Here is a 461373-nt window from a genome sequence, read left to right on the forward strand (position 1 = left end):
ATAATCCAACAGCGCCTGGTGCTGCAGGGACTGCCCCAGCGGTTGATCCAGGACGGCCTGGTCGACGAGCAGACCATGACGCAGGCGATGACCGCCGCCAAGGAGGGCGATGGCAACCTGGTTTCGCACCTGGTCACCAACGGCATCGCCGAGGCGAAGGAGATCGCCATCGCCGCCTCCCAGGAATTCGGCGTGCCGCTGCTCGACCTCGATGCCGTTCAGCTCGACCTGGACGTGGTCAAGCTGGTTTCCGACAAGCTGCTCGCCAAGCATCGCGTGCTGCCGCTGTTGAAACGCGGCAAGCGCCTGTTCGTCGCGGTCTCCGATCCGACCAACCTGCACGCGCTCGACGAGATCAAGTTCCAGACCGGCCTGTCGATCGAAGCCGTGGTCGTCGAAGACGACAAGCTGCAGAAGATCGCCAACAAGACCATGGAACAGGTCGACACGCAGATGCCGGCGCTCACCGACGACGATCTGGATCTCGACAATCTGGAGGTTACCGGCGGCGATGAAGACGAGAACGCGCTGGCGGCCGCGGGCCGCGACGACGTTGAAGACGCGCCCATCGTGCGTTTCGTCAACAAGGTGCTGCTCGACGCGATCAAGCGCGGCGCCTCCGACATTCACTTCGAGCCTTACGAAAAGTCCTATCGCATTCGCCTGCGCCTGGACGGCTTCCTGAAAGAGATTGCGAGCCCGCCGGTGCAGCTGGCCGTGAAGCTTGCGGCGCGCATCAAAGTCATGTCGCGCCTCGACATCGCGGAGCGCCGTATTCCGCAGGACGGCCGCATCAAGATGCGCATCTCGAAGAATCGCGCCATCGACTTCCGCGTGAGCACCTGCCCCACGCTGTTCGGCGAAAAGATCGTCGCGCGTATTCTCGATCCGTCCAGCGCCATGCTCGGCATCGACGCGCTCGGCTACGAGCCAATGCAGAAAGAGCTGTATATGAATGCGCTGGCGCAGCCGCACGGCATGATCCTGGTGACCGGCCCGACCGGTAGCGGCAAGACCGTGTCGCTGTACACCGGCCTCAACATCCTCAACAAAGAGGATACGAACATTTCCACCGCCGAGGATCCGGCGGAAATCAATTTGCCTGGCGTCAACCAGGTCAACGTCAATCCCAAGGTGGGCCTGACCTTCGCGTCCGCGCTGCGCGCGTTCCTGCGCCAGGACCCGGACGTGATCATGGTCGGCGAAATCCGAGACCTGGAGACCGCCGAAATAGCGATCAAGGCCGCCCAGACCGGCCACCTGGTGCTCTCCACCTTGCACACCAACGACGCGCCCAAAACGCTGACCCGCTTGATCGACATGGGCGTGAAGCCCTACGCGATCGCGACCTCGGTGTCGCTGATCATCGCGCAGCGACTGGCGCGCAAGCTCTGCAACAACTGCAAGGTGCCTATGGAGATGCCGCCCGAAGCGTTGCTCAAGGAAGGTTTCACCGAAGAGGAAGTGGCCGAGGGCATCAAGATCTACAAACCGGTGGGCTGCAGCTCCTGCACCGACGGATACAAGGGTCGTACCGGCCTGTATCAGGTCATGCCGGTGTCCGAAGAGATTCAACGCATCATCCTGCAGGATGGCAACGCGGTCGATATCGCCAAGCAGTCGGCCCGCGAAGGCATCTGGGACCTGCGGAAATCCGGCCTCGCCAAGGTCAAGGCCGGCATCACCAGTCTCGAAGAAGTCAACCAGTGTACGGTCGAGTGATCGCAAGGACTTAGACCATGGCCCAAGCAGCATCCACGCAGCAGTTCCCGTTCGTCTGGGAAGGCACGGACAAGAAAGGCAAACGCATCAAAGGCAAGATGCTGGCCGTGTCCGAAGCGGCAGTGAAGGCGGACCTGCGCCGCCAGGGCGTGCTCGCCAGGAGCGTGCGCAAGGAAGTGCAGCTGTTCAAGAGCGGCAAGAAGATCACCACCGAGGATATCGCGCTGTTCGCGCGCCAGCTCGCCACCATGCTGCAGGCGGGTATTCCGATGGTGCAATGTTTCGACATCATCGGTAACGGCCACGACAAGCCCTCCATGCAGAAGCTGGTGCTGACGATCAAGGCCGACATCGAGTCGGGCACCTCGCTGCACGAGGCGCTCGCCAAGCATCCCCTGTACTTCGACGATCTGTTCGTGAACCTGGTGGAAGCCGGCGAGCAGGCCGGCGCGCTGGAGACGCTGCTCGACAAGATCGCCACCTACAAGGAAAAGACCGAAGCGCTGAAGAAGAAGATCAAGAAAGCACTGTTCTACCCCGCCGCGGTGCTGGCGGTAGCCGTCATCGTCACCGGCATCCTGCTGATCTTCGTGATCCCGCAGTTCGAGTCGCTGTTCCAGAGCTTCGGCGCCGACCTGCCGGCGTTCACGCAGATGGTCATCAACCTGTCGAAGTTCGTGCAGGAAAAGGGCTGGATGATCGCGCTGGTCGCGGGTGGCGCAGGCTTTGCGTTCTTCTACTTCAAAAAGCGCTCCCGCCCGATGCGACGCTTCCTCGACCGCCTGCTGCTGAAGGCCCCCGTCATCGGTCCGATCATGGTGAAAGCGGCCATCGCACGCTATGCGCGCACGCTCTCGACGATGTTCGCCGCCGGCGTGCCGCTGGTCGAAGCGCTGACTTCGGTGGCCGGCGCGACCGGCAATATCGTGTACGAGGAAGCCACGCTGAAGATTCGCGACGAGGTTTCCACCGGCCAGCGCCTGCAGCGCTCGATGGAACAGACCAGCCTGTTCCCCAACATGGTCATCCAGATGATCGCCGTCGGTGAAGAGTCCGGCTCGCTCGACTCCATGGCCGCCAAGGTGGCCGACTTCTACGAAGCGGATGTGGACGCGGCGGTCGACGCCATGAGCTCGCTGATCGAGCCGCTGATCATGGCCATCCTGGGCGTGCTGGTCGGCGGCCTGGTGATCGCCATGTACTTGCCGATCTTCAAACTCGGCGCGGTGGTGTAAGCTCGCCCGCCAAGCGCTTTCGTTCTAATAACAAACGAGTGCCGCGCCCCTCGTCGCCGAGCGGGCGCGGCGTTTTTTTAGCCTCCCTATGCAGGATGTGCTGGGCCAATTGGTGTACTTGCTGAGCTCCACGCCGACCGCGTGGGTGGTGCTCATGCTGGTCCTCGGCCTGCTGGTCGGCAGCTTTCTCAACGTCGTCATCCATCGCCTGCCGATCATGATGGAGCGCGAGTGGCAGGCCCAGGCCACGGAAATTCTCGGTGCGAACCCCTATGACCCGCCGCGCGAGGCAGCCGCCGAGCCGGCACGGCACCAACCGTACAACCTGGTCGTGCCCCGCTCGGCCTGCCCCAAGTGCGGAGCGATGATCACAGCGCTGCAGAACGTTCCGATCATCAGCTATTTGTTTCTGGGGGGCGCCTGCGCCAACTGCGGCGCGAAGATTTCCATTCGTTATCCGCTGATCGAATTGATCACCGGCCTGCTGTCGGCCGCGGTCGCATGGAAGTTCGGCGTGACCTGGTACTGCGGGGCCGCGCTCCTGCTCACGTGGGCGTTGGTGGCGTTGAGCGCCATCGACATCGACCATCAGCTGCTGCCCGATGACATCACACTGCCGCTGCTGTGGATCGGCCTGCTGCTCAGCCTCGCGCCGGCCCTGCCGGAGCTCGGTCTGCCGGTGGGCCCGAGATCCAGCATACTGGGCGCGATATTTGGTTACTCGAGCCTGTGGAGCGTCTACAAGCTGTTCAAATGGCTTACCGGCAAGGAAGGCATGGGCTACGGCGATTTCAAGCTGCTCGCCGCGCTGGGTGCCTGGTTGGGCTGGCAGATGCTGCTGCTCATCATCCTGGTGTCCGCCTTCGTGGGCGCAATAGTGGGCATCTCGCTGATCGTGCTCCGTGGCCGCGACCGGAATGTGCCCATTCCCTTTGGGCCCTATCTGGCGGCGGCGGGTTGGATCGCTTTGATGTGGGGCGATGAGCTGGCCGGCGCGTATGCGCGCAGTCTGGGACTATGATCGTGGGACTATGATCGTGGGACTATGACCCTGGATCCATGACACCAACATTGGGGACCTGGGATCGTGACTCTGATCGGGAAGCTGATTGCGCCGCTGCTGGCCCGGCTGCTGGGGCCTCGTGCTTCGCCTGACGCCGCCGAGCCGCATTGCCCGACCTCGGCCGGGCCCATAAACTGGCCGGCAATGAAGCAAAGTCCGAATTTCCGGCCGCTGCTGATCGCGCTCACCGGCGGCATCGCCAGCGGCAAGAGCGCCGTGGCAGAAATATTCTCTCAGCTCGGCGCACCAGTGCTGGATACGGACCAGATCGCACGCGACGTAGTCGAGCCGGGCTCACCAACCCTGGCCAAGCTGGTCGCGGAGTTTGGCAGCGATATCCTCGATGCCGAGGGCCGGCTCGATCGCGCTCGTATGCGCGCGCGTGTTTTCGCCGATCCGGAGCAGCGCAAGCGTCTCGAAGCCATCACGCATCCGGCAATTCGCGAAGAGCTTGCGGCCCGGGCCCAGCGGGCGCAGGGGCCCTATCAGATCCACGTGATTCCGCTGCTGGTCGAAAGCGGGCGCAGCGACCTCTATGACCGCGTATTGCTGGTGGACACCAGCGAAGAGGAACAGCTGAAACGGTTGATGGCGCGCGACCAGTCGAGCCCGGAACTGGCTCGCCAGATTCTGGCCGCGCAAGCGTCGCGTGAGGCACGGCTGGATGCGGCCGATGACGTCATCGTCAACACCGGCACGCTGCAGGATCTCCGCCGATTCGTAGAGACCCTGCATCGCAATTACACTTTGTTGTCGGAGCGGATCAACGCCGAAGCCGCGCGGCCTGGATGATCAAAGCTGCGCCGATCAGAACTTGTACGCCACCTGGGCGCTGACGATATCCACCGCCGACTCCTGCTCGCCCAGTAGCCACCCGCGAGCGGCGACGTTGCCGTCATCCTGATTCATGCGCGCATCCTTGGCGAACAAGTGCGCGTAGCCCACATCGACCATCCACGAATTGCCGGAATTCCACTGCGCACCGATGGCAACCCAAGTGCGATACGAGTCGGGCAAGCGGGCGGTACGCGTACTGTTGGGAACGTTGGTTCCGTCGTGAGCCACGCCGCCGCGCAATTTCCATTGATCGTTGAGCTGATAGGTCGCCCCCACCGAATAGCGCCACGTATCTTCCCAACGCTCCGGCGTCACCGATAGCACCTGGCCCGAATCGCGCACGAAGCGCAGCTCCTGAATGCTGCTCCAGCCAGTCCAGGCGATATCGGCCAGCAGCTCGACCTGGCCCATGCGGTGATACAAAGATGCGGTCGCGATATCGGGCAATTTCAAGTCCACGCTGACAGGTCCTGTAGCGAGCGTCGCGCCCGGCGCGGAAGCAGCCGCAATGATGCCGGCGCCAATGGGGCTGGTCGCCGTCGCAGGCCGGAAGCGCGCGCTTCCTTCGATCGTGTAATCGACCGTAGAGCGATACGACAAGCCGACGCGTGTATCGTCGGAGAATTCGTAGAGCACGCCAGCGTTCCAACCCCACGAGCTGTCGTCACCCCGCACCGCCGTAAATCCTTCGAGCCCGGCATTTGCCGCCAGCAGTCCAGGCACATCGTCTGGCGCGAGCTGACCCGCGGCCACCAGGCCCTGCAGACCTTGCGCGACCACCGCGGTGTAGTTCACAGCGTTGGTCAACTCGGCTTGGATGCGCTGATAGTTCGCACCGATGCCGAAGCTGAGCTGTTCGTTCAAGCGCCAGGACAAGGCCGGATTGAAGTTATAAGTCTTGATCTCCGAATTGAGCGCCTGGAACCGACCCATCCAGCCGTCGTCATATTCCAGCTTCAAGCCGAACGGTGCATTCACGCCGAGGCCAACCGCCAGCTGCTCATTGATGAGCATTGCAAAATAGCCGGCCGGGATGGCGTTCCAATCGCCAGCATCGCCGCCATCGCCACCCAGCGGCTGCCCGAGCGCCGCTTGCGAATTGCCGTTCTTGAACTCGGAGCTGATGAGCACGCCGCTGGCCACCACCAGAAATTCGTTACCGGTGAGCTTCGCCATGCCGGCGGGATTGAAAAAAATGGTGCTGGCATCGTCGGCCGCGGCCGCGGTGCCGGAAAATGCGGTTCCCAGACGGCTGGCGCTCTGTTCGAGCAACGCGAAGCCCGATGCAAACACACTCGAGGAAGCGCAATACAGCAACATTCCCACCGGCAGCGCGTAGCGGCGCACGACCCAACGATTGTTCATCGAAATCCCTTCACTTGGTTTTCGCTGGTTCATGGCGGCGCTCCATTGCGAGGACGAATGCCAGAAACTTGAACGCGCGCTCGCCGGGAGAGTTCCTGCCCGCCCTGGTCAAGCAAGGACTGGACAAGCAAATATTACGGAAAAGATTGCCGGTCTCTGGCACTCTGACCCTGGATGAAACATTGCTTGGAGCATGAAATCGTCGCGCGACCGGGCTCGCATCCGCATCGGAATTTCCGGATGGCGCTATAAACCTTGGCGTGGGGTGTTCTATCCCAACGACTTGCCGCAGCGCCTGGAACTGCACTACGCCTCGCGCGTCCTGCACACCATCGAAATCAACGGTTCCTTCTACTCGCTGCAGTATCCGGCAAGCTATCAACGCTGGCATGACGATACGCCGGAGGATTTCGTGTTCGCGGTCAAGGGGCCGCGCTTCATCACACACATGAAAAAGCTGCGTGACGTGGCAGTGCCGCTGGCGAATTTCTTCGCCTCGGGCGTGTTCAATCTGCGTCGCAAGCTCGGGCCCATCCTCTGGCAGTTTCCTCCCAACTTCAGATATGACCCGGCCAGGCTGGCAAAGTTCTTCGATCTGTTGCCGCGCGATACCGAAGCCGCTCTGAAGCTGGCGCGCAGACGCGATGCTCGCATGAAAGGCCGTTCGAAGTTGTCGATCGACGAGCGGCTGCCACTACGCCATGCCATCGAGATACGCCACGAGAGCTTCTGCCACCCCTCGTTCATCGATCTGCTGCGCAAATACAATATCGCACTGGTCATCGCGGAGAGCGCGCAGCGCTATCCCATGATGCACGACATCACCGCGGACTTCGTCTATATCCGCCTGCATGGCGACAAGACTTTGTATCAAAGCGGCTATGGCGACCAGGCTTTGGAGAAGTGGGCCAGGCGGATCAAAGCCTGGCAGCGAGGCGGCGAGCCACGCGACGCCGAGAAGATTTCCAAACGCAAACCGCCCACGTCGAAGCCCAGGGATGTCTACTGCTACTTCGACAACACGGACGTGAAGCTGCGCGCGCCCGTCGATGCTCGCACGCTCATTCGCAAGCTGAAGTTATGAATGCTACTTCGCCGCAACCCAACGGCGCTCGATCCAACCGAACAGCCACTGCACGAGCAACGCAAGCAACGCCGCGGGCACGGCACCTTCGAGAATCAAGTTCGTGTCATCCAGCCGGATGCCGGTAAGGATGGGTTGACCATAGCCACCGGCGCCTATCAGCGCACCGAGCGTAGCGGTGCCTACGTTGATCACCGCGGCCGTTCGAATGCCAGCGAGTATCGATCGCGCCGACAAGGGCAACTCGATATAGCGCAATTGCGCCATCCGCGGCAGCCCAAGTGCCTCGGCCGACTCCCGGAGGTCGCGCGGAATATCGGCAAGCCCTGTATGTGTGTTTCGCAAAACAGGCAAGACGCTGTACAGGAACAACGCCACGATGGCGGGAGCATAGCCAATTCCCAGCCAAGGAATCAGGAACACCAGCAACGCTAACGCCGGCAATGTCTGCAGCACATCGGCGATGGTAAACACCACACGCCCGACACCTGGGCGATAGAACGCAACAATGCCCAGTGGCACGGCCACCAGCACCGCCAAGCCGAGCGAGATCCCGACCATCGCCAGGTGCTCGCGTGTCCGCTGCCAGATGCGAGCGGCGCGAGACTGGACCTTGGCATCGGAATCAACGTGCAACTGCTCGCGCAGGAAGCGCGCGGCGATTTGAGTTTCGGGCTGTCGATCCAAAGCGGCACGCGCATTCATCCGGGTCATGGCCGCTTCGTCGATGCGACTTCCGAGGCGATTCAGCGACTCGCGAATCGCTTCGGGCACATCCTCGCGGCAGACGATGATCGCGTCGTAGGCTGGAAAGAATCGGGCATCGTCCTCGAGCGTGGTCAGATCGTAATGAACGATCTCGGCGTCAGTGGAGTAGAGATCGGTGAGATCCAGCGAGCGGGATTCCAGCCCACGGTAAGCCAGGTCATGCGACAGGCCGCGAACATCCGTTTGCGGCAAATGATAGTACGCGCGAATGCCAGGCCAGCCGTCGGCGCGCTCCATGAACTCGTTGCTGAAGCCGAAGCGCAATGCCGGATGCTCGACCAGCTGCGACATGCGCGTAATTCCCAGTTCCGCCGCACGATCGCGCCGCATGCCGAGCACATAGGTGTTGTTGAAACCGAGGGGCTCGGAAGTCCACACCGATTCGCGAGTCAAAGTGGCACGCAACTCGGCATCACTACCGATGCGTTGATTCGCAAAGATCTCCGTCCGTAGCGTGCCGGTGTACTCGGGATAGCATTGGATATCGCCGCGAACCAGCGCGCTCCACAGCACACGAGTGCCGCCGAGTTGGCGCCGATGCTCGACATCGTAGCCTGCTTCCCTGGTGAGTTGAGCGGCAAGCTCGCCCAGAATGACCGACTCGGTGAATGCCTTCGAGCCAATGACGACGGCGGCGAACGCGCTGGAGGCGGTCATCGACGCCGCCAGGACGAACGTCATCCACAAGAGCCAACGGCGCGCCTCAGCCATCGAGCCCCTCGATATGCAGCCCGCGCTGTGCCTGCACGAAATCGCTCACGAACTGTTCGGCCGGCGCCTCGATGAGATCCTTGTACGTGCCACGTTGCACGATCTTGCCCTCGCGCATGAGCACGATACTCCGCGCGAAGAAAGCTGCTTCGGCCATGTCATGCGTCACCAGCAGCACCGACTTGCCCAAGCGCTCGAACAAGCGCCGCAGGTCTTCCTGGAGACCGTGTCGTACCATCGGATCGAGCGCGCCCAGCGGCTCATCGAGCAAGAGTACCGCTGGATCGAGCATGAGCGCTCGCATCAGGCTGACTCGCTGCCGCTGACCGCCGGACAGGTTGCTCGGAAAGCGATCCAATGCCTCGCGCGGCAATTGCACGAGATCGGCCAGCTCGGCGACGCGATCGTCGATCCATTGCCGTTCCTTCTTCAGAAAGCGGGCCGCCAACGTCACGTTGTCCACGGCACTCATGTGTGGAAACAAGCCGCCCGACTGGATCACATAGCCGATGCGATGGCGGATCTCGAGAACATTGTCCGGCGCCAGCGTGCGATCCGTCACGATCACCGAACCCTGTCGCGGCCACACCAGCCCGGCCGCGAGTTTGAGCAGCGTGGACTTGCCGCAACCGCTCGGGCCAATCAGTGCCACGGTTTCGCCTGCTTCGACACGCAAGCTTACGTCGTCCACCGCGACCGCGTGCGGATACCGGTGAGTGACGTGATCGAAGGCGATGGCGCAGCTCATGAGCGCGACAGCTTAAAGCAAACGCCGTGTCGGTTCCCACCCTGCAGCACCAACTCATCGCCTGCGGCTGGCTGATTGCATATGACGGCCCCGAAGCGGAAACTCGCCAGTCACTGCCCGATTCCACGATACTCATGGCTGATATCCCAACCATTGCCGGCTCGGTGGCTTCCCTGAAGCAACATCTGGAAGCACATCGCTACATCTGCTCCGACCAGATCGCGACCGCGGTCTACCTTGCTTATCACCTGCGCAAACCCGTGCTCATCGAAGGCCCGCCGGGCGTCGGCAAGACCGAGCTGGCCAAGACCACCGCGGAAATGTTCGAGCTGCCGCTGATTCGCCTGCAATGCTACGAGGGGCTGGACGAAGCCAAGGCGCTATATGAATGGAAGTACGGCAAGCAACTGCTGTACACGCAGGTTCTGAAACAAACGCTCGACGAAGTTCTGCAGGGCGCGAAGGGCTTCGCCGAGTCCGTGAAACGGCTGCATGAGTTCGGCGACATCTTTTTCTCCGAGGAGTTCCTCGAGGCTCGCCCGCTGCTGAAGGCGCTGCAGGAGGAGCGCGGCTGCGTGCTGCTGATCGACGAGGTCGACAAGTCGGATCACGAGTTCGAGTCGTTGTTGCTGGAGATCCTGTCCGACTATCAGGTGTCCATTCCCGAGATCGGCACGGTGAAGGCGAAGCACTCGCCGCCGGTGGTGTTCCTGACGAGCAACAACACTCGCGAGATTTCCGATGCGCTGAAGCGCCGCTGCTTGCACTTGTACATTCCCTTCCCGGACATCGCGCTCGAGCAACGCATCATCCATGCTCGCGTGCCGGAGATCGCGCCTCAGCTGCGAGAGCAGTTGGTCACGTTCATTCACGATCTGCGCGAGATGGATCTGAAGAAAGTGCCATCGATCAGCGAGACCATCGATTGGGCGCGCACGCTGCTGTTGCTGCATGCCGATCGGCTGGATCCCGAGCTGGTTCGCAACACCATGAACGTCATCCTCAAGTTCCAGGAGGACATTGAAAGCGTGCAACCGGAGCTGCGCACCCTGACCGACAAGGCTTTGAGGTCCTGACCGAGCAGGCTCCCTGCCATGGACCAGTTGCTGACCCGGTTCATTCGCGCGCTGCGTAACGCCGACGTTCGCGTTTCGACGGCAGAAACGTTGGACGCGTTTAGCACCGTGCAGCTCGTGGGCTATGGAGATCGGCAGCTGCTAAAAGACAGCCTGAGTCTCGTGCTGCCGAAAACGGCGGATGAAAAAGCAGCGTTCGACGCCTGTTTCGATCAGTTCTTCGCTTCTCGCGACCGCGATGCGCTTCGAGCGCCGGAGGTACACGACGCGAATGAAGGTGGCGACACCCTACCGAACGAAAGCGACCGCCATGGCGACGCCGAATCGGGCGATAAAAGCAACGGCAACGCCGAAGCAAACGATGACGAACGCACCGCTGAACTGCAGGCAGGCAACGGCGATGCCGGCGGCGGCCAAGCTCGAGGCAACCGAACCGGTCGCGGACGAGCCGGAACGGCAATCAGCGACACTCGCGACGCGGCCTCCAGTACCGAACAACTTGGCACCGGTGAGACGGCTTTACCTCAATCGGACCTGGGCCAACTGCTGACGCGCGCCAATTCGATAGAAATCAATATGGCCATCAACGCCGCCGGCCAGCAAGTTCGGGTTCACGAGATCGAGCTGTTCACGCAGAAGGGCCTCTACACCCGCCGCATCCTCGATGCCATGGGCCATGCGGAGCTTCAGCAAGAAATCTTCTCGCTGAGCGATAGCGCCACGCTCCCTGATCGCCGTCTAGCTCAAGACCTGAGTCGCCGCCGGGACTGGCTGCGCGAACGCGTACGCGAGTATGTCGAGCATCAGTTTCTGCTGCACGCAGATGTGACCGGCCGCCGACTGCGCGAGAGCTTGCTCCGTAACGTGCGCCTCTCGTCATTGGAGCAGAGGCATCATCGGCAGCTGCAGGAACTGGTCCAACGCATGGCGCGCAAGCTGGTCGCCGCCTATTCTCGCCGTCGCAAAGTGTTCCGCCGCGGCAGCCTGCACGTGCCTCGCACGCTGCGCCGGAATATGAAATACGACGACGCGATCTTCGACCTGCACTGGAAGTCGGTGAAGACCGATCAATCGAAGGTCTTTGCCATCTGCGACGTGAGCGGCTCGGTCGCCAACTACGCCCGCTTCATGCTGATGTTTCTATACAGCCTGGAGGAAGTGTTGCCGAAGGTCCGCTCCTTCGCCTTCTCGTCCGACCTCGGCGAAATCTCCAACCTCTTCGCTCGCAACGACATCGACGCGGCCATCGCCTTGGCCCTCCGCCAATACGGCAGCGGCTCGACCGACTACGGCCAGGCCCTCTCCGATTTCCGCCGACTCTGCCTCGATGACATCGATCGCCGCACCACCGTCATCATCCTCGGCGACGCCCGCAACAACTACGGCGACGCTCGCATCGACATTCTCAAGGAGATCTACGACCGGTCCCGTCGCGTGCTCTGGCTCAACCCTGAACCAAGATCAATGTGGAACACGGGCGACTCGGAGATGCGTCACTACGTACCCTACTGCCATCAAGCAGATGAATGCGGCACCTTGACGCAGCTCGAGCGCGTGGTCAGTCGACTGCTGCTGTCCCATCGTTAGCCCGCAGCCTTGTTCTGCTGCTTCACCACACTCGTCGCCATGGCGATCATCGAGGAAATATCGCTCAGCGTCGCCGGCACGATCAGGGTGCTCGACGCTTCGTCGGCGAGCTTGCCGAACTGCTTCACGTACTCTTCGGCGACGCGCAGTTGCATGGCTTCCATGCCGCCCTGACTGGCGAGCGCGATGCCGACGCGTTTCAGGCCTTCGGCGGTCGCGGTGGCAACGGCGAGAATGGCTTCGGCCTGGCCTTGAGCTTCGTTGATCTGTTGCTGCTTCTTGGCTTCCGATTCCTTGATGACGCGCTGTTTCTCGCCTTCGGCCTGGTTGATCTTGGCGTCGCGGTCGCCTTCGGAGGTGAGCACGACGGCGCGCTTTTCGCGCTCGGCGCGCATCTGCTTTTCCATCGCGTGCAGCACGTCCTTGGGCGGATTGATGTTCTTGATCTCGTAACGCAGCACCTTCACACCCCAGGCACCCGAGGCGTGATCCAATTCGCTCACGACGTTCGCATTGATCGTGCCACGCGCTTCGAAAGTACGATCCAAATCGATCTTGCCGATCTCGCTGCGCAGAGTGGTCTGCGCGAGCTGCACGATGGCGAAGCGATAGTTGGTAATACCGTAAGAAGCGCTGCGCGCATCCAACACTTGCAGATACAAGACGCCATCGACGCCGACCTGCACGTTGTCCTTGGTGATGCACACCTGCTCTGGAATGTCCAACGCCTCCTCCTTGAGCGTATGTTTGTAAGCGATGCGCTCCACGAACGGGACCAGAATGTGAAAGCCCGCCTGGATGGTGCGACTGTAGCGGCCCAGCGTCTCGACCACGAAGGCGCTTTGCTGAGGCACGACGATGGCGGTCCTCATCAGGACGATGACCACCAGCACGAAGATGGCCAGCACCACGTACATGGTTGTGCTCACTAAAACCTCCGCTTTGTCTCGTTGGGATTGTTGTTGAAGACGCGTCAGACCGCCGAGCGGACCAACAAGGTCAATCCGTCGACGCGCGCGATGATGGCCTCACGGCCGGCCTCGATCGGCCGTTCATCCACATTGCGCGCGGTCCACGAAGAGCCGCGATAGTCGACCCGGCAGGTTTGCGACGGCTCGAGGCGCACGGGCACGGTGACGCGATCGCCGATCGTCAAGCGCTCCGGCACGTGTCCGGTGCGCTGGCGCACCAGCTCGTAAGCACGTTTACGAAATGTGACCATGGAAGCCACCGCGAAAATGGAAAGCGCCAGCCACTGCGCCCAGTCGGGCAGGTTGACGCCGCTCAGGCCAAGCAGGCCGATGAGGGCGGCCGAGATGCCGAAGAACACCAGGTAGAACTGCGCGTCGAACACGAACATTTCGATCGCGAGCGCCAGCACGGCGACGATCATCCAACCCCACCAAGGCATGGTGCATCTCCCAGGTCAGCTGTGCAGATATTACCAGCACCGCCCCTGACATTGCCGGTATCCAACCGTTATCCGCCGATACCGGCGAGTCATTCACCGGCGCAGCCTCAATCGGCCATCCGCTCCTGGTCCCAGCAACCGAAAGTTCGCACTGCCGGCAGCAGCGCTTCGTCCGCGAACGGGCAGCCCGTCATGACCGGATCCACTTGCTGATGACCCGTAGGGCGGTTGCCGCCGCCACTGGCAGCAAGCGCCGCGACCATGGGCTCGTAGCCCGGGCGCCAGGCGGTGACCTCGCCGAAGCGTTGCCGCAGCGACTTCAGCATCGTCATGCTGGCGAAATCCAGGTCGCCCCAGAAGAACAAGGGCTGCAGCGGCAGAACATCGTCGAACCACCAGCCCTCGAAGCGCTCGTGCCCATCGATGCCGGGACCGCCGAAATGCAGGTGCACGCCTTGCCGATTGCGAATGCGCGCGGCCGTGCCACGGAAACCGTGCAAATAGACGATTGCCAGGTCTTGGGCGCCGGCCAGTTCGCCGCTGATGGCCATGCCATAGTTATCCTGGTTTTCGATGAACAGCACACCTTCGATACGCGCCGGAAGGTGCACGGCGACCACGATCGGCCGCTCTCGGATCTGCAGGTTGGGAAACAGCTGCGCGATCAGCTCGCCGCGATCATCGAGGACCTTGGAAGCGCCCCAGAAGATAAGAGTGCTGAGTTGTCGAAGCGTGGCCGGCTGCGTGATGGAAGCCAGCTGCGTCAGCGCGGTAACAATCTCGCGATCACTGCGGCCGGGCACGACAATCCGTCGGCCAAGCAGCGCTTCACATCCGGCAGGAAACAAATGCGCCTGTTCTGCCACGGCGCGCCGCCATTGATCCATCGGCGAAGCCGTGGCCGGCCGCTGCAACCAGTCTCGCAACACCGGCTCGCAGGCAGGTGCGAACGCCAGCTTGGCTCCCTGCCAGTCGGGATCGAATCTGCCGCGCCGGCCCGGCCGTATTTCCAACACGCCAGCGGTGGCCAATTCCTGCACCAGCGCCCAGGTATGGTCGGCCTGTTCATCACCCCTGGCGAGACTGGGCAGATGCGATTGCACCTTAAGAGACGTGGCGCGGCTGCGCTGCTCGCCCGGCTGATCATCGAACCGATCGAGCGCGGCGCCGAGCAGTGCTCGAATTTCCGGCTCGTCCTGCAGCCAGGTAGGAGCACTCATGCCCGCACCTCAGCCGCGACCGGCGGCGACCTTGCCCCGAGGCGGCGGCGACTCGATCACATCGTCCATGAAGTCCAGCTCCGCTTGTTGCCGCACCGTGCGGCGATGCTGCGCCCACAGCTCGCCGATGCGGTCCTTGTTGCACTCCTTGCGGTCCACGAGCACCCGGGTGTTCAGCTGGCCACGTGGCGCGCTCGGCACCTTGGCAAACACGAACTCGTTGCTGATCAAATCCATGAACGGACCGCACTTGCTGGTGGGCATGATGAACACCAGCTGCAATCCCAACGAGCGAGTCAGATAGTCGATCACCTCGCGTGAGCGCGCCTCGTCCATCTTCGAGAATGCTTCATCGACCAGCACCATACGCAGGTGATTGACACCCTCGCCATAGCGCAACGCCGAGGTGATGCTGGCTGCCCGCACTATATAGGCCGGGGTTTCGAGCTGACCGCCGCTGCCCGTGCCGTACTCCGAAAGTGCGATGGGCGGCTTGCCTTCGACTTCCTTGTAGATCTCGTAGCGATGGTAGTTGCGATAGTCCGCGATACGCTCCAGCTCGCGCAGCGATTGCTGCTCATCCGCGCCCAGCAGCAAGCTCATGAGCGAGTCACGCACCGCCGCGGACTTCGGTGACAACTCCGCCTCGAACAAGGTCGTACCCTCGCCCATCGCCGGATTGCGCACCACTTCTTCCAGGAAGCGCCAGTATTCCTTGAACTCCGGCACCCATTCGGCGGCAAAGCGAAACTGTTCGCGATCCGAGCCGAAGCGATGGTTCACCAGTTCCTTGTTCAATCCGTCGAGCTGACGCTGCCCATCCAGGATGGACTGGTAGATCTCCTGGCACAGGTGCGAGACGAACGCGTCGTTGAAGCTCTGCTTCAGCGTCTGCAACTGCTCGTGCTTCTCCACCAGCACGTTGTTCTTGAGAATGTTATAGATCCGGTCGATCTCGCGGCGCAGATCGCAGATCGCCTGGAACAACGCAGCGTCGTGCACGCCATTGAACGCGGTATACACCACGGCGTCGACCGGCCGGCATTTCTGGTTGTGCTGCAGGATGACGTTGCTCATCGCGCGTTCGCTGGTGGCCAGCCGGCTTTCGATCTGCTCCCGCTCGCTCGCGGCGCGCTCCGCATTGAAGGAAGCGGCTTCCTGATCGGCAAAGCGCAGGCGCGCCTCCAGGGAAAATTCCGGCCACACCGCATGCACGGCCTGCAATGCCTGCTCGGCGTCGAGCATGGCCTCCTGGGCCTTGTCCTTGCGCTCGCCCAGGGTTTCGATTCTCCTGGCGGCTTGCTCGATCTTGACCTTCAGACCGCCGGCTTCGCCGCTGAGGCGGTTGAGCGCGTCCATGGCCGCCCGTTCCTCTTCCTTCAGCTGCGACAGCTTGAGATCCAGCGATTCATACTCGCTCACGTCGAGTTGCTCGATCAGCAACTCGGCGGCGCGAATCTCGCGATGCACGGAGAGAAGCGAGGCGATCGAGTCGGCATAGCTGGAGTTTTGCAGCTTGTCGACGGTCTCGAGCAACCGCGCGGTCTCCTGCATGCGCTCGTTGGCTTCGTTGCGCGCGACCCGCAGATTTTCCAGTTCCTCGCGTCGCGCTCGCAGCGCGCGCTCGCGAGCGGCAGCGCCGAACACCAGGTCGGCATCGGGAATATCGCAACGAAACATCGAGTAGTTGCCCGATCCCATGCCGTCCGCAGTCACGCCCCGCGCGGTCTGACGCAACTCTTCGGCCGATTCCACGCGCTCCACCAAACCATAGCTCGCCGTCAAGAACGCCTGAGCAATGGCATGCGTGAACTTCAACACGTGGACAATGGAGTTCGCGGGCGGCTTGATTCGAGCCGCATCGCGCAACGCTTTCGCGCCCTGAACGATGCGCGCGCGGTTGTCACGACCTTGGAACGAGCGAACCAGACGAATCGCGTCTGCCTCGAAAGCGGGATCGACGATGATGTTGAAGCGTGCACCACCCAGGTAACCCTCGACGGCCATCTGCCATCGCGGGTCGGTCACCTCGATGTGGTCACACAGCACGCGCGGATCAGCCTTGGGCAGCTGCGAGCGAATCGCGGCGAGCGCGCGCTCGACATACGCTGGATACACGGTCTGCTTGGCTTCGAGCCGTTCGACTTCCGCTTCCTTTTGCCGGCACTGGGCCGACAACTGGTCGTACTTCTGTCGCCGCCCATGATGCGCCTCGCCCAGTTGATCGCGCCGGCTTGGCGCGCCAGTGGCACTCTGTTTCCAATGATCGACCAGGTCATTGTGGGCTCGCTGGGCAGTACGAGCGTCATCGAGATGCTTTTCCAGCATCGCCATGTCGCCGGTGTGATCCCGCTGCAGCAGTCGGGTCAGGTCGATATCGGCTGCTTTATCGGTGGAGCGTGCATGGTCCGCCAGCTGGCGCGTGTGCATGTCCGTCAGTTGCGGCAGTTCGGACATGAGCGACGGCGACGACAGCAAGCCGCTCAGCGCGCGGGCGCTGCGGAAATTCTCCTGCAGCCGCTGGTCTTGAGTCAGCAGCTCGCGCGCAACCTGCGCGAACTGTTCATTCAATGCACGCGCCCGCTTGTCCAACTCGTCTTTCTGGCGCAGCGGCTCGACATTCTGGCGCTGCGCTTCCAGCAGCACAACCGCGTCATGCGCCTGCATTCGACGCTGCTCGGCGAGCGCCACCTCCGCGACGTTCTCTTCGAGTTGCCGCTTCAGCCCATCGCGCTCCTGCCGCGCACGCAGGTATTGAGTTTGCACGTCGAGGAACTCGGCCTTGGCTTGCACATAACCGGCGGTCTGCCGATCGGCCCAGGTTTCGATGAAGGTCTGCGCGTGATTGCCGGCCGCTTCGAGCAACTGTGCGCTGTCCTTGAAGGACTGCGCTTCGCGCTCCATCGCATGAATGGTCTTCAGCTGTCCGGATACGGAACGGATCGCCTCGCCCAGGTCCTTGCGCTCCAGCACTTCCTCCGCGACGAACGCATTGATGCCGCTGATGGGCTTGTACGCCATGAATCGCGAAAATGCTTTAGCCGCCGCCATGGCCTCGCGCTCAGCCACGGAGTCGCGCTTGCCGCGAAGCGCTGCGTACAAACGGCGCAGATACGCCCGTTTCTGGTCGTAGCGCTCCACCACGCCTTTGCGATAGCGCTTGATCAGCGCCTCTTGAATCTCGTCGCGCAACACGACGTGTTTCGCATCGCCGCGCTGACGAATGAAATCGTCCAGGCCGAGCTCGGTGCCAGGCAGGATGAAGAACAGCGGCGGCTCTTCGCGTGCAGTGGGCTGTTTACCCGATTGATCCAGCCACGCGCGCATCGCCACGACAGCCGTGAAACTCTCGGCCGTTTCGCCCTTGGTCGGATGAAACACTGCTGCCAGATAACCATCAGTGGCTTCGGTGCGGGCGTAACTGCCGTCGTCGCAGCCGAGCACATAGGACGCGAGCGTACGAACGCGTTTGCCACCGCGACCCCGCTGTGTGGTCTCTTCCTGCCCCGGATTGAAATGAAACAGGTTCTCGTGCGCGGCGGTCATCACCGTCTGGATGGCGTCGGCCGCCGTGGTCTTGCCCGAGCCGTTGCCGCCCGAGAACAGGCTGATGGGACCGAAATCGAATTCGCCGTTGGGAATGTTGCCCCAGTTGACCAGCACCAGCCGTTTAAGAAACACGCTCGACCTCGCTCGCGGTGCCGCTTTCCGTCAAGGCGTCGATGGCTTCGTTGCTGACGAAGTCGACGATCATGGGATGCACTCGAATCCACGCCTCGGCCTGTTCCAAGTCGTCGTCCTCGCGATATTCGATCAGCTTCAGCTGGCGCAAGCGCTTGAACACGCCGCGACGTTCCGTGGTTTTCTCTGGAAGGCTGCGGCCCAGCCAGTTCTTCATCGCCAGTCCAATCGACTCCAGCGGCTCGGTGGCGAAGCCGCGGTCATCGAGCTTGCCTTCACGAACTGCTTTGTCGTACTGAGCGCGCAGCACGAGAATCAGCGCGACTTCATGCTGTGACAGTCGTGCGCGAAGGCTGCCACCGAATGCCTGTTCTTCAGCCTGATCCATGCCAGGACGGCGACTGCCTGGTGGATACAAGCGCACGTATTCGAACTTGCGTTCGTGATGCAGCTCGATGCCGTACAGATCGAGCGCTTCCACCACCAGCGGCTCGATACGCCGGAACCGGTCGTACAACTCGCGAGTGGTCTGCGATTCATCGCGCACCAGCACGCCGTAGTTGAGCAGCCGGATCAACAGTTCCTGCAACTGATCGTAGGTCACGGCGGCCGATTCGAGACGGCTTTCCAGATACTGCTGCAAACTGCCCTCGGGCATCGTTCTACCTCGTCACCGACGGCTGGTCGGCGACCACGCGGATTACGAACTCGTCCATGCCGTCGAAATACTCATTGCTGGTGCGCCTGCCGGTTTCCCGCACATCGAAGCGATAGCCATAGTTCGCCGCGTTGGCACTCCCCAGCTCGATGGCGTGCGCCGAGTACAGCAACTGGCGGGCATCCCCGATCGGCAAGGTCGTCGTGCGCAGCTCGTGGCCGCCCGCGAGCGCATCGACCACATAGTCATAGAGCTGCCTGTTGTTCACGGCGAACGCCCGCTCCAGCGCCTGCTCGACGAACAACCGGCGCCGCGCTTCGGGATCATCCGCCGCCTCGTTATCCAAGACCGTCTGTACCACGCGTTTGCGCTCCAGGTTGTAGAGCCGCAAGTGGTCCGGGTCGACGAAACCGACTTCGAGCACCGCCATGTGTTCGGCGGCGCGCATGAACCGCTGGTCCTGCTCCGCTGGCGTCAGCTTGGACAGTTCGCCGAACGCATCGAGCAGCTGATGCTGGCTGGCCGCCGAGAAGCTCAGCTGCCGCAGCAAAATGTCGGCGCGCCGGGTGAATCCGTGCAGGGCATTGCGCAGCGCCGGCAGCATCGTGTCGGCGGCGCTGTGCAGCCGGCTCTCGATCTGTTCGAGCACATGCCAGTACACCGAGCGCGAGCTTTCCTGCACCAATTCCGGCGCCACGCGCCGCAGCTCTCGCTCCACTTCCGCCTTGGTTTCGCGTCGCTGCGCGCGGGCGCTGCGGAGCAAGCCATCCAGCTCGTCGCGATACTTCACCACGCTGTCTTCGGAAAAGCGCAACGCAAGATCCGGCATGAAACGCTTTTCCATGAAGTCGAAGAACTGGTCGCTGGCTCGCTGCACCAGCTGCTGGGATTCGACCTCGCGGACCAGCTCACGCTTGCGTTCGTCCAGCTCGGCGATCACGTCGCTGAAGTCGGCGACGATCCTCTCGGAATGCTCGTAGGCGTCGAGCAGGTCGTAGACCTCTTTTTTATCCAGGAACGAGCGCAGCGCGCTGCAGGTATTGCGGGTGTTGCGATGGCGGGTCCGGAAGCGGCCGCTCTCCAGCTCGTGCATGGGCTGCGTAAACAATCGGCCGACACGCGAGAAGGCATACGTGCTGGTGAGCGTTGCTTCATCGACGTGGCGCTCGATCCAGCCGTACTCCAGCAGCAGGTTCAACATCCAGTTGGCCTGCTCGCGCTCGCCTCGTGGCGCGGGCGAGAACTCGTCCTCGGCGTCGTCGAAGATCGGTGTGCGGGCGATGGTTTCCTGGAAGACTTCGATCACCAGGTCCCGCTGCACCACCCGGCTGTAATCCGCCAGCGAGCTGTAAAGGCGTGCATACAACGCGCGCAGGCACGCCATCACCTGTTCGCGATATTTGCCGGTAAGCGGACGGAAGAAATGCAGCCGTTCGTCGCTGAAGAACTGCGGGTCTGCTGACATGGGGCCGCAGTGTATTACTGGTACGCTCGCAGGCCAAACAAAAGAAAAGCCCCGCGAAAGCGGGGCTTTTCCAGACAGGGTAAGTGTCGAGGACGGACTGAAGTCCGTCCCGCGACGCTCTTACATGTCCATGCCGCCCATGCCGCCCATGCCGCCCGGAGCGCCGTGAGCGTGATCTGCCTCTTCCTTCGGAGCCTCGGCGATCATCACCTCGGTCGTCAGCAGCAGGCCGGCAACCGACGCGGCATTCTGCAGCGCCAGGCGGGTGACCTTGGTCGGATCCAGGATGCCCAGCTCGAGCATGTCGCCGTACTCGCCGGAAGCGGCGTTGTAGCCGAACGTGCCCTTGCCTTCCTTCACCTTCGCCAGCACCACCGCGGCGTCTTCGCCGGCGTTGGCGACGATCTGGCGCAGCGGCTCTTCGATCGAGCGCGCCAGGATGCGGATGCCGAAGGCCTGATCTTCGTTCTTGCCTTCCAGCTTCTCGACAGCCTTCTGGGCACGGATCAGCGCCACGCCGCCGCCCGGAACCACGCCTTCTTCAACGGCAGCGCGGGTCGCATGCAGCGCGTCTTCGACGCGAGCCTTCTTTTCCTTCATCTCGATCTCGGTGGCAGCGCCGACCTTGATCACGGCCACGCCGCCGGAGAGCTTGGCAACGCGCTCCTGCAGCTTCTCCTTGTCGTAGTCGCTGGTGGCTTCTTCGATCTGCTTGCGGATCTGGTCCACGCGGGCCTTGATGTCCGCGTTCTTGCCCTTGCCGTCGATGATGGTGCTGTTTTCCTTCTCCACCACGACCTTCTTGGCTTCGCCGAGGTCGTTCAGGGTCGCCTTCTCGAGCGACAGACCGACTTCGTCGGAGATCACGGTGCCACCGGTCAGCACGGCGATATCCTGCAGCATGGCCTTACGGCGATCGCCGAAGCCCGGCGCCTTGACGGCGGCCACCTTGACGATGCCGCGGATGGTGTTGACCACCAGGGTCGCCAGCGCCTCGCCTTCGACGTCTTCAGCCACGATCAGCAGCGGCCGGCCGGCCTTGGCGATGCTTTCCAGCAGCGGCAGCATTTCGCGGACGTTGGAGATCTTCTTTTCGTACAGCAGGATGTACGGGTTCTCGAGCTCCGCGGTCTGGTTCTGCTGGTTGTTGATGAAATACGGCGACAGGTAGCCGCGGTCGAACTGCATGCCTTCGACCACATCCAGCTCGTTCTGCAGGCCCGAGCCTTCCTCGACGGTGATCACGCCTTCCTTGCCGACCTTCTCCATCGCATCAGCGATGGTCTTGCCGATCGACTCGTCGCTGTTCGCGGAGATGGTGCCGACCTGCGCGATCGCCTTCTGGTCCTTGCAGGGCTTGCTGAGCTTCTTCAGCTCTTCGACGGCGGCGGCGACGGCGGCGTCGATGCCGCGCTTCAGGTCCATCGGGTTGGCGCCGGCGGCGACGGCCTTCAGACCTTCGCGCACGATCGCCTGGGCCAGCACGGTGGCGGTGGTGGTGCCGTCGCCGGCCTCGTCAGAGGTGTTGGAAGCGACTTCCTTCACCATCTGCGCGCCCATGTTCTCGAACTTGTCCTTCAGCTCGATTTCCTTCGCGACCGACACGCCGTCCTTGGTGACGGTGGGGGCGCCGAAGCTCTTCTCGAGCACCGCGTTGCGGCCCTTGGGGCCGAGCGTGGCTTTGACCGCGTTCGCCAGGATGTTCACACCCTTGAGCATGCGCGCGCGGGCGTCATCGCTGAAACGTACTTCTTTAGCTGCCATGTGAGTTCAACCTCTGATGCAAATTCTTGATGGAGAGGGCAATCGATAGAAGTCGAATTACTTCTCGATCACGGCCATGACGTCTTCTTCACGCATGACCAGCAGCTCCTCGCCGTCGACCTTCACTTCGGTGCCGCTGTACTTGCCAAACAGGATGTTGTCGCCGACCTTGACGTCCAGCGGACGTACTTCGCCGTTCTCGAGGATCTTGCCCTTGCCCACGGCGATGACCTTGCCCTTGATGGGCTTTTCGGTCGCCGAATCCGGAATCACGATGCCACCGGGAGTGGTGCGCTCCTCTTCCAGGCGCTTGATGATCACGCGGTCGTGCAGGGGGCGAATCTTCAGTTTGTCAGCCATAGCTCAAACCTCGGCAAAGCTAGTTTGCGAATGGATTGATGTGGAAAGGCCGGTTTGCGTTCTACCGGCGTGTTCGAATCTGGAGGGCAAGCGCCCGCAGCTTCGGCCCGGCCTCTCGCCCCGAAAGGCGCGAGAGACATCGAGATCGAGCGTTAGCACTCACCCCAGGCGGGTGCTAATAATAGGCAGAGAAAGGGATATTTCAAGTCGAATTTGGCCTTGCCGATGGCCCCCTCGAGGTCGCTTCGGCGCTGACACCGAACGCTCGCGCGGCTCTGTTGCGCGGCGCGCCATGCGAGAGTAACTCTATGACTGACAAGGTAATTGTCGCGCTTTCCACCTGCCCGGACGAGGCCTCGGCGCAACGCATCGCGGCCGCCTTGGTGAGCGAAAGGCTGGCCACCTGTGTCAACCGAGTGACAGGCATGACTTCTACTTACTTCTGGGACGGCCGTCTCCAAGACGACCCGGAGATTCTGTTAATCATCAAGACCACGGCGGCGCGCCTGGCCGAGCTGACAGCGCGGCTGAAGGTTTTGCACCCGTACGAGCTGCCGGACCTGGTCGCCCTCGAGGTGGCCGGCGGGAACGAACAGTACCTGCAATGGGTCCGAACCGGCGTGGCAAGCACTGCGAACAAAGGCGAATAACTTGAACGGCAACAGGCGGCAGGCCAGGCATGGCCATCTCATGAGCAGCCTCATGAGCCAAACAGGACTGATCGCGAGGCTGACCTCCCTGGCCGTGGCGTTGCTGGCCCCGGCGCTGCTGGCGATCGCGCCACCGGCCGCCGCCAAGCAGGACTTCCTGCCGCCCGAACAGGCCTATCGCTACACCATCGAGGCCGAGGGCGAACGCATCGTCGTCCATTGGAACGTGGCGCCGGGCTATTACCTCTACAAAAAGAAGATGGGTGTCGCCTCGACCATGGGCACGGTGCAGACCGCCGAGCCGCAGTGGCCCCAGGGCGAAGAGCACACCGACGAGTATTTCGGCACCCAGGAGATCTATCGCGGCAAGGTCGCGGTACCGGTGGGCTTCACGGTTCACAGCGGTGAGCGGCCGAAGAAGCTGGCGCTGGAATTGAAGCTGCAGGGCTGCGCCGATGCCGGGTTGTGTTATCCGCCGCTGCGCTGGAAGACGGAGGTCGATCTGCCCGCGGCCGGCGGCAGCAGCGGCCTCGGCTCGCTGTTCAAGTCGAAATCGGGCGGGGAACTGGAGAAAGGACTGGGTCAACCGGGTCAGAGCCGGGTCCGGCAAAACGACGACTTCCTGCCGCCCGATGAAGCCTTTCGTTTCGGCCCGGGCATGGAGCAGCCGGATTCGGTGGCGCTGACCTGGATCATCGCCGAGGACTACTACCTCTATAAGGATCGCATCCAGGTCACCACGGACACGCCGGGCGTGACGCTGGGCAAGCTGCAATTGCCCGAGGGCAAACCCAAGCATGATGAGTTCTTCGGCGACACCGAGGTTTACTACGAAGTGCTGGAAGCCTCGTTGCCGATCGCGCGGCCTGCCGGCGCCGGCAAGCTCGATCTTGCTGTGACTTATCAGGGCTGCGCCGAGAGCGGCCTTTGTTACAACCCGATCACCAAGAAAGTCTCTCTGGATCTGCCGCCGACGGACCAGGCGACGACGCTCCCGGCGGATGCACAGCCTGCAAGCTCCGCGACCAGCAGTGCCGGCGCGGCCTCATCGCGAGCGCCGGTGGCGGAACAAGACCAGCTGGCCTCGCTGATTCGCGACGGTAATTTGCTTGCCGTGCTGGGCACATTCTTCGGCCTCGGCATTCTGCTGTCGCTCACTCCGTGCGTGCTGCCGATGATTCCCATTCTTTCCGGCATCATCGTGGGCCAAGGCGGCACCGTGACTCCGGCGCGAGGCTTCTCGCTCGCGTTCACCTATGTGCAAGGCATGGCGCTCACTTACGCGGCCGCGGGCGCCGCGTTTGTGCTCGCATTCAAACAAGCGCCGCAAGCATTCTTTCAGCAGCCGTGGATCATCGGATTGATGACACTGCTGTTCGTCGTGCTGGCCCTGGCGATGTTTGGTGTATTCACGTTGCAGCTGCCGAGCACGCTGCAGACCAAGCTCACCAATGTGAGCAATCAACAAAAGTCGGGCACGTACGTCGGCACGTTCATCATGGGTGCGCTGTCCGCACTGGTGGTCACGGCGTGTGTCGCTCCTGCCATCATTGCTGCGCTGTCGGTCATCAGTCAGACCGGACAAATCGCGCGTGGCGCCGGCGCGTTGTATGCGACCGGCTTGGGCATGGGCGTGCCTCTCTTGGTCGTCGGCGCGTCGGCTGGATCGTTGCTGCCGAGAGTCGGCCCGTGGATGGATACGGTGAAGTCGCTGTTTGGCGTGCTGTTCCTCGGTGTTGCGGTCTATCTGGTGTCGCCACTGCTGCCGGGCGGTGCTGTGATGTTGCTGTGGTCGCTGCTCGCCGTGTTGTCCGGCTTCTGGGTGTTCTCGCTGAAGGCACGTGACGGCGCCCCGGTCGCAGCGCCTCTGCGAGCCCTCGGATTGGTGGGAGTGGTGTACGGCATCCTGCTGCTGATCGGCGCCGCTTCGGGCAGCAAAGATCCATTGCAACCGCTCGACCGCTTGAGCGTCGGCGGCGGTGGCGCGGGTCCGCAAGAACATGCCCTTGCCTTTCAGCGAATCAAAACGGTCGCGGATCTAGAGCACGCCGTGGCTGCCGCGAAGGCCGCGGGCCGACCCGTAATGCTGGATTTCTATGCAGACTGGTGCGTGTCGTGCAAGGAAATGGAGAAGTACACGTTTCCCGATCCGGGCGTACAGAGCGTGCTCGCCAACGCCGTGCTGCTGCAGGCGGATGTGACCGCCAATGACGATGACGACAAGGCATTGATGACTCGCTTCGAGATCTATGGTCCGCCGACCATCGCGTTTTATGGCGCCGACGGTGTCGAGCGCAAAGACTTCCGGCTGGTGGGATTCGTGCAGGCTGAACGCTTCCGCGAGCACGTGCGAGCCGCGTTCAGCAGCTGAGCCGCGCTTGCACCAGCGCGGATCTGCGGCAATCATGGGCCGCGCCCCATCGAGACATCTCTTATATGAAATTCATCGGATATATCGCAGTCGCCGTGGTCGCGGCGGCTGCAGGCTTTGCCATCTATCAATTCGGCATCGCGCCCCGCGTGAGCAGCGAGCAGGCGGCGCTGCCCGAAGCCGTGGCGCCCGCCGCCGAATCCGAGGCGGCAGCCGACGGCCTGCCTGAAACACTGCCGGACTTCACACTGGCCAATCTCGAAGGCGAGCCGCAGTCCATCCGCAGCTGGCCGGGCAAGTCGATGATCGTGAATTTCTGGGCGACCTGGTGCGCCCCCTGCCGCCGCGAGATTCCGCTGCTCAACAAGATCCAGGCGGAACATGGCGCGGAAGGCTTTCAGATCGTCGGTGTCGCGGTCGACTTTCGTGACGACGTGCTGAAGTACGCCAACGAGATCGGCATCTCCTACCCGCTGCTGATCGGCGAACAGGACGGCCTCGACGCCGTGACCCAATTCGGCCGCGGCTCACTGGGATTTCCCTTCACGGTATTCACCGACAATCAGCAGCGGCTGGTGCTGTTTCACGTCGGCGAGCTGCATCCGCCGCAGGCTGAAATCATGTTGGAAGCGGTCCGCAAGGTGAACAGCGGCGAGCTGACGCCACTGGCGGCTCGCGCCGTTGCAGCCAAGCAACTCGCGGAGCTGCCGCCGGCGAGCGGGTAACCGTACAGCGAGAACTTCCCAGAGGCGCGCGATCCGCTATGATGCGCGCCCCGGATTTCCAGGGGGTTGGCGCCCCAAAGCCGTCTGGAAAGCGATCTGGTGGAGTCTGGAGCCGAACGGAACCGATCTACCCCCATTGGGGCCGTTGTTGCGGATTCACGCCGGGAAGCCCGGGCAGGGACCGGCAAACAGCGCCATCGTGGCGCAAATCATCGCCAAGTTGCTTCCAATCTGGTTAAACTCGCCGCCATCTTCGTTTAAGTGAATTGGCGCGACCAGCCTGCATGGCCCATCTGCTGCTTTTGAATGGCCCCAACCTGAACCTGCTCGGCACTCGCGAGCCGGGCACGTATGGGTCCGTCACGCTGGAGCAGATCGTGAGCCGCGCCAGTCAGCTGGCCGCGGAATTCGGCCATCGCCTCTCGGCGTTTCAAAGCAATGCCGAGAGCGAGTTGATCGGCTGGATCCATGAAGCGCCGGCGTCGCACGTCGCCTGCATCATCTTCAATCCGGCGGCGTTCACACATACCAGCGTCGCGCTGCGCGATGCTTTGCTGGGCGTGAAGATTCCTTTCATCGAAGTGCATATGAGCAACGTGCATGCGCGGGAGCCTTTCCGCCATCACTCCTATTTCTCCGACATCGCCATCGGCACGATTACGGGATTGGGCGCGTTCGGGTACGAGCTGGCGCTGCGCGCGGCCGCGAATTACCTGACGATATCTCGCAAGTCGGTGCCATAAGTAACGGGCGTCTTTTTCCAACGCACTCTTTCCGCGCTCTTCGCAGGAAAAGAACAAGAGGATCGGTATGGACATTCGTAAGGTCAAAAAACTCATCGAGCTGCTCGAGGAATCCGGCATCGCCGAGATCGAGATCAGCGAGGGCGAGGAGTCGGTACGCATCAGCCGCTATCCGCAAGGACAAGCTCCTGCGCCGGTGGTGCACTACGCGGCTCCTCCGGCTGCAGCGCCAGTCGCTGCCGCTCCCGTGGCCGCCGCCCCTGTCGCCGCTGCTCCGGCGCCCAGCAAGACCGATCACACGGTGACGGCACCGATGGTAGGAACGTTCTATGCAGCGGCATCGCCGGGCGCGAAGCCGTTCGTTGATATCGGCAGCGAAGTCAACGTCGGCGACACGCTGTGCATCATCGAAGCCATGAAGATGATGAACCAGATCGAATCCGACAAGGCGGGCCGCGTCACCGCCGTGCTGGTGAAGAACGGCGATCCGGTCGAGTTCGGCCAGCCCCTCTTCATAATCGAATGAGTACCAGCGGTTAGCGGTTGGCGGTTAGCGGTTAGCAAAAACCCGAGCCGCCTCTGCTTTTGAACCAACCGCCAACCGCTAACAGCCAACCACTAATACCAAACATGCTGGAAAAAGTAGTCATCGCCAATCGCGGCGAGATCGCGCTGAGGATTTTGCGCGCCTGCCGTGAGCTCGGCATCAAGACCGTCGCGGTGCATTCCACCGCCGACTTCAATCAGAAGCACGTGCTGCTCGCGGACGAATCGGTGTGCATCGGCCCGCCCTCGTCCAAGGAAAGCTATCTCAATATGCCGGCCATCATCAGCGCCGCCGAAGTGACCGATTCGGTGGCCATTCATCCCGGCTACGGCTTTCTGTCCGAGAACGCGGATTTCGCCGAGCGCGTCGAGAAGAGCGGCTTCATTTTCGTCGGCCCCAAGCCCGAGACCATTCGCTTGATGGGCGATAAGGTCTCGGCCATCCGCGTCATGAAGGCCGCCGGCGTGCCGTGCGTGCCCGGCTCCGGTGGACCTCTCGGCAACGATCCCGATGAAAACATCCGCATCGCGCGCGAGCTCGGCTACCCCGTGATCATCAAGGCATCCGGCGGTGGCGGTGGCCGCGGCATGCGCGTCGTGCACAGTGACGCGACGTTGCTGAACGCGATCAATGTGACCCAGGCTGAAGCGCTGGCCGCGTTCGGCAACGCCGAGGTCTACATGGAGAAGTTCCTCGAAAAGCCGCGCCACATCGAGATCCAGGTGCTCGCCGACAACTACGGCAACGTGGTGCATCTGGGCGAGCGCGACTGCTCGCTGCAACGTCGTCATCAAAAGGTCATCGAAGAAGCGCCCGCGCCGGGCATCACGCCGAAGCAGCGTAAAACCATCGGCGATCGCTGTGTCGCCGCCTGTCGCGAAGTGGGTTATCGCGGCGCCGGCACGCTGGAGTTCCTGTATCAGGACGGCGAGTTCTATTTCATCGAAATGAACACGCGTGTGCAGGTGGAGCATCCGGTGACCGAGCAGATCACCGGCATCGACATCGTGAAAGCACAGCTGCGCGTCGCCTCCGGCGAGCGCCTGCCGTGGACGCAGAACGACATCAACATTCGCGGCCACGCCATCGAATGCCGCATCAACGCCGAAGATCCGAAGGGCTTCATTCCTTCACCGGGCCCGGTGAAGCTGTTCCATGCGCCGGGCGGGCCGGGCATTCGCGTCGACAGCCATCTGTACAGTGGCTATACGGTGCCGCCCTACTATGACTCGATGATCGGCAAGGTCATTGCCTACGGCGAGGACCGCGACACCGCGATCGCGCGCATGAAGAACGCGCTGTCGGAAATGGTGATCGAAGGCATCAAGACCAACATCCCGCTGCACCAGGAAATCTTCAATCACGCGGCGTTCAAGGCCGGCGGGTTGGACATTCACTACCTGGAACGTCGTCTCGGAATCAAATGAGAGAAGCGGTTGGCGGTTAGCGGTTGGTGGTTGGTTGCCACCTCCCGAACAACCACTAACCGCAAACCGCTAACCGCCATGCCTTTTCTCCAGCTCATCCTGCCCATCGGCGCCGCCGACCCTGCGCCGTACGAGGATGCGCTGCTCGCGGCCGGCGCCTCCTCCATCACCCTCGAAGACGAGGGTGATGACCCTGTTCTCGAACCGCTGCCCGGAACGACTCCGTTGTGGCCGCGCGTGCGGCTGAAGGCGCTGTTCGATGGCGCCGTCGACCGTGACGAGGTGCTGGGAATGCTGAACGCCGAGCTGGGCAGCAAGCTGGCGCAAGCGCTGGCTGGCGCCAGCTTCGAAACACTGGCGGACCGCGCCTGGGAGCGCGAGTGGCTGAAAGACTTCAAGCCCATGCGCTTCGGCCGGCGCTTGTGGATTTGCCCCGGCGGGCAGCAACCGGACGAGGAGCAACTGCGCGACAGTCAGCCTGCCGTGCTGATCGAGCTCGATCCGGGTCTTGCGTTCGGCACCGGCACGCATCCGACCACGGCACTGTGCCTGGAATGGCTGGACGCCGCACCGCTCGCCGGCAAGCGCGTCATCGACTACGGCTGCGGTTCAGGAATTCTCGCCATCGCCGCGGCCAGGCTCGGCGCGGCCGAGGTGCTTGCGGTCGACATCGATCCGCAAGCGCTGCTGGCAACTCGCGACAATGCTGAACGAAATGGCGTCGCGCAGCTGATCGAGGCGCACCTGGTGGAGGATGGCGCTGACGATTCGCGCGAGAACCCGGCCGACATTCTGCTGGCCAACATCCTGGCCGGCCCGCTGGACAGCCTGGCGCCGGCGTTCGCGGCCCGGGTTCGCAGCGGTGGCCAGCTGGTGCTGTCGGGAATTCTTCGCCACCAGGCGGAAGCGGTGGCAAGCCGGTATGCGCCGTGGTTTGATATCGGCCCTGTCGTCGTCCGGGACGACTGGGCGCGCCTCGACGGCGTGCGCCGCCCGACTCCACCGCCACCTTCGAATTGACCCGAGCATGCTGACTCAGTGTCCCAGCTGCCAGACGACGTTTCGCGTCACCAGCGAGATCCTTCGGGTCGCGCATGGTCAGGTGCGTTGCGGCCGCTGCCAGACACAATTCGACGCGCTGGAACGGCTGATCGAGGAAACCGACGACGGCGGCATCGACAGCAGCCGCTACATGCGGCCGCCACGGGCCATTCCGCAACCGCCGCCGCCACCGGGACAGATCGAGGTGGAGGAGCCGATCGAGCACGAGGACATCACGCTCGAAGGCCGGCACATCGAGATCAGCGGCGTCTATGAAGGTATCGACGAGAGCGGCCAGGGCCAGCCGCAGTTCCACGAGGAAGTGATCGAGGAATGGGTGGAGATCGACCAGGACGATGCCACCATCGACACGCTCGAGACCGGACCTGCAGAGGAACTGGAGCCTGACGAGGAGCTGGAAGCGCAACCCGAGTCCGAAGTCATGGACATGCGGGACGAATACTCCAGCGTGCTCGCGGAGGACGAAGCTCTCGAGGCCGCTGCCGCTGAAATCGAGGCGCAGCGCTCGATGTCACAATCGGGTCGGTGGGCACGGGCCCAGCCGCAGTCCAGCTTCAACACCACTCGCGTCCGCCTGCCGGAAGGCACGCGCACACGGCGTAATCCACGCGCCATCGCAGTGGACGACTCGCCGGCAGTCGACTTCGATTTCCCGACCCGGGAACCCGGCGAGCCCGCCTCGGCCATCTGGAAGATTCTGGCCGTGCCGCTGGTACTGCTGTTGCTCGCGCAAGTCGTACATCATTACCGCGCCGATCTGGCGCGCCATCCGCAGATCGGCGCACCGTTGCAGAGCCTCTACGGCGCGCTCGGCCTGACGCTGCGCCCGGATTGGAACCTGCACGCTTACGAAGTGCGTCAATGGGGCGTGATCGCCGATCCTTCGCAACCCGGCACATTGAAAGTGCGCGCGAGCGTGAAGAATCTCGCCGATTTCCCGCAACCTTATCCACTGCTGAAGCTGGTGCTCGAAGATCGCTGGGGCGATCAGGTGCGCGCACGCGAATTCGAGCCCTCGGAATATCTCGATCCCACCAGCGCGCCGGACCGCATGCTCGCGCCCGCCCAGCAAACCAATGCCAGTATCGCGATCGTCGATCCGGGTCCGGATGCGGAAGGCTTCCGCTTCGACGTCTGCTTGCGCGGCTCGCGCGGCTCGGTCTGCGCAGCGGATGTGCCAGGCCAGAAGTGAACGGTTCACTTCCGCGCATGCGCATCGGCAACTACGAACTGGCCAACAACCTCGCGCTCGCGCCCATGGCCGGTGTCACGGATCTGCCGTTCCGACTGTTGTGTCGACGCATGGGAGCGGCCATTGCCGCTGGAGAAATGCTGACTTGCGATGTGCGTTTATGGCACACCGAGAAGTCGCGCCGGCGCATGGATCACAGTGGCGAGCCCGAACCACGCGTCGTGCAGATCGCCGGCGGCGATCCGGCGATGATGGCCGAGGCCGCGCAACGTAATGTCGATGCGGGCGCGCAGATCATCGACATCAACCTGGGTTGCCCGGCGAAAAAAGTGTGCAACAAGGCGGCCGGTTCGGCGCTGATGCGCGACGAGCCGCTGGTACGCGCGATTCTCGAAGCTGTGGTCAAGGCGGTCAATGTCCCGGTGACACTGAAAATGCGCACAGGCTGGGATCCCGCCCATCGCAACGGCCCCGCCATTGCGCGCATGGCTGAAGCGATCGGCGTGCAGGCACTCGCCATTCATGGGCGCACGCGCGCCTGCATGTATCAGGGGCAAGCTGAGTACGAAACCATCCGTACCATCAAGCAAAGCGTGTCGATTCCGATTTTTGCCAATGGTGACATCGACTCAGGTGCGAAAGCGAAGCACGTGCTTGAACAGACGGGCGTAGATGGCTTGATGATCGGGCGCAGCGCACAAGGTCGGCCGTGGATCTTCCGTGAAATTCTCGCCGCCCTGAACGCAGGTCCACAGGGGGGTGACTTCGTGGCGCCTTCCATCGCGGAAGTCCGTGATATCATGCTCGCCCATTTGCGCGATCTGCATGCTTTCTATGGGGAAGAGGCTGGAGTCCGGGTCGCGCGTAAACACATCGATTGGTATGCGAAGAGTCGCGCGTCCGCGCCGGCTTTGCGACGAGCCGTGATGCAGGCGACCAACGCGACGACACAACTCGAGCGCGTGCAGGCATATTTCGATGCGCTTGCAGCAGCGCCGGAAGAGAGTCTGTCGAGCGCGGCCTGAAGCAGACCGCGCGCCCATTTGAGTCGATGGGAGTGGATCGGTGAGGCTCGCGACGTGGAAGAACAGTTCTTGATTGCAGAGAAGTTTGGCGGAGAGGCCATGGCCCCCAGAAAAAAAACCAGAGCTCGCCGAGAGCCGCTGGCACGACCGGCGCCGCGGTCGATGCCCCTCAGGACGATGACCGCGGAAGCGCTCGACTCCTATTTCGCGACCTTGAATGGCCACAAGCCCGGCCAGCTCTACGATCTGGTGTTACGTGAAGTCGAGGAACCGCTGTTCAAAGCGGTGCTCGATTACGCCGAGGGCAACCAGAGCCGCGCCGCCGATATTCTCGGCATCAATCGCGGCACCTTGCGCAAGAAATTGAAGACCTACGGACTGGCCAATTGAGGTCATGCTCCGGCCGCATGGGCGCGGCGCAGGTCGATGGTTCGGGCCGATTCGCTAATCGAGAGTGCACATGTCAATTGCCGTGCGGCGCGCGCTGCTGAGTGTTTCCAATAAAGATGGCCTGGTGGAGTTCGCGCAGGCCTTGCAACGTCGTGGCGTAGCGATTCTGTCCACGGGCGGCACCGCGAGCTTGCTGGAGAAGCACGGCGTCAAGGTGACGCAAGTGTCGGCGCACACCGGCTTCCCGGAAATCATGGACGGCCGCGTCAAGACGCTGCATCCGAAAATTCATGGCGGCCTGCTCGGTCGTCGCGACATCGACGACGAGGTGATGCGCAAGCACGGCATCGATCCGATCGATCTCGTGGTGGTGAATCTATATCCGTTCGCCGCGACCATCGCCAGGCCCGATTGCACGTATGAGGACGCGATCGAGAACATCGACATCGGCGGACCCGCGATGGTACGTGCTGCCGCGAAGAATCATGACCGGGTCACAGTGGTGGTCGATCCGACCGATTACGCCGCTGTGCTCGACGAGTTGAACAGTGCGGACGGCGTGGTCTCCGAGCAGACGCGCAAGCGTCTTGCCGCGAAGGCGTATGCACACACTGCGAGCTACGACTCGGCTGTCGCGAGCTATCTGACTCGCGTCACGCAGCCTGAGCAAGGAGCGCAGCAAGAGTATCCGGAGTCTTTGTCGCTGCATTTCCGCAAGCGCATGGATCTGCGCTACGGCGAGAACCCGCATCAGACTTCGGCTTTCTACTCGGTCGCCGACACGCCCGGCGCGAGCATCGGCACTGCGAAGCAATTGCAGGGCAAGCAGCTCTCGTACAACAACATCGCCGATGGCGATACCGCGCTCGAATGCGTGCGGCACTTCGACGAGCCGGCATGCGTGATCGTGAAACACGCCAATCCCTGCGGTGTCGCCGTCGCGGGCGACACGCTCGCTGCATACGATCGCGCGTATCGCACCGACCCCACCTCGGCATTCGGCGGCATCATTGCGTTCAATCGTCCGCTCAATGCGAATACGGCGCGCGCCATCGTCGAGCGTCAATTCGTCGAATTGATCATCGCGCCGGAAGTCGACGCTGACGCGCTCGAGATCTGCGCGCGCAAGGAAAACGTTCGCGTGCTGGTGACGGGTGGTCTCGCTGCAACGGGCCTTCGTCACGAATACCGCAGCGTGAACGGCGGCCTGCTCGTGCAAACGCGCGACGAAGGTCGCGTCGGCAGGAACGACTTGCGCGTGGTGACCAAGCGATTGCCCTCCGAGCAGGAGTTCGCAGACCTGTTGTTTGCCTGGCAGGTGTGCAAGTACGTCAAATCCAACGCCATCGTGTACGTGAAAGATCGCATGACGATTGGCGTCGGCGCGGGCCAGATGAGCCGCGTGGTGTCCAGCCGCATCGCTGCCATGAAGGCCAAGGATGAAGGTCTGGAAGTTGCCGGCGCGGTGATGGCCTCCGACGCGTTCTTCCCGTTCCGCGATGGTCTCGATGTGGCCGCGGAGTACGGCATCAAGGCAGTGATTCAGCCCGGTGGCTCGATGCGAGACAACGAAGTCATCGCCGCCGCCAACGAGCATGGCATGGCCATGGTTCTCACCGGCATGCGGCACTTCCGCCATTAATTTATGCGCGTACTGATTCTTGGTTCCGGTGGCCGCGAACATGCGTTCGCGTGGAAGGCCGCCAATACGCCGCGCGTAAGCGCGGTGTTCGTTGCCCCAGGCAATGCGGGCACCGCGCTCGAACACGGCGTGAGAAACGTCGACATCGCTGCCGACGATATCGACCGGCTGATCGAGTTCGCCAAGCGCGAGAAGATCGATCTCACCATCGTCGGGCCGGAGGCGCCGCTGGTCATCGGCGTCACCGATGCCTTCGAAGCAGCCGGCTTGCGCTGCTTCGGTCCTCGCAAGCTCGCGGCGCGGCTCGAAGGCTCGAAGGCCTTCACCAAGGAATTCCTGCGTCGTTACAAGATTCCGACGGCGGCTTACGCGACGTTCACCAAAGCAAATTTCGATGCCGAGTGGGTTCGCGCTCAGCGTGCGCCGCTGGTGGTGAAGGCCGACGGCCTTGCTGCCGGCAAGGGCGTCATCATCTGCGCGACGCAGGAGGAAGCGATCGAGAGCGCACAGGCCATGTTCGATGGCCAGTTCGGCGCCGCGGGCAGCACCGTCGTCATTGAAGAATTTCTCGAAGGCGAAGAAGCCAGCTTCATCGCCATCGTCAGCGGCAAGCACATCCTGCCGCTGGCCACCTCGCAGGATCACAAGCGCCGCGACGATGGCGACAAGGGCCCGAACACGGGCGGCATGGGCGCCTACTCGCCCGCGCCAGTGGTCACTCCCGAGTTGCACGAGCGCATCATGCGTGAAGTGATGCGGCCGACGGCCGAGGGCTTGATCTCGGACGGCACCCCATACATCGGCTTTCTGTACGCCGGCTTGATGATTGCGGCGGACGGCACGCCCAACGTGCTGGAGTTCAACTGCCGCTTCGGCGATCCGGAAACTCAGCCCATCATGTCGCGGCTCACGTCGGACCTGACCGTGCTGTGTGAAGCGGCGCTCGACGGCCGGCTCGATCAGGTGCAAGCGGAATGGGACCCGCGCGCTGCACTCGGCGTCGTGCTGGCCGCGGGTGGTTATCCGGATTCAGTACGCAAGGGCGATGAGATCCATGGCCTGGACGAAGCAGCCGCGCTGCCCGGCAAGGTGTTCCACGCTGGCACGGCGTTGAGCGACGGCAAGGTCGTGACCAATGGCGGCCGCGTGTTGTGCGCCGTCGGGCTCGGCAAGACCGTCAGCGATGCGCAGAAAGCAGCGTATGCGCTCTGTGACAAGATTCGCTGGGACGGCATGCAGTATCGCAGGGATATCGGCTATCGCGCGGTACAGCGAGAACAGGCGAAGAGCTAGCCGGACGGCGGCGTGATTTCCAGCACGGTGCGCGCTTCGCCCTCGGCCTCCGGAGCGAATTCCAAGATCACTTGCACCTGTTGATTCTCCGCTAGCGGAAAGTCGTGCACCAGCCGCTCGGCGAACGACGCGGTCTGACCGAGTTGCTCGAGCTCGGCGCGGGGCAGAGTCACCCAGATCCCGGTGGGGTCGCTGTCCAATTGCCAGCCGCCGCGATCGGCGGCCAGGATCGACGGCCGCACACTCACTCGGAAGGCATGATTTCTCGGCAAGGCGACGTGCAGGTCCACCGAGCGGCCGGATGCGAGGTGTGCCAGCTCAGCGCGGCTGAGGTGGCAATACAGCGCCTGCCCGGAGAATCGCACGTCCACGGCGCAATCAGTCGTCGTCCACGATGATGACGGCGGCACTGCTGCGCTCGCCGAGCGTGACACCGTCACCCTCGACCTGCAGCTCCACCAGGAACAGCTCGGTGCTTTCCTTGATCGAATCCTGCACCAGCGGCACGGTGATGCTGGCCTCGCGTACGCCAGCGGGAATACGTTCGGTGCCCGGTCCGATGCCCGCGAAATCCGAACCCATTTCCGCGGAATTGGCCCGGAGGTTCCAGGTAAACGAAACCTCGCGGCGCGTCGAGCCGGTGCGGCGAATGCTCAGCCGCACCGAGCCATCGCCTTCGGATGTGACATAGCTGTCCTTGTCGAACTCGATGACCGCCGGACGCATCGGCGCCGAGGACTCGGGTTGCGATGAGCTCGCCGCCGGCGCGTTGGAGCCCGCTGGCGACTGCTCCGATTGCCCACGAGAAGTTTCTTCCTTCGGTTGCTCGCGGATGGCAGGCGGGAGCGGCACCACCGTTTGCGTGTTCTGCCGTGTGTCGGCGCGCGATTCCACGGGCTCTCCGGCAGGCGCGCTTCTCTGTTCGCTCTGTGTCGAAGCCGAGTCGGCCGGACCCCCCGGCTGTTGTGACGACGGCAGGGGTTCAACCGTTAGCGGCGCAACGGGCTGCAGCGGACGCGAGCCGACGACATCGCCTCGATCAACCTGCGGATCGGTGACCACACTGCCGCCCGCAACTTCGCTCTGCAGCTCGCGGTCCGCAATCGGCGGCATCACCGGCAATACGTTCGAAAGATTCTTCGGCAGCAGCTCGTACTGCCACACCAGATAACCGCCGGTCACGAAGCCCACTGCCAGCACCATGGCAAAGACGCCGCGGCGCCAGCGCGAGTGCGGCCGGTGGGGGACGGACAGTTCGGTGGGCAAGCCCAGGCGGTTCGGCGCCGAGCCGCATCCCAAGCCTGCCAGCAACTCGACCACGTCGATGCGACGCTCGCCGCGAGTCCACAGCAACGCACGCTGCAATACGGCCTGCTGTTTGCCGGTCAAGCCAGGAATACGTTGTGGCTGTCGGCCATGCGCCCTTGCCAGCGGCGCCGATCGGCCTCCAAAGGGATGGCGGCCGGCCAGCAATTCATAAGCAATGCAGGCGAGGCTGTAGACGTCATCGCTCGGATGCGGGTCGCTGCCGTTCACACGCTCCACGCTCGCATATGCCGGCGCCGAAACGGGGCCTTCATGGAGTCCCGAGGCGGAGTGCAAATCCAGCGGACGATCGCGCGCAAAACCGAAGTCGAGCACACGCGCCTCGCCAGCCGACGTGATCATGATGTTGCGTGGCTTCAAGTCGGCATGCACGACGTTGCGACGATGCGCATACGCCAGCGCCGCGCCGACGCTGGCGATGATAGCCAGTGCATGGTGGCGCGCCATGGGCTGGCCATCCAGACGCTTCAGGATGTCGGCGAGCAGCTCGCCTTCGAGCAACTCCATGACGATGAAATACACATCGCCGTCGCGATCCAGATCGAACACGCCGACCACGTTCGGATGCGACAGCGACTGCGCTTCATGGAACTCGCGCTCCAGCTGCGCCAGTTCCTCCGGCCGATCCTTGAAATTTTGCTTTAGCACCTTGACGGCGACACAGCGCGCCGACGCATCCAGATGCGCGCGATGCCGGTCGAGCGCCTTGTACACGGTGCCCATGCTGCCACGGCCCAGAATGGAGATCAGCTCATAGCGATCCCGGAGCACATCGCTCGTCAGCCCCGGCGGCGGCACGGGCGACGGCCGCGATGGGCGCTCGCCAGCCAGGCCACGCAAGTGTGCGCTCGACGCCGGCTCTTCCTTGCGCGCACGCACCAGCGCGGCGTCATCTTCAGTCAACTTCAGGGACGGCGGCGGCCGGGTGGCCGGCTCTTCCAGGTCGCGACGGAAGCCAATCGCGTCTTCTTCGCGACGGCGGAAGTTGGTCGCGTCTTCATCGACCGGACGGCGGAAAGCCGCAGGTGCATCGTCGCGACGGCGGTATGCTGTTGCATCGTCATCAGCACTGCGACGGAGACTCGCCGGCTCCGGCTCGCTCCGTCGCGTCGGGTCCACGACCGCGGGCTCGGAATTGATCGAATCCGGATCGCGATCGGCGATCAGCTTGCGCCAGCGCGAGCCGGTGGTATCGATGGTGACGTCGGTGGTGTCGCTCTCGGCCGCGGTATCGGCCTTGCTTTCGGTCTGGTTGGCGACGCCGAACACCAGTTGCGCGATATCGGTCTTGAGCGAGCGCGCCAGAGACACGTCGATGCGGCCCCGCCGCTGGTACTGATCGAGCAAGGCCAGCGCATCCCAGGGCGCGTCGGGATTGCTACGGCAGACCGACAGGAATTGGGCTTGCATGTCGGCACGGTCGCACCGGCCGCAGATGTAGTCATCCAGCCAGCTGGCGAGGACAGCGCGCGCATTCTCGCCTTGCTCTCCAAGGTCCTTGTCGATGGACAGACTCATCACCGTTTTGCAGTATTGCCCCAATCTCTCGCGTCTATATCGTTAGGCGGCCCGCCGCCCGATTCGTTCGGTGCCGGGTGCATGGAGCAGAGCCATCGCGACCGGGTCCGTGGGGGTCCCAGGTCCTTGGGCGCCGGGTCCGTCAGCCAATGTATCGGTGCGGCCAGCCGAGCGATAGCTGTCGCCCGGTTCCGACCCGCGACGACCCGGCGCGCGCTGCGACTGAAGCGGACGTCAGGACGCCAGCGTCTTTTCCATCCGATAGTCATCCATCACGAAACCGCCGCCGATGTCCATTACCAGTTCTGCGGCAATCCGGAAACCCAGCCGCTGATAGGCCTGCACTGACGGATTGCCCTTGTTGACAGTCAGCCATAACAAAGAGAGCTCGCGCTGTCGGGCGAGCCCTTCAATGAACTCCATGCATCTGCGCCCGGTTCCGGCGCCGCGCGCCGCATGGAGCAGATAGAACTTGCTCAGAAACAGCCCCCTTCCAGGTTGTTGCTGAACGGCGCAATAGCCGATGTCGCTGGCCGGGCCGCCCGCAGCTGTCCGCCGCACCAGGAAGTATTCGTAGCCCTGGTCGATTTGGGCTCGGATCGCCGGGGCATTCTGAAATTTTTGGACCATGTAGTCGACCTGCGCTCGCCCTATGAGCGGTACGTAAAATTCGTACCAGATCTCGTGCGCCAGGGCGGCCACGGCAGCGACCTGCTCGCTGCTGGTCACCGGCACGAACGACAGATCCGCCGCAGATTCGGTATTTTCGGCAAATTGCTGGGGGGTGGAATGGGCTGGGCCAATGCTCATCGGCCAATACTAGCCCAGTTCCTGGCGCAGACGATCCTCGTCCAGTGCCCGGCACCATTTTGCAACCACCAGGGTGGCGACGCCGTTGCCGACCAGGTTGGTCAGCGCCCTCGCCTCGGACATGAAACGATCGATGCCCAGGATCAACGCCAGCGCGGTGACCGGCAGGGTGCCCAGCGCCGACAGGGTCGCGGCCAGCACGATGAAGCCGCTGCCCGTCACGCCAGCGGCGCCCTTGGAAGTGAGCAGCAGCACGCCCAGCAAGGTCAGCTGATCCAGCAAGCTCATCGGCACATTGGCGGCCTGCGCGATGAACACAGCCGCCATGGTCAGGTAGATCGACGTGCCATCGAGGTTGAATGAGTAACCGGTGGGAATGACCAGGCCCACCACCTGCTTTTCGGCGCCGGCCTGCTGCATCTTGGCCATCATGCGCGGCAGCACCGACTCGCTCGACGACGTGCCGAGCACGATGAACAGCTCCTCGCGAATGTAACGAATGAATCGCCCGATGCTGAAGCCGTGCAGCTTCGCAATCGCGCCCAGCACGAAAAACACGAAGAACAGGCACGTGACATAGAAACATGCCATCAACTTGCCCAGCGAAGCCAGCGAGGCCAGGCCGTATTGCCCGATGGTGAATGCCATGGCGCCGAACGCGCCGATGGGCGCGAGCCGCATGATCATGCCGACCAGACGGAACAGCACTGCGGAGAAACGATCGATGAAATCGAACACCGGCCGCGCGCGCTCGCCGACCGCATGCAGCGCGAACCCGAACAGCACCGAGAACAGCAGCACTTGCAGGATGTCGCCTCTGGCGAAGGCATCGACGATGGTGGTGGGAATCACGTTGAGCAGGAAGTCGGTGACGCTCTGCTGCTCGGCCGCCTTGGCGTACGATGCCACTGCCCGGGCATCCAGTTGCGACACGTCGACGTTCATGCCGGCACCGGGCTGCACCACGTTGACGATCACCAGCCCGACGATGAGCGCGATGCTGCTGACGATCTCGAAGTAGAGCAGCGCGAGCGCGCCGGTCTTGCCCACCGCTTTCAAGTTTTCCATGCCGGCGATGCCGGTCACCACGGTGCAGAAAATGATGGGCGCGATCATCATCTTGATGAGCTTGATGAAGCCATCGCCCAGCGGTTTGAGCTGCGCGGCCGTCTCGGGCACGAAATGTCCGAGCAGCACGCCGATCGCGATGGCGAGCAAGACCTGGACATAGAGCGAGCTGTACCAGCGGGCCGGCGCCGCTGGCGAGGTATGGGTGTCGGTTACCATCCGCGTCCGCGATTTGTTCTTGCCAGAAATCGCGAGCGAGTCTACATGAGCGGGACGGCTATGCGGGGGCAGCCTGTCTGGCGTCGGGCGGCGTGGCGTTGACCCAGATGCGGCCGCCGTGCGGATCGAGCCGCACCGCCAGACCGTCCGAGCGGTTGAATTCCTTGCACTCCACCGGCAAGCGCGCGTCGGCGAAATAGGCCTTGGCGAGATCGATCACGGTCGCGGCGGGACCTGCCATGCCGGGCACATCGGGCGTGTGCCCGAAGATGCTCACGCGCCAGCTCTGCTTGCGCGCGCCTGCCGTGCGCAGCTCCTTGCAGAAGCGATCCATCAGCAACAGGTCCGAGCTCAGCGTGTTGTCGGTGAGATCGAGCGGCTGGTCGTTCGCAATCGCGACGTAGCGTAGATGCAGGATGCCGCCGGCCGGCTGTGTATCGTCATAAACGCACACCGCCAACGCGCCACGCAACTCGCAGGCGAGCAACGTCGATTCACGGGAGACGCGAAACGCATCAGGCTGAACTACGATTTCGGGCGGCGGCTGACTCATGCGGGGGGCGATGATGCCGACCTGCGTCCATGTGATTTGTGCATTGGATCACGGAATCGCGCGAAGCGACGGGCACTGGCACCTTTGCGTCAAATTTTGTCCGTGATTGTCATTCTTTGGCGACGGGCATTTTGCCGCTCATCGCCTTGTCCACTACCGTCGGTCGCAAACCACCGAACGACAGCGAGTTGGTTGCGAGGATGACTTCACGCAGGAAATAAACCAGCCCCGCCGCGAGACTCAGCAGCGCCAGCACGAATGCCACCGCGATGGGCGTGGCCAGATCGATCGACAGCGAATAACTGATGAACAGCGTCGCGACCACCAGCGACACCAGCAAACCGCACATCACCGACAGTCCGATCGCCCGATTGATCAAGGTGGCGCGCTTGGACAGCACGCGCAGCCGCTCGTGCAACTCTTCGAGTTGCTCGGGACTGGAGTGCGGCAACCGGTCCTCCATCAAGCGCGCGCGATCGATGATGCGGCCGACGCGAGTCGCCAGTACGTTCAACGTGGTTCCCACACCCGCCAGGAGAAACACGGGCGCGACGGCGAGCTGGATGACCTGCGCCAGGTTGGCAACATGCGGGGCAGCGGCGTTGAGCATGCGTAATTCCTTGCGGCTGTCAGTGAACAATACACCACCTGCCGAGCCGCCGCGTCAGCCGTGCGATCGCTCGATCATTGCGACCCCATTGCAACCCTTTGCCGGGGCGCCGCATCCAATCCGACAACCCCGAACGGAGGCAGACAATGAAATACATACGGACGGCTCTGGCGTTGTTCCTCACCTCGCTCCTGGCGAGCACGGCATGGGCGGATGGCGAGAATATATCGAAGGTCAATGGCTCCATTCGCGTAGCGAGCGGCCGCCAGGTCGGCTCGGTGGAAACGGTCAATGGCTCGATCCGGCTCGAGGACTCGGTCACCGCCGGCAACATCGAAACCGTCAGCGGCTCGATCGACATCGGCCGCGACTGCAGCGTCGGCGACATCGGCGCGGTCAATGGTGATGTGACCCTGGATACCGGCGCCAAGGCCGGATCAGCCGAGCTGGTCAACGGCGACTTCCGCTTGCAGGAGCAGGCGCAGATCCGCGGCAATGTGACTTCAGTGAACGGCTCCGTCACGCTGGCGAAAGGCGCTCGAGTGCAGGGTCGCGTGGAGAACGTCAACGGCGCAATCGAGCTCGACGGCGCCCGCATCGGCAACGGCATCAAGACGGTCAATGGCGACATCGAGATCGGTGCAGGCTCGCAAGTCGACGGCGGTATCCTGGTGGAAAAGCCCGGCTTCAGTGTCTTCTCCAAGCGCAAGCCCAGGATCACCATCGGGCCGGATGCCGTCGTGACCGGCACGCTCAAATTCGAACGCGAAGTGGAGCTGCGCGTCAGCAGCCGCGCGCGCGTCGGCAAGATCGAAGGTGCGACTCCAATCAGGGATTGAGGCCGAACAGGCGTGAGTCAGAGAGCAACGTAAGTCACGCGTCCGGCGACCAGCTCGCGCCGGACGCGGCCAGCATGAACCAGATATTCCAGATGCGCCAGCGCCTCGCCAATCGCCAGAAACAAGTGCAGGTCCTTGAGCTCGCGGCGAAACATGAATGGCAACACGTCCATCACGAGCTTTGGCTCGGCGCACAGCGCGGCGAGTTTGTCCAGCTGCTCCAGATGGTGGCCAGTGAGATCGTCGATACGGTGGCGCAGTCCGCGAAATGGCACGCCATGCGCTGGCAGCACCAACGTATCCTCGGCGAGCGCACGTAGCCGCTGCAGCGAAGACAAGTACGAGCCAAGCGGATTCGGATCGCCGTTGCCGAACATGAAGCTGATGTTCGAGGAGATGGTCGGCAGCACCTGATCGCCGCTGATCAGCAGCCGCAAAGCCGGATTGGACAGGCACAAGTGGCCTTCGGCGTGTCCGTCGGTTTCCAGCGCGGTCCACTCGCCCGCGCCCCAGTGCAACACGTCCTCGTCGGCGACGAATTGCTCGACGTGTGGCATGCCGCTGGTCAAGCGGGCAAAGCGCTCGGGACGGAACATCGCGCGGATCTGCACCTCGTCGGTCATGCCGTGCGACCTGAAGAACTGCTCCGACTCGTTGAACGCCGCCTTGGCCCGGCCGCTCCACATGGAGAGTGCAAGCTCATCCGTTCGCCGTGATGTGAACACCGGTACGCCGAAGCGCTCCTGCAGCCATTTCGCCAGACCGATGTGATCGGGATGGATGTGCGTGACGAACACCCCACGCAATGGCTGTCGCGAGAGATACTCGCGTTCGATGTTCTCCCACGCGTCCTTGCCGATCGACGCCGCCATGCCGGTATCGACCACGATGCAGCCGTCGCCGGTCTCGATCAGCCACACATTGATGTGATTCAGATCGAGCGGCAGCGGAATGCGGGCCCAGCGCACGCCTGCCGCGATCGGCACGCTTTGCCCCGGCTCGGGCGCCGGCACATCGATGTAGTGCAACCGACGGGGCGCGGACGGAAACGCCTCGCCCTCGGCGGTAACGGCGGGCGCGGCAGGAGTATTGGCAGGGTCGAGGACACTCATCGCTCGCGTATCATGCGGCCTCTTGGCCCAAAGAGGAAATTCCACTATGCGACATGCCCTGGCGCGCGGCTCCCTGCTGGTTGCCCTGGTTACACTGGCGTTTTCCCAGCCTGTATACACGGCGCCCCGAGATGCCAAGGTGGATGCCAAGGAAAAAGCCTTGGTCAGCCACGTCAGCGCCGGCGAGCAAGCGTCCATCGCGCTGCTGGAACAGCTCGTCAACGTCAACAGCGGCACGATGAATTTCGCGGGCGTGCGGCAGGTCGCCGACATGTTGCGGCCTCGCTTCGAGGCGCTGGGCTTCAAGGTGAGCTGGGTCGATGGCACGCCGTTCGGCCGCGCCGGGCATCTGGTAGCAACCCGCGCGGGCCGCGGACCGCACGTGCTGCTGATCGGGCATCTCGATACCGTGTTCGAGCCCAATCATCCGTTTCAACGCTGGGAGCGGGTGGACGAGAACATCGCTCGCGGCCCGGGCGCAGCTGACATGAAGGGCGGCATCGTCGTCGCGCTGGCCGCGCTCGACGCGCTCAGCCAGGCCAATCTGCTCGATTCCTTGCAGCTCACAGTCGTCCTGCACGGCGATGAAGAAGATTCCGGCCGTCCTCTCGATCTCGCGCGCCGCGATCTCATCGAAGCGGCCAAGGCCGCCGATATCGCCATCGCGCTCGAGAACGCCGCCGACAATCCCAAGACGGCCGTGACCGCGCGTCGCAGCTCGACCGGCTGGATCGTGAAGGTCGAGGCGAACAGCGCGCACTCCTCGCAAATCTTCGCCGAGGACGTCGGAGCAGGCGCTGCCTATGAGCTGGGCCGCATTCTCAATGGCTTCTACCAGGAAGTGCGCGGCGACGCGCTCGTGACTTTCAATCCGGGCTTGATCGCCAGCAGCACCCAGGTGGACTTCGAAAAGCAGCCGCTGGGCGCCACACTTTCCGGCAAGAACAACATCATCGCGCCGACGGCAATTGCGTCGGGCGATCTGCGGACGCTGACCGTGCAGCAGCTGGAAGAAACACGCGCCAAGATGCGCAAGGTGGTGGCAGCGAGCCTGCCGCACACTTCAGCCCAGATCGAGTTCACCGACAGCTATCCGCCGATGGCACCGACCGAAGGCAATCGCAAGCTGCTGTCCATGTATGACGAAGTGAGCCGTGACCTGGGCTTCGGTGCGGTGACCGAAGTAGACCCGCGCAATGCCGGCGCCGCCGATATTTCTTTCGCGGCCGATCACGTCGACATGGCCATCGACGGCCTGGGCCTGCTGGGCGGCGATTCCCACACCCCGGAAGAGTTCGCCGATCTGCGCACGTACCCGATCCAGACGCAGCGGCTGGCGGTGTTGTTGTATCGGCTGGGGAAGAAATAAACGCAGCGCCCCGGTTATACTCATCGGGCGGGAAACAATAATAGTACGGAGACTGACCGATGAGGCGTATTCCGGCGGCCTTGCTGGCCGCAACTGCGCTGTGCGCATGGACATGGCAGGCAACGGTGCAAGCGGCGGAAACACCCGCGCGGCCGCCCATCGCCGCCTTCGGCAAAGTGCCGGCCATGACGGGTGTCGTGCTCAGTCCCAACGGTCAGCAACTGGCCTGGATCGACAACAGCGCGCCCCGCCAGGTGGTGGAGGTACTCGATCTCGCCAACAGCAAGCGACTGGTGCAGATGGAGTCCGAACAGGGGCTCATCGTCCGGGCTCTAGAGTGGTCCGATGACGATGTCCTGCTGGTCCACAACAATTTCACGATCACGGTCCCGCTCAACCGCGGCAGGGAACAGTACAACTGGGTGCGCATCAGCGCGTTGAACGTTCGTACGCGCAAGATGCAAGTCCTGTTACATAAGGGCCGCGATTTCTCCTTCGCCACAGGCGCTTCCGTGCTCGCCCCACGTACCGCCACGCCAGGGCACGTGGTGATGTCGAGCTGGAGTTTCGACATGACCAACCACCGCGGCGAGACCGGCACGAACATCGCCAGCGGGCGCAAGTATTCGGGCTGGACCTACAACGCCTATGACGTCGACACCAGGACGGGCAAGGGAAAGCAGATCGCCGAGGGGACGGCGTTCACCGACGGTTGGGTGGTGGACAGCCAGGGGCAGCCGGTCGCACGCGTCGAATGGGAACCACAACGCCTGCGTTTCTCGGTGCTATATCGTCGCGGCCTGGCATGGAAAGAGATTTTTGCGCTGGAGGACGGCCAACGTCCGACGGTCTTCGGAGTCACCGGCGACGGCGCGGCATTGTGGATGCTGGCTACGCTCGGGCACTCGCACCAGGCGCTGTGGCGCCTGCCTATCGACGGCAGCGCGCCGCAAGTGGTGATCAAGAATGATGAGTACGACATCACCGGGCCGCTGTTCGATCCGTACACCGGCGAGCTGCAAGGCGTATGGCGCGGCGGAGAGGACCCGAAAATTCTCTGGCTGGATGAAAAAGCGCAGAAGCGCTCCGCAGCGCTGCGCAAGACATTCGGCGGCTATTACGCGCATGTCGTTGGCCGCTCCGCCAACAACTCCCGCGTTCTGGTCGACGTGTCCAGCACCACCAAGCCATCGATTTATTATTTGATCGACTACCAGCGAGGCGCCGCCGACATCGTCGGCGAGCAGTACCCGGCCCTCGTCAATGTCACCCTCGGCGAAGTTCGCACGATCGTTTACAAAGCGCGCGACAGTTACCAGATCCCCGCCTATCTCACCTTGCCGCCCGGCCTCGAAGCGCAACGATTGCCGCTAGTGGCGCTGCCTCACGGCGGCCCACAGTCACGCGACATACTCAACTTCGACTGGCTCGCCCAATTCCTCGCATCGCGCGGCTATGCAGTCATTCAACCGCAGTTCCGCGGATCGACCGGTCTTGGCGAGGCTCACGCCAAAGCCGGTTATCGCCAATGGGGCGGACTGATGCAGGACGACGTGACCGACGCCGTCAAGGCGATGGTGGAGCAAGGGATCGCGGACCCGGCGCGGGTCTGCATCGCCGGCGCCAGCTATGGCGGCTACGCCGCGCTCGCCGGCGCTGCATTCACTCCCGAGCTCTATGCATGCTCGATCAGCATCAACGGCGTTTCCGATCTGCCGATGATGCTCGGCTACGAAAAAGTGAGCGCAGGCTCGCAATCGAATGAGCTGGCGTATTGGACCGACCACATCGGTTCCCCCTTCGACGCGAATGTCATCGCGAAATCGCCGGCGCGATCGGCGCGGACGATTCGCGCTCCGGTGCTGGTGCTGCACGGGAGCGAGGATACGATCGTGCCGATCGAGCAGGCTCAGACGATGGTCACAGCGCTGCGGGCCGCAGACAAGAAGCACAAATTCGTCGAGTTGCCCGGCGAGGATCACTGGCTATCGCGCAGCGAATCGCGCATCCGCGTGCTCACGGAAATGGAAGCGTTCCTGGACGAACATTTATCGCCGCAGCCCGTCGGCGTGGAATGAGCGGGCGCCCTCAGGCGCTGGTCATGATCTGATCCATGGGCAGCATGTCCGGCGGCGGACGGCGAGCGGCGGCCAGAAGGTCGACGATACGGTCGTCGCTACGAAGCACGAAGCTGTTGCCGCTCTGTTGCTTGGCGTATTTCTTTACGTGCGCGAGCAACTGAGCCACGGCATCCGCGCTCGTGGCACCCATGGTTTCCGAATCCAGCGCGGCGACGGATACTGTCAGCAACGGAAAATTGCGCTGCAGGCCGTCGCGACCGGTGGCGATGATCGACCCGGCCGCGGCATGCTCGGTCGAATAGAAATCAGCGACCGTCTGGGCGAACCGATCCAGCACGTTGACCACGCGCTCGCGCCAATCGGCCGAGCGCATCACGACCAGGAAATCGTCGCCGCCCACGTGGCCGACGAAGTCCAGCCGCGGCGAAAAATGTTTCTTGAGCAGGCCGGCGAGATGCAGGATCACCTGGTCGCCGTGCGCGTACCCATACACATCGTTGTAGGGCTTGAACGAATCCAGATCGAAGTACGCCACGATGAAGCGCTTGCGCGCGCCGATCAGCTTGTCGATGGAGCTGTGCACCGCGGCGTTGCCGGGCAGCAGCGTCAGCGGATTGGAATGCTTGGCTGACTGCAATTGCTGTTCGGTGATCAGGCGCAGCACATCGATGGTCTGGCCCATGCCGTGATAACGGCTGTCCTTGGTGATGACGAACTCCTCGGTGAGCCGCGGGCGTCCTTTCTGCGTCACCAGCCGGCTGACCTGTTCCAGGCGCAGCCCGCCATCGATGAGCAGGGTCGGCGCTTCCATCACCGCGGTCACCGGCTTCTTGTTGAAAATCTCCGGATGCAGCGGCTTGGCGAGCAGATCGAACAGACGCTCCCGCTGCACGATGCCGAGCGGCCGGCCCTCCTGCACGACCGGGAAACTCAACTGTTCGGGATTGTCGCGAAACAGCTCGCAGACTTCGGTGACACGCATTTCCGGCGGCACCGGCGGCACGAAGGTGGCGATGTGCTCGGCGCACAGCGCCGTATACGTCACGATGGAACGATCCAGCGTGTCGACCTGTTGAAGCGCCGCCACCGGCGCCGCGCTCGGGCGGCCGAACAAATGGCCTTGCAGTCGATCCAGGCCGAGATCCACCAGCTCACGGCATTCGCGCTCTGTCTCCACGCCCTCGGCGATCACGCGGCAGCCCATGGCCCTACCCATGTCGAGCATGGAGCGCACGAACTCGAGCTTGGTGGGATCGGCGTCGATGCCGGTGATGAAATATCGATCGATTTTCACGTAGTCCGGCTTCAGCTCCGACCAGGTGCGCAGGCCGGAGGAGCCGGCGCCCAGGTCGTCGATGGCAATGGTGCAGCCGGCGACACGCAGGCGCTGCATGGTCGAGCGCAGGCGGTCATAGTCATCCAGCAGGCTTTCCTCGGTGAGCTCGATGACCACACGGTCGACCGGCATTGCGGCTTCGTTGGCCAGACCGAGAAAACGTTCCGCGAAGCTGGAATCTTCGTAGATCGTGTCGGGCGAAACGTTGATGAACAGCTGCCCGGACACGCGCGCCGCCACGAAGCGCTTGAAGGCGTTCTGCATGCAGAGGTAGTCGAGATCGACCTTGAGGTCGGCGCGCCGCGCGGCTTCGAAAAGATTCTGCGGGGCGTGCAGCCAGCTGTCAGACGGGCCGCGCGTCAGCGCCTCGTGCGCCACGATGCCTCGCGAGCGAGGATCGACCACGGGCTGGAATAGGGTCGTGATGCGCCCATCGCGCATGACGTCCGCGAGCTCGAGCGCCGAGGCGTCGAGTCGGCGCAGGCGTAGCGTCGGCGAATCGGGCCGTGAGTCGGACATGCACTTGCGCGCCGGATTTGCCGGCCTTCCCTGAATTCCTTAGGGCCCCGCGCAGGGGTGGTCGACGCAAGTTAATAAGGTTGTCTGACAAGAACAGAGAACGGCTTCGCAGGGCCGCCATCGCGGCATCGCGAAATCACCGTGGCGATGACAAATCTGTGACGGAGCGCACACCTGGACACACATCGGCCATGACCCTTCCAGAGGGGTGGTACCGATGAGCGGTCAACGCAGGCGGTCAACGCTTCATTGCGTCGAAGAACTCGCTGTTGGTCTTGGTGTCCTTCATCTTGTCGATGAGGAACTCGATGGCTGCCAGCTCGTCCATCGGGTGCAGCAGCTTGCGCAGGATCCAGATCTTCTGCAGCTCTTCGGCGGAGGTGATCAACTCCTCGCGGCGGGTGCCGGAGCGGTTGATGTTCACGGCCGGGAACACGCGCTTTTCCGATACGCGGCGATCCAGGTGGATTTCCGAGTTGCCGGTGCCCTTGAACTCTTCGTAGATCACGTCGTCCATGCGCGAGCCGGTGTCGATCAGCGCGGTGGCCAGAATGGTCAGCGAGCCGCCCTCTTCGATGTTACGGGCCGCACCGAAAAAGCGCTTCGGGCGCTGCAGGGCGTTGGCGTCCACGCCACCGGTGAGCACCTTGCCGGAGCTGGGCACCACGGTGTTGTACGCGCGCGCCAGGCGCGTGATCGAGTCCAGCAGGATCACCACGTCGCGCTTGTGCTCGACCAGGCGCTTGGCCTTTTCGATCACCATTTCCGCGACCTGCACGTGGCGGGTGGCCGGCTCGTCGAACGTGGAGGACACCACTTCGCCGCGCACGGTGCGCGCCATTTCGGTGACTTCTTCCGGACGCTCGTCGATCAGCAGCACGATCAGATACACGTCGGGATGGTTCGAGGTGATCGAGCTGGCGATGTTCTGCAGCAGCATCGTCTTACCCGCCTTGGGCGGGGAGATGATCAGGCCGCGCTGGCCCTTACCGATCGGCGCCACCAGATCGATGATGCGCGCGGTCAGGTCCTCGCTCGAACCATTGCCCCGCTCCAGCTTGAAGCGCTTGGTCGGATGCAGCGGCGTCAGGTTCTCGAACAGCACCTTGTGCTTGGCGCCTTCGGGCGAATCGAAATTGATCTCGCCGACCTTGAGCAGCGCGAAATAGCGCTCGCCGTCCTTGGGGGGACGGATCAGGCCGGAGATGGAATCGCCGGTGCGCAGGTTGAAGCGGCGGATCTGGCTGGGGCTGACGTAGATGTCGTCGGGCCCGGCCAGGTAGGAGCTGTCGGCGGAGCGCAGGAAGCCGAAGCCGTCCTGCAGGATCTCCAGCACGCCATCGCCGTAGATGTCCTCGCCGCTGCGCGCGTGCGCCTTGAGGATGGAGAAGATGATGTCCTGCTTGCGCGAACGGGCCAGGTTCTCCAGCCCCATCTTCTGCGCGATCTCCACCAGCTCCGGTACCGGCTTCAGCTTCAGCTGAGTCAGGTTCATGGACTGGCGGGACGCCGCCAGCTCCGCCGGGGAGATTACGCCAACGTCATCGCCATCGAATGCATCGTCGACCGGCAGGTCGTCGTGCTGCGGCCCCTCGCCGCGATGATCGGTGTCGCGATTGCCGCGATTGCCGCGATTGCCGCGGTTGTCGCCGCGATTGGAGCGGCCGCCGCCGCCACCCTTGTTGCCCGGGCGATTGCGGGCCTGATTGCCGAGATAGCCTCTCACAGTTTGCTGTCCAGAAATGCGGCCAGGTCTGATTTACGGAGGGCTCCCACCTTCTGGCCTTCGACCTGACCATTCTTGAAGAGAATCAGGGTGGGAATGCCGCGCACTGCGAAGCGCTGCGGCGTCTTGGGGTTCTCGTCGATGTTGAGCTTGGCGATCGTGACCTTGTCTTTATATTCGGTCGCGATCTCGTTCAGCATCGGCGCGATCATCTTGCACGGCCCGCACCATTCCGCCCAGAAGTCCAGCAGGACCGGGCCCTTGGCCTTGACGACGGCCTCTTCGAAGCTGGCGTCGGTGACATGCACAATCGTCGTCTCGCTGCTCACCTTAAAACTCTCCTCCAGGTGATGGCTGGGATGTGGGATGGACGGAAGCGTGGAAATTGCAGTGACTCAAACCTGCGGGTCGGGTCATGGGTGTGGGGGACGGCGGAAAATGACCGGGTGACTTGGGTGTGCCCGGTCGGGCACAATGCCCCAGCCTGGTGCCATCACGTACTACGTGGGTTGCCTTGGGCCGATCTCCATACGAAGGCCGCGTGTGAATGCTTGCGAAAAATCTGTGTGAGCGGTGCTCGTGCTCGCTGTAAGCCAGTCTGCTCGTCTGCTACTACTGCGTCTGCTACTGATGCGTCTGTGCTTGATACGTCTGAACTGGGCAGTCGTTGCTCGCGCCGTCAAATCAAAAGGCCGCTTGAGTATCCCCCTCTCCACCCTCTTGAGTATCGGGTGCGATACTCCATCAAGGGTCACGTCTTCGAGGGGCTTGGAGCCTTTGCTCCGGTCGGGGCAGGTGCGGATGAGTCCGCTTCGTTGAGGCTTATTAAAACCGGGCGACTGCCAATTTGCAAGCGCCCCCCTCTCTTCCAACAGGTAAATCATATCGAATGGCTGATTCGCACTTAACCGAGCTGTCCTTTTCCAGCCTGCATCTGCCCGAGGCTCTGCAGAAAGGCCTGGCGGATGCCTCTTTCGAGCGCTGCACGCCCATCCAGGCGCAGACCCTGCCGCAGGCATTGGCCGGCCTCGATGTGGCGGGCCAGGCGCAGACGGGGACGGGGAAAACCGCGGCATTTCTAGTAGCGATGTATGCGCGACTGATGCGCGAACCGCCACCGGCGTCGCGCAGCTTGAATGCACCGCGGGCTTTGATCATCGCCCCAACGCGCGAGCTGGCCGTTCAGATCCATCGCGATGCCGAGGTGCTCGGGTCGCACACCGGTCTGCAGCTCGGCCTGGCCTTTGGCGGCGTCGACTACGAGAAGCAGCGGCATCACCTCGAACAGGGTGTCGACATCCTGATCGGCACACCCGGACGCATCATCGATTTCGTCAAGCAAAAGGTGATCGACCTGAGCTCGGTGCAGGTGCTGGTCCTGGATGAAGCGGATCGCATGTTCGACCTCGGCTTCATTGCGGATATCCGCTATATATTGAGACGGCTGCCCGATCCTCAAGCCCGGCTCAACATGTTGTTCTCGGCGACGTTGTCCCATCGCGTGCTGGAGCTCGCCTACGAGCACATGAACGAGCCGACGCTGGTACGCATCGAACCCGACAAGATGACGGTGGATCGGGTTCGTCAGGTGATCTACTACCCTTCCAACGACGAGAAACCGCGCTTGCTCGTGGGGTTGCTCAAGCACATGGATCCGCGACGCAGCATGGTGTTCGTGAATACCCGGCGCGCGGCGGAGGAAATCGAAGCGCTGTTGCGAGCCAACGGCATCAACGCGGAAGCGATCTCGGGCGATGTGCCGCAACGGAAACGTTTGCGGATGCTGCGTGATTTTCACGAGGGCACGCTGGCGGTGCTGATCGGTACCGACGTCGCTTCGCGTGGCCTGCACATCCCGGATGTGAGTCACGTGTTCAACTACGATCTGCCGCAGGATCCCGAAGACTACGTTCATCGCATCGGCCGCACCGCGCGTGCGGGTACGGAAGGTGATGCGATCAGTTTCGGCTGCGAGGAGTACGTGATCTCCCTGCCAGATATCGAGGCGTACATCGGGCGCAAGCTGCCGGTCGCGCCGGTCGTGAGCGAAATGCTGCCGGAGATCATTATGCCGGCACGAGTGCCGAGGAAGCATTTCGGTGGTGGTCGAGGCAAGCCGGGTGGCGGTGGTCGCGGTGGCGGACGTCATTCGGGTGATCGCGATCGTCGTCGAGGTCGTAGCGGTGGCGGTGGTCGTTCGTCTCCGCAGCCGGCAGAACAGACGGAGAGCACGCCTGCTGCAACCGTATCTGCGGACTCGGGAGCGAACGTGAGCTCGCCCGGCGTCAATGGCGAGGGCGCGCACGAAGCTCCACCGAGGAAGCGGCGGCGGAGACGGCGCAGTAAGAAGAACTCTAGCGGGCCGAATGCTGCTCCTCCGGCGCCGGAAGCGACCTGAGACTTTCTTTCGGAAGAAGAACCAAGAAGAACAGAGAGCGTCGGTGCTGGCGGTGCGTCCACGGTGGGTATGTCCTCCCGGCACCGCGCACCCGCCGTCGCTACGCTGTCGCGTGCGACGCTGCTCGTCCATTGCGCTGCGCAGTCCCTGCTCGGTGCAAGCCCAGGGTGTACATCCGTGGACACCCGCTCGGCGGAGCGAAGCCGTGCTTCGCTGAAAACACCGCCGAGCCCATGTAGCGCTTGCTGAAAAACATCCTGTTTTTCAACATACCGGGAGAACACACCCACCCTGGACGCACCGCTGAAACGTCGCTTTGAGCGTCAGCTGCAACCGCAATTCATCGCTGAAACGTCACATCGGTTTTGAGCTGGTCAGGCCCGGCGGAATAAAGCGAGGTCAGGTGCCTATTTCGCGTCGTCGCCCAGCAAATGGCTCACAGCCTCTACCGACATGAACTCCGTGACAGCTCTTCGATCCGCGCTCGAATCCGGTTTCGAGATGGCGAAGATATGTGCGATGCCGTGTTTTCTTGCGGCGGTGAGCACCGAGTGGCTGTCGTCTACGAATAGAGTGCGTGCGGGCTCGAATGCCAGTGCTGACTGCAGTTGGCGCCAGAAGTCGGGGTGCTCTTTGGGCACGCCGAAGCTGTGTGAGCTGAACACCACGTCGAAGTAGTTCAGCAAACCGGTTTGCGTCGCTTTTACTTTCAGGCTGTCACGATGCGCGTTGGTTACCAGCGCAACGCGCACGGCCTTCGCGCGTAGCGCGCGGAGGAAATCTTCGGCGCCGGGCAGGAAGCGAATGTGTTCGCGCACCTCGTGTTTCATCCCGGCGATATCGATCGACAGCGCGCGCGTCCAGAAGTCGGTGCAGTACCAGTCCAGGGTTCCTTGCTTTCCGGCGAACATCGGCGCAAGCACCGCGCGCGCCTCCTCGATGGTCAGGCCGTGGCGGGCGGCGTAGCGCGCCGGAACCAGATCCAGCCAGAAATAATTGTCAAATCGCAGATCCAGCAACGTGCCGTCCATGTCCAGTAACACGGTGTCGATGGCTTCCCAGCGAGGCAGGGACGTCACGGACTCGGCTGCGGAAAACGTGGACGGGCTCAAGCGAAATCTCGATCTCTTCGGGGCGGCGGCGGCCGTATGATAGGGCAAGCTCTGGGTAAGCTCGTGTCGGCAATGTCGGGGGATGTCGGTTGATGGAATTGGGTTGGGGCGCACTGGTGCTGCTCGTGGTGGCCGCCGCGATCGTCTGGTTCTTGCAGGACAGCCTGGCGGCGCGCGAACGGGCCAATATCGCGGCCATGGAGGCCTGCCAGCGCCTGAGCCTGCAGTTCCTCGACGGGACTGTCGCATTCGCGCGACTGGCGTTCGCGCGCGAGCACGGCCGGTTGACGTTCCGCCGCACCTACGTGTTCGATTACACCGCCAACAGCATCGAGCGGCGCCAGGGATTTGTCATTTTGCTGGGCCGGCGGATCGAGTCGGTGGGTTACGCCCCCGGCGAGGAGCGGCGGCAGTCGCAGCAGCCGCCGGTGACGATTTCGGCATCCGCGACCTTTACTTCCCAGGCGGCGCCGCCGGCTCAACCGCGCCAGATCGAGAGCGCCAAGGTATTCGACCTGGCGGACTGGCGCGCACGCCGCCGCGCCACGGAACAGCAGTCATCTGCCTCGCCGCAGACCCCTGGAGAGTCTTCTGGCACCGCGCCCAGAACGCCTCCGAGAACCTCCATCGGCGCTTCGGAGCATGGCAATGGCCACGCGGACGGCCAGGATCACCATCAATAGTCCCGCATGCGCTAAAGTACGCGCCGATGAGCGAAGCGGAAAACAACGTCGAGACTGAAACTTTCCGGCGCCTCGAACGGCTACGGGAACTGCGCATCGAGCATCGCGACCTGGATGACGTGATCCACCGGCTGCAGATGGACCTGTACGTCAATGAAGTGCAACTACGTCGGCTCAAGAAACGAAAGCTCATGTTGAAAGATCAGATCGCCCGCCTGGAAAGCGAGCTGATCCCCGACTTGAACGCTTGACCAAAGCCAATCATGCAGGAATTGCTGCGTAACGCGGGCCTGGCTCTGGAGGCACTGCTCACTCCCGCATCGCTCTTTCAACTGGCGGCGATCGCCGTGCTCATTCTGTTGGCCTGGTGGTTCGGCCGGCAGGTGCGCAACACCGAGCGGGCCAAGCTGGCGCTGGTCCAGGCCGGTCTGCAGGCCCGGGTGACCGAGGCGCTGGCCATCGTCAGCCCGCACCTGGCGGCGCTGGTGCTGATCGCGGCGTTCGGCGGCGCACTGCACGCACTCAAGGTCGACAGCACGCTGGTCGACCTGGCGATCACGCTTTCCGGCCTGTTGCTGCTGATCCGCTTCGTGGTCTATGTGGTGCGCGTCTCGCTCGGCAACCGCACCAAGGGCTGGGGCAACGTCATCACGTTCGTGATCTGGGGCCTGCTGGCGCTGCACGTGCTGGGCTGGTTCGATCCGCTGGTGCAGGCGTTCGACAGCGTCGGCATCAACGCCGGCAACCGGCGCATCACGCTGTGGTCGGTGATCAAGATCCTGTTCACCGTCGGCGCCTTCATCCTGGTGGCGGTGTGGATGGCGCGCTGGGTCGAGCGCCAGCTGATGTCCATGCAGGGCCTGGCGCTGAGCATGCGCATCGGCATCGCCAAGTTCTCCCAGGCGTTCCTGATCGGCCTGTCCATCCTGCTGGGCCTGAATGCCGCGGGCCTGGATCTCACCACGCTCAACATCTTCACCGGTGCGCTCGGCATCGGCCTGGGCTTCGGCCTGCAGGCCATTGCCGCCAATTTCGTCAGCGGCTTCGTGCTGCTGATGGACCGTTCCATCAAGCCCGGCGACGTCATCAGCTTCACGGGCACCACTGGCACCAGCACGGAAGGTTTCGGCTGGGTGCAGGAGCTGCGCGGCCGTTACGTGGTGGTGCGCGACCGTGACGGCGTCGAGACGCTGGTTCCCAACCAGAATCTCATCACCAATCCGGTCATCAACTGGAGCTACACCGACCCGCGCGTGCGCCTGAAGCTGCCGGTGCGCGTGAGCTATAAATCCGATCCGGAAAAGGCGCTGGAGCTGCTGCTGAAGGCGGCGGAGGATCAGCCCCGCATCCTGCGCGACCCCAAGCCGGTGTCGCGCATGATGGGCTTCAACGATTATGGTTTCGATCTCGAGCTGCGTTTCTGGATCGCCGATCCGCAGGAAGGCGTGAACAACGTCCGCTCGGACGCGAACCGCGCCATCTGGCGGCTGTTCAAGGAGCACGGCATCATCATTCCGATCGCGCAGCGCGAAGTGGTCCTGGAGATGCGCGAGCGCGGCCCGCGCGACGACTAGCCATGGCGCTCGAAAACGAGCTGGGCATTCCGGAAGAAGCCATCGAGCTGCGCTTCATTCGATCCGGCGGCCCTGGCGGCCAGAACGTCAACAAGGTCGCTAGCGCGGTGCAATTACGCTGTGACTTGAAGCTGTGGCCGGCGCTTCCCGAGCGCGTCCGCGACCGTCTGCGCACCCTCGCCGGCCGCCGCCTCAACGCCGACGACGTGATCGTCATCAGCGCCCAGCGCTTTCGTACTCAAGAGCACAACAAACGCGACGCCCTCGAACGCCTGGGCGAGCTGATCGCACAGGCCCGCATCGAACCGCGCATTCGCAAGGCGACCAAACCGACGCGCGCTTCAAAGGAGCGGCGGCTGCAAGGCAAGCAGAAGCGCAGCGAGATCAAGCAAGGGCGCAAGGTCTCGCACGATTGGTGAGCCAGTGGTTGGCGGTTGGTGGACAGAGCGGATCTGGCTCCGTTCCGGCCAACCACTAACCGCCAACCGCTTCTTCTACAGCGCCACCGCAATGCCCAGGCGCCACTGCGACTCCAGCTTGCGGTTGTAATCCAGCAGGCTCTCGCCATAGCCGTTGAAGTACTGCAGCATCAGCCAGCCGGTCAGGTCGCCGCCGCTCAGCTTGGACAACGGATAGGAAAGATTGAGCTCGACGCTGCCGTAGTCGCTGCGCTCGCCCTTGCGCAATGTGGTCCAGAAATCCAGCCCGCCCTTGGCGCCGAAGCCGAACAGCCAGTCGACGTAACCGCGGTAGTCCTTGATGTCGGGGTTCTCGTCTTCAGCGATGTAGTTGTGAAGCAGCGGCGCGACGAAGAATCGCAATCCGGCCGGATCGCCCAGCGTCAGCGTAGGACGGACGTAGAGCATGTTGAAACTGCGCGAGTCGTCGCCTTCCTTGCCGTTGGATTCATGACCGAAACCGGCCTCGACCCCGACGCGCAGCTGACCGTCGAAATAACGCGCCAGATCGTAGTGCGAATAAAACAGCCGCGGGCGATAGCTGGAGTCCTTGAACGGCTTGGAAGCATCGCTCAGGTCCCACAGGGACGTCTGCGAGTACGACAGATACAGGTCGTCGATCCACGGCAGGCGCTCGGCCAGCCGGCCGCGATCGTCGAACAGTCGATAACGCAAGCTGATCTGGAATTTCGCATTCAAGCCGCCGTCGCCGCCAACCACCAGATAAACCGGCTCGTATACGGAGACCGCCAGCGGCGGTGGCTTGTCCACCAGCGCCATGGTGTACGAATTCGTTCCCTCCGCCGTCGTCACCGTGCGAGTCGCCTCGTTGGACGCAACGGCCTGCGTATCCGCAGCGGGCGGAAGAATTTGCAGAGCCACCGAGTTCGAAGCCAGTCCGGTCGGAACCAGCGTCGCCACACCTTCGACCTTCGCGGGCAGCGCGCCGTGCAACTTCATGCGAGTAAACCCGCCGGGCGCCACTTCGATCTTGCCACTGCGCTCGGGTGCAAGCTCGATGATGGACAATGCCGACGGTGTCTCGAAGCGCACGTGCAACTCGGCAGGAATATCCACGGTCAGCGGCTGCGAGTCGCCGTTGGTGATGGTCAGATCGAGCTCGAAGGGCGCTCCGGAGACCACTTGCGCATGCGGCGTGGAAAGAATGATGTCGGCACGAGCGCGGCCATGCGCCATCAAGACCATCGGGGCAAGCACGAGCAGCAGTCGGGAAATATTCATGTCCAGATACTCACGGCGAATCCTCGCTCGCGCAAAGGGTAACGGGCGGTGCGCCGTCCGGCCAGCGGCCTCGCCAGCGGTTAGCGGTTGGTGGCTAGCGGTTGGCCAGGAGGAGCCAGTGCCTCTGCTCGGAACCAACCGCTAACCGCCAGCCACTAGCGGTGAGTGACCTGCAGCACGCTGTTCCGGATCTGCTCGTGCAGCACCAGCTGCGCGTCGTCGGCGACCGCGGGCAGCATGTCCGTGTAAGTCAGGCGCCCCTCGGCATTCACGCCGAGCACATTGCGGGCCCGCAGCAGGTCGATGAAATTCTTGAACAGGGTCTTGTCGAAAAACTCCGGCGAGTTCAGCTCGTACAGCAGTGACATGCGCTGCGCCATGAGCTGACACTGCGACTCGAGCGCGTCCTGACTGATGCGGCCGCTGCCATGTTTCAGCAGCACCGCGATCACGAGGTAATAACGCTCGATGATCTGCACGGTGATCTGCGCCAGCATCGACAGCTGCACCGCCTCGGCCGATCCGGTCGGCGGCCGCCGCCATTGCGCGCCCGCTTCCACCGACTCGAGCAAACCGTGATTGGCCAGGTCGTCGAGCGTTTCCAGCGTGACCGCGGCGATTTCATCCTCGGTCCAGCGCAGGAACAGCTCGTCGCGCACATACGGATAGATGCGCCACATTAGACGCTGGATGTCCTCGGTGCGCATGGTGCGATTGTTCAGAAAGCAACATGCGATCAGCGACGGCATCGCCATCAGGTGCAGTACGTTGTTGCGGAAGTAGGTCATGAGCACGGAGTTCTCCTCCGTCATCTTCATGACATCGCCGAGCGGATGTTTCAGGCGCTGGATCACGCCCATGCGTTCGCCATGCCGCACGATGGACGCGCCGTCATGATCCGTGACCCAGGTCAGGGGCGAGTACGGTGCCTGGCGCAGCAGCGAAGCGAGCAACTCGAACTGCCGTGCCAGATCGCTTTCCAGCATCGACTGCTTGGGTGTCGCCAGCAGCGCGGTTGCAATCAGGTTCATCGGCGCCACGCATGCCGCATTGTTGATGTTGACCATGATGCGCGTCGCGAGCTCATCGACGGCCGCGGACAGCCAGGGCGGCCGCTCCATCTTCTCGAGCGCGCGACGATTCTCCGGATCGTGACGCTTCAAGACCTCGTCGAGATGAATCGCCTCGCCGAAGCTCACGTGCACCTTGCCGAAGTGCTTGCGCAACGCCGGCAGGGCTCGCAGCATGGTAAAGATCGACTCCTTTTCCTTCGGCTTGCCGAGCATCTCGTTGACGTACGTCTTGCCTTCGATCAGGCGCTCGTAGCCGAAGTACACCGGCAGGAACACCACCGGCCGGCGCGGGTCGCGCAAGTAACTGCGCAAGGTCATCGACAGCATGCCGGTCTTGGGTTGCAACAAGCGGCCGGTGCGGCTGCGCCCGCCCTCGATGAAATATTCGATGGAATGGCCGCGCGCCATCATCAGGCCCAGGTACTTCATGAACACCATGGTGTAGAGCGCATTGCCCTTGAAGCTGCGGCGCATGAAGAATGCGCCACCCATGCGCAGGAAGCGCCCGACGCCCGCCATGTTCAAGTTGATGCCCGCGGCGATGTGCGGGATGGCGTATCCCTTGTAATAGATGACGTAGCTCAACAGCAGGTAGTCGATGTGACTGCGATGACACGGCACGTAGACCACTTCGTTGCCGTCGATCACCTTCTGCAGCTGTTCGACGTGATGCAGCTCCACACCGTCATACAGGCGCGTCCAGAACCAGCTCAACGCTTTGGCCATGAACGCGACGAAGATGTGCGAATAGTTGGCGGCAATCTCCCACACGTAATCCTGGGCGAGCTTCAGCGCCTCGCGCCGCGAGATCTTCTTCGAGCGCATCTCGTCGGCCATGGCGCGGCGGACGGCGGCGGCACGCAGCACTTGCGTCGCCATGGTTCGTCGATGTGACAGGTCCGGCCCGATGGTCGCCGCCCGCTGGCGTCCGAGCGCGAGCCGTAAAGAGCGAGTGAGACGTCGAACGGCTCGCGACTTGTCCGTGCCCTCGTTCACCGCCGCGCGCAGCGACATGGGCTCGCCGAACTGAACGAACAAATTGCGTCCATTCACCAGCAGCGACAGCAAGCGACGGAAGCGGCCCACGCGCTCCCAGTTCTCGGACAGCAGAATACGCAACCAGGAATCTTTACGATCCGGCGCGCGCCCCCACAGCACCGTCACCGGAACCAGATCGACGTCGAGCGTCGGATCGTCGAAGGCGGCGGCAACCAGCGAGCGCATCGACTCTGAAATGCGATAGTCGGTGCGATCGCCCCAGAAGCCGGCGCGCCGCTCCAGAAACAGCACGGATTGCGATGGCAGCGGCTTCTTCAAAGCCTCCATGGGCGCGGGCAAGCCGTGCGCGGCACAGACCTTTTCCAACACGACCAGATCCGCGACCGCAGACTCATTCAACACATAGCAGATCGGCCGCTCACGCTGTGCGTAGCGGGTCCGCAGGTCCTCCGGCAGCACGTGCGGACGTGCCCACACGGAAATGGGCGCGCGCAGCAAGGGCAACCAGAGTCTGTCGAATCCGGAAAGTTCGGCCATCGCTAGCTTCGCGAACGCTACTCGGCGCTCGCGTTCTCGTTCTGTTCCAGCGTCCGGTCGAGCGCTTCCTTGTGTTCTTGCGCGATGCCTTCGACGGCACGCGCCTTGTCCATGGTGCCCACCATGTCGCCGAACGCGGTGTCCTCGACGGGCGGAGGGTTGCTCGGTTGCTGTCCGGAGCCGCATGCGGCAAGCACCGAGGCGACAATCATGAACGCCGCGCCCCGCATCGCCACTCGCGCGAGCGCCACGTTCGCGATCAATGGGGCGTTTGCCTTCCTGATCTCATCGGTCATGTGAAACTCCTGTCGCGACCCACCCTGCTAAATAGTATCAGGAGCAGCCCTGCTCCAGCCGCGCATTCAGTCAACGCTGGCGTCAGGCCGGCGCGAGCGTCCGGCGCAGGAAATGGTCGAGCAGCGCGCACACATCGGTGATGTTCGCCGTCAGCCGATGATCCGAATCTAGAATATGCAGCGCGCACTTGTATTGCCGCGCGTAGCGAATGCTGTTCTCCACTGGCACGATGTCGTCGTTCCAGCCGTGCACGATGTCCACCGGACAGGCCGGCGGCGCCGGTGTGTACTTCTCATAGCCGGGCATGAAGAACGCCGGCGCCAGCAGGAACAGTCCTCGCGTCGGCACCTGCGTCGACACCGTCGTGCAGACGTGCGCCCCGAGACTCGAGCCCACCAACAGCAACTGCCCCGGCAGCTTCCTGCAAACCTCGAGCAGCCTCTCGACCCGCAGCACCGGATCGGCCATGCCGCGATAGTCCACCGATTCGACACTCAAGCCATGGCGCTTGGCCACCTCGGCCATGGCGACGATCTTCGTTCCCCACGGCTCGCCCTCCTGGCCATGGGAGAACACGATGTATTGCTGGCTCACTCGAACAGCTCTCCGGGATCGTTCGTGACCGGGCCCTGGTCCGCCGCAACGGGCGCGGGCCGCGCATTGAAATCGAAGCGCTTGGGATCGGCGAGGTGCGATGGCACCACGTTGCGCAAGCTGGAGAAGATCGACTCGGTACGGCCGGGATATTGCCGCTCCCACTCGCGCAGCATCTTCTTGATCTCGACCCGCTGCATGTTTTCTTGCGAGCCGCACAACGAGCACGGAATCAGCGGAAATTCGCGAGCGCGCGCATAACGCTCGATCTCCGCCTCGGGAACGTATGCGAGCGGCCGAATCACGATGTGACGGCCGTCTTCCGAATGCAGCTTGGGCGGCATGGCCTTGAGCTTGCCGCCGAAGAACATGTTCAGGAACAGCGTCTCGACGATGTCATCGCGATGATGACCGAGCGCGATCTTGGTGACGCCGTTATCGGCCGCGTATCTGTACAAGGCGCCACGCCGCAGCCGCGAGCACAGACCGCACATGGTCCTGCCCTCGGGAATGACGCGCTTGACCACGCTGTAAGTGTCCTGCTCGATGATGTGGAACGGCACGCCGAGCGATTTCAGATAGTCGGGCAACACATGCTCGGGAAAGCCCGGCTGCTTCTGATCCAGGTTCACCGCGATCAGCTCGAAGTCCACCGGCGCGCTGCGCTGGAGCGACAGCAAGATGTCGAGCAGCGTGTACGAATCCTTGCCGCCCGACAGGCACACCATCACCTTGTCGCCCGCCTCGATCATGCGGAAGTCTTCGATGGCCTTGCCGGCGAGGCCGCGCAGCCGTGCTTGCAGGCGCTTGAAGTTGTTCGAATAGTCGGGGACGGCGGACATGCTCAGGCTTCCAGGTACTTGCCTTCGATATAGCGCAGCCAGGCGGCGGCGGACAGCGTTTTGCCGGTGGCGTTGCGAATCAGCTCCGGCGTGCCGACGCTGGCGGCCAGCGAATGCACATTCTGCCGCAGCCAGTCGAACAATCCGGCGAACTGGCCCGCGGCGATCTCTTCGTCGAGCTGCGGGCGCTCCGAACGCAGGCTCTCATACAACTGGCCGGCGATCACGGCGCCGATCGCGTAGGACGGAAAGTAACCGAACGAGCCCACCGCCCAATGCACGTCCTGCAGGCAGCCTTCGGCGTCGTTGGCCGGACGCACGCCGAGGCGATCGGACAGGCGCGTATTCCACGCTTCCGGCAAGTCGCGGATCTTCAGCTCGCCCTTCAGGATCTCCCGCTCCAGCTCATAGCGCAGCAGGATGTGCACGGGATAGGTGACTTCATCGGCGTCGACGCGGATCGAGCTGCGACGGACCCGCACCAGCAAGCGGTACAGATTCTCCACTTCCCATTCCAGCCCGGTGACCCCGAACGTCTTTTCCATCAGCGGCTTCAAATAGCTCAGGAACGGACGGTTGCGGCAGATGAGCATTTCCAGCAGCAGCGACTGGCTTTCCTGCATGGCCATGCCGCGATCGCGGCCGACCGGCTGGCCGCGCCAGGCCTCCGGCAAACCGACGTCATACATGGCGTGTCCGGTCTCGTGCAGGACTCCCATCAGGCCGGTCAGTGGCTCCGCGGGATTGAAGCGCGCGGTGATGCGGATGTCGCCGGGGACGCCGCCGGTGAAGGGATGCTCGCTCTCGTCCAGGCGGCCGCGATCGAAGGGGAAGCCCATGGTCTTCATCAGCTCGATCGCCAGGTGGCGCTGTTTGCTGGCGGCAAAGCGGCCAGTGATCTCCAGCGGTGCATGCTTGGCCTGGCACTCGATGGCGTCCTGGATCAGACCCGGCAGGCGCCGGCCCAGCGTAGTGAAAATCGCGTCGATCTCCGCCGTGGTCATGCCCGGACTGAACTCGTCCAGCAGGGCGTCATAGGGATCGAGCTTCAGCGCCTTGCCCAGCAGCTCGGCCTTGTTGCGCACCAGGTTCGCGACCTCTTCCAGATGCGGCGCGAACAGGGCGAAGTCGCTTTTCTGACGCGCCTCGATCCATTTGATCTCGGCGCGCGAAGTGGCCTTGGCGAGTCGAGACACCAGGTTCTGGGGAGTGGCGATGGCGTGATCGCGCTGCCGGCGCATCTCCTTGAGGTTGGCCCGCTGCCAGTCCTCCAGGCCTTGCTGATTGGCTTCGGCCCGGTCCAGGAGGCGCGACACCCGAGGCGAGGCCACCAGCGAATGAGACTCGGTCTCGAGGACCGCCAGCTGTTCGCCACGCAGTTCGGAGCTGCCCCGCGGCATCATCACCGCGGAATCCCAGCGCAACAGGCTGGCGGCACTGCGGAAGGCGTGCACACGTCTGAATTCCTGTTCGAGTTGCTGATAAGGCGTAAGAGCCATGGGTGCGGTCCGAGGAAATCGCCCGACCGGCGGCGGGCCGGCCAAAGTCGCCATTCTATCAATCCGCGCCCGGTGGCCACTTTGTCGATGAAGAGCGGTCTTTGGCGGCCTGCCGCGGGTGTCCGCGCATGCCGACGGATCAGTTAATTTTCCTAACTAATGCGACAAGCCAAGCCTGCTACAACGCGGCAATGGCGCGGATCATCATTCCAAAATTGTATTTCCGAATTACAAAATATTTAGGGAACGAGGGGCCGGTGCCGTGGTCTCATATCGTGTCCTCCTGCGAGAGCGGTTGCGAACTGCTCTGGGACACGAGCCGGTATGTGTTGCAGCCTACCGGCTCATTTTTTTTCGGATCCGGGCATCCTGCCCGAGTGCGAGCTGGCAAAGAGGCGGCGAAGCCGCCAAAAAATCCACGTGGCGGCGCTATGCCTCGGAGTCGCGCGGCGTCGGCAGCGCTTTGTTCGGGGTAGCGCGCAGGCGCTCGATCATCTGGCTGATGTACTCCGGCGACTGGGTGTTCCGCGCGACGAACGTATAGACGACCGGCACCACATACAACGTCAGCAACAACGAGAACGTCACGCCATACACGATCACCGATCCGATGGTGCTGCGACTTTCCGCGCCAGCGCCCGAAGCCAGGAGCAGCGGCACCGCGCCGAACACGGTACACAAGCTGGTCATCAACACGGGCCGCAGGCGAATTGCCGAAGACTCGACAATCGATTCGTAGAGCTCGACGCCGCGATCGCGCAGCTGGTTGGCGAACTCCACGATCAGGATGCCGTTCTTGGCCGCCAATCCGATCAGCATGATGCAACCGATCTGGCTGTACACATTGATCGAGCGATCCGTGAGCCATAGACCCAGCAGCGCGCCGGCCACCGCCAGGGGCACCGTCATCATGATGATCATTGGATGCCGGAAGCTCTCGAACTGCGCCGCCAGCACCAGGAACACGATCACCAGCGCCAGCGCGAAGGTCACGTATAGCGCGTCGCCCGAGCGCTTGAATTCGCGCGACTCGCCGTCGTAGTTGATCACGGCGTGCGCCGGCAACTCCGTGCGAATCAGGTCCTCCATGTACTCCAGCGCCTCGCCGAGCGAATAGCCCGGCGTGAGATTGGCGGACAACGTGATCGAGCGCAGCCGGTTGAACCGCCTCAGCTCGACCGGACCGGCCACTTCCTCGATGGTGACCAGGTTGGACAGGGGCACCAGCTGACGGGTGGTCGCCGAGCGCACATAGATGTTGGTCAGGTCGCTGGTGGTGGCGCGATCGGTATCCTTGGCCTGCAGGATGACGTTGTATTCCTCGCCACGATCCAGATAGGTCGTGACGATGCGCGAGCCCATCATTGTCTCCAACGTGCGGCCCACGGCAGTGAGCGACACGCCGAGATCGCCGGCGCGATTGCGATCCACCTGGACGCGGATCTGCGGCTTGCGAGCATGGAAATCCGATTCCAGGTTGGTGAGTCCGGGATTCTCCGCCGCCTTGGCAAGCACGATGTCTCGCCAGCGCGCCAGCTCCTCGTAGTCGCTGCCGCCCAGCACCACCTGCACCGGAATCCCCGAGCCGCGAATGCCCAATCCGGCCGGCGTGCCGACGCTGACGTTCACACCCACCAGGTCGGAAAGTCGCTGGCGCAGGCGAGCCGCGATCTGTTGTGCCGATTCGCTGCGCTCGCCCCATTCGGTGAGATTGAGAGAAACGAAACCGGAGTTGACGTCGCTGCCGCCGCCGAAGTTGCCGCTGCGGGTATTGAAGCGATGCACGTTGCCACGCTCGACTTCTTCGAGCGCCACTGCCTCGACCTGACGCAGATATCGATCCAGATACTGCAAGCTGGCGCCTTCAGGCGCGGTGACTCTGATGAAGGCACGCTGGCGGTCTTCGGTGGGCGTGTATTCGGACGGCAGATCCTGGAACAACACGAACATGAGCCCCACTGCCAGTGCACCCACCGCGATGACGACCGCCGGTGCGGCAAGCGCACGCCGCAAGCTGCGCTCGTATGCGTTGGACAACCATTGAAAGAACCGGTCGACCGCATGCGCCACGCGGCCACGCACGACGCCACCGGCAAAGATCTTGGAGCACATCATCGGCACCAGCGTCAGCGACACCAGGGCCGAAATGGCGATGGCCGCCGCCATGGTGATGCCGAACTCGCCGAACAGCCGGCCGACGTTGCCCGGAATGAACGAGATCGGCACGAACACCGCCATCAATACCAACGTGGTCGCAATGACCGCGAAGCCGATCTCGCGGCTGCCATCGACGGCCGCGAGCAACGGCGCTTCGCCCAGCTCCATGCGACGCACGATGTTCTCGAGCACCACGATCGCGTCATCGACCACCAGGCCGATGGCGAGCACCGCGCCGAGCAATGTCAGCACGTTGACCGAGAAGCCGGCAATCGCCATGACGATGCACGCCGAAATGATGGCCACCGGAATCGTCACCGCCGGGATGAGGGTGGCGCGCACGGTGCCGAGGAACAGATAGATCACGATCAGCACCAGCAACAGCGCGACCACCAGCGCATGCTCGACTTCATAGATCGATTTGCTGACGAACACCGAGTCGTCGATGCTGATATCGAGCGTCAGATCGCCCGGCAGGGTTTGTTGCATTTCGCCGATTTCGGCTTGCACGCCCTTGGCAACGTCGAGCACGTTGGCAGTGGACTGAGGGACGATGCCGAGACTCACGCCCGACTTGCCATCCGTGCGCGCCAGTGAACGCAAGTCCTCCGCGGCGACTTCGATCTTCGCCACTTCGCCGAGCCGCACCAGATAACCGTCGCCGCCGCGACCTATCACCAGCTGGCGAAAGTCTTCGGGCGTGCGAAAGCCGGTGTCGGTGCGCAAAGTGAACTCACGTTCCAGCGATTCGATGCGACCGGCCGGCAGCTCGACATTTTCCTGCAGCAGCGTATCTTCGACATCCTGCACGGTCAGCTGACGCGCAGCCAGCAACTTGCGATCCAGCCACACCCGCATTGCGTAGCGCCGCTCGCCGCCGATGCGCACAGTCGCAACGCCTGGCACCACCGACAGCCGATCGACGAGGTAGCGATCTGCGTAGTCAGTCAGCTCCAGCTGCGAGCGCGTGGCGCTGGTCAACGCCAGCCACAGCACCGGCTCGGAGGATGTATCGACCTTCGCGATCTGCGGCTGATCGGCTTCGTCAGGCAACTGACGGACCACGCGCGCCACGCGATCGCGCACATCGTTGGCCGCCGATTCGATGTCGCGATCCAAAGCGAACTCGATGGCGATGCGCGAGCGCTCGTCGAAGCTCGAGGATCGTAACGTCTCGACCCCTTCCAGCCCGGCGATCTGATTCTCGATCACCTGAGTGATCTTCGATTCGACCACCGCGGCGGAGGCGCCTCGATACACCGTGTCGATACTGACCACGGGTGGCTGCACGTTGGGCGTTTCGCGCACCGTGAGCCGGCTCAATGCCATGACGCCGATGATGGTCAGCAACATGCTGACCACCATCGCGAATACCGGACGGCGGACCGAGATATCGGAAAGAATCATGAGACAGCCTGTGCGCCAGGCTCGCCGTCGCGCACCGCCACTGCAGTGCCATCGTGCAAGCTGAGTGTGCCGTCGATGACGACGAAGTCTGTCTCAGTCACGCCCTCGAGAATCTCCACCTCGCCGGGACGACGGCGCCCGAGTGTGACTTCACGCTTGTGTGCGCGACCGTCTGCGACAACGAAAACGAACTGCTTTGTGTCCTCGGGAACGATGGCGCTCTCGGGCAGCATCAGCGCCTTGCCCGCCGAGCGCTCGAGCTTCAGCGTCATGAACATGCCGGGGCGCAGGCGGTTGTTGCGATTGTCGATCAACGCGCGCACGACCACGGCCCGCGTGGTCGGGTCGACGCGAGTGTCCACGCTGTCCACCCGCCCCTTGAATGTCATGTCGGGATACGCGCTGCTCTGCGCCTCGATGGTCAGGCCCGGCTCGAGCTTGGCAAGAAACAATTCCGGCACGGCGAAGTCGAGCTTGACCACGCTCAGATCGTCGAGCGTGGTGATCACAGCGCCCGGGCTGACCAATCCGCCCAGACTCACATTGCGCAGCCCGACGCGGCCATTGAAAGGCGCGGTGATGATCCGATCGTTGAGCCGGGAGCGGGCCGCGGCAACGCGGGCCTGATTGGCGAGCATGGTGGCTTCGAGCTGATCCAGCTGTGCTTCCGACAACGCCCGGGTCTGAAACAGCTCCTGGCTGCGCTTGTACTGGCTGCGGCTGTCACGCTCGGCCGCTTCGGCGGCGGCCAGATCGGCGCGCGCCTCCTGGTTGTCCAGCTCGACCAGGACGTCGCCCCTCTTGACCTGTTTGCCTTCCTCGAAATGAATGGCGGCAACGCGATCGGCCACCTTGGAAGTGATATCGACGGATTCCTTGGCCCGCACCGTGCCGAGCGCTTCGACCTGGAGCGGGAAATCCTTGAACGCAGGGCGCGCGGCCACGACCGGCACTGCGCGCGCCACGCCGGCTCGGACGCCGTCCGGCGCCTGGCGCCGGTCAGATCCGGCGCCGCCGAAGTAGTACCAGGCACTGGCGCCGAGCACGACCGCCAATGCCACAGCCACGATATTGCGATTCACAGTCCCGCCATGCAAACAGGAGAAAGTGGATCATTCTCCCAGCTGCATCGCGGCTTGTCTGTGCAATGGTTATGCGAAATTGATACTGGCTCGGGTCGTCCGTGCAAAGAATTCCTGATTCATTGGCCCGCGCCCGAGACTGCGAATTGCAGCCTGTGGCGCGGGCCTGTTTGTCAGTGGGCCAGCTGACAGAAATGTCAGATAACGGTGCCGGGCTCGGCGTCCGAGGCGTCTGGAATGCCTTCGAACAACGGCGTCGACAGATAGCGCTCGGCGGTATCGGGCAGCATCGCGAGAATGACGGAGCCCTGCGGCGCCTTCTGCGCGACCTTCAACGCCGCGGCGACCGTGCCCCCCGAAGAGATGCCGCAGAAGATGCCTTCCTTCGCCGCCAGCTGCCGCGACGTTTGCAACGCCTCGTCGTCGGTCACTGGCAGAATTTCGTCGGCCACCTCGCGGTTGAGCACGGCGGGCACGAAATCGGGCGTCCAGCCCTGGATCTTGTGCGGCTTGAACTCGCCACCGGAGAGCAGCGAAGCGCCGGCCGGCTCGGTCGCGATGATGCGCACATCGGGCCGCGCCTTCTTGATCATCTCGCCCGCACCCGTCAGCGTGCCGCCGGTGCCCCAGCCCGATACCCAGAAGTCCAGCCGGCGGCCGGCGAAATCACTGAGAATTTCCGGACCAGTGGTGTTGCGGTGGTATTCGGGATTGGCCTGGTTTTCGAACTGCCGCGCCAGGAACCAACCGTGCTTGTCGGCCAGTTCCTGCGCCTTGCGCACCATGCCGGTGCCACGCTCGGCGGCCGGCGTGAGAATCACTTTGGCGCCCAGCAGCCGCATGATCTTGCGACGCTCGACCGAGAAACTCTCGGCCATGACCGCGACGAACGGATAGCCCTTGGCCGCGCACACCATCGCGAGCGCGATGCCGGTGTTGCCGGAGGTGGCTTCCACCACTGTCTGGCCAGGCTTCAGCGTGCCGCGCCGCTCGGCATCTTCGATGATGGCGATGGCCAGCCGATCCTTCACCGAGGACATCGGATTGAAGAACTCGCACTTGACGTACAGCGTCACATGCGCCGGTGCCAGCCGGTTGATTTTGACGATGGGGGTGCGGCCGATGGTGCCGAGGATGTTTTCGTAGATCATGGCTGAAACTACTGCTTTTTTTGAAGGGGGACGGCAGATTGCGCGCGGTCTCGTGGCCCGTCAATCTCCCTTTCGCATGTATCGATTCCCTAACTTTTTGGCCCTGACTTTAGGTGGCTAACTCGCATCGCGCTGGCGCAGCCAGCCGGCGATCTTGTCGGGGATCTGCCGCTGTGCGGTGCCGCTCACGTAGATGCCGATGTGACCGCCTTGAAACTCGTGCGTGCTGTAGTCCGGGCTGCCGGTCAGCTGCGCCAGGGGCTTGCTGCTCGACGGCGGCACCAGGTGATCCTGCAATGCGTAGATGTTCAGCAACGGCACGTCGATCCGTTTCAGGTCCACCCGGCGTCCGCCCACCTCCAACGTGCCCTTCACCAGGCGGTTCTGCTGGATGAACAGCGTCAGGAACTGGCGAAACATTTCGCCGGCCTGATCCGGGCTGTCGAAGATCCACTTTTCCATGCGCAGGAAATTCTCCAGCGCCGCCGCGCTGTTGTTCGGATCGTTGAGCTGATGCAACAGGTCGACGTACTTCTGGCTGTTCAAGCGGAACGGCATCAGGCTGACGAACAAGGCATTGAGCGCGTCGCCGGAGACATTGCCGGTGGCGGCCACCAGCGCGTCCACATCGACATGCTTCGCCCATTTGGTCAGCAGATTGTCCGGCGTGTGGAAATCCACCGGCGTGACCATCGTGATGAAATTGCGCAGTCGCCCCGGATGCAATGCCGCGTAACACAAGCTCATGGTGCCGCCCTGGCACACACCGAGCAGATTGATCCGGTCATGGCCGCTGTGCTTGCGCACGAAGTCCACGCAATGCGGCAGGTAGCGCAACACATAGTCTTCCAGCGCGAGATAGCGATCGGCGCCGTCGGGATAGCCCCAATCGATCAGATAGACATCGACGCCCCGTTGCAGCAGACCGCGAATCAACGAGCGGTCGGTCTGCAGATCCATCATGTAAGGACGATTGACCAGCGCGTAGCAGATCAGCACCGGCGTGCGCACGCGCAAATCGGGAGCCACCACTTCCGAGGCGCGATAGCGATACAGTGTGACTTTGTCTTCTGAGAAAACCGCGTCTTTCGCCGAGCAGCCGACGGTGACCTCGCCAGCATTGGCAAGCGCCGCGAGACCTTGCGACATGCTCCGCATGAAGTCGCTGGCGACGGCGGCCAGTTCGGCAGAGCCGGGAGTGACTTCGCTCATGATCGTTCCTCGCCGCGCGCTTCGGCCAGCTGCGCCTCCAACGCAGCGACTCGCTGGCGCAGCTCGCGCATCTGCTTATGTACCGTGTTCAACTCGGATCGCGTCGGCAAGTCGTATTGCTTCAGCACGCGCTCCAGCAACGCCTGTTGCCGGGCACGCAAGCGAACAGCTGCATTGCCCAGCTGCGCCTGCAGCTTGCAATACGACTCGCTGTGCGCCACTTGCGCAAAGACCTTCTCGCCACACTCCACCCAGAGATTGTAGAGCTCACGATAGTCTTCGATGCCCGGCACCGCGCCCGCATCTGCCTGCTGCGCCTTGCGCTCGCGAATGAGCGCTTCGAGCATGGTGAGCGCGTCGGTCTGCACCTTGGCCCACACGGTTCGCACTTCTTGTTCGAGGTGCTGATATTCCGCTTGCGCGGCGAGCAACTCGCGCCACGCCTCGGTCTGCTCACGAGCCAGGCCCATTGCCGGCAATCGCGAAATCAGATCGGCGAACTGTTGCGTAGCGCCCTCGCCGGCCGCAGCCGCTCCAGTCCAGGCGCCCTGCCATGCGTTCAGCATGTCCTCGCCGAACTTCAATGGCGGCTCGCCGGCGGCGGCGCCGGCCGCGCGTTGCTGCGCGAATTGCTGCCAGCCTTGCAGATACGCCTGGCCCGCTTCGAGCCATCGCATGCCGATGTCGCGCATCTGATCCGAAAAACTGTCGGTCTGGGTACTGCCGCCGCCCGCGGCCACGCCGGCGCCTGGCTTGCCCGCCCGGCGCAATTGCTCCCGCTGCTGCTCGATCCAGGCCTGGATCCAGTCGGATCCGTCGTTTTTCGACTCTATCATTGCCGCTTCTCGCCCTTGCCCGCCGGCATTATTGCCTCAGGGCGGGCGGCATTATCGCCTGAGCGGCGCACAATCGGCGGCATCTGAGTGCGCGCAGTGCCGGCTTCGGCATCTCGTCTGTTGCACTGCCAAATGAGCGTCGTTACAGTACCCCGCCGCCGGTGCTGACAAGGGTCACGCGCGACGCGCATTGTGTCCCACTCCATGCCGGGCTGCGCGCCAAAAGCCTGTCGAGCTGAGCATGAGCGAAGAACGACTGATCAAGAAATACGCGAACCGGCGCCTGTACGACGCCGCACAGAGTCGTCATATCACGATCGACGACATCCGCGACATGGTGGTTGCCGGCACGCGCGTGAAGGTGATCGAGGACAAGAGCAACGAGGACATCACCCGGCTGGTGCTGCTGCAGGTGATCGCCGATCAGGAACAATTCGGCCGGCCGATCCTTTCGACCTCGTTGCTCGAATCCATGATCCGCTTCTATGGCAATTCCATGCAGAGCTATTTCAGCAGCTACCTGGAAAAGAGCGTCGAGACCTTCATGCGCCAGCAGGAGGTCATGCAGGCACAGCTCGGCCGCACCCTGAATGGCACGAACAGCGGCGCGCCCAATCCGCTCGCCGAGCTCACTCGACAGAACCTCGAGCTGTGGGCCAAGATGCAGGAAACCCTGCTGGCCACGTTTGCGCCGCCGCGGCCGGCCGACGACACCACGCGCGATGCGGCACGCGACACTTCACGAACCAATAACAAGACGAGCAAAGGCGGCAGCGGCAGCGACAAGTCCCAGTCAACCGACGAAGATGACAAGTCCTGACGCTGCGCGCGCCGCTGCCGACGCATGCCGCTGAATATCTGTTTCGTAGCTTCCGAGATCGCACCGCTCGCCAAGACCGGCGGACTTGCCGACGTGGCCGGCGTGTTGCCGAAACATCTGCACGCGCTGGGTCACGACATTCGCGTGTTCATGCCTCTGTATTCGAGCATGAGCAACGGCGCCGTTCGAAACGCGCCGACGTTGGATTGCGCGTGCAATGTGCCACTGGCGCTGGGCTCGCATCGCTACTCATATACCTTGCTCGAATCGCGACTGCCGGGCTCGTCGGTGCCGTTGTATCTCGTGCACTGTCCGGAAGTGTATGACCGTCCTTCCATCTACACCTCCGGCGTGGATGAGCACTTGCGTTTCCTGGTGCTGCAACGAGCGACGCTCGATGGCTGCCAGCGCCTGCAATTCGCTCCGGACGTCATGCATTGCAATGACTGGCACACGGCGCTGATACCGATGATGCTCAAGAGCCTGTATGCCTGGGACGGCCTGTTCGCCGCCACGCGCTCGGTGCTGTCGATTCATAACATCGGCTATCAAGGCATTTTCGACGCGAGCACGGCCTACGACATCGGCGGCGACGTGCGACATCTATTGTCTCCAGAGACGCTGGCGGGCGGCGGCTTCAACTGGTTGCGCGAAGGCGTGCGGCATGCGCATCGAGTCACGACGGTCAGTCCGACCTACGCTCGCGAGATCTGCACGCCCATCGGCGGCCACGGCCTGGACGGCGTGCTTCGGGCGAGGGCCGACGGCGTCGTCGGCATCCTCAACGGGGTCGACTACAGCGAGTGGAATCCCGCCACCGACCGCTACTTGAAACATCACTACTCGCCGGAAGACCTGTCGGGCAAGCGCGCTACCAAGCGTTCGCTGCTGGACTGGTTGAATCTTTCCGTCAGCGACAGCGTGCCAATGATGGGCATCGTGTCGCGCATGACGGTGCAGAAGGGTTTCGACCTGCTGTTCGACGCTTTGCCCGAGATCCTGCAGACGCGCGAGATGAGCCTGGTGGCGCTGGGCAGCGGCGAGGCGCACTACGAAAACTTCTTCGTCGACTTGCAACACCGCTTTCCGGATCGCGTGGTGTTCCATCGCGGCTACAACGAGGAGCTGTCGCACCTGATCGAGGCGGCAAGCGACATGTTCCTGATGCCCTCGCAGTACGAGCCATGCGGGCTGAATCAGATGTACAGCCTGAAGTACGGCACCCCGCCCATCGTCCGCCGCACGGGCGGCCTGGCGGATTCAGTGCAGATGTGGGACCCCGCCACGCGCCAGGGCACCGGCATCGTGTTCAACGATTTCGACGTCCCGGCGGTGCAGTGGGCCATCCATACCGCGCTGGATTTCTTCAAGGATCAGGATGGCTGGCGCCAGCTCATGCTCAACGGCATGGCGCAGGATTTTTCGTGGGATCGTCAGACCGGCGAGTACGTGAAGCTGTACCGCGAGCTCACCGGCAAGTGGGCTTGAAGCCGACTATTTCAGGACAGCGATATTGACGCTGCCGGTTTCCTGAAACGGAATCTTCTTCAGGAAACGGATGTCGGTGAGCAGCTTGCCCTCGACCGCGTAGTTCACCTGCGTGCGGCCGTTCAGGCGCGACAGCAGCCGGCCGACCCCGCTGACGAAGTTGGTGCGCACGGTCATGTCGAAATCCGTCTCGCCATTGGCCGGCACCGTGAACGGCTTGTTCAGCAAGCCTTCGGCGAAACCATCGCCTTCCAGGAACAGCTTGTAATCCAACCCCGTGATGGGCAGGTCGCGATCGTTCGGATTCTCGATGTTGATGCGGACCAGGAACTGCTGATTGAAGATGTCCGCCGACGTCATGGCGACGCTGACCAGCGCCAGGCGCGGCGCCTGCAGTTCGGGACGCAAGGCACTGCAACTGCTGACGGACACGAGCAGCGCGAACGCCAGCGCAAGACGCGTAACGACCTTGTTCATCGGTGCTCCCAGGGTATCTGGGCGCGAAGAATAGCAGACCGGGCGCGCGCCTCGTGTGACGCACGCCCTGGCTTTTTTCGGCTCAGGGCTGCCGCAGCTTGGCCAGCATGTCCCGAGTCACCAGCGCGACGCCTTGCTCGCTCATATAGAACCGCCGGGCATCCTCTTCGGGATTCAGGCCGATCTGCGTGCCGGGCGGCACCACCCCGCCGGTGTCCACGATGGCGCGCTTGATGACGCTGCCGGCGCCGACCACCACGTCGGGGAAGATCACCGAGCGCTCGATGTAGCTGCGCTCCTCGATGCGCACGTTCGAGAACAGCAGCGACTGATTGACCGTGGCGCCGGAGATGATGCAGCCGCCGGACACCATGGAATTGATCGCCATGCCGCGCCGGCCGTCCTCGTCGAGCACGAACTTCGCCGGCGGGTACTGGCGCTGGTAGGTCCAGATCGGCCACTTCTCGTCGTAGATGTTCAGCTCGGGATTGACGTACACCAGTTCCATGTTCGCGTCGTAGAACGCATCCACCGTGCCGACGTCGCGCCAGTAATGCTGAACGCGCGTCTCGTTGTCGGTGAATGGATAGGCGAACACCTTCAGCGACTTCAAGGCGCCGGGAATGATGTTCCGGCCGAAATCATGGGAGGTGTCCGGTTGCCTGGCCTGTTCCTCCAGCAATCGATACAGCAGGCTGGCCTTGAAGACATAGATGCCCATCGAGCCCAGCGCGAAATCCTCGCGGCCGGGAATGCCTTCGGGATCCTTGGGCTTTTCCGAGAACTTGGTGATGCGATAGTCCGGATCGACGCTCATCACGCCGAAGGCCGTGGCCTGCATGCGCGGCACCTCGACGACACCCACCGTGATGTCGGCCCGCTTCGCCACGTGCGAGGCGAGCATCACGCCGTAGTCCATCTTGTAGATGTGATCGCCCGCCAGCACCAGGATGTGCTTGGGATTGTGCAGCTTGATGATCTGCAGGTTCTGATACAGCGAGTCGGCCGTACCCCGGTACCAGAAATCACCCATCTGCTGCTGCGCCGGCACGATCTCCACGAACTCGCCGAATTCGCCGCGCAGGTAGCCCCAACCGCGCTGGATGTGCTGGATCAGGGAGTGGGATTTGTACTGGGTCATCACCTGGATGCGGCGGATGCCGGAATTCACGCAGTTCGACAGGACGAAGTCGATGATGCGGAACTTGCCGCCGAACGGCGTGGCCGGCTTGCACCGGAAATCGGTCAGATGTTTCAGGCGCTCGCCGCGACCGCCGGCCATGATCACCGCCAGCGTATTGCGCGTGATCCGGCTGACATAGCGTCGGGTTCGCGCGTGCGATTCGCTGGTTCTTCGCGTCAACGTCACCGATCGAGCGGGCTCTGCTCTATCGTCCATAGTTGGAATTCTCGCTTCACGTAAGTTCAGCCAATCAGCGCAGGGCTCTCCGGTCAAGTCCGCCGCCCCCGTTGTCGGCGCAGACCGTCGCCGCTTGCCTCGCAGGCGCGGCTTCGGCATTGTGGGCTGCTCGCCGTCCCCATACTGCTCGGGATGGTGAGGCTCCGGCGCTACAGTCTGCCGGAACCGCGCGTCCAGAGTAAGCATACCGGCATGCTGCAACGGTTCAGTAACGACCTCGTGCTCCCAATCGGCCATGGCTGCGGCACCTCCCGCTTTACGAGCTGGCGTCGCTGCCTGCCCGCAATAACGATCTGCTGGTTAACGTTGGGACTGACCTGCAAGGTCCATGCTCAGCCACCGGCAAGCGACGATGAGAGCGCTACCGAAGCTGCGCAGGCCGTAGTCTGCCTGCCGGACGGCGGCGGTTTCCTCAAGGCGCGGCTGTCGGGCGCCGTGCAAGCGGAGCTTGTTTGGGGCAACGACGGCACGGAGTGCACCGGCGCCGTGCGACCGGATGGCGGCATCCGGGTACGTTTCAGTCACGATGACGGCGAAGGCCGGTTGGTGCTGCTGTTCGGGGTCGCCGGTCTGCGCGAGGGACAGACGGCCAAGGCACTGCCGGTGAATGTGACTGTCATACGGGAAGGCCTCGGCGAGTTCTACAGCACCCAGGGCGACAACAAGTGCACCCTGGACGAAGTCCGGCAGGAGCCGCTGGTTGGCATCCCGCATCGCTCTCGCTCCTATCGCATCATCGCGCGCGGCTTCTGTACGCATCCGGCGCGGGCCGTGCGGGGCGATGGCGTCATTCTGCTGTCGCGGTTCGACTATGCCGGCCGCATCGACTTCGATAGCGAGGACCGTGATGAAGATCTGGACCAGGGCCCGATGACAGCGCAACGCCTGGCAGGAGCTCGATGATGACCGTGCATTCCCTCCGGCGCCTGCTGACCTGCTCCGTTGCTATTGGAGCCGTTGTCCTTGGCGCGCTGTTGTCCGGCCTCTCGCACGCCGACAACACGCCGAAGAACGCGACGGCGGAGGCGCCGAACGTCACCGCCAGCGACCTGGACCGCGTCTTCCGGCGCTCGACCCTGCAGATCGCGACGCCCGACGCCCGTCTGCATCAGTTCAATGTCTGGATCGCGGACGACGACCAGCGCCGGGCCCGGGGCTTGATGTTCATCCGGGAACTGCGCGCCGATGACGGCATGCTGTTCATCTATCCGCAGCCGCATCCGGTGTCGATGTGGATGAAGAACACCTACGTATCGCTCGACATGCTGTTCGTAGCAGCCGATGGCAAAGTGCTGCGCGTGGTGGAGAAAACCAAGCCGCTATCGCTCGATACCATCCAGTCCGGCGGCCCCGCGCTGGGCGTGGTCGAACTGCCGGCGGGCACGGCGGCGCGGTTGAAAATCTCAGCCGGCGCGCAAGTCATGCATCCGGCGTTCAGTGCCGGCCGTTGAATTATGCTCGACCTTCCCGGCCATCCTGTCATCGATAAAGCTGCGCTGGTCGGCGGGTGCTTGCGATTGCCGCTGCAACTGGACGCATCGCGGTTCGCCGCCGAAGTCGATGCTTTACCGGCTTCGCTGTGGGGAACTCGAGGCGGGCGCGTCGGCGTGCATCGCGCCGCCGAAGCATTGTTTCTGCGGGGTTACGCGCCCGCTCAAGGTGAGCTGCCGATCGAGGACCGCGAGCCGCTCGCACTGTTGTCATACGCACGCGAGATCATCGAGAAGCTGATTCCAGCGCCCGCGCAACGCTGCTTGTTGGCCCGTCTGCCGGGAGGCGCCACCATCGATCCTCACATCGATCGTGCGCCCTATTTCGCCAAGACCCTGCGCCTGCATTTCCCGGTCGAGACGCACGACCAGGCATGGATGATCGCAGGCCCGTTGTGTTACCTCATGAAGGCCGGCGAAGCCTGGGTGCTGAACAACAGCGCTCCGCACGCCGTCTGGAACGCGGACCCGCAGCGGTCGCGCACGCATATGATTTGCGACTTCCTGCCAACGCCAGCTTTGTTACAGATGCTGGCCGCGGGCCAGCGCGATCTCGGCCGCCGGATCGAAGCAGTCGAGCGACACTTCGCCACGCCCGCCGCGGGATGATCGTCACTCCACGCTTCGTCTTTCTCCACCTGCACAAGTCGGGTGGCACCTTCGTCAACACGGGCTTGGTGCGCTTCGTCGCGGGTGCGCGCCATGTCGGCTATCACCTGCCCCGCTCCATGCTTCCCGAGTCGTGCGCTTCGCTGCCCGTGCTCGGCCTGGTCCGCAACCCCTGGAGCTATTACGTTTCGTGGTTCAGCTTCCAGCGCTCGCGGCCACGGCCGAACGCGCTGTTCCAGACTCTCAGCGACGGCGGCACGCTGGATTTCAAAGCCACGGTGCGCAACATGCTGAATCTGGATCGCGAACACAGCTTGCTCGATCGCGTGCTCGCCGCGCTGCCCGGTGCGTACACCAATCAAGGGCTGAACTTGCCGGGATTCGCGCTCGCGCCCATTCGCGATAGCGAGCTGGGCTTCTACTCGTTTCTTTATCGTTATTTGTACGGGCCTGACACCGAGACAGCGAAGCTCGCGCGCATGGAACATTTGCGCAGCGAAATGCCGCAACTGCTCGAATCCATCGGCGAGCCTGTCTCGCCCGGCTTACGCGACTACATCGACACAGCGCCAGCGCTGAATACGTCGGAGCATGCGCCGCATCGTCAGTTCTACGACGACGAGTTGGCGCAACTCGTTGCCCAGCGCGACAGCTTAGTCATCGAGCGCCACGGCTACGTTTTCTAGCAGTCGAGCGATCAAAGCGAGCGCAGTCGCTCCCAAGTTGCCTGGACCGACGGCAATACCCTGGCAATCTCGGCCTCATTCGCTCGCCACTTGTCCGCCGCCGGCGCGGTCAACGTATAGCGAGCCTGCGGCAACGGCTGAGCCACACGGCTGGCGAGGGCCGGATCCACGCCCATACCCAGGAACTCACAAACCTTGCCGATGGTGCCCGCTGGATCGCGAACCAGATCTGCATATTGCACCACCGTCCAGCGCTGCGGCGGCAGTGTTTGCAGATCATCCAGTATCCGCGCATTGGTCTCCTGCCACTGCCAGGCAGCGATCTCCTCCAACGCTCGTCCGTTCATGCTGCGCCAACCCGGCGGCAACAACATCGACCACGGCCCTTCGAAGCCGTCCAGCTTTGGATACGTGTGCCACTGTCCGGAACGCCACGCTTCCATGATGCTACTGATGTTCTCGGGCGGCTCGCGCCACAGAAAAACGAACTGAGCATCGGGGAAAATATGATTGAAGAACGGAATTCGCAGCGCGTTCTTCGGCGTCTTCTCCAGGAAGCGGCGCGCCCCAGGCTCACCCACGGCCTGACCTCTGTGATCCTGCAACCGCGTCAGAATCTGCTCGCGAATGTCTTCGGCTATGGCCGGGCTGGCATGCTCGGCGGTGAGTCGATTGGAGTCGACGCCGGGCGCGCCCGGGCGCAGGCTTTCGATACCTTCCACCAGCCAATGCGCTTCTCCACCCACCGTGCAGAGTTGCGAACTGGCCGCCAATGTTTCGAACAGCAAGGTGCTGCCCGAGCGTGGCGCAGCGACAATGAATATCGGCCGCTCGATCTGCGGCGCACGTGCGCGAGTCGGTTGAATCGGCGCGGCTGCCATGGCTGTTTGTTCCGGCAGCGACAACATCGCTCGCAGGACCCGACCTTCCAGCACTTGATGCGCGGAAACGCGATTCGTGCGCATCATCAATCCTTCGGATAACTGGCGCGACGCGTTGCGGACATGGTCGCGCAGGCGCACGAACTCCGACCAGCCTCGCGGCTCGTCACCGTACAGCGCGTACAGCTGTCGCCAATCCTTGCACATTGCGTCGAGCAATCCGTGATAACGCACGAGGCGCATACGAGCGTCCGCCAGGCCCTCTTCCGCCGCCAGCTCCGAGCGCAAGTCGAGAATGAGGAAGTCCACCTCGGCCGGTGTCATCACAGCGGCGAGCCTGGCCCGCTCGGTTAGCGGCGTTGCCTGACGCCCTTCGACATAGGGAACATTGCGAACCTGCGCGGCGGGATTGTCGCTTTGCGCGACCAACTGCCAGAAGGCCGCGCTGCCGGACGTATCCGCGACCAGATGGATACGCTCGTCAGGCGCAAAGTTTTCGACTCGATGCGAGCGCCAATTGTCGAATACCCATGCCTCGCCTGCTGCCATGTGCACGACCTGGTCGTCACAGAAGAACCGCACTTCAGGTCGCGTCACGATCGGAATATGCAAGCGCACGCGCGTAAACCAGTGATAGTTGATATCCGCGTGCTCTGGCACTGTTGCCCCAGGGGCGAGTCGCAACAACCGCGAGCGGCTCCACACGACGCCGAAGCTGGCGAGGATCTGGCGAATGTACGGCGACTGCTGGAGATGCGCGGTGGCCTGCATGCGACCGTTCACGTCGTCGTTCTCGCCGCCATCGACGCTGATCAACCGGGCAGCGCTGTTGCCTTTGAGATCGTTGGGATGTTTCACCCAAGCCTGAGCAGGCAACGCAGCCGCTTCCGCGCGCAGCCGCTCGAAGTCAAACCGCAGCGGCAAGCGATAGAACGGTTTGGGCAGCCTCATGACTATGCCGCCTCCGACGCCTTTCGGAAATCGCCGATCGCCGGTACCAGCAACTCGATGGCGGCACGCTCGACTTCGGTGAGATGAGGATTCCAGATATCGAAGATCAGCACGACGCGCGTGCGATCGCTGCGGTTCCACGCCTCGTGCTCGTAAGTATCGTCGAAGATGACCGCGCGGCCTTCCTGCCACTCGTGGACTTCGCCGCCAACGTTCAGCGCGCAGTCCGGCGGCACCAGCAGCGGCAGATGTCCAACGAGCCGCGTATTGGTGACGCCGCGATGAGGCAGCAAATGCGTGCCCGCCGTGAACACGGAGAACAATACTTCCGGTCCATGTTCTCGCACGTGGGACAGCGACAACAGATCCAACGTCTGTGCGGTGACGGGACAGGCGGCGCAGTTGTCGTCGCGACGCTCGCCATGGCGATAGAAATAATAGCCGTTCCAGCTCGGCGGCGACTTCAAGCCACGCAGATTCTGTTGCTCGATGGCCTCGTTCGAGAACACGCGCTCGCGACCTGCGTCACTGGCCAACAGTCGCAGCAACTCCTGGCGGATGTCATCGGTCCGCGCCTCCAACGCTTCGAGCCACGGAAACAACGATCGATCCAGGTACGCCGCCGGTGGCAGGCCCGGAAAATAAAGGAAGGTCGGTTGCTGGCGCGGATCCGGGTAGACCGGCTCCTGTTCCCTGAAATAGATGCGCAGACACTGCTCAACACGCTCGAGCGAGTCGACACCAAATTGCTGGCGCAGAGGCTCGATCACGCTTGCGTACCGCGCGCGAGTGGTCTGGCGCACCATGCGCACCGCATGCTCCACGATCGGTCGTAACGCCGACGCCGTCGTTTCGGCGTTGAGCCAGCGGCCCTGCGCCCTCGCATCGTTGGTCGCGCGAAAGTAGTGAATCGCCGCCTGTTCGTGCTGACCGGCTCGCTCCAAGGCGACGCCGTAATGCAACCGGATGATGAACATTGCAGGCGCGAACGCGAGCGCGGCCCCGTGCGCTGCGACGGCCGCGTCTATGTTGCCGGATGCGTCGTGCACACGGCCGAGATAGTGCCGCGTCAGCGCATGATTGGGATCGATCTCGATGGACGATTCCAGCAACTGCTGAGCGCGCGACAACTGGCCACGACGCAGGGCAACCAGGCCCAGCACATTCAGCGCTTCCACATCGCGCGGCTGGTGCTGCAACGACTGGCGGGCAGCCCGCTCGGCCTCGTCGAGGCGGCCTTGCTGCAACAGGGTATGGGCGTCGGATGAGCTCATTTCCGCGCTACTATAGCTGGCCATGAGCCCCAGCCAGAGCCTTGCCCAGAGTCTTACCCAGAGCCCTGCCATGAGCCACGCGGACCTGCGCCGCTACATTCGGACCTACGATCAGGATCTGGACCCCAAGCTGTGCCAGCAGATGATCGCCTCGTTCGCCGGCCTGGAGCGCTTCCAGCTGCGCAACGGCCGTGGCGTGCGTAGAGGATTGGAGGACTCGGCCTGGACCGAGTTGAATGTAACGCGGCTGTCGGATGCGGCCTTCCTCGGCATGTTCCGCCAGCTGATCGACCGCGCGCTGGATCGCTACAACCGCGACATCGAACTGGCGATTCCCATCCCCAACTCGCCGGTGATCTCCAACCTGACGCTGAAGCGCTACCGGGCGGGCCAGCAGGAGCAGTTTCAGCTGCACTTCGATTCCATCAACCATGTGGCCAATCGTTACCTGGTGCTGCTGTGGTACTTGAACGATGTCGATCGAGGCGGCGAGACGCACTTTCCCCAGCTCGAGGTCACCATCCCGGCGCGCGCCGGGCGGCTGCTGATGTTTCCTCCATACTGGATGTACCAGCACGAGGGTCTGCCGCCCTTGTCAGGCGACAAGTACATCCTGTCCACGTACCTGCTGTTCATCGATCCGAGTAACCCCAGCGCTGCAGATAAGGCTGTAGCCGAGGGATGATTGGAGCGAGGTGCCGCTCGTAGGCGCGCCAGCGACCCACAGCCTTCTGATTCACCGGCTGCACGACCTGCGAATAACTGGGTGTGCTGATATATCCTTTGGCGCGCGCATGTTCGGTTGGCGCCAGCATCGCGTCGTGCCACGGCAGCCGCAGAAATTCCGCCATCTCGCGCACGCCGCGCTCGAAGTCGGCGACGAAACTCTCGTAGCGGATTTCGAGCACGTTCGGCGACAGCATGGCCGCCTGCTGATACCAGAAGTCGAACGAGCGTCGATAGCCTTCGGCGAGCGACTGCAGGTCCGAGCACAACAGCACGAAATGCGGCGCGCGGAAGTGCTGCATGAAGCAGCTGACGATCACGTCGCAAGGATGCCGGATTGCAAGAATGATGGGTGCGTTCGGAAACAGCCGCTTGATGGTCGGCAGCCGCAACATGTTCAGCGGATTCTTGTCGACCAGCCGCTGGCCCGGCGCAAGATTCACCCTGGCGGCGGCCCGCTCGAAATATCGGGCGCGAAGCGCCTTCACCTGCCCGGCTGTGAGCCTACCCATCTCTTCCGGATAGCGCACACCTGCGGCCAGGATGTCGTCGAGCGCGGCCTGCACGATCGGCTGCTCATCCATCGATTTGAGTTGCGGATGCGCATCGAGCGTCTGCTCCAGCAGCGTCGTACCCGAGCGCGGAAATGCCAGCACGAACACCGGACTATCTTCCAGCGACGGCGCGCCGGTGTGGTCCCATTGCGCGATGTCGGCGGGATCGCAGCTCCAGCGCGCGATCTCCCATGTCGGCGTGCCCCGGGCTACGGCCAGCGGCGCGGTCAATTTCAAATGCTCGACCTGGGACACATGCGCTTCGCTCATGACCGCGAAGGCTTCGTCGTTGCGTTGCAGCGCATCCAGCGACTTCAGCAGCGGAAACAGCACGAAGTGTCGATCATGAAAATGCTCGACGCCCCGTAACACACGTTGAAACAATTCACAGGCGTGCTCGTGATCACCGCGCCGCTGCGCGAGCTGCGCCTGCGTGAGAAGCAGGTCCGTACCCAGAGATGACGCGCGCGGATCGTGCGACAGGCGCTCGATCAAGCGCTCGGCCTCATCCAGGCGATTGGTTCGCTCCATGATCTGCGCCAGCGTGAGCATGGCATGCACATCGAGCTGGCTGGAGCCAAGCTGCCCGATGACGCTTTCGGCTCGCTGCATCTCGCCCAGGTTCATCAGGCGCGCGGCCAGCATGGCAAGCTGATCGGGTGCAAGCTGCGAAAAGTCATTCCAGCCCTGCACCGCCGCCAGGGCCTCTTCGGTCTGCATCGACTCGTAGCAGGCCTTGATGTACTCGGAGCGGATCGATGCGTCGGCAGGGTCGAGATCCAGCGCCTTCTTCAGCACTGCGCGCGCGGATTCGTAGTCGCGCCGGTCCATGTGCGTGAGGCCGACGTTGAAATAGAAATCGGCGGTGGCACAGCCGAGCTCGGCAGCCCGCGTGTACGCCTGCAGAGCCTGTTCGTACTTGCCGGCGCATCGCCGGGCAGTGCCCAGATTCACCCAGTGCAGCGCCGTGCCCGGCTCGAGGTTCACCAGCCCGCCGAAAACGTGCTCCGCATCGGCATAGCGCCCCTGACCGTGCAGCACGGCTCCATACAAAGCCAGCGCTCGCGCATCGCCGGGCGCGTTCGCCAGAAGCTGCTGGCACCGTGTTTCGGCCGCGGCGAACTGATTGGCATTGAACGCAGCCACGGCTTCCCGCAGCAGCCGCCGCGGGTCGATGGGTGACGAAGGGGGAAAGCGCTGAGGCATGCCCGCAAGCTAAACAGAAAAGGGCCGCGAGGCAAAACCTCGCGGCCCATCATCGACAGGTCCGACCTTCGACGCGATCAGAACTTCTGCGACAGACCGATGTACCAGCGACGACCCAGCAGGTCGTAGGTGGACACGTCGGTGTTCGCGTTGATCACATTGTTCTGATACAGCAACGGCGGTTGCTTGTCGGTCAGGTTGACGCCGCCGATCTGCACCTTGGTGTCGGTCGGGAAGGTGTAGCCCACGGTGGCATCGACATAGGTCATCGAACCGATCTCGAGCGGCGGCTCATCGACCAGCAGCCCATCCGGGTCGTTGACCTTCAGGTTGTCGATGTACCGCAGCGTCAGCAGGCCGTCGAAGCCGCCCATCGCCCAACCCACGCCCAGCAGACCGCGCCACTTGGCATAGTTGCCGAACTGACGGTCGAACGTGCCGGCAATTTCCACTGGCGCGGCGCCCGGCGACGGCGTGTTCTCGTAGCTGTTGATACGAGTCAGGTCCAACGAGAAGTTGAACGAGCCCACCGGGGTGTCGCGCAGCGCGTACTTCACTCCGAAGTCGATACCGTCGGTCTCCAGCACACCGAGGTTGACGATGGGTTCCTGGAACACCTGGAACTCACCGGCAGCCGGGTGGCCCTCCGGATAGCGGAACATCAATTCGCAATAGGTGCCGTTGTCGACGCACTGCTCGACCGCGAAGTTCGGGTCGAGCGGCGTGATCAGGTCCTCGATCTTGTACCGCCAGTAGTCCACCGTCAGCGACAGGCCCTGCACGAACTGCGGGTCGTACACCACGCCGAACGTGACTACGTCACCCGTTTCTGGCTTCAGATCCGGGTTGCCGAGAATCAGGCCGGTGATCTGACTGACCGGCTGCGAGAAATCCCCGGTGGTCGGCACGCCCACGCAGGCGCGCTGCAGTCCGGGGCTGGCGGCCAATGCTGCGGGCGTGAGGTTCGTACAAGGATCGCTGAAGGTCGGCGAATCCTGCGACGGTGCCTTCGACAGATCGAGGATGGTCGGCGCGCGGAACACCTGCGCATACGAGCCGCGAATCAACACATCGGAGATCGGACGATACTCGATCTTGAACTGTGCATTGGTGTCGTCGCCGATCGTGTCCACCGAGTAATCCGAGTAGCGGATGCCGGCGGTAACGTTCAACGCCTGCACGCCCGGCAGATCTCTGAGCAGCGGCACGAAGAACTCGGTGTAGATTTCGCGGACGTTGTAGTCGGCCTGCGAGTTGCCGGTACAGGTTTCCTGCGCCAGCAAACACGACAGGTATAGCGGCGCTTCACCGCGCGTCAGCACGTCCGTCTCGAACACGCCTTCCTGCTCGCGGTATTCGGCGCCAATCGCCATCAGCACGGGACCCGCGCCGAAGTCGAACAGCTCGCCGTTGGCATTCAGCGAATAGCCGGTGCTGGTGTACTTGTAGTCGCTGCGATAGTTCGTGGAAATGTCCTGCAACGCCTGGATCTGCGCCGGATCCGACAGGTTGAAGATGTTGATCGGCGTGCAGCCGCTGATCGCCAGGGCTTCCGTAGGACCGCAACGGAGCACACCGTCGGCACCGACGTGAGTCGGGCCCACCGCGGCCTGCAACTGCGGCTTGAGCAGATAACCGCTGATGTTCTGGTCCTGGCTCATGCGGCCGAGTTGCACACCCGCGTCCCATTGCCACGAGGTGCTGCCGACATTGCCGCGCAGGCCGGCGTTCGCCAGGATGGAGTCCGTGTTGACTTCGCTGCGGCGATTGCCGAGCGCTTCCAGGCGCACCAGGAAGTTCGGGTTTTCTCTGCCACTGACGGCGCCACCGAAATCGGTGCCGAACGGGTTGTAGGCATTGGCCGCGGAAATGACCACGTCATCGGCATTCGCGTCGAACGGCAGCGGCGCAATCTGGAAGCCGGAGCGCGTGCGGTTGTATAGCACTTCGCCATACGCCTCCATGCCCTCGTTCAGCTCGTAGTTCAACATCGTGAACAGGCTGGTGCGCTCCTGCGGCGTGATCAGCAGGTTGAACGGTTGATAGTTGTAGGAATCTTCGGCGCTACTGTAGCAGCGGTAGCTGTCCAACCCTGCGCCGCTCGCGCCAGGAGTTCTGGTCACACTGCTGCAACCGAAGTCATCCGTCAGGGAGTCGGGCAGGGAAATTCGACCGCGTGGCGTCCGACTCGAACCGAATTCCTGCGCCAGACCGCCATACAGATACAGCGCGGCAGCGGAAAAATCGCGATCGGACGCGGACACCGCATCCTGCTTGTTGTAGTTGGCGCCGAACAGCACACTGAGCTTTTCACCGGTGCTGCCGAGCGTGAGGCTGGCGGACTGACGCTCACCATCGCCCTCACCCGTCTGGCCCCACTCGACGCTCACGTCGGCGCCGTCCCAATCCTTCTTGGTGATGAAGTTCACCACGCCAGCGATGGCGTCGGAGCCGTACACGGCGCCCGCGCCTTCCTTCAACACTTCCACGCGATCGATCATGTTGAGCGGGATCATGTTGATATCGACGGCCGAGGTCGTGCCGTTCGCACCGAGGATGTTGATGCGACGGCCGTTCAACAGCACCAACGTGCGCTGCGCGCCGAGGCCGCGCAATTCGACGTTGGATTCACCGGTGCCACCGCCGTTGTTCACTTGCGGATTCGTTGCCGCGCCGGAGATGGCGGGCACACGCATCATCAGATCGCCCAGCGTGCTCACGCCGGTGTTGGCAATCGTACTGGCATCCATCACGAACACCGGGCTCGCGGTTTCTTCGTCGACGCGACGAATGCGCGAACCGGTGATCACCACTTCTTCAATGGGCCGCGCCGCCGTGTCGGTTTGCTGAGCGATCGCGGGGGCGGCCGGAATGGCCGCGGTCGCGCTGGCCAACAGCACGCCATGAATCGCGTGCCGTAGCGAATTATTGGTCGGAAGCATTTTTGCGCACCTCCTGCGAGGATGAAAAAGCAACGGCGACCGAATCGGCCGCTTTGCACTGTGACCGATGTACAACAAACTGGCGCCTGCAATGACGACAGCGCTGGCTCATGGGGCGCGGAGGATACAACCGTTGCTTTCGCCACAACAAGCGTATTTGCTGCGACGAGAGGATTAAGGATGCTTGTAAATCACCTACTTAAGCTCGGACTATCGAGCACGAATCGCCACCCATAATGCCGGCGTTGCGGATTGACAACGATGGGTGAGCGCTTGACAGCTGCACCCGCAAGCCGAGTTCGCTGTGGCATTTTTACACTCGGGAGAGCGCGCGTCCGACCACAGCGCGGGCTGCTGCCGGAACGAGGCCGGAGTTCGCAGAAGAATCAGCATCTTGATGGTTCGACAACAATTGAGCGCGCTAGCCGCCGACCGAGTCGTCGGCCCGAGCGAGACCCTGGCAGGCGCACGACGTCAGAGGGCTTCGCTAGAATGAGAGGCTCGTTGCAGCAGTTGCTCGAGCAAGCGAGGGCACGCGATACCGAGTGCAGGTTCAACCAGCAACCAGAACGCCTGTCGCGCGTGAAGTTTAAATTTTTGTCATTCGCAACGCCTCGGACTCTAATTGGCGTTCGCTGTAAGAAACAAACAGCGTTGCGATGATCGAGTAACTAATGACGCGTCATTCGGCAACGGCTCGCGCCTGGCGCGACTGCCTTCTCGTAGACCTCGTTCGTGCACATCGGCGTGCCTGAACGACACATGAACGCAAGCTGGTGAGGGCAATCGACAATCGTGGCTCCGCTCACCTGCGATGACATCGAGCAAAACCGGCGAGCGATTGGCTTGCTACGACCGTGGGACCGCTTGTGAAAATACCCGGCCACGGCTAATTTGGTGCAAGGCAGTCGCTTCGATCCAATAAATCGCAATAGTGCAGCGAGCGACTCTTTATCTTCCCAAGCGACCGAACAGGACTTACAGGGAGCGGTATAAATGCGTGTTCTTGCGATCTGCTTAACCCTCGCCGCCACAACGCTGGCTGGCTGCGCCGCGCCACCCCAGAACCAGACCAGCGCTACACCGGAGGCAGCGGCGTCTGCAGCCGAACCTGCGGTGGCCGCGCCACCCAACCCGCAGGCAGTTCCGCAGCAGCCTGCCACTCAGGCGGTGTCGGCGGAGTCGGCCAAGCTCGCCGCCAACGACGATGAGATCATTTGTCGCAACGAGAAACCGCTGGGCACGCGTATCGGCAAGCGTGTTTGCAGGACTCGGGAGCAACTGCGCCTCGAAGAGGAGTCGGCGCGTCGCATGATGCAAAACCGCGACAGAAACAGTCACGGCGTGGTTGATGCGAGCACCACGGGTACTTAGGGGTTTTAGAGGCCCATTCGGCAGAGGTGGGTGGCGCCAACGTATCGCACGAGGCGCCACTCACCCGAGAAGAATTCAGCAACCGCTGCGGCTCTTGCTGCAAGGAGTCATCGTGACTGCCGGCAGCATATGCAAGCCCTCGCTGGTCGTGCTGTTAACGAAATCAGCGCTGAGAGGCCGGCCGCTGGCATCCAGATAACGCGGAATTCTTGAACCGCTTACCTGATACTTCTGCCAGGAAGGGGTGCGGTCGCGGCTGGCGACTCGCTGCCTGGCCTTGGCAGGTTCAGCCTGGGTGGTATTAGCCTGTTGCGGGCCGGGCGCGCTGGCGCAGCCAAAGAGAATTGCCGACAGGATCAGCACGCCACTGGCGCGCACAACTTGGAGCTTGGCCATGACACGACTCCCACCTGTTTGTGTCTGGAATATATCCCAGCCAGAGTGGCTGTACACGTGATCCAGGGGGCAAATCCAGCCCATCAGGCCCACCGGGTCCGATCGGCCCCAGCATCAGACGCTCCAGGTCTCCCCGCCGCGGCTGAACGAATCGATCGCCGTCAACAGCGCAGTCACCTGCTCCCGCTCGCCGTCAGTGAGCTCCGGACGCCATATATCGAATATCAGCACTACGCGTGACTGGTCACTGCGATTCATCGCCTCGTGCTCGATGGTGTCGTCGAATACCCAGGCCTCGCCAGCGCGCCACTCTCGCTGCTCATTGCCCACGCGCAAAACACAACCTGGTGGCACGATCAACGGCAGATGACAGATCAGCCGCGTGTTCAGGAATCCCGTGTGAGGTGGGATGCACGCGCCGGGCGCCAGCCGCGAAAACAGGATTGACGGTGTACGCCCGGGGATACGGCACAGCGGCAGCTGCGCGAGCGCTGCCAGCGTTTTCGGGCAGCGCTCGGCACTACCCGGCACGGGCGCCCCATCCTTCCACAAAAAGAACGCGCTCCAGGCCGCGTCGTTCAGCAACGGATGACCCAGGCGCGTCGGCGCATCGGCGGATTGCTGGATGTAAGGCTCGAACTTCTGATCGGTCGCCAGCAACTGTTCCAACTCGGCGGTGATCTGCGGCGTTGCCGCTTCCAGCGATGCGAGCCATGGAAAGCTCTCGCGTGGAAAGAACTGGATGTCGGCCAGTCCCGGAAAGAAATAGGCGCGCGGTTCCTGAACGTAGCGTTGTTTCTTGCCCATCAGCATCTCGATGGACTGCGCGAAGCGAGGGCTGCCTGGCGCGTGCCCCGCCCCTGCCAGCTGCGTACGAATGTGATTCTCCAACTCAGCATTGATGCGCCGATGCATATCCTCCGCGTGACGCGCGAGCTGAACGATACCGGGAGGCAACCCCTTCGCTTCGGCTGCCGCCCGCAACGCTGCTGCGTAAAACGCAATCGCCGAACGGGATGCGCCAGTGGCCACCAAGTGGTCCCCCTTCATCACCAGCGCACGGATGTTGTGAGGATCGATGGCGAGCGCACGCTCGAGCGCGGCCAGCATCGCCGGCTCGTCCTTCAGGGACTGACACGCGAGCGCCAATCCCGCCAACACACCGGCATTGGCTTGCCCGCTGGCGACGATCCGCTCGAAATGAGCTCGCGCGGAGCCCGCATCGCCGGCTTGCAGGGCGGCGGCCGCCGCTTCAACGAGAGCGCGCATCTGATCGGACGGACTTTCCATGGCGGCAGGCTCTGACAATCAACCGAATTCGCGGACCGCTGCGGTGATCGCTCGCACCATGTCACGCTCGGCAGGCGACAGCAGCGGATTCCAGACGTCGAAGATCAACACGACGCGCAACTCGTCGCTGCCATTCATCGCTTCATGCTCGATTGTGTCGTCGAACACCACGATTTCGCCAACCTTCCATTCATGCCTTTCGTAGCCGACGCGCAGCCAGCAACCCTCGGGCACGATCAGGGGCAGATGGGCGACCAGGCGCGCATTGGTCTCGCCATTGTGCGGTGGAATGTGAGTTCTTGGCGCCAGCGCAGAGAACATGGCATTGGGACACAGACCGCCGATGTCCACTTGCGGAACGAGCGCGAGCGCCTGGGCCGTCACCGGACACAGCTGCAGATTGTCATGAACTGGCACGCCGCCGCGCCAAAGTTGAAACGCGCTCCAGCGCGTCGAATGATTCAACTCGCGCCACTGATTGACTGGATCGCCCTTGCCATAGGCAATGTAGGGACCGAAGCGGTCCCGCTGCGATTGCAGGGCCGCCAGTAACTCCGCACGGATCGCGTCGGTTTGCGCTTCGAGCGCCGCGGCCCAGGCAAATTGACTGCGCTCGAAAAACGGAATAGCCGGCAGCCGCGGCACCAGCAACTGATTACTTTCCGAAACGAACGGCTTGGAGCGGCCGGTGACGATGGCTGCCGCTTCGTCCCAACGTCCCGCAACCGAGGGCTCCAGAGCGGCGCGAGCCTCGGCCAACTTTGTTTGCAAATGTTTCGAGAGTGCCGCCGAGTAGAGCTCGGAGACTTCGCGCGCATGTTGCAGCTGAGGTTTCAGCTGCGCGGGCCAGTGACTCGGGGGTGGAGCAACCTTCAACGCATTCCGATACATCGCTGCCGCGGCGGAGGCCCTTCCATAACGCTCCATCCAGTGGGCTCGCGCCAGCAGCGCCGGCAGGAAATAGGCATCGAGCGCAAGCACCGACTCGATGACTTCACGCTCTGCGTCCCGATCGCCTTGCTGGGCATATGCGTTTACCAGCGTCATCAGGATCACGGGATCGGTGGGCGCCACGGCGCGCGCCGCGCATAACAATTCAATGGCCGGCGCCAGCTCGCGCCTCTGCAACGCGTGCACTCCGAGACTGAACAACGCCTTGGGATGCTGGGGATGGAGACGCCGAACCTCCAGCCACACGCGTTCGGCTTCATCCCAGCGACCGGCGCTGGCCAGCTGTTCGGCCGTACGTATCAGCTGTTCGAGCTGGTTGGACATGCGAGCCAGCCTAGCGCAAAAAAGCGGCGAGCCGAAGCTCGCCGCAGTTGTTTGCAGCGGACCGGCAGCCCGAGCGGGCTGCCGGTGCTGATTGTGGTTTTAGAAGCTGAAACGCAGGCCAACCGCGAACTGCCGACCCAGAGCATCGTAGAGCTGCGGGAAGGTGTTGCCGGAGTTGGAACCCGTGTCCGCCGCCTCGTTGCCGACCACCGGCGGGTCCTTCTCGAACAGGTTGCTCACGCCGAAGCTGACGGAAGCCTGCTCCATGAACTGCCAGCTGCCGAACAGATCGAAGTAGTCGTACGAGCCGACCTTCTTGAAGGCCGGGAACACGCAACCTTCGTCCACACCCGGAGGACACGCTGGCAGCGCGCTCTGGATGCTGCTCATGTGACGCCACAGCAGCGAGACAGTGAAGTCGTTGTAGTTCCAGGTCGTACGCTGCAGCCAGCGGGTCTCGGGCAGCGGACCACCCTGCGGACCGTTACCGCAGTTGGTGCCGTAGATGCCCACGCAATCCACCAGGGCCGTCGTATTGTCGCTCTGCGACTCGTGCGTCAGGTATTTGTTGACGTTGGCCGAGAAGCGCAGGTTGCCGAACTTGCCGATATCGACACCGAACGCCACGCCCAGCTCCACGCCCTCGGCGCGTAGATACTTCAGGTTGGTCGTGTAAGTCTCGACGCCCGAGCCGTCCACCACCAGGTTGCCACCGATACGTTTGATCTTGGCGCACTGGTCGGCGATGGCATTGACGTAGCAGGCATCCAGCACTTCCTGCGCACCGAACTCGCCGATCACGTCCTGGATGTCGATGTCGTAGTAGTCCAACGAGACCAGTACGTTGTTCACGACCGGGATGAAGTCCGGCGACCACACCACGCCGACGGTAAACGTGTCCGCCTGTTCCGGTTTCGGCAGGTTGTTCAGGTCAGTGCCGGTGAACGAGTTGACCTGACCGGCTTCGATGTTCTGCACCACGCCGACCTGGCCCGGATCCATGCCGGTGGCCACGCACAATGCAGTCAGCTCCGGAGTGATATTGGCGGCATTCGCCACCGAGCAAGGATCGATGGAGGCGTTATCCAGAGCGGTGACGTTCGGTGCCGCCAGCTCACCCACGTTCGGAGCACGAGCCGCACGCTGCTTCATCACGCGGAACATCACCTGATCGACCGGCTTGTAGCTGAAGCCGTACTTGTAGGTACGGTTGGCGCCCGACGGATCGTAGTCTGAATAGCGATAGCCGGCTTCCAGGTCGAAGCTGCGCACGCCCGGCAGGTCGCTCGCCACTGGCAGCAGCACCTCGCCGAACACTTCGCGGACATCGAAACCGCCCGCGATGGGCAGGATCGCGCCGCCGGCGCCGCCCAGGCAGCTGGCCGGCAGGGTCTGCCAGCACAGGTCCGGAGTCGCGGTGCCGTATTCTTCGCGATATTCGACGCCGAAGCTCATCGCCATCGGGCTGGCCGCCCAGGGCAGTTGCACGGCATCGATCGGACCGCTGACGGACGCGCCTATGATCTTCTGCTCGTAGGCCTGCTGCTCGATCGCCGAGGCGCTCGAGTACGGCACCTGGTCCGGCGTGATCGCGCCGAAGCCACCGAACAGGTTCAGCGGCACGCAACCAGGGGCACCGCTACGGCACACGGCATTGCCATTGGCATCGGGAATCGCTTCGAGCGCGTTTGCGATGTTGGTCACGTTGGCGTAGCCGTCGCTGACATTCGAGCGCTCCGACTCGCCATACTGGCCGAACACATCGTAGTCCCAACCGGCGAACAGCTGACCGCGCACACCGACCAGCATGCTGAACGAATTGTTGTCGTACGTGGTGGAGCGGGGACCGAACTCGACCGTGCGGCGCTGATAGGTGAGGCGCACGTCGTCGGCTTCGTCGATGATGCCGTTGTTGTTCAAGTCGCGCCAGTTCTCCGGCGCGGCCTGGGTCGCCGTGGCGGCAGTACGCATGCGAGCCAAATCCTGGGCGGGGTCGTTGAACCTCGCGAGCAGGCCAGCGCGCACCGTTGGGTCGAGGAGCGGGTTGCTCATCGGGGTCCAGAACGGCGTATTGAAAATGCCCGAAGGCGCCACCTGCGTGCGCACACTGGTGCTGGTGTAGCCAAAGCGCGCGTACGCCTCGGCGTGCTCGTTCATTTCGAAGTGACCCATCACCATGCCGCCAAAGCGCTCGAGCGGCGTCTGGTAATAGTTGTAAGGATTGAAGTTGAACACCGAGCAATTGGCGCCGAGGCTGCCATCCTCGCGAAACTGGCCGAGGGCGCCGCCGCCGAACAGCGCGACGCGCGTCGGCAGGGTCGTTCCCGAGCCACCGGATTGCACGGAATTCGGACCACCGCAGCCGGCGGGAGCCGCCAAGGGCGGTTGACCGTTGAGGAATTCCTGGTAACCGGCACCCGAGGCGGTTTCGATGCCCAGCTGCCCGAGCGGGCGATCGCCCAGCATGACGGCTTTGCGATCCGTCCAGTTCAGGCCGACCACGATGTTGCCACGGCCGTCGGCCACGTTGGCGCCCATCACCAGCGACACGGAACGCAGATCGCCATCGCGCTCGTCGAACTGCGAAAAGTCGGTGCTGATGTCCACACCTTCGAAGTCGCGCTTCATCAAGAAGTTGACGGCGCCGGCGATGGCGTCGGAACCGTACACGGCGGAGGCGCCGCCGGTGACGATGTCCACACGCTCGATCAGCGCGGTCGGAATGACGGAAGTGTCGACCTCGCCGTCATAGTTGAAGGGCGTGACGCGCTTGCCGTTAATGAGGATCAGGTTGCGCTCCGGGCCGAGACCGCGGAGGTTCAGGGTCGCGGCACCGGCCGAGCCGTTGTTGACGTTCGAGCCGTCGCCCACCTGGGTGATGGGCAGGTCGCGCAACACCTGCTCGATTTCCGTGGCTTGTTGCAGCCGGATTTCATCAGAGCCGATCGAAAGGATCGGGCTGGAAGAGATCGCCCCGGGGACGCTGATGCGCGTACCCGTGACCACGACTTCCTGAATGGTGTCTAGATCTTCTGCCGCATGGACCGACTGAAAAGCGGTCACGCTCGCGGCGCCCGTCCACAAGGCCCATTGGACGGCACGCCGAATCGATTTGCTCGTCGACATTAGTGACTCCTCCTGCGAGAGGTATGTTTGATCTGCGTAGCAAGCCCACCGCAGGTTGCAGACTGCGGTGCTCCCTTCTTGGTGTCCTTGATCTTTACGAAGGATCAGAGAATTTCCGATCCGAACCCAAGCGTGGCTCGGAGCATACAACTGCGTCGCAGCTATTTAAAGGACCGGCGTTGTATACAAGCGTCAGCTGCAGCTGGGAAACGCACGGATATACCGATTTATAACTCCGGAGGCGTACCATGTTCGCCACGGCACAATCGGCCGCTGACCCAATGTTGCGCACAGGCAACCTCAACAAAGCTGCACGTCGATACCTGGTCTTGATTGCCACTAACTTTAGTTAGTAGTCTAAACCAACGGAGGTGCGCCGGTGCACGACTTCCGAGCCGCCGGCAATGTCGTATTGGCTCCGCGCCCGAATTTACATGGCAGCTGAGCGTTTCTGTGGTGCAACCCTGGCACCGGTCGCACCAAGCCGGTCGCGCAGAAACTCTTTGAGAATACGCGCTGTGTGCGATTCGCGCGCCGCGCGCAAAATTTCCTCCGGCGAACCCTGCACGACCACGCGGCCGCCATCGGTACCGCCCTCCGGACCGAGGTCGATGATCCAATCGGCTTCGGCGATGACATCCAGATCGTGCTCGATCACCACCACGGTGTTGCCGGCATCGACCAGACGATGCAGCACGCGGATCAGCTTCTCGACGTCGGCCATGTGCAATCCAACCGTCGGCTCGTCCAGCACGTAGAGCGTGCCCGGCAACTTCTCCACCGTCTCGCCCGGCTCGGGAGTGCGCAGCATTCTGGACTCGCGCACTTTGGAGAGCTCGGTCACCAGCTTGATACGTTGCGCCTCGCCGCCAGAGAGCGTCGGGCTCTGCTGTCCCAATGTGAGATAACCGAGGCCCACGTCCTGCAGCAGCCGCAGACAGTGATGCACGCGCGGATGCGCGCTGAAAAAGTCGACAGCCTCATCGATGCTCATCATCAAGACATCGCCGATGCTGCGTCCCTTGTATTGCACGCTGAGCGTGTCTTGGTTGAAACGGCGGCCACCGCAGCTGTCGCAAATCACGCGCACGTCGGGCAGGAAGCTCATCTCGATCTTGCGCATGCCCTGCCCTTCACAGGCTTCGCAGCGGCCACCCGCCGTGTTGAACGAGAATCGCGATGGCGTGTAGCCACGCATGCGCGCTTCGGGCGTTTCGGCGAACACCTTGCGAATGGCGTCCCAGAAGCCGATGTAGGTGGCGGGACAGGAGCGCGGCGTCTTGCCGATCGGCGTCTGGTCCACTTCCAGGATGCGCTCGATCTGCTCCCAGCCAGCGATCTCCTTGCAGCCGCGCCACTGCAGCTTGGCACCTTTGCGCCGGCCCAGAGCGGCACGCAGATTGTCATGAAGCACGTCGCGCGCCAGGGTTGATTTGCCGGAGCCGGACACACCCGTCACCACGACCAGCCGATCCAGCGGCACCTTGCACGTTTGCCTGCGCAAGTTGTGCAGGGAAGCTTCCTTGATCACCAACGCGGGAGAACGAGGCGTCACTGCGCGGCGCTGGCCAATGGGATGTTGCAGCGGCTGTGCAAGCAACCGTCCCGTCACCGATTCGGCAGAGCGTTCCAGCTCTTGCGCCGTGCCCGCGGCCACCACGCGCCCGCCGCGGGTGCCGGCGCCCGGGCCAAGATCCAGCACGTAGTCGGCGCGCCGGATGGTTTCCTCGTCGTGCTCGACGACCAATAGAGAGTTGCCCTTGGCGGCAAGCTTGTCGAGCGTATCGAGCAGAATGCGATTGTCACGCGGATGCAAGCCGATGGTCGGCTCGTCCAGGATGTAACAGACGCCCTGCAGGTTGGAACCGAGCTGCGCCGCCAGACGGATACGCTGAGCTTCGCCGCCCGATAACGTCGGCGCGGAACGATCCAGTGCGAGATAGCCCAGGCCGACATCTTCCAGGAACGCGAGACGCGAGTTGATTTCGGTGAGCACATCGCGCGCAATCTCGCTGTCTCGCCCTTTGAGCTTCAGTGTCGTGAATTGCTTGCGCATGTCACCTACCGACTGAGCCGTCACCTCGGCAATCGACTGATCGCGGAAGCGAACATTGCGTGCGATCGGGTTGAGCCGCTCGCCCTCGCAGCTCTCGCACACTTCGGCTTCCTGCTCGAACCACTCGTTCCACCAGATCTCCTCGCCGCTTTGTTCCTCGTCGAAACCGCGAATCTGCAAGCCGGTGCCATAACAGTCTTCACACCAGCCGTGCTTCGAGTTGAACGAGAACAGGCGCGGATCGAGCTCGGCGAAACTCTTGGCGCAGGAGGGACAAGCCCGTCGCGTGGAGAAAATAGCGGTTGGCGGTTGGCGGTTAGTGGTTAGCGAAGATGCTTTGCGCGACTTGCCCGCCGGAGCGGCCTTCTTCCGACCAGCCGCTAACCGCAAACCGCTAACCGCTTCTTCCAGCAAGTGCACCACGCCTTTGCCGAAATCCAGCGCCGTGGTCAGCGCTTCACGCAGCTCGCGCTCGTTGCGAGCGGAGACCTGCACGGTGGCGACCGGCAACTCGATGGTGTGTTCCTGGAAGCGCGACAGGCGTGGCCAGTTGCTGGTCGGCAGCAACTCGCCATCGACGCGCAGTTGCTCGTAGCCCTTCTTCGCAGCCCACGACGCCAGGTCTGTGTAGAACCCTTTGCGTGCCACGACGAGGGGCGCCAGCAAGCTGATGCTCTTGCCCTTATAGTCGCGGCAAACGCGCGCGAAGATGGACTCGAAGCTCTGCGGCTCGATAGGCACATCGCAATCCGGGCAGTACTGCGTGCCCAGCTTGACGTACAGCAGACGCAGGAAGTGATAAATCTCGGTCAGCGTAGCGACAGTGCTCTTGCGACCGCCGCGACTGGTGCGCTGTTCGATCGCCACGGTGGGCGGAATACCAAAGATCGCATCCACGTCGGGACGCGACGCCGGTTGCACGAACTGTCGCGCATAGGCGTTCAGCGATTCCAGATAACGCCGCTGACCTTCGCCGAACACGATGTCGAACGCGAGCGTCGATTTGCCTGATCCCGACACGCCGGTCACGACCGTGAACTTGTCGCGCGGCAACTCCACGTCGATGTTTTTGAGATTGTGCTCGCGAGCGCCGTGGATACTGATGACATTGCCGCGCGGTCGATGAGAAGCCGAAGCCGCCAACGGCACGACGGTGCCTTGGTCGTTGGCAGAGTCAGCGATATTCCAGCCACTCTCCACTTCGCGCAGCGCCTTGCCAGTGTGCGAACCGGGCACCTTCATGACTTCGGCTGGCGTGCCCACGGCGACGATCTCACCACCGGCTTCACCGCCTTCGGGTCCCAGGTCGATCAGCCAGTCGGCAGCGACGATGACATCCAGGTTGTGCTCGATGACCAGCAGCGAATGACCTGCCGCGATCAGGCGCCGGAAGGCGCGCAACAGCTTGGCGATGTCATCGAAGTGCAGGCCGGTGGTCGGCTCGTCGAATAGAAACAACTTGCCGGGCGCACCGTCGTCGGGCCGCACAGTCGCGCTTTCCGCCAGGTGACCGGCGAGTTTCAGCCGCTGCGCCTCGCCACCGGACAGCGTCGGTACCGGCTGGCCGAGGCGCAGATAATCCAGGCCGACTTCCACCAGCGGCCGCAATGTCGCCAGCACTTCGCGCTCACCCGCGAAAAATTCCACCGCCTCGGACACGGTCATGTCGAGCACGTCGGCGATGCTGCGGCCTCGTCCTGGACCGCGATTCAACTTGATCTCGAGGATCTCGTCGCGATAACGCCGGCCGTTGCAATCGGCACAGCGCAAATACACATCCGAGAGGAACTGCATTTCGACGTGCTCGAAACCGTTGCCGCCGCACGTCGGACAGCGTCCATTGCCGGAATTGAAGCTGAAGGTACCGATGGTATAGGCGCGCTCCTTGGCGATCGGCTCGTTGGCAAACAGCTTGCGAATCGCGTCGAACGCGCCGACGTAGCTGGCGGGGTTGGAACGCGTGGTGCGACCGATGGACGTTTGATCCACCATGACCACCGCACCGATGTGCTCGGCGCCTGCGATGCCGTCATGCTCACCCGGCGCTTCCGTCGGCTTGCCGAAGTGTTTCAACAACGCCGGATACAGCACATCCTGGATCAACGTCGATTTACCCGAACCCGACACGCCGGTCACGCAGACCAGGCGGTGCAAGGGAATGGAAACGTCGATGCCCTTGAGATTGTGTTGCCGCGCGCCCTTGACGATCAGCGACGCGGCCGATGACGGCGGCGTTGCGACCGGCAATGACGCATCGCTGACCTGCTTGCGACCGAGCAGATAGTCCGCTGTCAGGGACCGTTCCGCGCGCTGCAATTCCGAGGGCATGCCAAAGAACACGATCTCGCCGCCCTTCTCGCCCGGGCCCGGCCCCACGTCGATCAAACGATCGGCCGCTTGCATGACCTGCGGATCGTGCTCGACCACCACCAGCGAGTTGCCCGCGGCCTTGAGCCGGCGCATCACGTCGATCACACGCCCCATGTCGCGCGGATGCAGGCCGATCGACGGCTCGTCGAGTACGAACAACGTATTGACCAGCGACGTACCGAGCGCGGTGGTCAGGTTGATTCGCTGCACCTCGCCGCCCGACAACGTGCGCGACTGCCGATCGAGCGTCAGGTAGCCGAGGCCCACATCGAGCAAATAACTGAATCGCCCGCGGATCTCTCGCAGCACCAGGTCGCTGGCTTCATCCAGCGGCGCCGGCAGCGCCAGTCGATCGAAGAATTGTTTGCACCGCTCGATGGGCAGCAGCATCAACTCGTGAATGCCGATGCCCGGCAACTGCGCCAATTGCTCGTCGGTCCATCGCACGCCGCTCGGCTTGAACCGCAAGTTGCCGGGGAGCACCGCGTCAGCGTCTTCTCTGCTTCCCAGGCGCCACAGCAACGCATCGGTCTCGAGACGCGCGCCGTTACATGCGGTACAAGGCGTGTATGCGCGATACTTCGACAACAAGACGCGAATGTGCATCTTGTACGACCGGCTTTCGAGCCACGCAAAAAAGCGCCGCACGCCATACCAAACCTTGTCTTCCCAGCTGCCCTCGCCCTCCAGCACCCATTGACGCTGCTGCTCGGTCAGATCGCGCCAGGGCACGTCGATGGGAATGTTTCTTTTGCGCGCGTACTTGATCAGATCGTCCTGGCATTCTCGATAGGACTCGGTCTGCCACGGCCGCACTGCGCCGCCCTTCAGCGTCTTGCTCTCGTCGGGAACGATCAAGCCGAAATCGATGCCGATGATGCGACCGAAGCCACGGCACGACTCGCACGCGCCCAGCGGAGAGTTGAAAGAAAACAGGCTGGGCGTGGGCTCGCGATAGTGAATGTCACAATCGGCGCAGTGCAGGTCGGAGGAAAACCGCCAGGTCGCAGCGGTTTGCGGTTGGCGGTTAGTGGTTGGTGAAGACTGCCCGACGCGTTGATCGGTCTCGGAGGACTTCTCCAAAACGTGAACCGCCACGCGGTCACGACCGACGCGCATCGCGGATTCCAGCGCTTCGATCACTCGTTCGCGATCGGTGCTGTCGAAGCGGAAGCGGTCCTGAATCATCTCCAGGACCACACTCGATTGCTGCTCGGCGCTGACCGCCTTGTGGCCTTTGCCCTTGGCCTGCTTCTTCGCGCCTTTGCCCTTGGCAGGCTCGGTCGCGGTCACCTGAGAGGCGATGCGCTGGAACACGCGCGTGTAGCCGTGCTTTTCCAGCAGGCTCAGCACTTCGGCTTCGGCAAAGTTCGCAGGCACCGGCACCGGGAACGTCACTACGACGCGGGCGTCGGAGCGGCCGAGTGCCTGCAACCGTTCACTCAGCTCGTGGTAGATGCTCTGGGCGGTGTCGCGCTTCACCGGTGCCGAACATTGACGGCAATAGACCTGCGCGGCGCGGGAAAACAGCAGCTTCAAGTGATCGTTGAGCTCGGTCATCGTGCCGACGGTGGAACGCGAGGTGCGCACCGGATTGGTCTGGTCGATGGCAATGGCCGGCGGAATGCCCTCGATGCGCTCGACCTGCGGACGATCCATGCGATCGAGGAACTGGCGCGCGTATGGCGAGAACGTCTCGACATAGCGGCGCTGACCTTCGGCGTACAGCGTATCGAACACCAGCGAGGACTTGCCCGAACCGGACACACCGGTCACCACGATGAGCTCGCCCGTGGGCAGCTCCAGATGCAGATTCTTGAGGTTGTTCTGGCGCGCGCCACGAATGACGATTGATTGGGACATGCTCACTCGAGTGGCCAGCGGCCACGAACGCAGTGTAGGAATACCGGAAGCCCGAGAACCGGGCTGATGATAGATGCGGATTGTAAACGCAGCTTCAACTGCGCGCTCCCCGCCGCGCGCATTCAATCTCCGAAAGCTGTCAACCTATGTCATCTATAAAGACAGGGGTCGGTCAGCGTCAACCCGTCGTGGCAGCGCTTACGAGCGGCGGCAACGGACAATGCAGGCTGGCGCAGACAGCCCGGAGCAACTCGCTCTCGCCGAGGGTAAGTCGCTGATCATGGGTCACTGTCTTGACCAGCGCCTCGACCAGCTGCTCCTTCATGATGGGCGCCAGCTGATCCAGCCGGCTCAGCGCCATGTCCATGGCCGGCGCCCAATGCGGGAGATTCACGAACGACGGCCGCTCCCGCGGCAGGAGGTGGTGCACGCCCGCCTCGTAGGCGCGCCGGGCCGCCGCCGCATCCACATGTCCGTGCTGGGCGAGCACCGAGAACAGCACCTGAATATCCTTCGCCACGGCCGTCAACGGCAGCCGCCGCACACGGGCCACGGGATTGAGATCGTCGTTGAGATGGACCTGCGCGAGTTTGCGCAGCACATAGCTTTGCAGCGAAACACGCCCTTCCCGTTGCAACATGCCGTTCAACGCAGCCATCAGCCGCAGACGCTCGTCTCGCGTCAGCTGGCGCAGCGCCGGAATTGATCCGAACAGTGCAGGCATGCGCTGCTCGGGTTCCAGCGCATCGATGGCATGCAAGAGCCCGGCGATGCTATCGGCAGTCTGGTAGCCAAGCTGTTGGCTGATGTAGTCACGTTGCCGCTCACGCGCTTCGGGATTCGAATCGAGCGCCAGGCCCAGCAACAACGCGCGCGCAGAATTCGGATAGTGACTGGCGGCTACGATCTCCTCCGGCAGCGACTTGCGAATGTCACGAGCCACTTGCATGTGAATGGTGGCGGGATTGCCGACCAGGCCCGCGACCGCGGCGGCACCCGGCACGTTGATCAGCGATTCCAGTTTCTCGGCCGCCTGCGGCTTGGCCGCTGTCGCCGCCCTCTTCTGCTCCGCCTCGAGCAACAGCTGGGCGCGGACCCGATCGATCTCCTTCGGATCGAACCTCGGATCGATCGCCTTGAGGCGGTCTTCGAGCTTCGGATGAGTCGCGAACAAGCGGCTCATGCCCGGGGCGAACAGCATATGCGCCACTTCTTCCACTTCGGGGTTGGCGATCTTCGAGCCGTTCGAAAGCGCCCCGATCTTCACCAGCGCGCCGCGCAGGCCGGTGGGATCGCGAGTGAACTGAATCGCCGACGCATCCGCCAGCGATTCACGGCTGCGCGACACCGCCGCTTGAATCAACCGTCCGAAGAACAAGCCCACATAGCCGATGACCAACACCGCCATTGCCACCACGACGACGGGCAAGGCTTTCCTGGAATCCCGCCCGCCCGAGGTCAAGCGCAGCACGGTGCGGCCGATCATCGCGATCACCAAGAGCCCGAACAGCAATCCCATGAGACGGATGTTCAGCCGCATGTCGCCGTTGAGGATGTGACTGAACTCGTGCGCAATCACGCCCTGCAGTTCAGCCCGATTCAAAGTCTCGATCGTGCCTCGCGTGACGCCGATGGCCGCGTTGGCGGGATTGTGGCCGGCGGCGAATGCGTTGATGCCGCGCTCCTGCTCCAGCAGGTACACCTCGGGCATGGGCACCCCCGAGGCGATGGCCATTTCCTCCACGACATTGAGCAACCGCCGCTGCTGTGGGTCGGTGGTATCAGGCGAAACGCGCACCCCGCCGAGCGAGCGCGCCACTACACCGCCCCCGCCACCCAGCGTCGATGACTTGTACAAGCTCGCCATGCCGATGATGGCGAGAACCATCACGGTCGTGAATACGACCGTGCGCGGATGAGCCATCACCCACTCGCTCATGGGCGGCACGTATCCGATCGCGTTCTCCTCGAGCTGCGCCAGCACCAGGCACACGACGACGTTCACCGCGATGACCACGGCCGTCACCGCGAGCGCAAACAGCGCTATGAGCAGGCGCGTCGAACGCCGCGACTGTTCCTGTCGCTCGAAGAAATTCATCGCGTAGCCTTGCGTGGCGGCGTGGCGTTAGAACTTCACCACCGGTACCGCGCGCTTCTCGGGCGACTCGATCTCCAGCAGTTGCGCCGGCAGGAACGCAAACATGTTGGCGACGATGCTGTTCGGGAACATCTCACGCGTGTTGTTGTAGTTCATGACGGCATCGTTGAAGGCCTGGCGGGCGAACGCGACCTTGTTCTCGGTCGAGGTCAGCTCCTCCGACAGTTGCATCATGTTCTGATTGGCCTTGAGGTCCGGATAGGCTTCGGCCAGCGCGAACAAGCGGCCCAGCGCGCCGCTCAGCGCATTCTCGGCGCCGGACAGCTGTTGCACGGCGTTGGGATCGCCGGGGTTGGCCGCGGCGTTCTTCAATCCGGTGACGGCGGCATTGCGGGCATTGATGACCGCCTCGAGCGTCTCGCGCTCGTGCTTCATGTAACCCTTGGCGGTCTCCACCAGGTTCGGAATCAGGTCGTGACGGCGCGTGAGCTGCACGTCGATCTGCGCGAAAGCGTTCTTGTATGCGTTGCGGCCGCCGACCAGCCGGTTATAGATGGAAACGAAAAAAATCGCGATCAGGACGACGACGATCAGAACGATCCAGCCCATCTGACGACCTCCAAGGCGAATATCGCCGGCCACAAGCATACCGAATGCATGCGCTGCAAAGCAGTGCTGCCGGCCAATCGCGGCCGGTCACCGGCAAACGCCGTTCGCCGGCAGCGCGTGTGCGACTCAGTTCACAGGCTGACCCGTAGCGGCCGCAGCGATCGCGCTGTCCAACCAGCCTTGCACTGTGCCGTTCGAGATCTGTTGCGCCAGCCAGCTGTTGACCTGCTCAAGGAGGGCTGCGTCTTGCGCCAGCAGAGCGGCTTTCTCGGTGCGCGTGAATGTAGTTTGCGTCGCGCGGCAGAGTCGTTCGTCACGACGGGTCTGCAAGTCGACCTCCACATCGTCAGTCACCATGACGTCGGCTCGGCCGCCGGCGATCTCGGCAAAGATAGTGCGATTGTCGGGATGCACGGTGACCCGGGCACGAGTCAATCGCTCACGCACGAACTGCTGATTCGTGCCGCCTGGATTGACGACCACGCGCACCTCGGGCCGATCGATTTCCTCAACCGTGTCGAAGCGCGCTTCGCTGCCACAACGCACGATGGGGGTCTTGCCGCCGGCGTGATAAGGGACGGAAAACGTCGCGACCCTGGCACGCTCGGGAGTAATGCTGATGCCGCCGAGCGCGATATCGAAGCGGCCCGCCTGATAGTCGCGCATCAGGTTGCTCCAACTGGTGTGCACGAACTGCGGCTGCGCGCCCAGCGCATTCGCCAACGCTTCGGCCATCCGCACATCCGCGCCCGATAAATGGCCATTGCGCTCCAGCGTGAATGGCGCGTAGTCGCCCGTCATGCCGATACGGAGGATCTTGCTGGCGCTGATGCGCTCGAGCGCGGGCATCTGGGCGGGCCGTAGTCCCGCGAGGGCTTTCAGCAAAGCTTCCTTATCTTCGGCGCGCAGGCCCGGCATGTCGATCTTCTCGACGTGCGAGCCGTAGCGCGCGGCGAAGTCGCTCGCCATCAGCTCCGGCAACGCCAGATAGATGGCTCGGAGTAGCTCGGCGCCCAGGCGATCCAGCTCGGGGCGCAATTCCGTCTGCAGATCGCGCACGGCTTCATCACTACCGTCCTGAGCTTTCCAGGCCGAGATGAAATGCTCCTGGACGTCGCGAGCCATGCGAATTTGCAGCGAGTACAGCTGGCGCGCCGGATCGCCGTCGATGCCCAGCCGCTGCGCTTGAGCCACGGTCGCGTCCAGCACTTGCTGCTCGCGGACGGCATCGGTAACGGGCACGTTGTTCGCGTATTTCCAGGCGGCGACCGAGCGCATGATTGCCAGGCGCTGTTGCATGAGGGCGAAGACTTTCGCGACCTCTGCGGGACCGCTGAAGCTGGCCGCCATCACGATCGACGGCGCAATGTTCGCTGTCAACAGCAGCGCGAGCGAGATGCAAAGACGGTGCAGCGACATTCGCCTCCTCCAAAGACGCGCAAATCTAGCACGGCTGGAAAAGACGCCGGTCGCCTCAAAGTCAAAAGCCCGCCGGTGCGGCGGGCTCTCGAGGAGGCGTGGATGGAATCAGCGACGCGGGCCGAACAGATCCAACACCCGGCTGAGCAGCGTCGGCGCGAATACGTCCGCGTCCAGCGCGGTGCGCATGACTGGAACATCGGCGAGATGCAAGCGGATCTCGTCCTCGCCACGCGGCTTGGAAAAATCGAACACCTGCGTGGTCTGCCGCTGCGGTGCCTGGGCTGGCTGGGCAGTGGCTTGCGCAGATCGGGAAGGCGCGGCCGCGGCGTTGCGACGAACCTGGGGTTGGGCGGGGCTGGCAGCGCTCATCGAAATCCTCCATAACGAAACAATGGATCACCACACCGACGCCGGGCAGACTAAGGTAAGGTCCGCGAGTGTCGTGTGAGACAAATCACGTTCGCATCAGCGCAGCCGTGCGGATTCGCGCGACGTGAGTTTTATGTCGAGCGCTTGTCGCCCGTCGCAGACGCACGAGCGGCCACCGAAAAAAATCATTGGCCATTATTTGTCACCCTGTGACGTGAATTCGAACCATGAAGCACGCGCACCCGTCCAAACGACTCCACGCCGCAGCGCTCATCTCGACGTTGATGCTCATCGCTGCCTGTTCGAAAGAACCGGCCGTGCCGCCGCCCACCACACCGCTCGTAGAGCAGCGCGCCGCCGACACGACACCTGCGACAAACGAATTCCACGGTTCGTTCGCTCCGGGCGGCATTGCCGCCACCTATCGCGCCATCTTCAGCGATGGAAAAATCCAGAGCCTGGAAGAAACGCGCACGGCGACCTCGCAAACCGGCACGTATGAATTCCTGGGAGCGCGCCTGATGAAGTACCGGGGCACCGCACTCGGTTCGAACGACATCATCGAGTTGCAGCTCGATGAGCAGGGCAAAGTGTTGACCGCTCGCGCCGGCGATAGAGAAGCCAGCATCGAAGAGATCACCGCGATCCGCGATCGGGCGCAAGCATTGCGCAGCCATGCGGTCGCTCGGTACGACGTGCAGGGGCACGATCCGACCCAGCACTGAATCCATCGTCAAAGTCATCGTCGCGCCGGGCTGTCGGAAGTTTTCTGGGCAGGCGCCAGCATGATGCGCGTCTCTGGTACCCTAGACGCATGGCCGTACCCTGGTTACAAATCGTTCAGCTGGTGCCCTCCATCGTCGAGGTGTCGCGGGAGCTGTTGAAACGCACCAAGCGCCTGCCGGAGCCCGGCACGGCGCCGGTGCCGCAGGACACCGACGAGTTGGCTCAACGCGTGCTGATGCTGGAAGAAAACGAGCGGCGTCAGGCCGAGCTGGTCAACCAGATGGCCCAGCAGCTGGCCAATCTAACGCGGGCGCTGACGGCCCTGCATCGTCAGGCACTGTGGTTGGGCGGCACGGCGATCGTCGCGCTGATCGTCGCCGTCGTCGCGATCGGCATCGCCGCCACCCGGTAATTCAGATACGGCGTCAGGGCTTCGCCGCTGCTTGATACAGCGGCAGCACGCGCGGCACGTTCTTCTCCAGATCCTTGATACGCGACTCGCCCGACGGGTGCGTGCTCAGGAATTCCGGCGGACCGCCGCCATTCGCCTTCGACATCTTCTGCCACAGCGTGATAGCCGCGTTCGGGTCGTAACCGGCACGCGACATCAGCTCCAGGCCGATGCGATCGGCCTCGGCTTCCTGTTCGCGACTGTGCGGCAACGTGAATGTCACAGCGGAAATCTGGCTGGCGAGCTGCATGGTCGACTGCTCCGCCCCCGTGGCCATCGCTACTCCGGCAAGCACCAGCTGCTCGGCATAGGCTCGCGACAAACGCTCCCGCGAATGCTCACGCAGCGCATGCGCGATTTCGTGGCCGATGACAGCCGCAAGCTCCGCGTCCGTTGGCTTGATGGTGTCGATCAAGCCGGTGTAGACCATGATCTTGCCGCCAGGCATGCAGTACGCATTCACGTCCTCGGACGTTTGCACATTCACTTCCCAGCCCCAACCCAGCGCATCCGGCCGGAAGACCTGGGTCTGCGGGATCAAGCGCTGCGAAATCTTCTGCACGCGGTCGTAGACCTGCTTGTCCTTGTTCAAGGCGCCAGCGGCGCGCGCCTTGTTTACTTCCTGGTCGTAAGCAACCTTGGCGCCCTCGTCCACCTTCTCCGCGGACACCGCCATCATCTGTTTGCGGTTCACGCCGATGGCGCCGGGCTGCGTCGTCTGTACGGTCTGGCAGGCCGTGACCACGACGGCAACCGCGGCCACGAACAATGATCGAATGCGCATGGGGATTCCTCCTTACACGTGCAATGTTTCTATTGCTTGGGCGGTTCCGTGGCCGTCTTGGGCGCGTCCGGATTGCCCACGGTGACGTAGCGGGCCAGCCGCTGTAATTGCTCGGCGAGCACTTCATCGACGATGGGGGCCCAGTCGGCCAACGGCCGGTCGGCGAAGCCACCGACGCTGTATGTGAACGTGATGCGCGAACCGCCCGCGGCCGGCTCGATCTGCCAGGTCATCACGCCGTTGGTGCCAAACTCCTGCAGCGGCCCGAGCGAGCCCTGGATGCGCAATGTCTTGGCCGGCATGGCATACACCACGCTGCCATGCTCGATGCCGGCATACAGGCCGAGCTTTTCGCAGAAGCAGCCACGCACGAACGGTTCCAGCGAAAGATTGCGGGCGTCGCCGGAATAGGTGTGCTCCGGGTCCCACCACTTCGCGACATCGGCCAGCGCGGCCCAGATGATCGGCGGCGCGACGTTGGGCGCATCGGCCACGTGGCGCAGGTTGAACCCGCTCGGCCCGGCGCTGACGATCTCGGCGCGCGCCGCGCCGGCACCGAACGCGGCGCTCATGACAATCATCGAGGTCAGGCTGGCTCGCATCGAAAGTTTCCTCGGCCTCAGTTCTATCGTGGGGGCTGCTGCGCAAGCCGCGCATGGTAATCCGAAGGCGGTCAAGGATGGTACGCTTGCGCCCATGAGCAAGAGAAAAGGCCCGGCCGCCCGCCGGAAAGCCAGCAAGCCCGCCGACAGCGCCATCCCCGAGGCGCACATCCAGACGCCTACCGTGAGCGAGCAGGAAGCGCGCCAGGCCATCGAGACGCTGTTGCGCTGGGCCGGAGAGGATCCCCGGCGCGAAGGGCTGCAGGACACGCCGAAGCGCGTGGTGACCGCCTATCGCGATTGGTTCTCGGGCTACCTCAGCGATCCGGCCGACTATCTGCGCCGTACCTTCGAGGAAGTCGAAGGCTACGACGAGATGATCGTCCTGCGGGACATCGAGTTCGAGTCCCACTGCGAGCATCACATGGCGCCGATCATCGGCCGCGCGCACGTGGGCTACCTGCCGACCAACAAGGTGGTCGGCATCAGCAAGCTGGCGCGTGTGGTCGACGGTTATGCGCGCCGCTTTCAGGTGCAGGAGAAGCTCACCGCCCAGATCGCCCGGTGCATCAACGACGTGCTCAAACCGCGCGGCGTGGGCGTCGTCATCAGTGCCGTCCATCAGTGCATGACGACTCGCGGCGTGCACAAGCGCGGCGTGTCCATGATCACCAGCAAGATGCTGGGCGACTTCCGCGAGGACGCGCGCACTCGCAACGAGTTCCTGCGATTCATCGGCAACGGCCACAGCTGACGCACTCGCACATGCCACTGCAGCGCGCGCCACACATTTAACACTTGGCCTCGCGCGCTCGGGGACTCCCGCAAATTGTGGGCGACCGGCGACATCACACTGCGCGAGTGTGACGGCGTTCTCGTTGCCGACTGCGTCACAGTCCTAGCATCCGGACTCCGGCGGCTTCGCCTTCGTGAAATCGCGACGGTTGGATTCAGAGGTCCAGGATGTGAACGCGCTTGTCGAGACGACGATGCAGGAGCCTGATGCACGCCCCATCCGCGCACGCGCCGAACACATTTCCCTCGAAGCGAGCCTCGAGGAGGCTCCCAAGAAGCGCGTCCATCGCCGCACCCTGCTCGATTACACATTGACCAGCAAGCTGCGTGGCTGTCACACGCGCCTGGCGCTGCTGGACGAGCATTTCCTCTCGGTACAACTGTCGCGCCCCGACAGCGAGCCGCGCAAATACGATTTCGATCTGCGTTTCGCCAGCGCCAAGCCGGTGATCGTGCGCCACGTCGCCTGGTTCTGGCTGGCGCTGGCCGTGAGCCTCGCCCTGCTCGCCGGCTGTGCGCTGTGGCTGCTGTGGCCGCAAACCGCCGCCGAATGGCTCGGCCCCGCACCGATCACGGCGGTGAGCGCGCTGATAGCCTCGTGCGCATCGGTCTTGATGTTTCTACGCCGCACTACCGAGTCGCTGGAATTTCTCAGCGTGCACGGCGGCGTAACGCTGATCAGCGTCACCGGCGCCATCGGCAGCGCCCGCGAAGGCAAGAAATTCTTCGTCGAGCTGATCAAGAGCATCAACGCCGCCAAGCTCGCGCGGCCGCAGCCGACCCACCAGTTTCTAAGAGACGAGATGCGCGAGCATCATCGACTGCGCGAGCTCGGCGTGCTGACCGAATCGCAGTACGAAGCCAGCAAGTCTCGCATCCTCGCAGCACATTAATCAGGCTCCCCGCGAACGAAGCGCCCGACGTCGATCTCGGCGCGCAGCGGTAGATGATCCGACGCACGCTTGGCCAGCGGCGTGGTGTGCACTTTCACCGAGACGATGGCTTGCACCGGCCTCACCCAGATGCGCGTCAGCGCCAGGAACGGCCAGAACGAAGGAAACTCCGGCGGCGCCAGCGCTTTGCCCAGGATCTTGTGCGCGTCGCGCAGCGTGCCGGCGCTGGGGAGCCATTCATTCATATCGCCGAGCACGACCGTCGGATGATCCGGCGGCGACGCCGCGACCGCTGCCAACAACTGCCGCCATTGGAAACGCCGCTCCGAGCGACTCAACCCGAGATGCGTGGCCATGACTCGCAATGCCCGGCCGCCGACGTCCAACTCGACATCGAGCGCGCCGCGCGGCTCCCACTTGCCGAAACTCAAATCGTGACGATGCACACTGATCACGGGAAAGCGTGTCAGCAACGCGTTGCCGTACTCGCCGCTGTGACGCACGATGCGCATGCCCGGCACCGCCGCCATGTCCATGGCCTCGGATAGATATTCCAGCTGCTTCGAGTCGTCGTCGTCGCCCGGCTCGTTGTCGACTTCCTGCAAGGCGTAGATATCGCAGTCGAGCTCTTTCAGCACGCTGGCGATGCGCGGCGGCGAGCATTTGCGATCCAGCCCGATGCAACTGTGGATGTTGTAGGAGCCGATGGAAATACGGCGCGCGCCAGGGGCCGGCGACTGTTTCACCACGCCGCCGTTGGCCCCGGCTTCAGACAGTGCGCGCGTCGCGGACGCCATGTCGCTCGGAGGTGGACGCTGCCGATATCAGCCAACGCCGCACGTACCAGCTCGCGCCACCCAGCAGGAACAGCACGAAGCCAATCGCCCAGTAGTTGATGCGGCCCGGATCGTCCAGCCAGGTCGAGAGCTGGTCGCCGAACACCGTCGAGGTGAGCGTGCCGGGCAGAATGCCGAGCGCCGTTCCCAGCAGGAATTCCCACATCCGCATGCGGATCGCGCCAGCAACCACGCCTTCCACCGCAAACGGCGCCAGTGGCACCAGCCGGAGGGCCGTCATCGCGATCACTCCACGACGGCGCAGCACCTGCAGAATCCTGTCGAGCTTCGCGCCCGCTATGCGCCGGATGGTCCCTGGAGCGAGGCGCTGCCCGGTAACGTAGTTGCTCAACGCCGCGATCTGAATTCCGGTCATGGCAATGATGAAACCCCAGATCGGCCCATAGGCGATCACCGCGAACAAAATGATCAGCGGCCGGGGAAACATCACATACGAAGCGGGCGTGAACGCCAGCAGCGTCGCGATCGGCACCCACCAGGTCTTGCCCACATCGCGCGCCCAGCCGGTGATGCGACTGCCATCGAGGTACTCGGCCAACGGCGTGAATTGCCACAAGGCCGTCAGGGCTATCAACGCCGCCGCGATACCGGCGAGCTTGCCCCACGACGGTCCGGCCGGCAGATCCAGGGGCTGCCTCGCTCTGGGCCGGTTCGTAGCAAACGCGCCGCCCTGCTGGGCCGCCATGCTGGTTTCCTCGCTCGTGGAGCTGAAAATTTGCGCCAGGTCGGTCAGCTCGACGGGCTTCTCCGGGTCGGCGACACTGATGACACTCAGCAACGTCTCGGAAATCTGCGTCAGACCTTCCAGCGGCTTGAGCGTGCGATCCTCACGCCGCAGCCCGTCGATCGCGTCTCGCAGGTTTCCGGCGCTGGCGACGGCTTCGTTCACCTGCGCGGCTTCGAAGCCGAGATGTTCGGCCAGCAGCAATGAACGCAAGCCACGAATCTGGCTCTGCACGTCCTCGCGGCCGCACGCCTCGATGGTGAGATCGCATTCGGTGTCCATGCCCATGGAACGATTCGCCAGGTTGGCCGAGCCGATCCGCACGATGTCGTCGTCGATCACGATCATCTTGGAATGCACATCGATGCAGGTGCCTTCCTTCAGTCCGGCAATGAACGGATAGAAGGCGCGGAAGCGGTTGTATCGATCCGCGTCGCGCAGCTTTTGCACCAGGCGCGTGCGCAGCGTCTGCATGGTGAGCTCTTCCAGCCAGCCATGACTCAACTCGCGCAGCACTACGATGATTTCAGGTCCCTCGGGCTCGGCCAGGCGCGCAGCCAGGGCGTCACCGATCTTGTCGGCGGTGAAGTATTGGTTCTCGATGTAGATGCTGCGCTTCGCCGCCGCGATCATGTCCAGATACAGCGCTTCGATCTCGCGCACGCCAGCATGGCCATTGACGGCCGGTTCGGTACGCGAGATGCCGACCTGTACGTTCTCGAGATGGGCGGATAACGAGCGAGGCCAACGCGACGTTTTCAACTCCTCCGCCGCGGCCCTGCGTCGAATGATCCTGCGTTGCGCCGCCGCTGGCCTCAACGTCTCGCCAGTCGCCTTGCGCCAACGCTCACGCACCAAGTCGCCCAAAGCACGCGCCGCGTCGCCTTCGACCGCCATCATCAGATCATGAAAGGGCGGATATGCGGTTCCTTTGACGTGCCGATGCTCATCGTTGGGCGCGTGCTGGTTGGTGTCCCAGCGCCGATAGGTAAGGTCGATGCCGCCGTTGAACGCCACGGCATCGTCGATCACCACGATCTTCTGATGATGCGAACCACCGGTGGGATGTGTGTTGTCGTAACGAAAATGCACGCGCCGGTGCGGCTGCCAGCCCAGGCCGTAGAACGGCGCCCATTCGCGATCCAGCCCGAAGATCATCGGGTAGTCCCAGATCAGGATATGAATGTGCAGGTGACGATTGCGGCGCGCCAGGTCGTTCAAGAGCTCGCCCAGCTCCAGCTCGCAATGCTGCGGATCGCTGCACAACAGACGCGTGCGGCTGTGAAAATCCCAGCCGGTGATCAGGATGGAGCGCTTGGCCTCACGCGCCGCTTCGACGAATGCCCGGAAGTAGTTGTCGCCATCGATCATGAACGCCGCGCGCCGCGCATGCTCCACGCGCCAGCAATTGTGGCCGGGCCGGAACAAAGAGCGGTTGGCGGACGCGGACATGGCTGCGAAGGGCGCTTGCAAAAATGGCAACTGAGTTGGCGACGGGGGCCATCCCAGCCCCCGCCAGCACGTTGTCGGTGAAACGCTCGCAGCGCACGGCCGGTTCCAACTCAGTAGCCTTTCGCTACGTCCACCACGGACAACATCCTATCTCCGGCGATGTAGCGCCGCAGGTTCTCGCGCACGACCTGCAACTGCGCGTCCAGGCCGAGATCCGAGTCACTCGCCACGTGCGGCGTGATGATGACGTTGGGCGCCTTCCACAAGGGATGGTCGGGCGGCAAAGGTTCGGGGTCGGTCACGTCCAACCCGGCGCCCGCGATCTTCTTGCTCTTCAGCGCCTCGACCAGATCAGACGTCACGACACTGCCACCCCGTGCGATGTTGATCAGATACGCCGTCGGTTTCATCTTCTCGAACAGTGCGGCATTGAAGATGCCCTGAGTCTGCGCTGTCAGTGGTGCCGTGTTCACGACGAAGTCCGCTTCGCTCGCCAGCTTCGGCAACTCATCCGGCAATCCGACGTAGCTCACAAACTCGGGGCCAGTACGACCGCTGGCGCGCGTCGCCGTGACTTTCATGCCGAGCGCGTGCGCGCGTTTGGCGACTTCCGTGCCGATGCCGCCGAGACCGACCACCAGCATGGTCTTGCCAGCGACAACCGACGCGCGACCGGGCGGAGCGGCGCCGCGTGCCCACTTACCCTGCGCCTGAGCGGGAATATACAAATCGAGGCCGCGCGTGAACGCCAGCGTCAACGCCATCACATGCTCGGCGATGATCGGCCCGCTGATGCGCTGCATGTTGGTGACCAGCAGATTGCGTTGCTTGACGGCGGGAATGGACACGCAATTCTCCACGCCGGCGGTGGTCAGCTGAATCCACTGAATGGCTTTGCCGGCGGCAATCACGTCGGCATCGCAGAAACCGATGATCGCGTCGACACTGGCGATCTTGGCTTTGGCTTCCGGCGTGCCGGCGACCAGCAATTCGACATCCGGCGCGGCCGATTGCAGCGCCGTGCCGCTTCTCGCAGCAAATCCACCGAGCAGGATACGTTTGGGTTTGCGCCAGCCCTTGCGCTCCTTCACCGCCGTGTCGGCCTGTTCGAGCCCGTAGTGGTCGATGACATTGGCAGCGGAATTTTCCGCGGCATCGGCGCTTGTCGCGAACAGGACAATGAGACAGGCGCTGACCAGGAGGGAGCGGCACTTCATCCAGGAACCTCCGCTGAGAAACGTTGATAGTGGTCGTTACCGCCAGAGGGAGGTCTGGCGGGTTTCGCTTTGTATCACAACGCCGTTGCGCTGTATTACAAGTGAAGGACGATGTTGCCCGTTTGTTACGCCACGCCGTACTTCTTGAACCACGCGAGCATCTTCTGCCACGCGTCCTTGGCATCGGCTTCGACGTACGAGGGACGGTAGTCGGCGAAGAAGGCATGTCCTGAGTTGGGATAAACGACGATCTCCGTATCCACCTTCGCGTTCTCCAGCGCCGCGCGCATCTGCTCGACCGTGTCGAGCGGAATGCCCTGGTCCTTGGCGCCATACAAGCCAATCACCGGCGCGTTGAGATCGGCGGCGATGTCCACCGGATGTTTCGGCTGATTCTTGGTGGGCTCACCCACCAGGCGGCCATACCAGGCGGCGCCCGCTTTGAGCTGTTTGCTGTGTGCGGCATACAGCCAGACGATGCGGCCGCCCCAACAGAACCCGGTGATGCCGAGCTTGGCCACATCGCCCTTGCCCGACTCCTGCGCGAAATTCACTGCCGCATCGAGATCGGCCATGACTTGCTCGTCCGGCACCTTGGCGACGATGGGACGAATTGCGTCGATGGTCTCGAGCTTGGAAACATCGCCCTGACGGAAATACAGCTCCGGCGCGATGGCGTAGTAGCCGAGCTTGGCGAGGCGACGGCAGATATCCTTGATGTGTTCGTGCACACCAAAGATCTCCTGCACCACCAGCACCACGGGGAACGGCCCGCCCTTGGACGGCATGGCGCGATAGCCGGGCAGTTCCTCCTGCCCCACCGGGATCGTCACATCGTTTGCATCGATGCCGCTGCTGTCGGTCGTGACGGTTGCCGCCCCGATGGGTTGCACCGCCAGCGCAAACCCCGCGGCAGCCAGACCGCTCGCCACCACATCGCGGCGATTCAGCTCGACACGCGAGAACACATTGTCGATTTCCGTGCGCACATTCTGGCTCATGACGGTCCCCTGTTCATTACTGAGAGCCCCGCCGAGTGTAGCCAGCCAGGATGGCGCTCGCTACACCAGCACCCGCTCGATCCCGCCCGCGTTCGCCTTCTGCACATACTCGGGCAACCAGTTCTCCCCGAGTACATGCCTGGCGATCTCGATCACGATGTAATCGGCGTCTATGTCGGCGTCGTCGTTGTAACGCTTCAGGCCCTGCATGCACGACGGACAGGAGGTCAGAATTTTCACATCGCCCTTGAAGCCATCGGCGCGCAACTTCTCCGCGCCCTTGCGCATTTCGATTTCCTTGCGGAATCGAACCTGCGTAGCCACATCGGGGCGGCTGACCGCGAACGTGCCCGACTCCCCGCAGCAGCGGTCGTTCTTCTCGACCTTGCCGTTGACCTGATCGTTGATCAGCGTATTGACCACCTTCATCGGGTCATAGCTCTTGATCGGGGTATGACACGGGTCGTGATACATGTAACGCACGCCCGTGACACCCTCGAGCCGCACGCCGCGTTCCATCAGGAACTCGTGAATGTCGATGATGCGGCAGCCGGGGAAGATTTCGTCGAACTTGTAACCCTGCAACTGATCGAAGCAGGTGCCGCAGCTGACCACCACCGTCTTGATGTCGAGATAGTTCAGGGTATTCGCGACCCGATGGAACAGCACGCGATTGTCCGTGATGATCTTCTCGGCCTTGTCGAACTGACCCGTGCCCCGCTGCGGATAGCCACAGCATAGATAGCCCGGCGGCAACACCGTCTGCACGCCGACCTGCCACAGCATGGCCTGCGTGGCCAGACCGACCTGCGAGAACAACCGTTCCGAGCCGCAGCCCGGGAAATAGAACACCGCCTCGGAATCGCTGGTGGTGCGCACGGGATCTCGAATGATGGGCACGTAATGCCGATCCTCGATATCCAGCAGCGCCCGCGCCGTTTTCTTCGGCAAGCCACCCGGCATCTTTTTGTTGACGAAGTGGACGACCTGCTCTCGCACCGGCGGTTTGCCGGTCGTCGCAGGCGGACGCGCCGTCTGTGCAGAGGCCACCACACTCAACGCCCGATTCGCCAGCCGCTGCGCCTTGAAGCCCCACTCGATCATCGCAGTGCGCACCAGCTTGATGGTCTGCGGATTGGTCGCGTTCAGGAAGAACATCGCCGACGCGGTGCCTGGATTGAAGCGCTTCTTGCCCATCCGGCGCAGCAGATCGCGCATGGCCATGGACACGTCGCCGAAATCGATGTTCACCGGGCATGGCTTCTCGCACTTGTGACAGACCGTGCAATGGTCCGCCACATCCGAGAACTCGTCCCAATGACGCAACGACACGCCCCGACGCGTCTGCTCTTCGTACAAGAACGCTTCGATGAGCAGCGACGTCGCCAGAATCTTGTTACGCGGCGAGTAAAGCAGGTTCGCGCGCGGCACATGCGTTGCGCACACCGGCTTGCACTTGCCACATCGCAGACAGTCCTTGATCGCATCCGAAATGGAGTTGATATCCGACTGCTGCATGATCAGGGACTCGTGTCCCAGCAGATTGAAGCTCGGCGTGTACGCGTTGCGCAGATCGCCGCCGGGCATCAGCTTGCCCTTGTTGAAGCGGCCATCCGGATCGACCCGATCCTTGTAGCAGCGAAATTCCTCGGTCTCCTCGTCCGTCAGGAACTCCAACTTGGTGATGCCGATGCCGTGCTCACCGGAAATCACGCCGTTGAGACCGCGAGCGATCTTCATGATGCGCTCTACGGCCCGATTGGCCTGCTGCAGCATCTCGTAGTCGTCGGAGTTCACCGGAATATTGGTGTGCACGTTGCCGTCGCCGGCATGCATGTGCAGCGCCACCCACACGCGGCCGCGAAGCACACGCTTGTGGATTTCCTCCACGCCTTCGAGAACCGGCAGATACGCGCCTCCAACGAACAGGCGGCGCAGGTGCGCGCGCACCTCCGTCTTCCACGAAGTACGCAGCGAGCGATCCTGCACGAGATCGAACACACGAACATTGCTGTCGCGTTCGATGCGTCGCTCGAAGTCGCTGCGCAATGGCGCATAGCCCAGCGCCATGAGCTGCGGCAGCGCCTCGCTCAATGGCGTATCCAGGTGCTCTGCAAGATACGTCCAGCGCGCGAGCGCGTCCGCGATGACTTGCTGAGCCTGAACCTGACGATCGCCGAGCAATTCGGCGCGCGACACGCTGACCAGGTCGGGATCGTCGACCTTGCCCAGCGGCACATCGGACTCGAAAAAATCCCGCAGCTCGGTGAGCATCTTGAGCTTGTTGGCGAACGACAGCTCGATGTTGATGCGTTCGATGGCGTCGGTGTAGTCGCCCATCCGCTCCAGCGGAATCACCACGTCTTCGTTGATCTTGAAAGCGTTGGTGTGTTTGGCGATGGCGGCCGTGCGTGAGCGATCCAGCCAGAACTTCTTGCGCGCATCCGGATTGACGGCGACGAAGCCCTCGCCCGCTCGACTATTGGCAATGCGAACGACTTCGGAAGTGGCACGTGCAACAGCATCCTCGTCGTCACCGACGATGTCACCCAGCAGCACCATCTTCGGCAAGGAGCCGCGCTTGGACTTGGTCGCGTACCCGACGGCGCGCAGGTAGCGCTCGTCCAGATGCTCCAGGCCGGCCAGTTGTACACCCGTCGTGCGCGCCTGGTTGTCGAGAAATGTCTTGATCTCGACGATCGATGGAATCGCATAGCGCGCGTGCCCGAAGAACTCCATACACACGGTGCGCGTATGCTTCGGCATGCGATGGAGAATCCAGCGCGCCGAAGTGATCACTCCGTCGCAACCTTCCTTTTGCACGCCCGGCAAGCCGCCCAAGAACTTGTCTGTAACGTCCTTGCCCAGCCCCGCCTTGCGGAACTTGCGGCCTTCGATATCGACACGCGCCGTGCGCATCACGCGCGCTCGCGAGGGATTGTCGCGGCCGTCCTTCCAGACCAGCTCGAACTTCGCGACCTCGACATCGTGAATCTTGCCGCGTTTGTGATCTAGGCGAGTGACCTCCAGCCAGTTGCCGTCGGGATCGACCATCCGCCACCACAGCAGATTGTCGACTGCCGTGCCCCACAGCACCGCCTTCTTGCCGCCGGCGTTCATGGCCACGTTGCCGCCGATGCACGAGGCATCGGCCGAAGTGGGATCGACAGCAAACACCAGGCCCGCACGCTCCGCCGCATCGGACACGCGACGAGTCACGACACCCGCGCCACTGAAAATCGTGGGCACTTGGGTACCGGGCGTGGCAGCACCGGGAACATCGACGGTTTCGATGTCGCCCAATGTTTCCAACTTCTCGGTGTTGATCACGGCCGACAGCGGCGTGAGCGGAATCGCGCCGCCGGTGTAACCCGTGCCGCCACCGCGAGGAATGATCGTGAGCCCCAGCTCGATGCAAGCTCTTACCAGCGCGGGAATCTCGTGCTCGCTGTCCGGCGACAACACGAGGAACGGATACTCGATACGCCAGTCGGTCGCGTCCGTTACGTGCGATACACGAGCGAAAGCATCGAAGCGAATGTTGTCGTCGCGAGTGTGACGCTCGAGCAAACGGCGCGCACGCTTGCGAAGCTGCACCAGCCGGTCGAAATCGTCTGCGAACGACTGCACCGCGCGCCGCGCGGCTTGCAACAGCTCGCCGACCTTGCGATCGCGCTCCGGATCGGAAACATCGCGACGCCGTTCGACTTCGTTGAGCCGGTGATGCAAGGCCTCGATCAACAGACGACGGCGCTTGGGACTGTCGACCAGGTCATCCTGCAGATAGGGATTCCGCTGCACTACCCAGATATCGCCGAGCACTTCGTACAGCATGCGCGCCGAGCGGCCGGTGCGGCGCTCGCTGCGCAGCTCATCGAGGATGGTCCACAACGGCTCGCCCAGCAGCCGGATGACGATTTCGCGATCCGAGAACGAGGTGTAGTTGTAAGGAATTTCGCGCAGGCGAGCGGCGGGCGCCGGGGCAGCGGCTGCCGGCTCGGCGGCATCGAGCGGTAGGGACAGGTTGCGCAAGGTAGTAAGGCGACGGCCCGGGACAGGTGTGGAGCGCAATTGTAGAGGTAACAGTCCGGTCGATGAAGGCAGCAAATGCTGATAACCCATTGATCCGGGCAATCCTTTATATTCCCCAAACCAATCTGCATAAGCCCTCCCGCCCCATCCGACATGAACACCTACCTGTCCGCGCTGGAAGCCCGGCTGATCGGCTGCCTGATCGAAAAGGCCATCACCACCCCCGATCAGTACCCGCTGTCGCTCAACGCCCTGACCAACGCGTGCAACCAGAAGAGCAACCGCGACCCGGTGCTGAGCCTGGACGAGCGCGCCGTGCAGGAAGCCGTGGAGGGCCTGGTGAAGAAGCACCTGGTGCTGGAAAAATCGGGCTTTGGCAGCCGCGTGCCCAAGTACCAGCATCGCTTCTGCAATACCGGCTTCGGGTCGTTCGAGTTCACGCCGGTGCAGACAGCCATCCTCTGTGAGCTGCTGCTGCGCGGCCCGCAAACGCCCGGCGAGCTGCGCACTCGGGTGCCGCGCATGGCCGAGTTGCGCGACGGCGCCGAGGTCGATTCGGCGCTGGAAGACCTTGCCACGCGACCGGACGGACCTTTCGTCAAACAGCTGCCGCGCGAGCCAGGCCGTCGCGACTCGCGTTACGCGCATCTGTTCAGTGGCGAGGAAGGCTTGCCGACGGTGTCGGAGTCGATGCCCGAGGACGCACAAGCTCAACCTCGGTCGAACGCCGCCGGCGAAACTCGCAGCTCGCTGCAAGACCGCCTGCTGAGCCTGGAACAGCAGGTCGCCGCGCTCCGGGAGCAGCTTGAAGAACTGCGCGCCAGCATTAAATCCCCGTAATACAGAAGATTCCCGGCAAACTTTGCCGCCGCCGGGCCGTCTTACTGGCATTGAATTGAAACCCGGATGGGAGGAGCCTCAATGCTTGTCAGAAGATCTTTGAATCGGGCGCCCTGGGCCGCGGTCAGTGCGGCCACACTGGGTCTGGCGCTCGCCGGCTGCTCGGGCTTCGCGGAGGGCAATACGGTCGAACCGGCAGCTTCGAATCCGGCGCCGGCCGTCGCTACCGCATCTCCAGGCAATGTCGCGGCTGCCCTGCCTGATTTTGCTGCGCTGGTCGAAAAGTACGGCCCGGCCGTGGTGAATGTCGCCGTGGTGGGCAAGAGTCAGCCCGTGACCGACTTCCCCGGCGTGTCGCCCAATGATCCGTTCTACGAATTCTTCCGCCGCTTCGGTCAACCCGGCGGCCCTCGCGGTGGCAACAACATGCCTGCGCCGCGCGGCGAAGGCTCGGGCTTCATCGTCAGCCCGGATGGCTACATCCTGACCAACGCGCACGTGGTGGAGAACGCCAAGGAAGTCACGGTCAAGACCACCGACCGGCGCGAGTACACCGCCAAAGTGGTCGGCTCCGATCCGGCCACCGACGTTGCGGTTTTGAAAATCGACGCCAAGAACCTGCCCACGGTGAAAATCGGCGATCCCTCCAAGCTGCGGCCGGGTGAATGGGTGATCGCCATCGGCTCGCCGTTCGGTTTCGAGAACAGCGTCACCGCCGGCATCGTCAGCGCCACTTCGCGCTCCATGCCGGGCAGCAACTACGCGCCCTTCATTCAGACCGACGTCGCGGTGAACCCGGGCAACTCCGGCGGCCCGCTGTTCAATCTGAATGGCGAAGTGGTCGGCATCAACTCGCAGATCTACAGCCGCAGCGGCGGTTACATGGGCCTGTCGTTCGCGATTCCCATCGACGTAGCCAACAACGTGCAGCAGCAGCTGATATCCACCGGCAAGGTCACGCGCAGCCGCATCGGCGTCTCGATTCAGGACGTGAATGCGCAGCTGGCCGAATCGTTTGGTTTGGACCGTCCGCGTGGCGCTCTGGTCGGCATGGTCGAACCGGGCGGCCCCGGCGCGGCGGCCGGCATCAAGGCCGGCGACGTGATCGTGAAAGTCGATGGCGTCGAGGTGGAAACCTCCTCGCAGGTGCCCGGCATGATCGCCTCCAAGAAGCCTGGCAGCAACGTTTCGATCGAGGTGTGGCGTAACGGCGATATCAAGCGCCTGACCGCCAAGCCGGTGGAGATCATCGAGAAAGGCACCAAGGTCGCCAGCCGCGGCGGTGCCGATGCCGACGAAACCGCCAAGCTCGGCCTGGCGGTGCGGCCGCTGCAGAAGCAGGAGAAAGAGCAGGTCGACACCGAGGGCCATCTGATCGTCGAGGACGCCGACGGCCCGGCGGCCGCGGCAGGCGTGCAGCGGGGCGACATCATCCTCGGCGTCAACGGCAAACCGGTGAAGTCGGTGGAAGATCTCAAGGAAGCCACGCGCAAGACCAAGGGCAAGGTCGTCGCCCTGCTGATCCAGCGCGACAACGCCCAGATCTTCGTGCCAGTGCGCATTGGCTGATGCGGTAAATCATTGTGCGCGACCGGTGATGGCAGAAACTCTCCTCGGCAACATCTCCCCTCTGCCTTCACCGGCCGGCGCACCCTCCACGCGCATGAAACTACTGCTCATCGAAGACGATCTGCAGGCCGCCGAATATCTCATCAAGAGCCTGCGCGACGGCGGCTACAGCATCGATCACAGCCCGGACGGGCGTGACGGGCTGGAGAAAGCCACGCAGGGCCGCTACGACGTGATCATCGCCGACCGGCAGCTGCCGCACGTGGACGGGCTCGCCATCATCACGGCCCTGCGCGAACGCAACGATCGCACTCCAGTGCTGATTCTTTCCGCGCTCGGCACGGTCGATGACCGGGTGCACGGACTGAAAGCCGGCGGCGACGACTATCTCACCAAACCTTTCGCGTTCGCCGAGCTGCTGGCCCGCATCGAAGCGTTGAGCCGGCGCGGCACCGCCCTGGCCGAAGCGAGCCGCCTCAAAGTGGCGGATCTGGAGCTGGATCTGCTGGCTCGCAAAGTGACGCGCGCCGGCCAGAACATCGATCTCACCACCAAGGAATTTCAGCTGCTGGAATTTCTGATGCGGCGGCCCGGCCAGGTGGTCACCCGCACCATGCTGCTCGAAGGCGTGTGGAACTTGCACTTCGATCCGCAGACCAATATCACCGATGTGCACATGAGCCGCCTGCGCAATGCCGTCGACAAAGGTTTTTCGCGCCCGTTGATTCACACCGTGCGCGGCGCTGGCTACGTCCTCAAGGAATGACCGACGGAAAGCGGCTGGTGGTTAGCGGTCAGGGGTTAGTGTAAGAGGCGCATCTCTTGGACTAACCACTAACCGCCAACCGCTACCGCTATCGTCGTAGAATGCCGCCACGATCATTTCCTTTCCGAGCAGCGAACGCATGACCGAAGTCGGCCATCCGGATGCCGCCGGGCCGACGACGCGCCCGCGACCGCGCATGCGACTGTCCACGTCGCGGCTCGCCATGCTGTTCATTGTGATTTTTGCGGCCGGCGTGACGCTGGTGCTCACCGCGGTCTATTTCCTCACCGCGCGCGTGCTCGATCAGGAAGTCGATGCAGTCATCAACTCCGAGGTCAACAATCTCGTTGACGACTATTCACGCGGCGGCCTGCTGCAACTGATCTCGACCCTGCATCGGCGCGCCGACGGCTGGGGCCGCACGGGCGCCGTATATCTGCTGGTCGAAAGCAATGGCTTTCCTCTCGCCGGCAATCTCGCCCGCTGGCCGCAGCAATTCACTCGTTACAACGATTGGATCGAATTCGAAATCGACGCCAGCGAAGCCGGCGGCGCCGTGTCACATCCGGTGCGTGCGCAAATCATTCGTCTGCCAGGAAACCGTTGGCTGCTGGTAGGCACGGACATCCTGGATCGCAGCCGACTCGCCTCGCGGCTGCGCACCGCGATGTTCTGGGGCGTGGGCGCAAGCGTCCTGTTGGCGACGTTGTTCGGCTTGAGTTACAGCCGGCGCATTCGCCGTCGGGTTCGCGCCGTCGCCGCCACTTGCGAATCCATCATGGCCGGCAATCTGTCACAACGACTCCCGGTCGAGCCCGCGCACGATGAGTTCGATGCGCTCGCCACCGCGGTCAATCGAATGTTGGAGACGATCGAGCAGCAAACGGAGATGCTGCGAATGACGTTCGACAGCGCAGCCCACGATTTGCGTGGCCCGTTGTATCGCGCGCGCGTGCGCATCGAGGAATCGCTGCAACACGAAGGCATCGCCGACAACATTCGCGAGACCATGGAAGCGACGCTCGCCGAGCTCGATCGCGTGCAGCGAACCTTGGGCACGTTACTGCAGATCGCGCAGACCGACGGCCGTGGCAGTGACGTTCCGACGGAGGAAGTCGACGTGGCCGCCCTGGCCCGCGAGCTGGTCGAGCTGTATCAACCCGAGGCCGGCAATAGAAACATCAACCTCGAATACCAAGGCGACGAGACAGCCTGCGTGCACGGCAATCGCCAGCTGCTGGCGCAGTCGGTGGTGAACCTGCTGGAGAACGCCATCAAGTATGTGCCCGAAGGCGGCAAGGTCGAAGCCGCCGTTCGCGCCGTGGGCGACTCGGTCACACTCACCGTCGCCGACAACGGCCCCGGCATTCCCGAAGCCGACCGCGCTCGCATCCTGCAACCTTTCGTCCGCCTGGAGCGCGACCGCGACCAGGTCGGCAGTGGCCTCGGCCTCAGCCTGGTCGCCGCCGTGATGCGCTTACACCGCGCCACCATCGAGCTGCTCGACAACCACCCCGGTCTGCTGGTGCGCTGTGTGCTCCCCGTGCGCAACCAGCTGGCGCTGAATCGCGCCTAGCGTCGCTCGAACGATTCCACATAGAACAGCTCACAGGCGCCGTTGCCGGTGTCCTTGCGGGTGAGCGAGCTGGTCCAGGTGAAATTGTTCGGGCCGCGCACGCTGACCAACTGGCCTCGCAATCGAACGATGTTGCCGATCTTCACGCTCGCGAGCCGATCTTTTATCACGCTGTCCGCGGGAATCAGATGCATGTTGGATGCGTTGAGCATCGCAGTGTTCAGATCGATGGCCTGCTCGTCGGGATGGATCGAAAAGAAACGTCCGCCCTGGCGGATGCGGAAATGCTCCAGCACGGCACTGTCGGACATGGGGCCCCAACCCAACGCGAAATCGACGGGCGATAGTCGGGCCCCGCCGTCGACTCGATATTTCTCGACCGACAGCACGCGTGCTTCGACGTCGAAGTCGGCCAGCGGCGTCAGCTGATAGTCACCGAATGAAAACGGCGGGCGCTCGACCAACACCTGGACGGGCTCGGCGCTCACCAGCACGCCCGGTGGATGCTCGACGGGCCGACTCTCCACCAGCGCGGCCATGCCCACGCAGATGGCCACCAACGCCAACACGATGCGCCAATGAGCAAACATGGCGCGCAGCGTACTGGCCGCCCAGCGGCACTCGCAGTGCGCACATCACATTGTTATTGCGCTTCGACTTTCACCCAGATCGACAGCTCATTGCCGCCGGTGCTGTAGTTGCGGCTGAGGATGCCGCTGTCGGTGCGCGTGGACGACTCGCTGACGCCGCCCAACTGCATCCAGGTGCCAAGACGCCCGATCACCTGAGTATTCAGAGACTGTGACTGAATACCGCCGCCGGCGACACGCTCGTCCTGTTGCGCGATATCCAATATTACCTGATCGCCATTCACGCGCGGCGTGACCATGAAGCCGCGCTGCAGATCGCGATGTTCGATGACTCCGCCGACGAACGGTCGTCGCCCACCGCCGACTGCGACGGCGGTCACGATCGGCACCGTGTTGCCCGTCGAAATGAATGCAGCGTTGCCCTCCAGCACCGACACACTCGATACGCTGGAGCTTTGTGTCTGCAGGTTGCGTTCGCCGGCACGCACGGTGGCACCGGAACCCGAGCGCGGCCGCTCGTTGACCGAGATCGAGCCATCACCCGTTCGAAGCGTGCCGGAGGCCGACGCTTCCTCGCGCTGAATGTCCTGTGCTGTGCTCCGGCGCACAGAAACCAACATCTGTCGCTGTTGTTTATCCAACTGCTCGACGGCTGCACGCAGTTGCGCCAGATTGGCGCTGCTGGTGCGCACGAACAGCTTGTAGTCCTGCCCGCTCAGCGCGCCCCCTTGCTCGAGCAACGGCTGCAGCACAGGGATCAACTCCTCGGCGCGCCGATGCTTCAGATCGATGACAGTGAGCGACTGCGCCCAGGCCACTGCCGCCATCAGACAGGCAGCGATGCCGAGCCAGGTCCCTCGCCGCAAGCCGCGAAACTGCTGTCCAAGAGTATTCATGAAGCCTCGTGCAATGCACTAAGTCACTGTCTGGCGGAGATTTCCCACCGCCAGGGCAATCGCCTAAGCGTAAGGTGCGGCTTCATCGTGCCGCAGCCCCCTCAAGCCCGGCCGCATTATGCCGAATCAGCAGATGGCGGCCCTTGAACCGCGTTCTGATCCGATAACCCTGTCTCAATGAATCTGATCCTCGGCATCGTCGTGGTGTTCGGCTGCGTGCTGGGCGGCTTTGCCGTGCACGGCGGTCATTTGGGCGCGCTCTGGCAACCCTCGGAGCTGCTGATTATCGTCGGTGCCGCCACCGGCGCATTGATCATCGCCAATCCCTTCAGCGTCACCAAGCGGGTGGCCGCGAGCATTCCGGCGCTGCTGAAAGGCTCGCCCTACAAGAAGGACCACTACCTCGAATTGTTCTCGGTGATGTACGAACTGCTGACCATCGCACGCAAGGAAGGCATGATGGGCCTGGAGCGCGTCATCGAAGACCCGGCCAACAACGAGCTGTTCACGAAGCGCCGGCTGATCCTCGACGACCCTCACGCCGTCGAATTCATTCAGGACTACCTGCGCCTGATCATCAGCGGCGACATGGATCAGTACCAGCTCGAAGCGCTGATGGACCTGGAGATCGAAACCCATCACCACGTCGGCGAAGAGCCGGCGCAGGCGCTCAATACCATCTCCGACTCGCTACCTGGCTTCGGCATCGTCGCCGCGGTGCTGGGCATCGTGAACACCATGGGCGCACTCGGCGGTCCGCCGGAAGAGATCGGCATCAAGGTGGCTGCGGCGCTGGTCGGTACCTTCCTCGGCATCCTGCTCGCATATGGATTGCTTGGCCCGATGAGCAGAGCGATGGAACGTCGCGCTCGCGAGGAGAACCATTTCTACACGGCCATCAAGACCTGCATCATGGGTTTCCTGCAGGGTCATCCACCGCAGATTGCGATCGAGTTCGGCCGCAAGTCGACGCCAGCCGAGCTGCGCCCGAGCTTCAAGGATCTCGACGCGCAGTTGCGGGGCAAGAAGTCCTGACGGGCCGGGCACGCCATGGCACGCGGCAACGGTCGGAACGGCGAGGCGGGCGCGCTGGTCATCATAAAGAAGGTCAAGAAACGAGGCCCCGGTCATCATGGCGGCTCGTGGAAAGTGGCGTTCGCCGACTTCGCCACGGCCATGATGGCGTTCTTTCTCTTGCTGTGGCTGATGGGCACCGCCACCCAAGAGCAGAAGGGCGCCATCTCCGAATACTTCAACAATCCGTCCGCGGCGCCGGGCACGAGCACCGCGCCCTCGGCCACTTCGATGCAAGGTCCTGGCGGCGCCAGCACCAGCATGATCCAGCTGGGAGGCGGCATGGAGTTGCACACCAATACCTCTGCCGACGACAGCTCGCCTCGCCAAGACCATGCGATGAATGATGACGAGGCCGAGAAACGTGCCGAAGCCCTCGACCGCGAACGTCTGCAGTCACTGCTCGAAGAACTGAAACGCGGTATCGATGCGCGCGAAGCGCTGGCCAAGTTCAAGGATCAGATCCTGCTGGACGTAACCCCCGAGGGTGTGCGCATCCAGATCGTCGATCACGATCGCCGCTCGATGTTTCCTCTGGGCAGCTCGCGGCTGGAAGAGTTCAGCGCCAGGATCCTTTACGAGCTGGCGGACATCATCAAGTCGGTGCCCAACCGCATCAGCATCAGCGGCCACACGGACATCAAGCCGTACGTCGCCGCCAACTACAGCAACTGGGAGTTGTCCGCCGACCGCGCCAACGCCGCGCGGCGCGCCCTGGTCACTGGCGGCCTGCCTCCAGACAAAGTCGGCCGAGTCGTCGGCCTGGCCTCCAGCGTGCTCCTCGACACCGCAGTACCCGACAGCCCGGTGAATCGCCGCATCAGCATCATCGTCATGAACCGCCGCACCGAGGAAGCCATCCGCCACGAGAACGGCACCCTCCTCGCCGTTCAAGCTCCCGGCGCTACCGAAGAAAGCTCCGCACCCGTGGGCGCATCCAGTGATGGTGCGGCCGCTGATGTCGCATCCAGCGCTGATGTCGCTATTGCGCCGATCGCGGCGGCAGGATTGGCAGCTCCGGTTGGAGGCTGACAAGCTAAAAGATGGGAACAGCTCGTTTCTGCGGAAACACGTTTCCGCAGAAACGCCGAATGTTAAATTCCGCTCTGATCTCGAGCTCGCGCGCCGTCACACGCGGACTGGAGCGCGCATCAAAGCGCGAGGTGCATTGCGCGCTCCAACGGTTGAGCTAAGCGGCGGCCCGTCAGGGCCGTACGCTTCAGTGAATGGTTAGCTGGCGGCGCCCAGAACCGACACCCACAAGGTGTAACCGATACCTGCAACATAGAGCCCACCAAAGACCTCCTTGTTATGGCGGGCAAGCCAGAGCGGCAGATAGATATCAAAGTTGTCCTGGCGCTCAAAGGTATAGCGCGCTGCCACATCGGTCAGTGGGCACCGCATGCCATTGACCAGAAGAACAGCGACCTCAAGAAGGACGAACCCAATCAGGCCCCACGCCACCCTCACGTTTCCGGCCAGCGCAAAAGCCGGGATCGCAACGATGGAACCTGCAAAGACCGCCCACACCAGAGTGTGGATTGCCTTGATGGCACGCAGCTTCGACTCAGGTTCCACGCTGTCTTCCCTAAGACTTAATACGCCATCCAACCGCTAGCATTCAGCCGGCGCCCTTCTTAGGCCGCTCGGCTGCAATGGTTTGTTGGGCCTCCCACCCCTTTTGATTACTTGATGCACCTTACGGAGATACTCCTGTTCTCGAAGATGGAACCGCACCAGGAAGGTCAATGCAACGAGGCCACACACAGCCAAACCCGAAGCAATGAGCACATAGTCGCGGAGCCCGAGTGCCGGCAGCCAGAACAACAGAGGTGTAACAACAAATACCGCTCCGATCTTCCCCTTCATAGGCCCACGAAGCGACGCGAGTGATGACGCGGGTCTTCTGCGAAGCCCGTCCGCTCTGTCAACGAACTTCTGTAGCGAAAAGCCCGTGTCATGGTCGCTCACGGACAAGAAAACACCTAGTTCAAGCTGCAACTGCTGGACGGGCACCCCGAAAACGCGCTTGAAGGAACGCGCCCGAACGGCAGAACCAGGCGGATCAACTCCGCCGCATCCACTCCGGGTCGGGCATCTCGTGGAAGGCGTGCCGTAAGCTTTCGCTCCAGCGGGTGCGGATCATGCGGAAGTAGGCATGGTTCTCGTCGATGTTCACGTGACTGGCCACCTTCAGCTCGTCACGCTTGATCGCCAACAGATCCAGCGGCACACCGACGGATAGATTGGACCGGATGGTCGAGTCCATCGAGATCAAGGCGCACTTTGCGCCCTGGGCCAAGCTGGTGCTGCGTGAGATCACGCGGTCGAGGATCGGCTTGCCGTACTTCGACTCGCCGACCTGGAAGTAAGGCGTGTCCGCCGTCGCTTCGATGAAATTGCCGGCGGCGTAGATACAGAACAGCCGCGGCGCCTCCGTGCCGATCTGGCCGCCGAAGATGAACGAGGCGTTGAACTCGATGTGATGCTCTTTGAGCGCCTCGGCATCGCGGTGATGGATTTCGCGTAACGCTTCGCCCACGCACAGCGCGGCGTCAAACATGTTCTTGGCGGCCCAGATGCTCCCCGCGGGCTCGTTGGCGTGCTCGTGCAAAGCGTTCACGACCGCCTGCGAGATCGCGAGATTGCCGGCGGTCAGCAGCACCATGACGCGTTCGCCCGGCCGTTCGAAAACGGTCACCTTGCGGAACGTGCTGATCTGATCGACGCCCGCATTGGTGCGCGAGTCGGACAGGAACACCAGTCCGGCATCGAGCAGCATGCCTACGCAATACGTCATATCTGCAACCGAAGTGTTGGGGCGCCAGTGCCCACAGGAGTGCCGGGCGAGGTCGCCCGCGACCCGAACTATAAACCGATCACTGGTGCTCGATCACTGCTGCATGGAAGTCGCGATGCTCACGGCAACCCGCATCTCCTCCGTCCCGCCGCCGCGTCGAACCCCGCGCACCGGGCAGGCGTCAAGATAGTCACGGCCCACGGCCAGGCGGCAGTGTCGGCCATCAGCAGGCATGCGATGCGTGACGTCGACGGACATCCAGCCGTGTTCGCGGCCAGTCCACACGTCGACCCAAGCATGACTGGCGATGTCGCTGTCCGGACCGGGGTAAAAGTAGCCGCTGACGTAGCGGGCTGGAATGCCGGCGCTGCGACAGCAGGCTATATAGATGTGCGAATGATCCTGGCAGACACCCGCTCCTCGGGCGAAAGCTCGCGCGGCCGATTCGTGGACATCGGTGGCGCCTTTTTCATAGCGCACCTCCTCGCACAATTTATCCGCCAACGCCAGCAATCTCTGGCGCAGATCACCCCGGCTCTGCAGAAGCTCGCGGGCGAAATCGGCGATGGCTTCATCCGGTCGCGTCAGCGGAGTTTCCGCGAGAAATGCCAATGGAGAAATCCTGCCCTCGTCCGGCAAGGACATGCTCGCGACATCGTCTGTCTCGACGATGCCGTCGACGACGATGCGGATCTCGCGGTGAGGCTCGTCCAACGTCAACAGGTGCACGATGTTCCCGTAAGCATCCACTTGCGAACGATGGCGACCGGGCGCCGACATATTCCAGCTGAGCGCGCGCTGCATCGGATCGCGACGTGGCGTCAGGCGCAGATTCTGCACGCTGTGCTTGACCGGCTCGCCGTAGCGATAGAACGTTTCGTGTCGGATATGCAGTTGCATGCCACTCTTCCCAATGCATTGCCGTCAGGCCGGCAAGACTTCGCCAGAACTTCGATGAATCAATCCGCGGCCGAGACCAGGAAGTCTCGCGACACGCGATCGCCCAGATCCCGCACCTTCCCGAGGAATCGCACCAGGTATTCGTGCAATCCCATTTCGAACACACTGTCGATCCGACCGAAGTGCAACGAGGCTTGCAATTCACCCGCGCGTCTCTCGGTCTCCGCTGACTGCGAATTCCGCACTGCTTGCAGATGCGTATACACCTGCGACATGCACCGGCGCAGCGAGCGTGGCATGTCATCGCGCAGGACGAGCAGTTCGGCCACGCGCCTGGGAGTGATCAAGTCGCGATACACACGGCGGTAGATTTCGAAAGCGGACACGGAATGCAATAGCGCGCTCCACTGGTAATAGTCGGCGGCGCCACCGGCATACTCACCGCGAGGCAGAAGCAAGTGATACTTCACATCGAGAATGCGAGCGGTGCTGTCGGCGCGCTCGAGGTAAGTACCGAGCCAGGTGAAGTGCCAGGCTTCGTCGCGCAGCATCGTGCCTTGAATGACGCCACGAGCGACGTGCGAGCGGTACTTCACCCATTCGAAGAAGTTGCCGACCTCGGCTTCGTTGGACGCAGGCAGGGTGGTTGCGCGCATCTCCAGCCAGGTCGAGTTCAATGTTTCCCAGATCTCTGAGGTGAGCGCGCCGCGCACGGCTCGTGCGTTCTCGCGAGCGGCGCGGAGGCAACTGCAGATGCTCAGAGGGTTCTCGCGATCGAAGGCCATGAAGGCGATGGCGTTCGCGGTGGTGACGCTGTCGTAGCGTTGGCGGAAGGCGTCCATCAGGCCGTTGATGGTGAGGGTTGCGATCCAGCCTCGCTCGACGACTTCTGCGCCTTGCGGGAGCAGTGACATGCGAGAGTTGACGTCGAGCATGCGAGCGAGGTTTTCGGCACGCTCGGTGTAGCGGGCCATCCAGTAGAGGTGGTCGGCGGTGCGGCTCAGCATGCTCGTACGCCCTTCAGGCGCACTCGCCCGGAAAATGCAGAGGAAAAACAAAACCGCGGCGGCGTTATGCGCGGATCTCTCATCGCTCCAACACCCACGTATCTTTGGTTCCGCCGCCTTGCGACGAATTCACCACCAGAGATCCAGCTTGCAACGCAACGCGAGTCAGCCCGCCGGGCACCAACGTGACTTCACGCCCGGACAACACGAACGGCCGCAGATCGATGTGCCTCGGTGCGATGCCCGAGTCGACGAAGGTGGGACAAGCGGACAGTGCCAGCGTCGGTTGTGCAATGTATTTTTCCGGCGAGCGCAGGATGCGCTGGCGAAATGCAGCCAGTTCCTCCTTGCTCGCAGCCGGGCCGATCAACATGCCGTAGCCGCCCGCGCCGTGTACCTCTTTGACGACCAGCTCGGACAGATGCGCCAGCGTGTAGTCGAGGTCTTCCTTCCGGCGCAAAAGAAACGTGGGCACGTTCGAGAGCAACGGCTCTTCGCCGAGATAGAAGCGCACCATCTCCGGCACATAGGGATAGATGGATTTGTCATCCGCCACGCCGGTGCCGATCGCGTTCGCGATGGTGACGCGTCCAGCGCGATATGCTGCCAGCAATCCTGGAATGCCCAGCATGGAATCGGGCCGGAACACCAGGGGATCGAGAAAGTCGTCGTCGATGCGCCGGTAGATCACATCGACCCGCTGCGGACCGCGAGTGGTGCGCATGTAGACGAACTCGTCGTCGACGAACAAATCCTGCCCCTCGACCAGCTCGATCCCCATCTGCTGCGCCAGAAAGGCGTGCTCGAAGTAGGCGCTGTTGTAAGCGCCGGGCGTCAACAGCACGACCGTCGGATCGTTCACCCCCGGCGGCGCGACGCTACGCAGGTTTTCGAGCAGCAGGTCGGGATAATGCTCGACCGGGGCGACCGAGTGCAGCGCGAACAACTCTGGAAACAATCGCATCATCATGCGCCGGTCTTCGAGCATGTACGACACGCCGGAGGGCACGCGCAGATTGTCCTCGAGCACGTAGAACTCCCCTGCTCCGGCGCGCACCACATCGACACCCGCGATGTGCGCGTAGATACAGCCGGGCACATCGATACCCTGCATCTCCGGCCGATACTGGCCGTTGCACAGCACCTGCTCGGCAGGAATGCGCCCGGACTGCAGGATTTCCTGCGAGTGGTAGATGTCGTTGATGAAGGCGTTGAGCGCGCGCACGCGCTGCTTCAATCCTGCCGCAAGATGCTGCCACTCGCTGGCCGGGATGATGCGCGGAACGATGTCGAAGGGGATCAGCCGCTCGGTGCCGGCTTCCTCGCCATAAACGGTGAACGTGATGCCGACGCGATGAAACAGCGTATCGGCCTCGGCGCGCTTGTGAGCAACGCGCTCGCTGGGAGTGCGCGCCAGCCACGAAGCGAAGGTCTGATAGTGCTCGCGCACCCTGCCATCGCTGGCATGCATCTCATCGTACGGTGTCCCCGGCATCCCCGACCTCTGCTTTGAGTGTCAGGCAACGGAGCGAAAAGCGTGCCAGTCGGAAGGCGGGAGAAACGTGCGTGATTTGTGGGCAAGAGAACCGTTCACGCACCAATGCTGAGCCCCTGGAACGGGGCTCACGCACGATGATGGGGCACGTGCCCCATCATCGCAGATGAATTACGGCAGCTGGATCTTGCCGCCGCGTCCACCACCACCGGTGAGATTCGGCATCGGCCCCTGCGGCACCACCAACTGCGAGGCCTGCTGACGGCGCATTTCCTGAATCTGCTGAACGGTGCGCTCGATGGCCGCCTGCGCGGCCGGAGCGAAGCCGACGACGGCATCGGCCAGTGTCTTGGCTTCGATCTCGAAGTTGATGGGCACCGGGCCCATGTTGGTCATGATCTCGGCCTGGCCGATGAACAGCACCGGACGAGAGGGGTCCGCGGAGCCGTCGGCGCGTACCGGGGAGAGGCGACGAATTGCGCCGACCTTGCGGTCGGTGAAATTGTCCTCCTGGTACAGCCCCTCGGTGTCCATCTGCGGGTCCTGATTGCGATCTTCGGCCATGTGAAACCTCTAATGAATTCGCCTGCTTGCGGCCGGCGCGGAACCTGAAACGCTTTATGACAGTAGACCAGCCGCGGCCGGCATCTTCAAGGCGGACAGTCTTCGTCAGCGCCCCTGACGCCGGTACAATGGGGGCATCTTCAATGACAGCAACGGGCGCCAGCGCCTGGACCCACCCATGCAGGAATCCGACAACCCCTTCAGCGAAGCCTTCGGCAAGGCCGTCGACCTGGGCAACCGCATCGCCGATACCGACGACAAGGCCGATATCTGGGACATCGCCGACGGCCTGCTGGCGGGCGCGGTCCAGTATTGGTTGTACTCGCGCCAGCCCTGTTCGGATCCCGAATGCGAGGAATGCCAGCCCATCAGCACCGCCGAGGGCCGCATCGAAGAGCTGCGCAAGCTGATGCGCCAGTTCGCCGAAGAAAGCGAGTACTTCCACTCGCCCACCGATCGCAACGTCGGCCGTGCCTGACCGTCCAGCACGTCAGTGGTTGATTGTCAACGCCACGCGCGCGAATTTTTTACGCTGAAAAATAGTTCGCGCGTACATGCTTGATCCGTAATGCGGCATAAATGCAACGGCGGAATGCGACCGCATTTTGCGATCCAGCGCACACCGTGCGAATCGTGCCGCCCTTCACACTTTCGCCCGCGACCTTCGTGCGGGAGACCCATGCGGTGGGAATGTTGAAGAACTTGAAGCTCAGACATCGCGCGTACGTTTGCGCATACAACTCGTTCCGCTTCGCCGCCCGGCTGCGTGGCGACCTGAGCGAGTTCGCTCCTTCCATTGCCGAGACTCTGGAAAGCGTCGGTGATGAGCTTGCTGCACTGGCACGCGACAGCTGCCCGACCGAGAACGAGCGGCGCCAGCTGATCGAGGGACTGGAGGGTGCGCTGCGTGCACTCGGCCTTTCCGACGCCGCACAGATTCATATTGTTTCGCAGCTCGCGCCCCGCATCATGGCCGGCGAACCGGCCAGCGCCAGCAAGGAAGCCTGGACTCGCATCGCAGTGTGATGAATGAACTGAACATAACTTGTGATTGATGAATGGACCGAGGCGCTGCCTCAGCCGGAGAAAACGGCGGCAAGCCTCGTTCTCGTCACCACTCGTTCATCACTATCAGTGCTTGATGAGACATAACTCCAAGTCCTTGGCAGACAATCACCTGTCGCCAATCTGCCTGTCTGCTGAAAGCGACCGGAACACTTGACTTATCGCTTGTGCGTGCCGATGATCGAAGCCGTTCCTGGTCGAGATTCATGGGCAAACTCGCCGAAAGGCGAGGACGCAAAGCTTCCGGTCTAACGGATTCATTTCCTAAGACAGCGGGGTTGCCACGGGGCCGCGTCGGGCGGCAACGGTTTCGCCACAGAAGAAAACAGCGAAACCGCCGTGAACGAGCGCGATGCGCATGAGCGCGCTCCCTTCCCTGCCGAAATGCATCCGTTCAGCCAGAGTGCGTCCACCGCGGGACGCGGTGTTCGGACGGCGAAATGGGTCGGGGAAGAAACGTGGAAGAAAATACCAGCAAGGTCTACGTCGAGCGGGGAAGCTCACATCCTCCGCTGGTCGCCCAGCATGTGGGCGGCGGTACTCAGCTGTACGTCATCAACCTGTGCGCGTCCATCGCGCCGGTGGCGACGGACGGAAGAAACATTCCCGGCCTGGACAATTACAAGCTCTATCAAGTCGCGCGTGTCGAGGATGGACGCACGCGACATCGCCTGCGGCTCGGCTTCTTCACCAGCGAAGCGCATGCCGAGCGTGTGCTCACCGTCGTTCGTCAGCAGTATCCCACCGCGTTCACCACCAGCCTCGGCGACGAAGATCGTCGTTTCGCTCGCGGCTATTTGCCTGAACGCCCATCGGCTCCAGCGGCCGCGGCTCGCCCTGCTGTTGCTGTCGTCAACACGACGGCTCCTGCTCCCGCCGCGGTCGTTCCGGCGCCGAAAGCCGCACCGGCCGCACCTGCTGCTGCCGCGAAACCAGCGCCGTCGAAGGCTGACGCTCCCAAGCCCGCGGCAGCGAAGTCGAATCAAGGTGCGAAGGCCCCCGCCGACGAAGTCGTCGAGATGACCTGGGAGCCGGACGAAGCCACCAAGGCTGCGGTCACCTCCGCATCGCTGCCCAAGATCAAAGCGCTCACCGAGAGCGCCGGTCTCGACGACATGAGCTGGAACGATGACCCTGCCCCGGCACCCGCGCCCTCGAAAGAGCCGCTCGCGGTGGGCCTGCTGAGCGGCAAGTTCGCCGCGCTCGATCCCAACAAGATCAAAGGCACGAAGGCTGCTACGCCCGCACCCGCGCCCACGGTCAGCAAGCCAGTCGTTCCGCCGGCACCGGCAGTGGTGCCACCGAAACTGGACATTGGCGCCAGCGTGCGAGTGCCGGCACTGACTTTCTCGGATCCTGAACCGACGCCGGCCAGTGCGCAGAAATCACATGCGAGCGATGAGCCGTATCACGTCGGCAAGGGACTGAAGATCGAAGATGTCGAAGCCTTCGAGCTCGATCTTTATGACGAGCCGCCGGCCAAGGCGGCTGCGGCCGCTGCGCAAACGCCGGTAGCGAAGAAAGGTGCCGCTGCCAGGCCCGCTGCACCGGCCGCGAAGAAGATCGATCCGCCGGCGAAGCCAGCGGCTCCCGCTGCAAAGGTGGCGGCGCCAGCTGCGAAGGCCCCCACTCCGGCGGCAAAGCCGATTTCACCGTCGATCGTGGTGCGCGAATCGCCGCACGCGCATCCGAATCTCGACAGCACGCAGACCATTCGCGCGCTGACCAACGAAGAGCTGAACGACAACGTGCAGGAAAAGTGGTTCGCGATTCAGCTGGCAGCCTCCGAGCAGCCGGTGAATCTCGATACCATGCCGCACCTCGACATCTTCGAGGCGTACCGCTTGTACTCGGTGGCCACGGCGGGCAGCGGCAAGATCATTCATTCGCTGCGCCTGGGCTTCTTCAAGGAAGCAGTGTCGGCCGAAGCCGTCGCTGGCTATCTGAAGACGTTCTTTGCGGCGCCTTCGGTGCTGCGTATCAGCGTCGCCGAGCAAGCGCGCTTCAAGGATGCGCCGCAGCCACGGCGCGCCGAGCCCGAAGAGCCGAAGAGCAACGTCGTCGAGCTGAACAACGCGCGAGCCAATCGCGCACCGGTGGTGCCGACGGTGACCATGGAAGTCGATACTTCGGCGACCGGCAAGTTCCGTCCCAATGCGATCGGTGCGTTCCGCCCGAACGCGACCGGCTCGCTGAATTCGGCGACAGGCACGTTCAAGCCTGGCGCCACTGGTGCGTTCAGGCTGAACTCCACTGGCGTTCACAAGGCCCTGGACAGCAAAGTCGCGGCGAAATCCGCCAGCCCGGCGGTGAAGCGCTCGGAGCTCACGCGAGCCGCCGCATCCGGCAAGCACAAGACGCTCAAGAAGAGCCTCGCGGAGGAATTGCTGGAGGAAGCGCGCGAGGTCGAGCTGTCGGAGAGCGGAATCCGCAAGCTGCCTCAGAACAGTTCGCTGCTGTCCCGGCTGCTCGGCAAGAAGAAGTAGGAATTCCACACCCCGGGGTGCCCCGCAGCCCCAGGCGCGGGGTGGAGCTGGTCCGCCGCCTTTGCGTGCGGCAGAATCCGGCGTCTTGTTTCGAGGAAGACGCCGTGGACATCAGAACTGCCGACCTGTGCGATCAATTCAGCGACGAGCTGGAAGTGTGCGAACCCCTGTTCGGTGACTTCGGCGGGCAACTGCAATTCGGTGGGCAGATCGCCACCATCAAATGCTTCGAAGACAACTCCCTGGTCCGCGAGCTCACCGCCGAAGCAGGCAATGGCCGCGTCCTGGTGATCGATGCGGGCGGCTCGATGCGTCGTGCCGTGGTGGGTGACCTGCTCGCCAAAAAGGCCGTGGACAACGGCTGGCGCGGCATCGTCGTCTACGGCTGCATTCGCGATTCGGCCGCGATCGCCGACATGCCCATCGGCGTCAAAGCGCTCGGCACCCATCCGATGAAAACCGACAAGCGCGGCGAAGGCCAGCGCGACATCCCGGTGCGCTTCGGCGGCGTGACCTTCCGTCCCGGCGATTGGTTGTATGCCGACGAAGACGGCGTCATCGTCGCCCGCCGCGCTCTGATCCAGTAAATGACACAGCACGCGGGCCCCATCGCTCGCGTGATCAGAAAGACTCCAGCGGTGTTCACGTTCTCCTGCGTGACATCGCCCACGCTTGCGCATCTCGCTCGGAGTGACATCGTGACGGGGCTGCGATGGACTCGATGATCACAGCCGCGGCGCGAGCCTTGGCGACCGGAGATCCATTGGGCGCGCTGAAGCGCGTCGCTTTGCGAGACGATCCTCCAGCATTGGCACTGCGCGGCATCGCCATGGCGCAGCTCGGTGATTTCGTGCGAGCGAAGTCACTGTTGCGAGCTGCCGTTCGTGCGTTCGGACCCAAGGAAGCGGTGGCGCGAGCACGATGTGTCGTAGCGGAGGCCGAAGTTGCATTTGCCTCGCGCGATCTTGGCTGGCCAGTGAAGGCGCTGCACGCAGCGCGCGCCACGCTCGAAGAACATGGCGACCGTGCAAATGCAGCACACGCGGGTTATTTGGAGGTGCGACGGCTCGTACTGATCGGCCGCATCGAGGACGCGGAACGTACGTTGGCCACCTTCGATCCCGCACCTCTTCCGCCCCCATTGAAAGCCGCGCATGACCTGGTGGTGGCGGGAATCGCGATGCGACGGCTGCACATCAACACGGCGCACCAAGCGCTCGTACGAGCACGAGACGCCGCGCGCCGCGCGGGGATTCCTGCTCTATCGGCCGAGGTCGACAGCGCATTTCGTGTCCTCGATACTCCGGCAGCTAGGGTGATCGAACGCGGCACGGAACGCGACCTGCTTCCGCATGAAGTTGAAACTTTACTGACATCAAAGACGCTCGTCGTTGATGCGTGCCGCTATGCCTTAAGCGATGCACACGTGACGGTCTCGCTCGCGAAACGTCCCGTTCTGTTCACGCTGGCGCGTGCGCTGGCGGAAGCGTGGCCAGGAGATGTTCCCAGGCGCACGCTGATCGCAACGGCGTTTCGCACCAAACATCCTGATGAATCGCATCGAGCACGGTTACGAGTCGAGATGGGCCGGCTGCGCAGTGTGCTTCGGGCGCAAGCCAGCGTGAAAGCAACGCCGGAGGGGTTCGCGTTGACGCCACGTCACGCACGCGAGGTCGCCGTGCTGGCACGGCCCGTGGAAGAAGAACATGCGGCGATACTGGCGTTCCTGTCCGATGGCGAATCGTGGTCCAGCTCGGCGCTCGCACTTGCGCTCGGCGCCAGTCAGCGTACTGTGCAGCGCGCGCTCGACGCGCTAGCGGCAACCGGAAAGGTGCAATCTTTCGGTCGTGGTCGCGCCCGCCGCTGGATGATGCCGCCGCTGTCGGGTTTCACGACGAGCTTGTTACTCCCTGCTCTGCTCCCCAGCATCTAGGATGCTCTCACCGACCAGCGCCGCTGGTGCATCAGTCAACCGGAGAGTCATCATGAAAACGTCAGCTGCCGACATCACTCGCGAGTACGGACCTTTTCCAGGCGTCGACGCCGTGCACGGAGTCACTTACGACGGTCAACGGCTTTGGTTCGCGTCCGGCGACAAACTCAATGCCATCGACCCTGCCAGTGGCGAATCCCTACGCTCCATCAACGTCGCCTCGCATGCGGGCACGGCTTTCGATGGCCGGCATTTGTTTCAGATCGCCGAGAACCGCATTCAGAAGCTCGACCCGAGTACCGGCGAAGTACTGGCCACCATTCCCGCACCCGGAGACGGCAGCGATTCGGGGCTGGCCTGGGCGGAAGGCACGTTGTGGGTGGGACAGTATCGTGAACGCAAGATTCATCAAGTCGATCCCGACACGGGCGCCGTTCTGCGCACCATCGAGTCCAATCGCTTCGTCACGGGAGTGACGTGGGTGGACGGCGAGTTGTGGCACGCCACCTGGGAAGGCGACGAGAGCGAACTGCGCCGCATCGATCCTCGCAGCGGCGAGGTTCAGGAGAGTGTGCAGATGCCGGAGGGCGTAGGCATCTCCGGATTGGAGTCGGACGGCGCCGATCGATTCTTCTGCGGCGGCGGCCGTACCGGCAAGGTACGAGCAGTGCGCCGGCCGAAGCGAGCGGCTTAGAGACGCATCTTCTCACCGTAGCCCGTCAGCTCCAGATAACCGCGGCCAATGGGCTTGTTCCCTTCGAACGCACGCACCGCACCTTCCCAATAGAGGGTGCCGGTGCTGCCGCGCGCGTCGTTCTCCTGGTCGTCCATCAACGGACGCAAGGTGATTACGCGATCGCCCAGAGTGACTTGCCACTCGACTGGATAGTTGACGCCGCTACGCGATGATCGCCAGCGGCGCAGCGGCTTCCATTCGATCTCCTCGGGCCGATACGACACTGCGTCGTTCGAATTTCCGGCGCGCCACTTCGCCGCGGCCCACAACTCGCTTTCCTCGGGCCCGCGCATTTGAAACATCATCAACGCGCCGCCATCGTCCAGATTGAGCCCCACCCAATCCCAACCTTGAGCACGCTCGTCGACGATGGCGCCGGACCACTCGTGATCGAACCAGGCGATGCCCCGAACTGTTCGATCGCGCCCCTCGATGGCGACTCGGCCGGTGACTTCGAGCTGGGGCAGGCTGTAGTAGTAACTGGCCGATCTTGGATCCGGCCCCTTCTGGCTGAACCCTCCATCCCCCTGCAGCAGGGGTGGCGCGTTGGGGCGCAGCTTCAGATCGAGTTGCAGGTCATCCGCGTTGGCCACTGCCACGTACGTATCGCCGTCGCGGCGCAGATGCCAGTCGTCGATATGAACATCCAGCGCTCCTTCCGCAGCGGCCGCCAGGCCGAAACCGGGGCGAGCGGATTTCTCGTGATGTAACGGCGAGCCGCGTTTCGGATCGCTGACGGCAAGATGTGCGAACAGGACCTGGCGGAGAGCGAAGCGCGAGGGATTGTCCTCGTCGATGCCGGTACGCGAGCGAAAGAATGTGAGCTGAAAGCCCAGCGGAGAACCGGATTCGTCTTCCAGCCAGCCGGTGACGTACCACCACTCGGTTCTGAACTGAGGATGACTGCCTTCGTCACGCGGCAACTGTATCTCGTAGCCTGGAACCACCTCGGGATAGACGACGTCCGCGCTTGCGGCAACAAAGACCATTGCGCCCGTGGCAAACGCTGTAACTGCGCGCCACGCTCGGCGAGCAAGTCCGCCGACTCCTGGTTCTTCATCGGCTACGTGCGCCCCCGAAGGCATGAAGCTCCTTTCTGACCATTCACCAGTCATTAGTCACCAGTCATTTCTTTCTGGCACTCACCAATCTTCCCTCACGGCCCGCACCACCTCGCCTCCCATGGCCTGCCGGCCGCTGACCACCGCAATCAACGCCGCCGCGCCGATCAACGCAAGGCTCAACCCGGTCAACAAGCCGAAGGGCGCACGCAAGTCCATGCTCCAGTGGAAGGACTGTCGATTGACGACGTAGATCAGAATCAGGCTGATCGCCACACCGGCAACCAATCCCACGATCACTCCAAGCGTCCCGAGTACGGAACCCTCGATCGCCAGCATCCTTGCGACCTGCCCGCGCGTAAAGCCCAGATGGCGCAGCGCTCCGAATTCACTCCGCCGGGCCAGCACCTGCGCACTGATGCCGGCGGCAATCCCGAACAGCCCGATGGTCACGGCCACCAGTTCCAACAAATAAGTGATGGCAAAAGTTCGATCGAACGCCGCGAGCGACAACGCACGTATTTCGCCGGGCGTTCGCACGTTCTGCTCGGTTGCCGGCGGCAGCAGGTCACGAACCGCGTTGCTCACTTGCCCAATGTCGGCCGAATCATCGAGCCAGAACCAGACCGTGTTGACGGCGCGATCGCCCGTCAAGGCCAGATAGTCATCTCGCGCCATGACGATCGCACCGTTCTGATGCTCATAGTCGCGCCACACGCCTCGCACCGAAGCCCTAACCGCCTTGCCTCCGAGATTGAACTTGATCTGCGCGCCCGGCTGGAGTGCAAACAAGTCCGCAGCAGCTTCGCTGATCCACACGGGCAGCAACTCAGCAGGCAGCTCATCGGCAGCCGTGCTCATCATCCACAGTGCATCGTCGGGACGTTCGCGATCGAGCGTCCGTGCAATCAACGTCAACGCAGGTCGGTCCGGCGACAACTGCACGAGACCAAAGCGACTGTAGGCCACGCGTTCGACACCGGGCAGCCGTGCCATCGACTGGGCCAACGCCTCGTCCATATAGGACGATTGTCCCACGTAGCCCACGCGCACATACAAATCCGCCGGCAGCACCTTCTGCGTCCATTGATCGAGCGAGTCGCGGAACGATGTGACCATGATGGCCATAGACGCCATCAGGCTGAAACTGACGATGATGGAAGAAACGCTCAACGTAGCGTAGCGAGCCGTGCCTGCAATCTGCGCGACGGCGATCTCATACGGAAGATGCCGTAGGCGTGGCGCATGCCGCAGCACGAACCGCACGACAGACGGCATCGCCACGACGCATGCAATGAGCAGCAAAGCGATGGCGATGAAGCCCGGCAAAGGCAATCCGTCGATAGGCGGCAGACTCACGGTGATCGCGGCCAAAACAGCAAGCGTCAGAACCGCCCACCCGTGCGAGCGCACTTCGCCGCTGGTGATGTCGCCAGCCTTGAGCGCGCTCGCCGTCGGAACGCGCGCCGCATCGAGCGCAGGCCGCAGTGCACCGGCTACAGCCACGCCGATACCCAGTAGGGAGAACAACGCAATCTCCGCGATGTGAACGTTCAATCCGGGCGTCAGGCCACGAAAGTAACCGGCACCCAGGTCGCCACCGAGCACGCTCAGTCCGATTCTGGCGATGGCAATACCGGCCACGATTCCTATCGCCGCGCCGAGCACACCCACGATGGCGCTGCCTGCGAGCATCAGCATGAGCTGCTCGCCGCGAGTGACGCCGATAGCGTGCATGACCGCGAATTCTCGCCGTCGCCGCAAAGCCGCCAACGATTGCGTCGAATAAACAAAGAACCCGCCGGTGAACAATGCGACCAGCGCCAGCGCGGTGAGATTCGATCGATAGGCACGCGACAGGCGCAAGGCGTCGTCCGTGGCCTCGCCCGGCGTTGTGACTTTCACACCAGTCGGCAACACGGCTGCAATTGCCGCGCGCACTTCATCCGGACTGGAACCCGACGCGAGGCGCAAATTGATCCGTGACAGCTTGCCGAGCCGGCCAAACCGCCATTGCGCGGTGGCGATATCGACGACGCCCGCGAACTCCTGCAGGGCGGCCGGCGGCAGCACGCCCGAGACGCGCAATCTCTCCCGCTGCATGCCGACCTGGAACTCTACGAAGTCGCCGCGCTCCAGTTGCAATTCGCGCGCGGCGCTCGCACTCAGCAAGATCGACCGTTCGTCGAAGTCGTCGGATTCATCTTCCGGCTGGCCCCGGGACGCACCGCCGCCAACGACCGTCTCTGCGAACGCAGGCTGCAACAGCCGCGAACGAAAGCCATCCAAACCGATGAGCGTCAGCGAGCCGCGATGACCAATCAGCTTGGCCTCGACTTGCACGACAGGGCTTGCGACTGCGACCCCGGGAACGCGAGCGACGCGTGGATACAAATTCTCCTCGAAGTCGTCGGCGCCGCGTTCCACTGCGAGATCGGCCAGTCCATACAGGCTGCGCGCCGCCAGGGAAATCTCGTCGGCAGCGGAGCGATTGATGAGATAGATCGCCAGGCCCAGCGCGACGCCGAGCGCGATGGCGAGAATGGCCAGCAAGGTTCGCCCGGGCGAGCGTCGCATGGGCCCGGTAATCGCGGCCTCGATGAGCAGCGGCGCGCTCACGATCGAGGTGCGACAGCGGCAACTCGGGGCGCCAGTCCTTGCCGGGAAAGTTGCAGGATGCGATCGGTCGTGGCGGCCGCAAGCTCGGAATGCGTCACCAGGATGCCTGCCGCGTTATCGCGCTTGAGTTGTGCCGCAAGCAGCTCGAGCACTTCGGCCGCGGACTCCGCGTCGAGATTGCCCGTGGGTTCATCAGCCAGCACCAGCGCCGGACGATGGACCAGCGCGCGAGCCACGGCGACACGCTGCATTTCCCCACCCGAGAGTTGCGATGGAGAGGCATCGGCTCGCTCCAGCATCCCAACGGCATCCAGCAGCTCGCGCACTCGCTCGGACGCCTCACGACCTTGCCGGCCATTGAGTGCCAGCGGCAGTGCGACGTTGCGTTCGACGCTCAGGTGCGGCAGCAAATGAAAAGCTTGAAACACAAACCCCATGCGCGCCCGTCGCAAGCGCGTGCGCTCATCGTCACCGAGCGCACTGATGTCTCGCCCATCGAGCGAGATTCGACCTGCATCCGGCGTGTCGAGCCCCGCGATCAAGTTGAGCAATGTCGACTTGCCGGTACCCGACTCGCCCATGACCGCGATGTATTCGCCAGCAGCGAGTTGCAGTGAGACGCCACCGAGCACACGTCGCGGTGGCGGACCGCCGAAAGATTTGCTGATGTTTTCGACCTGCAGCATCGCCGGCGCTGCGCCCCTGATCGACGATATGAACGTCGCGGTTAGAACGCGAAGGTTACACCGAGCGCGGCGTGGTACTGCAGGAACGTGTCGGACTTGGTGCGAATGGCGCAGGTACCGGCGCCGTTGTCGGACACGCAGAAGATATTGCCGTCGGTGTCGAGCAACGACACGAAGGCTCGTGCGTCGAGACGCACGCCCAGGTGTTCGGTGATCGGCACCTTCACGCCGGTGCCCACCGTGAACGCCAGCTTGGTCTCATCATCGAGCCCCGATTGATCCGGACTGAAGCGCGCCGCGCCGACCGTGATGCCGAAATAGGGAATCACACGCTCGGCATCGGGACTACTGACAGTGCCACCGATCTGCAGGTACTGGACGTCGAGGTCCAGCGGCGACGTGCCGCCGATCTGCGTGCTCTGCTGCGCGTAGATCAGCTCATAGTGTCGCCATTGATCGACGGCGGCGTTGATGATCACGCCGAAGTCGTTGTCCTCGTCGAGGTCGCGATCGGTATTGGTCGCCGGGTCCTCGAACTCGCCGCCGGCCATATAGCCGATGAACGGCGTGATCTCCCATGTCTTGTAGCTGTCCGGCGCACTCTGCGCGGAAACTGTGGCGGACGCCGCGAACAGCGTCAGGCCCAGCGCCGCGCCGCGCCCTCCATGCCGCCTTGCGCGTGTCGAAATCTGTCGTGGAAAGAACCACTTACCCATGTGGTGGCGCCCTGTCTGATAACGCATGACCTGAAGACTCCTTATACGGCTGGCTCGCCGACCGGACAGCCGTCGCGCCGGCTAAGTTAACATGTCGCGGGATCAATGCCTGAACGTTGCCCTCGCCACACACTATTCGCGACCGCGCCAGCCTTCGAGTCACATCGAGTCATCAATGAAGTGGTCGGGTTTTCTGGTTGCCGCCGTGTTCGCTGCGCTTACATTCGGACTGTGGGCCTATATGAACCGGCCGGCCGCCGAGCCGCCCTGGCCGGAGCGCGTGCAAGGCATGGCCTTCTCGCCGTTCCAGGCGGGGCAGGATCCGGTGGTGCAGGTGCTGCCCACCGAACAGCAGATCGACAGCGATCTGCGCCTGTTGGCCGGCAAGGTGACCGCCGTTCGCACCTACTCGACGCTCAAGAGTCTCGGCCGGATTCCGGAGCTCGCCGCGCGTCACGACATGAAGGTCACGGTCGGCGCCTGGCTCGACCGACGCCTGGCGACCAACGAGCAGGAAGTGGCCGCGGCCATCGAGCTGGCCAACAGACATTCCAATGTGATTCGCCTGGTCATCGGCAATGAAGCCATTCTGCGTGGCGACCTGACCGTCGCGCAGCTCACGCGCCAATTGGATCGAGTGCGCGAGGCGGTGGCGCAGCCGGTCAGCACCGCCGAGCCCTGGCACGTGTGGCTCAAGCATCCCGAGCTGGTCGAGCACGTCGACTATCTCGCCGTGCACATGCTGCCGTACTGGGAGGGCATTCCGGTCGAACAAGCCATCGACTACATCGCCGCTCGCATGGATGAGCTGAAACGCGCGTATCCCAACAAGCCCATCGTGATCGCCGAAGCGGGCTGGCCTTCCGATGGCCGCACTCGCGAGGGCGCCGTAGCGTCCACCAGCAATCAGGCCATGTTCCTGCGACGCTTTCTGGAGCGCGCCAGACACGAAGGCTACATCTATTACTTGATGGAAGCGTTCGACCAGCCGTGGAAGACCCGCTACGAAGGCGCCGTCGGCTCGTACTGGGGCATCTACGACGTCTATCGCCAACCGAAATTCGCATTCGTCGAACCCATCGTGCGCATTCCGCAATGGCAAACGCTTGCCACGATCTCCGTCGCCATCGCCACGATCATTCTAGGCATGCTCTACGTGCACAGCCTTGCGCTGGGAACACGTGGACGCAGCTTGTTGGCCGTGGTCGTGTACGGCGTCGCGACTACGATGGTCTGGATCATCTACGACTACTCGCGCCGCTATCTCACCTGGACCAGCGTACTGGTCGGCACGTTGTTGATCCTGGGCATGCTCGGGGTCATTGCGGTGTTGCTCACCGAAGCGCTCGAGTGGGCCGAAGCGCGCTGGGGCAAGCCTCGCAAGCGGCCATTCGTCGCCACCGCTGGCGCCGCGTTACCGAAGGTTTCGATTCACGTGCCGGCCTACAACGAGCCACCCGACATGTTGATCGAGACACTCGATGCCCTGGCGCGGCTCGACTATCCCGATTTCGAAGTCATCGTCGTCGACAACAACACACCGGAGCCCTCGGTGTGGCAACCGGTGGAACAGCATTGCCGCAGACTGGGCGAGCGTTTCAAGTTCTTCCACGTTGCCCCGCTGTCGGGCTTCAAAGCTGGCGCATTGAACTACGCGCTCCGGCACACCGCCGCCGACGCGGAGGTGGTGGCCGTAATCGACAGCGACTACAAGGTCGAGCCGCATTGGCTGCGTGAGCTGGTGCCCGCGTTCACCGACCCGAAGATCGCCATCGTGCAAGCACCGCAGGACTACCGTGACGCGGAGGAGAATGCGTTCAAGGCAATGTGCTACGCCGAGTATCGCGGCTTCTTTCACATCGGCATGGTAGTGCGCAACGAGCGCAACGCCATCATCCAACACGGCACGATGACACTGGTGCGACGTTCGGCCCTGCAGAGCGTCGGCGGCTGGGCCGAGTGGTGCATCACTGAAGACGCCGAGCTCGGCTTGCGCCTGTTCGAGCAGGGCCACGAAGCACAGTATCTGCCGGTCACTTATGGCCGTGGCCTGATGCCCGAAACGTTCACTGACTATAAGAAGCAACGTTTCCGCTGGGCATACGGCGCGGTGCAGATCCTGCGCGCGCACGGCGGCATATTGTTCAGCTCCGACGAGCGGCTCACCAAGGGTCAGCGCTACCACTTTATCGCGGGCTGGCTGCCGTGGATGGCAGACGGACTGAACCTCATTTTCAATCTAGTCGCGTTGGCGTGGTCGGCCGCGATGATCATCGCACCCCACCGCTTCGATCCGCCGCTGATGATGTTCTCGGTGCTGCCGCTGACCTTGTTCGCATTCAAGCTGGCGAAGCTCGCGCATCTCTACTCATCGCGCGTGGGAGCGAACATCCGACAGACGTTGGCCGCGGCACTGGCCGGGCTCGCTCTTTCCCACGCCGTGGGTGTTGCGGTAGTCACAGGAATGCTGACTCGTTCTCAACCATTCTTCCGTACACCGAAGGGCAAGCAGCCGCACGCCTTGATCGCAGGCTTCGCGGCTGCGCGCGCCGAAACCGCCTGGATGTTGGCGCTGATACTCGCGGCGGTCGGTCTGACGCACCAGTTCACCATCGCACCCGGATTCATTCTCGGGATTCCCGAAGAGCTGAAGGCACCGGATGTGTCCCTGTGGGTTGCCGTACTGTTGATTCAGGCCATCCCCTACGCTGCCTCTCTGCTCATGTCACTCGTCAGCGCACTGTCGCTGCCCGCCCGATGGCTGGGACGGCCGCCACAAGGCAACGCCCTGGCCGGTGCGCGGTTTCGTGCCTCCGATTCCGCTGACTAGTTCCTGAAAACGCCTATTTGCCGACTTGCCGTCCGGCGATCTCTCCCTAGAATTGCTGCCTGGGCAGTAATTTCCTAGAATTGCTGCCCAGGCAGCAATTGCCGAGGCCACCCATGCCCAAGCCCTACTACCGACCCGACACATTCCACCTACGCGACAGCATCGGCTACCTGGTCAAGCGCACGCAGCGACTGATGCAGGAGGGCATCGAAGCGCGTTTCGCCGCGCAGGGTTGCACTCTGCAGCAGTGGGCGGTGCTGATGAATCTGCGCGACGGACTGGCGACCACGGTCGCCGAACTGTGCCGCGACCTGCATCACGACAGTGGGGCGATGACGCGCCTGATCGATCAGCTCGAGTCTCGCAATCTAATCGAGCGTCGCCGTAACCCTGACGACCGGCGCGTCATCGAGCTGTCGCTCACCAAAGCCGGGCACAAGGTGCTCGACAAGTTGATTCCCACGGCATGTGACATGTTGAACGAATCGCTGGCTGGCCTCAGCCGCGAAGAAGTGAAGCTGCTGCAGTCACTGCTGCGGCGAACGATCGATCGCCTGCAAAACATGAGTCTGACCACGAGCGCTACGGAAAAGCAGAAGGCGTCATGAAAATGACGGCACACTTCGCTCCGCATGCCGCCGCTTTGGTGCTTGGCGTGGCCACCGCACTGAGCGGTTGTGTGACTCCGCCGAAGACCGAGCCGCAACTGCAAACGATCGCCGATGACAACATCGGCCTCGGCACGGCCGCTACGCCGGTTGTGATGGAGCGCTGGTGGGAGCAGTACGGCGATCCGCAGTTCGATCAGCTCGTCACCACGGCGCTGGAACGCAACCCCAATTTGCAACAGGCATTGGCACGCCTGCGCGCGGCCCAGGCGCAAGTGCAGCTTGCCACGGCACAGCGTCGACCGGGCGTGACGCTCAACGGTCAGGAACAACGCAGCCGCCTGCCCGAGGAATATTTGATTCCGCCGCCGTTTGGCGGCGGCACCTACTGGTCGGGTCAGTTGCTGGCCGATCTGTCGTGGGACCTGGATTTCTTTGGCCGGCAAGCCGCACTCATCAAACAGGCTCAGGCCACGGAGGAAGCCGTTCGCTTGGATTCCGCCGCGGCTCGCCTCGCGACCACCGTAGCGTTGTCTCAGACGTATCTGGATCTGAATCGCGCCATCGCGCTGGCCGACATCGCGCAACAGTCTCTGGAGCAGAGACAGCGCATTCTCGACATCACTCGCAAGCGCATCGGCGCTGGCCTGGATACCAACGTCGAGCTGCGTGAGGCCGAGTCGGCCGTACCACAGGCTGGTCTGGCACGCCTGCAGGCCGAGGCAGCTCGTGAAGTAGCCATTCATCGCCTGGCTGCACTGATTGGTGAAGGCGCGGATGCTTATGAACGCATCGGCAAGCCCACGCTCAATCTCGAAACCGCCCTGTCGATTCCGTCCGAGCTGCCTGCGGACTTGTTGGGTCGCCGTCCTGACGTGCTCGCAGCTCGTGCGCGCGTGGAAGCGGCCACGTCACAACGAGCCGCTGCGCGTGCCGCGTTCTATCCAAACGTAAATTTGGGCGCGTTCGCAGGCTTTCAGGCCATCGGGCTCGACAATCTTTTCCAGGCGAACAATCGCAGCTACGGTGTGGGCCCCGCGATCAGCTTGCCGCTGTTCGACTCGCAGCGCCTGAAGTCTCAGTTCAACACCGCGACGGCCCTGCAGGACGAAGCCATCGGTGCTTACAACGAAGTGGTGCTGTCGGCCGTGCAACAGGTCGCCGACCAGCTGAGCCAGGTGAACTACAGCGCGCGTCAATTGGAAGAGGCACGCGCGACGCTCACAGCCGCCGAAGAAGCTTATCGGCTCGCGCACAAACGCTATGAAGCCGGCCTGGCGAACTATCTCTCGGTGCTCACGACCGAAACCCAGGTGCTGAACGCACGCACCACCTACGTGAACATCCTCCATCAACAAGCGCTCGCTCGTGTGTCGCTGCTGCTGGCCGTCGGCGGCAACTTCCACGCGGCGAGCTGATTGCATTACGCAACGGAACTCCCATGAGTGACCCCAATACCAATGACACTCCCGCCACGAACGGCAACGGCGCCCGCCGGCGAGGCCTGCTGATTCTTGCCGCCGTCGTCGCGCTCGGTGCCATCGGCTACACCGCTTACTGGCTCACAGTGGCGCGCTACTACGAGAGCACTGACGACGCTTACGTCGCTAGCGATATCGTGCAGATCACGAGCGAAGTGTCGGGCGCCGTACTCGGCGTTCACGTCGATGACACACAGACCGTGCAGCGTGGTCAGGTTCTGGTCGAGCTGGACCCTGCCGATGCAAACATCGCCGTTGCCGCCGCCGAAGCGGAGCTTGCACGCACCGTTCGCGAAGTTCGTGCGCTGCATGCCCAAGCCGATCAACTGCGCGCTCAGATTTCCGAGCGCGAGACCGACCTGAAGAAATCTCAAAGCGACTATGCACGTCGCCAGGCTCTGGTAGCCGATGGCGCGGTGTCGGGCGAAGAGATCGCACACGCACAGGACACGATTGATCAGACGCGTGCGGCGCTCCAGGCGGCGCAACGCCAGCTCGACGCGACCCTCGCCCAGATCGAAGGCACGACAATCGAAGATCATCCGAACGTGCTGGCCGCGGCGGCGCGTCTTCGCGATGCGTCCCTGGCGTTGCGACGTACGACGATCCGTTCGCCCGTGACCGGCACGGTCGCGAAACGCGGCGTACAAGTCGGGCAGCACGTGAGTCCCGGCTCGCCACTGCTCGCAGTCGTGCCTTTGGATGACGTGTGGATCGACGCGAATTTCAAAGAGAGCCAGCTGAAGAACGTGCGCGTCGGTCAACCCGTCACGGTGCACGCGGACATTTATGGTAACGATGTCGAGTACACCGGCACGGTCGCCGGGCTGGCCGCAGGCAGCGGCAGCGCCTTCGCCCTGCTGCCCGCGCAGAATGCGTCAGGCAATTGGATCAAGATCGTTCAGCGTGTGCCGGTGCGCATCACGCTCGATCCGGCGCAGTTGAAGAACAATCCGCTGCGAGTCGGGCTGTCGATGCATGCGGAGATCGACGTGCGCGACACGTCAGGCCCGCTGGTGGCATCGCAGGTTCGCAATACACCCCAACCACTGCGCCAGAGTGTCGGCGAGGATCCGAAGGTAGAGCAGCGTATCGCCGAGATCATTCATCGGAACAACCCGGCGACCAAAAGTGCGGTCGCGAGCAATCGGCAGACAACGCAGCCGCGTGAGCGCCGCGCCGAAATGGCATCGTTTTCTGCCAACGGGATCGCGGCCGGCCATTGATCCACTGCGATAGCCGGCGACCAGCAGAGCGACACTGAGGCACATTCCGTGAGCACCAACGCTACAGACGCATCGGCGACGGCGCCCATGCAAGGCGGCGCCCTGTGGGTGACCGCCTTGGCGCTGGCGCTCGGCACGTTCATGCAGGTGCTGGATACCACCGTCGCCAATGTTTCCATTCCGACCATTGCCGGCAATCTCGGCGCGTCGACGGATCAAGGCACCTGGGTGATCACGTCGTTCGCGGTCGCCAACGGCATCAGCGTGCCGCTCACCGGCTGGCTGATGATGCGGTTCGGCATCGTGCGCACGTTCGTGGTCGCGGTGCTCGCGTTCACCGTGACTTCACTACTGTGCGGCCTCGCCTGGAATCTTTCGTCGCTGGTGTTCTTCCGCGTCCTGCAAGGCGCCGCGTCCGGTCCGATGGTGCCGGGATCGCAAGCGCTGTTGTTGCTGCTGTTTCCGCCAGCAAGGAAAGGACTGGCGCTGGCACTGTGGTCGATGACCACGCTGGTCGCGCCCATCATGGGCCCGATGCTGGGCGGCTGGATTTCGGACAATGCCACCTGGCCCTGGATCTTTTATATCAATGTGCCGATCGGCTTGTTCACCGTGGCGGTATGCTGGTTCCAGTTGCGTCGTCGCGAAACGCCCACCCGCAAGCTGCCGGTCGATCAGGTCGGCATCGCGCTGCTGGTCGTCTGGGTCGGCGCCCTGCAGATCGCCTTGGACAAGGGCAAGGACGAGGACTGGTTCTCTTCGCCGTTCATCGTCGTGCTCTCGCTCATCGCCGTGATCGGATTCGCTGCCTGGCTGATCTGGGAACTGACCGACAAGCACCCCATCGTCGATCTGTCCCTGTTCAAGCACCGCAATTTCACTTTCGCTCTGATACCGATGACGCTCGGCTATGCAGTGTTCTTCGGCAACGTCGTGATCTTGCCGCTATGGATGCAAACGCAGCTCGGCTATACGGCGACATGGGCGGGATTACTCGCCGCGCCCAGTGGTGTCGTTGCAGTCCTGGTCTCGCCGCTGGCGGCGCGCTTCCTCGCGAAATGGGATGCTCGCTGGCTCACCGCATTGGCGCTCGCGGCGTTTGCTGGCTCTTATTACATGCGTGCGCAGCTGACCGCCGATGCGGCGGTCATGGACTTCGTCATCCCGCAGCTCATCCAGGGCATTGCGATGGGCACGTTCTTCGTCGCGATCCTGACCATCATGCTCGATGGCATCGAGCCGCCGCGCGTACCGGCGGCCTCCGGCCTGGCGATCTTCCTGCGTACTATCGCGGCGAGCTTCGCCACATCGATCACGACCACGTTCTGGGATCGGCGCGAAGCGTTCCATCAGGCACATCTCGCGACCGGCACCAGCGTGTACGACGCACCCATGCAAGAAGCTTTGAACCAGATGCACTCGCTGGGCATGTCGGACGGCGCCGCGCTGACAGCGCTCAACCAGCAGATGGTCGGCCAGGCGTACCTGCTCTCGTCGCTGGACTACTTCTGGATATCGTCCTGGCTCACGCTGTTCATGATAGCGCTGGTGTGGCTGGCACGACGGCCAGCCACCGCCGGTACGGCTCACGTCGCCGCGGATTGACGCTGCTCAGATCCGAATGGTGCGGCCCGTGTGGATCGAGCCGTAGATGGCTCGCATGATCTTCACGTCCTGCATGCCTTCTTCGCCTGGCACGATGGTCTGCCGCCCTTCCTTGATGCAGCGAGCGAAGTCGTCGAGTTGCGCGGCGAACATGTCGACCTGAGGAAACGACAGCGGTTTGCCGTCGCTGCGCGAGCCCTTGATGCCGCCGTAGTAATAAGCCGGGTCCAGCTCGAACCAGCCGCGTTCGCAGTTGGCCCGGAAATTCTTGATGCCGCCGACTTTGAAGCTCGCCGTGCAGTAGGCCGTCGCGCCACTCGGAAACTGCGCCGTCCAGGTCACGGTCTCGTCGACTTCCTCGAACTTCACCGGATCGGTCTTGGTCTCGGTGGCCGTCACCGAGATCGGCTCTTCGCCAGTCAGATAGCGCGTCGCCTGCAGCGCGTACACGCCGACATCCATCAACGCACCGCCGCCGGACAGCGCATGTTTGAGACGCCATTGATCCGGACTGCCGACATCGATACCAAAACCCGCTTCGATGATGCGCACTGGACCGAGCTCCTGCTCGCGCGCAATACGAATGCACTCCAGGTGATGTGGCTCGAAACGGCAGCGGTACGCAGTGCCCAGCATGCGGCCCGCCGCCTTGCAGGCATCGATCATCTGCTGGCAGCGCTCCACCGATATCTCCAACGGCTTTTCGCAGTACACATGCTTGCCGGCCTTGGCGGCGGCGAGCGTGTGCTCCAGATGAAGCGCGTTGGGAGTGACCACATAGACGATGTCGATGTCGTCGTTGTTGGCCATGCGATGCATGGTGTCGTAGGTGTAAACGCTGCGCGCCGGCAGGTTGTATTTCTTGCGCCATTCACTGGCCTTGCTGTCGCTGCCGCTGATGATGCCGGCCAGGCGGCAATGTTCGGTCTTCAGCAGTGCCGGGGCGATCTGGTTGGTACTCAGGCTGCCGAGGCCGCACAAGGCCACGCCCAGTTTCTTGTTAGAACTGGCCGCCCGCGCGCGGCTAACGACGAATGGGGCAGCGAGCGAGGCGGCAGCCGCGCCCTTGATGAAATGTCGGCGAGAGAGATCCTGCATGCTCACTTCACTCCGTTGGGCCGAGTGCGCGAGCTTAGCCCCATGAACCGCACCGCGCCATCCACCAGACGAGCATGCGACTGAAGCTGCGGGCTGCCGTTTGCTTTCGGTTGCTTGCTGGCTATCGATCCGGGGCCCTGGCGGGCCCCGATGACTCAAAGCTCTACCGGGCGATGCACGCCGCCGCAACGGCCGGCTCGGCGATGGTCCCGTGGCACTAAGGGCATCGATCCCGACATCATTGTGTGATACATGCTGGTCTCCAGCGCACGAGAGGGTGCCGAGGAGTGTGCCCCAGCCGCTGTCGCACCGGCAAGGTGACCAAAGTCTGCCTGCATCGACAATGTCAGTGCCGCCCCCACCCAACGTAGTCGCCCTGGTCGACCAAGCGGAACAGTTGCCGGACGAGGCCCGGCTGCCGTTTCTTCGCGACGCCTGTGCGACCGATCCAGAGTTATATGAAAGCGCGGTCGCCGAGCTGTGCTCCCGCCCTCATTCGCGGCAGGACTGGTTCGGCAGCGCCGAGCGGCTCGACCCTGCCGCCGACCGGGAATACTTCAGCACTCTCGTCGGCCAGCGCATCGGTGCCTATCGCGTAGTGCGCAGTCTCGGCGAGGGCGGCATGGGCGAGGTGTTCCTTGCTGAACGGGCCGATGCGCAATTCGATCAGAAGGTGGCGATCAAGCTGGTGCGTCGGGGCCTGCTGTCGCGTCAGGCGCAAGGCCGCCTGCGCCTGGAACGGCAGATCCTCGCGACACTGGATCATCCGAACATCGCCCGCTTGTTCGATGGCGGCACCACCGCAGACGGCACGCCCTACATCGTCATGGAGTACATCGATGGCGAGCCCATCGATACCTACTGCGACCGCCGCAACCTGACCATCGAAGCGCGCCTCAAATTGTTTCGATCGGTATGCGCGGCCGTACATCGCGCGCACCAGAACCTGATCGTGCACCGGGACCTCAAGCCCTCGAACATCCTGGTGACCGCCGACGGCACGCCCAAGCTGCTCGACTTCGGCATCGCCAAGTGGCTCGACGATCGGCAGATGGCATACACCATGGCGGTCACGCAGGCGGATTTCCGCGTGATGACGCCGGATCACGCCAGCCCCGAGCAGATTCGTGGCGAGCTGATCACCACTGCCAGCGACATTTATGTCCTGGGCGTACTGCTGCACGAGTTGTTGTGCGGATTCAAACCTTTTCGACGGCGTAGCAACCGTCTGGCAGATCTGGAACGAGCGATCTGCGAGGACACCCCGCCCAGTCCCAGCGCGGCCATCCGTATCGCGCGTGATTCGCATCATAGTGCGGTCGAGCAGTTGGCCACGCAGCGAGGCACCACGCCCGCGCGTTTGCAACGCCAGCTCGGTGGCGATCTGGACAACATCGTCGCGATGGCAATGCGCAAGGAACCGGAGCGGCGCTACTCGTCGGTGGAACAATTCAGCGCCGATATCGACCGGCAGCTACGCGGCCTGCCGGTATTGGCCCGCGGCGACTCATGGAGTTATCGCAGCAGTAAATTCATAAAACGGCATGGAGCGGCACTCGGTGTCGCGACCGCGTTCCTGGTGATGCTGATCGGCTTCTCGGTCACTACCTTGATTCAATCAAAGCGCGTGGAGCGCGAGCGGGACGTGGCCAGGCGAGAGCGCGCGATCGCCGAGAACGAACGCAGCAACGCCGAAGCGGTAGCCCAGTTTCTCATCGATGCGTTCATGCTCGCGGACCCATCGCGAGCACGAGGCAACAACATTACGGCAAAAGAAATTCTCGATGCCGGCGCACGCCGTATCACCAACGAATTGCGTGGCCAGCCCGCGCTGCAAGCTACCTTGATGGACACGATTGGCAACGTGTATCTCGGCCTCGGGCAGCTCGATCAAGCGCAACCAATGATCGAACAGGCGTTGTCGATTCGACGCGCGACGTTTGGCGATGACAGCGCCGATGTCGGCCGCAGCCTGCTCAGTCTCAATCGTGTTCATGGCGAGCGCGGCGAATTGCCGGAAGCGGAGCGATTGGCGCGCGCAAGCCTCGCGCTGGCGCAGAAACACGCGGGCATCGACAGCCTGGAAGCTGCCCGGACGCTCTGCCAGCTTGGAGTCATCGAGCACCGTCAGGGCAAGCTCGCGGAGGCCGAACAGTTGTTTCAGCGATGCCTGGATATCCGCGTCGCGCGATTGGGCAAGACTCACGAGCAAGTCGCCGCGCCGCTGGACAATCTCGCACTGATCGCCATGGATCGCCAGGATTTCGATACCGCCGAGCGCCTGGCTCGCGAAGCCCTGCTGATCGATAAAGAGGCGCGGCACGAAGACCATCCTTTGTACGCGCGGCACCTGAACAATCTGGCCTCGGCCCTGCAGGGCAAAGGGGACATGAACGCGGCCGGCCACCTGTATCGACAAGCCATTGCCTTGTCTGAACGCGTGCTCGGCAGCATGCACCCGGAAACGATCGATGCGATGAACAACTACGGCCGCTTGCTGATGAAGCAGGGCCGTCTGGATGAAGCGCAAGGCATCTTCGAAGCGGTGCTGGAGAGCGACCGCAAGCTGCGCCCCCATCACGCTTACGTCGGCCACGATCTCGAGAGCCTCGGGCGGGTCGCCCTACGCCGGCGCGACTACGCAGCTGCCGAAAAATACTTGCGCGAAGCGTTGGGTATTTATCGAAACACCTTGCCCGCGGGTCACGGCTACGTCGCGACCACGTTGACGCGGCTGGGACGAACGCTGCTCGAACTAGGGCGACTGGACGAGGCCGGGACGCTGCTCGATGAAGCCATCGATGCATGGGCCAGCACCTATGGCAAAGACACTCCGGAACATGCGACAGCGAGTGCCTTGCGCGGCCGCATATGGGCATTGCAGAAGCGCAGCGCGGCAGCGGAAAGCGCGCTCACCAACAGCTATAGAGTCCTGATCGCTTCCCAGCGGTCCGCGGATCTCGAATCAACCCAGGAAGTCCGAAGCTGGATCGAGGATCTTTATAAACAGCAGCGCCGGCCCGAAGCCGCGCGCGACTTCTTCGCGAGCTTGCAGCAGAAACCAACGACTGTGCCGTAAGAGCGATGGCACAGCCGCGCCGCGCGTGCTTAGTATTCGCGCGCTTGCTTGCGTGCCGATCATTCGAGCTTCGAATCATCAGGGAGGTTCTCCATGTTCATCTTGATCGCGGACGACTCGAAGTGCCTGCCCCGGGATATCTCGGCCCTCCTGCCCAAGACTTGCGGCACCGATAGCGTGGCGCTGCTGATGCTGAACGGCGGCGGCAAGGAAGATCATCAAGGATCGTTGCAGCTCGACCTGCAAGATCAACCTGAACAGGCCGGCACCCTGCTGGATTCGATCGGGCTGGCGTTGTTACATCGCGGCCGCGTCGCCGACGGCAAGAAATTCATTGCCAAAGCATTGCAGATCCGGCGCGACTTCTACGGCGAGGATCATCCCGAGACCGCCCTGTCACTCAGGAGTCACGCGTGTGTGCTACGCCAATCGGGCGATGCCACGGCCGCCGAGACAGATCTCCGCAAGGCACTGGCGATCAACAGCCGTGTGTACGGTGGTGACAGCTTGCCCGTGGCGCTCGATCTGAACGAGCTGGCGGTCATCCAATTGCAACTGGGCCAGTTCGCGGCCGCGGAACAATCGGCGCAGAGTGGCCTCAATATTCTCGAAGCGCTGCATCTGGAATGCACCGATCCCAATGTCACCCGGCTGATGGACGCTCTGGGCAGAGTGCAACAGGTGCGCGGCAACTACGAGCGAGCGGCGGCCATTTATACGAAGGTGCTGGACCTGGATCGCCGCCAGGTCGGCGACCGGCATCTCAAGTACGCCATGCACCTGCTCAATTTCGCTACCGTCAAAGCGAGCCAGAACAAACTCGAAGAAGCCAAGCTCGACATGAAGGAAGCGATCCGCATCATCCGCGAGGATGTGCAGCGGCCACGGCACCCTGACGGCATCGATGCATTGGCCAATCTCGGCTCGGTACTGCGAGCGTTGGGCGATACGGCCGGAGCGCAACAGGTCTTGCGCGATGCCATCGCCCTCGACGAGGAAGTGCGCGGCAAGCAGCACCCTTATCTGGGTAATGACCATGCTCGCCTGGGCCGCGTCACGTACGACCTGTGCGACTTCGCAGGCGCAGCCGAGTCGTTTCGAGCGGCACTGGCCATCTATGAACACAATGTGGCCACTGGCACCCTGCCTGCCCGGCATGCCTTTATCGGCGAAGCCCAGGCCTGGCTGGCGCGCTGCCTGGTCGAGATCAAGGGCGGCGCCGAGGAAGCCCGAACCTTGGCCCGTGCCGCCTTGCCGGTCTGGGAAACAGAGCTCGGTGAACGCAGTGTGGAATACGCGATCACCAGTGCGATATTGGGCAGGGCCCTGTATCTGCTCGACAATTCGTCATCCGAAGCCCGGGAACGGCTGGCGAAGGCTTACCCGGTCGTGGTCGCCTCGCGAGGTGCCGACAGCGCGGCGGCCCGGCTGATTCTGGGCTGGCTCGAGGCCGCGGGCGGGGATGAGCACTGCACCAAAGGGGCATTGCCGCGCCCCTAGCCCACACGTACGATGGCCGTCGGGATGGATCGGGGGCTACATACCCGGGTCCGGGCAGGGACCGCCGTATGCCGGCATCTGGGGTATTCGGGGAGCAGACATATGAAAATCCTCATCGTCGATGACCATCCGTTGTTTCGCGCCGGTTTCCACGCGGTGCTCGAGCAGAGCAATCTGGATGCCGGCGTGTTGAGTGTGTCCTCGTTGCCCGAGGCGCTGCAGGCCCTGCAACAGGATGGCGACATCGGCCTGGTGCTGCTCGACATCCACCTCAAGGGCGACGATGGTTTCAATGCGCTCAAGGTGATCGGCGAGCGCTTCCCGACCACGGCCTGCATCATGATTTCCGGCGACGAGCAGCAAGCCGTCGCGGCGCGCGCGGTGGCCGCGGGCGCTTCCGGTTTCATTCCCAAATCGTTCACCGCCGACGAGATGATCACTGCCATTCGCAAGGTGCTCAACGGTGAAGTGTTCGTGCCCGAGACGACCAATCTCGCCGCGGCAGCCCAGCCCAACGGCCTCACGCTGCGTCAGCTGGAAGTCATCAGCATGCTGGGCCGCGGTTTCTCCAACAAAGAGATCGCGCGGTCCCTGGATGTTGCCGAGCGGACAGTGAAGGCTCACGTGAGCGCGGTGTTCGAAGCGCTCAACGTTCGCAATCGCACGCAGGCAGTGCTGGTCGCGCAGAAGCGGGGCTTCCTGCCGTCGACGCCGGCCTACGCGAACGCCCGCTGATTCGCTTCTCCAACAACTAGCACGCTCGCCATGGACGCCGCACTGTTGCGACGCGTTGAGCAGCAGCGCGTGGAAATGTTGTATGGCAATGCGCTAGCCGTCTCCGGCTCAGCAGTGCTGATGGTGGCGATGATTGCCGTCATCACCTGGCCGCATACCTCGCACACCAGAATCATCGGTTGGTCGATCGCGGCGCTGCTCGTGCAGGTCGGCATGCTCGCGCTCACGACCTGGTATCAAGGCAGCAACGATCGTGCTACCGCATCAGGCCGATGGGGCTGGCGCTTCGCCGCGCTCTCCGGCATCGCCGGCGTGGTGTGGGGCTCTTCATCGTTCGTGCTCGTCGCTGCCGATCAGTCTTTGACGCTCGCCTTGATCGCAGCGTGTCTGGCCGGTCGAGCGACCATCAGCGTCATTACTCACGCCCATTTCCCTCCGGCATTGCATTCGTTCACTGCGCCCGTGTTCGGATTGTTGGCGCTGCGTTACATCTCGCTCGGTGGTTACGGCAACGCCGCCTTGGGCGTGATGTGGTTCGCGGTGCTCGGTTACTTGTTGTTGTTCGGTGAGCGCCAGGCGCGCGCCCTGGTGGCGCAGATCCGCCTGCGTTACGAGAACGAGCAACTCGTCGGCCAGTTGCAACAGCAATATGCGTTAGCCGACCAGGCGCGCGCCCGCGCCGAAGCGGCCAGCCGTTCCAAGTCGCTGTTCTTCGCCGCCGCCAATCACGACTTGCGCCAGCCGTTGCACTCACTGGGTCTGTTCGCCACGGCGTTGCGCAATGGCAAGGTCGACGAGCATGGCCGGCGCATGATCGACCAGATCCTGCAGGCCACCGAATCGCTGGAGCAGCTGTTCGACAACCTGCTGGATATTTCCCGGCTCGACGCCGGCCAGGTCGAGGTCAAGAAAGAAATCGTGCCGGCCAACCTGGTGCTCGACCGTCTGCGCAGCACCTTCGCCGTGCCCGCCGAAGACAAGGGGCTCGAGCTGGTCGTGCGCCGCTCGCGAGCCGTGTTGTTCACCGACCCGACGCTGCTGTTTCGTGTGCTCTCCAACCTGGTAGCGAACGCGATCCGCTATACCGAGAAAGGCGGCGTGATCGTCGCGTGCCGCAAACGCCGCAGCAGTGTGAGCATCGAAGTGTGGGATTCGGGCATGGGGATTCCCGCCGAACAGCACGAGCGCATTTTCGAAGAGTTCTATCAGTTGAACAATCCGTCGCGCGACCGCTCGCGCGGCTTGGGACTGGGCTTGGCGACCGTGCGCCGTATCGTGCATTTGCTCGATCATCCGCTGACGCTGCGCTCCATCATCCGGCGCGGCACGCGCTTCAGTCTCGAAGTGCCGCTGGCCGATCCCAACAAGATTCACTCCGGCGCCGCGACCATCGAGCAGAAGGTGCCGAACCTGATCGGCGGCAAGCTCATCATGGTCATCGATGACGAAGAGTCGGTGCGGCTGGGCATGCAGAGCCTGCTGGAAAGCTGGGGCTGCAAGTGCATCACGGCGGTGGACGCCGAGGAGGCGTTGAGCAGCATGAACGGCCGCGTGCCGGATTTCATCATCGCCGACCTGCGCCTGCGCGGCGATCGCAACGGCATCGACGCGATTCGCGAGCTGCGCGCGAAATTGGGTGATGTTCCCGCCGTTCTGATTTCGGGCGACACGGCCGCGGAGCAGCTACGGAAGGTCAGCGCCGCCGGCCTGACGATGATGCACAAGCCACTGAAAGCAGTGCGCCTGCGCGCCCTGCTCAATCACGAATTCGCCAAGAAACAGCGCGCCTGACGGACTACAGCGGTTGAAGTTCCGCCGACAGGTACCATTTGCGCCATCGTCTGGCGGCCTTGCGCGGGATTCCGTGTAAGCTGCGCGCCGTCGCAACAAAGGTCCCTGCAAGGTTTCAGCCTCATGCCCAAGCCTCCAGCCGCCTCCGCCCCGAAGGGCGTGAGACTTCAAAAAGCCATGGCCGATGCAGGCCTCGGTGCGCGGCGCGATTGCGAGGAGATGATCGCCGCGGGTCGCGTCAAAGTTAACGGGCGAGTGGTGACCACCCTGCCCTGCTTCGTGTCCCCAACCACCGACGTGGTCGAGCTCGATGACGAAGTGATCGAGTTGCCGGTGCCCGAAGACAGTGCCGGCCAGGCCGGCGAATCCAAGGCTGCGACCCGGCCGCGTTCGTTGATCTATGTCCTGATCAACAAGCCCAAGGGAGTCATCACCACCACCAGCGACCCCGAGGGCCGGCGCAATGTGCTGGATCTCGTCCCCGTTTCGTTACGGCGCGATGAACGATTGTTTCCGGTCGGCCGCCTGGATAGCGATTCCACCGGCCTGCTGTTGATCACCAACGATGGCGAGCTCGCCTATCAGCTCACCCATCCGAAGTTCGGCATCGCCAAGGAATATCGCGTACTGACCTCGGGGCTCGCCAGCGATGAGCAGCTCAAGAAATTGCGGGCCGGCATGTATCTGGTCAATCCGGCAATGGACGGCACGAAGACTTCGAAGCGCGCCTCGATGGAATCCGTTCGCATCATCAAACGTTTCGTCGATCGCGCACGCGGCGATCGCACCATGCTCAGCGTGACCCTGCGTGAAGGTCAGAATCGAGAGATCCGCCGCATGCTGGCGCGCGTCGGCTTGAAAGTGCGCGAGCTGGAACGAGTCGCGATCGGCCCGCTGCGCGCGGGCGATCTGAAGCCGGGTCAGGCCAAGCTGCTCGGCAAGAAGGATGTAGAGAAGCTGCGAGCCGCCGTGCTGGGCGATTGACTGGGGTAGTCAGCCGGCCGGCTTGTCCAGCAGGCGCAGCAAGCCTTCCTGCGCGACCGACGCCACCAGCTTGCGGTTGCGATCGAACATCTCGGCACGCGTCAAGCCACGGGCGCCGCCTGCGAACGGACTGACGGCCTCGATCAGAATCCACTCATCGGCGCGCGGCGGACTGTGGAACCACATCGCGTGGTCGAGACTGGCCATCATCACTTTCGTGGAGCTCGTCGCCGCCGGATGTTTCAACAGCGCGGTCGACACCAGGAAGTAGTCAGAGAGATAGGCCAGCCCGGCCCGATGCGTCAGCGGATCATCGGGCAGCGGCGAGGCCGAACGAATCCAGTACTGCGCCCGCTGCAACGGCTGCTTGCGCAGCATGAACATCTCCGGATTCACCGGGCGCAATTCGATGATGGCCTCCTGCGAAGCCAGCGCCGTGGCGCCCTCCGGCAGGCGATCGCCGAATTTCTCCAGCAGCTGACGCACGTCCATCAGGTCTTCCGGATCAGGCACATCGCCGCTGACCGAGACCTCGTGACGCAGCCCCTCCTCCGCCCGATGGAACGACAGCTCCATATGGAAAATCGGTCGCGATCGCTGCCGTGCCACGACACGTCGCGTCGAGAAGCTGCCGCCATCGCGCGTCAATTCGACGTCGTAGATGACCGGGATGTCGCTCGCGCCGCCCAGCAGGAAGTAACCGTGAAGGGAATGACAGACGCGGTCGGGCGCCACGGTCTGCGTAGCGGCCTTGAGGCCCTGTCCCAGGATCTGTCCGCCGAACAGCGTGCGATTGACGTTGATCTGGTTGACCCGGCTGCGAAACAGATTGGTGTCGAGTTGTTCCAGCTCCAGCACTTCGCTCAGGGACTTGGGAGCCGGGGGCGGCGAGATCGAATTGGCCATGACGCGCAGTGTATAACAGCCGTCTCGCCCCCGCCCTCACCGGTATCGGCCGGTCGCTCACCGGCAGCCGCCGGCCACCCACCCCCGATAGCTACTCGCCACCGGTGAATTTCGTTAGGCTTTGCGCACTTGTCACGGTCCGCCGACCCGGAGGGATGCATGTTCAGCCGCCTTGGAAACCTGATCAAAGGCTTCTTTTCCCTCTTCATCTCGGGCCTCGAGAAGCGCAACCCGGAGGCGCTGCTGGAGCTGGAGCAGGAGAATCTCCGTAAGCAGATCGCGAACTTCAATCAGGGCCTGGCGACGCACGCCGGGCTGTGCGAGCGGATCATGGGCCAGGTCCGCAAGCTGGAATCGGAACAGAGGGACCTGCGCGCCAAGACCACCGCGCACCTGCGTGCCGGCAACAAATCCGCTGCCGGTCAGTACGCCTTGCGGCTACAAACCATCGAGACGCAGCTGGAAGAAAACCGCAAGCAGCTCGAGCAGGCCGAAGGCACCTACAAGAACCTGATCAAGGCCCGCGACGTGGCCGTGCAGAGTGCGCGCGCCAAGATCGAAGGCTTGAAGGGCGCGATCAACGACATGCGCATGAACCAGGCCATGGCCGAGATTCACGAGATGGCGTCCGGCATGATCAGCAGCATCGGCGGCTCGGGCGACACGCTCAACCGGCTGCATGAGATGGTGGAAGAAGAGCGCACCAAGGCCGCCGGCCGCGCCCGCGTCGCCAAGGACTCGGTCGATATGTCCGGCGTCGAAGTACAGGAAGCGGAAATGAATGCGTTGGCCGATCAGGCGCTCGCCGATTTCGCGGCTCGCGAGGGCATCTCCATCGAAGGCAGCGGCACACCCGCGCCCGCCACCCGCACGATGGGCGCGCAGTCGGAATCTTGATCAGCGGCGGCCACGATGCCTGCACCGCGTGGCGCACCGGCCTGGGCCAACGAGCTCGCGCTCGCTTATGAGAGCGGCGCACACGGTCAATTCATCCTGTACGGCAACGTGCACGATCGAATCGCCGTGGGCGCGCAGCTCGTCGGGCTCACCGGATATCTCCAGCGTCACCTGCTCTCGAGCTTTCAGATCGTGCTCTCGTACGATCTCGGCAATGGGCTCACCATCGAGCGCGGCGGCGACCTGGTGGAAAAATGGGGTGGCGCGGACCTGAGAGCATTGCCGCGCGAACCGCAGCCTGCGCTCCAATACATCAGCCGTTACCTGCGCTATCTCGGGAACCTGCGAGCGCTGGGCCGCGAGGTCAAGGAACACGTCGCGGTCATCTTGCGGGGTGTCGATCACATCGTGCCCGCAGACGGCGCCGGCTTCGAGCATGGCAGCCTCACGCATGTGTTACGCGAGTGGTCATCGGAGTCGCCGTTCACCGATCTTCCTTTCACCAGCATCCTGATCGCCGACAATCTCAACGATGTCGAGCCGCTGGTGGCCTTCAGCACGCATGCTTCACGCATTCGCGTACCACTGCCGGATGCGGCGGAGATCGAGCGCGCATTGACACTGCTACGGACCCAGGAACCGAAAGCATTCGCCGCCGATGCAGATCTCGCACAGATCGGCGGAGCGCTGGTCGGTGTCACGCTGACCGCGCTGGAAAGTCTCGTGAAAGTTCGCGATCACTCCGGCCAGGCGCTCAGCGGCGCCGACCTCACACGCATCAAGAAAGAGCTGGTGGAGCGCGATTCCTCGGGACTGGTCGAGTTCATCGAGTCCGCTCGTACTCTCGACGCGTATCACGGCCAGGAGGCGCTCAAGACCTGGCTGCGTCAGGACATCAAGCTGTGGCAGGCCGGCGATCTCAAAGCCCTGCCCATGGGATATCTGCTGTGCGGCCCGGTGGGCACCGGCAAGACCTTCCTGGTCGAATGTCTCGCGGGCGAGGCCGGTGTGCCGGTGGTCAAGCTCAAGAACTTCCGCGATCGCTGGGTCGGCTCCAGCGAAGGCAATCTCGAAAAAATCTTCCGGCTGATCCGCGCGCTCGGCCGTTGCATGGTGTTCATCGACGAAGCTGACCAAACCCTCGGCCGTCGCGACTCCGGCAGCGGTGACAGCGGCCTGTCGGGACGTTTGTATTCGATGATCGCGCAGGAAATGTCGGATAGCTCGAATCGTGGCCGCGTGCTGTGGATTCTGGCCTCGTCCCGGCCCGACCTGATCGAGGTCGACTTGAAGCGCCCGGGGCGCGTCGATGTGAAAGTCCCATTGCTGCCGACCAGCACTGCTGACGAGAGTGCAGCCCTGATCGGCGCCCTCGCCAGACGTTACGGGCTGCAACTGAGCGACGCGGATCTCGCTGCGATTCAACCGCGCGTGCCGTTGTTACTAACGCCCGGCGCTGCCGAAGCTCTGGTCGTAAAAGCTTATCGTCGCGTCCGCACCGAGAATCTCGAACCGCGCGCGGCGGTGGAAGCGTGTCTGGTGGGTTATCAGAATCCCGTGCCAGCGGATGTCCTCGAATTCCAGATGCGCATCTCGATCAGAGAAGCCACCGATCTCGCGTTCGTACCGCCGGCGTTCCGCAAGTACGCCGAGCATACGACTACCCCATGAGCGGCTCACGCTCCTACATCGCCGCCGCTTTCAATGCGCGTCCTTTCGGCATGCCCATTCCGCCGAACTGGTTCGGCATCGCCGCCTTCGCACTGCTTGGCGCGTTCGTGAACCCGGGCCTGTGGCTCATCGGCGTGGGACTGGAAGGCCTTTATCTCTGGGCGCTGTCACGCAACTCGCGCTTTCGCGCCACCGTGGATGCTGGCGGCAAAGGTGACGACTGGGTGACGCGATACAACGCTCTCACTTATCAATTGGATGAAGATGCCCGCCAGCGCCAGGAAGCCATCGAGGCTCAGGCACGTGAGATCGTCGATCTTCTGTCGCGCACCGGCGCAACCGAGATGCAGAAAAGCGATGTGCGGCAAATGGCGTGGCTTCACTTGAAGCTGCTCGCCGCCCGCGCATCCATTCTCCAAGTGATCACCTCCGCCGAGCGCGACAAGCGCGCGCTCGAAGATCAGGAACGTCGCGTCATTGATCGTCTGTCCGAAGACGGGCTCGGGGACGAGTTGAAGCGCAGTCTGGAACAGCAACTGGAAGTCCTGCGCTCTCGCCGCGCTGGGCACGCCGATGCCCAGCGCCGCCGCGAGATCATCGATGCTGAGCTTGAACGCCCGCGACAACAGGTTTCGCTTGTGCGCGAGCAGGCGCTGCTTGCTACGGATGAGCATAGCGTGGCGTCTACGCTTGACGCGTTGTCAGCCTCTTTGAACGAGGCGAATCGGTGGTTGAGAGATCAGCGGGAGTTGTTTGCTGGGTTGGAAGGGCTTACGGATGAGCCGCCGCCTGAAGAGTTGCTGCAGCGGCGCTCGCCGGCTCCACGTAGACGTAAGCGTGAGAGGGTGGTGCAGTGAGGAGAGCAGGTTTGGCAAGGGAGAAAGCTGCCATCGCGCGTTCGGCGCAGCCTCCGCATACCACCGACGCTCTTGGCCCAACAAGCCACCAGCCTCCGCAACCCACCAACGCTTTTGAGCAGCCTCCCAAGTTGAGCCAGGACAAACAGTGAGCACTCCCATGAGCACTGCAAAGAAACATTACCGCGGCTCTGCCGCCGGCAACCTCATCACACTAGTGCTGTTGCTCGGCATCATCGGCCTGGGCGTCTATCTCTGGCTGGGCAACAAAGGCTCGGACAGCGCCGACTCGTCCACCCAGTCCGGCACCTCTTCTGCACAAACATCAAACGATGCCGACGCCCCTGCACCCATCGAACCCGTGACCGGCGCTCCGCCACTCGAAGCCGCCGCCACCTACACCCCCAAGGACGGCATTCTGCAAATCGACATCAGCGAGTACGCCGGCTACGGCGGCCTGATCGTCGCCAATGGCGGCCTCGAACCCAATCCCGACTCCTTCTTCGCCAAGGAATACGGCTTCAAGGTCGAGATCACGCGCAGCGAAAGCGAAACCTGGTCCGCATTGAACAACGGCCGGCTCGCCGCCATCGCCACTACAACCGACGCCCTCGCCGTGCTCGGCCGGCAATTCGATGCTGTCGTACCCCTGCAGATCGGCTACTCGCGTGGCGCCGACATGGTGGTCGTCGATCGGGGCATCACATCCATCAACGATCTCGCCGGCAAAACCCTCGCCGCCTCGCAGTTCAACGAGAGCGAGTTTTTCATTCGTTATCTGGCGCAGGAAGCCGGCGTGCCCGTCACCGTACTGCGCGACCTCGACTCCAAGCCCTCCTCCAGTGAGCTCGGGCTCGTCTTCTACGAAGACGCGTTCGTCGCTTGCGACGCGTACGCTCACGAGCTGACCCGTTCGCAGCGGCTGAACGGCTGCGTTGGCTGGACGCCTCGTACGGACGAAGTCGTCGAGAGCTCGAATGGCGCCGCAAAAGTGCTCGTCTCCAACCGTAACCTGCTGGTCATCGCCGACGTGCTCGCTGTCAACGGCGGCTTCGCCCGGGCGAATCCGGACAAGGTGCGTGGCCTCGTGCATGGCATCCTCGAAGGCAACCGGCGCCTGCGCGACCAGCAGGCCGCAAACATCGGCATCGTTGCCAAAGCATTCGGCTGGAGCGAAGCGGATGCTCGCGATGAGCTATCGCGCGTGCACCTATCCAACCTTCCGGAGAACCGCGCCTTCTTCGCGGGCACCATCGACTCGGCCGGCTCGTTCGGCGGCATCTTTCAATCGTCGGTGCTGGCGTACGGCAACGTGATTCGCAATCCCACCGACCCCTCGCGCTTCGCCGACACGAGCGCGCTCGATGCGCTGGCCAAGAAGGGCTCGTTCGCCGATCAGAAGATCGCCATCGCGCCGATCCGCAGCTCCACGCAGGCCACGCTCGAAGGCGATCCTTTGCTGAGCAAGGACATCCGTTTCTTCTTCGAACCGAACTCGGCCGCGCTCGACAAGACCGCGGCTCAGAACCTGGAGTATCTGGATACGATCAAGCGTTTCCTGCAAGTCAGCCCTGGTTCGATGGTCCTGCTGCGCGGCCACGTCGATAACGCCCGCGTCAATGAGTTCCGCGATCAGGGTGGCGAACAGCTGGTGAAGAGCATGGCGCTCAAGGCAATGGAACTGTCTCGCCAGCGCGCTCTGGCCGTCAGCGAAGCCCTGCGTGCACGTCACGAGGATATCGATGCGTCGCGCATCGAAGTCGTCGGCCGCGGTTGGGAAGAGCCTGCCGGTCCCGATAGCGACCTGAACCGCCGCGTCGAAGTGCAGTGGTTTACGCTGGAGTGATCAAGCGGCCACGGTGAAACCGATGGTGGTGGCACCGCTGTCGCTCTCGGCGAAAACGGTGCCGCCATGCATGGCCGCGACGGCGCGGACGATGGCAAGCCCAAGTCCGTGATTCTCACGGCTGCCGCTACGCGAGCTGTCGACGCGATAGAAGCGGTCGAACAGCCTGGAAAGGTGCTCCCGCGCGATACCGGGTCCGACGTTCTGCACCGAGACGCGGATCGCGCCCGGCTGCTGCAGAACATGCACGACAATCTCGGCACCGCGCGGGGCGTGCTGGACGGCGTTCTGTAACAAGTTCGTCACAGCGCGCCGAAACAGAGAAGTCTCGATACTGGCCTGCGCATCGCCGTCGATTCGCACGGTTACACCGGCTTCCTCGAAGATGAGCTCCAGATACTCGACGGCGTGAGTCACTTCCTGCGCGATCGACACCTCGACCCGGTTTGGCGCGCGCTCTCCACGATCCGCGCGAGCCAGGAACAGCATGTCGTTGACAATGGCACGCAGCCGTTCGAGATCCTCCAGATTAGAGTGCAGCGCTTCTTTTAGTTCCGTGGTATTGCGCTCGCGTGATAACGTGACCTGTGTTTGCCCGATCAAGTTGCCCAGCGGCGTGCGCAACTCGTGCGCTACATCCGCGTTGAAGGCTTCGAGCTGCTGGTACGCCGCCTCGAGCCTCGCCAGCGCGCCGTTGAAAGAATCAGCAAGCTGCGAAAGTTCCGGCGCCAGCGTGTCAGTCTGCAATCGGCGCGACAAATCGCCGGGCGACAGCTTGCGCGCTTCGCCCGAAAGCCGGGCAATCGGCCGCATGCCGACGCGAGCGATGTAATACCCCAACGCGGCCGAGCCCAGCGCACCGACCACAGTCAATGCGATCAGACCGACCGTGAACGCGCGCAATGTTTCCACGAACGGGGTCGAATCGATGCCCACCATCAGACGCACCGGCGGCCGCTCGCCGCGGCCTTCGATCTCCTCCGAGTAGGTCTTCAAGGGCGCTTCGTGTTGCGGCAACAGGATCTGCCCGAATCCTGCCGCGCCCACGGAACGCATCTGCTCGGGGCTGAGCCCCGAGCCGTAGCGGAAGCGAGTGTCCTCGCTCAGCACCCACAGACTCACGCGATTGTTCTCGGAGATGGAATTGTCGAACTTCATCTGCACGTGGTCCCAGTACCTCGCGTCCTGGTTGCGCATGATGATGGGCTTGTACATTTCCCAGCGAGCCTGCAACTCGTTCGACTGATGCCGGCCCAGCTCGCGCTCCAGCAGTCCATGCACGGCAAAACTCAGCACCGCCAGCGTGACGAAGCTGGCGGCAGCGAACATGGTGGCGAGCCGCTGACTGATGGAGAGTTTCATGCTTCCTCGTGCTGGTCACGCACTTCGAGCACGTAACCCATGCCGCGCACCGTATGCAACAGCGTGGGCTTGAACGGATCGTCGAGCTTGCTGCGCAATCGCTTCACAGCAACCTCGACGACATTGGTGTCGCTGTCGAAGTTCACGTCCCACACCAGCTCGGCGATAGTGGTCTTGGACAGGATTTCGCCCTTGCGGCGAGCCAGCGCCGCGAGCAGCGCAAACTCCTTGGCCGTGAGATCCAGGCGTTGGCCATTGCGCCACGCCTTGCGGGCCAGCAGGTCGATCTGCAGGTCAGCGATGCGCAACTGCATGGCTTCCTGGCCACGGCTGCGACGCGTGAGCGCCTGTAGCCGCGCCACCAATTCAAGGAACGAGAACGGCTTGACCAGATAATCATCCGCGCCCTCACGCAAGCCACGCACGCGATCGTCGACGCGATCCCGCGCCGTCAGCATGATTACCGGTGTCTGGCGGCGTTCGCGTAAAGCGTGCAGCACGGAGAAGCCATCAGCGCCTGGCAGCATCACGTCCAGCACGATCACATCGTACTCGGACTCCAGCGCCATGTGCTGGCCATCGAGACCATCGCGAGCCACGTCCACGACATAGCCCTGCTCTCGCAGTCCGCGCTCCAGGTAGTCGGCAGTCTTGGGCTCGTCTTCTACGATCAGAACTTTCATGATGCTTTATGGGCCACCGGCGGCCGTCACTGCAAGCTGACCCCCAGCTGACGCTGTCAGGCCGCGCTATTGCTCGACGATGGCCTGGTAGATCAGCGGGTAGGACACCCCGCGCAGTTCGAGCATGTCATCGCCTCGCTGCTGAATCATGCCGACCACGATCAGTTCGTAAACGGGATCGATCCAGAACCAGGTCCCGGCGTAGCCGGCCCAGGAATACGTGCCCTTGCCGAAATAGCCACCCGCCGCCACTGGATCTTCCACCACCGCGAAGTCCAGGCCGAAACCGACGCCGGGCGCGAGCGTGCGTGCCTGCTCCGGCAGCATGTTGGTGCGCATCAGATTCACGGTGAGTGGCGACAGAATGCGCCGCCCATCGAGCACGCCCCCGTTCAACAGCATCTGACAGAAACGCATGTAGTCGCTCGCGGTGGACACCAACCCGCCGCCGCCCGACGCAAACACCGGCGGCTTGGTGTAGTCAGTGACGTTCGGATGCTTGATCGTCTTGCCGTCCTTGTGGCGGAAGTAGAACTCGGCAAAGCGATCCATCTTTTCCGGCGGCACGTAGAACGCGGTGTCCACCATCTGCAGCGGCCCGAACACATGTTGCTGCAGGAAGTCGGGAAAAGACTGTCCGGACAGCTTCTCCACCAGGTAGCCCTGCACGTCCACCGCTACGCTGTAGTGCCAGCGTTCGCCGGGCTGGAACAGCAGCGGCAATTTGCCGAGCTTGTCGATCATGACCTGCATGGGCTGCGACAGATCGAGCACTTGTTGTTCCATGTACTGCCGGTCCACCGCGGTGTCGCCGAACAGGCCATAGGTGAAGCCGCCGGAGTGCGACATCAGCTCGCGCATGGTCATTGGATGATCGGCCGGGACGGTGCTGACTTGACCGCTCGCCGGATCGACCTTGGCGACTTTCAGATCGGCCAGCTCGGGAATGTGCTTGGACACCGGATCGTTCAGCCGCCACTTGCCCTGCTCGAACAGGATCATCATGGCCACGCCGGTGAGCGGCTTGGTCATGGAATAGATGCGAAAGATGGTGTCCTTGCGGATCGGCGAGCCGCCTTCGAGCTCGCGCTTGCCCGCGGCTTCGAAGTGCACGACCTTGCCCTTCCTGGCCACCATGGTCACGAAGCCCGGCAACTCGCCGCTGTCGACCCTGGACTTCATCTCGGCGGTGAAGCGGCCGAGCCGCTGCGACGACATGCCGACGCTTTCGGGACGGGCGCTGTCGAGATCGGCCGCTGCCACGCTGCCGACGACACACGCGAGCAACACGGAGCAAAACAAACGACGCGCGAGCTTCATGTACTCCCCTCATCCTTTCATCATCCAATGAGGCCGCGAGTGTAGCGATTTTCCAGCGGACGCGACGCATGCCGAGGCGCTGTCAAATGACCGATAATGGCGGCGTGAACCGTCCAGCAGTCCAACTTCCCATCAACGCCGCCTTGCCCGAGCTGCGGCACACCCTGGCAGGACATCGCAACGTCGTCCTGCAAGCGCCGCCGGGCGCCGGCAAGTCGACTGGCGTACCGATTGCCCTTCTGAACGAAGCCTGGCGCGGCGATGCTCGCATCGTGATGCTCGAGCCGCGGCGTCTCGCGGCTCGTGCCGTCGCCACGCGCATGGCGCAGATCCTCGGCGAAGCCGTCGGGCGCACCGTTGGCTATCGCACGCGCCTGGAAACCAAGGTCGGCAAGGACACACGCATCGAGGTGGTCACCGAGGGCATCCTGACCCGCTGGCTGCAACGCGACGCGACGCTCGAAGGCGTGGCGCTGGTGATATTCGACGAGTTTCACGAGCGCAGCCTGAACGCCGATCTCGGCCTGGCATTGTGCCTGGATGCTCAGGAGACCGTGCGTGAGGACCTGCGTCTATTGGTCATGTCCGCAACGCTCGATGGCGCGGCGGTCGCGAAGTTATTGGGTGATGCGCCCATCGTCACCGCCGAGGGGCGCGCATTTCCAGTGACCACGCATTATCGCGAACGCCTCGATCAACGCGGCACACGCCCCCAATACGAAGACATGGCACAGATCGTCGCTCGTACCATTCGTCGCGCCATCGACGACGAAGATGGCGACGTGCTCGCGTTTCTTCCCGGTCAAGGAGAGATCCGGCGCGCGCAACGTTTCCTGGAGGAAGCCTCGCTGCCAACGGGCGTGCGAGTGTTGCCGCTGTTCGGCGAGCTCTCGGCACAAGAGCAGGACGCGGCGATTCAGCCCAGCCGCGATGGCGAACGCAAGATCGTGCTCGCGACCAACATCGCCGAAACCAGTCTGACGATCGAAGGCGTGCGCATCGTGGTCGACAGCGGCCAGGAACGACGTTCCCGTTTCGATCCGTCGACTGGTATGAGCCGGCTCGAATTGGGCAGCATCTCGCGCGCTTCGGGAGATCAGCGTCGCGGTCGCGCCGGCAGAATCCAGGCGGGCGTGTGCTATAGATTGTGGAGCGAGCTCGAACACGCTGCCTTGCCGGCCCAGACAGCGCCGGAAATCGTCGGCGCCGACCTCGCGCCGTTGGCGTTGGAGCTGGCGAACTGGGGGATCTCCGATCCTGCCGCGCTTCGTTGGCTCGATCCGCCGCCTGCCGCGACGTTCGCGCAGGCGCGGGATCTACTACGTTCTCTCGACGCCATCGCTGCCGATGGCCGCGTGACCGAGCACGGTCGTGCGCTGGCGCGAATGACAACCCACCCTCGCCTGGCCCATATGATCGTGCGAGGCGCGGAGCTGGGATTGCAAACAACCGCATTGCAGATCGCTGCCGTGCTCGGCGAACGTGACTTGCTTCGCACGCAGGGGCAGGATCGGAATGTCGACTTGAGATTTCGCGTCGAGGCGTTGCGAGGCGAGCGCACGCTGCCCGCTGGTGTGTCGCTGGACTCGGGCGCGAAACAACGAGCGCTGCGCAGTATCGAGTTGCTGGCGCGGCAATTGGAACATTCGCTCGTGCAATTATCCGCTGGCCGCAAGGCGGCGCAGCGCGTCGCGGATACGAAGTCGGCCGATTTCGATGTGGGCCGCTTGCTGGCACTGGCCTATCCCGATCGAATCGCGCAATCGCGCGGCAGCGGCGGTCGATATTTGTTGTCGAGCGGCCGTGGCGCGCAGTTGCCACCAGCGCAAAGCCTGGCCCAAGCGGAATTTCTGGTGGTCGCCGATCTCGATGCCGGCGATCGCGAAGCGATGATTCGACTTGCCGCTCCCATCACGCGCGAATTGTTAGAAGCGGATTTCGCCGCGCACATCGAGAATCGCGAACGTTTGGAGTGGGACTCGCGCGAACAGATTGTGGTCGCGCAAGAGGAACGTTGGCTCGGCGCGTTGAAACTCTACGATCGCCGCATCGACAAACCCGATCCGGCGCGCATGCTCAGCGCCATGCTCGATGGTGTTCGCGAGCTGGGCTTGTCCGCGCTGCCTTGGACCAAGGCGGCACGCGCGCTGCAGACGCGATTGATCTTCGCAAAACGTTTCGACGAGCGCGCGCCCGTGCCCTGGCCCGACGTAAGCGACGCGGCGTTGCTGGAAAATCTCGACGAATGGCTGGCCCCCTGGCTCAACGACATGAGCCGTCGCGAGCATCTGGCACGCCTGGACCTGCACGCCATCCTCATGTCGCTGCTCGACTGGAATGCCCAGCAACGCCTCGAGATCTTCGCCCCGACCCACCTGGTCGTTCCCAGCGGCTCGCGCATCCCCATCGACTACAGCGAAGATTTCCCTACTGTCGCCGTCAGGCTGCAGGAGGTTTTCGGCATGCACGAGACCCCCACAGTGGCCGAAGGCCGCGTGCCCATGACTTTACAGTTGCTCTCGCCGGCGCACCGTCCGGTCCAGGTCACGCGCGACCTGGTGAGCTTCTGGGCGCGCGGCTACCTGGATGTAAAAAAGGAGCTGAAAGGGCGCTATCCGAAGCATTATTGGCCGGACGACCCGCTCACCGCCCAAGCCACTGCCCGCGCCAAGCCCCGGACGCGCTGAGGCGGTCCCGCGCTGCCTGCCCAGCGCCGGGCGCAAGCGGGTAGAATCGGGGCATCGCTCAGGAGGACATTCATGCTCGTGCGGACACTCTCGATATCGCTCCTGACGGCCGTGTGCGCCGTGGCCACGGCGCAAGCCGGCACCAAGCTGGAAATGGTCAATCGCGACCTCTCCGGCAGCCGCACCAGCACCATCAATACCTGGGCTCAGAACGGCATGATGCGGGTCGAGACGCAGCCCAACCGGCACTTGGTTAGCGCCCTCCAGTGGTTGGCGGTTAGCGGTTGGGGCAGAACGGAGGCCAGGATTTAGCTCATTTCTGGCTAACCGCTAACCGCTAACCGCTGCGACAAAGACGGTTAACTAAGCACCATTGGCGTTAAGATCGTTTCGTTTCGTTGGCCGCTCCACGGAGAGTTTCGTAGTGAATCAAGATATCCAGCAGCACATCCTCGCCCTGCACGAGCGGCTCGAGCGACTCGACCGGGACGCCGTCGACTCGCGTACGCGCGCATCGCTCATGTTGCTGCTCAACGATCTGACGCGGCTGCTCGGCGCCGCTTCGCTGGACAACGAGGAGCACAAGCTCACCGAGCGGCTCGAGCAACTCGCGGTGAATTTCGAAGCCGAACATCCGGCTGTTGGCAATGCCGTGCGCCAGTTGCTCGACGCGCTGGCCAAGGCCGGCATCTAGGAGGCGTCATGTACGACCGAGACAATGTGTTCGCGAAAATCCTTCGCGGCGAAATTCCGGCATTCAAAGTGTATGAAGACGAGCGGGCGCTGTCGTTCATGGACGCCATGCCGCAGTCCGACGGCCACACGCTGGTGATCCCCAAGGTCGAAGCACGCAACTTCTTCGACATCGCGCCGGACGCGCTGGCCGATTTGATCAAGGCGACCCAGCACGTGGCCCGCGGCGTGCAGCAGGCATTCAAGCCCGATGGCATGCGGATCATTCAGTTCAACGAGCCGGCCGCGGGCCAGACCGTATTCCATATTCACTTCCACATCCTGCCTTGTTATGAAGGTGTGGCGCTGCGCGGCCACGGTCGCGATTGGGCGGACAAGGCAGTGCTCGCCGAGCATGCGGAGAAGATCCGCGCCGCGCTCGCTACCTTGCCTCCAAGGCAATAACTCCGGCCACGGTTCGAGAAGCAATGAGCCAGAAAATATACAAAGTACCCGAGGACTTCGCCGCGCTGGCCCATCTACGGCTGGCCGACTATCAGCGCCTGTATCAGGAATCGGTGCGCGATCCCAACAGCTTCTGGGCGCGCATCGGGCGCCGCCTGGACTGGATTCAGCCGTTCGCAAAGGTGAAGGACACCAGTTTCGACGAGCGCGACTTCCGCATCCGCTGGTACTACGACGGCAAGCTCAACGTCGCGGCCAACTGCCTCGACCGCCATCTGACCAAGCGCGGCGACAAGACTGCCATCATCTGGGAAGGCGACGATCCGAAGCTGTCCGAGCGCATCACTTACCGGCAGCTGTACGAGCGCGTCTGTCAGTGCGCCAATGCGCTGAAGTCGCTCGGCGTCAAGAAGGGCGATCGCGTCACCATCTATTTGCCCATGATTCCCGAAGCCGCGGTCGCGATGCTCGCCTGTGCGCGCATCGGCGCGATTCATTCGGTCGTGTTCGGTGGCTTCTCGGCCGATTCGCTGGGCGGACGCATCGCCGACTGCGAATCGAGCGTGGTGATCACCGCCGACGAAGGCATTCGCGGCGGCAAGCGCGTGCCGCTCAAGACGAACGTCGATCTCGCGTTGACCATGCCGAACACCGAGTGTGTGAAGCACGTGCTGGTGGTGCGACGTACCGAAATCCGCGTACCCATGTACGAGGGCCGCGACAAGTGGTTCGACGACGTCGTGAACTCTCAGCCCAAGGAGTGCCCGCCGGAGGTGATGGACGCGGAAGATCCGCTGTTCATTCTTTATACGTCGGGCTCGACAGGTAAACCCAAGGGCGTGCTGCACACCAGCGGCGGCTATCTCGTGTACACGTCGATGACGCACGAGCTGGTATTCGACCTGCGCGAGGACGATATCTTCTGGTGTACGGCCGACGTCGGCTGGGTCACCGGGCACAGCTACGTCGTGTACGGACCGCTCGCTAACGGCGCGACCACGGTGATGTTCGAAGGCGTGCCAAACTATCCGGATAGCGGACGGTTCTGGCAGGCGGTCGACAAGCACAAAGTTACATTGTTCTACACAGCCCCCACCGCAATTCGCGCGTTGATGCGCGAAGGCGAAGAGCCGGTGAAGGCATGGTCACGCCGCTCGCTGCGATTGCTCGGCACCGTGGGCGAGCCCATCAACCCCGAAGCGTGGGAGTGGTATCACCGCGTGGTCGGCGACGGACGCTGCCCCATCGTGGATACGTGGTGGCAGACGGAAACCGGCGGCATCTTGATTTCTCCGCTGCCTGGCGCGATCGATCAGAAGCCCGGCTCGGCCACGCTGCCCTTCTTCGGCGTGAAACCCGCCATCGTGGACAATGACGGCAACGTTCTCGAAGGCGTCTGCGAGGGCAATCTCATCATCACCGACAGCTGGCCCGGACAGATGCGCACCGTGTTCGGCGACCATCAGCGCTTCATCGACACGTACTTCAAAACATTCCCTGGCCGTTACTTCACCGGCGATGGCGCACGGCGCGATGAAGACGGCTATTACTGGATCACCGGACGCGTCGATGACGTGCTGAACGTCGCCGGCCATCGCCTCGGCACGGCCGAAATCGAAAGCGCGATGGTCGCCCATGCCAGCGTCGCCGAAGCCGCTGCGGTCGGTTATCCGCACGACATCAAAGGTCAAGGCATCTATGTCTACGTGACCTTGATCGCTGGCGTCGAGCCCTCCGAAGCGCTGCGAAGCGAATTGCGCGACTGGGTCCGCAAGGAAATCAGCCCGATCGCCACGCCCGATTTGATCCAGTGGGCGCCCAGCCTGCCGAAGACACGCTCCGGCAAGATCATGCGCCGCATCCTGCGCAAGATCGCCGCCAACGAGCACGATTCCTTAGGTGACATCTCGACGCTCGCCGACCCTACAGTCGTCGACAACCTGGTGCGCGAACGCATGAACCGCCCTGCGGCGGAGATTGCTGCTGCTCAACAAGCCGCAGCGACACCGGCTGCACCAGCCGCGAAAGCGCCGGCGAAAAAGAGGAAGAAGAAAGCCGAGTAGCGCTATCGATACGCTACGACCACCAACGCGCGATCGGCGGAGGCTGGTGGGTGGGGTGTTCTCCCACCAGCCTCCGCGGGCTACCGAGGCAGCCAACTAAATTCCGAAGCTCAGAACAACCGCCCCGCGCCCGCCAGCCGCGGCCGATAGAAATCATCGTCTAGCGTCCGCAACTCCACCGGCCTGCCGGTCTGCGGGGCATGCACGAATCGCCCCTCGCCCGTGTAGATGGCGACGTGCGAAATGCGCCCTTTGATCCGGAAGAACAGCAGATCGCCAGGCGCGAGACGATCCAGCTCCACCGGCCTCGCCGCCGAAAACTGTTCGGCGGCAGTTCGCGGCGTGGATATTCCCAGTTGATCGTGAATGAACCTCACCAGCCCGCTGCAATCGAAGGTGCTCGGCCCGCTACCGCCCCACTCATACGGCGCCCCCAGCAACGAGATCGCTCGCATGGCCACTTCGTTACCCACCGTGGCCTGAGGCGCCTCCGGCGGTCGAACCTGGGTTGAGGTAGACGTGGACGGCACATAGGGCTGCGGCCCAGCGCACCCCTGCAACGCAAGGCTCGCAGCGGCAACAGCGACACACACAGCGATGCCCCGTCCAGGCGGACGGGTCGAAGCGGCTGCAGCGACGTCCGGTCGATTGAGCAAGTAGCGGTTCATGGCGACACCGTTCCAAGCATGCCTAAGTCCGAGGCTATGAGCCAGGCGCTGAATACCGGGTGAACTCGTGTGACGCAACTCACGCCACGCCCGGAGCGACCGGCTTGCGCCAGCGAAATACCTGCTGCAATGGTACTGTTGCGCCCATCGTTCATCATTCCGAGATCTCATGGCCCGATTGCCGATATCGCTAGCGCTGTTGCTGTCCGCCGCTGCTGCCTCTGCCGCGGACCGCGGCCCATGGAGCGAAGTGCACCCCGCGACGATCCGTAGTCACGTTGAATTCCTTGCAGCCGATCTGCTGGAAGGCCGTGCGGCGGCCTCTCGCGGCCATGACATCGCCGCCGCGTATGTCGTATCCCAGTTCCAGCAGGCAGACTTGCAGCCCGGCGGCGACGACAAGAGTTATTTGCAAAGGGTGCCGCTGCTGGAAGCCACGCCGGTGCTGCCCGGCTCCTCCGCCGAGCTGGTGCTCGAAGACGACACGTATACATTCGAGTACGGCACTCATTACCTGCCGAATGCGGATTTCTCCTCCGCGAGCTCCACGCTCAGCGCGCCACTGGTCTTCGCGGGCTTCGGCATCGATGCGCCCGAGCTGAGCCACAACGATTTCGAAAACATCGACGTCAAAGGCAAGATCGCCGTGGTCTTCAGCGGCGCACCCGCGAAGTTTTCCAATGAGCGCCGCGCCTACTACTCATGGGAAGAGCGCAAGCTGACCACCTTGGTCGAGAAAGGCGCCGTCGGCGTGATCACCGTGGACTCATCGGCAGACATCAAGCGCACGCCATGGGAACGGCGCGTCGCCATGAGCTGGATTCCGCAAATGAGATGGATCGATGCAGCCGGCGTCCCGCAAAACGCCTTCCCGGCGCTGAAGCTGCGCTTTCGCTTCAATCACGACGCCGCCACGCAGCTGTTCGAAACGGCGCCGACCTCATTCGCAGCGGCGCTGGCCGCCTCCGACGAAGGCACGCCGCAAGGCTTCGAGCTGCCGGGCATGCTGACGTTGTCGGCGACCACCGGGCTGCGCAAAACGGAGAGTGCCAACGTCGTCGGCGTGCTGCCAGGCTCGGACCCGCAACTGAAGAACGAATACGTCGTGGTCACCGCGCATCTGGATCATCTCGGTCGCGGCGCGGCGGTGAATGGCGACACCGTTTACAACGGCGCGCATGACAATGCAGTCGGCATAGGCATCATGCTCGAGCTTGCGCGCGCCTTGCATGCATCGAATGCCAAGCCACGGCGCTCGGTGATATTCGCCGCGGTCACCGCCGAAGAGAAGGGCTTGCTCGGCTCCGACTTCTTCGCGCATCAGGCTCAGGCGCAGGACAAGAAGTTGGTCGCCAACCTCAACCTGGACATGCCGCTGACTTTCGCGCCGGTCTTCGACTTCGTCGCGCTGGGCGCGCAGCACTCGACCTTGGGCTCAGTCGCCCGCCAAGCTGTCGCAGCGCAAGGCTATCGGCTGAGCACCGATGCGGCGCCCGAACAGGTGAGGTTCATTCGCAGCGATCAGTTCTCGTTCATCCGCCGCGGCATTCCCTCGTTGAAGCTGGACACGGGTTACCAGCCGCGCAATCCGAGCACCGATCTGGATGACCTGCGCCGGCAGTTTCTAGCCACGCACTATCATCAACCGAGCGACGACCTGACATTGCCCATCGATTATCCGACCGCCGCCGACCTGGCTCGCATCGGCGTGCGTATCGTGTTGAGCGTCGCCAACGCGTCCAGCGCGCCGCGCTGGGCCAATGATGATTTCTTCGCGGAGAAATTTCCTCCAAAGCAGTAGCGCTGAAAGCAGTGTCGAGGTAGTGTCTCGCGCGGTAATATTTGCCGGGCGATATTTGTATGCCCGTCCTGCCGCCCGACGGGCGGTTATAAACAAAGGATGAACGGTGATGACGCACCTGGATGTGGTCAAGGACATCGATGTGGACACTAGCGATCTCAAAGAGCTCAAACAGAGCTTCGACGCCTGCGACAGCAACAGCGACGGCTGGATCGTCAACGCCGAGTTCAGCGAGCTGCTGCGCACGCTGGACCAGGACCTGTCCGAAGATGAATGCCTGCTGGCTTTCGAGCTCACCGACCAGGACGGCGACGGCTCGATCAGCTTCGAAGAGTTCATGGGCTGGTGGACCGACACCGCGCGGCTGTAGCGCACCCAGTTAGCGCACCCGGCGATTTTCCAGAGATTTTGTCAAAGCGCGCGCGCGCCAAAGTGTGAGCTGTCTCACACGGGCTCGCGCTGCGCCGCGTGACGTGATGCTCAATCCCCGCATGAAGCAGCGGTCTGCTGCTTTCCCCTAGTCGAAGATCAATATCGATGCCTCTAGGCTAATGCGCTGCTCGTGCCGATAGCGTGCGTAAGGAGACATTCATGAGCAGCGAAATGAGCGAGGCGATGCGTAACCGCTTGCGCATCGGTGACCCGGTCCGACTCAAAGACAGCGACGTGGATCTGCGGGGCGACGTCTGGCAGCTGCGCACCGGCCGCTATGTCGTGGTTCGCTGGCAGGACGAGTGTCGCAGCACGCATTCGGAAGCGGCCGTCGAATACGACGCCTCGCGCAGCCGCGCCGAGTGGAGCCGCAATATCAGCCACGAAGACCGCGAACGTTGAGCTAAAAGAAGGCCGCGCTCCGTTCGAAGCGCGGCCTGAAGTGCGCAGCCGTCATCATGGTGTCCGATGGGTTCTCAGCGGGTGCCCCCATCGTCCTGGGGAGGTCCATGAAACGAGTTGCGCAGGGTCCGGTAAATCGGTGAGTGTCAACGCACCACGAGACGCGCAGGATCCTGAGTATGTTCCGTGATCTGGCTGCGGCTTTACTTCGGCAGTTACGGAGAGACAACTCACGCGGCGTCGATCTGCAGTAGTACCTCGCGAACTTTGTCGAACTCCGAAGCCTTGTCGAAAAAATGATCCGCCCCGCATTCGCGGCTCGCAATCCGGTAATCATCGGATGGATGATTCGTAACCACGATGACTGCCTCGGGCCGGCTGGTACTGGCACGCAATTGTTTCAGCACCTGAAACCCGCTGCCGCCGCGTAGCTGGATGTCGAGGATGAGTACGCGCGGCTGCGCCAGGCGCATGCCTTCGAGCGCGGCGGCCACCGCGTCGGCACTGCCCACGACCTTGGCGTTGGGAATATCGCCGACGGCTTCGACCAGCCGCTCCATGACCGCGGGCGAGTCCTCAACGATGTAGACCGTCAGCTCGGATCCAGCCATGACGTTGGGCCGAACAGCGACGCGATCACAGCGGACACTCCGTCCCCGCCATCCCCGCCGCGCGCCCGGTCACTCCACCAGCTGGTTGCGAACTGCGTAAGCCGCGATCTCGGCGTTACTGCGCATGCCCATCTTCTCGAGGATGCGCGCCCGATAAGTGCTGACAGTCTTCACGCTCAGGCCCAGCTCATTGGCCATCACCGCCGGCGACACGCCGCGAGCGATGCGCGTGAACACTTGCAGCTCCCGTTCGGAGAGCCGATTGTGCATCGGGCCCTCTTCATCGGCCGCGCACTCCGATGCAAGCAACTCGGCTACCAGCGGCGTGATGTAACGACGCCCGGTGCCGACAGCACGCACTGCCTTCACCAACTCCTCGGGAACGATCATCTTGGGCACGTAGCCGTTGGCGCCGGCGCGCATCAGGCGCACCGCAAAGCTGCGTTCCGGATGCATGCTCAGCACCAGGATCGCCAGCTCCGGCTGATCGCGCTTCAACTGCTTCAGCAAGTCGATGCCGCTCTGGCCCGGCAAGGTGATGTCGAGCACCACCACGTCGACCTGCAGCCCGTTGCGCAACTGCTGAAGAGCATCTTCGGCGGAGCCGGCTTCGGCCACCACCTGCAAGTCCTGCTCCTCCGCCAGCATCTCGCGCACACCGGCACGAAGGATGGCGTGGTCATCGACGATCAATACGCGGATCGGCGTGTGCATGGCCTGAAACGCGTCCCGGCCTTCGTTTTCCCGAGTGCCCAATTCACTTGGATTCAACATCGCTGTGGTACCTCTGTCATTGCTTCACGGAGGTCGCCCCCTTGCAGGGTCGTGATGGCCACGTCACGGCCATCGCTCAGACCATGATCCATGGCCAGTCCCTGCGCACGGTATGCGTTGAGGCGGTTGTAGAGAGTCTTCAGACTCACCCCCAGCAACGCCGCCGCACGGGTCTTGTTTCCCCCGCACTTCTGTAGCGTTGCGAAAATCATCCAGCGCTCCACGTCGGCCAGGTTGGTCCCGACCGGGATGCGCAATGCCACGGGCGGGGGCGCCGGATTGCGCTCCTGGCCCACCATGGTTTCTTCACCGGACAGTTCTTCGCCCGTAGGGGCTTCATCCGCATAAGCGTGATGATCACTGTGGGTTGCCCTTCCGACATGATTCATGCGATCGCTCCTGACGGTCAGCTTTACACTCGTGGCCTGATGGTTCACAACGGCGTCAGGGCGAGGAAAAGTTCCCCACAAAGTGAAGTTCGTACCGTCAGGGGTTTCCTACGTATTGACCTCGCCCCAAAAAGGGGCCCCGCAACCGGCCCGGAAACCCCGAAAGCGACGCAGACTCAGGCCGACATGGCAGTAGCACCGCTGGTCGGAATGAACGCCTCGACGATGGTCCCCGGCCCTTGCTCGGGCCGGCGAATCTGGAAACGGCCGCCCAACTGGCGCATTCGCTCCCGCATGCCGACGACGCCGTGCGACTTGGGCTTGCCGAGCGACTCCTCGGCCACGCCGACGCCGTCATCGATGATTCGTAAGCGAATGCCGCCCTCCTCGCGGGCCAGCTCGACGCGCACCTTGGTCGCCTGCGCATGTTTGGCAATATTGGTCAGCGATTCCTGGGCGATGCGGTAGAAAGCGATCGACCAGGCCGGGTCCAGGTCATCGAAGTCCTCCTGCACGTCGACCTCGCACGGCAAGCCGGTGCGGCGGGTGAATTCACGGCAGTGGGCACGCATGGCGAATGCGAGGCCAAGATTGTCCAGATGACTCGGCCGCAGCCCCTCGATGACCTCGTGCTTGAGCTCGACGGTCTCGGCCAACATTTGCAGGACGCGCTGCAGCCGCTCCTTGATCTCGCGCGTGCCATCGGGAAGGCGTCGTTGGATCCAGTTCAGATCCATGTTGATCGCGGTGAGATTGCTGCCCAAGGTGTCATGCAGCTCGCGCGCCAGCCTGGCCTTTTCATCTTCCGAAACGCGGATCAGGTGCTGGGACAGCTCGGTAAGCTCGGCGGTGCGCTGTTCCACTTGCTCGTTCAGCACCTGATTCGCTTCGCGCATCGCAGCCTCGGCCAGCTCGCGATCGCGCACGTACCTGCGCAGCAGCTTGTTCAACCCAATCAGCACGGCGACTGTCACCACGGTAGTCAGCAATGCCAACCCGCCGGCCACCAGCAGGTCGCGCAATACTTCGCGGCGCAGGGCTTCGATCCTCGCATCCTCTTCGGCCATCATGCGGTCGACGATGCCCCGCACCCGGTCCATCGTGGTCGTGGCCTGCTCGGTGCCCGCGACATCGGCATTGCCGTTCGGTCCGGGCTGGGGGCTGCGACTGATCGTCGCCTTCAGGCGACTGATGGCCGCCGCGGTGAGCTGCTCCAGCTCGGCTATATCGTTCTGTCGCGCCGGATTGTCGGCAGTGAGGTTGCGCAGCTTGTCGATCTCGATGCGCCAGCTGCGCATCGCCACGTAATACGGCTCGAGATATCCCGTCTGACCGGTGAGCAAATAGCCGCGCTGGCCCGATTCGGCCGCCGTGATCACCGACTGAAAGCTGCTGAGTGAACGTTTGATCTCGTAGGAGCGCGCATATTGCGCGTGCGAGTCCATCGTGGCGGCCGTGTTGATGATCAGCAACGTGGCATTGACCACCAGCAGCGCAATCGAAATCACGATCACGATGCGCACGTGCACGGGCACACCGCCGCTACCAACCGGCGGTGTGCCCGAAGCTGCATTCGTTGAATGCGCGCTGTGCGTGGTGTCGACCATGGCCTCCTGCAGCGTCTCGATGGCCGTGACGTGCAACGGCTGTGAACATTTCTTGGTTCCTTCGTCAGCCGTTGCCGGTCGGACAATGCTGATACCGCCGCGCCGCAGCCCTGATTGACGCCCTGGCAAAACGTGCTCGCGCGCGACGTGTACGCGGTTGCCTGCGATTGTGAGAGGAACCGGGCATTCCATCGGCACGTTATCGACGCGAATTCACGCGCCGCCGCAGCGGTGATGCAGCCTTGGAACCGGCTGTTTCACAGGAGGATTGAATCAGCAAGGCGTGTGCGCACACCAAACGCGAGGTAACCCATGAAGAGCAATATTTTCTATTTGATTCTGGCGGCCGCGGGCCTGGCGCTGGCGGGCTGCAATAAAGCAGAGTCACCCAGCGAGGTTCAGCGCGACGTAGCCCGCGCCCAGGCTGAAGCCGAGCGTGACGTGATGGATGCACAGTCCGAGGCCAGAGAGGAGATGGCGGATGCGCAGCAGGATGTGCTCGATGCACAGGCCGACAATGACGCCGACGACGTGGCCGATCAGGCCCGCGACGCGAGCGAAACCGCGGCCCAGGGCGACTTCAAAGTAGCCGTGGCGCGCGCCGAGGCTACGCACAAGATCGCCATGGAGAAGTGCGATGCCCTGCAGGGTCAGGCCCAGGATGACTGCAAGGAGCGCGCCGATGCCGAGCTGGAGAATGCCAAGCGTGCTGCCGAGGCGCGCCGCGACGGCGCCGGCTGATGAATGATTGATTGAATCTTCACTTAGTATCTTTTAGAACTCGCATAGTTCAGGAGCAAGGAATATGGCACGGCAAAATACGGCGGCATTGTTGTTGGCCGCAATCATGGCCTCGACGGTCGTCGCGTGCACGTCGACTCCGACGCAGCAATCGACCGGCCAGGCAATCGACGACGGTGTGGTAACGGCCAAGGTGAAGGCCAAGCTCATCGAGGATCCGGTGACCAAGGCGCATCAGATCAACGTCGAAACCTTCAAGGGCACGGTGCAGCTGAGCGGCTTCGTGGAGAACGATCAGGCTCGCAGCCGCGCACTGCAGCTGGCTCGCGACACCGACGGCGTGAAGAGCGTGAAGGACGCGCTGGAGGTCCGCTCCGGCGGCTGAGGCCAGTCCCCTTTCAGGCCCTCATCGAGGCGCAGCAGCGGGGGCGGGTGAGCGATCACCCGCCCTTTTCATTCTGTCGTTGGCGTTTGAATCCGATCCCTGCCGGACTGCGTATACTTCAGCGCTTCGCCTTCGAAGCGCCCATGTTCCATGTGAGGGATGGCATCGATGAAGAAATTCTCCAGTCTCGCTCTGGCGACAGCTGCCGCGGTGATGTTCAGCAGCGCGCCGCTGAGCGCCGCCCATGCCGATGAAGCCAAGGTGAAGTGCGAAGGCGTCAACGCGTGCAAGGGCACCAGTGCCTGTGGCACGGCGGCCCATGCCTGCGCCGGCAAGAATGCCTGCAAAGGTCAGGGTTTCCTGATGCTGACCCAGGCCGAATGCGACGCCGCCAAGGCCCAGCAGAAGAAATAACTTCCGTCCTGGTCCGGTCTGATGGACATGACGGCGCGGCCGCCCAGGTATTGCGACCAACCTGCGTCGCCTCCCCGCCCGGGAGTCGCCTGGAGTCGCGCCGTTTTCTATCCGTCCTCGCTACCGGCATGAGAGCGCTTCGTGGCTGATCCGACCCCTCATTCCTCGCTCGGCTTCGGACTGGGTGTCCGCCCGGCGCACTATGAATCTCTGCTCGGCGAGCGCAAGGGCAGCGTCAGCTGGCTCGAGGCGCTCACCGAGAACTATCTGGTGCCAGGCGGCAGGCCCCTACACTACTTGGAGCGCCTGCGCGCCGAGTATCCGATCGTGCTGCATGGAGTGTCGCTGTCCATCGGCAGCGCCGATCCGCTGAACGAAAGCTATCTGCGCGACGTGAAGGCGCTCGCCGACCGTATCGAGCCGGGCTGGGTTTCGGACCATCTGTGCTGGACCGGCGTGGACGGCGTGAACCTGCACGACCTGATGCCCATGCCGTTCACGGAAACGGCGTTGCGGCACGTGGTGTCGCGAATCGCCACCGTCCAGGAGCGGCTCGGCCGCCGCCTGGTCCTGGAGAATGTGTCCAGCTATGTGAGTTTCAGCAGCTCGGAGATGACCGAGTGGGACTTCCTGCGTGAAGTCGCCGAGCGCGCCGACTGCCACCTGCTGCTGGACGTGAACAATGTGTATGTCAGCAGCGTGAATCACGGCTTCGATCCCATGGCCTACCTGCGCGGCATCCCGGTCGAGCGCGTCAAGCAATTCCACCTCGCAGGCCATCGCAACATGGGCGAATATCTGATCGATACCCACGACGAGCCGGTGTGCGAGGAAGTGTGGCAATTGTTCGGCGCGGCGGTCGAGCGCTTCGGTGCAGTGTCGACCATGATCGAGCGCGACGACAATATTCCCGAGCTCGACGTGCTGCTCGCCGAGTTGGACCGCGCCCGCGACATTACCAACGTTGCGATGAAGGCGCGCGCCAGCCGGCCGTCATTCCGGCAATCGGCGCATCAATCGAAGAAGTCCGCTGCATGAGCGCTGCAATGGACACCCGCCCTCTGCTCGAGCTGCAGCGTGACTTCCAACGCCACGTCATGCATGGCCACGAACGCATAATAGATGCCGTCGTCGGCACGGACCGGGTGCCCTCGACGTTGCGGCTGGCGATCTATTCCGAAGCGTATCGCCTGCGCCTGACCGACGCGCTCGCCAGCACCCTGCCCCGCCTGCAACAACTGCTGGGCAAGGACGAATTCGAGGCGCTGGCCAGGGAATATATCGATCTGAGCCCTTCCTGCTACCCGTCGATTCGCTGGTTCGGCGATCGGCTGCCGCAGTTGTTGCGCCGCTCGTTTCCCGAGGCGCCCTGGCTGGAAGAGCTTGCCAGCTGGGAATGGGCCATCGCGGCGGCCTTTGACGGCGCGAACGCCGAGCCGATCGGCGCCGATGCCCTGGCCGCGGTGCCGCCCGAGGACTGGCCCGCGCTGCGGTTTCAATTTCATCCGACCGTGCAATGCTTGCAGATGCGAACCAACGCGCCGGTCCTGTTCAAGGCACTGACGACCGAAACCGAGCTGCCCGAGGCAGTCACGCTCGATGAGTTGCAGCCGTGGCTCGTCTGGCGCGAACAGCTGAAGACGCAATTTCGCTCGCTGACGGCCGATGAAAATGCGGCGCTGGAAGTCGCGCGCTCGGGCGGCACGTTCGAAGCGCTCTGCGACTCGCTGTGCGACTGGCACAAAGTAGATGCGGTGCCCGCGCAGGCCGCCAGCCTGCTGAAGCGTTGGGTGGCCGATCAAATGATCATCGGAGTATCCTAACGGCCCGAATCTTCCGGCCGCGAGTCTATGTCCTTTGTGTTCCCGCCGCCGGCGCCACCCGGCGTCGCCATCACGGGGCGCTCGGAGCGCTTTCCCGTGCATCGTATCTATTGCGTGGGGCGCAACTACGCCGCGCACGCACGGGAGATGGGCGCGGACCCGCAACGCGAAGCACCTTTCTTCTTCACCAAGCCCGCCGATGCGGTCGTCGCGAGCGGCGCGCTTTTGCCATTTCCGTTGCGCACGTCGGATCTGCATCATGAGGTCGAGCTGGTGGTCGCCATCGGCATCGGCGGCGTGAACATCGGCATCTCGCAGGCGCCGTCGCATGTGTTCGGCTATGCCGTGGGCATCGACCTCACCCGTCGCGACCTGCAGGCGGAAGCGAAGGAGAAAGCCAGGCCCTGGGACACGGCCAAGGCCTTCGATCGCTCGGCGCCGATCGGCGCCATTACTCCGGCCTCGGCCGCGACCAATCTCACGAACAGCAGGATCTGGCTGAAGGTCAACGACACGCTGCGCCAGCAGGGCGCGCTGGCGGACATGATCTGGAGCGTGCCCGAAATCATCGCCGAGCTTTCCACGCTGTTCGAGCTCGCGCCCGGCGATCTCATCTATACGGGCACGCCGTCGGGAGTGGCGGCCATTCGTCCGAACGACCGGCTCGAGGCCGGCATCGACGGCCTCGAAACGCTCACAGTCACCGTGATCTGACGGCTGGACGACATGATGAAACTCTATGACTACTTTCGCAGCTCCGCGGCGTTCCGCGTGCGCATCGCCCTCAACCTGAAGAGCATCGATTACCAGAGCATCTCCAAGGTGCTCCTCGAGAAGGAACATCTGGCGGCGGACTATCTGGCGCTGAATCCGCAAGGGCTGATCCCCGCGCTCGCGGTCGACGGCACGACGATTTCCCAATCGCTCGCCATCATTGAATATCTCAACGACCTGCATGCCGAGCCGCCGCTGCTGCCGGCGGAACCTCTGGCGCGCGCGCAGGTGCGTTCCATGGCCCTGGCCATCGCTTGTGATATTCATCCGCTGAACAATCTTCGCGTGCTGAACTACTTGCGCCAGAATCTCGGCCAGAACGACGAGGGCGTGAACACCTGGTATCGGCACTGGATCGGCGAAGGTTTTCGCGGGCTGGAGCAGCAGGTCGCCAGGCACACCAGCGCGCGCCGCTATTGTTTCGGCGATAACGTGTCGCTGGCCGACGTGTGCCTGGTGCCGCAGGTGTACAACGCACGCCGATTCAAAGTGGATCTCACGCCCTTTCCAACGCTGGTCGCCATCAGCACGCATCTGGAATCGCTGCCCGCTTTCGACGCCGCACGGCCGGAAGCACAGCCCGAGGCCAGGTAGTTCCCCCCGACAGCGAGCAAGCTCATGAGTCACGGCACAAACGGCGGCAGTCTGGTGTGCGTGGGCATCGGCATGACGCTGGGGTCGCATCTGACCCCGCTGGCTCGCGACCACATCCAGAACGCCGACGTGGTGTTCACCGGCCTGTCCGACGGCATCATCGAAATGTGGATCGCGCGCATGAACCCGGACGTGCGCAGCCTGCAATCGCTGTATCGCGAAGGCAAATCACGGATGGATACCTACCGTGAGATGGTCGAGGCCATGCTGGCCGAGGTGCGCGCGGGCAAGCGCGTTTGTGCCGCATTTTATGGGCACCCCGGCGTGTTCGCGTGGCCGACGCACAAAGCCATCGAGATCGCGCGCAGCGAAGGTTACAGCGCGCACATGGAGCCCGGCGTGTCCGCAGCCGATTGCATGTACGCCGACCTGGGCTTCGATCCCGGCAAATACGGCTGCCAGCATTACGAAGCCAGCCAGTTCATGTTCAACCGCCGGCGCGTGGATACCGGCGCCTATCTGATCCTGTGGCAGGTCGGGTTGTCTGGCGATCAGTCATTGGCGCGCTTTTCCACGGGCGCCGCCTACCGGCAGGTACTGGTCGATGTATTGAGCCGCGACTATCCGCTGGAGCATGAAGTGATTCTGTACCAGGCCGCGACGCTGCCCACCTTCCGCCCCAAGATCGTTCCCGTCCGCCTGGCGGACCTGCCGAACGCCGAGGCCGACATGCACTTCACGCTGGTGATCCCCCCGGCGCAGCCGCTGCAACTCGATCATGAGGTGCGCGAGCGTTTGTCGGCGCTCGATCGCGAGCTCGCTCTCGCCGCACGCGGCTGATATCCCGGCATGCACGTGTTCCCTGTCGAGACCGCCCGCCTGCGCATGCGGCCGATCGCCAGCTCCGATGCCGCACTCTTCGAGCACCTCTATACCGACGCCGAGACCATGCGCTTCATCGGCGCCCCCCTGTCACCTGCGAGTGCCGCGAAGAGCTTTCGCAACGCCCTGGCGGGCATGCAGCGACAGCCCATCGAGCAGTTGTTCCTGACTGTAGAGGAGAAGGCGACGCAAACCGATGTGGGCATTTGCAGCCTGCTCAACTTCGATGCCGGGCAGCGCAGTGTGCAGGCGGGGGTGATGTTCGTAGCGGCGGCGCGCGCCAAAGGGTACTCGAAGGAAGGCTTTGTCGGACTGATCCAGCAAGTCTTCGCCCATCTGCCCGTCGACGAGCTCTGGGTGCAATTCGCGGCCGACCATGTGGCTGTGCAGCGGGCGGTGCTTAGCGTAGGCTTCGTACGCCGCAAGGATGCGGACCGGCAAGACGGAGCTCGCGCAAATGGGTCCGGCAATGGCGCTCGGAACGAGCCAGGGATGGAATCAGGCGTCGCGACGGGCCTGGCGGCGATCGCCTGGTCGGTGTATCGCCATACGTGGTCGCCCCCCACCCCCCAAGACGTGCGCTGAAGCACGCTCATACCATCTTGTTCCGACCGCCGGCTCCGAAACGGGCATAATTCTGTTAAGTCGCGGGGAGCCTCCGCCTTGGGACCGCCGGGTCGATGTTTCTGTGGAACATTCGAGAGCCCGGACGGCGGCGCTCGTTCTAATGTGCCGGCGCGGTCGCAATGGACCGCTCCCCCGGGCTTATTACAGGGCTGGTGACCGGGCTCGTTTCAGGCTGGTTACTTCATTGCCGCATGAGGCGGCCACGGCGCACGCAACAACAACTCGGGGCAGAGGAGGAGATTATCGTGTCCAATGTCGTGGATCTGTTGGAGAAGATCGGCCAGAGCTCGCGCCTGCAGGCGCTCAGCGGCGAGCAGTTGGCGCAAGAGTTGTCACAGGCCGGCCTCGACCCGGCGGTGCAGGCAGCCATCGTGCAACAGCGCCCCCGCCAGCTCGAGCAGCTGATCGGTGCGCCAAGCAATGTCTGCTGTCTCATCCACGCGCCGCAGGACGACGAGCCTGACGAGCACCAGCCGGACGATGACAAGAGCCTGGCCCTGTCGACGCAGCCCCATGCCGAACGCATCGCCCGCGCGGGCTGAGAACAAAGCGATCGACATCGATTCCGTCCGGCGCTGGGCGCTGGGCGGAGTCGCTCGTTTGTGTCTGTGGGCCGCCTGCCTGGTGAACGCGCCGGCGCTGGCGGCCGGCCCGGACGATTTCGCCGACCTGCTGCGACGGGCCGACGCCATCAAGAGCGTCAACCCCGGCGAGTTCGTGCGCCTGCTCGATGGCTTGCACGAGCAGCAGGAACAACTCTCCCTGCATCAGCGCGAGCATCTCCAATATCTGCAGGGCTGGCGGCACGCCTACGCCGGCAACTACGGCGCAGCCATCCCGTTGCTGGAATCCATTGTCGATAATTCGAGCAATCCGACGCTGCAGTTCCGAGCCGGCTCGACTGCGACCAACGTGCGCGCGCTGTCGGCTCAATACGAAGCCGCATTCCTGCAACTCAACAAGCTGTTGAGCAGGCTGCCCGAGGTCACGGACAACGATGCCCGCCTGCAGGGCCTGTCGGTGGCCGCCGATCTCTATGTACTGGTCGGCGAGTACGACCTGGGGCTGCAATACGCCGAGCAGGTGATCAAGGAAAATGCCAGCGGCCGCGGTGTGTGCCGCGGCCAGCAGATCCGCCTCGACGCGCTATGCAAGACCAAGCGCATCAAGGCCGACCACCCCGATCTCCAGAACAGCATCAATGCCTGTCTGCAGCAAGGCGAGTCGCTGGCGGCAAATGCCATTCGCACCACGCTGGTACGCTTGCTGCTCAGAGAACGCCGCCTCGACGATGCGATTGTCGTGCTCGAGCGCCACTACCCCGAAGTCGAACGATCGCGCTATCCGCGCGGTATTTCCGAATGGGAATCGCTGATGGCGACGGCTTATCAACGCCGCGGTTCGACTGCCTCCGCGCAACAGATGGCGTTGCGTTCGGTCGAGCACAGCGTGAAGGATCAATTCACGCAGCCGCTGGTCGCCGCCTACCGCGTGCTCTATGAAGAATCCGAGAAACAGGGCGCCATCGGCGACGCGCTCGCCTATCTCAAAAAATCCGCCGCCGCGGACAAGGCGTATCTGGACGACGTGACGGCGCGCCAGCTGGCCTATGAGCGCGTCAAGTCGAACACCTTGTCCACCAAGTCGCAACTGGACGCGCTCAACCAGGAAAACAAGCTGCTGCAATTGCAGCGCAAGCTGGACAGCAAAGCTGCCGAGACCAGCCGGCTCTATATCGCGCTGCTGATGCTGGTGCTCGTGTTCATCGCGCTCTGGGCCTATCGCACCAAGCGTTCGCAGCTGTATTTCATGAAGCTGTCGCAAGTAGACAGCCTGACCGGCATCGCCAATCGGCCGCGCTTTCTCGAGCTCGCCGAGGCGGTTCTGGAAACCGCGCGCAAATCGCAGCAGCAGGCCAGCGTCGTGCTGTGCGACCTGGACCACTTCAAATCCATCAACGATCGCTACGGTCACGCGGCCGGCGATCATGTGCTGCGTCAGGCGGTAATCGCGTGCCAGGCGCATCTGCGCATCAGCGATATCTTTGGACGAGTCGGCGGCGAAGAGTTCGGCATCGTGCTGCCGGGATGCGGCCTGACAGATGCGATGGAACGCGCCGAGCAACTGCGCCAGGCGTTGAGCGCCATCCAGCCCGAGTACCAGGGCGAACGCTGCCCGGTGTCCGGCAGCTTTGGCGTCACGTCGACCGAAATCTCGGGCTACGAGCTGCGGCAGTTGATGGCGCATGCCGATGCCGCCCTGTATCGCGCCAAAGCCGCCGGTCGCGACCGCGTGCTGCCTTTCGCAGGCGGCGCGGCGAGCCGGGAGAATTCAGAGATCGACGTTGACGACGTCCTGAGCGCCGGTCGCGCCTGAGAGCGCACTCGCAATAGTTACGCACTGTGACGCCTCGCGCCGGCGCAACAGTTGGTTACAATCTCGCTTGGCACGATCCGCGACGGTTGGTCATGATGCGGATCGTAGAGCTGACGTGATCCCATGACCGACTCCCGCCACATCCTGATCGTCGACGACGATCGAGAAATCCGCACGCTGCTGGGCGACTACCTGCAGAAGAACGGCTTTCGCGCCACCGCGGTCCCGGATGGCAAGGCCATGCGCCGCGCGCTGGAGCAATCGCATTTCGATCTGATCGTGCTCGACCTGATGCTGCCGGGCGAAGACGGCTTGAAGCTGACGCGCGAGCTGCGCGCGCATTCGCAGATTCCCATCATCATGCTCACAGCGTTGGGTGAGGAGATCGACCGGGTGGTGGGCCTGGAAGTCGGCGCCGACGACTATCTTTCCAAACCCTTCAGCCCGCGCGAGCTGGTGGGCCGGATCAAAGCAATCCTGCGCCGGACGGCGCACATGCCACGCGACCCGGCGCAAAGCCTGGCAACGAATTACCGCTTCGGCGATTGGCAGCTGGACACCACCTCGCGCTCCTTGACGCACGCGGACGGCTCGCAACATGCCTTGAGCGGCGCGGAGTTTCGCTTGCTCTCGATCCTGCTGGCACATCCAACGCGAGTGTTGTCACGCTCGCAGTTGATGGAGCTGTTGCGTGGTCGCGATATCGATCCGTTCGATCGTAGCGTGGACGTGCGAATCAGCCGTCTGCGCCAGGTGCTGCGGGATGACGCGCGCTCGCCGAAGATCATCAAGACGGTGTACGGCGAAGGTTACGTGATGGGCGTGCCCGTCGAGCAGGAATGATGGCAGCACGCTCGCTGTGGCCAGACACCTTGTTCGGACGCCTGTTCACGGCGACGGTGGCTGTGATCGGCGCCATGCTGCTGGTGTTCGTTCTGCTGATCGTGCGCGAACGCCGGGAGCTTGCGCTGCTGGACAGTGGTGCCGGCACCTCGGCCCATATCATCGCCGAGACCAGCGAATACCTGGCGAGCTTGCCGCGCGAGCAACGCAGCGATGCTCGTACCAAACTTCGCGAGCAGCGCCTGTCGCCCGACGATGTTCGCCCGCCGACGGCGCGAGTCCGGAGCGAACGGCAGGCGGCGCTGGAAAGAGCATTCGCTGCACATCTGGAACGTCAGCTGGGCCCGGGCTACAAAGTCACAACCAGCCCGCCGCGCTTTCGGCGCGGTGAAGTCATTCCTTTGTACCAGCGGCAGTTCCGCCCTCCGCATGGCGGCGACCCGGCCAGTGGCGGCCATGTGATACGACGCTTCGAGCGCGTCTTCGATGTGACAGTAACTCTGCCGGACGGCGATCAAGCCGTGTTTCGAGCCGTCGCGCCGCGCGCCGGCCCTGGCCTGCCACGCGTGATCTTCTGGGAGCTGGGCATTCTCGCCCTCGCGTTGGGCATCGTGTTGTATGCAATGACGCGCACCATCACGCGTCCTCTCAAAGAGCTCGCTCGCGCAGCCGATGCAGTGGGTCGAGGTGCGACCACCACGCCTTTGCAGGAAACCGGGGCACGCGAGATTCGTCGCGCGACGCGGGCTTTCAATGCCATGCAGGAACGCATGCGTCGCTATCTGGACAGCCGCACCCAAGTGCTGGCCGCGATGTCACACGACTTGCGCACGCCACTCACACGGCTGCGACTGCGAGTAGAGTCCATCGACGACGACGAGTTGCGTCAACGTTGCGCCGAAGACCTGGACGAGATGTCGAACATGGTTCGCGGCGCGCTCGGCGTGTTCCGCGGCTTGAATGATGAAGAGGCGGCCGTGCCCGTCGATATCGATGCACTGGCCTTGGAACTGCAGAGACAGCAGGCGGAGCTGGGCGGCGAGGTCAGCATCGTCGGCTCGGCCCGAGCGCCTTACCTCGCCAAGCCGCTGGCACTCAAGCGTTGCCTGGGCAACCTGGTGCAGAACGCGATTCGTCACGGCCAACGAGCCACGGTTCACATCGAAGACGGCGCGCAACTGATCGTGCACGTGTACGACGAAGGTCCCGGCATTCCGGACGACATGCTGGAAAAGGTCTTCGAGCCGTTCTTTCGGCTCGAGCAATCGCGCAATCGGGATACCGGCGGCACCGGCCTCGGCTTGAGCATCGCCCGCGACATCGCCCAGGCGCATGGCGGCTCGATCTCTCTTCACAATCGCCCGGGCGGCGGTCTGGAAGCCCGGCTCGTACTGCCGCGCGAATCCGTAAGCCGCTGATTCTGCGGCTATTCCTGCTATTACAGTTGGTAACGATTGCTTACCGCGACGGCACCCCGGCAGGCCTATTCTGGAAGCGTGTCCTCCAGGAGACTTTCCCAAGCGGACACGCTTCACCCCTAACGGAGAGACCCGCGATGAAGACTAAAGTCACCCTGCTTGCGATCGCCTGGCTTGCCAGCGGCGTGGCCCTCGCCGCCGACACCGCGCCGAATGCGCCCTACCACGGTACGCGCGGCCCGAACATGGACCGCATGGCGTTGCTGCTGGACCTGGACGCCTATCAGAAGACCGAGGTCGAAAAGATCCTCAAGGCACATCACGAGCAGCGGCGCGCGCAATTCGAAGCCGCCAAGGCGTCGGGCACGCGTCCTTCGCGCGAAGAGATGAAGGCCATGCACGAACAGGGCAAGCAGGAGCTGAACACCAAGTTGAGCGGCGTCCTGAACGAGACGCAGATGAAGAAATTCGAGGCGCTGCGCGAGCGCGGCCCTGGCGCCGGCCGTCACTTCAAGCGCCGTCACGGCCGTGGCGATGGCGAGTCGCGGCACGACAGCTCGGCCAACTGATCCTCACTGGTTTGCGCTGACGGAGCCTGCAGCGGCGGTGGACCAGTGCCACCGCCGCTCGAACCTCAACGAATCGTCGTCTGACCCACCGTCAAGCCGCTGACCGCGGCCGGCAACGCCCCCAGGTCGGTGGCGCGGCCATTGCTCAGATCGATCGAATACAACCTCGTGGACGAGCCTACGGTCAGTGCCGCAAAACCCAGGCCGGTAGCGGGCGATGCGGAAGTAGTGACGCGCACCGTCGCAGGAATATCGAAGCCATTCGCTTCGCTGAAGTCCAACCGGTTGCCGTTCAAGGTAATGAGCTGCGGCATCGTGAGCGTGCCATTGTTTGGCGGGTTCTGGATGAACAGCGTGTCGCTGTCCGCGTCGATCACATACTGCGTGGTTGCACCGCCAGTGGGCTGGCCGAAACTGTTGGTGTAAGCGGCAGCAGTGACGCCGGTCGAACCGGCGGGCTGGCCGTTGATCGAACCGTCCGGATTGATGCCGTCATCCAGATTGGGCGCATTGCTGTCGACCGGACCGCCGGTGATCGGATTGAGCCTGAAGTTCAGGCCCGTAGCAGTCACCACGCGAATGCGATCCACGGCGGGATTGAAGTCAAAGCCATAGCCGACGCTGGCCGGCGGAAAATCGACGGGCACACCGGTCGTTGTCACGAATCTCACCAGGCCCGCGGCACCCACGACGCTCGCCACACCCGACTGCGGGTCGATGATGTAGACCGTACCGTTATCGGCCATGTCGTTCACACCGAACGCATACAGCTGACCGGTCTGCGGCCGGAAATCGATACCGACCAATGTTTCTCCTGCGGTAACGCCGCCGATGGACAAAGTGGCCGGCGAGCCCAACGCGTTACTCACGAAACGGAACAACTGCGTGCCATCGGCAGATAGTGCGAGCACCGGCATTGCCGCCGGCTGCTGGAGCGCGATACCGATGATACCGGTGGTGCTGAGCGGACCAAACGTCGTCACCGCGCCGGTCGCCAGATTGATGTTGACCAACTCGTCCTGCGTGCGACCCGTAGCGCGTACCACTGCGGTACCCAACCCTGTAGCTGCAGTGTTGGAGGTCGCAACCGTCACGGTTGGCGGGATGTCGAAGCCCTGCACCGTTTCCACCGGCACCGACAGCGGCATGCACATCGTCTGCGTGCCGGCGTTCGGCGGGTTCTGGATACAAAGCGAGTCGATGGTCTGGTCGACGGTGTATTGCGTCGTCACGGTCGTGCTCGGCACGCTGTTCGTATATGCCGTTTCCTGCACAGACGTCGTGGGTCCATTGATGCCGCCATCCATGTTCACACCCGGCGCCGTCGGATTGCCGTCCACCAGCGCGCCAGTGTTCGGATCCATGCGGAAGTTCTGGCCGGCGCTGTTCACCACGCGAATGCGATCGACGGTCGGATTGAAATCGATACCGAATGTGGTCGTCGCATCCACGCCGATACGCACCGCCGTGGTGCCATCCTCTGCCACGAAGTTGCCGGTTGTACCGACCGGGGTCGCGAGCGAGGTGGCGGCGGAAATGTTGTAGAGTCGGACCGTGCCGCGCGTGGGGTTGTAACCCAGACCGTATAGAAAGCCGTTCTGTGGCCGGCGGTCTATGCTGACCAGCGTCTCGGCCGGGTCCACGCCAGTGATGGGTGTGGCCGGCTCGAAACCGGCAGGAAACGCGGCCGGGAATGCCGCGAGCATGTTGTTCGACAACAGTGCATTGCTGTCGGAAGCGGGCACAGTCACGGTTTGTGTGTAGTCTCGGCTGTCGCTGCCGAAATCATTGCTCGCCGTAACCGTGAATGCGTACGAGCCGGTCGTGGTCGCCGTGCCCGAGTACACGCCGCTGGTCGCATCGAGCATCAATCCGGGTGGCAACATGCCAGCCGAGACGCTCCACATGACATTGGTTCCCGCGGAAATGAATGTCACACTGTAAGGAACACTCAGCGCCGCTGGCGGCAGCGCCGAATCTGGAGACATGATGCGTGGTCGACGCGATTCGTCATTACCGTTGTCGCCACAGGCGCTCAGCAAAATGAAGGACGCGCAGATCAATAGCGCGGTCGAGCCCAGCCTCATCACTCTCATGGGAATCCCTTTCTTGGTTGCAGCGAACGTGCCGCGCTGGAGCGCAAGCGTCCTGCTCCGTTACCGTTCAGCTCACGGACGGATCTGCACCATTATTCGAAACAGTGTCGCGCGCGGATGCAGAATGTCGCGGAATGCAGTGTCTCGTGTGGGCGACATCCGCCTCGACGCGTCGCTGGCGCTACGCTAAATTGCCGAGCATGCACCGCAAGGAAATCTCTTGAATTGGCTGGCCCATGTGTTCCTGTCCGAGCCGGACGTCGAATATCGCCTCGGCAACCTGCTGGCCGACATCGTCAGAGGGGACGAGCTGCGCCGCATGAGCGCGGGCTTTCAACGTGGCGTGCAGAAGCACAAGCAGATCGACGCATTCACCGATGCTCATCCGCTGGTGAGGCGCAGCCGCGCGCGAGTGAGCACCGAGTTCCGCCGCTTCAGCGGTGTGCTGGTGGATGTCTTCTACGATCACCTGCTCGCCATCAACTGGGATAGATATTCCCCCATCGTGCTCGACGCCTTCACCGCGAAGTTCTACGCGGACATCGAAGCGAGGCACATCGAGCTGCCAACCTCGGCGCGCGTCACGCTCGATCGCATCATTCGTCACGATCTGCTGGGGTCGTATCGCCGCGTCGAGGGAGTCGAACGCTCGCTGCGCCGCCTGTCCGCCTATCTGTCGTCGCGTTGGCGGCGGGAGTTTGCCCTCGAAAACGGCGTCGCCGATCTGGTCGCACACCAGGCCGGCTTCGAAGCCGACTTCGTCGAGTTCTTCCCACAGCTACAAGCTGCCGCGGCTGCGGAGCGAATTGCGCCGCGACCGTCGACCTGACCGGCGCCGTTGTTCGAGCAATAGGCAGCGCGGAAGCCGCGTACATTAGCCGCGCGGTGACACAAGCGAACGGGCGCGCCTGCTACTGCAGCGCAATCGATCGAACCGAACAACCGAACGAGTTGCCGGGAGTCTGCGAGACTTCAGCGGCGCGTTTCGACAGATGCCGCGGCGGGCTCACGCACCTGATGCGAACGGCCGCGAAACAGAGCAACGGTCTCGCCACGCTGGTTGACGACCGTGACTTCATAGACGCCGTTGCGTTTGGACCGCCAGCGCTCGACGGCTTCGGCCGTCAACTCATCACCCGCCTGTCCCGGCGCGAGGAAATCGATCGATGCCGCCGCTGCCACAAACGCGCCGCCATGCGAGTTGCACGAGTATGCGAATGTAGTGTCGGCCAGGGAGAAAATCATTCCGCCATGACAGACGCAGTGCCCATTGAGCATGTCCTCGCGCACTCGCATCGCGGCCCTGGCGTAGCCCGGACGGACTTCGACGATGCGAATGCCAAGCGCCTGCACTGCACGATCGGTGGCGTACATCGCGGCGGCGGAACGTTCGGCTAAGGATTGAGCGGCATCGGCGGACACGCACGGCTCCACGAAAACGAGGTGCCGTAAAATGACACACAAATTCCCGCAACTCAATCGCTACTGTGTCATGTCGTGCGAGGCGTGACAGGCTCCGCAGGCTGCACGACTGGCTCGACAACTGGAGTGCTCGCTTCCCCAGCGTGGCCGCGATGCCAGTAAGCCTTGACGCGCCGGGTGAAGCCGTAAATGTAGGTATACAGCACCGGCACGATCAGCAGAGTCAGTAGCGAAGACGTGATCACGCCGCCAATCACCGCGCGCCCCATCGGCGCGAGCATCTCGCCGCCGGCGCCCACACCAATGGCCATCGGCAACATGCCGAAGATCATCGCGAGCGTGGTCATCAGGATCGGGCGCAAGCGCACCTGTCCCGCTTCCAGGATCGCTTCACGCAACGGCCGTCCCGCGCGTATCGCTTGATTGGTGAAGTCCACCAGCAGGATGGCGTTCTTGGTCACCAGGCCCATCAGCATGATGAAGCCGATGATGGAGAAGATGTTGAGGGTCGTGCCGGTGAGCGCCAGCGCCAGCAACACGCCGATCAAGGACAGCGGCAACGACACCATGATGGCGATGGGCTGCAGGAAGCTGCCGAACTGCGACGCCAGCACGAAATAGATGAAGATCACGGCGAGGCCGAGCGCGGCGCCCGCAGCGGCGGACGTTTCGTTCATTTCCTGTTGCGCACCGCTCACGTCGAAGCGATATCCGGGCGGCAACTGCATGGCCTTCACGATGTTTTCCGCGTCGGTGCCCACGTCGCCCGACGGACGGCCCTGGGCGTTGGCGTAGATCGTGATGCGCCGTTGCAGGTTGAGACGCTTGATCTGCTGCGGACTGGTCGTTTCGACGAAGTCGGCCACTTGCCGGATCGGCACCAGCAACGGATTGCCGTTCGCATCCGTGCGCGTGCTGCTCACATAGAGATCGGCGAGGTCGGCAACGATCTCGCGCCGCTGTTTGGGCAACTGCACGATCACGTCATAGTCCTGGCCGTCCGGGCCCACCCAGGTGCTGATGTGATCGCCCGCGATCAACGGCCGCAACGCATTGCCGATGGCCGCGGTGGTCAGGCCCAGATCGCTGGCCAGCTCGTTCTTGATGCGCACCGCGACGGTGGGATTGGCGCCGCGCTCGCTGCTCTCCAGGTCGGCGATGCCGGGTATCTTCGACAGGCGCGCCATCAGTTCCTGCGACAGCTCGGTGAGCTTGGCATTCTCGGGGCCGAGAATGGAGATCACCACCGGCTGATTCTGCCCCTGCACGGTCAGGCGCAGGCCCGCCATGCTCGACAGGCGCGTGCGGATCTGTTTCTCGATCTCTTTCTGGGACGGCCGGTCGAAAAGCTCCTTATCCTTCAGCAGCACACGCACGCGCGCGTAGTTGCGGCCTTCATCGGTGCCGACCGTGGTGATGATGCTGTCGACGCCCTCGATCTCACGAATCGCCGCCTCGGCATCGGCGATCTTGGCATCGGTGTACTCCAGGCTGGAGCCGATGGGCGTGTTCATGCGAATGAACATGATGCCCTCGTCCTGTTCCGGCACGAACTCCGTGCCCACCAGCGGCACGATCACGAAACTGCCGAAGAACGAAACGGCGGCGAGGATCAACAGCAACGCGCGCGGGCTCAAGCTGACGCGACGCGACAGCCCGTAACGATGGCCGCTCAACGCCCAACGCAACAGCTTGTCGTAAACACGGTGCGCATATTCGATGACGCTCTCGACCCGCTCCATCACTTTGCCGAGCCAGGGCACGCGACGGAAGCGACCTTCACTCGGGTCCGGCCACAGCGACGACAGCATCGGATCGAGCGTGAAGCTCACGAACAAGGACACCAGCACCGCGACCGCCACGGTCAACCCGAACGGCTGGAAGAACTTGCCGATGATGCCCTCCATGAAGGCCACCGGAATGAACACCGCCAGGATGGCGAAGGTCGTGGCCATCACCGCCAGGCCGATTTCGCTGGTGCCTTCCAGCGCCGCGGTCCGATGATCCTTGCCCATGTCCGCGTGCCGCACGATGTTCTCGCGCACCACGATGGCGTCGTCGATCAGCAGACCGATGCACAACGACAGCGCCATCAAGGTCATGAAGTTCAGCGTGAAGCCGAATGCATGCAAGGCCGTGAACGACGCGATCACCGAGATCGGCAGGGTGAGTCCGGTGATGATGGTGGAGCGCCACGAATGCAGGAACAGGAACACGATCAGGATGGTCAGGAAGGCGCCTTCGATGATGGTTTCCTTGACCCGGTCCAGCGAGCCTTCGATGAACCTGGCGTCCGACCACACGGTGCGGATGACGATATCGGAAGGCAACCGGGCAGTGAGATCGGCGACGGCTTCGTCAACCCCCTTGCCCACCTCGACCATGTTGGCCTGCTGGACTTTGTACACGTCCAGCGAGACCGACCGCATGCCGTTGACGCGCGAAATCGATTGCTCTTCGGCCTCGCCGTCGACGATGTCCGCGACCTGATGGAGATAGACCGGTGCACCGCCCTGGTTGGCAACGATGATGCGCTCGAAGTCGCGCGGGTCTTTCATCTTGCCTTCGACGCGCACCAGCTGTTCCTGGGCGCCGCGTGAAATGCTGCCGGCCGGCAGATCCTGATTCGCTGCACGCACCGCCTCGACCACTTGATCGACGCCGACGCGGAAACTCTGCAACTGCTCCGGCCGCAGGAATATCTGCACCTGCCGTTCGACGGCACCGCCGACCGACACGTTGCCGACGCCGTATGCGTTCTGCAGGCGCTTCACGATCTGCTGATCGGTGATGGTCGAAACTTCGCGCAGGCTGCGAGTGGTCGAATACACGACCAGGCTGACCACGGGCTCGGTGGAACTGTCGTTACTCGCGCGCGAGATCGTTGGTTCGCGCACATCTTCCGGCAGTGAGGAACGAATCTGCGCAACCTTGTCACGCACTTCCTGGGTCGCCGCGACGACATCGACATCCGTCCGGAAGTCGATCATCAGAAAAGCATTGCCCTCGCGCGCCGTGGCGTAAATGCTTCGAACGCCATCCACGCCATTGATGACGCTCTCCAGCGGCTTGATGACGTCGTTCTCGATGGCTTCGGGCGACGCGCCGGGATACCCAACCGTGACGTACGCCTGGGGAATCGCGATCTCCGGCATCTGCTCCACCGGCAGCAGGCGGTACGAATAGATGCCGAGCACCACCAATGCCAGCATGACCATCGTCGCGAAGACGGGCTGGTTGATGCTGGTGCGAGTAATCCACATGGAAGTAGGGGTCCGATCCGTGAAGGCAGACGATTAGTTGCTGGCGACTTCAACCGCGGTAGCGGTCGCTTCCGAGGTGCGAATGCGAGCCACCGCCCCACCCTTGTCGTCGCCGATATCGGCAACGACGACTCGGTCGCCGGCGCGCAGGCCGTCGCGAACTTCGACGAACGCTTCGCCCTTATTGCGCGGCCCGAGCTTCACCGGCGTGCGCACGATCTTGTCGTCGCGCAGCACGTACACATAAGAAGCGCCTGCCTCTTCCCGCACCGCGCGCTGAGCAACCGCGAGCACCGGCTGCGTCGAGCTCAGCATGAGCTCGCCTTGCGCGAACATGCCGCCCTTGAGCGCGGTGTCCGCATTGGGAACGGAGATATAAATAGTGATGGCGCGCGAGTTGTCGGCCGTCACCGGATTGATCCGCTGCACCTCGCCTTCGAAGACTCGGTCGCCGAAGCCACCGACGCGGAAGCGCACTTTCTGCCCGACGCGCACCGCCGGAATCTCGGCCGCGGGCACCGCCGCTTCCAGCACCATTTGTTTCAAATCGACCAGCGTCACGATCGCCGAGTCGGGCGACACTTTCTCGCCCGGCTGCACCAGCCGCTTGGCGATGGTGCCGGAGAACGGCGCACGGATGACGGCATCGTCGAGATTGATCTTGGCAACACGGGCTTCCGCCTCGGCGAGTCTGAAGCTGGCGAGGCTGCCGGCGTAGGCGCTCTCAGTCTGCTCGAACGTGTTCTGCGAAATGAACTTCTGTTCCAGCAGGGTGCGGTTCTTGTCACGATTCAAACGCGCCAGATCGAGATCGGCACGCGCCTTTTCCACGGCCGCCACTTCACGATCGTATTGAGCCTGCAGGTTGCGGGTGTCGACACGGGCGATCACTTCTCCTTCGCGAACGTCCTGGCCTTCACGCAGCCGCAGCTGCTCGACTTCACCGCCGACTTTGGATTTCAACGTGGCCTGCACGAACGGCGCGATGGAACCGGACAACGGCAACGCACGCGACAGCACACGAGCTTCGACGGTCGCAACATCCACCGCCGCCAGCTCGACCGGCGCCGCATTGGCCGCAGGCGCAGCAGCAGCCGGCGGTGTCGCCGATGCGCGAGTAGCAAGCCATGCGACAACACCGATTGCGACGATCACGGCGAGAACGATGCCTGCCTTCTTCGGATTGATCGGCGTGAATGCACCGCCCTCGTTCTGTCCCACCGCCAGTCCCTCGGTTCCGTGCGCCGCCAGAGGCGCCACTTCCTCGACCGTTGCCGCGTGCCGAAATTCCGCAGATCGCCCTGGAAACGGCGTCACCGCGGCGGAATGAGTCTCACGCGAGGAAAATTCTTCCAGCGCCGCGTCCGCAGGCTGCGTCCGCTCCATGGTTTCATAACGCGCCGAAGGTTGATTTGCACTGCTTTTCATTGCTGTTTCCACACCGGGGTGTCCTGTAGCCGGCGGCCAGGTTTGGTTTGAGAACACCGCACCGGCCCTGGAGTTGCACCCATTGACCGAACGGTCCATGAGCGCGGTTCCTGGTTGGACGGGGCGAAACCGCAAAAGGTTACAGGCCGAGAAAAAATCTTTCTGAGACAGAGTCCCTACTGAGGCAGCGTCCCTGCTGAAACCGAATGTGCTCGCGCAATGCTCGCTACAGATTCAGGTGTTGCCCCGGCTACACCTGCTGCTGCTTCCAGCGCCCCCGCCGGAACAATGCCGCGCTCCACACGGCCAGGGCGGAAAAGCCCACCGGCACCGCAATGAACACCCCCAGCGGGCCGAGTCGGAAGAATTCCGCCAGCAGCCAGGCCAGTGGAATCTGCAGCAGCCAGAAGCAGAAGAAATTCAGCCGGGTGGGTGTCCAGGTGTCGCCGGCGCCATTGAAGGCCGCTTCCAGGCACATGCCATAGGCATACAAGGGAAACGCCAGGCTGATGATCCACAGCGAGCGAATACCGTGCTCGAGTACCGGCAGGTCGCTCGTGAACAGCCGCACGATCGGGTCGGCGAGCAACACGAAGAGCAAGCCGATCACGCCCAGGAACAACACATTGAAGCGGCTCGCGATCCGGATCGCCTCCTCGGCACGCTCCGGTTTGCCTGCGCCCAGGTTCTGTCCCACCAGGGTCGCGCCGGCGTTCGCCAGGCCCCAAGCCGGCATCAGCGCGAACATCACGATTCGCATGGCAATCGTGTATCCAGCCAGCGCAGTGCTACCAAACGCCGCGAGAATCTTGAACAAGCCGACCCAGCTGGTGGTGCCGATGAGCAGCTGCGCGATGCCGGTGCTCGCGGTCGTCATGATTGCTCGCAGATCGGCGAACACGGGCGTCAAGTGGCGCGGCCGGACTCGCACACGGCTGTGATAACCCGCCATATGCCACAACTGGTACAGCACGCCCACGCCGCGGCCGATGTTGGTCGCCACCGCCGCGCCGGTCACGCCCAATTCCGGGAACGGTCCCCAGCCGAAAATGAAAAAGGGACCGAGCACGATATTCAAAGCGTTCGCCAGCCACAGCGTGCGCATGGCCAGCACCGCGTCACCCGCGCCGCGGAAGACGGCGTTGATCAGGAAGATCATGAACACCGTCACATTGCAGCCGAGCATCAGGCGAGCGAAGTCGGTGCCGAGCGACACGACGCTTTCGCTGGCGCCCATGAGCCGGAGAATGTCGGGCGCGAAGTAACTCATCGCCACGCCCATCGCGGCGGAGCACGTCACGCCGAGCACGATGATCTGGCCCGCGGCCTGCGCGGCGCGCTCGGCATCCTTCTCGCCGATGCGTCGCGCGACGATGGCGGTGGCCGCGAACGAAATGCCGATCGCGACGGCATACACGAGCGTCATCACCGACTCGGTGAGACCGACCACCGCGACCGCCTCCGAGCCGAGCCGCGACACCCAGAACACGTCAACGACAGCGAACAGCGACTCCATGATCATTTCCAGGACCATGGGCACGGCCAGCAGCAGCACGGCGCGGTTCAACGGCACCGCCGTGTAATCCAGATGCTGACCTTGCAATGACAGGCGCACGACCTGCCAGAAGGTCAAGTCGGGGTGGCCGCCGGCAGCGTGAGCTTCCGGGGCGCGGCCGACTTCGGGTTCGGGGAGCGATGTGGACATGGCGGCGCCCTGATTACCGGCGCGAAGTGTGCTCGGATGAAAGCGCGCGATTGTACAGATCCACAATTTTTTTGCCGCGAGCGGCCACCGACGCAAACAGGGGAAAAACTCACATTCGCAACTGCTGCAAATGGGTTACCTTTGCGCCCCAAGTCCAACAACGATGCAAGGCGCAATTCCGGCGATGCGAATGACCCTCCGACTGCGCAACCTGCTGTCCGCGGTTCCCGCTTTCCTGCTCGCCTCCATCGTCCTCATCGCCCCGCTGATCGCCACCGCTGCGTGGTCCCAGCCCGCGCCCCCAGGCAAACCCGAAACCAAATCCGCCACCGTGCTGGTCATGGACGAAGGCGATGGCACGGTGCTGTATGCAAAGCAGTCCAAGAAGGTCATGCCGGTGGCCTCCATCACCAAGCTGATGACCGCCCTGGTGGTGCTCGAAAGCAAGGAGCCGCTGGATGAGGAACTGACCATCCTGTCGGTCGACCGGGAGCGCACCAAGGCTTCCGCCTCGCGCCTGGCAGTCGGTAGCAAGCTCACGCGCGGCGAGTTGCTGCACCTCGCGTTGATGTCCTCCGAGAATCGCGCCGCTCAGGCCGTAGGGCGCGCCCACCCCGGCGGACTGCCCGCATTCATCAAACAGATGAACGTCAGGGCGCGGGAGTTGGGCATGAAGAGCACCCGCTTCGCCGATCCCACCGGCCTGTCCAGCGACAACGTCTCGACCGCCGCCGACCTGGTCAAGCTGGTCATCGCCGCCTCGCACGAACCGCTGATCGAGAAGTACTCGACCAGCGAGAAGCTGACTGTGAAGGTGGGGCGCCAGATGCTGGAGTTCCGCAACACCAATTCGCTCACGTCCAAGGACGACTGGGACATCTCGGTGCAGAAGACCGGCTACACGCAACTGGCCGGCCAATGCCTGGTCATGAAGGCAATCATCCAGGATCGTCCCACTGTCATCGTGCTGCTGAACTCGTTCGGCAAGCTCACGCGCGTAGCCGACGCCCGTCGCATTCGTCGCTGGATGGAACGCGGCGCGGATACGCAGATGGCTCGCGCCGGCAAATAGATACTTCTATCTAAGTGATGCGTATTGGCCAGTAATGCGACTGGCCAGCGCCGCGCAGCTCTCCTCCTGTTCCGCCGCATTCACCGGTGCCCTGCCGCCGTTGGCCGGCAGTGGGCATTTTCGCCATTCTCGCTGCAACCCTTTTCGCAGTGCTCGCGTCAGAAGCTACGAACACCGCGACAACGCGGCCCTAGCAAAGACCCAAAAGGAGAACGTCATGTACGCCATCAGCACTGTCACCCAGACCACCCAGCGCGCCGTTTGCATGTTGCTGTCGGTTGCCATCGTCTCCATCTCGCTCGCCTTCGGTGCTTACGGCGTGCAGAAGATGGAACACCTCGGCTACACCGTGAGCGTGACGCAGCTGCAGTGATGGAGCGCTGATCATGCGCTCCCCCAAGTGTAAAGATCCGGGCATTCGCGCCTGATCCCGCCACTCGCAGGATCGGGCGCCGCCCGGATCTTGCCCCCGCCGCTGGCGGCAACCATTCCTCGAAGAACTAGAGATCGACGATGGCGGTGAAGCCGCCATGGCTCATGCGTTTCATCTCGAAGGGCATGGGCCTGCTCATTTCGGCCGCGAGGCGCGGGTCCTTCATGACTCTGGCATTGACCTTGTCGCGCTGCGCACGCGACTTATAAAGAATCCAGGAAAACACCACCGTCTCGTTGCGCTTGACCTTGGCCAGTTTCGGAAAGGACGTACCGTACTTCGTGTTGAGATCGTCGCCGGCACATTCCAGGTATTCCAGCGCGCCGTATTCCTTCCAGATCTTGCCGGCCCTCTTGGACATGGCCTGGTAGGCCTTGAGGTTCTTCTTGGGCAGCACGATGACGAATCCGTCAGCATAGCGGGGCATGGTGATTCTCCTGTCGTGGTTCGTTCGTTCTGAAGACGCAGGCAAGGCCGCCTGGCCGACAGTCCGCACTGATGTTCTCCGGGAGCCGCAGCGCTAAACTGCGCCACTTACGCCCACTGGAGTCCGTCATGGCCGACATCGTGTTCTATCACAATCCCCAGAGCCGTGGCCGCATCGCGCACTGGATGCTCGAAGAGGTTGGCGTTCCGTACCAGACCGAGCTGCTGCGCTTCGATCGCGGCGAGCACAAGAAGCCGCAGTTCCTCGCCATCAATCCCATGGGAAAAATTCCCACGATCAAGCATGGTGATGTCGTGGTGACCGAAGCCGCCGCGATCTGTGCATATCTCGCCGACGCGTTCCCTGCCGCCAATCTTGCGCCAGCGACGACGTCGCCCGCGCGCGGCACGTACTATCGTTGGCTGTTCTTTGGTGCCGGCTGCGTCGAGCCGGCCCTGGTCGATCGCCTGTTCAAGCGTCCGCCGGTCGATCGTCCCGGTGCACTTGGCTACGGTAGTTATGAAGACACCTTGCATGCACTGGAGCACGCGGTGTCGACCGGCAAGTGGATTCTCGGCGAGCAGTTCAGCGCCGCCGACGTCTATGTCGGCTCCGAGATCGCCTGGGGCATGCTGGTCAAGGCCATCGAGCCGCGACCGGCATTTCAGGAATACGTGGCTCGCTGTGCTGAGCGGCCGGCGTTCAAACGCGCGGTCGCTCAGAATGAGCAGTACATGAAAGAGCTGGCGTGATCGCCGCCGCGCGCACCAGCGGCGTGCCGATGAATCGATTGAAGACATGCGGCCGGCGATTCGATAGCGGCCGCTCGATGTCGCAGAACAGGATGCGGCGCTGCTGATCCAACGATGCCGCTATGCAGTGGTCATGCAGTGGCCATGCAGTGACATGCGTCGACGATCTTTACAACGCAGTTCGAAATCGGACTTGCGATGGATGTAAATCGCGACACTCGTTATCATCGACGCGTCACCCCCGTACGCCGAAGCCCGGATGCCGCACATCGAACTGCCGCGCGCGCTCGAGGATTACTTTGCGTTCGCAGAAACCGAGCCGACTCGCAACGGCCGTCGGTTCTCCATTACGTTGCCGTACATGGATGGCGATCGCTTGGACCGGTTGCAGTGGTGGTATCACGTCACGCCGGCGCAGGAGCAGATGTACGAAGGCACCGGGCTGGCGTTTCATCGCAGCCGCGCCATCGAGAGATTTCGCCGGCACATCGAGCGCTGGCTCGACATCACCTCGCGGCGCTTTCACGGCGACGAACCGATTCCTCGCCTGGGACCACGGCATCCCGCGGCGATCGCTTGCTCGACCGCGCCGCTGCAGGAGCCGGCGCGGTTCCCACCGGTCGAGAAAGTCGCCAACGGCTAGCTGTGCCAGTCGTCGGCCACGATCCGGTGCCGATGGCGCGTGGCTCGCCCTGGCACCTGACCATGGCGCGGGAGAAATTCCCTTTTCACTTTTTTTCAAGACTTTGCCCTGTCTTCTGTTCGCGTAGCGCGCTGCGGCGAATCTTCCCGGATTCATCGCGCGGCAGCGTCTCCACGAATTCATAAGAGCGCGGCACCTTGTATCCGGCGAGGTGCTGGCGCAACCGAGCATCCAGTTCCTCGGCCGTCGGACAGGACGCATGCGGCTCGATGATCGCGTGAACGCGCTGGCCGAGATCGTCATCCGTCAGTCCGATCACGACTGCGTCGCGAACGCCGGGGTGCTGTGTCAGCACGGCCTCCACTTCGGCCGGATAGACGTTCGCGCCGCCGCTGACGATCAGATCGACCCGGCGATCGGAGAGGAACAGGTAGCCGTCCTCATCGACATAGCCGAGATCGCCGACGCTGCTGAAGCCGCCGGGCAGGCTCCGCAGCGGTGCGGAGCCGACGTAACGGCACCGCGCGGGCGCGCCGCTCATCCGGCTGTAGATCTCACCGACGACGCCGGGCGGCAGCTGCCCACCGTCCTCGCCGACGATGCGCAGCTCGGTATCGAAGCCTTTGCCGACGCTGCCCGGCTTGCGCAGCCATTCGTCGCCGCGAATGATCGTGATGCCGGTCATCTCGGTCGAGGCCCAGGCCTCCCACACTTTCTCGGCGCCAATCAGATCGATCCAGCCGCGCTTGACCCACGCAGGGCAGGCCGACGCCATGTGCCACAGCATACGTATGCTGGAAAGGTCGCGGCGCTCGATACCCTCGACCCTGAGCATCCGCTGCATCATGGTGGGCACGAGGCTGATCGTGCGCGGACGATGCCGCTCGATCAGATCGAGCGCGACTGCCGCATCGAACTTCTCATTCAGCAGAATCGTGCCGCCCGCGAATAGCGTGAGCAGCACGCTGCTGAAGGGCTGGTTGTGATAGAGCGGGCCGGGCGCATACAGCAGATCGCCGTCGCCAATGCCAAACAGCTTTGCATGCGGGTTCCCCCCGATGGGATAAGCGAACGCGTCGGGCGACACGATGAGCTTCGGCCGTCCAGTCGAGCCGCCGGAGGCAATGGCCTTGTGTGGTTCTGGAATGCGGTCGGGTGGAGCGGTGGCCGGATAGCCGTCGAGTCGGTGCAGCGAATCTCGCGACAATCCACGCAGATCGGGTGCGTCGCTGACGATCGCGGCGGGCTGGGCCAGAGCGAGCAGACCGTCGCGCTCGACTGCGGGCAGCTTCGCACTGAGCGGCGTCGGGCAGGCACCAAGCTTATGCGCTGCATAGGTTGCGACAACGTGCTCGACGCAAGTCGGCAGATGGATGGCGACGAACGAGTGCTGACGCACGCCGGCGTCGGCGAGACGATGCGCCAGCCGGCTCGACCATTCATCCAACTCGCGCATCGTCAGCGTATCGGAGCAGCCGCCGTTGCGGGCGACGATCACCGCAGGCTGGTGAGGCCGTTCACTGGCGAGCTGGGTGAGGCGTCGGCCCGACGTGTACCTATCTGTGCTCATGAATGTCGACTCTTGTTATCGACTGCAGAAATGTCCCCATTTTTTATATCTGCGCGGCTTCTACCGGATTGCGTCTGTCTCCGGGAGCCATGGCAGGCGCGCCAGATAGGTGGCGTCGATGTCGCGGGCCTTGGCGCAACCGAGCAAAATCAGATCACGCTCGATCTCCGCCTTCAGCAATCCGAGCACATGCTCCACGCCACGGCGTCCGCCGGCGGCAAGACCATACAGGTAAGGCCGGCCCAAGGAGCACGCATTCGCGCCGAGCGCGAGTGCCTTCAGAACATGCGAGCCGCGCCGGACGCCACCGTCCACGATCAGCTCGATCGTCGGACCGACGGCGGCGCGGATTGCGGCTATGAGGTCGATGGGAGCCAGGGTCCCGTCGAGTTGCCGGCCACCGTGATTGGAGATCATCAATGCGGTCGCGCCGGCCGCGACAGCGCGACCAGCATCCGTCACCGACTGGATCCCCTTCACGATCAGCGGCCCGTCCCAAAGCGTCGCGAGCCATTCGACGTCGCGCCATGTGATCGAGCGATCGAATTGCCCGTTGACGTAGTCGATCACCGAGACGAGCGAACGCCCGATGCCGGCAGCGCGGTCGGCGACGTTGCTCAGTTCGAAGCGCGGATGAAGCAGTAGATTCGATGCCCATCGCGGCCGGGCAGCGAAACTCGTGAAGCTCCGTGCCGTGAACCGTGGCGGCATCGTCATCCCGGTAACGCGATCCCGCTCGCGATTGCCGGCAACCGGCGTGTCGATCGTCAGACACAGCGCGTCGTACCGCGCGGCGCGACAGCGTGACACCAGCTCGCGAGTCAGCTCCCTTTCCTTGAGTATGTAGACCTGAAAGATACGCGGCCTTCACCGGTGGCGGCGATCTCCTCGATCGAAGTCGTCGCGAGTGTCGAGAGCGAATAGAACGTACCGAACCTGGCGGCTGCACGCGCCACGGCCGGCTCCGCCTCGTGATGGAACAGGCGCGACATGCCGGTCGGGGAGAGAATGAATGGCAGATTGATGTTCCGCCCGAGCAGCGTCACCCCGAGGTCGATCCGGGTGATGTCGCGCATCGTCTGGGGCAGGAACGCATAGTCGTCGAACGCGGCCGTGTTGCGCTCGAGCGTTCGCTCGTCGTCGGCGCCGCCATCGAGGTAATGAAAGATAGGCGCCGGCAGCCGGCGGAAAGCCAGATCTCGCACATCCGCGATGCTGTAGCAGCGATCGAGAGCTCGTGGCTTACGGTGTAACCGGAGGGCGCGCGAGGGCATGCTGGAACTTTCCTGCTTACGATGCCAGGCCGAGTACCTGGCCCGCCTTCATGACCAGGGAAAGATGACGTCCGCCCGCGGCCAGCAGGCCGATATCATCCAGTGGATTGCCTCGCACGGCGATCAGATCGGCATACGCCCGCGGCGCCACGCAGCCGAGCTTGCCGGTCGCGCCAAGGATCTCCGCGTTCACCGACGTGGCCGCGCGCAGGATCTCGAACGCAGTGAATACCTCCCGCCGAAGGGTCAACTCCTCGAGTTGCCGGTCCTGCTGAGGACCAAGGAAGTCCGAGCCGAACCCCACACGCACGCCGGCGTTGCGCATGTGCTCGAGCCCTTCGAGCGCGAATCCCAGGATCTGCTGTGCCTTCGCGACGCTGCGCGGTGGCAAGCCGAACGCGTGCCCGTCCGTCGCAAGGGCGTGAAGCACCGCTACCGTGGGCACGGCGTACGCAGACGATTCCGCCAGCAAGCGCGCCGTATCGGCGTCGATCAGCGTGGCGTGCTCGATCGTACGCACACCGAGCCGAATGCTGCGGCGTATCGCTTCATTCGGGTGGCAATGGGCGGCGACATACACGCCATGGCGCTGCGCTTCTTCCACCACGGCGACGATCTCATCATCGCTGAACTGCAGGTTGTCGACCGGATCACCGGGCGATGCGATGCCGCCCGATGCGAGGATCTTCAAATGATTCGCACCGCGCCGCAACTCTTCGCGCGCGGCGGCGATGATCGAGTCTTTCCCGTCGACGATCACCGAGAGCTTCTGATCGCGCAGGGTACAGCCGCAGCAGTGCGATTGCTCATCCTCCTCGATCGCACGCCAGTCCGCATGGCCGCCCGTCTGCGACAGCACGCGCCCACAGTAGAAAAGACGGGGCCCCTCGACGAGGCCATCGCGCAATGCCAGCGCGAGGCCGTAGTCGCCGCCGCCCATATCGCCGCGGCATCGTTCAACGCCCCGGCGCTCAGCACCGCGGCGGCGAGCAAGATGCATGCAAGGCGTAGGATGGGTCTCACTACCGTCTTCCCCTCGTGGTATGACCACAAGTTAGCGCGGCGTACCGGGCGTCACATGACGCGTTTCCGCCATCTTTGGCTACCGAGAAAGAAGTGACTACCGACTAGTGGCCGGTCAGAGGGGCCTTGCATGGCTCAGACTCGGCCGCGCGCCGAGGGAAGAATTTCGAGCAGAGGAATCGGTCAGGCCAGCGTCTGGCCACATCGACTTTTCGTCTGGCCACGTCAGCCGCCGCCGTTCATCGTCCCCGCTCGGCGAGTAGCTCGTGAATCAGCTGCGTGCGGGAATGGACGTTCGCCTTGGCGAAAATCGAGCGCAGGTGGTTCTCGACCGTGCGCCTGGCCAGGCACAGCCGATCGGCGATCTGTGCGTTGGTCGAGCCTGCCGCCACCAGGCGGACGATGTCGAGCTCTCGGCGCGTCATGCCGAGCGCCGCCGAGCGAACGCGCAATGCGTTCTCGACAGCGGACGGACAGATCGTCGCCAGATAGCGGCGCTCCCCGTCCTGTGTCTCGAAGCGTTGCACTGTCAATACGGCGTCGCCATAAGACTCTCGGCCTGCCAGCGCCGCCACTCGCTCGCTAACGACGCTAATGCCGCGCGAATTGTCGATGCGCGCGCACATGTTGAGGATCCAGCTGTGTACGCGCGACAACTCCGCCACGGCACCCGTGCGCGGTGAGGAAAGATCCGCACCGAGAAACTCCGCCGCGCGCGAACTGACATAACGCAACTCGCGCGCAGCGTCGAGGATGATGACGCCCATGTCGGCAGTGGCTCGCAGCAGCCCGTCTATCACTTCCTCGCGCTCTTTCATCCTGTCCGCCAGCAGAAACGTCTTGAGGCAAGCGAACAGTGTCGGCGCCACCTGCATGGCGCGCGCGACCTCCTGGTCGGAGAACCCGGAGGCACTCTGCGGCCGATGGAATCCGAAAACGAAACTGTGGCCGGCGGCCTCATCGGGCCGCAGCACCAGCGCCACCACGTCGTGGATGCCGATCGGTCTCAGGAACTCGTTGTAGTAGTGAGTCTGCGAGAAGCGGCTCATATCGACCAAGTTCGCCAGCTGGACTATGTCCAGGCGCGGGGCGGGCGCGGCTGCCGGCCGTAACGAAGTGATTCCTTCGCTGTAGACCGGGTCGAGCCGGATGAAATGATTCTCGTAATCGACAAGCGTCTTCTGCGCGATCTCGTGTCGCGCCGACCGGCCCAGGCGCAGCGTCGAGCCTTCCTCGAACACTTCGAAGACGACGCTGGTTTCGGCGTTCAGCAGTCGAGTGAGCGGCGCCAACAGGCTGCTCGTGAGATTTTCGAAAGAATGGCAGTGGAGGATCGCGTGGCTGAGCGCGAGCGCGTCCTCGGATCGGCTATCGGTTACAGTCGGCACGATGGCATCCCCCTTGTCCGCGTCTTGCGGTCCTGCATGCCTAGCTCGTCCCGGATTCCTCATGCGACGCGGTTGTCACACTTTGTCACCTCGCGCACCCGCACTGCAAGCGGCTGCTCCCTGAATCCGGCGGTTGACGGTTGGTTCAGATCAAAGCAGTTGGGTGATTCCTCTGCATCGTCGATGGCGCGCAATAAAGAGAAAGAGAGGAATAGCCGCATCTCACTGGCGAGAACACGTCATGTGAACCCGCGGTCGCGACGCCTATTCTGGCTTTCGATATCGCGAGTCGCCCCGCGCTGAGGGCTGCATGCGTCGCGATGCGCGTACCGGAAAGAGGGGTGTCCGATCAATGAGCTTGACCAAGACTCAGCTACTGCAGGCGTACCGGACCATGGCCACGATCCGGCAGTTCGAGGAACGCCTGCATCGCGAGAACACCAGCGGCGACATCGCCGGGTTTCTGCATTTGTATGCCGGCCAGGAAGCGGTGGCGACGGGAGTCTGCGGGCATCTCAACGACGCGGACTCGATCGGTTCCACGCACCGCGGTCACGGCCACTGCATCGCCAAGGGCTGCGACATCGACGGCATGATGGCCGAGATCTTCGGCAGGAAAGCCGGGCTGTGCGGTGGCAAAGGTGGCTCCATGCACATCGCCGATTTGTCGCGCGGCATGCTCGGCGCGAATGCAATCGTCGGCGGCGCACCCTCGCTGGCAATTGGCGCGGCACTCACAGCCAAGACACTCGCCACGGGCGCCGTCACAGTCTCGTTCAGCGGCGATGGTGCTTCCAACCAGGGCACGACGTTCGAAGCAATGAACATGGCCGTCGTGCTCCAACTGCCGATCGTGTTTGTGTTCGAGAACAATGGCTATGGCGAAGGCACGGGCTGCGACTACGCCGTGGGCAGCCGCGATATTGCCGGGCGCGCTGCAGCGTTCGGCATGCACGCGGCGCGCGTAGACGGGACCGATTTCTTTGCTGTCCACCAAGCGGCCGGCGAGGCAATCGCACGCGCACGGCGCGGCGATGGCCCCAGCGCGCTGGAAGCCGTCGCGAAGCGCTACTACGGCCACTATGAAGGCGACCCCATGCTCTACCGACACCCCGGTGAAGTGGCAGCGCTGCGTGCGTCGAGCGATCCGCTGGTACTGTTCCGACAGCGCACCGCTAGTGCCATCGGCGCGGCGGAGTACGACCGCATCGATCAAGAGATCGCGGAGCAGATCGACAGCGCCGTGCAACGCGCGCGCAACGCTCCATTCCCTGATCCCTCGCACGATCTGCTGTCCGACGTGTACGTCAGTTACTAACAACTCCGCCATTCGTCACCTGTCACTTCTTTCCCACAGGGCCATCGACCATGTCGAAGAAATCATTCCGTGAGGCCATCAATGAAGCGCTGCGCCTGGAAATGGCGCGCGACCGGCGAGTGGTGCTCATCGGCGAAGACGTGCGCGGCGGTGCCGGTGGTTCGGCCGGAGAGGTAGAGGCTTATGGCGGCGTGCTCGGCGTCACCAAGGGCCTGTGGACGCAATTCGGATCGAGTCGCGTCATCGATACGCCGATCACCGAATCCGCGATCCTCGGCATGGCGGCGGGCGCTGCCATGACCGGGCTGCGGCCGGTCGCCGAGCTGATGTTCTTCGACTTCATGGGAGTGTGCTTCGATGCTGTCTACAACCAAGCCGCGAAGTTCCGCTACATGTTCGGCGGCAAGGCGAAAACGCCGCTGGTGATACGCGGCATGATCGGTGCCGGGTTGTGCGCCGCTGCCCAACACTCCCAATCGCCATATCACATGTTCACGTCCGTGCCCGGTCTGAAGGTCGCAGTTCCAAGTTGCGCCTACGACGCCAAGGGCCTGCTGACCCAGGCGATTCGCGACGATGATCCGGTGATCCTCTGCGAGCACAAGCTGCTCTACGATCTTGCCGAGGAAGTTCCCGATGAGGCCTACACGATTCCTTTCGGCGAAGCGCGAATCGTGCGCGAAGGTCGCGACGCAACTATCGTTGCGCTTGGGCGCATGGTGCACATCGCGCGCGAGGCCGCGGATCTGCTCGCGAAGGAAGGAATAAGTGTCCAGATCGTCGATCCGCGCACCACTTCGCCGCTCGATCTCGACACGATCGTGGAGTGCGTGGAAAAAACCGGTCGACTGGTCATAGTTGATGAATCGGCGGCACGATGCGGATTCGCGCATGACGTGGCGGCGCAAGTCCAGGCTACGGCATTCGGCGCGCTGCGCGGTCCGATCGGGATCGTTACGCCGCCACACACGCCAATCCCATTCTCTCCTGTGCTGGAACGCGCGTGGATTCCGGATGCCGGCCGCGTCGCAAGCTCGGTTCGCGCGCTGCTAGGGCGCACGCAAAACGCAGCGGCGGTGTAACGATGCAGCGGATTCACGCCGTCACCATGCCCAAGTGGGGCCTGTCCATGGATGAGGGACAGATCATCTCCTGGCGCGTCCCCGTGGGCACGGCCATCGCGCAGGGCGACGCCTTACTGGACGTGGAAACCTCCAAGATCGTCAACAGCGTCGAAGCGCCGGTCGACGGCACGTTGCGTCACATAGTCGTCGACGTGGGTGAGACAGCTCTGGTCGGCAGGCTACTTGGCGTCATCACGGTCGGCGAGGTCCCCGACGACGAGGTAGCTGCGTTTGTCGCGCGCCACAGTCAGGAGGCGGACGCCAACGCGCCTTCCGAAGCCGGCCCCGGCGACGCGCGAGTCATAGAGTATGACGGCGCAAGCATCTCTTACCTCGACGTGCAGCCCGTGCAGTCACAGGGGTATCCGCTCGTCTTCATTCACGGCTTCGGCGCCGATGCAAACGCTGGCTGTTGAACATCGGCACACTATCGAGCGCACGCCGTGTCATTGCATTGGACCTGCCCGGCCATGGCCGTTCTAGCAAGTCGGTCGGCACGGGTGGGCTCACGGAACTCGCGCGTGGGCTCTTTGCATTGCTGGACCAGCTCGAAATAGACAAGGCGCATCTGGTCGGACATTCGATGGGCGGTGCGCTCGCAATGCATGTCGCACGCGAGCACCGTGCGCGCGTGCAGTCGCTGACGCTCGCCGCGCCGCTGGGCCTTGGAGAAAATATCGACCGCGATTTCATCGAGAGTTTCGTGACCGCACAGTCTCGGCGCGAACTGCAGCGTGTCGTGGGCAAGCTCTTTCGAGACAAATCCCTGATCGGCGCCGAGATGCTGGAAGGCTTGCAGCGGTACAAGCGTATCGACGGCGTGAGCGAAGCGCTCGCGACGATCGCCGGCGCGCTGTTTTCGGGCGGCCGCCAGCAAGTACGGTTCGACCCGAACATGCTGGACGGCATTCCGACGCTCGTGATCTGGGGCTCGGCAGACGAAGTGCTCGATTCCTCTCAAGCACCAGCGCCGCGCGCGAACCTGCGCGTCGAAATATTTGACGACGTCGGCCACGTACCGCATCTCGAAGCCGCCGGTACCTTCAACCGACTCGTCGCCGAGCACGTCGCTGCCAGCGAGCGCTGAAATAGGGTCAGCTGTGCTTCAGTCGCCGTCGGCCACGAGTCCGGTGTCGATGGCGTGTTGCTCATCCTGGAACCAGGCCATGGCGGTCAACATGCGCCGAAAACCCAACTTGCGATAAAAGCCTTCCTTGCCCGGGTTCGCATACAGAATGATTTTGCGATGCCCCGCCGACAGCTCGCGAAGCCTGCCGACCAGCGCCTTGCCCAGGCCACGACCTTGATAGTCCGGGTGCACCACGATGTCACATAGATAGGAACAGTCGCGTCCATCCGCCAGCGCACGTCCGGCGCCGACCAGCTTGCCCGCATCGAGCACGAAACATTTGAACCGGCTGTTGCCGAACACCAGCCGCAGATGCTCGGCGCTCTTCTCGCCCAGGGGTGCGATCCGGAACAGGATCGACAGCTCTTCCCAGTCGATCCCGTCCTGATCGAACAGCCACTGCTCCGTAGCCATGATGAGTCCCTCGCGCGGCTGTACGAGCGTCAGCGGTATTGCCGATCCCGTGCCTTCAGCTCGACCTTGGTGCCGAAGTGATACACCACGCTGAAGCTGATGGTGCCGACTTCCTGATCGCGGTCGACCACCGAATAGCCCAGCACCACGCCGAGCGAGTTGCCCATGAATTCGGGCTGATGCTCGATGTCGATGCCGTAGGTGTCCTGATCGTAGAGATCGCCACCGGACAACGTCACGCGCACGCTGTCGATCGGATACCAGGTGGCGTTGAAGATGTTGGACTCGAGCTTCGGTCCATCTTCCAGCTCGGTGGACGTGTGTACCGCGCCGAACGTGAAATCCCCCAGATACGCTTCGGCGGCGAAGCGGTAGTAATCGAGATCCAGGCTGTCCTCGCCAGTGGCGACAAACACCGACTGGTCGCCGCAATCCGAGGTGACTTTGCCTTTGCCGTAGGACGCCGACACTCGGCCAAGCGTCGGGCGTCGGGCGAAGAAGCTGGCCGCCGCATCGTAGTTGTTGAAGCGACATGAAGGCCGCGTCGACTGCGCCGAGTCCAGGTCGAGCAACACATCGCTGGTTCGAGCCGTGGTGCGCGAGTAGTTGCCGGCCAGCGAGGCGCCGAAGAGATCACCGAGTGGCAGGGTCGCCAGCCCGCCCAGGCCGAATGTTCCGTTCGACGTGCTGCCCTTGGTGTCACTGTCGCTGGCGACCAGGCCGAGCGAATAGTTACTCGCCTGCACGGCGCGCTGCGCCGGCTCGGCCGCAGCAGCGACACTGCTCGCCAGATGCAGCGCCGCGAGCAGCGACGCACCGATGTAAAGTTGTTGTGAGTTCATGCGAGTTTTCCATGGGTCACGGCCGTCCTTGTGCCATGAGCCTTGACTAGAAGCGCCTCAGGCACAGGAGCCAAGTTCGGTCATGTGAGTCGCGCCTTTTCCTCTCTGCGCCTCAGGATGCCCGAGTCGCTGTTCAATAGGTGCGCTCACAGTGCAGGGGTGGGCTGCACCACGATTTGCGTGCTGCCTGCAAGGAACAAGGTTTGACCGTCCGGCGTGATGATCATCCGCACGCCCGAGCCAGGATCGCCGGCCAATGGCGTTGCCGTGCCTAGCGGGGTGTATGCGGCTTCGTCACGATCCACACTGATGTCATAAACGTGGATGCCGCCGGCTGCTGTGTCGTAGGCGTAAGCGCGCTTGCCATCCGGCTTGATCGCAACCGCCGCGGTGGTATCCGGCAACGTTCCGAGGAAGCCCAGACTGCCGTCGTACACGCGCGTGCCGTTGAGCACGATACGGGTGATGGCACGATCGATCGCCGGCGGCACCGAGTTCTGGTTCACTCCCGGGACCGAGCTTGGCGACAGCGCATTGCTGGACGTCCCATACACATAGATTGCCGGAGCTGTGCTCAGCGACGGATCGCCCTGAACGAGCACCGCGCCGCCGCCATTGCCCGACATCGCCGGCGTGGCATTGTTCAACGGCACGTTGTTCTGAAGCAATCTCGCGCTTTCGGGGTCGTAAAGATATCCGCGCGTGGTGCCGCTGGTGGTCAGGCTGGTCGTGATCAATCCGCGATTGTCATTGCCGACCACGATGTTTTTCAGTGCCGAATTGTCGGCCAGCGAAGGCGCGGCCACGGCCGTGCCGGCCGCCAACGTCACCGGATCGACCGGCACGAGGCTCGTCGATGTGATGGCAAAGATGGTCGCACCGTCCGCCGACAGTGCCGCGTCCAGGAACGAAGTGCTGGACGCGGCCGACTGCGTCGGCGCGCTCCATGCACCATTCTCATAAACGTAGCGAACGATGGGATTGGCCGGCGTGGTGTTCGTGACCAACAGCAGCGCACGCCGCTCGGGGTCGTACACCAGCGAGCGAACCCCGGTCGTCGCTGGCACATGCGCCAGCGTGGTGGCGGGATAGGCAATCGGATCCTGCACCACCAGCGTCACGTCGGAAGGAATCTCGCCTGAATGATCCGGCGCCTCGATGTAAACCGTGTACCTGCCGGCCGGCAGCGCCGGATGCGTTGCCAGGATCTCCGTGCCCGTACTGTTCACGGTGATCTCAGTGGCTGGCGTATCGCCGAAGCGCACCGCGTTGACGAGGAAGCTCCGGAAACCCAAGCCGCGAATCAGCACGTCGTCGCTGACCCCGGCCGTCTCCACGTAGGGCGCTACCACCTGAACGGCGGGCGAGATCTGGTAAGAAACCCTGACTTGCGCCGTGCTGCCCGCCGACATCCGGCTGCAGGTGGGATCGGCGCAGGTGTATCCCGTCACCGCCACCGTGCCGGCGAACGGGCCGGGGCCGATCGAGGACGGCGCCGCCGGCACCACCGAAATGCGCGCGGTTCGACCGTTCAGCACCGAGGTGGCCGACGCGATCGCGTCGCCGTTGTGTACAACGGCCAGATGCGCGACGTCCTCACCGAAAGTGACTGTAAATTCCTGCGCCGCCGGTGCCACCGCGTTGGGGCCCGGAGCGCTGAAACTGATCGTATCGGTGGAAATCTCGGTGCGGGCGGCCTCGTCGCCCCCGCTGCCGCCGCAGCCGGCGAGCAATCCAAGCAACAGATAGCCTGCTACGCGGCGGGCACCGGGTAGATGAAACTGCACTTTTTCTCCCTTCAAATGGGCGCATCGCGCGTCCCTGGTGGAACACGCGATGCTACCCAATCAAGCTGAATACGGGATGTATGTGCAGCTATTGTGTCACAAGCTTCGGTCCTTGGTCTCCCTGAGGAACAAAGTGCCGATGACGGCGGACATGACCGCCACCACGATGGGGTACCACAGGCCGTTATAGATGTTGCCGGTGGCCGCCACGATGGCGAACGAGGTCACCGGCAGGAAGCCGCCAAACCAACCATTGCCGATGTGATAAGGCAGCGACATGGAGGTGTAGCGAATGCGGGTCGGGAACAATTCCACCAGCCACGCCGCGATCGGCCCGTACACCATGGTCACCAGGATGACCAGGTAGGTGCACAGCGCGATCACCATCGGGTAGTTCACCTCGTCCATGTTGGCCTTGGCCGGATAGCCGGCCGCCGTCAAGGCGCTCTTGAGCCGGCCGACGAAAGCGTCGCTTTCGCTCTTGAACTCGGCCTTGCCCAGGGTGTTGCCGGCGAAAGAATCCAGCACCACCGCGTTCTCGCCTTCGCCGATACGCACCTGCGCCACCGCACCGGCGGGCGCGGACTCGTTCTTGTAGTGCACACCCGCCCGTGCCAACGCCGATTTCGCCACGTCGCACGACTTGGTAAAGGCGGTCTTGCCGACCGGATCGAACTGGAACGAGCAATCGGCCGGATCGGCGATGACCGTCACCGGCGCGGTGGCCACAGCCTGCTCCAGCGCGGGGTTGGCGAAATGCGTCAGGCCCTTGAACACCGGGAAATAGGTGACGGCCGCGAGCACGCAACCGGCCATGATGATGGTCTTGCGACCGATGCGATCCGACAGCGCGCCGAATATCACAAAGAACGGCGTGCCGATCACCAGCGCGGCGGCAATGATCAGGTTGGCCGCGGTGGCATCGACCTGCAGAATCTTTTCGAGGAAGAACAGTGCGTAGAACTGGCCGCCGTACCACACCACGGCCTGACCTGCGGTGGCGCCGAACAGGGCGAGCAGCACGATCTTCAGGTTGGTCCAGTTGCCGAACGCTTCGCTGAGCGGCGCGGTCGACAGCTTGCCCTCGCGCTTGATCTCCATGAACACCGGCGACTCTTCCAGCTGCAGGCGGATGTACACGGAGATACCGAGCAGCACGATGGACAGCAGGAACGGAATGCGCCAGCCCCACTCGTTGAATTCCTCGCCGAACGCCAGGCGGCAGACCAGGATCACCAGCAGCGAAAGAAACAAACCGAGGGTCGCGGTGGTTTGAATCCAGCTGGTGTAGAGGCCGCGCTTGCCGTCGGGCGCATGCTCGGCCACATACGTCGCCGCGCCGCCGTATTCACCACCCAGCGCCAGACCCTGCAACAGTCGCAGCACGATCAGAATGATGGGCGCGGCCACGCCGATCGCCGCGTAGCTGGGCAGCATGCCGACGATCGCGGTCGAGGCACCCATGATGATGATGGTGATGAGAAACGTATGCTTGCGGCCGATCAGATCGCCCAGCCGGCCGAACACCAGTGCGCCGAACGGCCGCACGAAGAAGCCGGCGGCGAACGCCATCAGCGCGAAAATGAATCCGGTGGTCTCGTTGACGCCGGAAAAGAACTGCCTGGAAATGATGGCCGACAGCGAGCCGTACAGATAGAAGTCGTACCACTCGAACACCGTGCCCAGCGAGGACGCGAAGATGACGCGCCGGTGCGAACGATCGATGCCGGTGGCACTGGAGCTCGGCAGGGCTTGTGGTGTGCTGGCCATGGTTCCCCCGTAATGCGATGAATCTGTTCTTCGAAAATGAATGCCCGATCAGAATGAATAGCGCGCGACCGCATGCAGCCGCCGCATCGAACCGCTCGCGCCGCTTTCGATCTCGCGCTCGGCACCGCGCAGCTCGATGCCGACATCGAGCTTGGGCACGGGCGAATAGAACGTGTTGACAGCCCACGACCAGCTCGACTTGTTGACGGCGCCGCCGGTCAGCAGCACGTCGTTGTCGTATTCCGACGCGGACAACATGAGGGTGCTGCGCACCTGCTGGCTCCAGACATGCCGCCAGGCCGCGAAGCCGGCCCAGCCCGAGATCGCTTCCAGGTTGCCGTTCGCAGTCAGCACGGCGTCATTGACGAAGTTCACGCCGACGTAGCGGCCGAGCCCTTCGCCGCCGGTGATCGCGAAGCGCAGGTCGTGCGGACCGAAGTTGAATTTGCCGCTCAACGACAGTGCGGCACCCTCTGCTGTGTCCTTGCTCGCGCCCGCGCCCGTGGTTTCATATTTCAATTGGCGCAGCAGCGCCGCCGCTCGCAAATAGCCACCGCCGAGCTTCCAAGTGTAGGCCGCGGTCAGATCCGGAACATTGTTGTCATCCGAAGCGATGCGTGTGCCGCCGCCGAAGGGCGTGATGGTGGTCTCGGGATTCTCCGCCGAGAAAGACCAGTTGCCGAGCGTGTAGCGGACTTGCGGCTCGCGCACGAACACTGTGCCATCGGTCGGGCCGATGTAATCGGCGGTCTCCGGCAGCGCGCCCGCGTCCATGAAGTTGCTCCACGTCTGGCCGACCAGCCACCGCCCGTATTGAATGTAGGCGTGACGCAGCAGGACACCATAGGTGTTGGTGGCGCGCTCGTCGCCGAGCGACGAGCCGTACAGATCCACTTCGAAACGCGACGACAGCAGGCGGCCATTGGCCAGGTCCGTGTCGGTACCGAAGATGAAACGCGATTGTTTGACGTGCGAATCGAAGTCCACGCCCTCGCTCGTACCGCCCACGGGAATGACCGAAGGCAAATAGAAGTCGCGGCCGATGGTGCCGTCGGCGATCTCGCCATCCTCGTAATCCGACCACAAGGCGTCGAACTTGATGAAGCCGCTGTACGAGAAGCGCGTTCCCGGCACGGCGTTCGGCGTGATGGGCTCGACCTGGATCGCCGGCGCATCGGCAGGCGGTGGCGTGGCAGTTCGCGCTGGCGTGGGCGCCGCCGACATCTTTTCACTCAACTCGCGCAGTTGTCGCTCCAGTTCTGCTACTCGCGCCTCCAGCCTGCGCCGCCCCTCGTCCGTTTGTGTGTCTGCCTGAGTGTCCGCGCCCGCCCCGGTCTGGGCCTGCACGAACAGCGGCCAGCCAGCGATGGCAACGGCTGACACGATCGCAACCTTCCCTAGCTTGATCATTGTCGATCCCCCGATGACAAGTCGGCGCGAGCATGCTCGTGCCGCTTGCAAACCGGCCATTCATCTTTGGTCGAAGTCGCGCGCGCCGCTATTCGACGAAAGTCGAATACGGGGCGGGGCGCATTCGCGGGATGCTTGCGGTATGGCGATATCCATTGGCGATATCCATTGGCGATAACCATGGGCGATACCCATGGTGGATATCCATGGGGGATATCCAAGGGGGCGGCAATCTGCCGGCCCCGACTCCAAGCGGCCCGCGGGCCGATGAATGTGACGCGACGATGATGGGGGATAGACGATGAGTGCGCAGCTCGACGCTCGGGCGCGGCAGGAAGATTCATTGCAGCTGTGGGAGCGGATCGGCCGCCGGCTGCACTGGGACAAGCCTTTCACGCAGATCAAGGACGTTAGCTTCCGCCGCGAGGATTTCCGCATTCGCTGGTATTACGACGGCGAGCTGAACGCGGCGGTGAATTGCCTCGACCGACATCTGCCCCAGCACGCCAACCGTACCGCCATCGTGTTCGAAGGCGACGAGCCGGACACCGTCGAGAGAATCACCTACCGGCAGCTGTACGAGCGCGTTTGCCAGTTCGGCAACACGCTGCGCTCTCTCGGCGTCGGCAAGGGCGACCGCGTCACCATCTATATGCCCATGATTCCCGATGCAGCGGTCGCGATGTTGGCCTGCGCACGCATCGGAGCCATTCACTCCGTGGTGTTCGGCGGCTTCTCGCCGGAATCATTGGTCGGCCGCATTCGCGATTGCGGCTCGAAGCTGGTCATTACGGCGGACGAAGGCCGTCGCGGCGGCAAGCGCATCCCGCTCAAAGCCAACGTCGACACCGCGCTCGCTCACGCCGGCATGGACTGCGTGCAGCACGTGCTCGTGATCGCCAACACCGGTGCGCCTGTCGACATGAAACCGGGCCGGGACCTTTGGTATCGGGACGTTGCCGCCGACAAAGCGGGCATCTGCGTACCGGAACGCATGAACGCGGAAGATCCGCTGTTCATTCTCTACACGTCCGGCTCGACCGGTCAGCCGAAGGGCGTCTTGCACACGACCGGCGGCTATCTCGCGTACACGTCGCATACGTTCGACACGCTATTCCATTGCGATGAGAACGATCTGTTCTGGTGTACCGCCGATGTGGGCTGGGTGACAGGACACTCCTATGTGGTCTATGGGCCCTTGTCCAATGCCGCGTCGGTGATGATGTTCGAGGGAGTGCCACACTATCCGACAGTGTCGCGGCCCTGGGAAATCATCGATCGCCACCGCGTGACGATCTTCTACACGGCGCCGACCGCGATTCGTGCCTCGATGCGTGAAGGCGACGAGCCCGTGCGTCGAACCAGCCGCGCCAGCCTGCGTTTGCTTGGCACGGTGGGCGAGCCCATCAATCCGGAAGCGTGGCAGTGGTATCACCGCGTGGTCGGCGATGGCCGCTGCCCCATTGTGGACACCTGGTGGCAAACGGAAACCGGCGGAGCGCTCATCGCCCCAGTGCCGCATCAGGTCGAGCTCAAGCCCGGCTCGGCGACTCTACCGCTGCCCGGCATCGAACCCGCGCTGCTCGATCCCGAAGGGCGGGTGCTCGAGGGCGAGGCCGAGGGCAACCTGGTGCTGATCGACAGCTGGCCTGGCCAGATGCGCACGGTGTACGGCGATCACGAGCGCTTCTTTCAGACGTACTTCTCGACGTTCCCGGGCACGTATTTCACGGGCGACGGCGCACGGCGCGACAGCGATGGCTACTATTGGATCACCGGCCGCGTCGACGATGTGCTGAACGTGTCGGGTCATCGCATCGGCAGCGCCGAAGTCGAGAGCGCGCTGGTAGCGCACCCCGATGTGGCGGAAGCCGCGGTGGTGGGATGCCCGCACGACATCAAGGGTCAAGGCATCTACGCCTACGTCACGGTCAAGGCGGGCACGACGCCAAGCGACGCGTTGCGCGAAGATCTGCGCCAATGCGTTCGCCGCGAGATCGGGCCGATCGCATCACCGGATTTCATTCAGTGGGCGCCGGGCCTGCCGAAGACCCGGTCGGGCAAGATCATGCGTCGTATCCTGCGCAAGATCGCGGCCAACGAGCACGAGCAGCTCGGCGACACGTCGACACTTGCGGACCCGAGTGTGGTGCGTGACCTGATAGAGCAGCGGATGAACCGCTAGCGCAGCGACAGAGGTTTCGCGGGCAGGGAATGCCACCATGCGTGGCATGGGCCAGGACTTGTGCAATGGAGTTGCCGCAGGTGACACAACCATGGAGTATTGCGCGCTCAATGAAGCGCGCAGTCCTGATCGCCGATGACCATCCCCTGTTTCGTGAAGCACTGAAGCTCGCGGTGGCGCAGGCCGTGCCGGGCGCGCAGATCGTCGAGGCGGACTCGGTCCATTCGCTGTTCGAGGCGCTCGATGCCCATCCCGATCCCGAGCTGTTGCTGCTGGACCTGAACATGCCCGGCGCACAGGGCTTCAACGCCCTCGTTCAGGCACGAGCCAATTTTCCTACGATCCCCATCGTGGTGATCTCGGCGCGCGAAGACCGGCGCATCATGCATCGAGCACTGGGCCACGGCGCCGCGGCTTTCGTGCCCAAGTCCGCGTCCATCGATCTGATCGTGGCAGCGCTGCGAACCGTGCTCGGCGGCGATACCTGGTTGCCGGTTTCAGCGAGCACCGGTGGCGATCCCGCCCCGCTCGATCAACAGGAAGCCGATGCGACGGCGCGCCTGGCGACCCTGACGCCGCAACAGTTTCGCGTGCTGTCGATGTTGTCCGCGGGATTGTTGAACAAACAGATCGCCGCCGAGCTGGATGTCTCCGAGGCGACCGTCAAAGCGCACGTCAGCGCGCTGATGCAGAAGCTGGGTGTCAGTAATCGGACGCAAGCCGTGTTGCTGGCGCAGCGGCTCTCGCTGGATCAGCAGTAAGCGCCACGATCAACGCTCGCAAAGCGGCGGGACGTAACGGCTTGCGAAGCACCTGGAAGCCGAGAGCACTGGCCCGCTGCGCAACGGCCGCCGTGCCATCGGCGGTGATCAACGCGCCCGCGCGCAGTCTCGATGGATCTCGCGGCACCAGCTCATCGAGCACATCCAACCCCAACGGCTCGCCGCCCAGATGGTAGTCGGCGAGCACCAGATCGATCACGCGATCCCGCCGCAGCTCGCGAGCCTGTGTGACCGTGGGAACACAGAACACTTCGATGTGCCAGCGCGTCAACAATTCGCGCATGGCATCGAGAATGTTCTGATCGTCCTCCACGCACAGCACTCGCAAGCCTCGCAAGCCGGCAATGTTTCCCACAGGTGCCGGTGTGGTTACAGGCTCGCGCACCGCGCCTGTGCCGCGTGGCACGCGAACACTGAACGAACTGCCCTTGCCGCGCACCGAGCGCAAGGTGAGCCGGGTTTGCAGCATGCTCGCGATCCGCTCGCAGATCGACAATCCCAAGCCCAGGCCGCGCTCGCCCCACGGCGATTGCGGATCGAGACGACGAAACTCCTCGAAGATCACTCCCTGGCTGTCGGCTGCGATGCCCGGACCGGTATCGAGCACCTGAAATTCAATCTGGCCACCCGCTCGCCGCCGCACGCCGACCACCACGCGGCCGCTGCGGGTGTAACGCAACGCGTTGCCGATCAGATTCTGCAGCACGCGACGTAACATTCTTTGATCGGAATAGACCTGCACGCGCGTCGCGTGCACTCGCAGTTCGAGATCGCGCTGCGCGGCCACCGGAGCGAACTGCTCCTTCAAGGAGTCCAGCAGCGCGCCAGCGGAGAAATTGTCCGGCTGGGGTTGAATGGCACCCGAATCGAGGCGGGAGATATCGAGCAAGCCGTCGAGCAGTTCCTCGGCGGCGTGCAACGAGTTCTCCACCCGGTCGGCCAACTGCTCGATCTGCGGGTTCTGCAATTGATTGGCTTGCCCGCGCAGCGCCGCGTTGAACAGGCGTGCGGCATTCAATGGCTGCAACAAGTCGTGACTGGCTGCAGCGAGAAACCGTGTCTTGCCGAGGTTGGCTTTCTCGGCGGCCGCGGTTGCATCGGCCAGCTGACGCGTGCGCTCGGCGACGCGAAGCTCCAATGTTTCATTGATCTCTCGCAGCTCGTCCTCGACATGCTTGTACGTCGTCACATCATTGAACGTGCTGACATAGCCGCCGTCGGGCAGCGGCTGCCCACGCACTTCGATCACGCTGCCGTCGCTCCGCCGGCGCTCCGAGAGGTGAGTCGATCCGGCGCGCATATGCGCCAGTCGCTTCTCGACATGAGCTTCAGCATCGCCGTCGCCGTACCAGCCGCGCGCCGCGTTATATCTCATCAGATCGGCAATCGGCCGGCCGGCACGCATCAGCTCGGGCGGATAGTCCAGCAACTCGACATAACGGCGGTTCCATGCCACCAATCTCATGTCGGCGTCGACCACGCTGATTCCCTGCGGCATGTTTTCCATCATCGCTTCGAGCAGCTCGCGATTGAAGCGCAGCTTCTGCGAAGCCTCGTCGAACAGCGTCACCACTTCGCTGAACTGCAAGCCGGCGCCGCGCAGGGCACTGGTCAACACCATGCGAGCCGACGCTGCGCCCAGCGCGCCGGTCAGCTCGCGTTCGAGACCCTCCAGCAAACCAACATCGGCACGCTGCGTCGGCGAATACTCACGGCCATGCTCACGCTCGTATTGTTTGAACCACGTATGCGCCGCGTGCCAGCCCAGCAGGCGCTCGGCCAGCAACTGCAGGTCGGCGACGGTGGCCGAGCCCGGCAACAACTTCGAACGGCGCGCGTCGGCGCCGGCAATGCTCGACTCCAGCTGCAACCGTTCGCCGATGGCCGGCGGCGAATGCAGCGACATTGCCACCAGGGCCGCGACATTCACCAGCAGCGACCAGAACACTCCATGGGTGAGCGGATCGGGTCCGGCAAAGCCCAGCAGCGAATGCGGCGCGAGCACGCCGATACCGAGCGGACCTTCGGTGATCCAGGTCGGCAGCGTGCCGTCGACGCTCGCGAACGTCGGCAGCAACAGCGTGTAGATCCAGATCAGAAATCCACCGCACAGCCCGGCCAGCACGCCGGCGCGACTCGCTCCCGACCAATAGACCGCGCTGACCACCGCGGGCGCAAACTGCGCCACCGCTGCGAATGCCAGCAATCCGATGGAGGCGAGGCTCGAGCTGTTCGGCACCGCGCGAAAGAATCCGTACGCCACCAACAGAATGGCGAGGATGGCGCCGCGCCTCATCCAGAGAATGCCGCCCGCGGCGAGACTTGGAGCACCGAGCACGGGCGGTCGCCAACGCAACAACGCGGGCAGCACCAGATCGTTGCTGACCATGGTGGACAGCGCGACGGTAGCGACAATGACCATGCCGGTAGCGGCCGAGAAACCGCCGAGATACGCGAGCAACGCCAACCAATCATGGCCGGCACTGAGCGGCAGCCACAGCACGAACGAATCGGGCGAGACCGAGCCGCTGCCGGCACCGGCGGCGATGGCGGCAGCCGCAATCGGCACGACCACCAGGCTGATCAACGCCAGATACAAAGAGAACCACCAGCGTGCCTGGCTCGCATCCTCGACATCCGCGCACTCCACGACTCCCACCTGGAATTGGCGCGGCAAACAGAAGATGGCGGTCAGCGACAACAACGTCTGCGTGACGAACGAAATGGAATGCTCCACCCGGGCCGGCATCTGTCGCGCCGTTTCCAGCAGCGCAGCCGTACCCTCGAGCTGCGTCAGCGCGAATATCGCCACGAATATCAGCGCCACCAGCTTCACCAGGGACTCGGCGGCGACGGCCAGCACCATGCCGGGATGATGCTCGGTCGCATCCACTTGCCTCGCACCGAACAGACTGGAGAACACCGCCAGCATCAAGGCCACCAACAGGGCACTGTCGCGATACCAGGCCATCGTTCCCTCGGGGGCACCGGCCGACAGCACCTCGATGCTCATGGAAATGGCTTTCAGCTGCAGCGCTATGTAGGGAATGGCGGAGGTCAGGGCGATCAATGTGATGGCGACCGCGATCCCCGGGGAACGGCCGAAACGCGCCGCCAGCAGATCGGAAATCGAGGTGGCGTTCTGCCGCTTGGCCAGCCGCACCAGCCGTTCGAAGAACGGCAACAGGAACAGGAACAACAGCATCGGCCCGAGATAGATGGGCAGGTAACTCAGGCCGTCGCGAACGGCGCTGCCCACCGCGCCATAGAAGGTCCAGCTGGAGCAGTACACGGCCAGCGCCAGGCTGTAGATCAAGGGCCGCAGCCGGGCATGGCCGGGATAGATGCGGCGGCGGTCGCCCCACCACGCAATGAAGAACAGGCCGCACACGTAGGCCAGCGAAGCGACCAGGAGCCCCCATCCCGAGATCATGGCCGCATAATACTCAAGTGATCAGCTACAACGTATTCCTGAAGCGGGATCGGCTGCCGGCTGCCGAAGATTGGGCGCGCATGATCCGCGATGCGGGTTTCGACGTGCAAATGAGCACCGGGTTCGAGCCGCATTCACATAGCGGCTATGTGCCCTGCCCGGATGAACGCCGCGGCTTCGAGTATTACGTGGAATCGTTCGACGCGCCCACGTTGGAAATCGGCGCAACGGGCGCCCAGGCCATTGGCGAGCGCGACACCGTCGCAAGCCTGCGTTTCACCGGGCGGGCTGCGGATCGTGCGACGGCCGTGGCCGCGGCCGCCACCTTGGCGGCGACGACTGACGGCGTGTTGTTCGATACCGAGTCCGGTCATTTCATCGCAGCCGACCAGGCCCTGGCCTGGGGACGCAACGAGCGCTATCAGCCGGCCGCCATCCAGCGACGCCGCTCGGCCCGCCGCAAGGCGCGCTTGACGCCGCCGGTCATCCTGCGGCTGCTGATCATCCTGTTTCTGGTGATCGCGATCTATTGGCTCAGGAGGTAGCCACGCGCGCCTGCCGCGAGATCTCGTCCTGTTCGCGATCGTGGAACGACACCACGCAATTGCGGCCTCGCTGCTTGGCCGTGTACAGCGCCGAGTCCGCCGCCTCGAAGAATTTTTCCGCGGTCTCGAAGCTACCTCTCGACAGACAGGCGTACCCGACGCTAATGGTGATGCCGAGATCGCCGTGCAATGTTTCTTCCACGGCGCGGCGCAATCGCTCGCTCATGATGGCAGCCGTCTGGCAATCGATCCCGGGCAGGATCACGGTGAACTCTTCGCCGCCATAGCGGAAGGACATCAGCGGCTTGCGCGCGAACTTACGCAATGCGTTCGCAACCGCCTTGATCGCGTGGTCGCCGCGCGCATGGCCGTGCCGGTCGTTGTAGCCTTTGAAATGATCGATATCGAGCACCAGCAGCGACAGCGGCCGCTGCTGTTCGCGCGCCATCGCGAACTCCTCGGGCAACTTGTCGTCGAACAGCCGCCGGTTGCCCAGCTGCGTGAGCGGATCGGTCCGGCTCTGGTGCTGCAGCTCGTTCATGCGCGTGCTCAGCGTCATCGACAGCAGGATCATTTCCAGCAGCGAGCCGATCTGCCAGCCGTTCTGCGTAAGGAAGGTGTGGGGCAGGACGCCGAAAGTCTTCAACAGGAAGACCACCGAGCCGCACAGGAACGAGCTCCACGCGATGACATAGAAACGCGCCGGCCGCGAGCCCAGCACCATCGAGCACACGCCGAGCAGCAGCATGAAGATCACGCCGATCAGGACCAGCAGCGCGATCGGCGCGATGATGGTCGAGTACGGCACGAACGGCGTAGCCATCAGCAGCACTACGGCAATGCCCTGCAATGCTCTTGCCGCGAGGTCCAGGCGCGGAATCACTTCCTTCGCCCGCAAGATCATTCGCGAGAACTGCAAGCTCGCGAACAAGGCCATGTTGATCAGCGCAACCAGGCTGGTGTTGCCCCAGCGTGGGCTCTCCGGCCACAGGTACTGATACGCCAGGCCGTTGTGGATCAGCATGTACATGCCGAACGTGCACACATAGGCGAAGTAAGCGAGAAACGCCTTGTCGCGCACGGCGATGAACACCAGACTGCTCCACACGAGCAGCATCACGACACAGCCGTAATAGATGCCATATGCCAGCTGCTCGCGGCTGAGCGACTCCAGCAGCTCAGGCGAGCTGAACAAGGACAGGCTGATGTCGATGGGACCTTGCGACTGGTACCGCAGGTAGACCACGCGCTCGGCTTGCGCCGGTATGTGGATGGGGAACACGAAATCGCGATGGGCGATGTCACGCGCGGCGAACGGCCGGCGGTCGCCGGTCGCATGGATGCGCCATTCCCCCGGGCCCGTCTGCTCGTAGACATCCAGGTAGTCGATGAGCGGATACGTCTGCCGCAGGAAGATCTCGCGCTCGCGCGGCCCCTCGTTCCGCAACGTGACTCGTGCCCACCATACAGAACGGGTGAACCCGACATTGGCCGCCGCCAGCGTCCCGGGCGCGAATGTTGAGCGCGTCACATCTTCGACGGACAGCGTGCCCTCGGGGTCTTCCAGCAGATCGATGTACCGGCTGAATTCCTCGACGTGGATCCGCTCGGCCGTGGGCAGCTCGAACACATGTCCGGCCGGCGCGGCAGCGGCCCGGGCAACCGCACAGGCGAGCAGGAACACCAAGCACACCGACACGCATGCCCTGACCCACCGCTGCAGCGCATGGGTGAAAACGGCAATACGACACGGCGACATCGACACTCTTTCCTCCCTTTCCCTTTTCACGCCCCGTGCCGGGCTTGGAAACAGGCGGCAAGGAACCGCGCGAAGTATGCGACACCGCGCACTCGGCCGCGACCTCGCGAGACATGAAAGTTTGGAATTGTGAATTCGTCAGCGGGCACTGTGTGAGCCGGTCGGTAACTTCCGCCTCGCCGATGTGACGGATTCGTAGAAGCGGCCGGGACCATTTGGCCGCACCAACAACAAGCGGAAGCAGACAACAAGGAGCGCTACATGCGGCGGCTGATTCGATGGGTGCTGAGACTGGCACTGGCACTCGCCCTGGTCGCGGTGGCCGGTTTCGCATGGTTCGTGCTGTGGCCCTCGCACAGCATTCCTGCGCTGGAACCGGTGGACGAGTACGTGTGGCTGGACCAGAACTGGGGCGAGGGGCAGCACAGCCCGCAGCGCGAAACCTATTACTACACTGCGCAAGGCACCTCGATGCCGCAAGGGGCCTCGGCGGGCGCGGTTCGCTACGACTGGTTCGTACACCTGGAGCTGCCTTTCTCCAAGGACCGCTTCGCCGCGCCCGAGCACATGCGCAAGTACCGCTTCGTGGTGGACCCCCAGCCCGGCCCGGCCAATCCGGATCACTTGCCTGTCGGCTTCACCAAGCATTTCGATCCGGCCATCGGCGAGTACGTGCTCGATATCACCTGTGCCGCCTGTCACACGGGCGAGATTCATTTCAAGAAAGACGGCCGCACAGTCGCGCTGCGCATCGATGGCGGCCAGGCCATGCACGCCTTCACCGATATGTCCCGAGGCAGCTTCGCGCCGGTGTTGCTCGCTTCGCTGATCGATACCGCGGTCAAACCCTGGAAGTTCGATCGCTTCGCCAGGCGCGTGCTCGGTGCCAGCTATCCCGACTCGAAGCCGCAGTTGAAAGACGCACTGTGGGCCTCGATCAAGGCCATGCTGGGCAGCGGCCAGAACAACCCGTTGCGCAAGTTGTATCCAGTGCACGAAGGCTTCGGCCGCACCGACGCGCTGGGCCGCATCGGCAATACCGCGTTCGGCGATCACCTGACGGCCGAGAACTATCAAATCGGCGATGCGCCGGTCAGCTATCCATATGTGTGGAACATCTGGAAGTTCGACTGGGTGCAGTACAACGGCTCGGTCGCGCAGCCGCTGGCTAGAAACATTGGCGAGGCACTCGGCGTCGGCGCCGTGTCACCGTGGCGCAGCAGCATGAAGGAGCCGCTGCCGTTGGAGCATCGATTCCGGACCAGCGTAGATATCCCTGGCTTGCAGCGTATCGAGCACACCCTGCAGCTACTCACGCCGCCAGCGTGGCCGGAACATATCCTGGGTGCCATCGACCAGGCGAAAGCCGAGCAAGGCCGTCAGTTGTTCGAACAATATTGCCGCGAGTGTCACGGACCAAACGTATCGGACCTGGCGCGCCAGCAGGCCACCGCGCCTCTGAAGCCGTCACCCGAGGTGGAATGGCGCATCGAAGTGATTCCGCTGGACCATATCGGCACCGATCCCAATGCCGCTGAGGGATTCCTGAAACGTCGCTACAACCTTTCCAGCACGGGGCTCACCAATGCCGAGCTGGCGGACACGCTGCGCCCGTTGCTCGTGCGTTCCTTGGCTCGCGACGCCCGCTTCCGTTTGCGCGAAGTGATTCGCCTGCGCGAAGCGCAGCAACTGCCGACCGGTGAGTTGCCAGCATTGCTCGCCGATTATCCCGATCCAGATGCTGATGCCACGCCAAGCCTGCCGCAGCAAAGCTTCGATGCCATCGACGCGGCATTGGAGGCATTGCTCTCCCCGATGCCCGTGCTGCAAGCCTCGCAGCCCGCCGACCCGCTCGACTGCAATCTCGATTGCCACACGGTCAACCTGCTGTGGGATGTGCGCAATGGTGCCACCAACATCGAGCAGACCGTCGGCGGCCTGGATGTGACCCAGCTGACCGAGGGCCTGGCGTTGAACCTGGTCGGCATCCTGATCAAGAACCGCTTCTATGCCGACTACGGCATCGACTACGCCACACAACGATGCCTGGAAGGTTTCGGGGCGCTCGACCTGCCGCAGCAGATCGCTGGCTACAAGCCGCGACCGCTGCAAGGCGTCTGGGCCACGCCGCCGTTCCTGCACAACGGCTCCGTACCGACGCTGTATCAGATGCTGGTGCCGCCGGAAAAACGCGAGCAACGTTTCTTTGTCGGCCGCCGTGACTTCGATCCCGTGCACGTCGGGTATGCCACGCAGCCCGATGAAGACGGGGACAGCGATGGCTTCTGGCTGGATACGACGATCCCCGGCAATCGGAACATCGGTCACGCCTTCGCGGCCGATGCTGCGACGTGGAGCAAACATCGCCAGGACCCCAAGGCCAATCCGCTACCTCACGGCGTCATCGGCCCGGAGCTCACGGATGCGCAGCGTTTCGCCATCGTGGAGTACTTGAAGATCCACCGCGACCCGCCGACGCCGGAAGGGTTCACGCCGCCGCAATGTGAGTTGTTTGGAAAGTCGCTTTAAACGTTACCACTGCCGCCGAGGGGGTATCCCTCGGCGATCCGCGTGCCACCGACGTTGTCTCTTATTTCCCGGCTCGCTTGGCCAACGTGGCTAGCAACGCATCGAAGGGCTCCTTGAACTTCTTCACCCCTTCCCGCTCCAGTTGCTCGCTCACTGCTTCGAGATCGATGCCCAGGTCTCGGAGCACTTGCACGGTCTGCTTCGCTTCGTCGAGATCGTCTTCGATGCGTACCGCGGGCTCACCGTGATCGCGATATGCATCGATGGTCGCGGGCGGCAATGTGTTGACAGTGTTCGGAGCGATCAGCGCCTCTACATACATCGTGTCCTTGTACGCCGGGTCCTTGCTCGACGTGGATGCCCACAGCAAGCGCTGCGGCTTCGCGCCTTTATCAGCCAGCGCTCGCCAACGATCGCTGCCGACCCACTGCTTGTAGTACTGGTACGCGAGCCGCGCACTGGCGATCGCCGCACGGCCACGGCGAGCCTTGGCTTCGGGAGTGTTCATCTGGTCGAGCCTGGCATCGACCAACGTATCGATCCGGCTCAGGAAGAAGCTGGCCACCGAGGCGACGTTGTCGATCGGCTTGCCCGCCGCAACCCGCTGCTCGAGCCCGCTCAAATACGCGTCGACCACCTCGCGATACCGCTGGACGCTGAACAGCAACGTGACGTTGATGTTGACACCGGCCGCGATCAACTCGGTAATCGCCGGCAACCCGGCACGCGTGCCCGGCACCTTGATCATGGCATTGGGGCGGTTGAATGCCTGCCACAACCGTAGCCCTTCGGCGACAGTGCCCCGGGTGTCGTCGGCCAGGTGCGGCGACACCTCCAGGCTGACGAAACCATCGCCGCCGCCGGCCGCCCGATAAGTCGACTGGAACAGATCGGCAGCGGCCTGCACGTCTTCCAGGGCGAGCGCCTCGTAGATGTCATTGATGCTGCGGCCGGCGCGCGCCAGGCTCGTGATTGCATCGTTGTACTCGGCGCCTTCGCTGATCGCCTTGGCGAAAATGGCCGGGTTGGAAGTCACACCGGCCAGCGCATCCTCGGCGATGAGCCGGGCCAGATGCCCGTCGCGCAGCCAGCTGCGGCGAATGTCATCCAGCCAGATGCTCTGACCGAGTTGATGGACCTGGCGTAACGGGTTCGAGGCTGGCTGATTCATGTCTTGACTCCGATTCACTGTCTTCACTGTCGATGAACGACCGATTGCGATGCACAAGCGCGAATCCGTGGAATTACTCATGTAGCGTCAACACTGCAATTCTCTATCGCAACTTGTTCTTCAGCGCGCCGTGAGTATCCTTTTGCCAACACAGTACACTGTCCACTCCGCGCGCCTCGCTATGTATCACTCGCTGCTGTCACCTCGGCTGCTCGTCCTTGGCACGTTCCTGGTTTGCGTCACCTTTGTGCAGTTTCGAGGCCGCGTGCGCCATAAGTTTTCACGGCTGGTGGCGGATCACGCCAACCTGCTGGCGCCGTACAACACCCTGATGTATCTGTTCTCGGCGGTAAAAGCCAAGCCCTATGCCGACGTGCGGGACTTTCCGGAGCTGCAGCAGGTCACCGGGCAATGGCAGATGATCCGCGACGAGGCGCTGAAGCTGTTCGATGAAGGTCACATTCGCGCGGCCGCCAGCTACAACGACATCGGCTTCAACACTTTCTTCAAGCGCGGCTGGAAGCGTTTTTACCTGAAGTGGTACGGCGACTTCCTGCCCTCGGCCGCGGCGCTGTGTCCGAAGACGACGGAGCTGCTGGCGAAAATTCCTTCCATCAACGCGGCAATGTTTACACTTCTACCGCCCGGCTCGCGCCTCGGCGCGCATCGAGATCCATTCGCCGGCTCGCTGCGCTATCACCTCGGCCTGGCCACGCCGAATTCGCCGGATTGCCACATCATCGTCGACGGCGAGAAGTATTACTGGAAGGACGGCGAAGCGGTGATGTTCGATGAAACCTATATCCACCAGGCCGAGAATCGCACCGACGTCACGCGCGTGATTCTTTTCTGCGACATCGAGCGTCCGTTGTCTAACCCCGTGTTGCGATGGATTAATCGCACTATCGGCCGCGGCATGATTCGCGCGGCGGCAACACAGAACGTGCCCGGCGAGCACGTCGGCATCCTCAATCACATATTCTCTTACGTGTACCGGATTCGCACGCTCAGCCTGAGCATCAAGGAATGGAATAAACCGGTTTATTATCTGGTGAAATGGCTGCTGATCGCCGCCATTGTCTACGCCATCGTGGTCGGATTCTGAGACAGTGTGTCACCCGGCCCGGCACACTCGCCGGGTCCTGCCAGCCTGGCAGTGAGAATTGTTTCCTCCGTCGCGATAATCGGCGCAAATATCCGACGCAAATCGTCACTTGCGATGACGAGTTTCCCTGCGGCGCTTTTCAGCATGGAACTTCCGTGCGTGCGTGTCGTTGCTTGCTTATCCTCGGCATGGATACTGCAAACCTGATGAACAAGAAGGTTTCGCCGGTGCCGATGGTCGGGAGCTGCAACGATGATGCGTCTCGGACTTGCGTGTATCACTCTTCTGTTTCCCCTGCTCAGCTTCGCTTGCGAGAGCGTCAATCGCGAACAGTGCAAGCAACGTTTCATTGAACTGGTGAGCTACCGCACCGAGGCCATCACCAACGCCTTCGGCGATCTGCTCGGCACCCTGCCGGCCGCACTCACCGTGCGTTTCGCCGGCAGCAAGGAACTGGCCGCCACCGACGGCAAGGAAACATACGATCAGGAGCACCGGGCGCTGGTGTTCCCCCGGCGTCTGCTCAGCTCCAAGATCCCCAATCCACTGCGCGCCGCCGCTTATTACTGGCCGTTCTATGAGAATGAACAGTATCGCAGCGCCTTTCCGGTGGTGGAGACCATCGACCAGCTGATCTGGACCGCGTTCCTGCAGGAGGCGGCCAAGGAGCGCGGGCTCTCCTGGCCGCACAAGGACTGCAAGTCGCACGACCTGGGCAAGCGCCTGCCCTGCGAAATGCTGGTCGAAGGCATCAACGAGCATCTGAAGGAAGTGCGCACGCCGATCTTCAATGCCAACCGCATCGACATGATCTGGCCCGAGGATTTTGCGCGTTTCCGGCGCAGCCTCTGGAACAAGGGCGATCAGGTCTATCTGGACGTGCAGCGCTACGGCGGGATTCTGTTGATTGGCCCGATCATCGATCAGTTCGGCGTGCCGCGTGCGCTGGAATATATCGCGCAGACGCCATTCCAGGTCGAAGACAACAACATGCGCCTGTCAGCGCAGCGCTATCAGGAACGCGCCCGCGAAGCGCTCGACTACCACGACTACAACTCGGCCAAAGCCTACGACTGAAATCGCCAGCAGCCGTTCACCACATCAGATCGTCGGGCACCACGAAGTCCTTGTACGGATCGTCTTCGGCGGGCTTGGATTCTGTCGCATTCAGCTTCACCACGGCCCGCTCGTCGCGCTCGCGAATGCGCTCGGCGATTTCCGGCAGCACCAGGTCGTATTTGCCCTCGCAGCGAACGATGACGATGCTGCCGGCGATCAGCTTTTCACGCAACGCATTGTCGGCGGTGATCCGACGCACCTTGCCGCGATCGATGAAGTTGAAGTATTCCTCGCTGTCGGGCTTGGGCAGGCGGTGTTGCTCGATGAGCTGTTTGATCTGCGCCCAGCGCTCCTTGCGCTCCTGATTTTCCTGGCGCTTACGGTTCAGCTCGGCGTCGCGCGCGGCCTTGGCGGCCTGCGCCTTGGCCCGGGCTTCAGCGGCACGCTTTTCCTGCTCCTCGCGCAGCGCCCGGTTCTTGGCCTGCTGGTGGTGCTGCTGCTTTTGCTGCTGTTCGGCCTGGCGCGCCTGCTTCTTGCTGCCGAGGCCGGCGGCCAGCAGCTGCTCGCGCAATGACATGCTCATCGAAGGCTCCGCACGGACTCCTCTGGGGACGGCGCCATTCTACTACGCAGTGGTTAGCGGTTGGCGGTTAGCGGTTAGTCCGGAATGGAGCAAGGTTGGCTTCTGGTCTGACCAACCACTAGCCACTAACCGCTAACCGCTGCGGGAATTCAGGCAGGCAACAGCCCGCCGCCGCGCACCGTCTCGATTTCCCGGCGCGGCGGCGCACCGAACAGCCGCCGATATTCCCGGCTGAACTGCGACGGGCTTTCATAGCCCACGCGATGCGCGGCCGCAGCGGCTTCCAGCCCCTCGGTCAGCATCAGGCGCCGCGCCTCGTGCAATCGCAGGTGTTTCTGGAATTGCATCGGCGACATGGCGGTCACCGCTTTGAAGCGATGATGCAACGAGGATTCGCTCATGTGCGCCGCCGCGGCCAGATCCTCGATGCGCAACGATTCGGTGAATCGCTTGCGCAACAGCTCGATGGCGCGAGCCACGCGATTGACCTGGCTGTCCACTACGCACAACTCGCGCAATCGATGGCCCATCTCGCCGGTCAACACCCGGTAATGAATTTCGCGCATTACCAGAGGGGCGAGAATCGCGGCGTCACGCGGCTCTTCCAGCAATCGCGTCAAGCGCAGGACCGCATCCAGCAATTGCGGGCCGGTGCGTGCAACATACAAACCACGGTCGGTCGAAGGCGGCACGCCGCTGCGGCCAACCTGCAACAGCAGCTCGCCGATGGTGCGCGCATCCAGCTCGAACCGCAGGCAAAGGTACGGCCGCTCCGGCGTGGCCTCGATCACCTGACCCACCGCCGGCAACGTGACTGACACCACCAGGTAATTCAACGCGTCGTAGTAATAGATGTCATCGCCCAGCAAGCAGCGCTTGCGCCCCTGGACGACGATGCATAGCGAAGGCTCGTAGACCGAGGGCGTCGGGATCGAAGGCGAATTGCCGCGAATGACCGTCAGTCCGCGAATGGCGGATGGATGCACACCTTCGTTGGGAGTCCACCGGGCCACCAGCGCGGCCAGCTCGGCCTGCTGTTCATCCAGGTTGGGCACTTCGGGAGCGATGGAATCCATGGCTGCGCTCATGGCTGCGGCCTCGATTGAGCAAGCACGACAACGACGAATAGGCTATCTGGAAAGATCCAGCCAGAGCGATTCCAGCATAGACCGGTGCGCTTGTCCCGGGTACCCCGGGCATGTTTGCAGAATCGGGCAAGAATCAACCAGCCACAGTCAAAAGCCGGGCCGGTGCTCAGTGCTCAGTGCTCAGTGCTCAGTGCTCAGTGCTCAGGCACGGTAAACAATCGTTCACGATCCGCGGCGTCCAGCAAGCGCCACTGGCCCATAGGCAGATCGCCCAGCTCCAGGCCACCGACGCGGCTGCGATGAAGCGCTTCGACGTGATTGCCAACCGCTGCGAACATGCGTCGCGCCTGATGATAGCGGCCTTCCGTGAGCGTGAGCCGCGCCTGCCGGGGACCGAGCACTTCGAGCTTCGCTGGCGCCAGCGGCTCGCGTTCGGACTCCAGCATCAGTTTGCCGCTGGCGAATATTTTGGCTTCATCACCACGCAGATCGCGCGCGAGCGTCGCTTCATAGACTTTCGGCAGCTTGGATCTGGGCGAGACGATCTTGTGCAGCAACTTGCCATCGTCGGTCATCAGCAACAAACCCGTGGTCTCCCGATCGAGCCGACCCACTGTCGCCAGCACCGGATCGCGATGTCGAAAGCGCGGCGGCAACAAGTCATAAACGATCTGTCCCGGATCCGTGGTCGAGCACGTGTAACCGGTCGGCTTGTGCATCATCAGCAGCATGCCGTGCGGCGGATCGAGAGGTTGACCATCGATGCGCACGCGCGCGTGCTCGACCTTGTCGTCCGAATACAGCACTTCGCCATCGACATCGGTGATGCGACCGTCGCGAAAGATCGCAAGCACTTCCTTGCGACTGCCGTAACCGAGATTGGCGATGAGCCTGAGCAATCTCATCGCGCCGCCTTGGCGGACCGGGCACGCACGGCTTCGATGATCTTGTAGCCATGCTGCTGTACCACCGTTTGGACCTTGGCGAAGCTCTCGCTCAGCGCGTTCTCGTAGGGCAGGTGACGATTCGCGACCAGCCACAATCTGCCGCCCGGACCAAGCGCATCGGCCGCCACGGCAATGAATCGACGTCCGATGTCGGGCCGGTCGATGCCACGCTGCGCATGGAACGGTGGATTGGTGACGATGACATCGTATGTATCAGGCAAGCCCGCGGCGACATCGTGCCAGCGATAGTCGATCGCCACGCGCGCTTCGAAACTCTCGAGATTCACTCGCGCCAGCTCCAGTGCACGATTCTCCGCCTCGTAGGCATCGAGCGCCGTGATGCCGGGACAACGCGTCAGCAGCTCAGCAGACAAATACCCGAACCCCGCCCCAAGATCCGCGGCGCGTCCCGCGAGATCTTCCGGCAGATGCTCGGCGAGCAACGCGGATGCCACATCGATGCGATCCCAGGCGAAGATGCCTGGCCGGCTCAGGAACCGGCCATCCGCAATGGCCCGAGGCTCGTCGAGCGTTTGCCAATGCGCCAACAAAGAAACATCGAGCCTTGCCAGCGACGCGGTCCAGAACACGCGGCATTTGTTCTTGCTCATCGACTCGACGCCGCCGGCCAGCTGCGCCAGATCGGCCTCGCTGGAACGCGCGCCTTCATCGTTGCTCTGGCAGGCGATGATGCGGCCACCAGGCTTGGTCATCGCGACCGCACGCGCCATCAAGGCGCGCGCTTCGTCTCGCTGGCGTGGCGGCAGGATCAATACCAGCTCATAGGTTTTCGGCGCGTCGGCCTGGTTGACGGCGAAACCCGCCTGCAACAACGCATCAGCTTCGGGTTTGAAGCTCTGCTCGCAGAACAGACCGGGCAACGGCCGCTGGTGCATGGGCCAACCATCGCGCGCGCGAAGGAACATCGCGCCGCCGGTCGGCCACGGCAGGCGACCTTCCCTGAACGGCAGGAACAGCGTTTCGAGCGCCGCGTCGCTGCGATCAGCCGGCATGCGACTGCAGCAGCTTCTCGGTCGCCGCGAGCAAGACGCACACCGCGACGCCTTCGGCGGCCTGGGCCACTTCGGGCAATTCCGGGAAGCTCGGCGCAATGCGAATGAAACGATCGTGCTCATCCTTGCCCAGCGGATGCGTCGCGCCCGCTGGCGTGAGCTCCACGCCCGCCTCTTTCGCCAGCTTCACCACCTGCTTCGCGCAGCCATCGAGCACTTCCAGCGAAATGAAATAACCGCCCCTGGGTCGAGTCCAGCGCGCCACGCCCGAAGCGCCGAGCTGCTGCTCGAACGTTTTCAACACCTGCTCGAACTTCGGCGCCAGGATTTCGCGATGCCGCTCCATCAGCGCGGTCACGCCGCCATTGCGGTTGAACAGCCGGATGTGGCGCAGCTGATTCACCTTGTCGCCGCCGATGGTCTGGATGCTCATGTTCTTCAGGTACCAGGCCACGTTGTCCTTGGAACCGGCGAACAAAGCGACGCCCGCGCCGGCGAACGTGATCTTGGACGTCGAGCCGAAGATGAAGGCGCGATTCGGGTGGCCATGACGCGCGCACAGCTCATCGACATTGGGTATTTCGACGCGCTCGGCGGTGAGGTGGTGCACGGCGTAGGCGTTGTCCCAGAACAAACGAAAGTCGCGCGCGGCCGTCTTCATCTTCGCCAGGCGCTCGACCGTTTCGTTCGAATACACCGTGCCGCACGGGTTGCTGTACTTGGGTACGCACCACATGCCTTTGATCTGGGCATCGGCGGCGACCAGTCGCTCGACCACGGCCATGTCGGGGCCGGTATCGAGCATGGGTACTGGAATCATCTCGATGCCGAACTGCGCGCAGATGGAGAAGTGTCGATCGTATCCCGGCACCGGGCACAGCAACGCCACGCGGGATTCGCGCGACCAGGGCTGCTGGCTGTCGATCGTGCCCTTGAGCAGCGAATAAACGACCGCGTCGTGCATCAATGACAGGCTGGCATTGCCGCCGAGGATCACGCGATCCGCTGTAACGCCGAAAAACGGTGCCAGCTGCGCGCGAAGTTCCGGCAGGCCCTGCAACTCGCCATAGTTGCGAGTGTCGACGGCGCCGGCCAGATAGTCGGCACCGGGCAGGCTGAGCAATTCGTTGCACAGGTCCAGCTGTTGCGACGACGGTTTGCCACGCGTCAGGTTGAGTTTGAGCTTGCGCTCGGCAAATGCCTGGTAGCGTCGGCGAATGTCTTCATGGGCGGCGCGCAGTTCGGCGACACCCGCAGTCGTCAGGTTGTGCATGGAAGCGGTTTGCGGTTGGTGGTTAGTGGTTGGCCAGAGGGAACTCCGGACTCGGGCGCGATCTTAGCGGCCCGATGTCCAAGAGCCTATGGTTCGCAGCCGAACTTCGGCCTTTTCTTCCGCACTAACCCCTAACCACTAACCGCTACCCGCTTTCTTCCGGCCCTTCGGCGGCTGCTTCACCGCGTGCAGCACGTTATCGGCGACGCGAGACATCCAACCGCCGGAGTACAGCATCATCTTCAGCGTGTGCAGCAGCACCTGCCCCGGACCTTCCACGGCCAGGCGGCAGTCTTCCTCGATCTTGCAATTCTGCATCTCGAAGAGGCCATTGCCCTCGATGACCAGATTGGTGTCCTTGAAATGGCAGTCGATGAACGTCTTGCCGTCCAGTACCACGCGCTGCCCGGTGAAGGTTTTGCCGCGAACCTGCTTCATCTTTATGTAACTTCTTGAATGTGATCGCCCGGCCTGCGGTCACGGGCGCCTGCTGCACAAGGCGGTCTTTCTACACGAATACACCGGCTCTTGCACGGCCCACCCTTGCACGGTACGGCACGGTAGGGGAAGCTGCCGGCCGCATGCGCTTATGTAGATTCGATACCGACAGAGTCGGGGTGCTCCGCGGCGACAGGGTCGTCGATGTGACCTCGGTGCTGGATTCCATCCCCGCGACGCGCTGGCCCTTCGATCCGGGGGACCTGTTGATCGCCAACTTCGGCCGGCTGAAGCACTTGATCGACCAGGAAATGCTCACCGGCGAGCCGCGTCACCTGGCCGACTGCGCGCTCAAGAGCCCGGTGGCCAACCCCAGCAAGATCCTCGGCGCGCTCAACAACTATCACGAGCCCGCCGATGACGCGGACTACCCGGTCAGCACGCTGGATCGCGACGGCCTGTTCCTGAAGGCGAGCACGTCGCTGGCCGGTCCGTCCGACGGCATCGAGCTGGCCTGGCCGGGCCGGCAGCACGATCACGAAGTGGAGCTGGCGGTCGTCATTGGTTCCTGGTGCCGCAACGTGAGCCGCGAGCGCGCGATGGATCACGTCGTCGGGTACACCGTGGCGCTGGACATGACGATGAAGGGTTCCGAGGAGCGCGGGCTGCGCAAATCGCTGGATGCGCACACGGTGCTCGGCCCCTGGCTCATCACGCGGGATGAAATCGCCGATCCGGGCAACCTCGGCTTGTGGCTACAGGTGAATCGTCAGCCTCGACAACGCGGTAACACGCGCAACTTGCTGAACGATGTGCCGCGCCTGATCGAATACGTGTCGTCGTTTTTCACGCTGTATCCCGGCGACATCCTCCTGACCGGAACGCCGCCAGGCGCCGGACCGGTGGCGCCCGGAGACATCATCGACGCCGGCATCGTCGGCGTGGGCTCGATGCGAGTCGAGGTCCGCTAGCCTTGCCATAACGGGCCCGGATAGAAGACGAGGCCGTCGCAATCCTCTCGACGGCCCCGCGCTACCTAGCACTAATGTTGTGGTTCGAAAGGGCCGGGCCCTTTCGAGCTTAGTGACTAGCCCCTTCCCTGGGCATCACTTCCCCTTTCGCGGCTTTTTCACCGCCTTCTTCTTCCCCCCCGAGCGCGTCTTGCTCTTGGCCGCGACCTTCCGGGCGCCTTTCTTGGCGCCTCTGCGGGCCGCGGACTTCTTGCTGCCGGCGCCCTTGGCCGCCGGCCGCTTCTTGCTGGACTTCTGCTTGCCGGCCGATTTCTTGCCACCGGACTTCTTGCCACCAGACTTCTTGGCTGGCCGCTTGGTCGACTTCTTGGCCGGCGCTTTCTTGGCCGGGCCCTTCTTGGCCGGAGCCTTTTTCGCCGGAGACTTCTTGGCGGGCGCTCGCTTCGCGGGCGCTTCCTTGGCGGGCGCCTTTCTGGCCGGAGCTTTCTTCGCGGGTGCCTTCTGCGCCGGCTCCTCCACCGGTTTATCGGCCGGCGGCGCTTGCTCGGCAGGCGTCTCGGGTTCCTGCACCGCCGGCGGCGGGTTCTCGGTCTCCAATGTCAGCTGTTGCGGCTGTTTCTTGGCCTGCTTGGGTTTCTTCTCGGGCTTTTTCATGTTGGCGGCCGAGGCGTGCGCCGCGAACATCGCGCCCTGCGGATCGAGCGCCGCGACAATCCAATCCCCGCCCGGCACTTCCATGGGCCCGTTGATGATCTGGCCGCCGGCGGACTTCACTTTCTGGGCGGTCTGGTTCACATCCTTGACGTGCACATAGCTGAGCCAAGCGGTGCCCTGGCCACTGTCCATGGTCTTCATCATGCCTCCCAGCGCGTCGCCATTCAGCCCGTAGATCAGATAAGTGCCCATCGGCCCCATGTCGTGCTCGCGGATCTTCTCCCAACCGAACAAGGCGGAGTAGAACTCGAAAGCGGCCTCGTGATCGGGGCTGAGCAACTCGTGCCAGGAATGCTCGCCGACTTTCGGGGGCGTGATCTTGCCGTAGTCCTCGGCGGATTCATACACGCCGAACGTGGCGCCATAGGGATCCTGCAGCACCGCGTAGCGGCTGCCGGTGGACAACGTCTCCACTTCCTTCACCACCGAGCCGCCTTTTTGCTTCGCCAGCTCGATGGTGTTTTCGATGTCGCCGGTGCCGATGTACGGCAGCCAGTGCGGGGCGGCACTGTCGCGCCCGACCGTTGCACCGATGGGACCGCGCGGCGCGGCGAACATAACGTAAGAAGCGTCTTCTTCCCAAGGCTGACTCTTCCAGCCGATCGCCTTCCCATAGAACGCATGGGCGGCATTGGCATCCGGCGTCACCAGCTCATGCCAGACGAATCGTCCACGGACATTCTGATCTGCCATCGTAAATTCCCTCGATGAGAACTTGTTAGGATGTCTCGAGCGGTCGAATCAAGTGCGTTCGTTGGCGGCTGAGCATACTCCGCTCGTTGACGCAAAAGTAGTCAACACTCAACAGACATTTTCACATCGAGCATTCGTTGCCATCGCCCATGGCAGCGCAGTGATGCCGGGCGCATGTAATTGTCGAACGCAGCGCCGGCATACTTGCCAAAAACCGGCGATGAGGTACAACAGCACGTCAGGAACCCGCACTCTCACCGCACCGAGACAACAGATCTCATGATCATGAAGCCTGAAGCGCGGCACACTCGTCGTGCATTCCTGGCGCTGACCGGCGCGCTTGCAATGATGAGCATGCCGCCCGCCCTGGCAGCCAGCGATGCGCCGTTGCAGATCTGGTTCATCCGGCACGGTCAAAGTGAGCTCAACGTGCCCGGTACGCCGCGCACCGTGCCCGACAGCGGTGTGAGTTACCCGTTGACCCGCCACGGCATGGAACAAGCGCGCGCGCTGGCCGAGTCATTGCGCGGGGCACCGATCAGAAAGGTCTACACCAGCACGCACCTGCGTGCCATTCAGACCGCCGACGCCATCGCGCTCGATCACATCCTGCCCCTGCAGCTGGCGCCGGAAGCGGTCGAGATCGACCTGGGCGTCACGCCGGACTCGGGCCAGGACATCGGCGCTGTATACGCCGAGCTGACGCATAAGTGGCTCATGGAAAAAGACATCGAGGCACGGCACGGCAGCGGCGAGAGTTTTGGCGACGTGCAGCGCCGCTTCCTGCCGTTGGTGCGCGAAATCATGAACCGTCACGCGCTGGACAGCGGCGTCGTCGTGATCGTGGCGCACAGCGCCACGCTCGGACTCATGGTGCCGGTACTGGCCAATAACGTGCCCGCGGATTTCTCGTTGCGCCACCCGGTGCCTAACACCGGCATCATCAAGACCGAGCTGCGCGACAGCCGGCTGTTCTGTATCGACTGGGCCGGGGTCACCACCTTTGGTGAATGACCACCGCTGACGCGCTACCATGCCGCCGCACGAAGGACGGGGGGCGCGGCGGCAACAATGATACGAAAAGCATTCTGGATTCTGGTGGCGCTGGTCGGCGCCTGCGCGATCGGCGGCATCGCCATTCATCGCGGCGAAACCATCAATGCCATGTGGATCGTGGTGGCCGCGATCTGCGTCTACAGCCTGGGCTATCGCTTTTACAGTGCATGGGTCGCCGCGAAAGTGCTCAGCGTGGACCCGACGCGCGCCACCCCGGCACTGCGCCTGAACAACGGCCGCGACTTCGTGCCGACCCATCGCTGGATCGTGTTCGGCCATCACTTCGCCGCCATCGCCGGTCCCGGCCCGCTGATCGGCCCGACGCTCGCAGCCCAGTTCGGCTATCTGCCGGGCACCTTGTGGATCCTGGTCGGCGGCGTGCTCGGCGGCTGCGTTCAGGATATGACCATCCTGTTCCTGTCCACGCGGCGCAACGGCCGCAGCCTGGGACAGATGGCCCGCGACGAGCTGGGCCCCATCGGCGGCTTCGCGGCAATGCTCGGCACGCTCACCATCATGATCATCCTCATCGCCGTGCTCGGGCTGGTGGTGGTGAACGCGATGAAGCACAGCCCCTGGGCCACCTCGACGGTGTTCGCGACCATCCCCATCGCCGTGCTGATCGGTTTGTACCTGCGCAATATCCGGCCGGGCCGCGTGCTGGAAGGCTCGATCATCGGTATCGCGCTGCTGCTGCTCGCCGTCGTGGGCGGCGGCTGGGTCGACTCGCACCCGGCGCTGCGCGAAATGTTCAACCTCGAAGGCAAGCCGCTGGCGTGGTTCGTCATCGGTTACGGCTTCATTGCAGCCGTGTTACCCGTGTGGCTGCTGCTCGCCCCGCGCGACTATCTGTCCACGTTCCTGAAGCTGGGCACCGTGCTGCTGCTGTTCGTCGCCGTCATCCTCATGCGGCCCGACATCCATATGCCCGCGGTCACGCAGTTCATCGACGGGAGTGGGCCGATTTTTGGCGGCGCGCTGTTTCCGTTCGTGTTCATCACCATCGCCTGCGGCGCCATCTCGGGGTTCCACGCCCTGGTGTCCAGCGGGACCACGCCGAAGCTCATCGGCAATGAAGCCGACGTGCGGTTGATCGGCTACGGCAGCATGATGCTGGAGTCGGCCGTGGCCATCATGGCCATGATCGCCGCGACCCTGCTGCAACCCGGCGTGTATTTCGCCATCAACAGCGCGCCCGGCATCGTCGGCGCCAGCGCCGAAGCGGCGGTCGCGACCATCACCAGCTGGGGCTTCCCCGTCACGGTCGAGCAGATGGCCGCGCTCGCCAACGAAATGGGCGAATCGACCCTGTTCGCGCGCACCGGCGGCGCGCCGTCGCTGGCAGTGGGCATGGCCAGCATTTTCTCCAGCGCCTTCGGCCAAAGCATGCTGGCCCTCTGGTATCACTTCGCCATCATGTTCGAAGCGGTGTTCATTCTGACCACGCTGGATGCCGGCACGCGTGTCGGCCGCTTCATGCTGCAGGATGCGCTCAGCCATGTATGGAAGCCGATGGGCGAGACGTCGTGGTATCCGTCAGTGCTGATCGCCAGCGGCCTGGTGGTCGCGGGCTGGGGTTATTTCCTGTACATCGGCGTGGTCGACCCCAACGGCGGCATCAACATTCTCTGGCCGCTGTTCGGCATCGCCAATCAGCTGCTGGCCGGCATCGCATTGAGCGTGGCCACCGGCATCCTGATCAAGCAGGGCAAGCTGCGATTTTCATGGGTAACCGCCGCGCCACTGGCGTGGCTGGCCATCGTGACCACGTCCGCCACGTGGGAAAAAGTCGTGTCCAGCGATCCGCGCATCGGCTTCCTGGCCGCCGCCGATCAGCTGGCGGCCAAACTCGCCAGCGGCGCATTGCCGGCGCAGCAGGCGGCAGTCGCGCCGCAGTTGATCTTCAACCAGCGGCTGGATGCGGGGCTGGCCATATTGCTGACGTTGATCCTGTGGGTGGTCATCGCCGACATGATCCGCGTAAGCTTCCGGACGGTCCGTGGCCTGCCGGTGCCGCCGAACTCGGAGGCACCGCACGTCCACATCGACACGGTCAAAGTCAGCGCGGAGGCAGCATGAGCATGCAACGACTCGCCCATTGGCTGGCCGCGAGCTGGAGCATGATCCGCACGCTGGCCACCGATGACGCTTACGACAAATACCTGGCGCATCACGCCCAGGCACATGCCGGCTCACCTCCGATGAGCCGGCGCGCGTTCTATCTCAAGCAGCAGCAGAGCAAGTGGACCGGGGTGTCGCGTTGCTGCTGAGCCTGCAGCTGACGCTGCTATAGATAGCGACTGCTGCATTTGAGATGCCCATGTTTGGCATGGGAAGAAAAAACAGAGCAAGCCAACGCCCACCAACCTCCCTGCCCCAAAGCCCGCGTTGACCTACAGCGTCGACGCCTCTCTCTTCTTCTTAAACAACAAACCCCTGCTTCACGATCGGCAACCGACGCAACCTCTTCCTGGTCGCCGCGTAGATCGCATTACAAACCGCAGGAGCAACCAGAGCAGTCGCCGGCTCACCCATGCCGCCCGGCTTCTCGTCGCTATTGAGCAAGTGCACCTCGATGAGCGGCACCTCGTTGATCCTCAACAGCCGATAAGTATCGAAGTTCTGCTCCTGCACCTTGCCGCCCACCACGTTGATCTCGCCGAACAACGCCGCCGTCAATCCGAAGATGATGCTGCCCTCGGCCTGCGCCTGCACGATGCTGGGATTCACCATCCGCCCGCAATCGATCGCGCACACGATGCGATGGACCTTGAGCTTGTTGCCTTCGAGCGAAATCTCCGCGACCTGCGCCAGATAAGTGTCATAGCCCGACATCAACGCGACGCCTTGAAAACGTCCCGCCGGCGGATTGCCCCAGTTGGCTTTGCGCGTCGCTGCATCGAGCACCGCTAGCCAACGCGGCTCCTTCCCCAACAGCGAGCGCCGAAAATCGACCGGGTCCAGCCTCCCCTCCGCCGCCAGCTCATCCATGAAACTTTCGACGGTGAAGCAGTTGAGCGCATGGCTCACCGAGCGCCAGTAACCCACCTCCAACCCGATCTCGTGCCTCACGTAGTCGATATGGAGATTCGGCACGTCATACGGAAAGTTATGAACCGCCTCGATCGAAAACGGATCGGGCGTGCCCGCCGGCACCACGCCCGGCGCCCATCTCTCGGTGATCGACGGCGCAACCAACCGCACCTTCACCGTGTCCAGCTTGCCATTGGCATCGAAAGCTCCCGCCAGCGTATTGCGTGCCGGCGGACGATATTTGTCGTGAGTCGTGTCGTCCTCTCGCGTCCACAAGACTTTCACCGGCTTGTTCATCGCCTTCGCGCACTCGACCGCCGCCGGCACGAAATCCGCCTCCAGCCTGCGTCCGAAGCCGCCGCCAAGAAAGGTCGTGTGCACGAACACTTGCTCCGGCGGCAAGCCGGCCGCCGTGGCCGCGAACGCCTGCACCCGCTGTTGCGCCTGTGTGGGCGCATACACGTGACAACCATCCTCGCGGAACTCCACCGTGCAGTTCTGCGGCTCCATCGTCGCGTGCGCCAGCATCGGCAATTCATAGGTCGCCTCGACACGCCGGCTGTTCGCTTTCCAGCCCGCGTCGGCATCTCCCTGCTTGCGCACTTCCAGGCCTTTGCCGCTCGCCGCCGACTTCAGTCCGGCATAGATGGACGCATTGCTGATCTTGGCCGTGCTGCCTGGATTCCATTGAATGTCCAACGCATCGCGGGCCTGTTTCGCCTGCCACCAGGAATCGGCGACCACCGCCACGCCCGACGATGTTTGCAACACCTCGCGCACGCCCGGCATCGCTTTGGCCTGGTCGGCGTTGAAGCTTTTCACGCTGCCGCCCAACTCCGGCGGCTGCGCCAGCGCGGCGTACAGCATTCCGGGCAGTCGCATATCGATACCGAACTGCGCGCTGCCATCCACCTTCGAGGGGGTATCCAGTCTCGGCAAGCTCTTGCCGACGTACTTGAACTCGCTGACCGCTTTGACGTGCACATTCTCGGGAGCAGGCATCGCTGCGGCAGCTTCCGCCAGTTCGCCGAACGACTTGCGACGACTGGTGAACACGACGTAGCCATCGGCAACCGTGCATGACTGCGGAGGCGCACTCCACTCTTTCGCAGCGGCCGCAATCAAACGCGTGCGCGCCTCGGCCCCCGCCATGCGCAGTTTGTCCCAAGCTTCGCGCACGCTGGTGCTGCCGCCCGTCATTTGCGCACCGAGCATCTTGTTCACGTATTCGCTGCCAGGCGGCGCGAACTCGACTTTGATCTCGGTCGGCGCGACGCCAAGCTCTTCTGCGATCAAAGTCGGCAGCGCGGTATACACGCCCTGGCCCATCTCCGACTTGTCACAGAACATGGTGATCGAGCCGTCGGTGCCGATCTGCAGGAAGGCGTTTGCCTTGACCAGCTTCGGCGGCCCGGAGCTCTCGAGCGCCTGCTCGGGCTTGCTGCAACCGGGAATGTAACAAGCGATCACCAGGCCACTGGCCGCGGTCGCTGACGTTTTCAGAAAGCCGCGGCGCGTCAGCTCACCCTGCATGGAACGAATGGAGGTTGTCATCTCAGCCACCCTCCCCGCCGCTTCGAGCGGGTGACTGCTCAGCCAGCGCGGCGGCACGATGAACGGCTTTGCGAATGCGCGGATAGGTGCCGCAGCGGCAGATGTTACCGCTCATGGCCGCGTCGATGTCCGCATCCGAAGGCTTGGGATTTTGTTCGAGCAGCGCCACCGCGGACATGATCTGTCCCGACTGACAGTAGCCGCATTGAGGCACGTCGATCTCGATCCACGCGCGTTGCACCGGATGGCTGCGATCCGGCGACAGACCTTCGATGGTCGTAATCGATTTGCCGGCAACGCTTTCGACAGGCGCGATGCACGCTCGGGTGGGCGCGCCATCGACATGAACGGTACAGGCACCGCAGAGAGCCATGCCGCAACCGAACTTGGTACCCGTCAGCCCCAGCGTGTCCCGCAACACCCAGAGTAGCGGCGTATCCCCCGAGGCCTCCACGTCGCGTGGTTGGCCATTGACCGTGAGCTTGATCATTAAAAAATATCCTCACCGGCTTGGAATTTGTGTAGGGCGCGAATATAGGCCGGCGAGAGCAAATTCACACTCCTCTGTCTTGCAATGCAAAAGCCGCAACTGAACGGCGGGGCTGAACGAACAGCATCGCACATAGGGTTATGTCTGCCGGGGGCGACGTCGTGTCGGAATATTTGACACTCTTTGGTCGCCTGTGTAATTAACCGCAGCTCATTTACCCGCAGCTCGTTCAAACTGAGGAGTGCCGACATGGCGTTGTGGAAAGATCAGTACGGCAGGGAACAGAACACCCCGGACCCCGCCCCAGAAAAAACCGTCGCAACCGTCGCAGCCGTCGACACGCCTCGCGGTTCCGCGGCCCGTGCCAGCGCCGCCGCTGACACCAAGGAATCGGTGCTGGCCGCCGGCCTGACCATCGAGGGCAAGATCGAAGGCTCCGGCAACGTGCGCGTGGCCGGCAATTTCAAAGGCGACGTGCATGTGCAGGGCAACCTGACCATCGAGCAGGGCGCCAAGATCACCGGCAGCGTACGAGCCAACACCGTGATCGTCGGCGGCGAGCTGGAGGGCAACATCGACGCGGCTACTCGCGTGGAACTGCTGCAGACCGGCGTGCTGAACGGTGACCTCAAGGCGGGCTCGCTGACCGTCGCGGCGGGTTCTCGCATGCGCGGCCGCGCCGAATTCGGTTGGGATGAGAAAGGCGGCAAGTAGTCCCGATGCCCGTGATCAGTACGGGACGGGCAGCCTCGGCTGGCAAGACGCGCATATGCCCGCATTGCAAGTCGACCATTCTCGAAAGCGCGAGCATCTGCCCGGCTTGCCAGCATCACCTGCGCTTCGATCCGAAGGCTGCCGTCGAGCGCCGCGCCCAGGCGACGTTCTCGGCCTTGCGGGTCGAAGGCGCCTTTCGCCACCCGGCCGTAGGCGAGCCCTGGGAATATTCCATCGTCATCTCGGTGCGTAACGACCGCGGCGAAGAAGTGGAACGCAAGGTCGTTGGCGTGGGCGCGCTGGCCGCGAACGAAGGTCGCACCGTTACGTTATCGGTGGATGTGTACAAGCCGCCGGCGAAATAGCCGGCGCGCTATTACTCCATGACAGACGACGAGTTCGCCGTCGGCTCCGGCAGCGAGATGAACCGCTTCAGCTCCTCGATCTGCGCCTGCGACTCCTGTCGTTCGGCATCCGAATTCCGGTCGACGCCGGAGACTCCAATGTTAGCGCCCTTCTATAATGCGCGGCGCCACACCTGGCCAACGCTTGGAGCCGAGGCTGGGACCGCAACTTTCATGCACCGCTGTCCGGAGATCATCCATGAGCCTGTCCCTGTACGAAGTCACCATTCCCACCTTTCTGCTTACGCTGGGCAGCCTGAAGGCCGTGCTGGAAAAGGCGGTGGCGCATGCCGAAGCCCGCAAGTTCGATCCGAACGTGTTCGTCTCGATGCGGCTGTACCCGGACATGCTGCCGTTCAATCGCCAGGTGCAGATCGCGACCGACGCCGCCAAGGGCGCCGCCGCGCGCCTGAGCAACACCGAAGCGCCGAAGTTCGAGGATAACGAGACCACGATGGCCGAGCTGATAGCGCGCATCGTCAAGACCATCGATTATCTGCAGAGCTTCAAGCCCGAGCAGTTCACCGGAGACGACAGCCGCGTCATCAACGTCAAGACGCCGCGTATCTCGTTCGATTTCAAAGCTGCGGATTTCGTGCGGCACTGGGCGTTGCCGAACTTCTTCTTCCACGTGACCACCGCGTACGCGATGCTGCGTCATGGCGGCGTGCAGCTCGGCAAGGCCGACTTCCTGGGCAACTTGCCCATACTCGGAAATTGAGGTGTGCGGAAGCCGGCCGACCTCCTGGCCGGCTTCCCTCAGGCGGGCGCGCCCACCATCGGCGCAAGGGCGGCCTGAATTCGCTGGAACTGCTGGCGCGTCACCATGCCAGACAACATCTTGATGAAGTGCGGGTGCTGCGCGCCCGAGGCGATGTACTGCCAGCGATAGGCACGCCTCATGGTGTCACGAATCTGCTGCTGCTCGAGCGGCGAGAAGGTACGTTCGCACAGCCGCATGAAGTAGCCTGCATCGGCCGATGATTGAGTGCACACCACTTGATCCAGCAGGCGCAGCAGCGCGATCAGATCGTCGACCGCGATGTCTCGCTCCACCGCGCCGAGGTTGCGATCCTCGCGGGTCCATTCGATCTCATCCATCACCGCGTGCTGGCACTCCTCCAGCCAATGAAAGCGAAATACATCGCGATACAGATCGGATAACTGATCGTCGCGTTCCAGGCTCTCGCGATAGTGCGCCTGCGTGAACAGCTCGATGTGACAGGTCAGCGCCAACACCGCCCAAGTGGATTTGCTCAGCACCTCGCGCGCCACTTCGTTGGCATCGGCAATCAGGGCATAGCCGCCGGGCATGCGCTCGGCAATCATCGCGTCGATGCGCCGGAACAGCTCCTGATGCTTGAGCTCCTCGTCGCCGAAACGCACCAGCCCTTCCAGCGCCACCTGGTCACCCAGCCCCTGCTTGCTGGCCAGCTCCAGGGTCTTGGCGCTGATGAACCGCTCCACCAGCCCGAACAAACAGGCGTAGCTGCGGCCCTGCACATGGCTCATGGCGCGCTTTTCGTCAGCGCTCAGAAAGTCCAGCTCGTTGACCTTGGTGAGGCCGTCGGGCAGGAACTTGCGGCGGAAGTCGAAGGTCCGGCCACGAAACACATCGGCATCGATGTCCCAACGCACCCGTTTGGACGCCTTGATGCACCGGGCGTAGCGAGCACGGTCGGAATTTTCCTGAAACAGTTTCTGGGCGGCGGGCGACACCACCATGGCGGCTGCAGCACTCATAAGCTTGTCTCGTGTGCGCTTTTTCAAAGTGCGCGCATGGTGCGCATTCGCGGCCAGCGGCGCATGAGGCAAAAGGCTCAATCGCAACGCAATGAGAGCGGGACATATGTCCCAACCAATGTTTGGGATGCGGGCATGCTGCCACGACCCGAGCGCGAGTCGGCAAAAGGCGCGACTTTTTGCCGCTCGCCGCCGCCTACGGCGGCGGGTTGGTACTTTGGGACAGGCCGTTGGCTATGCAACACCTCGGTCGCGGGCCATGACGATGGCCCGGGCGCGCGAGTCCACGCCCAATTTCTCGAAAATATTCGTCAGGTGATTGCGCACCGTTTTCTCGCTGATGAACAGGCGCCGGGCGATCTCGACGTTGGCCGCGCCCTGGGCCAGCAGCCGCAGGATCGCATTCTCGCGAGCCGTCAGCTCCGGCAGATCCACCGGAACAGCATCGACAGCGGCGGCCGGCTCCGCATCGACCCCCATGCATTCGTTGAACGTTTCGCAGAACCGGGCCCACGCCGGCTCGGTCTCGATGAGAATGTGGTTGCGGCTTTCCAACGTCACGAAGCGCGCATTGGGAATCTCCGCGGCCAGCAAGCGGCCTTGCTCGAAGGGGATGCGCGCATCGTCTCGAGCGTGCACCACCACCGTCGGCACTCTCACCTTCTGCAACAACGCACGCACGTTGATCTGTCCGAACGCTTCGATGATGCGGGCGGCGATTTCGGGCCGCGTGGTGGTACGCATCAGGTCCGCGAACCAGCGCACCTGCTCGGCAGTCGCGTCGGGAATGAACAACGAAGCAAACAACAGGCGGAACGCCGGATTCTCCTGACCCCAACCCTGGCGAATCAGCTCGACCAGCGCCTCGCCATGGCGGCGCGACTCCTCGCTTCGCTGCGCCCAGCCTACGGAATAACAACCGTACAGGATCAGTTGCGAGACGCGCTCCGGATGGCGCACAGCATATTCGATACAGGCGGCGCCGCCTTGCGAGATGCCGAGCAGCGGGAATGTTTCCAGCTCGGAAGCATCGATGATGGCCTCCAGGTCCGCGACCTGCGCCTCGTGCGACAGATCGGCGACCTCCCAATCCGACAGCCCGCAGCCGCGCGGATCGAAACGAATCAATTGCCGGCCCGAAGAAAGATACCGGAACCAGTGGCGCCACACCGGGCTCTGCCAGTCGAACTCCAGGTGCGACAGCCAGTTGGCCGACTTCATCAGCGGCGGTCCCTGGCCAGAGGTGGCCACGGCCAGACGCGTGCCGTCGGCTGATTTGATGAATCGAATCGTTTGCTGCATGGGGCCCCACCCGGCCCCCGAGAATAACAAAACAAAGCTGCCGACGAGACGCCGACTCGCTAAACGGCCCTCAAGGCCAGGGCCACCGGCAGCCGTGCCGCCCGCACCGCGGGGAACAAACCGCCAAGCACTCCTATGAAGCAGGCCCAGACGATGCCCAGGATCATGAGCCCCGGGCTGACGCTCAGCTCGAACACCATCTGCCCCAGGCCGCCGCCGGAAGTGCTCGCGGTATTGCCATTGAAGAACAACCACGCGAGCAACGCGCCGATGACACCGCCGATCAATGCCAGCACCAGCGCTTCGGCCAGCACCGACATGACCATGGCCGTCGGGCCGAATCCCAGCGCACGCAATGTGGCAATTTCCTGTAGCCGCGCGCTGACCGCCGAATACATGGTGTTGAGCGCCGCGAACACCGCACCCACCGCCATGATTCCACCCACCACGTAGGCGATTACCTTGATGATGGTGCTCATGGTCTTGGATTGCTGCTGGTAGTACTCCCGCTCGCGCACCACATCGACCGACAGCTCGGGGTTGGCGCTGAGCGAGTCCTTGAGTCTTGGCAGGGCCGCCGGGGATTCGAGCATGGCGGTAACACTCTGAAACGAGCCGCGCCGATCGACCGAGCTCAATGTTTCCGCGTCCGTCATCAGCGACGACTCGTGCGCATCCCCGCCGGTATCGAACACGCCGACCACCGTCCAGTTGGCGCCTCGCGAACGAACCACGTCGCCGACATTCAAGCCTTTGAACTGGGCGCGAGCGGACTTGCCGACGATCACCTCGGTGACCGCGGGCCGAAACATGCGGCCTTCGATGATCTTCAGCTCCGGCCGCACTTCCAGCAGTTTGGGGCCGACGCCGCGCAGGATCACGTTGATCTCCGCATCGTCCGCTTGCTTGCGCAGGCTCAGGATGCGCATGGTCTCGGCCGACATGATCGGTTCACCCTGCACGTTGCGCTTGATGCCGTGCGCATCGAGGATCAGGCGCACGGACTTGCGGTCCAACGCACTCGATGTTTCGGCAACGGAGCCGTTGCGCATCACGATGGCGCGGTCATCCCGGCCGGTGTTCTCCATGGTGCGGATGAGGCCCGTCGACATCGCGAGCACGGATACCAATACCGCAACGACACCGGCGATACCGATCACCACCACCAGAGAGGTACTGATCCGCTGCGGCAGGCTACGGAAGTTCATGGCGGTGACGGCGCCGATCTGACGGAACATTTTCATGTTGCTTTCCCGGTCAGCGCCCCGCCAGCGCGTCGACGATGTTCAATTGCCGCGCGCGCCAGGCTGGCGGGAAACCACTGACGAATGCCACCAGCACCGCGATGCCGGCTCCCATGGCCGCCACGACCGCCGGCATCGAAAAGTTTCCGAACAGCTTCTGCAACGCTGGCGACTCGAACACCAGTGCGGCCAGCGCGATACCCAGCGCCGCGGCGAACAAACACAACAGCAATGCTTCGATCAGTACCAGCACCAGCACTTTGGTATCCGAATACCCCAGCGTCTTGAGCACGGCCAGCTCCGATGTTCGCTCGCGCACGGACTGCATCATCGTATTGGCCGTCAGGAACAACAGGGTGAACAGCACCGCGCCGACAATCGCATTCGCGATGAAATTGATGTCGCCGAGCTGCTTGAGCTGCGACTGCGCCAGCGCATATTCAGTCTGCGTGCGCGTCTCGACCGAAGAGTTGGCAAACATCGCATCGATCTCACGCGACACCCGGTCAGCCTGCTTCGGATCGTCCACGGACACGATGTAGTAGTGAACGTCGCCGGTGCCGAACTGGCGTGCCTCATCGAAGTAGCTCCAGTTCAAATAGAACGCAGGGAAGCCCGCGCCATAGGCGCTCGCGTCGAACGTGCCGACGACGTCGAACTCCCAGGTGTTGCTGCCGGCCTTGTTGGTCCAGATGGATGTGCCGATGGGAATGCGATCGCCGACGTTCCAGCCGTACTGAGCAGCAAGCGCTTCGCTGAGCAACACGCCGGTGCGAGTCCTGGCCATGGCCTCGATGTACTCGGGCTTGATCTTGATCTCTTTGTAGACCTTGAACAGCTCCACCGCGTCGGTGGCGAACGCCGGAACGGGCTTGCGCGCATCCTGGTAATAGCCGCCGAAGTACGCCCACATCGAAACGGCGCCCACGCCCGGCACATTACGAATGCGAGTCAAGTACGAGATCGGCATGCCATCGGTCATGCTGGTGCGCGCCGATACATACAAACGATTCACGTCCAGGTTGGCCAGGGCGTTGCCGAAGCCCTGGTTGATTCCCTGCAGCAGCCCGAACAGCAGGAACGCGATCACGATGGAGATCATCGTGAACACGGTGCGCGTCTTCTTGCGCCACAGGCCGGCCCAGACGAGCCCGAAATATTTCACGCGGCGCGCCTCGCGTCGTTGGTGAGCCGACCCTTGTCCAGGTGCAACTCGCGCGAGGCGTACTCGGCGGCCTTGGGATCGTGGGTCACCATCACGATGGTCTTGTTCTGGCTGCGGTTCAACGCCTGCAGCAGATTCATGATCTCTTCGGCGTTCTGACGGTCGAGATCGCCAGTGGGCTCGTCGCACACCAGCAGCGTGGGATCGGAAACGATGGCACGCGCGATGGCGACGCGTTGCTGCTGACCACCCGAAAGCTCGTTCGGCTTGTGCCGCGCGCGGTCGGCGAGGCCGACCAGCTCCAACGCGATCTGCACACGGCGACGGCGCTCCGACTTGGAAAGATTCGTGAGCAGCAGCGGCACTTCGACATTCGCCTCCGCCGTCAGCACCGGCAGCAGGTTATAAAACTGGAAGATGAACCCGATGTGCCGCGCACGCCAATCCGACAGGCTGCCGCGCGAGAGCTGATCGATTCGATCACCGGCGACCGCCACTTCGCCGCTGGTGGGTTGATCGAGGCCGGCCACGAGGTTCAGCAGCGTGGTCTTGCCCGAGCCGGACGGCCCCATCAATGCCAGGAACTCGCCGGTCTCGATGGTCAGGTCCACGCCGTGCAGCACTTCCACTTTCTGCTTGCCGCGAACGTAGCTCTTGGTGACATTGCGCAAGGTCACGAGTGCAGTCATGGCACTGATCCACTTCGGGAGTTGAAGGCGCGGCAGTGTACCCATTGGCATGGCTGCACGTCAGGTGTTTGCCGGCGAAATGCCGTTCGACGCCGGCCAGTCCGCGCCGACGTCCAGCGACGGCAGAACCGGTGGCATGGCTCGCTGGACTGCTAGGCCCAATGGTGCTTAGTTAACCGTCTTTGTCGCAGCGGTTCGCGGATAGCGGATAGCGGTTAGCCAGAAATGAGCTAAATCCTGGCCTCCGTTCTGCCCCAACCGCTAACCGCCAACCACTGCAGGGCGCTAACTAAGTGCCATTGGTGCTAAGCCGGCGACGACGCCGGCTGCGCCTGCAGTCTCTGCTCGCGAATCGGCAGGTTCACGATGGCGGCCATCAGCGCCAGCGCAATGTCCGCATACCACATCCATGCGTATGAATCGGTTCGCGACAGCACGATGCCGCCGAGCCAGGCGCCGAGGAAGCCGCCGACCTGGTGCGACACCAGCGTCAGGCCGAACAGCGTCGCCAGATAGCGCGTGCCGAACAGCTTGCCCACCAATCCCGCCGTGGGCGGCACGGTGGCCAGCCAGGTCACGCCGAGTGCCGCTGCGAACATATAGATGTTCAGCGCGGTCTTGGGCATCACCATGTAGATGGCAATGATCGCCGCGCGGCTGCCATACACCCAGGCCAACAGATATTTCATCCGGTAGCGCTGTCCCAACCAGCCGATGCCCAGGCTGCCGATGACATTGAACAGACCGATCAGCCCCAGCGACGTGGCCGCCACCTCCGGCGTCAGCCCGCACAGCTGCAGGTCGCTCGGAAAATGCGTGACCAGGAACGCGATGTGAAATCCACAAGTAAAGAAGCCGGCGTGCAGATACAGATAGCTGGGATTGCGCATGGCTTCGCGCACCTGCTCGCTCAGGGAGATGTGCGCGGTGGCTACTGCGGAGGTCGCCGACGAGACCGCGTTCGACGCCGAACGAATCAGCGGCAAGACCAACGGAATCGTCAGCAAGGCCGCGAATGCCGTAGCAAACATTGCGCTGGCCCAACCCGCCACGCCGATGATGAATTGCACCAGCGGCGCGAATACGAACTGACCGATCGAGCCGCCGGCATTGATGATGCCGGACGCCATCGAACGCTTCTCCACCGGCAGGCGCTGCGAGGCGATGCCGATCAAGATCGAGAAGCTGCCCGCCGCCGCACCCGCCGACGCGATCACGCCGAACGTGAACAACAACCCCATGCTCGAAGTCATGAACGGCGTGAGCGCGGAGCCAACCGCCAGCAGCAGCGCGCCGGCGATGATCACCTTTACGGCGCCGTATTTATCCGCGATGGCACCGAACACCGGCTGCGCGGCACCGAACACGAACTGACCCACAGCCAGTGCGAAACTGAACGCGACGATCGAAACGCCCGTGCTCTGTGTGATAGGCAGCAGGAACAACCCCGACGTCTGCCGCACACCCATGGTGATCAGCAGGATGGCCGCAGCAGCAAGCACGAGGCCATAGGCGCCTGCGGACGCAGACGAGCGGGACGCGGTAGGGGTAGTCATATGCCGCGGCAGTATCACCTGTCCTGCGCCCGGCTCACAGGTACAGTTGAGTGAGATGTGGTCATCACTCTCGTGACGAATGCGCTGCAATCGTTCTTGGCCGCAGGCTCATGAGCTGCAATCGCAGACGCGCTCCCTTATGATCCGCGGCTTTTGAAGGATGCCCTCGAGGCCGGCTCAACGATCATGAAGATCTCTTCAATCATGGTAGTGCGCGTCGCGGTCGCGGCGATGTTCGTCATTCACGGCGTGGCCCGCGTCGTGTACGAGGCAGTGTCGCCGTTCGGACCTTTTCTGGAATCGCGCGGCCTGCCTTTCGGCCTCGCCTGGGCGTGGGCGGTGACCCTCATCGAGATCGTCGGCGGCACCTTGCTGGCGCTCGGCCGGTACACCGCGCCGCTGGCGGCGTACTTCATCATCCAGACCGCGCTGGGCATCTGGTGGGTGCACTGGCATGCCGGCTGGTTCGTGGTCGGGCTGGGCCGCAACGGCATGGAGTACAGCGTGCTGCTGATCGCGTGCCTGGTCGCGATCCTGCTCGGGAAAAAGTAGCCTGGCGCGGCCATCGAGCCCTCAGGCGATCGCGGCGACCACCCGCCTGGCCTGATTGCGCAGCTTGCGGCGCAGCTCGGCGGGCTGGACGATATCGGCCTCGAACACCAGATCGAACATGATGCGCAGCGCCGCCTCCTCGCGCTCGAAGTCCAAAGTCACGGGCTTGCGGCCTTTGAAGCTCTCGCCCAGCGGTTCGAGCCGCTGCCGGAACCAGTTGCCGAAGCTGTCGAGCAGTTGCTGCCTGCCCTTGGCCGAGATCATCAGCTCCACCGGGTAGCTCACCGGCGGATTCTTTTCGAACTTCTCGCACCAGGTGTTCCAGAACTTCTGCAGGTCGAAGTCCGGGTCACGAGTGAAAGTCGTGCCGGTGGTCTGCAGCGCCTGCAGCCGCGAGATCCGAAACACCCGCGTCTCGCGCTTCACGCGGCCGATCAGGTACCAGGTGTCGACCTTCACGACCAGCGCATACGGCTCGACCAGGTAGTCCTTCACTTCGCCGTTACCGCGGCGGTAATTGATGCTGACGCATTCATCCTTCCAGATCGCCGCTCTGAGCGTATCCAGATAGGGAGAGGCGGTATAGGAACGAAACCAGGGCTTGGTATCGAAGAGCAACCGGCCGCGCGCATGCTGCGCACGCAGTTGATGCATCGTCGGCACAGCGGCCGAGAGCTTGTCCAGCGCCGTTCGCGTCGGCCCGGCGAGATCGCGAACGCCCATCGAAGCAGGACTCGCAATCAACGCCAGTGCCTCGGCTTCACCCGAGGACAGCCCGGTCAGATCGGAGCTGTAGCCTTCGATCAGTCGAATGCCGCCGCCACGCCCCTGCTCGGTGTACACCGGCACGCCCATGGTCGAGAGCGCATCGATATCACGAAAGATGGTCCGCACCGAAACACTGAGCCGCTGCGCCAGCTCACCCGCAGTGAGCGCCTGAGCCCGTTGCAGGGCCATGAGAATGGCAATGAGTCGTTCGGCACGCATGTCGCAATTACAACGTCAAACCCTGCCACGGAGTGGCAAGATATCACCGACGCCAGAAGGTCACCACGAACGCGCGCTCTTGAGACTGCACGGCCCGGGAGGCCACACCGCACGCGCTCTCTGGAGCCTCCTGGCCAGCAGGCGAAACCATCTCTCTTCTATAGCGTCCTCGCCGGCAGGCGAGGACGCCAAAAACATCTTCTCTCTTTATTCTCGAGCCCCTCGCCCTCGAGGGCGAGGGGGTGTGGGTGTCCTTACCTGACACCCATGAACGCCGCCGTGTAATCCGCCTGGCTGCGGCGAATCGCTTCATACGCTTCATCACGCCCATACACGTGCGTAATCTCCACCTTATGCTCCGGCGAGCCAGGCGCATGCTTGTACGTCAGAAAGTAATGCCGCACGCGCTCGATCACCGACTTCGGACACTGCGAAATATCCGTCATGTGCCCGTACAGCGCATCGTCGCGCATCACCGCGATGATTTTGTCATCCGCTTCGTTGTCATCGATCATGCGCAGGCCACCGATCGGAATGGCCTGCACCAGCACGTCGCCGTGACCGATGGACTTCTCGGTCAGCACGCAGATGTCCATCGGATCGCCGTCGCCCTTGATGCCGGTCTTGCCGGTGCGCTCTTCGCAATAGGCGGCGATGCGTTCGGCGCATAAGGTGCGGGGCAGGAAGCCGTACAGCGACGGGCAGATGTTGGAAAATCGCTGCGGCCGGTCGACCTTGAGCAGGCCGGTGCCCTTGTCGATTTCATACTTGACCGTGTCGGTGGGCACGATCTCGATATAGGCGGTGACGACGGACGGAGCTTCGGCGCCGAGCTCGACGCCGTGCCAGGGATGGGCACGAAAGGCGGAAGGAAACATGGTCGGCATTGATAACGAGTATTTGACGGGAGATTGAGGTTTGAGGGATCAAAAAAGGGCCGGTCGCGCCAGAGTGTGCGACCGACGGCAGTCCAGGGCACAATCCTTGGGCGACAATGCCCGCCGTGCAGTTTACCTGAAGGACGACCGGCACCGATCGGAAGCTCATGACAGACCTGAAACGCCTGATTCGCGACGTGGCGGATTTCCCGCGCCCCGGCATCGTTTTCCGCGACATTGCCCCATTACTGCGCAGCCACTTCGGCGCCACCATCGAAGCCATGAGCGGCCTGCTGAGCGCCGCGGAGTGGGGCCAGATCGACGCCGTGGCCGGCATCGAATCACGCGGCTTCATGCTCGGCTCGGCCCTGGCCTTCCGGCACGGCAAGGGGTTCGTGCCCATCCGCAAGCAGGGCAAGCTGCCGCCGCCGGTGGTCGCCATCCCCTATCAGCTCGAGTACGGCGAAGGCGTGCTGGAAATGCAGCAAGGCAGCGGCCGGGTGTTGCTGGTCGATGACGTGCTTGCCACCGGGGGCACGCTGCAAGCGGCGGCCGAGCTGTGTGTGCTGGCCGGCTATCAGGTCGATTTCCTGGCGGTGCTCATCGATCTGAACCTGGTGCAGGACTTCCGCTGGAAGGGTTCGCCGGCGCGAACGGTGATCAAATACTAGCGGTTGGCCGTTAGCGGTTAGTGGGTTGGTGGGCCTCCGAAACCAGCCACTAACCGCCAACCGCCAACCGCCGTAGAAATACCTGACGCACCTGTCGCCGATCGGCGAACGCGTCGATTACTGGCCGTAATACGCGTTCAGTTTCGCTATAGTGCGCGTCTGCCGGCACAACGGCGAGACCAAAGACTATAAGGAATCCGTGCTGATGTTGAGAAAGGTGCTGCTAGCGCTGCTGCTGGTGCTAGGACCGGTGTCCGCCTTCGCTGCGACGATGTACATCTCCGATGAGCTGACTGTTCCCCTGCGTCGCGGTCCATCGAACGGCCACAAGATCATCAACGCGGCGCTGCCGAGCGGGCTGCCGCTGGAAGTGCTCGGCGAAGACAAGGCCGCGGGCTTCACTCAAGTACGCACTCCCAATGGCACCGAAGGATGGGTGCCCACTCAGTACCTCACGAGTCAACCCATCGCGAAGGACCGGCTGGCCGCGGCCAACAAGCGCATCGAAGCGCTCGAAGCGCAGCTGAAATCGATGCGCGAGAACTATCAGGACGTGCGCGGCGCGCGCAGTGAAATAGAAAGTCGCGCAGCCCAGCTGGAGAAGGAGAATCAGCGGCTGCAAGCCGAGCTGGCAGAAATTCGCCGCGTATCGGCCACGGCCATCACGCAATACGAAGAAAACAAGCAGCTCAAGGCCGACAACGCCTCGCTGCAGACTCGAGTCACGCAACTCACCGATGAAGTGCAGGACCTGAAGCGCAACGTCATGCTCCGCTGGCTGCTGTCCGGCGGTGGGTTGGTGTTGCTGGGTCTGCTGCTCGGCGCCTGGATCAAATCGCGGCCCAAGCGCAGCACCTGGGCTTGAGGCTCGATACACGCGCGATCGGGAGCGATCGGGCTGAAGAGAAGCCTGTGAACGGTCGGGGCATCAGTTTGAGAGATCGTTGTGTCGCGGCCTGCAGGAGGACACCGACGGCTTTGACAACAACGGGCCAACTCGCAAAACCTTACTCGCCTCGATCGCCCACAGGCAGGCTCGCAGATTGATATGAGACCAGCACGATCACATCGCACCCGTGAGCAGGCTCGCAGTTTCGAATGAGCTGCTTGGATGTATAGATGTGTCGAGGGGCCGCGATGAACCCCCAAAAAAATTTCAGCGGAAAATAGCTCCGGAATATCGCGCTGGAATGCCACCGCCGCGCTGCGACAGCCGCGATCGAGTTGCACAGTCAAGGGCGCGGCAGCACCTCACGGCCGCCGTCGGCATTCGCACGAAACATTTGTCCGTTTTGAATCGACAGGGCTTCCATCACCGGCGCGTGCGTGTGCTGCTCGCGATGCGGGTAGACCTGCACTGCAATGACACGGCCCTCATATAGAGAGACGATGGCCGGCACTCTGGTGTGGCCGACCAGAATGGCCTCGACGCCGAAACGCTCCCGGATCAGGTCGATGTCGGCCCGGCTCGCCGGCGCGAAGCCAGCCTGTCGAGCCAGCTGCTCGAAGTAGCCGCGATACCACAACGGCCCCGACTCGCCCAGGACGAATCGAGCGGCTTCGTCGAGCCGCGCCGCTGGCCCGGTCAGCGCGGCCCGCAAGGTTTGATTGACCTGCGCCAGGGTCCAGCCACGATCGATCAGCTCTCGCGACACGCCGCCATGCAGACACAAATAATTGCCGAGCCGGAACACCGCTGCTTTGCTTCGCAACCACTGACCCAGCAGTGTCTGCTCATCCCATAACATCGCGTGACGCTCGACACCTAGCACCGCTGCCACGCGCGGATATTTGGAATTGAGATAGCGCTCGTCGCCGGTGAGCACCATCGCTTCGTGATTGCCGATGGCCAGATGCACACCACCACCAGCGCGCCGCGCTTCGGCCTCCAGCTTGTAGATCAGCCACAGCAGCTCGGTGTGGTTCGGGCCACGATCGAAGACATCGCCGAGCACCGCGAGATGTCCCTTGCCAAAGGTCCAGCGCAGGCGCTCATCGACGATGCCGTGCCGCTGCAGTAGCTGCACGGCAATTTCGAATTCACCGTGCGTATCGGCCATCACGAACAGCGGCGTACGCGAGCCAACCTTGATTTCATCCGGCGCGGGTTTGGCCGGTCCGCGCAGCTCGACATCGAATGCTGGAAACGCGCCGACTGCCGCGACCGTCACGATGTCGCCGATCTCCACGGCGCGCTCCCGGACCGCAGACCCACCGATCCATCGGGCCGCCCAGCCACCCTCGGCCGACCGCGTTATGTAGGGACCGTCCCGTAGCGACTGTGTCGACTGCGCGCGAGCGTGATCCGGGGCGACACCAATCACCAGCAGCGCCGCAGCAAGCAACACCGCCCACACTTTCATCGCCGATTGCGTCTTAATGGCTTGGAGCATGGGCGCGCATCATAGAGCAAATCATTTTCGCGAGACCGGTGGCAGAGATCCGGCGCACATGCGTCTATAGTTTCGAGGGGAGGAAGCATGGCGGGCGACATAATCGTGCTGAAGTTCGGCGGCTCGGTGCTGCGCAGCCAGGCCGACGTGCCCACGGCCGTCCACGAGATCTACCGCTGGTATCGCGCTGGCTGGCGCATCGTCGCCATTGCATCGGCGCTCGGCGATTCGACGGCACGACTGCTGAGCAAGGCACACGAGCTGGCGGACGATCCGCAGCCGCACGCCATGGCCGAGCTGCTGGCCAGCGGCGAGCGCCAGGCAGCGGCATTGCTGGGCATCGAACTGGATCGCGTCGGCGTACCCGCCAGAGTCATCGATCCGCGTGAAGTGGGCCTGACCGTGTCGGGCACCGTGCTCGACGGCGACACCGAGGCGGTCCAGGTCGAGCAGTTGCAGACATTGTTGGAATACACGCCGGTCCTGGTGCTGGCCGGATTCGGTTACGGCGCCGATGGCCGTCTGCGGACCTTGGGGCCGGGCGGCTCGGATCATTCGGCGGTTTACCTGGCGCACGCATTGCAAGCCAATCGCTGTCGCCTGTTGAAGGATGTCGATGGCGTGTACGAAGCCGACCCGGCGGCGGCATCGTCGGCATCTTTGCAGCGCTTCTCGGCGCTCGGCTATGCCGACGCACTCGAGCTTGCGACCACGTTGATTCAACCGAAGGCTGTGCGATTGCTCGATCAGTATTCGGCACGCGCCGAAGTGGCTGCGATCGCATCACCCTACGAGTCGGTGATCGGGCGCTTCGGCCGCACTCCCGCGCATCCCGAGTCGACCACGCCGACGCGCGTTTTGCTGCTGGGCCGCGGTGAAATCGGCAGCGGCATTCATCGGCGCGTCGCCGCCATGCACGAGCATTTCAACGTCGTCGGCGCGTTGATCCGCGATCGCGGCAAGCACGCCGATGCGGACACGCCGCTGTTCGATTCGTTGGGCCAGATCATGAATCTTCAGGCCGACGTGGTCGTCGAGGCCCTTCCCGATCTGGAGCCGGCACACTCGCTGGCCGGTCATTTCCTCGAGCGCGGCATCAGCGTCGTTTCCGCCAACACCGCGCTGATCGCCGAAATGGGCCGCAAGCTGGGCGCACTGGCTGCGCGCTGCAATGCTTATCTGCGATATAGCGCCGCAGTAGGTAGCAGCGCGCCCATGCTCGAAACATTGCGCCGCGAGCTGCATCACGGCGACATCCGTTCGCTCGCGGCAGTGTTCAGCGGCGTGGCCAGTCACATTCTGGATCGCTGGCTCAAGGGCTTCGCATTCGAGGAACTGATGCTGAACGCAGCCGCCGAAACCGACGCCACCCATCTGCGCGAAGAGTTGTCAGGAGCAAGTGCCGTACGCAAATTGCGGATCCTTGCGCGACATGCTTTTGGCCGAGATCCGGATGCGTGGCACGTAGTCCCGCTCGATGCTGAATCGCTACACCGAGCACGAGATGCGCTAACCGAGAACTGCACACTTCGATGGGTCGCGCGCGCTTGGACAATCAGCCATCGAGTGTTCGGCCAGTTGCAACTGGAGGCGCTCGACACGCGCGATCCGCTGGCCCAGTTACCACCTGAATGGAACAGGCTGCTGGTAACACGCTCGGATGGACAGGATGTGGTGATCCAGGGCCGCGGCAGCGGCCGCTGGTCCACCGTCGAAGCCGTGATGGCGGACCTGCTGGACGTGCGTTTTGCGCATCTGGCGCTGGCTCGCGGACCGGCGGCAGCTGATTCGCATTAGCCGCCATGCCGCTTTCGGCTGCTACACCGGTTGGTTAATATCGACTTTCGATGAGCATGATCACCCTGAGTCCAGCCCGCATGGGCGATGCCCCGGCCATCGCTCATCTGTCGCGCGATGTGGTCGAGACCGACCTGCCCTGGAGTTGGACGCCCCGGCGCGTGGCCGGTCTGATGCGCCAGCGCGAGAGCGCCGCAGTGATTGCGCGCGATCACAACCGCCTGGCCGGCTTCATCCTTGCTCAGTACGGCGATGAGTCCGCGCACATCGCCTTGCTGGGGGTGGCGAACGAATATCGCCGGCAGGGTGTCGGCCGCCAGCTGGTGCAATGGGTGGAAGAAACGGCGAAGATCGCCGGCCTGTTTCTGGTGCGGCTGGAAGTGCGCGCCGTCAAGCGGGAAGCACGCCATTTCTACGCGGCGCTCGGCTATCGCGAGATCGACCGCGTCGACGGCTACTACAGCGGCATCGAAGACGCGATCAGGATGTCCCGCGACCTGCGCGTGCTGTCCACCTCGAAGTAGCCGCGCACTCGACAGTCAGAACAGCTCGCCCGCCGGTCCCGGCATCATCTGCGAGCGCACCAACGGAATCGGCGGGCCGCCGTACGACAGGAACTCGTCGTTGAATTGTTTCCACGCCTGCCGGCCGCCGCGACTGCCAGCCCAGTCGTCGCGCAGCTTGCGGATCATCAGCTTGCCCATCGTGTAGTTCAGATAAGCGGGGTCATAGGTGCCTCGCGCCGCCTGCTGGCGGGCATTGCCGACGTCCTGAAACGCTTTCTCTCTGAACATCTGCTCGCACTGCGCGACAGTCATGCCTTGCGTGTGCAAACCGATGGCGCACATGTAGCGCACGTTCCGCAGCAACGCGTTCAGCAGCTGACCGATGTGCAGCTCGGGCTGCTTGGCGGCGATGCCCTGCTCGATCATCAACTCCTCGGCGTAATGCGCCCAACCTTCCGCGAACGCATAGCCGACGAACAACTGACCGAAGCGCCACGGCGAGCGATTCGAATGCAGGAATTGCAGGAAATGGCCGGGCCATACTTCGTGGATGGAGGTGAACAACAGATCGGCCTTGCCGGGAATGTACGCGTCCTGCTCGGCCTTGGACCACTTCGGGTCCGGCGGCGCGATGTAGTACACCGACGGCAGATCCTTCTCGAACGGCCCGGGAATATTGATATACGCGAAGTTCTGGCGCCTATAAGCCGGCGCTTCCTCGACCTTGGCTTCCTCCGTTCCTGGAATTCTGACGATCTCGTGGTCCAGGATGTATTTCTTGATCGTTTCCAGCTGCGCACGCGCACCGCTGACCACCCCTCCTTCGGGCTTGTCGGCCGCCACGCGCTGCACGCACTCCTCGATCTTCGCGCCGGGCGCGAAAGCCTTGCACGCTTCATTCATCGCCGACAGGTTGCGCTCCAGGTCGGCACGACCGATGGCTTCGATCTTATCGAGCGGCACGTCGACGTTTTCCGTCATGCGCAGCATCGCTGCAAATCGCTCGGCGCCAAGTGCATAAGCATCGTTAGCCGTCGCGCGCTGCGACTCCATCCATTTGACCATGTCCTCCATGGCCGCAGCCGCCGGTCCGATCGCGGCCATCAGCTCCTTTTTCAGCGCTGGGTCGTGCACTTCGGCGAACGCCTGGGGCACGTCGTTGCGATAGAACTCGGCGAAACCGCCGAAGCTGGCAACGCTGAAATCGATGAAGGTACGAGGCAGCGGCAGGTCGAGATTCGCCTTGATGTGATCGAGCGCGGCGGGCACCTGCTTCGCATAGGCAATGAAGGCGCGCGCACGCTCATCCGGCGGCGCATAGGGCGTCGTGACATAGGTGCTCGGATCGAGACCGGAATCGAAATACCACGCAGGATTCGTGAACGGCTGGCGCGCCTCGCGCAGCGCGAACAGATCGTTATCGATGCGGCTCACCAGATAGTCGCGCTGAAACTGTTGCTCCGGCTCCAGGCTGTCGTCGTTGAAACCGACCGCCCTGGCACGCATCTGCTCCAGCCGGGCGATTTCTTTCTTGATGCCAGCAGCGCTCCAATCCGGCATCTGGCCATCGAACTCGTGCCGCCCCTGTGCCACCGCGAAGCTCGGACGCGCGCGAAAGTAACTCTCGATGAATTCGTCTACGTACTTGGTCCACTCGACGTTGACCACCGGTGCCGGTGGCTCGGTGGCACGCCCGCTGTTCTCGGACGGCGACGTCGACCGATCGCACCCCGTTAGCGCAGCAAGCACCAGAACGATGCAGAGAGTGCGACGTGGATCTGCCATTCCCAATCCTCGGCCAGGAAGTGAGCGGCGATGATAACCGCTTGCCGCGGGTGGGGCGAACGCCGGCGCCAATTCACACCGGCGTCGTTAGAAATTTTTACTTGGACGTCGCTCTTACTTAGAAATCCATGCGCAGCGACACACCATAGCTACGCGGCATGTTGGTGAGATATCCGACGCGGGCGCGCGTGCCTCGCTCGCGATCGAGCGACAGGAACGCACGCTCGTCCCACACATTGTTGACGAACGCGGCGAGCTCCCATGCATCGGCCCTCACGCCGAAACGCAAGTTGCCGATGTCATAACTGGGCAGCTCCGGATCGTACGTGAACTGAGTGATAGTGGGGTCACCGAACAGAAAGAAACCCGGCGCGCCAGGACAGCCCACACAGCCGGTCGGCGGCTCCTGGTCGGCCAGCTGAGTGTAGGAAGACCCCACATGCTGGAAGGTGAAATTCGCGAACCCATCCATGGTCGGCGAAAATGGCCAGGTGTAGGTGACGGTGGCCGCGGCCTGAAACTCCGGCGAGGTGGGCAGACGATTGCCGTCGCGAATACCCGCGATCGGCGCGCCGGCCGCGTTCAAGCGCGATTCGGTGATCTCCGCCTGTACATACGTAGCCGAGACTCCAAAGTCCCAGTACTCGTTGGGCCGTGCGAACAACTCCAGCTCCGCACCGATTGCTTCAGCCTGCGCGTTGAGCACGATGCGGGATGAACACGAGCCCGCGTCGGCGATCACTTGCAGATCGTCGATATCGGAGTAGAACACCGAGGCGTTCAGCGTGACGCGTCGATCGGCGAGCATCGTCTTGGCGCCGAGTTCGTAGTTCAACACGGTCTCGTCCTCGAAGGTCGGCTGGCCGCTGAACGTGGCCAGGTCGGGCGGCTCACACAGCGAGACGTTCAGCGGATCGTTGATGCCACCCAAGCGGAAGCCGCGCGCGACCTGTGCTGTGAGCAGCACATCGTCGTTCGGTTCGAAAGACAGGATGACGCGCGGCGAAAAGCCATCCGAGCTGGTTTCGCCAGGCTGATTGGTGTAGCCGAAATCGGCGAACGAGCCGGCGAAGGTCAGCAGGCGATCCTCCTCGAAGTCGTAATAGCGCAGGCCGCCGGTGAGGCTCCATTGCTCGTTGAAATGCACCGTGCCTTCACCGAACAGCGCGAACTGGCTGAAGTCATACGGCACGCGGGAATAGTACGGAGTATCGGGCGGCGCGTTGTAGCCGGAGCTGGGCAAGCGACCGAGCCGCACCGACAGCTCGTCGTAGCCGGGGGTCGGCAGCGTCTGGCCATAGTCGCGGTCGATTTCCTGATAGAACGCGCCTACCAGCCACTCGAACCTGCCGCCGCCATCGGAGGCCAGGCGAATTTCCTGGCTGAAGGATTTGAGCGAGGTGGTGTCGTACAAGGGCGAGTTCAGGCGCACGTCGGCGGAAGTCGCGATGCCTCTACCGCCGTCGAAGGAAAGCGTGACGCTGCCGGTGAGCTGGGTCGCATCGCGCAGTACCGTCAGATCGCGATCGGTGTACGAACTGATGGAAGTCAGCGTCAGGCCGCCGAGGCCGAACTCCATTGTCAGGTCGGCCAGCGCGAGCTCATCGTCGATGCCTTCGCGAAACTGCGTGACCTGGCCACGCTCGCCCGGATTCACGGGCGGTTCCGTCGTCGTGAACGGATTGCCCAGAATGTTATAAACATCGATACGCGGATAACCGTCCGTTTCCAGCTTCTGATAGACGACGCGCGGCGTAATGGAGATGGTGTCGCTGGGTTGGATGAGCACCGCCACGCGTGCACCACTCTTCTCGCCGCTGTTCACATCCTTTCGCACCGCGCGTCCCGGGTAGTAGGAGTCGATGAAGCCGGCCTGCTCGTTGTGGTAGCCGACCAGGCGAATCGCGGAGATATCCCCCAGCGGCGCGTTGATCATGCCTTTCAAGCCACCGCCCCAATCGGTATCGGTGCCGGTGTAGCCGCCGACTTCGACGGCGCCCTGGAATTCGCCGAGCTGCGGCTTACGGGTGATGTAACGAACCGTACCCGCCGATGAACCGGCGCCGAACAACGTGCCTTGCGGACCGCGCAGCACTTCGAAGCGTTCCAGATCGAACAGGTCCAGGTCCGGCGTGAACAGCGCCACCGAGATCGCCGACTCGTCGAGATACACGCCGACCGATTCCTTCACGCCGGGCTGATCGCGCACTACCTGCCCGGCGCTGATGCCGCGGATGGCAACCTGGCTCTGGCCCGGACCGAGATCGGTAATGGTCAGGCCGGCGAAGTTGCGCGACAGTTCGACGATATTTCCGGAGCCCGAATCGCGGATCTGCTGTTCATTTGCCGCCGCGACCGAGAACGGCACATCCTGCAGCGCCGTCTCTCGCTTCTGCGCGGTGACGATGATCTCGGCCAGAATGCGCTGATCCGCCGCTGCTGCGGGTTCTCCTGGCGCCGCCACTCGCGGCGTCATTGCCATTCCCAGCGCAGCGGCGACTGCGCCCAGTAGCACTACGTTGTGCTTGTTCATGGGGTTCTCCTGTTGGATTTATTGGTGCTGCGTTCAGAACTTGAGCGCGGCTCTGGCGTGGAAGAATCGGCCCGGCACGGGATAGATCGTGCCGTCGAAGTTGTTCAGATCGCAGCTGAGGCACGGCGGCGGATCTTCGTCGAGCACATTGTTGATGCCGATGGCCAGTTGCAGCTGCTGATCCAGAATCGGCGGCGTCCAGCTCAGGCGCAGGTCGGTGAAGACCTTGCTGTCCATCTCGTTCAACAGTCGCACCGGATCGGAGCACAGGCTTTCCAGTCCGTTGTCGACCAGGGCGCCGGCACATTGCTCGGTCAGATCGCTGAAGTAGCGCAACGTCAGCGACGTGACGAACTCGCGGAACAGCCAGTCGGCCGCCAACGTCGACTTGTAACGGACGTAACCGCGGATCGGCGAGCCGACTTCAGTCCCGGCACGCTCGGTGGGCACCAGCCCGTTCAATCCCAGCGTGAATTCCTTGTAGCCCGCCAGGTACGTGTTGGACCATTGGAAGCGCAGCGAGCCGAAATTGCCGAGCTCGGGCGTCGTCAGCAACACCGTCCAATCGAAGCCGTCGGTTTCGATGCGGCCGATGTTGGTGAGCTGGTTGGCGAACGCAGTGATCGAGCCGCCCGGTCCGCGGACGATGCCATCACAGAACAAGGGCGCGAGCGTGTTGACGCAGTTGGTCAGTTGAATCTGAGCCGACAGTGCCTGGATGGCGTTCTCGAGCTTGATGTCGTAGTAGTTCACATCGAACGTGAGCTGGTCGATCCAACCCGCGTTCTCGGCCCAGGACGGATTGTAGGCAAAGCCGATGTTGATGGTTTCTGAAGTCTCCGGCTGCAAGTCCTCGTTACCGCCGGTTTGCACACTGATCTGCGGGTTGATCTGCACGAACGACGTCGGCACGCCGAGCGCCGCGCAGTTCGCCTGCACTGTCGGCGATCCGTTGGTGGCATAGGAGGAACACGGATCGTTGATCTGGCTGTCGAAACGCGAACCCGTGTTGAACAGCTCGCCGATGTTCGGCGCCCGAAAGCCTTCGGCATAGCTGGCGCGCAACGCCAGATCGTCGATCACGCGCCAATACAAACCGCCCTTGAAGACTTCGTCCCGGCCAATGCGATCGTAATCGGAGGAACGCACCGCCGCCGACAACTCGAGCCGTCGCAGCGCCGGAACATCCGCGAGTATCGGTGCTCGCAATTCCAGATACGCTTCTCGCACCTGCGTCTCACCGGCGGTGGGCAGGGCGGGCACGTCGGCGGTCTCGCCCGCCTGCACTGTTGCATCCGGCGTGAACGAGCCTTCTTCCTTGCGATACTCGAACCCCAGCGCGTAGGCGAACGGACCGGCTGGCAAGTCGAACAGATCGCCGCTGACGTTGGCGATGATGTCGCTGAGCTCCTGCTCGCTCTGATCGTTCTGCGTGAACGTGGCCCAGTCGAGCATTTCCTGCGTGATGCTGCCCTCGCCGTTCGCGCCCTGGCCGCCAAAGATGTTGAACGGCACGCAGCCGGGCACGGCCAGGCAGTCGGCTTCGGGTCCGACCGCCAGCGCCAGCTTGCGAGCATTGAAAATGTTGTGACCTTGCTGCGAGGCGTTGTTACGGCCCCAATTGATGCTCACGTCCCAGAACATCGGTCGCGAAGCCAGCTGTAACTCGCCGCTCAACGTGCCCGAGATCATGTAGGAGTCGACGTCCTGCTCGAAGATGCGCGGGCCGGCTTCCAGCGGCCGCCGGCCGATGGTGATGAGATTGCTCCTGCCGTCCAGATCGATGCCGAACGGGTTGTAGCGATGCTCGGCCGGGATGAAAACGTTATCGAGATAGAAACCCGCGCCCGCGTCGGAGCCCATCGGCAACGGATTCGGCGCTGCGCGATTGTCCGATCTGCGATTGGTATACGCCGCCGTGAAGCGCAGCTCGACACTGTCCGAGATATCGTATTCAGCCTTGCCGAACAGATTCACACGTCGATTGGGCGTGACCAGATAGTTGTAGGGCCGATAGTTGAACCGGTCCGCGGTGCCGAACGCGTGAAAGTCACCGCCCGTCGGATTGTTCGGATCGAAGACTGGCCGCGTCACGCCATCATTGACCACGCCATTGTTGAGCGTGAGGTCGAGGACATCCGGCTCGCCGTTGCCATCCACGTCGCCACGCGGGTCTAGAAATATGAAACGTCCTTGGGGCGTGAACCCGCTGCCGCCCACGCCCGGAGGCGCGCCATAAATGATTGCGCGCGATAGCGCACGATCCTGGGAAAGGACCGCGTCCTGCCGCGAGAAGCTGGCCGAGAAGAACGCCCGACTGCGCTCGCCACTGCCGCCGAACGAAATGCTGTAGTCCTGCGTGTAGCCGTCGCCCTCGTCGAAGGCGCCCTGATTGGTTTCGAGCTCGAAATCGTCGAAGTCGGAACGAGTGATGATATTGACGACGCCGGCGATGGCGTCGGAGCCATAGATTGGCGAGGCACCATCCTGCAGCAGCTCGATGCGAGCGATGGCCGCGGTGGGAATGGTGTTGAGATCCACCGCGCCCGATACGCCGCTCGCCGAGGAGCCGCGCACCCAGCGCTTGCCGTCAACCAGCACCAGCACACGCTTGGAGCCGAGATAGCGCAAGTCGATTTCGCTCGAGCCGGCGCCGATACCTCCGCCGTCGGGCGGGAAGCCGAGATTGCCGCTGGAATTGTTGGAGCGATTGATGGCCGATCCGGAAATCGGCAAGCGCTGCAGATAGTCGGCGACCGAAATTTCACCACTGCGATCGATATCCGCGGCAGTGGCTGTCTGCAAAGGCGCCACGCTCTCGACAGGGTTCTGCCGAATGCGCGAGCCGGTAACTACGACCTCTTCGGGCTGACTTTCTCCGGCTGCCGCGGGCAGGCAACACACCAGGAATGTTGCCGGCAGAACACACCAGCCGGCAGACAAATGACGGGCACTGCACGCATCGATCCTTGTTCTTTCCATGATCGGGACCTCTCCTGGCGAGAAGGTCGGAACGTAGCACCGATCAGGGTTGCGCCAATACGTCTATATACTGAACGTAAATCGCAGTATACATCGAGAAGCATTGCATGCTTTTTGACTGCCGCAATGTCGCATCATGAGCGCGACATTGACGCATCACTCATTTAGTGCGGCGCGATGTTTGCTCTCTTGCAACGCGCGTACTGCAGCAACGAAACATCAAAACAAACTAGCAAACAAATAGCTGAACGCGCGCGGCTCGAGCAACGCGACGTATACCAGGCCGGTGATTGCACCCCCCAAGTGGGCGTCGTGATTGATGCGGCCATGCGGATGGCGCGCGGCATACCAGGTGTAGGCGAGATAACCGATTCCGAATAGCGGTGCAGGAATCGGCACCGGAATGGGAATGATGAACAGCGATTGATCGGGAAAGAACACGATGGCCGCGAACAGCACCGCCGAGATGGCGCCCGAGGCCCCCAGGCAGGCGTACTCGGGATTGTTCTTCTGTTTGTAATAGGTGCCCAGATGACTGACCAGCAGGCCGGCGGCATATAACAACAGAAAATGCATCGGACCGATGGCGCGCTCCAGCAGGAAGCCGAAGAAGTAGAACGTCATCATGTTGAAAATGAGGTGCATCAGGTCGGCGTGCACCAGGCCGCTGAGCACGATGGTGTCGTACTGCTGCCGGCGCAGGAACCAGTAGGGCCGGAACAGACTGCGATCGATCAGCCGGGTGTTGCCGTACAGGCCGACGAGACTGGTGGCGATGGTGACGATGAAAATGATCAGCGCGGCGGACAGCGGCAAGCTCACTTGAGGATTCCCTGCAGGGCAGTGGGGCAATTGGGGAAGGCGAAAGAACGCTATTGTGCCGGATTCGTCCGACACGGGCGCGCTTCAAGCGTGCAAAACTTGCCTTATGAAAGCGTCGACGATGCGCTGGGCGCCGGCGAGCGCCTCGGGGTCGTGACCCAGAGTCGGGTTCAATGTAAACCGGTCGATGGCATCGGCCGCGGCGAGGGTGGTTCCCTCCAGGTACAGCGCCCCGTCATCTCCCTCCACCAGCATGGCGCCGCTATTCGAGCGCACGCCCTGCAAGACCACTGGTTGCGCCAGGAGCGGCCAGTCGAACACGTGCCGGGCGCCAGGGAATTCATGCAATTCAATGGTCGCGCCCGCCTGGCGGGCGCGAGACACGAAATCGCGGCATGGACCGATGGGGTTCAGGTCATCCGCCGTCCCATGCAACACCTGGATGGGACGGTCCACCAGGCGCTCATCGCCGCGATAGCGGCTGTGACATGCCGGATAGAAGGAGACATAACCGGCGAAGTCGCCCAGTTTTGGACCGTGCATATCCCGAAACCGCTGCACGGCCGAGTAGAGCGCCGCTTGTCCGCCACGCGAAAAGCCCATGAGAGCGATGTGACTACTGTCGATGCGCGGATGTGTCGCCAGCATGTCGAACGCGCGATAGGCATCGATGATCATCGCCAGCCGGCCGAGCTGCTCCTGATTCGCAAACGTCGTGTCGAGGCCGCGGCCGGTGAAGCAATCGAGCATCAGGCTGGCGATGCCTCGATCGGTCAGCCAGCGGGCCCACTCATCGACCACACCCGACACCCCTCCGGAACCGTGCATCAGCACGACCGCGGGCACTTTCGCCATGCCCGGCGGCAGGCGCAAGGCGCCGCTCAGAGTCACCGGGCGGCCGTCGCGCTGGCCGGTCAGGAACTGTTGATCGGTGAGCGTGCTGGACGCCAGGGTGTGCAGCTCGATCTTCCAGGTGCGAGAAGTTGTTTCCATGGCGCGCATTTTAAGGGCAGACTGGCCACACAGCACTGGCACCTCACTGGTCGCCCTCGTCATGCCCTCCCAGTTCGTCCCCACTGCTGACGAAAGTCGCATCGGACTGCTCGATGTCGCGCGTGGCATCGCCGTGCTCGGCATCCTGCTGATGAACGTCACCGGATTCGGCCTGCCCTACGCCTATGACGATCCAACGATATGGGGCGCCGAGTCGCACATCGACTTCACAGTGTGGCGAATCATGTCGTTGTTCGTCGAGGGCACGCAACGCGGCTTGTTCACAATGCTGTTCGGCGCCAGCGCCTTGTTGTTCCTGGAACGCCACGCGGCTCGCACGCCCGGCGCGCGGCCGACGAGTCTCTATTTTCGCCGCCTGCTCTGGCTGATCGTGTTCGGCCTGATCAATGGCTACCTGCTGCTGTGGAGCGGCGATGTGTTGTTCTACTACGGCATCGCCGGACTCATATTGTTCGTGTTCCGCAAGCTGGCGCCGCGCCGGCTCTTGCTGCTGGCCGCGGCGTTCATGATCCTGCAAACACTGATCAGCGTCTCGGAGTGGCAGGACTTTCGCGAGATGCAGGCACTCGCGCAGGCCGCCAGCGCTCGCCAGGCAGAGGGTCTGCCGATGACGGATGGCGATCAGGAAGCGCTCGACGCTTTCAATGCCTTGCTGAGCGAGTTCCGGCCGCCGCGCGAGAATCTGGAAGCGCACGTGGCCAAGGTGCGGCAAAGCTATGCATCCGCCTTTGCCGCTCTCAGCGGCGATACGCGCTACATGCAGAGCGAGTTTTTCTTTCGACACGGCCTGGTCGAATGCCTGGGCATGATGCTGTTCGGCATGGCGCTGCTGAAGCTGGGCGTGCTTGCGGGCACTCGCTCCACGCGCGTGTATCTTGCGATGATGGTGATCGGCTACGTCATCGGGTTGAGCGTGAACCTGTCGGAGCTGCGGCAGATTGAAAGCGAGCAGTTCTCGCCCGAAGTGTTGCTACGGACGTTCACCACCTACGACCTGGGCCGTATTCCAATGACCGTAGGACATCTCGGATTGATCGCGTTGTTACATCGAGCGCGATGGTTCTCCGGCGCATCGCGCGTACTCGCCTCGGTGGGGCAGATGGCACTGACAAACTATCTTTCGCAGAGTCTGTTCTGCCTCTTCATCTTCACGGGCGCGGGGCTCGCATGGTACGGACAGCTGGCGCGACACGAGCTGTATTACGTGGCCCTCGCGATCTGGATCGTACAACTGGTGTGGAGCCCGCTGTGGCTGCACCATTTCCGCTATGGTCCCATGGAATGGTTGTGGCGATCGCTGACCCATTGGCGCAGGCAACCGCTGCGGCGTGCAGCGCCGCTGCCGTCGCAAGTATCCGCTTCGACTTAGCTCGCGATCAGCCGGCCTGCGCCTCGAAGATCTTGCGCACCGACTCCATCGTGTCCGCTTGCCCGGGCGGCTTGTCGTCGCGATAACGTTTCACCCTGGCAAGGCGCAGCGCCAGGCCGCCCGGATAACGAGGACTCGCCTGCAGATCGCTGAAAGCGATCTCCACCACCAGCTCCGGTCGCACGTACACGGTCCAGTCGTCGCGATGCGTTTCACGCGCGAGGAACTCTTTGGTCTGCCATTCCAGCATGGCATCGGTCAGGCCCTTGAAGGTCTTGCCGAGCATCACGTATTCGCCGCTCGCCGGATCGAGTGCACCAAGATGCAGATTCGAGAGCTTGCCGGTGCGACGGCCATGTCCCCACTCCGCCGCGAGCACGACCAGATCCAGCGTGTGCGCGCGTTTGATCTTGAGCCAGCTCGCACCGCGATTGCCGGTCTCGTAAGGTGCCGAAAGCGATTTCGCCATGAGGCCTTCGTGTCCGGCCGCGATGGCCGCGTCATAGAACGCGGTGGCTTCCTGCTCCGAGGCGGTTACCAGGCGTGGAATGATGAATTCCGCCGGCACTGCGCGCGCCAGCGCCTCATTGCGCTCGCGGGTCGGACGATCGGCCAGACTCTGATCACCCAGACGCAGACAATCAAAAAAGTACGCGCGCATCGGCAACTCGGCTTGCAGCTTCTGCACGTCCAGCTTGCGACCGAAGCGACGCATCGTGATTTGAAACGGATGCGGCCGGCCGGCAGCAGTAAATGCAATGGCTTCTCCATCCAGAATGACTTCGCGCGCAGGCAGCGCTCTGACTATTGCCTCGATCTCCGGAATGGCGGCGGTCACATCGTTGAGACTTCGCGTATAGATATGAACGGAGTCGCCGCTCTTGTGCGCTTGAATGCGCGCGCCGTCCATCTTCCATTCAAAAGCGGCGTCGTCACCCAGTTGCTCCAGCGCCTCGCCCACATCCGCGGCCGTTTGCGCGAGCATCGGCGCGACGGGCGAAAGAAGCTCCAGCTGAAAGTTGGCCAACGCGCTTTCGCCTTCAACGAGCGCCGCATGAGCCACGGCGCCCAAGCTCTTTGCATACATGGCGGCACGGCGAACTTTATCGACAGTGATCTGGGCCGCGGCCGCGATCGCATCGACCATCACGCCCGCTAACGCGCCTTGACGCAGCTCCCCGATCAGCAGTCGCATCAGGTAATGCTGCTCGACATCGGTGGCCCGTGAAAACAACTCGCGCAGTGCCTCGGCGCGGCGATTCGTGGAGCCGGTACCGCGAATACTCGCAATCTCGGTGAGCCGCCGGTCGACTTCCAGCACGGACAGGACGGACTCGCTCGCTGATGTTCCGCTACTGGCATTCTTCAGCACCGAATATCCGATGCCGAACTTCCCCTGAGGCGTTTCACCGGAGAGATAAGCGACGCCAACGACGATCTCGTCCGGTTGGAACTGACGCAGGCACGCCGCCAGCTCCCGCACCTTCGCCAATCGCGCCGACGTAGCCGCGACCCTGGCAGATGTTTCAACGATGGCTGCCAGTAATGTCATGGCTTGCGTGCGCGACGGCGGAATAACTCCGCCAGCGTGTCGCTCTCCGCCAATGCCGCCGCGGAATTGAACGCAGCCGCAGCCTGCTCGTGCTCCTCCAACGCCGTGTGCAACTCCCCAAGTGCGGCGTGGTACAGCATCGTATCCTGAATCGCATGCGGTTCGTCGCAGGCTCGCAATGTCCTCAATGCCTCTTCCGCGCCTCGCGCATGGCGTAACGCAATGACCCGATTCAAAGTTGCCACGGGACTGGATCAGGGCCTGCATCTGCGTCGGGCTGAAATCGCGGGTTCGAGCGGGATCTTCGTGCAGCAAAACAGATATTCGGCCATGGCGAGCTCCCGAAGAGTGACGGACAGCATCCCTGTCCGATGCCATGACGAACCGCCCGGACCGATGGCGACACGAGCCGGAATGCTGTTGTCACAAAAAATGAAAAATGGCACGACGCATCCCTGCGCCGTGCCCAATGCAGAATGAGGCGGGAGGCCCCTCTTCTGCAAATTCGGAAGCAGGGCTAGCGAGTCGCCCCGCCGAACGTGCCGCGCACCCGGCAGGTTGTCGGCGATGTTCGTTCCCCGACCGAGCGAGAACGGACTGCGCGTCGTCAGGTTGACGATGCCGAAGCCACCTTCGAGCCGCGAGGCGCCGGGCGTCCTTGCACTGCCGGGCCGATCTTGCGACCGCCTGTCTATCGTTGTCAATGCTCGGCGTCAGGAACTTTGTTCCTGTCATATATATGTTTGATTTTTCTTCTATTTGAAATGGTGACAACGTCGGTCATAAAACCGGGCGCGCGCGGTGCAGACGCCTGCATCGCGCAAGCGGGATAACGCGGCCGGGAGGGGCTGCGGTGGAAATTGGCCACGGGATGACACTCGATGGCGGGCGAAGCGTCGGTGGGTCGGCCGTGAAGATCTTGCATCGGCTTGTGTCTGATGCGCGAAGCGGCGGATTTGAGATGATCGAGGACCGGTTCGGTCGCCGGATTCACTCGCATAGACATGGCATGAAGAAATGGGCGCCGCTGTTGTGGATTCCGATGCTCGGCCTGGCGGCATGGGTGCTGACCGATCGGCTGCGAAGCATCGACTTCCAGGACGTGAAACAGCAGCTGCTGGCGCTGCCGGCAGGCACGGTCATGCTGGGATTGCTGTTCAGCATGGGCATCTTCTCGCTGGTGGGATTTTACGAAGGCGTGGCCGTGCGCCTGGCCAGCGGGCGCAAAATGTACGCGGTGGCGTTCCGGACGGCGCTCATCGCCAATCCTCTCGGGCGCGCTATCGGTCTCGCGCTGGTCAGCGGCGGCGCTCTGCGATATCGAATGTATGCGCCTGCCGGACTATCGGCGAGAGAGGTCGCATCCATCGTGGTGCTGGCCGCGATGCCTTATTTCTTTGCTGTCGGCTGGCTGATCGATCTGTCGTTATTGCTCAATGCGGAAACGGCAGCCGGGGCCCTGCGACTCTCCACTGGCGTCGTGCTGACGTTGGGCGCAATCGGCCTCGCCAAGGACATCGGCTGGCTTGCATTCGTGCTCCGTCGCAAGGAACCGCTGGTGATACGCGGCCAGGCACTGCCGGTGCCCAGTGTGCGCAACGCCTCGCTGCAGCTCGGCGTCGGACTGGTGCAGATCTCGTTGATGACGGGAATTCTTTATCTGTTCATGCCCGAGGAGCTGGGCATGAGCTGGCCGGCCTTCATTGCGATCTATTGCATCGCCTTCGTCGCCGGCCAACTCAGCAATGTGCCCGCCGGGCTCGGCGTGTTGGAAGCGGCGCTGTTGTTGATGTTGCCGCAAGTACCGCCCGCGAAGCTGCTCGGCGCCGTGCTCGCGTATCGCGCGGTATTTGAAATCCTGCCGCTGCTGGTAGCGCTGGGCTTGCTGGTAATGTTCGAGTCGACCAGCGCCAGCGGCTTCCTGCGCCGCCGGCTGCTGCGTCGTTGAGCCTTAGAACCGGCCCATCACTTCCGGCGCCCACGCCTTGCCGTTACCTGCTTCCGCCAACGGCACGCAGGCCTGATAGCCACCGGGCACCTGGACATACTGCAGCACTTGCGTGGCGCCGGGCTCCGAGCAGAAGAAACCCAGCAACGTCAGTTCCTTGGTCAGCAGGATGAACGGCCGTTTCAGCGTCTTGGGCCGCGGATCGTAGGCGAGCTCGACCGCGACCGCTTCATCGTGAAACTGCCGCACCAGCTCCGTCTGCTGTGATTTGTTCGCATCGACGAATGCCTTGCCGTGGGCGGCACGTGCAGCGTCGTCGAACTCCTTCAAGCCCGCTAGAAAGCGTTCGCGATCTTCCTGCGTATAAACATCGTTCAGCATAGTATCGATGAAGCCAGGCACACCGACATCGAGCGCGCCCGGCGTATCGGTGCGCGGGATGATGATTTCAGCGACAGCGCCCACCAGCGCGCTCTGCGCCTTGGTGAGAAACACGGGCTGCCATGACGCCTCCGATGGCTTCGGCGAGCAACCATTGAGCAGACCCATCACCGCGGGTGCCGAGATCGCGCCACCCATCAGGTACGCGACTCGTTGTAATACCTGGCGTCGATTCAGAGTGAGGCCGCCAGATTCCACGGAATCGACTTTCATGCCGGGATTGGTATTCATGCGCGACCTCAGATGTTCATCCGCTTCAGCTCTTCGACGGCGTGATTTACGGCACGCGCCGTCAGCGCCATGTACGTCAGCGACGGGTTCTGGCATGCCGCCGACGTCATGCACGCGCCATCGGTCACATAGACGTTCTTGCAGGCGTGCACTTGATTCCATTTGTTGAGCACCGAGGTCTTGGGATCGCGGCCCATGCGTGCCGTGCCCATCTCGTGAATGCCCAGACCCACGCCCATCTCGCGATCGTGAGTGCGCACATTGCGATAGCCGGCGGCTTCGAGCATTTCCGCAGCATCATTGGCCATGTCTTTGCGCATGGCCAGCTCGTTTGCCTTCAGCGTCGCATCGAACTTCAACACCGGCATGCCGTACTTGTCCTTGCGAGAGTGATCGAGCGTCACACGGTTTTCGTGATACGGCAGGATCTCGCCAAAACCGCCGATTCGCATATACCAAGGGCCGGGCTGCGCGGCGCGCTCCTTCAGCTCTTCGCCTAGCGTGGTCTCGAGCATCAAGCCGGTCCACCCGCCGCGAGAAGCGCCGCCTTGATAGCCGAAACCTCGGATGTAATCGCGCTTGTCCTTGCCGATGTTCCGGAAGCGCGGAATGTAAATGCCGTTGGGCCGGCGGCCGGTGTAGTACTTGTCCTCGTAGCCGTCGACCATGGCGCCGGCGCCGACCTCCAGTTGATGGTCCATGATGTTGCAGCCCAGCTCGCCGCTGTCGTTGCCGAAGCCGTTAGGGAAGCGGCTGGAGGTGGAGCTCAGCAGGATCTGCGTGGTGCCGAACGTGGACGCGCACAGAAAAATCACCTTGGCGAAGAAGTCGGTCTGCTGCCGCGTCTCGGCATCGAGCACGCGCACGCCGGTGGCGCGTTCCTTCTTCTCGTCATAGATGATTTCGTAGACGATGGAATTCGGCCGCAGCGTCATGTTTCCAGTCTTCTCCGCGGCCGGCAGCGTGCTCGAGTTGCTGCTGAAGTACGCGCCGAACGGACAGCCGCGAATGCACATGTTCCTATACTGGCAAGTGCCCCGCTGCGGACTGTGCGCCAACGGCGCGGTCAAATGCGCAACTCGCCCGATGGTGATCGGACGGCCGAATTTGTCCGCCACCACTTGCTTGAAATGTTTCTCGACGCAGTTCATCTCCATCGGCGGCAGGAACTTGCCGTCCGGCAACTGCGGCAGGCCTTCGGTCTGGCCGCTGACGCCGATGAACTGCTCCACATGGTCGTACCAGGGCGCCAGATCGTCGTAGCGGATCGGCCAGTCGACCGCGATCCCATCCCTGGCGTTGGCCTCGAAATCCATCGGGCTCCAGCGATAGCTCTGCCGGCCCCACATGATGGAGCGGCCGCCGACGTGATAGCCGCGAACCCAGTCGAAGCGATTCACCTCGGTGTATGGAAACTCGGTGTCGTCGACGAACCAATGTTTGGTCGCCTGCGTGATGGCATAACCGGTGCGCGCGGCCGTTTCCTGCCTCTGCAGATCCTCGGCGGTGGCTCGCCCGGCATAGGGGAAGTCCCACGGATCCTTGGTGGCGGTGGGATAGTCGGCGACGTGCCGAACCATCCGGCCGCGATCCAGCACCAGCGTCTTCAAGCCCTTTTCGGTCAATTCCTTGGCCGCCCAGCCGCCACTGATGCCGGTGCCGACAACGATGGCGTCGTAGGTATTCTCGTTCATCCAACCCCCTCTTCCACCGTGGCTGCGATGGCGTCGAATTTATGAGTCGTCCCGTAGTTGCCGGAGTGTAACCGGTTGCATTCGCGGACAGTATGCACTGCCGCCAGCGAATTGACAGCTAATCGGAATTGGAGTTCACCGCCAGGGAGGCGCGCGCGGCGTGCAGCCAATAAACCGGCAATCCCGTGGCGAACAGCGCGATACTCCACCAGAAGGCCTCGGCACCGGCGCCGAACAGCGTCCAGATGGAATAAAGGGCCGCGACCATGGCCACGAGCACTACCGGCGACAGCCGCCGGCCGGTCTCGCCCAGCGAGCCATTCCAGCACAGCTTGAGCGCGGCCAGCGCGCAGCACAGGTACATGACCAGGTAAGTCGATGTCGAGACCAGCACAATGAAAGTGAAGATCTGCACCATGGTGCGGCTGTAATTCATCAGCACCACCATGCTCAGCAAGGCGCTGGTGATCACCAACGATGCGCCCGGCGTGCCATGCGGCGATTGTCGCGCAAAGATCTTCGGAAAGATGCCTTCGTTGGCCAGCACTCGCGGCATTTCTCCTTGCAACAGGATCCAGCCGTTGAGCGCGCCGAAGCCGCTGATGAAAGCAAACAAGGCCAGCGTGCCGGCCACGCCATCGCCCCAGAACATGCGCACCACGTCGGCAAAAGGCGCGCTGGACTCGGCCAGTTGCGTACCGGGCACCAACAGCACGACCACGGAGCACGCGAGTATGTAGATGCAGGCGGCGATGATCGTGCCCCAGAGCGTCGCCAGCGGCACGTTGCGCTCGGGTTTTTCCACGCGGCCGGCCGGCACGGTCGCCGACTCCAATCCCAGCAACGCCCACAGGGTGAGCGTCGCCGACGCATTGATGGCCGCCGGCGAGAACGGCACCGGTTCGACTTTGATCACGGCCGCATCAGCAGTCGTCAGCAGCCACAACCCGAGCACGATGATGGCGACCAGTGGCATCAGCTTCAGTAAGGTCGTAACGATCTGCAAGCCGCCCATTTGCCGCGTGCCGCGCCAGTTCACATAGGTGAGCAGCCAGATGATCGCCAAAGACGCCAACGCGGGGCCGCCCTGCGTCTGCTTGATCCACGGCACCAACTCGGCGAGATAAGCCACGGTCGCGATTGCGATGGCGGCATTACCCACCCAGATTCCCATCCAATAGCCCCATGCCATGAGGAAGCCCGTGCCATTGCCGAACGCGACACGTGCATACACATAGGGTCCGCCGGCCGTTGGAAACACCTTCGCCAGGCGCGCAAATACGGCAGCCAGCGCAACAGCGCCACCGCAAGTGATGATCCAGCCGAAGACACTGTTCAGCCCGTAGGGAGCCAGCGAAGCCGGCAGAAGATAAACACCGGAGCCGATGATGTTGCCGACCACCAGCGCCAGGCACATCCAGAATCCCATCTTGCGCCGGGGCGACTGGTTCGTGCTCATGCAGCTCTAGTCCAGACGAATCTGCCGGCCGGCCTTGATGACACCGCGCACCTGGCGCAGCTCGTCTATATCGGCCAGTGGATCACCTGCCACCGCAACGAGATCGGCGAGCTTGCCGGCAGCGATCGAACCGATCTCTCGATCTTTGCCGAGCAACTGAGCGGAATAAAGCGTCGCGGCGCGGATCGCTTCCATCTGCATCAGTCCATAGCGAACCATGTAAGCGAACTGGCGTGCGTTGTCGCCATGCGGATAAACGCCGCTGTCCGTTCCGAACGCGAAACGCACTCCTGCTTTCACCGCCTTGGCGAAACCATCACGCTGTCGCTGCGTGGTTTCTTGATTCTTGCGCAGAATCTCCTCGCTCCACTGATCGCGCCGGCCGATTTCCTCGATATAGTCGCCATTGTAGATATCGGCCACGAGCCACGTGCCGTGCTTTTTCATCAGCGCGATGCCCTCATCATCGAGATAGGACGCATGCTCGATGGAGCGCACGCCGGCTCGAACCGCGCGTTTGATTCCTTCGGCGCCATGCGCATGCGCCGTGACGAAGATTCCATACTGGGCCGCTTCATCGACCGCGGCTCGTATCTCCGCTTCGGAATATTCCGCGGCGCCCGGCGTCGTGCCGGCTGCCAGGACCGCACCCGTCGCGATGATCTTGATGAAGGTCGCGCCGCCGCCGATGAGTTGCCGCACTCGATCCCGAATCTCGGCTTCCGAATTGGCGACGCCACGACGCATCTCGGCGGGAACGACGACGTCGGGTGCCAATCCCGTGACTTCACCGCCACCGCCAGTGACCGTGATGTAGGCTCCGGCCACGAACATGCGCGGCCCTTCGACGATCCCGCCGTCGATGGCATTGCGCAGAGCTATATCAGTGAACGCGCGATACGCACCCACATCTCGGACCGTGGTGAATCCGGCCCGCAGCGTTCGACGTGCATTCTCCACTCCCAACAGTACGTCTTCGGCGCCGGAGGTGTACAAGGGAGTGGCGATCTCGGAGGTCGTGATGTTGCCGACCAGATGCGTGTGCATGTCCATCAAGCCGGGCAGCACCGTGTAATTGGACCAATCTATCCATCGGTCCGGCGTCTCGGATCGACCCTTGAAATCCTGGACTGCGACGATGCGCTCGCCATCGATGTGAATTGCCTGGTCGTTGAGCACGCGGCCTCGCTCCACATCGACCAGCTTGCCCGCCCTCACCCACAAGGCCTCGGCATGACTGCTCCAGCCGACGAACAGGCCGAGCAGTACCACCGCAACCGAAAGCGCACGAGAGGCGGTGTTGGCGCAGCGGCGGAGCGAGCAGATCGAGTCGGTCATATCCACCCCGGAGCATGCTCGCGGCTTACAACAGCGCCGCGTATTGCGACAAATCGCCCACAAAGTGGGCGCTATGATCGGGCAGGTCGATGGTGAAGCGGAATCCCGCAAACTCGAACCCGGGGCTGACAGTACAGCCCACCAGCGAATACTCGCCCGGGGCTTGGGCGAGAGTGCGCGCGGCCTGCCAGACGCCGGCGGGAATGACGCCAACCGGACGGGTATCCGCCGCCGTTGAATGAAGCACCTCGCGCTTCAGCTCTCGCGAGCGAGGGTCATACGAGAGCAGTTCCAGCGGCGCCCCGCCGTAGAAGTGCCAGATCTCATCGGCATCGACGACGTGCCAGCGACTCAGCTGCTGGTGTTCCAGCAAATAGTAGATCGCAGTCGTAGCGCTGCGTGTTTCGGTGCCACGCTGAACGCGATCCGCTGATCGATAGATCTCGCGATACCAGCCACCTTCCGGATGGGGTGCGAGTCCCAGAGTTTGGATAACGTCCCTGGCTGTCATGCGTGCAACATACTGCGCGATGCCATCAGCAGCAACATCGACAACGCCGCGAGCACGGCCGCTGTGATGAAAGTGGCGGCGGGACCAGCGTAATCCCACATCAATCCCGCGATCACGCTGGCCAACAACAGCAACAAGCCGCGCATGAGATTGAACACCCCAAACGCCGTGCCGCGCAGGTCCGCTGGGGCCGCGTCGGCAATCATGGCGGTGAAGACGCCTTCGGTCAGTCCCATGTGCAACCCCCACAGCGCAACGCCGAGCATCACGACGATCGTCTCGGTAGCGCCGGCAAGCATCAGATTGGCCAGCACCAGCACGGCGGCGCCCAACATCAACAACTGGTGCCGCGGCATGCGGTCTGCCAGAACTCCGGCGGGATAAGCCGAGCACATATAGGCAACATTCATTACCACCAGGACCAGCGGCGTCCACGCGATGCTCAGTCCGATATCCGCACCGCGGAGGATCAGAAAGGCTTCGGAAAAGCGCGCGAGAGTGAAAAAAGTCGCGATGCCTGCGATCACCCAGAATGCCTTCGGCAGATCCTTCGGACGCAGGTCCACCACGCGTCTCTGCGAAGGCTGCAGATGCACGGGCTCTTTCACCGCGAGCCACAAAATCGCTACTGAAATCACCGCAGGGATGATCGCGATCCAGAACACGGCGCGGACGTCGTTCGCAAGCAGCACCAACAATCCGATGGCGAGCAAGGGGCCGACGAACGCGCCCACTGTGTCCAGCGATTGTCGCAGGCCATAGGCGGCGCCGCGTTGTTCTGGCGTCGTGTAGTCAGCCACCAGCGCATCGCGCGGTGCGCCGCGGATTCCTTTGCCTATGCGATCGATACAGCGTGCCGCAAACACAGTGACGGCGCTGCCCGCCAACGGAAACAGCGGCTTGGTGATGGCCGCGAGCCCGTAACCCAGCAAGGCCAGCGACTTGCGCTTGCCCCATCGGTCCGACAAGGCTCCCGAGAATACTTTGACGATACAGGCCGTCGCTTCGGCCACGCCTTCGATCACGCCCAGCCAGATCGCACCGGCGCCCAGGGTGCCGACCACGAACACCGGCAACAAGGCATGGATCATCTCCGAAGAAACATCCATGAACAGGCTGACCAGGCCGAGCGCCCAGACGCCTGAAGGCAGAGCCGCGCGACGCACGGGAGTGTTAGAGATTTCTAGCTTCGAAACGTGCGACCGTGGTTTGTTGGCCGTCCAGCAGTTCCAGCTGCGAACCGTTGATGCGCCAGCCAGCCGCGACTTTCAGCGCTTGCAGTAGTGCTGTCTCCGTGGACATGTCCGGGCAAAACATGCGCGTGGCGATCACATCACCGAAACTGATCTGTGCGCCGTTTTGTTTGTATGTCGATGAGATGCGATTGCAGCCGGCGTGACCGACCACACTGCCGTCGGCCGAGTTGAGGTATAGGTAGGCTTCACGGCCGCCTTCGCTGATTTGCACCGGCTTACCGTCGAGTTGCTGTAGCGCCCAGCGCGTGCCTGCCAACTCGTGAATCACTTCATTGCTCTCGTGCGCCGAAGGCTGGGATTCGTTGCTCGCACACGCGGCCATCGCGAGCAGCGCCGCACTAACGAACGCACGCGCTGCTATCCCCAATCGGGCCGTTTCGATCAACATCAGGCCGCCCTTACATTCGCATTGACTGGCTACGGATCGAGCACGCCCGCAACATACAACCGCCTTCGGCCGGCGTCGAGCCTTGGAGCGGCTGGTAGGTCAGCACCACGAAGCTGTCCGGTGATACGCCTTCGTGTCCTCCGAATGACAGCCTGAAGGCACGGCCGTTCGGCCGCGCTCACAAATCCGTCAACGGGGTCAACTCAACACCGGCCATGGCGGGGAAATATGAATAAGGCGTTCCCCTAAAATGCTGCGGATGCGGACTGGTCCCGCCTGCCTCGTGACAGCGCTACCTATACTGCGGCGTATGGAAGTCCTCGATACCCCAATCGAGTCTCGTATACCCCTGCTGGCGAGGGCCATGCGCACCCTGGTCGATCTGCTCCACACGGAGCACGGATACGCACGGATTTTTTACGACCAGGACGGTTACAGCTACGAGTTGCACAGCTACCAGCACACGCCGGTGGCGGACCTGTTCACTCGGATGCTCGGCTATGCGTCCGTTGCGGACGCGACGGCGGCAGCTCGCGATACCCTCGCGGCCATCCATGACCGGCCTCGTGGCCGAAGCAACAAGCATCGCGCTCGCGGGCGTCGTACTCGCCCGCCCGAAGTCAACCAGCTGATCCTTCCCGTCAGCGCCAGCTGATCAGACCCGCGTCCGCCTCACCTCGAAGGCACGCGCACCTTGCTCGAGCTCTTGACCTCTTCCATCACGAAGTAGGTGTGCGTCTGCTGCACTCCTTTGATACATGCGATGTGAGTGCTGAGCACGTTGCGGTACTCCTTCATGTCCCGCACGCGGATCTTCAATAAGTAATCGAAACCACCGGCCACCATGTGCGCCTCCTGCACGAACTCCAGCACTTCCATGGCGGTCCGGAAGCGATCGAACACTTCCGGCGTGGTTCGATCGAGGGCGACCTGCACATAGGCCAGCAGGTTCTGGCCCAGGTGGGTGGGCGAAAGCTCGGCGCGATAGCCGACGATGTAGCCATGCTTTTCCAGCCGGCGCACCCGCTCCACGGCCGGTGTGACGCTGATGTGCAGCTCCCGGGCCAGCTGCGCCATGGAGATGCGGCCATCCTCCTGCAGGCGCTTGAGAATGGTCTGGTCGACCTTGTCCAAGGCCAGGCCCGACCCCGAGCCAGTTGATTTCACGGTTTTCAAGCCTCTTTTAAGTCGTTTCGACGGTGTCTTACCCTCTACGCTAGTGCTTTCGTCCTGGTCAGCACAAGACCCGAAGCCCAAACCGCCCATCATGGTCGCCCAATCCTCCGCCATCCCGGCCGTCCCTTCCCTGGAAGAGCTGCGCGAGCAGATCCGTAGCGCCACGCTGCAAGACGAAACCAGGTGCGTGCAGGCGTTGCTCGAAAGCTCCAGCTTCTCGATCGATGCGCGCGCCCGCGCCAGAGCCCGAGCGGCTGCGCTGGTCACCGGTGCCCGGGCGCGGGCTCGTGAACGTCCATTGCTCGACTCTTTCTTGCAGCAGTTCGCGCTGTCCAACGAGGAAGGCGTCGCGCTGATGTGCCTGGCCGAAGGGCTGCTGCGCATCCCCGACGACGACACCGCCGATCGCTTGATCGCCGACAAGATCGCGTCCGGTAACTGGTCCGCGCACGCTGGCCAATCGCACTCGACCTGGGTGAACGCGTCCACCTGGGGTCTGATGCTGACCGGCAAGCTGGTGGAGTTGCCCAAGCAGGCGCGCGAAGAAACCACGTCCTGGGTGCAGAGTCTGTCGCGCCGGCTCAGTGCGCCTGTGTTGCGCACGGCCTTTCGTCAAGCCATGCGCATCATCGGTGGCGAGTTCGTGGTCGGCCGGACCATCGAAGAGGCGCTGGCTCGCTCGGCCAAGACGCCGGAGCTGGCGCTGTGCTCCTTCGACATGCTCGGTGAAGGCGCTCGCACCTGGGCCGACGCGGAGCGCTATCGCAAGTCTTATGAACAAGCGCTCGACGCCATCGGCGCGCAGCGCAAAGGCACGCCGATCGACGAACGCTCCAACTTGTCGGTGAAGCTCTCGGCGCTGGAACCCAAGTACGATCAGATGCACGAAGGCCTGGTAGCGCAGCGTCTGACGCCCATCGTCATGGACCTGGCGCGTCGTGCCGCGGCTGCGGATGTTGGATTCACCATCGACGCGGAAGAAGCCGACCGGCTCGATGTATCTCTGAACGTGTTCGAAGCGTTGGCCCGCGACAGAACCACGCAGTCGTGGCAGGGACTCGGCATTGTCATCCAAGCGTATGGCAAGCGTGCACCGCTGGTCATTGAATGGGTTGCCACGCTCGCTCGCATCACCGGGCGCCGCATCTGCATCCGCCTGGTGAAGGGCGCGTACTGGGACGCTGAAATCAAGCGCGCTCAGGAACGCGGCCTGGCTTCATATCCGGTGTTCACGCGCAAAGTCTCGACCGATGTTTCCTATCTAGCGTGCGCCGAGCGGCTGTTCAGACATCGCGACGTGATCTACCCGATGTTTGCCACTCACAACGCTCACACCCTTGCCGCCGTGCTGGAACTGCGTCCGCCGGGTGCGAAGTTCGAGTTCCAACGTCTGCATGGCATGGGCGCACTGTTGCATGACGAGGCGAAGCGGCAGATCGAGGATTTCCCGCGCGTTCGCGCTTACGCGCCGGTCGGTCATCACGAGGAACTGTTGTCGTATCTGGTGCGCCGGCTGCTCGAGAACGGCGCGAACAGCTCGTTCGTCAACCGATTCATGAATGAAAGCGTCCCCGTCGACACTGTAGTGGAGGATCCGATTGCAGCCCTGCAGTCGGCAGACAGCATGACCAATCCGAACATTCCCCTGCCCAAAGACCTGTATGGCGACTCGCGCGAGAATTCCGCGGGCGTGGACTGGGGCAATCCGCAGGAGCTGGCCAAGCAGATCGCAGCTCTGCAAAAGCAAGACAGCGAGCTGCCGCTTGCCGCGCCTTCGACCTTGGCCGGACCCATTCAGTCGCCGCCGCAAGAAGTGAGAAATCCAGCGGATCGCGCCGAGTTGGTTGGTCGCGTCAGTGCCGCGACGCGCGAAGACATTGCGCTCGCGTTCGACAAAGCGGCACAAGCTCGCAAAGCTTGGGACGGCGCGGGCGCAACTCATCGTGCCGTTTGTCTGGTTGCTGCCGCGGACGGCTTGCGCTTGCATCGCGCCCAGCTTGTGCGTCTGCTCGTCAAAGAAGCGGGCAAGACTCTGCCGGATGCGATCGCCGAAGTCCGAGAGGCGGAAGATTTCTGTCGATACTACGCGGCACAGGCTCGCGAGCATTTCGCGGAACCCCTGGCACTGCCCGGTCCGACTGGTGAAGACAACAAGCTGAGCTTGCGCGGTCGCGGTGTTTTCGCTTGCATCAGCCCCTGGAACTTCCCGCTCGCGATTTTCTTGGGCCAGGTAACTGCTGCCCTGGTCGCCGGCAACAGCGTCGTTGCCAAGCCTGCCGAAACCACGCCGTTGGTCGCCGCGCTCGCCGTTCGCATCCTGCACGAGGCCGGCGTGCCGCACGATGTGCTGCATTTCGTTCCCGCCCCCGGCAAGTTGTTTGGCGAAGTTGCCTTCAAGCATCCGGCGTTGGGCGGCGTGTGTTTCACCGGTTCGACCTCGACTGCGCAATTCATCAACCGCGCGCTCGCTGCTCGCGATGGCGCGATCGTGCCGCTGATCGCAGAAACGGGCGGCATCAACGCGATGATCGTGGACTCATCGGCCCTGCTCGAACAGGTTGCCGACGATGTGCTCACTTCCGCCTTCACCTCCGCTGGTCAGCGCTGCTCGGCGCTGCGATTGTTGTTCGTGCAGGACGATGTGGCCGACCGGCTGATCGAGCTGATCGCCGGCGGCATGGACCAACTGCAGATCGGCGACCCGGCCGCACCGTCGACCGATGTCGGCCCGGTGATCGACACCAAGTCGGCCTCGAAACTGGAGGACTACAGCAAGAAGGCGCTGCAGCGAGGCATCAAGCTGCTCAAGCAGTGCTCGCTCGATAAAGTGCAGAGCGAAGGTAGCTACTTCGCCCCGCGCATGTTCGAGCTGAATGACGCTCGGGAACTGACCAGCGAGGAGTTCGGACCGATCCTGCACGTCGTGCGCTACAAGCGCGACAAGCTGCGCGATGTGCTCGCGGCGATTCGCGACGCCGGCTACGGTTTGACGCTCGGCGTTCACACTCGCATCGAGAGCGTGTGGCAGGAGATCGTCGCGGAAGCCGCGGTCGGCAATATCTACATCAACCGCAACATGATCGGTGCGGTCGTCGGTGTGCAGCCGTTCGGCGGCGAGGGCCTGTCCGGCACCGGTCCGAAGGCCGGCGGCCCACACTATCTGTTCCGCTTCGCTACCGAGCGCACGCTGACGGTCAACACCGTCGCGACCGGTGGCAACGCCAAGCTGCTATCCCTCGGCTCGTGACACGCACGGAGCGGCAAGCACTCTCGCTTGCCGCTCCCTGCAACTACGCGTATCGGATGTTGCCGTCTGGCCCACCGCCGACCTTGTTCAGGTGCTCTGTCACTTCGCGCACATCGCGCAGCAATTGGTCCACCGCCTCGTCGGTGAGCGCCGGGTCGATCGGCAACGTGATCGCGGCCGGCTTCACCAACCCGAGCATGAGCCAGCCCTTATCGGCGAGCCCCTGGTAGATCGCAGCCGTCGAGACTTTGGTCGAGTGGAACTGCAGCGGCAGCACTTCGGCGTCCCACATCTGCAATCCCTCGATGGCGTTGATGCCGGCAGTCAAGCGCGCTTTCAAATCGAGGAGCCGCCGCGTGAGCCGTAAGTAGCCCTCTTCGCCCAGGTAGCTCATCACCGCCCAGGCGGCGAAGATCGGCCCTGCCGAGCGCGACCCGGCGAAGCCCGCCAGCTTGTACGTCCCTATGAACTCATCTTCCACGGCGACGTAGTGATACTGCTGCAGCTCCGCTTCCCGCCAAAAGATGGTCGATGCCGGCTTCAGGCAGTAGCCGTACTTGTGGAGATCCGCGGAGATCGACATCACACCCGGAACACGGAAGTCCCATGGCGTCAGCTGCACGCCAAGTTTCTCCAGGAAAGGAGATACGTAGCCACCGACGCAGGCGTCGACATGCATCCACAATCCAGCCTCGCGCGCGACCGCCGCTATTTCCGGAATCGGATCGATGTTCGCGTAATGCCAGGTGGGCGCGGACGCAGCGACCATGATCGTGTCACTATTGATCGCCGCAGCGATTTCGCTCGCGATGCCGCGTCCGTTCGCGTCGATCGGCGTTGTGATCACGTCGACTTCCAGATAGCGCGCAGCCTTCTGAAACGAAGGATGGATGGTCCTGGGCGCGACAATGTTCGGCCGGCGCACGTTCGGGCGATGGACCTTTGCCCACTCGCGCGCGGCATGCACTCCGGAGAAGTTGCTCTCGGTGCCACCGCCGGTGAAATTTCCGGTGGATGTCGGCGTCGGATGCAGCAGGCTCACTCCCATTGCGATGACTTCCTGCTCGATCCGCTGCATGTACGGAAGGTAGAGCGAGAAGAATCCGTTGTCGGACATGAAGCGCTGGAATGCGGCCTTCGCCACCTGTTGCACATCCTCTGGAGGGCGGAACGCGCGGGTGAAGTGCGCGTACGGCTCGGGCATTTCGATGCGAGCGAGCTCCTCGCTGATGGCGGCTGCGCTCATGCCGGCTGCAGGCAGCGGCTTTACGATCAATTGGTCTTCGAGCATAAGAATTCCTTGGTTGATGCGACGCCCGCCGATGCGGTCGCCGCGCTGGAGACAATCAGTCGATTCGCGTGACGGAAATTGGTGGTCGAGGCTGCGCTCATGGGCGCCTCCTACCAATTCCAGCCAAGCTCGATACCGTAGGTCCGCGGCGCTCCCCAGAACTCTATCGTTCCCAGGATCGAGGTCGCACGGATCACGCTCTGACGATACAACTCGTCGCTCAAGTTGCGGCCGTACAGCTGCACACGCCAGCGATCGTCGGCATCGCGCAAAGTCACAAATGCGTTCCACAGCGTATAGGCGTCCTGCTCCACGCCCGGCGAGTTGAATTGGTCGAACCAGACTTGCGATTGCCTGCGCCCCTCGCCGCGCAGCGTGAGCACGGTCGAGCCGAGCGGTTGCGAGTACTGCAGTCCCGCGCTGACAACGGCTTTCGGAGAGCGCGGCAGCGTATTGCCGGATAGATCCTCTTCCACGAATGGGTTCTCGCCATCTGGATTGGCTGAGCGGAAGTTGCGGTATTCGGCGTCGAGCAGCGCGACGCCGAGATCGAGATCGAGTCCTTCCGCCAGCAGTGCGTTGACCTCCAGCTCGAGGCCATTCACCCGCGCCGATGCGGCGTTCGTGACGCTCGTCGTCGCACCGCCGGTGGCCTCGTTGAAGCGATTCACCTGCAGGTCGCTGTAGTCGTAGTAGAACGCCGCGGCGTTCAGGCGCAGCCGGCGGTCCAACAGCGTCGACTTGACGCCAACCTCGTAGCTCCAGATGTACTCGGGATCGAACTGCTCACCGGCGCCCGTGAGGTTGAAGCCGCCGCTCTTGAAACCTTTCGTCGCCGCTGCGTACAACATCACGTCGTCGGCCACATCCCAGTCGATCCCGATCTTCGGCGTCCATGCACTCCAGTCATCGCGTGGCCGGAGCTCGCTCTCGAACACCCCACCACCGGGCTCGCCGGTCAGCACCCCGAACGGGTCCGTGACGACGTTTCGGAACACAGCCTTTTTCTCTTCCGTGCTGTAACGCAGCCCGGCCGTCAAGCGTACAGCATCACTGAACGCGTAGGTGCCCTGCGCGAAGAGCGCGTACGCGTCCACCTTGTTCTCCACCGGATAGTCCGTGTCCGCGTCGAATGGCGTGAAGAAGATGCGTAAATGCTGCTCCGCCTTCTCATGCAGATAGAATGCTCCGAGCAACCACTGCAGCGCCCCGTTCTCACCTGTGAGCTGGAGCTCCTGCGAGAGCGCCCGCACGTCTTCATCCTCGATATCGCGCGTGAACGCCACCTCGGTCGAGTCGATGTCGAGCTTGACTCTGTTTTTCGCTTCCGTGTAACCCGTGAGGCTCGTCAACTTGACGTCACCGAGCTTCCATTCGAGTTTCGCGCTGACGAGCGTGTGCTCCAATCGCAGGTAGTGCTCGTCGTTGTACGCGACGATGCGCGGATCCTGGCTGATGACTGCGCCGAACACGTCGCGCGCCGGTGACGGCAGATTCGGGTTCAACTTCGACGCAAGATTACGGCGGCTATCTTCCTTCATATGGTCGACGCCGAGGCCGAGGTGGACGTCATCGGCAAGCTCGAGCGCAAGCTTGGCGCGCGCCGCCCACATATCCTCGTCATCGATTTCCTGACCTTTAAACACGTCGCGAGAGTAACCATCGCGCTGCGTGGCGAACCCGGCGACGCGCAACGCAACCCGGTCCTGAACCAAGGGAGCGTTCACCATCCCCCGGATGCGCCGCTTGTCGTAGTTGCCATAGAGCACGTCCATGGCGGCCTCGAACTCGTGTTGCGGCTCGCGATTGATCGCGTTGATGGCGCCGCCGGTGGCGTTCCGGCCGTACAACGTGCCCTGCGGACCTTTCACGATCTCGACACGCTCGACGTCGAACAGCTCTTGAATCGAGGCGGTCGCGCGAGTCTGGTAGATGCCGTCGACGTGAACCGCGACGCTCGGATCCGTGCCGACGTTGACGATGTCCGTGCCGATGCCGCGGATGTAAGGCTGGCCGAGCGCGGCATTCGTCGTGAACACGAGGCCTGGCGTGCGATATTGCAGATCGACCGTCGACTGCAGGCCCGATCGATCCAGATCATTGGCGCTGAAAGCGGTGATCGCCAGCGGTACCTCCTGCAGACTTGCCTCGCGGCGTTCCGCGGTGACGATTACCTCTTCGAGGCCGCTCGCCCTGGTACCCTCTGCCGCCTGCGCCAAGCCCATACCCAGACTCGATCCCATGGCGGCGATCAGCGAGGCCAAGCGCACGCACGCCACGGCATATTCGCCCTTCTTCATGCTTCCCCCTCAACGTTCCGATGGAACAGGCCGTTCGCCCGGCGGTGGGAACACATGCGTGCCCTGGTCGTCCGCGGGCGAATCCCGATTTGTAGATGAATACGGGGATTACTATACGTTTCGGGAAGAGGAAATCAATAGTATTTTTCGATCTACTATTTTTTTTGCCCTGGCCCGCGGCGCCAGGGAACGAACAGCAGGCGGATGCGGCGTCCCATGTCCACGAACAACCGCTGGATGGGAACATCCTCATGCGTGAGGAAATATTCGTAGTGCTGGTTGAAGACGCAGAACACGACCATGGCCGCATCATCGATCGCGAGCTCCGCATCGAGGTCGCCGCGCCCTTTCAGGACGAGCAGCAGATCGCGGATCTGTTTTTGCGCGCGCGCATCCGCCTCGTGCACCACGCGCGTCGGCATGTCCTCTTCCGCCATCTCCACATGTCGCAGCAGTTTCCGGTCCGACCAGTCGTTCAGGAAGTAGCGATACTTCTCGAAAAGCGCAACCATCGCGCTCCCCGGATCCGGCGGCGGCGCCGCAATGACCTTCTCTGCCTCGGCGTAGGCGTGGTCCAGCGACGGACGAATCAGCTGCTCGAGCACTCCCCCTTTCGACCCGAAATACTTGTAGACCGTGGCCACGCCGAGACCGGCGCGCTCGGCGATGGCCTCCATTGTCGTGCGCGCATAGCCGACCTCGGCGAACAGCTCCCCGGCGGCCTGCAGCACCGCATCGCGTCGGCGCTGCTTGCCACGCTCTCGTAGAGACAAAGACGAATTACTATTCATTTCTCCTCCAGATTTGAATAGTACCACCCAGCGGCATTCCTACTGGACCAAAGTTCGAGCATGCAGCGAACCGCTTGCCTGCGTCCAGGCGCTGGCGGCAATAGGGTGATTGCGGGCGAAAGCACGTAGTCCGGCACAGCAGAAAAGGATTGAGGCCGAATCCGCCAGGAACCCGCGGAAATGCCAAGCTCCTGTCGCTCGGCTCGTGACACTCACGGCGGCGGCAGGCATTGCGCTTGCCGCTTCCCAGCTCACTTCACATTGAGATGAACGGGCCTCGCTTGCGACTTGCTGGCCGAGGCCCTCGTTGGTGACGGCGCGATCAGCCGCCGTAGTAGGGATTCAGCTCGATGATCTGCTTGCAGGTCAGCTCGTTGACGAAGTCGTGACCGATCACGTTCGGCAGCGTCCAGGAGTCCCTGTCGATCTTGGTCCTGATCTCCTTGATGAAGTCGCCGAGCTTGGCGTGCGCGCCGTCCTTCGCTTTGGTGTTGCCGGAAACGTTGCCGCCGGTCTGCTGCCAGTACACCCAGTGCAGGTGATCCTTCACATGGCTGTTGTGTTCGTCGGCCGCTTTCTGCGCCACCTTCAGCACGTCTTTCATGTCCTTCTTGGATTTATACGTGCCGCAGAAGCACAGGCCGCTGTCGATCGTTCCACCGCTCTGGTACTTGTACATCGGCAGGTAGCCGTCCTTCGGGCTGAAGCCCTGGTGGAACTCCGAGGCGAACACCATGATGACCTTGCCGCGCAGCAGGTCGAGGTTGCACGTCGCAATGTTCGTGGACCGGGTGAAGATGTATTTCGCGTTGTCGCCCGTGGCCATGAATTCATTCAACGCCGCGCGCACATGCTCCGGACAATAGGTGTGCGAGATGCGCAGGATCAGGAATTCGCTTTGATAGGTTTTCACGAAGGCCACCGCGTCCTTGACCGCGGTCATGAACGATCCGCCGTACGCGCCGAACGCGCCGGTGGACTTGCCGATCTTGGGCCACTTGAACTTCTCGGCGGCGAAGTGGCCCATGGTCGGCACGACGACGCTCTTGCCGCTCTCATCCTTGATGCGCTTCAGGAACACGCGCACGTCGAACACGCGCGAGCCCGACATGGCCTGGTTATAGATGTTCGAGCCCTGGGTACGGGCAAAGCGCTTCGGGGACGCCACCCGCGTCAGGCTGTCTCCATAGACACCTGCGTCATGACTGGCCGGCAGCACCATGTGGATCAGCGGGGGATTGTGCTGGATCTTGCTCATCCACTTGACATTGCTCATCGCGGGGCTCCTTGTTTTTCGTCAGGCCTGGCGCGCAGGACGCGGTTGATTCTTGAATTGTTGGGCAGACGCTGCACGGCAGCCGGCGAGGCAACCCGTGCGACCAGCGAGTTTCAGTCGAGTCGTCAACAGCAAGCCATGAACTGGCACTCAGAAATTGACGCGCAGCACAGATGATACAAAGGATGGATGGGTTGCACCGGATGAAAGGTAAGGTGCCGTCCGGTGGTTACAACCACGGCCGGGGCCGCAGGAGCCCTTCCGGAAAATCGATAAGTGTATGATTTTATTGTATCTATGCGCTCGCTCGCGAACGCTGGCCGCTCTCATCCGACCGCGCGCGACCGCCCCGTCCAGAATGGTGCACGCAGCACCGTCTTCAGCACCTTGCCCGTCGGATTCCGAGGCAGTGCCGCCACGAACTGAACCTGCCGAGGGACTTTGTAGCCACCCAGGCGCTCGCGGCAGAACGAGACGACTTCATCGACCGTCAAGGTCGTCTCCGGCTGCAGAACGATGAATGCGAGCAGCGCCTCGCCGTAACGTTCGTTGGGAACGCCGATGACGGCGGCGTCGGCAATGTGGGGATGGGCCAGCAGGACCAACTCGATCTCACGTGGATAAATGTTTTCGCCACCGCTGACCACCATGTCCTTCATGCGATCGCGGATATAGATGTAACCGTTCGTATCCATGTTCGCCGCGTCGCCGGTATGCAGCCACCCGTCGTGCATCGTACGCACCGTCTCCTCGGGTAAGCGCCAGTACTCGGCCATCATCTGCGGCCCGCGTGCCAGGATCTCTCCCACTTGTCCGTCTACGCTCTCTGACTGCGAATCATCGCCAGGTGCCGTCACACGCAAGTGCGTTCCGGGCAAGGCCCGCCCGGCGGAGAGCAACAGACCGGCCTCGCCCTGGCACGCCCGGCGATGATCCGCCGCGCCCAGCAGGGTGAGAATCGCTGTCGTCTCAGTCATGCCGTACGCTTGATAGAAATCACAATCGAACACTTGCATCGCATGGCTCAACGTCGCCTCGCTGATCGGCGAGGCGCCGTACATCAACATATGCAGATTCGACCAGTCGCGCCGCTCGACGTCGCCGACCTGAGTCAGACACGCCTGAATCATCGCCGGTACCAGAAAAGTGAAGTTGACGCGGCGGCGTTCCAGCGAGTCGACGACGATCTCCGGATCGAACTCCCGCAGCAGGATGATCGACATGCCGCCGTAGAGGCAGAAAGCGCAGATCCACACCGCCGCCGCGTGGTACAGCGGCGTGACGACCAGCCCGATGTCGCCACGCGCCGGCCTTCGCTCGATCATGCACATGACTTGAGACAGATTGGCTGCGTAACTTCCGTGTGTGATGACGACGCCCTTGGGGCGACCGGTCGTGCCGCTGGTGTACATCTGATAGAGCACCGAGCGTGTATCGATGACCGGCTCGGCGCAGTGATCGCTCTGAGCCGCGAGCCAGGCGCGATAGTCGACCCATTGCGGCCGCGCCGTGTCGTCCACGGCGATGAAGCTCGACACGCCAGGCAACTGGCTGCGAATGCCTTCAATGGCATGCACATACTCTGCATGAACGAACAGCACGGTGGCTTGCGCGTCCTCGATGATGTACTGCCATTCCGCCGCGGCGAGCCGATAGTTCAAAGGGACCGGCACGGCGCCGATGCGCGAGGCTGCCAGGAACATCAGCAGCATGTCGGCACTGTTCTTCGACAGCCAGGCGAAGCGCCGGCCTGGCCCGAGGCCCAGCGTAAGCATGCCGTTGGCGATCCTGCCGACCTCCGCGGCAGCTTGCGCATACGTGAGCGCTCGCGAGCCGTCATCGACGAACAGTTGCTCGGGCTGTGTGCGCGCTGTGAATTCGAATGGATCGTGAAACAGCATGGGCACTTCCTTCAGGGCGTACAGCGAAGATGCGCGAGAACGCGCATGACGACCTCGGGGGCGACGTTCGGCGGGATCAGCAATCGCACGACCTGCGCATCCCGCCAGCAGGCTGGATCGATCTCCTCGGGCGACGCCCACAGTTGTTCGCTCAATACACGACAGGCTCGTCCGGCTTGCCAAGCCACGGCTGCGGTGCTCGCCGGCATCGTCGATTCAATGACGGACGGCGCGTTGGCGGCGGGAAGATCCGCGATCAACGTGACAGGAATGCGGTAGTCGCGCGTCAAGTTGAGAAGTACGTCGCTCGCATCGAGTGCTGCAGGTGAGCTTTCGTGCAATACCAGGCGCTGCAGCGAAAAGCGGGCGAGCATGCGAACGAGATCGGTCAACACGATCGCCAGTGCGTCGCGTTCGTCATCCTCTACGCTGGCGATCAGGTGTGGCGCGACGCCGGCGAGCAGCGCGTCCGGCCCCGGCAGCGCAATCGCCAGCGGACTGCGAAGGCCAGCACCGCAGACAGCGCTGAATCCCTCGGTCAACGTTTGGCGGAACGTGTCCTCGCTCAGCGCATCGATGATCGAAGTTACAACTTTTTGTGGATCGCCGGCGTCGGTGGACGTCGTCGCCAGGTAAGCGCGCATCGGCGGCAGAATCGGCAGCTCAATGAGCTCCGGCCTCAGCAGATCGGCGAGCTGCCGGTAGAACAATCCCAGCTCGGCGGGCTTCAGCCACGGCTCCAGGTCGTGCGCGAGCACACGCGTGCCATAGCGATGCGCCTCGATCCACAAGTCGGGGCGGGACACGTCAGCCTCGCGCCGCCTGCAATTGCGCCAGGTCGCGTTCGAGCTCCGCGATGCGCACCTCGAGCGGATTCGGCACGATCACGGGCGGGTTGACCTGTCCTGCCGGATGATACCGGTCGGGACTGCCCGCATAGACCATCGAGCGGTCCTGCCACGAGCCGTAGTAAGGCACCGCGGATGACGGGCCGGGCTTCGTCCATTGTTTCGTGAACTCGTGGAAAGGCAGGCTCTGCGCGATGCGTTCACGACGCAGGCTCTCGCGCGCTTCGGCCGTTGCCTGCTCGTCGACGACGAACGTGGCCGGATCATATTTCACTCGGTAGATGCGCCACGCGACATCCGCCGAGATCAATCCCTCCTCCAAATCGCGAACGACGCTGCGGGGATCGCGCTCCAGCGGATCGCCGAAACCGCCACCCGCGCCTTGCGCGATCATGTACAACTCCCCGCGCCGGGCGAGCTGATAGCGAATGAACATCGGATGCGTCGAGTACTGCGCCCCCTCGAACGGCCGCTCGTTCATCAACTCTTCCATGGAATAGCGGAAGCGGCCGGGATCGCGTTCGAGGATCTCGAATACATCGACGCCACGAATGCGCGCGAGCGGATAGGTCGGACAGCCGTAGCCGCCGAACAAGCCCGGAATATTGGGAAACTTCGCGCCGATCGCCGTCAGCATGAAGCCGAACGCCGGACTGTCGCGCATCGCGAGAATCATCTGGTAGCCCGAACCGCCGCGCTGCTTGCCGAATCCCTGGTTGTCGCGCATCAGCTTCTTCGAGACCAGCTGCACGAACGGCATCTCTTCTTCCATGAACTCCTGCTCGCCCAGGTCCGCCATGGTGGCGAAGATCGGCGCGCACGAGTGCTGGCCATCGCGGTCGGCGAGCGCGCCGCCGCCCATGCCGTTGATGTCGGCGCACACGTTGCCGACCATTTCGCCGTGCTGAGTCAGTCCGCCGAACAGGAACGTGTTGATCATGTTGAACCACGGCGCCATGATGCGCGTGTACTTCACCGGCACGCCGTACAAGAACTTCATCGTCGCGACCTGGGCAACGCTCCACGCCGTGAACACGGACATCATGCTTTGCGCGTTGGGCGTGCCGAACGCCGGCTTCAGGATCGAAGGATTGTCGAACACGAACTTCATCGGCGCGAGCACACCCTGGTTGCGCGGCAGGTCCGGCCAGATGAATGTCAGGAACAACTGCGCCAGCATGCCTTTGACGGTGATATCGAGGCTGTTGTTGGAGCGGTTGGTGAACTCCGGGCTCGAGCCTCGATAATCGAAGGTCAGCTCGTCGCCGCGTTTCTGCAGCTCGAGGTTGATCTTGATGAGCGCGTTCTCGCGCAACGTGCCGTCGGTCCACCAGGCATGGCGGACGGTTCCGTCCGGCCACTCTTGCAGGCGGCGGCGCACTTCGGCTTCCGTGTCTTCGAGATTCGAGCGCAGCGCGGCGACGATCGCCTCGACGCCGTACTCCGCGATCGCCTCGCGCACGCGCTGCTCGACGCGCCGGCAAACAAACAGCTTCACCTTCATATCGGCGTACTGCAGCTTCGGCTCGCGCATCGAGTTCTGCAGGAATGTCACGAGGTCGCGCCGCAGTCGATAATTTTCCGCGACCTTGAACGGCGACATCTTCAGCCCCTCGTCCCAGATCTGCTCGGCGGCGGAAGGCATGCCGCCCGGCTCCACGGCACCGTTCTCCCCTTCGTGAACGGTCGCGCCCGCCCACGCGATCAGCTGGCCGTCGTGGAAGATGGGTAACATCATCGACTGATCGGTGTTGTGCGCCTGGCCATAGCGCGCATCGTTGACGATGAATGCGTCGCCAGGACGAATGCCGACCGTCGGGTCTTGCGCCCAGTACTTGTTGATGAACTTGATCGGGTACTGCACGAGGTTGCAGAAGATGACCACGCCGCCGGTGCTGGCGAGACTCAGATCACCGCTCGCGGTGAAGATGGCCGAAACGCAGTCGCCCCACTTCGCTCCCGGCGCGGCACCCATGCTCTCGAGCATCTCGAAGCTTTCGTTCACACCGGCCAGCAGGCGCTCTCGCACGGTCTCCAGCCGCGTCGGATCGCGCTCGCGCTCCAGGCATTGCGCTTCGAACGCCGTTCTCGGCTCGAGTCCATGGTGCTCCATGATCGCCGGATCGGGCCCGAGGAACAGGCTGGTATCGCGCAGAAAGCCCGCGACCGCATCCTGCGCCTCAGTTGCAATCACAGTTTCAATCACTTTCTCGCTCGAGCTCATGGCACACGATGCTCCCCAATTCGTTCAAACAAACCGCAGCCGTGCTCGCCTATCGTCAGGCGCCAACCAGGCTCGACGAGAAACGTCGTCGACGACGACACGACCACGGCCGCGCCAGCGACCATCGAGCCCGGCTGCAGTTCCTCGTGTCGATAGAAAGGTGTGCGGATCGCACCGTGGCCGGAGAACCAGCAGTCGAAATGTTCGCGCGCGGGCGGTGCTGCCTTGAGATCCTCGCGTCTCGGCAGCACGTTCGAGAAGCGCAGCTTCTGCGTCTTCACATAAGAGGCGACGCGAATAGTATTCACGCGTATTCCCGCTTCAGGCGCCTGGCTGCCCTCGCCGTAGCGCTGGCCGTAGTCGCGCGAGAACGCCTCGATGATCGCCAGCAGATCGGCGGCCGAGCGCAATCTGTGCACACTCGCAACGACCGCGGTCTGTGCGAGCTGATTGCCATAGCGCATGTCGAGCTCCAGTCGATGTTCGACATCCGCTGCCGCATAACCCTGTCGCAGGAGGTCGTCACGTCCGCGCGCTTCCAGTTCTTCGACAACCGCATTGAAGCTCTGGAAATCGTCGTACAGCCGGCGTGTGTTGGAGTCGTAGAACGACAGATACAACGAGCGCTCGTGGATGTGCAGTTGATCCATGTTGCTCGCGCCGACAGCGGAGAACACGGAGCTGAACGGAGGAACGAGCACACGATCGATGCCGATTGCGTTGGCGATGCCACAGCAGTGCAGCGCCCCGTTCCCGCCGTAAGCGAGCATTGTGAAATGGCGCGGCTCATAGCCTCGCACGCGCAGCTCCTGCGCAATGCCGTTTGCCATGTCGTGATCGACGCGGGAACGGATGGCCAGCGCCGCGTCGATGGCGTCCAATCCCATGGGTTCACCGATGGCGCGAGTGATGGCGGCACGCGCCCGGCGCTCGCTCAGTTGAATCGCTCCATTCGCGTAGCGATCCGCACGCACGTAGCCGAGCACGAGATCTGCGTCAGTGACCGTTGCTTCGCGGCCACCGCGGCTCAAGCAGGCGGGTCCGGGATCGGAGCCGGCGCTCTCCGGTCCGACGAGCACCGTACGCCGCAGCCGGTCATAGCGTGCGATCGAGCCGCCACCGGCGCCGAGCGTCACCAGATGCACCATCGGAATGTTCACCATCCAGCGCTCGATCACGGGATTGAAGTCGTAGAACTTCACGCCGCCCTCGACGATCAGCCCGATGTCGAACGACGTGCCGCCCATATCGGTGCAGACCACGCCGCCGAGCCCCGCTTCGGTTGCCAGGTGCTCGGACGCGTGCACGCCCGCGACTGGCCCCGAGTGAATGGTTTGCAACGCGTCGCTGGAGTTCAGCTGCGCCATGCCGCCGGAGTTGTGCACGACCTGCATGGGTCGGCGATGTCCGTGCTCGCGCAGGTTCAACTCGAGCGACGACAGCCCGAGATACATGGCCTGGTGCAGGAATGCATCCAGGATCGCCGAGGAGGTGCGCGCATATTCGCCTTTGCGCCCGACCACGAGGTGCGAAAGGATGATCGGGGCGGCGCCCAACATGTGCTCGGGATATTCCTCGCGAATGAGCTCCTCGACGCGTTTTTCATGCACTGGATTGACGACGGAGTTCACCAGCGCCACCACGAACGCCTGCGCCCCACGATCCACCAGCGCGCGGATCTGTGCGCTCACGTCTTCTTCATCCAGGCTCATCAGCACGGCGCCGCTCTCGCCGATGCGTTCGCGCACGCCGACGATCATCGGGATCGGCACGATCGGATCCGGCCGCTCGGCCATCGGCAGATCTTTTTTCAATCGCTCCGGCAAGCCCTCGCCATAACCACGGCCGCGACTCAGTGGCACTGTGCTCTCGAATCCGGCAGTGGTGATCAGGCCGACCTTCGGCCCGCGCCGCTCGATCAGCGCATTCGTGCCGAGCGTGGTTGCGTAGCGCACCGAATCGACTTCGGCCATGACCTGCTCGAGCGTGAGACCGAGCAGGTCGTAGGCCTGTCGCAGGGATTCATTGAAGCCCAGCGCCAGGTTCTGATGAGTGGTCAGCGCCTTCGCCGCGACATAGCGATCGTCCCAGACCAGGAAGCAATCGGTGAAGGTGCCGCCGATGTCTACTGCTACACGTCGCATGATTCTGGAGTCACTGCTGATGTGTGGGTGCAAATGCGCAAGCCGCGGACTCAGCCGCCGTCGCGCTGCTTGTGGTGATGATGAGCTGGTGCGGCGAACGGCGGACCGACGGTCGGCTCGGTCAGCGCATCGCGCGAGCGCCACTGTTGCTTGAGTGCATCGAGATCGAGCTCGATGTCCTCCGCCGGTGGATGTCCCGGCGGCAGGTATTCGACCTCCGCGAGGCGGCCGCAGGAGGGGCAGCAGTATTCGAGCAGTTGCACCCACTCGGGGTCCGGCGCAAACGTGAAGTCGTACTTCGAGGCGTCGAGTATCGGAGCATGGACTTCTGCCGGCGCCCTGGCGCGCACCAGCATCCCGTGCTTGTACGGCTTGCGAGCGGAACCAAGCTCATGACCACAGCGGCGGCACATCCACGTCTCGCGGTCGAGATCGATGACGAGCGCTTCGGTGACGAAAACTTTCATCGACGGCCTCCTATACGGGCGCGAGCAACAGGTCCCGGTTCGACGTGACCTCGAAGCGCCAACCGGCCGGTGCCTGCGCGGTGAAGTACGCTTCCTCGATCAAACAAGGGCCATCGCCGTACTCCCCAGGCTGCAGCGATTCCAATCGGAACAACGGCAGGGACCGGCCCATCTGGCGCGTTGCTGTCGAGACGGCGGCACGCGGCGCGGGGCGCGCGGCCGAGTTCAATGCCGGCTTCGGAATCGGTCGTGTGATTTCCAGCTCGATCCAACCGCCGCTGTCGGGCGAGGAAACATCGTGATCCGGCAAGGGGGATCGAGCCACGCCGCCGTCGCGTTCGCGCAGCAATGACCAGCGCAGCCGGCAGCCCTCGGCTTCGAACCCTTCGGCCTGCATGCCTCGTCGAGCCTGCTCGCGCAACGCACGCTTTGCATCCGCAATCGAATCGGGTGTGAGCTGCGCGACCGGGTAGGTGTACGTGTGCTGGATGTCGCTGAAGCCGATACCGAATGCACTGAACACTGCGGCGTAGCGAGGAATCAGCACACGCGAGATTCCTGCAAGGTCGGCGATCTCACAGGCGCTCATGGGACCCGCGCCACCAAAGGCGATCAGACAAGCGTCCGGCCGCAAGTCGCCGCACTGTCGAATGGCCGCAGCAATCTGGCAGTGATAGGCGTCGAGGCTGCGCTTGATTGCAACGTCCAGCGACACGCCCAGAGGGGCGGCGACGTGCTCGCCGAGCGCGCGCCGCGCGCGCTCCGGATCGAGCGGCAGCCTTCCGGAAAAATAGGAGGCTGGATCGAAGAGGCCAGCGGCAAGTGCGGCATCGGTGACTGTGGGGAGCGTACCGCCGCGTCCAAAGCACGCCGGTCCTGGCGCGGAGCCGACACTCTCCGGGCCGACGCACACGATGCCGTCGCGCACCCGAATGATCGAGCTGCCGCCCGCACCGATGCTACGCACGTCCGCCAATGGGATCGATACTGGCGCGGATTCGATCTGCCCTAGCAGGTGTTCGGCGCAAGCGTAACGCTCGAACAGCGCGATGTCGGTCGTCGTGCCGCCGATGTCGATCGAAACGGCCTGGTCGATCTGGTAGTGCTCGCACAGGCGCGATGCGCCAAGCACGCCGCCTCGCGGACCTGACGAGTAGGTCTTCAGCGCAACCGTCTTGGCGACACGCGTCGAGTTGCCATCGTTGCGAAACACCAGCAAAGGGTTGCGATTACGCAGCGCGCGCAATCGCTCCTCCGCACCGTACAGAAATCGTTCCATCGAAGGGTGCAGGAAGGCGTTCAGCAACGCCGACCAGCTGCGCCTCACAGGGTTGCCGAGCGCGGTGAGCTCGGTAGAGAACAGCAGAGGCACCGCGCCGAGCAGATGTCGCGGGAATGCGCTGTACAGCAGGCGCTTCACGTCACGCTCGGCGTCCGCCGAGCCACTCATCGCCACCACGATCCGGTTGGCGCCCCTGGCGACGAGGTCCGTAACGATTCGGGCTAGCGCGTGACGATCCGTTGCGGTCTGCTGATCGACCAGCGCGACTCGCGCGCCGACCAGCTGATCGAACAGGTCAGGGGCTTGGGCGCGCAGCGAATCGGCCAGCAGTGGGTCGTCGGCCAGCAAGCCAAGCCGTGGGCCCTTGCGCTGGACGATCGCATTCGTCCCTTGCGTGGTCGAATAGCGCAGGTGATCGATCGAAGCGACGATGCGCGGCAGATCTTCTTCGCCGTAGATTTGCACGGCCAGCGCCTTCAGGCCGTTGATCAGACATTCGGTCAGGTCGTGCGGCGTGGTGAGCGTCTTGGCGTGGTAGATCCGATCGCCGTCGAACCCGCACACATCCGTGAGCGTTCCGCCGTTGTCGATGCTGACGAGCAATGCCATGGAAGCGCGCCTCGTGGGCGTGTCGATTTCGATGGCACACCATAGCGCGGGAGCAAATGCGCGATCCCCACCCGAAAGAAGAGGGGGCGGCGGCGCGCGCTGCTTTACTCGATCAGGCCCAGGTGTCTTGCCGTATTCACGGCCTGCAGGCGGTTGCGCGTATTGAGCTTGTCGTAGACGTTCCGCAGGTGCCACTTCACCGTGTTCTCGGACACTGACAGGCGTTCGGCGAGATCTTGATTGGTGTAGCCGCTCGCCACCATGCGCAACAGGTCTTTCTCGCGCTCGGTGAGCGTCTGTGCCGCGATCCCGCCGCCGCTACCACTGGCCGCGGGGCGGCCCACTGCCGAGCTTGGCATCTCATCGAGCAGCGCCTGCAGGTACTCATCGAGGCTCTCATTGCCCTGAGCGACCGCACTCTCGCGCCGGGACTGCGCGATCTCTCGCAGCAATTTGTTGAAGCGGGGACCTTCATCCAGGAACACCCGCATGAACCCCCCGGCGTGGCCGGCACGCAAAGCTTCGAGCAACGTGCGCCGCGCGGCATTGGTCTGGTTTTCGAGATCCTGGCAGATTGCGAGCAGCACTTTCAGGCGTATCCATCGGCGCGTGCGTCTGCGTGATTCCGCCGTGCGAATTTCGCGCAGCAGCTGAGAATGCGCCTCACCTTGTTCTCCGCCGTAGACCTGCAACCGCAGCCGCGTGATCCCCTGAGCCTCGATCTCGCCTGCATGAAAGAACAGATCCGTCGGTTGCTCCTGTTCGAGTGGAGCGCACAGCGCCAGCTCGTCCCTGGCGGTGCGCAGATCGCCGTCGAAGGTCGCGAGCCTCGCCAGCTCCGCGCGACCATAGACGACCAGCCGGTGTAGCCGGTGCTGATGCCCGATGTAGATCGCGCGTTGAAGCATATCCTGAGCGACCGTGCGCTGACCGCGCAGCAGCGCGATACGCGCGAGCGTGCTGTAAGTCACCGCGAGCGGGTCAACGATGCAATGCTGTTCGATCAGCGGCAGGTAGGTGTTGAGCAGGCTCTCTGCTTCGTCGATCTCGTTCGCCTCATACAACGCATCGCCGAGATAGGCGGCGATGACGGCTCCGGCCACGGCACCAACCGGGGCGTCCGATTCAGTGGCCATCTGCGCTCGGCGCAGCGCGAGCGTCGCCTCCTGCAATTTTCCTTGCGAGTGCAACAGGCTCGCCGCGATGCTCTCCTGATAGCCACGCCCAAAAAGATTATCGGCGGCTTCGTGCAGCGTGCGCGCGCGAACCAGCAGGTCATGAGCCTCGTGGAAGCGACTCTGCGCACCGAGCCAGAACGCATGGGCGTTCATAGCCACGCCACAAGTGAATGGATCGCTCTCGTCCAGCAGTTGCAGCGTTTCCGCGGCCGTGCGGCCCAACTCCTCGACTCGATCCTCGGCGGCGAGCACGAACACCCGCAAGCCGTGGTAGCGGCCCCATTCCTGCCGCTCGCCGCGCTCGCTCTCGAGTCGCTCGCGGCGCCAGTCGAGCAGGCGATGCGCACGGGCGTACATACGTCGAAAGCCATAGGCGATGACTGCCGCACTTTGCGTCGCTTCCGAGGCGAGCAACGCTTCGGGATCGAGCCGCTGCACGAGTCGCACGATCAGATCCAGGCGCTCCTCACGCACGAAGCGATCGACCGACGCCTCCAGCAGTTGCGCCGCGAGCGCCTGCTCGTCGGCAGCCATCAGATGCACGATTGCCTCCTCCGCCGCACCGTGTTTAGCGCACCAGGCGCCGATTCGCGCATGCCGAATCCGTAGCTCGTCCGCGCCCACAGCGATACGCAGTTGTTGCCGAAGGTACTCGCGAAATAGATGGTGATATCGGAACCAGCGCCGTTCGGCGTCGAGCGGCTCGAGGAACAGTCCGGCTCTTGCCACCTGCTCGAGACGCACGGCGCCGTCGTTGCAGCCCAACAGCTCGTTCACGAGATCGCCGCAGAGCCGCTCCGCCAGGCAAGTGGTCAACAGGAATTTTTGTGTCTCGGCGGACTGGGCCCGCAGCACGTCGGTCGCCAGAAAATCCAGCAGCTCGGGGGTGACGCCGTCGCCTCCCGAGATACGCGGAATCGGTCCGCCTTGCGGGCGTGCGAGACTGAGAAACCGCAGCGCTGCCGGCCACCCTTCGGTTCGGGCGTGAATATCGCTGACCTCATTGAGCGTGATCTGCGGTCGCTGCGCGAGGAAGGCACGCGTCTCGCTCAGATCGAAACGCAGATCCGCGCTGCCGAAGACGAGCGCCTGTTCGTTCAGCAACAGGCGGGCGATGGGCAACTCGGGCAGCGTGCGACTGCCGAGATAGATCTGCTTTCCCGGCGGCAGGTCCGCGACGATGCGCTCCAGCATGGTGACGATTCCCGGCGAGCAGGCATGCTCGAAATCGTCGATGAACAGCGCGGCGGGTTGCTGTACCGAGCCCAATTGTGCAAACAGGCGGGGCGCCATCGCCTTTCTATCGCGGGCGCTTGCGCCCTTTGCGCGCGGCGGGTCGGCATTGCTGAAGCGCACTTCCTCGAGTAGCTTGAGGAAATGCGCCGCGTCCGAATCGTGCGCGCTGAGCGTCACCCAGGCCGTTGCAACGCCCCGCGATTCAAGGTCGAAGGCAATCTGGCGTAGAAGGGTCGATTTGCCAAAACCGGCGGGCGCGTGAACGATAATGAGACGCGCACGCTCGGCCGCGCGTACGCGCGCGACCAGCGCGCGACGCACGACGATCACATTCGATGACGCATTCCTGGTGCGGTTACTCTCCACACTCGTTTGTCGCGCCGTTGTTTGTCGCGCCATGCCGTCCTGCTCGGCCTGTGACACTGACTCGTCACAGGATAGCACGGCGCGCGCTCCGGCAGCGAAGCTCAGAAATCGTAGTTCAGAGTCACGCCATAGGTGCGTGGCATGTTGTACCAGACGTTCTGATAGCCGAACAGGCCCACGTCGACCACGTCGATGATGGTGGTTTCGTCAGTGAGATTTTTTCCCCACAGCGACACCGAGAACCGTTCCCGTGGATCGGTCCACGTGACACTTCCATCCAGGTTGTAGTCGGAGCCCTGACTCGAGATCTCCTCGAGCTCTCGTTCGTCATAGTAGCGATGCCCGGTATGAGTAAAGGTACCGCGAGCCGTCACATTCCCGAACGGCGTCGGCTGCTCGTATCTGAAGCCCAAGGCGAACTGCTCCTCGGGTGCGCCGATCATCCGGTTGCCGCTGAGGTTTTCGCTGCCACGAACGAAGTTCTCGTATTCGGTGCGCAACAGGCCGGCGCTCGCGGTCACCTCGAGCCGATCCGTGAGCAGCGCCTGCAACTCCAGCTCCAGCCCGGAGGCCTTGGCGTCCGAGGCATTCTCGATGAACTGCTGTCCGGACGGCGTGAACGTGAAGACCTGCAGATCCTTGTAGTCGTACAGGAAGGTCGTGGCGGCGAAACGCACCCGTTCGCTGAACAGTGTGCTCTTCATACCCAGCTCGTAGCTGGTAAGGATCTCCGGATCGAAGATCTCCGCGGCGCCGACCGGATCGTTGAAAGCTCCCGTGTTGAAGCCGCCCGTGGTGAAACCGCGATTGACACTGGCGAAGAACATGAGCGAGGCGCTGGGTTTGTAGTCGAGGGCGATGCGTCCGGACCACTCGCTCCAGCTCTCTTCGAGGTCGACATCGACGAACGCGAGGATGTGATTGCGGTTCTCATCACCGATGTAGGTGACATGATCGATGTCGCGCTCTTCGTATGTGTAACGCGCGCCGAGCGTGAGGCTGAGCGTATCGGTGAGCTCGAGTGTGCCCTGGCCGAATGCCGCATAGTCGCGCGTGTTCTGCTCGTAGAACTGGTCGAATGCGTCGAACCCGAGCGCGAAGTTCACCGAGGTGAGCCGATAGAAGTTGTTCACCTCGCCGCTCTCGTCGAACACGAACAAGCCCGCCACCCACTTGAAGCGCGCGTCGTCGGGCGAGGTGATGCGCAGCTCCTGCGACAACTGCTGGAAATCGGAGGGACCCCAGTCGATGGTGAAAATCGTGCTCGGCGCGCCATTGCCTTCCTGCAGCACGTGGCGCTTGGAACGCTCGTAGCCGGTGATGGACGTGAGCGTGTAATCGCCCAGGCCGATGTTCGCCAGCAGCGAGGTGCCGAACAGGTCGATATCGGCGAAGGTGGGCGTGCCGTAAGTGTTGACGTAGGGATCGGCATTCGGATCGCGATAGCCGAGGATATCCACGCCGCCGCCCGCAATGATCTGCGCGCTCGGCAGCCGGACGGTCTGGCCGAGCGCAAGCGCCGCTGGATCGAACAGCCCGCGGTGCGTGGAGTTGTTGTGGGTCGAGCTGCTGGCGCCACCGTGCACATTCAGCAGGACTTCGAGATCGTCGCTCGGCTTGAAACGCCAGATCGAGCGCGCAGCCCATTGATCCGCGTCGTTCACTTTTTCATTCGTGCCCAGATCGGTCACGTAGCCGTCACGCTTGCGGTACGTAGCCGCGGTGCGCGTCTGCACGGCGTCTGACAACGGAACGTTGATAGCCGCTTCCGCTTCGATGGCATCGTAGTTGCCAAAGCCCAGGCGTGCATAGCCGCCCGGTATCGCAGTAGGCGTGCGCGAGGCGACGGAGATGGCGCCCCCGGTCGCATTCTTCCCATACAACGTTCCCTGCGGTCCGCGCAGCACTTCGACACGCTCCAGGTCGAACATCTGAAACAATTGTCCCGAGGGTGCGCCGAGATAGACCTGATCCACGTAGCTGGCGACTTTGCTCTCAGCGGTTTGATTGAAGTTGTTGTTGCCGACGCCACGCATGAAGATCTTCGGCGCCGATGTGCCCCACAGCGCGCTCACTTGCAGGTTCGGCACCTGGCCGCTCAGATCTTCCACGTCTACATAGCCGCCTTCGCGCAGCGTTCTTGCATCGAGCGCCGAGATGGCGATCGGCACATCCTGCAGCGATTCGCTGCGGCGCTGTGCCGTCACGACGACTACTTCGAGACGCGGCGTGGAGTCGACGTCGTCCTGCGCATGAGCCGGGGCTTCGCACACAGCGAAGCCCAGCGTTGCCATTGCAACCCGACGAATGATGGTATGTGCCATGAGCCGATGACCTCATTTCGAGGACGCGTCTGTCGCGCGTCGGTTTTGTCGTTCGCCGGCAAGCGCCGGTCCCCCTTCGAGCCGCTGCTACAGCTGCACGCGGCGCGATAGTCGCGGCTCACGCTTGCAGCCCCATCCTTCGCCAGGGAGCGTCGCTGGAGGCTCCTGGCGTAGCCGGTGCAGGATTGAATAAGTAGCACCCGCCGCGCCCCTCACACCCACCCGGAAGAATGGGCGCGGCGTGCTCGATATCGGCTAAGGTGTCATTGTTCGAACTGGCTTGGAGGGGAGCATGAGCCGCATTGCCAGGCGCTGGTACTTCAACGCGCGTCCGAAAGCGACGATCGAAGGCGACACGCTCGTGCTGCGCGAGGAGCCCTTACCGGCGCTGCGCGAGGGAGACATCCTCGTACGCACTTTGTATCTGTCGTTGGACGCAACCAATCGCGTCTGGATCAGCGACTGGGACATCTACATGGAGCCGGTGCACGTCGGCGAGCCGATGCGTGGGTTCGTGGTCGGCGAGGTTGTGCAGTCGCGCAATCCAGCCTTCGCGCCGGGCACGCTCGTGGCAGGGCTGCACACCTGGTCGGATTACTTCGTCACCGATGCACAAGGCTTTCAGAGCTTCGCGCGTGTTGCCGGTCTGCCGCTCGCTGATACGTTCGGCATTCTCACCGTCGCGGGCCCGACCGCGCACTACGGGCTGCTCAGCGTGGGGCAGCCGAAGCCCGGCGATACTGTCGTTGTCACCGCCGCAGCGGGCGCCGTGGGTTCGCTGGTCGGACAGCTCGCCAAACTCAAGGGATGCCGGGCCGTGGGCATCGCGGGTTCCCGCGAAAAATGCCGCTGGTTGACCGACGAGTTGGGCTTCGATGCCGCGGTCAACTATCGCGCCGAGCCCGTACTCGAGTGCTTACGCCGTTGCTGCCCCAACGGCATCGACGTGCACTTCGAGAACGTCGGCGGTGAAGCGCTCGACGCGGGGCTGACGTTGATGAACAACTTCGGCCGCGTGGTCGTGTGCGGCCTCATTTCGACCTACAACTCGACCGGCACGGCCGCACCGGGTCCCTATATGTTTCGTAACGTGATCATGCGGCGGCTGACGGTGCGGGGCTTTGTCATCCTGGATCATCTCGATGAGTACCCACGCATGACGGCCGAGCTGGCGCAGTGGATGCTCGAGGGCAAGCTGCGCTATCGGCTGCACATCGTCGATGGCTTGGAAAACGCGGCCGAGGCGCTGAACCTGCTCTACACCGGCGGCAATGAAGGCAAGCTCATGGTCAGGATCGGCGCCGAGCGCTGAGAGGTAGCGCCGATCGGCGAGCCGGCTCCAACGCCTGCCACCAGGTAGCCGCACAGACTGGACGCGTTGACGAAGCCCCTTATCGTCAGCAGATCCATTTGCGCCGCCTGCATCGGTTGCGTGAGGTTGCAGGCCCGCTGGGTCAGCAAGGCAGCGATGCGCCGGTGTGTCGCATCGTGGTTGAGCACGGGAAAATTGGCCAGCTCTTCAACCGCAGGGCCTGGTCGGCCTTGAGCCACGGCAGCAAGCCCGCAGCTCCGATCATTTCGCCGATGACCCACTGCAAGGCCACCAGCGGCTTGCCGGACATTCCCGCGGGAATGGCGTCCAGCGTCACTGTTTCGAACGTCAACTCGTCGCGCAACCCGGTAGCGCGCAGTCTCGCGAGCGTTGGCTCGAAGAAGAACTTGCACGCGACCGGTGCCACGTAGAGCGATTCATTGGGAATGCCCTTCACCCTCCAGACCAGGCGGGGATCCCGCTCCTGCGCAGCGTTGCGCAGGATGGAGGCGAAGCTGAGCAAGTCGCCGTCCATGGCAAGCGTGGTCGGCGGCGATGTTGGAACGCCATCAGCGCGAGCCCAGAGCCGATAGCGATGCCGCCGGCGCCCACGCTCGAAAAGTCTGTGTTCCGGCCGCGAACAGCGGCCCTACGGAGTCAGCTGCAAAGTCGCCCGAAAATCGTCGAGATCGCGCTCGCAGTGGATGCGGTCGTCTGCAAGCTGCCGGAGCTCGGCCTTGAGCCGCCCGACACGTTCGCCAAGGTGCTTCACATCCACTACCGCCTGCGCGCGCTCTTCCGCGCTTGCTTCGCTGCTGATCGCCAGCGCCGAGCGGCTGACGATGTCCGACTCCGCCTTCTGCAAGGCATCTCGCTTCGCGTCGAGCTGATAGTTCACATTCGCCAGGCGTGTTTCGAGTGTGTGGAGTTGCTGGCCCGATCGATAAGCGTCGAGGAATGCAGGCTCGAGATCGCCTGCGCACATGCCACCGTAGCTGCCGCCCTGCGATCCCAACCTGAAGCCGGTCGCCGGCACGCAGTACTCGCGCAATCCCTCCTGACGCCCTGCTTGGTAGGCCGCCAGATCCGGCGTGACGCCGTGCTTCGCACATGCCTTGCGGTGCTGTCCGATCCGATCCGCGGCATATCCTGCGGCGCCATCCTCGAAGCCCACTGTGCGCCAATCCACCGCAAGGCATTCGTCCCGATCCATCGTCGCGCAGCCAGCGAGTGCCAACAGCAATGTCACAGCGCTCGCGCGCAGCATCGATCCATAGGTCGGCCTGTGCATCCGCATCGTGCTCCAGCAGGAGTTTTGGAGGGCAAGGCTACCCCGGTCCACCAGGTTGCAACGTGCGCTGGATCACAACCATCTAGTCTACTTCTGGCTGATCGGCACGTCATCCGCGCTGGCGGCGCCTGCGTTGAAGGCGCCCGCCGAGGCGGCGGTCGGTGAGAAAATCGCGATTCAGGTCAGCGGCAGCGCCAACGCCCGTGACTTCGTCACCATCGTGCCCAAGGGTGCGCGGGAATGCAGCTACAACGACTACGGATTACTCCGAGGCGACCGTATCGTTGTTCCGGCTCGCCTGCGGTTGATGGCAGGATGAGCCGGAGCGTCCGCCGCGGCCTCATGCGACTTCGGCGACGCGCACCTCGGCTTGCAACTCCCGTGTCGAGAGCAGTGAATTCGCGATGAGGCAGGCCTCTTCTGCTTTGTCCAAGGCACGGCGGCATGCGTCCTCAGTTGTGCCCGGTTCTGCCGTGAGCACGGCTTTGGTAACAATCCGGGTGAACCGTGTCACACCCTGCGTGCGCTCCAGCACGCCCTCGACCGTGCATGAAAGATGACGCCATTCGAGCTTCGAGGCCCGTGCGACTGCGCGGAAGGTGAGGATGAAGCAGCTTGCAACCGCCGCGCACAGCAACGATTCCGGCGACCATCGATCGCCCGGCCCACCGAACTCGGCAGGTGCAGCGCTCTCGATCTCTGGCACGCCGTCCGCTGCAACCTGCAGCGCTCCAGCCGTCTCGCCGCGTGCGGAGACTATATATAAGTGAGGTAATGGCTGCATGATCGCTCCGTACCGTGTCAAGGCGACGCGCCGGTGTGCTTCCGAGGCGCAGCCGCCGACTCCAACGTGTCCTTGCTCACGGTCTGCAACAGCAGGTGCGAGTCGAATTTCGCGCCGGTGTGGATCGTGTTCATGCCGCCGAAGATTTTCAGTGGCCGGTCGGTGGGCTCGTCGTGAAGGAATGGACCGGAGCCGTAGAAGCCCATCATGCCGTGGTCGCGCTCGAAGTCCTGCCCGGCCACTCGCATCACCAGACGATAGCCTTTCGGGACGGCAGTAATCGTGGGCCAGATGGTGACATCGACAGGCACTGGTACGCCCGCGCGCAACGGCTCAGCCGGCCCCTCCACTCCCTGACGAAGCGAAGCGCGCTGCCAACCTTGGGTGACGGGCGCGAACGGATCCAAGGCGCCGGTGAATGTCACTTCCTTCTGCTCGGGCGACATCAGTTGCAGCGTCACGAACACATCGGCGTCGCTCGTGGACGATGACAGCCAGAGCCTGGCGCTGATCGGACCGGCAAGAATGGTGTCTGCCGCCATGGGCGCCGTCTGGAAGGCAACTCCGTCCGATAATCCGTTGTAGCTGACCGAGTCGACGACGGTTCCCGCAGCGCTGCGCAACGCGATCTGGCCGGCGTCGAGAAACAACTTCAGAGGCTGCGCTTGTGGCAATGGCCAGGCATCGGCAGATGCCGATTGAACGCGATCCGGCCAGCGCACGGCGAGGTGGACTCTCGGCGTTGTCTCCCAACCATTGCTCACGCCTTTCAGATAACGGTCGAAGAAACGCCGCTGCAGCTCGACCGCTTCGGGCAGATAGAAGCCCGCGAAATGAAAGCCGGTTTCGAAACGCAGCCACTTCTCCTGCGAGGCCGCTTTCTCGAAGCCGCGCACGTTGCCTTGCAGATGCAGTCCTTGCCCGCCCAGGTTGGCGACGGAAATGAACGGCGTGACGATCTTGCTGAAATCAGGGGATCGCTCCGCATACCACTGATCTCGCAGCGGCCGGCGCATCGCTTGTTCCATAGGATACAGGCGATTGCGCATCAGCACCGCGCGGCTGATGCTTTCGGGACCGGTCACGATTTCACCTGTCAGCATGTCGCGAAATGGGCTCTCGCCGTTGCCGTGCTGGACGGGTTCGATCTGCCGGGCCCACCACATTTCAGTGAAGCGGTTCGACAGGATGCCGCCGTGTCGCATCGCGTCCTGGTAATGATCCGATGCCCCTTCCCAAGGAATCATCGCGGCCAGATGCTTGGGTTGTCTCGCTGCGACGAGCCATTGATTCACCGCGAAGTACGAGATGCCCAGCAAGCCTACCTTGCCGTTCGACCACGGCTGCGCGCCGGCCCATTCGACTGCGTCCACATAGTCATCGATCTCTTGCGGCGAGAAGGGAGCGAGTGTTCCAGGCGATTTCCCCGCCCCACGCGAGTCGATGCGAACCACGACATAGCCGTGCGGCACCCAACGCTCGGGATCGGGCGTTTCCCAGCTGACATAGCGGCACGTCGAGCCCTGCGAGCATATCTGCGGGAATCGCTCCTGCAGGATCCTCGCAGCCATGGGCTGAAACCTGGCGAAGTGAACATCCTTGCCGTAGGGCCCCAAAGTCATGATGACGGGATGTCGGCCTGTATCGGGGCGATAGATGTTTGCACGCAGCTCCAGGCCATCGCGCATCGGTATCTTGACGTCATGGTCCACGACCATGCCGGCTGCGCTCTGTGCGGTTGCATGGCTGGAGTTGGCGGCTTGAACGCTCGCACACGCAAGTCCGAGCAAGGCAACGGCAGCCAGCAGACCCTCGGCCCATCGAGGAGAAGTTGAATTGCGGTATGTCATCGCCTTACCTCGTCACGCCGTTCGAGAGATAGCAGATCAGCGCCGCCCTTTCCGCCGCGTCCGGCACGCCAACGAAAACCATGTATGTGCCCGGCACGGTTTTGGCTGGATCGGCGAGAAAGCGATCGAGGGTGGCGGGCGTCCAAACCAGATTGGCTGCACGCATGGCCGCGGAAAAGCCTTTCTTGTAAGCCACTGTGCCGGCCTTGCGGCCGACCACACCGTGGAGATTGGGACCGGATTTGTCCTGCACATCCGGTTTGTTGGTGTGACATGACGCGCACTGGCGCCATACGCGCAAGCCGGCGTTCACATCGCAAGTTGAAGCCGAATCGGCTGCCGCTGGCGTCGTGCCTGCAGCCGCAAGGCACAGCACGGCGGCCAGAGCCTGTCCCGTCGAACGAATGGTATTCAACATTTCCTGTGCTCCTGATTCCGCTGCGCTCAGGCACGCTGCGCCGCCAGCGCCTGATCGAGATCGATGCCCTGATCCTTGAGCACGCGCCACGCCGCGTGACGACCCGGGCTCCCCGTCACGTTTCCGCCCGGATGCACGAACGCTCCGGTTTGATACAGCCCGGGTATCGGCGTGGTGTAGTCCGCCCATCCGGGGACCGGGCGCAGCTCGTTCTCCTGAGAGAAGAACTCCGGGATGCCGTGGCACGAGCCGCCTACGTTGTTGATGTTGCGCCCCTCGATGTCCAGCGGACTGAACACCGCGCGCCCGATGATGTTCGCGTCGTTGAAGCTGTTGGTGTGCAGGCTCATGCGTGCAACCATCATTTGCGCCACCTCCTCCTTGCGCGAGTCCCACTCGTCGACGCCCTCTTCCAGGTTGTAGGGAACGAGCGTTTCGGCCTTGAATGTATGTTTTCCCGCTACCGCGCGCGTGGGATCGAGCACTGTGGGCGTGAGCGCCGACACCGAGGGGTAGGTCTTCGGCATCTTGCCCTGCATGGCCAGATAGCGTGCCTCGACACATTCGGAATAGCCGTCGATGTGCATCGTCTGCACCAATGGCATCTGCTTGCCGTCGACGCTCCACAGCGGCGGGCTGTGCATCGAGTAGTGCAGCGTAAAGAGCGACTCCGACTTGCTGGTACGGAGAATCTTCGCGGCTTCAACATACGCATCGCCGAATTCGCGCGGCGCCATGCGGATGTGCTGCAGCGGATGCATCGAGGAGATGACTGCACGCCCGGCCAGATATTCTTCGCCTGTGGCCGTGCGCACGCCTGCGCAGCGCCCATCCTTCATGATGAGGCTCGTGACGAATTGACCCGTGCGGACTTCGCCGCCCTTGGCCTCGAGGCCGGCCTGCAGCGCGGCGGCGATTGCGCCCGTGCCGCCCACCGTCGTTACCCAGCCCTCCATCTGATGAAAGAAGAACACCAGGAACGGCGCCCAGCCGGTATGCGGCATGAAAGGCGGCATCTGATAGAACATGCCGCGGCTCAGCATGAAAGCCCGAACGATCTCGTTCTCGAAATTGTCCTCCACCGTGTCGAGCATGGATTGATGCACTCGACGGACCCAAGCCGGGCCCTTGCTCCATTGCATCAACATCTGATCGATGGTGGGGCCGGTGCCGATGGGCCGGCCGTTGTAGGCGTTGTAGGCCTTGGCGAGCATCACCACATCGCGCATGAGCACTCGCAGGCGCGCGGCATCTTTCTTCGAGTACTTCTCGAACTCCGCCAGCGTCTGCTCCGGATTCGCCCACATCTTGATATCCGCGTCCGCGCCGATCCAGGTGACGCTGCGCAGCTGCTCGTTGTCCTTCGCGAACTGCAGTCCGTATTTCTCCAGCTCCAGCTCGTAGCGAATGTTGTTTCTCAGCAATCCGCCGGGCGTATTCGAGCAAGGCTCATGGAGAAAGCCTGGCGCGGTGAGCTGTTCGGTCGCGGTGTTGCCGCCGGCCTTCGCAGCCGCCTCCAGCACGATGACTTTGTGTCCGGCGCGCGCGAGATAGGCGGCGCATGCCAGACCGTTGTGACCGGCGCCGACCACGATGAAGTCGGCAGTAGTCGCGCGGCGCGTGCCGGCCATGCGTTTCAGCGACGCAGCTTCGGCGGCCAGATTGGCACCCGTGCCGCTGCTCACCGCAGCCAGCAAAGCGCCCTTGACGAGATCCCTGCGTGACGGCATTTCTTGCTCCCGTTGATTCGCTGATGCCGACGAAGGTAGCGCCGTCTTCTCGCGGGGCTCAAGGAAACTATGGTTTCCGTGGCATCCGGGTTATTGTCGTCGGCACAGGCCGGCTACACTGTCTGCGCCGAAGTTACGTCGGGCTCGCGGGGGCAAGAGCGATGAATCCTGAGAAGCGAGAACAAGTGATCGAGATCGCGCGACAGTTGTTTCTAACCTACGGCGCGCAGCGAACCTGCATGGACGAAGTCTGCAAGCTCGCCCATGTGTCGAAGAAAACCCTCTACTCCGCGTTTCGTTCGAAGGAGGATCTGTTCAACGCGGTTTACATCCACGAAGTGGATTCTTATATGAGCCGGCTGGACCCGGCGCGCGTCAGCGGCGACAGCTCCCTGCAGAAGCTCGAGCAGATGATCCGGCTGGCCATCGAATGCTCCTCCTCCGCCGCCTTCTTCGTCACCATGGCGAAGCGGGATTTCGCGTACCCGCCACCGCTGCTGCAGACGTCCTACGCCGATTCGATCGAGCCCAAGGTGACCGGCTTCATCTCGCAGGTGCTGGAGCAAGGCATGGCTTCGGGCGAGATCCGCCCGGTCCCGGTTACGACCGCGGCCTATATGATCTATCGCCTGGTGCAGGGCTTCACGGTGGGCAAGGGCCTGAGCGTGCAAGGCACGGCGGAGGAAATCGCCTTCCTCATCGATTTCATCCGGGCAGCGCTCGCGGCGCAGAGCACCGCTGCGGAGGGTTCGATTCGAAAAACCCTGTGAGCTGCAGCGGCGCTCCGGCGGCAATCGCTGCGCTCATCCGCAGCCGATATTCTTCGGCACGTCCGCCACGCAATCCTCGCCACCGCCGGGGCAATCGATGATGCAGATGAGCTCGACCGGCTCCGAGCCGAGCACGGCTCCGCGATGCGGCTCGTCTTCGTGGAAGATCACGCTGTCGCCGGGACCCAGGATGCATTTCTCGCCGGCGCCGTTCTCGAAGATCATGCTGCCCTTCAGGATATAGGGCGACTGAACATACTTGTGATGATGGAACGGCGTGCTCTCGAGGGGGATGCCGGGCGCCAACGTGTATTTGCGCACGGCATGCTTGTGGTGATAGCGCTCGTCGCCGATCGAGTTGCTGAATATCCATTGGATCATCACCGTTTCCGGCGGCAATCCGAAAGGCACGCCGACGTCGATCTTCTCCACGTCGTCTATGCGTCTGACGATCATTGCTGTTCTCCTGTTCTAGAGGCCGCGGACGAGCACCGAGGCATCGTGCCCCGTTACGATGTAGCCGGGCTCGTCGCGGCTGATGACTGATTTGACCCGGTTGATGCTGGAATAGAAGGCGTAATGGTCGTAGATGATTCCGTGCGGAATCGCCGGCCCGACCACCTTGGGATCGGCCGTCGGAATGCGGTAGATCGTGCCGTTCATGTCCGTCAGCACGCCGGCGTCGGGAAACGCCATGAAATCCATCAGGCACAGATCGCCGACGATCGCGATGACGCCTTTGTGAGTATTGACGATCACGGATTGGCTGCCCGCCGTGTGGCCCGGCGTGTGCAGCAGTTTCAATCCATCGTCGATCTGCAGGTCCCCATGCACCATGAGGCGCTTCATGCGCAGCACTTCCTCGACGATGTTCGGATCGTAGTCGCCCTTGGCGAGTTGACTGGGCAGAGGACGCAGCGCGTTGGTCCACTCCTCGTCCTGAAACACGAAGGTCGCCTTGCTGAAGATGTGGCTGTTGGCGGCATGATCGTTGTGCAAGTGGGTAAAGAGCACCAGATCGATGTCGGCAGGCTGCAGGCCGTGTTTCTCGAGCGCATCGAGCATGAACTGCTGGCCACCCTCGGCCGGCAGGCTGCCCCAGGCCAGCCCGTTCACGATGTATTTCTCCGAGATGCCGGTATCGACCACGATGTTTCTTTGGCCATCCTGCAGGAGAAAGCCGAGGTAGGGCGAGGAGAACACGATCCGCTCCGCCGGCGACGGCAGCATCCTGGGCCAGACGAGGTCCAGTCCGCCGGTGATCTTCCCCAGGTACAGTGGCGAGACCTTCCACACTTTCATTGACGATTCACTCTGGTTTGGCGGATGCGGGCGCTGCAGTCTGGAACTGTTCCCGCAGGAGTTTCTTGTCGATCTTGCCGGTCGGGCCGAGCGGGATATCGGCGACAAACTCCACTCGCTCGGGCATCCACCAGGAGGCGATCCGGTCTTTCAGGAAATCTTTCATCGTCTGTTGATCCAGGGTCATTCCCGGACGTTTCTTGACGACGAGCAGCGGCCGTTCTCCCCACTTCACGTGAGGGATCGCGATGACGGCACACGAGTCGACCGCCGGGTGACGCGAGGTGATGCTCTCGATCTCGATCGAGCTGATCCATTCGCCGCCCGACTTGATGACGTCCTTGGCCCGGTCGGTGATGCGGATGAAGCCGTCTCGATCGATGCTGGCGATGTCGCCGGTGCTGAAATAGCCTTCCTGATCGAGCAGTTCCTGGTCCTCCGCGCAGTAGTAATGCGCCACCACGAAGGGGCCTCGTGCTTTGAGATAACCCGTGGCCTGGCCATCATGTGGCTGAGCCGCACCGGCCTCATCCGTGATTTTCAGGTCCACGCCCAACGGCGGCCGGCCTTGCTTGAGGGTCTGCTTGATTCGCTCATCGCCCGTGAGCCGGTCCGTGCGCCGCGTGGGCGAACCTACCGTGCCCAGCGGAGACATCTCCGTCATGCCCCACGCATGCGTGATTTCGATCCCATGCTCGTCCCGAAAACGACGCACCACCGATTCCGGCACAGCGGCACCGCCGATAACGACTCGGCGCAAAGTATCCAGCTGCCGCTGCGCGCCATGCATGTAATCGAGGAGTGATTGCCACACCGTTGGTACCGCGGCCGAGAATGTCACCTGCTCGTCGGCAATCAGCTCATACAGAGAACGCCCGTCGAGTTGCGAACCGGGCATGACCAGCTTCGCGCCGACGGCTGGCGCAGAGAACGCGAGGCCCCAGGCATTGGCGTGGTACATCGGCACCACCGGCAAAATGGAATCTCGCGCCCCGAGGCCGAGAACGTCGGGAGCCAGCGTGACGAGGGTGTGAATGAAATTCGAGCGGTGGCTGTACAGCACACCCTTCGGATTTCCCGTCGTGCCGGAGGTGTAGCACAGGCCCGCCGGATAGTTCTCATCGAACCCTCCCCAGGGCGCATCGCCTGCTGCCTGATCGATCAGGTCCTCGAAGCACAGGGCGCCATCCAGATCGCAGCGGGCGAAGGTGCTCCGGTCCGTCATCAGCACGATGTGCCTGGTGCTCGGAATGCGCTCGCGTATCTCTTTCAGCAGAGGAACGAAGCTGATATCCGAGAAGATCAGGATGTCTTCGGCATGGTTGACGATATAGACGATCTGATCCACGAACAGCCGCGGATTGACCGTATGGCACACCGCGCCCATTCCCATGATGGCGTACCACGCCTCGAGGTGCCGCTGAGTGTTCCAGGCCAGCGTCGCCACTCTGTCGCCGGCTCGAACGCCCAGTTCCGCGAGGGCCGAGGACAGGCGCTTGGCGCGGCGATAGATTTCCGCATAGCTGGCGCGCGTTATCGGGCCCTCGGGTGTGCGGGTCACGACTTCCTGATCGCCGTGCCACCGGTACGCGTGCTCGAGAATCCTGTCGAGCGTCATGGGCCAGTCTTGCATCAGACGCATATCCATCCATCGACTTCAAACATTCGTAGCACCGCCGCCGGCCTTCCGATCAGAAGGAATAACGGGCTCTGACACCCACCCGGCGTGGCTGATTGAGCGCGGCGAAAGGAAAAGCCGCCAATGACGCGACCTGCGTGAGATAGCGCTCATCGGTCAGGTTGTCCGCGAACAACGTGGCGCTCCACCGCTTGTCCATCGAGGACAACGTCATGAAGGCGCCAACCTCCTCCCACGCCCCCTGGCGATAGGTGTTCTGTTCCTGGCTCGTTTCGAGGAAGAACGTGGTCGACTGGAAACGAACGTGCCCGCCGAGCGCCATTCGCAGCGACGCCGAGACATCGAATTCATATTCCAGCGCGGCGCTGCCTTGCCATTCCGGCGCGCGGCTGAGCCGATTGCCGACGATGCTCTCTGACGCCAAGGGCAAGGTCGTGCCGTAGCGGAAGACCGCGTCTGCGGGAACCGCGGGCAGCGCTCCCTTCGTGAACTGCGCATCCAGATAGGAGAGATTGAAGCTCAACTTCAGACCGTCGAGCGGCAGGAACACCGTTTCGAGCTCGCCGCCCTTGATCTCCGCCGCGGCGGCATTGCGAATATCGACGCCGCCGGTGGGCACACCGATGCGCACCTGGAGATTGTCATATGAGTAATCGAAGGCCGCGAGGTTCACGCGAACCTGACTGTCGAGCCATTCCGACTTCAAGCCGACCTCGAATGCCTCGATGGTTTCCGGCTCGAACGCCGGGCTCAGGCCGAAGGCATTGAAGCCGCCGGACTTGAAGCCCTGGTTGTAACTGACATACGACATGACGTTGCGCGTGAGCCGATAATCGAGCACGGCCCGGAACGAAGTGTCGTGCCATTCTTCAGTGTCCTTGAACAGCGGCGGAGCGCTGATCACGAAGCCGGCCGGCACGGTCATGCCGCCGCCGATGGGTACGATCCCGCCAGTTCGCGTGATGACCTGCTGGCGGTTCTCGAAGTCCTTCTCTTCGCTGCTGTACCTGACACCGACGCGCGCCGTCAGGTCGGACGTCAGGTTGTAACTGGCGTCGAGGAAGAAAGCGTGGGCACTCTGGCGCTGCTTGGCATGGAACACTGCATCGGTGCCCAAGCCGAAGAAATTGACCGTCGAGAAGATGACGAAAGGATCGATCCGATTGCGCTCGGAAATGTAGAAGGCGCCCAGCACCCAGGACAGATCCTGTCCGTCGGGCGAGGACAGCCGCAGCTCCTGCGTGAACTCTTCATTGCGAATCCGGCCCTGATTGCCTCCCTGCATCACGATTGGAGTATCGCCGGGGGCCAGGCCATCGTTGTCCTGTCGCGCATCGATGTGGAAGGTGCGGTAGGCCGTCAGGCTGTTGAAGACGACGGGCCCCGCATCCCATTCGGCGAGCAGCGTCGCGGAGTCTGAATCGATCCCCGTGTAGTTCGGCGTGTCCACGGCATAGCGACTGTCCTCCATGGCCTCGTTGAAGTCGTCGCGGCGAACCCAGGGAGAATCCGCGGCGCCGCCGGTAATCCGGGCCACACGAAACAGCCCGGGCTGGCTGTCGCTGCGAAAACGCTCCGCTATCAGGTCCGCCGTGAAACTGGATGTCGGCGCGAAGCGCAGCGAAAGCCTGACCGTGGATTCCTCGACACCGTTGACATGCGAACCATCGACGACATTCGTGCCCCAGCCCTGGACGTCATAGTAAGAAGTCGCGAGGCGCGCCTGCAGAACATCCCCGGCAATCGGACCCGACAGGGCGCCGGCCATGCGCCACTCTTCCTGATCGTTATAGGAACCCTCGACATAGGCCTCGAGCTCCGACGTGGGCCTCCGAGTGGTGAGCAACAAGGCGCCGGCCGTGGAGTTACGCCCGTAAAGCGTTCCCTGCGGACCTCGCAGCACCTGGACGGATTCGATGTCCGTCAACCCGCCAGCGGACAAGCCCAGGCGCGCAACGTAGGCGCCGTCCACATAGACGGCGACTGGCTCGTCCGAAAACAAGTTGCCACCGCCGTTCGCACCACCGACACCGCGAATCGAAAGCGGAGCTGCGCCATAACCGGCGCTACGAACCGCGACAAAGCTCGGCGCAATCGCTGTCATGTCCTGCAGCGAAACCGCGCCTTGTCGTGTCAACTGATCCGAAGTTATCGCCGTGACGGCCACCGGCACGCTCTGCAAACTCTCCGAGCGCCGTTGGGCGGTCACGACGATCTCTTCGAGGCTCCTCTCAGCGGTCTCAGGCGCCTCCTGCGCGGCTACAACCGCGGGTAACGCCAGATACAACACTGTGGTGGACAAGCGCTGTGTTCTCTTCATCATCCCCCTCCCGTTGCCGGCCAACCTCATGAAGCCACGATGCAGCTCGGTTCGCTGCAAGACTCAGCGGTTGACGGTTTGCTCGTCGGGGATGATTGGCTTCGGCCGCACGCCGGGCAAGGAAACTCTGGGTTTCGCCGCGTCCGAAGCACCGCGTAGTCACTGCACGCGACTGCAGCCTCAGGCACTGGGATATACGCGCGGAAACCATCGCTCCACGATGTCGATAGGGAAACCGAGTCGCAGCGGCGCCTTGTGAGACTCGGCTACGAGCAGGCGTTTCTCCACGAGTGCAGAGATCACAGGCGAGCGGTGCGTTCGCTCACGTCAAGCACCCCGGGAACGCGGCCTCTCTCCAACTCTCCCGACGGAAGCGCTTCACGCAGCAACGCGAAGCTGCGTTTCGGCAGGCGCCCTGCACCTTCTTCATCGCGCACGTACAGCTCGATCCAAGGCTGCAGCTCGGAAGGCTCGAGCAGTTCTCGCATGTACCGAACTTGATCGAGGCAGCATTCCAGAAAGAACGAACAAAAATCGATCAGCGCGCTCTGCGACAATGCCCGGCAGCGCATAGGTGCGCAGATGCGAGCACTTGAGCAAGTCCGCGCGTTCGTCCGCTCCTTCCTGCGTCGATCGAGAGAGGTTCGAACTAATGCCCACCTCACCTGATCTCCGCCCGCGGGCACGCACCACCCCGCATACTGCGCGGCGATTGAGCATGAGTGCACTCACCTTCCGCGATCTCGATGCTGCATGTGGTCTCGGGCATTGCTCCGTCACATTGAATGTTCAGCGTCCACTGTCCCTCGGGCGTTGCGCCGGGGCGCCACTTCGCACATTGTTCCATGCGAAAGTCCCGCTGCCGCACGAGATCGTCTGCGGACTCACTCAGAATCCCGAATAAGGTTTGGCATTCCGCAGCGCTCGAACACTTGCGCTGTTCAACGAGCCGACCGACCAGGCTTTCACGATCGTACTTGCGCTGCGCACACAGTTCGACCGCGTATTCGAGCGCACGCTCGCCATCGAAAGTGATGTCTCGTTCGAAGCGCTCCAACTGGGCTCCGGAAGCAGTGACTCGATACGTTCCTGGCGGCACCTCAACCGTATCGCCAGCGTTGCTCGTCAGGAAGGGCTTCTCATCGGACGCCTGACGCAACTCGAATCTCACTTGCGAGTCTGGACTCGTGAACCGAACGGATACGGAGGTCGGTGGCGCTGGTGGTGAGGCGTCACTCTCGGGCACGACTTCAGGAGCGCTCTGCGCTGTCGCTTCGGGCGTCGCAGCAGCCCTCGGTTCCGCTGCAATCTCCGGCTCGGGAGCAGGTGCCGATCGCGCCGGCTGCTGCGGGGATTCAACAGACGTTCCGGGATCGCGCGCTGGAGGTACGACCTCTTGCTCTACGTGAGTTTCCGGAAAAGTTTCTGGCGCTGCGGGTTGCTGTTGCGCACTCGTCTCTCTCTCGTCGTTCGAGGGCCGACTGGTCCACCACCAGGCGAACAAAATGACCACGGCGAAAACTGCGACAACCGCAAGCAATGTACGCCAAAGCGGTGGCGCTTCCTCACGCCGAGGTTCGCGAGATCGCCGGCCTGCAATTATTGGCTCGTAGTCGTCATGCCTGTCGCGCATGCTTCATCTTCCCTCATCCGCACCATGAACCGCTCGATGTTACGAGGTTGGATCGCGTGCGCGACGATGATTTCCTCGATTATCAACTGCCAGCCAGTCTGGCGACCAGTGAGACAGGTGTCGTATTGGCGCGCATCCATATTGCCGCGCTTCGTCGCCGCTTTGCCAGTGCCCAACTCGTCAGGCCACCAGACCAGTGTGCAAGGACTCCAGCAACGCCATTGCATGCTCCGGAGAGAATCGCTGCATCTCTTGCGGAAGCTCTCCCGTGTCAAGCTGTCCACGTAGAATCTGGTCGACTTTTGCAAGTCCGTTCTGATCGACTAGTCTTCGTATGTCATGCCCGAGCATTCGCGCTCCGCTGAGTTCGTAATCGAAATCGGGTGATTCGGCCCAATCAGCAAACATCCATCACGACATCGCCTCGCGGAGGCCACACGATCTTCCGGTGCTCGTTCTCGATGTTGCCGAACGGAACGAGGTCGACTGAAAGTGCGTTCCGGTGCTTCAGACGATGCGGCTTTCCTTCAACCTGCTCGAAGTAGCCAGAGGCGGTCAGCCGTTTCCTCAAAGCATCGAACTCATCCCAGTCCCTGAGCGCGAAAGCGAAATCGATATCCTCGGTACTGCGCTGTACTGGAATTCCCGCTCCATAATGCAGGTGAAGGTCGCGCGCGAAAGCTCCCACGACGATGGCAGAGATTCCCATCTCTCCGAGTGCACTCGTCAGCTCTACCGCAGCCTCTGCATGGAGGCTTAGCTCACGTCGATGTGAAAAGTCGAGCAAGGTATTCCTCGTAGATGATCTCAGCCACTTCGAGACAGCGAGCATCGCCAGTAGCCAGCAAGTCCGCATACACCAATGGGAGAGGCACGACATCTGCTCGAACGCTCGACACTTCCCCCCAGAATGGCCTACGTACCTCGACAAGGTTGTGATCATCATTCGGCCTGGCGGTCATCATGCGATGCTGCACCATGAGACGAGCGGGCAACTTGTCCGCGTAGAGCGTCAGCACTCCGGGCTTGAGGTTCCCCGTCAGCAATGCTGCGGCGGGCTCGCCGCCCCACCTTGCGCCGTCTGCTTGCAGATCCCACTCGCGCCAGGCTTCAAACGCTGGAGAAACCAGGGTTCGCAGCAACTGTTTGGGACGGAGCGTTCTCGCGTAGGCAAGGGACCACTCGTCGAGGAGACGTCTCGTCGCGACGAGCTGCCGCTTGTTACCCATGACATGAAGATGTCCTGCTTGCTGGATGCCCGTCATCACCGTGGGCAGCGCCCCCAGTGCGATGTTAGCCGCTGCTGCAATTTCCCTATATGTCGCTGTGACGAGTTGTGGATTGCAGATGAAAGCGAACAATGTCTTCAAGCCGGCAGGGGTGAAAGCCCGATCCGGCCTTTGGGCAACGGCATTCTTTGCGGGCCGACGCCCGGTGATGAAGACGAATACTCCGGGAGCATCGAGGAAAGCATTTCCGGCGGTGTCCACGAATTGCTGTTCCAGGTTCGCCAGCCGATCTGCCACAGGGGGAGTGATGTAGTTCGTGACCAGCAGCATTGGTTTCTTGGTCAGCGCGGCCCGGTGATTCAGCTGGGAAACGATAGCCCCGAGAGTTTGAGGGGTGACCTGGCGCTGCACGTCGACCGCATAGTCGATGTGCTGCTTGCCCTTGGCCACTCGAAGCCAAGCGTCGCTATGTTCGTCGCGACGAGGCTCCTTAATCGTAACGGTCAGGCCGCGAGCGCGCAGGTGCGCAGCGGCAGCTTCCAGTAGGCCTGTCTCGTAGTTGTTCATATTGTTGTCCCGTTCACATTTCGTGAACAAGACGTAATTGTGAACACGAACTGACAGTTGTTCAATATCTGCCCGCGTTCACAAACGTGAACGCCTGGGTTTTGAAACATCCCACTTTCACCGCAAGCTAAAGATACAAGCGTGAATTGAATTCAAGGAGGCGAGCCCGGCCCGGAGCCGAAAACTCTATGGTTGTCAGCAACTTGAAAGTGGTGGCCAGGGACGGAATCGAACCATCGACACGCGGATTTTCAGTCCGCTGCTCTACCAACTGAGCTACCTGGCCATGCAGGGTGGGCCCGGACGAGGTCGCAGGCCGCGAGAGGCGCGCCGGGGATGTACCGGAGCGGGCGCGTATTAGAGCGGGGGGCGCTCGAAGCGTCAAGGAAAACGTGTTCGGGGCAGGGCTGGCCAGGCCGGCGCCGAGCCAGAACCCAACGCCCGGCGGACTGACTCGGGCTGGCGCAGATTCGCGAAGAACCCACGGAAATGCCGGCGCGCCCTGTCAGGTTTGCGGCTCTATACTGCGTCGGTCTTGGTATCGCGCCCTTAACCTCAATCTTTACATGGGTTTGCAACTTTTGGGTGCGCCCAGGCGTTATCGGAGGCGACTCCTTGGGACAAGGATGGCGCGAGCGAGCCCCGGCTCGGAGTCCAGGCCACATATATAAGGAGTCTCAGACCATGGCAGCGGTCTATCCGGCAGCCACTCCCCTTACCGATCGATCCCACGAACCCCTGGCCTGTCGCTATACCCGCATCCGCGAGGTGACGCTGGCCCTGTGCGAGCCGTTGGAGATCGAGGACTACGTGGTCCAGAGCATGCCGGATGCGAGTCCGGCCAAGTGGCATCTGGCGCACACCAGCTGGTTCTTCGAGCAGTTCCTGCTGCGGCCGATGCTGTCGGGCTATCGGCCGTTCCAGGCCGGGTTCGAGTACCTGTTCAACTCGTACTATCAGTCGGTCGGCCCGATGCACCAGCGGCCGGAGCGAGGGTTGCTCACGCGACCGACGGTCCAGGAAGTGTTCGCGTACCGCAAGCACGTCGATGAACACATGCTCAAGTTGCTCGACTCGCGCGAAGAGGACGACGAGCAGACCGCGCCGCTGGTGAAGCTGGGCATCAATCACGAGCAGCAGCATCAGGAGCTGCTGCTCACCGACATCAAACACCTTCTGTCGAGGAACCCGCTGCTGCCCGCCTACACGAGCAAGCCGCTACCCGCCATGGAAGCGCGTGCGCCGGGGCCGCTGCAGTTCCTGACGTTCGAAGGGGGCGTGGGCGAGATCGGCGCGACCGGCAAGCACTTTTGTTTCGACAACGAGACCCCACGTCATCGCACGTTGGTGGAACCCTACGCGCTCGGCGATCGCTTGGTGACCAACGGCGAGTATCTGGAATTCATCCGCGCCGGCGGCTATCGCCGCCCCGAGTTCTGGCTGTCGGACGGTTGGAGCACGGTGAATCAAGAAGGTTGGACGCGACCGTTCTACTGGGCCCCCGGGTTGGACTCGGAGTTCACCTTGAGAGGCTTGCAACCCTTGGATGCTCGAGCGCCAGTGACTCATTTGAGCTATTACGAAGCGGATGCCTTCGCACGCTGGGCCAATGCACGCCTGCCCACCGAAGCCGAGTGGGAGCTGGCGGCCAGGTCGCTACCGGTGCGCGGCAATCTGTTGAAGCCCGACGTGCTGACGCCGCTGCCCGCCGGCGACACCGCAGGATTGAAGCAAATGTTTGGTGACGTCTGGGAGTGGACCGCCTCGCCCTACGTCGCCTATCCCGGTTATCGGCCGCCCGCCGGCGCGCTCGGCGAATACAACGGCAAGTTCATGTGCAATCAGCTGGTGCTGCGCGGCGGCTCGTGCGCGACGCCGGCCGATCACGTGCGCGCCACGTATCGCAATTTCTTCTATCCCCAGGCTCGTTGGCAGTTCATGGGTGTGCGCCTGGCGCGTGACCTGTAAGCAAAGGAAGAGCAATGGCAAAGCATCCGAGCACCGTTCCCGCCAAACCCACCCACGACACGCTCACCGACGATGTATTGGCAGGTCTGAAAAAGGACCCCAAGGAGCTGTCGCCGGTCTGGTTCTACGACGAGCTGGGCTCGTTCCTGTTCGACAGTATCTGCGAGCTGCCGGAGTACTACATCACGCGCACCGAGTTGCAGATCATGCAGACCCATGCGGCCGAGATGGCGCAACACATCGGCCCCGAAGCGGCGGTAATCGAGCTCGGCAGCGGCACCAGCCTGAAAACCCGGTTGTTGCTGGATAAGTTGGATCATCCACTGGCTTACGTGCCGGTGGATATTTCGCGTGAGCATTTGTTTGCAGCGGCGGGCGCGCTCGCCAAGGACTATCCGAATCTGCACATCGTGCCGGTGTGCGCCGATTTCACGCAGCCGTTCGAATTGCCGCAATTCGTCCGCACGGCACAGCGGCGCATCGTTTATTTCCCGGGCTCCACCCTGGGAAACTTCGATCGCACGCATGCCCACGCGCTGCTGGCGCAGATGCGTGATTTGATCGGTAGGAATGGCGCGGTTCTGATCGGCATCGATCTGTACAAGGACCGGCGCGTTCTCGAGCGAGCGTATGACGATGCGGCGGGCGTCACGGCCGAGTTCAATCTCAACGCCCTCCGGCACGTGAACCGGGAGTTGGGCGCGAACTTCGATCTCGACGCTTTCGAGCATCTAGCCGTGTGGGTGGAAGACCAAAGCCGCATCGAGATGCACCTGGTCAGCAAGAGGGATCAGGTCGTGCGCCTGGGCGGCGAGAAGATCCGCATCGCATCCGGCGAGCATCTGCGCACCGAGTATTGCCATAAGTACACGCTGGAGGGCTTCAGCGAGCTGGCGGCGACGGCCGGCCTGGCGGTGAGGCGCGTGTGGATGGACCCAGACCAGCTCTTCAGCGTGCAATTGCTGGAGCCGGCGCGTCTGCAATGATCGGCTTGATGAACTGGGAGCGGCTCTGCGGAGTTGAGCGGCAAGGCAAAGCCACGTAAGGTCCGCCTCATGACGGAAGCCGCTCCGCACAACCAGCCGGGGTGGGCGCTGTTCCTCGATGTCGACGGCACGCTGCTGGAAATCGCCGAGACGCCGCAGGGAGTGCACGTGCCCGCCGGTCTCAAACAATTGCTCGAAGAAGTGCGCTGGCGCCTGGACGGCGCGCTGGCGCTGGTCAGTGGCCGCAGCCTGGCCAATCTGGATCAGTTGTTCTCGCCCTTGCGGTTCATCGCATCTGGCGTGCACGGCTGCGAGCGACGTACCGCCGACGGTCATGTGCTGCGGCCGGAAGTAGACGCAGCCACCATTGCGCGCGTGCGCGGTCAACTGGCCGATTTCGTTCGAGGGCACGAAGGTTTGTTGCTGGAGGACAAGCACTATGCCCTCGCGATGCACTTCCGGCGCGCGCCGGAGCTGCGGGACGAGGTGTATCGAGTCATGAACGAGGCGCTCGTGCAGCTCGGCCCCGTGTTCGCGCTGCAAGCGGGCAAGAGCGTGCTGGAACTGCGGCCGGGCGAATGGACCAAGGGCAGCTCGATCACCTCGTTCATGCAAGAAGCGCCGTTTGCCGGGCGCACGCCGGTGTTCATCGGCGATGACGTTACGGACGAAGATGCATTCGCCGTGGTCAACGAGATGTCGGGCGTATCGATTCGGGTTGGCAATCCCGCGGCGACACTGGCTCAATACCGGCTCGGTGGCGTCGCCGAAGTGTTGCGCTGGCTGCAAACCGTCCCGCCGGTCGTTCCTCCTCCCCATCCCGCGCAATAGTCATGGCTTTCGAGCACTCAACGACGCCCGCGCCGCGGGCGATGACAGCCCGCAAGCGTTGCGCAAAGTGATCGATTGACTGAAGACGACGCTCGACGTCGCAAGCTCGTAGTGCAGCTTACTCGCCGAGCGCGGCGGCGACCGCCCGAGCCATCGCAAATTCTTCATCGGCGCGAACAGCGAGTAGATGCACGCGCGAGGTGGGCGCATTGAGCACCGCAATGGGGGCGTCGGAAGTGAGTTTCACCTTCTCATTGCGTGCAGCGTCCAACGTGGCGCCCATGAAGTCCAGTCGCTCGAGACAGCGCCGCCGAATCAGCGCGCTATGCTCTCCCACGCCTGCCGTGAACGCAATGACATCCACACCGCCCATCGCAGCAACATAGGCGCCAATGTACTTGCGAATGCGATGTACATACATCGCGATGGCCAGCTCGCAGTCCTGATCGCCCGCGCTCGCGCGACGCTGGATCTCACGCAAATCATTCGTGCCCACCAGACCCTTCAGGCCCGAGCGTTTGTTGAGCAGATCATCCAGTTGATCCGCATCGATGTCGCCGGAGCGGCCCAGCTGCAACAGCACGCCGGGATCCACGTCGCCGGCGCGAGTACCCATGATCAAACCTTCGAGCGGCGTCATGCCCATGCTCGTGTCGACGCTGCGCCCCTGCTCTATCGCCGTCACACTCGCGCCATTGCCGAGATGACAACAGATGATGCGCAGTTTCTCCAAGTCGATCTGCAAGTACGCCGCGACGCTGCGTGCAACGTGCTCATGGTTGATGCCATGGAATCCAAAGCGCCGAATTCCATATCGTTTGCGGACATCAGCGGGCAGCGCGTATTCACGCGCATGATCGGGTAGCGTGGCATGGAACGCCGTATCGAATACCGCAAAGTGCGGGACGTTCGGCAAGGCGGCACGCGCGCTGCGGAGCGCCGTCAACGCCGGTGGATTGTGCAGCGGAGCCAGGTGATTCAACTGCTCGATTTCCCCGAGCACCGCATCATCCAGGCGCGTCGGGTCCACGAACTTCGGGCCGCCATGAACCAAGCGGTGTGCCACGGCGGCAACCGAACTGGTAAGGCTCTCGGTCGAAACCGCGTTACCCCGCTGGAACCGGCCCGCATAGCACGCCAGTAATTCATCCACCGCGGCCTGCAGGTTCGTGCCCGCATCGAGATCGTGCACCTGCGCGCCCGCATGCAGCCGCACTTGCTCCGAGCCGATGTTTTCGACGTGAATTTCCTGCAGGCGCCGGCCACTGGCCGTATCGATCAAGGCGCTTTTGACCGAGGAGCTGCCGCAGTTCAGGGCGAGGACACGCATGCCGGAAAAATACCACCGTCGTGGCCGTGCTTGTACACTGCACGAGTCTCAACGGAGGTCCGGATGCATCGTTCCCTTCGCTCCAAAAAAATCTCCTCGACAAAACTCGGCGCGATCCTGACGGGCGGCGCCCTGGCCCTGGCTTTCCCCATGCTTGCTGCCGCCGACGTGTCCGCCATCGATGCGGCCGCCAGATCGGTGCAACCCCGCATGATCGAATGGCGCCGCCATCTGCATGCCAATCCCGAGCTGAGCAACCGCGAGGTCAAGACGGCGGACTTCATTGCAAAGAAGCTCGAGGCGATGGGCCTGGAAGTGAAGACCGGCATTGGCCACACCGGCGTGGCCGCGCTGCTGAAGGGTGGCAAGCCCGGCCGGACGGTAGGCCTGCGCGCCGACATGGATGCGCTGCCGGTCACCGAGCAGACCGACGTGCCGTTCAAGTCCAATGTCACCAGTGAATTCCGCGGCGAGAAAGTGGGCGTCATGCATGCGTGCGGTCACGATGCTCACGTGGCCATCCTGCTCGGCGTGGCCGAAGCGCTGGTGAAGATGAAGGATTCGCTGACCGGTCAGGTGCTGTTCGTATTCCAGCCGGCCGAGGAAGGGCCGCCGGAGGGCGAACGCGGCGGTGCGCTATACATGCTGGAGCAAGGGCTGTTCGACATCGCGAAGCCCGATGTGATGCTCGGCCTGCACGTGATGGCCTCGCTCAACACCGGTGAGATCGGTTACAAGCCCGGACCGATGATGGCCGGCTCGGATTACTTCAAGGTGGTGGTCACGGGCGTGCAGACGCACGGCTCGCGGCCCTGGGCCGGCATCGACCCCATCACCGTGTCCGGTCAGATCCTCACCGGGCTGCAGACCATCGTTTCGCGCCAGATCGACATCACTCACGTTCCGGCCGTCATCACCGTCGGCGCCATCAAGGGCGGCATTCGTTTCAACATCATTCCGGACACGGTGGAAATGGTCGGCACCATTCGCACCTTCGACCGCGACATGCGCGATGACATCATCAAGCGCATGCAGGCCACCGCCAGCAACATCGCCGAGGCCAGCGGCGCCAAGGCGGAGGTCACGGTACGTGACGAGGTCTCCATTCCGCCCGTCGTCAACGATGCCGAGCTGACCAGCCGGGCCCTGCCATTGTTCGAGCAAGTGGCCGGTAAGGAGAACGTAAAGCTGATCGGTCTGCAGACGGTGGCCGAGGACTATTCGTTCTTCGGCACCAAGGTACCGTCCCTGTTCTTCTGGATTGGCATCACGCCGCGCGACAAGGACCCCGCGACCGTGCCGTTCAACCACTCGCCCTTGTTCTATCTGGACGAGGCCGGCATGCTCACCGGCGTTCGCGCGATGCTGACCCTGACCACCGACTTCCTGGCGAAGTAAGTCACAGATCGGCTGCAAGAGTCCCGCCCTGCGGCACCCCGGACTGCGAGTCGCGTCACAAATCCTCATTATTGACGCCACGATCGGGCATAACGCGACGCTGGTACTTGCCGCAATTCTCCGCTGCGCATGTAGTGCGCTCCTTCGGGAGGACGCATCGCTTGGAGCAGCGGTGAAACAATCAAGAAACCTACTCGCCGTCATCGCCGGACAGAGCTCGGTCGTCGCCATACTGGTGCTGGTCCTGGTGTTGTCGATCGCGGGCGCCCCGTTCCTGCAGCAAAAGCAGGTGGTGGCACAGAACATTGGCGCGGAGATCGCCATCACCAAGGCCTATGCGCTGAGCGAAGCGCTGCTGGCCCATGGCGCGCCGGACAAATCGCTGGACACCTTCAATCAAGCGTTCGGCGCGCGTCATCTGCCGGGCGTCCTCGATAGCGGCGAGGCGGAGCCGAACGACCAGATCGCGGCCGATGCCATCCAGGCCCTGCGCACGCGCGGTCCTCAGCCGTATGTCCAGTTCAAGGACGTCGCCGGGGCACCGCACCTGTTCTATGCAGTGCCGGACCGTGCCGGCGGCGTGCTGCTGATCGATCTGCCGATGGAGCGCGAGCAGGCGATCGTCCATCGTTTCTTCGGCCAGTCCTATCTGTCCTCCAGCACGCTCGGTTACATCCTGGTCGGATTGTTGCTGCTGGGCGTGTTTGGCCTGCGCTACTACCTGCGCTCGCTGATCGCGCTGCCCGAGGATGAACGCCGCCGCCTGTTGATGAAAGGCCTGGAAGGCACCCCTCGCGGGCGTCGCAACCTGATGCCCTGGCTGCTGGCGACCTGCGCGATCGTGTTCACTGCCGATCTGGCCAACGTGCTCGACTCGGCCATCGGCATCGGTTACGTGCTGGCCGTGATGCTCGCGCTATCGTCGAGCAAATATTGGCACGTCGGCGTGATCGGCTTCGTCAGCGCAGTGTGTCTGCTGGTGTCGCCGATCATCTCGCCGTATCACGGCGGCTGGTGGGCCTATCTGGAAAGCCATGCGGTCGCGGTGTTCGCAATCTTCGTGACCGCGTTCTTCGGCTCGGCGAACTTGCGCAAGTCGCAGGCGGAGACAATGGCGCTGGCAGAGGCCATGCGCTCACGCAACGAGACGGCCGAGCTGCGTACCGCACTGGAGCGTGCCGAAGCCGCCGAAAACGCCAATCGTCGCATGATCGAGCGCATGCGCATGGTGAACGAATCCGCCGGTCTGTCGGTGTGGCAATGGAACATCGAGTCGGACCTGGTGGTCATCGACGAAGGCTGCCCGATGATCAAGCGCTGCGGCGGCGTACGCGAGATCAGCGGCATGGAGTACGCTCGCAAGTTCGTGCATCCGGACGAGCAGGAGGACTGGAACGAGCTGTTCCGCGAGGCCATTTGCAGCAAGTGCTCTTCGCTCGCCAAGCGCTATCGGGTCATCGACGCGCATGGCGACACACGCCACATACAGCTCCACGCCAGCATTCTGCGTGACGCCAGCGGCAAGGTACTGTGCGTGCACGGCATCGATTGGGATGTCACCAAGGAAGAGCAAGCCAAGGAAGAAATCTCCCGCCAGGCCGCCGAGATCAAGGAAGCGCAGGAACGCTTTCAACGTGCCGTGTCGGGTACGCAGGATGCGTTGTTCGAATTCAATCTGCAGACGGGCGAGATCTGGCACTCGCCGCAGTTCCGCCTGATGCTCGGCTATGACGGCAGCGAGCCCAACGACGAAGGGCGCCCGGAAGCCTTTGTGCACCCGGACGACGGCGCCATCGTCGGTAAGGCGATGAGCGAACATCTGCAACACGGCGCGCCTTACGACATCGAATATCGTTTGCGCAAGAAGGATGGCGACTGGCTGTGGGTACGCTCGCGTGCCAGCGCAGAACGCGATCGCGACAATCGTCCGCTGTGGCTGGCGGGCTCGATTCATGACATCTCGCACGAACGCGCCGCGCGCGTCGCGATGGAGCGCGCCGCCGAGGAAGCCGAAGAAGCGAGCCGCGCCAAGAGCTCGTTCCTGGCCACCATGAGCCACGAGATTCGCACGCCGATGAACGGCATCATCGGCATGACCGGCCTGCTGCTGGATACCGGCCTCGATCGTGTGCAGCGCGATTACGCTGAGACCATTCGCGCCAGTGCCGACTCGCTGCTGACCATCCTCAACGACATCCTGGACTTCTCCAAGATCGAAGCCGGCAAGCTCGACATCGAGAACATCGAGCTGGACCTGCGCTCCAACGTCGACGACGTGGGCTCCATCATGGCGTTCCAGGCCGCCGCCAAGAGTCTCGAGCTGGTGGTCAACGTGCGGCCGGAAGTGCCGGAGCGCGTGCTCGGCGACCCGCAACGCATTCGTCAATGTCTGCTCAACCTGGTTGGCAACGCCATCAAGTTCACGCAGACCGGTGAAGTGGTGCTGGAAGTGTGCGTGCTCGGCCGCCAGAACGGCAAAGCCTTGATGCATTTCGAAGTGCGCGATACCGGCATCGGCATTCCTCGCGAATCGCTGGACAAGTTGTTCCAGCCTTTCATCCAGGCCGACTCTTCCACCACGCGTCGTTTCGGCGGCACCGGCCTCGGCCTGTCCATCGTGCGCAAGCTGGTCGAAATGATGGGCGGCCAGACCGGCGCGCAGAGCGAAGTCGGCAAAGGCTCGACGTTCTGGTTCACTTTGCCTGTGGAGGAACCCGCGGGCTCCGGCGACTGGGAACTGGAGCAGCCCGCCGTCCATCAGGGCCGGCGCATTCTGCTGGTGGACGACAACGACACCAATCGACGCGTGCTGTCGAACCAGATGGTGCATGCCGGCTACGAAGTGATCACGGCATCACATGCACACGAAGCACTGCAGATCCTGCGATCCGGCGGTGCGTTCGACGCCGTGCTGCTCGACTATCAAATGCCCGACATGGACGGCGCCATGCTCGGCGAACAGATCATGAAGGCACGGGACATTCCGCCGACGCGCCTGATGCTGCTCACCTCGCTGGACCGCTCCGGTGACATGCAACGTTTCGCAGACATCGGCTTCTCGGCGTATCTCACCAAACCCGTGCGCACGCGTGAGTTGCTCGATTGTTTGAATCGCGCGTTGGCACGCGGTGCAGAGGACTGGCATATGCACAGCCAGCCCATCATCACGCGCGGCACGCTGGTCGCAAACGAAGTCAAACGCGTGTATTCGGGCCGGGTGCTGCTGGTGGAGGACAACGCCATCAACCAGCGCGTGGCGCGCCGCTTCCTGGAACGCCTGGGCTGCGAAGTCCACGTGGTCGGCGACGGCAAGCAGGCGGTCGAAGCGTTCGAGCGCAACAGCTATGGCTTCATCCTCATGGACATGCAGATGCCCGTCATGGATGGCCTGGAAGCAACGCGGCGCATTCGTGCCTTCGAAGGCGACGCCCATCGCACGCCGATCGTGGCGCTCACCGCCAACGCGATGATGGGCACGTTGGAGCGCTGCCTCGAAGCCGGCATGGACGACTACCTCACCAAGCCGCTCGACATCTCACGGCTGCAGGATGTGCTCGATCGCTTCATGAGCACGCCATCCGACCTGGAGACGACCGTGGTCGCTTCCATGCATCGCAATCTCGACGATGCGATCAAGCAGCGCTTGCAGGAAGTGGCGGGCGACGACGAAGAATTCGCCGCCGAGCTGGTGAGCGCCTTCATCATGGGTGGCGAGGAAGCGATTCTGGAAATGCGCGCTGCCGCGCATCGGCAAGACCTGGAGCAAGTGGCCCGCGCCGCTCACAAGCTCAAGGGCGCGGCGAACAACATGCACGTGAATCGACTCGCTCTGCTGACCGGCGACGTGGAAACACGCGCCCGCGGCGATGGCGGCAACGACTGGAGCGAAGAGCTGAAAATGATCTCGGTCGAGTTCGAGCGCGTTTCGGAACAGATGCGCGCGCTGCTGGAGAAGCAGTGGCAGCGCAAGGCAGGCTGACGGCCTCGGCTACTGCTCGGGCACGAACTCTTGCGGCTTCTCGGAGCCGCCGCCGAAAAAGAACTTCTCCATCTCTTGGACGAGGAACTTGCGCGCCTTGGGCTCGATCGGCGTAAGTCGGTATTCGTTGATCAGCATGGTCTGGTGCTTGAGCCAGCGCTGCCAGGCTTCCTTGGAAACATTCTCGTAGATGCGCTGCCCGAGCTCGCCGGGATAGGGCGCGTAGTCGAGCCCTTCGGCTTCGACGCCCAGCAACACGCACTTCACCATTCTGGCCATAGCGACTCCACCCCCCAGCGACTCCAGCGAATCTGTCATGACAGGCGCGGCACGATGCGCAACGCCCCCGTCGCGGTGGGATTCGCAGTGTACAACGCTATACCGGCTCGCGCTCGGCGAGGGCGCGAATCAGATCCACCGCAGGCTTGGCCAGACCGATCTTTGCTGGCTGCCGCACGTCATACCAGCAATAGCGATCGGCGTCGGCGATCGCCGGGCGCTCGCGTGCATCGCGTACCAGGATTGGCTGCAGCGTGAGATCGAAATGCGTGAAGGAATGCGAGTACGGCGGCAGCGCCTGACTCGCGAGCGGCCCAGCGCAGGCATGTTGTTCCATCCATGCGACCGCGGCGTCGTGCTCATCAAACTGCGGAAAGGTCCAAAGTCCGCCCCAGATACCCGCGGGCGGCCGACGCTCGAGCAGTACAGCGCCGTCAGAGCGGCGCAAGATCGCGGCGTAAGCCGTGCGTTCGGGACGCGCCTTGCGCGGCTTCGGCGTCGGCAGAATGGCCTGCATTCCTTCGCGCCGGGCAACGCATCGTTCGTGCATGGGGCAGACGACGCACAAAGGTCGCGATCGAACACACACCGTCGCGCCCAGATCCATGATGGCCTGGGTGTAATGCGCCACGCGTTCGGCCGGTGTGCATGCGTCCGCCAAAGACCATAGCTCACGCTCCACCGCGGTCTCGCCGGGAAAGCCTTCGATCCCGAAACATCGGGTCAGCACGCGCTTGACGTTGCCGTCGAGGATGGGATGACGTTGCGCCTGCGAAATCGCGAGGATGGCGCCGGCGGTCGACCGGCCGATACCGGGCAGCGCCTGCACAGCCTCGATCGTGTCCGGAAATTCTCCGCCGTGCTCGGCAACGATGATGCGTGCAGCTCGCAATAGATTGCGTGCTCGCGCGTAGTAGCCCAGGCCGGTCCACAGATGCAGCACTTCGTCATCGGCAGCGGCCGCCAGCGCCCGCACGTCGGGAAAGCGCTGCATGAATCGCTCGTAATAGGGAATGACCGTGGCCACCTGCGTCTGCTGCAGCATGATCTCCGAGATCCAGACGCGGTACGGTGTGATCTGCTGTTGCCAGGGCAAATGTTTGCGGCCGTGGCCATCGAACCATGCCAGCAAGGCGGTGGCGAACATGTCGCCCGAGAGCTCGGGCGCTCCAGTTTGTCCGGCCCTCGTTTCATCAAGGGTCAATTGATTGTCGATCGTCGCTGCCACGGCGACATGATGCCATGTCGCGGCTCAGGGTGGGGACTCAGGGCGGCGGGTCGTCGGGCTGGGATTGCTTTGCCTTGCGCTCCACGCTCATGAACAGGTGGCGGGTCTCGGTCTCCAGCATTTTCAGCATCATGCGCCGCCCACCGAGCGGCGGCACCCAGAAACCGGGCACCACATTCGTTACATACTGCACGCGAGTGGCGCCTTGATGAGCCGGCATCAACTGGCTCCGCGTCTCGCTGAATTTCACATCGCTGCGGGTCGGATCGGCGATGGCCACCAGCGAATACTCGGCCTCCTGCACACGTTCGACGCGATTGACATCGCGGCACAGCCAACCGAAACAGACTTCAACGGTCGTCTCGATCATCACCTCCCCGGGCGCTGGCCGGTCCAGCACCTTGGCTTCGAGAATGCGTTCATTGAGCGAGGGATAGTCGGCGTAATTACGCAGGACCTCATTGACGCGCTCGATCGGCGCATCCAGCGTGACCACCAGCTCATAGGTGAAGTGCTTCTCGACGTAGCGGGCTTCGCTGCGCTCGATGGTGAACGCGTGCGCGGGCGATGCCGATAACAGCACCGCCAACGCGAACCCGCCGGGGAGGATTTGCAAGGGACTCACACCCTATTAGTCGCTTGCCGCGACCATTTGGTTTCGACCCTTGATATCGACTCCTTGATATCGCCTCCTTGATGTCGTCCCTAGCTACCGACCTAGATACCGACCTAGATACCGACCGGGCGGCTGGCCGACGCCGCTAGCGCTTGAACAGATCCTTGAGCTTGTCCTTGATCTTCTCCTCGACCTTTTCTTTCTCCTTGTCGACGCGCTGCTTGACCTGGTTCTTCAGGTAGCCCTCCAGATCCGGACGCACCTTCGGATCGGTCAGCGAGCCGGTGATCTTCACGGGAATCTCGGCATCCACCAGGTCCTGCATCTCGGACGCCTCGGCGCCCTCGCGGGGAATCTTCATTACTGCCGCGACCAGGCGATAGTCCAGCGTGCTGGCCGGCACATCGACCGTGCCCTGCCCGGTGACCTTCAGGTACTGCATGGCCACATTGAGGTCGTTGTTCGACAGCACGCCATTCTTCATCACGCCGGAGCCGGTCAGCGCCGTGAACGGCGTGCGAGCCGGGCCGCTGCGTTCGGGAATGGCCTGCTGCTTCAAGACCGCGCGAGCGCGGCGGATTTCGTACCAGAGGTCCGCCCCTTCGAGCGCGCCATCCGTCACCTTGAAATCCAAGGAGCCGGTGAGCGTCTTCACGATCTCGTCGGTATTCTTGCCCGAGCCCGTCAGCTTGATATTGGCGTTGCCCTTGCCGGACACCCGCTCGGTCTCGAAGAAATCTTTGAACAACGGCGCGAAATCGACGCCGCTGATGTGCTCATCGAGCGTCACCCGCGCCACATCGCTCGTGGCATCGATGCTGATATCGCCGGTGTAGTTGCCGCCGTACATCGAAGCTTCGGACGGGTGGAATCGCACTTTGCCATCGCGCGCGTTCACGCCGAGCCGCAGCTTGGTGAATTTGATTCCAGCAAAGATCGCTTCGCCCACTTGCAACTGGCCGCGCGCGTTCAAGTTGCGCAATGTTTCCACTGGGATCGGCGTCGGCGCCTCATCCGCCGCGGACGCGGCCGGCTGTTCGCTCGGCGGCGGCAGATAACGATCGGCGTTGATGCGATCCACGTTCAGATCGAAGCGCAGCGCCTTCGAATCGAAGTCGGCGACGCCGAGCATGCCCTTGGCGGTGGTGTCATCGAGCTGCAGCAGGATGTTGCCCACTTCAGCGGACGACTTGGTCAGCGAGACCGTGCCGGAGAAGCTGAGCTTCTCGAACACTTTCGGATCGGCGGTCGCGGGCAGGGAAACACCGAGCTTCGGCGCCCATTCTCGCAACGAGACCGGCTCGAGCTTGAGCGGACCGCTGAGGGCCGGCGCATCGAGAATTTCCTTGCCGGTGAGCGCGCCCGTGAGATGGCCGCCAGCCAGGTCCAGCGCCAGGCCGTTGAGCTCCAGGGTCTGCGCCGCGAGATTGGCGTTGAAATCTTTCGCCTGCAGCGTCACTGGCACGCCGGCGGCGGGAAAGCCTTCGCCCTTCCAGGTGGTCTTCACGTTCAGCGCTTCGAGCCGGTACAGCTCCTTGCCAACGTCGGCGGTGAGCGCGTCGGCTCGAATCTGCACCGGAATGCCTTCCGGCGGGTAACCCTGCCCGGTGAGTGTCACATCGATCTCGGGCTGCGCGAGCCGATGCGCATTGGCTTCGAGATCCGCCGTCACCGTGGCAGCGAGACGAATCTTGGCGGACAGCGATGGTTCCTGATCCAGGACGAAATCGGTCGTCAGATCGAAAGGCTCGCCCGAGGCGAGGCGGCCGGTCTTGAGATTGAAGTCGCGCACCACCTGTCGGGTCTTCTCCTGGCGGTTCTCCAGCGTCACCGCCGCGTCCTCGATCTCCAGGCCGGCGATGGTGGGGACTTCCATCGGCGGCTCATCGCCGGGCGCGGGCGCCGCCTCTTCTTGCTGTGACTGACCCAGGTCGGCCCAGTTGTTACGACCCTGCTCGTCCGTGATCAAGCGAATGCGGGCGCCGGCTAAACGCACATTGCCCACTTCCACCTTGCCGCGGATCAACGGTAACAAGCGCACGCCGACACGCGCTTCCTGAATGACCACGAATGGCTCGTCGCCGAAACCCGGCGCATCGCCCAGGCTGGCCGGACCGGCCTTGAGCGCCAGCCAGGGAAAGATCGACAGATCCAGGTCGCCGCTCAGCGTCAGCTGGCGCCCGGTCTTGCTCTCCACCAGGCGCTCGATGTCGTCGCGATAGTCGTTCGGGTCGACGAACAACACCACCGCGAGCAGCGCCAGCACGAGCAGCGCCACGATGCTGCCGACCACGATTCCGGCGATTTTCAATGCCCGCATGTCCGGTCCTCGATATTGAGCTCGGTGAGGTGTGACCTCGGTCACACCGGGCGGATTCTAACATCCGAGAACCCGGTCACAGGCGGGCGGGGACCTCGCGGCGCCGCGGCTAAGGGCATCCCTGAAATTCCTCGCCAATCGACAATCTTCCTGGTTCGCTGCCGATACAGGTGGTCATGTCACGACCTGACCCGTAGCAATTGCAATGGGGGGCAATCGCACGGTGCATTGCCATGGGGTCATCGTAACGGGCATTCGAAATCGATGGTGCAGCTCGACCTGACACATCTGGCCAGCCTTGCGCTCGGCGTCCTCCTGGGCGCGGGGGCGCTCTGGGCCTATGTCTGGGCCTATGTCTGGGCCTATGGTCGCAGGCGTGCCGCCACTCGCGCCTCCAGCGAGGCGGAGGGCGCTCTGCGCGCCAAGCTGCAGCTTGCCACGGAACTCGCCGGAGTCGGCGTGTGGCACCTGGATCTGGCCACTCGCAAGGTCACATGCGACCCCACTCTACAGCAGTTGCTCGCTGTCCCGGGGGTGCTCGACGACGGCATGCTGCCCGTGCATCCGGACGATCGCCTGAACACCCGGGCCGCGCTGAGACAGGTTCTGGAGAGTCCGGAGGGCAGCGGATCGTTGCGCGCTCGCGTGGTGCATCCGGACGGCACCATCCGTCACATCGAAACATATTTCCGCACACTGACCGTGACAGACCGCGCGCGTGCCGCGACCGAGTTGGTCGGTGTCACTCGCGACATCTCTCATGAAGTAGAGCACGCCAACCAACAGCGCGCGCTCGCCGAACGCCTCAACATGGCCACCGAAGCCGCGGGTATCACTTGCTGGCAGTTGGACACGCAGACGCGCCGCTTCGTATGGATCGAAAATCCGCACCCCGAGGTGCTCTTCGGCGAGCCAATCGATCTGTCGCTCGACAACTACCGTGAGCGAATAGATCCCGACGATGACGCCCAAATCCGCGCGTGCCTGGCCGATGCTCGCGTGAACGGCAAGGAACGCGTTTCCTATCGCTATCGAATCCGGGGACGCAGCGGCCGCTTGCTGCACGTGCAGACTCACGCTCGCGTGCTGCTGGCCGAGGACGGCGGCATGCAGTTGCTCGGTGTTTCCTGGGACATCACCAAGGAGATCGAAGCGGCCGAACGCCTGCAGCAGCAGGCGCAGATGCTGCGCGATGTGGAACGCCGGCTGGAGCGTGCTTCGCTGTCCAGCTCCGAAGGCCATTGGGAGAAAGACATGGTGAGCGGCACCCTGTGGTTCTCCTCGAGTTACCACACGCTGCTCGGCTACCAGCCCGGCGAGCTGTCCAATGCACCGGACGCTGCCACGGAGCGTTTTCATCCGGACGATATCAGTCGCGCACGACACGTCTTCCGGCAACACGTCAAGTACGGCACGCCCTTCGACCTGATGATGCGGCTCCAGATGAAGAACGGCGAATATCGCTGGTTCCGCCATCGCGGCATGGTAGAACGCGACGAGCACGGCAAGCCCCGGTCCATGGCCGGCTCGATTCAGGACGCCCACGAACAGAAACTGGCCGAGGACGCTCTGCGGCACACGCAGCAGCGCCTGGAGCGCGCCATCAAGGGCACGCAGGACGGCCTGTGGGAAATGGACGTCGACGGCTCGTCCTGGCACTCGCCGCGAGTCGCCGAATTGCTGGGCTACACCGAAGGCGAGTTGCCGCCGGGTTCGAATTTTCTGCAGGAATTCCTGCATCCCGACGACGTCGAAACGATCGCCGCCGCCAGTCGCGTCCATTTCCAGCAGCGCTTGCCTTATGACGTCGAGATCCGCTTGCGAACGCGCAGCGGCGAGTATCGATGGTATCGCGCCCGCGCGACCGCGGAACGCGATGCGGACGGCCGGCCGTTGCGGCTGTCTGGGTCGCTGCAAGATGTCACCGAAGCACGCTCGGCTCGCGAAGCGTTGTTACAAGCTACCGAAGCCGCCGAGAGCGCGAACCGCGCCAAGAGCGAGTTCCTGGCCAACGTCAGTCACGAGATTCGCACGCCGATGAACGGCATCATCGGTATGACCGGCCTGCTGCTGGAAAGCCCGCTCGACCGTACGCAACGCGACTATGCCGAGACCATCCGTTCCAGCGCCGATTCACTGCTGATCGTGATCAACGACATCCTGGATTTTTCCAAGATCGAGGCGGGCAAGCTCGACATCGAAGCCATCGAGCTGGACCTGCGCGACATCGCCGAGGAAGTGGGCGTGATGCTGGCGTTCCAGGCCGCCGCCAAGAATCTCGAGCTGGTGGTGCACATTCATCCGAATGTGCCGAACCGCGTCGTGGGCGATCCTCAGCGCATTCGCCAATGCCTCATCAACCTGGTGAGCAACGCCATCAAGTTCACGCGCGAAGGTGAGATCGTGGTCGAGGTCAGCGTCGAGACCGTCGACGGCCGGCAATGCTCTCACTTCGAGGTGCGCGATACGGGCATCGGCATCGCGCCAGGCACGTTGCAGAACCTGTTCCAACCGTTCGTGCAGGCGGACTCGTCCACGACGCGACACTTCGGCGGCACCGGCCTGGGTCTGTCGATCGTGCGGCGGCTGGTGCAGATGATGGGCGGCGATGTTGGCGCGCACAGCGAGCTGAACAAAGGCTCGCGATTCTGGTTCACCGTGCCACTGACCGTGGCGACGCAGACAGCACCCCCCGCGCCGCCGCCGCAGGACCTCACCCGCCTGGGCCGCCGTGTGCTGGTGGTGGATGACAACGAGACCAATCGTCGCGTGCTCGCCGGCCAGCTGATACACGCAGGTTTCGAAGTGAGCCTGGCGGGCGGCGGCATCGAAGCCATGAGCCTGCTGCATGCCGCGGCTGTGGATGGCCATCCGTTCGAAGTCGTCCTCGCCGATCACCGCATGCACGACATGGATGGCGCGGCGCTCGGCGAACGCATCAATGCTGATCGGCAGCTCTCGCAAGCGCGCCTGGTCATGCTCACGTCGGTGGACGGACACGGCGACATTCATCGCTTCGCCGCGTTGGGATTTGCCGCCTATCTCACCAAGCCGATTCGCACACGCGAGCTGCTGAAGTGCCTGGACCGGGTGCTGGCACACGATTCCAGGCAATGGCACATGCAGAGCCAGCCCATCGTCACGCGCAACACGCTCGCGCCACACCTCATGGACGCCTATCGCGGCACCGTGCTGCTGGTGGAAGACAACGCAGTCAATCAAAAGGTCGCGGTGCGTTTTCTGGAGCGCATGGGTTGTACGGTGCGCGTCGCCGACAACGGCGTCGAAGCGGTGCGCGCCTGCGAGGAAACGACGTTCGATCTGGTTCTGATGGATTTGCAGATGCCGGTGATGGACGGCATCACCGCCAGTCAGCGCATCCGCGAACGGGAGACCGGCGATGGCCGGCCGAACGTGCCCATCGTCGCGCTGACCGCCAATGCCATGGCGAGCCAGCTGGAGCGTTGCATGGACGCCGGTATGAATGCCTTCCTCACCAAGCCGCTGGAGATTCCGCGGCTGCATGAGGTCCTGACCCGGTTTGGTTTACGCGTCACACCCGAGGACATCGTGGTTTCGCATGCAGACATTGCCAGCAACGACGTGCCCGTCGATCTGTCCAGGCTCAACGAGCTGACCGACGGCGATCCCGAATTCATCCGCGAGCTGGCCGAGACCTTCATCGCCAGCGGCGAACAAGTGCTCGAGGAGGCGCGGGCGGCGCTGGCCATGCTCGATCGCGTCAACTTGAGCCGCATCGCGCACAAGCTCAAGGGCGCGAGCGCCAACGTCCATGCCGGACCGTTGCGCAACCTGGCGCATACGCTGGAAACGCAGGCAGCGAGCCTCGACCAGGCGAGTCTGGCCGAGTTGGTCACGCAACTGGCGGGTGAGTTGCAACGAGCGAAGCAGTTCTTTGCTCAGTACACGCCGCCGGCGGCGGCCAGGACGGGTTGAGGCGCGTCGAGGTTTCTAGGGGGGCGGAACGAAGCGCGGGCCACCCCGGGCGAGTCAGCTAGTCCAGACTCTCGATGGTGATGCGATTGCGACCGGCAGCCTTGCTGGCGTACACGCCGGAATCACACTGCGCCATCAAGCTGTCGAGCGTTGCATCCAGCGGCACTTTGTCTCGCCAGCCGGACACGCCGAAACTGGCCGACACTCGAAGCTCCTGGCCTCCCACCATGAACGGCTGCTCGGCGATGTGCTGGCGCAGATGCTCGGCGGCCATGGCCGCGTTGTCCACATGGGTTTCCGGCATCACGATCACGAACTCCTCGCCGCCATAACGCGCGATCCAGTCGGTGGCGCGCACGCCGATCCGGAGCGCCTGCGCAAACCATTTCAGGACTTCATCGCCGGTCAGGTGGCCGTGGGTATCGTTGATCTTCTTGAAGTGGTCGACATCGCACATGATGGTCGCCAGCTGCCGGCCATAACGCGCCGCGCGATCGATCTCGCGCGGCAGCTGTTCCATCAGGTAGCGGCGATTGTATACACCGGTGAGCGGATCGGTGACCGACAGGCGCCGATTCTCTTCATTGGCGGCGCGCAGCGAGCGCTCCAGCGTCACGATGCGCCGGCCGGTATTGAGCCGCGCAATCAGCTCCGGCTCGACCACCGGCTTGATCAGGTAATCGTCGGCGCCCGATTGCAGGCCCGCCACCAGATGCTCGATGGCATCGCGGGAAGTGAGCAGAATGATGTAGGTGTAGCCCTGCTCTTTCGAGCGCAACGCCTGGCACAGGGCCACGCCGTCCATTTCCGGCATTTCCCAGTCGGTGATCATCAGGGGGTAATCGCCCTGCTCCAGCTTGGCGAGCGCCTCGCGGCCATTGGCCGCCATCTCGACCTCGTAGCCGCCGCGCTTGAGCAGGCGCGCCACGATCAGACGCTGGGTCGGCTCGTCGTCGACGAGCAGAATGCGCCAGGCGGGCTGTGGGGGCGAATTGTCGGAGGGGGTGGCGGACATCAGCGAGGATCGTAACCGTTGCGGGGTTGGGCCGCAAAGCGCAACGGCGGCACTCAGTCACATTTGCGGCTACCCCCGAACGCCTGAGTAGCAGCGCTTAACCCTTGTGATTTTCGATCCGCGACCGCGGTCACTGTTGCCGTGTCATCGCCTCGCCGCACGGCGCTTGCCAGGCGAACGCCCGCCTGTGCCGCTGCAGGATTAACGCTTACACAAATTGACCGATCCGTTCAGCGTCTTGATGCGAACGCGCGCATCGGCCTTGCCTTCGATGAAGTGCAATTCGTTGCCCGGGCCGTACTCGCGGCTGCGGTTGGGCTTGGGGCCGAAGCAGTTCTCGATGTCGCCATTGAATGTTTCAATATCGAACTCGGCGTTGATCCGGCCGCGCAACTTGAACGTCAGGTCGCCGTTGATGGCCTCGGCATCCAGGCGCGCGCCCGCGCCGAGCGTGGTGGTGAGATCCAGATCGCCGTTGGTGGTCTTGATGCGGCCGCGATCCAGCCGGTCGAGGGTCACGAGCATGTCGCCGGACACGGTGTTCAGGTCCAGCTCCGGACCGGCCTTGTGAATCTGCAGATCGCCGCTGACGGTGGTGGCTCGCACCAGTCCCTTGCCCTCCCGGCCGCGCGCCTCGATGTCGCCGCTCACGGTTTTCAGCTCGACATCGCCGGGGCCGAATTCGGTTTCGATGCTGCCGCTCACCGCTTGCAGGCGCTGCGAGCCGCGCACTCCAGTGATCCTCTGCTCGGCACTGACCGTGTTGACGATCAAGCTGCTGTCGCGAGGTACCGTTACGACCAGGTAGCTGGCGCCGCGGCCCTTGCTCATACGGGGCAGCACCACCTTGATGTATGTGCGCGATCCGTCCTTGCGGAAATCCAGCCGCTCGACGCCGCTGCCGAGATCGGCTTCGACGCGCACTTCGTTGCGCCCCCAAGTGGAGACTTCGACGGAACCGGCGACATTGACGATCTCGACCTCGCCGCGCGCGTCCGCTGCCAGGGTCTTGGAGATCTGCTCGGCACTGGCGCACTGCGCCGCCGCCAGCATGGCCATCGACACGGCACGCAGAGCTACAGACACAGGGGCGTTCATAGATCGGTCCTCACGGCGTGGGTCACCGGCACTTCGCTAACATCGGCGAGCAGCTGCAGCTCGCGCTGATAAGTGGACATCAACAGATCCTGCAGCAACGGATCGGAGGGATGTTCGGCCAGCGTCTTGGAGATTTCGTTGGCCGCATGGCGCAGGTCGGCGAGATTGCGTTCCAGCTTGGCGCGCGTTGAAGGCGGCAGCGTCTTGATGCGAGCCTCGAACTGGGCGTTCAGCTCGGAGCGGGCTTTGATGTAGTCGGCACCGAGGACTTCCGGGCCGAAGCTGACTGGCATCGCATTCAGCGGCGCGGTCGCCATCGGCACTTGCGGCTGCTGCTGTTCACGAGCGACTTGCACGGTGGGGTCACGCTCCATGGATTGGCGCGTGATGACAAACGTAGTGAGGGATGTCGCGAGCACGAGAAGCAACCCCGCGGCGATCTGAAACCAGCGTGACGATGTGAAGTGCACGACCGGCGCGGTGTCGGTAACGATGGGAGTCTTGGCGATCTCGGCTTGAATGCCCGGCCACAGATCGCGCTCGGGAGGCAGGTCACGGGGCAGCGATGCCAGCATCTCGCTCAGCGGGTCGCTGCGCTTCCGACCCTGATCTTCAGGTGAGTTACTCATCGTCCGCCTCCGCCGCGACGCCCATGCGCTCGCGTAACAGTCGTCGTCCACGATGCAATTGCGCCTTGCAGGTACCGACTGCGATGCCGAGCATGTCGGCACATTCTTCGTGGCTGTAGCCGTACACAGCCTGCAATACGACCACGTGACGAGCGCCGTCGGGCAAGGTCGCCAAGGCGCGTTCCACATCCATCACTTCGCCGGCATCGTGTTCTCTGGCGCCGTCGCCGGGTTCGGCGATGGCGTTCTCGACGGTCTCATCGTTGGATTCGAAACGCGTGCCGTGATTGCGGGCGTGGCTCAGCACCTCGTTGACTGCAATTCGATGCAGCCAGGTGCCGAAGGCGCTGCGGCCCTCGAAGGCCTGCAGATTCCGCCACGCTCTGATGAAAGTCTGTTGCACGCAATCCTCCGCCACGTCCCGCCGCCGCGTCATCCGCAGGCACAGGCCCATCACTTTGCCGCTGTGGGTGCGATACAGGCGTTCGAACGCCCGCATATCGCCGCTGCGGGCAGCCGCAACCAGGCCCGCATCGCCGAGCAGAGGGTCCACCGCCCCGGGTGGCCCCGAGGCTGGGGTATTGGCGCCAGCGCCGTATTGCAAGTTCGCCCTCTCCACTCCGTGCGTTGTTACGTCCGACTCGTTGAGTTCGATGCGGTGTTCCAAGGGAAGGTTTAAGCCGCTGGCGTGAGCTGGCGGCCTGGGGATAAGAGCCTGGCAATATTGGATTTTTGGCAGGGCGTCGGGGCGCCGCTAGCGGGATGAAGGCAACCAACCCAGACATCGGCCCGTGGCTCTGGCGAGCCTTCTTCTACTTCTGCTTGCTATTCCACTCGCGGACGGCGATTTCCAGGGCGGTGCCGGCCATGGGGCGGCCGATGAAATAGCCTTGGGCGCGGTCGCAGCCGACGCCGTCGAGGAAGTCGAGGACTTCCTGGGATTCCACGCCTTCGGCGCAGGCGGTGAGGCGGAGTTTGTGAGCGAGCAGCACCATGGTTTCCACCATGGTGCGGGCGTCCTCGTGCGCGAATACGTCGCGGACGAACGAAGTGTCGATCTTCAGCTCGCTGAACGGCATCAGGTACAGCTGTTTCAGCGACGAATAGCCGGTGCCGAAGTCGTCGATGGACAGGCCGAAGTTCTTCACGCGCATGCGGGTCAGCACATCCATGGTGGTGCCCGGATCGAACATGGCGGCACTTTCGGTGACTTCGAAAATGATGCGGCGGGCGTCGGCGCCGACCTGCGCGGCCATGCGGGCCACCTGGTCGGGAAACGCCAGGTCGTTCAGCAACTGGGGCGAAAGATTGATCGCCACCGATAACTGCAGGCCAACGGCATCCCAGGCCCGGCACTGGGACAAGGCCGTTTCCAGCACTTGTTCGGTCAGGCGGCGGATCAGGCCGTTCTTCTCCGCCAGCGGAATGAAGCGCGCCGGCGAAACGAAGCCCAGCGAGGGATGATTCCAGCGCGCCAGCGCTTCGACGCCTTCGACGATCCAGCGATTGGGCGCGAGCCGGGTGGCCTTGGGCTGGTAGTGAACGACGATCTCGCGCTTGTCGAGCGCGGCGGTGAGCGCCGCCGAACTGATCGGCGTATCTGTGCTCATGGTCTGGCGCAGGGTCGCTTCCAGATCCGCGAGCAGGATGGGCTTCTGCAGCGCGCCCAGCATCTGCAGGCCGTGCGCCTTGCCGATCTGCTGGGCCGTGGCCAGCACGCGCTGATCCATGCCGCTCGCCACCAGAATCTGCGCCTTGCTGCCGCGCTCGCCGAGGTAGCGCAGCAGCTCGATACCATCCGCGCCGGGCATCTGCAGGTCGAGCACTACCACCGTGGGCTGGAATTCCTGCACAGCGCGCCGGAACACTTCCGGATCGGTCACGCCCTTGGATTCGAAGCCCAGGCCAGCGGCGGCCTCCGCGATGAACTCGCAGAGGTCGGGCTGATCATCGATGACCAGCAGTTTGTTGGCTTGCTCAGGCGACACGGGCCTCCCTATCGAGGACATGGCGGATACGCATGGCCAAGTCTTCGTTGCGATAGGGTTTATGGATGACGTCGGACGAGGTGAGCCCGGCAATGCCGGCCAGCACGGTGTTGTCCGCATAGCCGGTAGTAAAGAGCACATCGATGTCCGGACGCAATTCCCGCGCGCGCTTGGCCAGCGCCGGCCCCAGCATCCCGCCGGGCATCATCACATCGGTGAATAGCAAATCGATCCGCTCCGGTCCTGAAAGTATCCGCACCGCCGCTGCGCCATTGGCGGCCGACAGCGCGCGATAGCCGAGTTGTGTCAACGCGGTGACGACAGTGTCGCGCAGGTCGGCATCGTCCTCGACCACGAGAATGGTTTCGGTGCCGCCCGGCGCCACGCGGGTGACGATTGTATCCTCGCGCTCCGATTGTTCCTCTGTCGAGCGCGGCAGATAGATCGTCACGGTGGTGCCGACGCCAACCGTGCTTTCGATGCTGGCAACGCCGCCGGCCTGCTCGGCGAAGCTGTGCACCATCGCCAGGCCCAGGCCGCTGCCCTTGCCCGATTCCTTGGTGGTGAAGAACGGCTCGAACACGCGCTTCAATACTTCGCCATCGATGCCCACGCCATTGTCGTTGACGCTGATGGCCACGAATTCGCCCGGCTCGATCGAAGGATAGTTGCTGCAGAACTCGGCATCGAGCGTGACATTCTGCGTGCGCACCGTGAGGCGGCCGCCCTGGGGCATGGCGTCGCGCGCGTTGATGGCAAGATTCAAGATCGCATTCTCGAACTGCCCCGGGTCGGCGCTGGTGTGCCACAGATCATGCGCCTGGATCATACGCACTTCGATGGATTCGCCAATGGTACGCTGGACCAGCTCGCTCAGGCCGGAGAGCTGTCGATTCAGATCGAGCACCGCGGGCGCCAGGATCTGGCGACGCGCGAACGCGAGCAAGCGACGCGTCAGATCGGCGCCACGCGCGGCGGCACGCATGGCCGTGTGAACCTTTCTCGCCAGCGTCGGCGTTTCGGCAACGCTGCGGTCGAGCAGCTGCAGATTGCCGATCACCACGCCCAGCAGATTGTTGAAGTCGTGCGCGATGCCGCCGGTGAGCTGACCGATGGCTTCCATCTTCTGCGCCTGCATGAGCCGCGCTTCGAGGCGCTTCTGCTCGGTGAGATCGTAGACGATGGAGAAGAAGCCCAGCACCTCGCCGTTCGGGCCGATCTGCGGCACGAAGTGGTTCTGCCATTCGCGATGCCGGCCGTTGCGCACGCCGCTCTGGGTGACGTGCACGAACTCGCCGCGCATCGCCGCCATGATATGGGGCTCGTCTTCGGTGAATCGCTCCTCGCCGAGGCTTTCGCGCAAGGACCGGCCCAGCAGCGCATCGGCAGGCATCGAATACCATTCCTCGAGCGCGCGGTTCACATACGTGACGATCATGTTCGAATTCACGTAGGTCACCGGCGTCGGCACCGCGTTCAGGGTGAGCTCGAAGAAGTCGCGCGTCTCGCGCAGCTTGCGTTCGGCGCTGACCAGATCGGTCACGTCCTGGATCGTGCCGTGCAGGCGCACCGTGTTGCCGCCGCGTCGCTCGGCTTTGACGATGCTGCGAACCCAGAGCTGGCGGCCGCGCGCGCTGGTCATTCGCAACAGCAAGTCCGATGGCAGGCCGGCATCGAGGGCCATGCGCTCGGCCCCCTGCATCTTCACGCGATCCTCGGGATGAAAGAACGCACGATGTCCTTCCGGGTCGATGGAGTGTCCCACCGGCAGGTCGTGAATGGCGTACAGCGCTTCGGTCCAGTGCAGCTGCTTGCTGATCACGTCGTATTCCCAGCCACCGATCTTGGCGGTGGCCTGCATGTCCTTCAGCAGATTGTCGAGGCGCACGCGCTCGCCGATGTCACGAAACACCAGCACGGTGCCCACCGACGCGCCCTCTTCGGTCACCGGCAGGATCTTGTATTCGACCGGACGGAACGTGCCGTTCTTCTTGCGCAGCAGTGCGCCGACGCCACGCATGATGTCGGTCGTATAGCGCACGCGGCGGACCGGATCGGTGCGCGAGTCGCCATCTTCCTGCGTGTTGATGAGCACGCGATAGTCGAGTCCGGCTAGATCTTCGGTCTCGTAGCCGAGCATCTTCGCCGCCGCCGGATTGGCGTAGCGAACGTGACCGACATTGTCGAGCTCGAGCACGCCCTCGCCGGAACCCTCGACGATGGATTGATTGCGTCGATGGGCGGCGGTCAGCTGGGCGTGCCGGCGTCGCAAGCGGCTGCGCAGTCGTTGCAACAGGCACAGCGAAGCCAACGCCGGGACCAGGCCGAGGACGATGCCCACGACCAGGACGACGAGGTTCCCGCTGAGCAGTCCGTGCAGTGAGTTCATGACGCGGCGGGCCTGGCGAGCGTGTTACGGCTTCGCGCCCGGCTCCCTCCCCGCATACCAGTTGACCGCGTATTGCATGAGTTGCGCCGAGGTGCGCAGCGAAAGCTTGCGCTTGATGCGTTGTCGATGCGATTCCACCGTCTTCACGCTCAGGTTGAGCGCTTCGGCGGTCTGCCGCGTCGACAGGCCCTTGCCGATCATGTGCAGCACCTGCAACTCACGATTGGTGAGACTGTCGACCGGATTGGAGGAGATGTACGCCCCGCCGGAGGCGAACTTCTCGATCATGCTGTTGCCGACCGCTTCGCTGACATAGATGCCGCCGTCGAGCACGCGGCGCAGCGCAACCAGGAACTGATCGGAAGCCGCCTGTTTCATGATGTAGCCATTGGCGCCGGCCGACAGCATGCGTTCCGCATAGATCGCTTCATCGTGCATCGATAGCACCAGCAATGGCAGCGCCGGATAATGGGCGCGCGCGTCTTTGACCAGCTCCAGGCCATCGCCCTGTTTGAGCGAGACGTCGACGATGACCGCATCCGGTTCCTGTTCCCGGATCATGGATTTGGCCTCGCGGGCCGTCTCGGCCTCACCGCACACTTCCAGATCCGGTTCCGCTTCGATCAAACGCCGCAGTCCCTGACGGACGATGGGATGATCGTCGACGATCAGCACGCGGCGCTTCTGGTCCTTGGACACACCCGCGGGTTTGTGTGCCGGCTTGAACAGAGAAGACCCAACGCTCATTGCATGACTCCTAATAAACTCTCTTTCGTGTCGCCAGCGGCCGAGGCCCTCGCGACTGCAACTCGATTGGCGCTAATTGACGCCATGCGCTAATTGACGCCATGGCTGGCAGGCCGGCGAGGACGGCGCGCCCTGACGGCATCCGCAGCGGGTTCCAGCGGGCATTCGCAGATGATCCGTGTGCCGGGCCGGGCATCCTGAATGGCCGCATCGGGCACGCCACGCTCGAAACGCACTTCGCCGCCCAGAATTCGGGCGCGATACCGCATGATCTTCAAGCCCATGCCGGGCGCGTCCACCGCATGGGCCGGCATGCCCAGACCGTCGTCGGTCACCGTCAGCCGAACCTTAGCGCGGGCCCCATGCAAATGCAGTCGTATAGACCGCGCCTGGCCGTGGCGGACCGCGTTACGAACCGCTTCCTGCGCAATTCGATACAGATGATTGGCCAATTCGGTGCTCAGCGGACGAGTGGTCTTCACACGATGAGTACAAGTGACCTGCACGCCATACAGCTCGGAGGCGTGCATCGCCAGGCCTTCCAGGGCATCGGACAGGCCGCCCCGTTCCAGATTCACGGGGGACAAGCCGCGCGCCAGCGCGCGAGTGCTTTCGATCGAGCTATTCACCAAGCGCGTGATCCCTTCGATTTCCGGCAGGATCACCGGATATTCCGTGGTCAGCCGCCCGGCCAGACCCCGCAGCATCAGCGCGATGCCGGTCAACTCCTGACCCAGGCCGTCATGCAGGTCATTGCCGATGCGGTACTGCTCGCGGCTGACAGCTTGCAAAATCGCGCGCTCCAGTTGCTTGCGCTCGCTCACATCCTGGAGCACCAGCAGACTGTGATTGCGTCCCGCCACTTCGAAACGGGACAGCACACCGGCGGCCGCGAAATGCGAGTCATTGGCGCGGCGGCCGTCGAATTCCACCTGCATCGAGCGGCCCTGCTTCGCTGACAGCGGTTGCCAACGCTCGGGTTGCTCGAATGGCCAGCCGGCCAGCATGGCCATGTCTCGCCCGATGAGCTCGCCGCGGCGATAACCGAACAGGGTGTCGAAGGCCGGATTGGTGATCTCGATGATGCCGCGTTCGTCGATGACCGCGACCCCTTCGAGCATCGATTCGATCATGCGGGCCTGAGTCGCGATGGCGCGCTCGGCGCGCACCTGCTCGGTGGTTTCGCTGGTGACCACGGCCAACGCCACGATCTTCTGCCCTTCGCGAATCGGGCTGACACGCACATCGAAGTGGCGGGACTGGCCGTCGCTGCCTTCGATCTCTGTGACATAACCATCCACCTGGCCATTCGCGAGCACTCTATGCAGCGTCGATAAAGCGCGGGCGTGCAGGCCCGGCGGAAAGAACTCAGTAATCAGGCTGCCTTCGATCTGCTTGACCGTGCGCTCGCCGATACCGCGATTGGCCATCACGATGCGCAGGCTGCGGTCGACCACGAACACGAACTCCGCCACCGCGCCGACCAGTTGCCGCATCAGGTCCGTCTGCAACGCCGAGCGCAGACCATCTTCAGCTGGCGTAGCGCCGCCGACGGCTGGAGCGTCGATTGTTTTTGCAGAGGTCAAGCGTGGCAAGTTCCATGCGAGTCGAGCGCCACGAGCAGTTCCAAGAGTCCCGCGCACACCAAAGCGGCGTGGCGGATCTGCCCGCAGACTGTGGACAAGCATGGTGTTGTAGCCGACGTGTAGGGGGTATCAGCCAACCCCCTAATGTCACAGGGGGTGTGCTCGCCTTTCAATGGATTGTGGCGGACGTCTCGTTTGGCCCGAGAACGCGAGCCGCGACAAATACTTATATGAGCACGCCAGCCACGAAGTCGCACCATGCAGAAGTCGGTGGGAACGGAGCGTGAACTCCGTCACAATTGGCCGGTACTTGGAATCGTTCAAGTAGATCTTATGTAGTGAATTTGGACTCAGTCAGTGAGTGTCATTAGGCGCCGCGCCCGGGGCGGCATCCGTATCGGACACCCACTGAGTGGCATAACGGATCAATTCGCTGGTGGAACGTAGATTGAGTTTCTCTCGCATGTGACGTCGATGCGCATCGACCGTCTTCATGGACAGATCGAGCCGCTGCGAAATTTCGCGCGTGCTGATGCCTTCACCGATCAGGCGAAATACCTCCAGCTCACGATCGGTCAGTGCGGAGACCGGATCTTCATCGGCGGCGGGCGAACGCCCACGCGCTACCTGGCTGAGCAGACGCTCGCCCATGGCGGAACTTACATGCCGCTGGCCGCGAGCCACCTTGCGCAAAGCGCCGAGGAAATCCGTACCCGCGACGTTCTTCATTACATAACCACTGACGCCGAGACGCAGCAGGCGCTCGGCATAGAGCGCTTCATCTTGCATCGACAGCACCAGCACACGGACATTGGGATGATCACTTCGAATCCATCGCACCAGCTCGATGCCGTCATCCGGCCCCAGCGCCAGATCGACCACGGCCACATCGGGTTCCTCGCCCTGAATGGCGGTTTGCGCCGCCTGCACCGAGGCTGCCTCTGCCTGCAGCACGAAGTCGCTTTGCCCGGCGAGCAGCTGCTTCAAACCTTCACGGACGAACGGATGGTCATCGACGATCAGGATCCGTGTTGGATCGGCCATGGTCATTCCTCAAAGAGAGCACCGGTGCGGCGCTCGCATCCTGTACCTTCAATCTGGCGATGACACAAGCGTGCCGCTCGCATCCTCTACCTTCAACCTGGCGGTGGCACAAGCGTGCCGCCCGTAGCCTCTACCTTTCAATCGGGCGATGGCATATTGATGCCGCCTGTAGCCTCTACCCTTCAATCGGGCGATGGCATATTGATGCCGCCTGTAGCCTCTACTCTTCAATCTGGCGATGGCATATTGATGCAGCAATCCCCATTTTCCACAGTGCCCGCATGGTGATAGGTTCGACGCCACTTACACGACTCCGGGCACTTCGGCCGCGCCAGCGACACAACGTTGATCGGCAATGGGTCGAGCGGCGATGGGCCAATGATGGAGTGCGCTGGGCCTGCCTTCAACAGCCAACCGTGCGGGCGCGCTCCCGAAAGATCTGCTCATGAAAATGGATTCGACAGAAACGCTGCACTTCGTCCTACTCGAGGACGATGCCAATGACGCCGAGCTGATTCAACTGCAGCTGGCGCGCAACGATCTGGACATCACCTGGCGCCACGTGATGTCGGAAAGCGATTTTCGCGCGGCGCTCGCCGGCAGGCCACCCGATCTGGTGCTGGCCGACTACACGTTGCCGGGTTTTGACGGCCTCACGGCGTTGCGCATCGTACTGGAGCGTTCGGAGGATATTCCTTTCATTTTCGTGTCGGGCTCGCTGGGCGAGGAGCGCGCCATCGAAGCGCTGAAGAGCGGCGCTACCGATTACGTGCTCAAGGATCGTCTGCAGCGCTTGCCGATGGTGGTCAACCGCGCGTTGTCCGAGGCTCGCGTTCGCCGCGAGCGGCGTCGAGCCGAGACGGCGTTGGAAGAGCAACGCGTCCTGCTCGGCACGCTCATCGACAGCCTGCCCGAGATCATTTACGCGGTCGACACCGAGAATCGCGTGACGGTCGTGAATCGCGCTCTGCTCGACACGTTGAACAAGACGCGCGACGAAGTTCTTGGCCGCCGCCTCTCCGAGTCGTGGACCGAAGAGAACGTAGTCGATATCGAAGCGCAGGCCGCGACCACCATGCGCACTGGCCGGCCGCTCACCGATCAGGAACGCGCGTGGATCGGCGCCGATGGCTCGGTCCGCTGGTTCACGTTCACTCACGTGCCGTTGCGCGACCATGGCAATGTGGCCGGGCTGGTGTGCACGGTGCAGGAAGTGACCCAGCGCAAGGAGCTGGAGCAGGAGATCCTCGAGATCTCCAATCGCGAGCAACGCCGGCTGGGCAGCGACTTGCACGATGGTCTGGGCCAGGAATTGACCGGCCTGTCGTTGTTGATGAAGGGCTTGGAAATGCAGATGGCGCGAGAGTCGCCGCAATACTCGGCGCAAGTCACCAAGATCACCGATCTGCTGTCGCGGGCGATTCAAAGCACTCGTTCGCTGGCGCGTGGTCTTGCGCCGGTGAACCTGGAGCGCGGCGGATTGCCGGAAGCATTGAAGCACCTGGTGGCTCGCTGCACCGACATGTACAGCCTCCAGTGCACCTTCACGCAGGGCGGACAGAAGCTACCCGACCTCGAAGAAGGCGCGGCCACGCATCTTTATAGAATCGCGCAGGAAGCGTCGACCAATGCGGCACGCTACGCGCGAGCGACCTCGATCAACATCGATCTGCGCTCGACCGGCCGCAAGTTGCAGCTGACCATCTCCGATGATGGCATCGGCCTCAGCGCCGGCCTGGCGCAAGGCCGCCCGGGCATGGGACTGAAGATCATGGAGTATCGAGCCCGCATGCTCGGTGGTCAGATCAGCTTCGACGAACCGGGTGCCGGCACCAGAATCACACTGACGGCACCGCTGCATCTGCTGCGGCAATCGAAAGACAAGAAGCGGTTAGCGGTTGGCGGTTAGTGGTTGGCAAGAGGAGCAGCGGGCACTAGCCACCAACCGCTAACCGCCAACCGCTGTTATTTGCGGACCACCGGGACCAGCGTGTGGTCCGCGCCATTCCATACGTCGATGAACGATTCGATCTCCGAGGCCGGCATGGACGGCGCGATGAAGTCGCCCTGCAGGGCATCGCAGCCACACTGCTCCAGGAATTCGAACGCAGGTGAGTTCTCGATGCCTTCGGCGCACGCCGTCAGCGACAGGTTGTGCGCCAGCTCGACGATGGCGCGCACCACCGTCGCGGCTGCCTTGCTCTGCGCGATCTCGGAGATCAGCAGACCGTCGATCTTCACCTCGCTGAAGGGCATCTTGTAGAGCAGCGTCAACGACGACGTGCCGATGCCGAAGTCATCGAGCGACAGACCGACGCCCTTCACACGCAGCCGCGTGAAGATATCCATCACCAGTTCCGGATCGTCCACCGACGCCGCTTCCGTCACTTCCAAAGTAAGCTGCTCGGGACGGACTTCGAACTCACGCAGCACGCGTGACAAACGTTCCGGGAACTCCAGGTCCTGCACCAGCCGTGGCGACAAGTTCACCGCCGCACCGAGATCCAGACCGCGCGTGCCCCAATGACCGATCTGACGGATCGCATCGGTGAGCACGAAGTCGGTGAGGTCGACGATCAGACCGGATTGTTCGGCCAGCGGCAGGAACTCGCCGGGATACAGCAAGCCCAGGCGCGGATGACGCCAGCGCACCAGCGCTTCGGCGCTGCGCACGTGCCAGTCGTTGGCCGAGCGCACGACCTTGGGTTGATAGTGCACGATGAGCTCGTGCTCATCGATGGCTGTGCGCAGCTCTTCGACGGAGATGCGCGAGCTGGGCTCCAGATGCTTGGCCAGCAGCGTTTCGATATCTTCGAGCATCGCCGGCTTCTGCAACGTACCCAGCATTCTCAATCCCAACGACTCGCCGAGCTGGCGCGCGCTCGCCAGCACACGCTGATCCATCCCGCTCGCCAGCAGGATGCCGGAAGTCACATTCTGACGCGCCAGGTAGCGCAACGCCTCGATGCCGTCCATGCCCGGCATCTGCAGATCGAGCAGGATCAAGGCGGGTTGCCGGTGCGACAGCTGCTCACGGAAGCTGGCAGCGGTGTCGGCGGTGATGACCGTGCAGCCGACGCCCTGGCCGATCTGCTCGATCAGCTCCAGGAAGTCCGCCTCATCGTCCACTGCCAGTAACAGATTCCTCTCACGCCGGAACACGCTTGTTCTCCTCTTTACCATCCAGCAAGCCGCGGACGCGCCGCGCCAGCTCTTCCACCTGATAAGGCTTGGGCAGCAGCTCGACCGTGCCATCCAACAGGCTCCGGTGCATCACGCTGCTGTCGCTGAACCCCGAAGTAAGCAGCACCTTCAGCCCGGCGCGCCGCTCGGTGAGTTTTTCCACCAGCTGCGTTCCCAGCAAGCCACCGGGCAGCATGATGTCGGTGAACACCAACGCGATGTCCGGGTGTCGCATGAATCGCTCCAATGCCTGATGTCCGTTGGCCGCTTCGTGCACTCGATAGCCGAGGCTGGTAAGAATTTCAACCGCGGTGCCTCTAACTTCCGCATTGTCCTCCACCACCAGCAGCGTTTCTGTGCCGTGCGGCAAGTCTGCTTCAATTGCTCCATCCAGCCGCGCCTCATCGGCGCTTGCCCGCGAGCGGGGAAAGTACAGCTGCACGCTGGTGCCCTGCTGCGGAGTGCTGGCGATGTGGACATGACCGCCCGACTGTTTCACGAAGCCATAGACCATGGACAGGCCCAGGCCGCTGCCCTTGCCCACTTCCTTGGTCGTGAAGAATGGCTCGAAGACTCTTTTCAGCGTTTCGGCGGACATGCCTGCGCCATTGTCGGCCACCTCCACCACGGCGTACTCCCCCGGCGTCGGGCCATCTTCGCGCTGTGGTCGCTCGGCGCTGATGGTCTCGTTGCGAGTCGCAATGGTGATGACGCCGCCGTTGGGCACCGCGTCGCGCGCATTGATCACCAGGTTGAGCACTGCATTCTCCAACTGCCCCGGATCGGCCCGCGTAAACCAGGTGTCCGCGGCGAGCCGCCGTTCGATCTCGATATCGCCCGTCAATGATCGACGCAGCAATTCGTACATCCCCCCAATCAGGGTATTCAGATCGACGATGCGCGGCTCGAGCACCTGTTGACGAGCAAACGCCAGCAGCCGCTTGGTCAGCTCGCCACCGCGCTTGGCGGCGTTGAGCGCAGTCTCGGCTTGTCGTAGCAGGCGCGGCGTCTGATGGAGTGAGCGGGTCAACAGCTGCATGTTGCCCACGATCACCGACAGCAGGTTGTTGAAGTCATGCGCGATGCCGCCGGTCAGGCGGCCCACCGCTTCCATCTTTTGGCTTTGTCGCAGCTCGGCCTCGAGCAAACGTTTCTCGGTGATGTCGCGCGCCGCGACGAAGCAGCCCTGGATCTCGCCCTTGTCGTCATAGTGCGGAATGAAGGCCCCTTCCAGATCGACTGGCTTGCCCTCGGCATCGCGATAGCGGCCCTGCCCTTCCATCGTCCGGCCTTGCAGGGCCTCTCTCACAAACGGTCCGAGCGTGCTGTAGCGGCGTTCGCCAATTACATCCCTGATGGCGCGGCCGCGTGTATCGGCCAGCGGCAAGGCGAAGAACTGCTGAAAAATGCGATTGGCGTACACCATGCGCTCATCGCGATCCGCATACGCCACGAACAATGGCAACGAGTCCAGCACCGTGCCGTAGAAATCCTGGCTGCGGCTCAGGGCTCTTTCGGCGTCGATCTGCGCGCTGATGTCGCTGAGCGAGCCGGCCAGCCGCGTCGGGCGGCCTGCGGCGTCACGCTCGGCTTCGCCACGCAGGCGACACCAGACAATGGTTCCTTTGCGAGTCAGCACGCGACAGCGGACGTCAAGCCGGCTTTGATCTTCCAGATGCGCGCGAATCTTGCTGAGCACGGTGACGCGGTCTTCCGGATGTAACACGTTCTGGAACGCCTGGAAGGTGTTGGCGAAGTTCACGTCGGCGCAACCGATGATTTCGCGGAAGCGGCTGGCGTACCAGACATGGCCGGTGAGCAGGTTCCACTCATACAAGCCATCCAACGTGCCGCGAATCGCGCGTTCCCAACGCTGCTCGACTTCCAGGGCCGTGCGTTGATCTTGTTTGCTGCGAGAAATGTCCTGCAGTACGCCGATGACCCGCAGCGCTTTGCCGGCGGCATCACGCCGAACGACCTTGGCGTGCGCCAGGAACCATTTATAGCCGCCGTCGTGCGCGGCGAGTCGATACTCGGATTGGAAATACGGGAGGTTGCCATGGAAGTGGCGTTCGAATTTTTCCAGCACGGCGGAATCATCGGACGGCAGCATCAAGCGATCGCTGAGTGTCTCGCGTTTGAGCAACTCGCGAGGATCGATGCCCAGGGAAATGCGCCACTGATCGTTGTAGGAAACTTCGTCGCGCTCGACATTCCAATCCCACATCGACAGCTCGCTCGCTTCCATCGCCAGCTCGAGTCGAGCCTCGCTGGCGCGCAACGATTCGCGAGCGAGTTTGTAGTCGGCAATGTCTTCGAGGGTGATGACGATTTGCTTCGAGCCCGCGGCCTGGGTGCTCACGCGAGTCCACAACCTTTCACCGCCCCGGCAGTGGATGAGCCATTCGGCGGAGAAGTCGTCGCCGGCGAGGATGGCCTCGCGCAGGTGCTGATGAACTGTCGATTCAGTGCCCGACCCGCCTAGTGCTTGCAGGCCAGAGCGAAGGAGGTCGGCGCGGTCGTAGCCGGTCAGGCGGCAGAAGGCGCTGTTGACATAACTTAGGCCGACCTGAGCGTCGCCGCGGGTCGCGATGGCGATCCCGTGAACGACGGCATCGAGCGCGGCGTGCGCATCGATGTCTGGGCTGCAGTCGGCGGTGGACATGAAGTGTTATTGGGTTCGGTCGGCTTGCGAGTTTGGATGAGTGACATAAAGCCGGCCGGTTCGGCCGCAGGTGCCGGAGTCTGCAGAAGTCCACGCGGGGAAAGTGTGTTGTGGCGCGCGGCGCTGAGGCTTTAGGGGATTCCCTGAAGGGGGATTTGGTGGAGCTTGGTTGGCTGTTGGGTTGGGGTTGGGGAAGCGCACTCACCCCACGATGCCCGAAGTAAACCAACTGCGGCGAGCGTCAGAGCCTCACAGCTTGTACGCCTGCTTGGGCAACCGATAAGCGAGATCTCGCACAACCTCAGCCGCGGCATCTTCGTCGATGCGATGTTCGGCAACCAGGCGAGACAAATAGACGCAATCGATACGACGCGCCAGGTCATGGCGGGCGGGAATGGAAAGGAACGCGCGGGTGTCGTCGTTGAATCCGACGGTGTTGTAGAAGCCGGCGGTTTCGGTGGTGTACTCGCGGAAGCGCAGCATGCCTTCCGGGCTATCGTGGAACCACCAGGCGGGGCCGAGCTTCAGGGCGGGATAGTGGCCGGCGAGCGGCGCCAACTCGCGGCTGTACACCGTTTCGTCCAGCGTGAACAGAATGATGCTGAGCGACTTGCTGTTGCCGAAGCGATCCAGCAGCGGACGCAGTGCCTGCACGTACTCCGTCTTCTCTGGAATGTCCGCGCCCTTGTCGCGACCGAAGGTTTCAAACAGCCAGCGATTGTGATTGCGGAAAGCGCCGGGGTGAATCTGCATCACCAGGCCGTCGTCCGCGCTCATCTTGGCCATCTCGACCAGCATGGCGGCGCGAAACAATTCAGCGTCGGCGGCAGTGAAATCACCCTTCGTGACTTTTTCGAACAAACGCTGCGCGCCCGCTTCACTGAGATCTGCAGTAGCAGCCGTGGGATGGCCGTGATCGGTTGAAGTTGCGCCGGCCTGGGCGAAATCGGCGCGACGCTTGCGATGCGCGTTGAGATAACCCTGCCAGGAGTAGACATCTTCCCCGGTGATTTCGGCGAAGCGCTGCAACGAATCTTTGAATTGCTCGTGCTCGGGATCGATCACGGCGTCGGAACGATAGGCGGTGATGACGCGGCCGTGCCAACCGCTGGCGCGAATCTTGTGATGATGATCGAGCGTATCCACCGGCGATTCCGTGGTTGCCAGCACTTCGATATTGAAGCGCTCGAACAACGCGCGAGGGCGGAACGCATCCGTCGCGAGCTTCTCGCCGATCACGTCGAAATAGTGGTCAGCGGTGGCCGGCTCGAGCCGCACGGTCAGTCCGAACACCTTGGCGAACACGAAGTTCAGCCACAGCCACGACGGCGTGCCGTTGAACAAATAAAAGTTCGCCGCGAACTTGCGCCAGGCTTCGCGGGGATTCGCGTTCGAAGAGCCACGTCGCGACGCGACGCCGAGGTCATTCAGATCGATGCCCTGGCTGTACAGCATGCGAAACAAATAATGATCCGGCGCCAGCAGCAGCTCGGTGGCATTGCCGAACGGCGCGTTGTTGGCGAACCACTGCGGATCGGTATGGCCGTGCGGGCTCAGGATGGGCAGATCGCGCACTTCCGCGTACAGGCGGCGGGCGATCTGACGAACGGACGGCTCGGCCGGAAACAGGCGATCTTCGTGCAGGTTCAGCGGTGTGCTCATGAGCAATGGGTCTCTGGCGCCGTGCGGAATGGCGGCATGGTAACCGGTGTCATGATCTGCCGCCAACAATCGGTGGCGGGACACCGATAATGCGCTGAAGCCGCGAGCGTTCGGAGCTTGGCGGTCTAATTCACCGGGCGGCCGGACGATTCGCGCACTACCAGATGTGAAAACACCGTGGTCGCGGCCGGTGACGGTGCTTCCGAACGCGAAATCTTGGAAATCAATCTTTCCGCAGCCAGTCGTCCCATGTCCCGGATCGGCTGCCGCATGGTGGTCAATGAAGGACAGAGTCGCGATGCGAGCGGACTGTCGTCGAAGCCAATGACCGTGAGGTCCTGCGGAATGCGCAGCCCTCGCAGGTATGCCGTGCGATAGACGCCCGCGGCCATTTCGTCATTACTGGCGAAGATGGCCGTTGGACGCGGCGTGCGCGACAACAGCATTTCGGCGCACGCAGCGCCGGACTCGAAGGTGTACGCGCCTTCAGCGATGTAATCCGGCGCCAACGTCAGACCGCGATCGGCCAGCGCGTTGGAGAAGCCTTCCAGACGCTCCTGCGACGAACGATAGGTCGGCGGGCCAAGAATCATCGCGATTCTGGTGTGTCCCAACTTGGCCAGGTGCTCCGCGACTTCGGCAGCGGACTGCCGATCCATGGATTGCACCAGGTTTTGCGGCTCATCCAGCGCGGCGGACAGGATTCGGATGTAGGGGCAATCGATCTCGCGCAGCATCTCGGCCAGCGCGTGATTCTCGGAAACCGGCGGCAGGATCAGCATGCCGTCGAGCCTCTGCCGGCTGACCAGTTGGCGAATATCGCTGAGCAGCTCGGGACTGTTGCGATCGCAAGGATACACCACCAGTTCATAGCCGAGACGGCGCAGCGCGCCGAGCGCACCTTCCTGTACATTGATCACATAGGGCGCATTGGGATTGTCGTAGACCAGCCCGATCAGGTGCGAACGGCGGAAGGCCAGGGCGCGAGCTTGCGGGTCTGGCGTGAATCCGGTGCTGCGAATGATCTCCGCGATCCGGGTCCGCGTCTCCTCGCGAACGAATGGCGACTCGTTGATGACCCGCGAGACGGTCTTTTTCGAGACATTGGCCAGCCGCGCTATGTCATTGATGGTCGGCTTCTTCTCGGGGCTGCGGCGCAGGGCCGAGGGCCGCGCGTCGGAGGCGGCCGGGCGCGGCTCGACCCGTGCCCGGGCGGCCTGCGCCGGGGGCATCTGTCGAGTCGCTTTCTTGGCCGATTTTCTAGCCATCGACGAACAACCTGCTGTGGATCTGGCCACGCGAGAATACCGCGCGTGCCGACGATCGCGCAGTAACGGTACCAGAACGCGCCCTGAATGACACCGGTTTCCATGCGGCCTCGATCAGTGCCATCATGCAAGCCATGAGTGCCGCCCCTTCAACCAATACGATGCCGCCAGCCATCTATCGAGTCGCGGCGGAGGACGATGTCGCCGTCGCTTTGCGGGACATCGCCGCGCAGGACCGCATTGCCGTTGGCGATCAAATCGTCCAAGTCACGGCGAGCATCCCTCGTGGACACAAGCTCGCGATCCGATCGGTAGCCGCGGGACAGCCCGTGCGCAAGTACGGTTGGCCCATCGGTCGCGCCACCAGGGACATCACCGTCGGCGCGCACGTCCACTCCCACAATCTGGAAACATTGCTCAGCGGCACCGATGAGTATGAGTACACCGCCTCGGACTCGTCCGATGTATCAAAGGCGGCGGCGGGCGCGGATTCATTCCTTGGCTATCGTCGAGCCAACAGCAAAGTCGGCACGCGCAATGAGATCTGGATTCTGTGCACGGTCGGCTGCGTGGGCCGCACCGCCGAACGCATTGCTCGCCTGGCCGCGCAGAAATTCGCCAGACGCGTCGACAACATCGTCGCCTTCCCTCATCAATTTGGATGTTCGCAACTCGGCGGCGATCTCGATCGAACGCGGCGATTGATTGCCGGCCTTGCGCAACATCCCAATGCCGGTGGCGTATTGATCCTTGGATTGGGATGCGAATCGAACCAGCTGAGCAAGCTGCTGGCCGATATTCCGGAGACGGAGCGCGAACGCATTCGCTACTTCGCGGCGCAGGCCACGGAAGATGAAACCGAGGCGGGCCTGCAAGCCGTCGAAGAACTGGTGCAACTTGCCGAACGCGATCGACGCGCACCGTGCAGTCTCACGGACCTCGTGGTGGGTCTGAAGTGCGGCGGCTCCGATGGCTTCAGCGGCATCACTGCGAATCCACTCGTAGGTCGCATTGCCGACCGAGTGACTCGCGCCGGCGGCACCGCGGTGCTCACCGAGATTCCGGAGATCTTCGGCGCCGAACGCTTGCTGATGCAACGAGCCGCGAATCGCGCGGTGTTCGACGACATCGTGCAAGTCGTCAACGACTTCAAAGAATATTTCCTGCGCAACCATCAGCCCGTGCACGAGAATCCGTCCCCGGGCAACATCGCCGGCGGAATCACCACGCTCGAGGAAAAGTCGCTGGGCGCCGTACAGAAAGGCGGCCATGCCACCGTGACGCGGGTGCTTCGCTATGGCGAGCGCACCAGCAAGCCAGGACTGACACTGCTCGAAGCGCCGGGCAATGACGGCGTCTCATCCACTGCCCTGGTCGCGGCTGGAGCGACGATTCTGCTGTTCACCACCGGGCGCGGCACGCCGCTGGGTTCTCCAGTGCCTACGCTCAAGATCAGTTCCAACTCCCCGCTCGCGGCACGCAAATCACATTGGATCGATTACGACGCCGGCAAAGTGCTGAGCGCTGCCGATCCCGAAAGCGTAGCCGACGAGCTCCTGCAGTTGATCATCGCCACGGCGTCGGGCCAGCCCGCACGCAACGAGATCAACGAGCAGCGTGAAATCGCAATCTGGAAGGATGGTGTGACCCTGTGACGTTATCGCTCGCCTCCATCGCGGTGCTCGGCCGCCGCGACCTGAAGATACCCGCTTACGACCGCAACCGCGTGAGCATCGGCATCGTCCATTTCGGACCCGGCGCGTTTCATCGCGTACACCAGGCGTGTTACGTCGACGACATCCTCCACTCCGACCCGCGCTGGGGAATTTGTGAAGTGTCGCTGCACAGTACCGGTGTGCGCGATGCGCTCGTTCCGCAGGACGGCCTCTACACCATCGCTATTCTGGACGAGCAGTCGTCCTTCCGTGTGATCGGCTCGGTGAAAGAAGTGTTGGTGGCTCCCGAATCTCCGAGTACGGTTCTGGAACGCATGGCGAGTCCGGCCACGCGCATCGTCACCGCCACCATCACCGAGAAAGGCTACTGCCTCGACAAGAACGGCGGCCTGGACGTCTCGCATCCGGACATCGCGCACGATCTGCAGAATCCGGCGACGCCGAGGACATTCGTTGGCTTTCTCGCGCGCGCTCTGCGCATGCGGCATGACCTCGGTCATGAGCCTTTCAATGTCATCAGCTGCGACAACCTCGCTGACAACGGCCATCGATTGCGGCGTGCGGTCCTGGATTTCGTTCGCGCGAGCGATCCGACATTGACCGCCTGGATCGAAGAGCAAGTGCCGTTCCCCTGTACCATGGTGGACAGCATCACACCTGCAACGGACGATGCACTTCGTTTGCGGGTCAAGGAAGCGTTGGGTGTCGAAGACCTCTGGCCCGTGCGGCGCGAGTTGTTCTGCCAATGGGTGATCGAGAACAAGCTGCGCGGTCCGCAGCCCGATTGGGCAGCCGTCGGCGTTACCGTGACCGACGATGTCGCTGGCTTCGAACGCGCCAAACTGCGACTGCTGAACGGCGCGCATTCCACTCTCGCCTACGCGGGCAGCCTTGCCGGCTATGACACAGTCTCCTCAGCCATAGCTGACGAGGCGCTGGCAACCTTCGTTCGTCGCATGATGATTGAAGACATTCGGCCCGGGCTCGCACCTCCAGAGGGCCTCGATCTGGACGGATACATCGCAGCGGTATTGCGCCGGTTTCGCAATCCAACGATTCGGCATCTGCTGGCGCAGATTGCATGGGACGGCTCGCAGAAGCTGCCGTTCCGCACTCTTCCGGTGATCGCCGAAAACCTGGCGGCGGGCCGCTCGATCGCACGTCTGTGCGTGCCGCTCGCCGCCTGGTTTCATTTCATCCGCCGGCAGGTGCGTCACGATCGGCAAATTGTCGACCCGCTTGCCGCAGAGCTCGCCGAGCGTGCGCAACGATGCAATGGCGACTCCGCCAACGACGTCTCAACATTCCTTGGCCTGGAGAAAGTTTTCAGCACGGAGCTGGCGGGCAATGCAACGTTTCGTGCGCGGCTCGAGCTAGCCTATGCGCATCTGGCCGATGTCGAAGGCCCGCCGACTCTCGGTGCGGCGCTGGCCAAGATCACGGCTCGAGCAGGTCAGGAAATCCATCCCTGACTTTGCAACCATTGCCGGCAGCGCTCGATCCAGCGATCGCCGGTCGTGGCGTTGTTCAGGCCATACCCATGACCGCCCGCCGGATACACCATGAGTTGTGCCGGCACCTTGTTCTCCTGCAAGGCTTCGAAGAAACGAATGCTGTTGGCGACGGGAACCGTGACGTCATCGGCTGCGTGAATCAGGAGCGTCGGCGGCGTCTCCTTGCTGATGGCCAACTCGGCCGAAAAGCGCTGGATATCCGCGGCAGAAGGTGCGCTACCCAGCCAGCCGAGCAGGCACAATGCAGCGCGGGCGCTCTTACCAACTCTCATGCTCCGTGAGCCCCTTGAACAAGCGTCGTGACACCGGTGACAATCAATCAGGCTAACAGAGCGTCTTGCCCTCCGGCAAGGCGCCGCCGTTTCGGTCCGCGGACGAAATAGATGCCACCGACAAAGACCCATCGATCCCGGATTGCCTACAATCTTGCGCGCCAGGCTGCGCAGTCATCAGGAACTTCTTGCTCTTCATGAAACCGGCCATCATCTGCTTCGGCGAAGTCTTGTTGCGCTTGTCGTCCCCAGGCAAGGAGTTGCTACTGCAATCGCCCCGCTTCGACGCTCACATCGGCGGCGCCGAAGCCAACGTCGCCGTCTCGCTGCATAAGTTCGGGCATCGCACGCGCGTCGTAAGCACGCTCCCGGACTCGACGCTTGGCAGAGCGTGCGCGGACGAATTGCGCCGTCACGGCGTTGAAACGGATGCGATCGACTTTCGCGACGGTCGCATGGGAATGTATTTCCTGACGCACGGCGCAGGACATCGGCCCGCGGAAGTTCTTTACGATCGCAGCAACTCCGCATTCGCCGCAGCACCGGCGGACACTTACGACTGGGCATCGTTGCTGAAGAACGCACAGTGGCTGCATGTTTCTGGCATTACGCCAGCGGTCAGCAGCACAGCTGCGGAAGCCGCTTCGCTGGCGATGCAAGCGGCTCGGAAGGCCGGCATCCAAATCTCGTTCGACTGTAATTTCCGTGCACGCCTGTGGGGATCGCGCGCGCCAGAAGCACCCCAGTTATTGAGTCGGCTGTGCGAGCACGCAAATGTTATCTTCGGCGACGATCGCGACATCGCGTTCATGCTCGGTTTCAAGGCGACTGCGGGGGACGCGCGCCGCGAAGCTGCCGATCTGGCATTCAAGACGTTCAAGCATCTGCGCTACATCGTCTGCACCGAACGAGCGCGCGCCAGCGTGGATATGCAGCAACTCACCGGCCTGTTGTTCGATTCACAGAACACCTACACCAGCCGCTCCTACCCCTTGCACAGCATCGTGGACCGTATTGGCGGCGGTGACGCATTCGCGGCCGGCGTCCTGCATGGATTGCTGACGGGCATGAGCCCACAGGCAGCGATCGAGTTCGGCGCGGCGGCCGGTTGCCTGAAGCATTCCATTCCCGGTGATTTCAACCTGTTGGGTGTGGCCGACGTGGAACTGCTGTTGTCGGAAAAAGGGGGCGACGTGCGGCGCTGAAACATCTGCCGCCATTGACGTATCATTACCCTTCGTTTTTCGCGCCGCACCCGACCCCATTTCGGGCTGTTCTGTAGTGCGAATCGGGTTGTTCTGTAGTGCGGATCGCTGCGTTGGCGGAGGATGGTATGTACGAGTTCAAGCGGTTCTATATCGATGGCGCGTGGGTGACCCCGCCGGGCCGTCGCGAGTTGGCTGTGATCAATCCGGCCACCGAGCAGGAGATCGGGAAGATCATCCTTGGTACTGCCGAAGACGTGGACGTTGCAGTGAAAGCAGCTCGCGCCGCCTTCGAAACGTATTCGCAGACCTCGCGCGAAGAACGCGTCGCGCTGCTGGAACGAATCATCCAGGTCTATAAGAAGCGCATGCAGGATGTGGCGCGCGCCATTTCCGACGAGATGGGCGCCCCGATCAAGTTCGCCCTGAACGCACAGGCCGGCAGCGGCCTCGGGCATTTCATGGCAACGCTCGCCGCACTCAAGGAGTTCGAGTTCGAGGAAAGCCTCGGCACGACCTTGATCCGCCGCGAGCCCATCGGTGTGTGCGGTTTGATCACACCGTGGAACTGGCCGCTCAACCAGATCGGTTGCAAGGTGGCACCGGCGCTGGCCGTGGGTTGCACGATGATCCTCAAGCCCAGCGAAGTCGCGCCGCTCAGCGCGCACATCTTCGCCGAGATCCTGCACGAAGCGGGCGTGCCTAAAGGTGTGTTCAACATGATCGACGGCGACGGCCCAACCGTGGGCGAGGCGCTGTCACGCCACCCGGACATCGACATGATGTCGTTCACGGGTTCGACACGCGCCGGTGTGCAGGTCGCCAAGGCCGCGGCGGACACGGTGAAGCGCGTGTCGCAGGAGTTGGGCGGCAAATCTGCAAACATCATCCTCGAAGACGCGGATCTCAATGCAGCGGTGAAGAGCGGCGTGTTGTCGATGATGTCCAACACCGGGCAGTCGTGTAACGCGCCCTCGCGCATGCTGGTCCCGAAGAAGCTGTACGAAGAAGCCGTCAACATTGCCAAGAGCGTGGCGGCCAAGCCGGTGGTCGGCGACCCGAAAAAGGATGGCGTCACCATGGGTCCGGTGGCCAACAAGACACAGTTCGAAAAGATTCAACGCCTCTTGCAAAAGGGCATCGACGAAGGCGCCACGGTGGTGATCGGCGGCCCCGGCCGGCCGGACGGCATCGACAAGGGTTATTTCGTCAAGCCCACGGTGTTCGCCAACGTGAACAACAATATGACCATTGCTCGCGAAGAAATCTTCGGCCCGGTGCTGGTGATGATTCCCTATGAGACCGAAGAAGAAGCGATACGCATCGCCAATGACACGGTGTATGGCCTGTCGGGCTATGTGTACTCGGGCGACATCGAGCATGCACGCAGAGTCGCACGCAAGCTGCGGACTGGCATGGTGCATTTGAATGGCGCACCGACGGACATCAATGCGCCCTTCGGCGGTTACAAACAGTCCGGCAATGGCCGCGAGTGGGGCAAGGAAGGGCTCAAGGAATTCCTGGAGACCAAGGCGGTGATGGGCTACTCGGCCGCCTGAGCGCCGCTACGGCAAGGGCCCGTGATCCGGATTTCGCACCGGCTCGGGCCCGGTGCGGCGATCGAAGAAGCGGCGGATCTTCATGCCCGCCAATTCGCTGTCGCCGCTCCATTGCATGAAATATTCGAGCTGGCCGGTCTTGGTGAGGCGGAATTTCTCCAGTCCGCGCGGGCCGCGGCGCACCCGGCGCTCGATCACGAACCAGTCGCCATCCCAGCCGACCCACGAATCCGCCAGCTGCCCCTCGGGCATGGACACCTGGGTGTGACTGCCGGCTTCCACCCGGCGGGTTTCGACAGCACTGATGAATTCGAAGCGCGTCGCAGCCGGCTGCTTGATCTCCAGCGTCGAACTCACGGCCAGCATGCGAAGCAGATTTTCCTGATATCGCTTCTGCCACGGGCGCGGACCGCGACGGCGATCGTCCGCCTGCGGCGGAGGCGCATCCACGTCGATCGGCGGTGGCATCCCTTGCGGCCGGGTTTCTTCTTCGCGGCGCCGCCAGCGCTCGAAGCGCTCCCGCTCCTTGGCCTGGCGTTCCGTCAGCATCGCTTCGGGATCGTCGCTGTTGGCGGTGTTCAGCACCCAATATCCGGTGAGATCGATGGGCCGCTTGGGCACGGCATCGAAATCAGCGAACGCGAGCGTTGTCCAAAGACCCAGCGCGACGGTGCATAGGGAACGGTACAGCAAAGTGGCTCGAGCTTATGCAATGTGAGTGAAGGAGCGCCCAAGCCAGCTTAAAGACTGCTTCCGCGAGGGGCAACCCACGACGCGTGATCGTCACCGCCGAGTCACGGCTCGCCCGTGTCGCTCGGCCACCTCAGCCGCTATTTCGTGGCAATGCCGCGCTTGTCGATGCGCTCGTTCCTCTGCAGATACTCGATGATGGCCTTGCGATGCTCCGCGTCGACGATGCCTGGAAACGCCATCGACGTGCCAGGGACACTGGTTTGAGGTTGATGCAGGAACTCGTTCAGGCGCTCGACATCCCACACGCCCGACTGCGCGCGCAGTGCCGGCGAATACTCGTCGTAGCCCTGCGCCGAGGCCACGGCGCGGCCGACGATGCCCATCAGATCGGGCCCAATGCGATGGGATATGCCATCGGCAATGGTGTGACAGCCCAGGCATTGGGTCGCGTACAGACTGGCACCGTCCTGTTCGGTGGCTGGCTCCAGCAGGGTCAGCGCGGCGGCATCGTCCCAAATCAGAATACGGCCATCCGGCAGTTCCAGAATGTCTCGCACTCTTTGGTTCAAGGCGATTGGTTCCTGGACCACGACGCGATCCTGGTCGATCACCAGTCGATACAGCGAACGCGTCGACAGCGACCCGACCAACAGATTGCCGCGCCAGATTGGAAACAACTCGCCGTGCAGCGCCGTCACATCGGACGCACCGATGCTGGGAAGCCATGACAGAACCGGCTGCTGATAGCCCGAGTGCCGGCCCTGATCCTCGCTCAATGGCCATGCCGTCGAGCCGTAGTCGGTGCCATAGGTCACCTTGGGCCAACCGTAGTTCACCTGCGCTTGTAACAAATTGAGCTCGTCGCCGCCTTGCGGGCCGTGCTCCGTGATCCACAGCTTGCCGTCCTGAGTGCGTGTGATGCCTTGCGGATTGCGATGCCCCAGGGTGTAGGTGCTGTGCTGCCGAGTTGCAAGATCGATCAGGAGGGTCTTGCCATAGTCGCTCGCCGCATCCTGCGCGAATGCCTGGTGCGACTCGATGCCCGAGAAACCCTGGTCGCCCAGGGTCAGCAGCAGTTTGTTTCCTTCCAGCAGCAGCATCCGGCCGCCGATCTCCTCGCCTCGGAACGGATTCTTGGCGCGCATGCGCTCCGGTCCGGTGAGCGGTATGCACGGCGTGGATTCGAACAGGGTCGACCACTGCGCCGCCGGGATGCTTTGTTCCAGGTTCGACAGCGAGGCCGTCAGCTCGGAAATCCGAACGACGAAACATTGCTGCGCCTCGTGCCAATAGTGATGCGACGCCAGGATGCGAACCTGGTCGCCCGCCACTTGCGCAAGCACATCGGCAATCCGGAAGCGCCACGTTTGCACGGCCGGCGGGCCCAACCCGCGCCACTCCCTGGAGCGCGCCGGTTGGCGGGCCGAGCCGCCGAAGGCCTTGGCGAATTCTTCGCGATTTGCCGGCACGATCGTCTCCAGCGCCTGGACCTCGAAAGCGTCGCGTGCGGCATCGATCACATATAAATGACCGTCGCCGGTGGCCAGCAGGATGCGCTCTCCAATCAGGGTCAGGCCGCCGCCGCGGGTCGCGGGTTTGGGAACCCAGCCATCTCTGACTGTCACGCGCAACGGATAGAACGCGGTCGACAGAGATGTTTCACGCGTGGTTCGCTCCATCGCCGGGGACGAGCTCACGCTGGCAAACGCATATGCCGTTAGTATCCCGGTGAGAACGACGGCGGCGGCCACTGGCGCGCGCCGCAATCCCAAGGGGCTGATGGCCAGCGGCACGATGACTGCAATGGCAATCACCAACGGGATCAGCAAGTAGCGCGGCAAAGAAATAGCTACGATGGCTGCGCCGATCAGGAACAAACACAACACGGCGAACGAGCGCACCAGGGCGCGGCCGGCGGCCGCCCAGCTGGCCGAACGATCCACCAGCAGCGACAGCAGGCACGCGGCACCGAACGCACCCAACCCCACCAGCAACGCAAATTTCTGCTGCCGTCCGAGCGTGCCCCAAAGCTCCGCGTATTTCAGGACGGGCAGCAGCAACAGAACGAGCGCCCCACAGGCGTACCACGCCAGGCGCTGCCAGAACGGTGGATGCACGTCACTCAATCGATCCCGCCTCGCTGCTCTTGTAGTCGGCCTCCTGGATGCCCTTGGGGAAGGCCGTTGGGGCTCTAACGCAAGCAGTGGGTCTCAGGATCCCCGCGCCTCGAAATTATTACGAGGCACGTTGGACGCGCTGCGTGCCGGCCGCAGCGCAGCGCTCGCCGCCAGCTAATCCTGCAGCTCGATCCAGGTCGGCGCGTGATCGCTGGGTTTTTCCCAACCGCGCACGTGACGATCGACCCCCCCGGCCTTGAGCCGGCGCAGCGCCGTGGCATTCAACAAATGATGATCGATGCGCAGTCCCGCGTCGCGGCCATAGGCATTCCGGAAGTAGTCCCAGAACGTATAGATGGTCGCGTCCGGATGCAGGTGGCGAATCGCATCCACCCAGCCCTGCTCGAGGATGCGGCCAAAAGCTTCGCGCGTCTCAACGCGGAATAACGCGTCGTCCACCCAGCGCTCGGGTTTGTAAACATCGTTGGCGGTCGGAATGACGTTGTAGTCGCCAGCAAGCACCACGGCATTGTCGCTGCCGACCAACTCGGCAGCGTGCACACGCAGCCGCTCCAGCCAGCGCAGCTTGTAATCGAACTTCTCGCCCGGCGCGGGATTGCCATTCGGCAAATACAAACAACCGATGATCACATCGCGCACCACGGCCTCGATGTAGCGGCTGTGCAGATCCTCCGGATCGCCGGGCAATGCGCGCCGGATCTCGGTGGGCTCACAACCCTTGGCGAGAATAGCCACGCCGTTGTAACTCTTCTGTCCGTGCCAGATCACCCCGTAGCCAAGATCGCGGATCGCGCTTTCGGGGAACTTCTCCGACGGTGTCTTCAATTCCTGCAGGCACGCGACATCGGGCGATGTTTCCTGCAGCCAGCGCACCAGGCTGGGCAGGCGCGCATGAATGCTGTTTACGTTGTATGTGGCGATCCGCATGTCTGGTTCTCAGCCTCGCGCGATGAATGCGTCGATGTTTCGCGCCAGCACGACCATCGGCACGTCGCCACCCATTACGACGGCGTCGTTGAACTTGCGGAAGTCGAACTTGTTTCCCAACGCCTGCTGCGCCTTGTTGCGCAGGCGGTTGATCTCGCTGTGGCCGACTTTGTAGCCACACGCCTGTCCGGGCCAAGCACAGTAGCGATCCACTTCGCTGGTAACCTCTTCGAGGCCCGACCCATTGGTACGCGCGAACCATTCGATGGCTTGTTGCCGGGTCCAGCGCTTGGCATGCAAGCCGGTGTCGACCACGAGGCGGCAGGCACGGAATGCGATGGATTGCAGATATCCCAGGCGGCCGAACGGATCGTCGTCATAAACGCCGAGCTCGGCGGCGAGTTGCTCGGCGTACAGCGCCCAGCCTTCGGCGAACGCATTGAAGGCCAGCAGCGAACGGAACAGCGGCAGCTTGAATGTATATTCGCCTTGCCACACGTGCCCGGGGATCGACTCGTGATACGTCAGCGTCGGCAGCGCATACGTGGTCCAGAGCTTGGTGGTGTGCAGGTTGATCCAGAACTTGCCTGGCACCTTGCCGTCGATCGTGCCCGCACCGCCGTAGGCGCCCGGCGCACCCGGTTCCATCTCGGGCGCCATCCGCACGATCTCGAGATTGCCCGGCACGAGTGTCGCGAATGCACGCGGCAATCGTGTGCGAATGTCCTCAACTCGATCGTTGAGCAGCGCCATGATCTGCGCGCGGCCCTCATCGGTGTCGGGAAACTGGAAGCGCGCTTGCTTGCCCAATTCGGTCATGCGTTCGCCCACCGTTCCCTGGCTGAGGCCCTGAGCCTTGAGGATGCCGTCCATCTCGGACTGCAACGCGCGCAGCTCTTCCTGCCCCAGCTCGTGAATCTGATCCGGCGTCATGCGCGTCGTCGTAGCGGCGCTCAATGCCCACGCGTAGTACTCATCCCCTCGCGGCAATTTCCACACGCCGGCATCGCTGGTGGCGCGCTTGCGATGAGCCGTGAGCTCTGCGAGCTGCCGCTGCAGCGCCGGCGCGATCTTGTCCTTGGCGATCTTCGCGGCTTTGGCGCCGTAATCGCCGGAGAGATTCTTGGTTCGATTCGCCAGGGAAGTCACCAACGACCATTCGGCGACATTGCCGCCACTGGCGATGCCGAGTTGATTCAGGGTCTTGTCGAGCAGGAAGTCCGGTGCGATCACGCCCTGGGCGGCCGCGGCTCGCAAGCGCCCGGTTTCGCCGTCGAGCTGGCCGGCATACGCCTCCAGCCTCGACAGATAGGCGTCTGCGTCCTGCTTGGTTGCGACGGTGTGACGCGAGTCGAGCATGCTGGGGATCTCGAGAAACGCACCGGTGTTCTGCGCCACCACGTACGGCGCATTCCGATACGACCAGCTCGAATTGAGCGTGGCCACATCGCCGTAAGCAAACGCGAACCCTTCCTTGGCGAACTCATGCGAAGTGCGCATGACGTCGACATCGATGCGCACCGCATCGCTCAGCACCGAGGTATCGATCGCCTTCAGCCGCTGCAGTCGCTGCGCGGCCCGCTGCGCGATGGCGCGTTGTCCGTCGGCTGAACGATCCGCCAGCTTTGCCTTCAAATGAGCACGCGGGCCAGTGTCGATGCCCAGGCCGGTGGCGCTCTCCGGATAGTCGACCATGATTTCTTCGGCCAGCTCGGCCAGCAGCGCTTCGGCAGCCTTGTCGGCAGCGCTCTGACTGGTATCGGCGATGCCGAGGCGCAGCTTGGCCAGGGCGAGGGCGGCGCCGCTCCCCACTATGAAATCACGACGGCTGGCGGTCATCTGGCGGCGGTCTCCTGGCTGAATCACTGCTTGAATACACAGCCGCTCGCGGCCAGCGACCGGCGCTGCCGTGGCTCGAGGCGGCGAGGCGAGTAGTGCTTGGGACATGGGGCCCCGGCCGGCTGACGACGGGGGGCCGGAATTGGAGCGGGCGACGGGTCTCGAACCCGCGACCTCAAGTTTGGGAAACTTGTGCTCTACCAACTGAGCTACACCCGCACCCGGCCGATTCTAGGGGCTGCCCTTACGGGGATCAATTGGCTTCGGATCAATTGGCTGCCGCTCGATTGGGCGCGGCGCGGGCGCCAGGGCAGAACGCGCGGCCTGCGAGGGTCGGCCGGACGGTATACTGCGCTCCTCGATCATCCCGCCGACTCTCTCCGTGGCTCTCAGATTCGATTTACGCGACCTGGAATTGTTCGTCGCCGTGGCCGACGCAGGCAGCATTGCGCGCGCCGCCGAACGCTCGCATACCGTTGCTTCGGCCGTCAGCAAACGTGTCTCTGACCTGGAGGACAATCTAGGCTGCCCGCTGCTGCTGCGCGGTGCGAAAGGCGTGGAGCTGACCGCAGCCGGCCATGCGTTCCTGGCAAGGGCACGCGTGCTGCTGCATCAGGCGACACAGCTGGATGAAGAGATGCGCCGCCACGCCTCCGGCACGCGCGGCTACGTGAGAATGTTTGCAAACATTTCGGCCATCGTCGAATTCCTGCCCGGTGCGCTGGCCTCGTTCGCCAGACTACATCCGGACGTTCACGTGCATCTGGAAGAGCATGTGAGCTCCGCGATCGCCACCGCAGTAGCGGACAACTCCGCCGATCTCGGCATCGTCAGCGAGCTGCCGATCATCGACGGGCTGTCCACCGTGCCGTTTCGCAACGACGACTTGATCGTGGTGTTGAAACCGGATCATCCGCTCGCCACGCGCAGCTCGATCGGGTTCGCCGAGCTGCTCGACGAGCCGTTCGTCGGACTGCACGCGGGCAGCGCCCTGCACCGCCTGCTGACGCGCGCGGCCATGGAAGCCGATCGTCCAATGAACTGGCGCGTGCAAGTGACGAGCTTCGACGCCGCATGCGCCATGGTTGCGGCCGGGCTCGGCGTGAGCATCGTGCCCCGCGCGGCGACCAGTGTTTACATTCGTTCCTTGTCGCTGGCTTCGGTGCCGCTGACGGACTCGTGGGCACATCGTCAATTGTTTCTTTGTATTCGCAGCGCAACCCCACTGCACTCGGCTGCGAAATTGCTTTACGACCACCTGCAGTCCCTGGCCATTCAGAAATGACCGAAGACCCGTCCCCCACCCCGAGTGACCCGCCCTCCAACGCTCCTTCGCGCCGCACGGTCCGCAGTTTCGTCATTCGCGGCGGGCGTGCGACAGTCGCTCAGCAACGCGCCCTGGATGAGCTGTGGCCGCGCTATGGCGTGGAGCTCGACGCGCAACCCCTGGATCTGGACCAGATATTCGGCCGTCGCGCACCGCGCATGCTGGAGATCGGCTTCGGCGCCGGCGAGGCGCTGCTTGCTTTCGCGCAAGCGCACCCAGAACTGGATTGCCTCGGCGTCGAAGTTCACAAACCCGGGGTCGGCCATCTGCTGCTGGGGGCCGAGGCTGCCGGATTGCGAAATCTGCGCATCGTCTGCCACGACGCAGTCGAGGTGCTGCAGCAACAGCTGGCGCCCGGCTCCCTCCAGCTGATTCATATTTTCTTTCCCGATCCGTGGCCCAAGAAGCGCCATCACAAGCGGCGCCTGATTCAACCGCCGCTGGTCGAGCTGCTGGCGCGCGTACTGGCCGTGGGCGGCACGCTACGACTCGCGACGGACTGGGAGCCTTACGCCATGCATATGCGCGAGGTCCTCGATGCCTCGACGTCGTTTGCTAACGACGCCGGCGACAGTGGCTTCGTCGCCCGCAACGAGGAGCGGCCGTTGACCCGGTTCGAACGGCGCGGCCAGCGCCTCGGGCACGGCGTTTGGGATTTGAGTTATCGCAGGATCGCGACGAAAGCTTGATCGCGCAGGTTGTTGTGTCGTCATCGTGAAGTCACATCGGCCTGCCGAGAATGTGCAGGTCGCCGCCGGCGCCGGCGCGGATGAAAATTGAAACAATTGTGAGGGTGAAGGCGAGTCGACTCGTATCGAGTCGGCAACCGAATGTATGACCCGCGGGCCGGCGAGCGCCGCCGTGACGCTTGATGCTCTGCAGAAGAAATCCCACTTGAATCCAGCGCGGCGCAGGACTAAAAGAAGAGCCTCGATTGCTTTTCAGCAAGACGCACGGATGCCGTCCGCAAAGGAATGTTTCCCGCACTCCAGCTGGAGGATGCTCAATGACTTCGCCGAGCCCGGTCGTGGGTGATTGGTACCGCCGCATCGATGGCGCGCTGTTCGAAGTGGTCGCGGTGGACCGCGACGATGGCACCGTGGAGGTCCAGCACTTCGATGGCACCGTGGAAGAGTTCGACCTGGAGTCTTGGGAAGAGCAGGATTTCGAAGAGGCGCAGGCGCCGGAAGATTGGACCGGCTCGGTCGATGTCGAGCCCGAAGACTATGAATCGGAGCGCGAGATCAGTGCCAACGGCGCATGGATCGATCCGCTGATGAGCCTGGATCGTTCCGAAGCCTCCGGCTATTCGGAGTGGCCGTCGCCACGCGACCTGTAGCATGCGGGCTTGCGCCCGCTCGCGTTACCGACCCGGATCTCGTTTGATTCCCGAGCCGATCAGCCGCGCGGCTGATCGAGCTGCTTGATCTGTTCGCGCATGAGCCACACCAGCAACAGTCCCGGCAAGGCCAGCACCACGCTGACCACGTAATACATATCCCAGCCCGCTTTGTCGGCCAGCCATCCCGCCGGGCCGCCGAGCAAATAACGTGGGGTCAGTGCGAAAGCGGACAGCAGCGCGTATTGAAAGGCGCTGTAACGCGTGTCGCAGAGGGCCATGATGAGCGCGACCGAGGCGATGTTGCCCATCGCGCCGGCGATGTTGTCGATGCTCACCGCCGCGACCATCAAGGGGTAATTCTTACCCGTCAGCGCCAATGCGTAGTACAGCAGGTTCGAGGCGGCCTGTGCCACACCGAATATCAGCATCGAGTTCAGCAGCCCCAGGCGCACCATCGCCACGCCGCCGAGAATCGCACCGATCACCGCGCTCGCCGTGAACAGTGCCTTCAGTACGACGGCAATTTCGGTCTTGCTGAAACCCACGTCCATCATGAAGGGCGTGAATAGCCGCAACGCGAACGCATCGCCGACCTTGAACAGGATCACCAGCGCGATGAATGCAATGGCACTTGGGCTGCCGAGCAGTTCGCGCAACGGCACTACGAACGATTCGGTCAACGTGCGCGGTGGTTGATGAGCATAGTGAGGCTCGGGCGCAAGCAACGTGCCTATGCAGAACGCCGCCATCACCGCGGCCAGAATCAGAAACGCCGGCTCCCAGCCAAAGAAATCGGCTACCACCAGTGCGAACGCCGAGGCCAGCCAGGCGGAGGTCCGATAACCGAGATTGTTCGCCGCGGCCGCCAGACCGCGCTCGTTCGGCTGCGCCACGTCGGTTCGATACGCATCGATGGCGATGTCTTGCGTGGCCGAGAAGAACACGATGGCCACCGCGCAAATCGCGATGGGAGTCAGCGAGACCGCGGGGTTCTGCAACGCGAACACGGCGATGGCAGCCGCCAGCGCCAACTGCGTCAGCGCCACCCAGCCACGCCGCCGGCCGAGCCACGGCAGCGGATAACGATCTATGACCGGCGCCCACAGGAACTTGAACAGATAGGGCAGGGCCACGTAGGACAGCACGCCGATAGTGGTGTTGCTCGCACCACTGTCCTTCAGCCACGCCTGCAACGCGCTCTCGGTGATCTGGTTGGGGAACCCGGAGGCGGCACCCAGCACCATGATGGCGACCATCTTCGGACTGGCCAGGATGTCGCGCCATCGCGGTTTCTCCGCCGGAGTGGCCTGTCCGGTGCTCGCTGCCGCTGTGTTCATCGGGGGATTATAAGAGGCGAATGCGGCACAAATCAGTGTCGGCGGTTCGATGCAAATCGACTACCATCGCGTGGTCATTCATACAGCGTTGTGACATGCGTTCCTTCATCGACTTGTGCCTGCAGCTGGGCGTGCTGCGCTTCGGCGAGTTCAAGCTCAAATCCGGCCGCGTCAGCCCGTACTTCTTCAACGCCGGCCTGTTCAATTCGGGACGGGCGCTCGCCGAGCTCGGCCGCGCCTACGCGCAGGCGATTCAGGTTGCCAACATGCAGTTCGACGTGCTGTTCGGGCCTGCCTACAAAGGCATTCCGCTGGTCACGACGACAGCGGTCGCGCTGGCGGATCAGTACAACCGCGACGTGCCCTGGGCTTTCAACCGCAAGGAAGTCAAGGATCATGGCGAAGGCGGCAATATTGTCGGCGCGCCGCTGCGCGGCCGGGTCTTGATCGTGGATGACGTGATCACCGCGGGGACGGCGATCCGCGAAGCCACCGACATCATCCGCGCGGCCGGCGCTCAGCCGGTCGGCGTCATTCTGGCCCTGGATCGGCAGGAACGAGGCCAGGGCCCCCTCTCCGCGGTTCAGGAGGTGGAACAGACATTGCAACTCCCGGTTACCAGCATCCTGCGACTGGCGAATCTCATCGATTACCTGCGGCAGTCCGGGGATGCGGCACAACTGGCCGCAATCGAGCGCTACCGCAACGAATATGGCGTCACCAAGTGATTCAAGTCGTGCCGCGGCGGCCCGGGCCGAGATCGCTCGCCGCCGGAGCGCACCGCTGCACGCCGCGAGCCCATGTGACCAAAATCGTCCAAAGTTGACGCAATGGTGCCGAGCTGCGGCACAATAACCCTATAACTCCGGGGAAAACTGGCACACCGATGCGCGGGCTTCGCACACTGACGATCGTCGCTGCGACATTCGTATCGTGGGCCGCCTTTGCCGCGCAGAAACCAAGTGCAAGTGTCACCAGCGAGGCTTACTACCGCTGCAAGGATACGAAGGGTCAGGCGTTGTACGGCGACAGCATGCCGGCCGGCTGCCAGGGGCAGGATACCGAGGTGCTGAACGCGCACGGCATGGTGCTGCGGGTCATCGAGGGCGAACAGACTCGCGCCCACCGCTTGTCGCGCGAGGCCGCCGAGGCCAAGGAGAGACAGCAGCGGCAGGAACGTCTGCAGCGCGACCGCATGCTGATCGAGACCTACACCAACGTGGAAGACATCGAGCGGTTGCGCGATCAGCGCATCGAGCTGCTGCTAGCCCAGCGCCGCGTGACCGAGCAAACCATCAACAACATGCGCGAACGTCAGGCCCGGATCGAATCGCAGGTCGCGCGCTTCAAACCCTATAGCGACAAGCCGAATGCCCCGCCCGTGCCCGACCACCTGGCTGAAGAGATGGTCAACACCGTAAATGGCCTGCGCGTGTATCAGGAGTCGCTGGAGAAAAATCAGCGCGAGCAGGCCGAGGTGAAGGCGACGTTCAGCGCCGACATCAAGCGCTTCAAGGAACTGAAAGGCATCAAATGAGCGGCGGCCGCCCGGGCAGCCTGTTTCAGCCGCGCCCCGAGCTGCCGAAACCGCCGGCGCCGCGCTCGGTGGCGACAAACTCGTTCACCACGTCGAACTCCACCTGCACCACTGGCACCACCACCAGCTGCGCGATGCGCTCGCCGGGCTGAATCGTGAACGTGCTCTGCCCGCGGTTCCAGCAGGAGACGAAGATCTGTCCCTGGTAATCCGAGTCGATCAAGCCGACCAGATTGCCGAGCACGATGCCGTGCTTGTGACCCAGACCCGAACGAGGCAGCACGATGGCGGCATAGGCCGGGTCCTGAAGATAGATGGCGATGCCCGAGGGAATGAGCTGCGTGTCGCCCGGCTTCAGCTCGAGCGGCGCGTCGATGCATGCACGCAGGTCGATGCCCGCCGATCCTTCGGTGGCGTATTGAGGCAAGGGATAGTCGCGGCCGATGCGGGGATCGAGCACACGGACCTGCAACCGACGGCGCGCGCCGGCGCCGGAAGACGTTCCATCAGCGGGCATGAGCAGCGGGCAAGGGCGTTGGATTGGAAGTTTGCGTTGGTGCCGGCGAAGTGCCGCGCGCGTGATAGCGCTGCGCGATCAAGGCGACCAGCTGCCGCGCCAGGGCCGACTTACTGGTCATGGAAAGCTCCTGCTTGCCGCCGTGCCAGTAGACGGTGAGCGCGTTGTCGTCCTTGTCGAAGGCCAGGCCGTCGCCGACCTTGTTGGCGGCGATCATGTCCAGATTCTTGTTGGTGAGCTTGGTCAGCGCGTTGCGCTCGACATGTTCCGTTTCGGCGGCGAAGCCCACCAGGAACGGACGTACCTCGCCTCTCGACACCGTGGCCAACACGTCTGGCGCACGCGCCAAGGCGAGATTCAGCGTGTCGCTGGTCTTCTTGATCTTCTCGCCCGCTATTTCTCGACAGCGATAGTCCGAGACGGCCGCGGCCGAGACAAAAATATCCGCGTCGGCAACGTTGCTCTGAACGGCGTGCAACATCTGCTCGGCGCTTTCCACATCGACGCGATCGACACCGCGCGGCGTTGGAATCTGCACCGGACCACTCACGAGCACGACTTTCGCACCCGCTTCGCGCGCCGCCTCGGCGACCGCATAACCCATCTTGCCCGAGCTGCGATTGCTGATGAATCGCACCGGGTCGATCTTCTCGCGCGTCGGTCCGGCGCTGACGACCACCTTCAGTCCCTGCAGCGGACCGGGGCGGCCACGAGCGGTGAAGATTTCAGCGACGATCTCCGTCGGCTCGATCATCCGGCCCACGCCGACTTCACCACACGCCTGCTCGCCACTCGCCGGGCCGAGCACTCGCACGCCGCGCTCTTTCAGTACGCGCACATTGGCTTGAGTCGCGGGATTCGCCCACATCTGCCGATTCATGGCCGGCGCGACCGTGATGGGTGCCGTCGTGGCGAGACACACCGTGGTCAACAGGTCTTCCGCAAAGCCATGCGTCAGCTTCGCCAGGAAATCCGCCGTGGCCGGGGCAATCACGATCTCATCCGCCCAACGGGCCAACTCGATGTGCCCCATCGCCGCTTCGCTGCTTTCGTCCCAGAGATCGTCGCGCACCGGCTTGCCGGACACCGCCTGGAACGTCAGGGCCGTCACGAACTGCTGCGCCCCCCGGGACATGACCACCTGGACGTCGGCGCCCTGCTCGATCAGGCGACGGACCAGGTCCGGACTCTTGTAGGCCGCGATCCCACCCGTGACACCCAGGAGAATTTTGCGAGGCTGCAGGCTCATGGACCGGATTATGGAGGCGCCCCGAGGGCCCGGCAAACTGCGCGAGCGCATACCGGCATTCCTCGCGGGAATGGACCGCTCGTCAGTCCGCATTGCGCAACTTGGGCGCGCAGAACCGCAGTTTGTCCGCCAGATGGCAGCGAAATCCTTACATATTGGCGCCGGCGCGTCCGGCCGGCCCCTCCATAATAGAAGTCGTGCACGAAAGCGGCGCCCGGGGACTCCTCGATCAAGCAAGTTGGCGTGCCTAACTCAGTTCCGCTGCCAACGGGTGACCATTTCACAGCAAACAAATGGACCACTCGGCCCAAAGCAATTCCAGTTCAGCCACACACTTGCAAGCCGGGACGCACCCGGGATGATTGCTGGAGACAAGGATGTCCATACGCGACTGGCCGGAGAGCGACCGGCCGAGAGAGAAGCTGCTGAGGGTGGGAGCAACGGGGCTGAGTGAGGCCGAGTTGCTGGCGATATTATTGGGGACGGGGGTTCGGGGAAGGAGTGCACTGGATCTGGCGAGAGATCTGCTGGCGGACTTTGGCTCGTTGCGCGCGTTTCTTACGGCGGACCGAAGTCGCGTGTGCAAGACGCGGGGGTTCGGGCCGGCGCGGTATGTGGTGCTGCAGGCTGCGCTGGAATTAACGCGCCGGCACTACCAGGAGCTGATGACCGTGGGCTCGGCGCTGAAGAACCCGCGCGCGACTCGCGAATTTGTGCAACTCCGCCTGCGCGACCTGCCCTATGAAGTGTTCTGTTGCCTGCTGCTGGACAGCCGCTACCGGGTCATCGGCTTCGAGGAGCTGTTCCGGGGCACCATCGATGGCGCCATCGTGCATCCCCGGGAGGTGGTCAGGCTGGCCCTGTCCCGGAATGCCGCCGCGCTGATCCTGGTGCACAACCACCCCTCGGGCATCGCCGAACCCAGCGCCGAGGACCGGAAAATCACGGTTCGGCTCAAGGAAGCCCTGGACCTGGTGGACATCAAGGTGCTGGATCACCTGGTGGTCGGGGACGGCGTCTGCGAGTCGTTTGCCGAGCGCGGACTGCTGTAGGAAGGCGCTTTCGGGCATTTTAGCGGTCCCGCCGTCTTCCCTAACCGGGCGGCGGCTGGTATAAAGCGCGACTCGTTTTCGGGCCCCTCGTCCGTGGCGCTGTGTGCCCGGCCGCCGCCCCAACCAGGAAATCCGCCATGTCCAGAGTCTGTCAGATCACCGGCAAAGGGCCGATGACCGGCAATACCGTGTCACACGCCAACAACAAGCGTCGCCGCCGCTTCCTGCCCAACCTGCACGTGCAGCGTTTCTGGGTTGAGAGCGAGCGCCGCTTCGTCAGCCTGCGCGTGTCTACCCACGGCCTGCGCACCATCGAGAAGAAGGGCATCGAGACCGTCGTTGCCGAGCTGCGCGCCAAGGGCGTTGCGGTCTAACGGATAGGAGCCTCAAGCCATGCGCGAAAAGATCAAGCTCGTGTCCACGGCCGGCACCGGCCACTTCTACACCACCACCAAGAACAAGCGCCTGCATCCGGACAAGATGGAAGTGCGCAAGTTCGACCCCAAGGTCCGCAAGCACGTGGCCTACAAGGAAGCCAAGATCAAGTAAGCCTGGCTGCCTGGTCGAGCGGTTCGCTGGCGGCGCACCTCTCGAACGCGAACACGAAGGCCCACCTCTGGTGGGCCTTCTTCATTTTGGAGAATCGATTCTTGGAGGACGCGAGCTGCGCTTAGCCAATCCGCGCGATCACCTGTCCGCGCCGGATGGGCGCCTCCGCCGGCACCAGGATCTGCAACACCCCGGCGGCGGGTGCCGTCAGCTCCATACTCGCCTTCTGGTACATGATCTCGGCCAACGGCGCCCCCTCCGACACAGTCTCGCCATCGGCGAACAGCCAGGACGAGACCACGCCCTCGGCATCCTCCTCCCAGAAGTGTTCCGGCACGGTCACGTCGATCATGCGGCGGCACTCTGCAAGGTCAAACGCGCCTCGGCCACGATCTTCGCGGCATCGGGCAGCAGGGCGTGCTCCAATTCCGGAGCAAAGGGGACGGGCACATCGGGAAAACAAACGCGACGAGGTGGTGCGAGCAGCCGAGTCGACTCGCACACGCTCGCGATGATCTCGGCGGCGACGCCACAGCTGCAATAGTCGTCGTCCGCCACGACCAGCCGTCCGGTGCGACCCGCGGACACGCAGATCGTTTCGCGATCCAATGGCGCGAGCGTGCGCACGTCGATCACTTCGGCATCCACACCTTCACGAGCCAACGCGTCGGCGGCATCCAGTGCGTGATGCAACGTCGCACCCCAGCCCACCAACGTCAGATCGGCACCAGGCTTCACCACCACGGCTTTGCCGATGGGCAGCGTATAGCGCTCCGCCGGCACGTGAACGATCGAGCGCGGCACGGTGCCGAGCCATCCCATGCCTTGCAGCGCTTTGTGAAACATGAAGATCACTGGATTGTCGTCGGCAATCGCCGCGAGCATCAGTCCTTTGGCGTCGTGTGCATTCGAGGGAATGACGACTTTCATGCCAGGCAGATGCGCGAACGTCGCATACAAACATTGCGAATGCTGCCCGGCATCGCCGTAGCCGCCGCCCACCGAGGTCATCAACACCATGGGACAAGCGACCGAGCCGCCGGAAAAGTAAGCCTGCTTGGCAGCGAGGTTGTAGATGGCATCCATGCACACTCCGAAGAAGTCCACGAACATCAGCTCGACGACGGGACGCATCCCCGCCGCAGCCATGCCCACGGCTGCGCCAATGAATGCGGTCTCGGAAATCGGTGTATCGCGCACACGCGACGGACCAAAGCGCTCCAGCAGTCCTTGCGTCGTGCCGAACACGCCGCCCAGCTTGGCCACGTCTTCGCCCATCACCAGAACACGCTCGTCGGCGTGCATGGCTTGCGCCAATGCCTCGCTCATCGCCTTGGCGATGGTCATGCGCCGCACGGCTGGCTGTGTCATCGCACACCTCCCGTTACAAACACTTGTTCCAAGGCGCTGCGTGGCTCAGGCGGCACGGACGCACGTGCGAATGCGAAGGCCGCTTCGACATCCCGCCGCGCCTGCGACTCCAGCTCATGCAATTGCTCCGGCACAACGCCGCGCTCGATGAGCTTGCTGCGATAGGCGGGAATCGGATCGATGGCCTTCAAGCGTTCGATCTCGCCCTTGGGCCGATACTGCTCGGCGTCGCCCATGAAGTGACCTTCGAGCCGGCACGTCTCCAGCTCCAGCAATGTCGGCCCTTCGCCCATGCGTGCACGTCGCACGGCTTCACCGGCGGCAGCGAAAATCGCATCGGCATCGTTTCCCGGAACGAACACGCCGGGCATGTCATAAGCTTGAGCACGCACTGCATTGCGCTCCACGGCCGTCGAATCGCGCTTGCTGACCGATATGCCGTAGGCGTTGTCCTCGATGACGAAGATCACCGGCGCGCGCCAGATCGCCGCGAGGTTCAATGCTTCATGAAATGCACCTTGATTGGCTGCGCCTTCGCCGATGAACGAGACGGCCACCGCATCGCTGCCACGCAGCTTCGCTGCCAACGCCGCGCCGACGGCCGGCCCCATGCCTTGCGCGATGATTCCCGAACAACAGAAATTCACTTTCGGATCGAACAGATGCATGTGGCCGCCGCGCCCGCCGGAAAGGCCGGTGGCACGCCCGAAGATCTCCGCAGCCATCGCCTGCAGGTTCACGCCTTTCGCGATCGCGACGTGATGCGGACGATGGGTCGCCGTGACGGTATCGTCCGCACGCAGGTGAGCGCACACGCCGACGGCACAAGGCTCCTGCCCATCGGACAAATGCATCTCGCCGGGAATCGGTCCCTTCGCCATGTTGAACAGCGGCTGCTTGCCTTCCATGTAGGCAAGCTTGATCGCCGCCTCGAAGGCGCGGCTGGCCACCATCGCGCGATACATCCACAACTGTTGTTTGCGATCAGGAACCATGGGCGCCTCCGCTGCTTGCATATCGAATCCTGTGCAAGGCTTCGATCACCCGATCGAGTGCCGCCGGATCGTCGATGGTCGGCGGCACCGGGCAGGCTTCTCCATCCGCCAGGCGGCGGATCGCGCCACGCAGGATTTTTCCGGAGCGGGTCTTGGGGAGCTGCGCGACCGGCGCGGCCGCCTTGAACGACGCCACCGCCCCTATCGTGTCTCGCACCATCTCGATCAACGCAGCGATGATGCTGGCGTGATCCGCAGTTACGCCGGCTTTCAATACAAACAAAGCGATCGGCACGCTGCCTTTGATCGGATCGCTCGCGCCAACCACGGCGCATTCGGCGACATCGGGGTGAGACGCAATGACTTGCTCGATGGCGCCGCTCGAGATGCGATGACCGGCGACATTGATGATGTCGTCGGTGCGACCCATCACGTGCACGAAGCCGTCGTCATCGATGAATCCAGCGTCGCCGGTGGTGTAGTAGCCCGGATGCTCGCTGAGATAAGAGTTGCGGAATCCCGCATCGTTGCGCCATAGAGTCTGCAGACAACCCGGCGGCAGTGGCAGCCGAATGGCAATGTCTCCGCTCGTGCCCCGAGGAAGCGGACGATGTTCAGGATCGAGCACGGCGAATTCATATCCTGGCACCGCTCGTCCAGCGCTGCCGTGCCGTGCGCCGATGGCGCCAAGACCTGTGCATGTCGCCAGCCCTGGCCAGCCGAGCTCGGTTTGCCACCAGTGATCGAACACTGGAATGCCAAGGCGCTGCTGGGCCCACTCCAGCGTCGGCGGATCGGCACGTTCGCCCGCAAGAAACAACGTGCGCAGCCGCCCCAATCCGCCGTTCTTGATGAATGCGCCGTCGGGATCCTCACGCTTGATGGCACGAAGCGCAGTCGGCGCAGTGAACAGGATCTCGACATCGTGTTCTCGCGCGACTCGCCAGAACATGCCCGCGTCCGGCGTGCCGACCGGCTTGCCTTCGTAGAGCACGGTCGTGCACCCGATCAGCAACGGCGCGTAGACGATGTAGCTATGGCCGACCACCCAGCCGATATCCGAAGCCGCCCAGAACACCGAGCCGGGCTGCGCGCCATAGATGTGTCGCATGCTCCATGACAATGCGACCGCGTGGCCGCCATTGTCTCGCACAACGCCTTTGGGAATGCCGGTCGTGCCGGAGGTGTAGAGTATGTATAGCGGATCTTCCGAGGCGACCGGCGCGCAATCCGCTGGTTGCGCGGTTCGCAGAGCATCGCTCCAATCGATATCGCGTATCGGATCCAATGCTGCGGTGACTTGCGGCCGCTGCAGAATCACGCAACGCTCGACCCGATGACGGCACAGGCCCAGCGCCGCATCCAGGATGGGCTTGTATGCGACCGCTCGCCCCGGCTCGATACCGCACGAAGCGCTGAGCACGACGCGCGGCTGAGCGTCGTCGATCCGTTTCGCTAATTCCGGCGCGGCGAAACCTCCAAACACCACGGAATGAATCGCACCGAGTCGCGCGCACGCCAGCATCGCGAACACGGCCTCCGGCACCATTGGCATATAGATCACGACGCGATCACCGGCCAAGACGCCTTCCTGCCGCAGCAATCCCGCGAGCTTCGCCACTTCGGACTGAAGTTCAGCGAAGCTGAACCTGCGCACCTGCCCGGTGACGGCGCTGTGATAGATGAGCGCTGCCTGCGCGCCGCGGCCGTTGCGAACATGCCGATCGACGGCGTTGTAACAAGTGTTCAATCGGCCACCGGCGAACCACACACCGGCGACGCCAGCGTTGGCATCGAAAGCAGTGGATGGGGGTGCGTACCAATCGATGTCGGACGCGGCCTCCGCCCAGAACTCACGCGGCTGCGTTCGGCTGCGCTGCCAGGTCTGAAAATACCGCTGGCTCATGTGGCTGCTTGCTGCGCGAGCCGTCGCACCTCGGCATGATCGAGAATGGACAGCACGGAATCATCGGTGCCCAGGAACGCCACCGGCCCATAGTTGGTGAACAACAGCTCGGTGTATTCCGGGAACGTGGTCAGCTCGTGAATCACTCCCAGCGGCTCGTAGCCGTAGGTGCCGGCATCCGCCCGTCCCATGCGATATTCCATCCGGCCGCGCACCACGTAGTACTCGCCGGCGCCATGATGCTTGTGGCGCGGAAAGGAACTTCCGGGCTGGCAACGGAACATCACCGTCCAGCGGCCCGTCTCGGCGCTGGCGAACAACAGGCGGTAATCGATGCCGGCGACGATCGGGATCCACGGCAACGATTCGCAGTCGATCAGGATTTCTTCCATCGTCGATGTTCCTTCCGGCGGCTTGATGGCAGAGGTCTGATTGCTTGGGCTAGTTCTTCAAGGTGAATTCGATACCGTACGTGCGCGGCGGCGCGAGGCTGCCCACGACGATCGAGCCGATGATGTCGCCGTCGAAGATCTTGTTGGTGGCGACCTTCTCGTTGGTGGCGTTGTCGATGAACGCCGCGATGCTCCAAGTGCCGGCCGCGCCTGTGTACATGACGCGAGCCTTGGCCCAGCCATACGAACCTTCGTGCAGCACGGGCACGTTGAATGCCGAGAAGTACATCTCATCCTGCCACACATAGTCGGCACGCAGCGCCATCGTGCCGCCGCTACCGACTGCCTGCTCGTACTGAGCGCCAACGCCGACCTTCCACTCGGGTGCGCGCGGCATCTTCTTGCCTGACAGCTGCTGCACGCCGAGGTCCGGATACTTGGGATCGGGCATTGCGCCCGCGGTGAACTCCGCGTCGAGCCACGTCAGATTGGCATCCACCCGGAAGCCGTCGGTAGCCAGCCACGAAGACTCCAGCTCGACACCACGCACCTCGGCTTCGGCGGCATTGCGAATGACGACGTTGTTGTTCTCCACGTCCTGCACCTGCAGGTCCGTGTAGTCGTAGTTGAACAGCGCGGTATTCAGGCGCCAGCGTCCATCGAGGAGCTTCAGCTTGGCGCCGAGCTCGTAGGCCCAGATCTCCTCCGGATCGAACGGCTCGTTCTGGTAGCTGCCGGGATTGAAACCGCCGGACTTGAAGCCGCGCGAGGCGCTCACATAGAGGAACGCGGCATCGTTCAGCTGAAAGTTCAGTCCTGCCTTGGGCGTGAATGCGCTGAAGGATTCCGCATCGAACTCGGCCACGTTGTCGAAGATCGTCACCGGCGCATCGCGGAATACCACCAGGTTGGCGCCGTCGCGGCGCTCATCACTGTAGCGGCCACCGACGACCAGATCGAGCCGGTCCGTGAGCTGGTAGGTGGCCTCACCGAACAGCGCATAGGCCCGCGTTTCGGTGCGGCCGTTCAGTTCCAGCCGGCAACATGCCGGATCGTCGGGCAGCGCGAACAACGCGTTGGTGAACGGCAGGAAATATTCGTTGCGGATGTCGTTCTCTTCATCGAAGAAGTACGCGCCTACGATCCACTGCAGGCGCCCGGCGCTGGGCGAGCTGAGCTGAAACTCCTGCGCCAGCTGCTCCTGATCCTCCATGCGCAGCTGATCGACGCCGAACACGGGCGACAGATCCAGATCGTCCCGATTGTAGGGACGCGTCTGGCGATAGCTGGTGAGCGAGGTGAGCGTGTACTCGCCGATGTCCCACTGCAGCTTGCCGGAGACTCCGCCGGTGCGGGCTTTGTTGAAATGCTCCACATCGGAGCCATACGTGCGCGAGTACGGCGCCGAGCGCACTTGCGCCGGCACCAGCGCCTGATAGATTGGATTGGTGCTCGTGCCGGGATCGAAGTAATGCCACACCACTGCGGCATCGTCGGCCTCGTAATAATCCGCCTTCAGTACGAAGCTCAGGTTGTCGGTGACGTCCGCTTCCAGGGTGAAGCGAGCCATCCAATCATCCTTGTCTTCTACGCGATCCGCCACCGGCGTGCCGCCACCTGTTTGCGGCACAGGGCGCAATAGCTTGGTGTAACCGTCGCGCGTCTCGCGCGCGGCAGCGAACCGCATGCCGACGCGATCGCTGAGCGGTCCGCCGAGCGCTGCGGCGACGCGGTAACGATCGTAGTTGCCGATCGTCACTTGCGTGTCGTATTCGAACCGGTCGCCGGGCCCCTTGGAAATCACATTCACCGAGCCGCCGGTCGCGTTGCGCCCATACAGCGTGCCCTGCGGCCCGCGCAGCACTTCGATCCGCTCCACATCCAGGAACGCCGGCACCGCGCCCGCCGAGCGGGAGATATAGACCCCGTCGCTGTGGAATGCCGTCGAGCTGTCCGAGCCGCCGACGATCGATGAATAGCCGATGCCGCGGATGTAGATCTGGGCCTCACCCTGGAACGAGCTGACCAGCACGCTCGGATTGAGCGCGTTCATGTCTTCGATGGCATAGGCCGAGCGCAGCGCCAGGTCCTCGCTGGAGAATGCCGTGACGGCCGCGGCCGTGGACTGCACCTCGGTGGTCCGCCGCTGGCTGGTGACAATCACTTCCTCGAGCGCCGACCCGGCGCTTTCCTGGGCCAGGACCGATGCGGTACAGGCAAGCACCCCGCCCGCCAGCACCGCAGCACGCGAACTGCACGACATAAGCTCATCCCCCACCAAGATCGGTCACTCGCGGACCGTTGTGGTGACAATACGAGGCGGCGGCGGACGCCGCTCGGCAGTCAACGCAGTCCGATTGGGACAGCAGTGCACTGAGCGGGGCTGTCGCGGCTCCGGCCCGTGGTGTAGCCTGCGTTCAAACGCTTGCCCCGCGCATGGGCGCGTCACGAATCGGGTGGGGGGAATTCATGCTGGAGCGCAACGCCGCCGCGGCGTGTCCGCGGTATCCGGTATTTGCATGGTCATCGCTGGCGCAGCCCATCGCCAGCCGCTATGAAAGCTGGTCGCAAGTGCTGAGCGACTGCTTCCTGCCTTGGACACTCAGCTCCTCGCCGCGCTCCGGCGTATTCGCGAGCGTGCGCCAGCGTTCGCTCGAAGACTGCAATTTCATCGAATGCTCGAGCGATCCGGTCAGCGGCTTTCGTCGCGCCGCCGAGATCGGCCGCACCAACGGCGACTTCTACAATGTTCTTTATGTGCTGTCGGGCGCGGAGCTGCTGAAGTTTCAGGGCCGCGAGGTGTGCCTGACCGCCGGCAGCTTCATCCTGTGGGACTCCGGCCGTCGCATGGAATTCTCCGTGCAACAGCGGTTGTCCAAGCTGACGTTGGTGATTCCCGAGCGCGTGATGCGCAACCTGTTGCCGAATGCACAGGATTACGTCGGCATTCCCATCGATGGTCTGCACGGCATGGGACGTCTGCTGACCAGCCACTTGCGCCTGATGCGCCAGGAACTATGGGACATGAGCGCGGCCGATGTTGCTCACGTGCGTTCACCAACGTTGGAATTACTGGCGCGCGCTTACGCGAGTGTTCCCGGAAGGCGTCGCGCCAGCGTGCGGGCAGCTACGTTCGGTCGCGTCCGGTCGTTCATTCTGGAGCACCTGGCTGAACCGGACTTGAGTCCGCAACGCATCGCGCGGGAGAACCGCATCTCGGTGCGGTATCTGCATGCGCTATTTCATGATTTGGATACGAGCGTCTCGGCGTGGATCCGCAGCCAGCGTCTGGATCGCTGCGCTCGGGACCTTGCGGATCCAGCCTTGGCGCACGAGAGCATCACGCGCATCGCGCACCGGTGGGGCTTCAATGACTTGGGTCACTTCGGCAAGCTGCTCCACCGCCGCTTCGGTGTCAGCCCTCGGGAGTATCGTCGCCGTCACGCACCGAGGGCCGAGGCAGCCGGCCCCAATCAGGCCGGCCGAGGCTGTACAGCGTAGCTGCGTAGTGTATTGGCGAAGTCCTGGAGCATCTTGATCCGGCTGGCTTCGGCCTGGGCGATCAGCTCCCGCAAGTGCTGGATGAGCTTTTCATTGCTCATGTGCGCGCCGCTCCACATCACCGCCAGACGCTCGCGGAATTCGTGAACCGTCTTCAAGGTCTGATTGGTCGCGAGCACTTCACTCAAACGCGAGCGGGCATTGGAATCCAGCAAGCTTGGCTCGCGCACCAGTAGTTTGCGAACGCGACCGCTCAACGCGCCGCCAGCATTGCGCAACTCCTCGCGAAACACGGGCAGAGTCACGTAGCGAGTGTAGTCACGCAGCACATGCATGCGATTCACGATCACAGCGCGGACATTCTCGAGGTCGATCTGCATTCGCGGTTCAACCTTCACCGGTTCCGGCGCGACCCGCAGCACCTTGGCCAGGCCCAGCGCCTTGAACACGCTGATGTACAGCCAGCCGATGTCGAACTCCCAGCGCTGCACCGAGAACTTCGCCGAGCTGGGGAACGCATGATGGTTGTTGTGCAATTCCTCGCCCGCCAGCAGCAAGCCCCACGGCATCACGTTGCGAGCGGCGTCGGCGCACTCGAAATTGCGATAGCCGTAGTAGTGGCCGATACCGTTGACGACACCGGCGGCCAGCAGCGGATTGGCGACCAATTGCGCGGCAATGATGATGATGCCCGGCACGCCGAACAGCAGCAGATCGGTGATCACCAGCAACACGATGCCCAGATTGCGGTGCTTGGAATAGACGTTGCGCTCCATCCAGTCATCGGGCGTGCCGCGGCCGAATTTCTCCAGCAGCACCGGATCGCGGGCCGCCGCCTGGTACAGCTCGGCACCCTCCAGCAGCACCTTCTTCAAGCCGACGATGACCGGGCTGTGCGGGTCCTCGGGGGTTTCGCAGCGGGCGTGATGCTTGCGGTGCACGGCCACCCACTCCTTGGTGATGATGCCGGAGGTCATCCACAGCCAGAAACGGAAGAATTGGCGCAGTGCCGGATGCAGGTCGAGGGCGCGGTGAGTGGCGTCCCGGTGCAGGTACAGCGTCACTCCCATGAACGTGATCTGAATCGACACGAAGGCCGCCAGCACGTAGCCCCAGAAGTTGAGGTTCAACAAGCCATACAGGAAATCTAGATTCACGGGCCGCCCCTGCAAAACATTCGAAACTCATAGGATTGGGGGAAAATCGTCGTCGGCCGACTATAACGGACCCGGAAAGCCCCCACAAATGTGCGGTTCCCTTCAACTGCGACCCGGTTGACGTGCCAGGAGCCGAGTTGAAGGCAAATGGCCGCGTTTCAATGGCCGGACCGCGGCCAGGACCTATTTAGACACCACACCATGCCTGAACTGCCTGAAGTCGAAACCACGCGTCGCGGCATCGAGTCCTCGGTCGTCGGACGTGTGATCCAGAAGGTGATCGTGCGCGAACCGCGGCTGCGTTGGCGCGTGCCGCGTCAGCTGCCCGAGCTGGCCGCCGGTCAGCGAGTGATGCAGCTGCGCCGGCGGGCGAAGTATCTGGTGTTCGATCTCGAACGCGGCAGCATGATCCTGCACCTCGGCATGTCAGGCAGCTTGCGGGTGCTGCCCGCGTCGACGCCGCCGTCCACGCACGATCACGTGGATATCGCGATGGATACTGGCCTGTGCTTGCGCTTCAACGATCCGCGACGGTTCGGCGGTCTGTTGTGGACGGACGGCGATCCCTTGGCTCACAAGCTGCTCGAGTCGCTGGCCCCGGAGCCGTTGTCGGATGAGTTCAATGGCGAGTATCTGGCGCGCGCCGCCAAGGGCCGCAGTGTGGCGATCAAGCAGTTGATCATGAATGGTCAGGTGGTGGTCGGTGTGGGGAACATCTATGCCAGCGAAGCTCTGTTTCGCGCGGGTGTGAGACCGAGACGGGCGGCGGGGCGGTTGAAGCGGCCCGAATTCGATGCGTTGGTGAAGGCCATCAAGGATGTGCTCAACGATGCGATTCGAGCGGGCGGGACGACGCTGCGCGATTACCTCAACCCCGAGGGGATGCCGGGGTATTTTCGGCAGAAGTTGTTTGTGTATGAGAGGACGAAGGCTCCGTGTCGGGTGTGCAAGACGCCGATCAAGCATTTGGTGCAGGGGCAGCGGTCGACCTATTTCTGCCCGCAATGTCAGAAGTAGCGCCTGGCGCGTTGCGCTTGCGCGGTGGACGCTTGCGTCCCTGGCGGGACGCCGCTCTTGGGAATTTTTTCTATTTATGCGCCGCGCCTGCGGCGCATAAGGAACGGACTAGATGATAGTCAGCACGGACGGACTGAATGGCTCCGACCGCAACGCGCGCTTCGGGAGCGCTATGACCTGATCTTGAAGTGTTGCCAGGCGCGGCGCATAAGGAATGGGCTAGATGGTAGTCGGCACGGACGGACTGAATGGCTCCATCCGCGGCGCCCATTTTTAAGCGCTGTGACTTGGTATTGAAGTGTAGTCAGGAGCGGCGGCATTCCAGATTGCTTCATCCAAGGTCCGCAGGCGGCAATCTTCGCAGCCGCGCCGCAGGCGCGGCACACAAAAAAGTAACTTCAAGAGCGGCGACCCGCCAGGGACGCAAGCGCACCAGGCGTTAGCGCCCGGCCGGGTCAATAAACGACACCGACGCCGACGCCGCGAGGGTCGGAGATAGCTTTGACTTCGCCGGTGCGGCGGTCCCAGGTGACGATCTGCATGTTGCCGGGCTGGCGGGACTCGCGAAGGTTGTGGCCGAACTTCTTCAGGGTGGCCTGTTCGTCGGCGCTGAGCGCGCCGGGCTCGAACGACAGCACGTCGGGCATGTATTGATGGTGATAACGGCCCTTCTTCACCAGTTCATCCGCGGGCGTGCCGTGCAGCCAGTCGAGCGTGGCGAGCAACACCATGCCCATGATGTAGCTGCCGCCCGGCGTGCCGAGCACCATCACGCCCTCCGGTCGCTCGACGAACGTCGGCGTCATGCTCGACAGCGGCCGCTTGCCGGGGGCGATGGCGTTGGCTTCCGCGCCCACCAGCCGGAAACCGTTGGGCACGCCGGCCTTGGCGACGAAATCGTCCATCTCGTTGTTCAACATGATGCCGACGCCGGGCACCATCAGCCCGGAGCCAAAGAAGAAGTTGATCGACAGGGTGCCGGCGACGCGATTGCCATCGGCATCGATGATGGAAAAGTGCGTGGTCTGCGTTCCCGGCGGCGGCGCGGTGATTCCCGGCAACATGTCGCTCGGCATGGCGCGATCCATGCGGATCGAGGTGCGCTGGCCCGCAGCGTAGAACGGGCTCAACAACTGCTCCACAGGTATCTGCACAAAATCCGGATCGCCGAAGTATTGGGCGCGATCGCGATGCACCCGCCGTGCGGCCTCGACCACGAGATGCACGCGCGTGGCATTGTCCAGCGACTCCAGGTCGTAACCAGAAAGAATGTTCAGCGCATTGATCAAGGCGATGCCGCCCGACGACGGCGGCGGTGCGCTGATGATGCGAGCGCCGTGATATTCGCCGTACACGGGCTTGCGTTCCTTGACCTGATACTCGGCGAGATCCTGCAGCGACCAGATGCCGCCCATCTTCTTCACGCCGTCGACCAGTTGCTTCGCCACCGCGCCCTTGTAGAACCCCTCGGCGCCGCGCTCGGCAAGCACTGTCAGTGTCTTCGCTAGATCGGGTTGTTTGATGACAAAGCCGACCTCGGGCACTTCGCCCTTGTTCAGAAATACTTTCGCGGCGGCGCCAGCATTGAACGTGTCCTTCTTGGCAACGATGCCGCCACGCAAGCGCGTGTTGAGAGGAAACCCGTCGCGAGCCAGTCGGATCGCCGGCTGCAGCACCGTCTTGAACGGCAATTTGCCGTAAGTCTTGGAAATGTGCTCGAACCCCGCTGGCTCGCCAGGGATGCCGGCAGCCAGCGCAGTGGCAGTAGACCGGCCTTTGACGACATCGCCCTGTTCATCGAGAAACATGTCGTGAGTCGCAGCGCGAGGAGCAACTTCACGCGCATCGACCATCGTCTCGAAACGATCCGACGCGCGATGTAACAACCAGAATCCACCACCGCCCAGGCCCGAGCTGCTCGGCTCGACCACGGCGAGCGCGGCACTCACCGCGACGGCCGCATCGAATGCATTGCCGCCCTGACGAAGAATCTCCATGCCCGCTTCGGTCGCCAGCTGATGCGCGCTGGCAATGCCGGCCTTGCCTGGGCGCTGCGGTTGATCGGCAACGGCCGCCAGCGGCAGCACGAACAATGCAACCAACAGAACACGGACACGAAGCAGCGGTATTACTTTCATGGGATCAAGTTGAGCGCTCTTTGCTACAGCGGTTAGCGGTTGGGGTGAGGGTGGGTCTGAGAAGGAGCCAAATCGCGCCGCCCTTCTGAACCAACCGCTAACCGTCAACCGCTGGCAGGTTAGGTTCGACTGGCGGCGCGCCGCTTGGCCCAGGCAGCCTGCAAGGCAGCCTCGACCTTGGGATGCACGAACTGCGCGACATTGCCGCCAAGGCTCGCGATCTCGCGCACCAGCGTCGAGGAAATGAAGTTGAACTGTTCGGTGGGCGTCAGGAACACGTAGTCGACTTTATCGGACAAATGCCGGCTCATGGTGGCCAACTGGAACTCGAACTCGAAATCGGACACGGCCCGCAAGCCGCGCACCACCACACGCAAGCCATGCTGACGGGCGAACTCGACGGTGAGCCCCGAGTAGCCGGTGATCTCGACATTGGGAATATCGTGCAACACCTCGCGCGCCAGCTCGACGCGTTCATCCAGCGTGAACAACGGCGCCTTGCCGGGATTGGAGGCGACCGCGACCACGACGCGATCGAAAATGCCGGCGGCCCGACGCACCAGGTCATAGTGGCCATTGGTGATCGGATCGAACGTGCCGGGGTACATGGCGCCGGTCATGGCAAAACCTCTTCAGCGGAATGAATGCGGGCGCCCGGAGTCTGCTCTCCGGCAGCGCGCAGCAGATGATAGCCGACCTGACCGGCCTGCTTGGAACGGTACAGCGTCCAGCCCGACGACAGCGGTGGTAACGGCGTGTCAGCCGGAGTTTCGACGTAGATGTGCGCGTTCGGAGCCAGCCAACCGCGCGGCAGCTTGGTGAAGACCGAGGCCAGCAGCGTCGAAGCGAACGGTGGATCGAGAAAAACCACGTCGAACGGCTGCGGCGTGCGCTCCAGGAAGCGCAGCGCGTCTTGCGTTTCAACTGTTGCGCCGGTCGCGCCCAAGCGCTGCAGAGTCTGTGTCAAATGACGGGCGACTTGCGGCTCGCGGTCCACGAATGTGACCGCCGCGGCACCTCGAGACAGCGCTTCGATGCCCAGCGCGCCGCTGCCGGCGAACAGATCCAGGCACCTGGCGCCGAGGATGTGCTGCTGTAACCAGTTGAACAACGTCTCGCGCACGCGATCGGGCGAGGGGCGAATAGCGTCGATGGCAGGAAAGTCGATCTTCATGCCACGCCAGCGGCCACCGACAATACGCAGCCGGTGCGGCGGCTCGCGGGCCGGCCGGGCGGTGGATTTGCCGACGGGACGGCGGTTGCGGGGGACTCTGGCCATGCAGGCGGCGGATGATAGCGCCGGCGGGCGGCGCCGATGCTGGTAGAATTGCGCGCCCTCGATTCGCGTGGGCGAGACCCACCCAGACTGCACGAATGTTCGGTTTCAAGAACAAGCGACCCGCCTCCGACCCGCCGCCGGCCGCCGCCAGCAATGGCAGCAGCACCGGCCCGGGCAATGACGAGCGCGCCGGGCTGTTCCAGCGCCTGCGCGCCAAGTTGAACCGGGGCGACTCGTGGCTGACTTACGATCTGGCCAACCTGATCCCCGGCGGCAAGATCGACGAGGCGGTGCTCGATGAGCTGGAGATGCGGCTCATCACCGCCGATGTGGGCGTGGAGACGTCGGAGAGAATCCTCGCGGCGCTGCGTAAGAAGGTGGCGCGCAACGAGCTCTCCAACCTCGACGCGCTGCTCGAAGCGCTCCGCGAGCAACTCATGGATATCGTTCGGCCCGTCGCCGGACAGATGGTCATCGACAGCAAGCACATCCCGTTCGTCGTGCTCGTGGTCGGCGTGAATGGCGCCGGCAAGACCACCACCATCGGCAAGCTGGCGCGCATCATCAAAGCCGCGGACATGAAAGTGATGCTGGCGGCGGGCGATACATTCCGCGCCGCTGCAGTGGAACAGCTTCAGGTTTGGGGCCAGCGCAATGACGTGCCAGTGATCGCGCAGGCGACCGGCGCCGACCCGGCGGCCGTGGTGTTCGATGCTCTGCAATCCGCGCAGGCGCGCAAGTTCGATGTATTGATTGCGGATACCGCGGGCCGGCTGCACACGCAATCGAACCTGATGGACGAACTGAAGAAAGTGAAGCGCGTGATGGCCCGGCTCGATCCCAGCGCGCCACACGAAGTGCTGCTGGTACTCGATGCCAGCCAGGGCCAGAACGCGCTCCAGCAGGCGAAACTGTTCAACGAAGCGCTCGGCGTGACCGGCGTGGTGCTGACCAAGCTCGACGGCACCGCCAAGGGCGGCATCGTGTTCGCCATCGCCAGCGAGCTGAAACTTCCCATTCGTTACCTGGGCGTGGGCGAGAGCGTCGAAGACTTCGTCGGCTTCGATCCGGCGGCCTTCGTCGATGCCTTGCTCAAACGCGACTGACGCGACCGGACTGACGCGACCGAATGATCCGCTTCGATCACGTTTTCAAACGTTATCCGAATGGCCGCGAGGCGCTCAGCGATCTGTCCCTGGAGATCGACAGCGGCGAGGTCGTGTTCCTCACCGGCCACTCCGGCGCGGGCAAATCCAGCCTGCTGAAGCTCATCGCGCTGATCGAACGGCCGACGCGCGGCCAGCTGATCGTGAACGGCCAGAACGTCAACGGCGTTTCGCGCCGTAAAGTGCCGGCGTTCCGGCGGCAGATCGGCATGGTGTTCCAGGATCACAAGCTGCTGCACGATCGCACCATCTTCGACAACGTGGCGTTGCCGCTGATCATCGCGGGCGTGGGCACGAAAGAGATCGGTAAGCGCGTGCGTGCGGCGCTGGATCAAGTGGGCCTGCTCGGTCGCGAGCAGAGCGTGCCGCTCGAATTGTCGACCGGCGAGCAACAACGCGTCGGCATCGCGCGCGCCGTGGTGAGCAAGCCTCCCGTGCTGATCGCGGACGAGCCCACCGGCAATCTCGATCCCGAGCTGTCTTTGGAAGTGATGAACATCTTCCGCCGCTTCAATGAAGTCGGCGTGACGGTGCTGGTCGCCAGTCACGATCTGTACCTATTGGAGCATTTCCCGGTACGCCGGGTGCGACTGGAAGGCGGCCGCGTCGTCGATGACATCCCCGCCGGCGTGAGCGCGGGCGAGAAGTTGATGGACCCCGCTAAGTTCATCACGGGTGCCGAGGGGGCAGCGCGATGAGTGCCTGGCTGACGCGGCACGCGCAAACGTCCATTGGGTCGCTGGGACGCTTGTCGCAACAGAAGTTCGCGACGCTGCTGACGGTCTTCGTCATCGGCATCGCGCTCGCGCTGCCGGCGTGTCTTCACCTGCTGATCAGCAACGCCCAGATGGCCACGGGCAGTTGGAATAACGCGGTCGATCTCACCGTATTCCTGAAACGGCCGACTTCTGCCGAAGAGGCGACCCGCACCGCCACGCGCATTCAACAGCGTCGCGATGTGAGCAACGTCGAGGTCATCACTTCGGACAATGCGCTGAAGGAGTTCCGTCGCGACTCGGGTTTCGGCTCGGCTATCGATGCGCTGAACGAAAATCCACTGCCGCACACGTTGGTGGTGACACCTGCCGCCGAGTTCACGACCGCGGCCCATCTGGACAGCCTCGCCGCTGACCTGCGCGAGTTGCCGTCCGTGGAAATCGTCCAACTCGACACGGCATGGGTGAACCGGCTGAACGCCATTCTCGATACCGTGCGTCGTGGCCTGGTCGTCGCGGCGGCGTTGCTGGCCATCGGCGTGATGGTCATCGTCGGCAACACCATCCGGCTGGACATCCAGAACCGGCGCGCCGAAATCGAGGTGACCAAGCTGGTCGGCGGCAGCGACGCCTTCGTGCGCCGGCCGTTCCTGTACAACGGCATCTGGTATGGCCTGGGCGGCGGCCTCATCGCCTGGCTCATCACCCTGGCGGTCACCGGCATTCTGCGCGAGCCCATCGGCCGCCTCGCCGGCTTGTACGGCAGCGCCTTCGAGCTGGGCGGCCTGGACCCGAAATCCACCCTGATTCTGCTCGGCGCCGGGATCGTTTTGGGCTGGCTGGGGTCTTATCTGGCTGCCAGCCGGCATTTGCGGGCCATCGAGCCCACCTGACCAGCCCTGCCGGCGACCCGGGCGCCGGATCCGCTGCTTTTCCCGACTACTCATGCTCGGTCACGGCTTTCGTGACTGGCATTCACGGGCGTCCGGAAGGCAAAAGCCTCAGTACAATCAATAACTTATCCAGGCACAATCTCGATGGAACCTGGGGCCTCCGGCGGAACTTTCAAGGCGGCTTAGCACTCAAACCTATCGATTGCTAAACTTCTGACCACTTATAGGAGGGGAATCTTCGACATGACAACTGCGCTTGTTCGCTCAAGCACTGAACTGGCAGGTCAGGCTCCTTACATGATGCTGGCCGGCCCGGTCGGCAGCCTCGATTCGTACATCGAGCGTGTGTCCCGCATTCCGGTGCTGTCCCGCGAGGAGGAGCTGGATCTGGCTCGTCGTCTGCGTAATGACGAGGATCTGGACGCCGCCCGCCAGCTGGTTCTGTCGCACCTGCGTTTCGTGGTGCACATTGCCCGCGGCTACAGCGGCTATGGGCTGCCCGTTGGCGACCTGATTCAGGAAGGCAACGTCGGCCTGATGAAGGCGGTAAAGCGCTTCGACCCGGAAGTGGGCGTGCGGCTGGTCTCCTTCGCGGTGCATTGGATTCGCGCCGAGATCCACGAGTACGTGTTGCGCAACTGGCGGCTGGTGAAGATCGCCACCACCAAGGCGCAGCGCAAGCTGTTCTTCAACCTGCGCAAGTTCAAGAAGAACCTGGGCTGGCTGACGGACGTGGAGACCAAGCAGATCGCTCACGACCTCGGTGTCAGCACCGCCGAAGTGACCGACATGGAACAGCGGTTGAGCTCGCGCGACCTGTCCTTCGACCCGGCCCCTGATGCCGACGACGAAGATGGCAGCGCGTACTCTCCGTCGGCCTACCTGCCGCACCCGGAAGCCGATCCGTCGGTGGCCGTGGAACGCGAGCAGTGGGACGAGGACACCGCGGAGCGACTGTCCCAGGCGCTGGAAACGCTCGACGAGCGCAGCCAGCACATCCTGCGCAGCCGCTGGATGCAGGAAGAAAAATCGACCCTGCACGAGCTCGCCGACAAGTACGGCGTGTCCGCGGAGCGTATTCGCCAGATCGAGGCGAATGCGATCAAGAAGCTGCGTAACCTGGTAGCAGACGCCGCATGAGCGAAATGAACTGAACGAGTCTCATGAACCGTGTAGACCAAAGGGCCGGACGCCTGAAAAGCGCCGGCCCTTTTCTATTGTCTATTGCGAAGGATCGGGTCTATCGACGTTGATCAGCTCTTTGTGATCGGCACGATCGTCATTTCGACGCGGCGATTCTGCGCGCGACCCGCTTCCGTATCGTTGGATGCGATCGGATACGCCTCACCCGCGCCCACCGTGAGCAAGCGCTGGCTGCTGATGCCCTGGCCCGCCAGATAGCTCGCCACCGACTGGGCACGGCGCTGTGACAGCTGCTGGTTGTACTGATCGCTACCCGTGCTGTCGGTGTGACCCGCCACTTCGATGACCGTCTTGTCGTATTCCTTCAGCACCATGGCCACGCCGCCGAGCGCGTTGTAGAACTGCGCATTCAAGTCGGCGCTGTTGGTGGCGAAGGTAATGCTGCTCGGCATGTTCAACGTGATGTTGTCGCCCACGCGCGTGACGCTGACGCCCGTCCCTTCGAGCTTCTGCCGCAGCTTCGCTTCCTGCACGTCCATGTAATAGCCCACGCCGCCGCCGGCCAACGCACCCACGCCGGCACCGATCAGCGCGTTCTCCAGCTTGTCGCCTTTCGTGAGCAAGCCAACCACTGCACCGGCGGCGGCACCGATGCCCGCGCCCTTGACGGCCTTGCTGGTTTGCGTCTCGCGGGTATACGGATTGACCGTGGTGCAGCCTGCGGCGAGACAGGCGACGACGATGCCGACACCGGCGAGCTTGGAAAAACGATCGACCATGTGAGTTCCTCTGAGCATTTCGCCCCTTTGAAAACCGGATGGGAGCACAACCTGGACCACTACTATGCAGTATGCGAGTCCGTGGCGGTCAGCCTGGAAAAAACGGACTGAACCGCCACTGAATGCGTGAGTGTGAGTCGCTACCGCAAGCGGAAACTAGTATGGGATTCGCAATTTACGATAGATGAAGCTGAGCAGCCAGAGCGGACCGATCAGCAGAAACTGAATGTCTTTGAAAAACGACGGTCGCTTGCCTTCCACATGGTGCCCGATGAACTGCCCGATCCAGGCCACCACGAACAACGCCAGGCACACGCTCCACAACGGCCCGGGCAGGCTCTGCAAACCCACGATGGACAACATCACCAGGCCGACGAACAGCGCCATACCCAGCGCAAGCGACACCGACATCACCAGGTAATACAACACACCCGCCAGCAGAAACAGCGAGCCCCAATTCAACAGCGGCGATATCTCCTGCCAGGCCCGCGGCGTCGGCAGCGACCACAGCATCCCGATCAAGCTGACCACGATGATGGGCACGCAGATCCAATGCAACGTCTTGTTGGTGGCATTGCGATGGCTCTCGCCGTATTCCTGCAACCATTGCTCCACGGTGCGCATCGATCCCCCTAGCTATCGGGCATTCCCAATGCATCCGTACACGCTACCTCGGCCAGCCGCCAGCCACAAGAACGCCGAACACAGACGCGACGCACCCTGTGACTCCGTCTTCAATCCCTCCCAAGCCAAGCGAACGCGTCGGCGGCGACGGGAGTGACCTCCCTCCTCCCGGCAGCCTCGATCCAACATGGATGTTGGTCGGGCCAGCAGCCACACGGGCTCGGCGGTACTTTCAGCGAAGCACGGCTTCGCTCCGCCGAGCGGGTGCACAGGGATGTGCACCCTGGGCTTGCGCGGAGCAGGGACTGCGTAGCGCAATGGGCAAGCAGCGCCGCCCGCGATAGCGGGCGGCGGCGGGTGCGCGGTGCCGTCACTTCCGGCGCCGCGAGCCACCGAGGTCGCTCCCGGCAACGCAAGCCACCGAGGCATCTCCAACACCCCAACTCACAAGTCGACGCTGAACCGAGCAGCAAACGGCAACAGCTCTTCCTCCTCAACAACGTGCGCAAGTTTGGCCCGCGGTGGGGAGACGCGCTCTTCCAAGCGCGACGACGTATCCCAGCAAATGATCAGCGCCACCAGCGACAACCAAGCCCATGCCCGCTCGCGACGCTGACGATCTCGGGCCTGCGTCCGCAGGCTCGGTGCGCGGTCATTCATCCAGTGACGGGGCGACTGCAGCGCAGACTGCGGCTGCGAACCAGCGCGGACTCGGGGAATGGCAGGAATCGGTCTCTCGATCATGGCGGTTCTCCAACGCCGGCTAGATCCGGCGTGGCGCCATTACCGCTCCGAAGCTCGGACAGATGGCCGCTGACAGAAGGCGCCCCTCGGGCAGATTGTGATTAATTGTGGCCCTGTCAGTGAGCCGCTCCAGCGGCGGTACACTGTGCGCACGTGACAGGGACCCCATCCATGAAGAAAGTGATCGCCATCGTCGAGGACGAGCCCGCCATCCGGGACAACTACGCCGCCGCGTTTCAGCGCCACGGCTACTCGGTGCGCACCTACGGCACTCGCAAGGAAGCCATCGAAGCCTTACGCGCCCGCCTGCCCGACCTGGCCGTGATCGACGTCGGCCTGCGCGACGAACCCGAAGGCGGCTTCGAGTTGTGCCGCGAGCTGCGCTCGATGTCCGCCGAGTTGCCGATCATTTTTCTCACCGCTCGCGACAGCGAGTTGGACGCCGTGTCGGGCCTGCGCCTCGGCGCGGACGACTACCTGACCAAGGATCTGTCTCTCACTCACCTGATCGCACGCGTCACCGCCCTCTTCCGTCGCATCGACGCCCTCACTCAGCCGTCGAATCGCGATCAAGTGATCTCGCGCGGCGCGCTCATGATCGACGCCGCGCGACTGCATGCAACCTGGCAGGAGCAGCCGCTCGGCCTGACCCTGACCGAATTCTGGATCGTGCACGCGCTGGCGAAGAATCCCGGCCACGTGAAGAACCGCCAGCAATTGATGGACGCCGCCAACGTCGTGCTCGACGACAACACCATTACGTCGCACATCAAACGTATCCGTCGCAAGTTCCTGGCCATCGATAGCAGCTTCGACAATATCGAAACCATGTACGGCATGGGCTATCGCTGGAAGGAAGCCTGAGGCTCGAGCCAACGCCAGGATGTCTCTTCGCACCAAGCTGCTGCTGCTCAGCCTGCTGACGCTGATCCTGCCGTGGGCGGGCTGGAAATATGCGCAGCAGATGGAGACCACGTTGCGCAGCGGCCAGGAAGCCGCCTTGCTCACGACAGCCGATGTGCTCGGCCGCGTCGTGGCCAGCGAGCCTGAGCTGCTGTATCGCGTCGGCCAGGCACGCGACACATTCGATCCATCACGTGGCGATTTGTTTGCACCGTTGCTGCCAACGCAGCCACTGATCGACGGCTTCGCCGACGAGTGGCCGCAACCCTCGCGGCCAGTGCCAGGATTCGGGAACACCAGCCCCGAAGAGCCTTTGCTGCGACTCGGTGTGCACGGACGTTCGATGCATTTCTTCGCCGAGATCCAAACGCCACGACGCGCCTATGAGGTCCCCACTGCCAGCGGCGCCGTCCCCGAACGCGGCAACGACCGGTTGATCATCCTCACTCGCGATGAATTCGGCCGCGAGCGCGCCTGGTCGGTCGGTGCGCTGGCGCCAGGTCCAATCATCGTGCGCTCCTGTGACATCGGCTCGCCCTGGCGTCCGCACGCCGACGACATGCCCTATTTCACGGGCGTATGGCGAGAGACAACCACCGGCTACGCCGTCGAGCTACGCGGCCCGCTGAATCTGTTCGGCACACAAGTCGCCGTCTTCGCGCTCGACAAGGACAACACGAGAATTTCAGGCACGCAGGGCCTCGCCTGGCTGCATACCGGTTCGGAAGCATTGAAACAACGGCTGGAACAATATGCCCCCGAGCACGTGCGCGTTTCAGTCGTCGATGTGAATGGGTGGCTGCTTGCTCGAGCAGGCTCCGTCACGGTCAATGCCTCCTCCACCTACCCCGGGCTGCAACGCAACGAAGACGGCTTCATGCGTTCGATCTATCGCGGTTTGTTTCCAAGCAGCTCGGTGCCTGCACAATCCTACGGCCTGCCCTACGGCATGTGGGGCGCACCCGTGGATGACGCGCGAGCCGGCAAGAATTCGGCGATCTGGTTCGACCAGGCCGGCGGTGAGCCTTCGTTGGTCCGCGCCGCGGTGCCCGTGCGTTTCGGCGATGAATTGCTGGGTGCCCTCGTGGTCGAGCAGCCGGGAGAGCAACTCGTACTGGTGCGCGAGCTTGCGCTGACTCGTCTGCTCAATCTCACTTTGGTCGCAACGCTGTTCGCAGTGATCGTGACGTTGGTGTTCGCCGCTCGGTTGTCACATCGCATTCGCCGCTTGAGCCGTGCCGCCACGACTGCGCTCACCGCGGAGGGTCGCATCGAACACAGCATTCCGGGCACTCAAGCAAGAGACGAGCTTGGCGCACTCGCCCGCAGTTACGACACCCTGCTGGGCCGCGTGAAGGAGTACACGGTGTATCTGCAAACGCTCGGCACCAAGCTATCGCACGAGCTACGCACACCGCTGACCATCGTCAGCTCCTCGCTCGACAATCTCGTGTCGGAGGAAACATTGCCTCCGAACGCGCAAAGCTATGTGGACCGCGCGCGCAGCGGCACGAATCGCATGCACGCCATCCTGACTGCATTGAGCGAAGCGACGCGCGTCGAGCAAAGCATCGAACATACCGACCGGGTGCGCTTCGATCTGGCCGAGCTGGTCCGAAACATGGGACAGGCGTATCGGCAGACCTTTGCCAGCCATCGCATCGAAACCCAGGTGCCGTCCGAGCCCTGCATGGTCGACGGCTCGCCGGACTTGATCGCGCAGCTGCTCGACAAGCTGATGGACAACGCCGCGGGCTTCACCCCGGCCAACGGGCGCATCACGCTGACGCTGGATGCCGGCCCCCGCGAGTACAAACTCAGCGTCAGCAACGAAGGCCCACCCTTGCCGCCGCAGCTGGACGGCCGCCTGTTCGAGTCGCTCGTGAGCAGCCGTGGCAGCAGCGATGGCAAGCCGCACCTCGGGCTCGGCCTGTACATCGTGCGCCTGATCGCCGACTTTCACGGGAGTCGCGTTACCGCAACAAATCTTCAGGACGATACCGGCGTCACCATCGTCCTGGAGATTCCAATGACTTACAGCCCGGCCGTGTAGGCCTATGGCCACAATGGCGCAGGGCGTCGGAAATTCTTACAACCACTTAAGCGCCTGCGCCGAAATAATAGTTGCGCAAGCGCGACGATTAGGACTAAGTTCCTGTCCTGGAACGCAGCGCACGCCGGTCGGCATGTGACTTGCTTTGATAGGTCCAACGCCGCCCTTTACCGGGCGGCGCAAGTGGCAGAGAAGCGGGGATGGCACCGCGAGGGGAGTGGGATCGAATCACAAGCGACAGGGACGCGCAGCCTTCCGTCCTGGCGATTGCCGGGCGAGGCGGGAGCTAGAAGGGTTGAGCGACAGCGACGTTTCCAGATTTAGCCGGCGCCACCAAACAACTCGAAGACTCGTCGACACGGAAACGAAAAGCCCCGCGAATGCGGGGCTTTTTTTTAGACCTGCCCGGGGGCGCTCATTTCTTTTTCCAGGCGCCGTTCTGGTCCTGGAAATACCAGCCGGGGGCCGCCTTGCTGGCCCAGCGCTCGGCGAACGTGGTGCGAATGTCCATTTCCCATTCCGGGTGACCATTGGCGTTGGCAATCTCGCGGTACAGATTGGCGCGGTCGGCATTCTCGTCCGCGACCAGCTTGCGCACGGAATTGCGCTCGGGCAGCGGCACCAGATTCTGATCGCGCACTTCCACGAGTCCATCGCGCGTCAGTCCGATGGCGCCGGAGTCGTAATACTTCTTCAGTTGCGCATGACGCGCTTCCATGGATTGCGTGAGTTGACGAATCGCGGGCGTCGATACGTTCAGATCGGCCTGCGCCGCCTGCGCGGCAGGAACCAGCAGGTTCAACACGGAGTGCGCGGCAGCCAGCAGCACGTCTTTCGCTCGATCCGGCGCGACGGCGCCACGCTTGTCGTTATCGTTGGCTGGCGGCTGGCCGCTCCCGCCCCAGATGTCATCGATGATCTTGTCGGCAGCCTTCTCGGCCGCGGCGGCCGGAAAGTACACATTGATGGTGACGCACGCGGCCACGGCCAGGCACGAGACCAGCGCCAGCAGCGTGCTGAATTTGAACGAAGCAGAACGCATCATGAAGCTCCTTGGAACGGCAAGCCAGATTACAGTCGGTGGCTTGCAAACCGTCAATGCTAGTTACTCATTGCACGACCGGGCCACCGGACGCGGTAACCGCCATCAGCTGCTGCACCAGGCGCGGCCAGTCCACGCGCTTCGAGCTGCCGATGACGTCGATGCGCGGCAGACCCCTGCCTTTCACCAGGTAGTAAGCGCCATTCGCGGCCGGCGCCACGCCATCCATGATGCACACCTCATTCTCCAAGCGGCAGGAAATGCCCAGCCGGTCATAGTTGAAGTCGTCGAAGAAGCGCATGAAGCCGCTCGATAGCGCCGCCGTCACGCCGGCCCCACCACCGCCCATGCTGCCGATGTTTTCCACGGCGCGCTGACTGATGCGATGGCGCGAGCGATCGTTCGGCGGCGTATGCAGCCGCGCATCGAACGCGATCGGCGTCCAGTTGAACAACTGCAATCCATTAATGGCGCCGGACAGCCGGCCGGTGATGCGACCGAAGGAGAATGCACTGGTCATCGGCTCCAGATCGAGATTGTCGAGGGTGATACTCGAATAGAAGCGCGGCCACTGACCGAACGGCTGCTCCAGGCGCAGATCGCTGATGGTGACCTCGCCATCGAAGACCTGCGCATGCAACGTCGTTCCCAGCGTGATGATGCCCTCGCGCATGCGCAGCTTTGAAATGACACCACCGACGCGTCCACCGAACTCCGGCCAGCCGAAGGCCTTGCAGAGCTGCTGGACGCTGACCGGCTGCAAGGTGGCATCGACCAGGAAGGCCACCGAAGGCAAGCCGGCATTGCGCACCCGGAATGTTTCCAGATCGATGGACCCATCGAGTAACGGGATGCGCCCGGGCTGCGTCAGCCGGAATTGCCGCCCGAGCGTGGTGAAGTTCAATTCGGTGGCGCCGAGCTGCAGGCCCAGCAATGACCCTCCTTGCCACGTCAGCTGCGATGGCTCGACGTTCATGGCGCGCGCCGGCGAAGTATCGTCATCGTCGTCTTCGCCGGATGCTTCTGCGAGCCAGTGCCACTGGCCAGCGAGACCCGACAGGCTGAGATTGCCGACGCCATCGTCGACCGTCACATCCTTGAAACGCAGATCGATGTGCCGCGGCTGGCCGTCGGCCATCGAGATCTTGCCGCCGATGCTTCCCGCGGTCTGCAGCGATCGGAAACTCGTATCGATCAGCAACGGCTGCAAGTAGCTTTCGTAGGCGCCGGGGAAGGTGAGCGCGGCCAGATCGAGCTCGAGATCCCGCAGCGGTTGCTCCAGATCCAGTTGCAGATACCCATGGCCCGAGGCCTGCGCAACATCGGCGTGGTCGAGCGAGAAATGCTCCAATGTCAGCGACGATCCCTGGGCGAGCTTGCCTCTCGCGCGCATCGAGATCGCATGCACCGACAAGTCAACGAAGATCGGCTGCGCGAACGCTTGCCCTTGCGACGACTGCACGGCGACATCGAACTGCCACAGCTCCGACGAACCTCGCACGCTGGCTTGCATTTGCATCGAGAGCTTGTCGCTCGCCAGGCTGCCGCTCTCATTGTTCGCGGTGAGCTCCAATAGCGCGCCATCAATCTTCGCTTCAGCGAGCTTTGCTTCGGAGCCGCGCGCGCTGAGGGTGAGATCGGCCAATCCGGAGGCAGTCACTGTTGGCAGGGGCACCTTCAGATCGGCAGCGAGCTTCACCAATCGTTCGATAGGGACACGCTGCAAGCGCGCAGTCGCACTCCAATTGGCGTCGCGCAGCGATGCCTGCAGCGCCACGCGACCATCGCCGACGCGCAAGCCCCGCACATCGAAGTCGAGCGCACCGTCGGCACGTCCATAAACCAGCTTCGCATCGAGAGTCTGTTTCCCCAGCATCGGCCAGTTCGCAAGCACGCGCGCTTTGCTACATGCGATCACGTCGTCGCGCAGGTCGAGCGATGGGCATTCGATGCTGACATCACTGAGCGTCTGTTCGAACCCAGCGACGTGCAATCGACCGACTCGCGCTCGCACCAGCGCGCGGTCCTCCGGCCATCCCAGATCCACCACCACATCGTTCGCAGTCCAACCGTCGCCGGCGATATGCTCGATCTGCAATGTCACATCGTCGACGGCGCGCACGGCGGTTGCGAGCGCGACGCCGCCAACGATCATTGCAACGACGCCGGCCTGACGAGCACGCCAGCCCCGAAGTCGATGCGGTCGCCATTGCGATTGTTTCAAGCCGGGGTCGCTCGTCATCGGCGGCATCATGAACACCGCCACTCAGGGCGCCAAGCGCCGCGCCGACCCGTCCGTCCAACGAGCCATTTGACAACGTTGTCACGCCCGTGGAATTCTGTCCGGCGTCGGGCACGATGACAGCAAGGAACTGGGGGCAAACAATGATCGAGGCACGCGCGCACGCCGGCTATCGCGGCACCCTGGCAGTCACACTGATGACAATGGCATTGTCGGGGGCACTGTCGGGCTGCTCCAAGCGCGAAGAGACCACGGGCGAAACTCAGCCGAGCCGCATCACCACCGCTTCCAATGTGCATCCCGAAATCTGGCCGCAGGTTTCCTTGCCCGCATTGGATGACACCGCGATCGAACCGCGGCTGAACGCGCTGCTGAGCTCGCTCAGCGTCGAAGAAAAAGTGGGCCAGATCATCCAGGCCGACGTGGGCAGCGTCACCGCCGACGACGTGCGTCGCTATCGACTCGGATCGGTGCTGAACGGCGGCAACTCCGCGCCGGGCGGCGACGATCTCGCGCCCGCGAAAGTATGGCTGGCCGCGGCCGACGCCTTCTACGAAGCGTCGATGGACACGCGCGACGGCAAGCATGCGATTCCCATCATGTGGGGCGTGGACGCGGTTCATGGCCACAACAACATCATTGGCGCGACCTTGTTCCCCCACAACGTCGGCCTGGGCGCGACTCGCAATGCCGATCTGATGCGCAAGATCGGCGCGATCACCGCGACCGAGTTGCGCGTCACGGGTCAAGAATGGACCTTCGCTCCGACAATCGCCGTCGCGCAGGATGTGCGCTGGGGTCGCGCTTACGAATCGTATTCGGAGAATCCCACGCTGGTTCGCGAGTACGCGCATTCCATCGTGCTCGGTCTGCAAGGCGATCCGGGCAAAGCGGATTTCCTGCGCGGCAATCACGTGATCGCCACCGCCAAGCACTTTCTCGCCGATGGCGGCACGTTCGAAGGCCGCGATCAAGGCGATGCTCGCATTACCGAAGAACAACTGCGCGATGTCCATGCGCCGGGGTATGTCGCCGCGATCAGCGCCGGCGTGCAAGTGGTAATGGCGTCGTTCTCCAGCTGGCAAGGCAAGAAGATTCACGGCCATCGCGGCCTGCTCAGCGACGTGCTCAAGGACCGCATGGGCTTCGACGGCTTCATCGTCGGCGACTGGAACGCGCACGGCCAGGTCGAAGGCTGCAGCAATGTCAGCTGTCCCGCCGCCATCAACGCCGGCCTCGATATGTTCATGGCACCCGACAGCTGGAAGGAGCTTTACGAGAACACGCTGGCGCAAGTTCGCTCCGGCGAAATTCCCATGGCGCGCCTCGACGATGCCGTGCGCCGTATTCTTCGCGTGAAGCTGCGCGCCGGCTTGTTCGAAGCCGGCAAGCCTTCCAGCCGTCCGCCCGGCGGCAAGTTCGAGCTGCTGGGTTCGCCGGAACATCGCGCCGTGGCCAGACAGGCCGTGCGCGAGTCACTGGTGCTGTTGAAGAACGCGAACAAGCTGCTGCCGCTGAAGCCCGACATGAAAGTGCTGGTGGCCGGCGACGGCGCCGACAACCTGCCCAAGCAGAACGGCGGCTGGACGCTGACCTGGCAAGGCACCGGTATCGCCAACAAACATTTCCCCAAGAGCGAGTCGATCTTTGCCGGCATTCGCGCCGCAGTGAAAGCTGGCGGCGGCTCGGCGCAATTGAGCGTGGATGGCAAATACACGCGCAAGCCCGACGTGGCCATCGTGGTATTCGGCGAAGACCCATACGCCGAATTCCAGGGCGATATTGCCACGCTGGACTACAAATCCGGCAATGACACCGACCTCGAGTTGCTGAAGAAGCTGCGCGCGGAGCAGATCCCGGTGGTCGCCGTGTTCCTGTCGGGCCGGCCGCTGTGGGTCAACCCGGAACTGAATGCGTCCGATGCGTTTGTCGCCGCGTGGTTGCCGGGCTCGGAAGGCGGCGGTATCGCCGACGTGCTGTTCACCAAGCGTGACGGCTCGGTCAATTACGACTTCAAAGGCAAGCTGCCGTTTGCCTGGCCGCGCACGCCGCAACTGTTCAACAGCGAAGGCGCGCCGGAAGCTCCGCTGTTCGAGTATGGCTTCGGCCTGACCTATCAGGACACGGTCGATCTGCCGGTGCTTTCCGAGGAAGTGCCAGCTGTCCCGGCCGGACAGACCTCGACGCACAGCTATTTCGCGGCGGGACGGCCCACCAACGGCTGGCAGCTTGCCGTCGGCGCGGGTGACGGCGCACGTACCGCGCTGACCGCCAGCGTCGGCAATGCGCAAGGCGACGCGCTGAGGATCAGCGCCATCGATCACGCCGCCCAGGAAGATGCGCGGCTGGCGCAATGGTCAGGGCGGGGCCCGGCCACACTGGCGCTGCAAGGCGACAGCCCGATCGACCTGCAACGCGAGGCCAATGGCCAGCTTTCGGTGACGTTCGACTACCGTGTCGACGTGGCGCCGAGCGCCGCCGTCACACTTGGCATTGAATGCGGACCGGGTTGTCGGGGAGACTTGCCAATTGACGCGCAGCTCAGACAGGCGCCCACCGGAGAATGGCGCCAGCTGAAGATGCCCCTGCATTGTTTCCAGAGCCGGGGCGCCGACCTGCGCAATGTCACCGCACCGTTCCTGCTGACCACCGCTGGCAAGCTCGAGCTGGGCCTGGCCAATGTGCGCCTGGAATCGGGCCTGAACGACACGCCCGATTGCGGTTGACGGGATTTGTATCGATCTGCTTGCGACTGAATGGGGACTGATATGTCTGTTTTTTGTTCAAGTGTCTGCGATGACTAAGGCGCCGCCGCGCAGGGCCAAGATCCAGGACGTCGCCGAAGCGGCCGGCGTCGCTATCAAGACCGTTTCGCGGGTATTGAACAACGAGCCCAACGTGCGCGAGGAGACTCGGCAGCGCGTGCTCGCCATCGTCAAGCAGCTGAACTATCACCCGAGCCTGTCGGCGCGCAGCCTGGCGGGCCGGCGCTCGTTCCTGATCGGGCTGATCTACGAGAATCCCAGCGCCAACTACATCGTCGACGTTCAGCACGGCGCGATGGCCCGTTGTCGCGAAGACCGCTTCCAGCTGCTGATGCATCAGGTCACCGGGCGCGGCGAAGAAATGGAACGCGACGTGCTCGGCCTGGTGGACCAGACGCATCTGGACGGCTTGATCGTGACAGCACCGTTGAGCGAGTCGGCCGAGCTGATCCATGCGCTGGACCGGCGCGGCCTGCCCTTCGTGCGGGTTGCACCGAACGACATGGTCCATCACACGCCCTATGTCGACATGGACGACGCTGGCGCGGCCCGTGAAATGACCGAATATCTGATCGGGCTCGGCCACCGGCGCATCGGCTTCATCATCGGCCATCCGGATCACTTCGCCAGCGGTCAGCGGCTGCAAGGCTACCGGGCGGCGCTGGCCGCGCACGGCATCGAATATCAGGATCGTTACGTGCGCCAGGGTTACTTCGTGTTCGAATCCGGCATGGACGCGGCCAAGGAACTGCTGTCGCAGCCAGAACCGCCCACCGCGATCTTCGCCAGCAACGACGATATGGCCGCCGGTGTGTTGATGGCCGCGCACGAGCTGGGCATCAACGTTCCTGAACGTTTGTCGGTGGCGGGATTCGACGACACCTACATCGCGAAAACGGTGTGGCCACGGCTCACTACGGTTCATCAACCAACCTACGATCTCGCGTACACGGCCACCAACCTGCTCCTGCAAATGCTACAAACAGGAACGGCTCCACAATCGATGCGGTTGGGGTATCGTCTGGTGTGCCGCGCTTCGACGGCTGTGGTTCATGAATGATGGATGTTCCGGTCTGCAGCGTTCCTGATCAGGACCGACGCGAAGGCACGCGATAACACCAACCGCCGAGTCACGCTGGCGCAAGGCCATGTTCGGCGCACTCCGAGAACGCTTCACCGCACGCGAGTCGCCCGCAGCCATCGAGGAGCGTATTCTCGCGCTGCTGCGCAAGCCGGAAACTCAGTGGACCGATGCCTGTCGGAGCAAGGCCACGAAGAATCGCGAGCAGTCGCTGGCGGTGCTGTCGACCATCGATGCAGCGCTGACGCCGGCACAACGCAACCATCTGCAGCGCGAGCTCACCAAGCTGTCGCAGCAGCTGGAAGCGATGACACGCAGCTGACCGAAATCATGGAATCATCGACCGGATCAATACATCGGGGGTCCCCATGCGCCGTGCCCTGTTGCTGGCCATCTCCATTTCCACGCTGAGCATCGCTGGTTGCAACAAAGCTCCACCAGAACAATCGCTCGCCGAGCAGACGCCGGCAGCAGCGACGCCCGCCGCCGTAACTTCGGAGCTGACCGCGGTAGAGAAGACCGCAATTCATGACGCCATCGGCAACATCGAGCGCCTGCCCGGCGACATGGACGAGGATTCGTGGCGCAAGCCGAGCGAAGTGCTGCTGTTCCTCGGCGTGAAGCCCGGCATGAAAGTGGTCGATTACTTTTCCGCCGGCGGCTACTACACCGAGCTGCTATCGAGAGTCGTCGGCAGCGACGGCCAGGTCATCGCGTACAACAATCCCGAGTACTTCAAGTTCTCCGGCGAGAAGCCCCAGCAGCGCTATGGCAACGATCGCCTGCCGAACGTGCTGCAGGTAACCACCACGCCCGAAGAGGCGCCGTTCGAGCCGAACAGCCTCGACGCCGCGTTGTTCGTCATGTCGTATCATGACCTGCATTGGAAGGCGAAGGATGGTTCGTTCCCGAACATCGATCCGGCGCAGGCCCTGGCCAAACTGGCTGCCGCGTTGAAGCCCGGTGCCACCGTGGTGGTGCTGGATCACGCCGCCGTGGCAGGTGCCGATCCCGCCGTGAGCGTCGATGCGCTCCATCGCATCGATCCCGAAGTCATCAAGCGCGACTTCGCAGCCGCGGGGCTGCAGCTCGATGCGGAAAGCAAGGCGTTCGCGAATGCCGAGGACGATCACAGCAAGCCGGTGTTCGATCCGGCGGTCCGGCACAAGACGGACCAGGTGATGTTCCGGTTCAAGAAGCCGGCCTGAGCAACGGTCGCGCGCCGCCGAGACTGGATGTTCAGCTCTCGGCGCGTTTGAATGCCTGCGCCAGCTCTTGTTGTTTACGCGGCGGCACCGGATCGTAATGACTGAAATCCATGGTGTACGCGCCTTCTCCGCCGGTCAGCGATTTGATGCGTGATTGATAGTCGCTGATCTCCGCCAAAGGCACCAGCGCACTGATTCGCGTGCGCTGGTTCGCCAGCGATTGACTGCCACTGACTCGGCCGCGCCGAGTGGCGAGATCGCCGGTGATGTCGCCAGTCGCCGCGCTCGGCGATGTGACTTCGATCCGCACCAAGGGCTCGAGCACGATGGGCGCGGCTTCCTCGACAGCGTTGAGAAACGCGCGCCGGCCGGCGGCGATGAATGCAACTTCTTTCGAGTCCACCGGATGATGTTTGCCGTCGTGAACGATGACGCGAATGTCTTGTAGCGGGAAGCCGGCGACGGCACCTTCGGCCAACGCCTGCCGCACACCTTTTTCCACCGCGGGAATGTATTGAGAAGGAATGACACCGCCGACCACGGCGTCGACGAACTCGAAACCCTCGCCGCGCGGCAGCGGCTCGACACGCAAATGCACTTCGCCAAACTGCCCCGCGCCGCCGGTTTGTTTCTTGTGACGATGATGACCTTCCGCCGGCCGCGTGATGGTTTCCCGATATGGAATGCTCGGCGCCTTGCACTTGCAGCCCACGCCATAGCGCTCCTTCATGCGATCCAGCAGCACGCGCAGGTGCAGATCGCCCATGCCGTACAACACGGTTTCGTTGAGACCGGCCTGATGCTCGATGCGCACGCCCGGATCTTCGGCAACCAGTTTGTGCAGGGCGTCCGAGAGCTTTTGTTCCTCGCCGCGCCGCTCGGGCTCGATGGCGATGCCTGCCATGGCCGGCGGCAGCGTGATGGACTTCAGGTGATAGTGATCTTCGTCATGCGAGTCGTGCAGTACCGCGTCGAAATGCATCTCTTCGACTTTGGGTACCGCACAGATGTCGCCGGGAATGGCCTGCGGAATTTCGTAGTGGTCCTTGCCCTGAATGCGATACAGATGCGCCACCTTGAACGGCTTGCGCGCATCGCCGATGAACAGCTGCTGGCCGGAGCGGATCGTGCCTTGATGAACACGGAAGATGCCCAGCCGCCCGACGAATGGATCGATGTTCACTTTGAACACGTGCGCGATGACGTGCTTGTTCGGATCGGGGTCCACCTTGACGCGCTCGGCCTGCGGCCCTTCGCCGCGTAGAAAAGGCGGCGGATTGCCTTCCATCGGATTGGGCATCAGGCGCGCGAAGATCCGGATCAGCTCTTTGACGCCGACGCCGGTCTCCGCGGAGGTGAAGCACACCGGGATCAGGTGCCCCTCCCGGAGTGCGCGCTCGAAAGGGTCGTGCAACTGCTCCGGCGACAGCTCCTCGCCCTGTTCCAGATACACGGCCATCAAGTCCTCGTCGAGCTCGACCACCTGGTCGATGATCTCGGTGTGCGCGGTCTCCACCGAGGAGAAATCGGGTCGCTGAACGGCGTCAGGGCCGGGATCGAAAAAGCAATCGGCCACCGCGGTGCCGCCCTGGGCGGGCAGATTCAGCGGCAGGCATTCGCGGCCGAACAGCTCGCGCACCTGCGCCAGTACCGCCTCGGGCTGCGCATCCCGGGCATCGATCTTGTTGATGATGACCAGCCGGCACAGCTCGCGGTCGCGCGCGAAATCCATCATCCGCTGCGTCATGGGCTCGACCCCGGCGACCGCGCTGACCACGACCGCGGCGGTCTCGACCGCCTCCAGGGCGGTGAGCGAGCGGCCGGCGAAATCCGGGTAGCCCGGCGTGTCGAACAGATGGACGTGACAGTTCGCCGCCGGGAAGTGCACCAGCGCCGCGTCCAGGGAGTGGCGCAGCTGCTTTTCCTGCGGATCGAAGTCACAAACAGTGGTACCGCGCTCCAGGCTGCCGCGGCTGCGGATGACGCCGGCCTCGTGCAGCAGGGCCTCGGTCAGCAGGGTCTTGCCCGAGCCGGCCTGGCCCACCAGCGCGATGTTGCGAATGTCCGAAGTGGAACGAGCGCCTGAGGTCGCTCCCGAGGTTGCCCCTGACGGTGCCATTGGCGATCACCTCCACGACCACCGTGGCGTGGCCGTCTTACGTCGCTGAATGGAGATCCATGCCCAGCATACTCCTCAACCAGCCATTAAGAAGCGGTCAACCTATTGGAGCTGCCGCTGCCTACGCTTAACCTACACACCTTGAACTAACTACCCACTTCGCTTCCCCATGAGCAAGCGCGCCCTCATCGTCGACGACTCGCGTTCCGCGCGCGTCATATTGAGCCGCATGCTGGAAGGCTACGGCTTGGAAGTGGACTCCTCCGAATCGGCGGAAGCGGCGCTGGAGTTCCTGCGCCAGGCGCGCCCGGACGTGATCTTCATGGATCACCTGATGCCCGGCATGGATGGCTTCCAGGCCATTCAGGCCATCAAGGGCAACCCGGACACCGCGACCATTCCGGTGGTGATGTACACCTCGCAGGAAGGCGAGCTCTATGTGAGCCAGGCGCGCGCGCTGGGTGCGGTAGGTGTGTTGCCCAAGACGGTAAAGCACGCCGACGTGTCCAGGGTGCTGTATCAGCTGCGGTTGTTGCCGGAGCGGCGTGAATCGCGCCCGGTCGTGTCGAACGCGCAGAACGAAAGTGCCACGGCGACGGTGCAGATCGAAGCGGTCCGGCCCTCCACCGGAGAGGTCGAAACCGCGATTCGCAACGCGATCGCGCCGCTGCTCAAGGAGCACAGCTCGGAGCTGCGGCGCTTCGTGCTGGCCAGCCTCGAAGCCTTCGCCCGTCGCATCCAGACCGAAGCCAAACCGGTAACGGCGCCCGCGCCTCCGGTGGCGGCCGCGCCGGATCAACCACCGCAGCACCTCGAAACGCAGACGGTCGTGGTGCGGCAAAGCCGCTGGCCATTGGCGGCGGCGATCGGCGCCATCGCGCTCATCCCCACGTTGGTGCTGGCGCTGTTCTACACCAAGGAGCTGGAGACGAGCAAAGCGCTGCGCGGCGCGGTCACCACCCTGCAAGCGACCATCGATGGGCAGCAGGCACAGCTCACCGCGTTGCAGGCCAGCCTGAAGCCGACCTCCGTTGCCGCCCCGATGCCGGCGAAGGCCGAAAACATCGTCGCCGAGGGGGTTCCCTACGGCGAAGCGCCCCTTTCCGGTGCGCGTCTGGAACGATTGCGCGAGCTGCTGGGGCAGCTGCGTTCGAGTGGCTTCCGCGGCAAGGTGAAGGTCGCGACCTTCGTCGGCGAGTTCTGTCTCACCGGCAACGGCATCGAAGGCTATTCCATGGCCACCGATGAGCTGCCCGTAAAGCGCTGCGATCTGGTCGGCAACCCGTTCGAGGACAGCCTGCCGACGGCGCAGCGCCAGTCCCTGGCATTCGCCAACCTGCTCTCCTCGCTGCGCCAGGACGATGGCTTGACCGTCGAAGTGACTCACGAAGGCCGCCGCCCCAGCGTGCCCTATCCAACTGCGGATCAACTCGCACGCGTCACCGCGGGCGAATGGAATCGCATCGCTGCTCAAAACAACCGGGTTGAGTTCGCTACCCAGCCAGCGGGTTCATGAGCTTGCGCTTTCGCCACGGACGTCGCTGCTAAAAGGTTCCAATGTCGCCCCCCTGGTTGCTCTATGGTGCCAACGGATACACGGGCGAGCTGATCGCGCGTGAAGCGGTCGCGCGCGGCATGCGCCCGGTGCTGGCTGGCCGCTCCAAACAACAAATCGCCAAGCTCGCGGCCGAGCTCGACTGTCCGAGCGCGGTGTTCGATCTGGAGGATCACACCGCACTGGTCTCGACGCTCACGCAGGTGGCGGCCGTTCTGCACTGTGCAGGACCGTTTTCTCAGACCGCGGCTTCGATGATGCAGGGCTGCCTCGCGACCCACGTTCATTATCTCGACATCACCGGCGAGATCGACGTATTCGAGCTGGCCGCTAGAGTGCACGCCAAGGCAGAGCGCTCCGGCATCGTGCTCTGCCCCGGCGTCGGTTTCGACGTCGTGCCGACAGATTGTGTCGCAGCTCGATTGAAGCAAGCGCTGCCCGATGCGACCCATCTCGCGCTGGGCTTCGATAGCCGCGCGGGATTGAGCAGGGGCACTGCCAAGACTGCGATCGAAGCGGCGGCCAAAGGCTCGTGTGTACGCATTGACGGCAAACTCGTGACCGAGCGCCTCGGCTCGCGCACGCGCCGCATCGACTTCGGCGCCGGCGAGAAACTTGCCGTCAGCATTCCCTGGGGTGATGTCAGTACTGCGTACTACAGCACCGGTATCAAGAACATCGAGGTGTACACCGCCACCTCACAGCGATCCGTCGATAACATGCGGCGCGCGAACTTGTTTCGCCCGCTGCTGCGGCAACGCTGGATCCGGGAACTGGTGAAACTCAGCGCGCAGCAGCGCATCACACCGCCCGACAGAACCCAGCGCGATAACAATCCCACTCACGTGTGGGGCGAAGCGCGCAACGCCGCGGGAGAAGTGAAAACCGCCAGACTGCGCACCGCCAACGGTTATACGTTGACCGTGCACTCATCGCTGGGAATTCTCGATCACGTACTGAACCGCGCTTGCAACCCCGGCTTCACGACCCCAAGCTTGTTGGTAAGTGCCGATTTCGTCAGTACCCTGCCAGGCTCGTCCCCGATCCGCATCGACCCCTGACCGATCGCCAACCGATTCATGACCGATTCCGCTGCCTTGGATTCCGCCGACACGTCGCTGGTTGCCCGCTTCGCTCCTTCCAGCTGGCTCGCGAATGCGCACTTCCAATCGATCGTGCCCAGCCTGAGCCTGCGACGGCCGCTGGTAGCGAGCCGCGCCAGACAAATGTTGGCAGTCGCCGACACACAGATCGTCGACTGCGGTGACGGCGTGCGCCTGCTCGGGCACTACTCCAGCCAGGCAGCCGCCGGCAGACCGCCGGGCCGCGACCTGGCCATTCTGCTGCACGGTTGGGAAGGCAGTGCCGACTCGGTGTACGTGCTGTCGCTGGGCAGCCATCTGTTCAGCCTCGGCTGCGACGTGTTTCGTCTCAACTTCCGCGATCACGGCCCGAGCCATCACCTCAACGAAGACATCTTTCATTCCTGCCGGCTCGATGAAGTCATCGGCGCGGTGCGCAGCATCCAAGGTTCCTTGCCCAGCAAGCGCGTCACCGTCGCGGGCTTCTCGCTGGGCGGCAACTTCGCGTTGCGCGTCGCCGCGAAAGCGCCCAAAGCCGGCATCGAGCTGCAGCGCGCCGTCGCCGTGTGTCCGGTGCTGAGACCTCACAGCACGATGGAAGTGCTCGAGAGCGGCTGGTTCATCTACCAGCAATATTTCATCAACAAGTGGAAACGCTCGCTGCGCCGGAAACAGCAGTGCTTTCCCAAGCGATATGACTTCACCAAGATCCTGGCGCAGACCAGCATCCGCAGCATGACCGAGCTGCTGGTGCGCAACTACAGCGAGTTCGCCGACCTCGACGCGTATTTGAACGGCTACGCCATCACCGGTGACGCGCTCGCGGACCTCACGGTGCCGAGCCACATTCTCACGTCGCTGGACGACCCCATCATTCCCGCCCACGACCTGCAACATCTCGCGCCTTCGCCCTATCTGCAGGTGACCACCATTCCCCAGGGCGGCCACTGCGGTTTCATGGACAGCTTCAACGGCGCCAGCTGGGCCGATCGTCAGATTGCGAACATCATGTTCAGGCAGCCGTCTGCTGCCGGGTAGCGCGACCGACTTCAATCGCGGCGCAGCTCACGCGCGCTCCGCCCCAGCCTTGAGCTCGCGAAGCAATTTGCGAAACGAGGTGGTCGCAACCAGCTTTGCACCACGCGCCGCAAGCTGAGCTGCCGTTTCGCGAGAGCTGACATTTTGAATCACCCATCGCCACGGCCCACGCCACAGCTGCGCATTGGTCGGCGTCAACAGCTCGTGATCGCACAATAGATAATCGGGAACCAGCGCCTCGCTCTTGAGCGCCGACAAGTTGGAATATTCCGACAGTATCCAGCCGATGCGACAAGACGAAACCTGCCGCACGTGATGAACCGCAGTGAGATCGCGCGATACCAACACGCACTGGCGCACGATCGGCTTCAGTACCTCGCAGACTTTTCTCACGACTACATCCGTACCAAACACCCGCAGACTCGCGCGTTTGATCTCGATGAATGCCGTGACCGACGGATGCGTTCCCATCAGCATCGCCGCCTGCGCCAGAGTGGGCACGCCGATATCGTTGAACTGCCGCTGAAACCGATCGGGTTCGGTGACCGAAATTTCGGCCAATTGGTGCCAGGCCATTTCCAGCGCACTGCGATCGAGGCCCGCCATGCGCTTCAGGTTGGAATCGTTCAGCAACACCGGCTGGCGATCCGCCGTCAGCTGAACGTCGAACGCGACATGACGCGCGCCCAGCTCCAGCGCGGAGCGCAACGCCGGCAATGTATTTTCCGGATACTCGCCCGAATTGCCGCGTTGAGCGATCAAGTCGGGCAAGGGCGGCGACAGTCTGCTGGCACTCATCCGGGGTGCGCGACTCGAGATGGCGTTGGCGCTATCTTAACCACAGAGTGGGGCGCGCCGACATCGCGGATCCTCATTGACCCGTCAAGCGTACCATCGCTACGGCTTCCAACCGGGTACTCACGCCGGGCGCCAAGGGACAGACTCTCGTGTCGCATTCACATCGACCTCCATGTTCACAACGGCTCACGGCGATGGCCGCGGCACTGCTGTTGCTCGCCGGCCTCCAAGGCTGTGATAGCGGCGCACCCGTGTCACGCAATGACGGCGGGAGCACGCCCGCGCCGCCGAATCCCGATTCCGGTCTGGATGCACGCCCGGACAATGCTACCTGTACGGCATGGCCGCGCCCGAGTGCAGGCAGTGATATTTCTTTGAGTCGATTCACCAACCTGACGTTCGACTCGCCGCTGGCCCTGCTGCAGGCGCCCGGCGACAGTGCTCGCTGGTTCGTCGTTCAGCAAGACGGTGCTGTGCAGCAATTCACCGGCACGAATCCGGCGAGCGCCAGTCTTTTCATAGACATCACCTCGCGTGTGCGTTCCGGCGGGGAAATGGGATTGCTGGGCATGGCATTCCATCCCAACTTCCCAACGGATAGTCGCGTCTTCTTGTCGTACACAACCGGCAACTCGCCGCTGGTCTCGCGCATTTCCTCTTTCCGCAGCAACGATGGCGGTGCAACGCTCGATCCCACCAGCGAAACGATTCTGATGACCATCGACCAGCCGGAGACCAACCACAACGGCGGACACATCGCATTCGGTCCGGATGGCTATTTATATATCGGCATGGGCGACGGCGGTGGCGGCGGAGATGCGCACGGTGATCGCGGTAACGGTCAACGACTCACTACCCTGCTCGGCAAGCTGCTGCGCATCGATGTCGATGGCGCCGCGCCGTATACAATTCCACCGTCGAATCCATTCGTGGCAAATGCAGTGTGCCCGCCCGCCGGACGCAGCAGCGGCGAGTGCCCGGAGATCTACGCCTACGGTTTCCGCAATCCATGGCGCTGGAACTTCGATCGCAGCAATGGCGATCTATGGCTCGCCGACGTCGGACAGGGCGATTGGGAGGAAGTGAATCAGGTCACGATCGGCGGCAACTACGGCTGGCGCTGCCGCGAGGGCGCGCATGATTACAACGCTGGCACGCCGGGCTGCAGCACGGCCACGCTGACCGATCCTGTCACCGAATACAACCACTCGCTCGGCAACTCGATCACCGGCGGCTATGTGTATCGCGGCTCGCAAAGCACCGCGCTGCTGGGCCGATATTTGTTCGGCGATTTCGGCTCGGGCCGCATTTGGGCCTGGATCGCCGAGAACGGCGCGGCGAATCGCGAGCCGACTCAACTGCTCGACACGGAGCTGAACATCGCCTCGTTCGGCCAAGGCAACGATGGCGAGCTGTACGTGCTGAACTACGGCGGTACGTTGCATCGGATCAACTTCGAAGCCAGCGGCGTCGTCAACACCGCGCCGCGGCTGTTGAGCGACACCGGCTGCGTCAGCAGCAGCGATCCGAAGCAGCCCGCCGCCGGGTTCATTCCCTACGCCATCAACGCGCCGTTCTGGTCCGATGGCGCCGACAAGGACCGCTGGATGGCATTGCCCAACGGGCAGAACATTACCGTGCAAGCCAGCGGCGACTGGAATTTTCCAAACGGCACGGTGCTAATGAAGAATTTTCGCATCGGCACGCGCTTGATCGAAACAAGATTGTTCATGCGCCACCCCGACGGCGTCTGGGGCGGATTCAGTTACGAGTGGAATGCGGAGCAGACGCAAGCGACGCTGCTCGAAGGTGGCGCCATGCGCGACCTGGGCGAAGGCCGCACCTGGATCTTCCCGAGCGAAGGTCAATGCCTCGAATGTCATACTGAAGCCGCGGGCCGCGCGCTGGGGCTGGAGACGGCGCAGCTCAATCGAACCTTCGCGTATCCGCAGACCAATCGTACGGCGAACGAACTGACGACACTCAATCACATTGGCATGCTGACGCCGGCGATCGCCGACGCAGCGGCTCAGCCCGCGCTACCAGATCCGGCCGGTAGCGCACCGATCGCCGATCGCGCCCGTGCCTACCTCCACACCAACTGCGCGCAGTGTCACCGGCCAGGCGGCCCGACACCGAGCAACATGGATCTGCGCTACCCGACCAGCTTGATGGGCACCAATGCGTGCGACGTGTTGCCGGCGTCCGGCGATCTGGGGCTCGGTGCGAACGCGCGGCTGATCGCCCCGGGCGATTCCGCCAATTCGTTGCTCGTGTATCGAATGAACCGTCGCGATGCGTCCGGGATGCCGCCGCTCGGGTCGACTACGGTCGACGCGACGGGCGTGTCGTTGCTCGCGCAGTGGATCGACGGCCTGGCGGCATGCCAGTAGACACGCAGGTTTAGTGGTCGGCTAGGTGTTGCGCTTCTCTTCGAAGTGCATCACCGGGCTGCCGCTGGTCACCGCCATGTCGCCGTCGATGATGGCGCCCTTGGCGACCGCGATGGTGCGTGCCCGGAGCGAACCTTTGATGCGCGCGCTCGCCCGCAGCTCCAGCTTCTCCGCCACGGAAACGGAACCCTGGATTTCACCGGCGATCACGGCGTTGCCGGCGCGAATCTCGCCCTGCCAACGGCCGCCGTCGGATAACGTCAGTGCACCACGCACGTCACCATCGCCGATGACGGTACCGCTGACCATCAGATCGCTATCGCATTCCAGGTCGCCGGTGAATCTGGAGCCAGTGCCGATCAAAGTCGGGCTGCTGGACACCCGGTCGGCAAGGCGGCGGCGAGGCGTATCGGCCATGAGCATCTCCATCGAAGCGACGCGCGGATTATTCACCCTCGCCCGCGCAAGCACTAGGTTATGGAATGCGAGCGTGAAGTCGGGGACTTGCTACAGTCTGTGACGCAAGTCACCAAGGGCGGTCCGAAGCTGACACTTCGTGTCAGGCCGCCGCTGCCCCAAGCGCGCCACGAATCGTCGGCAAAATCTTCAAGTCGCTGATTGGCTGACATTATTCGCACACTCTCGAAGGCATGAAAGCGTTCCGGGCGCTGGCACAGCCATTGCACTATAGAGCTGGCATTTATGCGCTGAACCTCCAAGCAAGCTCGGCAATCGGGCCCTTGAGTTCGTAACTGGCGCCGCCCGCGTTCTTCCCCGCGTGCGGCGCTTTTTTTTGCGCACTCGGCGCGCCACCGTGCGAAGCCCGGGCTCGCTATCATCCAGGCATCCTCGCAGGAGCGTTCATGACACCTCGATTCCGGATGTCCCGCACCCTGGTCCAAGCGGCCGGGCGGATGCTGCTGTTCAGCCTGGCGTTGCTCGCGCCCGCCGCCTTCGCCCAGGTGCCCGGCGCCGATCAGATTCGCACGCTCACGCTGGCCAACGGCATGCAGATCGTCGTCTGGCCGGATCGCGACATCCCCAACGTCGCGCTCTACAACTGGGTACGCGTCGGCAGCCGCAACGAAGTGCCCGGCATCACCGGGCTTGCGCACTTCTTCGAACACATGATGTTCAACGGCACCAGCAAGCGGGCGCCAGGCGAATTCGATCAGGTGCTCGAAGCCAACGGCGCGCGCAACAACGCCTTCACCACCGAAGACGTGACGGTGTATCAGAACTGGTTCCCCCGCTCCGCGCTGGAAACGGTACTGGAGCTGGAAGCGGATCGCCTGCAGAACCTCGCTTTCGATCCCAAGGTCGTTGAAAGCGAGCGCGGCGTGGTTCATTCGGAGCGGCGCCTGCGCGTCGACGACAGCCATCAGGGCCGCCTGCAGGAACAGGTGCAAGCCACCGCATTCCTCGCGCATCCGTATGGCATTCCGACCATCGGCTGGCCTTCGGACATCCTGTCGTGGAGCATCGACGATCTGAAGACCTTCTTCTCGACCTATTACGCGCCCAACAACTGCACCATGATCCTGGTCGGAGATGTCGAGCCCGACGCGGTGTTTGCGCTGGCCCGCAAACACCTCGAGCCCATTCCCAAACACGAACCTCCCAGGCCGGTGAGAACGGTCGAGCCCGAACAGCTGGGTGAACGACGCGTGATCATCAACGCCGAAGCGCAAACTCCGCTTCTGCAGTTCGCTTATCACGGCATCGCTGGATCGGATTCGCGCCTGGCGGCGTTGGAATTGCTAACGCGCGTGCTCACGGATGGCGATGCGTCGCGATTGCATCGTGCGCTGGTTGAAGAACAAAAGCTCGCAATCTCCGCGGACAGCTATGTGAGTGCCGGCTTCGATCCCGGGCTGGTGTGGTTCTTCCTTTCGTTGCCCGCCGATGGCGATGCGAAGCAGGCCGAGGAAGCGTTCACCGCGCAGATCGAGCGCATCATCAAGGAAGGCATCAGCAAAGAAGAATTGGCGCGCGCACGCAGCCAGGCACTCGCGGATTTCTGGCGTGGCCTCGCCACGATCAACGGCAAAGCAGAAGCGCTCGGCACCTTCGCGGTACTGCAGGGAGGCTATGAGAAGCTGTTTGATGCACCACGCGCCTATGAAGCAGTAACTCGAGCTGACATACAAAAAGTGGCTGGCGAATTGCTGCGCCAAACGAATCGCACGGTCGGCGTCTTGACCTCCCCTGCTTCGTCAGGCGAGTTGCAGACCAAGACGGGAGATGCGCAATGAGCTCGTTGCGTCGGTTCCTTCTGGTGACTGCCAGCCTCTGCTCGATGTTGGCGCTGCCGGCGTTCGCTTCGAGCGCGGTCAAGACTCCGAACTTCGAGAAGGTGAAGCTCGCGAACGGCACGACGCTGCTGCTGATGGAACGTCACGACGTTCCTTTGATCGCATTCACCGCCATCATTCGCGGCGGCGCCCTGACCGATCCCGAGGATCGACTGGGCACCGCCAATCTGCTCGCGGGCCTGCTGGAAAAAGGCGCCGGCGCGCGTGATGCGAATGCCTTTGCCGAGACTGTCGCCTCGGTCGGCGGCAGCATCTCGGCGGGCGCCAGCACCGAGAGCATCTCGGTGTCGGGTTCGTTTCTGGCACGCGACCAGAAACTGATGGTGGAACTGCTTGCCGACGTGTTGCAGAGGCCGCGTCTGGAGCAGTCGCAGTTTCAGGCACTGCGTGGCCGTTACATCGAGTTCATTCGCGCGGCCAAGGACTCGAACCGCTCGTCGCTGACCTCGATCTATGGTGCAGCCAGCCTGTTTGGCGCGCACCCCTACGGCAGGCCCGTCGGCGGCAGCGAGGCGAGCCTGGCCGCGATCGAACATGCGGACGTGCAGCGCTACTACCAGGACCATGTGGGCGCCGACCGCGTCATCATCGCCGTCGCGGGTGACTTCAAGACCGCGCAACTGAAATCACTTTTGTCACGTGCGTTCGCGAACTGGCGCAAAGCGGGCCAGCCGCTGCCGAGCGTGCCACAGCCCACCCGCATCGCCAGCCGACGCGTGCTGCTGATCGACGCGCCCGATGCCGTGCAATCCTATTTCTGGGCGGGCAACGTGAGCGTCGCCAAGAACGATCCACGCCGCGCGCCACTCGACATCGTCAATACATTGTTCGGCGGCCGATTCACTTCCATGCTGAATACCGAGCTGCGCATCAAGAGCGGCTTGAGCTATGGCGCCAGCTCGGGCTTCGATCGCATGGCCGAAGGCGGCAGCTGGGAGTTGCGTTCGTTCACGCGCACCGAAAAAACCATCGAAGCCATCGACCTGGCCTTTGCCACCCTCGACCGGCTGCATGACGGCGCCATCGACGAGACCCAGCTGCAGTCCGCCAGGAGCTATGTCCTGGGCCAATATCCGCTCGGTCTGGAAACAGCGTCGCAGTGGGCATCTCAGTTGGCCACGCTCGAGTTCTACGGCCTGGATCGCAGCTATATCGACGACTACGGCACGGCGCTAGCGGCCGTGCAGCTCGACGCTGCCAAAGACGCCGTCGCCGCGGTGATTCCGCCCAGCGAGCGACTGATGCTGGTGGTGATCGGCAAGGCCGAGGCCATTCGCGACGGCTTGCGCAAGTACGGGCCGCTCACGGAAATGAAGCTGTCGGATCCACAGTTTCACCCCGCACCCGGCGTTAACCCATAATTTCGACAGCTCGGCTGCGGCGGGTGCCAGACAACGGCAGAGAACGGGAGGCGGCCGGCGCCTGTCAGCACTGTTTCTATATACAGGTTCAGATGGTAGGGTATCATCTGCCTCACTCCCCCACTCCCCTTCAGACACAAGCACGGAAGGTCGCTACGGAAACAGCGCGCGTATGAGCGAATGGCCGGATACAACGATTCGAACTGAACTGCTGCAGTACATCCGCAGCCACGTGATGCAGCCCGCGAAATGGCGCTTCACGCAGCTCGAAGTGGTGCACGATGCGTTGTCGCGCGTGATCCAGCTGGGTACAGACGAGTTGTGCGTGGTCAGTTGTTTCATCGACGGCCAGCGCTGGTACGTGATGACCACGGCGCGTGTCTTCGGTATCTACCGCGGTACGCGGTTCGAGTTCTCTCCCTTGCAGATCCGCAAGTGCACCTGGGGCGATTTCAAACGGGAGGGCCGGCTGCAGATCGAGGTCGCCGAGATCCAGTTGATCGGCGGGGACCAGATCACGCTTGCCTACGAAGCCGGCTTCGCCGCCATCGCACCGATCTACTACGAGCGCTTCTGGCACACGCGCTTCACATCTCTGGAGCGCCCCGCGCCGGAGGGCGGCTGAACGCCGCCCGCGCCGATTGCGCATAAGCAGGCGGTGCATGAGTTTCGCGCCTCCCCGTCAGTGTGAAGCTCGTCACATAGATAAAAGTTAATGCGCCGGTGACATCCGGCTCGGGCCGGCAGCCGCAGCAAAAAAACTCCGCCGAATCCACTGCAAATACCCCTTCTTGCGGCAGCCGTGACGCCAGACGCTGACAATTTTTCCGACATGGACAAACGCCGAAAGGCGACTAGACTCGCGGCATCGTTTGCAATGTCCCGCAACGAGTTTCCCGCATAAATGCAGTATCGGCGCAGCGATTTCGACGTCACCAACACCGTGCAGGTGAGCTCACCCGACGCGGTGCGCCGCGCCGTGGTGGATCTGTATCGGCAGAGCTGGCCGCACTACCCGCTGGACCGGGTGGATACCGCGTTCCGGGATTTCGAGCGGCTGTTCAACGGACAGTTTCCCGGCTACTACGGCTGCGACACGGTCTATCACGACCTGCAGCATTCGCTGGACGGTACGCTCGCGGTGGCCCGGCTGATCGTCAGTTATGACCGCACCCACTTGGCGGATGAGCGCCTCGGACCGGAGCGCGCCATCCTCGGCGTGGTTACCGCGCTGTTTCACGACGCTGGATACATTCGTCAGACCGACGACCAGACTCACCGCAACGGCGCCGAGTTCACACTCAGCCACGTCAGCCGCAGTGCTCAGTTCATCGGCCGCTACCTGCCCACCATCGGCATGGCCGAGTGGGTGCCGGTGGCCACCAAGATCGTGCACTTCACCGGTTACGAAGTGCAGTTCGACCAGATCCGTCTGGACGATCCGCGCGACCGCAAGCTCGGTCATCTGATCGGCACCGGCGACCTGATCGCGCAGATGTCCGATCGCTGCTACCTGGAGAAGTGCCGCGACCGGCTCTATCCGGAGTTCGTGCTGGGCGGCATCGCCATGCCCAGCGACGCCAGCGGCAAGACCCAGGTGAAATACAGCTCCGGCCTGGATGTGCTGCGGCAGACGCCGGGCTTCATCGAGGACGTGCGCCGCTCGCGCCTGGATGGAGAATTCGGCAGCGCGTACAGCTATCTCGAAGCGCTGTTCAACGGCCGCAACCCGTACATGGAGACCATCGAGGCCAACCTCAGTTATCTGAGCGAAGTGCTGCGCACCGGGCGTTGGCCCATGCTCCGCCGCGACCCGCCCTGCTTTACGTGGGAGCGCAACCCGGTGCAGAACATCCGTTCGCTGGTGATCGGCCACCTCAAGCAGGTGTGGAAGAGCGGCTGAGCCGCCGTTCGATCCCCTCCATCGCGCATGCCCGTTAACATTGCGGGATGACCATCAGCCCCGCAGACTCCAACTGGTTGAACATCGGCGTCGCGCTTGCCGTGGGCCTGCTCATCGGCATCGAGCGCGAACGCAGTATCGGCGATAAATCGCATGCCGCGATCGCCGGGCTGCGCACCTTTACCCTGATCTCGCTGGCCGGCGCGGTCGGTCTTTGGATCGGCGGCATCTATGTATTCATTGCGACCGGCGTCATCGTGGGCATCCTGATCGCGGTCGGGTACCTGCGCACGCATGCGACCGACCCTGGAATGACGACCGAGATCGCGATGGTCGTCACGTTGCTGTTGGGAGGATTGGCGGTGCGCGAGCCGCAGCTCGCTGCCGCGCTGGCGGTGATCGTCGCCATGTTGCTCGCCTTCCGCAGCACGGTGCACAACTGGGTCAAGAACGTACTGACGGATCAGGAGGCTCGCGACGGATTGCTGCTGGCGGCCGCGGCACTCGTAATTCTGCCGCTCGCTCCTGCCGAGCCGATTGATCCCTGGGGCGTCGTCCAGCCACGCAAGCTGTGGATGCTCGCGGTGCTGATCATGGCGATCAACGCGCTTGGTTACGTCGCCTTGCGCGCGCTCGGCCCGAGGACGGGATTGGCAGTGGCGGGCTTGCTGTCTGGCTTCGTGTCGAGCACCGCCACGATCGGCGCCATGGGAGCGCGTACCAAGGGTCGGCCCGAGTTGCACAAGAGCGCCGTTGCCGGTGCCGCAGCGTCATCGGTGGCGACCGTGCTGCAGCTGGCAATTCTCATCGGCTTGGTGAGCGTGCCTACATTGATCATGCTGCTGCCTTCGTTGATGGCATCCGGTGTGGCCGCGGTGCTGTATGCAGGCATATTCGCGCTACGCAGCTTTCGTGATGCGTCATCGCAAAACGCCGGCCCCAAGGGCCGGCCATTCGAACCCAGGACCGCGATCATCTTCGTGCTGGTGGTCGGCATCACCTTGCTGATCTCGGCAGTGCTCACGCAGTGGCTGGGCGACCGGGGCTTGCTCCTCGCTGCCGGCGTCGCAGGTTTTACCGATGCCCATGCGGCGGCGATTTCGGCAGCATCGCTCGCCGCGAGCGGTCAAACTGATACGCAGTTGGCGGCGCTGGCGGTGCTGGTGGGCTTTACCACCAACTCCGTGAGCAAGACGGTCGTGGCATTTTCCTTGGGCGACCGACGTTTTGCCTACGAGCTCACACCGGGGCTGATTCTCATGGCGACAGCTGCGTGGGGTGCGTGGTGGGTTCGCGCTTTCCTTGTTTAAGGAAGACATACTCCGCGTCGCTTGGAGAGCAGAGAAGGTGACCACACGCACGATGAGCTCACGGTTTGCACGGCTGAATGCCCGGTTTCCGCACAAGCGCGCTTTCATCACGGGCGCGGGCAGCGGGCTGGGCCTCGAAATCGCCAGAGCGCTGGCCAGCGACGGCTGGACGCTCGGGCTGTTCGACCGCAATCTCGAACGGCTCACGCAGGTGGAAGCCACGTTGTCCGAGGCCGGAGTGCAGCTGGTCGCTTATCCCGGTGATGTCACACAAGCAGACGAGCTCACCGTCGCGGTGAATTCCTTCGCCGCCAGTCACGGCGGACTGGACGTGATGATCAACAACGCCGGCGTGGCCGGTGCCGGCTCGATGATGGAAGTCTCGCTCGAAGACTGGCGCTGGATTCTCGACATCAATGTGATGGGCGTGGTGCACGGCTCGCGCGCCGCGATTCCGCATCTACAGCGCAACGGCACCGGATTGCTGATCAACGTCGCGAGCGCCGCTGCTTTCGCTTCGGCGCCCGGCATGATCTCGTACAACGCGAGCAAGGCCGCGGTGCTGTCGATCAGCGAAACGCTGGTCAACGAACTGCGCCCCGGCGGCACGCAGGTCTCGGTGGTGATGCCGACATTCTTCCGTTCTTCGTTGTTGGAAACATTGCGCGGCCCCGACCATGCGCGCCAGATCGCACAGCAGGCAATGCACCGATCGGAGTATGAAGCGCCGCGGCTCGCACAGGATCTGCTGACAGAATCCGCCGACGGCCGAACCTACATCGTGCTACCCAAGGCCGCACGCAAGATGTGGCGAATGAAACGCTGGATGCCGCTGCGGTTTCTCGATCAGGTACGGCGCTTCACGCAGCGGCAGTAGCGTCTGGATCTCTGCAGTTACGCCGGCGAGTCCACTGCCAACAGGAAACGCGTGTAGATCTCGGGCAAGCGCGCCAGCACATGCGCCTTGCCTTCAATGTTGCTGGCTTCCAGCACCCGCCGCAGCGTCGACAAGCTGAGTGATTCCAGCGCCGGCAGCGAAATCGGCGCATAGCTCAGGTGCCAGGGCTCGGGACATACACCGCCTCGATCGCTGCGATACGGACGATAGAACCCGTACAGTCGCATGTTCGCGTCGAGCCATTGCGACAGCCGCGCGAACATTCCATCGGGCGCGTATTCGCCGGGCACCAGCTCGACCGTATAGCCGGGCGGCACCGCCGCTGCGTCGATCACATCCACGTCGCTGCCCCAGTGATGGCGGCTGCCGCCGGGAATCGCCGACCAGCACAGGATCGCGTCGACCGCGGCCGAATCGGACAGCTGCGCGCGCTCCAGCAGCGCACCGTGGCGATCACGGATGGGCCGTTCGCCCAGCCACTTGCGATTCCAGATGGCGACTTGCGTCTGGAAGTCGCGAAAGCTCGAGCACGGCGTGAGATCGATACCCTCGGCCCGCGCGGCATCCCTCATCGCCAGGAAAGAGGCCACCGCCTCGTAGTGAAGCGCGCAGCGCGGTTCGTTCAATTCCACGACATGAGTGCGCGCCTGGCCGGTGAGCTCGAGCTCGTTCATTACGATCCGCATCCTCGAAATATTGTTTCAGTGGCTGGAAAACACGGCGAATGCCGCGGTTCTTGACATTGTAGTCGTTCGGTATGTCAAGAAAACCGACAAGTAACCCAAGGTGTGTTACCGCCACGGAAAACCCGAGTATCATGCGGAACGAAGCGGTAGTGCCAGAGCACCGAACGGCCGATCGGCACGGTGAGTACGCATACGTTACGGTTGGATGGCACTTGAAGATGCCACGCCGGACGGAGGCACTTCGGCGGCATCGGCCGCTGCCCGCGAGTCATGCACGACGGGATGGACACTAGCAGCACAGCGCGGAGTATGGGTTGAGATCCCGGGGCCTCAAAATCAGGTTGCTGTCGGTCGCCGTGGCGGCGGGCATCAGCATTGCGGCGACGCTGTTCCTGCTGGAATACCTCGACTACCGCAAATCCAGCGAGGCGCTCGTGAGGCAAGGCGAGCGCTCGCTGCTGATCGCCGAAGCGCAGCGCCTGGACCTGCTGGCCAGCGACATGGCTGCGGCTGGCGCGCAGGCCCTGGAAACCGCTGTGCGAGAGCAGGACCGTGCCACCGTCGAGCTGGTGGTCAACTCGCTGTTGAACAATCCCTATTCGATTTCCGCGCACGTCGTGGCGCCGGACGGGGCGATCGTCTACGAGGCCGTGCGGCAGGACCAGTGGACACGGCAGATCACCGATCAGGATAAACGGACCATCCGCCGTGGGCTGGGCGGAGCCGAGTCGCTGGGAACCCTGGAGATCGTCGTCGGCCGCCCGGGGCTGGCCGACACCGCGCACGCGCTGCGCGCCCAGCTGCAGCGTATTCAAGAAGGCGACTTCGAACGCCGCATCTGGGTCGTGGCGGGCGTGGGTGTGCTGATCACCGGCCTGTTGACCCTGGTCGCATGGATGCTGGCACAGCGGCTCGAGCGGCCCATCGTCGAGTTGATCCGCTCCGCCGAACGCATCGGCGAAGGCGACTACACCCGGCCGCACAAGGTCACCAGCAACGACGAGATCGCCGAGCTGGAGATGGCGCTGGATCGCATGCGGCAGAACTTGCGCCAGACCACCATCACCAAGAACTACCTGACCATCGTTCTGAACAGCATGAACGACGCCGTGCTGGTGACCTCGCCGGACGGCCTGGTGCGCAAGATCAACGACGCGGCGGTCCGGCTGTTCGGTTACAACGAGGAAGAGATTGCCGGCCAGCCGTTCATCAATCTGATCGCCGAGAGCGAGCGCGAGAATTTCTCCCTGGAAGCGGCCGCCGTGGAAACGCGCGAGACCGTGATCGCCACTCATAGCGGCCAGACGATTCCTGTGTCGCTCTCCGGCGCGCCGATCGCGGGCGACGATCCGCAGTTCCAGGGCACGATTTTCGTCGTCCGCAACATCACCGACCGCAAGCGGGCCGAGCGCCGCATTCGTTACCTGGCGCGCTACGACGCACTTACCAAAGTGCCGAATCGCATGCAGTTCCAGCACATGCTGCAGCAGGCGATCGCGCGGGCACGCCGCAACGATCGCGGCATCGTGATGCTGTATCTGGACATGGACCGGTTCAAGGAGATCAACGACACGTTCGGTCACTCCGCCGGCGACCGCACGCTCGAAGTGCTCAGCGAACGTTTGATTCGCATCCTGCCGCGCGAGGCCGTGGTCGGGCGCCTGGCCGGCGACGAGTTCGGCTTGTTCATCGAGGGCTTCGCCGATTCCGAGGATGAGCGCACGCAAGCGGCGAATCTCGCGCGCATGGTGCTGGCGGAAGTCTGCAAGGCTTATTACGTCGATCAGCAGGAAGTGTTCCTGACCGCCAGCGTCGGCATCGCGTTCTGCCCGAAGGATGCGGAGAACGTGATCGACCTGATCCGCAACGCCGACGCGGCGATGTATCACTCGAAACAGAACGGCGGCAACAGCTTCGCGTTCTATTCGCCCGACATGAACGGCGCGGCGGTGGAACGTCTGATGCTCAAGAGCAAGCTGCGCCGCGCGCTGGAGCGTGACGAGCTGATGATGCTGTATCAGCCGAAGGTCGACCTGCGCGATGGCCGCATCGTCGGCGCCGAAGCGCTGCTGCGCTGGCGGTTACCGGGACATGGCGACATTCCGCCGTCGCAATTCATTCCGCTGGCGGAAGAAACAAACCTGATCCTGGGCATTGGCGAGTGGGTGCTGAACCGCGTCTGCGCCGACTATCGGCGCTGGCAGGAGAAGATCAAGAACCCGGGCCGCGTCTCCATCAACCTGTCGCTGAAACAGCTGCGCCAGGCGAGCTTCATCACCCGTTGCAAGTCGGTGTTCCGTCGTCACGAAGTGTCGCCCACGTGCTTCGAGCTGGAGATCACCGAAACCACGCTGATGGTCGACCCCAAGCGCACCATCAAGCTGCTCGACGAGCTGTATGCCATGGGCCTGCACCTGTCCATCGACGACTTCGGCACCGGCTACTCCTCACTCAGCGCCTTGCAACAGTTCCCCATCGGCACGCTGAAGATCGACCAGTCCTTCGTGCGCGATGCCGCCATCAACTCCGACGACGCCACCATCGTTCGCACCATCATCGACATGGGCAAAGCCCTCGAAGTCGAAGTGGTCGCCGAAGGCGTCGAAACCGAAGAACAATTCAACTTCCTGCGCAACCGCGGCTGCCACTACGGCCAAGGCCGCCTGTTCGGCGACGCCATGACCGCCGACGAATTCTTCAATCTCGTCACCTCCCAAGAAACCGGCCGCGCCAAAGTCAGCGAGCTGTTCGCGTCGTAACCTCCACGCGGAATTCGCGCGCAACCGTGCGCGCATCCTACTCGCGCGCATGCTCGCGGAGCGCGCGCGGCTTTCCGGGAAAATTCAGGTTGTTTGGTGCGACGCGCTCCCGGTAGTAATGCGCCCCACAAGGAACAAGGATGTCGTACCGTGATCAGAATTCCGCTGAAAACCTTATTGTCTCCAAGCCACCCTTACGCTACAGTCCACCGCCATAGCGCCCTTGGCAGTAAACGGCTCCTCCTTCTGAATCCAGGAACCGTCGAACCCAGGGGCTTTTCGTTTTGGGCGACTTTATGAGCAGGGTCGCCATTCTCGTCGACCTGGGCTTCTTTCTGCCGCGCTATCGCCGCTTGATCGAATGCCATGCGATCCCCGCCCATAGCGCGAAGCAAGTTGCCGCGGCCCTGTTTGCAACAGCCGTGCGCCACGTGCACAGGGAGCATGGCGAAGAGCTGTATAGAATCTTCGTCTACGATTGCAAACCGCTGGACAAGAAAGCCCACCATCCGGTGACTGGCAAGACCATCGATTTCTCTCGAACGACGCTGTTCAAATTTCGCAACGACCTGCACCGAGAGCTGATCTGCCTGCGCAAGGTGGCGCTGCGTCTGGGCGAGTTGGCCGACGACTCGCGCTGGGTCATTCGACCGGAGCCGCTCAAGCGTTTGCTGCGAAAAGAAATCACGGTGAATGATCTGACCGAAGACGATCTGCGCTACGACGTCACCCAGAAGGGAGTGGCTATCAAATTCGGTCTCGACATCGCATCACTCGCTTACAAGAAACTCGTCGAAAGAATCGTCCTGATCACCGGCGACTCCGATTTCGTCCCAGCCGCCAAGCTGGCGCGCCGAGAGGGATTGGATGTGGTGCTGGATCCCTTGTGGAACCACATCGCGCACAGCCTGCATGAGCACATCGATGGATTGAAATCGTTCTGGGTGAAGCGCGACGGCGACAGCCGTCATGAACTCTCGCGACGTGTGCGGTCCCGTCGCAGCGGTGTGAAGGAACAGCCATGGCTGACACGTCGCGATGGAACCCGCCCGTGGCAGCGAACCATGAGTCCGGGGCAGTCGAAGTAACACGAGCAATCGCCCAGGGCCGATCCATCGGGGCGACCCAACCGCGGCGATCTGCCGGTCCGATCTGCTAGGATTGCGGGCCAGCACCGCTGTCCAGATCGTCCATGCTTTCCTTCTCCTCCCTCGCCCTTCGGCGCGGCACGCGCCTGTTGATTTCGGATGCATCTTTCACCGTTTATCGCGGCGAGAAGGTTGGCATCGTGGGCGCCAATGGCTGTGGCAAATCGAGTTTGTTGGCATTGGTGCTGGGCGAGCTGCAGCCGGATGCGGGAAGTGTGGAATATCCGTCGCAGCTGGTGGTGGCGCATGTGGCGCAGGAACTGGAGGCAACGGATCGGCCGGCGATCGAGTTCGTGATGGATGGCGACGAGGAACTGCGCGTCACCGAAACAGCGATAGCGCAAGCGGAGGCCAGCAATGCCGGCACGAAGCTCGGTGAGCTTCATGCTCGCTACGCGGCGTTGGGTGGATATGACGCGAGGAGTCGCGCGGGAAAATTGATGCACGGCCTGGGCTTCTCCGCGGCGGACGAGACGCGCCCGGTGAGTGCATTCTCCGGTGGCTGGCGAGTGAGGCTGAACGTGGCACAGGCGCTGATGTGCCGCTCCGATCTGCTGCTGCTCGACGAGCCCACCAACCACCTCGATCTCGACGCCGTCATCTGGCTCGAACAATGGCTGCGCAACTATCAAGGCACGTTGCTGATGATCGCGCACGACCGCGAGTTCCTCGACCGCACCGTCGGGCGCATCGTGCACATTGAAAACGGCGCCGCGAAAATCTACTCGGGCAACTATTCCGCATTCGAAGAACAACGTGCCGCGCAGCTGGCGCAACAGCAATCCATGTACGAACGCCAGCAGCGCGAGATCAAGCACATGATGAGCTTCATCGAGCGCTTCAAGGCCAAGGCCACCAAGGCCAAGCAAGCGCAGAGCCGCATCAAGGCGCTGGAACGCATGGAGCGCATCGCGCCGGCACACGTCGACTCGCAATTCGAATTCACATTCCTGCCGCCGCAGAAACTGCCGCGCCCGCTGTTGACGCTGGAAAAGCAATCGGTCGGCTACGGCGATCGCATCGTGCTCGAAAACATCAGCATGACGATCGCGCCCGGTAGCCGCATTGCCCTGCTCGGCCGCAACGGCGCCGGTAAATCGACATTGATGAAACTGCTGGCGGGCGAGCTTGCGGCATTCGACGGCAAGCGCACCGAAGCGCGTGACCTGAAGATCGGCTACTTCGCCCAGCACCAGCTCGAGCAACTGAGCGTTGACGACTCACCGCTCGGCCATCTGAAACGTCTGGGCGGCGAAGCTGCGGCAAAGGCCACTGAACAGGAACTGCGCACGTTTCTAGGCAGCTTCGGCTTCAGCGGCGATCGCGTGTTCGAACCGGTCGGCCCCTTCTCGGGCGGAGAAAAGGCGCGCCTGGTTCTGGCCCTGGTCAGTTACCTGCGGCCCAATCTGTTGCTGCTCGACGAGCCCACCAACCATCTCGATCTGGAAATGCGCCAGGCACTGGCCATGGCACTGCAGGACTACGAAGCGGCCGTGGTGCTCGTCTCGCACGATCGTCATCTGCTGCGCGCCGTTGCCGACGAATTGGTCCTGGTCGACCAGGGCCGGGCGCAGCCCTTCGACGGCGATCTCGACGACTACGCTCAATGGTTCACGAAGCGGGAAGAAAGCGAGACCGCCAACGAGGCTGCCTCGCCTGGAGCGCTCAGCGCCGAGCAAAAGAAACAACGCAAGCGCGAGGAAGCGGAACGCCGCAATCGCTTGAGTCCGCTCAAAGCGGATATCGCGCGGCTCGAAAAACAACTGGCGAAGCTGGAACAGGAACGCGCCACCGTCGAGAGCGCGCTGGCCGAGCCCGATATCTACAACCCGGGCGCCAAGCAGAAGCTGCAGGAACTGCTGCAGCAACAAACGCGATTGAAGCGCGATATCGCCGCCACCGAAAGCGATTGGCTGGCCGCCAGCGAGAAGCTCGACGCCGAAATGTCGGCCGGCAGCTAGCGGGCGCTGTGACCGCTAGTTCTTCAGCTGCAGGTCGATAAGCGCATCCGCGGCCTCGACCAGGTACTGCTGCGGCCCGTTCTTACCGAGCGCCAGCGCCGACGAGAACGCCCCGTCGACCAGCAGCATCAATTGTTCGGTCAGCACTTCCGGGCTCTTCACGCCCTCGATGTTGTTCACGAGCCCGCGCAGCCGCCGCCGCAGCTCCTCGATTTCTTCGATGGCCAGTTTGCGCGCCGGATGCTCCGGATCGGGAAAAGCAACGATCATGTTCATGAACGGACAGCCGCGGAAATGCGAGCTGCTCACATACCGGGCAATGCCGTTCAGATGGGCCCGCAATCGCGCCCGCGGCTCCGGATCGCTCATCGCCGCGGTCTTGTCCCAGCCGGCCCAGCGATCCTTCTGTTCCTGCTCCAGGACCGCCACGATCAACGCGTCCTTGGACGGAAACCAGCGATACAGGCTGGTCTTGGCCACGCCCGACCGGGCGACCACCGTGTCGACCCCGACGGCGCGCGCACCTTCCTTATAAAACAAGTCTCTAGCCGTGTTCAGGATCCGGTCCCGGACGCTTTCAGCGGGTGCCGCGGCGGCGGCGCTGCCGGCGCGAGGTTTGGCAGTTGGCTTCATGGGCCCCCTTCTGGCAGTTGACAACGATACAGACCTGTCCGTAGCATGAGAACAGACAGGTCTGTAGGGTCCTATTTAGCCTCGGGCACCCGGCCAATGCAATCGAAGCTTTCTATACGACGGACAGCTTGTCGCAATTCCCTGCACCCGCGCGGCAAAGCCCGCCTGCCGCGCGACGTAGGCCTGGCAACGATCGTGCGACCTCGCACTTACTGTCCGGAGACGGCAATGAATCCTATCAGCCCTAGCCTTCTCAGCTCTGGCCTCGCCATTCTGGCCGCGACTATCGCCATCCCCGCCACCACCGCCTATTCCGCCAGCTGTGGCATGCGTGTGGTTCTAAGCGACACGGATTTTCCCATGCGCTCGCAACTGCGTGGGCAAAAAGGCACGGTACTCATCAACGTAACTCTCGATGCTGACGGCCACGCCACAGGCGCGGAAGTGCAGCGGTCCAGCGGCCATCTGCTGCTCGATCTCGCCGCCACGCGCAGCGTGCTCAACAAGTGGCAGTTCGATGTTTCTCATTGCGCTCACACCTTCCCGGCCACGCATCAAGTCGCGGTGGAGTTCCGCAACGACGAGTACGAATAGCCCCCGCAAGCCCCGAATTCTCGACCCCTTGTCTCCTCTCTCCCAACGCGGTGGAGAGAGGAGCTTTTTTTGGTCGCGCCACAGCGCCAGGGCGCATTGGAAACGGAACTTTCAGGCGTCATACTCCCTCCTGAGGGTATGACCTTGGCCTCTGGCCGCGCCAGCTATCCGCGGACCGAGGATCAAGGACGTTCGATCGCCAGCGCTTATCGGGTACCACACCATGAACTCGCCACGCCGCAGTTGCTCGATGGTCGCGATGATTGTCGTTGGCGCTTTGCTTTGCAGCCCCTCGTGGGGCGAGGAACCGGCCCCTGCCAACGTCTCCGCGGTCGTGTTCCGGCCGGCAACCCCACCGCAGAAGCCGTTGGATTTGCGACCGCCCGACATCACACACCTGTTCACGTCTGAAGAGCTCAACAGGATTCTGGCGGCGAGCTTCATCTCCGAGAACATCGAGGAAGTCGAGGTCGAACGCGAACGTGATCGCATGCCGAATACTCCGACGCCCTGGCCGGGGATCGCCGCGCCGTTCTGGGCGCTGCTGAACCCGACGCAGTCCTGGCGCATCTTTGCGCCGCTGCCGCCGGATCAGACGCGTGGCTTGCGTTTCGTGCGGGCGAACGCCACCGACGCGTATGTGCTCGAGCCCGCGGGCGTTCCCTCACCTCACGCGCAGTAATCGATCTGTTCCCGCGGACCGCGCTGTAGAACAGAGCTCGTCGTCCCACCGTCGTCATGCGGCGCCTGGGTTGCGCTCGTCGGTCCCTGTGAGACACTGCACCCCTTCCCTGGCAAGGCGTGTTCATGACTTCATCGGCTCCCACCGTTCGCGTCGAACGCGAACGCGTTCTCTCGTTGCAAGGCGGTTGTAATTTTCGCGATGTCGGCGGCTATCGAACCCAGCACGGCGCCAGCACGCGCTGGGGCAAGGTGTATCGAGCCGGTGTGCTCACCTACTTCACCGAAGAAGACCACGCACCGCTGATCAATCTGCAAGTGCGGGCGATCTGCGACCTGCGACGCGCCGAGGAGCGCGAACGCGAGCCGACTCGGTGGCCACACGACAACATCACCGGCCTGTCATGGGACGACGGCGTCGTGACTCCGACGCTTCGCGGCCTCGCCGCCAACCGCCCACGGACCGCGGCAGGAATGTTCGACACCATGATCGCGTTGTACCGCGCGCTGCCTGAATGGATGGCACCACGCATCGGCGGCCTGTTCTCCACCATCGCCAAAGGCGATATACCGCTGATCGTTCATTGCGCAGCCGGCAAGGATCGCACCGGCATCGCGGTAGCCGTGCTGCTGCGAGCCTTGGGCGTGCCGGAACAAACAGTCATCGAGGACTACCTGCTCACCAACGTATCGGGCAACTTCGAAGAGTTCATTCGCTCGCGCCATCAGGCGCATCTTGGCCTCACGGATACGCACAGCCCGCTGCTGTCGATGCCCGAAGAGATGCGACGCGTATTGTTCAGTGCCGACGCCGCCTTTCTCGAAGCGGCATTCGAGCAGATCGGAGATGTCGAGGCGTATCTGACGAAGACCGCCGCCGTCAGTCCGGCAATCCTGGATCGCGTGCGCTCCACCTTGCTGGAATGAAGCTCACGGCATCACGGGCGGGTGATACTCCAGCATCATTCCGAACGCCCACAGCAGGAACAAGACCACCGGCACGTGCACGATGAACTGAAGCATCGTGAAGCCGATGACATCCCGCGCACGCAGCTTCAGGATGCCCAGCAGCGGCAGCATCCAGAACGGGTTGATCAAGTTGGGCAGTGCCTCGGCCGCGTTATAGACCTGCACTGCCCATCCGAGATGGACCTGCAGCTCGTTGGCAGCCTGCATGACATAGGGCGCCTCGATGATCCACTTGCCGCCGCCGGAAGGCACGAAAAATCCGAGCACCGCCGAATAGATGCCCATCACCACGGGAAAAGATTCCCGGGTCGCCGCGTTCGCGAAGAAGGTCGACAGATGATGTGCGATGCTCTGCCCATCGCTGCCGACGGCCGACACCAGGATGGCCGCAATCCCGCCATAGAACGGGAACTGAATCAGCACGCCACTGACGCCCGACACGCTCCTCGCCACGGAATCGAGGAACACTCGCGGCCGCCAGCACAACAGCAATCCCAACATCACGAACAGGAAGTTGTAAGTGTTGAGGTTGGAGATCGCCAGCGCCGCGCCTTTGGTCGCGAACTCCTGGATCAACCACGCCGCGCCCAGCGCGGCAATCAAGACGTTGAGCAAGGGACTGTGTTCGAGCCATTCGCCGGGCCGGCTCGCTGCGGGGGTGCGCGTGACCGGCGGCGGTTCGGCAACAATGCCCAAGCGACCGGCGGTCTGAGCATTCTCGTTGCGCGGTGCCGTGAACCAGGCGATCGCCAGCGTCACCACGATGAGCACTGCCGTCAGGGCGATCGATTGCCACAGAAAGATCGTCTCGGTGAATGGAATGACACCAGTGATCTGCAACAGCGCCGGCGGCATGCTCGCGGGATTCGCCTGCAGCTGGGCAGCCGACGATGACAATCCCATCGCCCACACCGATCCCATGCCGAGATAGGCAGCCGCGCCCGCCGCGCGATAATCCACGGCGAGATCTTCGCGTCGAGACAAAGCACGCACCAGCAAGCTGCCCAGGATCATGCTCAAACCCCAGTGCAGCAGCGAGAACAACATGCTGATTCCGGCGACCCAGCACACGGCGCCCCGTCCGGAGCGAGGCAATGCCGCGAGCTTGTCGATCAGGCGCGCAGCAGGCGGTGAGCTTGCCACGACGTAGCCGCCGATGATGATGAAGCTCATCTGCATGGTGAACGGAATCAGGCTCCAGAAGCCGTCGCCGAACGCCTTCGCGGTTTGCGTCACCGGCGAGCCCAGGGCAATGGCCGCAATCGCGACCAGGATCACACCGAGCACCGCGAACACGTAGGCGTCAGGGATCCAGCGCTCGGACCAGGCGCAGCATCGCAGGGAAATGCGTTCCAACCAGCCGGCTTGTTTTTCCATATCTGATTGCTAGCGGGGCTTCGACCGAATTGTTTGTATTGGCGCGCGGCGTGCTTCTCGCGAACGCTGTCGCAAGAGAGCAGGCCCGGAGCGCGGCGGCTGTTAGCCTACCTTGATTTTCACGGTATTGTGCGGCTGATCCAGCTTGCTGACCAGGAGCGAGCGATGGATGCGGGCGGCGCCTTTGCGATAGGGGTTGGCATCATGGCTCAGCGGCACGTCGTGTCCATTGACGCTCACCGCGCTCACGCCCCAACCCGCACCGCCGATCTCATAGTTCAGCAACACTGGCTTGCCGAACAACGACAGCCGCACACGCAAGCCATTCAATGCCGCGGGGATGACGGGATCCAGCGTAATGTCTTCGGCTTCGATGCTCAAACCGAGGAACCGCCGCACGATCAAGCCCACGCCGATGCCGGCGCCGCTGGAGTACACGCGCCAGCCGCCATCGAGCGGCACCGTGCCCTGAGCCACTCGCTGGTACTCGGCACTCGCCCGATAGCGATCCTCGAACGCCGCGTCGGAGCTGGAGTAGTAGCAGTTCGCCTGCCGCAGCGTCGCGCTCGGCACCAGGCTCTGAATCCCGATGGGGTTGGCCTGGCACAGCGCCCGAAAGAACCGCTCGGTTTCGCCCACTCTGGCCAGCGCCTGCGCATAGCGCAGATGCGCATGCATGTACATCAAGCCGATCTCGCGGCCGAAGAACGCCGCGCTCTCGGCACGTTGAAAGAATCGCTGCGGCCCGCCGTGATAAGTCATGGGCCGATCGAACAATCGCACGCCGTCCGGGCCGCTCAGGTGCAAGTCGATCACACGCAGATGCTGCTGCAGCTGTTGGGAACTGAACAGGTCTTCGAGGATGGCGTGGATCATCGCCAGCGAGCTGTAGCGAACCCCCGTGATGCCGTCACGAGGATGCAGCAGATAGCTTTCCCGGCCCTGCTCCTCGAACAGCGCGTAACCGGCGAGCACACCATCCACCAGCAGCACATGCTGAAAATCGCGCTTGACGTTGACGGCCCAGCTCGCGAAACGCGCCGCTTCCTCCTTGCGACCGATGCTTCGCAAAGCCTGCGCCAGCGTCGTCAACACTTGATGATGCAGCGTGACCGTCCAGGCGCTGCACAGCCGCTCGCGCATGGCAGGATCGGCTGGCTGTAACGCGTCGTTCCAGTCACCATGCCCATACGCGGCCAGCGCCGTGCCGGGTACGACACGGCGTTCGATCACCTTCAATGCACGCTCCACGTGTTTCCAAACGGTCACGGCGGGGAGCGCGCGTCCCGACGAGAAGAATGGCACCGGCTCGTCGAGAATCGAGCCGTCGCCCGACGCGAGCAGGTATTGTGACAATGCGAGCAATGGCCAGAACACGATGTCGCCGTGAGAATCGCCGGCGCGAATGTCGCGTTCCCGATCGAAGAACATGAACCATTGCGGCCAGTCGCCATCCGGCGTTTGTGCCCGCATGACTCGCAACAACAGATCGCGAATGGGCCCGAAGTGACCCGACGCCAGCAGCATCTCGACCGGTCCCTGCGTCACATCGCGAGTGCCCCAGCCGCCGCCCGAGTATTGCTCCAGGCCTCGTGGCGAAAGGTAGTGCACCAACGCGTTGTGCCTGAACCAAGGCACAATCTCCGCAAGGCGCTCCATTTGCGCGGCGAGCGGACTATCGGGCGGCGCTTCGATGCCGAGCAGATCGACGAGCGGCTCGTCCTGCGTGTCCGGTACATCGACGCTCTCGGTGACGAGATTGCCGCGAATGTCGAGCGCGAATGACTTGCTCGCACCGATGACCATGCAAAGGAACGGCTGCTGGCGAGAGCGCCCGTCGAGAAACAGCATTTCATCGCCGCCAATGTGCTCGATCCGTGCTTCCGCGTGCGGCGTAATGACGAAGCTGCCTTGCGGGAACTTGCGCGCCAGCTCGCTTCCCTCCGCTGGTTGGATCACGATCTCGCTGCCATCCTGACGCCAGCGCGCCGCGCCAGGCGCACTGCCGTCGTCGCCATCGAGTGCGACGTGGCAAGTAATCAGCAAGCGCACCGGCTCCCTGCAGAACACCTGCAGGCTCATCCGATGCTCCGCGTGTGCCTCGCTGCGAACTTCGATCATTTCTCCCGCATGTTTGTAGAACCATCGACACTCATCCGGCCGCATCTCGTACGCCGATGGTAGATCGAGCAGGCGCCATTCGCCGTTCAGCTCGACGAACAAGCGCAGTCCATGCGAACGAAACAATCCCAGGTAGCTGTGCACCGTGGACAGCAGCCGGTTGAAGCTCACGTGGCCTTGCGTGAACATCGAGTGAAACACGCCGTTCATCCACACCGTGGACGTGAGCGCCATCTCGTCCGGCGTCACATGCCGGCCCGAGCGCAGCAGATGGCCGTGAGGCCGCAGCACTCGCTTCTGCTTGGCGCGCAGGACCACATGCCGATCCGCTTCATAAAAGAACGAAAGCATGGTGCCATGCTCATCCCGCTCTTCGTGACGGCGCTGCGCAGCGAACAACGCGCCGATTTCATCCGGTTGCAGGTCGAGTGCGTTCAGCGCGGGCGCATGGCTGAACAGAGTCGCGGAGCCTGATGCTTCATTGGAAATAGCATCGATCTCCGTGAACGCCGCCTCAGGCAGCGCGAGCACCTCATCGACCGCGTTCAGATCGCTGAGAGAAGTCGCTTCGGGATGGTCCGGACTGAAGCCGCCGAAGAAGCCGGTGTTGACGCGTTCGCCGGGTGCGAGATGCAGTGGCTCGTCCTGGATCGCCACCATCGAATGTTCGTGTTGCAATCGTCGTGTCGGCAACCCTTGCACAATGCCGACTGGAGGCTCGCCCGCACGCGTGGCAAGTCCATGCACTTGCAACCCGTCAGTGGCGAATGCTTCGGCTCGCCGCAAGGAGCCGATGACACACCACGGATTGCGACCGCCCGCAGCGAGGTTCTGGCGAGAGGCCACCACGTGGCCGTACTTCGAATGCAACAAAGGCGTGTGATCGACGTACTGGCTGACATAGAACTCGTTCAGCCGGACAGTGCCGTAGGAAGACAGCGCCAGATCCTGCACGTAGATAACGTCCACCTGCTGCGCCGAGCTTCCAGAGCTTTCCAGACTCACTTGCCAGAACCACGCAGGCGCTGCAGTCGCAAGCCGCAACTGCACCGTGTAGCGAATGCCTTGCCACTCGCCGCGACCGCTCCAGGCGTCGCCGGTCCGTTGCCAGCCAGTCGGGCTGCGCGGCCCGAGCAGTTCGATGTACTGCACCGCGTCGGGGTTCAACCGTCGCAAGTACAGATTGGCGACACTGCCCTCCAACTCGTTGCCGATGAACAGATTGACGATGGTGTCGCCGTGGTCCATGCGCCGCACGGCGCCGTTCTCCAGCAACTCGGCCGTCAATCCGGCGGGACTCTCCAAGCACGTGACGGTCGATAGCGGCATCTGCGACTTTCCTGGCGCGTGCGAATGGCAGTGAAATATGACGGCAGCAATGGCTTGCAGTGTAGTGCATGCCGTTCCACGCGCGGAACCGCAGCGTTACTGAAGAGTTGAGCCGGATACTCGCCGCTCTCTCATTGCTCCTTCATTCTCGAGGAGACCGCCATGAAAATTCGCGATGCCATGACCCGAGACGTCTGCATGGTCCGCCCCGACCAGACCATTCGCGACGCCGCCCAATTGATGGCCCAGATGGACATCGGCTCGCTGCCCGTTCAGGACAATGACCGCCTGGTGGGCATGATCACCGATAGAGATATCGCCGTGCGTGCCATCGCCCAAGGCAAAGGTGCCGATGCCCGCGTGAGCGATGTGATGACCAGCGAGATCAGGTATTGCTACGAAGACCAGGACGTCGAAGAAGTGACTCGCAACATGGGCGAGCAGCGCCTGCGGCGCTTGCCGGTGATGAATCGGGACAAGCGGCTGGTCGGCATCCTGTCGTTGGGCGACCTGGCGCGGGACGACCAAAGCCAGGACGAGGCCGGCGAGGCGCTGAGCGGCATTTCACGTCCCGGAGGCTTGCATTCGCAGTCGACGCTACGCCACTGACTCGCGCGTGAAGCGTCTATCTTGCTCACCCTCGCGCCCGAGGGTGAGCACGGCAAGTCACTCGTCCAACATGGCGCGGCTTTGAGCATCGAGCTCATCTCTATAGCAACTCTATAGCAACGCCTCGACGTTGGTCTGAAGATCCTCTGGCTTGGTGGTGGGCGCGAACCGGTCGACCACCTTGCCAGAGCGATCGACCAGGAACTTGGTGAAGTTCCATTTGATGGCCTCGCTGCCGAGCAGGCCCCTGGCATTGCTCTTCAACCACTGATACAGCGGATGCGCAGTCGCGCCATTCACGTCGATCTTCTCGAACATGGGGAAGCTCACGCCATAGTTCTTCTGGCAGAACGCGCCGATCTCAGCGGCCGTGCCCGGCTCCTGCGCGCCGAATTGATTGCATGGAAAGCCCAGCACCTCCAGCCCGCGATCCCGATACTTCTGGTACAGCGCTTCCAGCCCTTCGTACTGGGGCGTGAAGCCACACTTGCTCGCGGTATTGACTACCAGCAACACCTTGCCTGCATAGTCCCGCAACGCCACCGGTTTGCCCTCGAGACTGTTGGCCGAGAAATCATGGAGCGTGGTCATCACCGTTCTCCTTCAACGCAACTCGCCTTCGACCAGGGTGAAGCCGTCGGCGAAGTACGGCGTCTCGCCGAAACAATTGGTGGGAACACCGCGGTGCTCCGAATAGTGCACGCGCATCTGCCGGCCGACATTCGCCGTCAGCTGTTTGGCCAGCTGTTCGTCACGAGTGCTGAAATGCCAGATCTCCGGAGCCACGCCGCCGACGATGTACAGAGCCAGTTCGCCTTCATAGGTCTTGCAGAGCCAGCCCCGGCGGGAAAATTTTTGCAGGATGCCGGCGCGCTCTCCTTCCGAATAGGCCCAGTTCAAGGTGAACCAGGTCCACGCCGCTCCCAGCAGCAGCCCCAGCACCAGCACACCGATCAAGATGCGCACCGCCCATCGGCGCGGACGACGGAAATGCAGGGCGGACTCGGCCATATTGTTGATCTCTTCGGGGGCGAGACCGACAGTGTGGCCAAGGTCCTCGGCACACTCAACTACAACGCGACCGGAGCCGCGTGCCGGAGTCAGCGGCCGGCTTTGCCCGAACGCCTGGCGGCTTTCGGAGCCGGCGGCATGGGGTTGCGCAGCCCGTTGATGAAGATGTCGTAAACGTGAGCGATGTACCGCTCGCGCACCGCGTCCGTGACTCCGGCACCGCCGACGATGGACTGCAGCGCGTAGCGTGCATTGAACAGGTGATCGCAGGCACCCAGCAGGTTCACATAGAACAGCACCGGCTCCACCGGCTTGAATTCGCCAGTCTGCACGCCCTGCTCCAGCAATTGCTGCTGCAACTCCATCAACGGCCGTACGAACACGCGTGCGATGTGGCGGCCGCTGCTGGTCTCGGCCTCGCGATGATCGAGCAGCGAATGCATCAGGCGATTCAGATAAGGCCGCCGATAGAAGCCATTGATGATGCCGGCGATATGCAGGCGCAACTTCTCGCTCGGCGGCATGTCCGCCTCCAGCAAGTTGCGCACCCGTTGCAGCTCCACCGCGGCCTCGCGCTCCACCAGCGCCACCATCAGCCCTTCCTTGTTGCCGAAGTAGTACTTCACCAGCGCCGAGTTCAGGCCCGAGTGCGCGGCGATCTCGCTCAAGGAAACATTGATGCCATGACGGTCACTCATCAGCTGGCTGGCCGTGTCCAGCAACCGGTCGCGCGCGTTGAAATCTTCGGGAACGGCGCCGCGCGCGATGCGCCCGGCCTTGCGACGCGGCGCGCGGGAACGATCGTTGGCTTTGGCATCGGCTCGGGCGGAAACGCGGGACATCTTCTTTCTGATGGATCGCTGTAGATCGGTCGCTGGGGGCACTCGGTCGGACAGTCAGGCAGTGCGCACATCCTACCGCAAACGCCGCCCGAAACACTCGCCGCACACCCGCCGGATGCTATTCTTTAACTGATTGATTAATTGTTCGGGATGGCGTCCAATGTCGCCCCCGGCGTCACTGGAGCGGGCCGCTGGCGCGCTCCCTCAAGAGGATTCTCAAGGGTCATGAGCACTGCGTATATCGTCGCGGCCGCCCGGACGGCGGGAGGTCGCAAGGCCGGTCGTCTGTCCGGCTGGCACCCGGCCGACCTGGCCGGGCAAATCCTCAATGCACTGGTCGAGCGGGCACAGGCCGATCCGGCACTGATCGAAGACGTGATCATGGGTTGCGTCACTCAGGTCGGCGAGCAGTCCTCGAACGTGGCGCGCAATGCCGTGCTGTCTTCCAAGCTGCCCGAAAGCGTGCCGGCCACTTCGGTGGACCGTCAGTGCGGATCGTCGCAACAGGCCGTGCACTTCGCCGCGCAAGCGGTTATGTCAGGCGTGCACGACATCGTGATCGCGGCTGGCGTCGAAAGCATGAGCCGCGTGCCCATGGGCCTGTCCATCACCTTGCCGGCCAAGAACGGTTTCGGCATTCCCAGTGGCGAGGCCCTCAAGCGTCGCTATCCGGGCATCGAGTTCAGTCAGTTCATGGGCGCCGAAATGGTCGCCAGGAAATATGACCTGACCAAGGACCAGCTCGACGAATTTGCTCTCGCCTCGCATCAGCGCGCCATCGCCGCGACGCGTGCCAATGCTTTCGAGCAGGAAATCGTGCCGATCGAAGTCACGCTGCCCGACGGCAAGAAGGAACTGCACACGGTCGACGAAGGCATCCGCTTCGATGCCACCCTCGAAGGCATTCGCGGCGTAAAGTTGCTGCAGGAAGGCGGCCGTATCACCGCGGCCACCGCCAGCCAGATCTGCGACGGCGCATCCGGCGTGCTGATCGTGAACGAGAAGGGATTGAAGACGCTCGGCGTGCAACCGCTGGCGCGCATTCATCACATGTCTCTGTTGGGTCACGACCCGGTGATCATGCTCGAAGCGCCGCTGCCGGCGACCGAGCGCGCGCTGAAGAAGACAGGCATGAAGATCGATGACATCGATCTGTTCGAGGTGAACGAAGCGTTCGCGTCCGTGCCGCTCGCCTGGCTGCAAGCAACCGGTGCCGATCCCGCACGGCTCAACGTCAACGGCGGTGCGATCGCACTCGGCCATCCGCTCGGCGCGTCGGGCACGAAGCTGATGACCACGCTGATCTACGCGCTCAAGCAACGCAACAAGCGTTACGGCTTGCAGACCATGTGCGAAGGCGGCGGCATGGCAAACGTGACCATCATCGAGCGGCTGTAACTCTTTTCATATATATAGCCCCCGCGCACCCAGGCGGGGCCTGTCCAGCAAGGTGTCTATGAAACTCGATTCCTCCATTTCCGCCGTCGTTACCGGCGGCGCTTCTGGTCTAGGTGCGGCAACCGCGCGCGCGTTGGCAGCGCTCGGCGTCAAGGTCGCGATCTTCGACATGAACTCGGACAAGGGCGAGGCCCTCGCCAAGGAAATCGGCGGCGTGTTCTGCAAGGTCAATGTGACTTCGGACGCGGATGTCGATGCCGGATTCGCCAAGTCACGCGCCGCCATCGGCCAGGAGCGCATCCTGATCAACTGCGCCGGCACCGGTCTGCCGATCAAGACGGCCAGCCGCGACAAGGCCACCGGCGCGATCAAACATTTTCCGCTGGATGCCTTCGACAAGATCATCCAGATCAATCTGGTCGGCACGTTCCGTTGTATCGCCAAATCGGCGGCCGGCATGCTGTCGCTCGACCCGCTGGATGCGCAGGGCGAGCGCGGTGTCATTATCAATACCGCGTCCGTGGCGGCACAGGATGGCCAGATTGGCCAGGCGTCGTATTCGGCATCGAAAGCCGGCGTGGTGGGCATGACGTTGCCTATCGCGCGCGACCTGATGAATGACGGCATTCGCGTCAACACGATTCTGCCGGGCATCTTCGACACACCACTGATGCACAGCGCGCCCGAGAACGTGCGCGCCGCGCTGGCTGCTTCGGTGCCGTTTCCGAGGCGCATGGGCCAGCCGGAGGAATACGCCTCGCTGGCGCTCGAGATGTGCCGCAACAGCTATTTCAATGGCGAGTCGGTGCGCCTCGACGGCGCCATCCGCATGGCGCCCCGCTAACCTTCACTTCTTCGACAAGAACACCCATGCGCAGAACCATCTTTGAAACCGAGCACGAACAATTCCGCGAGTCGGCGCGGCGCTTCTTCCAGAAAGAGATCGGCCCGCACGGCGAACGCTGGCGCGAGCAAGGCTCGGTGGATCGTGAAGCGTATCTGAAAGCCGGCGAGCAGGGCTTTCTGCTCATGTGGGCAGATCCGGAGTACGGCGGCGCCGGCGTCTCCGACTTTCGTTACGAGCAGATCCTGATCGAGGAGAACGTTCGCTGGGGTGAAGCCGGCTTTTTCATGATGCTGCATTCGCGGCTGGTCGCGCCGTACATCGGTCACCTCGGTACGCCGGAGCAGAAAGCCCGGCTGCTGCCGAAGTGCATTAGCGGCGAATCCATCCTGGGTATCGCCATGACCGAGCCCGGCGCGGGCAGCGATCTGGCGGGCATGAAAACCCGCGCCGAGGATCGCGGCGACCATTGGTTGTTGAATGGCTCCAAGACGTATATCTCCAACGGCCAGATCGGCGATGTATTCATCGTCGCCGCGCGCACCGACCCGACGCGCAAGCATGGGCTGGGACTGTTCATCGTGGAGCGCGGCATGGAAGGGTTCCGCCGTGGGCGCAATCTGGCCAAGATGGGCCTGAAGGCGCAGGACACCTCCGAGCTGTTCTTCAACGACGTGAAAGTGCCGAAGGAAAATGTACTCGGCGAGCCCGGCAAGGGCTTTTACTACCTGACGACGCTTCTTTCGGAAGAAAGATTGATCGCGTCGGTGGGCTCGCTGGCCGCGGCGCAGACGGCGTTCGAGCTCACGCTGGAGTACGTGAAGGATCGCAAGGCGTTCGGACAGCCGGTCGGGACGTTCCAGAACTCGAGGTTCAAGTTGGCGGAGATGCGGGCGCAGATCGATGCCATGCAATGTTTCGTCGATCAGTGCGTGATGGAGCACAACGCGGGGCAGCTGGATAGTGTCACGGCTGCGGAGGCGAAGATGCTTACGTCGGAGCTGGAAGGGCGAGTGGTGGACGAGTGCGTACAGTTGCACGGGGGTGCGGGGTATATGGATGAGTATGCGGTGTCGCGGCTTTATACCAATGCCCGCATCAGTCGGGTTTTTGCGGGAAGCAATGAAATCATGAGGGAGATCATCGGGCGGTCGTTGGATTTGGATGATCGGAAGTTGGCCAAGGGCTGAGGGTGCCTCGTCGGCGCGCTAGCGCGCGCCGCTCGGCCAAGAAATTTCTCTTTTTTTGTTTTGTGCCGCGCTTCGCGCGGCACGAAACAAGAGCCTCGGATTTGGCCCGACGACAAAGCTCCGCCAAATCCGGGCTATTGCACCTTCCTCACCGGCAACGGTACGTTGCAAACGTCGATGCGACCGGCGGGGACTTTGTACCATTCGTCCTGGCGGTTGCGGCGTGATTCGACCAGGTCGGTGAAGGTTTGCGTATCGGTGCGCAGGACTTCGAGGTTGGCGCGCTCTGCCGCAGGTACGTCGGCGGCCAGGCGGATTTGAGTGATCGGCGTGCGCTCCTCGGGCTGCTCGTAGAAACCCATCGTGCCGCGGCCGCGAGGCAGGGTGGAAAGAATATCCATGCCTTGAACCACGCGGCCGACCAGTGTGATGTTTCGATCGAGGTTGCGAGGCGCGTTGCCGATGGCGACGTACAACTCAGCGCCGCTGCCACTATTCACATCGTTGTCGCGCCCTGCTCCGACCATGCCGTAGCAATGGACCAGCCACGCCGAGCCTTGGGCTGACTCACGCGCGGCGGGGAACCCGTTGACGAAGCCAGTCTGTGGCGCATACGTGTCTGGATCGGGCAGCGGCGTGAAATCCAGCCCAACTGCTGAACGCGTGAACTCCGGTGGCAGCGATCGCTTCGCCTCTCCCAAAGGCTTGTTCGCATTCGCATCGCCCCATTGCACGACATAGTTATCCTGCGATCGCGTGATTGCCAGGCCATCGAAATAGCTGGCTCGCGCCAACGCCCGCAGGTTGGCTGCATGTTTGGGCGCGAAGTCGGGCTGAAGCTCGATGACCACGCGGCCGTTGGGCAAGTCCATATACAACGTGTTGCTCGGATCGAGCGGCCGCCAGTCGGACGGCTTGGACGCCGCCAGCACATCAGCCATGGTGTGGCCAGCCGCACCCGCCGGCAGCGAAGCAAAGCTCAAAGCCAGGACAGCAAGGACAACGACGCGGGGCGCTCTGATCACGGCCAATTCCTTATGCGAGTGGCCGCGACTATGCCCGTGCTGCATATCCGGAATCAAACCAACCCAATGGGCGGGGTCGCTCGGCGGCGAAAGCGGTGGCGGCGGTGGCAGTTGCATTCATGATCGTTCGGAGCACAGCAGGCTTCAGAACCATGAGCCCGGCTGAGACGAATCAAGCTGCGCTGTTGTGACAAGCCCGGCCCATTGTGGCATCGTGGCCGCCGTTTTTCCGGGTGTGGCGCTCCGCCGACCTGCCGGTCAACACTCGACCTCCGCCTGACAGAAGAGGAGCAAGAAATGCAGAGAACCAAGCTGCTCGTGGTGCTGGCGTACACGCTGCTGTTGCCATGCCTGGCACTGGCGCAGGCCAACCCGGCCGCCAGCCGTTCAGGAGTGGACGCGTTTTTCGCCCGCTTCACCGATGACTGGGTGCGAGCCGATCCCGACCTGGCCACCAGCACGCGTTACTTCACCGGCGAGGAACAGCACCAGCTCGAGCAGCAACTCACTCCGCGCACTCGCGCGCATGCCCTGGAACGGATCAAGCGAGCCAGGCGCGGCCTGGCCGAGCTGCAGAAGTTCGATCGCAGCAAGATGAACGACTCGCAGCGCATCTCGGCCGAGCTCATGCAATGGCAGCTGGAGAGCATCGTCGCCGGCGAAGCGTTCCTCGACTACGACTTCCCGCTGGATCAATTCAACGGCGCCAATGTCGGGCTGGTGGAAACATTGACCCTGCGCCATCCCTTGGCGAAGCCGGCTGACGCCTCGAACTACGTGACCCGCATGAAGCAGATCGGCATGCGCATGGACGAAGCGGTGAGCGAGGCTCGTCGGCTGGTGGCAAAGAAGATGCTGCCGCCCCGCTTCATCGTGCAGACGACGCTCACTCAAATGCGCACGTTCACCGATGCGGCCCCGGCGCAGAATCCATTGGTGACGGCGTTCGCCCAGCGCATTCAGAACATCGAGGGGCTCGGCACCGCGCAGCGCACGGAATTGCAGGCGCAAGCGGTTCGTATCGTGTCCGAGCAGGTGTATCCGGCCTGGCATCGCGCCATCAACCTGCTCGAAAGCATTCTGCCCGACACCACCGACGACGCCGGACTGTGGCGGTTCCCGGGAGGTGCCGACGCTTATGCCTACGCGCTGGGCCGGTTCACCACCACGAAGCTGACCGCCGAGGAGATCCACGAGATCGGCCTGCAACAGGTGGCGCACATCGAAGCAGAGATGGACGAGATATTCCGCAAGCTCGGCCGCGCTGAAGGCACCGTCGCGGAGCGCGCCAGGAAGCTACGCGCCGACCTGTCGTATCCGGACCCTACGTCGGAGGCGAGCCGTACCGCCATGATGCGTGACATCGACGGCATGATCGCCGACGCGCTCAAGCGCAGCCCGGCGCTGTTCGACCTGATGCCGAAATCACCCGTCGTGGCGCAACCCTTCCCGCGCTTTCGCGAGGCCAGCGCCGCGGCCAACTACAATCGAGCGCCGCTCGACGGCTCCCGCTCGGCAATCTTCCAGATGCCGCTGCGGCCACAACGCATGACCAAGTACGGCCTGCGCACGCTGGTGTATCACGAGACGGTGCCGGGCCATCACTTCCAGATCGCCATCGAGCAGGAAAATGCCGACCTGCCCAAGTTCCGGCAGGCACGCGTGCTGGGCGGAATCTCCGCGATGTCGGAAGGTTGGGCGCTGTACGCCGAACGGCTCGTGGCCGAGAACGGCTGGTACAAGGGCGACCAGGAAGGGCTGCTCGGCATGTTGGATGCGCAATTGTTCCGCGCCCGCCGGCTGGTCGTGGACACCGGGCTGCATGCCAGGAAGTGGACGCGCCAACAGGCCATCGACTACGGCCTCGAGCCCAGCGAGGTCGAACGCTACGTTGTGTACCCCGGCCAGGCCTGCTCCTACATGATCGGCGCGATCCGGATCACCGAGCTGCGCGATCGCGCTCGCGCGGCGCTTGGAGATGATTTTTCTCCTCAAGAATTCCACAACGTCGTGCTGCGCACCGGCACC

The 461373-nt window shown here is 63.0% G+C and carries 375 protein-coding genes, 2 tRNA genes, 3 pseudogenes and 1 riboswitch (1 of these 381 only partly in view); of the genes and pseudogenes, 173 read left to right on the plus strand and 207 right to left on the minus strand.

The features are described from left to right. From pilB to coaE, 4 genes are all read left to right on the plus strand, one after another. On the plus strand, window positions 1-1722 hold the full coding sequence (gene pilB, locus VGE08_RS23710) for a type IV-A pilus assembly ATPase PilB (RefSeq protein ID WP_349258793.1): 1722 nt from the start codon (window positions 1-3) through the stop codon (window positions 1720-1722). 17 nt (window positions 1723-1739) lie between these two features. Further along, entirely contained in the window at window positions 1740-2957 is a 1218-nt protein-coding gene (locus VGE08_RS23715) for a type II secretion system F family protein (RefSeq protein ID WP_331070412.1), read from the plus strand. Window positions 2958-3045: 88 nt separating this feature from the next. Continuing rightward, the gene (locus VGE08_RS23720) at window positions 3046-3978 is read left to right on the plus strand and encodes an A24 family peptidase (RefSeq protein ID WP_331070413.1); all 933 of its coding nucleotides are present in this window, start codon (window positions 3046-3048) and stop codon (window positions 3976-3978) included. A 186-nt stretch (window positions 3979-4164) separates the two neighbouring features. Beyond that, window positions 4165-4812, plus strand: coding sequence for a dephospho-CoA kinase (gene coaE, locus VGE08_RS23725; RefSeq protein ID WP_414717533.1), 648 nt, complete (start codon window positions 4165-4167; stop codon window positions 4810-4812). Between the two features lie 15 nt (window positions 4813-4827). Here the strand turns inward: coaE and VGE08_RS23730 are convergent, their stop codons facing one another. Next, window positions 4828-6222, minus strand: coding sequence for an OmpP1/FadL family transporter (locus VGE08_RS23730; protein WP_331070415.1), 1395 nt, complete (start codon window positions 6220-6222; stop codon window positions 4828-4830). 193 nt (window positions 6223-6415) lie between these two features. Here VGE08_RS23730 and VGE08_RS23735 point away from each other — a divergent pair, with 193 nt between their 5' ends. Continuing rightward, a complete protein-coding gene (locus VGE08_RS23735) occupies window positions 6416-7306 on the plus strand; it encodes a DUF72 domain-containing protein (RefSeq protein ID WP_331070416.1) in 891 nt (296 codons plus the stop codon). A gap of 3 nt (window positions 7307-7309) precedes the next feature. Here the strand turns inward: VGE08_RS23735 and VGE08_RS23740 are convergent, their stop codons facing one another. Together VGE08_RS23740 and VGE08_RS23745 are read right to left on the minus strand one after the other, a co-directional pair. Next, on the minus strand, window positions 7310-8785 hold the full coding sequence (locus VGE08_RS23740) for a glycine betaine ABC transporter substrate-binding protein (RefSeq protein WP_331070417.1): 1476 nt from the start codon (window positions 8783-8785) through the stop codon (window positions 7310-7312). Then, a complete protein-coding gene (locus VGE08_RS23745; RefSeq protein WP_331070418.1) occupies window positions 8778-9533 on the minus strand; it encodes an ATP-binding cassette domain-containing protein in 756 nt (251 codons plus the stop codon). The genes VGE08_RS23740 and VGE08_RS23745 overlap by 8 nt, the downstream gene beginning before the upstream one ends. Window positions 9534-9667: 134 nt before the next feature. Between VGE08_RS23745 and VGE08_RS23750 the strand changes: the two genes are divergently transcribed. Beyond that, window positions 9668-10609 (plus strand): MoxR family ATPase, encoded by a 942-nt coding sequence (locus VGE08_RS23750; RefSeq protein WP_349258796.1) that lies wholly within the window; start codon window positions 9668-9670, stop codon window positions 10607-10609. Between the two features lie 18 nt (window positions 10610-10627). Next, window positions 10628-12196, plus strand: coding sequence for a VWA domain-containing protein (locus VGE08_RS23755; protein ID WP_331070420.1), 1569 nt, complete (start codon window positions 10628-10630; stop codon window positions 12194-12196). Here the strand turns inward: VGE08_RS23755 and VGE08_RS23760 are convergent. The 8 genes from VGE08_RS23760 to groES form a co-directional block, all read right to left on the minus strand. Beyond that, the gene (locus tag VGE08_RS23760) at window positions 12193-13113 is read right to left on the minus strand and encodes a stomatin-like protein (RefSeq protein ID WP_349258797.1); all 921 of its coding nucleotides are present in this window, start codon (window positions 13111-13113) and stop codon (window positions 12193-12195) included. The two genes, VGE08_RS23755 and VGE08_RS23760, sit on opposite strands and share 4 nt — an antisense overlap. Window positions 13114-13169: 56 nt before the next feature. Beyond that, window positions 13170-13607 (minus strand): NfeD family protein, encoded by a 438-nt coding sequence (locus VGE08_RS23765; RefSeq protein WP_331070422.1) that lies wholly within the window; start codon window positions 13605-13607, stop codon window positions 13170-13172. Window positions 13608-13714: 107 nt separating this feature from the next. Beyond that, window positions 13715-14827, minus strand: coding sequence for a hypothetical protein (locus VGE08_RS23770; protein WP_331070423.1), 1113 nt, complete (start codon window positions 14825-14827; stop codon window positions 13715-13717). 9 nt (window positions 14828-14836) lie between these two features. Beyond that, window positions 14837-18508 (minus strand): ATP-binding protein, encoded by a 3672-nt coding sequence (locus VGE08_RS23775; RefSeq protein ID WP_331070424.1) that lies wholly within the window; start codon window positions 18506-18508, stop codon window positions 14837-14839. Next, window positions 18498-19166 carry a DUF4194 domain-containing protein gene (locus VGE08_RS23780; RefSeq protein WP_331070425.1) on the minus strand — a complete coding sequence of 223 codons (669 nt, stop codon included), beginning with the start codon at window positions 19164-19166 and terminating at the stop codon, window positions 18498-18500. Before VGE08_RS23780 ends, VGE08_RS23775 begins: the two co-directional genes overlap by 11 nt. Window positions 19167-19170: 4 nt before the next feature. Continuing rightward, window positions 19171-20631 carry a Wadjet anti-phage system protein JetA family protein gene (locus tag VGE08_RS23785; protein ID WP_331070426.1) on the minus strand — a complete coding sequence of 487 codons (1461 nt, stop codon included), beginning with the start codon at window positions 20629-20631 and terminating at the stop codon, window positions 19171-19173. A gap of 120 nt (window positions 20632-20751) precedes the next feature. Further along, complete coding sequence (gene groL, locus VGE08_RS23790) at window positions 20752-22395, minus strand: chaperonin GroEL (RefSeq protein WP_331070427.1); 1644 nt, start codon at window positions 22393-22395, stop codon at window positions 20752-20754. Window positions 22396-22452: 57 nt separating this feature from the next. Continuing rightward, the gene (gene groES / locus VGE08_RS23795) at window positions 22453-22743 is read right to left on the minus strand and encodes a co-chaperone GroES (RefSeq protein ID WP_331070838.1); all 291 of its coding nucleotides are present in this window, start codon (window positions 22741-22743) and stop codon (window positions 22453-22455) included. A 320-nt stretch (window positions 22744-23063) separates the two neighbouring features. On the opposite strand from groES, the gene cutA reads away from it, so the two are divergent. From cutA to purD, 12 genes are all read left to right on the plus strand, one after another. Next, window positions 23064-23405, plus strand: a complete 342-nt coding sequence (gene cutA / locus VGE08_RS23800; RefSeq protein ID WP_331070428.1) for a divalent-cation tolerance protein CutA — start codon at window positions 23064-23066, stop codon at window positions 23403-23405. Between the two features lie 52 nt (window positions 23406-23457). Beyond that, entirely contained in the window at window positions 23458-25776 is a 2319-nt protein-coding gene (gene dsbD, locus VGE08_RS23805) for a protein-disulfide reductase DsbD (RefSeq protein WP_331070429.1), read from the plus strand. A 65-nt stretch (window positions 25777-25841) separates the two neighbouring features. Beyond that, entirely contained in the window at window positions 25842-26501 is a 660-nt protein-coding gene (locus tag VGE08_RS23810) for a TlpA disulfide reductase family protein (protein WP_331070430.1), read from the plus strand. A 284-nt stretch (window positions 26502-26785) separates the two neighbouring features. Continuing rightward, on the plus strand, window positions 26786-27244 hold the full coding sequence (gene aroQ, locus VGE08_RS23815; RefSeq protein WP_331070431.1) for a type II 3-dehydroquinate dehydratase: 459 nt from the start codon (window positions 26786-26788) through the stop codon (window positions 27242-27244). A gap of 67 nt (window positions 27245-27311) precedes the next feature. Further along, the gene (gene accB, locus VGE08_RS23820; protein WP_331070432.1) at window positions 27312-27770 is read left to right on the plus strand and encodes an acetyl-CoA carboxylase biotin carboxyl carrier protein; all 459 of its coding nucleotides are present in this window, start codon (window positions 27312-27314) and stop codon (window positions 27768-27770) included. Between the two features lie 104 nt (window positions 27771-27874). Further along, entirely contained in the window at window positions 27875-29218 is a 1344-nt protein-coding gene (gene accC / locus VGE08_RS23825) for an acetyl-CoA carboxylase biotin carboxylase subunit (protein WP_331070433.1), read from the plus strand. Between the two features lie 78 nt (window positions 29219-29296). Beyond that, the gene (gene prmA / locus VGE08_RS23830) at window positions 29297-30238 is read left to right on the plus strand and encodes a 50S ribosomal protein L11 methyltransferase (RefSeq protein ID WP_331070434.1); all 942 of its coding nucleotides are present in this window, start codon (window positions 29297-29299) and stop codon (window positions 30236-30238) included. 7 nt (window positions 30239-30245) lie between these two features. Next, the gene (locus tag VGE08_RS23835) at window positions 30246-31472 is read left to right on the plus strand and encodes a DUF3426 domain-containing protein (RefSeq protein WP_331070435.1); all 1227 of its coding nucleotides are present in this window, start codon (window positions 30246-30248) and stop codon (window positions 31470-31472) included. Between the two features lie 17 nt (window positions 31473-31489). Next, on the plus strand, window positions 31490-32497 hold the full coding sequence (dusB, locus tag VGE08_RS23840; RefSeq protein ID WP_331070839.1) for a tRNA dihydrouridine synthase DusB: 1008 nt from the start codon (window positions 31490-31492) through the stop codon (window positions 32495-32497). Between the two features lie 162 nt (window positions 32498-32659). Further along, window positions 32660-32887 carry a DNA-binding transcriptional regulator Fis gene (fis, locus tag VGE08_RS23845; protein WP_116808282.1) on the plus strand — a complete coding sequence of 76 codons (228 nt, stop codon included), beginning with the start codon at window positions 32660-32662 and terminating at the stop codon, window positions 32885-32887. Window positions 32888-32957: 70 nt separating this feature from the next. Further along, window positions 32958-34529, plus strand: a complete 1572-nt coding sequence (gene purH / locus VGE08_RS23850; RefSeq protein ID WP_331070436.1) for a bifunctional phosphoribosylaminoimidazolecarboxamide formyltransferase/IMP cyclohydrolase — start codon at window positions 32958-32960, stop codon at window positions 34527-34529. A gap of 3 nt (window positions 34530-34532) precedes the next feature. After that, window positions 34533-35822 (plus strand): phosphoribosylamine--glycine ligase, encoded by a 1290-nt coding sequence (gene purD, locus VGE08_RS23855; RefSeq protein WP_331070437.1) that lies wholly within the window; start codon window positions 34533-34535, stop codon window positions 35820-35822. Here purD and VGE08_RS23860 read toward each other — a convergent pair. From VGE08_RS23860 to VGE08_RS23885, 6 genes are all read right to left on the minus strand, one after another. Next, window positions 35819-36193 carry a hypothetical protein gene (locus VGE08_RS23860; protein ID WP_331070438.1) on the minus strand — a complete coding sequence of 125 codons (375 nt, stop codon included), beginning with the start codon at window positions 36191-36193 and terminating at the stop codon, window positions 35819-35821. The genes purD and VGE08_RS23860 overlap by 4 nt on opposite strands. A 7-nt stretch (window positions 36194-36200) precedes the next feature. Beyond that, a complete protein-coding gene (locus VGE08_RS23865; protein ID WP_331070439.1) occupies window positions 36201-38666 on the minus strand; it encodes a protein kinase domain-containing protein in 2466 nt (821 codons plus the stop codon). A gap of 234 nt (window positions 38667-38900) precedes the next feature. Next, a complete protein-coding gene (locus VGE08_RS23870; RefSeq protein WP_331070440.1) occupies window positions 38901-39476 on the minus strand; it encodes a GNAT family N-acetyltransferase in 576 nt (191 codons plus the stop codon). 9 nt (window positions 39477-39485) lie between these two features. Beyond that, window positions 39486-40763 carry a dicarboxylate/amino acid:cation symporter gene (locus tag VGE08_RS23875; protein WP_331070441.1) on the minus strand — a complete coding sequence of 426 codons (1278 nt, stop codon included), beginning with the start codon at window positions 40761-40763 and terminating at the stop codon, window positions 39486-39488. 58 nt (window positions 40764-40821) lie between these two features. Next, the gene (locus VGE08_RS23880; RefSeq protein ID WP_331070442.1) at window positions 40822-41316 is read right to left on the minus strand and encodes a hypothetical protein; all 495 of its coding nucleotides are present in this window, start codon (window positions 41314-41316) and stop codon (window positions 40822-40824) included. A gap of 109 nt (window positions 41317-41425) precedes the next feature. After that, window positions 41426-41926, minus strand: a complete 501-nt coding sequence (locus tag VGE08_RS23885) for a DUF2721 domain-containing protein (RefSeq protein WP_331070443.1) — start codon at window positions 41924-41926, stop codon at window positions 41426-41428. A gap of 146 nt (window positions 41927-42072) precedes the next feature. Between VGE08_RS23885 and VGE08_RS23890 the strand changes: the two genes are divergently transcribed. After that, the gene (locus VGE08_RS23890; RefSeq protein WP_331070444.1) at window positions 42073-42765 is read left to right on the plus strand and encodes a hypothetical protein; all 693 of its coding nucleotides are present in this window, start codon (window positions 42073-42075) and stop codon (window positions 42763-42765) included. Between the two features lie 17 nt (window positions 42766-42782). Here the strand turns inward: VGE08_RS23890 and VGE08_RS23895 are convergent, their stop codons facing one another. Next, entirely contained in the window at window positions 42783-43877 is a 1095-nt protein-coding gene (locus VGE08_RS23895) for an MBL fold metallo-hydrolase (RefSeq protein ID WP_331070445.1), read from the minus strand. Between the two features lie 46 nt (window positions 43878-43923). On the opposite strand from VGE08_RS23895, the gene VGE08_RS23900 reads away from it, so the two are divergent. Continuing rightward, window positions 43924-45246, plus strand: a complete 1323-nt coding sequence (locus VGE08_RS23900; protein WP_331070446.1) for a M20/M25/M40 family metallo-hydrolase — start codon at window positions 43924-43926, stop codon at window positions 45244-45246. A 59-nt stretch (window positions 45247-45305) separates the two neighbouring features. Continuing rightward, the gene (locus VGE08_RS23905) at window positions 45306-47324 is read left to right on the plus strand and encodes an alpha/beta hydrolase family protein (RefSeq protein ID WP_331070447.1); all 2019 of its coding nucleotides are present in this window, start codon (window positions 45306-45308) and stop codon (window positions 47322-47324) included. A 10-nt stretch (window positions 47325-47334) separates the two neighbouring features. Here the strand turns inward: VGE08_RS23905 and VGE08_RS23910 are convergent, their stop codons facing one another. The 3 genes from VGE08_RS23910 to trxA all read right to left on the minus strand — a co-directional run bounded on the left by VGE08_RS23910 (window position 47335) and on the right by trxA (window position 51237). Further along, a complete protein-coding gene (locus VGE08_RS23910) occupies window positions 47335-49182 on the minus strand; it encodes a bifunctional diguanylate cyclase/phosphodiesterase (protein ID WP_331070448.1) in 1848 nt (615 codons plus the stop codon). Window positions 49183-49420: 238 nt separating this feature from the next. Further along, window positions 49421-50677, minus strand: coding sequence for a transcription termination factor Rho (rho, locus tag VGE08_RS23915; protein ID WP_331070840.1), 1257 nt, complete (start codon window positions 50675-50677; stop codon window positions 49421-49423). A 227-nt stretch (window positions 50678-50904) separates the two neighbouring features. Then, window positions 50905-51237, minus strand: coding sequence for a thioredoxin TrxA (trxA, locus tag VGE08_RS23920; protein WP_331070449.1), 333 nt, complete (start codon window positions 51235-51237; stop codon window positions 50905-50907). Between the two features lie 560 nt (window positions 51238-51797). Here trxA and VGE08_RS23925 point away from each other — a divergent pair. After that, the gene (locus VGE08_RS23925) at window positions 51798-53306 is read left to right on the plus strand and encodes a DEAD/DEAH box helicase (protein WP_331070450.1); all 1509 of its coding nucleotides are present in this window, start codon (window positions 51798-51800) and stop codon (window positions 53304-53306) included. Between the two features lie 407 nt (window positions 53307-53713). Here VGE08_RS23925 and yrfG read toward each other — a convergent pair whose 3' ends face one another. After that, window positions 53714-54385 carry a GMP/IMP nucleotidase gene (gene yrfG, locus VGE08_RS23930; protein ID WP_414717532.1) on the minus strand — a complete coding sequence of 224 codons (672 nt, stop codon included), beginning with the start codon at window positions 54383-54385 and terminating at the stop codon, window positions 53714-53716. A 125-nt stretch (window positions 54386-54510) separates the two neighbouring features. Between yrfG and VGE08_RS23935 the strand changes: the two genes are divergently transcribed. The 4 genes from VGE08_RS23935 to arfB are packed head-to-tail and all read left to right on the plus strand — an operon-like array spanning window position 54511 to window position 57094. After that, window positions 54511-55101 carry a DUF3301 domain-containing protein gene (locus tag VGE08_RS23935; RefSeq protein ID WP_331070452.1) on the plus strand — a complete coding sequence of 197 codons (591 nt, stop codon included), beginning with the start codon at window positions 54511-54513 and terminating at the stop codon, window positions 55099-55101. A 26-nt stretch (window positions 55102-55127) separates the two neighbouring features. After that, window positions 55128-55352 (plus strand): YdcH family protein, encoded by a 225-nt coding sequence (locus VGE08_RS23940; RefSeq protein ID WP_116808299.1) that lies wholly within the window; start codon window positions 55128-55130, stop codon window positions 55350-55352. 12 nt (window positions 55353-55364) lie between these two features. After that, window positions 55365-56675 carry a mechanosensitive ion channel family protein gene (locus tag VGE08_RS23945; RefSeq protein WP_331070453.1) on the plus strand — a complete coding sequence of 437 codons (1311 nt, stop codon included), beginning with the start codon at window positions 55365-55367 and terminating at the stop codon, window positions 56673-56675. A gap of 2 nt (window positions 56676-56677) precedes the next feature. Further along, window positions 56678-57094, plus strand: coding sequence for an alternative ribosome rescue aminoacyl-tRNA hydrolase ArfB (gene arfB / locus VGE08_RS23950; RefSeq protein WP_331070454.1), 417 nt, complete (start codon window positions 56678-56680; stop codon window positions 57092-57094). 75 nt (window positions 57095-57169) lie between these two features. On the opposite strand, the gene VGE08_RS23955 is transcribed toward arfB, so the two are convergent. The 11 genes from VGE08_RS23955 to VGE08_RS24005 all read right to left on the minus strand — a co-directional run bounded on the left by VGE08_RS23955 (window position 57170) and on the right by VGE08_RS24005 (window position 72061). Continuing rightward, window positions 57170-58375, minus strand: a complete 1206-nt coding sequence (locus VGE08_RS23955) for a phospholipase A (protein ID WP_331070455.1) — start codon at window positions 58373-58375, stop codon at window positions 57170-57172. A gap of 155 nt (window positions 58376-58530) precedes the next feature. Further along, window positions 58531-60984 carry a glycerol-3-phosphate 1-O-acyltransferase PlsB gene (gene plsB / locus VGE08_RS23960; protein WP_331070456.1) on the minus strand — a complete coding sequence of 818 codons (2454 nt, stop codon included), beginning with the start codon at window positions 60982-60984 and terminating at the stop codon, window positions 58531-58533. Window positions 60985-61001: 17 nt separating this feature from the next. After that, entirely contained in the window at window positions 61002-61280 is a 279-nt protein-coding gene (locus VGE08_RS23965; RefSeq protein WP_331070457.1) for a hypothetical protein, read from the minus strand. A gap of 82 nt (window positions 61281-61362) precedes the next feature. Continuing rightward, on the minus strand, window positions 61363-61875 hold the full coding sequence (locus tag VGE08_RS23970) for an alpha/beta hydrolase (protein WP_331070458.1): 513 nt from the start codon (window positions 61873-61875) through the stop codon (window positions 61363-61365). Beyond that, a complete protein-coding gene (gene ttcA, locus VGE08_RS23975) occupies window positions 61872-62717 on the minus strand; it encodes a tRNA 2-thiocytidine(32) synthetase TtcA (RefSeq protein WP_331070459.1) in 846 nt (281 codons plus the stop codon). The genes VGE08_RS23970 and ttcA overlap by 4 nt, the downstream gene beginning before the upstream one ends. A 2-nt stretch (window positions 62718-62719) precedes the next feature. Then, window positions 62720-64216, minus strand: coding sequence for a carboxypeptidase M32 (locus tag VGE08_RS23980; protein WP_331070460.1), 1497 nt, complete (start codon window positions 64214-64216; stop codon window positions 62720-62722). A gap of 429 nt (window positions 64217-64645) precedes the next feature. Next, window positions 64646-67780 (minus strand): efflux RND transporter permease subunit, encoded by a 3135-nt coding sequence (locus VGE08_RS23985; RefSeq protein WP_331070461.1) that lies wholly within the window; start codon window positions 67778-67780, stop codon window positions 64646-64648. Beyond that, entirely contained in the window at window positions 67777-68862 is a 1086-nt protein-coding gene (locus VGE08_RS23990) for an efflux RND transporter periplasmic adaptor subunit (RefSeq protein ID WP_331070462.1), read from the minus strand. Before VGE08_RS23990 ends, VGE08_RS23985 begins: the two co-directional genes overlap by 4 nt. A 197-nt stretch (window positions 68863-69059) precedes the next feature. Then, window positions 69060-70013: a cysteine synthase A gene (gene cysK, locus VGE08_RS23995; RefSeq protein WP_331070463.1), complete on the minus strand. Its 954-nt coding sequence runs from the start codon at window positions 70011-70013 to the stop codon at window positions 69060-69062. A gap of 117 nt (window positions 70014-70130) precedes the next feature. Beyond that, entirely contained in the window at window positions 70131-71225 is a 1095-nt protein-coding gene (phaC, locus tag VGE08_RS24000; protein ID WP_331070464.1) for a class III poly(R)-hydroxyalkanoic acid synthase subunit PhaC, read from the minus strand. Then, window positions 71222-72061 carry a poly(R)-hydroxyalkanoic acid synthase subunit PhaE gene (locus VGE08_RS24005; RefSeq protein WP_331070465.1) on the minus strand — a complete coding sequence of 280 codons (840 nt, stop codon included), beginning with the start codon at window positions 72059-72061 and terminating at the stop codon, window positions 71222-71224. The genes phaC and VGE08_RS24005 overlap by 4 nt, the downstream gene beginning before the upstream one ends. A 241-nt stretch (window positions 72062-72302) precedes the next feature. On the opposite strand from VGE08_RS24005, the gene phaR reads away from it, so the two are divergent. Next, window positions 72303-72881: a polyhydroxyalkanoate synthesis repressor PhaR gene (phaR, locus tag VGE08_RS24010; RefSeq protein ID WP_331070466.1), complete on the plus strand. Its 579-nt coding sequence runs from the start codon at window positions 72303-72305 to the stop codon at window positions 72879-72881. Window positions 72882-72905: 24 nt separating this feature from the next. Then, window positions 72906-74369: a glycogen synthase gene (locus VGE08_RS24015; protein WP_331070467.1), complete on the plus strand. Its 1464-nt coding sequence runs from the start codon at window positions 72906-72908 to the stop codon at window positions 74367-74369. Window positions 74370-74375: 6 nt separating this feature from the next. Here the strand turns inward: VGE08_RS24015 and VGE08_RS24020 are convergent, their stop codons facing one another. Together VGE08_RS24020 and glgC are read right to left on the minus strand one after the other, a co-directional pair. Then, a complete protein-coding gene (locus VGE08_RS24020; RefSeq protein ID WP_331070468.1) occupies window positions 74376-74846 on the minus strand; it encodes an LEA type 2 family protein in 471 nt (156 codons plus the stop codon). Window positions 74847-74928: 82 nt separating this feature from the next. Further along, window positions 74929-76245 carry a glucose-1-phosphate adenylyltransferase gene (glgC, locus tag VGE08_RS24025; protein WP_331070469.1) on the minus strand — a complete coding sequence of 439 codons (1317 nt, stop codon included), beginning with the start codon at window positions 76243-76245 and terminating at the stop codon, window positions 74929-74931. A 327-nt stretch (window positions 76246-76572) separates the two neighbouring features. On the opposite strand from glgC, the gene VGE08_RS24030 reads away from it, so the two are divergent. From VGE08_RS24030 to VGE08_RS24045, 4 genes are read left to right on the plus strand one after another with little or no spacing between them, the layout of a single operon-like run. Then, a complete protein-coding gene (locus VGE08_RS24030; RefSeq protein ID WP_331070470.1) occupies window positions 76573-77169 on the plus strand; it encodes a hypothetical protein in 597 nt (198 codons plus the stop codon). Beyond that, window positions 77169-77717 (plus strand): DUF192 domain-containing protein, encoded by a 549-nt coding sequence (locus VGE08_RS24035; protein ID WP_331070471.1) that lies wholly within the window; start codon window positions 77169-77171, stop codon window positions 77715-77717. The genes VGE08_RS24030 and VGE08_RS24035 overlap by 1 nt, the downstream gene beginning before the upstream one ends. Window positions 77718-77720: 3 nt before the next feature. Continuing rightward, a complete protein-coding gene (locus tag VGE08_RS24040) occupies window positions 77721-78365 on the plus strand; it encodes an aspartyl/asparaginyl beta-hydroxylase domain-containing protein (protein WP_331070472.1) in 645 nt (214 codons plus the stop codon). Further along, entirely contained in the window at window positions 78362-79051 is a 690-nt protein-coding gene (locus tag VGE08_RS24045) for a hypothetical protein (RefSeq protein ID WP_331070473.1), read from the plus strand. The genes VGE08_RS24040 and VGE08_RS24045 overlap by 4 nt, the downstream gene beginning before the upstream one ends. Window positions 79052-79062: 11 nt before the next feature. On the opposite strand, the gene VGE08_RS24050 is transcribed toward VGE08_RS24045, so the two are convergent. After that, the gene (locus VGE08_RS24050) at window positions 79063-80883 is read right to left on the minus strand and encodes a sulfotransferase (RefSeq protein WP_331070474.1); all 1821 of its coding nucleotides are present in this window, start codon (window positions 80881-80883) and stop codon (window positions 79063-79065) included. Between the two features lie 2 nt (window positions 80884-80885). Then, window positions 80886-82157, minus strand: coding sequence for an aspartyl/asparaginyl beta-hydroxylase domain-containing protein (locus tag VGE08_RS24055; protein ID WP_331070475.1), 1272 nt, complete (start codon window positions 82155-82157; stop codon window positions 80886-80888). 70 nt (window positions 82158-82227) lie between these two features. On the opposite strand from VGE08_RS24055, the gene VGE08_RS24060 reads away from it, so the two are divergent. Then, a complete protein-coding gene (locus VGE08_RS24060; protein WP_331070476.1) occupies window positions 82228-82842 on the plus strand; it encodes a 2OG-Fe(II) oxygenase in 615 nt (204 codons plus the stop codon). Here VGE08_RS24060 and VGE08_RS24065 read toward each other — a convergent pair. Next, complete coding sequence (locus VGE08_RS24065) at window positions 82790-84643, minus strand: sulfotransferase (protein ID WP_331070477.1); 1854 nt, start codon at window positions 84641-84643, stop codon at window positions 82790-82792. The genes VGE08_RS24060 and VGE08_RS24065 overlap by 53 nt on opposite strands. Window positions 84644-84720: 77 nt before the next feature. Continuing rightward, window positions 84721-87585 carry a TonB-dependent receptor plug domain-containing protein gene (locus tag VGE08_RS24070; RefSeq protein ID WP_331070478.1) on the minus strand — a complete coding sequence of 955 codons (2865 nt, stop codon included), beginning with the start codon at window positions 87583-87585 and terminating at the stop codon, window positions 84721-84723. Window positions 87586-88581: 996 nt separating this feature from the next. Here VGE08_RS24070 and VGE08_RS24075 point away from each other — a divergent pair. Further along, window positions 88582-88959, plus strand: coding sequence for a hypothetical protein (locus tag VGE08_RS24075; RefSeq protein WP_331070479.1), 378 nt, complete (start codon window positions 88582-88584; stop codon window positions 88957-88959). Between the two features lie 75 nt (window positions 88960-89034). Here the strand turns inward: VGE08_RS24075 and VGE08_RS24080 are convergent, their stop codons facing one another. From VGE08_RS24080 to VGE08_RS24125, 9 genes are all read right to left on the minus strand, one after another. Then, window positions 89035-89355, minus strand: coding sequence for a hypothetical protein (locus tag VGE08_RS24080; protein ID WP_331070480.1), 321 nt, complete (start codon window positions 89353-89355; stop codon window positions 89035-89037). A gap of 114 nt (window positions 89356-89469) precedes the next feature. After that, window positions 89470-90645, minus strand: a complete 1176-nt coding sequence (locus tag VGE08_RS24085; RefSeq protein ID WP_331070481.1) for an aspartyl/asparaginyl beta-hydroxylase domain-containing protein — start codon at window positions 90643-90645, stop codon at window positions 89470-89472. An 18-nt stretch (window positions 90646-90663) separates the two neighbouring features. Further along, window positions 90664-91920 carry an aspartyl/asparaginyl beta-hydroxylase domain-containing protein gene (locus VGE08_RS24090; RefSeq protein ID WP_331070482.1) on the minus strand — a complete coding sequence of 419 codons (1257 nt, stop codon included), beginning with the start codon at window positions 91918-91920 and terminating at the stop codon, window positions 90664-90666. 99 nt (window positions 91921-92019) lie between these two features. Beyond that, window positions 92020-95046 (minus strand): TonB-dependent receptor domain-containing protein, encoded by a 3027-nt coding sequence (locus VGE08_RS24095; protein ID WP_331070483.1) that lies wholly within the window; start codon window positions 95044-95046, stop codon window positions 92020-92022. 430 nt (window positions 95047-95476) lie between these two features. Further along, a complete protein-coding gene (gene uvrA / locus VGE08_RS26430; protein ID WP_349258794.1) occupies window positions 95477-101335 on the minus strand; it encodes an excinuclease ABC subunit UvrA in 5859 nt (1952 codons plus the stop codon). Between the two features lie 178 nt (window positions 101336-101513). After that, complete coding sequence (locus tag VGE08_RS24110; protein ID WP_331070484.1) at window positions 101514-103433, minus strand: M48 family metallopeptidase; 1920 nt, start codon at window positions 103431-103433, stop codon at window positions 101514-101516. 27 nt (window positions 103434-103460) lie between these two features. After that, entirely contained in the window at window positions 103461-104042 is a 582-nt protein-coding gene (locus tag VGE08_RS24115; RefSeq protein WP_331070485.1) for a LemA family protein, read from the minus strand. Window positions 104043-104168: 126 nt separating this feature from the next. Then, the gene (gene aroQ / locus VGE08_RS24120) at window positions 104169-105461 is read right to left on the minus strand and encodes a gamma subclass chorismate mutase AroQ (RefSeq protein ID WP_331070486.1); all 1293 of its coding nucleotides are present in this window, start codon (window positions 105459-105461) and stop codon (window positions 104169-104171) included. Between the two features lie 108 nt (window positions 105462-105569). Next, window positions 105570-105833 carry a hypothetical protein gene (locus VGE08_RS24125; protein ID WP_331070487.1) on the minus strand — a complete coding sequence of 88 codons (264 nt, stop codon included), beginning with the start codon at window positions 105831-105833 and terminating at the stop codon, window positions 105570-105572. A 227-nt stretch (window positions 105834-106060) separates the two neighbouring features. On the opposite strand from VGE08_RS24125, the gene VGE08_RS24130 reads away from it, so the two are divergent. Beyond that, window positions 106061-106558: a hypothetical protein gene (locus VGE08_RS24130; protein WP_331070488.1), complete on the plus strand. Its 498-nt coding sequence runs from the start codon at window positions 106061-106063 to the stop codon at window positions 106556-106558. 89 nt (window positions 106559-106647) lie between these two features. Continuing rightward, entirely contained in the window at window positions 106648-106971 is a 324-nt protein-coding gene (locus tag VGE08_RS24135) for a hypothetical protein (RefSeq protein ID WP_331070489.1), read from the plus strand. A gap of 13 nt (window positions 106972-106984) precedes the next feature. Here the strand turns inward: VGE08_RS24135 and VGE08_RS24140 are convergent, their stop codons facing one another. Then, window positions 106985-107794, minus strand: coding sequence for a M48 family metallopeptidase (locus VGE08_RS24140; protein WP_331070490.1), 810 nt, complete (start codon window positions 107792-107794; stop codon window positions 106985-106987). A gap of 29 nt (window positions 107795-107823) precedes the next feature. Beyond that, complete coding sequence (locus VGE08_RS24145) at window positions 107824-108396, minus strand: SRPBCC family protein (RefSeq protein WP_331070491.1); 573 nt, start codon at window positions 108394-108396, stop codon at window positions 107824-107826. A gap of 94 nt (window positions 108397-108490) precedes the next feature. On the opposite strand from VGE08_RS24145, the gene folE reads away from it, so the two are divergent. Continuing rightward, window positions 108491-109150 (plus strand): GTP cyclohydrolase I FolE, encoded by a 660-nt coding sequence (gene folE, locus VGE08_RS24150; RefSeq protein ID WP_331070492.1) that lies wholly within the window; start codon window positions 108491-108493, stop codon window positions 109148-109150. A 235-nt stretch (window positions 109151-109385) separates the two neighbouring features. Further along, on the plus strand, window positions 109386-110084 hold the full coding sequence (locus VGE08_RS24155; RefSeq protein WP_331070493.1) for a hypothetical protein: 699 nt from the start codon (window positions 109386-109388) through the stop codon (window positions 110082-110084). Here the strand turns inward: VGE08_RS24155 and VGE08_RS24160 are convergent. The 5 genes from VGE08_RS24160 to VGE08_RS24180 form a co-directional block, all read right to left on the minus strand. Next, window positions 110081-110881 (minus strand): endonuclease/exonuclease/phosphatase family protein, encoded by an 801-nt coding sequence (locus tag VGE08_RS24160; RefSeq protein WP_331070494.1) that lies wholly within the window; start codon window positions 110879-110881, stop codon window positions 110081-110083. The two genes, VGE08_RS24155 and VGE08_RS24160, sit on opposite strands and share 4 nt — an antisense overlap. Continuing rightward, on the minus strand, window positions 110853-113117 hold the full coding sequence (locus VGE08_RS24165; RefSeq protein ID WP_331070495.1) for a VTT domain-containing protein: 2265 nt from the start codon (window positions 113115-113117) through the stop codon (window positions 110853-110855). Before VGE08_RS24165 ends, VGE08_RS24160 begins: the two co-directional genes overlap by 29 nt. A gap of 110 nt (window positions 113118-113227) precedes the next feature. Continuing rightward, window positions 113228-114334, minus strand: coding sequence for a D-2-hydroxyacid dehydrogenase (locus VGE08_RS24170; RefSeq protein WP_331070496.1), 1107 nt, complete (start codon window positions 114332-114334; stop codon window positions 113228-113230). Window positions 114335-114459: 125 nt separating this feature from the next. Continuing rightward, window positions 114460-115335, minus strand: coding sequence for a dienelactone hydrolase family protein (locus tag VGE08_RS24175; protein WP_331070497.1), 876 nt, complete (start codon window positions 115333-115335; stop codon window positions 114460-114462). 60 nt (window positions 115336-115395) lie between these two features. Beyond that, complete coding sequence (locus VGE08_RS24180; protein ID WP_331070498.1) at window positions 115396-119457, minus strand: DUF3683 domain-containing protein; 4062 nt, start codon at window positions 119455-119457, stop codon at window positions 115396-115398. A 63-nt stretch (window positions 119458-119520) separates the two neighbouring features. Here VGE08_RS24180 and VGE08_RS24185 point away from each other — a divergent pair, with 63 nt between their 5' ends. The 4 genes from VGE08_RS24185 to VGE08_RS24200 all read left to right on the plus strand — a co-directional run bounded on the left by VGE08_RS24185 (window position 119521) and on the right by VGE08_RS24200 (window position 124118). Beyond that, window positions 119521-120207, plus strand: coding sequence for a YceH family protein (locus VGE08_RS24185; protein ID WP_331070499.1), 687 nt, complete (start codon window positions 119521-119523; stop codon window positions 120205-120207). 81 nt (window positions 120208-120288) lie between these two features. Next, window positions 120289-121776 carry a DegQ family serine endoprotease gene (locus VGE08_RS24190; RefSeq protein WP_331070500.1) on the plus strand — a complete coding sequence of 496 codons (1488 nt, stop codon included), beginning with the start codon at window positions 120289-120291 and terminating at the stop codon, window positions 121774-121776. A 94-nt stretch (window positions 121777-121870) separates the two neighbouring features. Beyond that, the gene (locus tag VGE08_RS24195; protein WP_349258798.1) at window positions 121871-122542 is read left to right on the plus strand and encodes a winged helix-turn-helix domain-containing protein; all 672 of its coding nucleotides are present in this window, start codon (window positions 121871-121873) and stop codon (window positions 122540-122542) included. Window positions 122543-122681: 139 nt separating this feature from the next. Further along, complete coding sequence (locus VGE08_RS24200) at window positions 122682-124118, plus strand: HAMP domain-containing sensor histidine kinase (protein ID WP_331070502.1); 1437 nt, start codon at window positions 122682-122684, stop codon at window positions 124116-124118. Here the strand turns inward: VGE08_RS24200 and VGE08_RS24205 are convergent. Together VGE08_RS24205 and VGE08_RS24210 are read right to left on the minus strand one after the other, a co-directional pair. After that, window positions 124115-124708, minus strand: coding sequence for a hypothetical protein (locus VGE08_RS24205; RefSeq protein WP_331070503.1), 594 nt, complete (start codon window positions 124706-124708; stop codon window positions 124115-124117). The two genes, VGE08_RS24200 and VGE08_RS24205, sit on opposite strands and share 4 nt — an antisense overlap. A 53-nt stretch (window positions 124709-124761) precedes the next feature. After that, window positions 124762-125604, minus strand: a complete 843-nt coding sequence (locus tag VGE08_RS24210; RefSeq protein WP_331070504.1) for a secretin N-terminal domain-containing protein — start codon at window positions 125602-125604, stop codon at window positions 124762-124764. Between the two features lie 177 nt (window positions 125605-125781). On the opposite strand from VGE08_RS24210, the gene motA reads away from it, so the two are divergent. After that, window positions 125782-126639, plus strand: coding sequence for a flagellar motor stator protein MotA (gene motA, locus VGE08_RS24215; protein WP_331070505.1), 858 nt, complete (start codon window positions 125782-125784; stop codon window positions 126637-126639). A gap of 15 nt (window positions 126640-126654) precedes the next feature. After that, window positions 126655-127710 carry a flagellar motor protein MotB gene (gene motB / locus VGE08_RS24220; protein WP_331070506.1) on the plus strand — a complete coding sequence of 352 codons (1056 nt, stop codon included), beginning with the start codon at window positions 126655-126657 and terminating at the stop codon, window positions 127708-127710. 198 nt (window positions 127711-127908) lie between these two features. Here motB and VGE08_RS24225 read toward each other — a convergent pair whose 3' ends face one another. The 6 genes from VGE08_RS24225 to VGE08_RS24250 all read right to left on the minus strand — a co-directional run bounded on the left by VGE08_RS24225 (window position 127909) and on the right by VGE08_RS24250 (window position 133444). Further along, window positions 127909-128256 carry a hypothetical protein gene (locus VGE08_RS24225; RefSeq protein WP_331070507.1) on the minus strand — a complete coding sequence of 116 codons (348 nt, stop codon included), beginning with the start codon at window positions 128254-128256 and terminating at the stop codon, window positions 127909-127911. A 487-nt stretch (window positions 128257-128743) separates the two neighbouring features. Then, window positions 128744-129478, minus strand: coding sequence for a proteasome-type protease (locus tag VGE08_RS24230; protein WP_331070508.1), 735 nt, complete (start codon window positions 129476-129478; stop codon window positions 128744-128746). Window positions 129479-129571: 93 nt separating this feature from the next. Further along, window positions 129572-130378 carry a transglutaminase family protein gene (locus VGE08_RS24235; RefSeq protein WP_331070509.1) on the minus strand — a complete coding sequence of 269 codons (807 nt, stop codon included), beginning with the start codon at window positions 130376-130378 and terminating at the stop codon, window positions 129572-129574. A gap of 59 nt (window positions 130379-130437) precedes the next feature. Further along, entirely contained in the window at window positions 130438-131385 is a 948-nt protein-coding gene (locus VGE08_RS24240) for an alpha-E domain-containing protein (RefSeq protein WP_331070510.1), read from the minus strand. A 79-nt stretch (window positions 131386-131464) separates the two neighbouring features. Next, window positions 131465-132880, minus strand: a complete 1416-nt coding sequence (locus VGE08_RS24245; protein WP_331070511.1) for a circularly permuted type 2 ATP-grasp protein — start codon at window positions 132878-132880, stop codon at window positions 131465-131467. A gap of 171 nt (window positions 132881-133051) precedes the next feature. Continuing rightward, a complete protein-coding gene (locus VGE08_RS24250; RefSeq protein ID WP_331070512.1) occupies window positions 133052-133444 on the minus strand; it encodes a hypothetical protein in 393 nt (130 codons plus the stop codon). Between the two features lie 178 nt (window positions 133445-133622). Here VGE08_RS24250 and VGE08_RS24255 point away from each other — a divergent pair, with 178 nt between their 5' ends. The 6 genes from VGE08_RS24255 (at window position 133623) to VGE08_RS24280 (ending at window position 139622) form a co-directional block, all read left to right on the plus strand. Then, entirely contained in the window at window positions 133623-133922 is a 300-nt protein-coding gene (locus VGE08_RS24255) for a hypothetical protein (RefSeq protein ID WP_293866874.1), read from the plus strand. A gap of 146 nt (window positions 133923-134068) precedes the next feature. Continuing rightward, window positions 134069-134470: a hypothetical protein gene (locus tag VGE08_RS24260; protein WP_331070513.1), complete on the plus strand. Its 402-nt coding sequence runs from the start codon at window positions 134069-134071 to the stop codon at window positions 134468-134470. Window positions 134471-134708: 238 nt separating this feature from the next. Beyond that, a riboswitch (cyclic di-GMP riboswitch) is annotated at window positions 134709-134795 on the plus strand. A 172-nt stretch (window positions 134796-134967) separates the two neighbouring features. Continuing rightward, a complete protein-coding gene (locus tag VGE08_RS24265; protein WP_331070514.1) occupies window positions 134968-136995 on the plus strand; it encodes a hypothetical protein in 2028 nt (675 codons plus the stop codon). 104 nt (window positions 136996-137099) lie between these two features. Next, entirely contained in the window at window positions 137100-137582 is a 483-nt protein-coding gene (gene rraA, locus VGE08_RS24270; protein ID WP_331070515.1) for a ribonuclease E activity regulator RraA, read from the plus strand. 125 nt (window positions 137583-137707) lie between these two features. Continuing rightward, entirely contained in the window at window positions 137708-138928 is a 1221-nt protein-coding gene (locus VGE08_RS24275) for a hypothetical protein (protein ID WP_331070516.1), read from the plus strand. Window positions 138929-138980: 52 nt separating this feature from the next. Beyond that, complete coding sequence (locus VGE08_RS24280) at window positions 138981-139622, plus strand: DUF5074 domain-containing protein (RefSeq protein ID WP_331070517.1); 642 nt, start codon at window positions 138981-138983, stop codon at window positions 139620-139622. Here the strand turns inward: VGE08_RS24280 and VGE08_RS24285 are convergent. The 4 genes from VGE08_RS24285 to VGE08_RS24300 form a co-directional block, all read right to left on the minus strand. Further along, window positions 139619-140653: a carotenoid 1,2-hydratase gene (locus VGE08_RS24285; protein WP_331070518.1), complete on the minus strand. Its 1035-nt coding sequence runs from the start codon at window positions 140651-140653 to the stop codon at window positions 139619-139621. The genes VGE08_RS24280 and VGE08_RS24285 overlap by 4 nt on opposite strands. Before the next feature lie 153 nt (window positions 140654-140806). Next, window positions 140807-143344, minus strand: a complete 2538-nt coding sequence (locus tag VGE08_RS24290) for an FtsX-like permease family protein (protein ID WP_331070519.1) — start codon at window positions 143342-143344, stop codon at window positions 140807-140809. Then, window positions 143341-144030 carry an ABC transporter ATP-binding protein gene (locus VGE08_RS24295; RefSeq protein WP_331070520.1) on the minus strand — a complete coding sequence of 230 codons (690 nt, stop codon included), beginning with the start codon at window positions 144028-144030 and terminating at the stop codon, window positions 143341-143343. The genes VGE08_RS24290 and VGE08_RS24295 overlap by 4 nt, the downstream gene beginning before the upstream one ends. Before the next feature lie 41 nt (window positions 144031-144071). Continuing rightward, window positions 144072-144773, minus strand: coding sequence for an outer membrane beta-barrel protein (locus VGE08_RS24300; RefSeq protein WP_331070521.1), 702 nt, complete (start codon window positions 144771-144773; stop codon window positions 144072-144074). A gap of 148 nt (window positions 144774-144921) precedes the next feature. Here VGE08_RS24300 and VGE08_RS24305 point away from each other — a divergent pair, with 148 nt between their 5' ends. The 5 genes from VGE08_RS24305 (at window position 144922) to VGE08_RS24325 (ending at window position 152496) form a co-directional block, all read left to right on the plus strand. Next, window positions 144922-147576: a glycosyltransferase gene (locus tag VGE08_RS24305; protein ID WP_331070522.1), complete on the plus strand. Its 2655-nt coding sequence runs from the start codon at window positions 144922-144924 to the stop codon at window positions 147574-147576. 113 nt (window positions 147577-147689) lie between these two features. Then, window positions 147690-148184, plus strand: a complete 495-nt coding sequence (locus VGE08_RS24310; protein WP_331070523.1) for a MarR family transcriptional regulator — start codon at window positions 147690-147692, stop codon at window positions 148182-148184. Then, window positions 148181-149602, plus strand: a complete 1422-nt coding sequence (locus VGE08_RS24315; RefSeq protein ID WP_331070524.1) for an efflux transporter outer membrane subunit — start codon at window positions 148181-148183, stop codon at window positions 149600-149602. Before VGE08_RS24310 ends, VGE08_RS24315 begins: the two co-directional genes overlap by 4 nt. A gap of 23 nt (window positions 149603-149625) precedes the next feature. Next, a complete protein-coding gene (locus VGE08_RS24320; RefSeq protein WP_331070525.1) occupies window positions 149626-150891 on the plus strand; it encodes an HlyD family efflux transporter periplasmic adaptor subunit in 1266 nt (421 codons plus the stop codon). Window positions 150892-150978: 87 nt separating this feature from the next. Then, window positions 150979-152496, plus strand: coding sequence for a DHA2 family efflux MFS transporter permease subunit (locus VGE08_RS24325; protein ID WP_349258799.1), 1518 nt, complete (start codon window positions 150979-150981; stop codon window positions 152494-152496). Between the two features lie 6 nt (window positions 152497-152502). Here the strand turns inward: VGE08_RS24325 and VGE08_RS24330 are convergent, their stop codons facing one another. Beyond that, on the minus strand, window positions 152503-153594 hold the full coding sequence (locus VGE08_RS24330) for a Gfo/Idh/MocA family oxidoreductase (protein WP_331070527.1): 1092 nt from the start codon (window positions 153592-153594) through the stop codon (window positions 152503-152505). Window positions 153595-153937: 343 nt separating this feature from the next. Here VGE08_RS24330 and VGE08_RS24335 point away from each other — a divergent pair, with 343 nt between their 5' ends. From VGE08_RS24335 to VGE08_RS24355, 5 genes are all read left to right on the plus strand, one after another. After that, entirely contained in the window at window positions 153938-156673 is a 2736-nt protein-coding gene (locus VGE08_RS24335) for a tetratricopeptide repeat protein (RefSeq protein WP_331070528.1), read from the plus strand. Between the two features lie 93 nt (window positions 156674-156766). Further along, entirely contained in the window at window positions 156767-158173 is a 1407-nt protein-coding gene (locus tag VGE08_RS24340; RefSeq protein WP_331070529.1) for a tetratricopeptide repeat protein, read from the plus strand. Between the two features lie 102 nt (window positions 158174-158275). Continuing rightward, on the plus strand, window positions 158276-158908 hold the full coding sequence (locus tag VGE08_RS24345) for a response regulator transcription factor (protein ID WP_331070530.1): 633 nt from the start codon (window positions 158276-158278) through the stop codon (window positions 158906-158908). Window positions 158909-158938: 30 nt separating this feature from the next. Next, window positions 158939-160699 (plus strand): hybrid sensor histidine kinase/response regulator, encoded by a 1761-nt coding sequence (locus tag VGE08_RS24350; protein ID WP_331070531.1) that lies wholly within the window; start codon window positions 158939-158941, stop codon window positions 160697-160699. A gap of 123 nt (window positions 160700-160822) precedes the next feature. Next, window positions 160823-161683: a pseudouridine synthase gene (locus VGE08_RS24355; RefSeq protein WP_331070532.1), complete on the plus strand. Its 861-nt coding sequence runs from the start codon at window positions 160823-160825 to the stop codon at window positions 161681-161683. Between the two features lie 9 nt (window positions 161684-161692). On the opposite strand, the gene VGE08_RS24360 is transcribed toward VGE08_RS24355, so the two are convergent. Beyond that, the gene (locus VGE08_RS24360) at window positions 161693-162589 is read right to left on the minus strand and encodes an acyl-CoA thioesterase II (protein WP_331070533.1); all 897 of its coding nucleotides are present in this window, start codon (window positions 162587-162589) and stop codon (window positions 161693-161695) included. A 159-nt stretch (window positions 162590-162748) separates the two neighbouring features. Here VGE08_RS24360 and VGE08_RS24365 point away from each other — a divergent pair, with 159 nt between their 5' ends. The 4 genes from VGE08_RS24365 (at window position 162749) to VGE08_RS24380 (ending at window position 167860) form a co-directional block, all read left to right on the plus strand. Continuing rightward, window positions 162749-163486 carry a PspA/IM30 family protein gene (locus VGE08_RS24365; protein WP_331070534.1) on the plus strand — a complete coding sequence of 246 codons (738 nt, stop codon included), beginning with the start codon at window positions 162749-162751 and terminating at the stop codon, window positions 163484-163486. 15 nt (window positions 163487-163501) lie between these two features. After that, on the plus strand, window positions 163502-165157 hold the full coding sequence (locus VGE08_RS24370) for an AAA family ATPase (protein ID WP_331070535.1): 1656 nt from the start codon (window positions 163502-163504) through the stop codon (window positions 165155-165157). Further along, entirely contained in the window at window positions 165154-166014 is an 861-nt protein-coding gene (locus tag VGE08_RS24375) for a hypothetical protein (protein WP_331070536.1), read from the plus strand. The genes VGE08_RS24370 and VGE08_RS24375 overlap by 4 nt, the downstream gene beginning before the upstream one ends. A gap of 160 nt (window positions 166015-166174) precedes the next feature. Beyond that, window positions 166175-167860: a phosphate ABC transporter substrate-binding/OmpA family protein gene (locus VGE08_RS24380; RefSeq protein ID WP_331070537.1), complete on the plus strand. Its 1686-nt coding sequence runs from the start codon at window positions 166175-166177 to the stop codon at window positions 167858-167860. Here the strand turns inward: VGE08_RS24380 and VGE08_RS24385 are convergent, their stop codons facing one another. From VGE08_RS24385 to VGE08_RS24395, 3 genes are all read right to left on the minus strand, one after another. Further along, window positions 167861-169222, minus strand: coding sequence for a heavy metal sensor histidine kinase (locus VGE08_RS24385; RefSeq protein ID WP_331070538.1), 1362 nt, complete (start codon window positions 169220-169222; stop codon window positions 167861-167863). It lies immediately after the preceding gene. Then, the gene (locus VGE08_RS24390) at window positions 169219-169905 is read right to left on the minus strand and encodes a heavy metal response regulator transcription factor (protein WP_331070539.1); all 687 of its coding nucleotides are present in this window, start codon (window positions 169903-169905) and stop codon (window positions 169219-169221) included. Before VGE08_RS24390 ends, VGE08_RS24385 begins: the two co-directional genes overlap by 4 nt. Before the next feature lie 66 nt (window positions 169906-169971). Next, a complete protein-coding gene (locus VGE08_RS24395) occupies window positions 169972-171225 on the minus strand; it encodes a serine hydrolase domain-containing protein (protein WP_331070540.1) in 1254 nt (417 codons plus the stop codon). Between the two features lie 86 nt (window positions 171226-171311). Between VGE08_RS24395 and hrpB the strand changes: the two genes are divergently transcribed. The 5 genes and pseudogenes from hrpB to acs (VGE08_RS24420) form a co-directional block, all read left to right on the plus strand. Then, a complete protein-coding gene (hrpB, locus tag VGE08_RS24400; protein ID WP_331070541.1) occupies window positions 171312-173912 on the plus strand; it encodes an ATP-dependent helicase HrpB in 2601 nt (866 codons plus the stop codon). Between the two features lie 72 nt (window positions 173913-173984). After that, window positions 173985-174224, plus strand: a complete 240-nt coding sequence (locus tag VGE08_RS24405) for a hypothetical protein (protein ID WP_331070542.1) — start codon at window positions 173985-173987, stop codon at window positions 174222-174224. Window positions 174225-174336: 112 nt separating this feature from the next. After that, window positions 174337-174606, plus strand: a complete 270-nt coding sequence (locus tag VGE08_RS24410) for a DUF4404 family protein (RefSeq protein ID WP_331070543.1) — start codon at window positions 174337-174339, stop codon at window positions 174604-174606. A gap of 8 nt (window positions 174607-174614) precedes the next feature. Then, window positions 174615-175049 carry an HIT family protein gene (locus VGE08_RS24415; protein ID WP_331070544.1) on the plus strand — a complete coding sequence of 145 codons (435 nt, stop codon included), beginning with the start codon at window positions 174615-174617 and terminating at the stop codon, window positions 175047-175049. Window positions 175050-175072: 23 nt separating this feature from the next. Next, a pseudogene (acs, locus tag VGE08_RS24420) lies at window positions 175073-177013 on the plus strand (acetate--CoA ligase); the annotation flags it as partial. A gap of 209 nt (window positions 177014-177222) precedes the next feature. Here acs (VGE08_RS24420) and VGE08_RS24425 read toward each other — a convergent pair. After that, complete coding sequence (locus VGE08_RS24425) at window positions 177223-177780, minus strand: C40 family peptidase (RefSeq protein ID WP_331070546.1); 558 nt, start codon at window positions 177778-177780, stop codon at window positions 177223-177225. A 169-nt stretch (window positions 177781-177949) separates the two neighbouring features. Here VGE08_RS24425 and VGE08_RS24430 point away from each other — a divergent pair, with 169 nt between their 5' ends. From VGE08_RS24430 to VGE08_RS24440, 3 genes are all read left to right on the plus strand, one after another. Continuing rightward, entirely contained in the window at window positions 177950-179581 is a 1632-nt protein-coding gene (locus VGE08_RS24430; protein ID WP_331070547.1) for a M28 family metallopeptidase, read from the plus strand. Window positions 179582-179690: 109 nt separating this feature from the next. Beyond that, window positions 179691-179951 (plus strand): EF-hand domain-containing protein, encoded by a 261-nt coding sequence (locus tag VGE08_RS24435; protein ID WP_331070548.1) that lies wholly within the window; start codon window positions 179691-179693, stop codon window positions 179949-179951. 221 nt (window positions 179952-180172) lie between these two features. Then, window positions 180173-180415, plus strand: coding sequence for a hypothetical protein (locus VGE08_RS24440; RefSeq protein WP_331070549.1), 243 nt, complete (start codon window positions 180173-180175; stop codon window positions 180413-180415). A 230-nt stretch (window positions 180416-180645) separates the two neighbouring features. Here VGE08_RS24440 and VGE08_RS24445 read toward each other — a convergent pair whose 3' ends face one another. The 4 genes from VGE08_RS24445 to VGE08_RS24460 all read right to left on the minus strand — a co-directional run bounded on the left by VGE08_RS24445 (window position 180646) and on the right by VGE08_RS24460 (window position 183832). Then, window positions 180646-181026: a response regulator gene (locus VGE08_RS24445; RefSeq protein WP_331070550.1), complete on the minus strand. Its 381-nt coding sequence runs from the start codon at window positions 181024-181026 to the stop codon at window positions 180646-180648. Window positions 181027-181095: 69 nt separating this feature from the next. Next, entirely contained in the window at window positions 181096-181740 is a 645-nt protein-coding gene (locus tag VGE08_RS24450) for a response regulator (RefSeq protein ID WP_116807151.1), read from the minus strand. Window positions 181741-181793: 53 nt separating this feature from the next. Further along, window positions 181794-182189, minus strand: a complete 396-nt coding sequence (locus tag VGE08_RS24455) for a helix-turn-helix domain-containing protein (RefSeq protein WP_331070552.1) — start codon at window positions 182187-182189, stop codon at window positions 181794-181796. A gap of 176 nt (window positions 182190-182365) precedes the next feature. Further along, window positions 182366-183832, minus strand: a complete 1467-nt coding sequence (locus VGE08_RS24460; RefSeq protein ID WP_331070553.1) for a CHASE3 domain-containing protein — start codon at window positions 183830-183832, stop codon at window positions 182366-182368. 276 nt (window positions 183833-184108) lie between these two features. Between VGE08_RS24460 and VGE08_RS24465 the strand changes: the two genes are divergently transcribed. From VGE08_RS24465 to VGE08_RS24530, 14 genes are all read left to right on the plus strand, one after another. Further along, a complete protein-coding gene (locus VGE08_RS24465; protein ID WP_331070554.1) occupies window positions 184109-184537 on the plus strand; it encodes a hypothetical protein in 429 nt (142 codons plus the stop codon). Between the two features lie 64 nt (window positions 184538-184601). Beyond that, window positions 184602-184922: a BON domain-containing protein gene (locus VGE08_RS24470; protein WP_331070555.1), complete on the plus strand. Its 321-nt coding sequence runs from the start codon at window positions 184602-184604 to the stop codon at window positions 184920-184922. Between the two features lie 168 nt (window positions 184923-185090). Beyond that, a complete protein-coding gene (locus VGE08_RS24475; protein WP_331070556.1) occupies window positions 185091-185336 on the plus strand; it encodes a hypothetical protein in 246 nt (81 codons plus the stop codon). 141 nt (window positions 185337-185477) lie between these two features. Beyond that, a complete protein-coding gene (locus tag VGE08_RS24480) occupies window positions 185478-186374 on the plus strand; it encodes a DUF692 domain-containing protein (protein ID WP_331070557.1) in 897 nt (298 codons plus the stop codon). Window positions 186375-186382: 8 nt separating this feature from the next. Next, window positions 186383-187159 (plus strand): DNA-binding domain-containing protein, encoded by a 777-nt coding sequence (locus VGE08_RS24485; protein WP_331070558.1) that lies wholly within the window; start codon window positions 186383-186385, stop codon window positions 187157-187159. A gap of 27 nt (window positions 187160-187186) precedes the next feature. Beyond that, window positions 187187-187873, plus strand: a complete 687-nt coding sequence (locus VGE08_RS24490; RefSeq protein ID WP_331070559.1) for a fumarylacetoacetate hydrolase family protein — start codon at window positions 187187-187189, stop codon at window positions 187871-187873. Window positions 187874-187888: 15 nt separating this feature from the next. Further along, window positions 187889-188527 (plus strand): maleylacetoacetate isomerase, encoded by a 639-nt coding sequence (maiA, locus tag VGE08_RS24495; protein WP_349258800.1) that lies wholly within the window; start codon window positions 187889-187891, stop codon window positions 188525-188527. 24 nt (window positions 188528-188551) lie between these two features. Then, window positions 188552-189367 (plus strand): SAM-dependent methyltransferase, encoded by an 816-nt coding sequence (locus tag VGE08_RS24500; RefSeq protein WP_331070561.1) that lies wholly within the window; start codon window positions 188552-188554, stop codon window positions 189365-189367. A 45-nt stretch (window positions 189368-189412) separates the two neighbouring features. After that, entirely contained in the window at window positions 189413-189994 is a 582-nt protein-coding gene (locus VGE08_RS24505) for a GNAT family N-acetyltransferase (RefSeq protein ID WP_331070562.1), read from the plus strand. Between the two features lie 287 nt (window positions 189995-190281). After that, complete coding sequence (locus VGE08_RS24510; RefSeq protein WP_331070563.1) at window positions 190282-190578, plus strand: hypothetical protein; 297 nt, start codon at window positions 190282-190284, stop codon at window positions 190576-190578. Beyond that, entirely contained in the window at window positions 190550-192412 is a 1863-nt protein-coding gene (locus tag VGE08_RS24515; RefSeq protein ID WP_331070564.1) for a GGDEF domain-containing protein, read from the plus strand. Before VGE08_RS24510 ends, VGE08_RS24515 begins: the two co-directional genes overlap by 29 nt. A gap of 123 nt (window positions 192413-192535) precedes the next feature. Further along, window positions 192536-193255, plus strand: a complete 720-nt coding sequence (locus tag VGE08_RS24520) for a response regulator (protein ID WP_331070565.1) — start codon at window positions 192536-192538, stop codon at window positions 193253-193255. Beyond that, complete coding sequence (locus VGE08_RS24525) at window positions 193252-194673, plus strand: ATP-binding protein (protein ID WP_331070566.1); 1422 nt, start codon at window positions 193252-193254, stop codon at window positions 194671-194673. Before VGE08_RS24520 ends, VGE08_RS24525 begins: the two co-directional genes overlap by 4 nt. Before the next feature lie 137 nt (window positions 194674-194810). Continuing rightward, window positions 194811-195242 carry a hypothetical protein gene (locus VGE08_RS24530; protein WP_331070567.1) on the plus strand — a complete coding sequence of 144 codons (432 nt, stop codon included), beginning with the start codon at window positions 194811-194813 and terminating at the stop codon, window positions 195240-195242. Between the two features lie 65 nt (window positions 195243-195307). On the opposite strand, the gene VGE08_RS24535 is transcribed toward VGE08_RS24530, so the two are convergent. Continuing rightward, on the minus strand, window positions 195308-197338 hold the full coding sequence (locus VGE08_RS24535; RefSeq protein ID WP_331070568.1) for a DUF4394 domain-containing protein: 2031 nt from the start codon (window positions 197336-197338) through the stop codon (window positions 195308-195310). Between the two features lie 220 nt (window positions 197339-197558). On the opposite strand from VGE08_RS24535, the gene VGE08_RS24540 reads away from it, so the two are divergent. Beyond that, window positions 197559-198167 (plus strand): ACP phosphodiesterase, encoded by a 609-nt coding sequence (locus VGE08_RS24540; protein WP_331070569.1) that lies wholly within the window; start codon window positions 197559-197561, stop codon window positions 198165-198167. A gap of 143 nt (window positions 198168-198310) precedes the next feature. Here the strand turns inward: VGE08_RS24540 and paaI are convergent, their stop codons facing one another. The 4 genes from paaI to VGE08_RS24560 all read right to left on the minus strand — a co-directional run bounded on the left by paaI (window position 198311) and on the right by VGE08_RS24560 (window position 205156). Beyond that, complete coding sequence (gene paaI, locus VGE08_RS24545) at window positions 198311-198760, minus strand: hydroxyphenylacetyl-CoA thioesterase PaaI (RefSeq protein WP_331070570.1); 450 nt, start codon at window positions 198758-198760, stop codon at window positions 198311-198313. Between the two features lie 68 nt (window positions 198761-198828). Next, on the minus strand, window positions 198829-202023 hold the full coding sequence (locus VGE08_RS24550) for an efflux RND transporter permease subunit (RefSeq protein WP_331070571.1): 3195 nt from the start codon (window positions 202021-202023) through the stop codon (window positions 198829-198831). A gap of 33 nt (window positions 202024-202056) precedes the next feature. Next, the gene (locus VGE08_RS24555; RefSeq protein ID WP_331070572.1) at window positions 202057-203451 is read right to left on the minus strand and encodes an efflux RND transporter periplasmic adaptor subunit; all 1395 of its coding nucleotides are present in this window, start codon (window positions 203449-203451) and stop codon (window positions 202057-202059) included. A 250-nt stretch (window positions 203452-203701) separates the two neighbouring features. Continuing rightward, window positions 203702-205156, minus strand: a complete 1455-nt coding sequence (locus VGE08_RS24560) for an MATE family efflux transporter (protein ID WP_331070573.1) — start codon at window positions 205154-205156, stop codon at window positions 203702-203704. A 190-nt stretch (window positions 205157-205346) separates the two neighbouring features. On the opposite strand from VGE08_RS24560, the gene pbpG reads away from it, so the two are divergent. Together pbpG and VGE08_RS24570 are read left to right on the plus strand one after the other, a co-directional pair. Further along, window positions 205347-206228: a D-alanyl-D-alanine endopeptidase gene (pbpG, locus tag VGE08_RS24565; RefSeq protein ID WP_331070574.1), complete on the plus strand. Its 882-nt coding sequence runs from the start codon at window positions 205347-205349 to the stop codon at window positions 206226-206228. Window positions 206229-206445: 217 nt separating this feature from the next. After that, on the plus strand, window positions 206446-206601 hold the full coding sequence (locus VGE08_RS24570; RefSeq protein ID WP_331070575.1) for a hypothetical protein: 156 nt from the start codon (window positions 206446-206448) through the stop codon (window positions 206599-206601). Window positions 206602-206728: 127 nt separating this feature from the next. Here the strand turns inward: VGE08_RS24570 and VGE08_RS24575 are convergent, their stop codons facing one another. After that, window positions 206729-207088 carry a DUF1428 domain-containing protein gene (locus VGE08_RS24575; RefSeq protein WP_331070576.1) on the minus strand — a complete coding sequence of 120 codons (360 nt, stop codon included), beginning with the start codon at window positions 207086-207088 and terminating at the stop codon, window positions 206729-206731. Between the two features lie 128 nt (window positions 207089-207216). On the opposite strand from VGE08_RS24575, the gene VGE08_RS24580 reads away from it, so the two are divergent. Together VGE08_RS24580 and VGE08_RS24585 are read left to right on the plus strand one after the other, a co-directional pair. Further along, the gene (locus VGE08_RS24580; protein ID WP_331070577.1) at window positions 207217-207840 is read left to right on the plus strand and encodes a glutathione S-transferase family protein; all 624 of its coding nucleotides are present in this window, start codon (window positions 207217-207219) and stop codon (window positions 207838-207840) included. Between the two features lie 259 nt (window positions 207841-208099). After that, a complete protein-coding gene (locus VGE08_RS24585) occupies window positions 208100-208483 on the plus strand; it encodes a hypothetical protein (protein WP_331070578.1) in 384 nt (127 codons plus the stop codon). Between the two features lie 85 nt (window positions 208484-208568). Here VGE08_RS24585 and VGE08_RS24590 read toward each other — a convergent pair whose 3' ends face one another. From VGE08_RS24590 to VGE08_RS24610, 4 genes and pseudogenes are all read right to left on the minus strand, one after another. Beyond that, window positions 208569-210053, minus strand: a complete 1485-nt coding sequence (locus tag VGE08_RS24590) for an AMP-binding protein (RefSeq protein WP_331070579.1) — start codon at window positions 210051-210053, stop codon at window positions 208569-208571. Window positions 210054-210113: 60 nt separating this feature from the next. After that, window positions 210114-211327, minus strand: a pseudogene (locus tag VGE08_RS26660) (alpha-hydroxy acid oxidase). A gap of 16 nt (window positions 211328-211343) precedes the next feature. Continuing rightward, window positions 211344-212267 carry an amidohydrolase family protein gene (locus tag VGE08_RS24605; RefSeq protein ID WP_331070582.1) on the minus strand — a complete coding sequence of 308 codons (924 nt, stop codon included), beginning with the start codon at window positions 212265-212267 and terminating at the stop codon, window positions 211344-211346. Between the two features lie 322 nt (window positions 212268-212589). Beyond that, the gene (locus tag VGE08_RS24610) at window positions 212590-213738 is read right to left on the minus strand and encodes a helix-turn-helix transcriptional regulator (protein ID WP_331070583.1); all 1149 of its coding nucleotides are present in this window, start codon (window positions 213736-213738) and stop codon (window positions 212590-212592) included. A 352-nt stretch (window positions 213739-214090) separates the two neighbouring features. Between VGE08_RS24610 and VGE08_RS24615 the strand changes: the two genes are divergently transcribed. From VGE08_RS24615 to VGE08_RS24630, 4 genes are read left to right on the plus strand one after another with little or no spacing between them, the layout of a single operon-like run. After that, window positions 214091-215056: a thiamine pyrophosphate-dependent dehydrogenase E1 component subunit alpha gene (locus VGE08_RS24615; RefSeq protein WP_331070584.1), complete on the plus strand. Its 966-nt coding sequence runs from the start codon at window positions 214091-214093 to the stop codon at window positions 215054-215056. A 50-nt stretch (window positions 215057-215106) separates the two neighbouring features. After that, complete coding sequence (locus VGE08_RS24620) at window positions 215107-216138, plus strand: alpha-ketoacid dehydrogenase subunit beta (RefSeq protein ID WP_331070585.1); 1032 nt, start codon at window positions 215107-215109, stop codon at window positions 216136-216138. A gap of 2 nt (window positions 216139-216140) precedes the next feature. Next, window positions 216141-216596: a biotin/lipoyl-containing protein gene (locus VGE08_RS24625; RefSeq protein ID WP_331070586.1), complete on the plus strand. Its 456-nt coding sequence runs from the start codon at window positions 216141-216143 to the stop codon at window positions 216594-216596. Next, complete coding sequence (locus VGE08_RS24630) at window positions 216593-217267, plus strand: alpha/beta fold hydrolase (protein ID WP_331070587.1); 675 nt, start codon at window positions 216593-216595, stop codon at window positions 217265-217267. Before VGE08_RS24625 ends, VGE08_RS24630 begins: the two co-directional genes overlap by 4 nt. Before the next feature lie 18 nt (window positions 217268-217285). Here the strand turns inward: VGE08_RS24630 and VGE08_RS24635 are convergent, their stop codons facing one another. The 5 genes from VGE08_RS24635 to VGE08_RS24655 form a co-directional block, all read right to left on the minus strand. Continuing rightward, on the minus strand, window positions 217286-217723 hold the full coding sequence (locus tag VGE08_RS24635; protein ID WP_331070588.1) for a GNAT family N-acetyltransferase: 438 nt from the start codon (window positions 217721-217723) through the stop codon (window positions 217286-217288). A 29-nt stretch (window positions 217724-217752) separates the two neighbouring features. Further along, window positions 217753-218565: a hypothetical protein gene (locus tag VGE08_RS24640; RefSeq protein WP_331070589.1), complete on the minus strand. Its 813-nt coding sequence runs from the start codon at window positions 218563-218565 to the stop codon at window positions 217753-217755. 146 nt (window positions 218566-218711) lie between these two features. Next, window positions 218712-220352, minus strand: coding sequence for an IPT/TIG domain-containing protein (locus VGE08_RS24645; RefSeq protein WP_331070590.1), 1641 nt, complete (start codon window positions 220350-220352; stop codon window positions 218712-218714). 96 nt (window positions 220353-220448) lie between these two features. Then, window positions 220449-222122: an MFS transporter gene (locus VGE08_RS24650; protein WP_331070591.1), complete on the minus strand. Its 1674-nt coding sequence runs from the start codon at window positions 222120-222122 to the stop codon at window positions 220449-220451. Between the two features lie 48 nt (window positions 222123-222170). Next, window positions 222171-223532 (minus strand): DcaP family trimeric outer membrane transporter, encoded by a 1362-nt coding sequence (locus tag VGE08_RS24655; protein WP_331070592.1) that lies wholly within the window; start codon window positions 223530-223532, stop codon window positions 222171-222173. A gap of 334 nt (window positions 223533-223866) precedes the next feature. Here VGE08_RS24655 and acs (VGE08_RS24660) point away from each other — a divergent pair. Together acs (VGE08_RS24660) and VGE08_RS24665 are read left to right on the plus strand one after the other, a co-directional pair. Further along, window positions 223867-225717, plus strand: a pseudogene (acs, locus tag VGE08_RS24660) (acetate--CoA ligase); the annotation flags it as partial. Window positions 225718-225827: 110 nt separating this feature from the next. After that, window positions 225828-226478, plus strand: a complete 651-nt coding sequence (locus tag VGE08_RS24665; RefSeq protein ID WP_331070594.1) for a response regulator transcription factor — start codon at window positions 225828-225830, stop codon at window positions 226476-226478. Here VGE08_RS24665 and VGE08_RS24670 read toward each other — a convergent pair. Further along, window positions 226420-229932 (minus strand): PAS domain-containing hybrid sensor histidine kinase/response regulator, encoded by a 3513-nt coding sequence (locus VGE08_RS24670; protein WP_331070595.1) that lies wholly within the window; start codon window positions 229930-229932, stop codon window positions 226420-226422. The genes VGE08_RS24665 and VGE08_RS24670 overlap by 59 nt on opposite strands. Window positions 229933-229949: 17 nt before the next feature. On the opposite strand from VGE08_RS24670, the gene VGE08_RS24675 reads away from it, so the two are divergent. Next, window positions 229950-230477 (plus strand): hypothetical protein, encoded by a 528-nt coding sequence (locus VGE08_RS24675; RefSeq protein ID WP_331070596.1) that lies wholly within the window; start codon window positions 229950-229952, stop codon window positions 230475-230477. Here VGE08_RS24675 and VGE08_RS24680 read toward each other — a convergent pair. After that, window positions 230467-232236: a diguanylate cyclase gene (locus VGE08_RS24680; RefSeq protein WP_331070597.1), complete on the minus strand. Its 1770-nt coding sequence runs from the start codon at window positions 232234-232236 to the stop codon at window positions 230467-230469. The genes VGE08_RS24675 and VGE08_RS24680 overlap by 11 nt on opposite strands. Before the next feature lie 261 nt (window positions 232237-232497). On the opposite strand from VGE08_RS24680, the gene VGE08_RS24685 reads away from it, so the two are divergent. Beyond that, the gene (locus VGE08_RS24685) at window positions 232498-234765 is read left to right on the plus strand and encodes a di-heme-cytochrome C peroxidase (protein WP_331070598.1); all 2268 of its coding nucleotides are present in this window, start codon (window positions 232498-232500) and stop codon (window positions 234763-234765) included. Window positions 234766-234826: 61 nt separating this feature from the next. On the opposite strand, the gene tal is transcribed toward VGE08_RS24685, so the two are convergent. Continuing rightward, the gene (tal, locus tag VGE08_RS24690) at window positions 234827-235936 is read right to left on the minus strand and encodes a transaldolase (RefSeq protein WP_331070599.1); all 1110 of its coding nucleotides are present in this window, start codon (window positions 235934-235936) and stop codon (window positions 234827-234829) included. A 181-nt stretch (window positions 235937-236117) separates the two neighbouring features. Between tal and VGE08_RS24695 the strand changes: the two genes are divergently transcribed. Continuing rightward, a complete protein-coding gene (locus VGE08_RS24695) occupies window positions 236118-237041 on the plus strand; it encodes an aspartyl/asparaginyl beta-hydroxylase domain-containing protein (RefSeq protein WP_331070600.1) in 924 nt (307 codons plus the stop codon). Between the two features lie 252 nt (window positions 237042-237293). Continuing rightward, the gene (locus tag VGE08_RS24700) at window positions 237294-238118 is read left to right on the plus strand and encodes a hypothetical protein (RefSeq protein WP_331070601.1); all 825 of its coding nucleotides are present in this window, start codon (window positions 237294-237296) and stop codon (window positions 238116-238118) included. A gap of 16 nt (window positions 238119-238134) precedes the next feature. Here VGE08_RS24700 and VGE08_RS24705 read toward each other — a convergent pair whose 3' ends face one another. From VGE08_RS24705 to VGE08_RS24730, 6 genes are all read right to left on the minus strand, one after another. Next, window positions 238135-238683 carry a DUF2058 domain-containing protein gene (locus VGE08_RS24705; RefSeq protein WP_331070602.1) on the minus strand — a complete coding sequence of 183 codons (549 nt, stop codon included), beginning with the start codon at window positions 238681-238683 and terminating at the stop codon, window positions 238135-238137. A 149-nt stretch (window positions 238684-238832) separates the two neighbouring features. After that, window positions 238833-239771 carry an AraC family transcriptional regulator gene (locus VGE08_RS24710; RefSeq protein WP_331070603.1) on the minus strand — a complete coding sequence of 313 codons (939 nt, stop codon included), beginning with the start codon at window positions 239769-239771 and terminating at the stop codon, window positions 238833-238835. 194 nt (window positions 239772-239965) lie between these two features. After that, on the minus strand, window positions 239966-240676 hold the full coding sequence (locus VGE08_RS24715; RefSeq protein WP_331070604.1) for a 16S rRNA pseudouridine(516) synthase: 711 nt from the start codon (window positions 240674-240676) through the stop codon (window positions 239966-239968). Continuing rightward, complete coding sequence (locus tag VGE08_RS24720; RefSeq protein ID WP_331070605.1) at window positions 240673-241731, minus strand: class I SAM-dependent methyltransferase; 1059 nt, start codon at window positions 241729-241731, stop codon at window positions 240673-240675. The genes VGE08_RS24715 and VGE08_RS24720 overlap by 4 nt, the downstream gene beginning before the upstream one ends. Next, a complete protein-coding gene (locus VGE08_RS24725; RefSeq protein ID WP_331070606.1) occupies window positions 241721-243004 on the minus strand; it encodes an aminotransferase class I/II-fold pyridoxal phosphate-dependent enzyme in 1284 nt (427 codons plus the stop codon). Before VGE08_RS24725 ends, VGE08_RS24720 begins: the two co-directional genes overlap by 11 nt. Before the next feature lie 138 nt (window positions 243005-243142). Continuing rightward, a complete protein-coding gene (locus tag VGE08_RS24730; protein WP_331070607.1) occupies window positions 243143-243442 on the minus strand; it encodes a hypothetical protein in 300 nt (99 codons plus the stop codon). 143 nt (window positions 243443-243585) lie between these two features. On the opposite strand from VGE08_RS24730, the gene VGE08_RS24735 reads away from it, so the two are divergent. After that, complete coding sequence (locus VGE08_RS24735) at window positions 243586-244413, plus strand: fumarylacetoacetate hydrolase family protein (protein ID WP_331070608.1); 828 nt, start codon at window positions 243586-243588, stop codon at window positions 244411-244413. A 135-nt stretch (window positions 244414-244548) separates the two neighbouring features. On the opposite strand, the gene VGE08_RS24740 is transcribed toward VGE08_RS24735, so the two are convergent. After that, window positions 244549-245820 carry a VOC family protein gene (locus tag VGE08_RS24740; RefSeq protein WP_331070609.1) on the minus strand — a complete coding sequence of 424 codons (1272 nt, stop codon included), beginning with the start codon at window positions 245818-245820 and terminating at the stop codon, window positions 244549-244551. 285 nt (window positions 245821-246105) lie between these two features. On the opposite strand from VGE08_RS24740, the gene VGE08_RS24745 reads away from it, so the two are divergent. From VGE08_RS24745 to VGE08_RS24755, 3 genes are read left to right on the plus strand one after another with little or no spacing between them, the layout of a single operon-like run. Continuing rightward, the gene (locus VGE08_RS24745) at window positions 246106-246834 is read left to right on the plus strand and encodes a histidine phosphatase family protein (RefSeq protein WP_331070610.1); all 729 of its coding nucleotides are present in this window, start codon (window positions 246106-246108) and stop codon (window positions 246832-246834) included. Window positions 246835-246891: 57 nt separating this feature from the next. Next, on the plus strand, window positions 246892-248955 hold the full coding sequence (locus tag VGE08_RS24750) for a carbon starvation CstA family protein (RefSeq protein ID WP_331070611.1): 2064 nt from the start codon (window positions 246892-246894) through the stop codon (window positions 248953-248955). Next, window positions 248952-249146 (plus strand): YbdD/YjiX family protein, encoded by a 195-nt coding sequence (locus tag VGE08_RS24755; RefSeq protein ID WP_331070612.1) that lies wholly within the window; start codon window positions 248952-248954, stop codon window positions 249144-249146. The genes VGE08_RS24750 and VGE08_RS24755 overlap by 4 nt, the downstream gene beginning before the upstream one ends. A gap of 151 nt (window positions 249147-249297) precedes the next feature. Here VGE08_RS24755 and VGE08_RS24760 read toward each other — a convergent pair whose 3' ends face one another. Continuing rightward, a complete protein-coding gene (locus tag VGE08_RS24760) occupies window positions 249298-251463 on the minus strand; it encodes a xanthine dehydrogenase family protein molybdopterin-binding subunit (RefSeq protein ID WP_331070613.1) in 2166 nt (721 codons plus the stop codon). Between the two features lies 1 nt (window position 251464). Next, on the minus strand, window positions 251465-251953 hold the full coding sequence (locus VGE08_RS24765) for a (2Fe-2S)-binding protein (protein WP_331070614.1): 489 nt from the start codon (window positions 251951-251953) through the stop codon (window positions 251465-251467). Between the two features lie 249 nt (window positions 251954-252202). Here VGE08_RS24765 and VGE08_RS24770 point away from each other — a divergent pair, with 249 nt between their 5' ends. From VGE08_RS24770 to VGE08_RS24780, 3 genes are all read left to right on the plus strand, one after another. Next, the gene (locus tag VGE08_RS24770) at window positions 252203-252667 is read left to right on the plus strand and encodes a polymer-forming cytoskeletal protein (protein WP_331070615.1); all 465 of its coding nucleotides are present in this window, start codon (window positions 252203-252205) and stop codon (window positions 252665-252667) included. A gap of 14 nt (window positions 252668-252681) precedes the next feature. After that, window positions 252682-253032, plus strand: coding sequence for a hypothetical protein (locus VGE08_RS24775; RefSeq protein ID WP_414717534.1), 351 nt, complete (start codon window positions 252682-252684; stop codon window positions 253030-253032). Between the two features lie 238 nt (window positions 253033-253270). Then, on the plus strand, window positions 253271-253792 hold the full coding sequence (locus VGE08_RS24780) for a DUF1993 domain-containing protein (RefSeq protein WP_331070617.1): 522 nt from the start codon (window positions 253271-253273) through the stop codon (window positions 253790-253792). Between the two features lie 38 nt (window positions 253793-253830). Here VGE08_RS24780 and VGE08_RS24785 read toward each other — a convergent pair whose 3' ends face one another. The 6 genes from VGE08_RS24785 to VGE08_RS24810 form a co-directional block, all read right to left on the minus strand. Further along, window positions 253831-254814, minus strand: a complete 984-nt coding sequence (locus VGE08_RS24785) for a hypothetical protein (RefSeq protein ID WP_331070618.1) — start codon at window positions 254812-254814, stop codon at window positions 253831-253833. 234 nt (window positions 254815-255048) lie between these two features. After that, window positions 255049-256116 carry an alpha/beta fold hydrolase gene (locus VGE08_RS24790; protein ID WP_331070619.1) on the minus strand — a complete coding sequence of 356 codons (1068 nt, stop codon included), beginning with the start codon at window positions 256114-256116 and terminating at the stop codon, window positions 255049-255051. 59 nt (window positions 256117-256175) lie between these two features. Next, window positions 256176-257360, minus strand: coding sequence for an ABC transporter permease (locus VGE08_RS24795; protein ID WP_331070620.1), 1185 nt, complete (start codon window positions 257358-257360; stop codon window positions 256176-256178). A 13-nt stretch (window positions 257361-257373) separates the two neighbouring features. Further along, window positions 257374-258525, minus strand: a complete 1152-nt coding sequence (locus VGE08_RS24800) for an ABC transporter permease (RefSeq protein WP_331070621.1) — start codon at window positions 258523-258525, stop codon at window positions 257374-257376. Beyond that, window positions 258522-259214, minus strand: a complete 693-nt coding sequence (locus tag VGE08_RS24805) for an ABC transporter ATP-binding protein (protein WP_331070622.1) — start codon at window positions 259212-259214, stop codon at window positions 258522-258524. Before VGE08_RS24805 ends, VGE08_RS24800 begins: the two co-directional genes overlap by 4 nt. Window positions 259215-259519: 305 nt before the next feature. Next, window positions 259520-260770 carry an MFS transporter gene (locus VGE08_RS24810; protein ID WP_331070623.1) on the minus strand — a complete coding sequence of 417 codons (1251 nt, stop codon included), beginning with the start codon at window positions 260768-260770 and terminating at the stop codon, window positions 259520-259522. Window positions 260771-260956: 186 nt separating this feature from the next. Here VGE08_RS24810 and VGE08_RS24815 point away from each other — a divergent pair, with 186 nt between their 5' ends. Then, on the plus strand, window positions 260957-261322 hold the full coding sequence (locus tag VGE08_RS24815) for a DoxX family protein (protein ID WP_331070624.1): 366 nt from the start codon (window positions 260957-260959) through the stop codon (window positions 261320-261322). A 21-nt stretch (window positions 261323-261343) separates the two neighbouring features. On the opposite strand, the gene VGE08_RS24820 is transcribed toward VGE08_RS24815, so the two are convergent. Together VGE08_RS24820 and VGE08_RS24825 are read right to left on the minus strand one after the other, a co-directional pair. Next, on the minus strand, window positions 261344-262309 hold the full coding sequence (locus VGE08_RS24820) for a YafY family protein (protein WP_331070625.1): 966 nt from the start codon (window positions 262307-262309) through the stop codon (window positions 261344-261346). A gap of 254 nt (window positions 262310-262563) precedes the next feature. Then, the gene (locus VGE08_RS24825; RefSeq protein WP_331070626.1) at window positions 262564-263187 is read right to left on the minus strand and encodes an inorganic pyrophosphatase; all 624 of its coding nucleotides are present in this window, start codon (window positions 263185-263187) and stop codon (window positions 262564-262566) included. A 167-nt stretch (window positions 263188-263354) separates the two neighbouring features. Here VGE08_RS24825 and VGE08_RS24830 point away from each other — a divergent pair, with 167 nt between their 5' ends. Both VGE08_RS24830 and VGE08_RS24835 read left to right on the plus strand, forming a co-directional pair. After that, the gene (locus VGE08_RS24830; RefSeq protein WP_331070627.1) at window positions 263355-263858 is read left to right on the plus strand and encodes an adenine phosphoribosyltransferase; all 504 of its coding nucleotides are present in this window, start codon (window positions 263355-263357) and stop codon (window positions 263856-263858) included. Window positions 263859-264063: 205 nt separating this feature from the next. Further along, entirely contained in the window at window positions 264064-264723 is a 660-nt protein-coding gene (locus VGE08_RS24835) for a TIGR04211 family SH3 domain-containing protein (RefSeq protein ID WP_331070841.1), read from the plus strand. 367 nt (window positions 264724-265090) lie between these two features. On the opposite strand, the gene VGE08_RS24840 is transcribed toward VGE08_RS24835, so the two are convergent. Then, window positions 265091-266251: a metallophosphoesterase gene (locus tag VGE08_RS24840; protein ID WP_331070628.1), complete on the minus strand. Its 1161-nt coding sequence runs from the start codon at window positions 266249-266251 to the stop codon at window positions 265091-265093. 87 nt (window positions 266252-266338) lie between these two features. Here VGE08_RS24840 and VGE08_RS24845 point away from each other — a divergent pair, with 87 nt between their 5' ends. Both VGE08_RS24845 and VGE08_RS24850 read left to right on the plus strand, forming a co-directional pair. Beyond that, complete coding sequence (locus tag VGE08_RS24845; RefSeq protein WP_331070629.1) at window positions 266339-268048, plus strand: hypothetical protein; 1710 nt, start codon at window positions 266339-266341, stop codon at window positions 268046-268048. A gap of 50 nt (window positions 268049-268098) precedes the next feature. Further along, window positions 268099-268572, plus strand: a complete 474-nt coding sequence (locus VGE08_RS24850; RefSeq protein ID WP_331070630.1) for a GNAT family N-acetyltransferase — start codon at window positions 268099-268101, stop codon at window positions 268570-268572. Between the two features lie 15 nt (window positions 268573-268587). Here the strand turns inward: VGE08_RS24850 and VGE08_RS24855 are convergent, their stop codons facing one another. The 5 genes from VGE08_RS24855 to VGE08_RS24875 form a co-directional block, all read right to left on the minus strand. After that, window positions 268588-270339 (minus strand): DUF885 domain-containing protein, encoded by a 1752-nt coding sequence (locus VGE08_RS24855; protein WP_331070631.1) that lies wholly within the window; start codon window positions 270337-270339, stop codon window positions 268588-268590. A 118-nt stretch (window positions 270340-270457) separates the two neighbouring features. Next, a complete protein-coding gene (locus VGE08_RS24860) occupies window positions 270458-272872 on the minus strand; it encodes a TonB-dependent receptor (protein ID WP_331070632.1) in 2415 nt (804 codons plus the stop codon). A 33-nt stretch (window positions 272873-272905) separates the two neighbouring features. Further along, window positions 272906-275854, minus strand: a complete 2949-nt coding sequence (locus VGE08_RS24865; protein WP_331070633.1) for a TonB-dependent receptor plug domain-containing protein — start codon at window positions 275852-275854, stop codon at window positions 272906-272908. Window positions 275855-276073: 219 nt separating this feature from the next. Further along, entirely contained in the window at window positions 276074-276676 is a 603-nt protein-coding gene (locus VGE08_RS24870) for a rhomboid family intramembrane serine protease (protein WP_331070634.1), read from the minus strand. An 84-nt stretch (window positions 276677-276760) separates the two neighbouring features. Continuing rightward, window positions 276761-277669: a dienelactone hydrolase family protein gene (locus VGE08_RS24875; protein WP_331070635.1), complete on the minus strand. Its 909-nt coding sequence runs from the start codon at window positions 277667-277669 to the stop codon at window positions 276761-276763. Window positions 277670-277730: 61 nt separating this feature from the next. On the opposite strand from VGE08_RS24875, the gene VGE08_RS24880 reads away from it, so the two are divergent. Continuing rightward, on the plus strand, window positions 277731-279059 hold the full coding sequence (locus VGE08_RS24880; RefSeq protein WP_331070636.1) for a DUF418 domain-containing protein: 1329 nt from the start codon (window positions 277731-277733) through the stop codon (window positions 279057-279059). Between the two features lie 7 nt (window positions 279060-279066). Here VGE08_RS24880 and VGE08_RS24885 read toward each other — a convergent pair whose 3' ends face one another. Then, the gene (locus tag VGE08_RS24885; protein WP_331070637.1) at window positions 279067-280611 is read right to left on the minus strand and encodes an ATP-dependent DNA ligase; all 1545 of its coding nucleotides are present in this window, start codon (window positions 280609-280611) and stop codon (window positions 279067-279069) included. After that, window positions 280608-280856 (minus strand): hypothetical protein, encoded by a 249-nt coding sequence (locus VGE08_RS24890; protein ID WP_331070638.1) that lies wholly within the window; start codon window positions 280854-280856, stop codon window positions 280608-280610. The genes VGE08_RS24885 and VGE08_RS24890 overlap by 4 nt, the downstream gene beginning before the upstream one ends. Window positions 280857-281620: 764 nt before the next feature. Here VGE08_RS24890 and VGE08_RS24895 point away from each other — a divergent pair. Then, complete coding sequence (locus tag VGE08_RS24895) at window positions 281621-282559, plus strand: YbhN family protein (RefSeq protein ID WP_331070639.1); 939 nt, start codon at window positions 281621-281623, stop codon at window positions 282557-282559. 3 nt (window positions 282560-282562) lie between these two features. On the opposite strand, the gene VGE08_RS24900 is transcribed toward VGE08_RS24895, so the two are convergent. The 7 genes from VGE08_RS24900 to VGE08_RS24930 form a co-directional block, all read right to left on the minus strand. Then, window positions 282563-283231, minus strand: coding sequence for a gluconate 2-dehydrogenase subunit 3 family protein (locus VGE08_RS24900; protein ID WP_331070640.1), 669 nt, complete (start codon window positions 283229-283231; stop codon window positions 282563-282565). An 8-nt stretch (window positions 283232-283239) separates the two neighbouring features. Next, complete coding sequence (locus VGE08_RS24905; RefSeq protein WP_331070641.1) at window positions 283240-284925, minus strand: GMC family oxidoreductase; 1686 nt, start codon at window positions 284923-284925, stop codon at window positions 283240-283242. A 118-nt stretch (window positions 284926-285043) separates the two neighbouring features. Beyond that, window positions 285044-286384, minus strand: a complete 1341-nt coding sequence (locus tag VGE08_RS24910; protein ID WP_331070642.1) for an amino acid permease — start codon at window positions 286382-286384, stop codon at window positions 285044-285046. A 6-nt stretch (window positions 286385-286390) separates the two neighbouring features. Further along, a complete protein-coding gene (locus VGE08_RS24915) occupies window positions 286391-287722 on the minus strand; it encodes an amidohydrolase family protein (RefSeq protein WP_331070643.1) in 1332 nt (443 codons plus the stop codon). Window positions 287723-287747: 25 nt separating this feature from the next. After that, the gene (locus tag VGE08_RS24920) at window positions 287748-288233 is read right to left on the minus strand and encodes a cupin domain-containing protein (protein WP_331070644.1); all 486 of its coding nucleotides are present in this window, start codon (window positions 288231-288233) and stop codon (window positions 287748-287750) included. Then, a complete protein-coding gene (locus VGE08_RS24925; RefSeq protein WP_331070645.1) occupies window positions 288230-289399 on the minus strand; it encodes an MFS transporter in 1170 nt (389 codons plus the stop codon). Before VGE08_RS24925 ends, VGE08_RS24920 begins: the two co-directional genes overlap by 4 nt. Window positions 289400-289406: 7 nt before the next feature. Next, window positions 289407-289877 carry an META domain-containing protein gene (locus VGE08_RS24930; protein ID WP_331070646.1) on the minus strand — a complete coding sequence of 157 codons (471 nt, stop codon included), beginning with the start codon at window positions 289875-289877 and terminating at the stop codon, window positions 289407-289409. 364 nt (window positions 289878-290241) lie between these two features. Between VGE08_RS24930 and VGE08_RS24935 the strand changes: the two genes are divergently transcribed. Next, the gene (locus VGE08_RS24935; RefSeq protein WP_331070647.1) at window positions 290242-290532 is read left to right on the plus strand and encodes a hypothetical protein; all 291 of its coding nucleotides are present in this window, start codon (window positions 290242-290244) and stop codon (window positions 290530-290532) included. 17 nt (window positions 290533-290549) lie between these two features. Here VGE08_RS24935 and VGE08_RS24940 read toward each other — a convergent pair whose 3' ends face one another. Continuing rightward, window positions 290550-291044, minus strand: coding sequence for an Lrp/AsnC ligand binding domain-containing protein (locus VGE08_RS24940; RefSeq protein WP_331070648.1), 495 nt, complete (start codon window positions 291042-291044; stop codon window positions 290550-290552). Between the two features lie 100 nt (window positions 291045-291144). Here VGE08_RS24940 and putA point away from each other — a divergent pair, with 100 nt between their 5' ends. Continuing rightward, a complete protein-coding gene (gene putA / locus VGE08_RS24945; RefSeq protein ID WP_331070649.1) occupies window positions 291145-294300 on the plus strand; it encodes a bifunctional proline dehydrogenase/L-glutamate gamma-semialdehyde dehydrogenase PutA in 3156 nt (1051 codons plus the stop codon). A 43-nt stretch (window positions 294301-294343) separates the two neighbouring features. Here the strand turns inward: putA and VGE08_RS24950 are convergent, their stop codons facing one another. The 12 genes from VGE08_RS24950 to VGE08_RS25005 all read right to left on the minus strand — a co-directional run bounded on the left by VGE08_RS24950 (window position 294344) and on the right by VGE08_RS25005 (window position 314537). Then, a complete protein-coding gene (locus tag VGE08_RS24950) occupies window positions 294344-295591 on the minus strand; it encodes a pyridoxal phosphate-dependent decarboxylase family protein (RefSeq protein ID WP_331070650.1) in 1248 nt (415 codons plus the stop codon). 110 nt (window positions 295592-295701) lie between these two features. Then, entirely contained in the window at window positions 295702-297891 is a 2190-nt protein-coding gene (locus VGE08_RS24955; protein WP_331070651.1) for a TonB-dependent receptor, read from the minus strand. A 155-nt stretch (window positions 297892-298046) separates the two neighbouring features. Beyond that, the gene (locus VGE08_RS24960; RefSeq protein ID WP_331070652.1) at window positions 298047-298622 is read right to left on the minus strand and encodes a TetR/AcrR family transcriptional regulator; all 576 of its coding nucleotides are present in this window, start codon (window positions 298620-298622) and stop codon (window positions 298047-298049) included. Window positions 298623-299004: 382 nt separating this feature from the next. Further along, window positions 299005-299958, minus strand: a complete 954-nt coding sequence (locus tag VGE08_RS24965) for a hypothetical protein (RefSeq protein WP_331070653.1) — start codon at window positions 299956-299958, stop codon at window positions 299005-299007. Between the two features lie 326 nt (window positions 299959-300284). Further along, window positions 300285-301859 (minus strand): long-chain-fatty-acid--CoA ligase, encoded by a 1575-nt coding sequence (locus tag VGE08_RS24970; RefSeq protein ID WP_331070654.1) that lies wholly within the window; start codon window positions 301857-301859, stop codon window positions 300285-300287. Window positions 301860-301870: 11 nt separating this feature from the next. After that, a complete protein-coding gene (locus VGE08_RS24975) occupies window positions 301871-302665 on the minus strand; it encodes a hypothetical protein (protein WP_331070655.1) in 795 nt (264 codons plus the stop codon). A gap of 1 nt (window position 302666) precedes the next feature. Beyond that, window positions 302667-304931 carry a hydantoinase B/oxoprolinase family protein gene (locus VGE08_RS24980; RefSeq protein WP_331070656.1) on the minus strand — a complete coding sequence of 755 codons (2265 nt, stop codon included), beginning with the start codon at window positions 304929-304931 and terminating at the stop codon, window positions 302667-302669. After that, window positions 304928-307075 (minus strand): hydantoinase/oxoprolinase family protein, encoded by a 2148-nt coding sequence (locus tag VGE08_RS24985; protein ID WP_331070657.1) that lies wholly within the window; start codon window positions 307073-307075, stop codon window positions 304928-304930. The genes VGE08_RS24980 and VGE08_RS24985 overlap by 4 nt, the downstream gene beginning before the upstream one ends. 50 nt (window positions 307076-307125) lie before the next feature. Beyond that, a complete protein-coding gene (locus VGE08_RS24990; RefSeq protein WP_331070658.1) occupies window positions 307126-307542 on the minus strand; it encodes an acetone carboxylase subunit gamma in 417 nt (138 codons plus the stop codon). Window positions 307543-307552: 10 nt separating this feature from the next. Then, the gene (locus tag VGE08_RS24995; RefSeq protein WP_331070659.1) at window positions 307553-309433 is read right to left on the minus strand and encodes a hydantoinase/oxoprolinase family protein; all 1881 of its coding nucleotides are present in this window, start codon (window positions 309431-309433) and stop codon (window positions 307553-307555) included. A 104-nt stretch (window positions 309434-309537) separates the two neighbouring features. Beyond that, entirely contained in the window at window positions 309538-312246 is a 2709-nt protein-coding gene (locus VGE08_RS25000) for a LuxR C-terminal-related transcriptional regulator (protein WP_331070660.1), read from the minus strand. A 68-nt stretch (window positions 312247-312314) separates the two neighbouring features. Then, window positions 312315-314537, minus strand: coding sequence for a TonB-dependent receptor (locus tag VGE08_RS25005; protein WP_331070661.1), 2223 nt, complete (start codon window positions 314535-314537; stop codon window positions 312315-312317). A 292-nt stretch (window positions 314538-314829) separates the two neighbouring features. Between VGE08_RS25005 and VGE08_RS25010 the strand changes: the two genes are divergently transcribed. Continuing rightward, the gene (locus VGE08_RS25010) at window positions 314830-315849 is read left to right on the plus strand and encodes an NADP-dependent oxidoreductase (protein WP_331070662.1); all 1020 of its coding nucleotides are present in this window, start codon (window positions 314830-314832) and stop codon (window positions 315847-315849) included. 142 nt (window positions 315850-315991) lie between these two features. Here the strand turns inward: VGE08_RS25010 and VGE08_RS25015 are convergent, their stop codons facing one another. Both VGE08_RS25015 and VGE08_RS25020 read right to left on the minus strand, forming a co-directional pair. Next, on the minus strand, window positions 315992-316384 hold the full coding sequence (locus tag VGE08_RS25015) for a hypothetical protein (protein ID WP_331070663.1): 393 nt from the start codon (window positions 316382-316384) through the stop codon (window positions 315992-315994). Window positions 316385-316498: 114 nt separating this feature from the next. Beyond that, window positions 316499-317140: a DUF2799 domain-containing protein gene (locus VGE08_RS25020; protein WP_331070664.1), complete on the minus strand. Its 642-nt coding sequence runs from the start codon at window positions 317138-317140 to the stop codon at window positions 316499-316501. A 55-nt stretch (window positions 317141-317195) separates the two neighbouring features. On the opposite strand from VGE08_RS25020, the gene VGE08_RS25025 reads away from it, so the two are divergent. Next, the gene (locus tag VGE08_RS25025) at window positions 317196-317459 is read left to right on the plus strand and encodes a hypothetical protein (RefSeq protein WP_331070665.1); all 264 of its coding nucleotides are present in this window, start codon (window positions 317196-317198) and stop codon (window positions 317457-317459) included. A 21-nt stretch (window positions 317460-317480) separates the two neighbouring features. On the opposite strand, the gene VGE08_RS25030 is transcribed toward VGE08_RS25025, so the two are convergent. From VGE08_RS25030 to VGE08_RS25045, 4 genes are read right to left on the minus strand one after another with little or no spacing between them, the layout of a single operon-like run. Continuing rightward, a complete protein-coding gene (locus VGE08_RS25030; protein WP_331070666.1) occupies window positions 317481-317924 on the minus strand; it encodes an OsmC family protein in 444 nt (147 codons plus the stop codon). Window positions 317925-317941: 17 nt separating this feature from the next. After that, on the minus strand, window positions 317942-319774 hold the full coding sequence (locus VGE08_RS25035; protein WP_331070667.1) for a CocE/NonD family hydrolase: 1833 nt from the start codon (window positions 319772-319774) through the stop codon (window positions 317942-317944). 4 nt (window positions 319775-319778) lie between these two features. Then, window positions 319779-320192 carry a hypothetical protein gene (locus VGE08_RS25040; RefSeq protein WP_331070668.1) on the minus strand — a complete coding sequence of 138 codons (414 nt, stop codon included), beginning with the start codon at window positions 320190-320192 and terminating at the stop codon, window positions 319779-319781. A 26-nt stretch (window positions 320193-320218) separates the two neighbouring features. Then, on the minus strand, window positions 320219-321922 hold the full coding sequence (locus tag VGE08_RS25045; RefSeq protein ID WP_331070669.1) for an NAD(P)/FAD-dependent oxidoreductase: 1704 nt from the start codon (window positions 321920-321922) through the stop codon (window positions 320219-320221). A 161-nt stretch (window positions 321923-322083) separates the two neighbouring features. Here VGE08_RS25045 and VGE08_RS25050 point away from each other — a divergent pair, with 161 nt between their 5' ends. After that, the gene (locus VGE08_RS25050) at window positions 322084-322692 is read left to right on the plus strand and encodes a TetR/AcrR family transcriptional regulator (RefSeq protein ID WP_331070670.1); all 609 of its coding nucleotides are present in this window, start codon (window positions 322084-322086) and stop codon (window positions 322690-322692) included. Between the two features lie 33 nt (window positions 322693-322725). Here VGE08_RS25050 and VGE08_RS25055 read toward each other — a convergent pair whose 3' ends face one another. The 8 genes from VGE08_RS25055 to VGE08_RS25090 all read right to left on the minus strand — a co-directional run bounded on the left by VGE08_RS25055 (window position 322726) and on the right by VGE08_RS25090 (window position 331668). Then, window positions 322726-323148, minus strand: a complete 423-nt coding sequence (locus VGE08_RS25055; protein ID WP_331070671.1) for a cupin domain-containing protein — start codon at window positions 323146-323148, stop codon at window positions 322726-322728. A gap of 15 nt (window positions 323149-323163) precedes the next feature. Next, the gene (locus tag VGE08_RS25060; RefSeq protein ID WP_331070672.1) at window positions 323164-323994 is read right to left on the minus strand and encodes an N-acyl homoserine lactonase family protein; all 831 of its coding nucleotides are present in this window, start codon (window positions 323992-323994) and stop codon (window positions 323164-323166) included. Between the two features lie 7 nt (window positions 323995-324001). Beyond that, on the minus strand, window positions 324002-325636 hold the full coding sequence (locus VGE08_RS25065; RefSeq protein ID WP_331070673.1) for a long-chain-fatty-acid--CoA ligase: 1635 nt from the start codon (window positions 325634-325636) through the stop codon (window positions 324002-324004). Between the two features lie 49 nt (window positions 325637-325685). Then, window positions 325686-327953, minus strand: a complete 2268-nt coding sequence (locus VGE08_RS25070) for a TonB-dependent receptor (protein WP_331070674.1) — start codon at window positions 327951-327953, stop codon at window positions 325686-325688. Between the two features lie 299 nt (window positions 327954-328252). Then, a complete protein-coding gene (locus VGE08_RS25075) occupies window positions 328253-328441 on the minus strand; it encodes a hypothetical protein (RefSeq protein ID WP_331070675.1) in 189 nt (62 codons plus the stop codon). Window positions 328442-329983: 1542 nt separating this feature from the next. Beyond that, on the minus strand, window positions 329984-330373 hold the full coding sequence (locus VGE08_RS25080; protein WP_331070676.1) for a nucleotidyl transferase AbiEii/AbiGii toxin family protein: 390 nt from the start codon (window positions 330371-330373) through the stop codon (window positions 329984-329986). After that, the gene (locus VGE08_RS25085) at window positions 330348-331382 is read right to left on the minus strand and encodes a type IV toxin-antitoxin system AbiEi family antitoxin (RefSeq protein ID WP_331070677.1); all 1035 of its coding nucleotides are present in this window, start codon (window positions 331380-331382) and stop codon (window positions 330348-330350) included. The genes VGE08_RS25080 and VGE08_RS25085 overlap by 26 nt, the downstream gene beginning before the upstream one ends. Window positions 331383-331592: 210 nt before the next feature. Further along, a tRNA-Phe gene (locus VGE08_RS25090) sits at window positions 331593-331668 on the minus strand. Between the two features lie 398 nt (window positions 331669-332066). Between VGE08_RS25090 and egtB the strand changes: the two genes are divergently transcribed. From egtB to otsB, 3 genes are all read left to right on the plus strand, one after another. After that, on the plus strand, window positions 332067-333350 hold the full coding sequence (gene egtB, locus VGE08_RS25095) for an ergothioneine biosynthesis protein EgtB (protein ID WP_331070678.1): 1284 nt from the start codon (window positions 332067-332069) through the stop codon (window positions 333348-333350). 14 nt (window positions 333351-333364) lie between these two features. Further along, the gene (egtD, locus tag VGE08_RS25100) at window positions 333365-334336 is read left to right on the plus strand and encodes an L-histidine N(alpha)-methyltransferase (RefSeq protein ID WP_331070679.1); all 972 of its coding nucleotides are present in this window, start codon (window positions 333365-333367) and stop codon (window positions 334334-334336) included. Window positions 334337-334405: 69 nt separating this feature from the next. After that, entirely contained in the window at window positions 334406-335167 is a 762-nt protein-coding gene (otsB, locus tag VGE08_RS25105; protein WP_331070680.1) for a trehalose-phosphatase, read from the plus strand. 118 nt (window positions 335168-335285) lie between these two features. Here the strand turns inward: otsB and VGE08_RS25110 are convergent, their stop codons facing one another. Continuing rightward, complete coding sequence (locus tag VGE08_RS25110; RefSeq protein ID WP_331070681.1) at window positions 335286-336497, minus strand: acetate/propionate family kinase; 1212 nt, start codon at window positions 336495-336497, stop codon at window positions 335286-335288. A 63-nt stretch (window positions 336498-336560) separates the two neighbouring features. On the opposite strand from VGE08_RS25110, the gene VGE08_RS25115 reads away from it, so the two are divergent. Then, window positions 336561-337895, plus strand: coding sequence for an amidohydrolase (locus VGE08_RS25115; protein WP_331070682.1), 1335 nt, complete (start codon window positions 336561-336563; stop codon window positions 337893-337895). Window positions 337896-338067: 172 nt separating this feature from the next. After that, complete coding sequence (locus VGE08_RS25120) at window positions 338068-341874, plus strand: response regulator (protein ID WP_331070683.1); 3807 nt, start codon at window positions 338068-338070, stop codon at window positions 341872-341874. 9 nt (window positions 341875-341883) lie between these two features. Here VGE08_RS25120 and VGE08_RS25125 read toward each other — a convergent pair whose 3' ends face one another. From VGE08_RS25125 to VGE08_RS25140, 4 genes are all read right to left on the minus strand, one after another. Further along, window positions 341884-342153, minus strand: a complete 270-nt coding sequence (locus tag VGE08_RS25125) for an oxidative damage protection protein (RefSeq protein WP_331070684.1) — start codon at window positions 342151-342153, stop codon at window positions 341884-341886. A 97-nt stretch (window positions 342154-342250) separates the two neighbouring features. Next, window positions 342251-343300 carry an A/G-specific adenine glycosylase gene (gene mutY / locus VGE08_RS25130; protein ID WP_331070685.1) on the minus strand — a complete coding sequence of 350 codons (1050 nt, stop codon included), beginning with the start codon at window positions 343298-343300 and terminating at the stop codon, window positions 342251-342253. A 118-nt stretch (window positions 343301-343418) separates the two neighbouring features. Next, a complete protein-coding gene (locus tag VGE08_RS25135) occupies window positions 343419-343997 on the minus strand; it encodes a hypothetical protein (RefSeq protein ID WP_331070686.1) in 579 nt (192 codons plus the stop codon). A 145-nt stretch (window positions 343998-344142) separates the two neighbouring features. Then, complete coding sequence (locus tag VGE08_RS25140; protein WP_331070687.1) at window positions 344143-346317, minus strand: AsmA family protein; 2175 nt, start codon at window positions 346315-346317, stop codon at window positions 344143-344145. A gap of 264 nt (window positions 346318-346581) precedes the next feature. Between VGE08_RS25140 and VGE08_RS25145 the strand changes: the two genes are divergently transcribed. Then, a complete protein-coding gene (locus VGE08_RS25145) occupies window positions 346582-350274 on the plus strand; it encodes a PAS domain-containing protein (RefSeq protein ID WP_331070688.1) in 3693 nt (1230 codons plus the stop codon). 58 nt (window positions 350275-350332) lie between these two features. Here the strand turns inward: VGE08_RS25145 and VGE08_RS25150 are convergent, their stop codons facing one another. From VGE08_RS25150 to VGE08_RS25190, 9 genes are all read right to left on the minus strand, one after another. Continuing rightward, window positions 350333-351289 (minus strand): diguanylate cyclase, encoded by a 957-nt coding sequence (locus VGE08_RS25150; RefSeq protein ID WP_331070689.1) that lies wholly within the window; start codon window positions 351287-351289, stop codon window positions 350333-350335. A 201-nt stretch (window positions 351290-351490) separates the two neighbouring features. Further along, window positions 351491-352387 (minus strand): DUF4097 family beta strand repeat-containing protein, encoded by an 897-nt coding sequence (locus VGE08_RS25155; RefSeq protein ID WP_331070690.1) that lies wholly within the window; start codon window positions 352385-352387, stop codon window positions 351491-351493. Then, complete coding sequence (locus VGE08_RS25160; RefSeq protein ID WP_331070691.1) at window positions 352384-353016, minus strand: hypothetical protein; 633 nt, start codon at window positions 353014-353016, stop codon at window positions 352384-352386. Before VGE08_RS25160 ends, VGE08_RS25155 begins: the two co-directional genes overlap by 4 nt. Further along, a complete protein-coding gene (locus tag VGE08_RS25165) occupies window positions 353009-353620 on the minus strand; it encodes an RNA polymerase sigma factor (protein WP_331070692.1) in 612 nt (203 codons plus the stop codon). Before VGE08_RS25165 ends, VGE08_RS25160 begins: the two co-directional genes overlap by 8 nt. Window positions 353621-353828: 208 nt before the next feature. After that, window positions 353829-355004 carry an EAL domain-containing response regulator gene (locus tag VGE08_RS25170; RefSeq protein WP_331070693.1) on the minus strand — a complete coding sequence of 392 codons (1176 nt, stop codon included), beginning with the start codon at window positions 355002-355004 and terminating at the stop codon, window positions 353829-353831. Continuing rightward, complete coding sequence (locus tag VGE08_RS25175) at window positions 354994-357393, minus strand: hybrid sensor histidine kinase/response regulator (protein WP_331070694.1); 2400 nt, start codon at window positions 357391-357393, stop codon at window positions 354994-354996. Before VGE08_RS25175 ends, VGE08_RS25170 begins: the two co-directional genes overlap by 11 nt. A 24-nt stretch (window positions 357394-357417) precedes the next feature. Then, window positions 357418-358140: a response regulator transcription factor gene (locus tag VGE08_RS25180; protein WP_331070695.1), complete on the minus strand. Its 723-nt coding sequence runs from the start codon at window positions 358138-358140 to the stop codon at window positions 357418-357420. 89 nt (window positions 358141-358229) lie between these two features. Continuing rightward, on the minus strand, window positions 358230-359726 hold the full coding sequence (locus tag VGE08_RS25185; protein WP_331070696.1) for a PAS domain S-box protein: 1497 nt from the start codon (window positions 359724-359726) through the stop codon (window positions 358230-358232). 354 nt (window positions 359727-360080) lie between these two features. Continuing rightward, window positions 360081-360770: a response regulator transcription factor gene (locus VGE08_RS25190; RefSeq protein WP_331070697.1), complete on the minus strand. Its 690-nt coding sequence runs from the start codon at window positions 360768-360770 to the stop codon at window positions 360081-360083. Window positions 360771-361215: 445 nt separating this feature from the next. Between VGE08_RS25190 and VGE08_RS25195 the strand changes: the two genes are divergently transcribed. Next, window positions 361216-362679 carry a PAS domain-containing protein gene (locus tag VGE08_RS25195; RefSeq protein ID WP_331070698.1) on the plus strand — a complete coding sequence of 488 codons (1464 nt, stop codon included), beginning with the start codon at window positions 361216-361218 and terminating at the stop codon, window positions 362677-362679. Window positions 362680-362735: 56 nt separating this feature from the next. Here VGE08_RS25195 and VGE08_RS25200 read toward each other — a convergent pair whose 3' ends face one another. The 4 genes from VGE08_RS25200 to VGE08_RS25215 all read right to left on the minus strand — a co-directional run bounded on the left by VGE08_RS25200 (window position 362736) and on the right by VGE08_RS25215 (window position 369548). Further along, window positions 362736-363932, minus strand: coding sequence for an EAL domain-containing response regulator (locus VGE08_RS25200; protein ID WP_331070699.1), 1197 nt, complete (start codon window positions 363930-363932; stop codon window positions 362736-362738). Then, window positions 363919-366618 carry a hybrid sensor histidine kinase/response regulator gene (locus VGE08_RS25205; RefSeq protein WP_331070700.1) on the minus strand — a complete coding sequence of 900 codons (2700 nt, stop codon included), beginning with the start codon at window positions 366616-366618 and terminating at the stop codon, window positions 363919-363921. Before VGE08_RS25205 ends, VGE08_RS25200 begins: the two co-directional genes overlap by 14 nt. A gap of 249 nt (window positions 366619-366867) precedes the next feature. After that, the gene (gene uxaC / locus VGE08_RS25210) at window positions 366868-368280 is read right to left on the minus strand and encodes a glucuronate isomerase (RefSeq protein WP_331070701.1); all 1413 of its coding nucleotides are present in this window, start codon (window positions 368278-368280) and stop codon (window positions 366868-366870) included. A 125-nt stretch (window positions 368281-368405) separates the two neighbouring features. Continuing rightward, on the minus strand, window positions 368406-369548 hold the full coding sequence (locus VGE08_RS25215; protein WP_331070702.1) for a LacI family DNA-binding transcriptional regulator: 1143 nt from the start codon (window positions 369546-369548) through the stop codon (window positions 368406-368408). Window positions 369549-369682: 134 nt separating this feature from the next. Here VGE08_RS25215 and VGE08_RS25220 point away from each other — a divergent pair, with 134 nt between their 5' ends. Together VGE08_RS25220 and VGE08_RS25225 are read left to right on the plus strand one after the other, a co-directional pair. Beyond that, window positions 369683-371203, plus strand: coding sequence for an altronate dehydratase family protein (locus VGE08_RS25220; protein ID WP_331070703.1), 1521 nt, complete (start codon window positions 369683-369685; stop codon window positions 371201-371203). Then, window positions 371200-372696: a mannitol dehydrogenase family protein gene (locus tag VGE08_RS25225; protein ID WP_331070704.1), complete on the plus strand. Its 1497-nt coding sequence runs from the start codon at window positions 371200-371202 to the stop codon at window positions 372694-372696. The genes VGE08_RS25220 and VGE08_RS25225 overlap by 4 nt, the downstream gene beginning before the upstream one ends. Here the strand turns inward: VGE08_RS25225 and VGE08_RS25230 are convergent. Next, window positions 372678-373010 (minus strand): alpha/beta hydrolase family protein, encoded by a 333-nt coding sequence (locus VGE08_RS25230; protein WP_331070705.1) that lies wholly within the window; start codon window positions 373008-373010, stop codon window positions 372678-372680. The two genes, VGE08_RS25225 and VGE08_RS25230, sit on opposite strands and share 19 nt — an antisense overlap. Before the next feature lie 197 nt (window positions 373011-373207). On the opposite strand from VGE08_RS25230, the gene VGE08_RS25235 reads away from it, so the two are divergent. Continuing rightward, entirely contained in the window at window positions 373208-374215 is a 1008-nt protein-coding gene (locus tag VGE08_RS25235) for a sugar kinase (RefSeq protein WP_331070706.1), read from the plus strand. 128 nt (window positions 374216-374343) lie between these two features. Then, entirely contained in the window at window positions 374344-375774 is a 1431-nt protein-coding gene (locus VGE08_RS25240; protein WP_331070707.1) for an aldehyde dehydrogenase family protein, read from the plus strand. Between the two features lie 6 nt (window positions 375775-375780). On the opposite strand, the gene VGE08_RS25245 is transcribed toward VGE08_RS25240, so the two are convergent. The 5 genes from VGE08_RS25245 to VGE08_RS25265 all read right to left on the minus strand — a co-directional run bounded on the left by VGE08_RS25245 (window position 375781) and on the right by VGE08_RS25265 (window position 381590). Continuing rightward, the gene (locus VGE08_RS25245; protein WP_331070708.1) at window positions 375781-376467 is read right to left on the minus strand and encodes a hypothetical protein; all 687 of its coding nucleotides are present in this window, start codon (window positions 376465-376467) and stop codon (window positions 375781-375783) included. Window positions 376468-376604: 137 nt separating this feature from the next. After that, entirely contained in the window at window positions 376605-378584 is a 1980-nt protein-coding gene (locus tag VGE08_RS25250; RefSeq protein WP_331070842.1) for a PQQ-dependent sugar dehydrogenase, read from the minus strand. Between the two features lie 174 nt (window positions 378585-378758). Continuing rightward, window positions 378759-379532, minus strand: coding sequence for an exodeoxyribonuclease III (gene xth, locus VGE08_RS25255; protein WP_331070709.1), 774 nt, complete (start codon window positions 379530-379532; stop codon window positions 378759-378761). A gap of 9 nt (window positions 379533-379541) precedes the next feature. Then, window positions 379542-381371: a DUF885 domain-containing protein gene (locus tag VGE08_RS25260; protein ID WP_349258801.1), complete on the minus strand. Its 1830-nt coding sequence runs from the start codon at window positions 381369-381371 to the stop codon at window positions 379542-379544. Window positions 381372-381514: 143 nt separating this feature from the next. Continuing rightward, a tRNA-Gly gene (locus VGE08_RS25265) sits at window positions 381515-381590 on the minus strand. A gap of 163 nt (window positions 381591-381753) precedes the next feature. On the opposite strand from VGE08_RS25265, the gene VGE08_RS25270 reads away from it, so the two are divergent. The 3 genes from VGE08_RS25270 (at window position 381754) to VGE08_RS25280 (ending at window position 384037) form a co-directional block, all read left to right on the plus strand. Then, a complete protein-coding gene (locus tag VGE08_RS25270; RefSeq protein WP_331070711.1) occupies window positions 381754-382656 on the plus strand; it encodes a LysR family transcriptional regulator in 903 nt (300 codons plus the stop codon). Beyond that, window positions 382653-383387, plus strand: a complete 735-nt coding sequence (trmB, locus tag VGE08_RS25275; RefSeq protein WP_331070712.1) for a tRNA (guanosine(46)-N7)-methyltransferase TrmB — start codon at window positions 382653-382655, stop codon at window positions 383385-383387. The genes VGE08_RS25270 and trmB overlap by 4 nt, the downstream gene beginning before the upstream one ends. A 317-nt stretch (window positions 383388-383704) precedes the next feature. Further along, the gene (locus VGE08_RS25280) at window positions 383705-384037 is read left to right on the plus strand and encodes a DUF6763 family protein (protein ID WP_331070713.1); all 333 of its coding nucleotides are present in this window, start codon (window positions 383705-383707) and stop codon (window positions 384035-384037) included. A gap of 59 nt (window positions 384038-384096) precedes the next feature. Here VGE08_RS25280 and VGE08_RS25285 read toward each other — a convergent pair whose 3' ends face one another. Then, window positions 384097-385377 (minus strand): AmpG family muropeptide MFS transporter, encoded by a 1281-nt coding sequence (locus tag VGE08_RS25285; RefSeq protein ID WP_331070714.1) that lies wholly within the window; start codon window positions 385375-385377, stop codon window positions 384097-384099. Between the two features lie 95 nt (window positions 385378-385472). Here VGE08_RS25285 and pyrE point away from each other — a divergent pair, with 95 nt between their 5' ends. Both pyrE and VGE08_RS25295 read left to right on the plus strand, forming a co-directional pair. Next, window positions 385473-386105 (plus strand): orotate phosphoribosyltransferase, encoded by a 633-nt coding sequence (gene pyrE / locus VGE08_RS25290; RefSeq protein WP_331070715.1) that lies wholly within the window; start codon window positions 385473-385475, stop codon window positions 386103-386105. 158 nt (window positions 386106-386263) lie between these two features. After that, on the plus strand, window positions 386264-386914 hold the full coding sequence (locus VGE08_RS25295) for a DUF4124 domain-containing protein (protein WP_331070716.1): 651 nt from the start codon (window positions 386264-386266) through the stop codon (window positions 386912-386914). A 25-nt stretch (window positions 386915-386939) separates the two neighbouring features. Here VGE08_RS25295 and dut read toward each other — a convergent pair whose 3' ends face one another. Together dut and coaBC are read right to left on the minus strand one after the other, a co-directional pair. Beyond that, window positions 386940-387431, minus strand: coding sequence for a dUTP diphosphatase (dut, locus tag VGE08_RS25300; protein WP_331070717.1), 492 nt, complete (start codon window positions 387429-387431; stop codon window positions 386940-386942). Beyond that, on the minus strand, window positions 387421-388680 hold the full coding sequence (gene coaBC, locus VGE08_RS25305) for a bifunctional phosphopantothenoylcysteine decarboxylase/phosphopantothenate--cysteine ligase CoaBC (protein WP_331070718.1): 1260 nt from the start codon (window positions 388678-388680) through the stop codon (window positions 387421-387423). The genes dut and coaBC overlap by 11 nt, the downstream gene beginning before the upstream one ends. A 377-nt stretch (window positions 388681-389057) precedes the next feature. Between coaBC and radC the strand changes: the two genes are divergently transcribed. From radC to rpmG, 3 genes are all read left to right on the plus strand, one after another. Then, window positions 389058-389732, plus strand: a complete 675-nt coding sequence (gene radC, locus VGE08_RS25310) for a RadC family protein (RefSeq protein ID WP_331070719.1) — start codon at window positions 389058-389060, stop codon at window positions 389730-389732. A 137-nt stretch (window positions 389733-389869) separates the two neighbouring features. Beyond that, window positions 389870-390106: a 50S ribosomal protein L28 gene (gene rpmB, locus VGE08_RS25315; protein WP_203165759.1), complete on the plus strand. Its 237-nt coding sequence runs from the start codon at window positions 389870-389872 to the stop codon at window positions 390104-390106. A 19-nt stretch (window positions 390107-390125) separates the two neighbouring features. Beyond that, complete coding sequence (gene rpmG, locus VGE08_RS25320; protein WP_066922054.1) at window positions 390126-390281, plus strand: 50S ribosomal protein L33; 156 nt, start codon at window positions 390126-390128, stop codon at window positions 390279-390281. Window positions 390282-390402: 121 nt separating this feature from the next. On the opposite strand, the gene VGE08_RS25325 is transcribed toward rpmG, so the two are convergent. From VGE08_RS25325 to VGE08_RS25350, 6 genes are read right to left on the minus strand one after another with little or no spacing between them, the layout of a single operon-like run. After that, the gene (locus tag VGE08_RS25325) at window positions 390403-390633 is read right to left on the minus strand and encodes a lipoyl domain-containing protein (RefSeq protein WP_331070720.1); all 231 of its coding nucleotides are present in this window, start codon (window positions 390631-390633) and stop codon (window positions 390403-390405) included. Next, window positions 390630-391652: an alpha-ketoacid dehydrogenase subunit beta gene (locus VGE08_RS25330; protein WP_331070721.1), complete on the minus strand. Its 1023-nt coding sequence runs from the start codon at window positions 391650-391652 to the stop codon at window positions 390630-390632. The genes VGE08_RS25325 and VGE08_RS25330 overlap by 4 nt, the downstream gene beginning before the upstream one ends. Then, window positions 391649-392647, minus strand: coding sequence for a thiamine pyrophosphate-dependent dehydrogenase E1 component subunit alpha (locus tag VGE08_RS25335; RefSeq protein WP_331070722.1), 999 nt, complete (start codon window positions 392645-392647; stop codon window positions 391649-391651). The genes VGE08_RS25330 and VGE08_RS25335 overlap by 4 nt, the downstream gene beginning before the upstream one ends. Beyond that, window positions 392637-394553: an AMP-binding protein gene (locus VGE08_RS25340; protein WP_331070723.1), complete on the minus strand. Its 1917-nt coding sequence runs from the start codon at window positions 394551-394553 to the stop codon at window positions 392637-392639. The genes VGE08_RS25335 and VGE08_RS25340 overlap by 11 nt, the downstream gene beginning before the upstream one ends. Continuing rightward, window positions 394550-394945: a 2,4'-dihydroxyacetophenone dioxygenase family protein gene (locus VGE08_RS25345; protein WP_331070724.1), complete on the minus strand. Its 396-nt coding sequence runs from the start codon at window positions 394943-394945 to the stop codon at window positions 394550-394552. Before VGE08_RS25345 ends, VGE08_RS25340 begins: the two co-directional genes overlap by 4 nt. A gap of 49 nt (window positions 394946-394994) precedes the next feature. Then, on the minus strand, window positions 394995-397208 hold the full coding sequence (locus VGE08_RS25350) for a TonB-dependent receptor (RefSeq protein WP_331070725.1): 2214 nt from the start codon (window positions 397206-397208) through the stop codon (window positions 394995-394997). Between the two features lie 206 nt (window positions 397209-397414). Here VGE08_RS25350 and VGE08_RS25355 point away from each other — a divergent pair, with 206 nt between their 5' ends. Further along, window positions 397415-398446: a helix-turn-helix domain-containing protein gene (locus tag VGE08_RS25355; protein ID WP_331070726.1), complete on the plus strand. Its 1032-nt coding sequence runs from the start codon at window positions 397415-397417 to the stop codon at window positions 398444-398446. Here the strand turns inward: VGE08_RS25355 and VGE08_RS25360 are convergent. Beyond that, the gene (locus VGE08_RS25360) at window positions 398419-399603 is read right to left on the minus strand and encodes a DesA family fatty acid desaturase (RefSeq protein ID WP_331070727.1); all 1185 of its coding nucleotides are present in this window, start codon (window positions 399601-399603) and stop codon (window positions 398419-398421) included. The two genes, VGE08_RS25355 and VGE08_RS25360, sit on opposite strands and share 28 nt — an antisense overlap. Window positions 399604-399804: 201 nt before the next feature. Here VGE08_RS25360 and mutM point away from each other — a divergent pair, with 201 nt between their 5' ends. Next, entirely contained in the window at window positions 399805-400620 is an 816-nt protein-coding gene (gene mutM, locus VGE08_RS25365) for a bifunctional DNA-formamidopyrimidine glycosylase/DNA-(apurinic or apyrimidinic site) lyase (protein WP_331070728.1), read from the plus strand. 455 nt (window positions 400621-401075) lie between these two features. On the opposite strand, the gene ggt is transcribed toward mutM, so the two are convergent. The 3 genes from ggt to rsmD form a co-directional block, all read right to left on the minus strand. Next, the gene (gene ggt, locus VGE08_RS25370; protein ID WP_331070729.1) at window positions 401076-402758 is read right to left on the minus strand and encodes a gamma-glutamyltransferase; all 1683 of its coding nucleotides are present in this window, start codon (window positions 402756-402758) and stop codon (window positions 401076-401078) included. A gap of 119 nt (window positions 402759-402877) precedes the next feature. Next, complete coding sequence (gene coaD, locus VGE08_RS25375; protein WP_331070730.1) at window positions 402878-403378, minus strand: pantetheine-phosphate adenylyltransferase; 501 nt, start codon at window positions 403376-403378, stop codon at window positions 402878-402880. Continuing rightward, window positions 403375-404037: a 16S rRNA (guanine(966)-N(2))-methyltransferase RsmD gene (gene rsmD, locus VGE08_RS25380; protein ID WP_331070731.1), complete on the minus strand. Its 663-nt coding sequence runs from the start codon at window positions 404035-404037 to the stop codon at window positions 403375-403377. Before rsmD ends, coaD begins: the two co-directional genes overlap by 4 nt. A gap of 95 nt (window positions 404038-404132) precedes the next feature. Here rsmD and ftsY point away from each other — a divergent pair, with 95 nt between their 5' ends. From ftsY to rpoH, 4 genes are all read left to right on the plus strand, one after another. Then, window positions 404133-405143 carry a signal recognition particle-docking protein FtsY gene (gene ftsY, locus VGE08_RS25385; protein WP_331070732.1) on the plus strand — a complete coding sequence of 337 codons (1011 nt, stop codon included), beginning with the start codon at window positions 404133-404135 and terminating at the stop codon, window positions 405141-405143. A gap of 23 nt (window positions 405144-405166) precedes the next feature. After that, a complete protein-coding gene (gene ftsE, locus VGE08_RS25390) occupies window positions 405167-405901 on the plus strand; it encodes a cell division ATP-binding protein FtsE (RefSeq protein ID WP_349258795.1) in 735 nt (244 codons plus the stop codon). After that, window positions 405898-406812, plus strand: a complete 915-nt coding sequence (gene ftsX, locus VGE08_RS25395; RefSeq protein WP_331070733.1) for a permease-like cell division protein FtsX — start codon at window positions 405898-405900, stop codon at window positions 406810-406812. Before ftsE ends, ftsX begins: the two co-directional genes overlap by 4 nt. Before the next feature lie 297 nt (window positions 406813-407109). Then, window positions 407110-407952 carry an RNA polymerase sigma factor RpoH gene (gene rpoH, locus VGE08_RS25400; protein WP_331070843.1) on the plus strand — a complete coding sequence of 281 codons (843 nt, stop codon included), beginning with the start codon at window positions 407110-407112 and terminating at the stop codon, window positions 407950-407952. 113 nt (window positions 407953-408065) lie between these two features. Here the strand turns inward: rpoH and VGE08_RS25405 are convergent, their stop codons facing one another. The 3 genes from VGE08_RS25405 to VGE08_RS25415 all read right to left on the minus strand — a co-directional run bounded on the left by VGE08_RS25405 (window position 408066) and on the right by VGE08_RS25415 (window position 410102). Next, window positions 408066-408734, minus strand: a complete 669-nt coding sequence (locus tag VGE08_RS25405; protein WP_331070734.1) for an OmpA family protein — start codon at window positions 408732-408734, stop codon at window positions 408066-408068. Window positions 408735-408890: 156 nt separating this feature from the next. Continuing rightward, complete coding sequence (locus tag VGE08_RS25410) at window positions 408891-409358, minus strand: DUF962 domain-containing protein (protein WP_331070735.1); 468 nt, start codon at window positions 409356-409358, stop codon at window positions 408891-408893. Between the two features lie 444 nt (window positions 409359-409802). Next, window positions 409803-410102, minus strand: a complete 300-nt coding sequence (locus VGE08_RS25415; protein ID WP_331070736.1) for a hypothetical protein — start codon at window positions 410100-410102, stop codon at window positions 409803-409805. 171 nt (window positions 410103-410273) lie between these two features. Here VGE08_RS25415 and pdsR point away from each other — a divergent pair, with 171 nt between their 5' ends. Continuing rightward, on the plus strand, window positions 410274-410966 hold the full coding sequence (gene pdsR / locus VGE08_RS25420; RefSeq protein ID WP_331070737.1) for a proteobacterial dedicated sortase system response regulator: 693 nt from the start codon (window positions 410274-410276) through the stop codon (window positions 410964-410966). A 19-nt stretch (window positions 410967-410985) separates the two neighbouring features. Beyond that, window positions 410986-413058, plus strand: coding sequence for an ATP-binding protein (locus tag VGE08_RS25425; protein ID WP_331070738.1), 2073 nt, complete (start codon window positions 410986-410988; stop codon window positions 413056-413058). Between the two features lie 415 nt (window positions 413059-413473). Here VGE08_RS25425 and VGE08_RS25430 read toward each other — a convergent pair whose 3' ends face one another. After that, window positions 413474-414100 (minus strand): YdbL family protein, encoded by a 627-nt coding sequence (locus VGE08_RS25430; RefSeq protein WP_331070739.1) that lies wholly within the window; start codon window positions 414098-414100, stop codon window positions 413474-413476. 67 nt (window positions 414101-414167) lie between these two features. Beyond that, on the minus strand, window positions 414168-416342 hold the full coding sequence (locus VGE08_RS25435) for a hypothetical protein (RefSeq protein ID WP_331070740.1): 2175 nt from the start codon (window positions 416340-416342) through the stop codon (window positions 414168-414170). Window positions 416343-416485: 143 nt separating this feature from the next. Between VGE08_RS25435 and VGE08_RS25440 the strand changes: the two genes are divergently transcribed. The 4 genes from VGE08_RS25440 (at window position 416486) to VGE08_RS25455 (ending at window position 421396) form a co-directional block, all read left to right on the plus strand. Next, complete coding sequence (locus VGE08_RS25440) at window positions 416486-419068, plus strand: exo 1,3/1,4-beta-D-glucan glucohydrolase (protein WP_331070741.1); 2583 nt, start codon at window positions 416486-416488, stop codon at window positions 419066-419068. A gap of 70 nt (window positions 419069-419138) precedes the next feature. Continuing rightward, complete coding sequence (locus VGE08_RS25445; RefSeq protein WP_331070742.1) at window positions 419139-420167, plus strand: LacI family DNA-binding transcriptional regulator; 1029 nt, start codon at window positions 419139-419141, stop codon at window positions 420165-420167. Between the two features lie 88 nt (window positions 420168-420255). Further along, window positions 420256-420510: a hypothetical protein gene (locus tag VGE08_RS25450; protein WP_331070743.1), complete on the plus strand. Its 255-nt coding sequence runs from the start codon at window positions 420256-420258 to the stop codon at window positions 420508-420510. A gap of 46 nt (window positions 420511-420556) precedes the next feature. Then, window positions 420557-421396, plus strand: a complete 840-nt coding sequence (locus VGE08_RS25455; protein WP_331070744.1) for a hypothetical protein — start codon at window positions 420557-420559, stop codon at window positions 421394-421396. Window positions 421397-421427: 31 nt separating this feature from the next. Here VGE08_RS25455 and fusA read toward each other — a convergent pair whose 3' ends face one another. Next, window positions 421428-423515 (minus strand): elongation factor G, encoded by a 2088-nt coding sequence (gene fusA / locus VGE08_RS25460; RefSeq protein ID WP_331070745.1) that lies wholly within the window; start codon window positions 423513-423515, stop codon window positions 421428-421430. A 169-nt stretch (window positions 423516-423684) separates the two neighbouring features. Between fusA and VGE08_RS25465 the strand changes: the two genes are divergently transcribed. The 3 genes from VGE08_RS25465 to VGE08_RS25475 are packed head-to-tail and all read left to right on the plus strand — an operon-like array spanning window position 423685 to window position 427190. Continuing rightward, window positions 423685-425031, plus strand: a complete 1347-nt coding sequence (locus tag VGE08_RS25465) for a response regulator (protein ID WP_331070746.1) — start codon at window positions 423685-423687, stop codon at window positions 425029-425031. A 41-nt stretch (window positions 425032-425072) separates the two neighbouring features. Next, entirely contained in the window at window positions 425073-426131 is a 1059-nt protein-coding gene (locus VGE08_RS25470; RefSeq protein ID WP_331070747.1) for a saccharopine dehydrogenase family protein, read from the plus strand. 18 nt (window positions 426132-426149) lie between these two features. Beyond that, window positions 426150-427190 carry a YheT family hydrolase gene (locus VGE08_RS25475; RefSeq protein WP_331070748.1) on the plus strand — a complete coding sequence of 347 codons (1041 nt, stop codon included), beginning with the start codon at window positions 426150-426152 and terminating at the stop codon, window positions 427188-427190. 27 nt (window positions 427191-427217) lie between these two features. On the opposite strand, the gene VGE08_RS25480 is transcribed toward VGE08_RS25475, so the two are convergent. Continuing rightward, a complete protein-coding gene (locus VGE08_RS25480) occupies window positions 427218-427988 on the minus strand; it encodes a glycerophosphodiester phosphodiesterase family protein (RefSeq protein ID WP_331070749.1) in 771 nt (256 codons plus the stop codon). 374 nt (window positions 427989-428362) lie between these two features. Between VGE08_RS25480 and VGE08_RS25485 the strand changes: the two genes are divergently transcribed. Further along, a complete protein-coding gene (locus tag VGE08_RS25485) occupies window positions 428363-430381 on the plus strand; it encodes a PQQ-dependent sugar dehydrogenase (RefSeq protein WP_331070750.1) in 2019 nt (672 codons plus the stop codon). A gap of 21 nt (window positions 430382-430402) precedes the next feature. Here the strand turns inward: VGE08_RS25485 and VGE08_RS25490 are convergent, their stop codons facing one another. Continuing rightward, the gene (locus VGE08_RS25490) at window positions 430403-430798 is read right to left on the minus strand and encodes a polymer-forming cytoskeletal protein (protein ID WP_331070751.1); all 396 of its coding nucleotides are present in this window, start codon (window positions 430796-430798) and stop codon (window positions 430403-430405) included. Between the two features lie 446 nt (window positions 430799-431244). On the opposite strand from VGE08_RS25490, the gene VGE08_RS25495 reads away from it, so the two are divergent. The 6 genes from VGE08_RS25495 to VGE08_RS25520 all read left to right on the plus strand — a co-directional run bounded on the left by VGE08_RS25495 (window position 431245) and on the right by VGE08_RS25520 (window position 438147). Beyond that, a complete protein-coding gene (locus VGE08_RS25495; RefSeq protein ID WP_331070752.1) occupies window positions 431245-432636 on the plus strand; it encodes a pitrilysin family protein in 1392 nt (463 codons plus the stop codon). Continuing rightward, window positions 432633-434057 carry a pitrilysin family protein gene (locus VGE08_RS25500; protein ID WP_331070753.1) on the plus strand — a complete coding sequence of 475 codons (1425 nt, stop codon included), beginning with the start codon at window positions 432633-432635 and terminating at the stop codon, window positions 434055-434057. The genes VGE08_RS25495 and VGE08_RS25500 overlap by 4 nt, the downstream gene beginning before the upstream one ends. A 172-nt stretch (window positions 434058-434229) precedes the next feature. Beyond that, window positions 434230-434682: a hypothetical protein gene (locus VGE08_RS25505; protein WP_331070754.1), complete on the plus strand. Its 453-nt coding sequence runs from the start codon at window positions 434230-434232 to the stop codon at window positions 434680-434682. 279 nt (window positions 434683-434961) lie between these two features. Then, window positions 434962-435960 carry a hypothetical protein gene (locus tag VGE08_RS25510; protein WP_331070755.1) on the plus strand — a complete coding sequence of 333 codons (999 nt, stop codon included), beginning with the start codon at window positions 434962-434964 and terminating at the stop codon, window positions 435958-435960. Between the two features lie 47 nt (window positions 435961-436007). After that, the gene (locus tag VGE08_RS25515) at window positions 436008-437270 is read left to right on the plus strand and encodes an MgtC/SapB family protein (protein WP_331070756.1); all 1263 of its coding nucleotides are present in this window, start codon (window positions 436008-436010) and stop codon (window positions 437268-437270) included. 37 nt (window positions 437271-437307) lie between these two features. Then, window positions 437308-438147 carry an SDR family NAD(P)-dependent oxidoreductase gene (locus tag VGE08_RS25520; RefSeq protein WP_331070757.1) on the plus strand — a complete coding sequence of 280 codons (840 nt, stop codon included), beginning with the start codon at window positions 437308-437310 and terminating at the stop codon, window positions 438145-438147. A 17-nt stretch (window positions 438148-438164) separates the two neighbouring features. On the opposite strand, the gene VGE08_RS25525 is transcribed toward VGE08_RS25520, so the two are convergent. Beyond that, a complete protein-coding gene (locus VGE08_RS25525) occupies window positions 438165-438842 on the minus strand; it encodes a M15 family metallopeptidase (RefSeq protein ID WP_331070758.1) in 678 nt (225 codons plus the stop codon). Between the two features lie 326 nt (window positions 438843-439168). On the opposite strand from VGE08_RS25525, the gene VGE08_RS25530 reads away from it, so the two are divergent. The 3 genes from VGE08_RS25530 (at window position 439169) to VGE08_RS25540 (ending at window position 444722) form a co-directional block, all read left to right on the plus strand. Then, window positions 439169-441613, plus strand: a complete 2445-nt coding sequence (locus tag VGE08_RS25530) for an EAL domain-containing protein (protein WP_331070759.1) — start codon at window positions 439169-439171, stop codon at window positions 441611-441613. A gap of 296 nt (window positions 441614-441909) precedes the next feature. Then, window positions 441910-442701 (plus strand): NYN domain-containing protein, encoded by a 792-nt coding sequence (locus VGE08_RS25535; protein ID WP_331070760.1) that lies wholly within the window; start codon window positions 441910-441912, stop codon window positions 442699-442701. A gap of 104 nt (window positions 442702-442805) precedes the next feature. Beyond that, window positions 442806-444722 (plus strand): ATP-binding cassette domain-containing protein, encoded by a 1917-nt coding sequence (locus VGE08_RS25540; RefSeq protein ID WP_331070761.1) that lies wholly within the window; start codon window positions 442806-442808, stop codon window positions 444720-444722. Window positions 444723-444737: 15 nt separating this feature from the next. Here VGE08_RS25540 and VGE08_RS25545 read toward each other — a convergent pair whose 3' ends face one another. After that, complete coding sequence (locus tag VGE08_RS25545; protein WP_331070762.1) at window positions 444738-445355, minus strand: TetR/AcrR family transcriptional regulator; 618 nt, start codon at window positions 445353-445355, stop codon at window positions 444738-444740. Between the two features lie 228 nt (window positions 445356-445583). Between VGE08_RS25545 and VGE08_RS25550 the strand changes: the two genes are divergently transcribed. The 3 genes from VGE08_RS25550 to VGE08_RS25560 all read left to right on the plus strand — a co-directional run bounded on the left by VGE08_RS25550 (window position 445584) and on the right by VGE08_RS25560 (window position 447557). After that, window positions 445584-445949, plus strand: coding sequence for an energy transducer TonB (locus tag VGE08_RS25550; protein ID WP_331070763.1), 366 nt, complete (start codon window positions 445584-445586; stop codon window positions 445947-445949). Between the two features lie 223 nt (window positions 445950-446172). Further along, the gene (locus VGE08_RS25555) at window positions 446173-446631 is read left to right on the plus strand and encodes a hypothetical protein (RefSeq protein ID WP_331070764.1); all 459 of its coding nucleotides are present in this window, start codon (window positions 446173-446175) and stop codon (window positions 446629-446631) included. A gap of 125 nt (window positions 446632-446756) precedes the next feature. Further along, complete coding sequence (locus tag VGE08_RS25560; RefSeq protein WP_331070765.1) at window positions 446757-447557, plus strand: tyrosine-protein phosphatase; 801 nt, start codon at window positions 446757-446759, stop codon at window positions 447555-447557. A gap of 3 nt (window positions 447558-447560) precedes the next feature. Here the strand turns inward: VGE08_RS25560 and VGE08_RS25565 are convergent, their stop codons facing one another. Both VGE08_RS25565 and VGE08_RS25570 read right to left on the minus strand, forming a co-directional pair. After that, a complete protein-coding gene (locus VGE08_RS25565; protein WP_331070766.1) occupies window positions 447561-448976 on the minus strand; it encodes a short-chain fatty acid transporter in 1416 nt (471 codons plus the stop codon). 102 nt (window positions 448977-449078) lie between these two features. After that, window positions 449079-452426, minus strand: a complete 3348-nt coding sequence (locus VGE08_RS25570; protein ID WP_331070767.1) for a GH36-type glycosyl hydrolase domain-containing protein — start codon at window positions 452424-452426, stop codon at window positions 449079-449081. Between the two features lie 162 nt (window positions 452427-452588). Between VGE08_RS25570 and VGE08_RS25575 the strand changes: the two genes are divergently transcribed. Then, window positions 452589-453035: a CBS domain-containing protein gene (locus tag VGE08_RS25575; RefSeq protein ID WP_331070768.1), complete on the plus strand. Its 447-nt coding sequence runs from the start codon at window positions 452589-452591 to the stop codon at window positions 453033-453035. Between the two features lie 111 nt (window positions 453036-453146). Here VGE08_RS25575 and VGE08_RS25580 read toward each other — a convergent pair whose 3' ends face one another. The 3 genes from VGE08_RS25580 to VGE08_RS25590 all read right to left on the minus strand — a co-directional run bounded on the left by VGE08_RS25580 (window position 453147) and on the right by VGE08_RS25590 (window position 454888). After that, window positions 453147-453626 carry a glutathione peroxidase gene (locus VGE08_RS25580; RefSeq protein ID WP_331070769.1) on the minus strand — a complete coding sequence of 160 codons (480 nt, stop codon included), beginning with the start codon at window positions 453624-453626 and terminating at the stop codon, window positions 453147-453149. A gap of 12 nt (window positions 453627-453638) precedes the next feature. Further along, on the minus strand, window positions 453639-454046 hold the full coding sequence (locus tag VGE08_RS25585; RefSeq protein WP_331070770.1) for a hypothetical protein: 408 nt from the start codon (window positions 454044-454046) through the stop codon (window positions 453639-453641). A gap of 89 nt (window positions 454047-454135) precedes the next feature. Continuing rightward, window positions 454136-454888 carry a TetR family transcriptional regulator gene (locus VGE08_RS25590; protein WP_331070771.1) on the minus strand — a complete coding sequence of 251 codons (753 nt, stop codon included), beginning with the start codon at window positions 454886-454888 and terminating at the stop codon, window positions 454136-454138. Between the two features lie 225 nt (window positions 454889-455113). Between VGE08_RS25590 and VGE08_RS25595 the strand changes: the two genes are divergently transcribed. The 3 genes from VGE08_RS25595 to VGE08_RS25605 are packed head-to-tail and all read left to right on the plus strand — an operon-like array spanning window position 455114 to window position 458320. Then, window positions 455114-456286, plus strand: a complete 1173-nt coding sequence (locus VGE08_RS25595; protein ID WP_331070772.1) for an acetyl-CoA C-acetyltransferase — start codon at window positions 455114-455116, stop codon at window positions 456284-456286. 58 nt (window positions 456287-456344) lie between these two features. Continuing rightward, entirely contained in the window at window positions 456345-457130 is a 786-nt protein-coding gene (locus tag VGE08_RS25600; RefSeq protein ID WP_331070773.1) for an SDR family NAD(P)-dependent oxidoreductase, read from the plus strand. 26 nt (window positions 457131-457156) lie between these two features. Next, window positions 457157-458320, plus strand: coding sequence for an acyl-CoA dehydrogenase family protein (locus VGE08_RS25605; RefSeq protein WP_331070774.1), 1164 nt, complete (start codon window positions 457157-457159; stop codon window positions 458318-458320). Window positions 458321-458454: 134 nt separating this feature from the next. Here the strand turns inward: VGE08_RS25605 and VGE08_RS25610 are convergent, their stop codons facing one another. Further along, window positions 458455-459390, minus strand: coding sequence for a peptidylprolyl isomerase (locus tag VGE08_RS25610; RefSeq protein ID WP_414717535.1), 936 nt, complete (start codon window positions 459388-459390; stop codon window positions 458455-458457). A 252-nt stretch (window positions 459391-459642) separates the two neighbouring features. On the opposite strand from VGE08_RS25610, the gene VGE08_RS25615 reads away from it, so the two are divergent. Then, window positions 459643-461373: the 5' portion of a DUF885 domain-containing protein gene (locus tag VGE08_RS25615; protein ID WP_331070776.1), read on the plus strand. The gene runs 63 nt beyond the window's last position; 1731 of the gene's 1794 nt are visible here — the first part of the coding sequence; it begins with the start codon at window positions 459643-459645; its stop codon lies beyond the right edge, outside the window.

It is taken from the genome of Steroidobacter sp., from assembly GCF_036406195.1.
In the GTDB taxonomy this organism is placed as follows: domain Bacteria; phylum Pseudomonadota; class Gammaproteobacteria; order Steroidobacterales; family Steroidobacteraceae; genus Steroidobacter.

Coding starts and splice junctions, on each gene's coding strand:
- VGE08_RS23715 (WP_331070412.1), top strand. CDS start 1,740: ATGGCCCAAGCAGCATCCACGCAGCAGTTCCCGTTCGTCTGGGAAGGC.
- VGE08_RS23720 (WP_331070413.1), top strand. CDS start 3,046: ATGCAGGATGTGCTGGGCCAATTGGTGTACTTGCTGAGCTCCACGCCG.
- coaE (WP_414717533.1), top strand. CDS start 4,165: ATGAAGCAAAGTCCGAATTTCCGGCCGCTGCTGATCGCGCTCACCGGC.
- VGE08_RS23730 (WP_331070415.1), bottom strand. CDS start 6,222: ATGAACAATCGTTGGGTCGTGCGCCGCTACGCGCTGCCGGTGGGAATG.
- VGE08_RS23735 (WP_331070416.1), top strand. CDS start 6,416: ATGAAATCGTCGCGCGACCGGGCTCGCATCCGCATCGGAATTTCCGGA.
- VGE08_RS23740 (WP_331070417.1), bottom strand. CDS start 8,785: ATGGCTGAGGCGCGCCGTTGGCTCTTGTGGATGACGTTCGTCCTGGCG.
- VGE08_RS23745 (WP_331070418.1), bottom strand. CDS start 9,533: ATGAGCTGCGCCATCGCCTTCGATCACGTCACTCACCGGTATCCGCAC.
- VGE08_RS23750 (WP_349258796.1), top strand. CDS start 9,668: ATGGCTGATATCCCAACCATTGCCGGCTCGGTGGCTTCCCTGAAGCAA.
- VGE08_RS23755 (WP_331070420.1), top strand. CDS start 10,628: ATGGACCAGTTGCTGACCCGGTTCATTCGCGCGCTGCGTAACGCCGAC.
- VGE08_RS23760 (WP_349258797.1), bottom strand. CDS start 13,113: ATGTACGTGGTGCTGGCCATCTTCGTGCTGGTGGTCATCGTCCTGATG.
- VGE08_RS23765 (WP_331070422.1), bottom strand. CDS start 13,607: ATGCCTTGGTGGGGTTGGATGATCGTCGCCGTGCTGGCGCTCGCGATC.
- VGE08_RS23770 (WP_331070423.1), bottom strand. CDS start 14,827: ATGAGTGCTCCTACCTGGCTGCAGGACGAGCCGGAAATTCGAGCACTG.
- VGE08_RS23780 (WP_331070425.1), bottom strand. CDS start 19,166: ATGCCCGAGGGCAGTTTGCAGCAGTATCTGGAAAGCCGTCTCGAATCG.
- VGE08_RS23785 (WP_331070426.1), bottom strand. CDS start 20,631: ATGTCAGCAGACCCGCAGTTCTTCAGCGACGAACGGCTGCATTTCTTC.
- groL (WP_331070427.1), bottom strand. CDS start 22,395: ATGGCAGCTAAAGAAGTACGTTTCAGCGATGACGCCCGCGCGCGCATG.
- cutA (WP_331070428.1), top strand. CDS start 23,064: ATGACTGACAAGGTAATTGTCGCGCTTTCCACCTGCCCGGACGAGGCC.
- dsbD (WP_331070429.1), top strand. CDS start 23,458: ATGAGCCAAACAGGACTGATCGCGAGGCTGACCTCCCTGGCCGTGGCG.
- VGE08_RS23810 (WP_331070430.1), top strand. CDS start 25,842: ATGAAATTCATCGGATATATCGCAGTCGCCGTGGTCGCGGCGGCTGCA.
- aroQ (WP_331070431.1), top strand. CDS start 26,786: ATGGCCCATCTGCTGCTTTTGAATGGCCCCAACCTGAACCTGCTCGGC.
- accB (WP_331070432.1), top strand. CDS start 27,312: ATGGACATTCGTAAGGTCAAAAAACTCATCGAGCTGCTCGAGGAATCC.
- accC (WP_331070433.1), top strand. CDS start 27,875: ATGCTGGAAAAAGTAGTCATCGCCAATCGCGGCGAGATCGCGCTGAGG.
- prmA (WP_331070434.1), top strand. CDS start 29,297: ATGCCTTTTCTCCAGCTCATCCTGCCCATCGGCGCCGCCGACCCTGCG.
- VGE08_RS23835 (WP_331070435.1), top strand. CDS start 30,246: ATGCTGACTCAGTGTCCCAGCTGCCAGACGACGTTTCGCGTCACCAGC.
- dusB (WP_331070839.1), top strand. CDS start 31,490: ATGCGCATCGGCAACTACGAACTGGCCAACAACCTCGCGCTCGCGCCC.
- fis (WP_116808282.1), top strand. CDS start 32,660: ATGCCCCTCAGGACGATGACCGCGGAAGCGCTCGACTCCTATTTCGCG.
- purH (WP_331070436.1), top strand. CDS start 32,958: ATGTCAATTGCCGTGCGGCGCGCGCTGCTGAGTGTTTCCAATAAAGAT.
- purD (WP_331070437.1), top strand. CDS start 34,533: ATGCGCGTACTGATTCTTGGTTCCGGTGGCCGCGAACATGCGTTCGCG.
- VGE08_RS23865 (WP_331070439.1), bottom strand. CDS start 38,666: ATGAGTCTGTCCATCGACAAGGACCTTGGAGAGCAAGGCGAGAATGCG.
- VGE08_RS23870 (WP_331070440.1), bottom strand. CDS start 39,476: ATGAGCATTGGCCCAGCCCATTCCACCCCCCAGCAATTTGCCGAAAAT.
- VGE08_RS23875 (WP_331070441.1), bottom strand. CDS start 40,763: ATGGTAACCGACACCCATACCTCGCCAGCGGCGCCGGCCCGCTGGTAC.
- VGE08_RS23880 (WP_331070442.1), bottom strand. CDS start 41,316: ATGAGTCAGCCGCCGCCCGAAATCGTAGTTCAGCCTGATGCGTTTCGC.
- VGE08_RS23885 (WP_331070443.1), bottom strand. CDS start 41,926: ATGCTCAACGCCGCTGCCCCGCATGTTGCCAACCTGGCGCAGGTCATC.
- VGE08_RS23890 (WP_331070444.1), top strand. CDS start 42,073: ATGAAATACATACGGACGGCTCTGGCGTTGTTCCTCACCTCGCTCCTG.
- VGE08_RS23895 (WP_331070445.1), bottom strand. CDS start 43,877: ATGAGTGTCCTCGACCCTGCCAATACTCCTGCCGCGCCCGCCGTTACC.
- VGE08_RS23900 (WP_331070446.1), top strand. CDS start 43,924: ATGCGACATGCCCTGGCGCGCGGCTCCCTGCTGGTTGCCCTGGTTACA.
- VGE08_RS23905 (WP_331070447.1), top strand. CDS start 45,306: ATGAGGCGTATTCCGGCGGCCTTGCTGGCCGCAACTGCGCTGTGCGCA.
- VGE08_RS23910 (WP_331070448.1), bottom strand. CDS start 49,182: ATGTCCGACTCACGGCCCGATTCGCCGACGCTACGCCTGCGCCGACTC.
- rho (WP_331070840.1), bottom strand. CDS start 50,677: ATGAACCTGACTCAGCTGAAGCTGAAGCCGGTACCGGAGCTGGTGGAG.
- VGE08_RS23925 (WP_331070450.1), top strand. CDS start 51,798: ATGGCTGATTCGCACTTAACCGAGCTGTCCTTTTCCAGCCTGCATCTG.
- VGE08_RS23935 (WP_331070452.1), top strand. CDS start 54,511: ATGGAATTGGGTTGGGGCGCACTGGTGCTGCTCGTGGTGGCCGCCGCG.
- VGE08_RS23940 (WP_116808299.1), top strand. CDS start 55,128: ATGAGCGAAGCGGAAAACAACGTCGAGACTGAAACTTTCCGGCGCCTC.
- VGE08_RS23945 (WP_331070453.1), top strand. CDS start 55,365: ATGCAGGAATTGCTGCGTAACGCGGGCCTGGCTCTGGAGGCACTGCTC.
- arfB (WP_331070454.1), top strand. CDS start 56,678: ATGGCGCTCGAAAACGAGCTGGGCATTCCGGAAGAAGCCATCGAGCTG.
- VGE08_RS23955 (WP_331070455.1), bottom strand. CDS start 58,375: ATGAATATTTCCCGACTGCTGCTCGTGCTTGCCCCGATGGTCTTGATG.
- plsB (WP_331070456.1), bottom strand. CDS start 60,984: ATGGCCGAACTTTCCGGATTCGACAGACTCTGGTTGCCCTTGCTGCGC.
- VGE08_RS23965 (WP_331070457.1), bottom strand. CDS start 61,280: ATGACCGATGAGATCAGGAAGGCAAACGCCCCATTGATCGCGAACGTG.
- ttcA (WP_331070459.1), bottom strand. CDS start 62,717: ATGTCCGCCGTCCCCGACTATTCGAACAACTTCAAGCGCCTGCAAGCA.
- VGE08_RS23980 (WP_331070460.1), bottom strand. CDS start 64,216: ATGGCTCTTACGCCTTATCAGCAACTCGAACAGGAATTCAGACGTGTG.
- VGE08_RS23985 (WP_331070461.1), bottom strand. CDS start 67,780: ATGATTCTTTCCGATATCTCGGTCCGCCGTCCGGTATTCGCGATGGTG.
- cysK (WP_331070463.1), bottom strand. CDS start 70,013: ATGATCTACGAAAACATCCTCGGCACCATCGGCCGCACCCCCATCGTC.
- phaC (WP_331070464.1), bottom strand. CDS start 71,225: ATGAGCGAAGTCACTCCCGGCTCTGCCGAACTGGCCGCCGTCGCCAGC.
- VGE08_RS24005 (WP_331070465.1), bottom strand. CDS start 72,061: ATGATAGAGTCGAAAAACGACGGATCCGACTGGATCCAGGCCTGGATC.
- phaR (WP_331070466.1), top strand. CDS start 72,303: ATGAGCGAAGAACGACTGATCAAGAAATACGCGAACCGGCGCCTGTAC.
- VGE08_RS24015 (WP_331070467.1), top strand. CDS start 72,906: ATGCCGCTGAATATCTGTTTCGTAGCTTCCGAGATCGCACCGCTCGCC.
- VGE08_RS24020 (WP_331070468.1), bottom strand. CDS start 74,846: ATGAACAAGGTCGTTACGCGTCTTGCGCTGGCGTTCGCGCTGCTCGTG.
- glgC (WP_331070469.1), bottom strand. CDS start 76,245: ATGGACGATAGAGCAGAGCCCGCTCGATCGGTGACGTTGACGCGAAGA.
- VGE08_RS24035 (WP_331070471.1), top strand. CDS start 77,169: ATGACCGTGCATTCCCTCCGGCGCCTGCTGACCTGCTCCGTTGCTATT.
- VGE08_RS24040 (WP_331070472.1), top strand. CDS start 77,721: ATGCTCGACCTTCCCGGCCATCCTGTCATCGATAAAGCTGCGCTGGTC.
- VGE08_RS24045 (WP_331070473.1), top strand. CDS start 78,362: ATGATCGTCACTCCACGCTTCGTCTTTCTCCACCTGCACAAGTCGGGT.
- VGE08_RS24050 (WP_331070474.1), bottom strand. CDS start 80,883: ATGAGGCTGCCCAAACCGTTCTATCGCTTGCCGCTGCGGTTTGACTTC.
- VGE08_RS24055 (WP_331070475.1), bottom strand. CDS start 82,157: ATGAGCTCATCCGACGCCCATACCCTGTTGCAGCAAGGCCGCCTCGAC.
- VGE08_RS24060 (WP_331070476.1), top strand. CDS start 82,228: ATGAGCCACGCGGACCTGCGCCGCTACATTCGGACCTACGATCAGGAT.
- VGE08_RS24065 (WP_331070477.1), bottom strand. CDS start 84,643: ATGCCTCAGCGCTTTCCCCCTTCGTCACCCATCGACCCGCGGCGGCTG.
- VGE08_RS24070 (WP_331070478.1), bottom strand. CDS start 87,585: ATGCTTCCGACCAATAATTCGCTACGGCACGCGATTCATGGCGTGCTG.
- VGE08_RS24075 (WP_331070479.1), top strand. CDS start 88,582: ATGCGTGTTCTTGCGATCTGCTTAACCCTCGCCGCCACAACGCTGGCT.
- VGE08_RS24080 (WP_331070480.1), bottom strand. CDS start 89,355: ATGGCCAAGCTCCAAGTTGTGCGCGCCAGTGGCGTGCTGATCCTGTCG.
- VGE08_RS24085 (WP_331070481.1), bottom strand. CDS start 90,645: ATGGAAAGTCCGTCCGATCAGATGCGCGCTCTCGTTGAAGCGGCGGCC.
- VGE08_RS24090 (WP_331070482.1), bottom strand. CDS start 91,920: ATGTCCAACCAGCTCGAACAGCTGATACGTACGGCCGAACAGCTGGCC.
- VGE08_RS24095 (WP_331070483.1), bottom strand. CDS start 95,046: ATGTCGACGAGCAAATCGATTCGGCGTGCCGTCCAATGGGCCTTGTGG.
- uvrA (WP_349258794.1), bottom strand. CDS start 101,335: ATGTCCCAATCAATCGTCATTCGTGGCGCGCGCCAGAACAACCTCAAG.
- VGE08_RS24110 (WP_331070484.1), bottom strand. CDS start 103,433: ATGAATTTCTTCGAGCGACAGGAACAGTCGCGGCGTTCGACGCGCCTG.
- VGE08_RS24115 (WP_331070485.1), bottom strand. CDS start 104,042: ATGGGCTGGATCGTTCTGATCGTCGTCGTCCTGATCGCGATTTTTTTC.
- aroQ (WP_331070486.1), bottom strand. CDS start 105,461: ATGTCGCTGCACCGTCTTTGCATCTCGCTCGCGCTGCTGTTGACAGCG.
- VGE08_RS24125 (WP_331070487.1), bottom strand. CDS start 105,833: ATGAGCGCTGCCAGCCCCGCCCAACCCCAGGTTCGTCGCAACGCCGCG.
- VGE08_RS24130 (WP_331070488.1), top strand. CDS start 106,061: ATGAAGCACGCGCACCCGTCCAAACGACTCCACGCCGCAGCGCTCATC.
- VGE08_RS24135 (WP_331070489.1), top strand. CDS start 106,648: ATGGCCGTACCCTGGTTACAAATCGTTCAGCTGGTGCCCTCCATCGTC.
- VGE08_RS24140 (WP_331070490.1), bottom strand. CDS start 107,794: ATGCGCATTCGATCATTGTTCGTGGCCGCGGTTGCCGTCGTGGTCACG.
- VGE08_RS24145 (WP_331070491.1), bottom strand. CDS start 108,396: ATGCGAGCCAGCCTGACCTCGATGATTGTCATGAGCGCCGCGTTCGGT.
- folE (WP_331070492.1), top strand. CDS start 108,491: ATGAGCAAGAGAAAAGGCCCGGCCGCCCGCCGGAAAGCCAGCAAGCCC.
- VGE08_RS24155 (WP_331070493.1), top strand. CDS start 109,386: ATGCAGGAGCCTGATGCACGCCCCATCCGCGCACGCGCCGAACACATT.
- VGE08_RS24160 (WP_331070494.1), bottom strand. CDS start 110,881: ATGGCGTCCGCGACGCGCGCACTGTCTGAAGCCGGGGCCAACGGCGGC.
- VGE08_RS24165 (WP_331070495.1), bottom strand. CDS start 113,117: ATGTCCGCGTCCGCCAACCGCTCTTTGTTCCGGCCCGGCCACAATTGC.
- VGE08_RS24170 (WP_331070496.1), bottom strand. CDS start 114,334: ATGAAGTGCCGCTCCCTCCTGGTCAGCGCCTGTCTCATTGTCCTGTTC.
- VGE08_RS24175 (WP_331070497.1), bottom strand. CDS start 115,335: ATGAGCCAGAATGTGCGCACGGAAATCGACAATGTGTTCTCGCGTGTC.
- VGE08_RS24180 (WP_331070498.1), bottom strand. CDS start 119,457: ATGGGTTATCAGCATTTGCTGCCTTCATCGACCGGACTGTTACCTCTA.
- VGE08_RS24185 (WP_331070499.1), top strand. CDS start 119,521: ATGAACACCTACCTGTCCGCGCTGGAAGCCCGGCTGATCGGCTGCCTG.
- VGE08_RS24190 (WP_331070500.1), top strand. CDS start 120,289: ATGCTTGTCAGAAGATCTTTGAATCGGGCGCCCTGGGCCGCGGTCAGT.
- VGE08_RS24195 (WP_349258798.1), top strand. CDS start 121,871: ATGAAACTACTGCTCATCGAAGACGATCTGCAGGCCGCCGAATATCTC.
- VGE08_RS24200 (WP_331070502.1), top strand. CDS start 122,682: ATGACCGAAGTCGGCCATCCGGATGCCGCCGGGCCGACGACGCGCCCG.
- VGE08_RS24205 (WP_331070503.1), bottom strand. CDS start 124,708: ATGTTTGCTCATTGGCGCATCGTGTTGGCGTTGGTGGCCATCTGCGTG.
- VGE08_RS24210 (WP_331070504.1), bottom strand. CDS start 125,604: ATGAATACTCTTGGACAGCAGTTTCGCGGCTTGCGGCGAGGGACCTGG.
- motA (WP_331070505.1), top strand. CDS start 125,782: ATGAATCTGATCCTCGGCATCGTCGTGGTGTTCGGCTGCGTGCTGGGC.
- motB (WP_331070506.1), top strand. CDS start 126,655: ATGGCACGCGGCAACGGTCGGAACGGCGAGGCGGGCGCGCTGGTCATC.
- VGE08_RS24230 (WP_331070508.1), bottom strand. CDS start 129,478: ATGACGTATTGCGTAGGCATGCTGCTCGATGCCGGACTGGTGTTCCTG.
- VGE08_RS24235 (WP_331070509.1), bottom strand. CDS start 130,378: ATGCAACTGCATATCCGACACGAAACGTTCTATCGCTACGGCGAGCCG.
- VGE08_RS24240 (WP_331070510.1), bottom strand. CDS start 131,385: ATGCTGAGCCGCACCGCCGACCACCTCTACTGGATGGCCCGCTACACC.
- VGE08_RS24245 (WP_331070511.1), bottom strand. CDS start 132,880: ATGCCGGGGACACCGTACGATGAGATGCATGCCAGCGATGGCAGGGTG.
- VGE08_RS24250 (WP_331070512.1), bottom strand. CDS start 133,444: ATGGCCGAAGATCGCAATCAGGACCCGCAGATGGACACCGAGGGGCTG.
- VGE08_RS24255 (WP_293866874.1), top strand. CDS start 133,623: ATGCAGGAATCCGACAACCCCTTCAGCGAAGCCTTCGGCAAGGCCGTC.
- VGE08_RS24275 (WP_331070516.1), top strand. CDS start 137,708: ATGGACTCGATGATCACAGCCGCGGCGCGAGCCTTGGCGACCGGAGAT.
- VGE08_RS24280 (WP_331070517.1), top strand. CDS start 138,981: ATGAAAACGTCAGCTGCCGACATCACTCGCGAGTACGGACCTTTTCCA.
- VGE08_RS24285 (WP_331070518.1), bottom strand. CDS start 140,653: ATGGTCTTTGTTGCCGCAAGCGCGGACGTCGTCTATCCCGAGGTGGTT.
- VGE08_RS24295 (WP_331070520.1), bottom strand. CDS start 144,030: ATGCTGCAGGTCGAAAACATCAGCAAATCTTTCGGCGGTCCGCCACCG.
- VGE08_RS24300 (WP_331070521.1), bottom strand. CDS start 144,773: ATGCGTTATCAGACAGGGCGCCACCACATGGGTAAGTGGTTCTTTCCA.
- VGE08_RS24305 (WP_331070522.1), top strand. CDS start 144,922: ATGAAGTGGTCGGGTTTTCTGGTTGCCGCCGTGTTCGCTGCGCTTACA.
- VGE08_RS24310 (WP_331070523.1), top strand. CDS start 147,690: ATGCCCAAGCCCTACTACCGACCCGACACATTCCACCTACGCGACAGC.
- VGE08_RS24315 (WP_331070524.1), top strand. CDS start 148,181: ATGAAAATGACGGCACACTTCGCTCCGCATGCCGCCGCTTTGGTGCTT.
- VGE08_RS24320 (WP_331070525.1), top strand. CDS start 149,626: ATGAGTGACCCCAATACCAATGACACTCCCGCCACGAACGGCAACGGC.
- VGE08_RS24325 (WP_349258799.1), top strand. CDS start 150,979: ATGCAAGGCGGCGCCCTGTGGGTGACCGCCTTGGCGCTGGCGCTCGGC.
- VGE08_RS24330 (WP_331070527.1), bottom strand. CDS start 153,594: ATGCAGGATCTCTCTCGCCGACATTTCATCAAGGGCGCGGCTGCCGCC.
- VGE08_RS24335 (WP_331070528.1), top strand. CDS start 153,938: ATGTCAGTGCCGCCCCCACCCAACGTAGTCGCCCTGGTCGACCAAGCG.
- VGE08_RS24340 (WP_331070529.1), top strand. CDS start 156,767: ATGTTCATCTTGATCGCGGACGACTCGAAGTGCCTGCCCCGGGATATC.
- VGE08_RS24345 (WP_331070530.1), top strand. CDS start 158,276: ATGAAAATCCTCATCGTCGATGACCATCCGTTGTTTCGCGCCGGTTTC.
- VGE08_RS24350 (WP_331070531.1), top strand. CDS start 158,939: ATGGACGCCGCACTGTTGCGACGCGTTGAGCAGCAGCGCGTGGAAATG.
- VGE08_RS24355 (WP_331070532.1), top strand. CDS start 160,823: ATGCCCAAGCCTCCAGCCGCCTCCGCCCCGAAGGGCGTGAGACTTCAA.
- VGE08_RS24360 (WP_331070533.1), bottom strand. CDS start 162,589: ATGGCCAATTCGATCTCGCCGCCCCCGGCTCCCAAGTCCCTGAGCGAA.
- VGE08_RS24365 (WP_331070534.1), top strand. CDS start 162,749: ATGTTCAGCCGCCTTGGAAACCTGATCAAAGGCTTCTTTTCCCTCTTC.
- VGE08_RS24370 (WP_331070535.1), top strand. CDS start 163,502: ATGCCTGCACCGCGTGGCGCACCGGCCTGGGCCAACGAGCTCGCGCTC.
- VGE08_RS24375 (WP_331070536.1), top strand. CDS start 165,154: ATGAGCGGCTCACGCTCCTACATCGCCGCCGCTTTCAATGCGCGTCCT.
- VGE08_RS24380 (WP_331070537.1), top strand. CDS start 166,175: ATGAGCACTGCAAAGAAACATTACCGCGGCTCTGCCGCCGGCAACCTC.
- VGE08_RS24385 (WP_331070538.1), bottom strand. CDS start 169,222: ATGAAACTCTCCATCAGTCAGCGGCTCGCCACCATGTTCGCTGCCGCC.
- VGE08_RS24390 (WP_331070539.1), bottom strand. CDS start 169,905: ATGAAAGTTCTGATCGTAGAAGACGAGCCCAAGACTGCCGACTACCTG.
- VGE08_RS24395 (WP_331070540.1), bottom strand. CDS start 171,225: ATGAAGCTCGCGCGTCGTTTGTTTTGCTCCGTGTTGCTCGCGTGTGTC.
- hrpB (WP_331070541.1), top strand. CDS start 171,312: ATGACCGATAATGGCGGCGTGAACCGTCCAGCAGTCCAACTTCCCATC.
- VGE08_RS24405 (WP_331070542.1), top strand. CDS start 173,985: ATGCTCGTGCGGACACTCTCGATATCGCTCCTGACGGCCGTGTGCGCC.
- VGE08_RS24415 (WP_331070544.1), top strand. CDS start 174,615: ATGTACGACCGAGACAATGTGTTCGCGAAAATCCTTCGCGGCGAAATT.
- VGE08_RS24425 (WP_331070546.1), bottom strand. CDS start 177,780: ATGAACCGCTACTTGCTCAATCGACCGGACGTCGCTGCAGCCGCTTCG.
- VGE08_RS24430 (WP_331070547.1), top strand. CDS start 177,950: ATGGCCCGATTGCCGATATCGCTAGCGCTGTTGCTGTCCGCCGCTGCT.
- VGE08_RS24435 (WP_331070548.1), top strand. CDS start 179,691: ATGACGCACCTGGATGTGGTCAAGGACATCGATGTGGACACTAGCGAT.
- VGE08_RS24440 (WP_331070549.1), top strand. CDS start 180,173: ATGAGCAGCGAAATGAGCGAGGCGATGCGTAACCGCTTGCGCATCGGT.
- VGE08_RS24445 (WP_331070550.1), bottom strand. CDS start 181,026: ATGGCTGGATCCGAGCTGACGGTCTACATCGTTGAGGACTCGCCCGCG.
- VGE08_RS24450 (WP_116807151.1), bottom strand. CDS start 181,740: ATGCACACGCCGATCCGCGTATTGATCGTCGATGACCACGCCATCCTT.
- VGE08_RS24455 (WP_331070552.1), bottom strand. CDS start 182,189: ATGAATCATGTCGGAAGGGCAACCCACAGTGATCATCACGCTTATGCG.
- VGE08_RS24465 (WP_331070554.1), top strand. CDS start 184,109: ATGAAGAGCAATATTTTCTATTTGATTCTGGCGGCCGCGGGCCTGGCG.
- VGE08_RS24470 (WP_331070555.1), top strand. CDS start 184,602: ATGGCACGGCAAAATACGGCGGCATTGTTGTTGGCCGCAATCATGGCC.
- VGE08_RS24475 (WP_331070556.1), top strand. CDS start 185,091: ATGAAGAAATTCTCCAGTCTCGCTCTGGCGACAGCTGCCGCGGTGATG.
- VGE08_RS24485 (WP_331070558.1), top strand. CDS start 186,383: ATGGACACCCGCCCTCTGCTCGAGCTGCAGCGTGACTTCCAACGCCAC.
- VGE08_RS24490 (WP_331070559.1), top strand. CDS start 187,187: ATGTCCTTTGTGTTCCCGCCGCCGGCGCCACCCGGCGTCGCCATCACG.
- maiA (WP_349258800.1), top strand. CDS start 187,889: ATGAAACTCTATGACTACTTTCGCAGCTCCGCGGCGTTCCGCGTGCGC.
- VGE08_RS24500 (WP_331070561.1), top strand. CDS start 188,552: ATGAGTCACGGCACAAACGGCGGCAGTCTGGTGTGCGTGGGCATCGGC.
- VGE08_RS24505 (WP_331070562.1), top strand. CDS start 189,413: ATGCGGCCGATCGCCAGCTCCGATGCCGCACTCTTCGAGCACCTCTAT.
- VGE08_RS24515 (WP_331070564.1), top strand. CDS start 190,550: ATGCCGAACGCATCGCCCGCGCGGGCTGAGAACAAAGCGATCGACATC.
- VGE08_RS24520 (WP_331070565.1), top strand. CDS start 192,536: ATGACCGACTCCCGCCACATCCTGATCGTCGACGACGATCGAGAAATC.
- VGE08_RS24525 (WP_331070566.1), top strand. CDS start 193,252: ATGATGGCAGCACGCTCGCTGTGGCCAGACACCTTGTTCGGACGCCTG.
- VGE08_RS24530 (WP_331070567.1), top strand. CDS start 194,811: ATGAAGACTAAAGTCACCCTGCTTGCGATCGCCTGGCTTGCCAGCGGC.
- VGE08_RS24535 (WP_331070568.1), bottom strand. CDS start 197,338: ATGAGAGTGATGAGGCTGGGCTCGACCGCGCTATTGATCTGCGCGTCC.
- VGE08_RS24550 (WP_331070571.1), bottom strand. CDS start 202,023: ATGTGGATTACTCGCACCAGCATCAACCAGCCCGTCTTCGCGACGATG.
- VGE08_RS24555 (WP_331070572.1), bottom strand. CDS start 203,451: ATGAAAAGCAGTGCAAATCAACCTTCGGCGCGTTATGAAACCATGGAG.
- VGE08_RS24560 (WP_331070573.1), bottom strand. CDS start 205,156: ATGTCCACATCGCTCCCCGAACCCGAAGTCGGCCGCGCCCCGGAAGCT.
- pbpG (WP_331070574.1), top strand. CDS start 205,347: ATGACCCTCCGACTGCGCAACCTGCTGTCCGCGGTTCCCGCTTTCCTG.
- VGE08_RS24570 (WP_331070575.1), top strand. CDS start 206,446: ATGTACGCCATCAGCACTGTCACCCAGACCACCCAGCGCGCCGTTTGC.
- VGE08_RS24575 (WP_331070576.1), bottom strand. CDS start 207,088: ATGCCCCGCTATGCTGACGGATTCGTCATCGTGCTGCCCAAGAAGAAC.
- VGE08_RS24580 (WP_331070577.1), top strand. CDS start 207,217: ATGGCCGACATCGTGTTCTATCACAATCCCCAGAGCCGTGGCCGCATC.
- VGE08_RS24585 (WP_331070578.1), top strand. CDS start 208,100: ATGCCGCACATCGAACTGCCGCGCGCGCTCGAGGATTACTTTGCGTTC.
- VGE08_RS24590 (WP_331070579.1), bottom strand. CDS start 210,053: ATGAGCACAGATAGGTACACGTCGGGCCGACGCCTCACCCAGCTCGCC.
- VGE08_RS24605 (WP_331070582.1), bottom strand. CDS start 212,267: ATGGGCGGCGGCGACTACGGCCTCGCGCTGGCATTGCGCGATGGCCTC.
- VGE08_RS24615 (WP_331070584.1), top strand. CDS start 214,091: ATGAGCTTGACCAAGACTCAGCTACTGCAGGCGTACCGGACCATGGCC.
- VGE08_RS24620 (WP_331070585.1), top strand. CDS start 215,107: ATGTCGAAGAAATCATTCCGTGAGGCCATCAATGAAGCGCTGCGCCTG.
- VGE08_RS24625 (WP_331070586.1), top strand. CDS start 216,141: ATGCAGCGGATTCACGCCGTCACCATGCCCAAGTGGGGCCTGTCCATG.
- VGE08_RS24635 (WP_331070588.1), bottom strand. CDS start 217,723: ATGGCTACGGAGCAGTGGCTGTTCGATCAGGACGGGATCGACTGGGAA.
- VGE08_RS24640 (WP_331070589.1), bottom strand. CDS start 218,565: ATGAACTCACAACAACTTTACATCGGTGCGTCGCTGCTCGCGGCGCTG.
- VGE08_RS24650 (WP_331070591.1), bottom strand. CDS start 222,122: ATGGCCAGCACACCACAAGCCCTGCCGAGCTCCAGTGCCACCGGCATC.
- VGE08_RS24655 (WP_331070592.1), bottom strand. CDS start 223,532: ATGATCAAGCTAGGGAAGGTTGCGATCGTGTCAGCCGTTGCCATCGCT.
- VGE08_RS24665 (WP_331070594.1), top strand. CDS start 225,828: ATGAAGCGCGCAGTCCTGATCGCCGATGACCATCCCCTGTTTCGTGAA.
- VGE08_RS24670 (WP_331070595.1), bottom strand. CDS start 229,932: ATGATCTCGGGATGGGGGCTCCTGGTCGCTTCGCTGGCCTACGTGTGC.
- VGE08_RS24680 (WP_331070597.1), bottom strand. CDS start 232,236: ATGTCGCCGTGTCGTATTGCCGTTTTCACCCATGCGCTGCAGCGGTGG.
- VGE08_RS24685 (WP_331070598.1), top strand. CDS start 232,498: ATGCGGCGGCTGATTCGATGGGTGCTGAGACTGGCACTGGCACTCGCC.
- tal (WP_331070599.1), bottom strand. CDS start 235,936: ATGAATCAGCCAGCCTCGAACCCGTTACGCCAGGTCCATCAACTCGGT.
- VGE08_RS24695 (WP_331070600.1), top strand. CDS start 236,118: ATGTATCACTCGCTGCTGTCACCTCGGCTGCTCGTCCTTGGCACGTTC.
- VGE08_RS24700 (WP_331070601.1), top strand. CDS start 237,294: ATGATGCGTCTCGGACTTGCGTGTATCACTCTTCTGTTTCCCCTGCTC.
- VGE08_RS24705 (WP_331070602.1), bottom strand. CDS start 238,683: ATGAGCATGTCATTGCGCGAGCAGCTGCTGGCCGCCGGCCTCGGCAGC.
- VGE08_RS24710 (WP_331070603.1), bottom strand. CDS start 239,771: ATGAGCGCAGCCATGGATTCCATCGCTCCCGAAGTGCCCAACCTGGAT.
- VGE08_RS24715 (WP_331070604.1), bottom strand. CDS start 240,676: ATGAGATTGCTCAGGCTCATCGCCAATCTCGGTTACGGCAGTCGCAAG.
- VGE08_RS24720 (WP_331070605.1), bottom strand. CDS start 241,731: ATGCCGGCTGATCGCAGCGACGCGGCGCTCGAAACGCTGTTCCTGCCG.
- VGE08_RS24725 (WP_331070606.1), bottom strand. CDS start 243,004: ATGCACAACCTGACGACTGCGGGTGTCGCCGAACTGCGCGCCGCCCAT.
- VGE08_RS24730 (WP_331070607.1), bottom strand. CDS start 243,442: ATGAAGCAGGTTCGCGGCAAAACCTTCACCGGGCAGCGCGTGGTACTG.
- VGE08_RS24735 (WP_331070608.1), top strand. CDS start 243,586: ATGCGCTTATGTAGATTCGATACCGACAGAGTCGGGGTGCTCCGCGGC.
- VGE08_RS24740 (WP_331070609.1), bottom strand. CDS start 245,820: ATGGCAGATCAGAATGTCCGTGGACGATTCGTCTGGCATGAGCTGGTG.
- VGE08_RS24745 (WP_331070610.1), top strand. CDS start 246,106: ATGAAGCCTGAAGCGCGGCACACTCGTCGTGCATTCCTGGCGCTGACC.
- VGE08_RS24750 (WP_331070611.1), top strand. CDS start 246,892: ATGATACGAAAAGCATTCTGGATTCTGGTGGCGCTGGTCGGCGCCTGC.
- VGE08_RS24755 (WP_331070612.1), top strand. CDS start 248,952: ATGAGCATGCAACGACTCGCCCATTGGCTGGCCGCGAGCTGGAGCATG.
- VGE08_RS24760 (WP_331070613.1), bottom strand. CDS start 251,463: ATGACAACCTCCATTCGTTCCATGCAGGGTGAGCTGACGCGCCGCGGC.
- VGE08_RS24765 (WP_331070614.1), bottom strand. CDS start 251,953: ATGATCAAGCTCACGGTCAATGGCCAACCACGCGACGTGGAGGCCTCG.
- VGE08_RS24770 (WP_331070615.1), top strand. CDS start 252,203: ATGGCGTTGTGGAAAGATCAGTACGGCAGGGAACAGAACACCCCGGAC.
- VGE08_RS24780 (WP_331070617.1), top strand. CDS start 253,271: ATGAGCCTGTCCCTGTACGAAGTCACCATTCCCACCTTTCTGCTTACG.
- VGE08_RS24785 (WP_331070618.1), bottom strand. CDS start 254,814: ATGAGTGCTGCAGCCGCCATGGTGGTGTCGCCCGCCGCCCAGAAACTG.
- VGE08_RS24790 (WP_331070619.1), bottom strand. CDS start 256,116: ATGCAGCAAACGATTCGATTCATCAAATCAGCCGACGGCACGCGTCTG.
- VGE08_RS24795 (WP_331070620.1), bottom strand. CDS start 257,360: ATGAAAATGTTCCGTCAGATCGGCGCCGTCACCGCCATGAACTTCCGT.
- VGE08_RS24805 (WP_331070622.1), bottom strand. CDS start 259,214: ATGACTGCACTCGTGACCTTGCGCAATGTCACCAAGAGCTACGTTCGC.
- VGE08_RS24810 (WP_331070623.1), bottom strand. CDS start 260,770: ATGACTACCCCTACCGCGTCCCGCTCGTCTGCGTCCGCAGGCGCCTAT.
- VGE08_RS24815 (WP_331070624.1), top strand. CDS start 260,957: ATGAAGATCTCTTCAATCATGGTAGTGCGCGTCGCGGTCGCGGCGATG.
- VGE08_RS24820 (WP_331070625.1), bottom strand. CDS start 262,309: ATGCGTGCCGAACGACTCATTGCCATTCTCATGGCCCTGCAACGGGCT.
- VGE08_RS24825 (WP_331070626.1), bottom strand. CDS start 263,187: ATGTTTCCTTCCGCCTTTCGTGCCCATCCCTGGCACGGCGTCGAGCTC.
- VGE08_RS24830 (WP_331070627.1), top strand. CDS start 263,355: ATGACAGACCTGAAACGCCTGATTCGCGACGTGGCGGATTTCCCGCGC.
- VGE08_RS24835 (WP_331070841.1), top strand. CDS start 264,064: ATGTTGAGAAAGGTGCTGCTAGCGCTGCTGCTGGTGCTAGGACCGGTG.
- VGE08_RS24840 (WP_331070628.1), bottom strand. CDS start 266,251: ATGCTCCAAGCCATTAAGACGCAATCGGCGATGAAAGTGTGGGCGGTG.
- VGE08_RS24845 (WP_331070629.1), top strand. CDS start 266,339: ATGGCGGGCGACATAATCGTGCTGAAGTTCGGCGGCTCGGTGCTGCGC.
- VGE08_RS24850 (WP_331070630.1), top strand. CDS start 268,099: ATGAGCATGATCACCCTGAGTCCAGCCCGCATGGGCGATGCCCCGGCC.
- VGE08_RS24855 (WP_331070631.1), bottom strand. CDS start 270,339: ATGGCAGATCCACGTCGCACTCTCTGCATCGTTCTGGTGCTTGCTGCG.
- VGE08_RS24860 (WP_331070632.1), bottom strand. CDS start 272,872: ATGAACAAGCACAACGTAGTGCTACTGGGCGCAGTCGCCGCTGCGCTG.
- VGE08_RS24865 (WP_331070633.1), bottom strand. CDS start 275,854: ATGGAAAGAACAAGGATCGATGCGTGCAGTGCCCGTCATTTGTCTGCC.
- VGE08_RS24875 (WP_331070635.1), bottom strand. CDS start 277,669: ATGGAAACAACTTCTCGCACCTGGAAGATCGAGCTGCACACCCTGGCG.
- VGE08_RS24880 (WP_331070636.1), top strand. CDS start 277,731: ATGCCCTCCCAGTTCGTCCCCACTGCTGACGAAAGTCGCATCGGACTG.
- VGE08_RS24885 (WP_331070637.1), bottom strand. CDS start 280,611: ATGACATTACTGGCAGCCATCGTTGAAACATCTGCCAGGGTCGCGGCT.
- VGE08_RS24895 (WP_331070639.1), top strand. CDS start 281,621: ATGAAGAAATGGGCGCCGCTGTTGTGGATTCCGATGCTCGGCCTGGCG.
- VGE08_RS24900 (WP_331070640.1), bottom strand. CDS start 283,231: ATGAATACCAATCCCGGCATGAAAGTCGATTCCGTGGAATCTGGCGGC.
- VGE08_RS24905 (WP_331070641.1), bottom strand. CDS start 284,925: ATGAACGAGAATACCTACGACGCCATCGTTGTCGGCACCGGCATCAGT.
- VGE08_RS24910 (WP_331070642.1), bottom strand. CDS start 286,384: ATGAGCACGAACCAGTCGCCCCGGCGCAAGATGGGATTCTGGATGTGC.
- VGE08_RS24915 (WP_331070643.1), bottom strand. CDS start 287,722: ATGACCGACTCGATCTGCTCGCTCCGCCGCTGCGCCAACACCGCCTCT.
- VGE08_RS24920 (WP_331070644.1), bottom strand. CDS start 288,233: ATGACAGCCAGGGACGTTATCCAAACTCTGGGACTCGCACCCCATCCG.
- VGE08_RS24930 (WP_331070646.1), bottom strand. CDS start 289,877: ATGTTGATCGAAACGGCCCGATTGGGGATAGCAGCGCGTGCGTTCGTT.
- VGE08_RS24935 (WP_331070647.1), top strand. CDS start 290,242: ATGCGCACCCTGGTCGATCTGCTCCACACGGAGCACGGATACGCACGG.
- putA (WP_331070649.1), top strand. CDS start 291,145: ATGGTCGCCCAATCCTCCGCCATCCCGGCCGTCCCTTCCCTGGAAGAG.
- VGE08_RS24950 (WP_331070650.1), bottom strand. CDS start 295,591: ATGCTCGAAGACCAATTGATCGTAAAGCCGCTGCCTGCAGCCGGCATG.
- VGE08_RS24955 (WP_331070651.1), bottom strand. CDS start 297,891: ATGAAGAAGGGCGAATATGCCGTGGCGTGCGTGCGCTTGGCCTCGCTG.
- VGE08_RS24965 (WP_331070653.1), bottom strand. CDS start 299,958: ATGAGCAATGTCAAGTGGATGAGCAAGATCCAGCACAATCCCCCGCTG.
- VGE08_RS24970 (WP_331070654.1), bottom strand. CDS start 301,859: ATGCTGTTTCACGATCCATTCGAATTCACAGCGCGCACACAGCCCGAG.
- VGE08_RS24980 (WP_331070656.1), bottom strand. CDS start 304,931: ATGAGCTCGAGCGAGAAAGTGATTGAAACTGTGATTGCAACTGAGGCG.
- VGE08_RS24985 (WP_331070657.1), bottom strand. CDS start 307,075: ATGCGACGTGTAGCAGTAGACATCGGCGGCACCTTCACCGATTGCTTC.
- VGE08_RS24990 (WP_331070658.1), bottom strand. CDS start 307,542: ATGAAAGTTTTCGTCACCGAAGCGCTCGTCATCGATCTCGACCGCGAG.
- VGE08_RS24995 (WP_331070659.1), bottom strand. CDS start 309,433: ATGGCATTGCTCGTCAGCATCGACAACGGCGGAACGCTCACGGATGTG.
- VGE08_RS25000 (WP_331070660.1), bottom strand. CDS start 312,246: ATGGCGCGACAAACAACGGCGCGACAAACGAGTGTGGAGAGTAACCGC.
- VGE08_RS25005 (WP_331070661.1), bottom strand. CDS start 314,537: ATGGCACATACCATCATTCGTCGGGTTGCAATGGCAACGCTGGGCTTC.
- VGE08_RS25010 (WP_331070662.1), top strand. CDS start 314,830: ATGAGCCGCATTGCCAGGCGCTGGTACTTCAACGCGCGTCCGAAAGCG.
- VGE08_RS25015 (WP_331070663.1), bottom strand. CDS start 316,384: ATGGACGGCGACTTGCTCAGCTTCGCCTCCATCCTGCGCAACGCTGCG.
- VGE08_RS25020 (WP_331070664.1), bottom strand. CDS start 317,140: ATGCACAGGCCGACCTATGGATCGATGCTGCGCGCGAGCGCTGTGACA.
- VGE08_RS25030 (WP_331070666.1), bottom strand. CDS start 317,924: ATGCAGCCATTACCTCACTTATATATAGTCTCCGCACGCGGCGAGACG.
- VGE08_RS25035 (WP_331070667.1), bottom strand. CDS start 319,774: ATGACATACCGCAATTCAACTTCTCCTCGATGGGCCGAGGGTCTGCTG.
- VGE08_RS25040 (WP_331070668.1), bottom strand. CDS start 320,192: ATGTTGAATACCATTCGTTCGACGGGACAGGCTCTGGCCGCCGTGCTG.
- VGE08_RS25045 (WP_331070669.1), bottom strand. CDS start 321,922: ATGCCGTCACGCAGGGATCTCGTCAAGGGCGCTTTGCTGGCTGCGGTG.
- VGE08_RS25050 (WP_331070670.1), top strand. CDS start 322,084: ATGAATCCTGAGAAGCGAGAACAAGTGATCGAGATCGCGCGACAGTTG.
- VGE08_RS25055 (WP_331070671.1), bottom strand. CDS start 323,148: ATGATCGTCAGACGCATAGACGACGTGGAGAAGATCGACGTCGGCGTG.
- VGE08_RS25060 (WP_331070672.1), bottom strand. CDS start 323,994: ATGAAAGTGTGGAAGGTCTCGCCACTGTACCTGGGGAAGATCACCGGC.
- VGE08_RS25065 (WP_331070673.1), bottom strand. CDS start 325,636: ATGCGTCTGATGCAAGACTGGCCCATGACGCTCGACAGGATTCTCGAG.
- VGE08_RS25070 (WP_331070674.1), bottom strand. CDS start 327,953: ATGAAGAGAACACAGCGCTTGTCCACCACAGTGTTGTATCTGGCGTTA.
- VGE08_RS25075 (WP_331070675.1), bottom strand. CDS start 328,441: ATGCGAGAACTGCTCGAGCCTTCCGAGCTGCAGCCTTGGATCGAGCTG.
- VGE08_RS25085 (WP_331070677.1), bottom strand. CDS start 331,382: ATGAACAACTACGAGACAGGCCTACTGGAAGCTGCCGCTGCGCACCTG.
- egtB (WP_331070678.1), top strand. CDS start 332,067: ATGGCAGCGGTCTATCCGGCAGCCACTCCCCTTACCGATCGATCCCAC.
- egtD (WP_331070679.1), top strand. CDS start 333,365: ATGGCAAAGCATCCGAGCACCGTTCCCGCCAAACCCACCCACGACACG.
- otsB (WP_331070680.1), top strand. CDS start 334,406: ATGACGGAAGCCGCTCCGCACAACCAGCCGGGGTGGGCGCTGTTCCTC.
- VGE08_RS25110 (WP_331070681.1), bottom strand. CDS start 336,497: ATGCGTGTCCTCGCCCTGAACTGCGGCAGCTCCTCGGTCAAAAGCGCC.
- VGE08_RS25115 (WP_331070682.1), top strand. CDS start 336,561: ATGCATCGTTCCCTTCGCTCCAAAAAAATCTCCTCGACAAAACTCGGC.
- VGE08_RS25125 (WP_331070684.1), bottom strand. CDS start 342,153: ATGGCCAGAATGGTGAAGTGCGTGTTGCTGGGCGTCGAAGCCGAAGGG.
- mutY (WP_331070685.1), bottom strand. CDS start 343,300: ATGTTCGCCACCGCCTTGCTGGCATGGTTCGATGGCCACGGCCGCAAA.
- VGE08_RS25140 (WP_331070687.1), bottom strand. CDS start 346,317: ATGCGGGCATTGAAAATCGCCGGAATCGTGGTCGGCAGCATCGTGGCG.
- VGE08_RS25145 (WP_331070688.1), top strand. CDS start 346,582: ATGGTGCAGCTCGACCTGACACATCTGGCCAGCCTTGCGCTCGGCGTC.
- VGE08_RS25150 (WP_331070689.1), bottom strand. CDS start 351,289: ATGTCCGCCACCCCCTCCGACAATTCGCCCCCACAGCCCGCCTGGCGC.
- VGE08_RS25155 (WP_331070690.1), bottom strand. CDS start 352,387: ATGAACGCCCCTGTGTCTGTAGCTCTGCGTGCCGTGTCGATGGCCATG.
- VGE08_RS25160 (WP_331070691.1), bottom strand. CDS start 353,016: ATGAGTAACTCACCTGAAGATCAGGGTCGGAAGCGCAGCGACCCGCTG.
- VGE08_RS25175 (WP_331070694.1), bottom strand. CDS start 357,393: ATGAACTCACTGCACGGACTGCTCAGCGGGAACCTCGTCGTCCTGGTC.
- VGE08_RS25180 (WP_331070695.1), bottom strand. CDS start 358,140: ATGAGCGTTGGGTCTTCTCTGTTCAAGCCGGCACACAAACCCGCGGGT.
- VGE08_RS25190 (WP_331070697.1), bottom strand. CDS start 360,770: ATGGCCGATCCAACACGGATCCTGATCGTCGATGACCATCCGTTCGTC.
- VGE08_RS25195 (WP_331070698.1), top strand. CDS start 361,216: ATGAAAATGGATTCGACAGAAACGCTGCACTTCGTCCTACTCGAGGAC.
- VGE08_RS25205 (WP_331070700.1), bottom strand. CDS start 366,618: ATGTCCACCGCCGACTGCAGCCCAGACATCGATGCGCACGCCGCGCTC.
- uxaC (WP_331070701.1), bottom strand. CDS start 368,280: ATGAGCACACCGCTGAACCTGCACGAAGATCGCCTGTTTCCGGCCGAG.
- VGE08_RS25215 (WP_331070702.1), bottom strand. CDS start 369,548: ATGGCTAGAAAATCGGCCAAGAAAGCGACTCGACAGATGCCCCCGGCG.
- VGE08_RS25220 (WP_331070703.1), top strand. CDS start 369,683: ATGAGTGCCGCCCCTTCAACCAATACGATGCCGCCAGCCATCTATCGA.
- VGE08_RS25230 (WP_331070705.1), bottom strand. CDS start 373,010: ATGAGAGTTGGTAAGAGCGCCCGCGCTGCATTGTGCCTGCTCGGCTGG.
- VGE08_RS25235 (WP_331070706.1), top strand. CDS start 373,208: ATGAAACCGGCCATCATCTGCTTCGGCGAAGTCTTGTTGCGCTTGTCG.
- VGE08_RS25240 (WP_331070707.1), top strand. CDS start 374,344: ATGTACGAGTTCAAGCGGTTCTATATCGATGGCGCGTGGGTGACCCCG.
- xth (WP_331070709.1), bottom strand. CDS start 379,532: ATGCGGATCGCCACATACAACGTAAACAGCATTCATGCGCGCCTGCCC.
- VGE08_RS25260 (WP_349258801.1), bottom strand. CDS start 381,371: ATGACCGCCAGCCGTCGTGATTTCATAGTGGGGAGCGGCGCCGCCCTC.
- trmB (WP_331070712.1), top strand. CDS start 382,653: ATGACCGAAGACCCGTCCCCCACCCCGAGTGACCCGCCCTCCAACGCT.
- VGE08_RS25280 (WP_331070713.1), top strand. CDS start 383,705: ATGACTTCGCCGAGCCCGGTCGTGGGTGATTGGTACCGCCGCATCGAT.
- VGE08_RS25285 (WP_331070714.1), bottom strand. CDS start 385,377: ATGAACACAGCGGCAGCGAGCACCGGACAGGCCACTCCGGCGGAGAAA.
- pyrE (WP_331070715.1), top strand. CDS start 385,473: ATGCGTTCCTTCATCGACTTGTGCCTGCAGCTGGGCGTGCTGCGCTTC.
- VGE08_RS25295 (WP_331070716.1), top strand. CDS start 386,264: ATGCGCGGGCTTCGCACACTGACGATCGTCGCTGCGACATTCGTATCG.
- dut (WP_331070717.1), bottom strand. CDS start 387,431: ATGCCCGCTGATGGAACGTCTTCCGGCGCCGGCGCGCGCCGTCGGTTG.
- coaBC (WP_331070718.1), bottom strand. CDS start 388,680: ATGAGCCTGCAGCCTCGCAAAATTCTCCTGGGTGTCACGGGTGGGATC.
- radC (WP_331070719.1), top strand. CDS start 389,058: ATGTCCATACGCGACTGGCCGGAGAGCGACCGGCCGAGAGAGAAGCTG.
- rpmB (WP_203165759.1), top strand. CDS start 389,870: ATGTCCAGAGTCTGTCAGATCACCGGCAAAGGGCCGATGACCGGCAAT.
- rpmG (WP_066922054.1), top strand. CDS start 390,126: ATGCGCGAAAAGATCAAGCTCGTGTCCACGGCCGGCACCGGCCACTTC.
- VGE08_RS25325 (WP_331070720.1), bottom strand. CDS start 390,633: ATGATCGACGTGACCGTGCCGGAACACTTCTGGGAGGAGGATGCCGAG.
- VGE08_RS25330 (WP_331070721.1), bottom strand. CDS start 391,652: ATGACACAGCCAGCCGTGCGGCGCATGACCATCGCCAAGGCGATGAGC.
- VGE08_RS25335 (WP_331070722.1), bottom strand. CDS start 392,647: ATGGTTCCTGATCGCAAACAACAGTTGTGGATGTATCGCGCGATGGTG.
- VGE08_RS25340 (WP_331070723.1), bottom strand. CDS start 394,553: ATGAGCCAGCGGTATTTTCAGACCTGGCAGCGCAGCCGAACGCAGCCG.
- VGE08_RS25345 (WP_331070724.1), bottom strand. CDS start 394,945: ATGGAAGAAATCCTGATCGACTGCGAATCGTTGCCGTGGATCCCGATC.
- VGE08_RS25350 (WP_331070725.1), bottom strand. CDS start 397,208: ATGTCGTGCAGTTCGCGTGCTGCGGTGCTGGCGGGCGGGGTGCTTGCC.
- VGE08_RS25355 (WP_331070726.1), top strand. CDS start 397,415: ATGCTGGAGCGCAACGCCGCCGCGGCGTGTCCGCGGTATCCGGTATTT.
- mutM (WP_331070728.1), top strand. CDS start 399,805: ATGCCTGAACTGCCTGAAGTCGAAACCACGCGTCGCGGCATCGAGTCC.
- ggt (WP_331070729.1), bottom strand. CDS start 402,758: ATGAAAGTAATACCGCTGCTTCGTGTCCGTGTTCTGTTGGTTGCATTG.
- coaD (WP_331070730.1), bottom strand. CDS start 403,378: ATGACCGGCGCCATGTACCCCGGCACGTTCGATCCGATCACCAATGGC.
- rsmD (WP_331070731.1), bottom strand. CDS start 404,037: ATGGCCAGAGTCCCCCGCAACCGCCGTCCCGTCGGCAAATCCACCGCC.
- ftsY (WP_331070732.1), top strand. CDS start 404,133: ATGTTCGGTTTCAAGAACAAGCGACCCGCCTCCGACCCGCCGCCGGCC.
- ftsE (WP_349258795.1), top strand. CDS start 405,167: ATGATCCGCTTCGATCACGTTTTCAAACGTTATCCGAATGGCCGCGAG.
- ftsX (WP_331070733.1), top strand. CDS start 405,898: ATGAGTGCCTGGCTGACGCGGCACGCGCAAACGTCCATTGGGTCGCTG.
- rpoH (WP_331070843.1), top strand. CDS start 407,110: ATGATGCTGGCCGGCCCGGTCGGCAGCCTCGATTCGTACATCGAGCGT.
- VGE08_RS25405 (WP_331070734.1), bottom strand. CDS start 408,734: ATGGTCGATCGTTTTTCCAAGCTCGCCGGTGTCGGCATCGTCGTCGCC.
- VGE08_RS25410 (WP_331070735.1), bottom strand. CDS start 409,358: ATGCGCACCGTGGAGCAATGGTTGCAGGAATACGGCGAGAGCCATCGC.
- VGE08_RS25415 (WP_331070736.1), bottom strand. CDS start 410,102: ATGATCGAGAGACCGATTCCTGCCATTCCCCGAGTCCGCGCTGGTTCG.
- pdsR (WP_331070737.1), top strand. CDS start 410,274: ATGAAGAAAGTGATCGCCATCGTCGAGGACGAGCCCGCCATCCGGGAC.
- VGE08_RS25425 (WP_331070738.1), top strand. CDS start 410,986: ATGTCTCTTCGCACCAAGCTGCTGCTGCTCAGCCTGCTGACGCTGATC.
- VGE08_RS25430 (WP_331070739.1), bottom strand. CDS start 414,100: ATGCGTTCTGCTTCGTTCAAATTCAGCACGCTGCTGGCGCTGGTCTCG.
- VGE08_RS25435 (WP_331070740.1), bottom strand. CDS start 416,342: ATGACGAGCGACCCCGGCTTGAAACAATCGCAATGGCGACCGCATCGA.
- VGE08_RS25440 (WP_331070741.1), top strand. CDS start 416,486: ATGATCGAGGCACGCGCGCACGCCGGCTATCGCGGCACCCTGGCAGTC.
- VGE08_RS25445 (WP_331070742.1), top strand. CDS start 419,139: ATGACTAAGGCGCCGCCGCGCAGGGCCAAGATCCAGGACGTCGCCGAA.
- VGE08_RS25450 (WP_331070743.1), top strand. CDS start 420,256: ATGTTCGGCGCACTCCGAGAACGCTTCACCGCACGCGAGTCGCCCGCA.
- VGE08_RS25455 (WP_331070744.1), top strand. CDS start 420,557: ATGCGCCGTGCCCTGTTGCTGGCCATCTCCATTTCCACGCTGAGCATC.
- fusA (WP_331070745.1), bottom strand. CDS start 423,515: ATGGCACCGTCAGGGGCAACCTCGGGAGCGACCTCAGGCGCTCGTTCC.
- VGE08_RS25465 (WP_331070746.1), top strand. CDS start 423,685: ATGAGCAAGCGCGCCCTCATCGTCGACGACTCGCGTTCCGCGCGCGTC.
- VGE08_RS25470 (WP_331070747.1), top strand. CDS start 425,073: ATGTCGCCCCCCTGGTTGCTCTATGGTGCCAACGGATACACGGGCGAG.
- VGE08_RS25475 (WP_331070748.1), top strand. CDS start 426,150: ATGACCGATTCCGCTGCCTTGGATTCCGCCGACACGTCGCTGGTTGCC.
- VGE08_RS25480 (WP_331070749.1), bottom strand. CDS start 427,988: ATGAGTGCCAGCAGACTGTCGCCGCCCTTGCCCGACTTGATCGCTCAA.
- VGE08_RS25490 (WP_331070751.1), bottom strand. CDS start 430,798: ATGGCCGATACGCCTCGCCGCCGCCTTGCCGACCGGGTGTCCAGCAGC.
- VGE08_RS25495 (WP_331070752.1), top strand. CDS start 431,245: ATGACACCTCGATTCCGGATGTCCCGCACCCTGGTCCAAGCGGCCGGG.
- VGE08_RS25500 (WP_331070753.1), top strand. CDS start 432,633: ATGAGCTCGTTGCGTCGGTTCCTTCTGGTGACTGCCAGCCTCTGCTCG.
- VGE08_RS25505 (WP_331070754.1), top strand. CDS start 434,230: ATGAGCGAATGGCCGGATACAACGATTCGAACTGAACTGCTGCAGTAC.
- VGE08_RS25510 (WP_331070755.1), top strand. CDS start 434,962: ATGCAGTATCGGCGCAGCGATTTCGACGTCACCAACACCGTGCAGGTG.
- VGE08_RS25515 (WP_331070756.1), top strand. CDS start 436,008: ATGACCATCAGCCCCGCAGACTCCAACTGGTTGAACATCGGCGTCGCG.
- VGE08_RS25525 (WP_331070758.1), bottom strand. CDS start 438,842: ATGAACGAGCTCGAGCTCACCGGCCAGGCGCGCACTCATGTCGTGGAA.
- VGE08_RS25535 (WP_331070760.1), top strand. CDS start 441,910: ATGAGCAGGGTCGCCATTCTCGTCGACCTGGGCTTCTTTCTGCCGCGC.
- VGE08_RS25540 (WP_331070761.1), top strand. CDS start 442,806: ATGCTTTCCTTCTCCTCCCTCGCCCTTCGGCGCGGCACGCGCCTGTTG.
- VGE08_RS25545 (WP_331070762.1), bottom strand. CDS start 445,355: ATGAAGCCAACTGCCAAACCTCGCGCCGGCAGCGCCGCCGCCGCGGCA.
- VGE08_RS25550 (WP_331070763.1), top strand. CDS start 445,584: ATGAATCCTATCAGCCCTAGCCTTCTCAGCTCTGGCCTCGCCATTCTG.
- VGE08_RS25555 (WP_331070764.1), top strand. CDS start 446,173: ATGAACTCGCCACGCCGCAGTTGCTCGATGGTCGCGATGATTGTCGTT.
- VGE08_RS25560 (WP_331070765.1), top strand. CDS start 446,757: ATGACTTCATCGGCTCCCACCGTTCGCGTCGAACGCGAACGCGTTCTC.
- VGE08_RS25565 (WP_331070766.1), bottom strand. CDS start 448,976: ATGGAAAAACAAGCCGGCTGGTTGGAACGCATTTCCCTGCGATGCTGC.
- VGE08_RS25570 (WP_331070767.1), bottom strand. CDS start 452,426: ATGCCGCTATCGACCGTCACGTGCTTGGAGAGTCCCGCCGGATTGACG.
- VGE08_RS25575 (WP_331070768.1), top strand. CDS start 452,589: ATGAAAATTCGCGATGCCATGACCCGAGACGTCTGCATGGTCCGCCCC.
- VGE08_RS25580 (WP_331070769.1), bottom strand. CDS start 453,626: ATGACCACGCTCCATGATTTCTCGGCCAACAGTCTCGAGGGCAAACCG.
- VGE08_RS25585 (WP_331070770.1), bottom strand. CDS start 454,046: ATGGCCGAGTCCGCCCTGCATTTCCGTCGTCCGCGCCGATGGGCGGTG.
- VGE08_RS25590 (WP_331070771.1), bottom strand. CDS start 454,888: ATGTCCCGCGTTTCCGCCCGAGCCGATGCCAAAGCCAACGATCGTTCC.
- VGE08_RS25595 (WP_331070772.1), top strand. CDS start 455,114: ATGAGCACTGCGTATATCGTCGCGGCCGCCCGGACGGCGGGAGGTCGC.
- VGE08_RS25600 (WP_331070773.1), top strand. CDS start 456,345: ATGAAACTCGATTCCTCCATTTCCGCCGTCGTTACCGGCGGCGCTTCT.
- VGE08_RS25605 (WP_331070774.1), top strand. CDS start 457,157: ATGCGCAGAACCATCTTTGAAACCGAGCACGAACAATTCCGCGAGTCG.
- VGE08_RS25610 (WP_414717535.1), bottom strand. CDS start 459,390: ATGCAGCACGGGCATAGTCGCGGCCACTCGCATAAGGAATTGGCCGTG.